The organism is Cupriavidus sp. AU9028 (assembly GCF_019795295.1).
Taxonomy (GTDB): domain Bacteria; phylum Pseudomonadota; class Gammaproteobacteria; order Burkholderiales; family Burkholderiaceae; genus Cupriavidus.
Genome location: NZ_JAIMCG010000003.1, coordinates 1 through 353,760 on the forward strand (window position 1 = coordinate 1; position 353,760 = coordinate 353,760).

The window sequence follows — 353,760 nt, forward strand, 5'->3', positions numbered from 1 at the left end:
TGGCCGTCACCGCCTGCATGCGCAAGCTGCTCACCGTGCTGAACGCCATGATGAAATCCGGGCAGCCATGGCAGGACAACACGCCCGCTTGACACGGTTGCTCTCCCGCAAGCGGGCGAGGGGAGCAAACCAGGAGCGTTCAACATGCCGCCGGTGCGCTCTCCTCTCCCGCAAGCGGGCGAGGGGAACAAGCCAGGAGCGGTCGACATGCCGCCGGTGTGCTCCCCTCTCCCACTTGTGGGAGAGGGGCGGGGGGAGAGGGTATCGAGCGCCGCCCTTGGCGTCAGCGCCGATTCGTCAGCCCTTGCGCGCCGTGCGCGTGGCCTTCTTCGCGGCCTTGCGCGATGCCTTCGCGGCGGTCTTGCCCGACGCCTTGCCGGCCGCCTTCGGCGACGCCTTCTTCGCGGCAGCGGCCGTGGTCCCGCTGGCGCGCGTGGCAGTCTTGCGGCTGCCGCCCGCGGCACCGGACCGGCTCCGCGTGCCGCGGCCCTTGCCCGGTACCGGCGCTGCTTCCAGCGGCGTATCGATCGGCGTGATCACCGCCTCGAACAGCGGCTGCTCCTCGATAACCCGATCCAGCGTCTCGTCGAACGACTCCTCGGGCTTCGAAGTACCACCCAGCAGCGCCGCCAGCTGGCGGCCCTTCTTGCGCCCCGGCAAGGCATGCGCCGCCGGCACGTGCGGCAGCGGATCGGCCCCCGGACGCGAACGCAGGCTGCGCGCGGACGGCTCCTGCATCAGCCGGAAGTCGATCTTGCGCGCGTCCAGGTCGACACGCGAGACCTGCACGCGCACGCGGTCGGTCAACCGGTAGCGGATGCCGGTGCGCTCGCCGCGCAGTTCGTTGCGGGCCTCGTCGAACTGGAAGTAGTCGCTGCCCAGTTCGCTGATATGGACCAGTCCCTCGACATACAGCTCGTCGAGTTGCACGAAGATACCGAACGAGGTCACTGCCGACACCGTGCCAGCGAACTCGTTACCCAGCTTGTCGCGCATGAAGTAGCACTTGAGCCACGCCTCCACGTCGCGCGAGGCTTCGTCCGCGCGGCGCTCGTTTGCCGAGCAATGCACGCCCAGTTCGTCCCAGATGCCCTCGTTGCGCTTGGCGCGCGCGGCCTGGCGCTCGGCCTTGCCGGTGTCGTCCTTGGCCTGCATGCGCCTCGCCTTGGGCGAGACCGCGGTATTGAACACGGTGCCGGCCGGGAACACCGGCTGGTACTTGGTATGCGCCAGCACCGCCTTGATCGCCCGGTGCACCAGCAGGTCGGGATAGCGCCGGATCGGGCTGGTGAAATGCGCGTAGGCCTCGTAGGACAGGCCGAAGTGACCGATATTGTCCGGGCTGTACACCGCCTGCTGCATCGAGCGCAGCAGCATGGTCTGCAGCATCGGCGCATCGGGACGCGCCTTGATCTTGTCCATCACGTCGGCGTAGTCCGAGGCCTGCGGCTTGTCGCCGCCGCCCAGGGACAGCCCCGCGGTCTTCAGGAAGTCACGCAGCGTCTTCAGCTTCTCGTCGTTCGGTCCCGCGTGAATGCGGTACAGCGCTGGATGCTTGAAGCGCTCGAGGAAGTCCGCCGCGCAGACGTTGGCGGTCAGCATGCATTCCTCGATCAGCCGGTGCGCATCGTTGCGGGTGCGCGGCAGGATCTGCTCGATCTTGCCCTGCGCGTTGCAGACGATATAGGTCTCGGTGGTATCGAAGTCGATCGCGCCACGGGCATGCCGCGCCTTCAGCAGGACCTGGAACAGCTCGTACAGGTTCTGCAGATGCGGCACCAGGTCGGCGCGCTTGTGCGCCTCCGGACCCTTGGTGTTCGACAGCACCGACCACACCTCGTTGTAGGTCAGCCGCGCGGCCGAGTGCATCACCGCCGGATAGAACTGGTAGGCCTTCAGTTCGCCCTTGCTGCTGATCACTGCGTCGCACACCATGCACAGGCGATCGACCTGCGGATTGAGCGAGCACAGCCCGTTGGACAGCTTCTCCGGCAGCATTGGAATCACGCGGCGCGGGAAGTAGACGGACGTCGCGCGATCGAGCGCGTCGTTGTCCAGCCCGGTGCCGGGCCGCACGTAATGCGACACGTCGGCGATCGCCACGATCAGGCGCCAGCCTTTGGCGCGGCCGATCTTGACCGGCTCGCAGTACACCGCGTCGTCGAAGTCGCGCGCATCCTCGCCGTCGATGGTGACCAGCGGTACGTCACGCAGATCGATGCGGTGGTCCAGATCGGACTCGCGCACCTCGTCGGGCAGCGCGGCGGCCTCCTTGACGGCGGCCGGCGAGAACTGATGCGGCACGCCGTACTTGCGCACCGCGATCTCGATCTCCATGCCCGGATCGTCGATCTCGCCCAGCACCTCGACCACGCGGCCGACCGGCTGCACATAGCGGTCCGGATAGTCGACGATCTCGACGCTGACCACCTGCCCCGCCTTGGCCTTGCCCTGCGCGCCCGGCGGGATCAGGATGTCCTGGCTGATGCGCTTGTCTTCGGGTGCCACCACCAGCGCGCCGTTCTCGTTGAGCAGCCGGCCGATCACGAAGCGATTGGCCCGCTCGACGATCTCGACGATCTGCCCTTCCGGACGGCCACGGCGGTCATAACCGACCACGCGCACCTGCGCGCGGTCGTTGTGCATCGCCTTCTGCAGCTCGCGCTCGGGCAGGTAGATGTCGTCCTCGCCGTCGTCGCGGATCAGGAAGCCGAAGCCATCGCGATGGCCCTGCACCCGGCCCACGATGAAGTTGGGCTGGTGGGCCAGCTCGTAGCGGCCCTTGCGGTTCAGTTCGATCTGACCGTCGCGTTCCATCGCGGCCAGGCGTTTCTGGAAGCCGTCATGCTCCTTGCGCGTGACGGCGAGCGCCTTGGCGATGTCGCCAGCGGACAGGGGCGCGCCGGAGGTACGCAGCACACCCAGAATTTCTTCCCGACTCGGGATCGGATAGTTGTTGTGATTCAATTTCTTGGCAAAAAGATTTGACAAATTGTTTGTCGTCGCTATAATGAGCGCTTCGGTTGTTTCGACACCTGCCCAGGTGGCGGAATTGGTAGACGCACTAGGTTCAGGTCCTAGCGGTGGCAACACTGTGGAGGTTCGAGTCCTCTCCTGGGCACCAGCTTCAAAGAGAAACCCGCATCGCTTACGGCGCTGCGGGTTTTTTCATTTCCGCCGTCCACATGCATTGCATGAAGGATGCCAGCACCGGCCATCGTTGCGACCTTGCGTTGCGCGCCGGCTGCCGACGACACTGCGGTCCGCCCGGCTGCGCGTTGCCCTTGCTGCCTTGATTGGTCTTGCTTCGATGGGTCCTGCCTGGCGCCGGTTCGATGCTGCACCCGCTCTCCTTCGTTTGCACCGCGCGCGATGGCGCGCGGTTCCGCTCGCAGTTTAGCAGCTTCAGTGGCGATTCCGGCATTCAATGCAACAGGGCGACCACATCGGCCGCCCCGTCGCATCGCACTTATCCTTGCGCCGCCTCGCCCGGCGCGCCGCTGGCTTCGGCACGCTTGCCGCGCTTGAGCCACGCCGCCAGGTTGTGCGGACGCAGCGTGTCGTATTCCTCGAACGGCTGGTGAATCCAGGGGTTCGACGGCAGGAAGCTGACATGATAGTCGGGCTTGACCTTCGAGCACGCCTTGTACCACAGCACGGCCGAACGAACTTCCGTCACCGCCGGGTAGCGTTCCTGCAGATGGCGGCCAACGCGCTCCAGCGTGACACCGGAATCGACCAGGTCGTCGACCAGCAGGATCTTGCCAGCCAGTTCGCCCTTCGTCATCGTGATGTACTGCGCGATGTCCAGGTCGCCCTGCACGGTGCCCGCCGCCTCGCGGTAGCTGCTGGTGGCCAGGATGGCCAGCGGCACATCGAAGATCCGCGACATCTGGTCGCCCACGCGCAGGCCGCCACGCGCCAGGCACAGGATCTTGTCGAAGCGCCACCCCGACTCATGCACGTTCAGCGCCAGGCGGGCAATCAGGCGGTGGTATTCGTCCCACGAGATCCACAGGTTCTCGTCGTCATTGGTTGGCAGGATCATGTGATGCTCTTGTTGTCAAAGGGCGAAGCCCGCGCATGGCGGGCTCCGGTTGCCTTTCCGGCTGGCGCCCGGCTCGTTCGTGGCGGGCGCCTTGCGCTGGGTCAGACCTTGTAAGGATGGCGCAGCAGGATCGTTTCGTCGCGGTCCGGGCCGGTCGAGATCATGTCGATCGGAATGCCGACCACTTCCTCGATCCGCTTCAGGTAGGTGCGCGCCGCCTCGGGCAGCGCATCCCAGCTCTTGACGCCGAAGGTCGATTCGTTCCAGCCAGGAAAATCCTCGTAGACCGGCTGGCAGCGCGCCACGGCGTCCGAGCCGCGCGGCAGCATGTCGATCGACTTGCCATCGAGCTGATAGCCGACGCACAGGCGGATGGTCTCCAGCCCGTCGAGCACGTCCAGCTTGGTCATGCACAGGCCCGACACGCCGTTGATCTGCACCGAGCGCTTGAGCGCCGCGGCGTCGAGCCAGCCCGTGCGGCGCGGCCGGCCGGTGACCGAGCCGAACTCCTTGCCGACGTTGGCCAGCCGCACGCCGACCGGGTCCTGGCTGCGGGGATTGTCGTTGTCGTACAGCTCGCTGGGGAACGGGCCCGAGCCAACGCGCGTGCAATAGGCCTTGGTGATGCCCAGGATGTAGTGCAGGCGGCCCGGACCGACACCGGCGCCGGCAGTGGCCGCACCGGCCACGCAGTTGCTCGACGTGACGAACGGATAGGTGCCGTGATCCACGTCCAGCAGCGTACCCTGCGCGCCTTCGAACATCAGGTTCTCGCCGGCGGCGTTCATCGCATACAGCTCGGCCGACACGTCCGCTACCATGGGCTTGAGGCGCGGCGCATAGGACAGCGCCTCGTCCAGCGTCTGCTGGAAGTCCACCGCTTCCGCGCCCAGGTACTGGGTCAGCATGAAGTTGTGGAAGTCCAGGTTCTCGCGCAGGCGCTCGGCGAACAGTTGCGGATCGAACAGGTCCTGCACGCGCAGCGCGCGGCGGGCGACCTTGTCTTCGTAGGCCGGGCCGATGCCGCGGCCGGTGGTGCCGATCTTGCCGGCGCCGCGGCGCAGCTCGCGCGCGCGGTCGATGGCAACGTGATACGGCAGGATCAGCGTGGTGGCCTCGGAAATGCGCAGGCGGTTCTGCACCTGCAGGCCGGCCGCTTCCAGCTCCTCGATCTCGCGGAACAGGGCCTCGGGCGACAGCACTACGCCATTGCCGATATAGCAGATCGTGCCTTCGCGCATGATCCCCGACGGAATCAGGCGGAGGATGGTCTTCTTGCCATTGATGATCAGCGTGTGACCGGCATTGTGGCCACCCTGGAACCGCACCACGCCCTTTGCATGATCGGTAAGCCAATCGACGATTTTTCCCTTGCCTTCGTCACCCCATTGGGTGCCGATCACGACGACGTTGCGTCCCTGGCCTACTGCAGAAGCGGACATGTTGACTTTGGTCAGAAGGTTTAAAAACGTATTCTACTCTCTTGGGCGGGAGGGTCCCTGGCTGGCGCCGGCTGCCCTCTCCCCCGGCCCCTCTCCCGCTTGGCGGGAGAGGGGAGCAAACCGGCAGCGCTCGAAGGCCCACAGTCTTTCTCCCCTCTCCCCGCTTGCGGCAGAGGAGCCGGGGGAGAGGGCCAGGGAGCGCCCGCCACAGCGGCAATCAGCGCGCCACCACCACCCAGCGCTGTCCCTCGCGCACCAGATGCCGGTCGCAATTGAACTCGTCGAGCTCGTGCGTATGGCCCGGCAGCGACTGGATCACGATCTCGCCGCCCTCTCGCAGCGCGGCGATCGCCGTGCGCAGGGCCGGATCCGGGTCCCACGGTGCAAAGATGGCCAGCGCCCGCACTTCCACCGGCGACAGCGACGCGACCTCGCGCAGATCCAGCGAGAAGCCCGTCGCCGGCCGTGCGCGGCCGAAGGCTTCCCCGACCTTGTCATACCGCCCGCCCCGCGCCACGTAGTTGGGCAGGCCGGCGACATAGGCGGCGAACATGACTCCACTGTGATAGTGGTAGCCGCGCAAGTCGGCAAGGTCGATGTTGACGTTGGCGCCGCGCACCTCGCTGGCGAGGAAGGCCAGCTCGTCCAGCGCGCGGCCGATGGCCGGGCTGGCCGGCAGCACCGCCCGGGCACGGTCAATCACATCCACGCCACCATAGAGGGTCGGCAGCGCCAGCAGCGCCTCTCGCTCGGTCTCGGGCAGGCCGACGGTCAGTTCGCGCAGGCCGGGCACGTCCTTGTTCTCCAGCGCGTCGAACAGCGCCTGCTCATTGCGGCGTGCCGCCGGCACGCCGTCCAGCAGCGCCGCGACGATGGCGGCATGACACAGGTCCAGCCGCACCTCGCCCAGCCCCGCCGACTGCAGCGCCGCCAGCATCAGGTTCTGCACCTCGACGTCCGCCTCGAGTCCTGCATGGCCGTAGATCTCGGCGCCGACCTGCAACGGCTCCCGCGTGGCATGAAAACCGGCCGGGCGGGCGTGCAGCACATTGCCGGCATAGCACAGGCGAGTCACGCCAGGCCGGTTCAGCAAGTGGGCGTCGATGCGGGCCACCTGCGGCGTGATATCGGCGCGCAGGCCCATGGTGCGTCCGGACAGCTGGTCGACCAGCTTGAAGGTGCGCAGATCCAGGTCGTGCCCCGTGCCGGTCAGCAGCGATTCGATGTACTCGAGCATCGGCGGCATCACCAGTTCGTAGCCATAGGTACGGAACAGGTCGAGCATGCGCCGGCGCAGCTCCTCGATCTTGCGGGCTTCCGACGGCAGCACGTCGGCGATGTTCTCGGGAAGGAGCCAGTGATTGGACATGATGACGTCTCGTATTCAGAACGGTTGCGCGAGGACGGCCTGTGACAGGCACCGCGGGAAACGGGCGGCGTATTGCGCAACCGGACAAAACCCCGGCGAGCCGGGGTTTTGCACAGCAAACCGCGATGGACTGCCGGGACCTAGCGGCGGGGCGCCGCGGCACCGCCGCCCGGAGCGTTCATGTAGCGGAAGAACTCGGAATCCGGTTCGACCACCAGCACGTCGCGCTTGTCGCGGAAGGTGTTGCGATAGGCTTCCATGGTGCGCCAGAACTGCGCGAACTGCGGATCGCGGCCGAACGCCTCGCCATAGATCTGCGACGCGCGGGCATCGCCCTCACCCTTGATCTTCTGCGCTTCCCGGTACGCCTCGGCCAGCACCACTTCGCGCTGGCGGTCGGCATCGGCACGGATCTTCTCGCCCTCGGCCGCACCGGTCGAGCGCAGCTCGTTGGCGACCCGCTTGCGCTCGGCCTCCATCCGGCGATAGACCGATTCGCTGATCGCCGGCAGCAGGTCGACCCGCTTCAGACGCACGTCGAGGATCTCGACGCCGACCGACTTGCCGTATTCGGCCATGCTGTTGCGGATGTTCTGCATGACCTTGTCACGCTCGCCCGCCACCACCTCGGCCACTGTGCGGCGGCCGAACTCCTCGCGCGCCGCGGCATCGATCCGCTGCGTCATCCGGTCCTGCGCGCCGCGCACATTGCCGCCGAAGGCGACGAAGAACTTGCGCGGATCGGTGATTCGCCATTTGACGAACCAGTCCACCATCATGCTCTTCTTCTCGGCGGTCAGGAAGCGCTCGCCCGCGGCGACGTCGATGGTCTGCAGCCGGCGATCCATGAACACCACGTTTTGCAGCGGCGGCGGCAGCTTGAAGTGCAGGCCGGGCTCGCGCACCACCTGCTTGATCTCGCCGAAGGCGAAGACGACGGCGTACTGCCGCTGGTCCACCACGAAGACCATCGACGACGCGATGGCCAGCACGATGAAGAGGCCGATGGCAAAGGAAATCAGTCGGTTCATCTTGGGGTCTCTCCTCAACGGGACTCGCGGTCACGGTTGCGCAGCGCTTCGCGCGAGCGGGTGTCGATGCCGGCCTCGGGGGCGGGCGCCGGTGTCACCGGCGGCGGCATCGTCCCGGACGGCACGCCTCGCGTGTCGCCTTGCGTCTGGGTGATCAGCTTGTCCAGCGGGAGATAGAGAAGATTGCTGCCCTGGCTCACGTCCACCAGGACCTTGGTCGAATTCGAGAAGATCTGCTGCATCGTCTCGACATAGATGCGATCACGCGTGACCTGCGGCGCGCGCGCGTACTCGGCCTGTACCTGCTGGAAGCGGGAGGCATCGCCCTGGGCCTGCGCGATCACGCGGGCCTTGTAGGCCTGCGCTTCCTCGCTCAGGCGGGCAGCGGTACCCTGCGCGCGCGGGATCACGTCGTTGGCATACGCCTGGCCCTCGCTGATGGCGCGCTCGCGGTCCTGGCTGGCCTTGTTGACGTCGTCGAAGGCCGCCTGCACCTGCTCAGGCGGCTGCACGCTCTGCACGTTCACCGAAATCACGCGGATGCCGGTCTTGTAAGCCGACAGGATGGCCTGGATCGACTTGGCCAGCGCCTGCGAGATCTGCTCCCGGTTCTCGTACAGCACCGAGTCCATCTTGTTGCGGCCAACGATCTCGCGCACCGACGTTTCCGCGGCCTGCGTCACCAGTTCCTCATCGCCGCCACGGTCGGTCCGGTTGAAGAACAGGAATTCGGTCGCGTCCTGGATATCGTACTGGACCGTGAAGCGGACATCGACGATGTTCTCGTCCTGCGTCAGCATCGACGAGTCCTTCAGGTTGCTGTCCTTGATCGAGGTCGAGCGCCCCACTTCCACGGAACGCACCGCGGACAGGTTGACGATCTCCGCCGACTGGATCGGCCATGGCATGCGCCAATTGATGCCGGGGCCGGTGGTGTACTTGAACTTGCCAAACTGCAGCACCACCGCGGTCTGGCCTTCCTGCACCATGAAGAAGCCGCTGGCCAGCCAGATGCCGAGCACGGCGACGACGATCACGCCGGCGCCCACGCTCGATCCCCGGCCAGGGGCACGCGGCCCGCCAAAGTTCTGATTGTTGTTGCCGCCGCCGTTGTCCTTGCGGCCGAACAGCCCGTTCAGGCGGCGATTGAAATCGCGCCACAACTCGTCCAGGTCCGGGGGACCGTCCTGTTGCGGACGGTTCTGGCCGCGGTCGCGCCCGTCCTTGTCCTCATCGTCCGGACCGCCGCGACCCCAGCGCGGATCGTTGAGCGACAGGATCGCGCGCAGACGCTGCCAGCCGCTCATGCGACGGGCACCTCGGGCAAGGCTCGAATGGATTGTCCGGGAGAACTGGGGCATGTAGGGCACGGGTCCGGGAAAGTTTGTAACGGGGGGATTCTAGCAGCCATCGACGCCACTTTTGCTCATTTCCTGCTGGCGGCACCGGCGGGAACGCGGGCGAGGCCCTGCCGGGCAGGGCCTGCCGCCGCGCTCTACCGCGCCCGACGCCGCGGGCGCGCTCAGCCCCCTGCGGGACCAGCGGCACGCCGGCGCGGCGGGGAATCGTCCAATGGCGCCTCGTCGGCGGCATCGTCGCCACGGCCCTCGGGCAGCTCGCCCCCGGCCTTGTCATCGGCGGCATCCAGCAAGTTGTGGTCGTCGGGCCCGCCCTCGGCGTCGCCGTCCTGCGCGTCCAGGCCGTCGCCATCCCAGGGCCCGTCGTACGGGCCGACGATATCGGCCAGCCGCGGATCCGGCGTCTGCGCCGGCGCCGGCCGGGATGCCAGCCACTGCGCCGCCTCGACGATCGCGGCGCGCAGCGCGTCCAGACCGATGCCGTCGCGCGCACTGATGTAGACCCGCACCGGCCGCCCTTCTTCGTTGCGCTCGACGCGCGCGCCCTGCTGCTCGAGCTCCGGCGCGGCATCGATCTTGTTCATCACCACGATCTGCGGAATCTCGTCCGCGCCGATCTCGGCCAGCACGCGGTTGACCTGCTCGATCTGCTCATGCCGCACCGGACTCGATGCGTCGACCACATGCAGCAGCAGGTCGGCGTGCACGGTCTCTTCCAGCGTCGCGCGGAACGCGGCCACCAGTTGCGTGGGCAAGTCGCGGATGAAGCCGACCGTGTCGGACAGCACCACGTTGCCGAAGCCTTCCAGATAGAGGCGCCGCGAGGTCGTGTCCAGCGTCGCGAACAGCTGGTTGGCGGCATAGGCGCGCGCCTTGGTCAAGGCGTTGAACAGCGTGGACTTGCCCGCGTTGGTGTAGCCGACCAGCGACACGCTGAGGGTCTCGTTGCGCTTGCGCGCCCGCCGCTGCGTGGTGTGCTGGCGCTGCAGCCGCGACAGGTCCGCCTTGAGCCGCTTGGCGCGCTCGTCCAGCATGCGGCGGTCCAGTTCGAGCTGCCGCTCGCCGGGGCCGCCACGCACGCCGATACCGCCGGTCTGCCGCTCCAGGTGGCTCCAGGCACGGACCAGGCGAGAAGCCTGGTACTGGACCTGCGCGAGTTCGACCTGCACCTTGCCGACGTGGCTTTGTGCCCGCTGCCCGAAGATGTCCAGGATCAGGCCGGTCCGGTCGATCACGTGGCGCTTGAGGAAGCGCTCCAGATTGCGCTGCTGCGCGGGGCTCAGGGCATGGTTGAAGACAACGATGTCGGCGTCCAGCGCGTCGGCCGCTTCCTTCAGCTCCTCGGCCTTGCCGCTGCCGATGAACAGTGCGGGGTCGGGGCGCGAACGCTTGCCCGTCAGCGTATGGACGGGCATGGAGCCGGCGGTGGAGGTCAGCAGCGCGAGCTCGCTCAGGCTTTCCTCGAAGTCATGCTTGCCGAAGTCCACGCCGACAAGAACGGCGCGCGTGGGTTCGGTGGGGGATGTATTTCTCGTTTGCAAATTGGGAGCGCGTCAGGGCGCGGCAAAAATCGGTGAACGAAGTGGAGGGCCGGGTTTCAAGGTTGGACCGTGCAACCCTTGCCGCGTTCGTCGGCGCCATCAAAGCGATCCCCCAATAGCGATACCGCGCCAGCCCTGTCAGGCACTGGCGCGGTGCGGGTGACCAAAGGCCGCGGCAAGGCGCGGCCGAGAAGGAGATCAGCCTTCGGCGGTGTCGTCGACGCGGAAGTTGACGGCGCGTGCCGGAACGACGGTGGAAATCGCATGCTTGTAGACCATCTGCGTCACGGTGTTGCGCAGCAGGACGACGTACTGGTCGAACGATTCGATATTGCCTTGCAGCTTGATGCCATTGACGAGGTAGATCGAAACCGGCACGTGCTCCTTGCGCAGCGCGTTAAGGAACGGGTCTTGTAGCAATTGCCCTTTGTTGCTCATGGCACACTCCAAATTTATAGATTTAGTGATCGATGGTGGGGACCAGGGCCCCCAAATTCAAGTCGAGCGACGCAAGATCGCGTCAAAAAAAGTCAAAACGGTACCAAGCCGGCATCAACTGGCGGGGCTTCCCCCGCTACCGTGAATTTAGCCGCAGTTCAAAACGAACGCAAACGAAACTTGCCCGTCACAACCCGCCCAGAAGGCTGATACGGGCGTCGGTCCAACCCGGCAGCCGCCCTCCTTCCATGCTTTCGTGCGGCCGTCTTTCGACTCACTCCTTCGAGTCGGCGTACGGATTTTTGTTCGTGCGGAATTCGATGCGCAGCGGCGTGCCTTTCAGGTTGAAGGCCGCGCGGAAACGGCCTTCGAGGTAGCGCCGATAGGTTTCGGGCACGGCCGACAGCGAATTGCCGTGCACCACGATGATCGGTGGATTCGATCCGCCCTGGTGCGCGTAGCGCATCTTGGGCCGGGTGGGCCCGACGCGGCGCGGCTGCTGGAACTCCACTGCTTCATGCAGCACGCGCGTCAGCTTCGGCGTGGGCAGCTTGACCATCGCCGCGGCATAGGCCTCGTCGACCGAACGCAGCAGTGCGCCGATGCCGGTGCGCTCGCGCGCCGAGATGAAGTGGTAGTTGGCAAAGTCGAGGAATTGCAGCTTGCGCTGCAGATCGTGCTTGACCCGATCGCGGGTGTGGCCGTCCAGGCCATCCCACTTGTTGACGCCGACCACCAGCGCGCGGCCCGATTCGACGATGAAGCCGGCGATGTGCGCGTCCTGCTCGGACACGTCCTGCTGTGCATCGAGCAGCAGGATCACCACGTTGGCGTCCGCGATCGACTGCAGCGTCTTGACCACCGAGAACTTCTCGATCGCCTCGAAAACCTTGCCGCGCTTGCGCAAGCCGGCGGTGTCGATCAGCGTGTACGGCTTGCCGCCACGCTCGAACTCGACATAGATGGCATCGCGAGTGGTGCCCGGCATGTCGAAGGCGATCACGCGCTCCTCGCCGATCAGCGTATTGACCAGCGTCGACTTGCCGACGTTGGGCCGGCCGACGATGGCGATCTTGACGCCGCGCGACTGCGCGTCCTCTTCCTCGGCCAGCTCCGGCCGCTCCTGCACCGCCGCCTCCAGCGCCTCGTCCACCAGCTGGCGCACGCCGTCGCCATGGGTCGCCGAGACGGCATAGGGGTCGCCCATGCCAAGCTCGTAGAAATCGGCGGCGACCGAGGTGTACTTCATGCCCTCGGCCTTGTTGACCGCCAGCATGATCTTGCGGCCAGTCTTGCGCAGATAGTCGGCAATCACGCGGTCCTGCGGCGCGAGCCCCAGCCGGCCGTCGACGATGAAGATCACCACGTCGGCCTCGACCACCGCCTGGCGGGTCTGCTTGGCCATCTCGGCGACGATGCCGTCCTTGGCTACCGGTTCGAAGCCGCCGGTATCGATCACGATATACGGACGGTCGCCCACCCGGCCCTCGCCGTAATGGCGGTCACGGGTCAGACCCGGAAGATCCGCCACGAGCGCATCGCGCGAGCGCGTCAGGCGGTTGAATAGCGTCGACTTGCCCACATTGGGACGGCCGACGAGTGCGATCACTGGTTTCATGCGAAATGGCGAAGCCGGGCGCGCCTTGTACGCGCCCGGCTCTCGAGAATGTCAGTTGGTCCGACAGCCTGGCACGCTGTGCCCGGCGGCGTCCTGTCGGTTGAAAAGCTGGCCGCGGCGGCGCGGCCGAAGCCGTCGGTCCGCCGCGGCCGGCGGGAAGCGCCGCCGCGGGCGGCGCGGCCTTGCTGCCGCGCCCGCTCCCGGGAGCCGCCGCAGCCGCTCCTAGCCCGGAATATACCCGTAGATGTCGCCACCGCGGCTCTGCACCACCAGGGTCTGGCCGGCCAGCACGGGCGCCGCGGCGATCGGGTCGCTGCCCGCACGCACCCGGGCGAGGAACTGGCCATCCTCGCGCGACAGGAAGTGAACGTAACCCTCGTAGTCGCCGACCACCACCGAGCGGCCTACCGCCAGCGGGGTGCCCAGGCCACGGTTGCGCAGCTTGTCGTTGCGCCAGCGTTCGTTGCCGTTCTGCCGGTCGAAGGCGAAGAACACCGAGCGCTCGTCGCTGGCGAACAGCGCGTTGTCGTCCTGCGCCGGACCGGTCGGCGACGAGAATTCCTTGCCCCACTGCGGCTGGCCCGTCGCCAGGTCCATGCAGCCGACGCGGCCCTGGAAGGTCGTCGCGCACACCTGGCGGCCGTTGACCATCGGCAGGCCGGTGACGTCGTTCAGACGCTCGATCTCCGATACGCCCTTCGGATAGGAGATCGTGCTTTCCCAGCGCAGCACGCCGTTGGACGGCGTCAGCACGCCCAGCTTGCCGCCCGGGAAGCCCATCACGATGCCGTCGCCGGCGAACACCATGCCCATGCCGACGCGCAGGTTCAGCGGCGTCTGCGTGCGCTGGTAGACCCAGCGGCGCTCGCCGGTGCGTGCATCGAAGCCAAACACGCGCGTGTCGGTGGTGCGCACCACCACCAGCCCGCGGCCGACCAGCGGCGCGGTCAGGACTTCGCCGTTGACCTGCTTCTTCCACAGCTGCTTGCCGCTGGCATCGAAGGCGAACACCGCCCCCTTCTCGCCCGCCACCGCGGTCACGGTGCCATCGCTGCCCGGACCGGTGGTCAGGTCGACGTCCGTATCCGCCTGCCACAGAGTGCGGCCGGTGGCGCCGTCCAGCGCCATCACGTCACCGCCATGCGAGGACACATAGACCTTGTCCTCGACCGCGAAGGGCTGCAGCGTGTAGGGGCCGCTCTTGCCGACGCTGGCACGCCAGGCCTGCTTGACGGTCAGCGTCTGGGTGACGGGCTCCAGTTCGGCGGGCGGGTTCTTGTCCGCCTTGCCGAACAGCGAGCAGCCGGTGAGCACGGCGGCGCAGGCAACGGCAGTCAGGGCGCTGGCCCAGCGGCCTCGGCGTTGCATGTTTGCGGCTCCATTCGGCATCGACATCATGAGGTTGCGTTCCTGAAAAAAGGGGGAAGCGAAAAAACCGGCCAGCGGCCGGCGCCATCGATTGGATTCGGGGACCTGCCGGATCGATTGGCTCAGGCGGTACCGAGCGCGTCCAGCTTGAACTGGATGATCTGGCGCATGCCGGCGTCATTGGCGCTCAGCTTGTCCAGCGCCTGACGATAGGCGGCGCGCGCATCGTCGCGCTTGTCCTGCGCTGCCAGCAGGTCGCCACGGCGATCCGCATACAGCGAGGCGAAGGCGGCCGGCGGCTCGTCCTTGAGCAGCGCGAGGCCCTGGTCATAGGCCTTCTCGTCCAGCAGCACGCCGGCAAGGCGCACCCGCGCCAGATGCGAGTACTCCGCATCGCCATGGTCCACGGCCCATTGCAGCTGGGTCTTCGCCGCGGCGCTGTCGCCGGCTTCGTACAGCACCTTGGCCGCGACCAGCGCGGTCATCTGGCCATACGCGGTCTTGCCGTACTTCTGCTGCAGATCGCCGGCGGCGCGCTGGATGCGCTTCACGTCGCGCGCCTCGGCGGCCTTCATCACCTGCTCGTAGAGCACCGCGGCTTCGCCGGCCTGCTTGCGCTGCCAGGCGTTCCAGCCGTTCCACGCGGCGAAGGCCAGCAGGCAGGCGATCAGCACCCAGGTAAGGAAGCTGCCGTACTGGCGCCACCACGCCTTCAGGTTCTCCAGCTGTTCCTGCTCTTCCAGATCGTATGCCATCTCGTCGGTTCCACCTGCGTTGCGGTTGCGCGAGCGCCTGCGAGGGCGCCCGATGTTCTTGTGTCCCCGCCCCTGCGGGCGGATTGCGGACGGTTCGGCGGCTCAGTCGCCGGCGCCGACCATCGCGTCGATCAAGGTCTCGACCAGCTGCTCGGCCGGCACGGTCTGCTGCTGACCGCCTTCGCCGGCGGCCGCGTCGCGCAGCGACTTGATCTGCACCACGCCCTTGGCCACCTCGTCCTCGCCAATGATAACGGCATAGGCCGCGCCGCTAGCGTCGGCGCGCTTCATCTGCGACTTGAAGCTGCCGCTGCGGCCATCGGCGGTGGCATGCAGCACCACATCCAGGCCCGCGTCGCGCAACCGCTCCGCGGCGATCATCGCCTGCAGCGACGCCGCCTCGCCCTGGTGGACGACATAGACATCGCAGCCCTCGACCTGCGGGCCCAGGCCTTCCTCGCGCAGCAGCTCGATGATCCGCTCGATGCCCATCGCCCAGCCGCACGCCGGCGCGGCCTTGCCGCCCATCTGCGCGATCAGCGGGTCGTAGCGGCCGCCACCGGCGATGGTGCCCTGCGCGCCCAGCTTGTCGGTCACCCACTCGAATACCGTCAGGTTGTAGTAGTCGAGCCCGCGCACCAGCCGCGGATTGATGGTGAACGGAATGTTGTTGGCCTTGAGCACCCGCTGCACGCCCTCGAAGTGGGCCAGCGACGCTTCGCCGAGGAAGTCGATCAGCTTGGGCGCGTTCGCCGCCATCTCCTGCAGCGCCGGGTTCTTGGTGTCGAGCACGCGCAGCGGATTGGTGTAGAGGCGCCGCTTGCCATCCTCGTCGAGAATGTCCTGGAAGCCTTCCAGATACTTGATCAGCTCCTCGCGGTGCGCCGCACGCTCTTCGGCCTGGCCCAGCGAATTCAGTTCGAGACGCACACCGGTCAGGCCGAGGTCATCCCACAGCCGCTGGCACATCAGGATGATTTCGGCGTCGATATCCGGGCCGGCGAAACCGAGCGCCTCGGCGCCCAGTTGATGGAACTGGCGGTAACGCCCGCGCTGCGGCCGCTCGTGGCGGAACATCGGGCCGGTGTACCACAGGCGCTTGGGACCGTCGTACAGCAGGTTGTGCTCGATGGTCGCGCGTACCGCCGCGGCCGTGCCTTCGGGACGCAGGGTCAGCTGCTCGCCGTTCAGCGAATCGGTGAAGGAGTACATCTCCTTCTCGACGATATCGGTGACTTCGCCGATGCCGCGCACGAACAGCTGCGTCGGCTCGACGATCGGCGTGCGGATCTGCTGATAGCCATAGGCGCGCAGCATCGCGCGGGCAGCATTGTCGAAATGCTCCCACAGCGGCGCGTCGGCGGGCAGCATGTCGTTCATGCCCTTGACGCCTTGCAGCGCGCGCGGCGCGCGGGTCTTCTCGTTGCTCGCGCCGCCATTGGACGGCGCCTGGTTTTCGGATGCGTTCATGGTTGTCATTCTGTGTTGCACGCCGGGCGCTGTCGGCAGGCCCCGTGGCAAGGCGCAGCAGGCCCCGCTATCGCGCCCGCGCGCCTATCGGCGCTGGCGCCGCCGCGCTAGGCCGAAGCCACCGCGTTCTTGCCGTAATGGGTGCGCACGTATTCGTCGACGATCGCCTGGAACTCTTCTGCGATCCGCTCCCCGCGCAGGGTCTTGACCTTGACGCCATCGACGAAGACCGGTGCGGCGGGCGATTCGCCCGAGCCTGGCAACGAGATGCCGATATTGGCATGCTTGCTCTCGCCCGGTCCGTTGACGATGCATCCCATCACGGCCACGTCCATGGTCTCGACGCCCGGATACGCCGTCTTCCACACCGGCATCTGCTCGCGCAGATACGACTGGATGCTCGCGGCCAGTTCCTGGAACACGGTGCTGGTGGTGCGGCCGCAGCCGGGGCAGGCAATCACCATCGGCGTGAAGTTGCGCAGGCCCATGGTCTGCAGGATTTCCTGCGCGACGTAGACCTCCTTCTCGCGCGGGGCGCCAGGCTCCGGCGTCAGCGAGATGCGGATGGTATCGCCAATGCCCTCCTGCAGCAGCACGGACAGCGCCGCGGTCGAGGCGACGATGCCCTTGCTGCCCATGCCGGCCTCGGTCAGCCCGAGATGCAGCGCGTAATCGCAGCGGCGCGCCAGCTCCCGGTAGACCGCGATCAGCTCCTGCACCTGCGACACCTTGCACGACAGGATGATCTGCTCGCCGCGCATGCCGATGTCCTCGGCGCGGCGCGCCGACTCGATGGCCGAGGTGATCAGCGCTTCCACCATCACGCTCTGCGCCGGCCACGGCTCGGGCCGGCTGGCGTTCTCGTCCATGATGCGCGCGAGCAGATCCTGGTCCAGGCTGCCCCAGTTGACGCCGATACGCACCGGCTTGTCATATCGGCACGCCAGTTCGATCATCTGCGCGAATTGCGTGTCGCGCTTCGCGCCCTGGCCGACGTTGCCCGGGTTGATGCGGTACTTGGACAGCGCCTGCGCGCAGTCCGGATAGTCCTGCAGCAGCTTGTGGCCGTTGTAGTGGAAGTCGCCCACCAGCGGCACATCGACGCCCATCCGGTCCAGCTGGTCGCGAATTGCCGGCACCGCTGCGGCGGCTTCCGGCGTATTGACCGTGATGCGCACGATTTCGGAACCGGCACGCGCCAGTTCCTTGACCTGGATCGCCGTGCCGATCGCATCGACGGTATCGGTGTTGGTCATCGACTGCACGCGCACGGGGGCGCCGCCGCCAATGGCCAGCACGTTGTCGCCCCACCGCACGGTCGCCTGACGGGTGCGCCGGCGGGGCAACGGGCCGGGAAGAACCGGCGAACAGGGCTGTTGATTCATCGTTCTGCTACGTCCCGGCGGACCCGGCGTCATGGCGTCGTTGTCGCGCCATGGCCGCCCGGTCCCGCCTGTCTCTTGCGTCTGCCGGCAAGCGCCCCATCAGGGCAGCGTCAGCCGGGCCACGTTGTTGCGGTTTGCCGCGGCGAGGTCGACCGGCTGGCCGTCGCGCGTCATGCTCTGCACGCCCTTGACGTTGCCGATCACCACCTTGTACGGCGGCTTGCCGCCGCCGCGCACCTCGTCGCCCGCGTGGGCGGTACCGCCGAGGATCACCTTGCCGCTATTGTCGCGGATCTCATACCACGTCTCCGCGGCGAAGCGCAGCGCCAGTTCGCCTGCCCCGGTCGCCGCGGCAGCCGCGGCAGCCGGTGCTGATGCCGGCGCCGTGGCCAGCGAGGGCGCCGCCGCCGGCTCGGATGCCGGCAGTCCCGCCGACGGTGGCACCGGCGCCAGCGGCGTCGCCAGCGTCGGCGAGGCAGCAGCTTCGGGCGCCGAGGCTGCGTCGGCGGCCGTCGCCGGTTCGGCACCGCCCAGTTGCGGCAGCACCGCCGTCACGGTCCCCGGCTCGCCAGCGGCCGGCGCTGCCGGGTCGGGCTCGCCCTGCCCTTCCACCACGGTACCCGGCGTCTGCTGCTGACGGGCCTCCAGCCACTCGCGCGCATGGTCATAGCCGAACACCGCGCCGAACGCCAGCACCACCAGCACCAGTGCCAGCCACACCCAGCGACCGCGCGAGCTGGAGTTGCTGCCCGTGCTGAACGGCCGGCGTTCGTTGAAGCTCTCGTTCAGGCTGCCAGTCCTGCGGATCGCCACTTCGGGTCCCGGAGGGGCGGCCTTGGCATGGAAGCGCGCCAGCAGCGCATCGATATCGATGTGCAACATGCGCGCATAGGCGCGCATCAGCCCCTTGGCGAAGGTCAGGTCGGGCAAGGCCGCGACATCGCCGGCCTCGATCGCCTGGATCTTCTGCCTCGGCACCTTCAGCCTCGCACTGACATCCTCCACCGACATGCCCTGCGCGGCGCGTGCCTGCGCAAGACTCGACCCGATCTCATGCGCGATACCGTTCGCGTCGGTCGAGACGGCCTGCCCCTCGGCGCGCTCGTACTCACTCATCCCAAGCTCCTTGTTCGTATGCTGTCAGCTCGCGCGCGTGAGGAAAGCGCTCGCGCAATCGTCCGATCAGGTCGGCCTGTATCGCGGCGTCGCCTTGCCGATGCGCAATCCGCGCGGCCAGCCACAGCGAGGCCGCGCTTGCGCGCTGTCCCTTGTTAACGGCATCCAGCACGCTGGCTGCAGCACGCAAGTCGCCGTCGTGCAGGTACAGGCGGGCCAGGCCCATCGCGGCAGGGCCGTGGTCGGGTACCAGCCGCAGCGCCTCGCCGAAGCTGGCGCGAGCCGCGCTGGCATCGCCCTGCCGGAGCTGGCAGGCGCCCATGGTAGCGAGCCGGTGACCGGCGCCGTCTTCCGACGGCAAGGTCAATGCGCGCCGCAGTTGCGGCATCGCCTCGTCGTACCGCCCCTGCTGGCACAGCATCCAGCCGTGGTTGTTGAGCAAATCGCCGTCCGGTGCCGGTGCCGCCGCCAGCGCCGCGGCGAAACTGCGCTCGGCGTCCGCGGCACGCCCAAGCGCCAGCTCGGCCAGTGCCAGCACATGCCAGCCGCTGGCAAGGCCGGCATCGAGCCCGGTGGCGCGCATCGCCTCGTCGCGGGCAATCCCGGCCTGCCCCGCATGCAGATAGCCGGCGGCAAGCTCGGCGTGCAAGGCGGCGCGATGGCGTTTCGAGGCGGTTGCCGTTGTCGTTGCGGTGCCGGGCTGCGCCGGCATCCCGGACGCCGCCGGAGCCGTTTCGTTCGCCGTGCGGGCGGCTGCGGAAGCCGAACCCTGGCAGGCGGTCAGCAGCGCCGCTCCCGCCATCATCAACGACAGGACAGCGACCGGCAGACGCCTCATGCGGGCCGCGCTCCCTGCACGGCCACCGGCACCACCGGCGTGATCCGGCCAAAGCGGCCGCGCTCGGCAAGGCGGGTGCGGTCGCGCACGCGGCCCTCGGCGGCCAGCTGGCCGCAGGCGGCGTCGATGTCGTCGCCGCGCGTCTTGCGGATCGTGGTGACGATGCCGGCGTCGATCAGCACCTGGGCGAAGCGGCGGATCTGCTCGTTGTTCGAGCGCTTCAACCCCGATTCCGGGAACGGGTTGAACGGGATCAGGTTGAACTTGCATGGCACGTCGGCCACCAGCTTCAGCAATTCCCGCGCATGCTCGACGCCATCGTTGACGCCATCGAGCATGCAGTATTCGAAGGTAATGAAATCGCGCGGGGCGAATTCCAGATAGCGCTGGCAGGCCGCCATCAGCTCGGCCAGCGGGTACTTGCGGTTCAGCGGCACCAGGTTGTCGCGCAGCGCGTCGTTGGAGGCGTGCAGCGACACCGCCAGTGCGACCGGCAGGTCCTTCGCCAGGCGGTCCATCATGGGCACCACGCCCGACGTGGACAGCGTCACGCGGCGGCGCGACAGGCCGTAGCCATTGTCGTCCAGCATCAGCCGCATCGCCGGTACCACCTGGTCGTAATTGAGCAGGGGCTCGCCCATGCCCATCATCACGACGTTGGAGATGACCCGGTCATCCCTGGGACCGCGGCCCAGCTGGGCGCGCATCGCGAACTCGGCCATCCACAGCTGGCCGATGATCTCCCCGGTGCTCAGGTTGCGCGAAAAGCCCTGCTTGCCGGTCGAACAGAAACGGCAGTTGACCGCGCAGCCGGCCTGGGAGGAAACGCAAAGCGTGCCGCGCGTTTCCTCGGGAATGTAGACCGTCTCGACGGCATTGCCGTCGCCGACGTCGAGCAGCCATTTGCGGGTGCCATCGGTCGACACATGGTCGGTGATGACACCCGGCGAACGGATCTCGGCCCGCGTCGCCAGCTTTTCGCGCAGCGACTTGGCCAGATCCGTCATCGTGTCGAAGTCGCTTGCGCCGAACTGATGAATCCAGCGTTGCAGCTGCCGCGCACGGAACGGCTTCTCCCCGAGCTGGCCGCAGTAGGCGACCAGCGCGTCGGCATCGAGATCGAGCAGATTGACGAGAGCGTTCATGGAGGCAGTGATCTGAATGTCAGTCTAGTGGCGCAAGACAGACCGGACAATCAACGCGAATACACGTTCATGCCCGGGAAGAAGAACGCCACTTCGTTGGCAGCGGTTTCCGCAGCGTCGGAACCGTGGACGGCGTTGGCGTCGATGCTGTCGGCGAAGTCAGCGCGGATGGTGCCCTTCTCGGCCTTCTTCGGGTCGGTGGCGCCCATCAGTTCGCGGTTCTTGGCAATGGCGTTCTCGCCTTCCAGCACCTGGATCATCACCGGGCCCGAAACCATGAAGTCGACCAGATCCTTGAAGAACGGACGCTCCTTGTGGACGGCGTAGAACTGCTCGGCTTCGCCGCGCGACAGGTGCGCCATCTTGGCCGCGATGATCTTCAGGCCAGCGCCTTCGAAGCGCGAGTAGATCTGACCGATGACATTCTTGGCCACTGCGTCCGGCTTGATAATCGACAGGGTGCGTTCGATCGCCATAAAAACTCCGAAAAATGAAGGGGTTACCAATCGGGAAACGCAGGATTCTAGCACGAGACCGAGACGGATTCGACAGAAGCGATGGACCGTTACGCCGCGTCACGCAAGCGCTGCAAGCCGCACTTTGGTTGGATCGGCGCTGCCTGTGACCGCTGGGGAACACCAGCAGCCCGGGCCACTCAAAACCATGCGACGGCGAGGCGCCATCCCGCAGGAAAACCGCCTCGAAAACGTGATCTTCACGTAACGTAGCACTTGCAAACCGGCCGGGACGGTGCCACATTCACGACGTGTGCGCGCTGGCGTTCGCCGCGCCGCCTTATCCTGACCAGGAGTCATCATGAACGACAAGCTGAACACCTACGGTTTCGGCAATTCCGGCGCTGCCGCCGGTGCCGTTACCGTGCGCAACCGCGTGCTGCGCAACACCTATTGGCTGCTGGCCCTGTCAATGATCCCGACCGTGCTCGGCGCATGGATCGGGGTCGCCACCGGGTTCAGCCTGATGGCCGGCAGCCCCGGCATTGCGCTGATCCTGTTCCTCGCCATCGCCTTCGGCTTCTTCTACGCGATCGAGAAGACCAAGCACAGCGCCATGGGCGTCGTGCTGCTGCTCGCGTTCACCTTCTTCATGGGCTTGATGCTGTCGCGGCTGATTGGTTCCGTGTTGCAGTTCTCGAACGGCCCGGCGCTGATCATGTATGCCTTCGGCGGCACCGCAGCGGTGTTTGGCGCGATGGCGACCATCGCCACGGTCAGCAAGCGCGATTTTTCCAACCTGGGCAAGTTCCTGTTCGTCGGCGTGATCCTGCTGATCCTGGCGAGCGTGGCCAACATCTGGCTGCAGCTGCCTTCGCTGATGATCACCGTGTCGGTGCTGGCGATCGGCATCTTCTCGGCGTACATCCTGTACGACGTGCAGCGCGTGGTGAACGGCGGCGAGACCAACTACATCACGGCGACGCTGGCGATCTACCTGGACGTCTACAACGTGTTCGCGAACCTGCTGGCGCTGCTGGGCATCTTTGGCGGCAACCGCGAGTAAGGCGGCGAGTAACGGCGGCATCGCTTCCCTTGGCGGGAAGCGGCAACGAAAAAGGGCTGGCGCCATGCCAGCCCTTTTTTCATGGTTCGGCGCGCCGGCGCCAGATCGCGCTCAAGCGCGCTCGAACACCGCGATCGACTCGACGTGCGAGGTGTGCGGGAACATGTTGACGACCCCGGCGCCGCGCAGCCGGTAACCGGCCTCGTGCACCAGCAGGCCGGCGTCGCGGGCCAGCGTGGCCGGGTTGCACGACACGTAGACGATGCGCCGCGGCAGCACGTCGCTGCCGGTCTGCGCCAGTTCGGCCAGCGCCTTGCTGACCGCCAGCGCCCCTTCGCGGGGCGGATCGACCAGCCAGCGATCGAAGCGCCCCAGCGCCGCGATCGCCTCGCCGTCCACTTCGAACAGGTTGCGGCAGGCGAAGCCGACCTTGTCCTTCAGGCCGTTATAGTCGGCATTGGCCAGCGCCCGCGCGGTCAGCGCCTCGCTCCCTTCGATCCCCATCACCTCGCGGCCCTGCGTGGCCAGCGGCAGCGTGAAATTGCCGATGCCGCAGAACAGGTCCAGCACGCGGTCGCCCGGCTGCACGTCCAGCAGGCGCAGCGCCCGCCCGACCAGCACCCGGTTGATCTGGTGATTGACCTGGGTGAAGTCGGTCGGCTTGAACGGCATGCGGATGCCGAACTCCGGCAGCGTGTAGGCCAGCTCGCGACCCAGCGGATAGAACGGCACCACGGTGTCCGGCCCCTTCGGTTGCAACCAGAACTGCACCCCGTGGCGATCGGCGAACTCGCGCAGCAGCGCTTCGTCCGCCGCCGTCAAGGGCTCCAGGATGCGCAGCACCAGCGCCGTCACATCGCTGCCGACCGCCAGCTCGATCTGCGGCATGCGGTCGCGGATCGACAGGCCGGCGACCAGTTCGCGCAGCGGCACCAGCATGGCGGAGACATGCGGGGGCAGCACCTCGCAATTGGTCATGTCGGCGACGTAGCTGCTCTTGCGCTCGTGGAATCCCACCAGCACCCCGCCCTTCTTGACGACGTGACGCACGGTCAGGCGGGCGCGGTAGCGATAGCCCCAGTCCGGGCCGGCGATCGGCCGGAACACCACATCCGGACGAACCTTGGCCAGGTGCCACAGGTTGTCCTCCAGCACACGCTGCTTGATGGCGATCTGCGCGCGCGAGTCCAGATGTTGCATCGAGCACCCGCCGCAAACCCCGAAGTTGACGCAGCCCGGCTGGACGCGCATCACCGAGGCCTGCTCGATCTGCTCGAGGTGCGCCTGCTCGTAGCTTGGCTTGCGGCGGTAGCTGCGATAACGCACGGTCTCGCCGGGCAACGCGCCTTCGACGAAGATCACCTTGCCGGGCGTGCCGTCCTCGTTGACCAGCCGTCCGACACCGCGCGCCTCCATGTCGAGACTGTCGATGCGAACCGTCGAAGGTGCAAGGGGCGCGGCCGGCCGCTGCGGCGGCAAGGTCGCGGGCACCGCGGAAGAGGAGTCGGCCGACGGCGGGGATTGCGGGGAGGACAGGGCTTGAGACACCAGCGAAACCTGACGTATTGTTTTGCGAAAGCGCGATTGTAGACCAGTCGCGCAGAGCGGGCCCCGCGTGCCCTCTTCCCCGGCCCCTCTCCCGCAAGCGGGCGAGGGGAGCAAACCAGGGGCACATTCATGCCGCAGCATCGAGCCGACGCAAGGAACGAATGGAACTGATCAGCTGGAATATCCAATGGGGCCGGGGCTGCGACGGCAGGGTCGACATCGGCCGCATCGTCTCGACGCTGCGCGGCATCGCCGATTTCGACGTGCTGTGCCTGCAGGAGGTTGCGCGCGGCTACCGGGAATTGCCGGGCAATCCCGGGGAGGACCAGGTCGCCGAGCTGCAACAGGCGCTGCCCGGCTACCGCGTGCTGTTCGCACCCGGCGTCGACCGCTTCGATGCGCAGGGGCGTTCCTTGCAGTTCGGCAACGTGATCGCGACCCGCCTGCCGGTCCGTGCGGTCTTCCGCCATGCGCTGCCCTGGCCGGCGGATCCGGCGGCCCCGTCGATGCCCCGGGTCGCGATCGAGGCGACCGTGCTGGCGGACCTCTCGGCGACCGGGTCAGGCGACAGCGTCGCGGGCGTGCCACAAGGGGAGCCCGTGCGCATCGTCTGCACCCATCTGGAGTACTACTCCGCAAGCCAGCGGCTGGCGCAGGCGCACGCGCTGCGCGACTGGCACAGCCAGGCGAGCGGACAGTCGCGCTGCCCGCCGCCCGCCGAAGCCCGCTTCGGTCCGTTCAGCCCCGACGCTCGTCCGGCCTCGTCGATCCTGTGCGGCGACTTCAATGCGAGGACGAACGACCCCGCCTACCACGCGCTGCTCGCGCCCTTCAGCGACGGCACGCCGCCCTGGCGCGATGCATGGCTGCATGCGCACCCCGGCCAGCCGCATGCGCCGACCTGCGGTGTCCATGACAAGGAACAATGGAAGGAAGGGGCGTTCGCCTGTGACTTCATGCTGGTCACCGAGGACCTGCTCGATCGCGTGGCGGCCTGCGAAGTGGATCAGCAGACCGACGCCTCTGACCATCAGCCGGTGCATCTGTCGCTGCGGACGAAACGCTAGCGCGACAGGCTGCGGCGTCAATCCTCTTCGTCGGCGACGCTGTGGGATGGCTTGAGGCGGAAGGCCTGCAGGTACTCCATCCACTGCGGACCGGGTAGCTCGGCCAGCGTCTCCTGCACCAGTTCGACCTCGGCATCGAACTCGCGCGCGTTCATGCCACCACGCATCAGCTGGAAGCGGCAGTACATCAGGTACGTGTTGACGACGTCAGTCTCGCAATAGGCGCGGATCGCGCTCAGTTGCCCTTCACGGAAGGCATCCCAGACCTTGCTGCCGTCCATCCCCATCTTGCCCGGAAACCCGCACAGCTTCGCCAGCTCGTCCAGCGGCGCGCTGGCACGCGGCTGGTACATCGCCAGCAGGTCCATCAGGTCAAGATGCCGCATGTGGTAGCGGCTGATGTAGTTGTTCCACTTGAAGTCGCGGCTGTCCTCGTCGCGACCCTCGCCCATCTCCCAGTAGCGGGGCGCGGCCACGCCGTGCACCAGGCCGCGATAATGCAGCACGGGGAGATCGAAACCGCCGCCGTTCCACGACACCAGCTGCGGGCTGTAGCGGGCGATCAGTTCATAGAAGCGCTGGATCAGCGTGGCCTCGTCGTCGTCCTCGGTACCGAGCGAGCCGACATGGAACATCGCGGTGCCGTCGCGCTGATTGCGGCGCAGGACGCAGGAGATCGCGACGACCCGCTGCAGATGCAGCGGCAGGAAGTCGCTGCCGGTCTTTTCGCGGCGAGCGGCGAAGGCAAGCTCGGCTACCTCGGCATCGCTCAGGGACGGTGGATGGTCATGCAGGCGGCGCAGGCCGTCGACATCGGGAACCGTCTCGATGTCGAATACCAGCACAGGCGTCATAGAACGGCGTCCTTGCGCACCCCTTGCGAGGCGAAATGCCGCTTCAGCTTGACCAGCGCTTCCTGCTGGATCTGCCGCACCCGCTCGCGCGTCAGCCCCATCTCCTCGGCCAGCTCTTCCAGCGTGGCCGGCTCGATGTGGTTCAGGCCGAAGCGGCGCTCCACCACATAGCGATGCTTCTCGGACAGGCGGGCAAGCCAGAGCTTCATCAGGTTCTCGAGCTCGCGGTGCGCGACCTCCTGGTCGGGGCCGGCATTGTGCTCGTCGGACAGGAAGTCCAGCAGGCTCGATCCCGGATCGAGATCGAACGGCGTATCGAGCGAGGTCGTATGCTCGTTCAGCGCCAGCACGTCCTGCACCTCGTCGGGGGTCTTGCCCAGCAGATGGGCGATGTCTTCCAGGCTGGCGTCGCGGCCATCGGTGCCGCCCTTCTCCAGATGCCGCTTGGCGCGCAGCACCTGGTTCAGTTCGCGAATGACATGCACCGGCAGACGAACGGTGCGCGCCTGGTTCATGATGGCGCGCTCGATGCTCTGGCGGATCCACCAGGTCGCATAGGTCGAGAAGCGGAAGCCGCGCGTCGGATCGAATTTCTCGATCGCGTGCATCAGTCCCAGGTTGCCTTCTTCGATCAGGTCCAGCAACGGCACGCCGCGGTTCAGGTAGCCCTTGGCGATCGACACCACCAGGCGCAGGTTCCGCTCGATCATCACCTGGCGGGCGGAAAAATCGCCGCCCTTGGCCAGCGTGGAGAAATGCAGTTCTTCCGGAGCGGACAGCAGCGGCTTGATGCTGATGCGGTTCAGATAATGCTGGACGGTATCGGCGGCCAGTTCGGTGTGCAGGGCGGTGCGAAACTCGTCCTGCTCCGGAGCCGCGGCTTCGGTGGCCTCTTCTTCCTCGCCATCGGCCTCGGTGTCGTCCTCGTCGACGGCACGGACACCGTCATCGGCCAGCAATTCCGCATCGCGCAGCGTGATGCCGGTCGCGCCAGGCGCGATCGGCTCATCGGTCAGCGGCACCAGCTCCGCCACCAGTTCGGTGGGGAAGCCGTCGGCTGCGGGGCGGCCTGCGGTCTGCAGGCCGGCGGCTACGCCAGGACTCGATTCGGGATGCGCCACACCAGAACGGGTTTCCGGTTGCTTGGCTCGGCGTGAACGGCTGGCGGTTCCGGAGGAGACTGTTTTCTGGCGTGGCATGAACCCTCACTGTGGCGGCAAATACCGCATCGGATCGACCGGTTTCCCGTTTCGGCGTACCTCGAAGTGCAGCTTCACGCGATCCGCGTCACTGCTGCCCATCTCGGCAATCTTCTGACCCCTGCGGACCGTCGCCTGTTCAGCCACAAGCACTCTGTCGTTGTGACCGTAGGCAGTAAGATAGGTCTCGTTGTGCTTGATGATGACAAGATTCCCGTAGCCGCGCAAGGGTCCCACGTGAATCACCCGACCATCGTCCGCGGCCAGTACGGCGTCGCCCTTCTGGCCACTGATATCGATACCCTTGTTGCCCTTGTCGTCGAAGCGTCCCAGCAGAGAACCGCGCGCGGGCCACGCAAACTGGATGGTGCCGTTGGCGGCCGGAGCGGAAGCGGAGGCAGCCGGTGCAGCAGGCGGCGTGGCCGTGGGCGGGACAGTGGCGCCCGGCGCCGGGGCGGCCGGCGGCAAGGCGGCCTGATCGAGCGGCTGCGCCTGGATGGCGGCCGGCGCGACCGGCATGGTGGCGACGCCTGTTGCCGGGTTGACCTCGGCCCCGGGCGGCACCACGCGCACGAGCTGGCCGACCTCGATCTGGTTGGCGTTGACGATATTGTTCCAGGCCGCGACATCGCGGTACGACTGGCCGTGCTCCAGTGCGATCCGGTACAGCGTATCGCCGCGCTTGACGCGGTAGAAACCCGGGGGCGCCGGCTCCAGCGGCGCAGCCGTCGCCACGCCCGCGCCGCCAGTGGTACGGTCCACGACCGGCGCCGGCATCGGCGAGGATGCGCAGGCAGCCAGCAGTGCGACCAGCAGGGAAGCGGTGCCGGTCTGTCCGGCACGGACGATGCGTCGATGAATCACGGTGTTGTGCATAGTTGGACTCAGGTGGTGCCCGATTTTAATGGCACAAAGAAAACGGCTTCAAGCGCGGTGCGGTGAAAGCGATGGCGATTCTGCCGCTCGATCAGCAGCAGCTGCTGCGTCACGGTGTGGCCCTGCCCGCCTGGCGCGCCTTGTACGGTCGCCACCGGCGCGATCAGGCGTCCACCGATCTCGAGCTGATCCAGCAGCGCCTGCGGCACTTCCATGCCCGCCGCGGCAAGAATGATCGAAGAGAATGGCGCGGCCTGGGGCAAGCCCAGCATGCCGTCGCCGTAATGCAGCCGCAGGTTCGGCAAGCGCAATGCGCGCAAGTTCGCCTTGGCCTGCTCGTGCAGGGGCCGGATCCGTTCGATGGAGAACACCTCGCGCGCCACCAGGCTCAGCACCGCGGCCTGGTAGCCGCAACCGGTGCCGATCTCCAGCACCCGGTCCAGCGATTCGGTGGCCGCCAATCCATGCCGCAGCAGCTCGATCATCCGCGCCACCACCGATGGCTTGGAGATGGTCTGCTGATGGCCGATGGGCAGGGCCGCGTCTTCATAGGCCTGCGAGGCCAGCCCGGGTTCCAGGAACAGGTGGCGCGGCACCGTGCCGACGGCCTGCAGCACGCGCTCGTCGCGAATGCCGCCGGTGCGCAGCCGCGCCGTCAACGCGGCGCGCGCGCGGTCGGACGCCATGCCGCCACCGCCGACGCTCGCCGCGTTCGCGCGCGCCAGCACCGCGCTGCCCGGCGCGGGCGCGGGGGCGGGAACGGGCGCCGGGCTTGGCGCGGATTGCCGGGCGGCGAGGGAGCCGACCCTGGGCACCGCCGCGGGCGGCCGGGGTGCCGGCTTGCCGTTGGTGGCCGGACCCTGGCCCGCCCGGGACGGCGTGCGTTGATCGGCGACCGCCGGCATGCCGGCGGTTCGCTTGGGAGCCGGCTTGCGCTCGACCACGGAGTCGAGCGGCAACGGGAAGGTCGGACGGCGCGGACGCGAACTCATGACGACGGCTGGCGCTTCGCGACTCGGGTTATTCGAGCCACTGGCGCAGCGAGTCGAGCTGCCCGCGGTGTGTCAGGTCCAGTTGCAGCGGGGTGAGCGACACGAAGCCTGCCGCGGTGGCATGGAAATCGGTGCCTTCGCTGGCATCGAGCGCGCCGCCGGCCTCGCCGATCCAGTAGATGGTGTCGCCACGGGGATTGACTTGCGAGATGACCGGCTGCGACGGATGCCGCTTGCCCAGCCGCGTCGCGCGCAGGCCGCGAATATGTTCGAACGGCAGGTTCGGAATATTGACGTTGAGCAGGAACGGCTCGCGCGGCGGCGAGGCGATGGCGCGCTCGACGATCTCGCGGGCAATCCGGGCCGCCGCATCGAGATGCTCCCAGCCCTTCTCCACCTGCGAAAAGGCGATCGACGGGATCCCCAGCAGATGGCCTTCGATCGCCGCGGCGACGGTGCCGGAGTACAGCACGTCCTCGCCCATGTTCTGGCCCTGGTTGATGCCGGAGACGACCAGGTCCGGCTTCTCGTCCATCAGCCCGGTCAGCGCGATATGCACGCAATCGGTCGGTGTACCGTTGACGAAGCGAAAGCCCTTCTGCACGCCCTCGCGCGCCTCGAACACCGTGAGGGGGCGCTGCAGGGTCAGCGAATTCGACGCGCCACTATGATTCTGCTCGGGCGCGATCACCGTGATACGGCCCAGCGGCGCGAGGGCGGCATGCAGCATGGCAAGGCCCGGCGCCAGGTAACCATCGTCGTTGGCGAGAAGAATGTGCATGGCGGCGATTGTACCCGAGAGAGGCCAGCCGGTTGGCGCGCGGGCCTGCCGTCGATGACGCCAGGGCACTGCGTCAAACGAACTGAACGACCGTTCTTTTCTGCGCTACACTGACCGGGCCGCGACCGGCAGACGCGAAGCCGGATCGCCGCCCTGCGCTGGAGACATCGTCTCGCCCGCATCCCAAAAAGCCAATGCGCGCCACGCGCGCCATGCGAACAACGGAGACAAGATGAAAGCCGTACTGTGCAAAGCCTGGGGCCCGCCCGATTCCCTGTCGATCGAAACCCTGCCCGACCTGGTGCCCGGCGCCGGAGAAGTGGTGATCGACGTCAAGGCCGCGGGCGTCAACTTTCCCGATGTGCTGATCATCCAGAACAAGTACCAGGCCAAGCCGCAGTTGCCGTTTACGCCAGGCTCGGAACTGGCCGGTGTCGTCAACGCGGTGGGCGAAGGCGTGACCCACCTGAAGCCCGGCGACAAAGTCATTGCTTACCTTGGCAACGGCGCGTTCGCCAGCCAGGCGAAGGCGCCGGCATCGGCGGTGGTGCCGATGCCGCCGGGCATCGACTTCGAGACCGCGGCGGCATTCACGCTGACCTATGGCACCTCGCACCATGCCGTGGTCGACCGTGGCGAGCTGAAGGCCGGCGAAACGATGCTGGTGCTCGGCGCGGCGGGCGGTGTCGGACTGGCCGCGATCGAGATCGGCAAGGCGATCGGCGCGCGCGTGATCGCCGCCGCCTCGACCGACGAGAAGCTGCGCGTCTGCCAGCAGCACGGTGCCGATGCGCTGATCAACTACAGCACCGAGGACCTGCGCGAACGGATCAAGCTGCTGACCGACGGCAAGGGACCCGATGTCATCTACGATCCGGTCGGCGGCGTCTATGCGGAACCGGCGTTCCGCTCGATCGGCTGGCGCGGGCGCTATCTGGTGGTGGGCTTTGCCAACGGCGAGATCCCGAAGATGCCGCTGAATCTGGCGCTGCTCAAGGGCGCCTCTCTGGTCGGCGTGTTCTGGGGCGAGTTCGTGCGCCGCGAGCCGCGCTCGAACCAGGCCAATATGGCGCAGATGATGGAATGGATGCGCGAGGGCAAGATCCGCCCGCATATCTCGGGACGCTATCCGCTGGAGCAGGCGCCGCAGGCGCTGAAGGACATGGAGGCACGCAAGGTCACCGGCAAGGTGGTGATCGTGCCGTAAGACTCCCTCTCCCGCTTGCGGGAGAGGGTTGGGGAGAGGGTTGGGGAGAGGGCGTCGTGCGCCGGACCAATGGCGACTGCCTTCTCATGACCACTGCCCTTTGCCCTCTCCCCTGCCTCTCTCCCGCAAGCGGGAGAGAGGAGAAAAACAGCGGCGTAGCGATTCTCCGAATCTATAGCTTTTCCGTCTCCCCGCTCTTCGGCTGCCACTTCATCAGCCTGCGTTCGGCGATTCCGACCATCCAGTCCAGCACCAGCGCGAAGGCCGTCAGCACGACGATCCCCGCGAACACCGTGTTGATGTCGAACGTCCCCTCGGCCTGCAGGATCAGGTAGCCGACCCCGCGCGCCGAGCCGAGATATTCGCCGACCACCGCGCCGACGAAGGCCAGCCCCACCGAGGTATGCAGCGACGAGAAGACCCAGCTGGTGGCGCTGGGCAGGTACACGTGCCGCAGCAGTTGGCGCTGGTTGGCGCCCAGCATGCGCGCGTTGGCGAGCACCACCGGGCTCACTTCCTTGACACCCTGGTAGACGTTGAAGAAGACGATGAAGAACACCAGCGTCACCGCCAGCGCGACCTTGGACCAGATGCCCAGGCCGAACCAGACGGCGAAGATCGGCGCGAGAATCACCCGCGGCATCGAGTTCATCGCCTTGATATAGGGATCGAGCACCGCCGATGCCACCGGGCTGAGCGCCAGCCACAGGCCCACGCCGAGGCCGGCGATGGTGCCGATGCCGAAGGCAAGCACCGTCTCGAGCAGCGTCACGCCCAGATGCAGGTAGATGTCGCGCTCGACGATGAACCAGGTCCAGACGCGCTGCGCCACCAGCCACGGCTCCCCGAAGAAGAAGGCGACCTGTTGCGAGCGCGTGGCCAGGTGCCACGCAGCGAGAATGATGACGAGGACGAGCAGCTGCCAGACGCGCAGCATGCCCCTGGAGTCGGGTCGAAATGCCATGGGAGCGGTAAGTTCTTGTTGGTTGGTGCGGTCAGGCAGGTCAGGCGACCTTGCGCTGCTGCGCATAGCCCTTGAGGACTTCCTCGCGCAGCACGTCCCAGATGGCCGCATGCAGCTCGACGAAGCGCGGGTGATTGCGGATCTCGGCGACATCGCGGGGGCGCGGCAGGTCGATGGCGAACTCGCCGATCGGATGGGTGGCGGGGCCGGCCGACAGCACCACCACCCTGTCGCTCATCGCGATGGCCTCGTCCAGATCGTGGGTGATGAACAGCACCGCCTTGCGCCTGGCCGCCCACAGGTCCAGCACTTCGTTCTCCATCAGCTGGCGAGTCTGCACGTCGAGCGCCGAGAACGGTTCGTCCATGAGGATGATGTCCGGGTCCAGCACCAGCGTCTGCGCCAGCGCGACGCGCTTGCGCATGCCGCCGGACAACTGGTGCGGATAGCGGTCGCCAAAGCCGCCCAGGCCGACGCGGCGCAGCCATTCCTCGCCCTCGGCCTCGGCCTGCGCCCGCGCGACGCCACGGAACTCCAGGCCCGCGATGACGTTGTCCAGCGCGCTTCGCCAGGGCATCAGCGCTTCGCTCTGGAACATGTAGCCGGCACGCGTGTTGATGCCGGTGAGCGGCTCGCCGAAGACCCGGACCTCGCCCGACGAGGGCGCGAGCAGACCGGCGCCGACGTTGAGCAGCGTGGACTTGCCGCATCCGGTAGGACCGACCACCGACACGAACTCGCCGGGCGCGATGGCCAGCGAGACGTCGCGCACGGCCGTATAGCGCTGGGCGCGGTCCTCGCGCGAGATGAAGGTACAGGTGACGTTATCGAGAGAGAGGGCGGGAATGGTCATGCGAAGGGCAAAGGGCGCACCGGTCGGCTAGCGGCAGGGCAGCGCCCCGGCAAGCTGCGCCGGCGGGAGAGATCGGGACGGCGGTCGGACGGTCGCGGCAGCGCGACGCCGGCCCCGAAGGCCGGCACGCACGCCGCCGTGCTTACTTGTACCTGGCGTTGGCCTTCTGCACGAAGGCGTTGGTGTAGGTCGCCTCGAGCTTGATGGTCTTGCCCTTCAGGCCCTCGTCGAACTGCTGCAGCATGTTCAGCGCGGTACGCGGACCGTCGGCGGGCATCATCCCGTCCGGCGAGATGGCCTCGCGCACCTTCTCCCAGGTGGAAAGGTACAGCGCGCGATCGCCCAGCAGGTAGCTCTCCGGCACCGTCTTGACGATATCGGAGGGACCGGCCTTCTGCAGCCACTTCAGTGCGCGCACCATCGCGTTGGTCAGCGCCTGCGTGGTATTGGGGTTCTTCTCGATGAAAGCGGCCGAGGCATAGAGGCAGCCGGACGGCATGTTGCCGCCGAACACGGCCTGGGTGTCCTTCAGCGTGCGGGTATCGGAGACCACGCGCACCTCGTTCTTCTGCGTCAGCATCGACACGACCGGGTCCAGATTGGCCATCGCGTCGATCTGGCCCGAACGCATCGCCGCCACCGCGCCGTTGCTGGCGCCGACCCCGATGAAGGACACGTCCGACGGCTTCAGGCCGGCCTTGGCCAGCACGAAGTTCGCCATCATGTTGGTCGACGAGCCGGGCGCGGTCACGCCGATCTTCTTGCCCTTCAGATCGGCGACCGACTTGAAGTCGGGCATGGTCTTGTTGGAGGTCACCAGCACGATCTGCGGCGCCCTGCCCTGCAGCACGAATTCGCGATACTGCTGGCCCTTGGCCTGCAGGTTGATGGTGTGCTCGTAGGCGCCCGATACCACGTCCGCGCTGCCGCCGACCACCGCCTGCAGCGCCTTGGCGCCGCCGGCGAAGTCGACGATCTCCACGTCGAGGCCTTCGTCCTTGAAATAGCCCAGCCGTTCGGCGATGGTCAGCGGCAGGTAATAGAACAGGTTCTTGCCACCCACCGCGATGGTGACATTCTGCTTCTCCAGCTTGCCCTGCGCATGGGCGAAGCCGCCGAAGGTGAACCAGCCTGCGAGAAACAGGACCAGCGCGATCAGCACCTGTTTCCAGAACGTCTTGTTATACATGGTTGTCTCCTGCCTCGGTGTAGTGCGCCGCCGGCGTGCGCCTGGCGGCTCCCTGCGATGCTAGCCCATCGCCCGGGACGCCCCCATCGGTGTCATCACCTAGGCGGGAGACGTCCCGGCTGCTGGCCAGGTGCAGCGCAAGACGGTCCGGCAGTGGCTACTCCGCCTGGATGTCGGCGGCCTGGATCACCTTGCCCCAGCGCGTCAGTTCGCTGCGCTGATATTGATTCAGTTGCTGCGGATTCATGTACTTCGCTTCCGCGCCCAGCTCTTCGGCCTTCTTGCGGAACGCATCCGTCTTCATGATCTTCTCGATCTCGCCGGTCAGCTTGTCGACCACTGGCCGGGGCGTGCCGGCCGGCGCGTACATCGCGAACCACGACGACACGTCCAGGTCCTTGAAGCCGGCTTCCGGCGCGGCGGGCACGTCCTTCAGCGACGGCAGGCGGTCCTTGCTGGTCACCACCAGCGGGCGCAGCTTGCCGGCCTGGATATGCGGGATCAGCGGCGGCGGCGTGGTGATGGTCAGGTCCACCGAGCCCCCGAGCAGGTCCGTCATCGCCGGACCCGTGCCCTTGTACGGCACGTGGGTGATGCGGATGCCCGCCATCTGGTTGAGCAGCTCCGTCGAGACATGCTGCAGCGAGCCGTTGCCCGACGACGCATAGTTCAGCTTGCCGGGATTGGCCTTGGCATACGCCACCAGCTCCTGCAGCGACTTGACCGGCAGGCTGGGACGCACCACCAGCACCTGCGGCGCCGACAGGATGTTGGCCACCGGCGCGAAGTCCTTGATCGGGTCCCACGACAGGTTCTTCATCAGCAGCGGCGTGATGACGTGAAAGCCCGAATACTGGACCAGCAGCGTGTGCCCATCCGGCTTGGCCCGCGCCACCAGTTGCGCGGCGATGCCGCCGGCGCCGCCGGGGCGGTTCTCGACGACCACCGGCTGCCCCAGCGCCTTTGCCAGCGGCTCGGAGATCATCCGCGCAGCCAGGTCGGTGGTGCCGCCGGGCGCGGCCGACACGATCAGCGTGACGGGGCGGCTCGGATAGGCCTCGTCGGCGACGGCGACGCCTGCCGACGCCGCCAGGCAGGCCAGCGCGCCATGGACGGCGGCGGCGATGGCGCGGCGGCGGCCGCGCTGCACGCGTGTTGGCGAAAGATGGGTGATGTTCGATGACATGCTGTCTCCTCGTACTCGGTTGGTTTATTGGCTCGGAATTGTTGTTCTCGGGTTGTTCCCGGGTTCTTCTCAGCCGCCCGTAGCCGCGGCGAAATGCTCGGCCATCCACGCGGGCGGCCGATGCGTGGCGAGACGCGGTCCCGCCCGCAGCAGCTGGCTGCAGACGTCCCGGCCCACCACCTCGCCGAGTCCGCCCACGACCTGCAGCAGGCGCGGCAGATCGACGCCGGTGTCCACGTCCATCGATGCGAACATGTGGACCAGCTCTTCGGTCGCGACATTGCCGCTCGCGCCGGGCGCATACGGACAGCCGCCCAGGCCGCCGGCAGCGGCATCGAAGCGGGTCACGCCCGCCTGCCAGGCGGCCAGCGCGTTGGCCAGTCCCATGCCGCGGGTGTTGTGCAGATGGATGGTCAGGTCGACGCCGGGCAGCAGCGACTGGAAGCGCTCGCACATCTGGGCCACCTGCGTCGGGAACGCCATGCCCGTGGTGTCGCACAGCGTGACACCCTGCGCCCCGGCGGCGGCGAATTCGCCCGCCAGCGCGAAGACGCTGTCGGGATCGACGTCGCCCTCGAAGGGACAGCCGAACACGGTGGACAGCGACACGTTGACGGCCACGCCGGCAGTGCGCGCCGCGTCGATCATCGACAGCAGCTGGGCGCGCGACTGCTCGCGCGTCATGCGCAGGTTGGCGCGGTTATGCGTCTCGCTGGCCGACATCACCAGGTTGACTTCATCGGGCGCGCAGGACAGCGCGCGTTCCAGCCCGCGCAGGTTCGGCACCAGCACCGTGTAGCGCACGCCGTTGGCGCGGGCAATCCGGTGCATCACCGCTTCGGCATCGGCCAGCGCGGGGATCGCCCGCGCGGAGGTAAAGGAGGTGGCCTCGATGCGCGCGAAGCCGCAGGCGGACAGCGCGTCCAGCAGCGCGACCTTGGCGTCGGTGGGCACCACGACCGGCTCGATCTGCAGGCCATCGCGCGGGGCGACTTCATTGATCTCGATACGGGCCGGACCGTGCAGCGCGGCGGCATTGCCATTCGTCTTCATGCAATCACTCCCCTTGCGCGCAGATCGGCGATGGCGGCCTCGTCGAAGCCCGCCTCGCGCAATACCGCATCGGTATGTTCGCCGAGCACCGGCGCGCGCTCGCGGATGCTGCCGGGACTGTCGGACAGGATCGGCACCACGCCGGGCACCTCGACCGCCAGGCCTCTGGCGGAGGTGACCCGCTCGATCACGCCGCGGGCGCGGTAGTGCGGGTCCTGCGCAATGTCCTTGACGGTGTAGATGCGTCCCGACGGTACCTGGGCCTCGCGCAGCACGGCCAGCGCGTCGTCGACTTCCTGGGTGCGGGTCCACGCCGAGATGGCGTCGTCCAGCTCATGCACTCGCCGCACGCGACCGTCGTTGCGCGCGAGCGTTTCGTCGTTGGCCAGATCGTCGCGCCCGATCGCCTGCATCAGGCGGCGGAAGATGCCATCGCCATTCGCGGCCACCAGCACATACTCGCCGCTGCGGCAGGGATAGGCATTCGAGGGCGCGATGCCGGGCAGCGCGCCGCCGGCGGGCTGGCGCACCGCGCCGAACGCCGAGTACTCGGGCAGCAGGCTCTCGGTCAGATTGAACAGCGCCTCGTACAGCGCCACGTCGATCACCTGGCCGGTACCGCCGCGTGCGTCTCGTTCGTACAGCGCGAGCAGCACGCCCAGCGCGCCGTGCAGCCCGGCAATGGTGTCGCCCAGCGACAGGCCGGCGCGCACCGGAGGGCGCCCCGGTTCGCCGGTCAGATGCCGCAGCCCGCTCATCGCTTCCGCGACGGCGGCAAACCCCGGCTCGTCCTTCTTCGGACCGGTCTGTCCATACCCCGATACGCGCAGCATGATCAGCCGCGGGTTGTCGGCGTGCAGCACATCCCAGCCCAGGCCCCACTTCTCCATCGTGCCGGGGCGGAAATTCTCGATCAGCACATCGGCCTGCGCGGCCAGCTTGCGCACCATCGCCTGTCCTTCCGGATTGCGCAGGTCGATGCAGACCGACTCCTTGTTGCGCGATTGCGCTTCCCACCAGACGGACGTGTCTTCATGGAGCATGCGCCATTTGCGCAGCGGATCGCCCTGCCCTGGCGGTTCCACCTTGATGATGCGGGCGCCGAAGTCGGCAAGGGTCTTGGCCGCGAACGGCCCGGCGATCAGCTGCCCGAGTTCGAGCACGCGGATGCCTTCGAGTATCTGTCGCCGCATGCGGCTGGCCTCCGGTTCGTTGGAATCGGGCCTCAGTCGAGGCACCGATCGAGTTCCGGCGAGTGTGCCGCAGCGACAAGAGAAGGAGGAAGCGCCATTCGGTGAAGCGGGCTTTCACCGTTTGCGAAATGGCGGGTTTCCCCTAATGGGTTGCAGCGGGGGAATCAGAACGGCGCGCGGTCGCCGCACAGATGGGTAATCAGCAGGCGCGCCGACACCGTCAGCGCGGCGGGATCGCGCATGCCGATCAGCAGCGAGCGCTGCGCCCAGGCGTCCTGCAGCGAGACCAGCGACAGGCCCATCGACTTGACGTGCGGCTCGGCGGCGATGCGCGGCAGCACGCCCACGCCAAGGCCGGCCATCACCATCCGGCACATCGCATCGAAGCTGCGCACCTGGATGCGCAGGCGGAAGGGCCGGTCCAGCCGGCTGCTCTCTTCCAGCAGCCGCGCCGCCAGCGAGGTCACCTGCGGCAGACTGACGAAGTCGTATTCGAGGGTATCGGCGTAGCGCACCGGCCCGCGCTCGGACAGCGGATGCCCTGGTGGGGTCACCAGCACCAGTTCATCCTGGCGGTACTCGACGGTCATCAGGCCGGCGCAAGGCGTGCGGTCGGCAAAGATGCCAACATCGGCGCGATTCTCGACCAAGGCGGCGACGATATCGCTGCTGTTCTGCTCCTCCAGCTCGATGCGGATGGTCGGATGCAGCCGCATGAAAACCGCGAGGTCGTCGGGCAGGAACTGGGTGATCGCCGAAGTGTTGGCGCAGACCCGCACCTGGCCGCGCACGCCGGAGGCATAGTCGGACATCACGCCCGCCATGCGCTCGACGTCCTGCAGGATCGTCAGCGCATGGTGAAAGCACGCCTGCCCGGCCTCGGTCAGTTGCACGCCGGCGGCGTGGCGATAGAAGAGCGGCGCGCCGACCGCCGCTTCCAGATCGGAAATGCGCTTGCTGGCGGCCGCGACCGCCAGATGCGATTGGCGTGCGCCCGCGGAGATGCTGCCATGGCGGGCGACCGCCACGAACAGGCCGAGCGTGACCAGATCGAAACGGGCGAGGTTCATCGCCGGCCCGCCCGCCGGTGCCCGGCAGCCGCATCCCCGGCTGCCGCCGTCATTTTCGCGCCGGCCACGGCCACGCCTACACCGAGCGGCGGTCCATCACCGCCCGTGCGATGGTGCCCGCATCGACGTATTCCAGCTCGCCGCCGACCGGCACCCCGCGCGCAAGGCGCGACACCTTCAGGCCGCGCGCCTTCAGCATCTCGCCGATGTAGTGCGCGGTGGCCTCGCCTTCGCTGGTGAAGTTGGTGGCGACGATGACTTCCTGCACCGGGCCGCCCATTTCCGGATCGGTGGCGCGCGCCAGCAGCCGGTCCAGATGGATTTCGCGCGGACCGACGCCGTCCAGCGGCGAGAGCCGGCCCATCAGCACGAAGTACTGGCCGCGGTAGGCCATCGTTTGCTCGATCATGACCTGGTCGGCCGGCGTTTCCACCACGCACAGCAGCGACGCATCGCGCCGCTCGTCGCGGCACAGCTCGCAGAGCTCCGACTCGGTAAAGGTATTGCAGCGGGCGCAGTGGCGCACGCCATCGGCGGCGCCGCGCAGCGCATCGCCGAGCCGGCGCGCGCCCTCGCGGTCGTGCTGCAGCAGGTGGTAGGCCATCCGCTGCGCCGATTTCGGCCCGACGCCGGGCAGCACGCGCAGCGCCTCGACCAGCGCCTGCAGCGAGTTGGGAGCGGGACCCTTCATCGGCGCCCTTCGAGCATGGTCATGCCGGCCGCGTTGTCGATCAGAACGGCAGCTTGAAGCCCGGCGGCAGCGGCAGGCCGGACGTCATCGAGCCCATCTTTTCCTGGGTGGTGGCCTCGGCCTTGCGCACCGCGTCGTTGAACGCGGCGGCAACCAGGTCCTCCAGCAGGTCCTTCTCTTCGCTGTCCGCGAGCAGGCTCGGATCGATGGTCACGCGCTTCACGTCGTTCTTGCAGGTCATCACCACCTTGACGAGGCCGGCGCCGGACTGGCCCTCGACCTCGATCTGGGCAAGCTGCTCCTGCATCTTCTTCATGTTTTCCTGCATCTGCTGGGCTTGCTTCATCAGCCCGGCGAGTTGGCCCTTCATCATGGTGCTTCTCCTGTATTGTCGAATTCCGGTGGTGGGTGAGACGTGCGGACCCGGTCCGCACGATTCATAGGGCGCGCGGCTGGATCGAGCCTGGCAGGATCTGGCCGCCGAATTCGCGCAGCAGGCCCTGCACGAACGGGTCGTTCTCGATGACTTCCTCGGCGGCGCGCTGCCGCTCGGCGCGTGCCTGGGCATCGGCCGCCGCCGCGGTCTCGCTGACGGCGCCGATCTCGCATTGCACGCGCACCGGCTTGCCGAAGTGCTCGCTCAAGGCCTGCGCCAGCCGCTCCACCGCACCGCCCTCGGCGATTGCTGCAACCGGCGCGCGCAGCACGAAGGTCGCGCCCTCGACACGGGCCAGTTCGGTCTGGTGCGCAAGCTGTCCAGCCAGGCCCTTCAGCGGCAGCGACGCGGCCAGCGCGGGCCAGTCGCCGGTGAACACCGGTGCGCCGGTGCTCGTCGCCGTGCTGGCCGGACCGGAGGACACCACCTGCATGACAGGCGCCGCGCTGGCAGCCGCGCGCTCGCCTTGCTCGGCGGCGGCGGCCTGTGCGGCCGGTGGGGCCGCCGCATCGCGCGGCGCGGGGCGCGGCCTTGCATGGGGCGAGGATGCCGCCGGCCTGACCGGCTCGTTGTCGAAATCCCCGTCGTAGGGGCCGAACACCGGCAAGTCCGGAGGCAGCGATTCCCACGGCGGCACGTCGCTGCCGCCCGCGGCTTCCCAGGGCGGCGGTTCATCGTTGGCCGGTGCGGCGCCCTTGCGGGCCACCGGAGCCGGCGCAGCGGGTTCGGCGGGTGCCGCGGCCGGCGGCGCGGACTTCGGACCGGCCGCCGGGGCAGCGGGTCTGGCAGCGGGTCTGGCAGCGGGCACGGGGCGCTGCGCAGGCGCGGCAGGGGCCGGTGCGGAAGCAGCCGAGGCAGCCGCTGGCGCTGCCGCGCGACCGCTGCGAGCAGCCGATGCCTGCCGTGCCGCGGCCAATGCGGCGCGGGCCGGCGATAGCGGACGCTCGGCGGCGGCCGGGGCTGGGGCGGCCGGGGCTGCAGCGGGAGCGGGCGCAGCGGCAGCGGGCGCGGCGGCAGGCGTAGCAACGGCAGGGACAGCGGTGGCGGGCGCGGCGGCAGCGACGGGTCGCACCGTGCTGGCGACCGGCGCGGTGGCGGTGGTCGATGGGGCGGTGATCGATGGGGCGGCGGTCGATGGCGCGGCTGCCGCAGCGGGCTGCGGATCGGATGCCCGCGCCGACTGCGCGCCGGCGACCATGGCAGGCCGCGTGCCCGGACGGGCGGCACCGGCGGCCGGCGCCGTCGAAGTCCTGGCCGGGCCAGGAGGCGCCCCCTCCGTCGGCAGGTTGGCCGGGCGGAACGCCAGCATGCGCAGCAGCGTCATCGTAAAGCCGGCGTACTCGTCTGGCGCCAGCGCGAGCTCGCTGCGGCCCAGGTTTGCCATCTGGTAGAACAGCTGCACTTCCTGCGCATCGAAGACGTCGGCCAGGCGCCGGATATCGGCGGCCTCCGGCCATTCTTCCTGCACCGAGGCCGGCACGGCCTGCGCCAGCGCGATCTTGTGCAACAGCGAGCCCAGGTCCTGCAATGCCCCGGCGAACGACAGGCTGCGGTCGGCCATGCTGTCGGCTACCGCCAGCATGCCGGGACCGTCTTCGGCCGCCAGCGCATCGAGCAGCTGGACCAGGTAACGCTGGTCGATCGCGCCGAGCATGCCTCGCACGGCGGCCTCGGACACTTCCCCGGCGCTATAGGCGATCGCCTGGTCGGTCAGCGACAGTGCATCGCGCATCGAGCCGCTCGCCGCCTGGGCCAGCAGGCGCAGCGCGTTGCCCTCGAAGGCGATGCCCTCGGCGGCAAGAATCCCTTCCAGATGCCCGACGATATGGCCGGGCGGCATCTGCTTCAGATTGAACTGCAGGCAGCGCGACAGCACCGTGACCGGAATCTTCTGCGGGTCGGTGGTGGCGAGGATGAACTTGACGTGCGCGGGCGGCTCTTCCAGCGTCTTCAGCATGGCGTTGAAGGCGTGGTTGGTCAGCATGTGCACTTCGTCGATCATATAGACCTTGAAGCGCCCGACCGTCGGCGCGTACACCGCCTTGTCCAGCAGTTGCGCCATCTCGTCGACACCGCGGTTGGATGCCGCGTCCATCTCGATATAGTCGACGAAGCGTCCCGCATCGATTTCGGTGCAGGCCTTGCAGACCCCGCAGGGCTGCGCGGTGATGCCGCCGTTGCCGTCCTCGCCGGTGCAATTGAGCGCCTTGGCCAGGATGCGCGACAGCGTCGTCTTGCCGACCCCGCGCGTGCCGGTGAACAGATAGGCGTGGTGAAGACGTTGCTGTTCCAGCGCGTGCGTGAGCGCGCGAACCACGTGCTCCTGGCCGACCAGCGTGGTGAAATCCCTGGGGCGCCATTTGCGCGCTAGAACTTGATAACTCATGGCGGCGATTGTAGCAAAAGGCCGCCGTCCGGCCCCGCTCGGACTCGGGTCGGGCTCGGGTCGGCAGCCTAGCCGCACTCCCCCACATAGCCGCAGTTGGCGCACTTGGCGCAGCCGTCGACCCGGTGCAGCGCATGGGCGCCGCATTCGGGGCAGGTCTTGCCGGCGTGCAACGGCATGGCCGGCGATGCGCCCGGGGCCGCCGCAGGGGCGCCGCCGCCTTGCCCGGCTCGCTGCGGCGAGGTGGCGAGGGGCGATCCATCGCGCGCCGCCAGGCGAGCGGCAAGAGCACTGACCGGCACTTGATTGCCGTCGCCGTCCAGGAACCCGCGCTTGATCAGGATCTGCTGCAGCGCATAGCCGATCGCCGCCACCTCGGAATCGTGGAAGCGCGGCGCCTCGCTGCCATCCTGGCGTCGCAGCGTGCCATGGCGCACGGTACCCTTGTCCCACACCACATTGCGCATGTCGGCAAGCGCCTTGGCGATCGAGCCGCCAGAGCGGGCCACCATCGACAGCAGGCGCATGGTGGAGGTGATCCACTGCTGCCCCTCGCTGCGCTGGCCGGCCGGCATGAAGAACTCGACCGGGCGCTCGATGGTGACGGGCTCGCCGTCGATCGTGCCCGACACGCGCATGAAGTTGACCGTCAGGTAGACCGTCCGGTGGCCCTCGTAGGTCAGGTACTCGACCTTGGACGTGACGCCCTCCAGGTCGCCCAGCGGACGGCTTTCGAAGGGCCGCCGCAGCGGGTCGTCCTGCGGCATCGGGGGGACCCCGCCCGCGGGCGCAGGGGCCGCCGCGCTGCCGGCTGGCGTCACCGACAGCACCGCGCCCAGCACGCTGTTGGGCCGGTAGGTAGCCAGCCCCTTCAGTCCCGCCCGCCACGCTTCCAGATACAGGTCGCGGAAGGCCTCGTACGGGTAGTCCTCGGGCACGTTGACCGTCTTGCTGATGCTGGTGTCGATATAGGGCTGCACCGCCTCCAGCATCAGCATATGGTCGCGTGCGGACATCTGCAGCGCGGTGACGAAGCTGTCGGGCAGCCGCTCGACATCGCCGCCCAGATGCCGGTACAGCCGCCACGCATGGTCGGCCACCTCGTAGACCTGGAAGCGGTCGCCGGCCATCCGCTTGCGGCGCTGGTAGGTCCACGAGAACGCCGGCTCGATGCCGTTGGAGGCGTTGTCGGCAAAGGCCAGCGTGATGGTGCCGGTCGGCGCGATCGACAGCAGGTGGGAGTTGCGGATGCCGTGCCGGCGCACCGCCTCCCGAATCGGCTCCGGCAGGCGCCGCGCGAATCCGCTCGCCAGCCACGCGTCGGCATCGAACAGCGGGAAGGCGCCCTTCTCGCGCGCCAGTTCCACCGAGGCCAGGTAGGCGGCATCGCGCAGGGTGCGGGCGATGCACGCGGCGAGGTCGCGCCCCGCGTCGCTGTCGTAGCGAATGCCGAGCATCACCAGCGCGCTGCCCAGTCCCAGGAACCCCAGCCCGATGCGCCGTTTGGCCACCGCTTCCGCGCGCTGTTCTGGCAAGGGCCACCAGGTAACGTCGAGCACGTTGTCCAGCATCCGCACGGCGGTGGCGGCCAGCGCCGTGAAGCCGTCGAAGTCGAAGGCGGCGCCCTCGGTGAAAGGCGCGCGCACGAACCGGGTCAGGTCGATCGAGCCCAGATCGCAGCAGCCATAGGCGGGCAAGGGCTGCTCGGCGCAGGGATTGGTCGCCTCGATCCGCTCGCAGTAGTAGAGGTTGTTATCGTCGTTGATGTGCGACAGGAACAGGATGCCCGGCTCGGCGTGATCGTAGGTCGCGTGCATGACCTGATCCCACAGGTCGCGCGCGCGCACGCGCCGGTAGACCCATTGGCCGTCTTCGCGCCGATGCGCGCCTGCCTCGATCAGCTCCGGTCCCGGCTCCGCGGCATGCACCAGCTCGATGTCACCGTCGTCCTCGACCGCCTGCATGAAGGCATCGTCCACGCCGATCGACAGGTTGAAGTTGGTCAGCTCGCCCTGGTCCTTGGCATGGATGAAGGCCTCGATATCGGGATGGTCGGCGCGCAGCACGCCCATCTGCGCGCCGCGCCGCGCGCCCGCGGATTCCACCGTGGCACAGGAGGCATCGAACACCTTCATGAACGAGACCGGGCCGGACGCCCGCGAATGGGTGGCACGCACCAGCGCTCCGGCCGGCCGTATCGCCGAGAAGTCATAGCCGACTCCGCCGCCGCGGCGCATGGTCTCCGCGGCCTGCGCCACGGCGGTGTAGATGGCCGGCTTGCCATCGACGCTCTCGGACACCGAGTCCCCGACCGGCTGCACGAAGCAGTTGATCAGCGTGGCCTCGATCGGCGTGCCGGCGGCGGAATGGATGCGGCCGGCGGGAACGAAGCCGCCCTGCAGTGCATCGAGGAAGGCCGCCGTCCACCGTTCGCGCTGCGCCGGCGGTTCTGCCTGCGCAAGGGCGCGCGCGACGCGCGCACGGACCTCGCCAATGGTCCGCTCCTCCCCCTTCGCATACTTCTCGAGCAGGACTTCCAGCGAGATCTGCTGCGGCGGCAGGTTGCCCAGCATCTGTTCGTTCGCGTTCATCGTCGGCCCTCCGATCCGCGTCCGGGAGCCGGCGTCGGCCCCTTCCCTTCCAGTTTGGCGCCTGCGCCGGCAGTCGGTTCCCCGCACTCATTCCCCGCACTCATTCCCCGCACTCAAAGGGCGGGTACGGGGAGGGTACGCCGAATTGGGTTACAATGCCGGTCGGACGGGCCTCCTCGCATGGTGGCGCGGTCAACCTGGTCAGGTCGGGAACGAAGCAGCCACAGCCGTTTTCCATCAGTGCCGAGGGTCAGGCTCGTCCCCCTTCTTCCGCAGCAGCATGCCGCTGCTGCCTCCCGTCTTACCCCTCCCCCGTTTTTTCCCTTGCGTCAGAACAGCACGCCCTGCTCCGGCATGGTCCTGGCTTCGAGCTGCGCAAGCGCGATCCATTCGCCGTCCGCGGTGGCAATCCCGGCGTCCACCGCGCGCCCCGGGAACAGCGGCCGCAGCGCGGCCACATAGCGGCGCAGCTGCCCCGCGTAGGCCGTGCGCTCCTGCGGCAGCAGGCGCAGCTTGTAGTCGATCACCACCACCCGGTCCTCGAACTCCACCAGCCGGTCGATCCGCAGCAGCCGTCCGCGCGCATCGTAGAGCTCGACTTCGTTGCGAGCCTGCCGCGCCCCGCTCGGGAACAACAGCGGCCGCAGCGCCGGCGCTGCCAGCATGCGGCGAACGATATCGAGCGCCTGCCCGACCTGTTCGCGCCACGCGCCGCGCGCCGCGGCATCGCCGGCCAGCGGGAACCAGCGCATTGCCGTGTCGATGTCCGGCACACCCTCGAAGGCCTCCGGATAGCGCGTCAATCGTTCGATCAGCGCGTGCACCAGTTCGCCATGCCGCGCCGCGGCCGCGTCGAACAGCACGCCGCCATGCGCGTCTTCGGCAGCGGGCGGCAGCACCATCTCGTCATCCGGGTCGAAGCTCGCGGCCGTCCCCATGGCGTCGGCGTCCGGCCCCGCTTCCTGCGCATCCAGCCAGCGCAGCCTGAAGTCGCTGAAGCGCACCGCGGCCGGCGCCTCGCCGTCCTGCCCGGCCACGGCACTGCCCGCATCCTCGGAATAGGCACCGATCGCCTCGCCGATGCCCGCGGCGGCCAGCCGCACATACCAGCTCCCGGCGATCTCGCTGTCCTCCCCCTCGGCGTCGGCCTTGCCGCGCTCGCGCAGCACGCCGCTGACCAGCAGGCCCTGCTGGGCCCGCGTCATGGCCACGTACAGCAGGTTCCAGTTCTCCCGCTCGGCCAGCGCGGCCTCCGCTTCGAAGCGAGGCGCCCGTGCCAGCCCACGCTCGCTGCGCTTGCCATAGGCGGAAAAATGCACTGGCGCTTCGGCCGAGGGCGGCCAGTCGATCAGGATGCCGGCGTTGTCCGGGGGCGGCCCGCTATGGTTGGCATCCATCAGCACCACGAACGGCGCCTCCAGGCCCTTGGCCGCGTGCACGGTCAGGATGCGCACCGCGTCGATGGCACCGGCGGCGTCCGGCAGCGCATCGCTCTCTTCCGCGCTGTCGCCCAGCCCGCCTTCGTCCGGGCTCTCGTCCTCGTCACCGCGCCGGATCGCCTTCAGCTCGTCGATGAACTTCGGCAGGCTGGGATAGCGCCCGCCGTCCAGATCCAGCGACAGCTTCAGGAAGGCATCGAGGTTGGCCAGCACCTGCTCGCGGATTTCGACGGGCGCCGCTTCCGCGTAGCGCCGCCGTAGCTCGCCCGAGTGGTAGATATGGTCGATCAGATCGTGCACGGCACGGTGCGGCGCGATATGCAGCCACTCGCGCAGCCGTGGCACGGCGTCCCGCAATGCCGCCGACGCGGACTCGGGCAATGCGCCGCTCTCCAGCACCGACCACCAGCGGCGCTCGCCCGCCAGCCGGGCAATGCCAGCGAGATCGCCATCGCTGGCGCCGCCGATCGGACTCTTGAGCACGTGGGCCAGGTCCAGATCGCTGTCGGGCGTCATCAGGAAGGCCAGCAAGGCGGACAGGTCCAGCGCCTCGAGCGTGGCCAGCAGACCCCCGCGCCGCGGACTCAGGCACGGGATGCCGGCCTGGCGGAAGGCGCGCTCGTAGTCGGCCAGGTACGTCTTGCGCTTGACCAGCAGCATCATGTCGCGCCAGCACGCGGGTCGCTGCCCCTGCGGTGCGCCGGCGTCGAGCACCGGTACGCTGGCGCGCAGCCGCCGCAGCCACGCGGCAACGCGACGGCCCTCTTCGAAGCGTGGCGAATCGACCGTGGACGCGCGCGGCTGGGTCAGCGTATCGCGTCCCTCCACCGCAGGGTTCGCCGCGGTGCCGTCGCCCTCGCCATCGGCGTTGTCCTGCTCGGGCTCGCCGCTCGCCGCGCTGGCCTCCACCAGCGGCAGCAACCACACCGGTCCACCCTGCTGGTCCAGCGCGGTGGTTTGCGTGTCGTAGATCGGATAGCGCCCTTCGTCGCGGGCGGTATCGAACACCGCATTGACCCAGCGCAGCACCGCGCCGCCGTTGCGGCGGGTGCGGTTGGTGCGCAGCACGGTGGCGCCGAACTCTTCGCGCAACAGGTCGCGGGCAACGTCGAACAGGCGCGCATCGGCGCGGCGGAAGCGATAGATCGACTGCTTGGGATCGCCGACCAGAAACACCGTGGGCCGCTCGGACTGGTCCGCATAGCCGGCGAACCAGCCGCGCAGGATCCGCCACTGCAGCGGGTTGGTGTCCTGGAACTCGTCCAGCAGCAGATGCCGGTAGCGCGCGTCCAGCCGCACCTGCAGATAGGTCGCGGTTTCCTCGTCGGCCATCAGCCGCGCCGCCAGCCACTCGAGGTCACCGAAGTCCATCGCGCGCTGCTCGCCCTTGTACTGCTGATAGCGCTGCAGCAGCGCGTCGCCAAGCAGATAGAGGTCCCGATTGACCGCCAGCACCGCCGCTTCGCAACGCCGCGCCGCGATGGTGCGCAGCGCGTCGCACAGATCGGCATGGCGACCCAGCAGGGCGTCGACCATTCCGTCGCCGCCCGCGGCCTTGACCAGCGCCGCGGTGCGGCGCAGCGAGCGCGGCTTGCCATTGCCGGTAAAGAAGGCGCTCCACAGCAGCGCGAAGACCCGCTCGGCCTCCTCGCCGCAACGGCTTCCCTGCTGCGTCCATTGATCGATCGCATCCAGTGCCGCGCCAATCCGCTCGGCATGGGCCTGCTCGGTCTTGCCGCCCTGTCCCAGCGATTGCGCGAGGTCGCGGCATTGCGTCAGGTGCACGGCGTCGGCCAATGCCTGCGCCAGCACATCGACCCGCGCGTCGTCGCCCAGCTCCTCGGCCAGCGCCCGCTCTGGCGCGTCGGCGGCGCCGGCGTGCTCGCACATCGCCCAGTATTCGCTGCGCGCGTGGAACATCGCGTCCAGCAGCGCGCGCGTGGAGAACTCGCCAATGGCGTCGACCAGCCGCTCATAGGCTGCGCGGTACGGCGCGGCCTCGGCCGCCGACAGGCCGCGCCAGAACGGCGCCCACGCCTCGCGCTTCATCCGCAGCGCGTCCTCGCGCAGGCTCGCACCCGGCACGATGCCGGAGGCGAGTGGCGCCCCGCGCAACAGCGTGCCGAACCAGCCGTGGAAGGTGTCGATGGCGATGCGCGACGGGCTCGCCAGCACGCGCGCATGCAACCGGCGCGCGCGTGGCAACGCGTCCAGCGCGGCTTGCCGGGGCAGACCGCGCTGCACCAGCGCGCCAATGACCTCGTCGTCGGGATCGGATGCCAGTTGCGCCAGCACGTCCATCAAGCGCTCGCGCATTTCCTCGGCGGCCTTGCGGGTAAAGGTAATGGCAAGGATCTGGCTCGGCTCGGCGCCGGCCAGCAGCAGCCGCACCAGCCGCGCGACCAGCAGCCAGGTCTTGCCGCTGCCGGCGCACGCTTCGACCACCACCGAGCGCCCCGGGTCGCAGGCGGCCCGGGTGAAGTCGGCTTCCGCCACCGGCTCGCCATCGCGCAGATACGGTTGCACCGTCATGCCGCGCCTCCCGGCTCGCCCAGCCCGGCGGGCAGCGCCGTCGATTCCCAGTAGCCCTTGCGGCAAAGCCCGCGCGCCTCGCAATAGGTGCACGCCGCGGCGTCGCCGAAGGCGGGTAGCGGCACGCCGTCGCGCAGGCGCCGCACGTCCTTGCGCAACTGGTCGCGCAGCCACGCCACCTCGTCCGCAAAACCGTCCAGCGGCACCTCACGGCGACGGTCCGAGCGGCCGTCTTCGAGCGCCACCCAACTGCCCTCGTGGGCGTCCTCGCGCAACAGGCCATAAAACGGCAACTGGCAATCCTCCCTCGCCTCGCGCGCCTTCAGGCGAAGCCGCGTGGCGGTCTGTGTCTTGTAGTCGAGCACGGCATGGCGGCCGTCCTCATGGCGGTCGAGCCGGTCGATACGGCCATGCAGCCGTACCGGCGCCTGCCCCTCGATCTCCAGCTCGACCACCACGTCGAGTTCTCCGGTGCGCCAGCGCCACCCCTGGCGCTCGCGCTCACCCTGCCACGCCACGTAGCCCGGCAGCACCGCCAGCCAGCGCCGGTAGTAGCCGATCGCATTGCCGTCCTCGGCCATCAGCGGACCGAAGACGTCGTCGGTGACCGCGCGCAGATGCGCCGTGCGGGCGGCGTCGCCGTGGATCTCGCGCTGCGCGACCTCGCGGTGATAGCGCACCAGCACCTCGTGCAGGCGCTCGCCGATATCGCGCTTCTCCAGCTCGCCGCTGACCTCGTCCAGTCCCGCCAAGCGCAGCATGCGGCCGGCGAAGAACTGATACGGGCAGCGCCGCAGCATGTTGTACGCCTGTGCGCTCCAGCGCTGCGGCACCAGCTCGGCGTCGGCCGGCGGAGCCGGCATCGCGCCGGGGCGTGCCTGCGTCTCGTGCAGTTGCACGGTGGCGTTGCCTTCGATTCGCTCGCCGGCGCGCGCGCAATGCGCGGACAGCCGCTCCAGCCAGCCCGACACATGGCGCGGCTCGCCGCGGTCGCCGAAGCGCTGCCATGTCATCACGACCTCGTCGTTGTTCAGCAGCACCTCGGCCAGGTCGCGCGCCTGCTGGGCGAAGCGTGCTTCGCGATCCTCCAGATCGAGCTCGCGCCGCATCTGGTTGGAGAAGAACATCAGTTCCGCGGCGGTGGAAGGCAGCTGCGCGTCATCGCAGCCGACGATCACTACCCCGTCGAAGCGGCGCATGCGCGCCCCGTTCAGCGGCAGGATGGTGATGCGTGCCAAGGCGGGCTCGACCGGCTCCTTGTAGGCGACCGATTCCAGCAATGCCGCCAGCATCGCGCGGAACTCGGGCAGCGTCAGCGTCGCGGCTTGCCCCGCCTCGTCCTCGGGCAGTTCGTCCAGGCGCGCAAGCGCCTCGAGCAGCTGCCGGCCCGCCTCGTCGCCGGCCAGCGCGGGCCCCATGCGCAGCGCGTCCAGGGTCTGCGCCAGCCGCTGCAGCCAGAACGCGACCGGCCACGCCTTGCCGTGGCGCGGCCAGGATTCGGCCTGCGAGGCCAACTGCTCGACCAGCATCGCCGCGGCGCGTCGGGCCTGCTGCTGTTCGGCACGGGCGGCGTCGTCGTCCGCGGCGATGTCGTCAGCGGCATCGCCCGGATTCTGCGTCGCCGGCGCCTGGAAGCGCTGGCGCAGCCGCTGCCAGCCACCGGTAATCCGGTCGCGGCGCACCGCCTGTTCGATGGCGGCGAGCGCCGCGCCGCGCGACGGCAGATCGGGCAGGCAAAACGGGCTCTTGACCAGATCGAGCAGGGCCGCGCTGTCGCCATCGCCCATCACCAGGTCGAACCAGCGCATCAGCGCGGCGGCCGCGCGCGTGGTGGACAGCTTCCAGCCGGTTTCGTCGCGCACGGGGGCCCCGGCGCGCGCCAGCAACGCGCGGGTGCGGCGTGCCACCACCCGGTCGTGGGCAATCAGCGCCAGATCGCGGCGGCCCTCATTGAGCCATTGCACCAGCTGCGTGGCGGCGGCCACCGCCTCGTCCTCGAAGCGGGCACTGCCGACGATGCGAAGACGGGGGCGGTCCGCCGGCAGCGGGCCGGGCGCGTGTGCCAGGCCACCGCCTGCGCGCGCGCCCTCGCCCAGCCGGTCGCGGCGGCATTCCGGCCACAGCGCCAGCAGCGTGTCGTACCAATCCGGCTGCCCGCTGCCATTGCCCTCCCTGCCCTCCATGCGCTCGGGCGCGCCATTCCAGTCGTAGCCGATCTGCAGCACCGGCACCATCTCGCCCGCCGCTCGCAGGAACGCCGCTTCGACCGGTTGGGGCGGCGTCGGGCCGAGCCAGACCAGTGGACCGCGCAGATGCCGGGCCAGCGTGGCCAGCGCACGCTGGCGCGCCGGCAGCGGATCGCCCGGACCGGACAGCGCTTGCCAGAACGCCAGCACGATGCGCGCTTCCTCGCCGAGAAAGCGTGTCGACAGGTGCGCATAAGTGCGTTCCAGCGCGCCCTGCAGCAAGGCGGCACGGTCGTGCGCATCGACCGCGTCGTCATCGCGGATCGCCTTGTCCTCGAGCCAGCGCGCGGACAGCTCGTCGCACACGGCAAGCAAGGTTTGCGACAGCCCCCAGGCCGCGGGCTCGGTCTGCGCGCCGAACGCGCGGCGCAGCCAGTCCTGGCCGCGCACCGCCTGCTGCACCGCGAGCAGCCGGGCCGCATGGCTGCGCAGCGGCGTTGCGCCATGCAGCAGGTCGGGCGGCAGGTCGAGCAGCCAGTGGCCAAGCGTCAGCACGCGAGGCAACAGGCGCGGCCCGCCGGCCTCGCGCGCGGCCCGGTCCAGCGCCAGCCGTACGCCCGGGATCTGCGCGGCGGTCGGCACCACGACATGGGCGTCAGCCACCATCTCGCCGTGGCTGTCGCACTGGTCGAGAAAGTGCCACGCGGCCCGTGCCGCCATGGAAAGGAAGTCCCGGCCCGGCCGGAAGGTCAGTATGGTCATGGGGAAACATGCAGCCCGTGCGGCACGAGGGCATACGGTCAACCCGTCTGCCGGCAGTGCACACAAGCCGGGGCAGCGCGACAGCGCCGTGCAAAAAACGCGGGAAACGCCGTGGGCCTCAGCCCCGTCCGGCGGTGTCCCGGTAGTCGTCGTCCAGCCGCGCGCGGATCTCGCGCGCCGTCTCGAGCAGGCCCTCGTAGCCCGAGCGCGCATGCTCGGGCAGGTCGGGGTCGCCGACCAGCGTGCCCAGCGTCTCGATAATGCTGTAGACGAGGCCCTTGGCCGCGCCCACCGCAATGCGGTTTTCCTCGACGGCGGTGCTCACGTGCTCGAGGGCGTCGCCCAGATGGTTGGCGTCCGGGCGCTGATTCGGGTCTTGGTCGGGCATCATGGTGTCTGGCCTGATCGGAGCGGAAGGAGCGCTGCCGCCCAGGGCGGGCATGCGGCGCCTGCTGTCATTCTACGCGCCGCGCCGCCGTCCACGGCAAGTGCGGCGGAGGTGACGTGCCCGCAAGCCGCCCCGCCCCCCTCGGGAAGGGCCGGCAAGATTGGCAAAAGCTCTGGCGACGATTGAAAGGTACGATTGGCCGCGTGGCACCATCGGGGGCAGAATAACAATACCCGCCGCGCCAAACCGCACGGCGCACGGCCGGCGAAGCCCGCCAAAGTCGTGTAATGTAGCGGTTCGGCATAATCCGGCCTTTCAATAAAACCGAGCGAAACCAGAGGTTTTCCGCCATGAGCGAACAAATCAAGTATGTGAGCGACGCCTCCTTCGACGCCGACGTCCTCCAGTCCGACAAGCCCGTCCTGCTCGACTTCTGGGCGGAATGGTGCGGTCCCTGCAAGATGATCGCCCCGATCCTGGACGAAGTCGCCCGTGACTACGGCGACAAGCTGCAGGTCGCCAAGATCAACGTCGACGAGAACCAGCAGGTCCCGGCCAAGTTCGGCATCCGTGGCATCCCGACGCTGATCCTGTTCAAGAACGGCACCGTTGCCGCACAGAAGGTGGGCGCGCTGTCCAAGTCGCAACTGACCGCCTTCCTCGACGGCAACCTGTAATTCGCCCCTGACGCCGCGCTCGCGGCGTCTTCCGGCATCGCCGCGCAAGGCTGCATCGGCAGCCCGCCTGCCGCGGCCAGGACCGACCGGCGCACCCCGACTGGTGCGCCGGTCGGTTTGTGCTAAGATGCCCCCTACAACTTCCCCGAGCGTTCGCTCATTTCTTTCCCCTTCCTTTGGTCTTGCCCGTCCGGGCCCCATCTGTACCCTCGTCTATGCACCTGACAGAACTCAAATCGCTTCACGTGTCTGCCCTTCTCGAAATGGCCGCGACCCTCGAGATCGACAACGCACAGCGGATGCGCAAACAGGAGTTGATGTTTGCGATCCTGAAGAAGCGCGCCAAGATGGGCGAGACCATCTACGGAGACGGCACGCTGGAGGTTCTGCCGGACGGCTTCGGTTTCCTGCGCTCGCCGGAAACGTCGTATCTCGCCAGCACGGACGATATTTACATTTCTCCCTCGCAAATCCGCCGCTTCAATCTGCATACCGGCGATTCGATCGAGGGCGAAGTGCGCACGCCGAAGGACGGCGAACGGTATTTCGCGCTGGTCAAGGTCGACAAGGTCAACGGCCAGCCGCCGGAAGCGGTCAAGAACCGCATCATGTTCGAGAACCTGACGCCGCTGCATCCGAACCGGCCGCTGACGCTCGAACGCGATATCAAGGCCGAGGAGAACATCACCGGCCGGATCATCGACATGATTGCGCCGATCGGCCGTGGCCAGCGCGCACTGCTGGTGGCGTCGCCGAAGTCCGGCAAGACCGTGATGCTGCAGCATGTCGCGCATGCCATCGCCAACAATCACCCGGAAGCCGACCTGTTCGTGCTGCTGATCGACGAGCGTCCGGAAGAAGTGACGGAGATGATGCGCTCGGTGCGCGGCGAGGTGGTGGCGTCGACCTTCGACGAACCGGCCATCCGCCACGTCCAGGTCGCGGAAATGGTGATCGAGAAGGCCAAGCGCCTGGTCGAGCTGAAGCGCGACGTGGTGATCCTGCTGGACTCGATCACCCGCCTCGCCCGCGCCTACAACACGGTGGTGCCGGCCTCGGGCAAGGTGCTGACCGGTGGTGTGGATGCCAACGCGCTGCAACGCCCGAAGCGCTTCTTCGGTGCGGCGCGCAATATCGAGGAAGGCGGCTCGCTGACCATCATCGCCACCGCGCTGATCGAGACCGGCAGCCGCATGGATGACGTCATCTACGAAGAGTTCAAGGGCACCGGCAACATGGAAGTGCACCTGGAACGCCGGCTGGCCGAGAAGCGCGTCTATCCGTCGATCAACCTGAACAAGTCGGGCACGCGGCGCGAGGAACTGCTGATCAAGCCGGAAATCCTGCAGAAGATCTGGGTGCTGCGCAAGTTCATCTCCGACATGGACGAAGTCCAGGCGATGGAATTCATCCTCGACAAGATGAAGGCGACCAAGAACAACGCCGAATTCTTCGACATGATGCGCCGCGGCGGCTGACGCGTCGTCGGCCTGTCGATGCAAAGGCGCGCTGCGGCGCGCCTTTTTTCCGGCCGCAAGGCCAGCGGCTCGCCCGCCCGAAGCCATCCGCCATGCTCGACCAACTCGTCCGCTTCCTGCGTACCCGTTCGCGCGACCGCAAGCTCGAACACTATGCGATCGCCGACCCGCTGTGGCAGCGCACGCTTGCCGGCCTGCCCTTCCTGCATCCCTACAGCGCCGCCGAGCTTGCCGCACTGCGGGAACTGGCGACGCTGTTCATCGCCGAGAAGGAATACTCCACCGCCCATGACCTGGTGCTGACCGACGAGATGGTGGCCAGCGTCGCGGTGCAGGCGTGCGTGCCGATCCTGCGACTGGGCCTGGACTGGTACCAGGGCTGGCACGGCATCGTGCTGTACCCGGGCGAGTTCATCATCCGCCGTACCGTGGAAGACGAGATCGGCCTGGTGCACGGCGTGGTCGAAGAAGCGAGCGGCGAAGCGTGGTCCCACGGGCCGGTGATCCTGTCCTGGGAGGATGCGGGCATGCCGGGCGCGGGCTTCGCCGCCCCACCGGACCACCACGACGACAGCTACAACGTGGTGATTCACGAATTCGCCCACAAGCTGGACATGCTCAATGGGGAGGCCGACGGCGTGCCGCCCTTTTCACGGGCACTGCACGTGGGGCTGGACCGCGCCACGTGGGCCGCTTCGCTGCACGACCAGTACGAACGGTTCGCCGACCGCTGCGATGCGCAACCGGACGAGGCGTGGGACGAGCCGGACCGGCTGCCCGCCGCGCTGCGGGTCATCGACCCGTATGGCAGCGAATCGCCCGGGGAGTTTTTCGCGGTCGCATCGGAAGCGTTCTTCGTCGAACCTGCAGGCTTGTCGCTGCATTGGCCGACGCTGTATCGCCTGCTGGCGGCGTTCTACCGGCAGGACCCGGCGCAGCGGTAGGACCCGGCGCAGCGGTAGGGTGGCTTCGGGACGCGCCCTTTGCCCTCTCCCCCGGCCCCTCTCCCGCAAGCGGGCGAGGGGAGCAAACCACCGGTGTTCTCCCTCTCCCGCAAGCGGGCGAGGGGAGCAAACCACCGGTGTTCTCCCTCTCCCGCTTGCGGGAGAGGGCCGGGGAGAGGGCAGAAGGCGCCCTCGACCCGCACCGTCCGACCGGCCTGCATATCCCGTCTCGACCCGCACCACAGTCCCCGCGCAAAACCTTCCCAAGTCCTTGTTTCTCTGCCATAATCGTCGTTTGTCCCTCACCGGCAAGTGGTTCGCTCGCCACGGCCTTCCGGAACCACCGGAGCGGCACCCAAGGGAGCGGACTGGCTACCCAAACAGCAAGGAAAGATCATGAAAGAAGGCATTCACCCCAATTACCGTGACGTCGTGTTCGTCGACGTCTCGTGCGACTTCAGCTTCCTGACGAAGTCGACCATCCAGACCCGGGAAACCATCACCTGGAAGGATGGCAAGGAATATCCGCTGGCCAAGATCGAAGTGTCGTCGGAATCGCACCCGTTCTACACCGGCACCCAGAAGATCATGGACACCGCCGGCCGCGTCGAGAAGTTCCGCCAGAAGTTCGGCAGCAAGCTGGGCAAGGCAGCCGCGAAGTAAATCGGCTAGCGCAATTGCCAGGATGGGCCAGCGCCGCAACTCGGCAGGCTGGCACGTTTCTGAAGCAATGTGTTAAAAGAGGCAGCCAAGGCTGCCTCTTTGCTTTTTTGCAGGCATTTCTGCGCCGGCGCCGATGCCCATCGGCGGCGCGGGCTGCAGGCATTGCCGGCCCATGACGCAGCAGTCGCACGAATCTTGCCTCGGCGAGTCTTCCTGGGTTGGCCCGGCATGATCGCCGCGCTGTCAGTTCCCCTCGTTCGAATCCATCGATGAGTCCCGCCAATACCTCACGCGTCCATCTGACTGCCGCCGCCACCGGCGCCCTGCCCCGGGCGCTGGTGCTGGCCATCTGTATCGTCTACGGCGCGGTCGGCCTGTTCGGGCGCGACCCCTGGAAGAACGAGGATGCCGCGGGCTTCGGCGTGATGTGGCAACTGGCCACCGGCGGCTGGCAGGACTGGCTGATGCCCAATATCGCCGGCCGGCCGTACGGTCAGGACGGCCCGCTGGTGTTCTGGGTCGGCGCGGCGATGATCCGGCTGGCGGGGCCATGGCTCGGCGCTGCCGATGCCTCGCGCCTGTCCACGGCGCTGTTCTATTTCCTGACCTGCGCCTTCATCTGGTACGCAACGTATCTGCTGGGCCGGCGCAACGAGGTACAGCCCTTCGCCTATGCCTTCGGCGGCCAGCCCAATGCGCGCGACTATGGCCGCACGCTGGCCGACGGCGCGCTGCTGATCTTCCTGGCCTGCGTAGGCCTGGCGATGCGCGGCCACGAAACCACCCCGCAGGTCGGCCAGGTCTGCTTCATCGCGATGAGCCTGTACGGCCTCGTGCGCAGCCTCGACATGCCGGCGCAGGGCAGCATCTGGTTCGGCGTCGGCCTGGGCGCGCTGACGCTCGCCAGCGGTCCGATCCTGCCGTTGGTGCTGCTGGCCTCGACCTTCGTCGGCGGGCTGGTCTGCGCCGATCTGCGGCTGCGGCGGCTGCTGCCGATCGGCGTGCCGATCGCACTGGCGATCGTCGCGCTGTGGATGGCGGCAGCCTGGCTGGGTGCGGACCAGCGCGACGATGCGGTGGCGTTTATCCGCGAGTGGTCGCGCTACGATCGCCGCACGTACAACTGGCCGAACGGCTACGCCATCGGCTTCGTCGCGCGCAACCTGTTCCTGTTCTCCTGGCCGGTGTGGCCGATCGCCATCTGGGCCTGGGTCAGCTGGGCCGGCATGCGGCGGGCGCCCCATGTCGCGCTGCCGCTGTCGCTGCTGCTGCCGCTTTTCGTACTGCTGCTGATGCTGCGCCAGCCGGGCGATGTGCATTTCATCCTGCTGCTGCCGCCGATGGCCGTGCTGGCCGCCTTCGGCCTGCCCACGCTGACGCGCGGCACCATCAATGCGATCGACTGGTTCGCGCTGCTGTTCTTCACCATCTTCGGCGGCTTCGTCTGGTTCATGTGGCTGGCCAAGACCACCGGCTGGCCGCCGCGCATCGCCAACAACATCTTCCGCCAGCTCCCCGGCTACGAGCACCAGTTCTCGATCAGCGCGGTGCTGTTCGCGCTGGCCGCCACCGCGGCATGGGTGCTGGTGGTGCGCTGGCGGCTGTCGCGCGCACCCAAGCAGATCTGGCGCCCGGTGGTGATCTCCGCCGCCGGTACCACGCTGATGTGGGTGATGGCGATGACGTTGTGGCTGCCGTCTATCAACTACGGCAAGACCTATCGCGATGTCGCGCAGGCCGCCTCGATGGCACTGCCGCCAACCTACCAATGCGTGCAGCCGATCCGGATGGGCGATGCCCAGCTGGCCTCGTTCGCCTTCTTCGGTCACTTCCGCTTCGGCGGCCCGAACGATGGTTGCGACGTCCTGCTGCGGCACGATCCGGTCGACTATGGCGAGCCGTCCAGCATCTCGCGCTTCGAATGGCGCCTGCTGTGGGAGGGCCGCCGCCCGTCCGACCGGGAGGAGCGCTTCCGCATGTACCAGCTGATCGAGAAGCCGCGCACCCCGGCGCCCCGGCCCGGCACGGGCATCCGCCGCCTGCCGCGGCAGCCTTGAGCGCGGGCGGCATGACGCTCCTGCAGGACCTGCGCCGTATCGCCACGCTGGCCGGCCCGGTCCTCGTCGGCCAGCTGGCGGTGATCGCCTTCGGCGTGATCGACACCATCATGGCCGGGCGCGCATCGGCCGCCGACCTGGCGGCGGTGGGCCTGGGCGGCTCCATCTACGTCACCGTCTATATCAGCCTGATGGGCGTGCTGCAGGCGCTGGCGCCCATCGCCGGGCAGCTCTATGGCGCCGGCCGCCATGCGGAGATTGGCCTGGAAGTCCGGCAGGCCGCCTGGCTCGGCCTCGCGCTGGCAGTGCCCGGCATGCTGCTGCTGTCGTTCCCCGGCCCGCTGCTCGCGTTCGCCCAGGCGCCGCCCGAGCTGGTCGAAAAGGCCTCCCGCTATCTGCAGATGCAGGCCTTCGGCCTGCCCGCGGCGCTGGGCTTCCGCATCTACTCGGCCCTGAACAACGCGATGTCGCGGCCGGTGATGGTCACGCTGCTGCAGCTGTGCGGCCTTGCCATCAAGGTGCCGCTGAACGCGCTGTTCATCCATGGCGGCTTCGGCATCGCGTCGATGGGTGGGCCGGGCTGCGCGCTGGCCTCCGCGATCATCAGCTGGGTTTGGTGCCTGTCCGGCGCGCTGATCCTCGGCACGGGCCGCGCCTATCGGCCGCTCGGCATCTTCGCCGCATGGAGCTGGCCAATGCGGCAGCGGCTGCTGGCCCTGGTCAGGCTGGGCGTGCCGATGGGGTTGACCTACCTGATCGAGATCACCTCGTTCACGCTGATGTCGGTCTTCATCACCCGGATGGGCACCATCACGCTGGCCGGACACCAGGTGATCGCCAATATCAGCGCGGTCGCCTACATGCTGCCACTATCCCTGGGCATCGCGACATCGACGCTGGTCGCCCAGGCGGTCGGAGCACGCGACCTGCCCGGCGCACGCCGAATCGGCCGGCGCGGGATCCGGCTGGCCGGCTCGCTGGCCGTGCTGGTCGGCGTGGCACTGTGGCTGCTGCGCGAGCCGCTGCTCAACGCCTATACACGGGACCCGGCAGTCATCGCCGCCGCGTTGCCGCTGATGCTGGTGGTGGCGCTGTACCAGGCCTTCGACGCGGTGCAGGTGACCGCCGCGTTCGTGCTGCGCGCCTACAAGATCGCGCTGGTGCCGACGGTGATCTACGCCGTATCGCTGTGGGGCATCGGGCTGGGGGGCGGGTATGTCCTGGGCTTCAGGCTGCTGGACTGGATGCCCGCATTCACCGAGGGCGCCCGCGGCTTCTGGCTGGCGAACAGCATCAGCCTGGGCGTCGCGGCGGCGCTGTTGGTGCGGTACTTCGTGGTCGTCAGCAGGCAGAAGTAGAAGGCGGTCGGACGACCAGGACAAGCAGAGGTCGACGCACCACTCTCCCCCTTGGCCCAGGTCTGACGTGCCGCGAGCCAACAACGGCAAGACCAAAAAGAAAAACCCGCATGGCGCGAACCATGCGGGTTGATTTGGCGGAGTGGACGGGACTCGAACCCGCGACCCCCGGCGTGACAGGCCGGTATTCTAACCGACTGAACTACCACTCCATGTCGGTTTATCGTTTCAGCCGGACCGAAGCCCTGCTTTGCCGATAATCCGGACGTCTGATTACGTCCGGTTTTCTTGATTCTGGCGTCCCCTAGGGGATTCGAACCCCTGTACTCACCGTGAAAGGGTGATGTCCTAGGCCTCTAGACGAAGGGGACAGAAACTCGTCTTGCAACTCGTTCCGTCTTGCTTCACGCTACCCGGCATTCACCGGATCTCGCGAATCGGCGTCATCCAACTACCGATGCCGCCACTGGGAATTTGGTGGAGCTAAGCGGGATCGAACCGCTGACCTCTTGCATGCCATGCAAGCGCTCTCCCAGCTGAGCTATAGCCCCATTGGTACTGCCATTACTGCCTGCCGCTACATCCGGCACCGCCTTGTTTCCTGATAATCAACCGCTCGATTCGTCAGCGATATTCTTTCGAATCGTTCGTTTTATTATCTTGTTGTTTCCAACGAAGCCAAGATTATATAGCAACCTTGCTTTTTTGCAACCCCTTTTTTCACTTTTTTCTTCGTTTTGTCCGTCGACCGGCGCAACGCGAAGATTTTAGTGATGCCCGCTTGGTTTTTTGAACCGCGCTGCAGGGAGAACGAGATTATGCTCAACTTCCGGCAGGTGCGCAAGCCCCCTGCCGGATTTTTTCGATCGTTCAGCTCAACCTGGCAGACCCGTGTCCATGCGGCGCAGCACGGTCTCGCGGCCCAGCAGTTCCAGCACGGCGTCGATACTCGGCGTCTGCAATTGACCGACCGTCAACAGGCGCACCGGCATGGCCAGCTTCGGCATCTTCAGGCCGAATTCGGCGAGCACCGCCTTGAACTCGGCATTGATGCCCTCCCGTTTCCAGTCGGCAAGCGCGGCAAGCCGCTCGCGCAGCGCGCGTACGGCCGGCAGCGCCTCGGCAGTCAGGTGTTGCGCGCGCAGGTCGGCGTCGGGTTGCGGCTCGCCGCGATAGAACAGCATTGCCGTGTCGGCCACTTCCTTCAGGGTATTGGCGCGGTCCTTGACCAGCGCCACCACCTGCACCAGGTCGGCGCCTTCGACCTTGCCGCCCAGCGCCTCGATGAACGGACGGGTCAGGTCCGCCAGCCGCTGGTTGTCGCCCACCTTGATGTAGTGGTTGTTCAGCCACGCGAGCTTTTCCGGGTTGTACTGCGCCGGCGACTTGCCCAGATGTTCCAGGTCGAACCATTCCAGGAACTGCTCGCGCGAGAAGATCTCCGCATCGCCATGGGCCCAGCCCAGCCGCGCGAGATAGTTGACCACGGCCTCCGGCAGGTAGCCTTCATCGCGATACCAGGTGACCGCCTTGGCGCCATGCCGCTTGCTCATCTTCTCGCCCTGCTCGTTCAGCACGGTCGGCAGATGCGCGTACACGGGCGGCGTGCCGCCCAGCGCCTCGATGATGTTGATCTGGCGCGGGGTATTGTTGACGTGGTCGTCGCCGCGAATCACGTGGGTGATCCGCATGTCCATGTCGTCGACCACCACGCAGAAGTTGTAGGTCGGCGTGCCGTCCGGGCGGGCGATCACCAGATCGTCCAGTTCGTCGTTGGAAATCTCGATCCGGCCCTTGACCGCGTCGTCCCACACCACGCTGCCGCCGATTGGATTACGGAAGCGGATCACCGGCTGCACGCCCGCCGGCGGCTCGGGCAGCACCTTGCCCGGCTCGGGACGCCACATGCCGTTATAGCGGGGTTTCTCGCCACGGGCGCGCTGGGCCTCGCGCAGCGCGTCCAGCTCCTCCGCGCTCATGTAGCACGGGTAGGCCAGCCCTGCGTCGACCATCTGACGCACCACCTCGCGATACCGGTCCATCCGCTGCATCTGGTAGAACGGGCCCTCGTCGATGTCCAGGCCCAGCCAGCTCATGCCTTCGAGGATCACATCGACCGCTTCCTGCGAGGAACGCTCGACATCGGTGTCTTCGATGCGCAGGATGAAGTCGCCTTTCATGCGCCGGGCAAAGGCCCACGGATAGAGCGCCGAGCGGATATTGCCCAGATGGATGAAGCCGGTCGGGCTGGGTGCGAAGCGGGTGCGTACGCGTGCGGTCATGAGAGAGAAAACGGCAAGGGCCAGGTCGGCCGAATCGTGACAGGGGCATGCTGGCAGGCATGCGCGAGTGGCGGGGCCAGGTTGCGGATCGCCACCGGAACAGCGGATTATAGCAACCCCCCTTGCCGCCTTTCGCGCCCCACTTAGCGGCGCACGGCGCCGAATCCGTTATCCTGTCGGCCGTCCCGGGCTCCTGCCCTCGTGCGCGCCACGCCCGATGCCGGCGCGCACTTTCGCAAAGCGCAATATGCAACGACGTACCCTGCTCGGCGCCGCCGGCGCCGCCCTCCTGTCCGCCTGCGGCACCCTGTCCCGCCCGGATTCCACCGCGCAAGCCCCGGCCGAGCCAGCCCCGCCGCCGCCCCGCCCCATCAGGATCGGGCTGGCGCTGGGCGGCGGCGCGGCGCGCGGCTTTGCCCATATCGGCGTCATCAAGATGCTGGAAACCCACGGCATCCGGCCGGACCTCGTCACCGGCACCAGCGCGGGCGCGGTGGTCGCGGCGCTGTATGCCTCCGGCATGGATGGCTTCGCGCTGCAGAAGCTGGCGCTGAAGATGGACGAAGCGACCATTGCCGACTGGGCATTGCCCTTCGGCACGCGCTTCGGCGGCTGGCTGAAGGGCGAAGCCCTGCAGTCCTATGTCAACCGGCAGGTCGGCAACCGGCCGATCGAGGCGATGAAGATACCGCTGGGAATCGTCGCCACCGACCTCAAGAGCGGTCGCGGCATCCTGTTCCGCCGCGGCAATACCGGCCAGGCGGTGCGTGCTTCGAGCAGCGTGCCGGGCGTGTTCCAGCCGGTGTCGATCCAGGGGCGCGACTACGTCGATGGCGGCCTGGTCGAACCGGTGCCGGTGGACTCGGCCCGGGCGATGGGCGCGGACTTCGTCATTGCCGTCAATATTTCCGCGGACCCGGCCACGCAGGAGCATGCCGGCCAGAGCGGGGTGCTGTTGCAGACCACCGCCATCATGGGGCAATCGATCAACCGGCTGGCGCTGGCGCGCGCCGATGTGGTGATCCGCCCCGATCTGCCAGACGTGGCCGGCAGCGATTTCGGGGCGCGCAACCGCGTCATCCTCGCGGGCGAGCAGGCCGCCGTCGCGGCGCTCGGCACGCTGCGGGACAAGCTGGCGCAAGCCCGGCAGCCGGGACAAGCCACAGCGCGGTAACACCGCCCGCGCCTGCGCGCCACAATGAAAAAGGGACCGCGCTTGCGGTCCCTTGTCCGGCAGGCAGGTCCTAGCCGCCGTAGAGGCTGCGGCCGGTCGCGCTTGGCTCGAAACGCTTGAGCGTTTCGACCATGCCGCCCAGCCCGCTGTTGCCGTCGACCTGCTGCAGATCGTCGATGCGACGGGCACCGTTGTAGCGCGTCAGCCAGTACGACGACCGCATGTCGTCGACGCGGATCTTGCTGCCGGTGGACGGCGCGTGCACGAACTTGTTGTCGCCAATATAGATGCCGACGTGCGAGAAGGTACGTCGCATGGTGTTGAAGAACACCAGGTCGCCCGGACGCAGCTCGTGGGTATCGACGTTGGTGCCGACGCGGCTGATTTCGACCGAGCGGCGCGGCAGCACGAAGCCGAACGTGTCATTGAAGACGTAGCGGACGAAGCCGCTGCAATCGAGTCCGGATTCGGGGGTGTTGCCGCCGAAACGATAGCGCACGCCGATCAGGCCAAGGGCATTCATCACCAGATCGCCGGCCTTGTTGGCCACGTGGCTGGTCGAATGCATCACCGAAGACAGCAGGCCCTTGCGGCCTTCCGGCCGGCTTGCAGTCGCTTCGGCACCCAGCTCGGCTGCCGCGTCGACGCGGACTTCAGCCATGCTGCCGGGCTCCTTGAACACCGTATCGGCCAGCGCTCCATTCGACAGAACCGCACCGCAAGCCAGGGCAACTCCGATGGCGGCCTGCGCCAGGGAATGAAGCACCGTTCGCTGCATTGGGTCTCCTTGATGGGTCTGGAAGCCCCCGGGTCCATGAGGCGCCGGGGATACACGCATTCATTGCACACAGCACGACCCGGCTCCCTTGTCGAGGGCGCAAGGTGGTACTGCATTGAAACGGGAAAAAAACCTGGAAGGGAATCCGCCACCGGGTTGACCGGCGCGCCGGTGTCCCCATGTGCACTACCCTGTGCTATGCGGCTATGTGACCTCCCGCACTACACGTTCTCGCGGGATGGTATAGGGATGCGTCCTACAAGTCAAAGTTCGTTACAAAATCGGCCGAAATTCCCGCCGAATCAAGGGAATAGAGGGGGATTCGCATCGTAATTCTGCGGTTTGACGGCTTGCTGTGTGGCGGACGGGTTACTCGAAATTCCCGGGGCGCGGAGGGCTTGCGGGCCCTCGCGCGCGCGCCCTACTCCGCTGCTTCACGCGGCTCTTCGCCGATTTCCGCCGCCGCCATCAGCTTGCGGGTATACGGATGCTGCGGCGCTTCGAGCACCTGCCGCGTGTCGCCGGCCTCGATCACCTGCCCGCCCATCATCACCATGACCCGGTGCGCCATCGCGCGGATCACGGCGAGGTCATGGCTGATGAAGAGGTAGCTCAGGTTGTACTTGCGCTGCAGATGCGCCAGCAGCGCCAGCACCTGCTGCTGGATGGACACGTCGAGCGCGGAGGTCGGCTCGTCCAGCACCACCACCTGCGGCTTGAGGATCAACACCCGCGCGATGGCGATGCGCTGGCGCTGACCGCCGGAGAACTCGTGCGGATACCGCCCCAGCGCGGTGCGGTCCATGCCCACCTCGCGCAGCGCCTCGACGATGCGCTCGCGCCGCGCCTGCGCCGACAGTTCCGGCTGATGCAGCGCCAGCCCTTCGCCGACGATCTGCTCGATCGTCATGCGCGGCGACAACGATCCGTACGGGTCCTGGAAGACCACCTGCAGCCGCGACCGCATCCGGCGCCGCTCGACCCGGCCCGCCTCATCGAAGCTGCGGCCAAGGAAACGGATGTCGCCGCCGCTCTTGCGCTGCAAGGCCAGCACCGCATGCGCAAGCGTGGTCTTGCCCGAACCCGATTCGCCGACGATGCCCAGCGTCTCCCCTTCACGCAGCACGAAATCGACGCCTTGCACGGCGAGGATGGTGTCATGGCCGAACCAGCCGGCAAAGCCCCGTCGCTTGCGCGAGTAGTTGACGTCCAGTGCCTTGGCCTCCAGCAGCACCGGCGCGAGCGGCACGACCGGCACCACCTCGCGGCGGGGGCGGCTGTCGATCAGCCGCTGCGTGTAGGGATGCGAGGGAGCGGCAAACACCTGCGCGGTCTCGCCGATCTCGACGAGCCGGCCCTTTTCCATCACGCCGACCCGGTGCGCGAAGGCACGCACCATGTTCAGGTCGTGCGTGATCAGCATCACCGCCATGCCGAACTCGGCCTGCAGGTCGGCCAGCAGCTCCAGGATCTGGGCGCGGATGGTGACATCGAGCGCGGTGGTCGGCTCGTCGGCCAGCAGCAGCTTGGGCCGGCATGCGAGCGCCATCGCGATCATCGCGCGCTGCCGCTGTCCGCCCGAGAGCTGGTGCGGAAAGCTGTGGAAGCGATTTGCCGCGTCCGCGATGCCGGTACGTTCGAGCAGTGCGATGGCGCGTTCGCGCGCCGCGCGCTTGTCCAGGCCCTCGTGCAGCTCCAGCGTCTCGACGATCTGGTTGCCGATGCTGTAGAGCGGATTGAGCGCGGTCATCGGCTCCTGGAAGATCATCGCGATCTCGCCGCCGCGAACGGCGCGGATGTCGCGATCGGCGGCCTGCAGCAGGTCCTTGCCCTCGAAGCGGATGGCCCCGCGATAGCGGGCTTCGGCGACCAGGCGCAGCATCGAGAGCGCCGTCACCGTCTTGCCCGAGCCCGACTCGCCGACCAGCGCAAAGCGTTCGCCGGCGCGCAGCTCGAAGCTGACCTCCGACACGGCGCGCGTCGCGTTCGCTCCCTCGCCGAACCACACCGACAGCCGATCGACCTCAAGCAGCGGCCCCGACGGCGACCCGCCACTCGTATTGCCGTTGGCGCCGCTGGCGCTGTGGCCCTCGGCCACCAGGGAAGTCGCGTTCCTCATGGCTGCGCCCCTACCCGGGCGCCGGGCTGCGCGCCAGTGGGCACGCCGTCCGGCATGCCCTCCGGCCGGTCGCCCGGCACGTCCGGCACGCGGGGTTCGACCCGGCCGCGCAGTGCGGCAAGGCCCAACCGCGTATCGAAGGCATCGCGCAACGCATCGCCCATGAAGGTCAGCAACAGCAGCGTGGTAACCAGCACCGCGAAGGTAAACAACGAGATCCACCAGGCGTCAAGATTGGCCTTGCCCTGCGCCAGCAGCTCACCCAGGCTCGGCATCGTCGGCGGAACGCCCAGGCCAAGGAAGTCCAGGCTCGCCAGCGCGAGAATCGCCGCGCTCATGCGGAACGGCAGGAACGTAATCACCGGGGTCAGGCTGTTGGGCAGGATATGGCGCCACATGATCTGTGCATTGGACAAGCCGAGGGCGCGCGCCGCCTTGACATAGTCGAGCGTGCGGTTGCGGTAGAACTCGCCGCGCACGTAATCCGACAGCCCCATCCAGCCAAACAGGCCCAGCAGGATGATCAGCAGCGACAGGCTGGGTTCGAAGATCGACGAGAAGATGATCAGCAGGTACAGCTCCGGCATCGAGCTCCAGATCTCGATCGCCCGCTGCGATACCAGGTCGAAGCGCCCGCCGAAGAACCCCATCAGCGCTCCGGTCAGCGTGCCGACCAGCACGCCGATCACGGTCAGCGCCAGCGCCGCCAGCACCGACACGCGAAAGCCGTACAGCAGCCGGGCCAGCACGTCGCGGCCGCGGTCGTCCGTGCCCAGCCAGTTCTCGGACGACGGCGGCGCGGGATTCGGCGCCGAAGCAAAGTAGTTCAACGCCTCGTAGGAATAGCGGTTGGGCGGATAGATGGCGAAGTTGCCGTCGCGCGTCAGCCGCTCCTGGATGTACGGATCGAGGTAGTCCGTGCGGGTCGGAAAGTCGCCGCCGAAGGTGGTCTCGGGATAGGTCTTGACGATGGGGAAGTAATACTCGCCCTGATAGCGCACCAGCAGCGGCCGGTCGCTGGACAGCACCTCGGCCATCATGCTGAGCACGAACAGCACGACAAAAAGGATCAGGCTCCAGTAGCCGAGGCGGTTGCGGCGAAAGCGCTGCCAGGCGCGCTGGCGCGGCGACGCCGATTGCAACAGCGGAAGCGGGCTTGCGGACGCGCCGCGGGAGAAGCGGCTGGTAAGGCGACTCATCGCGTCATGCCCTCGAAGTGAATGCGCGGATCGACCAGCACGTAGCAGACGTCGGAGATCAGCCTGGTCACCAGGCCGATCAGCGTAAACAGGTAGAGCGTGCCCAGCACCACCGGGTAGTCGCGGCGCAGCACCGCCTCATACGACAGCAGGCCGAGTCCGTCCAGCGAGAACAACGTCTCGATCAGCAGCGAGCCGGTGAAGAACGCGCCGATGAAGGCCGCAGGGAAACCGGTCACCAGCGGAATCAGGGCGTTGCGGAACACGTGCTTCCACAGCACGCGCCGCTCCGACAACCCCTTGGAGCGCGCCGTCAGTACGTACTGCTTGCGGATCTCTTCCAGAAAGGCGTTCTTGGTCAGCATCGTGACGACGGCAAAGCTGCCCACCACCGAGGCGGTGATCGGCAGCACCAGGTGCCACAGGTAGTCCATCACCTTGCCCATCAGCGACAGCTGCTCCCAGTCGTCCGAGGTCAGGCCGCGCAGCGGGAACCACTGCACGAAGGTGCCGCCGCCAAACAGCACCAGCAGCAGCACGCCAAGCACGAAGCCCGGGATCGCATAGCCGATCAGCACGATCAGGCTGGTCACCATGTCGAAGCGGCTGCCCGCCCGGATCGCCTTGGAGATGCCGAGCGGCACCGATATCAGGTAGGTCAGGAAGAAGGTCCACAGCCCCAGGCTCACCGAAACCGGCAGCTTCGATTTGACCAGCTCCCAGACGCTGCGATGCTGGAAATAGCTCTGGCCCAGGTCGAACTGGGCGAAACGCTTGAGCATCAGCCAGTAGCGCTCGAGCGGCGGCTTGTCGAAGCCGTAGAGCGCCTGGATCTCCTTGATGCGTTCGGGGTCGACACCCCGGCGGCCGCGATACTCCGCGCCGCCGCCGCTGGCCTCCCCGGCGCCGCCGCGGCCCTTGAGTTCCATCATCAGCTGCTCGACCGGACCGCCGGGAACGAACTGGATCACGACGAAGGTCAGCGTGATGACGCCGAGCAGGGTCGGGATCATCAGCAATATGCGTTTGAGCAGATAGGCGAGCATGCCGCTTCCTGTAACTTGATCTGTTGCGCCGGTCGCGCGGTTGCGCCGGTCCGGCCGTCACGCCTGCCATGCGGCTGCGGCGTTCCCGGTCTTCGGCAGCGCGGCCGGCGGTGGCCGTCAGCCGCCGCCGCGGCCGGCTTGCGCGGCCCGGGCGGATCCGGCCGGCGCCGGGCGCTGCGCACCGCCGTGCCACCACATGCCGAGAACCCAGCCTTCCGCGGTGTAGAACGCGGGCAACCGCTCCGGGTAGCGCAGCTCGCTGCGATACGCGACCCGGTGATAGGCGCTGTACCAGTTCGGAATGACGTAGTAGCCGTGCATCAACACGCGGTCGAGCGCGCGCCCGGCGTCCACCAGCTCCTTGCGTGTGCCCGCGCGCAATACGTGGTCCACCAGCTTGTCCACCACCGGCGACTTCAGCCCGAACAGGTTGTCCGAACCCGGCGTGGTCGCCGCCTCGCTGTGGAAGCGGTCGCGCAACTCGTTGCCCGGGCTCTGCGAGTCCGAGAAGCGGATCGACACCATGTCGAAGTCGAAGTCCTCCAGCCGCTTCTGGTACAGCGCGTAGTCCATGGTGCGCTGGTGCGCCACGATGCCGAGCTTCTCCAGGTTGCGCACATAGGTGGTGATGACCCGGCTCATGGCACCGCCATCGTCGAGGAACTCGAACTCGAAGGGCTCGCCCTTTGCATTGCGCAGCGCCCCGTCGCGGTAGGTCCACCCGGCCTTTGCCAGCAGCTCGCGGGCCTGGCGCAGGTTGTCGCGCAGCGAGCGCGGCGGGTCGGTGGAGGGCATCACGACCGCCGGTCCGAACACCGCTGGGTCAAGCTGGCTGCGCAAGGGCTCCAGAAGCTTCAGCTCCCCTGGTCCGGGCCGCCCGTCGAAGGTGGAACTGGCGGCCAGCTCGCTGTTTGAGAACCAGCTGTCCAGACGCCGATAGGCCCCGTAGAACAGCTGGCGATTGAGCCATTCGAAATCGAGCGCCAGCAGCATGGCCTGGCGCACCCGCACGTCGACGAACAGCGGCTTGCGCATGTTCATCACGAAACCCTGCATGCCGGCGCCATTGCGGTGCGGGAACTCCGTGCGCAGCAGCTCCTCCTCCTCGAAGCGGTCGCCGACATAGCTCTTGGCCCAGCTCTTCGCCTTGTATTCGACGATCGCGTCGAACTCGCCCGCCTTGAACGCTTCCAGCCGCGCGGTCTCGTCCTTGTACAGGCGGTAGACCACGCGCTCGAAGTTGAAGGTGCCGCGCCGCACTGCGAGGTCGTTGCCCCAGTAGCGGGGATCGCGCATGTAGGTGATGCCGCGACCTGCATCGTAGCGCTCGATCCGATAGGGGCCGCTGGCGATCGGCGGCTCGAAGGTCAGCTTCTCGAACGGCACCGAGGCCGTCCATTTGCGCGAGAACACCGGCAGCGAACCGACGATCAGCGGCAGTTCATTGTTGCGCTGCTTGAAGTCGAAGCGGACGGTACGATCGTCGACCACCGTCACCGATTTCACGTCGACGCACATGCTGCGGTAGCCGGGATTGGCGGCCTTGCTCATCAGCATGTCGTAGGAGTACTTGACGTCGCTGGCGAGCACGGGGTCGCCGTTCTGGAAGCGTGCCTGCGGCCGGATGCGGAAGGTCACCGACAGCCCGTCCGGTGCGACCACCACGTCCTCGGCGAGCAGCCCATAGGCGCTGGCGGTCTCGTCGGCACTGGACAGCAGCAGCGACTCGAACATCAGCGCGGTCAGCGCGGGTGCGGGAATGCCCTTCAGCGTGAAGGGATTGAACTTGTCGAAGCTGGTGCGCCGGTCCGGATTGGCCAGCGTCAGCGTGCCACCACGCGGCGCGTCCGGGTTGACGTAGTCGAAGTGGGTGAAATCCGGCGGGTATTTCAGATCGCCATGCAGCGCGAAACCATGCGCGGCCTGTACTGGCCGGGACATCAAGGCTGCGAGCAGGATGATCGCTACTCCGCACCGAAGCAGCATCGCGCCTATAGTGAAGCGATGCCATGCCGAACCCGGCCCTAGTGCGTGCATTTGCATCCGGCTGATGCCCTCCCCGTGACGTCGAACGACAGCGGCCGCGGGCAGACCCGCGGCCAACTTGTGCGACAATTTTACCTTCGCCCCGCATGGCTACAGCCATCGGGACATTCCAGTACAACCTGGCGCTGCGCCTTGCGCCGCTGCCGATCGCCGTGCAAAGCGGTCATGGTCAGCGGGGTCGGCGGTGGCGTCTGCCGAGCACGATATGTGCCCGCGCACTCACAAGACTACCATTGGAGAACTTATGGGATTTCTGGCAGGCAAGCGGATCCTGATCACAGGCTTGCTCTCGAACCGTTCGATCGCCTACGGCATTGCCTCGGCATGCAAGCGCGAAGGCGCGGAACTGGCCTTCACCTATGTCGGCGAACGCTTCAAGGACCGGATCGAGGACTTTGCCAGGGAATTCGGCAGCGACCTGGTGTTCGAGTGCGACGTGTCGAGCGACGAACAGATCGAAGCGACGTTCGCCGCGCTGGGACAGCGCTGGGACAAGCTCGACGGCCTGGTGCATTCGATCGGCTTTGCGCCGCGTGAAGCGATTGCCGGCGACTTCCTCGACGGCCTGTCGCGCGAAGGCTTCCGCGTCGCACACGACATCTCGGCCTACAGCTTCCCGGCGCTGGCCAAGGCCGCGCTGCCGCTGCTGTCCGACAAGGCCTCGCTGCTGACGCTGACCTACCTGGGCGCCGAACGCGTGGTTCCCAACTACAACACCATGGGCCTGGCCAAGGCCTCGCTCGAAGCGAGCGTGCGCTACCTCGCCGCGTCGGTCGGCCCGCGCGGCATCCGTGCCAACGGCATCTCGGCCGGCCCCATCAAGACGCTGGCCGCCTCGGGCATCAAGGGCTTCGGCAAGCTGCTTGGCCACTTCGAGGACGCCGCCCCGCTGCGCCGCAACGTCACCATCGAGGAAGTCGGCAACGTCGCCGCGTTCCTGCTGTCCGACCTGGCCAGCGGCGTGACCGGCGAGATCACCTATGTCGATGGCGGCTTCAATATCGTCGGCGCGAGCCTGCCCGAAGGGGAATAAGCACGGAGCGGGCATTCCCTGCCCTGCTCCGACGACAGGAAAGCCGGCCCCGAAGGCCGGCTTTTCTCGTTCTGGCGGGCATGTGCGTGCACCTGGGAAGGGCCGGTCGATGCCGGCATTGGTGCAAGGATGGGTATAGGCTGGCGCGTCCTAGAGGATTCGAACCTCTGACCGCTCGCTTAGAAGGCGAGTGCTCTATCCAACTGAGCTAAGGACGCGAAGGGCGGTATTTTACTCCACTTGCCGCTGCGTTCCGCTGCACCGGCTTGTTTTCCGCAAGACAAACCCTTGCAACGGAAACCCCCAAACGAAAAAACGGTCCGGGCGGAAACGCCAGGACCGTTTTTTCGTCAAACGTATACTGCGGAAAGCTGGTCGGGGCGACATGATTCGAACATGCGACCCTCTGATCCCAAATCAGATGCGCTACCAGGCTGCGCTACGCCCCGAAGCCGGCCATTGTAGCCGGGGCCGCTTCCCGGGTCAAACGTTGTCGTGATCGGCATGAAATGGTGCACTGCGGACGTGCTACAATCGCAGAGCAACAAACTTTGCAGCCGTCAGGGCTATCACAAAGGAAGGAACATTGGCTAAGGAAGAACTGATCGAGTTTGGCGGCGTAGTGTCGGAAGCACTGCCGGACAACCGCTATCGTGTACTGCTGGAAAACGGCGTCGAGATCTGGGCCTATGCATCGGGCAAGATGCAGAAGCACCGCATTCGTATTCTGGCTGGCGACCGCGTCACGCTGGAAATGTCGCCCTACAACCTGACCAAGGGTCGGATCAACTTCCGTCACAAGAGCTGACGGAAGCAGTACGCGCACAGCGGGCGCCATACCGGCCCGAGCGCTGACGTCTGCGGGCACGCAGACCTGGGGATTCTCATGCCCCGCCGTGCCCCTCCCCTCTTTTCCCGCCGCCTGCCTTTCCATCCTGCTTCAGGATGTGCCGCCGCTTGACCGAGCGAATGCGGCGAGCCCCGACTCGTCCGGACAATCCGGGAAACCGCTGCGGCGTTGCGCCTGTCATATCGTTCACGCATACTGCGCGCGGCGGCATGTGTCGCTGCGATAACTTGCGCGCCGCATGGCGCCCCTGTCCCAGGTAGCGATGAATCTGATTCTCTGGCGCCACGCCGACGCCGAGGCGCTTCCCGAAACGCGCAGCTTCGGCCGCACGGCCGACCTGCAACGCGCATTGACACGCCGCGGCCTTCGGCAGGCGGAATTGAGTGCGAAGTGGTTGAAAAACCGCCTGCCCGCCGACGCGCGCGTGCTGTGCAGCCCGGCCCAACGATGCCGCCAGACCGCAGCGGCCCTGGGCTTTCCCACCGAGGTTCTCGACGCGCTCTCGCCCGAGGCGGATGCCGCAACCGTCCTGCGCGTTGCAGGGTGGCCGAAGGCACGCGGCACGGTGGTGGTCGTCGGTCACCAGCCGTGGCTGGGTGCAACGGCCAGCCGCATCCTTGCCGGCCAGGAACAGCCCTGGAGCGTTCACAAGGGCTGCGTGTGGTGGTTCGGCAACGGGGAAAGCGAGCGGCCTACCGGCGCGCAGCTGCGGGCGGTCATCGACCCCGACTGGCTCTGAGGGGAGCGCCGCGGGCCGGCAGCATCGTCGCGCCAGCGCGAATGCCGGCGCGTCACGTAACGGTCATCGGCGCTTCACGGCGCTGTCACCGCCCTTCCCTACATTGTTTCGCAACAGTGTCGTCACCCACAGGACATCTGATGCGAGACCTTCCGACGCCTACCCAACCGCTCTTCGAATCCCTGCCCAATGGCCTGGCCGGCCAGACGGCCCGGAGGCGTCTTCTACGGCCCTCATCTGCGTCAACGGATGCGGCACCTGCTCTCAGCGTGGCGTGGGCGCGTCACCAGGACGAAGTAGTCGAAGCACAGCGGCTGCGCTACAAGGTCTTTGCCGAAGAGATGGGCGCGCGCCTGTCGTCGCCGGCGGCCGAGCTGGACGTCGACATGTTCGACCCCTACTGCGATCACCTGATCGTGCGCGACCAGGCCACGCTGAAGGTGGTCGGCACCTACCGCGTGCTGCCGCCTCACCAGGCCAAGCGCATCGGCTGCCTCTACTCGGAATCGGAATTCGATCTGGTGCGTCTGGCGCACCTGAAACCGAAGATGGTCGAACTGGGACGCTCCTGCGTGCACCGCGACTACCGCAGCGGCAGCGTCATCATGGCGCTGTGGGCGGGCCTTGGCGAGTACATGCAGCGCTGGGGCATCGAGTCGATGCTCGGCTGCGCCAGCGTGCCGATCCACGATGGCGGGCACTATGCGGCGAGCCTGAGCCGGCTGTTCCAGCAACGGCATCTGGCGCCGATCGAATATCACGCGTTCCCGCGACTGCCGCTGCCGGTGGACGAGCTGAACCAGTCGCTGGAGGTGGACCCCCCCGCCCTGATCAAGGGATATCTGCGCCTTGGCGCCCGGATCTGCGGGCTGCCGGCCTGGGACCCGGACTTCAACGTGGCGGACTTTCTGACCCTGCTGCGCGTGAACGAGATGAACCCTCGCTATGCGCGCCACTTCCTCGGCCTGCCTGCGGCGACCGCCTGACTGCCTGTGCGCTTGCTGCCATCGGCCACGACGGCCGATGGCAAGCACCTAGTCGTACACCACCTTGTACCGCATGCCGATGCGCTCCCACTCGTCGGCTTCCTTGGCCAGGCTGTACTCGATCAGCGGGTTGGCATCGATCCACGCGCGCGGCAGCCGCACCTCGAATCCCTCTTCCAGCGCTTCGGCGCGCTGACTGACACGGATCTCGGGCAGCTCGACATCCGCCCGGCGCCGGCACAGCACGAAGGCCAGGCGCAGGCAGAACAGCATGCGCCAGTCGAGGAAACGTCCCCGCCCGGACAGCTTGCCGAGCTTGCCAGCATGGCCGAGCACCAGCGTGGCGAGCCGCGTCTGGTCGGTCCTGGAAAAGCCCGGCATGTCGGCATGGGTGGCGATGTAGGCCGAGTGCTTGTGATAGCCGCTGTGGGCGATCGACATGCCGATCTCGTGCAGACTGGCCGCCCAGCCGAGCAGGGCGAGGTTCTCGTCGCGCCGCTCGTTGGCCGGCTCCGGAAACTGCGCGAGCAGGCGCTGCGCGGCCTGGCGTACGCGTGCCGCCTGCGCCCGGTCCACGCCGTAGCGCCGCACGAACTGGTCCACCGTCACGGTACGCATGTCCTCATGGTGGCTGCGCCCCAGCAGGTCGTAGAGCACGCCCAGCCGCAGCGCCCCCTCGGTGACATCCATCCGTTCGATATCCAGTTCGGCGAACACGCCGAGCATGATCGACAGTCCGCCGGGCAGCACCGGAATGCGGTCCGGCTTCAGGCCGATCAGCCGTACGCGGTTGGTGTTCTCCGCCTTGATCAGCGCCCGCTTGAGCCGCTCCAGACCCTCGCGCGTGATGCCATGCTCATGCGGGTTGTCGTTCATGCCGTTCAGCTCGATCAGCTCGGCCAGCGCCCGCGCGGTGCCGGAGGAACCGACCGCCTGCTGCCAGCCGGCGGCGCGATAGTCCCGCACCAGCACCTGGATCTCGCGACGCGCCGCCAGCTCGGCCTGCTTCATCGAATAGTCGTCGACATTGCCGCTCGGGAAGAACTGGCGGCTATGCGACACGCAGCCGATATACAGGCTCTCCATCAGCCTGGCGTCATAGCCGCTGCCGATGATGAATTCCGTCGAGCCGCCGCCGATATCGACCACCAGCCGGTTGCCGGTGCAGGCGGGCGCGTCGTGCGAGGCGCCCAGGTAGATCAGGCGGGCTTCCTCGCGGCCGGCGATGATCTCGATGGGGAAGCCCAGCGCGTTCTCCGCCTCGATCAGGAATTCGCTGGCGTTGCGGGCCACGCGCAGGGTATTGGTGGCCACCGCGCGGACATGCGCCGGAGAGAATTCGCGCAGCCGGTCGCCAAAACGCCGCAGCGCCTCCACCCCTCGGCTGCGCGCGGGCTGGTCCAGGTATTTGTCGGCGGTCAGGCCAGCGGCCAGCCGCACCGGCTCGCGCATCGCATCGACCTGGAAGATCTGGCTGGCCGGGCCGCTGGCGGTCTGCACGACATCGACGCGGCCGATCATCAGCCGGAAACTGTTCGATCCCATGTCGACGGCGGCTAGCAGGCGTGGAGTATCGTTCATTGATGGTTTCGTATTGGTCGCCCCGTCATCCGGGATGCCCGACGGCCGCTCCGGTGCGGTTGCGCGGGCGGTCGGAGCGGCAGGCGAAGCCCGGCTGCGCCGGCATGGGGACATCGAGAATATGTCCTGTGCATGTCGGTGTCGTGACAGAATTCAGAATGTCATCACGCTGACACGGTTCCATGCAAAAGTCCAAGCATCGCCATTCGAAGGTCATGCCCATGACGACCACGCCGTCCGGTACGCTGCTCAACCGCGAACTTGGCATGCTGGAATTCAACTCCCGTGTCCTGGCACAGGCGGCCGATCCGTCCGTCCCCCTGCTCGAGCGGCTGCGTTTCGTCTGCATCGTATCGAGCAACCTCGACGAGTTCTTCGAGATCCGGATGGCGGGCCTGAAGGAGCAGATGCGCGACAACCCGTCCGGACTGACGCAGGACGGGCTGTCGGTGCAGCAGGCCTACCAGCTGGCGACGCAGCGCACGCAGCGGCTCGTTGCAGCGCAGTATGCCATGCTCCAGGACGTTATCCTGCCGCTGCTCGAACGCGAGGGTGTGTTTTTCCACCTGACCGGTTCCTGGAACGAAGCGCAGCGCAAATGGGCACGCGAGTTTTTCGTGCGCGAACTCGGACCGGTGCTGACGCCGATCGCGCTCGACCCCGCGCATCCCTTCCCGCGCGTGCTCAACAAGAGCCTGAACTTCGTGGTCGAACTGTCCGGCAAGGACGCCTTCGGGCGCGAGGCCGAGCTGGCCATCGTGCAGGCGCCGCGGGCCCTGCCGCGGGTGGTGCAGATGCCGGAGGAGCTGTCCGGCTACCCCTACGGCTTCGTGCTGCTGTCCTCCTTCATGCAGAGCTTCGTGCACGAGCTGTTCCCGGCGATCACGGTCGACGGTTGCTACCAGTTCCGTGTCACGCGCAATTCGGATCTGTTCGTCTCCGAGGACGACATCACGGACCTGCGCGAGGCGCTGCAGGGCGAACTGCCCTCGCGGCACTACGGCGATGCCGTGCGGCTGGAGGTATCGGCGGAGACGCCGCCCGCCCTGACGCGCCGCCTGCTCAACGAAATCGGCCTGGGGGAGCAGGACCTCTACCGCGTCAGCGGGCCGGTCAACCTGGTGCGGCTGATGCCGATCCCGGACATGGTCGATCGGCCTGCATTGAAGTACCCGCCGCACGTGCCGATGGCGGTCAAGGCGTTCGCCGGCGGCCAGCCGATGTTCGACGTGATTCGCCAGCGCGACGTGCTGCTGCACCACCCTTACGAGAGCTTCAATTCGGTGCTGGACCTGCTGCAGCTGGCGGCCAACGATCCGGACGTGGTGGCTATCAAGCAGACCGTCTACCGCACCGGCAACGACTCGGCGGTGATGGATGCGCTGATGACGGCGGTGCGCAATGGCAAGGACGTCACGGTGGTGGTCGAGCTGCTGGCGCGCTTCGACGAGGAAACCAATATCAACTGGGCCGAGCGGCTGGAATCGGCCGGCGCCCACGTGGTGTACGGGGTGGTCGGTCACAAGTGCCACGCCAAGATGCTGCTGATCGTGCGGCGCGAATCCGCGGCGCCGAAGAACCGCCAGACGCGACTGCGCCGCTACGTTCATCTGGGCACGGGCAACTACCATCCGCGCACCGCACGGCTTTATACCGACTTCGGCCTGTTGACCGCCAACGAGGAAGTCTGCGAGGACGTGCATCACGTCTTCCAGCTGCTGACCGGTACCGCGGGCTCGATCAAGCTGCACCATCTGTGGCAGTCGCCGTTCACGATGCAGAGCAACCTGGTCGAGAACATCCGCGCGGAGGCGCGCAACGCGCGCGCGGGCAAGCCGGCACGGATCATCGCCAAGATGAACGCGCTGCTCGAACCCTCGGTGATCGACGAGCTGTACAACGCCTCGCGCGCCGGGGTGAAGATCGACCTGATCGTGCGCGGCGTCTGCGCGCTGCGTCCAGGCGTGCCCGGAATGTCGGAGAACATCACGGTGCGATCGATCGTGGGCCGCTTCCTCGAGCATCACCGGGTCAACTACTTCCTTGCCGGCGGCAGCGAACTGCTGTACCTGTCCAGCGCCGACTGGATGGACCGCAACCTGTTCCGCCGCGTCGAGGTCGCCTTCCCCATCCTGGACAAGACGCTGAAGGCCCGGGTGATCCGGGAAAGCCTGCTGGTGCATCTGGACGACAACGCGTCGGCGTGGGTGATGCAGCCGGATGGCACCTACCTGCAGCAGGCCAATGGCGACAAGGACCGCCGCGTCAGCCAGATCGAACTGCTGGCGATGTTTACCTGACGCGGCGACGCCGCCCCTCGGCGGCCCTGCCGGTTCCTTTTCACTGGCGGACGCTTCGGTCCGTCGGAAACACCACGCGGAACACGCTGCCCTTGCCCACTTCGCTGCTGATGCGCAGCTCGGCATGGTGGCGCGACAACACGTGCTTGACGATGGCCAGGCCAAGGCCGGTGCCACCTGTATCGCGCGAGCGGCTGCGGTCGACGCGGTAGAAGCGCTCCGTCAGCCGCGGAATATGCTCGGCATCGATGCCAAGCCCGGTGTCCTTGACGGCGAATACCGCGTGCCCGTGCTGCCAGTCCAGGCAGATGCAGATGCGGCCGCCGGCCGGCGTATAGCGGATGGCGTTGGTGACCAGATTGCCGAATGCCGACATCAGTTCGCTATGCGTGCCCCGGATGCCGACCGTCGGATCGATCTCGGTATCGATGGCATGCCTGCCCTGCGACAGTGCCTCGGCGTCATGCACCAGATGCTGCACCACCGCGGCGATGTCGATCCGATCCTGGCTGGGCGGCTGCATGTCGCTCTCCAGCTTGGCCAGCGCCAGCAGGTCCTCGACGATATGCTGCATCCGCATGGACTGCGTCAGCATCATGTCGACGTAGCGGCGCTGGTCCTCCGGAGATACCGGGAGGTCGCGCATGGTTTCCAGGAAGCCGGTCAGCACCGTCAGCGGCGTCTTCAGCTCGTGCGACACGTTGGCGACGAAGTCGCGCCGCATCGCCTCGGTGTTCTCGAGCTTGGTGATGTCCTGGGTCAGCACGAGCTTGCGGTTGTCGCCGTAGGGAAGCACCTGCACCGCGATCACGTTCTGCTTGTGCTCGCCCATGTCGCGCATTTGCAGCGGTTCGTCGTAGCGTTGCAGCATCAGGTACTGGACGAACTCCGGGCGCCGGATCAGGTGCGTGATGCGCTGGCGGACATCGCGCCGCGCATTGAGGCCAAAATGCAGTTCGGCAACCTCGTTGCACCATTCGATCTGGTCGGCGTCGTCGAGCATCAGCACGCCGTTGGGCGACGCCTGGATGGCCTGGATGAAGCGGGTGTGCTGCTGCTCGACCTGCAGCACCTGCATGCGCCAGCGCTTGACCAGCCGGTGCAGGCGGTAATACACCTCGCCCCATAGCCCGAGCGCGCTCGGGATGTCGCCATACGCGGGGGCGTCCAGCACCTTCCACAGCCGGTTGATCTGGTACAGGTAGTACAGCAGCAGCGCCATCAGCACGCCGCAGGCGAGCCCGAGGGCGGCCTGGGGACTGACGGTCAGATACATGGCCAGCGTCCCGATCGCGATGAGGATCAGGACGGCCAGCGAGCGGGCCCAGATGACGTTCATGGTTGCAGCTTCGAGGGGCCGGGCGCTCCGCCGTCGCGGCCGGCCCGCGCCGGATGGGGCGCAGTGTGCCACGAAACCGGCGAGGCGAGCCCGGGGGCGCCACGGGGGCAGCGGAATCCGGGCGCCGAGATTGCCGGCCCGTTGCTGTCAGAGTCCGGGCGTGCGCGCGAGCCGGTAGCCGCTTCCACGCACCGTCTCGATCATCGCGCTGAATCCGCCCGGGGCGAGCGCGGCGCGCAGGCGCTTGATATGAACGTCCACCGTGCGCTCCTCGACAAAGACGTGGTCGCCCCACACCTGGTCCAGCAGCTGCGAGCGGCTGTGTACGCGCTCCGGATGGGTCATCAGGAAATGCAGCAGACGGAATTCGGTCGGCCCGAGATCGAGCCGGATGGGACCGGACTCGTTCTCTCCGGTGACGCGATGGGTCGCCGGGTCCAGCTTCAGGCCGTTGATCGACACCACATCGTCAGTCAGCTGCGGCGCACGGCGGCGCAGCACCGCCTTGATGCGCGCCAGCAGCTCCTTCGGCGAGAACGGCTTGGTGACGTAGTCGTCGGCGCCCGCTTCCAGGCCCATCACCTTGTCCTGTTCCTCGCTGCGCGCGGTCAGCATGATGATGGGGATCTGCTTGGTCCGCTCGTTGTTGCGCAGTTCCTTGGCGAACACGGCGCCCGACTTGCCGGGAAGCATCCAGTCCAGCAGCACCAGGTCGGGCAGCACATCGCTCATCAGCGACAGCGCCTGCTCGGCATTGTAGGCACGGATCGGATAGTGACCCGCGTGCTGCAAGTTGACCGCGATCAGCTCGGCGATGGCCGGCTCGTCCTCGACGACCAGAATACTGCTAGGCATGTGTGAGATTCTCCGCTGATGGCAGGTTCAGCTCAGGGCTTCCTTCTCCATGGCCTCGCGCGAGGTATGGCGGACATCGGTGCCCTTGACGATATAGATGATGAACTCGGCGATATTCTTGGCATGGTCGCCGATCCGCTCCACCGCCTTGGCGATGAAGAGGAAGTCCAGCGCCACCGAGATGGTGCGCGGGTCTTCCATCATGTAGGTGATCAGCTTGCGCACGAAGGCACGGAACTCGTCGTCGATGGCCTGATCGTCCTTGACGATGCGTGCCGCGGCGGCCGTATCCAGGCGCGCGAACGCATCCAGCGACTGGCGCAGCAGCGCCACCGCCAGTTCGCCCGCCAGCTTGACCTCGGCATAGTTGATGCCGCCGGCGCCGGTTTCTTCCATGATATGGCGGGTACGGCGGGCGATCTTCTCCGCTTCATCGCCGGCGCGCTCCAGATTGGTGATGGTCTTGGAGATCGCCATCACCAGGCGCAAGTCGCGGGCGGTCGGTTGCCGGCGCGCGATGATGTTGTTGCAGTCGGCGTCGATTTCCACTTCCAGCGCATTGATCTGCAGCTCGCGCTCGATCACCTGGTCGATCAGGTTGGTATCGAACTCGGCAAGCGCCTTCATGGCGGTGGCGATCTGCGCCTCGACCAGGCCGCCCATCTGCAGCAGCTTGGTGTTCACGGCGTTCAGATCGGCGTCGAATTGCGTCGACAGGTGCTTGTCGGACATCGTTTTCTCCTGGCCACGGCTTCGGGCCTGCATCAGCCGGCTTGCCCGGTGGTTTGGTTTGGTGTACGGGGTGTACGGGGTGTACGGGGTGTCCGGCAATCAGCCGAAGCGGCCCGTGATGTAGTCCTCGGTTTCCTTCCGGTGCGGCTTGATGAAGATCTTCTCCGTCTCGCCGAATTCGATCAGCTCGCCCAGGTACATGTACGCCGTGTAGTCGGAGCAGCGCGCTGCCTGCTGCATATTATGAGTCACGATCACGACCGTGTACTCGTCCTTCAGCTCCGCGATCAGCTCTTCGATGCGGCCCGTGGAGATCGGGTCCAGCGCAGAGCACGGCTCGTCCAGCAGCAGCACTTCGGGACGGATGGCGATGCCGCGCGCGATGCAAAGACGCTGCTGCTGGCCGCCGGACAGGCTGTAGCCGGACTGGTGCAGCTTGTCCTTGGCCTCGTTCCACAGTGCCGCCTTGCTCAGTGCCCACTCGACACGGTCGTCCATCTCCGAGCGCGACAGCTTCTCGAACAGGCGCACGCCGAAGGCGATGTTGTCGTAGATCGACATCGGGAACGGCGTCGGCTTCTGGAACACCATGCCGACCTTGGCGCGCAGCAGCGCGATGTCGCGGCGCGTGGTCAGCAGGTTCTCGCCATCCATGTTGATCTCGCCCTCGGCCCGCTGCTCGGGATACAGCGCGTACATCTTGTTGAAGGTACGCAGCAGGGTCGACTTGCCGCAGCCCGACGGGCCGATGAAGGCCGTGACCTTGCGGTCGGGGATCGACAGGTTGATGTTCTTCAGCGCGTGAAACTGGTTGTAATAGAAGTTCAGGTTGCGCACGTCGATCTTGGCGCGCACGTTCTCGGGAATGTCGATGACAGTCGAAGTCATGCTCAGTCTCGCTGGGAATTTCGTCGGTTCGTTGCGATGCAGCCGGTCCGGAGGTCAGGCTCAGGACTTCTTGAACAGCACGCGCGCCAGGATGTTCAGGGCCAGCACGCCGATGGTTATCAGGAACACGCCGGCCCACGCCAGCTCCTGCCATTCGGTGAACGGGCTCATCGCGAAGCGGAAGATGGTCACCGGCAGGTTGGCCATCGGCTTCGACAGGTCGGTACTCCAGAACTGGTTCGACAGCGCGGTGAACAGCAGCGGCGCGGTCTCGCCGGCGATGCGGGCGACAGCCAGCAGCACGCCGGTGATGATGCCCGCGTACGAGGCCTTCACCGTGATCGACAGCACCATCTTCCACTTCGGCGTGCCAAGGGCGAAGGCCGCTTCGCGCAGCGCATTCGGAACCAGGTTCAGCATGTTCTCGGTCGTGCGCACCACGATCGGCACCTGCAGCAGCGCCAGCGCGCAGATGCCCGCCCATGCCGAGAAGTGGCCCATGCGGGCAACCACCAGCGCGTAGACGAACAGGCCGATCACGATCGACGGCGCCGACAGCAGGATGTCGTTGATGAAGCGGATCAGGCTGGCCAGGTACGACTTCTGGCCATATTCAGCCAGGTAGATGCCGGCCAGGATGCCCAGCGGCGTGCCGATCAGGGTCGCCATGCCGACCATCACGAAGCTGCCGAAGATGGCGTTGGCCAGGCCGCCGCCGGCCGTGTTCGGCGCCGGCGTCATTTGCGTGAACAGGTCCCACGACAGCCCGCCGATCCCCAGCGAGATGGTGGTCCAGAGGATCCACGCGAGCCAGAACAGACCGAAGCTCATCGCCAGCAGCGATGCGGTCAGCGCATAGAAGTTGACGCGGCGGCGGCGCGATTGCAGTCGGGTGCGAACCTCGTCCGAATTGGCGGCGACCGACGGCATCGAGCCGTGCATGGTTTGGCTGGTCGTATTCATTTGGCCCCCTCGTTGCGGGACAGGCGCAGCAGCAGCAGTTTCGACAGGGCCAGCACCACGAAGGTGATGAAGAACAGGATCAGGCCCAGTTCCATCAGCGCGGCGGTATGCAGTCCCGGGCCGGCTTCGGCAAACTCGTTGGCCAGCGCGGAAGTGATGCTGTTGCCCGGCGCGAACAGCGAGACGCTGTCGAGCAGGTTCGTATTGCCGATGACGAAGGTCACCGCCATGGTCTCGCCCAGCGCGCGGCCCAGGCCGAGCATGATGCCGCCGATCACGCCAGCGCGCGTGTAGGGCAGCACCACGTTCCACATCACCTCCCAGGTGGTGCAGCCCACGCCGTACGCGGACTCCTTGAGCAGCACCGGCGTGACTTCGAACACGTCGCGCATCACCGAGGCGATGTAGGGGATGATCATGATCGCCAGGATCACGCCGGCACACAGCAGGCCGATGCCCAGCGGCGGCCCCTGGAACAGCGGCCCGATCACCGGCAGCTGGCCCAGGGTATTGTTCAGCGGCTTCTGGAAGTACTCGGCGAACAGCGGCGCGAAGACCAGCAGACCCCACATGCCGTAGACGATCGACGGCACCGCCGCCAGCAGTTCGATCGCGGTGCCCAGCGGCCGGCGCAGCCACGCCGGGGACAATTCGGTCAGGAACAGCGCGATGCCGAAGCTGACCGGCACCGCAATAATCAAGGCGATCAGCGAGGACACGATGGTGCCGTAGATCGGCACCAGCGCGCCATAGACGTCGGCCGGGGGATCCCACTCCGAGGTCCACAGGAACTTGAGGCCAAAAGCCTCGATCGAGGGCCAGGCGCTGATGGCCAGCGACACGATGATGCCGCCCAGCAGCAACAGGGTCACGACGGCAGCACCGCACGTCAGGCCGCCGAACAGGATGTCGCCGGTACGGCTCGGTGCGCGCACATTGGAGAGATCGGGCGTAGTGGCCATGGATCAGGTATTGGGTCAGCGGCGGCAGCCGCCAAGTGGGCGCGATAAGTGACTATTTAGTCATCTTTTCGTCACCTTCTACAGGTCCGGCCCGCGCGACCGCCCAAACTTCGGGCAGGCCGGACGGGCCGGGGTTGCCGGTCATGCGGACAGGGGGTTCACCCCTGCCCCCGCCGGCATGTCAGCGTGGTGCGGATCAGTACAGGCCCTTGCCCGATGCATCCTTCACGCTGTTCTTCCAGGTCGTCTGGATCTGCTTGACGACGGCTTCCGGCATCGGCACATAGTCCAGGTCCGAAGCCATGTTGCCGCCGTTCTTGTACGCCCAGTCGAAGAACTTCAGCACTTCGGCACCCTGCTCCGGCTTCTCCTGGTTCTTGTGGACCAGGATGAAGGTCGCGCCGGCGATCGGCCATGCGTCCTTGCCCGGCTGGTTGGTCAGGATCTGGTAGTACGACTTGGACCAGTCCGCACCGGCAGCTGCCGCCTTGAAGGCCTTCTCGTCCGGCTGGACCACGGCACCGTCGACGTTCTTCATCTTCAGGTGCGTCATCTTGTTCTGCTTGGCGTAGGCGTACTCGACATAGCCGATCGCGCCGTTCAGACGCTGCACGAAGGCGGCCACGCCCTCGTTGCCCTTGCCGCCCGTGCCGCCGCCCGGCCAGTTCACGGTCGTGCCCTCGCCCACCGTGCTCTTCCAGTCGGCGCTAACCTTGGACAGGTAGTTGGTGAAGATGAAGGTGGTGCCCGAACCGTCGGCGCGGCGCACCGGCAGGATGTCCTGGCTCGGCAGCTTGACACCCGGGTTCAGCGCCTTGATCGCGGCGTCATCCCACTTCTTGATCTTGCCCAGGTAGATGTTGGCCAGCACTTCGCCGGTGATCATCAGCTCGCCCGGCTTGACGCCCTGCAGATTGACGACCGGCACCACGCCGCCGATCACGGTCGGGAACTGGACCAGACCCTGCTTGTTCAGGTCTTCGTCCTTCAGCGGCGCGTCCGAGGCACCGAAATCGACCGTCTTGGCGTTGATCTGCTTCAGACCGCCCGACGAACCGATGGATTGATAGTTGACCTTGTTACCCGTGGCTTTTTGGTATGCGTCGGCCCACTTGGAATAGACGGGCGCGGGGAAAGAGGCGCCTGCACCGGTAATTTCTGCCGCGAATGCGGTACCTGCTACTACCAGCGACACGATGCCCGCGACGGCAGTCTTGACCAGCTTCATATGTCCTCCAGAGAACATGGTTGGGAATGTCAGTTTGTTGACATGCCGAACTGTATTCGTCCTCTGTGACAGAACCATGACATCGCAAAAACTTCCCGAAGATCGGATTTAGGCATGGTCTTGTGGCTTGGAAGGCACGGGAGAAGCGTCCCCGAAACAAAAACGGCCCCGGGGGGCCGTTTTTGCGTGACTCGCGTTCCATGGCGCCGCAGCTAGGGTGGATCTGCCGCCGTGTTTCGCGCGCGGTTTCCTACCACGAAGACCGTCACGAGGCCGACCACGGTCGTTCCTCCGATGACACCGGCCACCCATTGGGATCCGTGAAGCGCCAGGTATCCGGCAATGCCCAGCGCCGCCAGGCCGATCGCCAGCCCCGAGAACATCGACAACAAGCGCTCGGCAAAGACGAGCGTGTTGACGCGCCTGGTTTCCGCCCGTCGAAACTCGCCTTCCGTCTGAGTCTGCTCGAAGACCCAGTCCACCCGCTCCGGCGCGATCCGGTGCAATGCCTCGAGGTGAGCGATCGGCAAAAGAGGGGAGTCGGTCTCCTGCTCCTGTACAGCGATATGGTTGTTACCGTGTCTGACCTGAGCGCTCCTTGATCGACCCATTTTGCTGCAGCGCCTTCGTGGTGTTCTTGTCTAGCCGCGCCTGCACCGTGCAGGCGTCCTGATAGATGTTCTTCGCGTCGCGAACGGTGTCTCCCCGCTTCGGGACGTCGTAGCGTCGGACCGTTCCGAACGCGCCCAGCACATCACCCAAACCAGTCAGGATGTGGACGAGATTGTTCATATCGCTCCTAGTCGTGTGCACCGCTGCGACAACCTTGGCGGCAGAGTTTATCCAGATCGAACGCGTTCCCATCGGGACGAGCGCCGAATACCGAAGTTTCGGTGCTGCAAGTTAAAAGCTTGAGCCGGCCCACGATGACGAGCGACAACCAAAAGCGCCTCTGGTCAAACTTGAGGACCAAGCATCAGGCTGCGGCGCTGTCCCCCAGCGCATCGGCGAGCTTGCGCGCCGCCATTTCCGCCGTCTCGACCTGCTCGGCCTCGACCATCACCCGCACCACCGGCTCGGTGCCGGAAGCCCGGATCAGCACGCGTCCCTTGCCATCGAGCATCGGCTCGACCTCGGCCCGGGCGGCCTTCAGGCCGGCATGCTGCTGCCAGTCGAAGCCCTTCTCCACGCGGACATTGATCAGGGTCTGCGGGAACAGCGTGACGCCCTCCACCAGTTCGGCCAGGGACTTGCCGCTGCGTCGCAGCGCGGCGAGCACCTGTAGCGCCGACACGATGCCGTCGCCGGTGGTATGTCGGTCCAGGCAGAGCAGATGGCCGGACCCTTCCCCGCCCAGCGTCCAGCGGCGGCGGGCCAGTTCCTCCAGCACATAGCGGTCGCCCACCTTGGCACGTACGAATTCCACGCCCATGCGCTGGAACGCCAGTTCCACGGCCATGTTGGTCATCAGCGTGCCGACCACGCCGGGCACGGCATGACCGCTGTCCATCCGGTCTCGCGCGATCACATAGAGCAGTTCATCGCCGTTGTACAGCCGCCCCTGGGCGTCGACCACCTGCAGGCGGTCGGCATCGCCGTCGAAGGCCAGGCCCAGGTCCGCCTGGTTGGTCCGCACCGCCTCGATAAGCTTCTCGGGCGCGGTCGCGCCATAACCGGCGTTGATATTGCGCCCGTCGGGCTGGTTGCCGATCGAGATGACGTCCGCGCCCAGCTCGTGAAATACATGAGGGGCGATATGGTAGGCCGCGCCATGGGCGCAATCGACCACCACCTTGAGCCGATGCAGATCGCGGTCGTAGGGGAAGGTGCTCTTGCAGAATTCGATATAGCGTCCTGCCGCGTCGTCGATACGCCGGGCACGGCCCAGGTCGTCCGAGCGCACGCAGACCATCGGCTGTTCGAGCTCCGCTTCGATCGCCATCTCGACGTCGTCGGGCAGCTTGTCGCCGGACGAGGAGAAGAACTTGATACCGTTGTCGTAGTACGGGTTGTGGCTGGCGGAGATGACGACCCCGGCGGCAAGCCGCAGCGCGCGGGTCAGATAGGCGACGCCGGGCGTGGGCAACGGCCCGGTCAGCAGGACATTGACGCCCGCCGAGGTAAAGCCGGCTTCGAGCGCCGCCTCGAGCATATAGCCCGAGATCCGCGTGTCCTTGCCGATCAGCACCGTGGGCCGGCCCTGCGCCGGCTGCCGGCCCAGCGCCAGCACCCGCCCGGCGGCATAACCAAGCCGCATGACGAGATCCGGCGTGATCGGCGGCTCGCCCACACGGCCGCGCACACCGTCGGTGCCGAAGTATTTCCGAGTCATCCGCAATTTCTCCGTTCTATGGGCCGTCCTCGCCTTGCTTGCCAGGCGGCCGTCTGTGTTTTGATCTTGTCCGGTCCGGACTGGACCACACCTGCCGCTCGCGCCGCTGGTCAGGGCTGCAATGCGGCGTCTGCCCGCTGCTGCCGTATCGCCCACCAGGTCCGGATGGCGTTGACGGTGTCGGCGACATCGTGCACCCGCACGATATAGGCGCCCCGTTCGGCGGCGCACACTGCGGCGGCGACGCTCGCGGCGATCCGGCCTGCCGGCGGCCGCCCGCCCAGGATGGCACCCAGCGTGGACTTGCGCGACAGCCCCGCCAGCAGCGGCAGGCCGTCCACGCTCAGCCGGGGCAGCTCGCCAAGCAGGCGCAAATTATGATCGGGCGTCTTGCCAAAGCCAAACCCTGGATCGAGCACGATGCGGCTGTCCTCGATGCCCGCGGCCCGCAGCGCGGTGACGCGATCGGCAAGAAAGGCGTGCACCTCCCCCACCACGTCCTGGTAGTGCGGCGCCTCCTGCATGGTCTGCGGATCGCGCTGCATGTGCATCGCGCACAGTCCCGCCTGTCCGCCGGCGACCGCTTCGATGGCGCCCGGCATCCGAAAGCCCCAGATATCGTTGATGAGGTCGGCGCCGGCAGCCAGCGCGGCGCGCATGGTGTCGGGCTTGTAGGTGTCGATCGACAGCGGTTTGCCGCAGTCGCGCAGCGCTTCGATCACCGGCAACACCCGGTCCAGTTCCTCGGACAGGGGCAGCGACGCCGAGCCCGGACGGCTCGACTCGCCGCCGATATCGATGATGTCCACGCCCTCGTCGATCATGCGCTCGGCGTGCCGCAGCGCGGCGTCACGCCCGGCATGCTGGCCGCCATCCGAAAAGGAATCCGGGGTCACGTTCAGAATTCCCATCACCAGCGGGCGGCGGTCAAGAGCGAAACGATAGCGTCCGCACTGAAAATACTGTGTAAACAATCGAAACAGCCTCGTTCCAGATGGCGTCGGCGTGATCGCGGTGCCGACTTCCGCGGCAAGGCCGGCGATGCCAATGAAAAAAAGCCGGTGCACCTGGCACCGGCTTCATATTGATTCGCCAGCGAGGACCTTGCGGTCCCTTTGCCGTCCGTAGCGGCCGAAGGCGGGCTGGCTGCCCTTGCGCTCCAGACCGCCCGGCTCTCCTCAGGCGGTGGCCGGCGCGTTGGACGGCGGCGTCACGGGCGATCCACCCGACGGCGGGGTACCGCCGCCGCTGGTCCCCGACACGCCACGCGGCGGGCGCGGCGGCTTGCCGGCCATGATGTCGTTGACCTGATCGGCATCGATCGTTTCCCACTCCATCAGCGCGGCGGTCATTGCCTCCACCTTCTCGCGGTTTTCTTCCAGCAGGCGCTTGGCCAGCGCGTACTGCTCGTCCACGATGCGGCGGATTTCGGCGTCGACCTTCTGCTGCGTCGCCTCGGACACCGACTTCGACGACATCTTGCCGAACATGCCTTCCTGCTCGGTATCGACGTACACCATGGTGCCGAGCGAGTCGCTCATGCCGAAGCGGGTCACCATGTCGCGCGCGATCTTGGTGGCGCGCTCGAAGTCGTTGGAGGCCCCGGTGCTCATCGCATTGAGGAACACTTCCTCGGCTGCACGGCCGCCAAACAGGATGGCGATCTCGTCGAGCATGTTGTCCTTGTACTTCGAGTACTTGTCGTGCTCGGGCAGCTGCCACGTCACGCCCAGGGCCCAGCCGCGCGGCATGATGGTGACCTTGTGGACCGGGTCGGCCTTGGGCAGCAGCTTGGCCACCACCGCGTGGCCGGACTCGTGGTAAGCCGTCGCCTTGCGCTCTTCCTCGCGCATCACGGTCGACTTGCGCTCCGGGCCCATGTAGATCTTGTCCTTCGCGTCCTCGAAGTCCTGCATGTCGACCACGCGCTTGTTGCGGCGGGCGGCGAACAGTGCGGCCTCGTTGACCAGGTTGGCCAGGTCGGCACCCGAGAAGCCCGGCGTGCCGCGCGCCAGCACGGCGGCGTCCACGTCGTTGCCGATGGGCACCTTGCGCATATGGACCTTCAGGATCTGCTCGCGGCCACGGATGTCCGGCAGGCCCACATAGACCTGGCGGTCGAAACGGCCAGGACGCAGCAGCGCCTTGTCCAGCACATCCGCACGGTTGGTCGCGGCGATGACGATCACGCCCGAGTTGGCCTCGAAGCCATCCATCTCGACCAGCATCTGGTTCAGGGTCTGCTCGCGCTCGTCGTTGCCGCCGCCCATGCCGGCGCCGCGATGGCGGCCGACCGCGTCGATTTCGTCGATGAACACGATGCAGGGCGCCTGCTTCTTGGCGTTCTCGAACATGTCGCGAACGCGCGCGGCGCCGACGCCGACGAACATTTCAACGAAGTCCGAGCCCGAGATGCTGAAGAACGGCACCTTCGCTTCGCCGGCGATGGCGCGGGCAAGCAGCGTCTTGCCGGTACCCGGAGGGCCGACCAGCAGCACGCCGCGCGGGATGCGCCCGCCCAGCTTCTGGAACTTCTGCGGGTCCTTCAGGAAGTCGACCAGTTCGACGACTTCCTCCTTGGCCTCGTCGCAGCCGGCGACGTCCTGGAAGGTGACCGCGTTCTGGTTCTCGTCGATCAGCCGCGCGCGCGACTTGCCGAACGAGAAGGCGCCGCCCTTTCCGCCACCCTGCATCTGCCGCATCATGTAGAACCAGAACACGATGATCAGCAGGGTCGGTCCGAGGTAGTAAAGTGCCTGAACAAGCACATTCGGCTCATCATCCGCCTTGCCGGTGACCTGCACGCCGTACTTCATCAGGTCGCCGACCATCCAGATGTCGCCCGGCGAGATGATGGTGTACTTCTGCCCTTCCCGCGGCGTCACCACGAGGTTGCGGCCCTGCACATCGACGCGGCTCACCTTGCCATTCTTGGCGTCCTCCATGAACTGCGAGTAGGTGACGCCTTCCTGCGCACGGGGCTTGTCGAACTGCTTGAAGACGGTAAACAACACCAGCGCGATCACGAGCCAGATTGCCGCCTTTTGAAACAGGTTGTTATTCAAGGCCGAACTCCTTTGCGAATGCCTTGCCAACGAGGTAGCTGCGTTGCATTGTAATGCAGCGCATGAAACCAGGTACGAACAGTCTATCTATCGGGCCGATAGTCGGCCGTCAGAGCGGCCCCGAAGCCGCCTGGGGCGACACGTAGCCGAGAAATCAGACCGAGGAAAGCCGGGATAGTTGCCCGCCGGCCGACCGGTCGGTTCGCCGGCCTACGCGGGGTTCTTCAGGTACCGTCCCAGGATGAAGGTTTCGGATGACTTGTCGCGCGACGCCTTGGGCTTGCGCTTGGCCACGACGCGGAATTGCCGCTTGAACTTCTCCACGATCTGGCTGTAGCCGCTGCCATGGAAGCACTTTACCAGCAACGCCCCGTCCGGCTTCAGATGCGCCTGGGCAAACTCCAGCGCCAGGTCGCACAGATACTCGATCCGGGCCGCGTCGGCCGCCGCCACACCCGACAGGTTGGGGGCCATATCGGATAAAACAAGGTCGATCTTGCTGCCGCCCGACGCCTGCAGGACCACGGCCTCCAGCTGGCGGAACACCTCCTCCTCGCGGAAGTCGCCCTGGATGAAGGCCACGTCGGCGACCGGCTCCATCGGCAGCAGGTCGATCGCGACCACGGCGCCGTCGATGCGGCCATCCTGCGCTCGTGGCGAGGCGGCCAGCTTGTTGCGCACATATTGGCTCCAGCTGCCTGGCGCCGCGCCCAGGTCGACCACCACCTGCCCTGGCTGGATCAGCTTGTCCTGCTCGTCGATCTCCTTGAGCTTGTAGGCCGCCCGCGCGCGGTAACCCTCGCGCTGCGCCATCTTCACGTAGGGATCGTTGATGTGGTCATGCAGCCATGACTGCCTGAATTTGTTCTTCGCCATTCGAATGCCGCTTGCGAGGGGAGTCGGGGGCATGGCCGCCGGACACCTCGCTTCCCGTTCCTCAATGAAATCGCCGCCCGAGGGCGCCGGTTTGGCGGATAATACGCGCCGTTGCGCAGTGCCAGCCACCGAGGCTGCCGCTGTTTTGCTGGCCGTGCGCCAGCCGTCCGCTTTTCCAACAGATCATGCCTGCCCTTCAACTGATTCCCGCCCAGCGTTCCGAACTCCGCTCCCGCGCCCACGGCCTCAATCCGGTCGTGATGATCGGCGCGGAAGGACTGACCCGCTCGGTCCTGGCCGAAATCGATCGCAGCCTTGCTGCCCACGACCTGATCAAGATCCGCGTGTTCGGCGACGACCGCGAAAGCCGCATCGAGATCTACGAAGCCATCTGCGACGAACTCAATGCCGCGCCGATCCAGCATATCGGCAAGCTGCTGGTGGTATGGCGTCCGGGACCGGCCCGCCTGAAGGAGAACCAGCCGGAAGAACTCGGACGCATGGCCCAGCGCCGTGGCGCCGCGCCGCGTACGGTCACCGTGCGCAAACCCGCTGCAACGCCGGGACGCCGCCCCACGCGCAGCACGGTCACCGTGCTGGGCAACGAGCGTGTCACCGCCGGCGGCAACGTCAAGCGCGCGCGTACGCGCCAGGCGAGCCCCAAGAAGAAATCGCTGGGCTGACCGCTCCCTCGCATGGGGCCGGCTTCCGTCCGGCCCTGCCGCCCTGCCGCCCCTCCGCCGAATCGGCGCCTTCACGGTCCTGGCGCCTTGAACGCCTCGTCACATCTGGCGACGGCCCTTGTCACCGCGACCGCCGTGAGCGGCCACTCGCCACACCAGCGCAAGCGCCAGCAGGCTCTGCAACAGGTAGAACGCGCTGGAGATGCCGTGCAGCAGGCCGAAGCGCGCGCGGAACGGCGAGTCGCCAACGCCGACCCCGAGCGCCTGCGCCTTGTGCCGCAGGCTCTCCATGAACGGCTGCAAGCCGAAGTAGCCAATCAGCACGCAGCACAGCATGCCGAGCACCAGCCAGCGCAAGGCCCGGTAGTGCGTGGCGCCGCGGCGGATCATCACATTGCACAGCACCAGCTGCAGCACGCCGATTACCACCCCGAGGATCGCCTCGGTGCGGAACAGCTGCCCCGCCACCATGCCGGCCATCTGCCGGCTGGGCAGGCTTGCGAACAGTGTCGGCGCGACCAGATAGCCGATCGTCCACAGGCTGCCCGCCCAGACCACCGTCAGCAGCAGGAACAGCCGATCCGGCAGCAGCCCCTCGCGGGGCGCTGCCTGGGAGGAAGGCGTGTTGGCGGTGAGGGACATGCCGTTGCTGGAGGCAGCGATAGCGCCGGCCTCAGATGTAGCGCACGCCGATGACTTCGTACTCGCGCTCGCCGCCGGGGGCCAGCACGGTGGCGACATCGCCCTCGAACTTGCCGATCAGGGCGCGCGCGATGGGCGAGCTCACGGAGATCTTGCCCTTGTCCAGATCGGCCTCGTCCTCGCCGACGATCTGGTAGCAGACTGCCTTGCCCGACTCGAGATCCTCCAGATCGACCGTGGCGCCGAACACGATGCGGCCATCGGTTTCCAGCAGGGTCGGATCGATGATCTGGGCGGCGGACAGCTTGGCCTCCACTTCCTGGATGCGACCTTCGATGAATGCCTGCTTTTCCTTGGCGGCATCGTATTCGGCGTTCTCGGACAGATCGCCCTGGGCACGCGCCTCGGCAATGGCATTGATCACCGCAGGACGCTCGACGGCCTTCAGGCGTTGCAGCTCCTCCTTCAGAAGTTCTGCGCCGCGCTTGGTAATCGGAATCGTGCTCATGTCTCTTCAGGCAAAAAAATGAGCCGCAGCGTAGCGGGCGATGTGCACGGCGACGTTGCCGTCACACACCTCCGCCCTACCGCGGCTTTTGGGTGGTTTCTCTAACGACTTCTACGACTTCGACAAGCTGTGAGGTCGAGGCTACAGGCGACTGGATCGCCGAAATTCCCGCTAGTTTAGGTCAAGACGACCGCCGCCAGCAACTGCGGCGGGAGGTCGGGATGCCTGCCGGCGCGTCAGTAGCCCGGTCCGTCGGTAACCGGCAGCGCGCACGTTCGGGCGCCGTCACCCCCGAGGAAGGAGGCGGCCAGCTGCCGCGCGGCCTTGGCAAACAGCAGCACATCGACGCCGGTCGCCACGAAGGTGCAGCCCAGCTCGAGATAACGGCGCGCCAGCGCGGCGTCCGAGGTCAGCGTGCCGGCCGCCTTGCCGCTGGCGATAATGGTGCGCATGGCGCTCTCAATGGCTTGCTGCACTTCCGGATGACCCGGATTGCCCCGGTGCCCCATCGATGCGGCAAGGTCGGCCGGCCCGATGAACACGCCGTCCACCCCCTCGACGGCGCAGATCGCGTCCAGGTTGGCCAGCGCCGTCACGGTCTCGGCCTGCACCAGCAGGCAGACTTCGTCGTCCGCGATATCGAGATAGTCGGCGCGGCCGCTCCATTGCGAGACACGCGCCACCGCGCTGCCGACGCCGCGAATGCCAGCCGGCGGATAGCGCGTCGCGGCAACCAGCGCGCGCGCCTGCTGGGCGGTATCCACCATCGGCACGAGCAGCGTCTTCGCGCCGATATCGAGCAGTTGCTTGATCAGCGCCACGTCACCGGCGACCGCGCGCACCACGGGCGCGGCACGGTAGGGCGCGACGGCCTGCAGCTGCGCGAGGATGCTGCGCACGTCGTTGGGCGCGTGCTCGCCGTCGATCAGCAGCCAGTCGAAGCCGGCCGTGGCGGCAACCTCGGACAGATAGGGCGAGGCCATCGACAGCCACAGGCCGACCTGGGCCTGGCGCGCGGCAAGGGCCGCCTTGAAGGGATTGTTGGCAGGCATGCGACAGTGTCCTCGACAGATAACAGGAAGATCTTGTTCTTGCAGCGGGCTTGTCAGCCGAGCTGGCCCTGGCACAGGTACTTCAGGTGCAGGTAGTCGTCCAGGCCATGGCGCGAGCCCTCGCGCCCATAGCCCGACTCCTTGACGCCGCCAAACGGTGCGGCCTCGGCAGCGATGGCCCCCTCGTTGATGCCCACGATACCGGTTTCCAGCGCCTGTGCAACCCGCCAGATACGGCGCACGTCGCTCGAGTAGAAGTAGGCGGCAAGACCGAACGGCGTATCGTTGGCATGATGGACTACCTCGTCCTCGCTGTCGAAGCGGAAGACTGGCGCCACCGGGCCGAAGGTCTCCTCGCAGGACAGCGCCATCTCGGGCGTGGCGCCGACCAGCACGGTTGGCGCGTAGTAGTTGGGCCCATCGTCCCGCCGCACGCGCTTGCCGCCTGTCACCACGCGGGCGCCCCTCGCCACGGCATCCTCGACATGACGCGCGATCTTGTCCACCGCACGGGCGTTGATCATCGGGCCGATGTCGGCGCCGTCCTCGCTGGCCGGCCCGACCGTCAGCGCGGCAACGCGCCGCGCCAGCCGCTCGACGAAATCGTCGTGCACCGCGCGCTGTACATAGATGCGGTTCGGACAGACGCAGGTCTGTCCGCCATTGCGGAATTTCGATGCCATCAACCCGTCCACGGCCGCGTCCAGGTCCGCATCGTCGAACACGATGAATGGCGCATTGCCTCCCAGCTCCAGCGACAGCTTTTTCAGCGTGTCGGCCGATGCGCGGGCCAGGTGCTTGCCTATCGGGGTCGAGCCGGTGAAGGTGATCTTGCGCACGCGGGGATCGGCGAGCCAGGCATCGACCACCTCCGGCGTGCGCTCGCGCGACGCCGTGACGATGTTGATCACCCCGTCAGGAATCCCCGCCTGCCGCGCGAGGTGGACCAGCGCCAGCGCCGTCAGCGGCGTGTCCTCGGCAGGCTTGGCCACCACCGTGCAGCCGGCCGCCAGCGCGGGCGCGATCTTGCGCGCGATCATCGCCAGGGGGAAATTCCACGGGGTGATGGCGGCGACCACGCCCACCGGCTCCTTGAGCACCATCAGCTTGCGGCCCGACACAGGCTCCGCAAGGATGTCGCCGCAGATGCGCGGGGCTTCCGCGGCAAACCACTCCACATAGGAGGCGCCGTACTGCACCTCGCCCCGGCTCTCCTTCATGGGCTTGCCCTGCTCGGCCGAGATGATGCGGGCAAGGTCTTCGCGATGCTCCAGCATCAGCGCATGCCAGCGTTGCAACAGCCGGCCGCGCTCCTGCGCCGGCCGGCGGCTCCACCCGGCGAAGGCGGCGCTGGCCGCGTCGGCGGCGGCCCGTGCATCGTCGGCGCGACTGTCCGGCACCAGGGCGATCCGCGCGCCGGTGGCGGGGTCGGTGACGTCGAACTCGCTGGCCGATCGTGCGGCGCGCCACTCGGCGCCGATCAGGTTTCGCGTGCGCAGCAGCGCGGGGTCGGATAGTGACAAGGGCATGGTCGATGCATGGTTGATGGGGTGGATCGGCGTCGCGTGCGAACGCTCCGATGGGCCGGCGGGGTCGGCGCTGCGCTGCTGCTCAGCTGACGATGCCCAGATGCCACGGCACGAACTCATGGTCGCCCAGCCCCAGCCGTTCGCTGCAGGTGCGCTCGCCCGACGCCGCGCGCAGGATGTGCTCGAAGATCCGTTGCCCCATCTCCTGCACCGACAACTCGCCGTCGATCACCAGGCCGCAGTTGATGTCCATATCGTTGGACAGGCGCCGGTACATCGGCGTGTTGGAGGCGAGCTTGATCGTGGGCGCCGGCTTGGAGCCGAACATCGAGCCGCGCCCGGTGGTAAAGCAGATCAGGTTCGCGCCACTGGCGATCTGTCCCGTGACCGCGACCGGGTCGTAGCCGGGGGAATCCATGAAGACGAAGCCGGCCTTGTCGATCGGCTCCGCATACTCGTACACCGCCTGCAGCGGCGTGGTCCCGCCCTTCATCGCCGAGCCGAGCGACTTCTCGAAGATATTGGCCAGCCCGCCCTGCTGGTTGCCGTGACCGACCACGCCATTGAACTGCGCGTTGTGTCCGGCGGTGTACTGCTCCCACCATGCAAGCCGGTCCAGCAACTTCTGGCCGACCTCTGCAGAGACCGCGCGCCGCGTCAGCATGTATTCGACGCCATGGATCTCTGGCGTTTCCGACAGGATCGCCGTGCCGCCATGGCGCACGAGGATGTCCATCGCCGCGCCGAGCGCGGGGTTGGCGCTGATGCCTGAAAAGCCGTCCGAGCCGCCGCACTCCAGCCCGATCTTCAGGTGGCTTGCCGGCACCGGCTGGCGCCGCGCCGCGTTGGCCGCGGGCAGCATCGCCTCGATGGCGCGAATACCGGCGTCGATGGTCTCGCGCGTGCCGCCGCTTTCCTGCATCACCAGCGTCTGCACATTGACGCCGGGCACCAGCCCCTGCGATTCGACCAGTGCGCCCACCTGGTTGCGTTCGCAACCCAGACCGACGATCAGCACGCCCGCGAGGTTCGGATGGCGCGCGTAGCCCGCCAGCGTGCGGCGCAGCAGGTCGAAATGCGGGCTGGGCGAGGACATGCCGCAGCCGCTGCCATGCGCGAACGCGACCACGCCGTCGACATTGGGATACGCCGCCAGCCGCTCCCGCGTGAAATGCGCGGCGATGTGGTGTATCACCGTGGCGGAGCAGTTGACGGTCGACAGGATGCCGATGAAGTTGCGCGTGCCCACGCGGCCGTCGGGACGCACGTAGCCGTCGAAGCGCGCGCGGTGTTCCTCCGGCACATAGTCGATCGGTTGCACATCGGCGCAGAAGGCGGGATCGCGCGCGAAATCTTCCAGCCGCAGGTTGTGGGAATGCACGTGGTCGCCCGCGGCGATATCGCGCTCGGCCACGCCGATCACGGCATCGTACTTGCGCACCGGCGTGCCGCGCGGGATCCGGCACGCCGCGATCTTGTGGCCAGCCGGCACCTGCGCCCGCGCCCGCATGCCGCAGGCATCGATGACCTGGCCGAGCGACAACGCGCTTCGGGCAATCAGTACGTTGTCGTTGGCATGCAGGCGGATGACCGGGTTCGAGTTCAAGATGAGGGCAATCGTGAAGGTGGGAGGGAGCGCCGCAGGTCGCCGCGCATCAGGTCTGCTGCAGCAGTTCCTTCAGCCGCAGACGCTGGATCAGCTGCGTCTCCTGCTCGTAGACGGTACCGATGTACTTCTTGTAGTCGGGGCCGTCCAGGTACATCACGGGCGCATCGATGCGCGCGGCTACCTGCCGGAATTCGTCGCTGCCCACCGCGGCGCGGAAGGCTTCGCGCAGACGCGACTCGACCGCCGGGTCCAGCCCGGCCGGGGCGCCGATGCCATTCGGCGCCTCGACCACGACGTCGTAGCCGAGCTCGCGCAGGGTCGGCGTGTCCTTGAAGCGCGGCGTGCGCTGCGCTCCCCAGGTGGCGAGCAGTCGCAGCTTGCCCGCTTCCACATGCGGCGCCCAGGAGCTCGAATCGGCGAGCAGATCGACCTGCCCGGCCAGCACGTCCTGCAGCGCCTGCGCGCCGCCCTTGTAGGCGATCGCATTGAAGCGCACGCCGGCTGCCATGGCGAACTGCTCCATGCCCACATGGGTCGCGCCGCCCACGCCGGCATGGCCGTAGGTCACCTTGCCGGGATTTGCCTTCGCTGCGGCCACGACCTCCTGCAGCGTCTCGTAGGGCGAGGAAGCGGGCACCGCGATGCCGAAGGTCTGGCCGGAGGTCCTGGCCAGATAGGTCAGTTCCCGGCGGGGATCGATTTCGAGCATGCCGAGCTGCGAGAAGCGCGTCACCGAGATCGGGATCTGGCCGATGGTATAGCCGTCCGGCTTGGCCCGCGCCAGCGCCCGGGTGCCGATCATGCCGGACGCGCCGGCGCGGTTCTCCACCACGATCGACTGCTTCAGCAGGCCGGAGGCGACCTGGCAGAGCGCGCGCATCGACTGGTCCGCGGTGCCGCCGACCGGCCAGGGACAGATGAAGGTGATGGGCCGCTCCGGGTAGCCGCTTGCCGCTCGCGCCGCAGCCGGCAGCAGCGCGCTGGCCAGACCGGTGATGCCGGCGGCGCCGGCCGCGGTTGCCGCGCCCGCGCCCAGCAGCAGACGGCGGCGGAGAGGATTGGTGGGGATCTCGCGCTTCATGTGTCTTCCTCGCATGCTGTCATTGGTCTTGTCTTCGATGCCGGTCCGCGCATTGACGTGGCCGGCATGCCCGGATTGTGTCCGCGCCCGGCATAACAATCCAATCCAATTACGGAATCGCTTCATAACCTTCCGGTTAGGTAGACTACGGGCATGGCCCATATCGACCGCGCGCTGCGCTCCAACATCAAGCTGCGCCATCTGCAACTGCTGGTGGCGCTCGACGAATTCCGGCACCTGGGGCGCACCGCCGAATTCCTGTCGGTCAGCCAGCCGGCTGTCTCGAAGACGCTGACCGAGATCGAGAAGATGCTCGACCTGGTGCTGTTCATCCGCTCCACGCGCGGTACCGAGCCGACTTCGGCGGGCGAAGCGCTGATCCGCTTCGCGCGGGGCGTGATCGCGCAATACGAGCGCACGCGCGAGGAGATCGACGCGGCGGGAACCGGCGCGATGGTGCGGGCGCGGGTCGGCGCGATGGGGGCGGCGCTGCCGGTGCTGCTCAACCGCGCCGTCGCGCTGCTCAAGACGCGCTCGGCGCAGGCCACCGTGCTGGTCGAGGAAGGCGATCTGACCCATCTGCTGCCCAAGCTGCGCCTGGCGGAGCTCGATCTGATCGTGGGCCGGCTCGAGCCCGGCTACGCCGCGCCCGACCTGGCGACCGAGGCGCTGTACAACGAGCCGATGTCCGCGGTGGTGCGCGTGGGCCATCGGCTTGCCAGCCCGGCGGGCAAGACCGGCGCGCGGCGCAGGGCACCGGCGGCCTCCTGGGAAGATCTGGCGGGACTGCCGTGCGTGATGCCACCGCCCTGGGCATCGCTGCGCGTCAAGCTGGAGCAGGCGTTTCTCGCCCGCGGGCTGGAGCCGCCGTCCGACCGCATCGAGACTTCGTCGTATCTGGCGGTGGCCGCCTTTGTCGCGGACAGCGATGCGGTGGGGTTTCTGGCGCGCTCCGTGGCGGCACGCCTGGCCCGCCAGGGCCAGTTGCACATGCTGGACCTGGCCGTCCCGGTGGAATTGCCGCCGGTGGGTATCATCACGATGCGCGAGCGCGCCCTGCCCGGCGGCGCGAGGCAGTTGAGCGAATGCCTGCGGCTGGCCGCCGGCGAAGTCAGCGCCACCAGCCGTCAGGCCGTCTGAGCGTCATGCGCCTGGGCCGCGCCATGGACAGGACGCACCTGCCGGCCGTCCGCATAGACCACGCAACCATCCTGCCGGCAGAAACTGGCCAGCGTCATGCCGGCCTGCCGTGCGATGTCGATCGCCAGCGATGTCGGCGCGGAGATCGTCGCCAGCATGGGGATCCCTACCCGCGCGGCCTTGCGCACGAGTTCGTAGCTTGCCCGGCTGGACAGGAAGACGAAGCCGTCGCCGAAGGGTTGCCGGCGTAGCGCGCGCGCGCCGATCAGCTTGTCCAGAGCGTTGTGACGGCCGACATCCTCGAACGCTTGCAGCACCCGCCCCTGCCGGTCGCACCATGCCGCCGCATGCATCCCGCCGGTGCGGGCCATCAGCGCCTGGTGCGCGGGCAGCTCCCTCGCCGCGCGCGCCACGGCACTGGCAATATCGAGCGGCCCGGCCAGGGGCGCCACACGCTCGGGCGCGAGATCGAGCATTGCAAGGCTCTCGATGCCGCACAGCCCGCACCCGGTCCGTCCCGCCAGCGAACGGCGCCTCGCCTTCAGCGCGAAGAACGCGCCCTGCGAGATGGAGAGCCGCACTTCGGCGGCACGGTCGCCGACCACCGCCTCGTAATCGAGAATCGCGCGCCGGTCCGGCACGATGCCCTCGGTCAAGGCAAACCCGACCGCCAGTGCTTCCAGGTCGCGGGGCGTCGCCATCATCACCGCGTGCGACAAACCGTTGAAGACCAGCGCGACCGGAAACTCCTCGCACGCGGTGTCGGTCTCCTCGGCGCGAGCGCCCCGCCGGTAGCGGGTAACGGCAAAGTCCCCGTAGCCGGCGCGATCGGCCACGGGAAGCGTCGGATCGAATTCGGCTGTCATGATGCGGGCACCGTGGCCGGCTGCGTACGCTGGGCCGACGTGCGGGAGTTGTCCGGCGCGGTGCCCGGCGCGGCGCGGCTTCGTCTGACGAAGATCGGCACCGACTTGTACGACGGCGTGCCGCTGCGCGGATCGAAATGCACCAGTTCGACCAGGCAGTTCGCCTCCGGATAGTAAGCGGCAACCGATCCGCGCGAGATCGGAAAGGCCACCGCGGTCAGGCCGCGCAGCACCCGCGATCCCGGCACGCCGACCGTATCGGACACCGCTTCCAGATCGACCAGATCGCCATGACGCAAGCCGCGGTCGGCGAGGTCGCGCTCGTTCATGAAGACCACGTCGCGGCGCCCGGTGATGCCACGGTAGCGGTCGTTCGCACCATAGATGGTGGTGTTGTACTGGTCGTGGCTGCGGATGGTGGCCAGCATCAGCGCCTCGCTGTGATTGGTGCGCGGATCCTCGTTCAGCCCTGCCATCGGGATGAAGTTGGCGCGGCCGCTGGGCGTGCGCCAGATGCGCTCGGAAGCGGTATTGCGCAGCCGGAATCCGAGCGGCCGGGACACGCGGTCGTTGTAATCGTGGAAGTCGGCAAACACCGCCTCGATGGCGTCGCGGATCTTCGCATAGTCGGCGACGAAGCCGTCCCAGTCGATACGTGTGCGCGGCAGCGTTGCCTTGGCCATCTGCGCGACGATCCACGGCTCCGAGCGCAGGTGCGGCGAGGCCGGCGGCAGGGTGCCACGCGAAACATGGACCATCGACATCGAATCCTCGACGGTCACCGACTGCGCCGCCCCGTTCTGCTCGTCGCGTTCGGTGCGGCCCAGGCACGGCAGGATCAGGCTCTGCCGCGCGATCAGCAGGTGCGAACGGTTGAGCTTGGTGGCGATATGCACGGCAAGGTCGAGCTTGCGCATCGCCTCGAAGGTCTGCTCGGGATCGGGCATCGCCACGGCGAAATTGCCGCCCAGCGAAATCATCGCGCGGGAGTCGCCGCGCTGGATCGACTTGACCGTCTCGACGGCGTTATGACCGTGCCTGCGCGGCGACTGGATGCCAAACACCTGGTCGAGCCGGTCGAGGAAGTCCGCGGTGGGGATTTCGGTGATGCCGACGGTCCGATCGCCTTGCACGTTGGAGTGCCCGCGCAGCGGACAGATGCCGGCGCCCTCGCGGCCGATATTGCCGCGCATCAGCAGCAGATTGCACAGCTGCTGCACGTTGGCGGTGCCCTGCCGATGCTGGGTGATGCCCATGCCGTAGCAGACGATGACCCGCCTTGCCTGCGCATAGACCTGTGCGGCCGCCTCGATCTCCGCGCGTGGCAGGCCCGACACGGCTTCGATATCGTCCCAGCCGGTGCCCTGCAGATCGGCGACCAGCGCCTCGTAGCCGTCGGTATGCTCGGCGACGAAGGCGTGGTCGATGACTGGCTCACCGCCCTGCTGCCGCGCCAGCTCGTCCAGCGCCAGCAGTGTCTTCATCATGCCCTTGATCACCGCCACGTCGCCGCCGATCTTCGGCTGCAGATACATGGTGGCGAGTTCGGTGGGCCGGCGCAACGTCATCTCGATCGGATGCTGCGGCGACAGGAAGCGCTCCAGGCCACGCTCGCGCAACGGGTTGATGACGACGATGGGCGCGCCACGGCGCGCAGCGGCGCGCAGCGTGGAGAGCATGCGTGGATGGTTGGTCCCCGGGTTGTGGCCGAAGGAGAAGATCGCATCGCAGTGATCGAAGTCCTCCAGCGTCACCGTCCCCTTGCCTACGCCAATCGACTCCGGCAAACCCACGCTGGTCGCTTCGTGGCACATGTTCGAGCAGTCCGGGAAGTTGTTGGTGCCGAACTCGCGCGCGAACAGCTGGAACAGGAAGGCCGCCTCGTTGGAGGCGCGCCCGGAGGTGTAGAACTCGGCCGCGTCGGCGCCGGGCAGTGCCTGCATCGCCGCGCCGATACGGGCGAAGGCGTCCTCCCACGAGATCGGCACATAGCGATCGCTGGCGGCATCGTAGGCCATCGGATGCGTCAGTCGCCCCTCGTCCTCCAGCTCGAAGTCGCTCATCTCCCACAACTGCGCCACCGTATGGCGGGCGAAGAATTCGGGCGTGGTGCGCTTCGTGGTCGCCTCCCAGGCCACCGCCTTGGCGCCGTTCTCGCAGAACTCGAACGACGAGGCGGCGCGCGGATCGGGCCAGGCGCAGCCGGGACAATCGAATCCGTCCGGCTGGTTGACCCGCAGCAGCATGATGGCCTCGCGTCCAGCGCCCATCTGACGGCGTACCGTACGGGCCACCGCCTGCAGGGCGCCCCATCCTCCCGCCGGACCGCCGTACTGGCCGACGCCGGTCAAATCGCGGCGCCCCTCCTGTTCCCGAGCCTGCGGTTCGTCGGGGCCGATCTCCTGCCGACCGTCAGGGATGCGTTGCTGCTCTGTCGCCATTGCTGGACTCCGTTCTGGCTGCCACGCGGCTTGCGATGCCGGCAAGGCTTGCAAAGACTGCAAGATGCGCGAGGTCCAACCGTGGGTGGGGACAGCGAGGCGGCGTGAAGCGGCCCGCCCTGTCCGTGGTCATGGACGGGTTGCAAGGCTCGTGCCGGAAGGAGGGAGATGGCGGCGTTTACCGCGGGAGGGGGTGGCGGGAGTGGAAGCGGAGGGGTTCCCTCTCCCCCGGCCCCTCTCCCGCGAGCGGGAGAGGGGAGCGACCGTTGGCCGCTTTTCGCTCTCCAGCAAGCGGAAGAGGAAAGCAAACCGGCAGTATTTCCACCGCTGCCGGTTTTCCCCCTCTCCCCTTCAAGGGGAGAGGGCCGGGGAGAGGGGTTGGTCTTCAACCGGCGCAGGCAAGCCCACGCCGCGGGCCATCAGTCCAGCGTGGCGTGCAGCCCTTGCAGGTCGTACACCTCAAGGCTCTGCAGATGCTTGAGGCCTTCCACCGCGGCGCGGGCGCCGGCGATGGTGGTGTAGTACGGCACGCGGTTGGCCAGCGCCGAGATGCGGATCGAGCGCGAATCGGCGATGGCGGCGCGGGTCTCGTCCACCGTGGTGAACACCAGCGCCAGTTCGCCGTTCTTCAGCATGTCGACGATATGCGGGCGGCCGTCCTTGACCTTGTTGACCACGCGCACCGGAATGCCGGCCGCTTCGATCGCCGAAGCCGTGCCGCGCGTGGCGACCAGCGGATACCCCATGTCGTGCAGCATGCGCGCCACGCCGACCGCGCGCGGCTTGTCGCTGTCCTTGACGGTCAGCAGCACGGTGCCGCGCTCGGGCAGGCGCGAGCCGGCGGCGAGCTGGCTCTTGAACAGCGCCTCGCCGAAGGTCTTGCCCACGCCCATCACTTCGCCGGTCGAGCGCATTTCCGGTCCAAGCACCGGATCGACGCCCGGGAACTTGTTGAACGGGAACACCGCTTCCTTGACGCTGAAGTACGGCGGAATCACCTCGTTGCCGATGCCCTGCTCGTCCAGCGACTGGCCTGCCATGCAGCGCGCGGCGATCTTCGCCAGCTGCATGCCGGTGGCCTTGGACACGTAGGGCACGGTGCGCGAGGCGCGCGGGTTCACTTCCAGCACGTAGACGATGTCCTCGCCGTCCTTCTGCTGGATCGCGAACTGCACGTTCATCAGGCCGACCACGTTCAGCGCCTTGGCCATCGCGGCGGTCTGGCGCTTCAGTTCATCGACGGTCGCCTGCGACAGCGAGTACGGCGGCAGCGAGCACGCCGAATCGCCCGAATGGACGCCCGCCTGCTCGATATGCTCCATCACGCCGCCGATGAACACGCGCTTGCCGTCGCACAGCGCATCGACGTCGCATTCGATCGCATCGTTGAGGAAGCGGTCCAGCAGCACCGGCGAGTCGTTCGACACCTTGACCGCCTCGCGCATGTAGCGCTCCAGGTCGCGCGGTTCATGCACGATTTCCATGGCGCGGCCGCCCAGCACATACGACGGGCGCACCACCAGCGGATAGCCGATCTCGGCGGCCAGGCGCAGCGCCTCTTCCTCGGTACGCGCGGTGCGGTTGGGCGGCTGGCGCAGATCCAGCTCCTGCAGCAGCTTCTGGAAGCGCTCGCGGTCCTCGGCAGCGTCGATCATGTCCGGGCTGGTGCCGATGATGGGCACGCCGTTGGCTTCCAGATCGAGCGCCAGCTTCAGCGGGGTCTGCCCGCCGTACTGCACGATCACGCCGACCGGCTTTTCCTTGTCGACGATTTCCAGCACGTCTTCCAGCGTCAGCGGCTCGAAGTACAGGCGGTCCGAGGTGTCATAGTCGGTCGACACGGTCTCCGGGTTGCAGTTGACCATGATGGTCTCGTACCCGTCTTCGCGCAGCGCCAGCGCCGCATGCACGCAGCAATAGTCGAACTCGATGCCCTGCCCGATCCGGTTCGGGCCACCGCCCAGCACCATGATCTTGCGGCGATCGGTCGGGTTGGCCTCGCACTCGCCATGCTCGGCCTCGTAGGTCGAGTACATGTACGCGGTGTTGGTGGCGAACTCGGCCGCGCAGGTATCGACCCGCTTGTAGACCGGACGCACGCCATAGCCGATGCGCGCCTGGCGCACGGCCGTGGGCTCGGTCTTCATCAGCTTCGCCAGGCGGCGGTCGGAGAAGCCCTTCTGCTTCAGATAGCGCAGTTCGGCCGCAGACAGACTGTCCAGCGTGCGCGCCTTGACCTGTGCCTCGGTCTTGACGATGTCCTCGATCTGCGCCAGGAACCACGGATCGATGTCGGTCTCGGCGTACACCTCTTCCAGCGACATGCCCAGACGGAAGGCGTCGCCGACGTACCAGATGCGGTCCGGACCCGGTTCGCCGATTTCCTCGACGATCTCGTCGCGGTCGGAGGATTTTTCGTCCAGGCCGTCCACGCCGACTTCGAGGCCGCGCAGCGCCTTCTGGAACGATTCCTGGAAGGTACGGCCCATCGCCATCACCTCGCCCACCGACTTCATCTGGGTGGTCAGGTGGCTGTCGGCCTGCGGGAATTTCTCGAAGGCAAAGCGCGGCACCTTGGTGACCACGTAGTCGATCGACGGCTCGAACGAGGCCGGGGTCTGGCCGCCGGTGATCTCGTTCTTCAGCTCGTCCAGCGTGTAGCCGACCGCCAGCTTGGCGGCGACCTTGGCGATGGGGAAGCCGGTGGCCTTGGAGGCCAGCGCCGACGACCGCGACACGCGCGGGTTCATCTCGATCACGATCATCCGACCATCCTTCGGATTGATCGAGAACTGCACGTTCGAGCCGCCGGTATCGACGCCGATCTCGCGCAGCACCGCCAGGGAGGCGTTGCGCAGGATCTGGTATTCCTTGTCGGTCAGGGTCTGTGCCGGCGCCACGGTGATCGAGTCGCCGGTATGGATGCCCATCGGATCCAGGTTTTCGATCGAGCAGATGATGATGCAGTTGTCCGCCTTGTCGCGGACCACTTCCATCTCGTACTCCTTCCAGCCCAGCAGCGACTCTTCGATCAGCAGCTCGCGGGTCGGCGACAGGTCCAGGCCGCGCTTGCAGATCTCCTCGAATTCCTCGCGGTTGTAGGCGATGCCGCCGCCGGTGCCGCCCAGCGTGAACGACGGGCGGATGACGATGGGATAGCCGCTGGAACTGGTGTCGCGGGCGATCTGCGACTGCACCGCGAGCGCCTCTTCCATCGAATGGGCGATACCGGACTTGGCCGAGCCCAGTCCGATCTTCGTCATCGCTTCCTTGAACTTCTGGCGGTCCTCGGCCTTGTCGATCGCCTCGGGCGAGGCGCCGATCAGCTCGACGTCGTACTTTTCCAGCACGCCGTGACGATGCAGGTCCAGCGCGCAGTTCAGCGCGGTCTGGCCGCCCATGGTCGGCAGGATCGCATCGGGCCGTTCCTTGGCGATGATGCGCTCGACCACCTCCCAGGTGATGGGCTCGATATAGGTGACGTCGGCCGTGGCCGGATCGGTCATGATCGTGGCCGGGTTCGAATTGACCAGAATGACCTTGAAGCCTTCCTCGCGCAGCGCCTTGCAGGCCTGTGCGCCGGAATAGTCGAATTCGCACGCCTGCCCGATGATGATGGGGCCTGCGCCGATGATCAGGATGCTCTGGATGTCTGTGCGTTTTGGCATTGCACGCTCTCATTGTCGGCCGGCCTCGCTTGGCGAGCGTGCCGGTCCGGATATCTAAATTTCAGTTCAGGGTGGCCGTCGCCAGCTTGGCGCCGAAGCCGATAAACATCGCGCCCACGCCGCTGGCGACGCCGGCCGAGAGCCGGCGGCGCTGGCGAAACGCGGCGGCCAGCCTCGCACCGGCGAAGATGATCACCGTCAGGTAGGCGAAGCTGCACAGCTGGCACACCAGCCCCAGCACGGCGAACGACAGCGCCGGATAGGCGAACTGCGGGTCGACGAACTGGATGAAGAAGGACACGAAAAACAGGATGGCCTTCGGGTTCAGCAGGCTGATCAGCAGCGCCTTGCGGAACGGGTCCGCGGCCTTGTCCGCCGTCTCTTCCTGCCGGGCCCCGCCAGCGCCATCACCGGCTTTCGTCTCCCCGGCCTCGGCACGGACCCAGCCGCGCAAGGCGCCGCGCAGCATCTGCAAGCCGATCCAGGCCAGGTACGCCGCACCGGCGTACTTGATCACATAGAACAGCCCGGGACTGGCCTTGAGCAGCGAGGCGACCCCCGCCGCCGACAGCACCATCAGGATCGCGTCGCCGAGAAACACCCCGCAGGCGCCGCGATAGCCGGCCCGCACGCCACGCTGGGCGGCGACCGACAGCACATACATCGAATTCGGACCCGGCAGCAGCACGATGAAGATCGTGCCCAGCAGATAGGTCCAGAAGTCGGTGATGCCGAAGCTGGCATGCATCATCGCGTTCATCGGAGGTTCCTCGGTTGGCTCGCGCGGGCGCTGGCTGTGCGATGCCGGCAGCCGCACTGCGGCGCCGGCATCCGGCTTACTTGCGCGCCTGCTCCATCAGCGTGGTGAAGCGGTCGAACAGGTACGCCACGTCGTGCGGGCCTGGCGACGCCTCCGGGTGCCCCTGGAAGCAGAAGGCCGGCTTGTCGTTCAGCGCGAAGCCCTGCAGCGTGCCGTCGAACAGCGACACGTGCGTCACCCGTGCGTTGGCCGGCAGCGTCTGTGCATCGACTTCGAAGCCATGGTTCTGCGAGGTGATCACCACGCGGCCATCGTCCAGGTCCTTGACCGGATGGTTGGCGCCATGGTGGCCGGTTGCCATCTTGCGCGTCTTGGCGCCGACGGCCAGGCCCATGATCTGGTGGCCCAGGCAGATGCCGAAGGTCGGGATGCCCTTGCGCAGGAACTCCTCGGTCGCGCGGATGGCGTAGTCGCACGGCTCGGGATCGCCCGGGCCGTTGGCCAGGAAGATGCCGTCCGGGTTGTACGCCAGCGCGTCGGCGGCGCTCGACTGGGCCGGCAGCACCGTGATGCGGCAGCCGCGCTGCGCCAGCATGCGCAGGATGTTGTACTTGACGCCGTAGTCGAACGCGACCACGTGGAAACGGGGCTTCTCCAGCTTGCCGTAGCCCTGGCCCAGCGCCCATTCCGTCTGGTTCCATTCGTACGGCTCGCGCACGGACACGACCTTGGCCAGGTCCATGCCGGCCAGGCCCGGGAACGAGCGCGCCAGGTCGATGGCCTTCTGCACATTGTCCTCGCCGGCCAGGATGCAGCCGTTCTGCGCGCCCTTCTCGCGCAGGATGCGGGTCAGCTTGCGGGTGTCGATGCCGGCGATGCCGGGCACCTTCTCCTGCTTCAGGTAGTGCGAGAGCGTGTGTTCCTTGCGGAAGTTGGAGGCCAGCAGCGGCAGATCCTTGATGATCAGGCCGGCGGCATGGACTTTGGCGGCTTCGACGTCCTCAACATTGACACCGACATTGCCGATATGCGGATACGTCAGCGTGACGATCTGCCGGGAATAGCTCGGGTCGGTAAGGATTTCCTGGTAACCGGTCAGCGCGGTGTTGAACACCACTTCGCCGATGGTATGGCCGGGGGCGCCGATGGAATAGCCACGAAAGACCGTGCCGTCTGCTAGCGCAAGAATGGCGGGCGGGAAAGACGGTAACACGGGTAGAGGCTCCTGCTGGATTCACCCCGTGACCAACCTCTCTCGACGCCGTTGCCCCTGTTCGGGGGCCCCCTGATGGACAGCCTCGACTGGCCGGCTTCCCGCATTGGCGGGTGACTGGCAGGGGCCGGGCCGCGCGACAATCCGGCTCATGGGCCGGGCGCAGCGACAAGGGGGCAGCGGAAGGTGGAATGCGGTAGGCGCTAGGGTGAAGGGTTCTGAAAGCGAAACTTTCGGATTGTACCTCACTGGCGCCAATTTCTCAAGAATTCAAAGACTTGCGCGCGACCGGGCGGGCTTGCACGAACCGGCGTCGCTGCTCGGCTGAGTCGCAATCGCCACTCGCGCGAGCGCCTATACTGAATCCGCCGGCCGCCAGGCCGGAGGCAGGAGGCCATATGGAATCCAAGCGCAAGACCATCGATTGCCGCGACTATCCGAGCGCCAATCACTGCACGGTAGCGATCAGCGCCGACAGCGAGGACGAGTTGCTCGAAGCCGCGGTCCAGCATGCGGTTGCGGTGCATCAGCATCAGGACAGCCCGGCGCTGCGCACCCAGCTGAAGTCGCTGTTCAAGGACGCCGCCACGACGGCGTGACCCCGCAGCCGGCGTGCCGAAAGGACGGCGCGCCGGCTCACTCTCCTGGCGGCACCACCGCCGTCACTTCGATCTCGATCAGCGCCCGCGGTTCGACCAGATCGGCGACTTCAACCGCCGTCATTGCCGGGAAGTGGCGTCCGATGATTGTCCGATAATGGGCACCGATCTCGCGCCACGCGGCGACGTAGGCGCGCTTGTCCTTCACATACCAGGTCATCCGGGCGATGTGCGCCGGGCTTGCCCCGCCCTGCTCCAGCACCGCGACGATGTTGCGCAAGGCCTGGCCGGCCTGCTCCGCCAGATCGTCGGTCTCGAATTCGCACTGGGCATTCCAGCCGATCTGCCCGCCGACGAAGATCAGCCGGCTGCCCACCTGCAGTTCGGTCATCACACCGTTGGCATAGCCGCGCGGCGGGGCCCAGCCCGGCGGCTGCAGGAAGGTCATTGGTTCCGCGAGCGGCATCTGCATGGTCATGTCGGTTCTCTCGTTTGCTCGAAATCAGTGTTGCAGAAGCGGGCCATCGCCGCGCGCACGGCGGGCGGAAACGGCTGCGGGGTCAAGGCGCCTTGCGCCGTGACGCAGACCAGCCGCTGGGTCAGTTCCAGCCGCAGGTCGGACGCCGGCCCGGTGAAGCGCACCGCGAGCGTGCAACTGCTGGTGCCCAGCCGCGTCACCCGCAGTTCGCGCCTCAGTTCATCGCCCAGCCGGCTGGGCGCGACAAAGCGGCATTGGATCTCGGCAGTGGGCATCGCCGCGCGGTCGGCGCCGTGCATGGTGGCGAACGGCCATTGCAGCGCCTCGCCGAACCAGTCCTCGACCAGATCGTTGAGCATCTCGAAGTAGCGCGGAAAGAACACGATGCCGGCGGCGTCGCAGTCGCCGAATCGCACCCGATGCGCGCGGACGAAGGCCTGCATGCCGCTCACCGCCGTGCCGCGGACACGGCGCCCGCGCCGCCATCGACCACCGGCTCCATGTCGGCAGCCATCTGCCGCAGCCGGAAGCGCTGCAGCTTGCCGGTTTCGGTGCGCGGCAGCTGCTGCACGAAGACGATGCGGCGCGGGTACTTGTAGGGAGCGATCTGCCGCTTGACGTGGTCCTGCAACGCCTGTCGCAAGGCGTCGCTGCCCTCGAAGCCCGCGCGTGTCACCACATATGCCATCACGATCTGCCCGCGCTCCGGATCGGGTACCCCCACCACACCGCACTCGGACACTGCCTCGTGCTGCATCAGCGCCGCTTCGACCTCCGGCCCGGCGATGTTGTAGCCCGCCGAGACGATCATGTCGTCCGAGCGCGCCTGGTAGAAGTAGTAGCCGTCCTCATCGGCGACGAAGGTGTCGCCGGGCAGGTTCCAGCCGTCGCGCACGTAGTCGTGCTGACGCGGATCGTCCAGGTAGCGGCAACCGGTGGGGCCGCGCACCGCAAGCTTGCCCGGCGTGCCGGGCGGCAGCGTGCGCATCTGGTCGTCGACAATGCGCGCCTCGTAGCCGGGCACGGCCTTGCCAATCGCACCTGGGCGCACCTCGGCGCCGGCGCTGGAGATGAAGATATGCATCATCTCGGTGGCGCCGATGCCATCGATCATCTCGATGCCGGTGGCCGCCTTCCAGCGCTGGCGCGTCGCGTCGGGCAGGGCTTCTCCCGCCGACACGCTCTTGCGCAAGCTGCCCAGGTCTCGTCCTGGCGCGGCCGCCGCCATCTGCCGGTAGAAGGTCGGGGCGGTGAAGACGATGGTCGCCCGGGTCGCCTCGATCAGGTCCAGCAGGCTCTCCGGCGTCAGCTTCTCGGCCAGCACGGTGGTGGCGCCGGCCCGCAACGGAAAACACAGCAGCCCGCCGAGTCCGAAGGTGAAGGCAAGCGGCGGCGTGCCGCAGAACACGTCGTCCTCGGTCGGCTTGAGGATGTGCCGCGGGAACAGATCGCACATCGCGATCACGTCGCGGTGAAAGTGCACGGTCCCCTTGGGCTGGCCCGTGGTGCCGCTGGTAAAGGCGATGATCGCCACATCGTCGGCGGCGGTATCGCAGGCGGCGAAGTCGGCCGGCTTGCCCGCCAGCGCCGCGTCCAGCGACGCATCGTCGCCCGGCGCCTGGAAGACCCGCAGTTGCCGCAGGGACGGGCAGTGCGACGGACCGCCCGCCTGCCGCAGCGGCTCCAGCTCCTCCAGCAGCCGTGCGTCGCACAAGGCCGCGTCCACCTGCGCCCGCTCGACGATGGTGCGCAGCTCGCGCGCCCGCAGCAGCGGCATGGTGGGCACGGCGATCAGCCCGGCCTTGAGGGTGGCCAGCAGGCTCGCCGCCATCATCGGGCTGTTCGGCCCGCGCAGCAGCACGCGATTGCCGGGGATCAGGCCCATGTCCTCGGTCAGCACGCGCGCGATCCGGTTCACCGTGGCGGCGAGGCCCGCGTAGGTGAGCGTGGAGAATCCGCCCTGCGCACTGGCGTCCGGGTAGCAGATCGCCGCGTGCTCGCCGCGGCCCGCATCCAGTTGGCGGTCGAGCAGCTCGGCCGTGGCGTTCAGCCGCTCCGGATAGCGCGTATCGTCGTTGAAGACGAACTCGGGCCAGGCGTCGCGCGGCGGCAGGCGGTCACGGGCAAAGGTATCGAGGTGGGCAGTGGCGGCCATGGCGGGCTCCCTTCTTGGCGCGGAGGATGGGTTCGGCGAAGGACTGCTGGCAGGAGTGCGGTTCAGAAACTCTCCGGATCGCGGCGCCGGCGCTAGCCGGTCCCGCCCGCCTTCGAACTGGCGGCAAGCAGGTCGCGGCCGACGATCAGCTTCTGTACCTCGGTGGCGCCCTCGTAGATGCGCAGCGCGCGGATCTCCCGATACAGGCTTTCCACCCGCGAGCCGAGGCGAACCCCGTGCCCGCCGAACAGCTGCACCGCGCGGTCGATCACCATCTGGGCGTTCTCGGTGGCGCTCATCTTGGCCATCGCGGCCTGCCTGGTGGTGCGCATGCCGCCGCGCTCGCGCGATACGTCGCGCAGCCACGCGGCGCGCCAGGTCAGCAAGGCCGCCGCATCGAGCGCCGTCGCCATCTCGCCGAGCGCGGCCTGCGTAAGCTGCAGTTCGCCCAGCGTGCCGCCGAACATGCGGCGCGTATGCGCGTGGGCGAGCGCGGCATCGAGGGCGGCGCGGCCAAAGCCGAGCGCGGCGGCGGCCACGGATGCGCGGAAGATGTCGAGCGTGCGCATGGCCAGCTTGAACCCCTCCCCTGCCTCGCCCAGCCGCTGGCTCGCCGGAATCCGGCATCCGGCGAAGCGCAATGTGGCGAGCGGATGCGGCGCCATCACGTCGATGCGCTGGGCGACCTCGAATCCCGAGGTGTCGGCGTCGACCACGAAGGCGCTGATGCCGCGCGCGCCTTCCGCTTCGCCGGTGCGGGCGAAGACGCAGTAGAAGTCCGCGATGCCGCCGTTGGAGATCCACGTCTTGACGCCATCGAGGACATAGCTGTCGCCGTCGCGCACCGCGCGGCATTGCATCGCCGCCACGTCCGAGCCGGCCTCCGGCTCCGACAACGCAAAGGCGGCGATGGCCTCGCCGCGCGCGACACGCGGTAGATAGCGCTCGCGCAGCGCTTCGCTGCCGGCCAGGCTGATCGCGCCGGAGCCCAGGCCCTGCATGGCGAAGGCGAAGTCGGCAAGACCGTCGTACCGCGCCAGCGTCGCGCGCAGCAGGCACAGCGCGCGCGAGTCGAGCTCGGGCAAGGCACCGCCGTACGAGCGCGGCACGCAGTAGCGCAGCCAGCCGGCCGCGCCCAGCATGCGCACCAGTTCCCGGCAGCGCGCATCGACGTCGGTGCCGGGCCCATGCCCATGCAACTCGCGGGTGGGCGCGCCGAAGGTCCGGTCGCACCATGCTTCCAGTTCTGCCGCCAGGCCACGGTGTGCCTCGTCGAACAACGGCAGTTGCAGATCCTCTTCCCAGCTGGTCGGCATGTCCTCGCTCCTGTCGGTCCGGTGCTCTGTCCGGTGCTCTGTCCGGTGCTCTGTCCGGTGCTCTGTCCGGTGCTCTGTCCCGTGTTCTGCCCGGTGTCAGTCGCCCTGGAAGGCGGGCGGCAGCTTGGCGACAAACGCCTCGTAGGCGCGGCGGAAATCCGCCGTCTGCATGCAGATCGCCTGTGCCTGTGCCTCCGCCTCGATCGCTTCGTCCAGGCCCATGTTCCATTCCTGGTGCAGCAGCGTCTTGGTGATGCCGTGCGCGAAGGTCGGCCCGGCGGCAAGACGCGCCGCCAGCGCCGAGGCCTCCTGCTGCAGGCTGTCGGGCGAATGCAGCGCATTGAAAAAGCCCCATGCCAGGCCCTCCTGCGCGCTCATCGAGCGGCCGGTGTAGAGCAGCTCGCTCGCCCTGCCCTGGCCGATCACGCGCGGCAGCAGCGAGCACGCGCCCATGTCCGCGCCGGCCAGCCCTACCCGCACGAAGAGGAACGCCGTGCGTGCCGCCTCGGTGGCCAGGCGCATGTCGGCGGCCAGCGCGATCATCGCGCCGGCCCCGGCGCAGACACCGTCCACCGCGGCAATCACCGGCTGCGGACAGTGGCGCATCGCCTTGACCAGATCGCCCGTCATCCGGGTGAAGGCGAGCAGGCCCGCCATGTCCATTCGCGTCAGCGGCCCGATGATCTCGTGCACGTCGCCGCCCGAACAGAAGTTGCCGCCGGCGCCGGTGACCACCACCACGCGGATATCCGATGCGTACACCAGCGCGCGGAACAGGTCGCGCAGCTCCGCATACGAATCGAAGGTCAGCGGATTCTTGCGGTCCGGCCGGTTCAGCGTGATGGTGCCGACCTTGCCGTCTTCGGACACCGACCACAGGAAATGGCGGGCGGCATAGCTCGCCAGTTCTCGCCGATGGTGCTGCATGGCGCCCACGCTGTCGCTCTCGTTCATCTGCGCTCCTTGCCTGTCAGGAAATCGTGGTGTCGCGTTGTGGATGGTGTGCTTCATCCCGTCATGACCTCGCCGCCGGCCACCGCAATCGCTTGCCCCGTCATCGCTGCAGCATCGGGGCGGCACAGCCACAGCACGGTGCTGGCCACCTCCTCGGGCTGCACCAGGCGCCGCTGCGGATTCCTCGCCGCCAGTTCGGCGCGCGCCTGCGCTTCGTTGCGCCCGGTCTTCGCGACGATATTGGCGACCGCGTCGCGCACCAGGTCGGTCTCGGTGTAACCGGGGCACACCGCATTGACCGTGACACCGCTGCGCGCGGTCTCCAGCGCCAGCGCTCGCGTCAGGCCGATCACGCCATGCTTGGCGGCGCAATACGCGCTGACATAGGCATAGCCGGTCAGGCCCGCGGTACTGGCGACGTTGACGATCCGGCCCCAGCCGGCGTCGAGCATCGCCGGCAGCGCCGCCTGCGTGCAGTGGAACGTGCCGTTCAGGTTAGCATCGAGCATCCGTCGCCACAGCTGGGCATCGGTGCGCCCGAACGGCGCGCTCACCGCCTGCCCGGCGTTGTTGACCAGGATCGCGATCGGTCCGGCCTGCTGGCTTGCGCGTTCGAACGCGTGCTGCACGGCATCGGCATCCGCGACATCGGCCTGCACCGCTTGCACCGCTGCGCCAGCACCGGACGCCGCGCGCAGCTGCATGACGGCGCGCTCCAGCGACGCGCCGTCGCGCCCGACCAGCGTGACCGCCGCGCCTGCCCGATGCAGCGCCGCAGCAATGGCGGCGCCGATGCCGCGCGCACCGCCGGTAACCAGCGCATGCCGGCCGGCGAGAACATCGATCCGCTCGGCGCTCATGCCACCACACCCTGCGCCGCCGCGCGCTCGTACAGCGTTTCCAGCTGCCGCTTGCCCGCCAGGTAGGGACGCGGCCACGGCACCTCCCGGTAGCCCAGCCGCGCCGCCTGGTGCAGGGTCCAGGCCGGATCCGCCAGGTGCGGCCGCGCGATCGCGCACAGGTCGGCGCGGCCGGCAGCGATGATGCTGTCGACCTGGTCGCCGTCGGTAATGGCGCCCACCGCGATGGTCGCGATGCCGGCCTCGTTGCGGATACGGTCGGCAAACGGTGTCTGGTACATCCGCCCGTAGACCGGCGCCTGCTCGGGGCTGACCTGGCCGGACGAACAGTCAATCATGTCGGCACCGGCATCACGGAAGGCGCGGGCAATCTCGACCGCGTCATCGGGTGTGATGCCGCCTTCCACCCAGTCGTGCGCGGAGATGCGCACCGACATCGGCCGGCGTGACGGCCAGACTTCCCGCACCGCGGCGAAGACCTCCAGCGGATAGCGCAGCCGCGCCTGCAGCGAGCCGCCGTATTCATCCTGGCGCAGGTTGGTCAGCGGCGAGATGAAGGACGACAGCAGATAGCCGTGCGCGCAATGCAGCTCGAGCCAGTCGAAGCCCGCCTCCGCTGCCCGGCGCGCCGCGGCGACGAAGGCATCCCGCACCTCGTCCATATCCTGCCGCGTCATCTCGCGGGGCACCTGCGAGATGCCGGGCAGATAGGGCAACGGGGACGCGGACAGCAGCGGCCAGTTACCCTCGGGCAACGGATGGTCCATGCGCTGCCAGCCCAGTTGCGTCGAACCCTTGCGCCCCGAGTGGCCCAGCTGGATGCCGATGCGCGCGCCGCTGTTGCCATGGACGAAATCGACGATGCGCCGCCAGGCATCGCGCTGGGCATCGTCCCACAGGCCGGGGCAGCCCGGCGTGATGCGGCCCTCGGGCGTGACGCAGGTCATCTCCGCCATCACCAGCGCCGCGCCGCCAGTGGCCCGGGCGCCCAGATGCACCAGATGAAAGTCGCCGGGCACGCCGTCGACGCACGAGTACATCGCCATGGGAGATACCACCACGCGGTTGCGCAGCACCAGGTCGCGCACACGGTAGGGCGTCAGCATCGGCGGCAGCGGATCCGCGGCGGGCGGATTCTCGCCGTCCGGCGCCATGCCCGATTGCGCCGCTAGCCAGCGCTCGTAGCCCGCGACGTAGCCAGGGTCGCGCAGCCGCAGGTTTTCATGCGAGATGCGCTGGGAGCGCGTCAGCAGCGAATAGGCAAACTGCTCCACCGGCAGGCGCGCATAGCGTTCGACGTTCTCGAACCACTCCGTCGAATTGCGCGCGGCGTTCTGGATCTTCAGCACCTCGACGCTGCGGGTGGCTTCATAGCGTTGCAGCGCCTCTTCCAGCCCAGGCCCTGCACCGCCCTGCCCCACGTCGACACCGCGCAGGTTGTTCGCCAGGTCGATGCCGTCCTCCAGCGCCAGCCGGGTGCCCGATCCGATCGAAAAGTGCGCGGTATGGGCCGCGTCGCCCATCAGCACCACCGGCACGCGGCGCCCGTCGTCCAGCGTGTTCCAGTGCACCCAGGTGCGGCAGATCACGCGCTGGAAGCGGATCCAGTTGGCCGACCCGCGCAGATGCGTGGCGTTGCTGATCAGCGGCTGCCCGTCCAGGTAGCGCGCGAACAGCCGCTCGCAGAAGGCGATCGCCTGCGGCTGGTCCATCCGGTCCAGCCCCGCGGCGCGCCACACCGCCTCCGGCGTCTCCACGATGAAGGTCGAGGTGTCGTCGTCGAAGCGGTAGGCATGCGCCTGAAACCAGCCGTGCTCGGTCTGCTCGAAGGCGAAGGTGAAGGCGTCGAAGCGGCGATGCGTGCCCAGCCAGACGAAGCGGCAGTGCCGCGCTTCGACATCCGGCTGGAAGGTGTCGGCATAGCGCGTGCGAATGCGGCTGTTGACGCCGTCCGAGGCGATCACCAGATCCGCGCCGAAGCGCTGCGCCAGCGCCGCATCGTCCTCGACATCGGTCTCGAACACCAGCCGCACGCCGAGCGCTTCGCAGCGCGCCTGCAGGATATTGAGCAGACGCTTGCGGCCGATGCCGATAAAGCCGTGGCCGCCCGACCGGATCGTGCGGCCGCGCATGTGGATATCGATGTCGTCCCAGTGGTTGAAGGCGGCGTCGATCTGTTCCGCGCTCTGCGGATCGGCCTCGCGCAGGTTCGCCATGGTCGCGTCGGAGAACACCACGCCCCAGCCGAAGGTGTCGTAGGGCCGGTTGCGCTCCACTACCGTCACCTCATGCGCCGGGTTCTGCCGCTTCATCAGCAGGCCGAAGTAGAGCCCCGCAGGACCGCCGCCGATACACAGCACTCGCATTGCCTGTCTCCTTGGGGTGTCCCCCGGGCGCGCTTTTTATATAGATATGAATATTTTAGTTATAAAATATTAGTCGACGCGGGGGCGAATGGCAAGGCGATATTTGGGCGCCGCCCTGCTCCGCAGCCAGGGCGGCAAGGGACGCCCGCCTAGCCCGCGCCGCTCGCAGCGGGAACTGCCTCGGCCACGCCGAGCGCCTGCCGCAGATGATCCAGCGTAGACGGATCCTCGATGGTCGTCAGATCGCCGGTCTCGCGTCCTTCCGCGATCGCCTGGATCGCCCGACGCAGCAGCTTGCCGGACCGGGTCTTGGGCAGTGCCGGTACGAACACGATGCGCGACGGTCGGGCCACCGCTCCCAGCTGGCTCTCCACGATGCGCATCAGTTCGCCTTCCAGTGCCCTGTGCGCGGCATCGGTACCGGCAAGCTGGGCATCGCGCAGGATGCACACCGCCAGCGCGACCTGGCCCTTGAGGGCATCGGCCACGCCCACCACGGCCACTTCCGCCACTGCCGGGTGCGACGCCAGGCTTTCCTCGATTTCGCGTGTGCCGAGCCGGTGACCGGCCACGTTGATGACATCGTCGGTGCGTCCCAGGATGAAGAGATAGCCGTCCTCGTCCCGCACGCCCCAGTCGAAGGTCGAATAGCGCTGGCGATCGGGGAAGTTGGACCAGTAGGTGCGCACGAAGCGGCTGTCGTCGCCCCACACGGTGCTCATGCACCCCGGTGGCAACGGGCCCTCGATCGCCACCACGCCCTTCTGCCCCGCCGCGCAATCCGCGCCGGTACGCTCGTCGACAATGCGAACGTCATAGCCATAGACCGGCACCCCGGGCGAGCCGAGCTTCGGCGGCAGGCGCTCGATGCCCGGCTGCAGGGCGATCACCGGCCACCCCGTCTCGGTCTGCCAGTAGTTGTCCACCACCGGCTTGCCGATGCCCTGCTGGATCCAGCTGGCGGTCGGCTCGTCCAGCGGTTCCCCCGCCAGGAACAGCGTGCGCAGGCTCGACAGATCGTAGCGCGTCAGCCAGGCGGGATCCTGCTTCTTCAGCACGCGGATGGCGGTCGGCGCGCTGAACATCACGTTGACGCGATGCTGCTCGGCCAGCCGCCACAGGATGCCGCCGTCCGGGCGCACCGGCGTGCCCTCGTACATCACCGTGGTCATCCCCGCCAGCAGCGGTCCGTAGACGATATAGCTGTGCCCGACCACCCAGCCGATGTCCGAGGTGGTGAACATGGTGTCGCCGGCATGGGCGCCGAAGATCAGCTCCATCGAGGTGGCCAGCGCCACCGCATAGCCACCGGTATCGCGCTGCACCCCCTTCGGTTTGCCCGTGGTGCCGGAGGTATAGAGCACATAGGACGGTTCATTGGATTCGAGCCACTCGCAGGGCACTGCCGCCGCCCCGACCCGTTCGCGCCACCCCGCGTAGTCCTCGTCGCGCCCCGGCACCATCGCCACCGGCGCCAGGCCCCGGTCCACCAGCAGTACGCGCTCGGGGCGATGGGTGGCGCGCGCCAGCGCCTCGTCCAGCAGCGGCTTGTAAGCGACCACCTTGCCTGCGCGAGAACCCGCGTCGGCGCTGATCACCACCCGCGGGCGGGCGTCGTCCAGCCGCGCGGCCAGGCTGATCGAGGCAAACCCGCCGAACACCACGGAATGGATGGCGCCGATCCGCGTGCACGCCAGCATCGCGAACACCGCTTCGGGGATCATCGGCATGTAGATCAGCACGCGGTCGCCCTTGCGCACGCCAAACTCGCGCAATATCGCCGCCATGCGGTTGACCTCGCCATGCAGCTCGCGGTAACTGATGCTGCGCTGCCGATCGACCTCGGTCGAAGTCCAGACCAGCGCGGCCTGGTCCGCTCGCGTTGCCAGATGGCGGTCCACCGCGTTGTGGCACAGATTGGTTCGTCCCCCGACGAACCACCGTGCGAACGGCGGCCTGCTGTAGTCGAGCACCCGCTCGCAGCGGGTCTCCCAATCGATGCGCTCGGCCTGCTCGGCCCAGAAGGCCTCCGGGTCGGCCAGGGAACGTGCATGCACGGCGCGAATCGTCGTCATGGTCTCCTCCGCATTCTGTTCTTGTAGGCGGGATTGGCCGGCAGTGAACCGGCCAGCGCCAGTTTGCCACCATGCGAGGGAGAGCGGGATTGGGGTCGTTACCCCCTTTCGGGGGAGACACGACAGAAAGACGAGATTTGGTGCGGCGCGACAGAAACGCGCGCCGCGGCAGGGGCCCGCGCTCCACCGCGGGCCGCGGCAGGCCGCTTCAGCGCGACTTCGCCTTGACCTTGGGCTTGCTGCTGGAGGATGAGGCGCGAATCACCTTTCCCTGGCTGGCGGAGGCCTTCGCTCGGGCATTGGACTGCACCACGACGCGCTTGCGGCTCGGCGCCTCGGCGTTTCGCGCGGACCCCTTGCTGGACGCCCGGACCACCTTGACCTTGTGCTCCGATGCCACCGCACGGCTGCTGCGCGCCGGCACATGCAGCACCAGCGTCTGCCCGCGCACCAGCCGGGAGCTGGAGAGCCGGTTCCAGGCGCGCACCTGCGATTCGGTGACACCATGCCGGTCGGCGATCGAGGCAATGGTGTCCCGCTTGCCGGCGCGGACCACGACGCGGCGCGTATCCGGCCGGTCCGGCTCCATTGCCAGGATGGCGCTGTCGGCGATACTCGCGCTGATGTCCTCGGTATGCCGGCCCGAGCGCGGGATCATCACGGTAGAGCCCGGCTTCAGCCGCATGCCCTTGGGAATGCGGTTGACCTCGCGCAGCGTTTCCGGATCGACGTTCAACCGCGCCGCCAGCGATTCGATGCGCTCGCGGCCATCCACCGTCACCGCGGTCCAGCTCGACAAGCCGCCCCGGTAGGTATTCAGGTTGTACTGGAAGCGCTCCGCATTATCGAAGGGCAGCAGGATCTGCGGATTCGAGGCGCCCAGAATCACCGGCTGGTTGAACGACGGATTGAGCGCGCGGAATTCTTCCAGCGGCATGTTGGCCAGCTTCGCCGCCAGCGACACATCGATATCCCGCGACGTCGTCACCGTGACGAAGTAGGGATGATCCGGAATCGACGGCAGGTTCACGCCGTATAGCGACGGATTGCCGACGATATTCTTGACCGCCTGCAGTTTCGGCACGTAATAGCGCGTCTCGTTCGGCATCGACAGGCTGGCGTAGTCCGTCGGCAGGCCCCGCGCCTCGTTGCGCGCGATTGCCCGCGATACGGCGCCTTCGCCCCAGTTATAGGCAGCCAGAGCCAGATGCCAGTCGCCGAACATATCGTGCAGCTTGCTCAGATAGTCCAGCGCGGCCTCGGTCGACGCGAGCACGTCGCGCCGCTCGTCGCGGAACAGGTTCTGCTTCAGGTTGAAGCTCTTGCCCGTGCTCGGAATGAACTGCCACATGCCCGCCGCCTTCGCGCTGGACACGGCCTCCGGGTTGAACGCGCTCTCGACGAACGGCAGCAGCGCCAGCTCGGTCGGCATGTTGCGGCGTTCCAGCTCGGCGACGATGTGGTAGAGGTACTTGCTGGAGCGCCCGATCATGCGCTCCATATAGTCCGGACGCGCGGCATACCACTGCGTCCGGTCCTCCACCAGCGTGCCTTCCAGGTCCGGCATGCTGAAGCCACGGCGGATGCGAACCCAGATGTCTTGCGACTGCCCGGCCAGGGCCCAGTCCAGTTCGCCCTTGTCGACGTCCAGCGGCTGCGACTCGCGCGCGATGGTCGCGGGGACATGAATCGAATTGAGCGGATCGGTCGCGGGCAGGCCGCCGCGACGCGGTTCATTCGCGACACTGGTCAGCAGGCCGGCGGGACCGGCTTCGGGCGGCGTGGGCGTGCCGGCGCACGCCGCAAGCAGCGTGGCGCACGCTATTGCCGCCAGGAATCGACCAAATTGCATTAAATTCTCAGATCGTGACGCTAAAAATTGTCCGATGCTAAAGAAAAAGCGGCGGTAGCGTCAATCTGAAATTTGGGCGAGGGGCGGACAAGGCGCAGCGCCGCATGGCCCCGGCGGCGTCCCTGCCCTGTCCCTGCCCTCTAGCGGAATTCGTCCTTCCACGCCCGCAGCGCGGCAAAGGCCGCGGCATCGTCGGCGTCGGCGGGCATCCGCCCGGCCAGCGCCTGCCGCACCTGGGGCAGGCGGGAACGCAAGAAGGGATTGACCTCGCGCTCGTGGCCGATGGTGGTGGGCAGCGTTGGCTGCCCCGCCGCGCGCAGTTCGGCCACCTTGTCCTGCCACCGTGCCAGCGCGTTGTTCCGCGGTTCGACGGCACGCGCGAAGCGGACATTGCTGGCGGTATACTCATGAGCGCAGTAGACGCGCGTGTCGTCCGGCAGGGCCGCGAACTGGTCCAGCGACCGCAGCATTTGGGCGGCGGTGCCTTCGAACAGCCTGCCGCAGCCGCTGGCAAACAGCGTGTCGCCGCAAAAGAGCACCGGTCCGAGGCCGTCGAGCGAACCGGTATAGGCGATGTGGCCCGCGGTATGGCCGGGGACCTCCAGCACGCGCAAGGTCAAGGCAGGATGGGCCAGCGTGACGGTATCGCCCTGGGCCACCGCCTGGGTGCGGTGCCCGATCTTCTCGGTGGCAGGACCTGCCACGGGCAGCGAACGTCCATCGGGGCCGAGCGGGTGGCTGGCGAGCAGCTGCGCGACCCCGCCCTGGTGATCGCCGTGATGATGGGTGATTAGAATGGCACCGAGTTGCAGCCCCTTGCGTTCCAGATACGCCAGCACGGGGGCCGCGTCGCCAGGGTCGACCACCGCCACCGACCGGCCGTCGTGGATGGCCCAGATGTAGTTGTCCTGGAATGCGGGGATCGGCTCCACCTTCAACATGCGTACTCCTATGTCCAAGCGTCCGATTATAGATTGGGAAAACTGGCTGGCCTCACCCCCCGGCCAGTACATGCTGCGCTGGGAGGAAGGGCAGTACGACCGCACCGTGGCCGATATATTCGGCTACCACGCCGTCCAGCTGGGTCTGCCGGCAATCGACACGCTGCGCGAGAACCGCATGCCATTCTCGGCATTGGCGCTCGACGCCGACAGCGGACCGCATGGTCCACGCGCCATCGAGCCGGGCACCGGCCCGTCGCGGCACCTGCTGTGCCGCTTCGACGAACTGCCGTTCGGCACCCAGAGCCTGGACCTCGTCACGCTGCCGCATGTGCTGGAGTTCAGCGAGGATCCGCACGAGGTGCTGCGTGAAGTCTCGCGGGTGCTGATGCCCGAAGGCCGGGTGGTGATTTCCTGCTTCAACCCGATGAGCCTGTGGGGCGCCCGCCAGGGCCTGAACCGGCTCGGCGCCGAGCCCTTCCTGCCCACCGATGCGCAGTCGATCGGATTCGTGCGCATCAAGGACTGGCTCAAGCTGCTCGGCTTCGATATCATTCGCGGCCGCTTCGGCTGCTATTGCCCTCCCTACCGGACCGAGCGCTGGTTGCAGCGCGCCGCCTTCATGGAGAAGGCCGGGGACCGCTGGTGGCCGATCTTCGGCGCCGTGTATATGCTGTCCGCAGTCAAGCGCGTGCGCAACATCCGACTCGTCGGACCGGCCTGGAAGACCCCCAAGCCGGCGCTTGCGCCGGTCGCCACGCCTGTCGCCAACGGTACTCACGGCAAGACGCCCGACGACGACGCCTGAGCCGGGTACCAGCCCTGCCAGAGCCGGCGCGTGCGGCGCTTCCCGCAAGCGCCTCGGAAGCGCCCCGCAGGCTGCGGACGCCGGCGGCAGCCTTTTCATCTCGCCACCCATCCACATGCAACAAGTCACGATTTATTCCGACGGCGCCTGCAAGGGCAATCCCGGCCCTGGCGGCTGGGGTGCGGTGCTGGTCGCCGGCACCCATGAAAAGGAGCTGTTCGGCGGCGAGGCGAACACCACCAACAACCGGATGGAGCTGACCGCCGTCATCGAAGCGCTGCGGGCACTCAAGCGTCCCTGCCGGGTGGATGTCTACACCGATTCGCAGTACGTCCAGAAAGGGATCTCGGAATGGGTCAAGGGCTGGAAGGCGCGCGGCTGGAAGACCGCCGAGCGCAAGCCGGTCAAGAATGCCGACCTGTGGCAGACGCTGGATGCGCTGGCTGCCGAGCACGATGTGGTCTGGCACTGGGTGCGCGGCCACAACGGCCATCCGGGCAACGAGCGGGCCGACGGACTGGCCAACCGCGGGGTCGCCTCGATTTCGACCGCCACGCGGGCCGGGCTTGGGTAGAATGCCCGCCATGCGACAAATCGTACTGGACACCGAAACCACCGGCCTGAACGCCGCCACTGGCGACCGCGTGATCGAAATCGGCTGCGTCGAGCTGGTCAACCGCCGGCTCACGGGCAGGCATCTGCACTTCTATCTCAATCCGGAACGCGAGATCGATGCCGGCGCCATCGAGGTGCACGGGCTGACGCTGGAATTCCTCGCCGACAAGCCGCGCTTCGCGGAAGTGGTCCATCAGATTCGGGAATTCGTCCAGGACGCGGAGCTGATCATCCACAATGCCGCCTTCGACCTGGGCTTCCTCGACATGGAATTCCAGTTGTGCGGCCTGCCTCCCTTCCGGAAACATGCGAGCAATGTGATCGACACATTGCTTGAAGCACGCCAGATGTTCCCCGGCAAACGCAACTCGCTCGATGCGCTTTGCGAGCGGCTCGGGGTCAGCAATGCGCACCGCACGCTGCACGGTGCGCTGCTTGACGCGGAACTGCTCGCCGAGGTCTACCTCGCCATGACCCGCGGACAGAACTCGCTGGTCATCGATATCGCCGAGGCGGGCGGCAGCCGTGATGGCGTCGCGGTGGCGATGGCGGACCTGTCCGCGCTGGCGCTGCCGGTGATCGAGCCGAGCGAAGAGGAACTCGCGGCGCACGCTGCCCTGCTCAAGGGGATGGGCAAGGCCGTGTGGCAGGAAGACGCCCCGCTGGAAGAGGCGGCCTGAGGCCTCCTTCTCCCCTGCCCTGTTGCGCGGCTCCCGGAAAGCGTCAGGGCGTGGCCGCCAGGCCGCCCGCTTCCCCTGCACCGGCGGGGACAGTGCGCCCCGTCAGGGCTTCCACGGCCTGCCATAGCGCCGGTCCACACGGTGCAGACACTTTCAGCGCGAGCAGGCCGTCGGCGCGCGTCATGCCCAGGTTCAGCGCCGCGATCGGCTTGGCCTGCTGCACAGCCGCCAGGCAGAAGCGGTAGCCCGAATACACCATCAGCGACGAGCCGACCACCAGCAGGGCATCGGCCCGAGCCAGCGCCGCGTGCACCGCTTCTACCCGCTCGCGCGGCACCGAATCGCCGAAGAACACCACATCGGGCTTGAGCGTGCCGCCGCAGTGCAGGCAATCGGGCACCACGACGCGGTCGAAATCGTCGCGCTCCAGCCGTGCATCGCCATCGGCGGCGGGCGCCGCCGTCAGGCCGGCAAACCCGGGGTTACGGGCTTCCAGCCGGTGCTGCACCTCCTGCCGCGAAACACGCAGCCCACACGACAGGCACGAGGCGAAGTGGATGCTGCCGTGCAGTTCCACCACGCCGGTGCTGCCCGCGGCCTGATGCAATCCATCGACATTCTGCGTGACCAGCATTTCCACCTGTCCGGCATGCTGCAAACTCGCCAACGCGTGATGTGCGGCATTCGGGCGCGCACGGGACACCACTGGCCAGCCCACCATGCTGCGAGCCCAATAGCGCTGCCGCACGGCGTGCGAGTCCAGATATTCCCGATGCTGAATCGGCTTGCGGCCTTTCCAGTTGCCATCGGCATCCCGATAGCCGGGAATACCGGACTCGGTGCTGATGCCGGCCCCGGTCAGCACCAGCAGACGCCTGTGCCGGCCGAGAAAATCCGCCAGCGCCGCGATCCGCGCCTGCATTGTCACGGCAGCATCGTCCGAAATCATGCCGCCGTTTCCCCGGGATGGCGTGCCAGCCAATCGCGCAGCTCCTGGCGATAGCGCTCCATTTCCTCGTAATAGAAATCGAAAATGCACGGATCGCAGCCGCTGCCGCAACAGGCGTCGTCGTCCGGACGATTGGGAGGCAGCGGGCGCGGGTCGTCGGCGGCGGGAGCAGTGGCTGGGGTCACGGGCACTTCAGCGGGATTTCTTTGCACGCTATCGAGTATACGGCCAGCGCCGGATTCCTGCCGCCCGCGAGCGGGCAAGCCGCAGCCAATGACCGGAACACCGTTCGTTACTGCGGCCATCGATGCGGGAATCGGAATTGCGGAAAATGCCGCTCATTTGGCTACGGGATGACTTTACCTAAAGTGCGCAGCTAAAGAGGAAAGCACGCCATTCGGGTTTTTAGGGATTATCACCATCTCGACCGGCGCCATCGATCGATCATTTTCTGCACCGGTTTTCCTTGTCACGGATTGTGCGGCCGCCCGCAGGCTGTCGTAGCGACCGTGCCATCCCATCAACCTGGCGCGATTTTCAAACCTGATACTTACCATGGTCGGCGATCCTCTCAAGCAATTCGGGCAACGCCTCACCTTTCTTCGCAAGCAGCGCGGGTGGTCCCAGGAAAAACTGGCACTGGAGAGCGGTCTGGCGCGCTCCTATCTGAGCGGAATCGAACGCGGCCTCCGAAACGTCGCATTAATCAATATCTGCACCCTTGCCGATACGCTCGGCGTGCCGCCCTTCGAGATGCTCAAATTCTCCGAGGAAAACGGTGCCGTCAATGTCGAGGAACTGCGTTCGCCATTTTCGGGAGACGAAACGCCTGCCCAGCGCAATGTACGCAGGTATATGGCCAGACTGGACAGCGACGACCAGGACGTTGTGGCGGCGGTGGCACGGGCCCTGGCTCGCAAGCGGGCAGGGTGATACGCAGGACGGCGGGCCGTCAGTGCTGTCACAGGCTGCGGTCCGCTCGCAGAAGCGGGCTGGTACCGATGCCGCAAGCCACCCTCTATCCCGCCGTGGAGACTGGCCGCTTCCATGGTGGCATGCCGGCCGGCAATGACACCGACCGATTGCCTGACTGACTCTTGCTAGACCTGTCCCGCCAGCTCCGGCGCCGCCTCACGGGTTCGCCCTGTCACCTCGTCGATCGCGCTCAGCACTTCCGCCACGGTGGGCACCACCCCGTTGTCGCCGACTGACACTGCCTGGCCGGGGGCGTCGACGCCGAAGTGTTCGCGGGAGGTGGCGGTGAACAGCATCACGCAGGGCTTGCACAAGGCGTGGGCCAGGTGGACGAAGCCGGTATCGGTGCCCACCACCAGGCTTGCGGCGTCGACGCGCTGGGCGCATTCGGTGATTGTCATCTTCGGCAGCACTTCGGCGCCCGGCATCCCCTCGGCAAGGACCTCCGACTGCTGCCGCTCGGCATCCGACCCCCAGGGCAACTGGACTCGGTAGCCCCGCGCCTGCAATTCGCGGCCGACGGCGATCCACCGTTCGGCGGGCCACTTCTTGGCCTCGGCGGAGGTGGCGTGGAACAGCATGGCGCGTGGCACGCCGTCGGAATTCAGCGGCTGCGCAGGGGCTGGCACGCGGACTTCATACCGCTCTTCAGGGCTGATCGAATATCCGAGCGCCCTGGAGGCGACCAGCCGCATCTTGTAGCGGGCGGTCGCGTCGCCATGCGGGACGAAGATATCGGTGTAGAGCGCCTCCGCCCTGGCCTCGCCCAGGTACTGCGCGGCGTAGCCGAAGCGCTTGCGGGTCCGGGCCAGCCAGCCGACGATCGCGCTCTTGTAGACGCCGTGCACATCGAGTACCGCGTCGTAGCGCTGCTGGCGCAACTCGCGCACCGCTCCCAGGATCGCCTTGAAATCCTTCCAGCTGTGCGACTTCTTGAAGCCGCGCAGCGGAGGCGCGATGACCCGGTCCACCCCGACGGTCCAGCGTGGAATATCGGCGCAGGATGCATCGGCCACCCAGTCGATGCTGGCCCCGGGAAAGGCATGCCGCAGGTCCCAGATCAGGGGTACCGTATGGGCCATGTCGCCCAGGGAAGTGATTTTGATGACGAGAATGCGCTTCATCATTCGGCCAGCGGAGTCTGCGGCAAGCGTCGCTGTTTTTGGGAAGGCGCTAGTATGCCGCAGTCCCGTGCCGGCTTCTGAAAAAGCGCGTAACGGCTGGTAAGCCGGTGGCGTTGCTGCCACCCCCGAACTACCCTCTCCCCCGGCCCCGCTCCCGCAAGCGGGCGAGGGGAGCAAACCGCAGGTTATGGGGGCCGGGGGCCGGCGTCCCTCTCCCGGCAAGCGGAAGAGGGAGCAAGACGCTCGCTCCAATGCCCCGCCTACCGGACTTTGCCCTCCTTCCAGGCCTGCAGCAGCTTGTCGTAAGGAATGGTCTCGCCTTTCGGCTTTTCGTTGGCGAGCTTTTTCCACGGCGCATGCTGATCGGACAGCCACTTGGCCGGATCGGTCCTGGGGTTGAGCTTTGGCGCGCATTGGGCCATGCCGGCTCGCTGCAGCCGGGCCATCACCTGGTCCATCTCGTCCGCCAGCGTGTCCATTGCCTGCTGCGGGCTCTTTTCATTGGTGACGGCCGTTGCGACGTTCTTCCACCACAGCTGCGCGAGCTTGGGGTAGTCGGGCACGTTGTTGCCGGTCGGGGTCCACGCCACGCGCGCGGGGCTGCGATAGAACTCGATCAGGCCGCCGTAGCGCGCGGCATTTTTCGTCAGGTAGTCGTGATGGATGTCGCTGTCGCGGATGAAGGTCAGGCCGGTCAGCGACTTCTTCAGCGACACGGTCTTGGAGGTGACGAACTGCGCGTACAGCCAGGCGCCGGCAAGGCGATTCGGGTCGGTGCTCTTGAAGAAGGTCCACGAGCCCACGTCCTGGTAGCCGTTCTGCATGCCCTGCTTCCAGTACGGCCCATACGGCGACGGCGCCATCCGCCACTTCGGTGACCCGTCGGCATTGACCACCGGCAGGCCCTTCTTCGTCATGTCGGCGGTGAAGGCGGTGTACCAGAAGATCTGCTGCGCGACCTGCCCCTGCGCCGGCACCGGGCCCGCCTCGGAGAACGTCATCCCCATCGCCTGCGGCGGCGCGTACTTCTTCATCCAGTCGATGTACTTGGTCAGGGCGTAGACGGCTGCCGGACTATTGGTGGCGCCGCCGCGCGCGACCGAGGCGCCTACCGGGGTGCACTTGTCCTCGGCGACGCGGATTCCCCACTCGTCCACCGGCATGCCGTTGGGCAGGCCGCGGTCGGCAGTGCCGGCCATCGACAGCCAGGCGTCGGTGAAGCGCCAGCCGAGCGACGGGTCCTTCTTGCCGTAGTCCATATGGCCATAGACCTTCTTGCCGTCGATCTCCTTGACGTCATTGGTGAAGAAGTCGGCGATGTCCTCGTAGGCCGACCAGTTGGTGGGTACGCCCAGGTCGTAGCCGTACTTGGCGCGAAAGCGCTCCTGCAAGTCCTTGCGGGCGAACCAGTCGGCGCGGAACCAGTACAGGTTGGCAAACTGCTGGTCCGGCAGCTGATACAGCTTGCCGTCCGGCGCGGTGGTGAACTTGGTGCCGATGAAGTCCTTGATGTCCAGATCGGGATTGGTCCATTCCTTGCCGGCCCCACCCATGTAGTCCGACAGTGGCAGGATGGCGCCATAACGGTAGTGCGTGCCGATCAGGTCCGAGTCCGAAATCCAGCCGTCGTAGATGGAGCGGCCGGACTGCATCGACGTCTGCAGCTTCTCGACGACGTCGCCCTCCTGGATCAGGTCGTGGTTGACCTTGATGCCGGTAATCTCCTCGAACGCGCGCGCCAGCGTCTTCGCCTCGTACTCGTGGGTAGTGATCGTCTCCGACACCACGTTGATCTGCGTGACGCCCTTTGCCTTCAGTTTTGCCGCGGCGTCGATGAACCACTTCATTTCCGTCATCTGCCGGTCCTTGCTCAGCGAGGACGGCTGGAACTCGTTGTCGATCCACTTCCTCGCCTCCGCTTCGCCGGCCCAGGCGGCCGGCGCGCAAGCCAGCGCGGCGGCGAGCGCGAGGGCGCGCACCGCCCCGCCCGCTGCCCGCACCGGCCTCGCTTCTGCTATCAGCGCCTTCATCGATGTCTCCTCGAATAGCCCTTCCCGGCAATGGTGGGCCGCGGTCCGGGAAGGACAGGCCGCGGCTCGATTCGGTGCAGGGGCGCGTGCCGCCTTGCTTCAGCCCTTGCGCATGACGAGCGCCAGCACCAGCATCGATGCGACGAAGCTGAACCACAGCGAAGGCTCTTCTTCCAGCGAGAACCAGCCGACCATCGCCTCGCCAAGGCCCACCCACGCCAGGTTGATCCACGCGGCGATCATCAATCCGATGAACAGGCGGTCGCCCCGCGTGGTGGGAATGGGCAGGAAGCCCTTGCGCATCGCCGAGGGCGAGCGCAGCTCCCACACCGTCATCCCGATCAGCATCGCCGCCACGCAAATGAAGAACACCGCGACGGGGGTGGTCCAGACCATCCAGTTGAGCATCGCATCTCTCCTGCAAAACGGCAGACGGCGGCGGGCTTCATACCCGCCCCATGGCAAACCCCTTGGCGATGTAGTGCCGCACGAACCAGATGACGATGCCGCCGGGCACGATGGTCAGCACGCCCGCGGCGGCCAGCACGCCCCAGTCCATGCCGGAGGCCGATACCGTACGGGTCATGGTGGCGACGATGGGCTTGGCGTTGACCGAGGTCAGCGTGCGCGCCAGCAGCAGTTCGACCCAGCTGAACATGAAGCAGAAGAACGCCGCGACGCCGACGCCGGCCTTGATCAGCGGCAGGAAGATCGTCAGAAAGAAACGGGGGAACGAATAGCCATCGACGTAGGCGGTCTCGTCGATCTCGCGCGGCACGCCGGACATGAACCCTTCGAGGATCCACACCGCCAGCGGCACGTTGAAGACCAGATGCGCCAGCGCCACGCCCAGATGCGTGTCCATCAGCCCCACGCTCGTGTAGAGCTGGAAGAACGGCAGCAGGAAGACCGCGGGCGGCGTCATGCGGTTGGTCAGCAACCAGAAGAACACGTGCTTGTCGCCGATGAAGCGGTAGCGGGAAAACGCATACGCGGCCGGCAGCGCCACCGCCACCGAGATCACGGTATTGAGCAGCACGTAGATCAGCGAGTTGATGTAGCCCGAATACCAGGACGGATCGGTGAAGATCGTGCGGTAGTGCGCCAGCGTGGGCTGCGACGGCCACAGCGACAGGGTCGACAGGATCTCCTGGTTCGTCTTGAACGACATGTTCAGCATCCAGTAGATGGGCAGGATGGCGAACGCCAGATAGATCAGCAGGAATACCGGCCGCCACCAGGCGCCACGGTCCATGTCGCTGTCATGCATGCGGCACCTCCTCGGCAATCGTGCCCGCCCGCTGCATCCAGTTATAGAGGACAAAGCACAGCAGCAGGATGATCAGGAAGTAGACGATGGAGAAAGCGGCCGCAGGCCCCAGGTCGAACTGGCCCACCGCCTTCTGCGTCAGGTACTGCGACAGGAAGGTGGTGGCGTTGCCCGGCCCGCCGCCGGTCAGCACGAACGGTTCGGTATAGATCATGAAGCTGTCCATGAAACGCAGCAGCACCGCGATCATCAGTACGCCGCGCAGCCGCGGCAGCTGGATATGCCGGAACACCGCCCAGCGGCTGGCCCCGTCGATGCGCGCCGCCTGGTAGTAGGCGTCGGGAATGGCGCGCAACCCGGCGTAGCACAGCAGTCCGACCAGCGGCGTCCAGTGCCAGACGTCCATCACCAGCACGGTGACCCAGGCGTCGAGCGCATTGCCGGTGTAGTTGTAGTCGAACCCCATGCCCGCCAGCGCGGCGCCGAGCAGGCCGATATCGGTGCGCCCGAAGATCTGCCAGATGGTGCCCACGACGTTCCACGGAATCAGCAGCGACAGCGCCACCAGCACCAGCACCGCCGAGGCGCGCCAGCCGCGCGCCGGCATCGCCAGCGCCAGCAGGATGCCCAGCGGAATCTCCACCAGCAGCACCGCCAGCGAGAAGCCGAGCTGACGCAGCAGCGCCGCGTGCAGTTCATCGTCGCGCAGCACCGCGCGGAACCACTCGGTGCCGACGAACACGCGCCGATCGGGCGAGATGATGTCCTGCACCGAGTAGTTGACGATGGTCATCAGCGGCACGATCGCCGAAAAGGCAACGCAGATCACCACCGGCAGCACCAGCAGCCAGGCCTTCTGGTTGATCGGCTTCATGACACCAGTTCCTCGTTGACGTAGTAGCAGGTGTGACGGTGGAACAGCGAAAACCAGGCAGGCTCGCCGGCGCGCAGCGTCACGGCCTGGTCGCCCAGGCGCGCGCGCAGCAGGCTGCTGGCGCCGTCCGCACTCTCGACATGGGCGGGCCGCGCCGTCGCGAGCCAGTAGGTGCCGACATCCTGCACACGGTCGATGGTGACCGGCACCGCTTGCGGATCGTCCGGCGCGGCCAGGCCGACATACTCCGGTCGAACGCCGATGGTGAAGGTGCCGGCGGCCTGCAGGCGGGCCGCGAGCGCGGCGTCGGCCGGCGGGGCATAGCGCCGCCCTGCCGCCTCGATGAAGCCGTCACGCCACCGCCCGGCCAGGAAGTTCATCCCCGGCGAGCCGATGAAGTGCCCGACGAAGGTGTGGGCCGGACGCTCGAACAGCGCGTCCGCGGTGCCCGCCTGCACCGCCTTGCCGCGCGACATCACCAGTACCTGTTCGGCGAAGGTCAGCGCCTCGGTCTGGTCGTGGGTGACGTAGATCAGGGTCAGCCGGAACTCGCGGTGGATCTCCTTGAGCTTGCGCCGCAGCTGCCATTTGAGGTGGGGGTCGATCACCGTCAGCGGCTCGTCGAACAGGATCGCCGACACATCCTGGCGCACCAGGCCCCGTCCCAGCGAGATCTTCTGCTTGGCGTCCGCCGACAGTCCGCTGGCCTGGCGGTCCAGCACCGCCGACAGCTCCAGCATCTCGGCCACACGGCCGACCCGCGCGCGGATCTGCTGCGCTGGAATGCGCCGGTTGCGCAGCGGAAAGGCCAGGTTCTCGCCGACCGTCATGGTGTCGTAGATCACCGGGAACTGGAATACCTGGGCGATATTGCGCTGCTGCGGGGTATCGCGCGTGACGTCGCGGCCGTCGAACAGCACCTTGCCCTGCGAGGGTTGCAGCAGCCCCGAAATGCAGTTCAGCAGCGTGGTCTTGCCGCAGCCCGAGGGGCCCAGCAGCGCATAGGCGCCGCCGTCCTCGAAGGTAAAGCGCAGCGGCAGCAGCGCATAGTCCTCGTCCGCGGCGGGATGCGCGCGATAGCTGTGGGCGAGATCCAGGTCGATCCTGGCCATGTCAGCGCGCTCCGCCGTCGGTCGCCGGCTGACCGCCCAGCCCCGGCCGGGCTGGCGCGACGATGCGCCGGCCGTCCCGATCGAACAGGTAGAGCCTGGCCGGATCGACGCGTACCGTGACCCGGTCCCCCAGCGCGAGCTCCAGAACCCCCGGCACCTGCACCACCAGGCTGCCCACGCGGGTGTCCAGGTGGACGAAGGTGTCCGACCCGGACAGCTCGGCGAGCGCGACCTGGCCCTGCAGCCTTTCGTCGGGGGATCCGCCGGCGGCCCCAAGGTCGGGCGCAGCGGCTTGCGCGCCATCGATGCGCAAGGCGCCGGCGCGCACGCCGAGCGTGACGGGCCCGGTGTAGGAGGTCTGGGTGCCAGGCGGCAACGCCATGCCGATGCCCTCTCCCAGCCAGATGCGCCCGTCGCGCAGCTCACCGGGCAGCAGATTCATCGGCGGGTCGCTGAGCGCGCGCGCGACCCGCAGCGAATCGGGATAGTGGAACACCTGCGCGGTGGGCCCGTATTGCAGGAGCTCGCCCGCGTCGAGCACCGCGGTATGGCCGCCCAGCAGCAGCGCCTCGGCCGGCTCCGTGGTGGCGTAGACCACGGTGGCGTCGCCCTGCTCGAACAGATGCGTCAGCTCTTCGCGCAACTCCTCGCGCAGCTTGTAATCCAGGTTGACCAGCGGCTCGTCCAGCAGCATCAGCGGCGCGCCCTTGGCCAGCGCCCGCGCCAGCGCGACGCGCTGCTGCTGCCCGCCCGAGAGCTCCGCCGGAAGGCGCTCGAGCAGATGATCGATATGCAGTTTGCCGGCCAGCGCCCGCACGGCGCCGTCGATCCCGCGCGCGCCGCGCAGCCGCAGCGGCGAGGCGATGTTGTCGAACACCGTCATCGACGGATAGTTGATGAACTGCTGGTAGACCATGGCGACATTGCGCCGGCGCACCGGCGTGCCGGTGACATCCGCGCCGTCCACCAGCACGCGGCCGGCGCTGGGCCGGTCCAGCCCCGCCATCACCCGCATCAGCGAGGTCTTGCCGGCGAGCGTGGCGCCCAGCAGCACCGTGACCATGCCCGGCACCGGCGCCAGTGACATGGGATACAGATGAACCTGCGAACCTGCCTGCTGCGCAATGCCATCCAGAGTCAGCTGCATGGAGTCTCCGTGCTGGTCCTTCGATGCCCCGGCAGGTGGGCAACCGGCCGGTGGTATCCGCCTGTTTTCTATGCGCGATTCATGCTGCTCTGCTCGTTTTAGCAAACAAAGGAACGGAAAACAATATTGCGACGCATCATTTTATTTTCGTTTTTGTTTGATCTAGAATGCGAACATGACTCTGAATCCTCGCCAGACCGCTCTGCTGGAGGCCGTGCGCAGCCAGGGCTTCGCCTCGATCGAGGAGCTTGCGCGCAAGTTCGGCGTCACCCTGCAGACGGTCCGCCGCGACGTCAACCTGCTGGCCGAGAACGGCATGCTGGCGCGCTTTCATGGCGGCGTGCGAATCGACGGCTCCACCACCGAGAACATTGCCTACCGGCAGCGGCAGGTGCTGCATGCCGACGGCAAGGCCCGCATCGCCCGCGCGGTGGCGCGCGCGGTGCCCGAAGGCTGCTCGCTGATCCTGAACATCGGCACCACGGTCGAGGAAATCGCCCGGGCGCTGGTCCATCATCGCGGCCTGCGCGTGATCACCAACAACCTGAACGTGGCCAACATCCTGGCCGACAATCCCGAGTGCGAGGTGATCGTGGCCGGCGGCGTGCTGCGCTCGCGCGACCGCGGCATCGTCGGCGAGGCGACGGTCGACTTCATCCGCCAGTTCAAGGTGGATATCGGCCTGATCGGGATTTCGGGAATCGAGGGGGACGGCACGCTGCGCGACTTCGACTTTCGCGAGGTGAAGGTCGCGCGGACCATCATCGAACAGTCGCGCGAGGTGTGGCTGGCCGCGGATGCCAGCAAGTTCAACCGCCAGGCGATGGTCGAACTCGGCCATCTGGAGCAGGTGGACCGCCTGTTCACCGACCAGGCGCCCCGTCCGCCCTTCGAGCGGATCCTGCAAGACAGCGGAGTGAAGTGTGTGGTCGCGGCGGAATGACCCCGCCGCGACGGCGTTCCTACTTGAACACCACGGTCTTGTGGCCGTTCAGCAGGATACGGTGTTCCGCGTGCCACTTGACCGCACGGGCCAGCGCCACGCATTCGACGTCGCGGCCCACGGCCGTCAGCTGGTCCGGGTCCATGCTGTGGTCCACGCGCTCGATCTCCTGCTCGATGATCGGGCCTTCGTCCAGGTCGGCGGTCACGTAGTGGGCCGTCGCGCCGATCAGCTTCACGCCGCGATCATGCGCCTGGTAGTAGGGCTTGGCGCCCTTGAAGCTGGGCAGGAAGGAGTGATGGATATTGATGGCACGCCCTTCCAGCTTGCGGCACAGGTCGTCCGACAGCACCTGCATGTAGCGGGCCAGCACCACCAGGTCGATATTTTGCTCGCGCACGATCTCGAAGACCTTGGCTTCCTGCGCCAGCTTCTGCTCGGCCGAGGCGTTCATCAGCGGCAGATGGAAGAACGGAATGTCGTACGACGCGGCGAGCTGGTAAAAGTCGCGGTGGTTCGACACGATCGCCGCGATCTCGACCGGCAGCCCGCCAGTCTTGGTGCGGAACAGCAGGTCGTTCAGGCAATGGCCGATCCTGGAGACCATGATCATCACGCGCGGCTTCACGGCGGCATCGACCAGGTCCCACTGCATCGAGAACTGTTCGCCAACGGCGGCGAAGGCGGCGCGCAGCGTGGCCAGATCGACCCCGCCGGCGCCCGCGCCGAAATGCACGCGCATGAAGAAGCGGCCCGTGTACTCGTCACCGTACTGGTCCGAATCGAGGATGTTGCAGCCGTGCTCGAACAGCAGGCCGGAAACGGCGTGAACGATGCCCGGTTGGTCCGGGCAGGAAAGGGTCAGAATAAAGCCAGGAGTGCTCATCGTATGGGTTTACAGCAGGTCCGCGAATGCCGGGCCGAGGGTGACCCAGCCGCGCCGGCTCAGCAGGTCCAGGGTGACCAGCGTGGCGTCCAGCGTCATCGCGCAATCCGCCATGATAGCAAGGGCGGCGTCCGCGCGTACGCAGCGGTGTTCGGCAACCTCGCCGTCGCGGTTCACCGGCATGAAGCCCCGCGGCAGTGTCAGGTCGTAGCGATGGACCTCCTCCCACTGCACCCCTTCGTCGATCTCGCGCAGCACCTCGAAGCAGCCCTGTCCGCACGCACCGGCGGCCAGCGCGGCGGGAATGCCGGCCTCCTCGTCGCATTCGCGCACCATCGTTGCCAGCGGATCGCTGCCGTGCGGCACGCCGCCGGCAACCACGTTGTCCCACATGCCGGGATCGACCGCCTTGCTGTTGCTGCGCCGGCCGATCCACAGCATCTTTTCGCCCTCGACCACTCCGTTGATATGCGCGGCAAAGGTCAGCAGGCCGAAGTAGCGCGCGGCGGCGCGTTCGATCGTGGCGAAGGCCGGGGCATCGAGCGCAGCGGTCACCGCGAAGCGTTCATCGCGCCAGCCGCGCAGCCTGCCCAATGCGGCCAGCTCGCGCGCCACCACGTCCAGCGCCGCAGTGCGGGCAGCGAACGCCTCGGTGCCGGGCAGCAGCGTCACGCTGCCGCTGTCCTCGTCACCGAGCACGGTCGGGCATGGACCGAAGCGCCCGGCAGCGGCCATTTCGCGCAGCGTACGGGCATGGCGCGTGGCAGCCAGCCGACCTGTGCCGATCCCGCCATCAGGCGCAGATGCGCGGCCGGATCGAAGCGCGAGCGCGCACGGATGCCCGCGGCGATGCGCTCGAGCATGCCGGCGTCGGCAACGGCCGCTGCATCAGGCGTGGCTGGCGATGGAATTCGCTGCGGCATCGACGCTCCCATTTCGTTTCCGGGCTGGCACCGCGCCAGCCCTTTCATTGAATACACGGCAGCCATGACACAAGACTCCCGCGACTACATCCTGGCGCTGGACCAGGGCACCAGCAGTTCGCGCGCCATCCTGTTCGACCGCGCCGGCAGCGTGGTGCGCATCGCGCAGCGCGAATTCCGGCAATATTATCCGCAGCCCGGCCATGTCGAGCACGACCCCTACGAGATCTGGCAGTCGCAGCTCGCGGTCGCGCACGAGGTTCTGCGCGAGGCCGCCATCGGTCCGGCACAGGTCCGCGCGATCGGCATCACCAACCAGCGCGAGACCGCGGTGCTGTGGGACCGCAAGACCGGCGAGCCGGTCGGCCGCGCGCTGGTCTGGCAGGACCGCCGCACCGCGCCGATGTGCGAGGCCCTGCTGCAGGCAGGGCATGAGGACACCATCCGCAACAGCACCGGCCTGGTGGTCGACGCCTACTTCTCCGCGACCAAGCTGCGCTGGATGCTGGACAACTACCCGGGCGCGCGCGAACGTGCGCAGCGCGGGGAACTGGCCTTCGGCACCGTGGACAGCTGGCTGGTCTGGCAACTGACCGATGGCCAGCGCCATGTCACCGACGTGACGAACGCCTCGCGCACCATGCTGTTCAACATCCACCGCTTCGAGTGGGACGATGCGCTGCTTGCCCTGCTCGACATTCCGCGCAGCGTGCTGCCGGAAGTGTTGCCCTCCAGCGGCGAGATCGCGCGCACCGCGCCCCGGCTGTTCGGCGAGCCGCTGCTGGTGGCGGGCATCGCGGGCGACCAGCAGGCCGCGACGTTCGGCCAGGCCTGCCTGTCCCCGGGCATGGCGAAGAACACCTATGGCACCGGCTGTTTCCTGCTGATGAACACCGATGGCACGCCGGTCGAGTCGAAGAACCGCCTGCTCACCACCATCGGCTGGCAGCTCGGCGCGGCCGGCGCTACCGATGGGGCCAGCCGCACGCAGTATTGCCTCGAAGGCGGCGTGTTCATGGGCGGCGCCACCATTCAGTGGCTGCGCGACGGCCTGCAGATCATCCAGAGCGCGCCGGAAGTCGAGCCGCTGGCACGCCAGTGCGAGGACAGCGGCGGCGTGGTGCTGGTGCCGGCCTTCGCCGGTCTGGGCGCGCCGCATTGGGACGCCTTCGCGCGCGGCACGCTGGTTGGCGTCACGCGCGGCACCGGTCGTCCGCACATCGCGCGCGCCGCGCTGGAGGCCATCGCGCTGCAGAGCGTGGACGTGCTGGAGGCCATGCAGAAGGACGCCGGCATCGCGCTGGCGGAACTGCGCGTCGACGGCGGCGCCTCGCGCAGCGATCTGCTGATGCAGCTGCAGGCCGACCTGCTCGGCACGCCAGTCGTGCGCCCGCGCGTGACCGAAACCACCGCGCTGGGGGCCGCCTATCTGGCGGGCCTGGCGGTGGGCTACTGGTCAGGCCTGGACGAGCTGTCCAGCCAGTGGCAGGTCGATCGCCGCTTCGAACCCGAACTGTCCGAGGACGCCCGGCAAACCGCGCTCGCGCGCTGGCATCGTGCCGTCGAGCGCGCGCGCGACTGGGCGCGCGAGGACGACACCAGGTGAGCGCGGCGGCCGCATCACGTATCGCATTTGCGGCGCCGCCAAGGGCGCCGATGGCATTTCAACACCACACACCATGCAGAAACTGACCCCCATCCAGCCTCCCGACCGTGCCGCTCTGCTTGCTACGCTCGAGCGCGAGCCGCGCTGGCAAGTCATCGTGATCGGCGGTGGCGCCACCGGACTGGGCACCGCGCTGGACGCCGCCTCGCGCGGCTATCGCACGCTGCTGCTCGAGGCGGCGGACTTCGCCAAGGGCACCTCGTCAAAGGCCACCAAGCTCGTGCACGGCGGCGTGCGCTATCTCGCGCAAGGCAATATCGGGCTGGTGCGCGAGGCGCTGCACGAGCGAGGCCTGCTGGCGAACAACGCACCGCACCTGGTGCGCCCGCTGGGCTTCGTCGTGCCCGCCTACCAGCTGCTGGATCAGCCGTTCTACGGCATCGGCCTGAAGGTCTACGACATGCTGGCCGGCCGCCTGAACCTGGCGTCGAGCCGCTGGCTGAACCACCGGGAAACGCTGACCGAGGTGCCGACCCTGGCCGAGCATGTGGGCGGACGCCCGCTGCGCGGCGGTAACCTGTACTACGACGGCCAGTTCGATGACGCGCGGCTGGCGATCGCGCTGATGCGCACGCTGTTCGATGCGGGCGGTCTCGCCGTCAACTACATGCCGGTGACGGGCCTGACGATGCAGGGTGGCGTGGTCAGCGGGGTCAAGGTCCGCGACGCCCTGGGCGACGCCACCTTCGAGCTGCGCGCCGATTGCGTGATCAACGCCACGGGCGTCTGGGTCGATGGCATCCGCCAGCTGGAAGACGAGCGCGCCGCCCCCATGGTGGCGCCCAGCCAGGGTGTGCATCTGACGCTGCCGCGCAGCTTCCTGCCGGGCGACCGCGCCATCCTCGTGCCGCGTACCGACGACGGGCGGGTGCTGTTTCTGGTGCCCTGGAACGGCCACACCATCGTCGGCACCACCGACACCCCGCGCCGCGACCTGCCGCTGGAGCCGCGCGCGGCCGAGGACGACATCGACTTCATCCTCGAGACCGCCGCCCGCTACCTGTCGCGCGATCCGTCGCGCGCCAACGTGACCAGCGTCTGGGCGGGTCTGCGCCCGCTGGTCAAGGCCACGGGAGAATCCTCCACCGCCTCGCTGTCGCGCGAGCATACGATCCTGGTGTCCCGCGCCGGCCTGATCACGGTGACCGGTGGCAAATGGACCACGTACCGCAGGATGGCCGAGGACGTGGTCGACACCGCGATCCGCCGGCAGATGCTGCCCGCCGCGCCCTGCCGTACCGCCTCGCTGCCGCTGCATGGCGCCGGCTCCGCGGTGGGCAGCGCCGGGCTGGGCGCCGACGATCGCTCGCCCGACCGCTACTACGGCACCGACCTGGCCCTGCTCCATACGCTGCCGGGCGCGGGCAACGTGCTGGCGGTGGAATCGGGACTGACGGAGGCGCATGTCCGCTTTGCCGCCCGCCACGAACTGGCCCGCCGGGTCGAGGACGTGCTGGCGCGCCGCAACCGGCTGCTGTTCCTGGACGCCCGGGCCGCGATTGCCGCGGCACCGGCCGTCGCGCGCATCCTGGCCGAAGAGCTGGGGCACGACGCGGCATGGCAGGCCGACGAGGTCAGCCGTTTCGAGGCGCTCGCGCAGGGGTATCGACTGGCCGCCTGATGAGTGGCAGGCTGATGACCCGGCGGGACAGAAGGCGAAGGAGAATGGCATGGCAGCAGCAGGATGGCGTACCACTGGGGCGCGGGCAGCGCTGGCAGCGCTGACGGTGATTGCCGCGACGGGAGCGCTCGCGCCCCTTGGCGCCACTGCCGGCCAGGACCCGGCTCGCGCGGCGGGACCGCGCTTCGATGGCCTGCAGTTCGAGCCCCCTCGCACCGTGCAGTACCTGTGCGAAGACGGCGCGCGGATCGCAGCGCGCTACTTCAACAGCGCGGACAACCAGCTTGCGATCGTGACGCTGGACGGCCGCAGGCTGCTGTTCGTCACCGTGCTGAGCGGTTCCGGTGCGCGCTATGCGCACGGCCCGCTGATCTGGTGGACCCGTGGCGACGAGGCCATGCTGCTCGATCAAACGCGGGGCGAACAGGCGCCCCCGGTGCATGCCGGCTGCCGCGCGCAGCGCTAACGTCCTCCGGCCCGCGGGCAGCGACAACCATCGCCGCGCCAGTGGGTCGGCACGGCCATCGACACCATTGCGCCCCTGTCGCCTTCGCGCCCGCGCGTTGGCGAGCGATAATGCGCCTCATCGAAACAGGGAGAAACACCATGGACGAGATTGACGATCTGTCCGATCTGCCGATGCCCCGCTTCATCTGGGGCTTTGCCATCGCCACCGGCAAGTCCGGCGAGGTCATGCACGACGAGTTCGAATACCTGACCCACACCCGCAGCCCCCGCTTCACCTGCCGGGTCGTCGAACTGGAAGACATGCCGGCCGAAAGCGAGGAATCCGGCATCGACGGCCGTATCGTGCATTACGAGGATCCAGGCCGGCTGTTCTACATCACCGACGCGGGCATGGCGCTGGTCAACTTCGAACTGTTCGACAAGCTGCCCGACCGGCAGAAGCTGAAGAAGGTCTGTGACGAGGCGATCCGCAACTGGATGATCCGTCGCGACTTCCTGGAGAGTGAAGACGAGGAGGATTGAGCGGGCGGTCGCTCCGCTCGATCCCTCCCGGTCGGCGGGGTCCTACATGCCAAGCGGAGCGGTCCCGACAGTTTGCAGGGCGGAGGCTACCTATAGTGGACTCGTGGACAACACGAGAAGGAGCAATCAAATGCCCTACATTATTGCCTGGCTGCTTGGCGTTCCCGCCTTCATTCTGGTTCTGATCTGGCTGTTCATGAACTGATCGAACCGACTGCGGACCGGCCGCACGCGAGCGTGCCGCGAGATTCGCCGCGGTCCAACCCCGAGGTCCCCGACGTCCGCCAACCGGCGGACGTTTTGCCGAGATCGGCGGCAGACCGCCACAGCCTTCCTGCCCGGCGGCTTCAGCCGCCCTTCCGCAGCCCCGCCGGCCCATCGCGGGTATCGTCGGCGATGTCGTGCATCACGTCCGCGCCGTCCGCGTTGGCAACCGGTATCGCCGTCCCTGGCGTCCCTTCGGCCGCATCGCGCACCTCGATCAGTTCGGAAGCGATGCGCTGGATCTCCGCGTACACGTCCAGCGCATCGTCCGGTCCGGTGCAGCCCACCGCCGTTGCCGAGGCCGCATCCGCACCCGGAGGCAGGAACACGAATGCCATGCCGGGGCGCCAGCGCGGATCGCGGCGCAGGCTGTCGTTGAGGATCTGCAGATACTGGGCGCGGGTGAAGACATGCTTGTCATGCTCGGGCATCGGGGCCTCCGGTGTCGCAGCCAGTCGATGCTAGCACGCAAGGTCGCCGTCGATCCCGTAACAATTGTTTTCAATGCCGCGACGCCCAAGCAACGCCAAGCCAGGCGCGCGTGGCGATACACAGCCGAGGTGGTGTAGACTCGCCAGCACAAGGCGCAGAAGTCCTTGAAGCGCCTCCCCAGTCACTAAATTAGGGGACCTGGCCAGACAAGCGACCTGCAGTCGTCGGAATTCCGCTCCACGCATCAGCCCTGAAAGAGCCGTTCGCTTCGTCCATGCCAGTTCCGTTTCAGGCCGCAAGGCCCGCTGCCATCCTGTCTTTTGCGTTGGCGGCCTTTCCCGCTGCGGCACCGACCGCAGTGGCGCAACCCTCGAATGTCGCCGGTACGTCGCAATCCGTGCAGAGTCCGGAGCCGCGCCCGCAGGCCAGCGCGCAGCCGGATGTGCGGGCCGCGGCCGCACCGGAGCGGACCACGCGCGTTCTGACCATGCCAGCCATGGGCGCCTATGGCCCCATCGAGCTGCGCGGCACCAACCCCGATCACACGCTGAACATCGGCGTGCGCACCGACGAGGTGGTGACGGCCGCCACGCTGCGCCTGCACTACACCTCCTCGCCGGCGCTGGTGTTCCCGATGTCGCACCTGAAGGTGATGCTCAACGACGAAGTGGTGGCGACGCTGCCGCTGGAGAAGGAGCGCGCCGGGCAGCAGGTGACCCGCGATATCGTGCTGGATCCGCGCTTCTTCACCGACTTCAATCGGATCGTCATTCAGTTCATCGGCCACTACACGATGGACCACTGCGAGGATCCGGCCAATTCGGCGCTGTGGACCGACATCAGTTCGTCGAGTACGCTCGCCCTGACCACCGCGCCGCTGGCGCTGCCGAACAACCTGGCCTTGCTGCCGCAGCCCTTCTTCGACCGGCGTGACAACCGGCGTGTCACCGTGCCGTTCGTGCTTCCCGCCGATGCGGACCCTGGCATGCTGCGCGCGGCCGGCGTGGTGGCGTCGTGGCTCGGGTCACTGGCCGACTATCGCGAGGCGCGCTTCCCGGTCGCGCGAACCGTTCCGCCCGAGCAGCACGCCATCGCCTTCGCGCTGCCTGGCCCGAGCGCGCAGGCGCTTGGCCTGCGCGAGATTGCCGGGCCGATGCTGCGCGTGATGGACAGCCCGGCCACGCCGCACCGCAAGCTGCTGATCGTCGCGGGCCGCGACGCGAAGGAGCTGGAAACCGCGGCCGCGGCGCTGGTGCTTGGCAAGGCAGCGATGAGCGGCGATCAGGCGCTGGTGCAGTCGGTGGACATGGGGCCGCCGCGCAAGCCGTATGACGCGCCCAAGTGGGCACCGGTGGACCGTCCCGTGCTGTTCCGGGAACTGGTGGGCGATCCGCAGCAGCTGCAGGTAGCCGGATACAGCCCCCAACCGATCCGCGTCAATCTGCGCGTGCCGGCCGACCTGTACGGCTGGAACCACCGCAGCGTGCCGCTGAACCTGAAGTACCGCTATACCGCACCATCGACCTACAACGACTCGGTGCTCAACGTCGACATCAACGACCAGCTGGTGCGCTCGTACCGGCTGCGGCCGCTGTCGCGCAACGACGACGAGAACGTGGTCAGCGTGCCGCTGCTGTCCGGCAGCGACGCCGTGGTCAGCAACGAGATCCGGGTGCCGGCGTTCCGCGTGGGCAGCGACAATCAGATGCAGTTCCGCTTCCATCTGGATTCGCAGAAGACGGGGCTGTGCGCCTCGACGCCGGCGCGCGTCGCACGGGCCGCGATCGATCCGGACTCGAGCATCGATTTCAGTTCCTTCGCGCACTACGCCGCGATGCCCAACCTCGCCTTCTTCGCCAACTCCGGCTATCCGTTCACCCGGCTGGCCGACCTGGGCGATACCGCGGTGGTCATGCCAGAAGCGCCCGCGACCAGCGACCAGGAAGCGCTGCTGACCCTGCTCGGTCATATGGGCAAATGGACCGGGCTGCCCGCGTTGCGCGTGAACGTGGTGCCGTCCGGCGCGATCGACAGCGTAAAGGACCGCAACCTGCTGGTGGTCGGCACCGGTTCGGCCGCGCAACTGCTGAACCAGTGGGGGCGCTCGCTGCCGCTGATGATCGAGCGCGGCAAGACCGAGCTCGCGTTGCGCGATCAGCGTGCCGGGGCCTGGACCAGCTGGCTCAGCGGCAGCGAGGACGATGTCGTGACGCCGGCGGGACGCGCCATCCTGCGCGCCGATGGCCCGCTGGCGGCGATGATCGGCTTCGAATCGCCGCTTGCCGCCAACCGCAGCGTGGTGGCGGTCACGGCAACGACGCCGGAGCGCATCGCCGACGTGCTCGATGTGCTGGAGAACGGCACCAAGGTATCCCAGGTGCGCGGCGACCTCACCGTCATCCGTGCCGGCGAGGTCGAAGGCTTGCGGCTGGGCGAGCGCTACTACGTGGGCGACTTCCCGTGGTACGCCCGGGTCTGGGTCAAGGTCTCGTCGCATCCGGTATTCCTGGCCTTCGCCGGGATCCTGACCGGCCTGGCCGTGGCGTTGACCGCCTTCTGGGCACTGGCCCGCGTCGCCGCACGGCGCCAGGGGCTTTGACATGGCCGGCATGCCGATGCGCCTGTGCGCCCTTGGTGGAACGCTGCGGCGGCTGAGCGGCCGCGCCATGGCCGCCGCCCTGCTGGCCACCTGCTGCGCGAGCGCCACCGCGGCGACCTGCAGCTGGCCCGATTGGGACGCCTTTCGCCGCGACACCATCAGCACCGACGGCCGCGTGGTGGACAACAGCACGCCACAGCAAGTCACCGTGTCGGAGGGCCAGGCCTACGGCCTGTTCTTTGCGCTGGTCGCCAACGACCGGCCGACCTTCGAGCGGCTGCTGACCTGGACGGAGAACAACCTGGCGCGCGGCGACCTCGCCTCGCATCTGCCGGCATGGATCTGGGGACGCCAGGACGCCGCCGGGCATCCCGATCGCTGGGGCGTGATCGACAGCAACCCGGCGTCCGACGCCGACCTGTGGATCGCCTATACCCTGCTCGAAGCGGGCCGGCTCTGGAACGAACGCCGCTTCACCGCGCTGGGCACCGTGCTGGCCCGGCGCATTGCCAGCGAAGAAACCGCGATGCTGCCCGGCCTTGGCCGCACCGTGCTGCCAGGACCGGTAGGCTTTCATCCGCAGCCCAACGTGTGGCGGCTCAATCCCAGCTATGTGCCGATGCAGGTGATGCGGCGCCTGGCCGTGCTGCTGCCGAACGACGCGCAGTGGGCCGAGATGGTGCGCACCTCGGCGCGGATGACGCTCGATACCGCGCCGCACGGATTCTCGCCGGACTGGGTCGAGTACCACGCGCCGGCGGCCGGCAATGCCGGCGGCAAGGCTCCCGCCGCCACCGGCTTCCGTCCGGACCAGCAGACCAGCGCCGAGAGCGCCTACAACGCGATCCGGGTCTATCTGTGGGCCGGCACGCTGTCGCCGCGCGATCCGCTGCACGGCGATCTGCTGCGCACCTTCACGCCGATGGCCGACTATACGGTGCGCCATGGCCATCCACCGGAGCGTGTCGACACGCGCACCGGTGCGCCGGGCCCGAACGCCGGCAACGGCGGCTTCTCCGCCGCGGTCGCCCCCCTGCTCGCCGCACTCGGCCGCCAGGACGCCGCCGCGGCGCAGGTGCAGCGCGTGCGCAGCCTTGCCGCGCGCGATCCGCTGGGCTACTACAGCCAGGTGCTGGCGCTGTTCGGCCTCGGCTACATGGACGGGCTGTATCGCTACGACGCTGACGGCGCGCTGATGCCCGCCTGGACCACGCAATGCCCGGCAAGCCGTTGACACCTCGGGCCGGGCTGGCGCCCGCCGTCGGCCTGCTGCTGGCCGGGTCGCTGAACAGCGGCGTCGCGCAGGCGCAATCCGTTGCCGCGCCGGGTCCGGCCCAGCCGGGACGCACCGCTGGCTCCGCCGCCACTGCATCGGCGCCGCCGTCGCCACAGATGTCGCAGCTGCTGTCGTCGGCGCGCATGTGGGAAGCGAAGAACCGCCAGGACATGGCTCGCACGCAGCTGGACAAGATCCTGACGCTGCAGCCCGACCAGCCCGATGCGCTGCTGCTGCTCGCGCAAATCGAACTGCGCTCGAACCGGCCGGCGGAGGCCGAGAAGCTGCTGCAGCGCCTGCGCCGGGCGCATCCGGGCCATGCCGCCACGCGCGAGCTGGAGGACGCCTATCGGCTCGCCACGCGCGACAAGCGCGAACTGGCCGAGATCCGTCTGCTGTCGCGCGCCGGCAAGTCCGACGAGGCGGTGGCGCGCCTGCGCCAGCTGTTTCCCCACGGCGCCCCGTCCGGGGACATGGCGTCCGACTACTACCGCATGCTCTCGGACACCGCGCAGGGCCGCGCGCAGGCAATCGCGGAACTGCGCGCCCGCACGCGCCGCGACCCGAGCGACCTGCGCCTGGCGATGGCGCTGGCGAGCCTGCTCACCGACCGTTCGGCCACGCGCCAGGAGGGTCTGGAGATTCTGCGGGACATCGCGCGCCGCCCCGACGGCGACCGCCAGGGCGCGCTCGACCTGTGGCGCCGCACGCTCTACAGCGTCAGCACCGATCCCGATTACTACGTCTGGTTCGAACGTTACCTGCGTGAAGCGCCCGACGATCAGGTCGCCCGCGACACCATGGCCGATCTTGCCAAAGTGGTCGAGGCGCGCCGCCGGCTGCTGGCCGACCCGGACTACCAGGCGCAGCAGCGGGGGCTGCGTGCGCTGGAGCGCGGCCGGCTCGATGAGGCGGAAGCCGCGTTGCAGCAGGCGCTGCGCTCGCGCGACAGCGATGCCGAGGCGGTCGGCGGACTGGGACTGGTGCGGCTGCGGCAAGGCCGCCACGACGAGGCCCGCGAGCTGTTCGCCCGCGCGCTGAAGCTCGACCCCGAGGGCCGGAACCGCTGGAGCAGCCTGCTCGACACCGCGGCGTTCTGGGGATCGATCGCCGCGGCCCGCCGCGCCAACGAACAGGGCAAGCCGGACGAAGCGGAACGCCTGGCCCGCGAGGCATTGCGCCGCCAGCCGGACAACGGCGACGCGCAGCGCATCCTCGCCGACGCGCTGATCGCCCGCGGCCAGCGCGCGCAAGCCGAAGCCCTGCTGCGCAAGCGGCAGGCGCTGCAGCCGCCCGACATCGATGCGGTACGTACGCTGGCACAGCTGCTGCGCGATAGCGGCCGCAGCGGCGAGATCGAAGCCCTGCTCGCCGACACCGAAGCGCGGCTAGCGCGGGCGCCCTCCCCCTCCTCCACCCGGGACGAGGACGTCCGCACGCTGCGCGTCTTGCGCGCCGACCTGCTGTCGCTGCAGGCCGACCAGCTGCTGTCGCAGCGGCTGCTGAGCCCCGCGCTGGCGCGGCTCGAGGAAGCCGTGCGGCTCGCCCCGGACGCTGCCTGGACCCGCTATTCCCTGGCCCGCGTCTATCGCGACCTCGGCTTGCCGGCGATGGGCCGCACCGTGATGGAGGAAGGCCTGCACCGGGCACCCGCCGCGGAAATGCGCTATGCCGCGGCGCTCTATCTGAACGCCATCGACGATCCCGACAGCGCGGCTGCCGTGCTCGCGCAAATTCCGGGCGCCGAGCAGACCGAGGGCATGCGGCAGCTGGCTGGCAACCTGCGCGCGCAGCAGCGCGTGCGCGAGGCGCGCCTGGCGCTGGCTGCCGGCCACAGGCAGCAGGCGCGCGCATTGCTGGACGAGGCGGCCCGCGATGCCATGGACGATCCGCAGATGCTGGCGACGGTCGGCCGCGAGTGGATCGCGCTGGGCGAGCCCGCGCGCGGCCTGCGCCTGGTCGACGACTGGCTCGCCACCCATCCGGACGATCCGGCCATCGGCGTGCGCCTGCGCTATGGCGAACTGCTGGCGGCGGCCGACCGCGACGAGGCGCTGCGCGACTGGCTCGCCGATATCGGCGAGCACGGCACGCTGACCCCGGAGCAGCGCGAGACGTTGAACGACCAGACCCTGCGGCTTGCGCTGCGCGACAGCGACCGCCTGATCGCGCGCGACGACTTCGCGGGCGCGGCGCGCGTGCTGGCCGCCGTTCCCGCCCCGCTGCGCGAAGACCGGCGCTGGGGCCTGGCGCAGGCCGAACTGCGCGAGGCGCAGGGCGACGATGCCGGCGCCGCCGAGGCGGCGCGGGCGCTGCTGGCGCGCGAGCCGCGCAACGCCGATGCGCGCCTGCTGCTGGCGCGGCTGGACGAGCGCGCCGGGCGCGACGACGAGGCGTTGGCCAAGGTGCGGGAAGTCCTCGGCGACACGCCCGCCGACGATATCAATACACGGCTGTCGGCCGCGCGCCGACTCACCTCGCTGCAGCAAGCTGACGAGGCGCAGCAGGTAGTCACCCAGCTGCAGCAGCAGTACCCGGGCCGTTCGGACCTGACCCTGCAACAGGGCCGCATCGCGCAATCGCGCGGCCAATTCGAGCATGCGGCGGCGCTGTACCGGCGTGCGCTGGACGAGGAGCGGCGCGAAGGCGTCGTTGCGGCGCCGGTGGACGTCGCACAGGCGGGCACGGCGGAGCCGCAGGTGCTGTCGCCGGGCAGCGTCGGCTTCGGCCCCGCTGGAAGCAGCATGGGCTCCGGCGCAAGCGGCACGACGGGCTGGTTCGGCAATACCGGCATGGCGGACCCATCCGGTCCCAGCCGGGACGCCGCGCAAGCGGACGACATCGCCATGCAGGGAACGCCGGCGCAACGCGCCCTGCTCGATCTGGAATCGCGCCGGCAGGGCCAGGTTGCGACGGCCTTTCTCTACTCGAACAAGTCCGGCGACAGCGGCGTATCGAGACTTGGCTCGACCGAGATCCCTTTGCTGGTGCGCATTCCGCATCGATACACCGGTCACGTCTTCTTCCACGCCGACACCGTCAGGCTGGACGCCGGCACGCTGGCGAACGACAGCGAAGACGCCGGCGAGTTCGGCCAGATCGCCGGCCGTCCCGGCCAGCCCTGGTCCTCGCGCGGCCAGCAGGACACCGGCATGGCGCTCGCGGCAGGCTATGCCTTCGACGGCGCCACCGAGAGCTGGCGCGCGGACGTCGGCACCACGCCGCTGGGCTTCACCGAGCAGAACCTGGTCGGCGGCTTTCGCTATCGGGCGCAATTGCGCCGTGCCTCGGCCACGGTCGATGTATCGCGGCGCCCCGTCACCAGCAGCCTGATCTCCTACGCCGGCGCGGTGGATCCGGCCAGCGGCGAGCAATGGGGCGGCGTGCTGCGCAATGGCGTGCGCGTCGGCTATTCGCACGACGTGGGTCGCGGCAGCGTCTTCGCCACCGTCGGCGCGGGCCTGCTGACAGGCCACAATGTGATGCGCAACCGCGAAGTCACCGTGCGGGCCGGCATGGACTGGCCGCTGCTGTCGCGTCGCGACCAGCGCGTCATCACCGGCCTCGTGCTGAACTACTGGCGCTACAGCGAGAACCTGCGCTACTACACCTTCGGCCATGGCGGCTACTACAGCCCGCAGCGTTACCTGTCGGTGTCGGTGCCAGTGCAGTGGTCCGGCCGGCGCGGTGGCTGGTCATGGCGGCTGGAAGGATCGGCGGGCTTGTCCAATACCGACGAGAAGGCAATGGACCTGTATCCCACCCGGCCGGACCTGCAGGCGGCCGCCGGCGGCGCCGCTGCGCGCTATACCGGCGGCTCCGGCGGAGGCTTCAGCTATACCGCCGCGGCAGCCGTGGAGTATCGCCTCACGCCACAGTGGATCGCCGGCCTGGTGCTGCAGATCGACCGCTCGCGCGACTACGCGCCCAACCGTGCGTTCGCCTACCTGCGCTATTTCTTCGACCGCCAACGCGGGCCGGTGTCGTTCCCGCCGGACCCGGTACAACCGTATTCGTCTTACTGATCCGGCACGATGCAATCCGCGCCCAGTTCCAACCGTCCCGTCGCTGCCGCCGCGCAGCTCCCGGCGTCCGCGCGTCCGTCGCTGATGGCGCGCCTGCAGGCGCGCACGGCGCTTGCCATCGATGGCCTGCCCGACGCACTGGCACGCCTGGCGCCGGCGCACGCGCATGTGGTCTATGCCGAGCCGTCCCCCGCGCGCGAGGCGCTGTTCTGGCAGACGGCAGCGGCTGGCCTGCGCAACGCGGCGACGGTCCTGGCCACGCGCGAGCCCGAGGCCATCGCATCCGCGCTGCGCGAACATGGGCTCGATCTGGACGTGCACGGCGCCATTCATCATCGCGCCAACCTGTGCCGGCTGCAACCGCAGCCGGGCAAGCCGCCCTTCGATGTCTTCATCGAAGCGCTGCAGGCGCTGGCCGATCAGTGCGTCGCCCGCAACGGACTGCTGATGGTGGAGGGGGCCGAGGCGTTCTTCTCCTGGTACGACGGCGCCCGGCTGTCGCGCCAGGGCAGGCGGCTGGCCGAATGGTGCGCGCGCCAGCGCCTGTCGTTGCTGCTGGTGCTGACGCCGCCCGCCATCGACCCGACGCTGCCGCCGCCCGAGCTGGCGGGCTTTCATGCCCGCTTCGCGGGCGCGGTGCAGCTGTCGCAGGTGCAGGGCCAATACACCTGGGAGGTCGCGTTCTGGCGCGACCGCGACGCGGTGCTGGCCAGCAGCGCACTGCCGCTGCGCTTCGCCGCCGACCGCCACCGCCTGCTCGCCAGCAGCGATACCTTCGCCGACGACGCGGCGCAATCGGGACTGCTGGCGCCAGACGAGCAGCGCGTAGTCGTGGCCCGCGAAGCCGTGTCCCACGAGCGCTGGATACCGCAGGGGTGGGAACTGGTCGACAGCAACGAGGCCGCGGTGGCGAGCGCGAGCAAGGCGGTGGCCGCCACCGTGGTGTTCCACTACGCCGGCAACCGCGAGTTCGAGATGCTGGCCGAGCAGATCCACCGGCTGCGGCGCACCTGCGGCAGCGCGTTGAAGATCGTCGTACGCGAGGACCAGGAAGCGATGCGCCAGCACTATGAGCTGCTGCTGCTCAATCTGGGCGCCAATCTGGTGATTGCGCGCCAGACCCCGTTCGCGCGCATGCAGGCCATGCTCGACAACGTGCAGGGACAGGTCTTCTCGCGCCCGCTGCCCACCGACTACCGCACCGCGCTGTCGGCGGTGCTGACCGGCTCGGCGAGCGGCTATGTCACGCCCAACGCCTTCATCGATACGGTCCGCGGCGCCGTCGAACAGGGACGCACCATTCGGCTGCCGCATGTGCTGCTGCGCCTGCCGCTGCTGCCCGAGGTCGCCCATGTCGATGCACTGCGCGCCTGCCGCATGAATCGGGCCGGCGACATCTGCAGCGCGGGCGGAGACAGCATCTATGTCTTCTTCTTCGCCTGCCGCCTGACCGATGTGGATGCGGTATGCCAGCGGGTATTCCGCCGCCCGCTCGATACGCTGTTCGCCGGCGAGCTGCGTTGCGGCGATCCTTCCAGCATTCTGGACGCCCTGCAGGCCTTTGAAGCCGAGTCGTCGCAGCGGCCGCTGCCCGACTACAGCAGCTGGCTGCAACGGCCCGCCGAGCCGGAGCCGGCAGACAGCGGCCTCAGCAGCGCGCGACTGAGCGCGGCCACCGCCGGCATCGCCGACCCGGTGGACCCGCTGCAACGCGGGGAGCCCGCCGAGGCCGGCGCGCGCGAGGCGCGGTTCCCGGCGCCAGCCCTGGCGGCGCTGCGCGAAGCCCGGCAACGGCCCGCTGCGCCGCGTCGCGCGCCAGCGCCGCAGGCGATCCCCGTCAAAAGGAACTGATGCCATGCGGATCTTCCTCGGCTATTTCATCTGGGGGCTGATCCTGGCCGCACCATTGGCCTGGATCGTCTGGAAGCTGGACCTGCTACGCGCGCTGCCGCGCTGGCTGCAGCCGCGCCAGCGCAGGAGCGTGCGCCTGCCGCCCCAGCTGGACGGCATCGTCATCCGCGGCAAGCGCTGGCAGCCAGGCAAGGACGAGCGCACATGAAGACCATCGCCATCGTTGCCCCGCTCGGCGGGGCGGGCCGTACCACCATGACCGCCGCGCTGTCATCGCTGCTGGCCGCGCGCGGGCATGCCGCGCTCGCCCTCGAATGCGATCCGCGCAATCTGCTCGGCCTGCACTTCGGCATGGCGGAGCCCCCCGTCAGCGGGCTCGTTACCGCCATCCACGGCAACGCCGGCGGCGACTGGGCCAGGGCCGGCATGTGCAGCGACGACGGCGTGCTGTTCGTTCCCTGGGGCGATGGCATGTCGCTTGGAGCGGAGGGCGACAATGCGACGGTCCGCGAGCTGCTTGCCCGGCCGCAATGGCTGCACGAGCGCCTGGCGCAGGTGGACCTGCCCGAGGATGCCGTGGCGCTGATCGACACGCCCGCGTGGCCCGCGCCTCAGGTCACGCTCGCGCTTGCCGCGGCGGACCTCGCGCTGGTGCTGGTGCCGCCCGAGCCCGAAGCGTGCGCCACGCTGGCGCGCCTGCGCCAGGCGCTGCGTCTGGCCGATGTGCCGGCCGTGTTCGTCGCCACGCGGGTGCAGGCCGCGCGCCAGCTGCATGCGGATGTGCTCGCCCTGCTGCGCGCCACGCTGGGCGACGCGCTGCTCCCCTATCAGGTCCACCTCGACGTCGGCGTGCCGGAGGCGCTCGCCCGTGGCGAGAACTTCTGCAGCAGCACGCCGCACTCGCAGGCGGCGCACGACATGCAGGGCATCGCCGCGTGGCTGTCGCGCTGGATCGCCGAGCGGGTCGTCGCGGAAACGGCGAGCCGCGCCGAGACACGCCGTGGAGCGCGGGCATGAGGCGCTTGCCCTGGCCCGATTGGCTGCTGTCGTTCTTCGCCATGCTCGCGGACGAGCTGGGCTTGCACGAGGACGCCGGCCGCCGCCAGTGGCTGGTGCGGTTGTTCTTCCGTCCGCCCCGCCCCGGCCGGCGCGACTGGCCCGCACTGGGCGTCGACTGGCTGCTGCAGGGCATGACCGAGCGGCTCGGCCTGGGCGGACGCCAGCGCCGCGGTCTATGGCTGTGGCGGCTGTTCGTGCGCGCCCCACGACCGCGGCGCAAGCTGGCCGCCGACACTCGCCGCCGGCATCTCGCGGCAGATGACGAGCCGCAGTCGAAACTGCGGCAATGGCTGGCGCGTCGGCTCGACCCGGCCTACCGGCTGCTGGCGCGCCAACGCCGCAGGATCGCGCAGCGGCTGCCGCGGGTGGACTGGCTGGCTGCGGGCGGGCGCATGGCCCGATTCGCCGCGCTGATGCATCGCGTGCGCGGCATGACACCCACGCTGCTGGTGCTCGCCTCCCTTGCCGCGCTGGTGCTGTGCACCACGCCGCTGCCAATGGGCGGACAGCTGACCGTCTTCGCCGTGGTCTGGATCGCGGTGATGCTGTTGCGCAAGATTCCCGGGCACTTCCCCACGCTGATGATGATGGCGCTGTCGCTGCTGATGACGCTGCGCTATATCTGGTGGCGCGCGACGGAAACCCTGGACCTGACCACCGTGCTGGAAGCCATCGTCGGCTACCTGTTGTTCGCGGCCGAAAGCTACACCTGGCTCGTGCTGATCCTCGGCTATGTGCAGACCGCCTGGCCACTGTCGCGCCGGCCCAGGCCGCTGCCGCAGGATCCGGCCGACTGGCCCACCGTCGACGTCTTCATCCCGACCTACAACGAGCCCCTGTCCGTGGTGCAGCCCACCGTCTATGCCGCCCGCAGCATGGACTGGCCGGCCGGCAAGCTGAACGTCTACCTGCTCGACGACGGCCGCCGTCCCGAATTCCGCGCCTTCGCCGAGCAGGCCGGCATCCACTACATCACGCGGGACAACAACCGCCACGCCAAGGCGGGCAACATCAACCAGGCGCTGCCAAAGACCAGCGGCGAGTACATCGCCATCTTCGACTGCGACCACATTCCGACGCGGTCCTTCCTGCAGATGACGATGGGCGACTTCCTCGCCGATCCGCGCTGCGCGATGGTGCAGACCCCCCACCACTTCTTCTCGCCCGATCCGTTCGAGCGCAATTTCGACACCTTCCGCCGCGTGCCGAACGAGGGCAGCCTGTTCTATGGCCTGATCCAGGACGGCAACGACCTGTGGAACGCGACCTTCTTCTGCGGCTCCTGCGCGGTGATCAAGCGCGAGCCGCTGCTGGAGATCGGCGGCATCGCCGTCGAAACCGTCACCGAGGACGCCCACACCGCGCTCAAGCTGCATCGCCGCGGCTACAACACCGCCTACCTGCGCACGGTGCAGGCCGCGGGACTGGCCACCGAAAGCCTGTCCAGCCATATCGGCCAGCGCATCCGCTGGGCGCGCGGCATGGCGCAGATCTTCCGCGTCGACAACCCGCTGCTGGGCCGCGGGCTCAAGCTGTTCCAGCGGCTGTGCTACACCAATGCGATGCTGCATTTCTTCTACGGCATCCCGCGGCTGATCTTCCTGACCATGCCGCTGGCGTACCTGGTGTTCGGCCTGCACGTGATCAACACCTCGGCTCTGCTGATCGCCGCCTACGTGCTGCCGTATCTCGTCATCGCCAACATCACCAATTCGAGGATCCAGGGCAAGTACCGCCATTCCTTCTGGGCCGAGGTCTACGAATCGGTGCTGGCCTGGTACATCGTGCTGCCGACCACGATGGCCTTCATCAACCCGAAGCTGGGCAAGTTCAACGTGACGGCCAAGGGCGGGCAGATCGAGGACGACTACCTGGACTGGACCATCTCCAAGCCCTACCTGCTGCTGCTCGGCCTGAACATCGTCGGACTCGCGGTCGGCGTCGGCCGGCTGCTGTTCTGGAGCACCGGCGAGCCGGCCACCGTGGTGATGAACATGGTCTGGGCCTCGGTCAACCTGCTGATGCTCGGCGCGGCGATCGGCGTCGCGCGCGAGGCCCGTCAGGTGCGGGTGTCGCACCGCATTCCGCTGCGCGTGCCGGCCACGCTGCTGATGCCTGACGGCAGCACCGTCGCCTGCCGCACCGAAAACTATTCGCTGGGCGGCCTCGGGCTGCTGCTGCCGCTGGACCTGCCGCTGAACGAGGGAGAGCGGGTCGGTGTCTGCCTGTGGCGCGGCGCCCGCGAATACCACTTCGCCGCGACGGTGTCGCGCAACGTCAACCGCCACCTCGGGCTGCGCATGCGCGACCTGAGCCCCGAGGCCGAAACCCAGCTGATCCAGTGCACCTTCGGCCGGGCCGATGCCTGGATCGACTGGCAGGACGAGCAGCCCGAGGACGTCCCGCTGCGCGGCCTCAAGGAAGTCATCGAGATGGGCTACCAGGGGTTCCTGCGCCTCTACGACGCGGTGATGGACGCGCTCGAGGCCGCGCTCGCGCGCCGACGTCCGCGCCAGCCGCACCAACCCTGACCCGAACCGCTACCTGCCGCCCGAAAGACCGAACGACATGGGACTCTGGAATCTGTACTTCGCCGCCAAGCTGTACCTGTTTGCCATTGGCCAGGTACAGCCCCGCTGGCTGCTGAACCTGCTGTTCGCGCTGCTGCTGGTGCTGCCCCTGCGGCATCGCGGCCTGCGCATCCTGCGCCAGTGCGTGGCGGTAGTGGCCGGCATCGCGCTGCTCTACCACGAATCGAATCTGCCGCCTGCCGCGCGCGTGCTGTCGCAGCTGGGCAACCTGCAGGACTTCACCCCGCAATACATGCTCGAGCTGTTGCAGCGCTTCATCCGGCCCGAGCTGGCGCTGGCCGGCATCGTCATGCTGCTCGCCTACCTGGTCATCAACCGCTGGGTGCGCGTCACCACCTTCGTGCTGCTGGCCCTGGTGATCGTGCCGCTGTGGCGCGGCGCCGAGACGATCCCCACCGGCACCGCCGCCACCCGCCCGGCGGCGCGCACGCTGGACACCGCGCGCATCGACAGCGCCAGCGAGGCCGGCGACAACGACGCGCAGCTGGCCGCCTTCCGCGAGCAGGAGAAAGCGCGGATGGTCAATATTCCGCAGCTGACCGCGGCGCAGAAGGACCAGTTCGACATCATCGTGCTGCACATCTGCTCGCTGTCCTGGGATGACCTGGACGTGGCGAAGGCACGCAACCATCCGCTGCTGTCGCGCTTCGACTACGTGTTCAGCAACTTCAGCTCCGGCGCCAGCTACAGCGGACCGGCGGCGATCCGGCTGCTGCGCGCCAGCTGCGGCCAGCAGCCGCACCAGGAACTGTATGCGGCGGCCCCCGGCGAATGCCATCTGTTCCAGGCCCTCGCCCAGGCGGGCTTTGGCACCCGCGTGCTGATGAACCACGACGGACGCTTCGACAACTTCCGCGCCTTCGTCGAGAAGGAAATCGGCGTTCCGGGCATCGTCCCCGAGCCGGTCGACGGCGTACCGCCGGCGCTGCGCGCCTTCGACAACTCTCCGATCCTCGGCGACTACGCCGTGCTGGAAAAATGGTACAAGTCGCGGCTCGCCTCCACCGCGGGGCCGCAAGCGCTGTACTACAACACGGTCACGCTGCATGACGGCAACCGGCTGCCCAATTCGAAGCTCACCAGCATCGAGTCGTATCCACTGCGGCTCTCGAGCCTGCTCGGCGATATCGACAAGCTGCTGAACCTGATCCGCGACTCCGGCCGCAAGGCCGTCGTCGTCTTCGTGCCCGAGCACGGGGCGGCGCTGCGCGGCGATGCCAACCAGATCGCCGGCATGCGCGAGATCCCCACCCCGCGCATCATCCATGTGCCGGTCGGCGTCACCGTGGTCGGCCTGCCGGGCGAGAATCGCCAGCAACCGACCACCATTCATTCGCCAATGAGCTACCTGGGACTGTCGCAGCTGATCTCCAATCTCGTCGCCGACAGCCCGTTCCGCGAGGGCGCGCCGCCGCTGGCCCAGTACGCCGCGGACCTGCCGCAGACCCGCATGGTCGGCGAGAACGAAGGCACCATCACCCTCAAGCGCGGCACCGGCTATGTGGTTCGCACGCCTGACGGCGTCTGGGTGGACGGACGATGAGCAGGGTCGTCGATCGGCGGCACGCGCCGCGCGCCAGCAACGACATCGGCGCACTCGGGGAGAAGGTGCCTGGCTTCAATCCCGCGCGGTACTACGACCAGCAGGAGGTCCAGGCCGCGCAGGCCGCCGACCGCCGCTGGCCGCGGCTCGCGCACTGGCTCGGATACCGGGAGGGTCAACAGCAGGACAGCGGACCGGCCGAGCAGGGCCGGCCCACCTGACGCACCTGGCGCATCTCACCTTGCTCACCTGACGCCGCTACTCGGCGGCCATCGCCAGCGGCTCGGCGGTATGACCGTGCTCCTTCCCTGCCGGGTCGGCAGTATCGTCACCATCGACCGCCGCTGCCGGCGGTGTCCCTCCGGCCGCCGTCAGCAGCAATTGCGCTGCCGGCTCCAGGCGTGCGGTCGAGCCGAACAGCCGCGCCGACACCTGACCGTTCTGCAGGGCCGCGAACAGGATTTGCGCCAGCGCTTCCGGCGTCCCGATCGTTCCCTGCGCCCCTGCCGTGCCGCCTGCTGTCCGACGCGCGCGGCGCAGCAGTCCCGCCAGCCAGTTCTCGTTCATGCCCTGGAAAGCCTGCAGCGCGCTATGCACCGCCTCCGGCAGGCATAGCGCCTCGCTTGCCAGCATCCCGGCCACGCAGACCTTCTCGGTCTTCAATCCCTCGCGCCACGGTTCCAGGTAGCGCTCCGCCTGCACGCGTGGAGGCAGTCCCGGGTCGATGGCCTCGATATGCCGCGCCACTCTCGCGGCGTACTCCTGCACCGCCGCCAGCGCCAGGTCTTCCTTGGTCGGGAAGTAATAGTGGATGCTGGAGGTCTTCACTCCCACCCGGTCGGCCAGATCGCGGTAGCTGAAGCCATTGAAGCCGCGCTTGCAGATCAGTTCCAGCGCCTGCTCCAGCAACTGGTCGCGCACGGTCGCTGCAGGCTGGCTGGCCGGCTTTCTGCCCTTGCCGCCCTTCTCGCTCGCTTGCCCTGCACCATCGAAGAGCGCCTGCGTGCGGTGGGCAGCGCGGCCGCCGTCCGGCAGGCCCTCGGGCCGGCCGAGCGGCGTTTCGTCTCGCCCGCTTGCCAATGTCGTAGCCATGGCGCTTGCTCCCTTGCTTGCTGCCTTGCGAGGACCCCGATCAGACGCGGGCGCCTTCGGTGAAGACGTCGAACTGCCCCCGACGTGCGCCTTCCGAGAAGACATCGAACTTGCCCTGGCGCGCCCCTTCCGAGAACACGTCGAACTTGCCCTGGCGAGCGCCGTCGGTGTACACGTCAGCCGAGCGCGACGGCGTCGCCGAGACACCAGTGCGGTCCAGACCCGCCACCAGACGCGCACCGTCGGTGTACGGATTCACGCTGCGCGCGCCGTCGGTGTACTTGTCGATGCTGCGGGCGCCGTCAGTGAAGCTGTCGCGATCCAGCCGTGCCAGCACACGGGCACCGTCGGTGTACGTGTCGAACTTGCCTGCACGGGCGCCATCGGTGAACTGGTCCACGCTGCGGGCGGGCGGTGCGGACACGCCAGTACGATCCAGCCCGGCGACGATGCGGGCACCGTCGGTGTAGGGGTCCACCTTGCCGCGCGCGCCGTCCACGAACGGGCTGCGCTCCCCACCACGGGCGCCGTCCACGAACACGTTACGGTCGCCTGCGCGGGCGCCGTCCACGAAGGCACTACGCTCCTGCGAGCGGAATTCGTAGCCATACTTGTCGGCCGGGACGCTGGCCGCCGTGGCGTAACCCGCTGCGGAAGCGGCGGCAATGGTGGCGGCGACGACGATACGCTTGGCGAAAGATTGGGCGGTCATGATGCTCTCCTATTCGTTGATGCCGCGCTCCGGCGGCGGATTGCTTCGGCTTCTGCGTTCTCTTATCTATTCGTAGATAGATAGCGAGCGATTAAAAAAACGGGGAATCCCCGGTAACTGCACTGGAGCCGCTGTCAGCTGATCCGGCTGCCCTTCTGGCTCCCGTGCTGTGTTGCTGCATCCATGGCTCGTACTTTATCTACTACTAGGTAGATAGTCAAGGAGTTTTTTTGCGGCGCCCACAAGACCGTCCCGCCGCGTCCTCGCACGCTGTCCATAATGGATCGGCAACGGCGCGCCGCCCTCTCCTTCAGCGCGCCATCCACCAGGAGACATCCATGCAAATTCGCCGCGGACGCCTGATCGATCACATGCAACTGAAGGTCGCCGACCTTGCCGCCTCTCGCCGCTTCTATGGTGCGGTGCTGCAGGTCATCGGCATCGAGATCACGGATGGCGAGGATTACTTCTTCGCCGATGAAATCTGGGTCGACGTCGGCACGCCCGGACAGATCAGTCACATCCACTTCGCCTTCCAGGCCGCCGACCGCGCCACCGTCGATGCCTTCTACAAGGCGGGCATGGAGGCCGGCGGCCGCGACAACGGCCCGCCGGGCGAGCGCGACTATCATCCCGGTTACTACGCGGCCTTCCTGCTCGATCCGGACGGCAACAACGTGGAGGCCGTCTATCACGGCGAACACGAGCGATCGGTGGACGCGGTGGTGGTGTCCTGGGACGAATGAGGCTTGGTTCGGGTGCCACAACCGCCCCACGAAACGGTGGCACGGCGCCGCGAGTCTGTTATACTCTCGGACTTCCCGGAGAGATGGATGAGTGGTTTAAGTCGCACGCCTGGAAAGCGTGTATGGGTTAATAGCCCATCGGGGGTTCGAATCCCCCTCTCTCCGCCAGGACATCGAAGCCCTTGATCTCAAGGGCTTTTTCTTTTTGCGTGGCTGGTTGATCGCTGCGGCCAGCCATGGCTTGCGGAGCCAGCCCGTCCCCGGCTGGCCTGCGACGCGGGCGCCAATTGCCTTAAACTTCTCGCCGAGGACGACCTCGCCCACCACGGGAGCAGAAAGTCCGGGACGGCCCGGCTCTTTTTTTGACAAGGAGCGCCGTATGGCCTGGATTCTGTTGACGTTTGCTGGCCTGCTGGAAGTCGTCTGGGCCTATTCCATGAAGCTGTCGCAAGGCTTCACCAAACTCGTTCCCTCTGCCGTCACCATCGTGACAATGATCGCCAGCTTCGCCCTGCTGTCGATCTCCATGCGCTCCCTTCCGCTCGGCACGGCCTATACGGTATGGACCGGCATCGGCGCCGTCGGCGCCTTCGTGGTGGGGCTGCTCGTTCTCGGCGAGCCCGCCAACACGCTGCGTATCGTCGCGGCGCTGTTGATTGTCGTCGGCCTCGTGCTGATGAAGATGGCGTCGTAAGCCGCCATCGCTACGCCTGTCCACCCGCACTCATGCATTGGCTCTATCTCTTCATCGCCATCGTTGCCGAGGTGATCGCCACCTCGGCCCTCAAAACGACCGCCGGCTTCACCCGGCCGCTGCCGTCGCTGGTGGTGGTGGCCGGCTATGGCGTGGCCTTCTACTGCCTGGCGCTGACGCTGCGCACCCTGCCGGTCGGCATTGCCTATGCCGTATGGTCGGGCGTGGGCATCGTGCTGGTGTCCGTGGCGGGCTGGGTGCTGTTCGGCGAGCGGCTGGACGGCGCGGCGCTGGCTGGGATTGGCCTGATCCTGGCCGGGGTGCTGGTGATCAACCTGCTGTCGAAGTCGGTTCCGCATTGAACCGGGCCAGCGGGCTCCGCTGCGCTAGCCCTTGCGCAAGTACGTCACCAGCTGGTCGATCACGGGCGCATTGCGGGGCGTCAGCAGGCTGACGACGATCGCTACCGCAAACCCCGCTGGCACGCCGAAGGCACCCGAGGCAATCGGGTCGACGCCGAACCAGCGGTCGCCAAAGATCCCGGTCATCCGCGTGAAGAACGGGTAGTTGACGAAGATGTAGTAGATCGACACGCCCAGCCCCGCGAGCATGCCGGCAAAAGCGCCGGCGGCCGTGGTGCGCTTCCAGAAGATGCCGAGCACCAGGACCGGGAAGAAACTCGACGCGGCCAGCGAGAAGGCGGCGCCCACGAGGAACAGGATATTGCCCGGCCGTAGCGAGGTGACATACGAGGCGAACAGCGCCACGCCGAGCAGCACGATCTTGGCCGTGGTGACGCGGCGCTGATGGCTCGCTCCGCGATCGACCATGTGATAGAAGACGTCGTGCGACAGCGCATTGGCGATGGTCAGCAGCAGTCCGTCCGCGGTGGACAGCGCCGCCGCCAGCGCACCGGCGGCGACCAGCCCCGAGATCACGTACGGTAGCCCGGCAATCTCGGGCGCGGCCAGCACGATCATGTCGGGCTGCACGACGACTTCGGCCCACTGCACGATGCCGTCGCCGTTGATATCCCGTATCGAGAACACCGGCGGATCGATGCGGCTCCACTGCGTGACCCAGGCCGGCAGATCGGCATGGGAACTGCCGACCAGGTGATGGAGGAACTGGTATTTCACCAGCGCCGCCAGGGTCGGCGCGCAGACGTAGAGCAGCGCGATGCAGCCCACGGCCCATGCCACCGAGTTGCGCGTCTCGCTGACCGACGGCGTCGTGTAAAGCCGGGTCAGGATGTGCGGCAGGCTGGCGGTACCCAGCATCAGGCAGAACACCAGCAGCACGAAGTTGAGCCGCCGGGTGTCGCCCTCCTCCTCGGTGGTCGCCGGGTACGGCTCGGTCATCGGCACCGGCGGCTGGCTGCGGGCGAGCGCGGCATCGCGTTGCTCCGTCCAGAGCCGCTGGGCGGTGGCAGCGTCCGCCGGATAGGCGGCACGCTCCTGCTCCAGCGTCTTGATCTCGCGCAGCGGCGCATTGCGGGCACGCAGTTCCTGCAGCCGCGCCGTCAACGCATCCCGTTCGACCTCGAACGACTGCGGCAACGTCGCGATGCGCTGCTGCAATTCGGCGGCGTGCCGGCGGTACTGCTCCCGCACGGCCAGTTCTGCCGGATCGTCCAGCAGGTCCTGCTCGCGCTGTTCGACCTGCGCCAGCACCGCGCCATAGCTCAACTGGGGCAACGGATCGCGATGGTGCTTCCAGGCGATCATCGACACCGTGGCCAGGAAGGCGACGATCAGCACGATGTACTGCGCCACCTGCGTCCACGTCACCGCGCGCATGCCGCCGAGGAAGGAGCAAACGAGGATGCCGGCGAGGCCGAAGAACACGCCCACGGCGAATTCGACGCCAATGAACCGCGTCACCACCAGCCCCACGCCCTGGATCTGCGCCACCAGATAGACGAAGGAGCACAGCGTCGCCGCCAGCACGGCAATGCCGCGCACCGGCAGATTGCCACCGGGCTTGCCGCCACCGTAGCGCACCGCCAGGAAATCGGGGATGGTATAGCCGCCGTACTTGCGCAGGTATGGCGCCAGCAGGAACGCCACCAGGCAGTAGCCGCCGGTCCACCCCATCACATAGGCCAGCCCCTCATGGCCGGACGCGAACAGGATGCCGGCAAGCCCGATGAAGGAGGCGGCGCTCATCCAGTCCGCGGCGATGGCCATGCCGTTGAACATCGCCGGCACGCGCCGCCCCGCCACGTAATACTCCTGCAGGTCGGAGGTGCGGCAGATCAGTCCGATGCAGGCATAGATGGCGATGGTGACGAAGAGGAACACATAGCCGAGCCACAGGGCATCGGCATTGGACCGCTCCAGCAGGCCCATCATGCCGACGAAGCCGAGCAGGCCGAGCGTGAACAGGCCGTAGTAGAGCAGCAGCCGGCGCCGGAAGCGCCCCTGGGCGTCGGGCATGAAGAAGAGGAATCAGGCGACGATCAACGGCCGGCGGCCGCACCGGGAAGCGTCTCCCCGGGCGGCGCATGCCGGCCGGCCACCGTTACTGGGCCTGCCGCAGCTGATCGAGGATCGCCGGGTTCTCCAGGGTGGAGGTGTCCTGCGTGATGTCCTCGTTCCTGGCGAGCGAACGCAGCAGACGGCGCATGATCTTGCCGGACCGGGTCTTGGGCAGGTTGTCGCCGAACCGGATGTCCTTCGGCTTGGCGATCGGTCCGATCTCCTTGCCGACCCAGTTGCGCAGCTCGCTCGCAATCTGCGTTGCCTCCTCGCCAGTGGGACGGGCGCGCTTGAGCACGACGAAGGCGCAGATCGCTTCGCCGGTGGTGTCGTCCGGGCGGCCTACCACCGCGGCTTCGGCAACCATCGGATGCGCGACCAGTGCGGACTCGATCTCCATCGTCCCCATCCGGTGGCCGGACACGTTGAGCACGTCGTCGATCCGACCCATGATGGTGAAGTAACCGGTCTCCTTGTCGCGGATCGAGCCATCGCCGGCCAGATACAGCGTACCGCCCAGTTCGGCCGGGAAGTAGCTCTTCTTGAACCGCTCCGGATCGCCCCAGATGGTGCGGATCATCGCCGGCCACGGCCGCTTGATGACCAGGATGCCGCCACTGCCGTTTGGCACGTCCTGTCCGGTTTCATCGACGATCGCGGCCATGATGCCGGGCAGCGGCAGCGTGCAGGAGCCCGGCACCAGCGGCGTGGCGCCCGGCAGCGGCGTGATGACGTGACCGCCGGTCTCGGTCTGCCAGAACGTGTCGACGATGGGGCATCGGCCGCCGCCCACGTTCTGGTGATACCACATCCAGGCTTCGGGATTGATCGGCTCGCCGACAGTGCCCAGCAGGCGCAGGCTGGACAGGTCGTACTGCTTCGGATGCACCGCCTTGTCTGCCTCGGCCGCCTTGATCAGCGAACGGATGGCGGTCGGCGCGGTGTAGAAGATGCTGACCTTGTGGCGGGCGATCATGTCCCAGAAGCGGCCCGCGTTGGGATAGGTCGGCACGCCCTCGAAGACGATCTGCGTCGCGCCGGCCGCCAGCGGACCATAGGCGATGTAGGTGTGTCCGGTGACCCAGCCGATATCGGCGGTGCACCAGTACATGTCGTCGGGCTTGACGTCGAAGGTCCACTTCATCGTCATCAAGGCCCACAGCAGGTAGCCGGCCGTGCTGTGCTGCACGCCCTTGGGCTTGCCGGTCGACCCGGAGGTGTACAGCACGAACAGCGGATGTTCGGCATCGACCGGCTCGGCCTCGCACGTTTCCGGCTGGCCGGCGCAGACCTCGTCCATCCAGCGGTCGCGGCCCTCGGTCCATTGCACCTGTCCGCCCGTGCGGCGGTACACCACCACGTGACGCACCGCCTCGCAGCCGCCCATCGCCAGCGCCTCGTCGGCGATCGCCTTCAGCGGCAGCGCCTTGCCGCCGCGCATCTGCTCGTCCGCGGTGATCAGCGCTACCGCGCCGACATCGACCAGGCGCTCCTGCAGCGACTTGGCGGAGAAGCCGCCAAACACCACCGAATGGGTGGCACCGATCCGCGCGCAAGCCTGCATCGCGCAGACGCCTTCGATCGACATCGGCATGTAGATCACGACCCGGTCGCCCTTGCCGATTCCCAGCGCCTTCAGGCCGTTGGCGAACTGGCAGACCCGTGCGTACAGCTCGCGATAGGTGATGCGCGTGACGGTGCCGTCGTCAGCCTCGAACACGATGGCGACCTTGTCGGCATTGCCGTTGTCGAGATTGCGCTCCAGGCAGTTGTACGACGCGTTGAGCTGACCGTCGTCGAACCACTTGTAGAACGGCGCATTGCTTTCGTCGAGGGTGCGCGTGAAAGGCTTGCTCCACAGCAGCTGCTCGCGCGCGTGGCGCGCCCAGAACCCTTCGTAGTCCCGCTCGGCCTCCTCGCACAGGGCACGGTAGGCATCCATGCCGGAAATGGCCGCATTGCGGGCGAACGACTCGGGCGGGGGAAATACGCGATGCTCCTGCATCACCGATTCGATGGCGGACATGGCTGGTCTCCTGATTGGCCGTGGAACGGCGTCGACAGTTGGCTGCAGCACCTGGCGGCAACCTGATGGTTTTGGCCGCAACGCTACGCCCCGCGCCTTACTGAAACCTGACGGTCGGGGCTGCAGCGGCCGCCGTGCCGCCCGGAAAAGCGGCAGGATCGGGCAGGTGCTTCCTTGCACGTAAGGCTAGCACAGCACCCCGGCGGCACGGTACGAGATGCCGGCACAAGCCGGCGCTCCATGTGTCCTGGCCCACCGCAGGCCTGTTTTCAGAATCCGGGACAACCCGGAGGGCGGTGCCGCACGCGGTACAATCGCGCCTTCCGCAATCGCCACGCCTTGCGGTCGAACCGCAATACCGTTCAACCACCATGGCCACCAATTCGCTTCCCGATCCTTCCCAGATGCGCCCCATTCCCCGGCTGATCTTTGCCTCGCGCTGGCTGCAGCTGCCGCTGTACCTTGGCCTGATCGTCGCCCAGGGCGTCTACGTCTATCACTTCCTGATGGAAGTCTGGCACCTGCTGGCGCACGTCACCACCTACAACGAAGCGCAGATCATGCTGGTCGTGCTCGGCCTGATCGACGTGGTGATGATCTCCAACCTGCTCATCATGGTGATCGTCGGCGGCTACGAGACCTTCGTGTCGCGACTTGGCATCGACAACCACCCGGACGAGCCGGAATGGCTCGACCACGTCAATGCGGGCGTGCTGAAGGTCAAGCTGTCGATGGCGCTGATCGGCATTTCGTCGATCCATCTGCTGAAGACCTTCATCGACGCGGGCCAGCGCGACACCCACACCATCATGTGGCAGGTGATCATCCACATCGCCTTCCTGCTGTCCGCAGTGGCAATGGCGTGGGTCGACAAGATGATCAACAGCTCACACCCCACGCTGTCGCAGCCGCACCACTGAATGACCGCCCCCACGGCCCGGCGCCCCGTCCCGGGGAAGCCGGCGCCCGACGCCCGGGGGCCCGCGGGTGTATGATTCCGGGCGGATTTTCGTCAGAACGCCTCTTCCCCACAAGACATGACCGTCATCAAGCAAGAAGACCTCATCCAGAGCGTCGCCGACTCGCTGCAGTACATCAGCTATTACCACCCGATGGACTACATCACCAGCCTGGGCCGCGCCTACGAGCTGGAACAGAGTCCCGCGGCAAAGGATGCAATCGCGCAGATCCTGACCAACAGCCGCATGTGCGCCGAAGGCAAGCGGCCGATCTGCCAGGACACCGGCATCGTGACGGTCTTCGTCAAGGTGGGCATGGACGTGCGCTGGGACGGCGCCACCATGGGGGTGACGGACATGATCAACGAGGGCGTGCGCCGGGGCTATACCCATCCCGACAACGTGCTGCGCGCCTCGATCGTCAACCCGCCCGAAGGCGGCCGCAAGAACACCAGGGACAACACCCCGGCAGTGATCCACTACGAGATCGTGCCGGGCAATACCGTCGATATCCAGGTCGCGGCCAAGGGCGGCGGCTCGGAAAACAAGTCCAAGTTCGTGATGCTGAACCCGTCCGACTCGATCGTCGACTGGGTGCTCAAGACCGTGCCGACCATGGGCGCCGGCTGGTGCCCGCCCGGCATGCTGGGCATCGGCATCGGCGGCACCGCCGAGAAGGCGATGGTGATGGCCAAGGAATCGTTGATGGAATCCATCGACATCCAGGAAATCATCGCCCGCGGCCCGAAGGACTGGATCGAGGAACTGCGCGTCGAGCTGTACGAGAAGGTCAATGCACTGGGCATCGGCGCACAGGGCCTGGGAGGCCTGGCGACCGTGCTCGACATCAAGATCATGGCCGCGCCGACGCACGCCGCGTCCAAGCCGGTGGCAATGATCCCGAACTGCGCGGCCACCCGCCACGTTCACTTCACGCTGGATGGCAGCGGCCCGGCCAAGCTGGAAGCGCCGGACCTGTCGCAATGGCCGAAGGTCGAATGGGCGCCGAATACCGAAACGTCGAAGCGCGTCGACCTGGACACGCTGACGCCGGAGGAAGTCGCCTCGTGGAAGCCCGGCCAGACCCTGCTGCTGAACGGCAAGGTGCTGACCGGCCGCGATGCCGCGCACAAGCGTATCGCCGACATGCTGGCCAAGGGCGAGACACTGCCGATCGACTTCACCAACCGGGTGATCTACTACGTCGGCCCGGTCGATCCGGTCCGGGACGAAGTGGTTGGCCCGGCAGGCCCCACCACCGCCACCCGGATGGACAAGTTCACCGAGATGATGCTCGCCCAGACCGGCCTGATCGCCATGATCGGCAAGGCCGAGCGCGGCCCGGTGGCGATCGAGGCCATCCAGAAGCACAAGTCGGCCTATCTGATGGCGGTCGGCGGTTCGGCCTACCTGGTGTCCAAGGCCATCCGCGCCTCGAAGGTACTGGCGTTCGAGGACCTGGGCATGGAAGCGATCTACGAGTTCGAGGTCAAGGACATGCCGGTGACGGTCGCCGTCGACAGCAGCGGCACCTCGGTCCACAAGACCGGCCCCGCCGAATGGCAGGCGAAGATCGGCAAGATTCCGGTCGCCGCGCTGTAAGGTGGCGTTGAGGGAGGGCGTTGGTCGTCTGCCCTCTCCCCCGGCCCCTCTCCCGCAGGGCGGGAGAGGGGAGCAAATCCAGGCGGGTTCAGATCTGCCGGTGTCTTCCCTCTCCCGCAATGCCGGAGAGGGAAGCAAACCCCAGGCAGGCTCAGATCTGCCGGTGTTCTCCCTTCCCCCGCTTGCGAGAGAGGGGCCGGGGGAGAGGGCAACCACCGCCCCACCTCAAAAAACTCTCCCCCACCCTACCGTGTCATCCGCCCCCATCGGCATCTTCGATTCCGGCCTAGGCGGCCTGTCCGTGCTGCGCGAGGTTCGGGCGCTGCTGCCTGCCGAGTCGCTGGTCTACCTGGCCGATTCCGCCCACGCTCCCTATGGCGAGAAGCCCCCCGAACAGGTGCGGGCGCGCACGCTGCTGGCCTGCGAATGGCTGGCGGCGCAGGGATGCAAGGCGCTGGTGGTGGCCTGCAATACCGCCACGGCGCAAGGCATCCAGGTGCTGCGCGACCGCCTGCCGCTGCCCATCGTCGGCGTCGAGCCCGGCTTGAAGCCGGCGGCGGCGGCGAGTGCGGCGAAGGTGGTTGGCGTACTGGCCACCGCCAGCACGCTGGGCAGCGACAAGTTCCGGCGGCTGTCCGAACTGTTGTCCGCGGACTGCCGCTTCGTCTGCGTGGCGGGCTCGGGCCTGGTCGCCCGCATCGAGCAGGGTGAAACCGACGGCCCGGCGATCCGCGCGCTGCTGCACGACTACCTGACTCCGATGCTGGATGCCGGTGCGGACACACTGGTGCTGGGCTGCACCCACTACCCGTTCCTCGCGGAAACGATTCGCGACATGGCGGAAGGCCGGCTCAAGCTGGTGGATACCGGCGCGCCGGTTGCGCGCCAGTTGCAGCGCCGGCTGAGCGAACTCGGGCTGCTGGCCTGCCCGGCGGCCTCTGGCGTGCCGCCGCAGGCAAGGTATTGCTCGACCGGCGACGCCGCGAGGCTGCGTACCATGTTGCGCACGCTGCTGCAGACCGACTCGGTGGCCGAACACGTCGACATCGACCCGTCGGCCGGGCGTGCCGGTGAGGACCACACCGCCTAGCGCACGAACCCGAGCGGCCGGCGCGCCCGCACCTCGGGCTTGACGGCATACTCCTGGCGCAGCTGTGCAAGGAATTCATCCGGCGTCAGCCGCTCGCCCAGCAGCGCGCACTGGCGCTTGACCGTGGCGAAATCCCCCGGCGTCAAGCCGTCCATCGCCGCCAGTTCCGCGCGCATCGCCTCGGTCAGATCGCCCGCCTTGCCATCGAGGGCCTCGTCGATGAACATCGACTCCCGCTGTGGCGCCAGCAGCGGCATGAAACGGATCTTGAAGGAGAAACGACGCAGCGCCGCCTCGTCGATCCGGTCGAACAGATTGGTGGTGCAGATGAAGATGCCGTTGAAGCGCTCCATGCCCTGCAGCATCTCGTTGACTTCCGACACCTCGTAGTTGCGCACCGCCTGCTGCCGGCTCTGCATGAAGCTGTCGGCCTCGTCCAGCAGCAGCATCGCGCCATCCTCCTCCGCCCGCGCGAACATGGCCGCAATCTGCTGCTCGGTCTCGCCCACATACTTGCTCATCAGGTCGGAGGCGCGCCGCAGCATCAGCGGCAGGTCGAGCGCCGCGGCGATATGTTCGGCCAGCGCGGTCTTGCCGGTGCCCGGCGGGCCGTAGAAGCAGAGCGTGCCGCGCCCGCGCGCCTGCAGCGCTTCGATGATGCGCTCCACGCGATAGCGGGTCTCGAGATTGAGGCGGTCGAGCCGGTAATGGGTGACCACCGGCCGAGCCTCGGCCTCGGGCCGCAGACCCATCGCGCGGTCGGCATGATCGAGCTGGCGCAGCACCAGCGCCTCCGGCGACTCGCCCACCGCGGCTTCGGTCAGCTGCACGAAGCGCGCGGCCGACTGCACCTGCGCCGGCGTCAGCGTCTTGCGGGCCGCCAGCCCCGCGATGAATTCGTCGCTGACGGCCAGCCCGCCCAGATGCTTGCGGATGATGTTCTCCCGCACCTGCGGCGGTGGAATGCGCAGCTCCAGATGGAACTGGAAACGGCGCAGATAGGCCGGATCGATCTGGCGGATGGAGTTCGAGATCCAGATCACCGGCACCGGATTGCGCTCCAGCGTCTGGTTGACCCACGCCTTGCCGTTGACCGAGGCGCGGGCATCCTCCTGTCCCAGCAGGCTCATCAACTCGCGCGTGTGCCCCCCGGGGAACACATCCTCGACCTCATCGAACAGCAGCACCGTATTGGCCCGTCCGCGCAGGAAGGCCTGCGACACCTGCAAGGAGCGGTAGCGGTCCTTGCCGGACAGGCTGTTGCCATCGCGGTCCAGGCAATCGACTTCGTACAGCTCGCAGCCGGCCTCGCTGGCCAGCAGCCGCGCGAACTCCGTCTTGCCCGTTCCCGGCGGGCCGTAGATCAGCACATTGATCCCTTCGGCGTGCTCGCGCGTGGCACTGCTCAGCAGCGCGGTCAGATAGCGGGCGTCGCTCTCCACGTGCGGATAGTCGGTGCTGGAAAGCGTCGGCGGGGCGGCCGGACGCGTGAACACCGCCATCATGTCCGCCTCGGTGGCGTAGTTGCCAACCAGCACGTGCAGCAGCCGGTCCGACAGCCGCATCAGGTCCCCAAGATCGGTGATGCTGTTCTCGGGCAACGGCTGCTCGATCAGGTTCAGCGTCTCCAGCCGCGACCCCGGCCGCAGCGAGGCGGCGACTTCGGCGGGGGTCGCCCCGGTCAGCCCGGCGAGGATATGGAATGCCTCCTGGCTGTGCGCCACCTTGCAGTCGACCATCACCGCACGCAGGTCGCGCTTGTACTTGGCAAGGGCCGCATACAGCAACAGCTTGCGCTCGTGGTCCGGCAGGTCGAGCACGTGGCTGAGCATGTCGATGTTGCGCACCAGCAGGACCCGTTCGCCCTGCAGCCGGGCGGCCAGCGCGGCGCCGGAAATCTCGAACACCGTGAACAGGTCCTTGGCGTGGTGCTTGACGTATTCGTCCAGGTAGTAGAACAGCGCCCCTTCGTCGAAGGCGCTGTTCCACTGGCCGTGCCGCGCCAGGAATTCCTCCGGGCTGAGCCGCCCGGCACCCTTCCAGGCCGGCATGTCGGCGCAGCGCGCCGCCAGGAAGCGCTGGATGCGGACCACCACCCCGTATGGCCAGACCAGCTCCTGGGCGCAAACGGTCAGTACATCGTTGATGTTGCTGCGCAGGTTGAAGCGCGGGCCGAGGGCCACCACCACGCGCAATGCAAGCAGCGCACACATCCAGTCCAGCGCGGTGGAACTGGTACCGCCGGGGTTGGCGCGCAGCAGCGCCGTGCGCTCGTCGTCGATGCAGCGGTTCGGGTCCATGGGCGATATCCATTGGCGCGGCGGCCGGCCAACCTCGCCGGCCGTCACCTCGTCCGTTGTCGTGCCATAGCGGCTGGCCGCATAGCATTTGTCCCGCCAGGCCGGGCAATGGTTGCACGGGCGCGGGTCATGCTGTCCCTATCCTATCGCTGTTTGTAGGGTTCCGGCCATTCTGCGGGGCCCGGATGACGCAGGCGGCGTCTGTGATTCCTGGTGCGCTCTCAACAAATGGGAATCATTATCGTTTATACTCCGTTGCTGACACGTCGCCTGAGCGTGACGCTCCCCACCGGCTTTCACCCTATGGAGCATATTCATCATGGAATTGCTGATTAGCCTGCTGGTGGGATTTGGAATCTCTCTGGTGCTGTTCCGCCGCAAGTGACAGCGGCCGGCCCAGGCCGGACCACAGACAAGAAAACCCTCGGGCGACCCCGCAGCAAGGGAGCGCCGATATCGCTGTCTCAAATGTTCGACCAACGTCTTCTCAAGATCACGCTTGCCGTACTGCTGTTCCATGCCGGGCTGCTCTATCTGATCCAGAGCGGCCTGGGGCGCAAACTGACCGAGGCCGTGGTCGCCCCGGAGATCGTGGCCCGGATCATTCCGCTGGAGCCACCGCAACAGGCTGCTCCGGAGCCGCCCAAGCCCCAGCCGAAAAAGGAACCGCCACCGCCCAAGGAGGTCAAGGTGACCAAGCCCCGGCCGGAGCCGAAGCCGCAGCCCAAGCGTGAGCCGCTGCCCGAGCCGGTGCCCGACCTGCCGCCTTCGCCGGCCGCGGTCGAAGTTCCGCCCGCTCCACCAGCTCCGCCAGAGCCGCCGGCGCCGCCGCCCGAACCCGCACCGCCGGTTGCCACCGGTCCGCGCTCGGTCAGCATCGGCGAGATCCAGTGCTCCACGCCGCAGCCGACCTATCCGTCGCAGTCGCGGCGCATGGGCGAGACCGGCAAGACCGTGGTGCGGCTGACCACCGACGAGAGCGGCCGCGTGGTGCGTACCGCGGTCGTGAGCTCGAGCGGATCGTCGCGCCTGGACCAGGCGGCGATGGACGCGGTGCAACGGATGCGCTGCAAACCCTATATGGAAAACGGCCGCGCGCTCGCCATCACGGCGCAGCAACCGGTCAATTTCGAACTCAACTGATTTCTTTCGACGACTTACCAGGAACCATCATGCAGGACCTCGGACTCTCCCATCTGTGGGCGCAAGGCGACTTCGTCATGCGTGCGACTGCCATCATTCTGCTTGTCATGTCGCTCGCCTCCTGGATCGTGATCCTCACCAAGACCTGGGATCTGTTCCGGCTCAAGAAGATGGCGCAAGGCGCGGAAAAGCGCTTCTGGCACTCTGACGATTTCGACCATGCGCTGGAAACTCTCGGCGCCAGCGAACAGAACCCGTTCCGCACGCTGGCCCTGACCGGCAAGGAAGCCGCCCAGCACCACCGCGCCAGCCAGCCGCAGCTGCATGACGTGATGGACATCTCCGACTGGCTGACCCGCTCGCTCAAGAGCGCGATCGACGAGGCCGTCTCGCGCATGCAATCGGGTCTGGCCATCCTCGCGTCGGTGGGTTCGACCGCGCCGTTCGTCGGCCTGTTCGGCACCGTCTGGGGCATCTACCATGCGCTGATCGGCATTGGCGCCTCGGGCGTGCCGACCATCGACAAGGTCGCCGGTCCGGTGGGCGAGGCGCTGATCATGACCGCCTTCGGCCTGGCCGTCGCCATCCCGGCCGTGCTCGGCTACAACGCGCTGACCCGCGGCAACAAGGCCGTCATCTCGAAGCTGAACCGCTTCGCCCACGATCTGCACGCCTACTTCGTGACCGGTGCCCGCGTACGTCCGACCACCGCCCGTGCCGGCGCCGACGACAACGCCGTGCGCCTCGCGGTCAAGAACTGATCGCGGCAGTCCAGGCTAATAGGAAGCAAGGAAGCAACATGGCATTCGGAACTCTCGACGACAGCGATGACGCAGTCATGAGCGAGATCAATATGACGCCGCTGGTCGACGTCATGCTCGTGCTGCTGATCATCTTCATCATCACCATTCCGGTGATCAATCACGCGGTCAAGATCGACCTGCCGCGCGCCAGCAACCAGCCGAACGAGCCGAAGCCGGAGAACATCAACCTCTCCATCGACGCGGCGGGCAAGGTGTACTGGAATCAGCAGGAAATCGACGCGCCAACGCTGGAGGCGAACATCGCCCAGGCATCGCAGCAGCAGCCCCAGCCGGAACTGCATCTGCGCGCCGATCGCGAGGTCCGCTACGAGCGCGTAGCCGAAGTGATGGCCGCCGCCCAGAAGGGCGGCCTAGGCAAGATCGGCTTCATCACCGAACCGAAGCAGTAGACCAGGGGCGTTGCCCTGCCCTGCTGGCCGACACACGCCACCGAACCCCACCTGCGCCATGCTGCCGGGTGGGGTTTTCGTTTTCGGACCGCCGCTTTGGACAACAACATCGCGCCGCAGCGAGCCCCTCAAAAAAATCGCTAGGCGCCCGTTGTAACGCGAACGATTCTCATTTAACATGGGATATATCGCGGGTCGAGAGGCAATGCACCCGCTGCGCAAGCGCGGCGGCAGCCTGGCGCGCCGCCAACGATCCAACCCTGCAAACGACGGAGTCCCCCTGCCGATGAGCACGCTGACCCTTTCCCTGCCCCAGTCCGCAGCCACCCCGACCCGCGAGGTCACCCGCCGGCGCCTTTCGCTGCGCCGCGTCGAAGTCCGCCCGGACCGGCAGCAGGCGTCCACTGTCGAGCGCGACAATCGTGCGGCGCCGTCGGCGCTGGCCACCGTCAAGTCCGCGGTCGCCCGCCTGGAAGCGCTGGTGCGCGACAATCGCGCCGCGATCCCGTCGGGCGAAACCGCAGTCCCGCTGGACACCCTGATGGGCGGCGCCAACACGCTGGCGATCCTGCACAACGGCGAGGTCTATACCCTGCGCAAGACCCGCTACGGCAAATTGATCCTGACCAAGTGACAGGCCACGCGGCTGCCGCAGGGACAAGGCAGCCGAGGCAAACAAAAAGGGACGGCATCACCGTCCCCCTACTGCCGACATAGCTTCGTCGTCCCCACGAAGGCGGGGACCCAGTGGCTTTCGAGAAACGCTGGATTCCCGCTTTCGAGAAAACGACGCCTCGGAGTTCATGCTTTGCCAGCGACGGGTTCGGCTTCGCCCGTCCACGACTGCTCACCATGCACGTCGTCCCCGCGAAGGCGGGGACCCAGTGGCTTTCAAAGACGCTGGATTCCCGCATTCCCGGGAACGACGCCTCGGTAGTTCACGCTCTGCCAGCAACGAGGTTCCGCTTCGCCCGTCCACGACTGCTCACCATGCACGTCGTCCCCGCGAAGGCGGGGACCCAGTGGCTTTCAAAGACGCTGGATTCCCGCATTCGCGGGAACGACGCCTCGGTAGTTCACGCTCTGCCAGCAACGGGGTTCGGCTTCGCCCGTCCACGACTGCTCACCATGCACGTCGTCCCCGCGAAGGCGGGGACCCAGTGACTCTCGAGAAACGCTGGATTCCCGCATTCGCGGGAACGACGCCTCGGTAGTTCACGCTCTGCCAGCAACGAGGTTCGGCTTCGCCCGTCCACGACTGCTCACCAGGCACGTCGTCCCCGCGAAGGCGGGGACCCAGTGGCTTTCGAGAAACGCTGGATTCCCGCTTTCGAGAAAACGACCCCTCGGTTGTTCATGCTCTGTCAGCAAAAAGGGACGGCATCGCCGTCCCTTCCGCTTCGTGCGAGCCGCAGGGCTTACAGGCCCAGCGCCGCGATGCCGGCGCGCCCGATCTGCGCATCTTCGGTCGACTTGACGCCCGAGACGCCGACCGCGCCCACGACCTGCCCCTGCACCACGATGGGCACGCCACCTTCCAGCATGCCGTGCAGCACCGGTGCCGTCATGAACGAATAGCGGCCGTTGTTGATCATGTCTTCGTAAACCTTCGACTCCCGGCGGCCCAGTGCCGAGGTGCGGGCCTTCTCGGTAGCGATATACGCCGAGATCGGCGCCGCCCCGTCCAGACGCTGCAGCGCCAGCAGATGACCGCCGTCGTCCACGATGGCGATGGACACCGCCCAGTGGTGATTGCGGGCTTCCTGTTCGGCCGCGGCCAGCACCTTCTTCACGTCGTCCGCGCCCAATACGGTCTTTTGCTGCATTCCTCTCTCCTCGGTTCACACACACAAACGAGCCGGCAGTATAGCGCCCGCTCCACACGCGGGCCAAGGCGGGCTAACCCGCCCGCGGAAAGCAGAAAGGCTCCCGCAAGGGAGCCTTTCCGACGTCGATGGGCGACAGGAGTGCCGCTCAGTCCCGGCCATGCCAATGGCGGTGGCCATGGCCGCCGCCGTGTCCGTGCCCGTGACCATGCGGGTGGCCATGGTAGTAACGCGGCGGACGATCATGGTACCGGGGCGGCGGACCGTAATAGCGCGGCGGCCCGTAGTAGCGCCCTGGATGCACCACCACGGGCGGCGGACCATAGTAGACAGGGGCCGGCGCCACCACCACCGGCGGGCCGTAATAGGCCGGCGGCGGCGGATAGAAGCCGTTCCCGGGCACGCCGATGACGACGCCCACATCGACGCGGGCCATCGCGGCGCCGGACGCCATCGCGGCCAGCACGCCGAGCCCCGCCAGCAACCAACGTTTCATGATCTGCTCCTGGCAGCATTCGTTTGAGTTAGCTGTATTCTAGGCCCGGAATGGATCACAGGTGCAACGGCACATCGGAGGTTGTTACCGGCCATTACAGCGCTGGGGCTGCCGTCCCATGCGGCGAACTTGCGCGGCATCGCCGCAGCCACGACAATACCGGGCTTGGCATGCGGCCGTGGAGAAATTGGTAGACTCAGCAGACTTAAAATCTGCCGCCTTTCCAGGCTTACGGGTTCGAGTCCCGTCGGCCGCACCAGCAGCAGCGCTACGGCCCGCGGTGCTGCCCGGCACCACATCCCCTTGGCGGCACCCCTAGCGATATTCCAGCAATCGCCGCAGCCGCTGCTCGGTCATCGTCACGAAGCAGTCGGCGATTACCACCGATTCCAGTGTGCCGCCGGCGAACGCCTCTCCCGCCTTCGGGCACTTCGATTCCTTGTCCCGGATCCAGCGGCGCTGCTCGCGCTGCAGTTGCGCCCTGCCCGCGTCGTCCCGCGACGCCATCAACTGCTGGTAGCGCGCATTCAGCTGGCGGTCGGCGTCCTTGAATCGCCGGTCGAGGCAAACCCGCATGTCGAGCGTGACGGCGAGATCCAGTCCCTGGCAGATGCCCGCCGCTTCCACCGTATCGGGGACGCTCGCCTGCGACGGGGCGCTGGCCGGGAGCGGGCTGGGCCGGCCTTCCGCGGGGGCTTGAGCGATGTCAGCCCGAGGCACCTGGCCCTCTCCTGTCTGGTCGAGGCAGCCGGCCAGCGCGATGGTGGCGATCAACACGGCGGTCGCCGCCGGAACGGCAAGCACGGGGAGATGCGGTCTTGTCATCCACCTTCCTCTGAATCGGAAGGCTCCTTTATAGCACTAGCGCGCACAGCGCCGCACCACCGGCGATCAGGAAGACAAACAGCGCGCCCGCCAGCGTCATCGGGGCACGGCCGGCACGCCGCAGGTCGCCGATGTGGGTATGCAGCCCGATCGCCAGCATGGCGCACGCCAGCAGCCAGTTGTCGAACGCGACCAATGCCGGCTTCCAGTCGGCGGGCACCATGCCGAGCGAGTTAATCGCCAGCACCGCAACGAAGCCCAGCGCAAACCACGGCACCGATGCGCGGATCCTGGCCCAGTCCACGCCGGGGCGAGAGGCCTGCGTCTGCCCGGCCTTCGGCCAGAACGCCAGGATCAGCAGCAGGGGCCCCAGCGCAAGCACGCGCACCATCTTCGCCAGGACCGCCGCGTCGGCCGCCTGTTCCCCGACCGCCTTGCCCGCCACGATGACCTGGGCGACTTCGTGCAGCGTGGCGCCGGTGTAGATACCGAAGGCGTGCTGGGTGACGGGCCAGTGCAGGGTGGCGGTGGCGAGCTGATACAGATAGGGATAGACCAGCATGCCAGCCGTGCCGAACAGCACCACGGTAGCCACCGCGACAGCGGTCTGCCGGTCGTCGGTACGGGCTACCGAGGCGACGGCGATGGCGGCTGCCGCGCCGCATACGGCGCTGCCCGCGCTGACCACCAGCGCCTCCCGCCGGCTCAGACCGAGCCAGCGGGTGCCGAGCCATACGCCCAATCCCAGCGTCGCTGCCAGCATCAGCAGCGGCGCGGCGACCCCGCCAATACCAAGGTCATGGATCGAGCCGAAGGTCAGGCGCAGGCCATAGAGCGCCACCCCAAGCCGCAGCAGCGTCTGACGGGCCAGCTGCATACCGGGCGCCAGCGGCGCCAGCCACGCGCGCGGCAAGGTATTGCACGCGACGATGCCTGCGCACATGGCCATCAGCAGCGGGCTGACGCCCAGCGCGGACAGCATCGGCAGACCGGACAGCACCAGCGCAAGCCAGGCGACGGCCGCCAGCGGCGCCAACGACAACAGCTGGCGTACCCACCCGACGGCATCTGCCGCACGCGAGCGGCGCTGCGGCACGACGGGCTCGGCGGCCGCAGCGCTGCCGGCGGGAAGCGGGGACGCTGAATCGGGCGGGGCTATGGACATGGTGGACCGTGAACGGATGACGATGTGACGCAAGGGTAGAGCCGGCTTACTCATCTGTAAAACAGGTAATATCCATATTCATTACCTGAAAAGCAGATATCGGCCATGCTGTCCCAACGCCCTCTCCGGCTCACGCTTCGGCAACTGTCGGTATTCGTCGCCGTGGTCCAGCATGGCAGCACCGTCGCAGCCGCCGGGTCGCTTGCCATGTCGCAGTCAGCCGTCAGTGCGGCCCTGTCCGATCTGGAGGGGTCCCTCGATACGCGGCTGTTCGACCGGGTCGGCAAGCGGCTCCTCATCAACGAAACCGGACGGCAGTTCTTTCCACGTGCGTTGTCGCTGCTGGACCAGGCGTACGAGCTGGAGCGCTTCGCCGGCAACGCCGGGATCGGCTTGCGCATCGCGGCGAGCAACACCATCGGCAGCTACGTGCTGCCGGCGATGCTTGCCGGCTTCCGTGCGGCGCAGGACCGGCCATGTTCCCTGGACCTGCGTATCGCCAATACCCGCGAGGTATTGCAGGACCTGTTGCGGCTGGAGGCGGACATTGGCCTGATCGAGGGCACCAGTCACGAGCGCGAGCTCGCCAGCACGCACTGGTGCGACGACGAGATGGTGGTGGTGGTGGGAGCCGGGCATCCGCTGGCCAGGGACCGGGGCGACCTGGCGGCGCTGCGCGACGCCGACTGGCTGGTGCGGGAACCGGGCTCCGGCACCCGGGAGATTGTCGAACAGCGGCTGGCCCCGCTGCTTGGCGACATGCGCTTCGCGCTAGAACTGGGCAACGCCGAGGCAATCAAGGGGGCGGTGGTCAGCGGCTTCGGTGTCAGCTGCCTGTCGCTGCACGTGGTGCGGGAAGAACTGCAGCGCGGTACGCTGGTGGCGCTACGGCGGGGACTGCCGCGCCTGGTGCGGCCCTGGTATCTGGTGGTCCACCGTGACAAGTTCCCGACCCAGGGCCTGCTGGCCTTTACCGATCATCTGCGCCGCACGGCGCCGGCGCCCGAGGGCAATGAGGCGGTGCTGGCCGGGGCGTCGTCCGGCTCGCCTTAGTCGCGGCCTTACGCGGGCTGGGTCTGCGCGTCGCCCTGGCGGGCGGCGTAGCGGTCCAGCATGCGGAACAGCAGCGGATTGAGCACGATCGACAGCAGCGCCCCGGCAAGGATCAGGCTCTGCGCCCGTTCCGGCAGGATCTGCAGGAAGACGCCGAGGCTCGCCAGGATGAAGGAGAACTCGCCGATCTGCGCAAGGCTGGCGGCGATCGTCATGCCGGTCAGGTTGGAATAGCCGAACAGCCGCACGATGGCGAGCGCGGCAAGCGACTTGCCGACCACGATGATCGACAGCGTCCCGAGCACGCCCCAAGGGTCGCGCAGCAGCACCATCGGGTCGAACAGCATGCCGACGGAGACGAAGAACAGCACCGAGAAGGCGTCGCGCAGCGGCAGCGATTCCTCCGCGGCGCGATGGCTGAACTCGGACTCGGCCAGCACCATGCCGGCGAAGAAGGCGCCCAGTGCGAACGACACGCCGAACATGAAATAGGCACCGAACGCGACGCCCAGCGCCGTCGCCAGCACGCCCAGGCGGAACAGCTCCCGGTTGCCGGTCCAGACGATGCGCTCGAGCATCCACGGAATGAAGCGGCGCCCGATCACCAGCATCACGGCGACGAAGGCGCCGACCTTGCCCAGCGTCAGCGCCACCGCCAGCGCGATGTCGCTGGCGCCGGCCTGCGGCACGGCGACGTCCGGGCTCGCGCCGCCCGGCGGCATCAGCAGGCCGGACAGCGCGGGCAGCAGCACCAGCGCCAGCACCATGGCGAGATCCTCGACCACGAGCCAGCCCACGGCGATGCGGCCCTGCTCCGTCTCCACCAGCTCCCGGTCCTGCAAGGCCTTCAGCAGCACGACCGTGCTCGCCACCGACAGCGCCAGCCCGTAGACGAAGCCCTGGCCCCACGACCAGCCGAACCCCCAGGCGACGGCCATGCCAAGCACCGTGGCAATGCCGATCTGCGCGACAGCGCCTGGAATGGCAATCCTGCGCACCGACATCAGGTCACGAATCGAGAAGTGCAGTCCCACGCCGAACATCAGCAGGATGACGCCAAGTTCGGCCAGCTCCGGCGCGAGCGCCTGGTCGGCGGTATAGCCCGGGGTATGCGGCCCCACGACCACGCCCGCACACAAGTACCCGATCAGCGGCGGCATTCGAAGCCGTGTGGCAATGGCGCCGAGCACAAATGCCAGCACAATGCCGCCGACGATGGTACTGATAAGCGGGGTAGCGTGATGCATGCGTCAGGTTTTCCTTCCAGTTGATACCGCCAGTTGACGCTTCCGGCTAGCGGGCCCCGAACTGACGCGACGAAAAGAAAGGCAAGCCAAAGAGGCTTGCCACAATGCCGGCGGATCAACAAAAGCGATGCTCGACGCCGACCGATTGCCGTACTGTATCACGCACACCGGCGATCAAAAGCGCGAATTACGCGGAATTTCCGAGATTTCAGCGCCTATCGCCGCGATCCACGTGCATCTTGCGCGTACCCCGCACCGGTGCCACGACGGGGCCCAAGCGGTGAGTTGGCGACATGTTGCAAGGAGAAGACAGAGGATGAAACCGGGCGGGCTTGTGCCTGCCGGGAAACGGTGCGAAGGGCTGCGAAGGGAAGAAGATGGAGGCGGGGGTCGGAATCGAACCGGCGTACACGGCTTTGCAGGCCGCTGCATAACCACTCTGCCACCCCGCCGGGTGACGAATGCCGATTGTAGCGCAACGACGCCGGTTGCCCGGGACGCCGATGCATCAGCATCGCAAACTAAAAAGGGAAGCGCTGCTTCCCTTTCGGACTGGAGCGGGAGACGAGTCTCGAACTCGCGACCTCAACCTTGGCAAGGTTGCGCTCTACCAACTGAGCTACTCCCGCATGACACCTGATACGCGCCGGCGCTCCTGCTGAAGCACCGCCACGCTAGAAACTGGAGCGGGAGACGAGTCTCGAACTCGCGACCTCAACCTTGGCAAGGTTGCGCTCTACCAACTGAGCTACTCCCGCAGTGTCCTGCTTGACGCTTTCGCGCCGCCGCAACAAGCTGCCTCAAACATACCGCTTGTTGGCGGCTTGTTGCGGCATATTGGTGCTTTTTACCACTTTCTCGCTTGCTTCGGCTGCTGCGTCAGCAACGAGAACGAAATTATGGCAAAGGCTGCTTTGCCACGTCAAGCACTTTTTTGAATCTTCGCTATTTCTGCGCCGGCGCGCGGGCGGCAAGTCCGCTGCGCTCGCGGATCTGCGGCCATGCCAGCTTCATGTAGTAAATCATCGACCACAGCGTCAGCACCGCCGCCACGTAGATCAGCCACGTCCCCAGCACCGTCGCATCGACACCCAGCAGCCGGTCGTGGAACAGCAGCAAGGGAATCGCCACCATCTGCACGGTGGTCTTCAGCTTGCCGAGGAAGTTGACCGCCACGCTCCTGGAGGCCCCGATCTGCGCCATCCACTCGCGCAGCGCCGAGATAGTGATTTCCCGTCCGATGATGACCAGCGCAATCAGGTCGTTGACGCGGTCCAGCGCCAGCAGCGACAGCAACGCCGCCGTCACCATCAGCTTGTCCGCCACGGGATCCAGGAAGGCGCCGAACGACGACGTCTGGTTCCAGCGCCGGGCGAGGAAGCCGTCGAGCCAGTCGGTGGCCGCCGCGACGATGAAGAAGACCGCTGCCGTCAGGTTCTTGGCTTGCATGGTCATCCAGGTGTCGGGCAGGTAGAACACGCCCACCACCAGGGGAATCAACGCAACGCGCAACCAGGTCAGCAGGATCGGAATATTCAGCGGCATAAGCAGGCTTGGCGACGAGGTCGGGGACGGCAATGCCGCGATTGTCGCCGATTTCCATATCGATTGAGCATTTCCGGGAACCTGGCGGCGCCCGGCGGCTGGCACGCACGCTAGTGCAACTGCCGGTAGATCTCCTCGGCAAGGGTGCGCGAGATCCCCTCCACACTGGCCAGTTCGTCGATGCTTGCCGCCATCACGCCGCGAATCCCGCCAAAGCGGGTCAGCAGCTTCTGCCGGCGGCGCGCCCCGATTCCTTCGATCTCTTCCAGCCGCGACGTGGTACGCGCCTTGGCACGCCGTGCCCGCATGCCGGTGATGGCGAAGCGGTGCGCCTCGTCGCGGATCTGGGCAACCAGCATCAGCGCGGCGCTGCCCGGCCCCAGTTCCAGCGAGGGCCGCTCGTCGGCGAAGACCAGCGTTTCCAGGCCGACCTTGCGCCCTTCACCCTTGGCCACGCCCACCAGCAGGCCGACGTCCAGGCCCAGCTCGGCGAACACCTGGCGGGCGACCTCGACCTGCCCCTTGCCGCCGTCGATCAGCACCACATGCGGCATCGCCGCGCTATCCTCGCGGCCCTGCTCGACCAGCTTCTGGTAGCGGCGCGTGAGCACCTGCCGCATCGCCGCATAGTCGTCGCCGGGCGTGATGCCCTCGATGTTGTAGCGCCGGTAGTCGCTGTTCTGCATCTGGTGGTGGTGAAACACCACGCACGACGCCTGCGTCGCCTCCCCGGCGGTGTGGCTGATATCGAAGCACTCGATGCGCAGCGCGGCCAGATCCTCCAGCTCGATGCCGATGGTCTCGGCCAGCGCGCGCGTGCGTGCTTCCTGGCTGCCCTGCTCCGCCAGCCGCCGCGCCAGCGCCAGGTTGGCACCCTGCTGCGCCATCTCCAGCCAGGCGCGCCGCTGCCCCTGCGGCTGGCGCACGACGGCGATGCGGCGGCCGGCATGCAGTGTCAGCGCCTCGATCAGCGCAGGCTCCGGCGGCCGGTGGCTGACCACCAGGACCGGCGGCGCCGGCTGGTCCAGGTAATGCTGCGCCATGAAGGCCGCCAGCACGCTGGCCGCGACCCGGTCCACCGAGGAAGCGCTGCCATCCGGAACGCGATCCGGATCGTCATCGCCGCGGGCGGCCACCGCGTCTTCCGCGGCCGGTGCTTCGCTGCCGTCCCGCGGCGCCGGATCACCTGGCTCGTCGGTCAGCGTGACCGCCTGCACCGGCGCGGCCTCGTTGCCGCCGCCGTCGACGATCATCGCCGCTTCCTCGACATGCGCGGGAAAATAGGCCTTGTCGCCCAGGTGGCGTCCGCCCCGTACCATCGCGAGATTGACGCATGCGCGTCCGCCTTGCACCGCCACGGCGAGGATGTCGATGTCGCTGCTCTGCCCGACCTCTTCGACCGCCTGGCGCTTGAGCACGGTGGACAGCGCACCGATCTGGTCGCGCACCAGCGCCGCCTGCTCGAATTCGAGCGCCATCGCGTGGTGTTCCATCTTCTGCTGCAGGCCCTCCAGCACCTCCTTCTGCCGGCCCTGCAGGAAACGCGCGGCGTTGGAGACGTCGCGCGCATAGTCTTCCTCGCCGATCGCGCCGACGCACGGGCCGGTACAACGGTGGATCTGATGCAGCAGGCAGGGACGGGTGCGGTTGTTGAACACCGTGTCCTCGCAGGTGCGCAACTGGAACACCTTCTGCAGGATCTGCATGCTCTCGCGCACCGCATGGGCACTGGGGAACGGGCCGAAATACTGGTGGCGCCGGTCGGTGGCGCCGCGGTAGTAGGCCATCCGCGGGAACTTGTGCGACGTCAGCTTCAGGAACGGATAGGACTTGTCGTCCCGAAACAGGATGTTGTAGCGCGGCGCCAGCGCCTTGATCAGGTTGTTCTCGAGCAGCAGCGCCTCGGCCTCGGTACGCACCACCGTGGTTTCGATACGGGCGATCTTGCCCACCATCATGGCGATGCGCGGCGACAGCAGCGTCTTGTTGAAGTAGCTGGATACGCGCTTCTTCAGGTCCCGTGCCTTGCCGACGTAGAGCACCTGGCCGGCCGCATCGAAGTAACGGTAGACCCCCGGCAGGCCGGGCAGCGCGGCAATGACCGGCCGCGGATCGAACGGTTCGGGTTCCGCCGCGCCGGCGGGGTCCGCCAGGATCGCGGGATCGGCCGGGGCGGACTCGGCGACGGCGGCCTGCGCGGCCGCATCGAGGGGAAGGCTCTCCGGCGGGGCGGCCATGCCCGGCCCGCCCGGCTCGATCGGTGCCGGGTCCTGCTGCGGCGCCGGCGTCGCGGGCGACGGCTTGTCCGGTTGTGACATCAGAATCAGAAAGGTTCAGGCGGGAGCGCGAATGCATGCGCCGTCGGACGGGCCTTGCGCCCTGCCACGGCCTGCCGCAGCCCCGGCGGCTCTAAAATGGCAAGTTTAGAGCAAATCGAATGCCCGGCCGCACCGCAGCCACCCGGGCCAAGGCCTTCCTTCATGACCCTGCGCTCCTGGGACATCTTCTGCACCGTCATCGACAACTATGGCGATATCGGCGTCTGCTGGCGCCTGGCGCGCCAGCTGGCGCAGGAACATGGCCATGCGGTCCGGCTCTGGGTCGACGACCTGGCCAGCTTCGCGCGGATGGCGCCATCGCTGTCGCCGTCCCGGCCGGTGCAGCGGCTGGCCGGAGTGGAAGTCCGCCACTGGCGCGGCGACGCCGACACCGTGGGCGTCGCCCCGCACGACGTCGTAGTCGAAGCCTTTGCCTGCAACGTGCCGGAGCCCTTCGTGCTGGCCATGACCCAGGCCCCTCGCACGCCCGTCTGGATCAACCTGGAGTACCTCAGCGCCGAGCCGTGGGTGCGCGAGCATCACGGCATGGCGTCACCGCACCCGCGGCTGCCGCTGACCAAGTACTTCTTCTTCCCCGGTTTCGAGTTCGGCACCGGTGGCGTGCTGCGCGAAGCGATGCTCGGCGGCCGCCGCCGGGATTTCGCCGCCGCTACCGCAGGCCAGGCACGGCTGTGGCACCGGCTGGGCGTGCAACCCTGGCCCGACTCCCTGCGCGTGAGCCTCTTCGCCTATGGCAACCGGTCGCTGCCGCCGCTGCTGACCCAGTGGCGCAATGGCGACGAGCGCATTCATTGCCTGGTGCCGTCCGGGCCCGCCGCCGAGCAGGCATTCGAGTGGGTGCAGCGCCAGCCGGACGTACAGGCCGGCACCGGCACCGACGGCGGGCGACAAGTCACCACCGGCAAGCTGCGCCTGGCGCAGGTGCCGTTCCTGCCACAGGACGGCTACGACGAATTGCTGTGGTTGTGCGATGTCAATTTCGTCCGCGGCGAGGACTCGTTTGTCCGCGCCCAATGGGCGGCCCGTCCCTTCGTCTGGCATATCTACCCGCAGGACGAGGATACGCACCGGGCCAAGCTGGACGCCTTCCTGGCGCTCTACCTGCAAACCTTGCGCGATGCCGGCGTGGCGCAGGCGCTACAGACCTTCTGGCGCGCCTGGAACGGCTTTTCTCCGGGGGCCAGCGCGGCGGAAGGCGACAGCCGCAACGACTCGACCGCAGCGGCGGCCGCGTGGCCAGCCTTCCGTGCCGCGCTACCCGCCCTGACGCGGGCCGCAGCGCGCTGGGAACAGGGCGTGGCGGGGCTGGGCGATCTTGCGGCGAACCTCGTGGCGTTTTGCGAAACTCGGGTAAAATAGCGGGTTGATTTGAATGGCGACCGGCCAGCAGAATCCAGGCCTCGTGCCCGGGGCGCGTATTTCACGCACGCGCCCGCGGCAGCCCGGAGCGTGGTGCCGGAGCCGGGCATGGCAAGAACCGCGGGCAACACGCGCGCGGCGTCAGCGGCCCGCCTTCGCCACGACGAACTCCGCGACTCTTTTTCAGGAAAACCGTTTAGATGAAAACCGCACAGGAACTCCGCGTCGGCAACGTGTTCATGATGGGCGCCGATCCGATGGTCGTGCAAAAGGCCGAGTACAACAAGTCGGGCCGTAACGCCGCCGTGGTCAAGATGAAGTACAAGAATCTGCTGACCGACGCGCCGGGCGAATCCGTCTTCAAGGCCGACGACAAGTTCGAAGTCGTCGTGCTGGATCGCAAGGAATGCACCTACTCGTACTTCGCCGACCCGATGTACGTGTTCATGGATGCCGACTACAACCAGTACGAAGTCGAAGCCGACAACATGGGCGACGCACTGCACTACCTGGAAGACGGCATGAACGTCGAAGTGGTGTTCTACAACGAGAAGGCCATCTCGGTCGAAATGCCGACCACGCTGGTGCGCGAGATCATCTACACCGAGCCGGCCGTCAAGGGCGACACCTCGTCGGGCAAGGTGCTGAAGAACGCCAAGATCAACACCGGCTTCGAACTGCAGGTGCCGCTGTTCTGCAATATCGGCGACAAGATCGAAATCGATACTCGCACCGGCGAATACCGCAGCCGCGCCAACTGATCGGCAATGCTGCGAGCGAAAAAGGCGACCCAAGGGGTCGCCTTTTTTGTTGCCCGTGCGGGATGGCCGCGCCATCCCGCTCTCCGTCGCGTCGCTACGGGGCGACGGTGGTGGCCGGCGCCGCTGCCGGCGCGCCCTGGCCCTGGATCAGCCCCAGTTCGCGCAGCGAGCGCACGGCCTGGCGGTACAGCGGATCCAGTTCCAGCTTGTTCCAGTCCATCGCCTTGCCGCGCGCGAACAGGCGCCGCACGCGCCGTTGCGAGGCCTTCGGCGGGACGACATCGAGTTCGGCGAGCAACTGGTCCGCGCGCTCGGGGTGGTTGCAGATCAGCACCATGTCGCAGCCGGCGTTCAACGCGGCGCGCGCGGCTTCGGTGACGTTGCCCGCCACGCTGGCGCCCTCCATGCTGAGGTCATCGCTGAAGATCACCCCCTCGAAGCCGAGCTGACCGCGCAGGATGTCCTGCAGCCAGAAGCGCGAGAAGCCCGCCGGATTGGGATCGACCTTGGGGTAGATGACATGGGCCGGCATCACGGACGCCAGCGTCATGCCCATCCAGTCGTAGGGCCGGGCGTCCTGCGCCAGGATCTCGTCGAGTTCGCGCTCGTCCACGGGCACCGCCACATGCGAGTCCGCCTCGGCGTAGCCATGGCCGGGGAAATGCTTGCCGCAGTTGGACATGCCGGCCAGCAGCAGGCCGTGGTTCAGGTGGGTGGCGAGCATCGAGATCACGCGCGGATCGGCATGGAATGCGCGATCGCCGATCACGCCGCTGCGGCCATAGTCCACGTCGAGTACCGGCGTGAACGAAAAATCGATATCGCAGGCGCGCAGCTCCGCGGCCAGCACGTAGCCGCAATAGGTGGCCGCGCGGGTGGCCGTCAGCACATCGCGGTCCCACAGCTCGCCCAGACGCGCCATCGCGGGCAGATGGGTGAAGCCGTCGGTCTTGCAGCGCTGCACGCGCCCGCCCTCGTGGTCGATGCAGATCAGTACATCGTCGCGGACCTCGCGGATCGCGCGCGTCAGCGCCACCAGCTGGGCGCGCGATTCGAAATTGCGCGCGAACAGGATCACGCCGCCGGTGAGCGGATGGGCGATGCGGCGGATATCGTCGGCATCCAGCTGCACGCCCTTGACGTCCAGCACGACCGGGCCCGGCCGCTTGCCTGCGTTCTTCTTCGTCATGAAAATCGAGTGTTGGGTTAGGTCGCGGCGCCGGGCTGCCTGCCCGCCTCGCCAGTGCGTTCGGCGATGGCAAAGGCCACCGCATAGTCATGCTCGTCGCTGACACTGACACGCACGGTCAGCCCGCGTTCCCCAAGCCAGCGGGCGAGTTCGCCATGGCAATGGGCATAGGGCTCGCCGGACGGCAGGTTCAGCAGCTCCATCGCGCGCCATGTCATCGGCCAGTGCATGCCCAGCCCGATCGCCTTGGAAAACGCCTCCTTGGCGGCAAAGCGCGTCGCGAGAAACGCCAGCCCGCGCTTCGGATGCCGCGCCAGACGACGCTGGTAGATCGCCATCTCCTGCGGGCCGAGGATCTTGCTGGCGAAGCGGCCGCCGGTGCGGTCCATCACGCCCTGTACGCGGTCGATCTGGATGATGTCGGTGCCGACCCCGTGGATCACCGTGCGGCCCCTTGCGGCGGCTTGCCGGCGGACAGGCGCGAGGCGACCATGATGGCCTTCATCTCGCGCACGGCGTTTTGCCAGCCGGCGAATACGGCGTGAGCCACGATCGCATGGCCGATATTCAGTTCGGTGATGCCGGGCAGCGCCGCGATGCGCTGCACGTTGGTGTAATGCAGGCCATGGCCGGCATTGACCACCAGCCCCTTGCGCAGCCCCGCATCGACGCCATCGGCGATGCGCCGGTATTCCTGCTCCTGCTGCTGCGGCGTCGGCGCATCGGCATAGGCGCCGGTATGCAGCTCGATTACCGGGGCGCCGCAATCGGCGGCCGCGGCGATCTGGTCCGCGTCCGCATCGATGAACAGCGACACGCGAATGCCCGCCGCAGCCAGCTGCTCGCATGCGGCGCGTACCTGATCGAGCCGGCCGCGCACGTCCAGCCCGCCTTCGGTGGTCACTTCCTCGCGGCGCTCCGGCACCAGGCAGACATCCTGCGGGCGGATCTCGCAGGCGATGTCGAGCATCTCCGGGGTCAGCGCGCATTCCAGGTTCATGCGCGTGGCCAGCTGCGGGCGCAACGCGCGCACGTCGGCATCGCGGATATGGCGGCGGTCCTCGCGCAGATGCAGCGTGATCAGGTCCGCGCCGGCTTCCTCGGCCTGCAGCGCGGCGGCGATCGGGTCGGGATAGACGGTGCCGCGGGCGTTGCGCAGGGTGGCGACGTGGTCGATATTGACGCCGAGCGCGATGACGCCGGGATGAGCGTGAAAGATCATAGGGCTTGCAGGTCGATCAGGATCTGACGGGTTTTCAGGGGCACGCCCTGCAGATAATAATGCAGAAGAAAGCGCATCAGCGCGCGGCTCTGCGCGGCAGTCTGCGCGCGGCTGTAGTCGTCGCGGGACATATCCAGCAGCGTCTGCCCGGAAACGACGGGCCATGACGACGGATCGCTGGCGTGGGCCCGCCGCACGCCGCGCTCCGGCTGGTAGACATAGTCCAGCGCCGGCTGCACCGCCTCGCCGCTGCCGGCGCAGCGGTCGAAGGCGACCGCAAACCCGGTTTCCTGCAGCAGCACGCGCTCGAAGCTGCGCAGCACGGACGCGGCGGGCTCGCCGTGCCCGAGGCGGGTCAGCGTTGCCATGTAGTGCCGGAACAGCGCTTCATGCGCATCGTCGCGCGGACAAAAGCGCAGCAGCAGCTCGTTCAGGTAGAAGCCGGACAGCAGCGCATCGCCGGCCAGTGGCGGCATGCCACCCACCCACTCGGCCTTGGTCAGCGTGCGCACTTCCCCCCGGCCGCTCCAGGACAGCGCGATCGGCAGGAAGTGCTGCAGCACCGCGCGCAGCGCCGAATGGGGCCGCTTGGCACCCTTGGCCACCAGCGCCACGCGGCCATGGTCGCGCGTGAAGACGTCGACGATCAGGCTGGTTTCGCGATAGGGCCACGCATGCAGGACAAAGCCTGGCTGTGCGGCCACGCGGGTCTCGCTGCGCGCCGGCACGATGCGCAGCGCGCGGTCCATCATCGCCCGGCCGGCCGCCGCGGGCTCCAGCGCGTCATGGCTGCCGAGCACCTCGGCAGCCTCTTCCACCACCGGATCGGGGGCGCGGGCGTCGCGGCGGGGCGACGCTGCGGCGCGCCCGGTCTTTCTCGCCGGCGTCGCCACCGGCCCTTCATTCATATCCGTAGGCACGCAATCCGGCTTCGTTGTCGGCCCAGCCGCTCTTGACCTTGATCCACAGCTCCAGGTAGACCTTGCCGTCGAACAGCGACTCCATGTCCATCCGGGCCTCGGTCGAGATCTGCTTGAGCTTGCTGCCCTTGGCGCCGATCACCATGGCCTTGTGCGCGTCGCGCTCGACCAGGATGGTGGCGAACACGCGGCGCAGCCGCCCTTCGGTCTCGAACTTGTCGATGATGACAGTGCTGGTATAGGGCAGCTCGTCGCCGGTCCAGCGGAACACCTTCTCGCGGATGATCTCCGAGGCGAGGAAGCGTTCGCTGCGGTCGGTCATCGCGTCGGCGTCGTACATCGGCTCGCCTTCCGGCAGGTAGGGCCGGATGATGGCGAACAGCCGCTCGATATGGTCGCGCGTCTTGGCCGACATCGGCACCACTTCGCGGAACGGGAACTGCTGCCCCATCTTCTCGAGGAAGGGCATCATGATCTCCGCGCGGCGCTCGGCCGATACGCGATCCAGCTTGTTGACCACCAGCAGCACCGGCGTATTGCGCGGCAGCAGTGTCAGTACCTTCTCGTCGTCGGCGCCGTAGTGACCGGCCTCGACCACGAACAACACCAGATCCACCGACGACAGCGTCGAGGTGACGGCGCGGTTCAGCGAGCGGTTCAGCGCGGTGGCATGCCGGGTCTGGAAGCCAGGGGTATCGACGAAGACATACTGCGCGTCATCGGTGGTCTGGATGCCGACCAGGCGGTGACGGGTGGTCTGGGCCTTGCGGGACGTAATGCTGATCTTCTGTCCGACCAGCGCGTTCATCAGCGTGGACTTGCCGACGTTGGGTCGCCCGACGATGGCCACGGTGCCGCAGCGGAAGGCCACGGGGGAAGCTTCCGCGGCATCCTGCTGCGGGCGGTTCGATTCGGTCATTCCTTCAACCTGAGAGACAACTGCGGATCGGGTGGAGCCGGCTGCTTGCGCGTCTTGCCGGTCCGTTCAGCGCGGCTGCGCTTGAGCAGCTGCGGCACCAGCCGCTGCACTTCTTCCAGCGCGAGTTTCGCCGCCGCCTGCTCGGCGGCGCGCCGTGACGCGCCGGTGCCGAATACTCGCACCTCCAGTTTAGGCACGATGCATTCGACTTCAAACTGCTGATTATGGGCGGCGCCGTGGGTCGCGATTACGTTGTATTGCGGCAGCGCGATCTTGTGCCCCTGCAGATATTCCTGCAGCAGCGTCTTGGCGTCCTTGCCCAGCGTGCGCGGGTCCACGTGCTCGAGGATCGGGATATAGAGCTTGCGGATCAGCGCCCGCGCCGCGTCGAAACCCGAATCGAGAAACACCGCGCCCACGATGGCTTCCAGCGCATCGGCCAGGATCGACGGACGGCGAAAGCCGCCGCTCTTCAGCTCGCCTTCGCCCAGCCGCAGCACGTCGGACAGCTGCAGCATCTGCGCGATTTCGTACAGCGCCTGCTGCTTGACCAGGTTGGCCCGCACCCGCGACAGGTCGCCTTCGTCAAGCTTGCCAAACATGCCATACAGCATGTCGGCGACCGCGCAATTGAGTACCGAGTCGCCGAGGAACTCGAGGCGCTCGTTGTGCTGGGCGCTATGACTGCGATGCGTCAGCGCCTGCTGCAGCAATTCTGGCTTGCTGAAACGGTAGCCGAGTCGTTGCTGCAAGGCGTCGAGGTTCATGTCAGAGCTGCATTCCCGAAGAGTGATCGAACGGCGGGCGACCGGCTTCGCCACGGCATCGTCGGCAGGCAGCCGCACACCGGCGGCCGCCTGCCCGCCGGTGTCGGTCAGGACTGGCATGCGGTCAGCGGAACGAACCGATCCGGCCCAGATCGCCGAGATTCATCCAGATCAGGAAGGCCTTGCCGACGATATTCTGATCGGGAACAAAGCCCCAATAACGGGAATCCAGGCTGTTGTCCCGATTATCGCCCATTACAAAATAATGGCCCTCGGGCACCTTGCAGGTCACACCCTGCTGATTGTAAGTGCAGTTTTCCCGGAATGGGAAATCGCTGTCGGCACCTGCGATAAACGGCGGGCGATCCGCGTCGTTCAGTATGCCGTGGCTCCGGCCGCCCGGCAGCGTTTCCGTGAAATGGCGCGAATATGCCAGCCGCTCCTCATCCAGATAATCAGGCAGCGCTTCATACCGCGCCGGCTCGCCGTTGACGGTGACGCGCTTGTTTTCATAGCGCACCACGTCGCCAGGCAGGCCCACCACGCGCTTGATGTAGTCCAGCGACGGGTCTTTCGGATAGCGGAACACCATCACGTCGCCCCGCTCCGGCTCGCCCAGCTCCACGATCTTCTTGTTGACGATGGGCAGGCGAAGCCCGTATTCGAACTTGTTGACCAGGATGAAGTCGCCGATCTGCAGGGTCGGAATCATCGACCCGGACGGAATCTTGAACGGCTCGACCACGAACGAGCGCAGCACGAATACCGCCAGGATCACCGGAAAGAAGCTGGCCGAATATTCCAGCCACCACGGCTGGCGCAGCTTCTCCTCGGCGAGCCGGCTACGCGACGTTTCAAAATCGCCGGAGCCGGACGCGCCCTGCATCGCCGCGCGGCGCGCGTCGAATTCGGCCAGCGCGGCCTGCGCCGAAAGGCGCCGTTGTTTCTGGAACACCAGCTTGTCTGCCACCCAGGCAATGCCGGTGATGACAACCAGCACAAAAAGGATCAGTGCAAAATTCATGACGGCTCGTTCGTTGGCGAAGTCTTGTTGGCGCCCGGCGCCGGGCTGCTACCCAGCGACGGCGGCGGTGGTGCCCAACGCGCGTTGAACACGCGATTACTTTTCTTCCACCTGCAGGATCGCAAGGAAGGCCTCCTGCGGAATCTCCACGGTGCCCACCTGCTTCATGCGCTTCTTGCCTGCCTTCTGCTTTTCCAGCAGCTTCTTCTTACGCGAGATATCGCCGCCATAACACTTGGCCAGCACGTTCTTGCGCAGCGCCTTGACGTTCTCGCGCGCGATGATGTTCGCGCCGATCGCCGCCTGGATCGCCACGTCGTACATCTGCCGCGGAATGATCTCGCGCATCTTCGCGGCGACTTCGCGGCCGCGATATTGCGAGTTGGAGCGGTGCACGATGATCGAGAGCGCGTCGACCTTGTCGCCATTGATCAGGATGTCGACCTTCACCACGTCGGAGACGCGATACTCCTTGAACTCGTAGTCCATCGACGCATAGCCGCGCGACACCGACTTGAGACGATCGAAGAAGTCCAGCACGATCTCCGCCATCGGGATCTCGTAGGTCAGCTGCACCTGCTTGCCGTGGTAGCTCATGTTGACCTGCGTGCCCCGCTTCTGCGTGCACAGCGTGATCACCGAGCCCACATAGTCTTGCGGCATGTACAGGTTGACCGTGACGATCGGCTCCAGGATCGCATCGATCTTGCTCGGGTCCGGCATCTTGGCGGGGTTCTCCACCTGTGCCATGGTGCCGTCGCGCATCTGCACCTGGTAGACCACGGTCGGCGCCGTGGTGATCAGGTCCATGTCGAATTCCCGCTCCAGCCGCTCCTGCACGATCTCCATGTGCAGCAGACCGAGGAAGCCGCAGCGGAAACCGAAGCCAAGCGCCTGCGAGACTTCCGGCTCGAACTGCAGCGAGGCGTCGTTCAGCCGCAGCTTCTCCAGCGATTCGCGCAGCGCCTCGTATTGGTTGGCTTCGACCGGATACAGCCCGGCGAACACCTGCGGCTTGACTTCCTTGAAGCCGGGCAACGGCTCGGTCGCCTTGCGGGCAACGGTGGTGATGGTGTCGCCGACCTTGGCGGCCTTCAGTTCCTTGATGCCGGCGATGACGAAGCCGACCTGGCCAGCCGACAGCGCCTCGCGCTGGATCGATTTCGGCGAGAAGACGCCGACCTGCTCGACCAGATGCTGGGAACCGTTGGCCATCAGCAGCACCTTGTCCTTCGGCCGCAGCGTGCCATTGACCACGCGCACCAGCATCACGACGCCGACGTAGTTGTCGAACCACGAATCGATGATCAGCGCCTGCAGCGGCGCGTCGGGATCGCCCTTGGGCGGCGGCACCTTGGCAATCAGCGCCTCGATGACGTCCTGCACGCCCATCCCGGTCTTGGCCGAGCACGGCGTGGCGTCGTGCGCGTCGATACCGATGACGTCCTCGATCTCCTGGATCGCGTTGTCGGGATCGGCCTGCGGCAGGTCGATCTTGTTCAGCACCGGCACCACTTCGACGCCGAGTTCGATCGCGGTATAGCAGTTGGCGACCGTCTGCGCTTCCACGCCCTGCGACGCGTCGACGACCAGCAACGCGCCTTCGCACGCGGACAGCGACCGGCTGACTTCATAGCTGAAGTCCACGTGTCCCGGCGTATCGATCAGGTTCAGGTTGTAGACCTTGCCGTCGCGCGCCTTGTAGCTCAGCGCGGCGGTCTGCGCCTTGATGGTGATGCCGCGCTCCTTTTCGATATCCATCGAGTCCAGGACCTGGGCTTCCATCTCCCGGTCCGACAGACCCCCGCAGAGCTGGATGATGCGGTCGGCCAGCGTCGATTTCCCGTGGTCGATGTGGGCAATGATCGAAAAGTTACGGATATGGTCCATCTGTTGGTCAGGGGAGCGCCGTGGCGGCGCATCCGCTGCCCGCATCGAGAAGGCGGCAACAGGGGCGTCCGGCCGCGGCGCGGCATGTCATGGGTGGCGGAGCCACGGGCGCCCGGCCGGGCGCGCCTGGGCCCGGCCACAGGGTTGGCGGCGCCGTGCTGGCGCCAGACCGCGATTTTACTTGATTTTCCGCGCTTCCCCGCCAATGGGCGCGCGGCTGGCACGGGTCATGCCTTCCGCGCCGCGCGAGCGCGCCGGACCTACCGCGCGCCGGCGCCGTTGGGCCGGATCGTCAGCACCTGGGTCGCATCGCCGCGCCGCACGAAAATCGCCGCGATGCGGTTCTTGTCCAGCCCGCGCACCAGTTCGTTGAACTGCCTGGCGCTGGTCACGTCGGTGTCGCCGAGCCGCAGGATCACGTCGCCCGGGCGAATGCCGGCGCGCGCGGCAGCGCCCTCCGCGGCCTGCACTTCCACGCCCGACTTGATCTTCAGGTCGCGCAGCCGCGCCTCCGACAGGTCGCCGACCACCAGCCCCAGCGCATTGGGCCGCGCCGGCGCGCCCTGCTGCTCGCTCTGCGTCGGCGCGCTGGCGCGCGGCCGGGTGTCGCCTTCGAGCTCGGCCACGGTAATGGTGACCTCGCGCGTGGCGCCCTTACGCCAGATCTGCATCGGTGCCCGGGTACCCGGCTTGGTCTCGCCCACCAGGCGCGGCAGGTCGGTGGCGCGCTCGATATCGCGGCCGTTGAACTTCAGGATGATGTCGCCCGCCTCCACGCCGGCCTTCTCCGCCGGACCGCCCGGCTCGACGCTGCCCACCAGCGCACCGCGCGCCCGCCCCAGCCCCAGCGAGTCGGCGACTTCCTTGGTCACCTCGCCGATCGCCACCGCGATGCGGCCGCGCGTCACCTTGCCGGTGGTCTTGAGCTGCTCCGCCACGCGCAGCGCCTCGTCGATCGGAATCGCGAACGAGATGCCCATGTAGCCGCCGCTGCGGCTGTAGATCTGCGAGTTGATGCCGATCACTTCGCCGCGCAGGTTGATCAGCGGGCCGCCCGAGTTGCCGGGGTTGACCGCCACGTCGGTCTGGATGAACGGCAGGTAGTCGCCGGTTTCCCGTCCCTTGGCCGAGACGATGCCGGCGGTCACGCTGTTGTCCAGTCCGAAGGGCGAGCCGATCGCCAGCACCCATTCGCCGACGCGAATCTTGTTCGAATCGCCCATCGGCAGGCGCGGCAGGTTGTTGGCCTCGATCTTCAGCAGCGCCACATCGGTGCGGCGGTCGGTGCCGATCAGTTTCGCCTTGAACTCGCGATCGTCGGTCAGCCGGACGTAGATGGTTTCCGCATCGCTGACCACGTGGGCGTTGGTCATCACATAGCCATCCGCGCTGATGATGAAACCGGAACCGACCCCGCGGCTCTGCTCCTCGCTCTGCGGCGGCGCACCGCGGCGCTGCGGACCCGGAGGCGTCGGCTGGCCGGGCATCGGAATGCCAAAGAAGCGGCGGAAGAACTCGGCCATTTCCTCGTCTTCCGGCGTCATGCCGCGGCTGCTCACGCGCTCGGTGGTGCGGATATTGACCACGGCGGGGCTGGCACGCTCGACCAGACCAGTGAAATCGGGAAGGTTGTAGGTCGCCGCGGCAGACTGGGCCTGCACCGGCGCGCTCAGGATCGGTCCGACCGCCAGCACGGCGGCCATAGCCATGGTTCGGACCACGGTGGCATACGTTGACGACATGGTCGACTCCCGGAGTTCAGCGAAATTGGGAAGGGAAAGCAGGCAGGGGATCGTGGGCACACGACGCAAGCGAGCGGCGCCCCCCCGGCCTGCTGCCCGCGCCGGATGCCATGTTGCCCCGGCGCGGTCCCGGCTGTCAGCGCGGCCGGGGACGGTATTCGACGGCGGAAGCGAACTGCCGGACGGTCTGCGCCGGCACCTCCCCGACCACGGTGATCCAGTGGTCGGCGACGCGCCGCACCATCACCTGGGTGGCGCCCATCGACGCCACCCCTTCACGGCGCGAGCGGTGCTCGGAAACCGGCTCGATAAAGACCGACAGTCCCGTCAGCCCATCGCTATAGACGACTTGCAGCACTTCGAAGGCCTGGCCCGACTCGTTGGCTGCGCGCTCGGCGGCGCCCTCGCGACCCTTGTGCGCATGCATCTCGCCGAGCGGACGCCGCACCTCGCGGATCTTCTGGAATCCCTTGACCGGCACCGGGATCGCCCAGCCTTCGTCCGTCAGATTGGCCGGATGATAGGTGATCTCATAATGCTGCCAGTTCGCCGCGTTGCGGATGGCGCCCAGGATCTTCTGCTTCTCCGACGGCACGCCGATCTCGATCTGCGAGAACGCGACCTGCTCCAGCACCTTGCCGCCATCGCCGATGGTCTGCGCGCGCATCAGCAGTCCGGAATTGCGCTCGGCCCACAGCCGCACCGCATAGCGGGCGGCATCGTGCGGCTCGAGCGCAAACACCTCGCATTCGACCCCTGCAACCCGCTCGGCCGGCAACCGCCGCATGTCGTACAGGTCCAGCACGTCGTTCTTGTCGGTGGCCAGCAGCGCCGGGAAACGGTCCTTGGCATCCTGGCGCTCGACCACCACGAGCTTTGCCTCGGGAATGAGGCTATGGACGATGTCGTTCTGCCGCAGCACTTCGCGCGGCTTGCCATCCAGTGTCTCGAGCCGCTCGTACTCGTTGTGGCGCAAGTCGGTGAAATGCTGGATGCGCGAGGCATGCATGGCGCTGCCCCGCTGGTAGATCAGGGTACCGACGTAGTTCTCGCGCTGAGCGGCGCGGTGAATCTTGTTCAGCCATGCGGCCGCATCGCGCCGCTGCAGCGCCGGTTCCGGTGTCTGCGCGGTCGCCACCGCCGCTGTCAGGCACAAGGCGAGAAAAAAGGACCTCCTGAGGGCCCTTATTCCTTGTGCACCCGCTACATAGGCGGGTGCCCATCCTTTTTGCATGTCAGGCATTATTCCTGCGTATTTTCCTGCGAAAAGCTTGCGCTGTTCGCCACGTTGCGCATCGCCGGCACGGCCGCACTGGTCGGTACCGACACTCGGTGAGCCCGCAGGTACTCATCGAGCCGAGGATCGCGAATCATGGCCGGATCGGCCGATACGGCAACGACCGCCGGCGCCGGGGCCACCTGGGCAGCAACGGGCGCCTGGGCCACGACCTGCCCGGCTGCGCCGACCGCCGCCGGGTCCGCATCGCGCATCTGCGGCACCACGACCCAGCTGACCGCCGCTACCGCGGCCGCAATCGCGGTGCCCGGCATGACCCGGCGCACCCACGAGGGCCGCACCAGCAGCCGGTGGCGGCGTGGCGGGCTTGCCAGCGCGGCCGGCGCCAGCAGATGCGGTTCCTGTTCCAGTCGCGCGGCAAAACGAGAGACGAAGGCGTCCGTCGACCCGGCCTCCGCCAGCTCTTCCGAGCGCAGCGTATCGCCGATCAACTGGTAAGCGGACCAATCCGCCCGACCCTGCCCAGCCTTTGCCAGTTCGATGACTGCTTCGAATTCGTGCGGCGCCAATTCACCATCGATCAAGGCGGAAATCTGTTCTGCCGCCTCGGATGCATGAACCGACTGCCTGTGAGCCTGACCCATCTCCAACCCCTAGAAAAACTGTCGAATACCGAACAATCCCGTCACATCTGTCGCTTTTCGATGCAGGTGGAGACTGCAACGCTGGCCGCACGACATGTATCTGACTTCTTCTACCACCGCTTGCCTTCCGCTGTTCCCAGCAGAGGTCGCAGCTTTTCCGCAATCGCCTCTCGGGCACGGAAAATGCGTGACCGTACCGTGCCGATCGGGCACCCCATCGCCTCGGCGATCTCCTCATAGCTGAGGCCTTCGATCTCGCGCAGCGTGATGGCGGTCCGCAATTCCTCGGGCAACGCTTCCATGGCACGGTTCACGGTGTCTGCCACCTGCCGCGTGTGAAGCATCGATTCCGGCGTATTGATATCCCTTAGTTGCTCGCCGTCTGCAAAAGTTTCAGCCTCCTCCGCATCGATATCGCTCGACGCTTCAGGCCGGCGGCCCTGGGTCGCCAGGTAGTTCTTGGCAGTGTTGACAGCGATTCGGTACAACCACGTGTAGAAAGCCGATTCGCCGCGGAATTGCGGCAAGGCGCGATATGCCTTGATAAAGGCATCCTGCGCTACATCCTCGACTTCCGCGGGGTCCCGGACCAGACGCGAGATCAACCGGATGATCTTGCGGTGGTACTTCGCCACCAGCAGTTCAAAGGCTCGCTTGTCGCCCTGCTGGACGCGTTCAACAAGGAGCTGGTCGGCTTCGCGTTCGCTCACGAATAGTTCACCCGCAGTGTATCTCTAGGTATCGCAATCAAAACAGGCGTTGTATTTTACCTACGTCGTTTACCGCGCGACCCGCACGGCGTCAGAATGCCGTACTGACCGGCGGCTCGCACTCTCGCGCCATGCGCGCACCAGTGCCCGGTGTCCGGCGTCGTCGCCTCGCACCAGTACGAGGCGCACCGGCATGTGGCCCGCCGATGCCTCGCGGGTTGGCGAGATGCGCAGCAATGTCGTTGCGGGCGCAAGCCGCCATGCGGCGATCACCGCGGCATCATGCACGCGCGCCCCATCCACCACACCGTCAACCACCCGGATGGCGCAACGGGACTTGCTGCCCGGCGCCCGGGACCCCAGGCCCAGATAGCGCCAATCGGCTTCCTTCCAGATGCGCCGGCCCTCGACTACCAGCCAGCACACCCCGGCCAGCCCGCACCCGGCCCACAGAAGTGCCAACGGCTCGCCGGCTACCCTGCCCTCCCACGCCGCGAGCAGCAGCAGCGCCACGGCGCTCAGCTCGCACAGACCAATCGCCGCCAGCCACGGGCGTGGCAGGCAGCGGATCGAATAGCGGGGTTCGGGGTCGGACCGGCGAGAGCCGCCTTCAGACACGGCGGAACACGAGCGTGCCGTTGGTCCCGCCGAAGCCGAAGTTGTTCTTCACGGCCACGTCGATCTTCATTTCCCGTGCCGTGTTGGCCACGTAGTCCAGGTCGCACTCGGGATCCTGGTTGAAAATGTTGATCGTCGGCGGAGACACCTGGTTGTGCACGGCCAGCACGGTAAACACCGATTCGAGACCACCGGCGCCGCCCAGCAGGTGGCCGGTCATCGACTTGGTCGAGTTGACCACCATCTTGTAGGCGTGCTCGCCGAAAGCCAGCTTGATGGCCTCGGTCTCGTTCTTGTCCCCCAGCGGGGTCGAGGTGCCGTGCGCGTTCAGGTACTGCACCTCGTCCGCGTTGATGCCGGCGTCCTTCAGCGCGGCCGTCATGCAACGGCGCGGGCCATCGGTATCCGGGGCGGTCATGTGGTACGCGTCGCCGCTCATGCCGAATCCAACCAGCTCGGCATAGATGCGGGCACCGCGCGCCTTCGCGGCCTCGTACTCTTCGAGCACCAGCACGCCGGCGCCTTCGCCCAGCACGAAGCCGTCGCGGTCCACATCCCAGGGACGGGAGGCGGTCGCCGGATCGTCGTTGCGGGTCGACAGCGCGCGCGCCGCCGCGAAGCCGCCGATGCCCAGCGGCGACACGGTCGATTCCGCGCCACCGGCCAGCATCACGTCGGCATCCCCCGCCTGGATCAGACGGGCGGCCAGACCGATGCTGTGCAGGCCGGTCGTGCAGGCGGTGACCGCTGCCAGGTTCGGCCCCTTCAGGTTGTGGATCATCGACAGGTGACCGGAGATCATGTTGATGATCGAACCGGGCACGAAGAACGGCGAGATCCGGCGCGGACCGCGATTGGTCAGTTCCGCGTGGGTATCCTCGATCATCGGCAGACCGCCGATGCCCGAGCCGACCAGCACGCCGACGCGCTCGCTGTTGGCCTCGGTGATTTCCAGGCCGCTGTCACGGATGGCTTGCGTGCCGGCCGCGATGCCATAGTGGATGAAGGTATCCATATGGCGGGCTTCCTTCGCCGGGAGGTACTCCTCCACGTTGAAGCCCTTCACCTCGCCGGCGAAATGGACTGCCAGCGCGGCATGATCGAATTTGGTGATGGTAGCAATACCGGACTTGCCGGCTACCAGATTGGCCCAGCCTTCGGCGACCGTGTTTCCGACCGGAGACACGAGGCCGAGTCCAGTGACGACGACGCGACGACGGCTCACTATGATTTCCTACAGGTTCGTGAAGCAGAATGAAGCAGCATGGCGGCACGCCACGGCCCGGTACGTTTTACGCGCCAACCGGGGGCGCCGCCAGACGACTTCCTCTGACAAACGAAAGCCACAGAAAGCGACACGACGGGACCTCGCGACCCCTGCGCCCCGCCTTCTGTGGCCTGCAATTCAGGAACGACTGGCTCAGGCCTTGACGTGCGCGGTTGCGTAGTCGATTGCCTGTTGCACGGTCGTGATCTTCTCGGCTTCCTCGTCAGGAATTTCCATGCCGAATTCATCTTCCAACGCCATCACGAGTTCGACCGTGTCGAGCGAGTCGGCGCCGAGATCGTTCACGAACGAGGATTCGTTCTTGATGTCGGCTTCGGCGACGCCGAGTTGCTCTGCCACGATCTTCTTGACGCGTTGTTCGATATTGTCCATGTAGCCCTCCAGGGAAGTTCGACAAAAAAGTGGGCGCATTTTAGCAGGTTTGGCCCGCAATATTGCCGGCCTGCCTGATTTGCAAGAAATGCGCCGGTTCTTCTAAAAAAGTGGATGTTGCGCGCAGTGCCGCAACATCAGTTCATATACATCCCGCCGTTGACATGCAGCGTGGTCCCGGTCACATAAGCCGCGGTCGGACCGGCCAGGAACGCCACCGCATGAGCGATATCCTCCGGCTGGCCGAGGCGGCCCAGCGGGATCTGCGTCTTCAGCGAAGCATGCTGCTCTTCCGACAGGACCTTGGTCATGTCGGTATCGATAAAGCCCGGCGCCACGCAGTTGACCGTGACGTTGCGGCTGCCGATCTCCCGCGCCAGCGCGCGGGTCATGCCCTCGACCCCGGCCTTGGCCGCGGCATAGTTCATCTGGCCGGGGTTGCCGGTCGAGCCGACCACCGAGGTGATGTTGATAATGCGACCGCCGCGGGCCTTCATCATCGGCCGGAGCACGGCCCGCGACAGGCGGAAGACCGCCGTCAGGTTGGTGTCGATCACCGCGGTCCAGTCCTCGTCCTTCATCCGCATCGCCAGCTGGTCCTGCGTGATGCCGGCGTTGTTGACCAGGATGTGCAGGCCGCCGTGGGTCTTGACGACCTCCTCGATCAGCGCCTCGCACCGGGCCGCGTCATTGACGTTGAGCACCGCGCCGGTGCCGCGCAGCTGCTCGCTGCCCAGATAGTCGCCGATCGCCTTGGCGCCGCTTTCGCTGGTCGCGGTGCCGATCACGAAGGCGCCCTGCCGGGCCAGTTCCAGCGCGATGGCGCGGCCAATGCCGCGCGATGCGCCGGTCACGAGGGCTACCTGATTCTCCAGGGTCTTGCTCATCGCTTCTCCTTGTTATTCCGCAGCCTTGCCAACCAGCGCCAGGGCATCCTGCAGCGAGGCGGGATCGACGATGGCCGCGCCGGTCAGGTTGCCGTCGATGCGCTTGGTCAAACCGGCCAGCACCTTGCCGGGACCGCATTCGATCACCTGGGTAACACCGTCGGCAGCCATCTTGCGCACGGACTCGACCCAGCGCACGGGCGCGGCGGCCTGGCGCACCAGCGCATCCTTGATCGCTTCCGGATCGCTGACCACCGCCACGTCGACGTTGTTGACCAGCGGAATCGTCGGTGCCGAGAACGTCAGCGACGCCATGTACTCGCGCAAGCGGTCCGAGGCGGGCTTGAGCAGCGACGAGTGGAACGGTGCCGACACCGGCAGCGGCAGCGCCCGCTTGGCGCCGCGACCCTTCGCCAGCTCGCAGGCCTTCTCGACCGCGGCCTTCTGCCCGGCGATCACCACCTGGGCCGGCGCATTGAAGTTGACTGCTTCGACCACGCCTGCGGCCGCCGCTTCCACACAGACCGCGCGCACGTCGTCGTCGGACAGGCCGAGGATCGCGGCCATGCCGCCCTCGCCCACCGGTACCGCTTCCTGCATCGCCTGGGCCCGGAAGCGCACCAGCGGCACCGCGTCGGCGAAGCGGATCACGCCGGCCGCAACCAGCGCGGAGTATTCGCCAAGGCTATGACCGGCCACCATGGCAGGCACGGGACCACCGGCTTGCAGCCAGGCGCGATAGATCGCCACCGCGGCGGTCAGCATCACCGGCTGGGTGTTGGTGGTCAGGTTCAGCTCCTCGGCCGGGCCGTCGGCGATCAGCCGCGCCAGGTCCTGTCCGAGCGCCGCGGAAGCTTCTTCCAGCGTATCGCGAACGACCTGGTGCTCGGCAAAGGCGTTGAGCATCCCGACCGACTGCGAACCCTGGCCGGGGAATACGAATGAGAATGTCATCGGAATCCGATCGGTTTGAAAATAGGATCTGCACCCGCCACGCCGAGGGCCGGCGCACGGCGGGTCCATCGCACCCGCCTCACATGCGCAGCAGCACGGCGCCCCAGGTGAAGCCGCCGCCCACGCCTTCCATCAGCACATGATGGCCAGGCTGGATGCGTCCGTCGCGCACCGCCACGTCGAGCGCCAGCGGGATCGAGGCCGCCGAGGTATTGCCATGCTCGTGCACCGTCGCGACCATGCGCTCCAGCGGCAGGCCGAGCTTCTTCGCGGTGCCCTGCATGATGCGGATGTTCGCCTGGTGCGGGATCAGCCAGTCCACCTGGTCGGCCGAAAAATCGGCCGCTTCCAGCGTCTCCCGGGCGACCTTGTCGAGCACGCTGACGGCGAGCTTGAACACCGCCTGGCCGTCCATGCGCAGGAAGGGATTGCCGGTGATGTTGCCGGCCGCGACGTTGCCCGGCACGCACAGGATATCGACATGGCTGCCGTCGGCATGCATGGCCGAGGACAGGATGCCCGGCTCCTCGGAGGCGGTCAGCACCACTGCGCCCGCGCCGTCGCCGAACAGCACGCAGGTGGTGCGGTCATTGAAATCGAGAATGCGGGAGAACACTTCGGCGCCGATCACCAGCACATTGCGATGCGAGCCGCTGCGAATGAACTTGTCCGCGGTCGCCAGCGCATAGGCGAAGCCGGAGCAGACCGCCTGCAGGTCGAACGCCGCGCAATGGTTGGTGATCCCCAGCTTCTGCTGCACCAGGCAGGCGGTGCTCGGGAACACGTAGTCCGGCGTCGAGGTGGCGACCACGATCAGGTCGATCGACTGCCGGTCGATACCGGCTGCCTCCAGCGCCCGCTCCGCCGCCTTGACGGCGAGGTCGCTGCTGGTGACATCCGGCTCGGCCCAGTGCCGGGCGGAAATGCCGCTGCGGGAAAAGATCCACTCGTCGCTGGTTTCGATGCCCTTCTCGGCAAGCTGGGCGGCCAGTTCATGATTGGTGACGCGCCGCGGGGGCAAACAGCTCCCCGTGCCGATGATTTTTGCGTAGCTTGTCATTTGATGTCGGATCGTGGTGCCGGGCGGGCGCTGGGCACGAAGGCCGGCCTCGCGCGGAAGGCGGAAGCCCGGCTCCGCCGTGGCCCCGCCGCTGTCTCGCCGGGCGCCATGTTCATGCGGCGTGCGCGTCCTGGCCGGGGCCCGGAGCGGCTGTCTCCTGGCTGGCGGGTCCGCCTGCCGCCGCGCCCGCCTTGCTGGCGAACGCCTGGGAGATGCGGGCGATCACGCCATTCCTCGCGGCATCATACCCGCGTTTGATCGCCCACTCAAAAGAGTGCGCGTCGGCCGACCCGTGGCTCTTGATCACCAGCCCCTTCAGGCCCAGCAGCGACGCACCGTTGTAGCGGGCCGGATCCAGGCGGCCCGCCAGCCGCTTGAGCACCGGCATGGCAATGCCGGCGAGCAGCCTGGTGAACCAGGAGCGGGTGAACTCTTCCTTGATCATGTTGCCGATCATCTTGGCCAGGCCCTCTGTGCTCTTGAGCGCCACGTTGCCGACGAAGCCGTCGCAGACCACGATGTCGGTGGTGCCCTTGAAGATGTCGTTGCCCTCGACGTTGCCGTAGAAGTTCAACTCCGAGGCGCGCAGCAGCTCGCCGGCGCGCTTGACCACCTCGTTGCCCTTGATGACTTCCTCGCCGATGTTCAGCAGGCCGACGGTGGGATGGTCCTTGTGGTCCACCACCGCCACCATCGCCTCGGCCATCCGCGCGAACTGCAACAGGTGCTCGGGCTCGCAATCGGCGTTGGCGCCCAGATCCAGCACCGTGGTGCCCCAGCCCTGCTGGTTCGGGATCGTGGTGGCAATCGCCGGACGCTCGATGCCTTCCAGCGTCTTGAGCACATAGCGCGACACCGCCATCAGCGCGCCGGTGTTGCCGGCCGAGATGCAGGCGTGCGCATTGCCTTCCTTGACCTGCGTGACAGCCACGCGCATCGAGGAATCCTTCTTCTTGCGCAGCGCCACCTCGACCGGATCGTCCATCGTGACCACCTCGGTGGCCGCGACGACCGTCACGCGGGGATGGTCCAGGGCATGGCACTTGCGCAGTTGCGGCTCGATGGCCTCGGGCAGGCCCACCAGCACCATCTCGGCGTCGTCGTGGCTCTTCAGAAAGCTGATCGCTGCCGGCACCGTCACGCTGACACCGTGATCGCCGCCCATGCAGTCGATGGCAATTTTGATCGTCATTGTTTCCTGATACGCAAGGCGCTTGCGGTGTACCGCTGCCGGCAGCCGCTCGGGACCGCCTCGTAACGGGCGCGATGATACCGGGTATCGGTGACTGTCGATGACATCCGGTAGCAGAGACGGGCTCGCAACCGCGCCGCGGCGTGCTGGGCCAGCAGGGCACCGGCTACCGGGGCGGACAGCAGGCGCGCCTGCATGATACGGGCGCGCAACAAAAAAGCGGCAACGAGCTTGCCGCTTTTTTGCATGTCTTCTACCAACAAGCGCGAGCGGGACGCAAGGTCACGCCAGGCGTTTGGCTCAGTCGTTCTTGGTCTTGATGACCTTGCGACCACGGTAGTAGCCGTTCGGGCTGACGTGGTGACGCAGATGGGTCTCGCCCGTGGTCGGCTCGACGGCCAGGGGGGCGACCGACAGATGGTCGTGCGAACGATGCATGCCGCGCTTGGACGGCGACTTCTTGTTCTGTTGGACTGCCATGATGACTCCTTGGAGAATTTGCGGATATTAACACACGCATCCTGCACGAGGCGTAGCCGGGCCCGGCCGGATGCTTCTGCTTGTACGGATACTGGTACGACCAATGAACCCGCCTTGCGGCGGTTCGGTGGGTGACGGGCCGCCGGTCCACAAGGACCAGGGACACCCCGTCTCCCGGGTACTGCCCGCACTGCCCGCCCCCGGTTTCCCGGGTGGCGTTCAATGACGTGTCTTCAATTTCGCCAGCGCCGCGAAGGGCGACGGGCGCTTTTCCTCGCCGGCATCGGCATCGTCCGGCACGCTCTCGACCTCGCCGTCCGCGCCGGTCACCAGGCTGTCATGGACGGTCGGACAGATCTCGTGCTTGGGCGCGACTGGCAGCGCCAGCAGGATTTCGTCCTCGATCAGCGGCAACAGATCGAAGCGCCGCGAGCCGGCGATCACATCAACCTCGTCGTCGTCCAGCGGCGCGGCTTCGGCCTCGGCTTCACTGGCGGCAATCTCGAAACGGGTCGAGGTCGACACCGGTTGCGCGTACACCTGCAGACACCGCTGGCAGTCGAGCCACATGCGCCCGTCCACCGTCAGTTCCAGGAACAGGCGGCGGCGCGCGGCCATGCCGGGCTCCGAGGCTTCCTCGCGGACCGAGCCGGTCATTCGCCAGGCAAAGGGTTCGCTGCCCGCCAGGGGTGGCGCATCGTCCGCCGTCTCGGCTATGATGCGCGGCAAATCGTGCGTCGCGATCTCGCCGCCTGTGCTGCCGCCGGAGCGGCAGAAGTCGAACAGATCGAAGGCACGAAAATCAAACGGCTGATTCATATCGCTGGCTGGTTCTCGCCGAACGCATCGACAGCTGCCATCGATGGCCTGCCTCGACAGGCTCGCCCATCGCGGCTGGCGGCGGCGCCTTGCAGTGTCGTGCCGGGGCAGCAATCTTCGGCCCGCGCAGCCCCTCTGAAAGAGGCCTGCACAGCACCGGGGCCGGCCCCAGTCATTTCTCAACCCGGCAAAACACGCGATTATACGACGAACCTGGCGCGGCAGTCAAAGAAACACGCTGCCGGGCGTTGCAATCCGCGCCGGTCAAACCCTTTCCGTTCAAAGACTTATGCAGACCGCCACTGGTTCCCCGGGCGCCGCCCGGCCACCACTGATTCTGGCTTCCAGCTCCCCCTATCGCCGAGAACTGCTGCAACGCTTGCGCGTGCCGTTCTCGGTCGAGGTCCCGGCTATCGACGAGACGCCGCTGCCAGCGGAAGCGCCGGAGCAAACGGCGCTGCGCCTGGCCCAGCGCAAGGCCGAGGCGGTCGCTGCCCGACACCCCGGCGCCCTGGTAATCGGCTCGGATCAGGTTGCGACGCTGGACGGCGCCCAGATCGGCAAGCCCGGCGATCATGCACGCGCGCTGGCGCAATTGCGTACGATGCGTGGCCGCACGGTCACCTTCCATTCCGCGCTGTGCCTGCTGGACAGCCGCACAAGCCAGGTATTTCTGGACAATGTGCAGACCCGCGCCACCTTCCGCGAGCTGGACGACGCCGCGCTCGAGGCCTACCTGCAACTGGAGCGCCCGTACGACGTGGCCGGCAGCGCCAAATCGGAAGGCCTGGGCATCGCCCTGCTCTCGCGCATCGAATCCGACGATCCAACCGCGCTGGTCGGCCTGCCGCTGATCGCCCTGACCGGCATGCTGCAGCAGGCGGGGTATCCACTCCTTACCGGTGGCATCCAATGACCGGCACGCTCTACCTGATCCCCAACACGCTGGGCAAGCGCGACGCCTTCGATCCGCTTGCCGCGGTGATACCGCTGCCGGTGCAGCAACTGGCCGCCGGTCTTGACTATTTCGTCGCCGAGAACGCCAAGACCGCGCGTGCCTATCTGAAGAAGCTGGGCGAAAACGCGCCGCTGGCGCGCCCGATCCAGCAGATCGAGATCCGCGAACTGAACATCAACACGCGCAAGGAGGAGCTGGCGGCCCTGCTGGACCCGCTGCTGGCCGGTCGCGATGCCGGGCTGCTGTCCGAAGCGGGCGTTCCCGCCGTGGCCGATCCCGGCGCGGACCTGGTCCGGCTTGCGCACGCACGTGGGGTCCGGGTACGGCCGCTGGTCGGCCCCAGTTCGATCCTGTTGGCGGTGATGGGATCGGGATTGAACGGGCAGAGCTTCGCCTTCCACGGCTACCTGCCCGTCGATGCGGCCGAGCGCACGCGTCGGCTGCGCGAGGCGGAACAGTACTCGCGCCGCCATCGCCAGACCCAGGTATGGATCGAGACGCCCTATCGCAACGAGGCGCTGCTGGCGGCGATCAAGGCCAGTTGCGCGGGCGACACGCTGCTGTCGATCGCGGTCGACCTGACCTTGCCCGAGGAGGCGATCGTCACGCAGACGGTCGCGGCCTGGCAGCCAGGCCGGCTGGCCCTGCACAAGCGGCCGGCGATCTTCTCGCTGCTGGCCGGATAGCGCCTCGCCTCAGTGCCTTACTGCAAGGCGGGGCGGCTGCCGCTCCACATCAGCGTACGGACCGCCGCGTCGCCCACCGCCGCGCCGAAGCGCTTGACCACGCGCTCGGCGATGTTCTCCTTGACGGTGTAGTCGACGATGTCCTCGGCCTTGATGACCTCGCGGGCCACATAGTCGGCACTGCCCAGCTCGTCGGCCAATCCCAGCTCGACGCTGCGCTGCCCGGACCAGAACAGGCCCGAGAAGATTTGCGGATCGTCCTTGAGCCGCTCGCCGCGGCCCGCCTTGACCACGTCGATGAACTGCTGGTGGATCTCCCGCAGCATTTCCTCGGCGAACGCCTTCTGGCGCGGCGACTCGGGCGAGAACGGATCGAGCATGCCCTTGTTCTCGCCAGCGGTGTAGAGCCTGCGCTCGACGCCGAGCTTCTCCATCAGCCCGGTGAAGCCGAAGCCATCCATCAGCACGCCAATGGAACCGACGATGCTGGCCTTGTCGACGTAGATCTTGTCCGCTGCCGCCGCCACGTAGTAACCGCCCGAGGCGCAGATCTCCTCGATCACGACATAGAGCGGCTTGGAGGGGTACACGGCGCGCAGGCGCTGGATCTCGTCGTTGATCAAGCCCGCCTGCACTGGCGAGCCGCCGGGGGAGTTGATCTTCAGGATCACCCCCGCGGCATTCGCGTCCTGGAAGGCCGCCTGCAGCGATGCGTTGATACTCTCCGCGCCAGCCGGCGTGCCGGCGGCGATCTCGCCCTCCAGCGTGACCATCGCGGTATGCCGCTTCGCGGTGATGGCCCCTTCCGGCTTGACGTCGAACAGCGTGAAGAACACCAGCACCAGCAGGAGCAGCGTGCCGAGCCGGAAGAAGATGCGCCAGCGGCGTGCGGCGCGTTGCTCCTTGACGGTTGCCATCAGCACCCGCTCGAGCACGTCGCGCTCCCAGCCGGCGCCGGTCTTGACCGGACCGGCCGAGCGGCCCTTGAGCACGGCCTCGCGCTCGCGCGATTCCCGCTTGCGCGCGGCCTCGGCATCGCGCATCTCCGCCTCCAGCGGATAGTCGGCGCTGGCCGCCGTCTCGAGCCGGTCTTCCCGGCCTCGATCGTCATCCGGCCCTGGGCGATCGTCGCCACCCGGCCCCTTGTTCAGTTCCGTCATCCAGTTGCTTCCATCGTAAAGTCGGGGCCCGCAGGCCCCTCTTGCGCTTCAGCCAGACCGCTGCGGCGTGGAGTCCGGCGCTGCGGCAGGCGCTTCGTACGGCGCTTCCGGTATCCAGTACACCGCGCCATCCCGCTCCTCGACGCGCAGCTTGACAAGCGATGCGCCCCGGCAGGGCCCGCCCACGCAGAGCCCGCTGTCGGGAGCATAAATTGCGCCATGTGTCGCGCACATCAAGTATAGGCCCGAGGATTCGAAGAACTGGCCTTCCTGCCAGTCCAGCTCCATCGGCACGTGCGCACACTGATTCAGGTAGCCATGCACCGCCCCATCGTAACGAACGACAAAGGCGCCGACGTTGCGCCCGCGCACCATGACGTCGAAGCGGACGCCGGCACCGCCATCGGTCAGTGCCTCGGCGGCACAGAGGCGCATCGGCGCCGGCCCCACCGGGTTGTGCTCCGCCGGTTCAGCCATGGGTATGCAGCCAGTCGCGGAGGTCGGCAATCGACGATGCGCAATGCAGCGGCGCCATCGCCTGCAGGGAATCGACAGGATGGGCGCCGTAGCAGACGCCGATACCCGCCGCGCCAGCATTGACGGCCATCTGCAGGTCATGGGTGGTATCGCCGATCATCACGGTGCGCTCCATCTCCTGGCCCAGCTCGCGCGTCAGTTCCTGCAACATGGCCGGATGCGGCTTGGAAAAGGTCTCGTCCGCGCAGCGGGTGGCATCGAAGAGGCCCGTCAGTCCCGTCGCGGCCATCGCCCGCTGCAGGCCGACGCGGGTCTTGCCGGTGGCCACGCCGAGGAAATAGTGCTGCGCACGCAGCGACCGGAGCATCTCGACGACGCCGTCGAACAGCACCAGCTCGGCGTCACGGGTCAGGAAATGGTAGCGGTAGCGCTCGGCCAGCTTCGGGTAGTCGGCCGGATCGAGGCTCGGCACCGCATAGGCCAGCGCCTCGCGCAGGCCCAGGCCAATGACATGGCTGGCGGCACTGTCGTCCGGAACCGGCAGGCCCAGATCCTTGCTGGCGAGCTGGATGCACTTGGCGATGGTGGGGGTGGAATCCATCAGGGTTCCATCCCAGTCGAAGACAATCAGGTCGAAGCGTTGCCTGGCCATGGTGTCGAGTGAAGGAAAAAAGTCGAAGACAGCCGGCGCGCAGGCCGGGCGATCCGCCCGGTCACGCCGCGGACGGCTAATCGCCGGATCGGGCGCCTGCGCTGCCCAGCTGCCGAAGGAAGTCCTCACATTCGGGCGGCAACGGCGCACTGACGGTGAGCGGCTCCCCGGTGCCGGGGTGGGTGAAGCCGAGCCGGTGCGCATGCAGGAACATCCGCTTGATGCCAGGCACCGCGCCGCTGCGCGCCAGTGCCTTGTTCAAGGCGAAGTCGCCGTACTTGTCGTCGCCGACAATGGGGAAGCCAAGATGCGCCAGATGCACCCGGATCTGGTGGGTGCGGCCGGTCTTCAGCTCGGCTTCCAGCAGCGTGAAGTCGGGGAAGGCGGCCACCCGGTTGAATACCGTGTGCGAGGGCAGCCCGTCCGCCTGCACGCGCACGCGTCGCTCGCCATCCGGCGTACTGTACTTGAACAGGGGGAAGCGGGCGTGCTGGCGGGCATTTGCAACGTGCCCCGCCACACAGGCGAAGTAGCGCTTGTCCATCGCGTTGCCGCGGATCTGCTCGTGCAGCCCGACCAGGGCCGAGCGCTTCTTTGCCAGCAACAGGATGCCGGAGGTTTCCCGGTCCAGGCGGTGGACCAGCTCCAGGAAGCGCGCCTCGGGCCGCGCCTGGCGCAGCTGCTCGATGACGCCGAAGGCGACGCCGGAGCCGCCGTGGACTGCCACGCCTGCCGGCTTGTCGATCACCAGCAGGTGGCTGTCCTCGAACAGTACCGGGAAGGAGGCGGCGGGCACATGGGCCTGCGAGGCCGTGCTGGCCGCCACCCGGATCGGCGGGATGCGGACCACGTCGCCCGCCTGCAGGCGATAGGTGGCATCCACCCTGCCCTTGTTCACGCGCACTTCGCCGGACCGCAGGATGCGGTAGACATGGCTCTTGGGCACGCCCTTGGCGACCCGCAGCAGGTAGTTGTCGATGCGCTGGCCGTCGGCTTCCTCGCCGATGGTTACATACGCCACCTGGGGCCCGTCCGCCGGGGATCGCGCCTCTTTTTCAATTCGATGGCGTAACTCATTCATTTTCAAATATAATTTCCGCGCTGCCTGGTCATGACCGGCAGCGCATAGGCGGTGTAAGCGAATTGTCGTATTTTACACTCCGGGCCGCCGCCAGCCCGGCCAGTCCCCCGCTTTCTGCGTACCCCGCGAGCGCCGGACCGGTGAATGGCAGTAAAAGCAGCACGCACGGCACAGGTGCGCGCAGGAATTCCCCCATAGGGGACTTCGGCGCCGGCCGGTGACGTGGAGGCAGAGTGTTGAGGTAAAACAGAATTTGATAGCGGATGCCGTCACGGCATTCGCTTTGGTGAGAGATAGTCCCGCCGCACCGGATATCGGTGCCGGCCGTCGGCTGCCCTTCCACCTGGCTGATGTACCGGTGCCCCGTTCGCAGAACTCCAAGAAGTCGCAGGCGCGCCCGTTTTCCGAATCGGCCAGGTCGTGGCGGCGTGTCGCCGTGTCCGACAACCTTGCTCTTTGACGTGTCCCGGCCCCCTTGGTGGCGGGCTCGGTGCGGCAAGCAGCGTCACGGCAGTTCTCGCCAACGCCTCCCGCACCCCGCCCAACCGGATCCTGTCCGGCCGCGAGTAGCGAACCGCGCGCGGCGGACAGCCAGACCCGGACCCCCGGAGGCCGTCGGCACCTTCTCTCTTTCACCCGCGCCCAGTGATCGGCACAGCCTGCCGATGACGCTTCTGGCAATTCTCCAGCCACCTCTCGCTTCCGCGCGTGCTCCATCAAACGCCGCGGGCACCTTGCGTGCCGCCGCGGCATTGGAGTGAGGTTTGCGATGAAACGCATGCTGTTCAATGCGACGCAGCAGGAGGAATTGCGCGTCGCCATCGTCGATGGTCAGAAGCTGATCGACATCGACATCGAGACCGCCGGGCGCGAACAGCGCAAAGGCAATATCTACAAGGGCGTGATCACGCGCATCGAGCCGTCGCTCGAAGCGTGCTTCGTCAACTACGGCGAGGAACGCCACGGCTTCCTGCCGTTCAAGGAAGTCGCCCGCGCCTTCTTCAAGGACGGCACCGACGTTCGCAACGCGCGTATCCAGGATGCGCTGCACGAAGGCCAGGAACTGATCGTCCAGGTCGAGAAGGAAGAGCGCGGCAACAAGGGCGCCGCGCTGACCACCTTCATCTCGCTGGCCGGCCGCTACCTGGTGCTGATGCCGAACAACCCGCGCGGCGGCGGCGTATCGCGCCGCATCGAGGGCGAGGACCGCCAGGAACTGCGCGAGACCATGGGCCAGCTGACGGTGCCCGATGGCATGAGCATCATCGCCCGCACGGCGGGCATCGGCCGCTCGGCCGAGGAACTGCAGTGGGACCTGAACTACCTGCTGCAACTGTGGAAGGCGATCGATGGCGCCGCGCAGGACAACAAGGCGCCGCTGCTGATCTACCTGGAATCGAGCCTGGTGATCCGCGCCATCCGCGATTACTTCCAGCCGGATATCGGCGAGATCCTGATCGATACCGACGATATCTACGAGCAGGCCCGCGCCTTCATGAGCGTGGTGATGCCCGACAACATGAATCGCGTGAAGAAGTACCGGGACGACGTGCCCCTCTTCTCGCGCTTCCAGATCGAACACCAGATCGAATCGGCCTATTCGCGCATGGTGATGCTGCCCTCGGGCGGCGCCATCGTGATCGACCACACCGAGGCGCTGGTCGCGGTCGACGTCAACTCGGCGCGCGCGACCAAGGGCGCCGACATCGAGGAAACGGCGCTGCGCACCAACCTGGAGGCGGCCGACGAGATCGCCCGCCAGCTGCGCCTGCGCGACCTGGGCGGCCTGATCGTGATCGACTTCATCGACATGGAGTCCAGCAAGGCCCAGAAGGACGTCGAAACCCGCCTGAAGGACGCACTGCGGCATGACCGCGCGCGCGTGCAGATGGGCAAGATCAGCCGCTTCGGCCTGATGGAGCTGTCGCGCCAGCGCCTGCGCCCGTCGCTGTCCGAAGGCTCGCACATCACCTGCCCGCGCTGCAACGGCACGGGCCACATCCGCGACACCGAATCGTCCGCCCTGCAGGTGCTGCGCATCATCCAGGAAGAGGCGATGAAGGAAAACACCGCCGCCATCCACTGCCAGGTGCCGGTCGAGGTCGCCGCCTTCCTGCTGAACGAGAAGCGCCAGGACATCAACCTGATCGAGATGCGCTTCAAGGTCAATGTGCTGCTGATCCCGAACAAGCATCTGGAAACGCCGCACTACAAGCTGGAACGCCTGCGCCACGACGATCCGCGCCTGGAGGACAGCACCGCCAGCTACCGCATGGCCGAGGCCGCCGCCAAGGAACTGGAGGCGGATACCAGCTACAGCAGCCGCACCAAGGAAGAAGCCAAGCCGCGCCAGGAAGCGGCGGTCAAGGGCATCACGCCGGAGCAGCCGGCACCGGTGTCGGTGCCGCGTCCGGAGCGTCCGGCCCGTGCCGAAGCGCCTCCCGCACGACCGGCACAGCCCGCCCCCGCCACCCAGCCGGTCGGCGCCGGTGGCTTCATCGGCTGGCTCAAGGGCCTGTTCGGCGCCCGTCCGGCTCCTGCGCCGGCCGCGCCGGTCCAGCCGGCCGCGACCGAAGAGCGCAGCACCGAAGGCCGCCGCGAGCGTGGCGAACGTGGTCAGCGCGGTGAACGTGGCGAACGTGGCCAGCGCGGCGAGCGTGCCGAGCGCGGCGAACGCCAGGGCCGCGGCCAGCGTGCCGAGCGCGGTGAGCGCGCGGAACGGGCCGACCGTCCGGAGCGTGCCGAACGCGCGGAGCGTGGCGAGCGTAACGACCGTGGCGACCGTGGCGAGCGCGCCGACCGTGGCGAACGCCAGCAGCGTCAGCCGCGCCAGCCGCAGGAAGCCCAGGTGCTGCAGACGGAGGCCCGTCCGGCCGACGCCGAGGCCCGCGCCGAAGCCCGCCGCGAGCGCAATCAGGAGCGCCGCGAACGGCAGCGCGAGCGCCAGCGTGAGCGCGCCGAGACGCGCGATGCGACCCTCGCCGAAGATGCCACCGACAACGCCGTGGCGGCGTTGAACGGTGCCGTGACCGAGCCGGCTGCGGAAACCGCTGCGCCGGTTGCCAAGGCCAGCGCGGCCGCACTGGCGGGCGATGCATCGAACCTGGAGCTGGCCGAAGGCGCGGCGCCGGAAGCCGGCGAGAACGGTGAAGGCGAAGAACGCCGCCGCCGCAACCGCCGCGGCCGCAACCGCTATCGCCGCGAACGGGAAGAAGGCGTGACGGCAGGCGAGGCAGCCGAAGCCGGTGCAGCCGATGAGTCCGATGCCCCCGAGGCAATGGAAACCGCGGGCTCGGCCGAGAGCGCGCAAGGCAGCGCTCTCGAAAGCCCTGCAGTCGCCGCCGCGGACACTGCCGCGGACACCGCCGCGCAAGCCGCACCGGCTCCGGTACGGCAGGCGCTGGCCGCCGAGGCAGCCACCGCTGGCCTGACGCAAGCCGAAGCCGCCCCGCAGGCGCAGGCTACACCGGCTGCAACGGCGGCTCCGGCTGCCGCGACGACGCAGCCGGAAGCGGCCGTCGACGCCCCGGCGACCGCCGGTATCGACGCCGAGCCCGCCGGCGCGGCGTCGGTTCCAGTGACCGCGCCGGCCGCCGAGCCCGCTGCCCAGCAGTCGAGCTCGGTCAGCGAGACCGGTCTGGCCGAGCCGCAGGTCGTCACCGCTCCGGTAACCGCTGGCGCGCTGCGCGACGAACTGGAAACGGCAGACGCCGAACCGGCACCCGCACCCGCACCCGCGGCCGCTCCCACCGCTGCACCGGCGGCCCAGGGCGCGACCGCCGCGCTGTCGGCCGAGGCGCTGCAACCGATGCTGGAGGCAGCCGGGCTGCAGTGGGTCCATACGGACGATGCCAAGTACCGTGCCGCGCAGGACGCCGCGGCCAGCATCGCCCCGGCCCCGCGCGCACCCCGCGAGCGCAAGCCGCTGCCGCCGCTGCCGCAAGGCCCGATGATCCTGGTCGAGACCGGCGGCAATGAAGTGTCGATGAACCAGCAGCAGTAAGCAGTCGGCTGCCACGCAGCAACAGGGGGACGGCAATGCCGTCCCCCTTTTTTTGCCCACCCCGTGCCCTGCTGGCGCTCTTGCCGTCACCGCCGGGCGGCCCCCGCGCGTGTCGATTAGAATGGCGGCATGCGGCGCCATCATGGGCCGGGCATCACTGAACATGACCGAATCCGTCATCCCCATCTTCGACCTGCGGGAGCATCGATACCACTCGATGCGTCCGTCGATCCCCGAGCAGTTGCAGCAACCGGACGGGCTGGTCGCCGACCTGCGCGGGCGGCCGCTGCACGACCTGCGCATCTCGGTGACCGACCGCTGCAATTTCCGCTGCGTCTACTGCATGCCCAAGGAAGTGTTCGACAAGGACTACCGCTTCCTGCCGCATTCGGAACTGCTCAGTTTCGAGGAGATCGAGCGGACGGCGCGGCTGTTCGTCGCGCATGGCGTGGAGAAGATCCGGCTGACCGGCGGCGAGCCGTTGCTGCGCAAGAACATCGAGAAGCTGGTCGACATGCTGGCGCGGATTCCGACGGTGTCCGGCCGGCCGCTGGACCTGACGCTCACCACCAACGCGTCGCTGCTGGCGCGCAAGGCCACGTCGCTGCGCGACGCCGGCCTCTCGCGGGTTTCCGTCAGCCTCGACGCGATCGACGACCCGACCTTCCGCCGGATGAACGATGTCGATTTCGCCGTGGCGGACGTGCTGCGCGGCATCGAGGCCGCGCAGGCGGCGGGACTGGCGCCGATCAAGGTCAATATGGTGGTCAAGCGCGGCACCAACGACGACCAGATCGTGCCGATGGCCCGCCATTTCCGCGGCACCGGCATCATCGTGCGCTTCATCGAATTCATGGACGTCGGCGCCAGCAATCACTGGCGCATGGACGAGGTGCTGCCGTCGTCGGAAGTGGTCTCGCGCATCGACGCCGCCTTCGGCCTGGAGCCGATGGACCCGAACTACAGCGGCGAGACCGCGAAGCGCTGGCGCTATCGCGATGGCGCCGGCGAGATCGGGGTGATTTCCAGCGTCACGCAGGCCTTCTGCGGCGACTGCAGCCGCATCCGGCTGTCCACCGAGGGCCGGCTCTACCTTTGCCTGTTCGCCACCGAGGGGTACGACCTGCGCGCGCTGCTGCGCGGCGGCTACAGCGACCTGCAGATTTCCAACGCGATCGCCGCCATCTGGCGGGCGCGGCAGGACAACTATTCGGAGCAGCGCGGCAACCCGTCGGTCCGCGCCGCCCGCGCCGCGCAGAAAATCGAGATGTCCTATATCGGCGGCTGAATCCCGGGGGGCGCCATGGCGCGCCGCATGCGTCCCTCCCGGGCGGTCTGCCTCGCAACCCATCCCGTTCGCCGGTGCGCCGAGTCTGGTACGCCCGGCACGGGCCAACCGTTCCGACAAATGATTGAACGTGACGATATCACCGGCCTGATCCTCGCCGGCGGCCGTGGCAGCCGCATGGGCGGCACCGACAAGGGGCTGCAGACGCTGCGTGGCGCACCGATGGTGATGCACACGATGATGCGGCTGGGGCCGCAGACTGGCGAGCTGATGATCAACGCCAACCGCAATGTGGCCGCCTACGAGTCGTTCGGGGTGCCGGTCGTGGTCGATTCCGTGCCGGACTTCGCCGGGCCGCTCGCCGGCATGCTGGCCGGGCTCGAGCAGTGCCAGACCCGCTGGATGGTGACCGCGCCGTGCGATTCCCCGTTCCTGCCCACCGACCTGGTCGCGCGGCTGGCGCAGGCGATCGAGGAAAGCGGCGCGGAGATGGCGATGCCGGTCACCATCGATGCATCCGGCCGGCGGCAGACCCAGCCGGTGTTCCTGCTGATGCCGCACACGGCGCTGGACAGCCTGATGGCCTATCTGAACGGCGGCGGCCGCAAGATCGACGCCTGGGCCGCGCAACACCGGCTGGCCGAAGTCGAGTTTCCCGATCACGACGCCTTCGCCAATATCAACACGCTGGACGATCTGCGCGGCTTCGAGTCGCGTCAGTAAGCCCCGTTTCCCTGCCCCCTTCGACTTCATTCGATCCGCCATGCCATCGCTGCAATCCGTGATCTCCTGCCTGTCCGACTACGATCCGACCGCGCTGCCGGTGGACCAGGCCAACCGGATCATTGCCGACGTGGTCGAGCCGGTCACCGGCATCGAACAACTGGCCATCCGCACGGCCCTGGACCGCGTGCTCGCCGAGGACGTGGTGTCGCCGATCGACGTTCCCGCGCATGACAACGCGGCGATGGACGGCTATGCCTTCAACGCTGCCAACCTGCCCGCTTCCGGCGACGCCGTGCTGACCGTGGCCGGCACCGCGCTGGCGGGCGATACCGGCCTGCCCGCGCCGGCCGCCGGCACCGCAGTGCGGATCATGACGGGGGCCGTGATGCCGGCGGGCTGTGACACCGTGATTCCCCAGGAGCTCGTGGAGGTGGACGGCGACACCATCCGCTTTGCCGCCGATGCCGTGCGTGCCGGCGACAACCGCAGGTTCCGCGGCGAGGATCTGGCGGCCGGCAAACCCGCTTTGCGCGCGGGCCGGCTGCTGCGCCCGGCCGACCTGGGACTGCTTGCCTCGCTGGGCATCGCCGAGGTGCGGGTGCGGCGTCGCCTGCGCGTCGCCTTCTTCTCCACCGGAGACGAGCTGCGCTCGATCGGCGAGACGCTCGACGCCGGCTGCGTCTACGACTCCAACCGCTATACGCTGCACGCGATGCTCACGCGCCTGGGCGTCGAGCTGATCGACATGGGCGTGGTGCGCGACGACCCCGCCGCGCTGGAAGCCGCGTTTCGCACGGCGTGCGAGAACGCCGACGCGGTGATCACCTCGGGCGGCGTGTCGGTCGGCGAAGCGGACTACACCAAGGCGATCATGGCCCGGCTGGGCGACGTGACCTTCTGGAAGATCGCCATGCGCCCGGGCCGGCCGATGGCCTTCGGGCGCATCGCGTCCAATGGCAAGGAGGCGCTGCTGTTCGGCCTGCCCGGCAACCCGGTGGCGGTGATGGTGACCTTCTACCATTTCGTCCGCGCGGCGCTGCATCGCATGATGGGCACGGACCTGGCCGCGCCGCCATTGATGCGGGTGCGCAGCGCGCAGGCCATCCGCAAGAAGCCCGGCCGCACCGAGTACCAGCGCGGCATCCTCGCCCCCGGCGCCGACGGCCAGTGGGAGGTGCGTATCACCGGCCAGCAGGGCTCCGGCGTGCTGCGGTCGATGAGCGAAGCGAACTGCTTCATCGTGCTGGGGCACCAGCAGGGTGGCGTCGCCGCCGGCGATCCGGTCGACGTGATGCTGTTCGAGGGCCTGATCTGACCCGGGCCGGGCGACCGCGCGACTGTGGTTTTTTTGACGCATCGCGGCCGGGGCATCGGCTAGTCGCCTGTCGCCCCATTCGCTACACTTGCCCAATTCAAACGCAAGCGAACGCAAGCAAGCGCAACCCACCAACCGGACTGCCATCGTCGTCATGAATCAGGAGATTTCCTACCTCCACCCCGTCAAGACCGCCCGGGCCCTCGTGCTGGTCTATCTGTGCTTCTCGGTGCCGATCGTGTCGATGGGGTTGTTCGTGGCCTTCGTGCGCTATGGCGACCTGCCCGGCATCACGGTCTTCACCGCGCTGATCCTGAACGCGCTGGTGGGTTTCGGACTGCTGTGGCTGGCCTGCAAGGCCTACAACTGGGTGGCGGCCCGGTTCGGCGGCATCGAGGTCACGATCCGTCCGCTGCCGGCCCAGACCGACTAGCCGCCGGCTGGCTGCCGACTAGCCGCCGACTGGTTGCAGTTCCCGCCAACCAAAAAGCGCATCGATCGATGCGCTTTTTTGTTGCCCGCGGACGAGAGCACCGCCTACACCGTGCCGCCACTGGTCGCTGCCGGTCCCTGCAGGTCGGCCTCGCCCGCCCCCGGCTCATCCGCCCCCTCGGGCGCCTCGGCGGCGCCGAGCAACCGCAGGGTATCGTCCTCCGGCAGCGCCTCGACCTTGCGCAGCTTGCGTTCCATTTGCCGGCTGCGCACCTCGGCCTGCTCGATATTGCGGGCCGCGCGCTCCAGTGTCTGCCGCGTGCGCGCCAGCACCTCGCCGAACTTGCCGAACTCGGTCTTGACCGCGCCGAGCACCTCCCACACCTCGCTGGACCGCTTCTCCAGCGCCAGCGTGCGGAAGCCCATCTGCAGGCTGTTGAGCAACGCGGTCAGCGTGGTCGGGCCGGCGATCGTGACGCGGTGCTGGCGCTGCAACTGATCGGCCAGTCCCGGACGCCGCAGCACTTCCGCGTACAGCCCTTCGGTCGGCAGGAACAGGATGGCGAAATCGGTGGTGGCGGGCGGTGACAGGTACTTTTCGGCGATGGTCTGGGCTTCCCGCCGCACCGCCGTTTCCAGTTCCCGGCCCGCCGTGGCGACCCCCTCCACATCCCCGCGCTCCTGGGCATCGCACAGCCGCTCGTACTGCTCCTTCGGGAACTTCGCATCGATCGGCAGCCAGACGGTGCCGCTGTCGGCGCGCGCGGCACCCGCACCGGACGATTCCCGGCCCGGCAGCCGGATGGCGAACTCCACCCGGGCGCCGGTATTGCGCACGGTTTCGACATTGCGGGCGTACTGGTCGGGCGTCAGGATCTGCTCCAGCAGCATGTCCAGCTGGACTTCGCCCCAGGTACCACGGGTCTTCACGTTGGTCAGCACGCGCTTGAGATCGCCCACGCCCTGCGCCAGCGCCTGCATCTCGCCCAGGCCGCGATGGACCTGATCGAGCCGGTCCGACACCAGGCGGAACGACTCGCCCAGCCGCTGCTCCAGCGTGGCATGCAGCTTCTCGTCGACGGTGCGGCGCATCTCGTCGAGCTTCGCCGCATTGTTGGCCTCGATGTCCTTGAGCTTCTGCTCCAGCGTCGCGCGCACTTCCATCAGACGGCGCTCGTTCGCCTCCGACAGCTGCGTCACCTGCTGCTGAAGGCTGGCGGCGAAACGGTGCAGGCTGGCGGCCTGCTCCTCGCGGCCGATGCGCGCAGCGTCCGCGACCTCGGCGCGCAGGCTGCGCTCGAGCCGTTCGCTGTCGCGCTCGCCGCGTTCGCGCCAGTCGGCCAGCCGCTGCAGCAGCACGTCCTGCTCGGCGCCCGCCGCCCCCGAGCGGCGAAACAGCAGGACCAGTTGCAGCAACAGGATGACCGCCAGCGCGGCGAGGATCAGGATCAGGGGCCAGGACATGCAGGACGGCTATAGCAACGGTTGGACAGGCACGCCGCGGTGCGGGCAGCGCGTAGAAGGGTCAGCGCCGGCGCGGCAGCACCTCGGGATTGACCACGCAGGGCGGCCGGCCGGCATCCGGGCCCGCATCCAGGGCGGCGATCAGATTGTCGGCGGCCAGGTCGGCCATCGCCCGGCGAGTCTTCTCCGAGGCGCTGGCGATATGCGGGGTCAGCACCACGTTGGGAACGGTCAGCAGATCGGGATGCACGTCCGGTTCTCCCTCGAACACATCGAGGCCCGCGGCGAACAGGCGCCGCTCGCGCAACGCCCGCGCCAGCGCGCCGTCGTCGACGATGCCGCCGCGCGCGAGGTTGACCAGCGTCGCCGAGGGCTTCATCTTCGCCAGTTCGGCGGCACCGATCGCATGATGGCTTTCCGGACTGTAGGGCAGCACCAGCAGCAGATGGTCCGACTGGCCCACCAGTTCGTCCTTGCTGACATAGCGCGCCTGCAGCGCCTGCTCGGTCTGCTCGGGTAGCCGCGAGCGATTGTGGTACAGCACCGTCATGCCGAATCCCGCCGCGCGCCGCGCCAGTGCCTGGCCGATCCGCCCCATGCCGAGAATGCCGAGGGTGCTGCCATGCAGGTCCATGCCGAGGAACATGTCATAGGCCCAGCGCTGCCAGTGCCCCGCGCGCAGCCAGTGCTCCGACTCGGTGACCCGGCGAGCGGTGGCCATCAGCAGCGCCCAGCCGAAATCGGCGGTGGTCTCGGTCAGCACGTCCGGGGTATTGGTGGCGACGATCCCGGCGGCGGTCAGCGCCGGCAGATCGAGATTGTTGTAGCCCACCGCCATATTGCACACCGCGCGCAGCGACGGCAGCGCCGCGACCAGTTCGGCGTCGATCCGGTCGGCGGCGTTGGCCAGCACGCCGGCCTTGCCCGCCAGCCGCGCGCGCAGCGCGGCGCCGTCCAGCACCTCGTCCGGCTGGTTGTGGTCGACCTCGAAATACTGCGACAGCCGCTCGATCACCTCGGGAAAGATCGCGCGGGTCACGAGCACGGCGGGACGGGATACGGAAGCGGATGCGGTCATGGCAGGATCCGGATCAAAGGCGGAAGAACAGGAAGGTCATCGCCAGGAACAGCGGCACCAGCACGCCGCAGGACCACAGCATATAACCGAAGAAGCTGGGCATGCGCACGCCGCGGTTCTCGGCGATCGCCTTGACCATCAGGTTCGGCGCATTGCCGATGTAGGTGTTGGCCCCCATGAACACCGCGCCCGCGGAGATCGCCGCCAGCGTGGAGGCGTCGCGCGTCATCAGCGTGGCAGCGTCGCCGCCCGCGGTATTGAAGAAGACCAGATAGGTTGGCGCATTGTCGAGGAAGGAGGACAGCAGGCCCGTCGCCCAGAAATACATGCCGTCGATCGGCCGCCCGGCGGCGTCGCTGACCGCGTGAATCACGCCGGCGAAGGCCCCGTCGGTCCCGGCGCGCAGCATGGCGATCACCGGAATGATGGTCAGGAAGATGCCGGCAAACAGCTTGCCCACTTCGAGGATCGGCTCCCAGTTGAACTCGTTGCCCACCCGCGCGCCCTCGGGCGTGATCAGCAGCGACAGCAGCGCGACGCCCACCAGCGCGACATCGCGCACCAGCGACTGCAGCGGGACCTCGGTGCCGAGCACGTCGAAGCTGATGCCCGGCTTCCACAGGCCACTCATCAGCACCAGTCCCACTACAGCGGCCAGCAGCAGGAAGTTGGCCTTGCCCTCGATGCGGATATCGCGGGAGTCGGGCGTCGGATCCTGCCCGGCGGGCAGCTCTTCTTCCCGATTGAGGTAGTAGTGACGGTCGACCAGATAGAAGATCGCCAGCAGCGACAGGCAGAGGAACAGCGTCTCCAGGTGGATATGCTGCAAGGTCCAGAAGAAATCGACGCCCTTGAGGAAGCCAAGGAACAGCGGCGGGTCGCCCAGCGGCGTCAGCGCGCCGCCGGCGTTGGCCACCAGGAAGATGAAGAACACCACCACGTGCGCGACATGGCGGCGATTGTCGTTTGCGCGCAGCAGCGGCCGGATCAGCAGCATCGCCGCGCCGGTGGTGCCCATGATGCTGGCCAGCACGGTGCCCAGCGCCAGGATGCCGGTATTGAGCCGCGGCGTGCCGTGCAGGTTGCCGTGCACGCAGATGCCGCCCGCCACCGTGTACAGCGCCCCGATCAGCACGATGAACGGCAGGTACTCGGCCAGCAGCGCGTGCGCCAGTCCGGCCAGTGCCGCGTGCGCGCCGAAGGACAGTGCGAACGGCACCAGGAACAGCAGCGCCCATCCCGCCGCGACCTTGCCGTAGTGGTGGTGCCAGAACCGTGGCGCCGCCAGCGGCATCAGCGCGATCGACAGCAGGACGCCGGCGAACGGCACGGCCCACAGTGGCGACAGCGTGGCCCCGTCCAGTTCCGCAGCCTGGGCCAGCGAAGGCAGCAGCACCGCCGCTATGGAAATCGACAGACGGGCAAGCACGGATGGCATCGGTTGGAATCTCCCGGAGAAAACACTGGACAGCCCGCCTTTGCGCGGAACGGCAAGGCGGCATGCGAGGCACTGCGGATGGCATGCCGGCGCCGCGTGTACGCCGAACGGGGGACGTGGCGACGCAGGGCCGGCATGACAGGCGGCCACGCGGGCCGCCGGGGGATGGAGACGTCAGTCCTGCTCGATCAGCACGACATGGACGCGATATGGCCCGTGCGCGCCAAGCACGATGGTCTGCTCGATATCGCCGGTGCGCGACGGGCCACTGATGACGTTGGTGGCGCGCGGCAACTCGCCGCGCTCGCTACGGACCAGCGCGAAGGCCGCTTCCAGGTCCGGCACGATGCGCGAGACCGGCACCACCGCGATATGGGTCTCCGGCAACAGCGCGCCGGAAGCGAACGACTCCGGCCCCGACAGCAGCATCAGCGAGCCGGTCTCGGCGACCGCACAGAAGCAGCCGGTGATACCGACCAGATCGCCGTGCTCGCGGTCGGCCTGGGGATCGCGCACGGGCGGCCGGTACTCGACCTCGACGCCAGCCGCCTGCCAGTCCAGCGCAGACAGTGCCGGCCACGCGACCGCGCGTGGCGCCAGCGCCAGGGCCTGCAGATAGCGCGCCACCGCCGCCGGCACCTCGGCATGCGAGCGCACCCGCTCTACCGTCGAGGCCATCTTCTGCGCCTGCACGACGAACGCTTCCGTGACGTCGCCCGCTATGCCGGGACGCGGGCCGGCCGGGTGCCGCTGAAGATAGTCGGCAACGGCCTCGCGCTCGCCCTGGGTAGTCTGGGCCGGGCGTCCCTGCGCGGCGCGGATGCGGGCGAAGATGCGGTTGCGGACGCTGTCGGTGTTCAACGGCGCGAGCGTGGAGTCGGCGGACGGGTTCTGGGTCATGCGCAAGCTCGTGGGATGGCGGTCCGGATTCAACCCGGCAATTATAAGGGGCGGCTCTCGCACGCTCGAATCCGGATCGGCCCGGATCGAGGCGGATTCAGGCGGCAGCCTCGACGCCGAACACCTGGCGCAGATAGGTCAGGTAGGCCGGGTCGTCGCACATCGTCTTCTCGGGCGTGTCGGACAGCTTGGCGACCGGCTGCCCATTGCAGCGAACCATCTTGATGACGATCTGCAGCGGCGTGTAGCCGAGGTCGTTGGTCAGGTTGGTGCCGACGCCGAAGGCCAGCCGGCAACGCCCGCTGAAGCGCTCGTACAGCTCGACCACGCGCGGGATGTTCAGGTTGTCGCTGAAGATCAGCGTCTTGCTGCGCGAATCGACCCGATTGGCGGCGTAGTGGGCCAGCATCCGTTCGCCCCAGGCGACCGGATCGCCGGAATCGTGCCGGACCCCGTCGAACAGCTTGCAGAAGTAGAGGTCGAAGTCGTTCAGGAAGGCGTCGAAGCCGTACGTGTCGGACAGCGCGATGCCCAGGTCGCCGCGATATTCGCGTGCCCAGGTTTCCAGCGCGAACACCTGCGAATCGCGCAGCCGCGGCCCGAGCGACTGGCACGCCTGCAGGTACTCGTGGGCCATCGTGCCCAGCGGAATCAGGTTGTGCATGCGCGCGAAGTGGACGTTGCTGGTGCCGGCCAGTTGCGGCCCCAGTACCTGCTTCATGCTCTGCAGCACTTCCTCCTGCCAGTCGCGCGAGAAGCGGCGGCGCGTGCCGTAGTCGGCGATCACGCAGTCGGTGCGGCCGGGCATGCGCAGCAGCGCCAGCTTCTCCGTCAGGCGCCGGCGGCCCTCGTCCCAGTTGGGAAACGGCTGGGTATGGCGGAAATACACCTCGTTGACGATGGCCAGCAGCGGCACTTCGAACAGGATGGTGTGCAGCCACGGTCCACGGATCGTGATATCGATCTCGCCGTTGTCCTTGGGCGACGGCGTCACCGAAACGTACTTCGCGTTGAGCTGGAACAGGCCGAGAAAGTCGACGAAGTCGCTCTTGATGAAGCGCAGGCCGCGCAGCCAGGCCAGTTCCTCCTCGGTGAACCGCAGCTTGCACAGTGCGTCGATCTCCGTCTTGATCTCGTCGATATACGGACGCAGATCGACCCCGGCGTTGCGGCATTTGAAGCGGTATTCGACTTGGGCCGCCGGAAAATGATGCAGCACGACCTGCATCATGGTGAACTTGTACAGATCGGTATCGAGCAGTGACTGGATAATCATGGCAGGGCTGCGAGGGAACGCCGGACGCCTCAGCAAGGTGCCGGATTGGTCCCACATGCTACCGCATCGCGCTGCTGCCGCGCGATGCTACGGTTCTCAATGCGGGGATCGACGCGAATGTCGGGGCGAATATCGGCGCGAATATCGGCGCAAGCACCGGCGCCGCTGCGCGCGCCCACCCGCTCCGCCCCCCCCGCATCACGCGGGGCTTCGTGCACATTCCGGAGTCAATACACTGCGCATAAAGAAATAAGAAAACTATCTGATTGCGCTATATAGGACCGCTGCCCGGGCCGGTCCGGTCGGCTACAATATCGTTCTTTGAAGGGCCGCGGACCGCGCTCGCCCGCGCCCGCCGCATCGGCACGCGCGGTGTCTCGCTCAACCGATATTACGCGAGAGCGGCAAGCCGGCAGCAAGGGATCTGCGATCGCGTCCCTGCCGGTCATGGCAAGACCCGACCAGCGGCCCCAACGTCTCCCATCGAAGCCGATCCGTTTTTGGAACCGAAATGACTCACGTTGTCACCGAATCCTGCATCCGTTGCCGCTATACCGATTGCGTTGACGTGTGCCCGGTCGATTGTTTCCGCGAGGGCCCCAACTTCCTCGCGATCGATCCCGACGAGTGCATCGATTGCGCGGTCTGCGTGGCGGAATGCCCGGTCAACGCGATCTATGCCGAGGAAGACGTGCCGGCCGACCAGCTCGAATTCATCGACCTGAATGCCGAGCTGGCGCGCAGCTGGCCGTCCATCACCAAGACCAAGACCCCGCTGCCCGAGGCCGAGGAGTTCAAGGACGTCACCGGCAAGCTGCAGTACCTGCAGCGCTGACACCGCACAACGATAAAGGAAGCGCCCCACCCGCTTTCCCGAAATGCGGGGCAATTGCTGCCCCCCGAACGTATCAGGACGATTATGGACTTGAGCATTCCCACCCCCGTTGCCGACACCACCGGCAAGGCCACCAGCGCCAGTGGCGGCGGCCAGCCGCTGGAGATCGATGCGCTGATCGTCGGCGCTGGTCCGGTTGGTCTCTTCCAGGTGTTCGAACTCGGCCTGCTCGAAATCAAGGCCCACGTGATCGACTCGCTCAAGAGCGTCGGCGGCCAGTGCGTCGAGCTCTATCCGGACAAGCCGATCTACGACATCCCGGCCGTGCCCATCTGCACCGGCCAGGAGCTGACCGACAATCTGCTCAAGCAGATCGAGCCGTTCGAGCCGACCTTCCACCTTGGCCAGGAAGTGACCGTGGTCGAGCGCCGCGAGGACGACCGCTTCTTCGTCGAGACGTCGCTCGGCACCCGCTTCATCACCAAGACGATCTTCATCGCCGCCGGCGTGGGTTCGTTCCAGCCGCGCACGCTCAAGGTCGACGGCATCGACAAGTTCGACGGCAAGCAGCTGTTCTACCGCGTCAAGGATCCGAGCCGCTTCCACGGCCGCAACCTGGTGATCGTCGGTGGTGGCGATTCGGCGCTGGACTGGACGCTGGACCTGGTCGGCAAGGCCGAATCGGTGGTGCTGATCCATCGCCGCGATGGCTTCCGCGCCGCGCCGGCGTCGGTCGCCAAGATGAAGGAACTGTGCGAACAGATGGAGATGCAGTTCCTGGTCGGCCAGATCAGCAGCTACGAAGAGAAGGACGGCGTGCTGACCGAGATCAAGGTCACCGGCGGTGACGGCGTCACGCGCCGGTTGCCGGTGGACGACCTGCTGGTGTTCTTCGGCCTGTCGCCCAAGCTTGGCCCGATCGCCGAATGGGGCCTGGATCTGGAGCGCAAGCAGATCAAGGTCGACACGGAGAAATTCCAGACCAATATCCCGGGCATCTTCGCCATTGGCGACATCAACACCTACCCCGGCAAGAAGAAGCTGATCCTCTCGGGCTTCCATGAAGCCGCGCTGGCCGCCTTCGGCGCCGCGCCCTACATCTTCCCCGAGAAGAAGATCCACATGCAGTACACGACCACCTCGCCGAAGCTGCACAAGATCCTCGGCGTCGAAACGCCGACGTTCGACTGACCGGCACACCGGACCAGGCGAGTCGCACGACTGCAAACCGCCCTTCGGGGCGGTTTTTTCTTGCCCCTGCCGGTCGCCCGCTCTATAATGCGCCCTTCGCCTGCGTCCGGCTCTCTCCGGCGCCGTTGCGGCCGAGCCGGCGGCTTTGGCAACAGGAACAAACGACAGGAAACTGTCGAAACCTTGTTGACGAAGTAACAAGAAACTGGCTATAATCCTTTTCTCAGCTGTTCCCCGATAGCTCAGTCGGTAGAGCGACGGACTGTTAATCCGCAGGTCCCTGGTTCGAGCCCAGGTCGGGGAGCCAAAGAACAGGAGGCCCGCCATGCGAATGGCGGGCTTTTTTACTGGTGCATGCCGCTGGCGAACGCCAGGTTCGCTGTCCGCCCCTCCTCGCGAGTCAGGGCTGGAACGCAGAATGCATCATTTCACACGACACGGCTTGGGCTGGCCAGCTGCCGTGACGCCAGGCCCCGCTTTTTCGGGGCAGATCCGTGCCGGCTACGCAGCCGGCAGGCAAATCGACCGCCCGCGCCTGTTCCAGGCGCTCCGGTTTTCCCTCGCGCAGACGCCGGAGGAATTGCCATGCAGGCCAGCATTCGCGAGTATGGGCGACGCTCCTGCGGGGCTTGCGCCGTCGATACTCTCCGTTCCAACCCGCCGCGTGAAGCGGCATGCCGAGGACAACCCTTGACCAAGATCGTATTGAAGCCGGGCGAGCCGGTTGAAGTGGCCATGCGACGTTTCCGTCGGGCCATTCTGCAAAATGGCCTGATCGTCGAACTGAAGAGCCGTACCGCTTACGAAAAGCCGACCACCGAGCGCAAGCGCAAGAAGAAGGCCGCCGAGTCGCGCCTGCGCAAGCGCCTGCGCATGCAGATGCTTCCCAAGAAGCTGTACTAATTACAGCCTCTCCGGTTCCGCCCCGGCTTATCGCCTGCGCGCCACTGGCGCACGGCAGCCGGGGATGACCGGTGCCTCGGGCAGCGCCCTTCGCAGGGCGACGCCGCCCCGATCCTTCTGCTACGTCTGTCTGGCAGCGTCCTCGCCTGCCTGTCGCCGCACGCCTGCACCTCGCCTGCATCTCGCCCGCTGTTCGCTGCCGCACGCAGCCCGCTCGCCGCGCCCTCACCGTTCCCGCCCACGCTGGTAAAGTGCCACTCCTGACTTTGCCCCGATGCGCTAACGGATGCTTACCGTCCCTCGGCTGACCTCCCCCCACTGGCGCCTGGCCTTCTGGCTGTGCCTGGCCTGCGTGCTGGTACTGTCCCTGCTGCCGCCGTCCGCGCCCGTCACCGGCACCGGTTGGGACAAGGGCAATCACCTGCTCGCCTTCTCCACGCTCGCCCTGCTGGGCTGGCGCGCCTATCCCGGCCGAACCGGCGCGGTGGTCGCCGGCCTGCTCGTCTTCGGCGCGCTGATCGAGTGCCTGCAATGGATGACACCGTACCGGGACGCGGACTGGATCGACCTGTTCGCCGATAGCGTAGGCATCGCGCTCGGCGCCGTGCTGCAAGGCATGGCCGAGCTGCTGCGCGGCGGCCGCCGCCAGCGCTCCGGCTGACGCGCCGCCGCCTCGCTTTCTCACCCGCCAGCGCGACCGGTTTGCTCCCCTCGCCCGCTTGCGGGAGACGGGCCGGGGAGAGGGCATCGGGCACTTGCCGACCACCGCAGAAACCTCGCGCCCCCAGCCATGGGCATAATGACGGCATTGCGAGCGGCGCGAACCGGAGCCCCTGCCTTGACAGCCATCCTCGAACTGCATGACGTGCGCAAGCGCTATGGCCAGACCACCGTGGTAGATGGCCTGAGCCTGCGCGTGCAACGCGGCCAGTGCTTTGGCCTGCTCGGCCCGAACGGGGCGGGCAAGACCACCACGTTGCGCCTGCTGCTGGGCCTGACGACGCCCGATGCCGGTGAACTGACGCTATGCGGGGAGCCGGTCCCGCAGCGCGCTCCCCAGGCCCGCATGCGCGTCGGCGTGGTGCCCCAGTTCGACAATCTGGACCCCGATTTCACCGTCGTGGAGAACCTGCGCATCTTCGGCCGCTATTTCGGCCTGTCCCGCGCGCAGATCGAAAGCCGGGTGCCCGCGCTGCTGGAATTCGCCCGGCTCGAGAACCGCGCCGACGCGCAGGTCAAGGACCTGTCAGGCGGCATGCGGCGCCGCCTGACAGTGGCCCGCGCGATGATCAACGACCCCGATCTGCTGGTGATGGACGAGCCGACCACCGGCCTCGATCCCCAGGCTCGCCATCTGATCTGGGACCGGCTCAAATCGTTGCTGGCGTCCGGCAAGACCATCCTGTTGACCACCCACTTCATGGAAGAGGCCGAACGCCTGTGCAACTACCTGTGCGTGATCGACGCCGGCCGCAAGATTGCCGAGGGTCGGCCGCACGAGCTGATCGACACACAGATCGGCTGCGACGTGGTGGAAGTCTATGGTGACGAGCTCGGCGGACTGCGCGAACAGCTGGCACCGCTGACGCTGCGGATCGAGATGAGCGGCGAGACGCTGTTCTGCTACGTGCGCGAACCCGACCCGCTGCTCGCCGCCCTGCAGGGCCGCCCCGGGTTGCGGTACCTGCACCGTCCGGCAAATCTGGAGGATGTGTTCCTGAAGCTGACCGGGCGCGAGATGCGCGATTGAGAAGGACTTCGAAGATGAGCGAACGAGATCCCGAGCAAGCCCGCGCCAGCGCGGTGACCAGGGCGGACGCCCGCGCCGAAGCGCCCATGGGTCAGGCGGCAGTGCGCGGCAGCTATCCGCAGCCGTTGTGGCCCCGCAACCTGCGCAACTGGACCATGGTGTGGTACCGCAACTACCGGGTCTGGCGCAAGCTGGCGGTGCCGTCGATGATCGGCAATCTCGCCGATCCGATGATCTACCTGTTCGGCCTGGGCCTGGGACTGGGCCTGCTGGTCGGCAGGGTCGACGGCGTCTCCTACATCGCCTTTCTCGCCGCCGGCACGACCGCGTCCAGCGTGATGATGTCGGCCAGCTTCGAGTCGATGTACTCCGCCTTCTCGCGCATGCATGTGCAGCGCACCTGGGAGGCGATCATGCATGCGCCGCTGACGCTCGGGGACGTGGTGCTGGGCGAGGTGCTGTGGGCGGCCAGCAAGGCCGTGCTGTCGGGGCTGGCAATCATGCTGGTGGCCGCCGCGCTGGGCTACGCGCAGCTTCCCGGCGCGCTGATGGCGCTGCCGGTGATCGTGCTGGCCGGCATCGCCTTCGCCAGCCTGGCGATGATCGTCACGGCGCTGGCGCCCAGCTACGACTTCTTCATGTTCTACCAGACCCTGGTGATCACGCCGATGCTGCTGCTCTCCGGGGTGTTCTTCCCGCTGGAGCAGTTGCCCGCCGGCGCCCGTGTCGCCACGCAGGCGTTGCCGCTGGTGCACGCGGTCGATGTGATCCGTCCGCTGATGCTGGGGCGGGAGCCGCAGCAGGTCGGATTGCATCTGGCGGTGCTGGCCGCCTATGCCGCGGTGGCGCTGCTGGTGGCGATGGTGTTGCTGCGGCGGCGGCTGCTGCGCTGAAGGGCGGCCCTCGCCGCCCCCGCTGCGTTTACCGTGCCTGCTGTCCTTATTGTCCCAGCCCGCGCAGCAGATCGGTCTTCAGGTCCTCGACCGACTCCAGCCCCACCGCCATGCGGATCAGGCCTTCCGTGATGCCGGCGGCCGCCTTCGCTTCGGGCGCCATGCGGCCGTGCGTGGTGGTGTAGGGATGGGTGACCGTGGTGCGGGTGTCGCCCAGGTTGCCGGTGATCGAGCAGACCCGGGTGTTGTCGATCACGCGCCAGGCATTGGCGCGCTGCTGCTCGGGGCTGTCGCCCTTCACTTCGAACGAGACGATCGCGCCGCCCCCGCTCTGCTGCCGCATCGCGATGTCGTGCTGCGGGTGCGATGGCAGCGCCGGATGGTAGACCCGTGCCACGGCCGGGTGCGACTCCAGGAATTGCGCGAGCGCCAGTGCGCTGGCCGAATGGCGCTCCATGCGGATGGCCAGCGTCTCCATGCCCTTGAGCAGTACCCAGGCATTGAAGGCGGACAGCGTCGGCCCCGCGGTACGCACGAAGGGGAACACCTTGCCCATGATGTACTCCTCGCTGCCGAGCACCGCGCCGCCCAGCACCCGGCCCTGGCCGTCGATATGCTTGGTGGCCGAGTGCACCACGACGTCGGCGCCAAAGCGCATCGGCTGCTGCAACGCCGGCGAGCAGAAGCAGTTGTCGACCACCAGCAGCGCGCCGGCATCGTGGGCGATGTCGGCCACGGCGCGGATGTCGGCCACTTCCGTCAGCGGATTGGACGGCGTTTCGAGGAAGAACAACTTCGTGTTCGGGCGCACCGCGGCTCGCCACTGCGCCAGGTCGGTGCCATCGACATAGGTGGTCTCGACGCCGAACTTCGAGAAGATATTCGAGAACAGCGTCATGGTCGAGCCGAAGATCGAGCGCGAGCTGACCAGATGGTCGCCTGCCTGCATGGTGGACAGCACCACCGACAGGATCGCGCTCATGCCCGACGCCGTCGCCATGCAGGCCTGCGCGCCTTCCAGCGCCGCCAGCCGCTTCTGGAACATGCTGACGGTGGGGTTGGTGAAGCGCGAGTAGGTATAGGCGTGCTCGGCATTGGCAAACCGCTCGGCGGCCTCCGCCGCGCTGCCGAAGCAGAAGCTGGAGGTCAGGTACATCGCCTCCGAGTGCTCCATGAACTCGCTGCGCAGGGTACCGGCGCGGACGCCGAGCGTGTCGATGCCGAGGGAGTCGAGGTCGAGCGGGTCGTTCATGATGTCGTGTGTGGTGGTGCGGAGGGCGGTTGGGTTGGCGGGCGCCCGTTTGCCCTCTCCCCCGGCCCCTCTCCCGCAGGCGGGAGAGGAGAGGAAGACCGATGGTTATGCTCCCCTCTCCCAAGTGTGGAAGAGGGGCCGGGGGAGAGGGCCAGCAGGGGCCGGTACTGCGCGGCTGCCCTTACTCGTTGACCGCCGTGCGTTGCAGATGCAGCTGGGAACGTTCCGTCTCGCCGCCGGTGCCTTCGCGGTCGGACTGGCTGCGCGCGGTTTCGAGGCGGTCGAGGTAGGCCTCGTCGATATCGCCGGTGATATAGCGGCCATCGAAACACGATGCCTCGAAGTCGCGCAGCGCCGGGTTGATGTCGCGCACCGCCTGCTTCATGTCCTCGACATCCTGATACACCAGCTTGTCGGCACCGATGATGCGCGCGATCTCGTCATGCGTGCGCCCGTGTGCCACCAGCTCGCTGCGCGTCGGCATGTCGATTCCGTACACGTTGGGGAACTTCACCGGCGGCGCGGCCGACGCGAAGATCACCTTGTTGGCGCCGGCGTCACGCGCCATTTGCACGATCTCGAACGAGGTCGTGCCGCGCACGATCGAGTCGTCGACGATCAGCACGTTCTTGCCCTTGAACTCGACGCCCATCGCGTTCAGCTTCTGGCGCACCGATTTCTTGCGCACCGCCTGGCCCGGCATGATGAAGGTGCGGCCGACATAGCGATTCTTGAAGAAGCCTTCGCGGTAATTGACGCCCAGGCGGTTGGCCACCTGCATCGCCGCCGGACGGCTCGAATCGGGGATCGGCATCACGACGTCGATGTCGCCCGCGCTCACCTCGTTGCGGATCTTCTCGGCGAGGTAGTCGCCCATGCGCAGCCGCGCGTCGTAGACCGGCACGCCGTCGATGCACGAGTCCGGCCGGGCCAGATAGACGTACTCGAAGATGCACGAGTTCAGCACCGCATTGTCTGCGCACGGCTTCGTGTACAGCTTGCCGTCCAGGTCGATGAAGATCGCCTCGCCCGGCGCGACGTCCCGCTCCAGCCGGAAGCCGATGCCCTCGAGCGCCACGGACTCGGACGCGACCATCCACTCCTTGCCGGAGGGAGTGTCGATGCTGCCCAGGCACAGCGGCCGGATGCCGAACGGATCGCGCACCGCGAGCATGCCGTAGCCGGCGATCTGCGCGGTGATGGCATACGAACCGCGCACGCGCCGGTGCAGACCCGATACCGCGGCGAAGATGGTGTCGGGATCCAGCGAGGTGCCATTGCTGGCACGCTGCAGCTCGTCGGCCAGCACGTTCAGCAGCACCTCGGTGTCGGAATGGGTGTTGATGTGGCGACGGTCGCGCCGGAACATCTCCTCCCGCAGTTGCTGCCAGTTGGTCAGGTTGCCGTTGTGGGCGAGGATGATCCCGTAGGGCGCGTTGACATAGAACGGCTGCGCTTCTTCCTCGCTGGAAGCCGAACCGGCGGTCGGGTAACGGACCTGGCCGATGCCGGCAAAGCCCGGCAGGCTGCGCATGTTGCGCGTGCGGAACACGTCGCGCACCAGCCCGTTGGCCTTGTGCATATGGAAGGTACTGCCGTTGGCTGTTGCAATGCCCGCGGCGTCCTGGCCACGGTGTTGCAGCAGCAGCAGGCTGTCGTAGATCAGCTGATTGACGGGCGAGGTGGAAACCGCGCCGACGATACCGCACATGCCAAACTCCCAGGAAAGGCTTCGTTCCGGTGCACCCTGCCGTCAGAACAGCCAGCACACCCTGTTTGCCGGAACCAGATCCGGCGTTACGTCTTGACGTACCTGGCGATTTCCGGGGGCAACCAGGGGCGCACCGCTTCCATCGCTGCGATCACATAGGGGCGGGACACCGCGTCCCGCCAGAAAGGTTCCTCCGGCAGCCGGGTAAAGCCGGCAAGCGTCACCAGCAACATCACCAGCAGGCCGCCGCGCACCAGCCCGAACGCAAAGCCCAGGCCGCGGTCCGCGGGCTTGAGCCCGGTCGTCTCCAGCAACTGTCCGACCACGGCACCGGCCAGCGCCGCGGCGATGAAGGTGCCGATGAACATTGCGCCGAACCCCGCGGCGCTGCGTGCCAGTTCGCCGCCGGGCAGCGACTCCGGCATCCATTGCGCCGCCACGCTGCCATAGTGGTAGGCAACCCACAGCGCCACCACCCAGCCCACCAGCGACAACAGCTCGCGCATCAGGCCGCGCAGCAGGCCGATCATGGCCGAGGCGATCAGCACGAAGGCGACCGCGTAGTCGAAGAAGGTCGGGGCAAACGCCTGGACCAGGGTCGGCGACTCGGTGACGAGGGGTTCCATGCCGAAGGACGTGCGGCCTCGCGGCCCGGTCAGAGCTCGACCACTTTCGCGGTCAGGCCCGCGGCCTTGACGCGCTTCTGCGCGGCCTCGGCCGCGTCGCGGTCGGCAAACGGACCTGCACGCAGCAGGATCCTCTCGCCATCGGCCATCGTCTTGCGCTCGATATAGGCAGGCACCTTGTTCGCCTTCAGCTTGCCCAGCCAGCTCTTCGCCTTGTCCTCGGTGGAGAAGGCGCCAACCAGAATCACATACTTGCCGCTGCCGTTGTGGGCTTGCGTCTCGGACTTCTCCGGCTTGTCACCCGGCTTGTCGCCCTTGTCCGCCACCTGCTGCACCTGGCCCCCACGGGCCGGCTCTTCCACCAGTTCCTCGCCCGCGTCGAGCGCGGCGGCGTCGCTGCGTGCCGGCTGTTGCGGCGGCAGCGGATCGGCCTTGCGCGGCTCCGGACGGGGGCGTTGGCCCTGCTCCGGCGTGGCGGTCAGCTTCACGGCAATATTGTCGGAGGGAGGCCGGGGTTCGGTTTCGAAGATGATGGGCAGCACGATGACCGCCGCGACGGTCATCACCACCGCGCCGATCAGGCGGCGCCGTGCCCGCTGCTTGGCGGGAAACTCCGGATCCAGCGTATCGTCGGGGTAATCGTCGCTGATTCCCTGCGCGCCGCGGCGGCTTCGCGCGGACGCGGCGCCGGCATCGGCTGCGCGCTCGCGGCGGCCGCGACCCGGTGCCGCGTCGTTGCCCTTGCGGGAGGAAAACAGAGAAAGCAGGCCCATAGCTGGTTCAGTGCGTCGGCCGTCGTCGGGCCATCGGAATTGTCGCCCTTCAACGCCTTGCCGCCGGCAGCGACATTGCTGCTCCCGGCTGGTTGCTTGCCACCTAGTTGGCCTGGGTAGCGCGATACGCCATCACGCCGGCCACGGTGTAAAACGATCCGAAGACAAGGATTCTATCATTCTCGGTGGCTCGCTTCAGGGCGTCCCGGTATGCCGCCTCCGGACCCGCGAAGCACGTCACGCTGCTGTCCGGTCCCGCCTGGAAGCCGGCCTGCTCCAGTTGCCCCTGCAGGTCCGCGGCGGTGGCCGCGCGCGGCGTCGGCAGGTCGCACAGGCACCAGTGATCCACCTTGTCGCTCAGGTGCCGCAGGATGCCAGCAATGTCCTTGTCCGCCATCGCGCCGAAGACGGCATAGGTGTAGCGGAAGAACCCCATGTTGTCCAGGCTCTGCCCCAGCGTGGCGGCCGCGTGCGGATTGTGCGCCACGTCGAGGATGACGGTGGGGCGGCCGGGCATCACCTGGAAGCGCCCTGGCAGCTCGACGAAGGCCAGGCCGTTGCGCACCTCCTGCGCGCTCACCGGCAGCCGGGGCCGCATCGCCTGCAGGGCGGCCAGCGCCGCCGAGGCGTTGAGCAGCTGGTTGGCCCCGCGCAGGGCCGGATAGCCCAGCCCGTTCAGCTTGCGGTCGCGCCCGGCCCAGTCCCACTGCTGACGCTCCTGCCCTTTTGCGGCCTGATGGTGGAAATCGCGCCCCACCAGCCAGAGGTCCGCGCCGATTTCCTCGGCATGCTCGACAAGCGACTTCGGCGGCATCGGGTCGCCGCAGATGGCGGGCACATGCGGGCGGAAGATGCCGGCCTTCTCGAAGCCGATCGCCTCGCGCGTGTCGCCCAGATACTGCTTGTGATCGATATCGACGCTGGTAACGATCGCGCAATCGGGATCGATCACGTTGACCGCATCCAGGCGCCCGCCCAGCCCCACTTCGAGGATCATCGCGTCCAGCCCGGCTGCCGCAAAGGCGTGGATGATCGCCAGCGTGGTGAATTCGAAATAGGTCAGGCTGACCGGATCGGCGAAGCTGGTGCGAGCGCGCTCCACTGCCTCGAAGTGCGGCAGCAGCTGCGCATCGGTGGCCATCTCCCCATTGATGCGGGCCCGCTCGTTGAAGGTCAGCAGATGCGGCGAGGTATGGCAGCCGACCTTGTAGCCGGCCTCCAGCAGGATCCGCTCCAGCATCGCGCAGGTGGACCCCTTGCCGTTGGTGCCGCCCACGGTAAACACGACCGCGTCGATGCGCAGCCCCAGCGCTTCCTTGACCCGGGTGATCCGCGTCAGCCCCATGTCGATGCCGACCGGGTGCGCGGTCTCCAGGTGGGATAGCCATTCGGGCAGGGAGGAGAAGATGGGCATGGTATGGGTAATTTATATCGTAGGGCGGAGGATGGGAGGCATGGTGGCGTTCGATGGCCCTCTCCCCCACCCCTCTCCCGCGAGCGAGAGAGGGGCCGGGGGAGAGGGTAGCGCGCGATCCGCACCCCAATGAAAAACGCGGACCCAGGTCCGCGTCCTCAGCTCACCAGCCGCAAGCCGTTCAGGCCACGGCGTCCGCCGGCTGCTTCTGCAGCAGCGCCAGCAGTTGCGCCAGCTCGGTGCGCAGCTTGCGGCGGTCCACGATCATGTCGATCGCGCCCTTCTGCAGCAGGAACTCCGCCCGCTGGAAGCCCTCCGGCAACTTCTCGCGCACGGTCTGCTCGATCACGCGCGGACCGGCAAAGCCGATCAGCGCCTTCGGCTCGGCGATCACCACGTCGCCCAGGAAGGCGAAGCTGGCGGACACCCCGCCCATGGTCGGGTCGGTCAGCACGGTGATGAACGGCAGGCGCGCGGCAGCCAGCTTGTTCACCAGCGCGGTGGTCTTGGCCATCTGCATCAGCGACAGCAGGCTTTCCTGCATGCGCGCGCCGCCGGTGGCGGTAATGCAGATGAACGGCACCTTCTGCTCCAGCGCCGCCTGGGCGCCACGGGCGAAGCGCTCGCCGACCACCGAGCCCATCGAGCCGCCCATGAACTCGAACTCGAAGCAGCTGACCACCACCGGGATGGTATGGATGGCACCGCCCATCACCACCATGGCGTCGGTCTCGCCGGTATCGTCCATGGCCGCCTTCAGGCGGTCCGGATACTTCTTCGAGTCCTTGAACTTCAGCGCGTCGACCGGGACGATCTCCTGGCCGAGCTCGTAACGGCCTTCCGCGTCCAGCAGCGCGTCCAGGCGCGCACGGGAGCCGATGCGCATATGGTGGCTGCACTTCGGGCAGACGTGCAGATTGGCCTCGACATCGGTCCGGTACAGCACGGACTCGCACGAGGGGCACTTGACCCACAGGCCCTCGGGAATGCCCTTGCGGGACGAGGGGTCGGTCTGTTGAATCTTGGGGGGCAGGAGTTTATCCAACCAGCTCATCGAAAGCTCCTTACGGATCGGGGCCGTTCCGCACGCCGCGCAGGGCGCCGCGGACGCAGCGCTGCGGCCGCCGGCGAGGGGCGGTCCGTCAGCAAACAGGCCCGGAATGTACCACGGACGCCGCCCGGACATGAAACCGGCATACGAACCGCCACACCGGCCCGGCCATGCCCGTCAGCGCGTTCAGGCGGCATCGAGTGCCGTCCGGATCTCCGCAATAAACGAACGCAGCGATTGTACCGCCTGGTCGCGGGGGGCATCCTCCAGCAGCTGGACCAGCCGGCTGCCGATCACCACCGCGTCCGCCACGCTGCCGATGGCTCGCGCGGTCTGTGCGTCGCGGATACCGAAGCCGACGCCCACCGGCAGGTTGGCGTGCCGCTTGATCAGCGGCAGCCGGGCGGCGACGCTGTCCAGGTCCAGCGTGGCCGAGCCGGTCACGCCCTTCAGCGAGACGTAGTACAGGTAACCGCTGGCCATGCGCGCCACCGCCTCGATGCGGCTGTCGGTGGTAGTCGGCGCCAGCAGGAAGATCGGATCGATGCCGTTCTCGCGCATCAGCAGAGCGAACGACTCGCACTCCTCGGGCGGGTAGTCGACCACCAGCACGCCGTCCACACCGGCCTCGCGCGCGGCGGCGGCAAAGGCCTGTTCGCCCATCCGCTCGATCGGATTGGCGTAGCCCATCAGCACCACCGGGGTGTCGTTGTCGCGCTGGCGGAACTCGCGCACCCAGGCCAGCACCTGCGTCAGGCTCACGCCCTTGGCCAGCGCCCGCTCGGACGCCCGCTGGATCACCGGGCCGTCGGCCATCGGGTCGGAGAACGGCACGCCCAGCTCGATCACATTGGCGCCCCCTTCCACCAGCGCATGCATCAGCGCCACGGTCAGGCCGGGCTCGGGATCGCCGGCGGTGATGAACGGGATCAGGCCCTTCTTGCCTTGAGCGGACAGCGCCGCGAAAGTCGATTGGATGCGGGACATGGTCAGGATACGAGCTGCTGGGAGGAAGCGTCGGACGCGCTGGCATCGGACACGCTCAGATCGGGGGAAACGGCGTCCGCGGACGCGGCGGCGGCCGACGCGGCGTGGACCGCCGCAGGCGCGAGCGGCATCACGCCGCCGACGCGCGCGCGCGCCACTTCCACGTACTGCGGATTGATCTCGAAGCCGATGAAGCGCCGGCCGTGCCTGGCGCACGCCACCGCGGTGGTGCCGCTGCCGGTGAACGGGTCCAGCACCAGGCCGCCCGGCGGGCAGCTGGACAGCACCATGCGCTCCACGATCTCCAGCGGCTTCTGGGTCGGATGATCGGCCCGCTCCGGATCCTGCCGGTGGATACGCGGCACGCTCCACAGATCCTTCGGGTTATAGCCCATCTCCAGCCATTTCTTGCCCTCGAAGCGGGGCCGGCTGCGCGCCTTCTTGGTCTCGGCGTCGTAGGGCACGCGCACCGGATCGAGATCGAAGTAGTAGTCGCGGGCCTTGGCAAAGAAGCCGATATTGTCGTGCACCGACGAATACTTGCGCGTGGTGCCGCCCATGCTCGGCACGCGCCGGTCCCAGATGATCTCGTTGATCATCGTCAGGCGGCGCTTGAGCATCACGAACAGCTCCGGCGAATACTGCCAGGTGCAGAACAGATACAGCGTGCCGCGCGGCGACAGCTTGGGCACCACCGCGTCGATCCAGCGCTCGGACCACTCCAGATAAGCCTGGCCGGACAGCCGGTCGGAATCGTTGCCGTAGTCCTTGCCCAGCCCGTAGGGCGGGTCGGCCACGATCAGGTCGATCGATTCGTCGGCCAGGCGCCGGATGCCGTCCAGCACATCCTCCTGGTACAGCAGCGACGACAGCGCCGGCGGCGCGCACAGGGCAATGGGACCGTCTGCCGGCGCCGGAGCGCCGGCAAACAGATCGTCGGCCGGGGAGAACAGGTCGCGCATCAGAGCACCAGCCCCGCGCGTTCGGCCACCGTGTGCATGTCCTTGTCGCCGCGGCCGGACAGGTTGACCAGCAGCAGCTGGTCCCTGGGCAGCGTTGGCGCCAGCTTGGCGGCATAGGCGATCGCATGGCTCGATTCCAGCGCCGGAATGATGCCTTCGATGCGGCAGCAGTCGTGGAAGGCGCGCAGCGCTTCGTCGTCGTCGATGCAGACGTAGTCGGCGCGGCCGATGTCCTTCAGCCAGGCATGCTCGGGGCCGACGCCGGGATAGTCCAGTCCCGCCGACACCGAGTGGGTCTCGATGATCTGGCCGTCGGCATCCTGCAGCAGATAGGTGCGGTTGCCGTGCAGCACGCCGGGCGAGCCGGCGGTCAGCGAGGCGGCATGGTGGCCCGTGTCGATGCCGTTGCCGGCTGCCTCGACGCCGATCAGCTTGACGTCGGTCAGATCGATATACGGGTGGAAGATGCCCATGGCATTCGAGCCGCCGCCGACGCAGGCGATCACCGCATCCGGCTGGCGGCCGGTCATCTCGGGCATCTGCACCTTGGCCTCTTCGCCGATCACGCACTGGAAGTCGCGCACCATCATCGGATACGGATGCGGGCCGGCCACGGTGCCGATGATGTAGAAGGTGTTCTCGACATTGGTGACCCAGTCGCGCATCGCCTCGTTCAGCGCGTCCTTGAGCGTGCGCGAGCCGCTTTCCACCGGCACCACGGTGGCGCCGAGCAGCTTCATGCGGTACACGTTGGCCGCCTGGCGCTTGACGTCCTCGGCGCCCATGTACACCACGCACTCCATGCCGAAGCGAGCGGCGATGGTGGCGGTCGCCACGCCGTGCTGGCCGGCGCCGGTTTCCGCGATCACGCGGGGCTTGCCCATCCGCTTGGCAAGCAGCGCCTGGCCGATGACGTTGTTGATCTTGTGGGCGCCGGTGTGATTCAGGTCCTCCCGCTTGAAATAGATCTGTGCGCCGCCGAGCATCTCGCTCCAGCGCTGCGCGTGATAGATCGGCGAGGGACGGCCGACGAAGTGCTTCAGCTCGCGGCGGTACTCCGCATCGAACTCGGGGTCCTTGCTCAGGCGCTCGTAGGCCTCGCGCAGCTCGTCCAGCGCATGGGTCAGGGTTTCGGAAACGAAGGTACCGCCATAGGGGCCGAAATGGCCGCGGGTATCGGGCAGGTCATACATGGTCGGAAGCGTCCTGGTGGCGCGCCGGGCAGACTGGAACCGGCAGCGCGACGAAGAGAAACACCTGGCGTGGCGCGAGCGCGCCGGCCAGAGCGGAACCATCGGGAATCATTCGGAAGACAGCGGCGGGGCCGTCATATGGCGTCCGCAGCACGCACGGCGCGGACAAACTCGGCAATGCGGGCCGGATCCTTGATCCCCTTGGCGACCTCGACGCCGCTGCTGACATCCACAGCGTAAGGCCGCACGCGCTCAATCGCGCCAGCGACGTTTTGCGCGTTCAACCCACCACTCAAAACGATGCGAGGAGCGGCGCTTGCGGTCGGGGTGCCGGTACATGTTTCGGAGCTTTGCGGAATCCAGCCGGTAGGGATCAGGGTCCAGTCGAAGGCGTGTCCGCCGCCGCCATAGCCCTCGACGAAGGCGTCGAGCAGCAATGCCGCCGCGTCACGATAGTGTTCGCCGAATTCTACCAAATCGAGCCCCGGGCGCACGCGCGCCGCCCGCAGGAAGGGCAGCCCGCTGCGCTGGGCGGCAAGTGCGCAGGCCTGGGGCGTTTCGTCACCGTGAAACTGCAGCAGGGACAAGGGCACCCGCTCGGTCACGTGCGCCACCTCGTCGGCATCGGCGTTGACGAACAGGCCCACCACGGCGACGAACGGGCCGGCGGCTTCCGCCAGCGCAGCGGCGCGCACCACATCGACATGGCGCGGGCTGCCCGGGTAGAACACCAGCCCGATTGCGTCGGCCCCCGCATCGACGGCGGCGCGCACGTCCTCCTCGCGGGTCAGGCCGCAGATCTTGACGCGCGTGCGGGGCCGCACCATCCGCGCAACGGCGGCGTCGATGGCCGGCGTCTCAGGATTGGTCGGGGACGGGGCTTGCATCGGCAAAGACTCCATGGAACAGGCTGCCCGCGGCGTCGGTCGCCGGGATGCCGAAGCGTTCAGGATAGCGCACGCCGGCCAGATACAGGCCGTCGGGCATGAAGGTGGGCGCGGCCATGCTGCGCTGCCGGGATGCCAGCACCTCTTCCATCCAGCTGGCTGGATACCGGCCCCGCCCGATCGCCACCAGGCATCCCATCAGGTTGCGCACCATGTGATGCAGGAAGGCGCTGGCGCGCAGCCGCACGAAGACCCAGTCGCCATCGCCGTGAATCGATATCTCGTACATGGTCTTGACCGGCGACTTCGCCTGGCATTCGGCGGCGCGGAAAGCGGAGAAATCGTGCTCGCCGAGCAGGCAGGCGGCCGCCTGCCGCATGGCTGGCACATCGAGCCGCTTGCCCGGCGGCAACATCAGGTAGCCGGCGCGGCCATGGATCAGCGGTGCCCGGTGGGGTCCGGTATGCAGCGCGTAGTAGTAGCAGCGCTCGAAGGCGGCGAAGCGCGCATGAAACTCATCCGGGACTTCCTTCGCCCACTGCAGCGCAATGGTGGGCGGCAGGAAGGCGTTGACGCCACGCACCCAGGAGAAGGTCTCGCGCGACAGCCCGGTGTCCAGATGAATGACCTGCCCCAGCGCATGCACGCCGGCATCGGTGCGGCCCGCGACCGTGGTCAGCAGCCGCGTGCCGGCGAAGCGCTCGATCGCGTCCTCCAGCGTGTCCTGCACCGTATTGCGGTGCGGCTGCGACTGCCAGCCGGAGAAGGCGGTGCCGTCATAGTGGAGGCCGAGGGCGAGGCGGGTCATGGAGGCGGCCGGAAGACTGGACAGAGGGCGTTGACTGAGGGCGCGCGGCGCAAGGCGCCAGCGCGAGGGCCGGCGCCCGGGGCGCCACGCCCCGCCAAAACCCTCGATGATATCAGTCCAGCGCCCGGCGCAGCGCCAGCACCTCGTCGCCCAGCCACCCCCCTGCCGATGCCTCGATCTCGTTCAGCAGCGCGGCGGCGCCGTCACGATCGCCCAGCGCCAGGCGCTCGCGCGCCAGCTCCAGCTTGCGGTGCAAGGCCCGCTCTGCCTCCGTGCCCGACAACACCCTGCCGCCTCCGAGGACCGTGACGTCGTCCGGATCCAGGTCGAGCGAGATCGACGACATGTCGAAGACCGGGCGATGGGCGCTGGCGCCGGCAGCAGGGTCGGGGCGATGCCAGCCATCGTGTGGCGCCTGCCCGTCCCGTTCCTCGGCGTCCTCGGCCAGGTCGTCCTCGTCCAGGTCCTGCCGCGGCTCGTCGCTTGCCATGTCGCTTGCCATGTCGTCCTTGCCGGGCCGCCCCGCCTGCCCGACCGCCGGCGGAAAGGCATCGAGCGGCAGCGACAGCGCCGCAAGCGCCCGGGCACGCTCGTCCAGTTCCTGCTGAGGTACCAACGGTTCGGCCTCGAGCACCAGGTCCAGGTCGTCATCGCTGCGGGCACTGGCACCATAGGCGCCACCGTAGCCCGCGCCATGGCCCGGCCCATGCCCACCGCCAGCGGCGGCTGCGTGAGGGAAGACGATATCGACCTCTTCCCAGCCGTCTTCCGCTGCCGGCCGGCGCCGGCGCGCCAGCCAGAAGCCGGCAAGCAAGGCGCCCGCCACGCCCGCACCCGGCAGCAGCCACGGACCCGTCAATACCGAACGCACGTCGGCAGCCGCGCGGGCCTGCGGGGACGATGCGGAGGAAGCGGTCACGGTGCTCTCCAGCCCGCCGCCAGCCGCCCCAGCACCGCCCGCGCCCGATGCGACGCCGCCCGCCGTGCCGGACGACGATCCGGCCCGCGTCAATGGCGCCGTTGCCGGAGCCTGCTGCGCAGCGCCCTGCGCCAGCTCCTGGTTTTTCATCTCCAGCAGCTTCTGCATGTCGCCGACGTTCTTGCGCAATTCCGACAGCCGCTGCTCGGCCTCACGCAATTGCCGCTGGCGGGCGATGTCGTCCTCGGGGCCAGGCCTGGCGGCCTCCTTCGCGCTCGCGACCTTGGCGTCGGATGGGACCGCGGATTCCGGCTTGCTCAGCCGCAATTCATCGCGCGGCCCGGCTGCCGGCCCCGCTTCCCTGACCCGTGCCGTCACGGAACCGCGCTGCTCGTGCGCCTTGTCCGGGGTCACCGGCGCCGTCGTCGCCGCGCCGGCGAGGCGGTCCCGGTAGGACTCGAATTGCTCGTTGCGCACGACGATGTCGTGCGGCGCCTGCGACGGCGCCGCGGGCGAACCCGGCAGCCTGGCGGGCAGCGACAGGACCGCGCCCTCCATCAGCAGGTTCATGTTGCCGTTGATGAAGGCGTGCGGATTGGCATGGTACAGCGCGGCCACCAGCTGATCGACCGTCAGGGCCTGCGCGCCCGGGGGCATCGAAGTGGCGGCCTGTTCGGCGATGCGGTACAGATGATCGCCCCGCTGCACCTTGTAGCTGCCGCCCGGCACTGGCGCGGCATTGCCTGGCTGCGGCGCGGGCGCACTACCCTGGGGCCCCGGCGCCTGGTCGGCTGGCACAGCCGCACGCGCGGACGGGGCGACGATCGGCGCCTCCTTCTCGCGTCCGGCCTGACGCCTGGCCTGCGGCTCCTCTACCAGCATGGCGATCGCACGGGACTGCCGTCCGCTGGCCCAGCGCATCTCCAGCAGCAGCTCGAGCATGGGCTGCTGCACCGCTCGTGTCGAGCGAAGGCGGGCGACAAGGCTGCCGTCGGGCCTGGGCACCACTTGCGCGGTCATGCCGACCGCCTCGGGGGGATAGGACATGCCGGCGTAGCCATAGGCTTCGGCAGCGGCGATGCCCACCTTTAGCGACCTGGCCTCCTCGGGCGATATGTCCTTGATATCGATCTCGGCGCGCAGCGGTTGTCCCACCTGCGACAGCACCCGCACCTCACCGAACACGGCGGCATGGGCGGCCGGCATGGAAGACAGCAGCGCAATCGCGGCACAGGCCAGCCGCGTGCGGCGCCGGCTGGCGGACCCGCTGTCTGCTCCGTCGTTGCTGCGATCCTGGGTTGTCTTCAACTGCGGCTCCCTCTCTTTCGATTTGCCCCTGCGCCGGGGTCTTGCAGGGGTAGTAAGCGCTGCCTACCACCGCCGCCCCGGTATTGTCTACGATGAGTTCCACAACAGCGAGTCAGCAATACGGTTGATTGCCGTGGAAAACCCTTGTAATGCGGCGCTTGAGCCGCCATCCGGGTCGCAAAAGAAACGAAAACGCCGCGCTGGGAGCGCGGCGTTTCTGTCCGGGGATCGGTGATTCAGGATGGCCGTTGCCCGACCGCAACGAAAATTGCTGACCGGGAAGGTCCCGGCCGCTCCTGCCTTCCACCAGATGTCTTATTACTTCTCGATCAGGATGCGCAGCATGCGGCGCAGCGGCTCGGCGGCGCCCCACAGCAACTGGTCGCCGACGGTGAAGGCCGACAGGTATTCGCCGCCCATCTGCATCTTGCGCAGGCGCCCGACCGGAATGGTCAGCGTGCCGGTCACCGCAGCCGGGGTCAGGTCGGTCATGCTGGCTTCACGCGTATTCGGCACGACCTTGGCCCACGGGTTGTGGGCGGCCAGCATGCCTTCGATCTCGTCCAGCGGCACATCCTTGCGCAGCTTGATCGTCAGCGCCTGCGAGTGGCAGCGCATCGCGCCGATCCGCACGCACAGGCCATCGACCGCGATCGGCGCGGCGCCGGTCGCACCCAGGAAGCCGTCGCCGCGGCCCAGAATCTTGTTGGTCTCGGCGCCGCCCTTCCATTCCTCTCGCGACTGGCCGTTACCCAGGTCCTTGTCGATCCAGGGGATCAGGTTGCCCGCGAGCGGCACGCCGAACTGCTTCGTCTCCTCGGCGGATAGCCCGTGCTGCGTCGACAGGATGGCCCGGTCGATTTCGAGGATGGCCGAGGCCGGGTCGTCCAGCAGCGGCTTGACGGCGGCATTCAAGGTGCCGAACTGGGTCAGCAGCTCGCGCATGTGCTGCGCACCGCCGCCCGAGGCCGCCTGGTAGGTCATCGAGGTCATCCACTCCACCAGGTCGTTCTGGAACAGACCGCCCAGGCCCATCAGCATGCAGCTGACCGTGCAGTTGCCACCGACGAAGTTCTTCACACCCTTGGACAGCGCGTCCTTGATCACGCCCTGGTTGACCGGATCCAGCACGATGATCGCATCGTCCTTCATCCGCAGCGACGACGCGGCGTCGATCCAGTAGCCCTTCCAGCCGGCTTCACGCAGCTTCGGGAAGACCTCGTTGGTGTAGTCGCCGCCCTGCGCGGTCAGCACCACGTCGCAGCGCTTGAGCGCGGCGATATCGTTCGCGTCCTGCAGCGTGGTTTCGTTCTTCGCCATCGCCGGCGCCTTGCCGCCCGCGTTGGACGTGCTGAAGAAAATCGGTTCGATATGGTCGAAATCGCGCTCTTCCTGCATGCGCTGCATCAGCACGCTGCCGACCATTCCCCGCCAACCGACGAGACCTACAATCATGACTAACCTCGGATGTGATTTGGAACCTTCCCCGCTTCTTGCTCGCCCGGCGTGGCTGCGCGGGGAAGACGGGCAGGCACGACGAACGATCTAGCGGATCGCTTTCTTGGTAATGGTTTTAATCGTCGTTGCGGTGATCGCTGCCTGCAGCGCGTGCGCGCGCGAACCCGCGCCGGCGGTGCCACGGGTAGCGGTCAGCGCGGCAGATTCCTTGGTCAGGAGGCGGCGGGCGGCGGAAAGCATCGCGAAAGTCTACACGATTTTGTGGTAGCAGGGCGCGCGAAGGACGGGGGTTGCGTCAGTGGTACGGAGGCGCTTTGCCCTCTCCCTCGGCCCCTCTCTCCCGCGAGCGGGCGAGGGGAGCGAACCAGCAGCATGTCAACGGCTCTCGGTGTGCTCCCCTCTCCCGCCTGCGGGAGAGGGGCGGGGGAGAGGGCAAGCGCCCTGCCCCCCTTACAGCGCAGCCAGCACCGCCTCGCCCATCTCGCGCGTGCCCACCTGCTGGCAACCCGGCGTGGCGATATCGGCGGTGCGATAGCCCTTCGCCAGCACCTGCTTGACGGCGTTCTCGATGCGGTCGGCCTGCTCGGCCTTGTTCAGCGAGTAGCGCAGCATCATCGCCGCGGACAGGATCGTTGCCAGCGGATTGGCAATGCCCTTGCCCGCGATGTCCGGTGCGGAGCCATGCGACGGCTCGTACAGGCCCTTGTTGTTGGCGTCCAGCGACGCCGACGGCAGCATGCCGATCGAGCCGGTCAGCATCGCCGCCTCGTCCGACAGGATGTCGCCGAACATGTTGCCGGTAACGATCACGTCGAAGCTCTTGGGCGCCTTGATCAGCTGCATCGCCGCGTTGTCGACATACATGTGCGACAGCTCGACGTCCGGATACTCCTTGCTGACGTCAATGACGATGTCCTTCCAGAACTGGAAGGTTTCCAGCACGTTGGCCTTGTCCACGCTGCACAGCTTCTTGCCGCGCTTGGCCGCCGCCTGGAAGGCGACGTGGGCGATGCGGCGCACTTCGGGCTCGCTGTAGCGCATCGTGTCGAAACCTTCGCGAGCGCCGGCGAACAGACCGTCCGGCGCCGTGCGCACACCACGCGGCTGGCCGAAGTAGATATCGCCGTTCAGTTCGCGAACGATCAGGATATCGAGTCCCGCGACCAGCTCCGGCTTCAGGCTGGACGCACCGGTCAGTTCCGGATAGCAGATGGCCGGCCGGAAATTGGCGAACAGCTGCAGATGCTTGCGCAAACCCAGGATCGCCTGCTCCGGGCGCAGCGCGCGCTCCAGGCTATCGTACTTCCAGTCGCCCACCGCGCCGAACAGCACGGCATCGGCCTGCTGCGCGAGCTTGAGGGTCTCGTCCGGCAGCGGATGTCCCTTCGCCTCGTAGCCTGCGCCGCCCACGGGCGCGGTTTCCATTTCGAACGATTCGCCCAGTGCGTTCAGTACCTTGACGGCTTCCGCCACGATTTCGGGACCGATGCCGTCGCCCGGCAGGACTGCGATCTTCATGCTGTGTGTGCCTTGTTATGCGTGAATGGAACCGGCTGCCGGCACCTTTGCACCGGCGGCCGAAGCGGCGCTCGCCGCGCGCGTATCAGCCGACTAGACGGTTGCCCAGCCACGGCATCCTGGCCAGGCGCTCGGCCTCGTACGCCTTGATCTTGTCGGCGTGGCGCAGCGTCAGCCCGATGTCGTCGAATCCGTTCAGCATGCAGTACTTGCGGAACGGCGCGATCTCGAACTCGAACCCGGTGCCCGACGGCGTCACCACCACCTGGCGATCCAGGTCGATGGTCAGCTGATAGCCGTTGAAGGCGTTGGTTTCGTTGAACAGCTGGTCGACCTGCGACTCGGTCAGCACCACCGGCAGCAGGCCGTTCTTGTAGCAGTTGTTGAAGAAGATGTCGGCGAAGCTCGGTGCGATCACGGCACGGAAGCCGTATTGCGTCAGTGCCCACGGCGCATGCTCGCGCGAGCTGCCGCAGCCGAAGTTATTGCGCGCGAGCAGAATCGACGCGCCCTGATAGCGCGGCTGGTTCAGCACGAAGTCCGGGTTCAGCGGGCGCTTGCTGTTGTCCTGGCCGGGCTGGCCAACATCGAGGTAGCGCCATTCGTCGAACAGGTTGGGACCGAAGCCGGTCCGCTTGATCGACTTCAGGAACTGCTTCGGGATGATCGCGTCGGTATCGACGTTCTCACGGTCGAGCGGGGCCACGAGGCCCTTGTGTACGGTGAACTTGTCCATGGTGTGGTCCTGGATTCGGTGGGCAGTTGCGCTGTCTGTGGTCGAGCGTCCCGGCTCAACCCAGCCGGCGCACGTCGACGAAGCGGCCTTCGATCGCAGCGGCAGCCGCCATCGCCGGGCTCACCAGATGCGTGCGGCCACCGGCGCCCTGCCGGCCCTCGAAATTGCGGTTCGACGTCGATGCGCAACGCTCGCCCGGCTCGAGCCGGTCGGCATTCATCGCCAGGCACATCGAGCAGCCTGGCTCGCGCCATTCGAAGCCGGCCGCCTTGAAGACCTGGTCGAGCCCTTCGCGCTCGGCCTGCTCCTTGACCAGACCCGAGCCCGGCACCACCATCGCCAGCTTCACGTTCGGTGCGACACGGCGGTTCAGCTTCCGTACCACCGCGGCCGCCGCGCGCATGTCCTCGATGCGGCTGTTGGTGCAGGAACCGATGAACACCTTGTCGATGCGCACGTCCTCGATCGCCACGTTCGGCTGCAAGCCCATGTATTCCAGCGCGCGCTCCATCGCGTTGCGCTTGTTCGGGTCCTTTTCCTTCTCGGGATCGGGCACGCGGTCCTCGATGCTCAGCACCATTTCCGGCGAGGTGCCCCAGGTCACCTGCGGGCGGATCTCTTCCGCACACAGTTCGACCACGCGGTCGAAGTGGGCGCCGGGATCCGAATGCAGCGTGCGCCAGTAGGTGACCGCCTGCTCCCACTCGGCACCTTGCGGCGCATACGGGCGGCCCTTCACGTAATTCAGCGTGACATCGTCGACCGCCACCAGCCCCGCACGGGCACCCGCCTCGATGGCCATGTTGCACAGGGTCATCCGGCCTTCCATGGTCAACTCGCGCACGGCCGAGCCGGCGAATTCGATGGTGTAGCCGGTGCCGCCCGCCGTGCCGATCTTGCCGATCACCGCCAGCGCGATGTCCTTGGCGGTGCAGCCATAGGGCAGCTTGCCCTCGACACGGATCAGCATGTTCTTCGCCTTCTTGCCCAGCAGCGTCTGCGTGGCCAGCACGTGCTCGACTTCCGAGGTGCCGATGCCATGCGCCAGCGCGCCGAACGCGCCGTGCGTGCTGGTGTGCGAATCGCCGCAGACCACCGTCATGCCGGGCAGCGTGGCGCCCTGCTCCGGCCCGATCACGTGCACGATGCCCTGGCGCAGATCGTTCATCTTGAACTGGGTGATGCCGTAGCTGTCGCAGTTGGCATCGAGCGTATCGACCTGCAGCTTCGAGATCGGATCGGCGATGCCGTGGCTGCGATCGGTAGTCGGGACGTTGTGGTCCGACACGGCCAGGTTCGCACTGATGCGCCATACCGGGCGGTTCGCCAGCTTCAGCCCTTCGAAAGCCTGCGGACTCGTCACCTCATGCAGCAGATGCCGGTCGATATAAAGAACCGTGGTGCCGTCTTCCTCGACGTGCACGGTATGGTCGTCCCAGAGTTTGTCGTAGAGCGTCTTGGCCATGTCGCGTGGGCGGCCCGCTGCCCTGTCCGAGGACAGCGCCGGCACCGCCATGTTGGTTTGCGGGGAGGTCTTTCGCAGCGCCGGATCCAGCTCGGCGAGAGGCCGCCGGCTGCATGGCTGCGTTGTAGGACTTCACGCCGATTATGCCACGCGAGTGAAAGAACTCCCGATGGAACAAGGGCTTACAGGTACTCGGGATGTAATGTGATTGACGAAAGGGGGATTTCGCGGATGGCGAAAACGGTACAGGAGGCAGGTGCTGCCTCCGTCCCGCCTACAGTGATGACAACATGACCCACGAATCCGACAATCCCGGCGCCTTTACGGGCACCGCGCGCGCAGCGGTGTGGATTGCGTCCCGCATTTCAATCTCGTACCCGGCCTCCAGCACCGCACAGGTTTCGGCCACCCTGCCCGGATCCAGGCACAACGTGACGTAGTACCGAATGCGGTTGCGCGTCGGGTCGACAGCCAGATCGGAGCCGTCCTCGCGGACCACTCTGTCGCAAGCCTGCTCGTAGGCCGCCTCCACCACCAGGCTCCTACCCTCCGCCCGAATATCGATGGTCCGCTCCGACAATTTGCCGTTGGAGGCGCCGGTGAGGTTCCCGTTGTTCTGCAACCGCTCCCCCAGAGCTACTTGAAAAAACGCCCACGGTTCCATCGGCGCACATTGCGTGCAGGCCCATAGCACCACGCGCTGCATGTCTGGGTCCGGGTAGCGTCTGGTCACCTCGTCAAGGAACCGGCGCGAGAGCAGCGACCTGGCGGCCCCCGACACGGTTGTCTCCGAAGACACCACCGTCCGCCACTCGGGGTCATCCTGCAGCGCGCCGCGAAGCTCGGATTCCAGCTGAGCGGCCTTTTGCGTCTCCTCCAGCAAACGAGCCCGCGAAAGTGCCCGCAGAAGCCGATACGGCGCATGCCACGCGGACTGGTCCAGCAGGTCAACGCCGTCGAACGTCACCGGGAACGCGGTCTGCGCAATTCCGCCGACGAAATCGCGCACCACGAGGTCTTTCAGATTGCCAGGCCTTGCGTCGTCCTCCTGGAACTTGGCCAGCACGCCTTGCGCGATGGTCGCCGCGCAGTCTGCGAGCACGCCTTCGTCGGCTCGACATGAAACACTGTATTGGAAGGGCTGCGGCCGCGTTCTCGGACGTACAGAAACGGGGGACGCTGCAGCAGCACTCGGCGCGGCCGTGTCGCATGGAGCAACTGGGGCGATCGCCGCCGCTTGCGCCGCCGCTTGCGCCGCCGGCTCTGGCGCTTCCGCCGGGGCGGCAATCGACGTCGGCGCATACGACGGCGGGGCATACGATGGCGTGGCATAGGACGGCGCACCGCTCCGCTGCAGGGTCGGCGCCTGTCCCATCTCCACCGCGACGTCAGCGCCGGTTACCGCCATCACAGAGCGGGGAGCCCCGCCGAACCATCCAGGTTTGTAGAACGCCACCAGGTCCCGACAAGGCTGCTCGTTCTCCGTCCGGGGCGCAGCCGGCTCGAACACCACCCCCTGCGCCGTCACACGCGCGGACCCGGGCTGCACGCAAACCGCGCCAAAGAGCAGCCGGAGCAGTGCATCGATCAGACCCTGAAGCCAGCTCTGCACGAACTCGGGCGGCACAGGACTGTCGCTACCACCTGCCGTGTCCGATATCTTGACGTACGCCGGCACAGCGACCAGCTCCTCGCCCTTGCCCATCAGGACGAGTGCGGTGTCCAGACGCACCGGTTCCGCCTGCTGCAGGGACCGCACATCCTGACCGGGGGACGACACGGCGATGTCCAGCGACTTCTCGATCAACACCGCGCCATCTTCCACCCGCACGGCCACGCGCTCGCCGTTGAACGGCACGTTGCCGACCGCACCCGGAAGTTTGCCCAACTGCTCGTGTTCGAGGTCAAGAAAGGCCTTCTGCCCGAGCACGGCCGCGGCCTGCAACGCCAGTACATCTGCATCCTGTTGCCCGCGGGCGGTGCGCCCCTTGCCGGTGAAGGCCGGCAGCATCGCCTCCCTCATTTGCTCCAGCAAGAAGGTGCCGACAAGCCAGCGGCGCCGCTGTTCAGCGTGGCCGCCGAACTGAGCGGCATACTGTCGTGCCTCCTGCGAGAGATTCCGTTCGTCTCCCCGATGTGTGGTGAGCGTCAACTCACCGCGCCCCCCATCCGAGGCGAAGGTATCGGCCAGCGTCTCGAGCACCTGCAGCATGGCTTCCGTTGTGGCAATCGACCGCAACCGCGGCGGAAGCATCGCCAGCTGGAAGATCGGCGCAAAGTCCACGGCATCGCGTCCGCGCGGCGACCGTGCAGCTGCATGATCGGGAATCGTGGTGGCCGTGCTGGCGGACGAAAGCTGCGCGGCGGGAAGTTGGACCTGGCGGCTGGAGGAAGAAGGCATGGACGGACTCGACTGGGGTCAACGCGAGGACAAGCAAGCGCGCAGGCTACTGCCTTATGCCCACTCCCTCTTTTGCATTTGGCCACCGGTTATCAGAACGGATGCCGCTTCCTGCAAAAAACAAAAAACCCCGCGTCGAAACAACGACGCGGGGTCTTCGGCCGGGCCGCCCGCTGGCGGTCCAGGCACTGCCGAGGCAGCTTAGCGCTTGTTCATGTCCGGCACGTCGCGGGTGGCGGCGCCGTTGAACAGCTGACGGGGACGGCCGATCTTGTATTCCGGATCGGTGATCATCTCCTCCCACTGCGAGATCCAGCCCACGGTACGGGCCAGCGCGAAGATGCAAGTGAACATCGAGGTCGGGATGCCCAGCGCGCGCTGGACGATGCCCGAGTAGAAGTCGACGTTCGGGTACAGCTTGCGGCTGACGAAGTACTCGTCCTCCAGGGCGATCTTTTCCAGCTCCATCGCCAGCTTGAACAGCGGGTCGTTGTTCAGGCCCAGCTCGTTCAGCACTTCGTGGCAGGTTTCGCGCATCAGCTTGGCGCGCGGATCGTAGTTCTTGTAAACGCGGTGACCGAAGCCCATCAGGCGCACGCCCGAGTTCTTGTCCTTGACCTGCTTGATGAACTCGTTGATGTGCTCGACGCTGCCGATTTCTTCCAGCATGTTCAGCGCCGCTTCGTTCGCGCCGCCGTGTGCCGGGCCCCACAGGCAGGCCACGCCCGAGGCGATCGCCGCGAACGGGTTGGTGCCAGACGAGCCGGCCAGGCGAACGGTCGAGGTCGAGGCGTTCTGCTCGTGGTCGGCGTGCAGGATGAAGATGCGGTCCAGCGCGCGTTCCAGCACCGGGTTGACCTGGTACGGGGCACACGGCGTGGCGAACATCATGCGCATGAAGTTGCCGGTGTACGACAGGTCGTTCTGCGGGTACAGGTACGGCTGGCCGATGTTGTACTTGTAGGACATCGCGACCAGGGTCGGCATCTTGGCGATCAGGCGGATCGCCGAGATTTCGCGCTGATGCGGATCGTTGATGTCCATCGCGTCGTGGTAGAACGCGCTCATGCCGCCCACCAGACCGGTCAGCACGGCCATCGGGTGCGCGTCGCGGCGGAAACCACGCAGGAAGAACTGCATCTGCTCGTGAACCATGGTGTGGTTCATCACCCGGCCGACGAATTCCTCCTTCTGCTTTTCATTGGGCAGCTCGCCCTTCAGCAGCAGGTAGCAGACTTCCAGGAAGTCGCACTTCTCGGCCAGCTGCTCGATGGGGTAACCGCGATACAGCAGTTCGCCCTTGTCACCGTCGATGTAGGTGATGCGCGAGTTGCACGAGGCCGTCGACATGAAACCGGGGTCATAGGTGAACTTGCCGGTCTGGCCGTACAGCTTGCGGATGTCGATCACGTCCGGGCCGACGGTACCCTTGTAGATCGGCAGCTCGACGCTGGGGGACCCATCGGAGAACGATAGCGTGGCTTTCACATCGGACGGCGTCATGTCGGTTCCTTCTAAAACTGAGAGTAATAATATTGACGTCACTCACACCGAACGCAGCAGGCCGAGCAGCCTGCGCATCGGCGCGGTGTCGAGTTCACCGTCCAGCTCCTTGCGGGCAAGCAGCAGGTCCATCAACTCGTTGTCGCTGAGTTCCAGCAGCTGGCTCAACGATGCCACGTCCTCATCGGACAGGCTCTCCTCATAACGGTTGAAGAAACGTTCGACGATGATGTCGTTCTCCAGCAAGCCGCGCCGTGCACGCCAGCGCAGGCGGGCGCGCTTGTGCGGATCGGCTTGATGGGAGAAGGTTTCGGTGCGGTCGGTCATGGAACACGTGGGGTGGGCGGGATTCGTGCAGCCGGAAGGCTGCGGCGAGATCCCGCCCTTGCGGATCAGACCGCGCGGCGAACCAGCAATTCCCGGATCTTGCCAATCGCCTTGGTCGGGTTCAGACCCTTCGGGCACACGTCCACACAGTTCATGATGGTGTGGCAGCGGAACAGGCGATACGGGTCGTTCAGGTCGTCCAGACGCTCGCCAGTGGCCTGGTCGCGGCTGTCGGCGATGAACCGGTAGGCCTGCAGCAGGCCGGCCGGGCCGACGAACTTGTCCGGGTTCCACCAGAACGACGGGCACGACGTCGAGCAGCTGGCGCACAGGATGCACTCGTACAGGCCGTCGAGCTCGTCGCGCTCTTCCGGCGTCTGCAGGCGCTCCTTCTCGGGCGGCGGCTCGTCGTTGATCAGGAACGGCTTGACCGAGTGGTACTGCTTGAAGAACTGCGTCATGTCGACGATCAGGTCGCGCACGACGGGCAGGCCCGGCAGCGGACGCAGCACGATGCGGTCCGGCAGCTCGCGCATGTTGGTCAGGCAGGCCAGGCCGTTCTTGCCGTTGATGTTCATCGCGTCCGAACCGCAGACGCCTTCACGGCACGAGCGGCGGAACGAGATCGTCTCGTCCAGCTTCTTCAGCTTGACCAGAGCATCCAGCAGCATGCGCTCGTGACCGTCGAGCTCGACCTCGTAGGTCTGCATGCGGGGCGCTGCGTCCTTGTCCGGATCGTAGCGATAGACTTCAAAAATACGCTTCATTTCTGTGGGTCCTTAGTCGTCTGCCACACCGGCTTAGAAGGTACGGGCCTTCGGCGGAACGCTTTCCACCGTCAGCGGCTGCATCTTCACCGGCTTGTAGTCGAGACGATTGCCTTCGCTGTAGAACAGCGTGTGCTTGAGCCAGTTTTGGTCGTCGCGGGTCGGGAAATCGCTATGGGCGTGGGCACCGCGCGATTCCTTGCGGGCGGCCGCCGAAATCATCGTGGCCTTCGCCACTTCGACCAGGTTGGCCACTTCCAGCGCTTCCACCAGCGCGGTGTTGAACACCTTGGACTTGTCCTTCAGGTGGATTTCCTTGGCGCGCTCGGTGACTTCCAGGATGCGCTCGACGCCTTCGTCCATCAGCTTCTGCGTACGGAACACGCCGGCGTGCGACTGCATGTTGCGGCGGATGTCGTTGGCGACGTCCTGCGCATACTCGCCCGAGGTCGACGCCTGCAGCTTGGCCAGGCGCGACAGCGCGAGGTCGGCGGCATCTTCCGGCAGCGGCTTGTGTTCCTTCTGCTTCAGCGCCTGGGCGATGATGTGGTTGCCCGCGGCGCGGCCGAACACGACCAGGTCCAGCAGCGAGTTGGTGCCCAGGCGGTTGGCGCCGTGCACCGACACGCAGGAGCATTCGCCGATCGCGTAGAAGCCGTTGACGACCGCGTTGGGATCGCCGTTCTTCGGCACCACGACCTGACCGTGGAAGTTGGTCGGAATGCCGCCCATCTGGTAATGGATGGTCGGCACGACCGGGATCGGTTCCTTGATCGCGTCGACGTTGGCGAACTTCAGGCCGATCTCGCGGATCGACGGCAGGCGCTTCATGATCTTCTCGGCGCCCACGTGGGTCAGGTCGAGCAGCACGTAGTCGCCGTTCGGACCGCAGCCACGGCCTTCCTTGATCTCCTGGTCCATCGAGCGGGAGACGAAGTCGCGCGGCGCGAGATCCTTCAGCGTCGGCGCATAGCGTTCCATGAAACGCTCGCCATCCTTGTTGCGCAGGATACCGCCTTCGCCACGCACGCCTTCGGTGATCAGCACACCCGCGCCGGCCACGCCGGTCGGGTGGAACTGCCAGAACTCCATGTCTTCCAGCGGCACGCCGGCGCGCGCCGCCATGCCCAGGCCGTCACCGGTGTTGATGAAGGCGTTGGTCGACGCGGCGTAGATGCGGCCGGCGCCGCCGGTCGCGAACAGCGTGACCTTGGCTTCGAGGATGTAGACCTCGCCGGTTTCCATTTCCAGCGCGGTCACGCCGAGCACGTCGCCGTCCTGGTCGCGGATCAGGTCCAGCGCCATCCACTCGACGAAGAAGTGGGTCTTGGCGCGGACATTGCGCTGATACAGCGTGTGCAGCAGCGCATGACCGGTACGGTCGGCCGCGGCACAGGCGCGCTGCACCGGCTTCTCGCCGTAGTTGGCGGTGTGGCCGCCGAACGGGCGCTGGTAGATCGTGCCGTCGGGGTTACGGTCGAACGGCATGCCGAAGTGTTCGAGCTCGTAGACGACCTTCGGCGCTTCCCGGCACATGAACTCGATCGCGTCCTGGTCGCCCAGCCAATCCGAGCCCTTGACGGTGTCGTAGAAGTGATAGTGCCAGTTGTCCTCGCTCATGTTGCCGAGCGAAGCGCCGATGCCACCCTGCGCCGCCACGGTGTGCGAGCGGGTGGGGAAAACCTTCGAGAGCACGGCCACGTTGAGGCCGGCTTCCGCGAGCTGGAGGGATGCGCGCATCCCGGCGCCGCCCGCCCCGACGATAACCACGTCAAAGCGGCGACGCGGCAATCCAGTCTTGACTGCGACCATGAATCACACCCTCCAGAGAATCTGAGCAGCGTAGCCCGCGCAACCGACGAGCCACAAAATCGTAAGCACATGCAGCACGAGGCGAACCGCCATCGGCTTCACATAGTCCATCCAGATGTCGCGCACGCCGATCCATGCGTGGTAGACCAGCGACAGGATGGTGAGGAACGTCAGGATCTTCATCCACTGGCTGGCGAACAGGCCAGACCAGCTTTCGTAGGAACCGCCGTCGGACAGCAGGTACGCGACGCCGAGCACGACGGTGAAGATCACCATCACGACCGCGGTCACGCGCTGAGCGAGGAATTCACGGGTACCGTAGTGCGCGCCGACAACGAGGCGCTTGGGACCGATATTATTGTTTGCCACCTTGATGCTCCTCAAAACACGCCGAACAGCTTCAGGCCGAAAATGGCGGTCAGCAGCAGGCTGATGACGAGCACTGCGATGGCCGACTGGCGCGAGGCGGGCTTCTGAACGCCCACGTGCATGTCGAGCAGCAGATAGCGGATGCCGGCACAGAAGTGGTGCAGGTAACCCCAGATCAGCGCCAGCAGAACCAGCTTGACGAAGCCACCGGATACGAACTCCGAGAACTTTGCGAAGCTCAGTTCCGAGGTGATGCTCTGCTCGAAGAGGTAGAGAACGAAGGGAAGAAGGAGGAACAGCAGCGCACCGCTGATGCGATGCAGGATGGACACCTTGCCGGCCCAGGGCAACCGGTACCGAGCGATCTGCGCGATACCGATGTTCCGGAACTCCGGCCTGGCTTGTTTGGCGGCTTCAGCCATGCGAGACCCCATTTACGAAGAAAAACAAAAGAGCCGAATGCACTAAGTGCAAATCCCGGTGATTTTAGCGCCTTTGTTGCGCGTCGCACCAATAATTTTCAGCTATCGCGCACCATCGTGGCGTGCGGTAATCGGCTGACGCACCGCGCCAGCGCAGGCGCGCGCCGGGCGCGCCAATGCGGCCCCCGCAGCGATTTATTCGTTGCCTTCGGATTGCGCAACAACGGCGATGCAAGCACGGCTTTCAGGCAATAATCGCCCGCCTGGCACCCTGCCCGCGCTAGCTCAGATCGTTCTGGTAATAGTGGCGCGTCGTCACATACAGAGCGCGCCGCACTTCCACCGGCCGGTCGCCATAGGTGTAGGACACCCGCTCGACCGACAGCAGCGGCGAGCCCTGCGGCACCGCCAGCAGCGCCGCGGTCGCGCCGTCGGCGGCCACGGCGCGGATCTTCTCGGTGGCCCGGATCATCCGCGTGCCGTATTCCGCCTCGAACAGCGCGTACATCGGCCCCTTCCACTCGGTCAGCTTCTCGGCGGTCAGGCCCTTGAAGCTGGAGCCAACCAGCCAGATCTCGTCGAGCACCGTGGCCTCGCCGGAGAAGAACAGCACCCGGCGGATCTGCACCACACTGTCGCCGGTGCGCAGGTCCAGCAGGCGCGCGATCTCGGCCGGCGCCCGCAGCCGCTTGCACTCCAGCACCCGGCTGGTGCCATAGTGCGGCTCGCCCTCGTCCGGGACCAGCCGCAGAAAACGAAACTTGACCACGTCCTCATGGTGCGTGGTGACAAACGTACCCTTGCCCTGGCGCCTGGCGACCAGGTTGTCGCCCGCCAGTTCGTCGATGGCCTTGCGCACGGTACCCTGGCTCACCCGATAACGCGCCGCCAGCTCCATCTCGCTGGGGATCATCTCGCCGGGCTTCCACTCGCCGGACTGCAGGCTCTGCAGGATCAGCGCCTTGATCTGCTGATACAGCGGACTGAAGGTCGGCGACGGCGCGGCCTGGGCGCCATGCTGCGGTGGCGCCGATTGGGCCGATTGCGCCGTTTGCGCCGTTTGCGCCGGCACCGCGGCGGCGGCGCCTGTTCCCTGCGCCGTGGCTGGCTGCGCGGACGCGCCGGCTACGGGCGACCCGGAGCCTGGCGCGGCGGCGCCATCCTGCCCGCCCTGCACGGGCGTGCTCGCAACGGACGTGGGCGTTGTCGACATAGGCGGATTTCACCACAGATACGGCGCGGGCGTCCAGCCTTGCGTCAATTGTCTTATGTCTTATATAAGACATATGAATTGACAGCACTGGAGGCTCCCCCTACACTCGCGGCGACCGGGCGCGCACGGCGGGGCATCGTACGCAAGCGCGGCGCGGGCGACTGGAAACGTCCGCCGCCTTGGCAGTAGACTAACGTCCTGTCGCCGCTCGCGGCTCCTCGCCGAGCCCGCCCGCGCGTCCTTCGTCGCCGGACGCCTTGCCGCGGCCCCTGGCCGCCGTGGTGCCCGCCGGTTCCCGGCGTCCACGCCAGCACCCCGCCGGTGACGACGATCCCGCTCCCGGAGCGTCCGGCCTGTCCGGCGCGACTCCGGCCAGTTTCGCCTTTTCTCGTTTGGAGACTTACAGATGGCTAAAGCCCCTATGCGCGTCGCAGTGACCGGCGCCGCCGGCCAGATCGGCTACTCCCTGCTGTTCCGCATCGCCAACGGCGACATGCTCGGCAAGGACCAGCCGGTCATCCTGCAACTGCTGGATCTGCCGCAGGCCCAGAACGCCGTCAAGGGCGTGGTGATGGAGCTGGAAGACTGCGCCTTCCCGCTGCTGGCCGGCGTGGTGATCACCGACGATCCCAAGGTCGCCTTCAAGGACGCCGACGTCGCACTGCTGGTCGGCGCCCGTCCGCGCAGCAAGGGCATGGAGCGCAAGGACCTGCTCGAAGCCAACGCGCAGATCTTCACCGTGCAGGGCAAGGCGCTGGACGAAGTCGCCAGCCGTGACGTCAAGGTGCTGGTGGTCGGCAACCCGGCCAACACCAACGCCTACATCGCCATGAAGTCGGCTCCGAACCTGCCGAAGGAAAACTTCACCGCGATGCTGCGCCTGGACCACAACCGTGCGCTGTCGCAGATTGCCGCCAAGGCCGGCAAGCCGGTGTCGTCGATCGAGAAGCTGTTCGTCTGGGGCAACCACAGCCCGACCATGTACGCCGACTACCGCTACGCGACCATCGACGGCCAGAGCGTCAAGGACATGATCAACGACCACGCCTGGAACAACGACGTGTTCCTGCCGACCGTCGGCAAGCGCGGCGCCGCCATCATCGAGGCGCGCGGCCTGTCGTCGGCGGCCTCGGCAGCCAACGCGGCGATCGACCACGTGCGCGACTGGGTGCTGGGCAGCAACGGCAAGTGGGTCACGATGGGCATTCCGTCGGATGGCTCGTATGGCATTCCGCAGGACGTGATGTTCGGCTTCCCCGTCACCACCGCGAACGGCAAGTACGAGATCGTCAAGGGTCTGGAGGTCGACGCCTACAGCCAGGAGAAGATCGACATCACGCTGAAGGAACTGGAAGAGGAACGCGCCGGCGTGCAGCACCTGCTGGGCTGATCCTCGAAGGTTTTTCGCTCATGCGCAACCGGGGCACCGCATCGATCGACGTATCGGGGCGGGCCCCGGTTTTTCGTTGGCGCGGCGCCCGATGATGGCGCAGGCGGCGTAGCCCCGCACAACCCGTAACCGCTTTCCGGACCGACCACGTGCACCCTTCCGAAGTCCTGTTCGAGGGCGAGCCGATCCCCGCCCTGCTGCCGGTGTGCGACCACTATGCCGGCAGCGACAAGCTGATGCTCAAGTCGCTGGCCCTGCAGCAGGAAATGGGGCCGGTGGTCGACCTGACCTTCGACTGCGAGGATGGCGCAGCGGTGGGGCGCGAGCGCGAGCACGCCGAACTCTGTGCCCGGCTGATCAACGGCCCGCAGAACCGCTTCAACCGCATTGGCGTGCGGATTCACGATCCGGCCCACCCTGCCTGGGAGCAGGATGTCGACATCCTCGTCGGCCAGGCCGGCGCGCGCCTGGCCTACGTGACGGTGCCCAAGGTCCTCAATGTGGTGGAGGTCGCCCGCGTCACCGAACGAGTCAACCAGGCGGCCCGCGCGGCCGGCATCGCCCGTCATATTCCGATCCATGTCCTGATCGAGACGCATGGCGCGCTCGAACAGGCGTTCGACATCGCCGCGCTGGTGCAGGTGGAGTGCCTGAGCTTCGGCCTGATGGATTTCGTCTCTGCCCATCACGGCGCCATTCCCGGCGAGGCGATGGGGTCGCCGCAGCAGTTCGTCCATCCGCTGATCCGGCGCGCCTTGCTCGAAATTTCGGCGGCCTGCCACCGTCATGGCAAGGTGCCCTCGCACAATGTCAGCACCGACGTCGACGCCCCGCACCGGGCCGGCGAGGACGCGCGCCAGGCGCGTGCCGAATTCGGCTTCCTGCGCAAATGGAGCATCCATCCCGGGCAGATCGGCCCGATCGTGCGGGCCTTCCAGCCCGGCACCGCCGAGATCGATACGGCCAGCCGGATCCTGCTGGCGGCGCACGAGAACAACTGGGCACCGATCCGCCACGAGGGCCGGCTGCACGACCGCGCCAGCTACCGGTACTACTGGTCCCTGCTGCAACGCGCCCATGCCACGGGCGCCGGGCTGCCGGGCAGCGTTGCGGAACTGTTTTTTGACTGACGATGGGCGCGGCCCTTCCCGGCCCCGCCAAATCGTGGAGAATAACGGCGCGGAATCCGCCGCGGACCGGCAACGACAACACCGAACCACCGAAGGAAATTTTCAATGAAACACCTCCTGCTTGCGGCCTGCCTCGGCGCCTTCGCGCTGACCACCGGCAGCGCCGCACTGGCCCAGGAACCGGCCAAGAAGACCTCGACCGCCAAGAAATCGGCGACCAAGACAAGCAGCAAATCCAGCTCGAAATCGAAGACGGCCAAGCGCGGCGCCAAGGCCGGTGCGGCCGCGGCCGCCGCGGCGGCCGTGATCCCGCAAGGCGAGAAGTGGCAGTGCGAACTGGGCAAGGCGCTGTACGTCAACGGCAATATGCTGCGTGACGAAGTCATCACCGTGCACTGGGACGGGCGCGACTACCGCCTGCCGCGCCAGACGACCGTCACCGGCGCGGACCGTTACTTCGATCAGCAATCGGGCCTGGACATGGTCGTCATCCCCAGCAAGGCGATGCTGTTCGACCGCAATCACGGTCAACGCCTGGCGGACGAATGCCAGACTTCGGACATGCTTGCAGGCGGCAGCGCGCCGACCCAGGCGGGCGCCCTGCGCGCACCGGTGGCGACGCCGCTGTTGATGGCCCCGGCGCAGGCGGCAGTTCCGACTCCGACCCCGCTGGAAGGCACCCCGACCGCGCAGCAGAATCCGACGCGGCAGTAAGCCCGCACGCCGGCCGGGTTGCCGTGCTCTCCGGCCGGCCCCTTCTGCTCCCACAAGCCATGGCTGGCGTGCCGGCCATGGCTTGTCGCTGCAGCATTCCCTGGCACGCGCCCGCCTGCGCCACCCTGACGGTACCGGACTGGCCCAGGCGCCCTGCGAGCGCCCCTCCCCGCGGCCGCGCGGCCAGCGCCCGGCGGGTTGCCTGTCACGGATGTGACGCATAAAGTAGATGATCATCCGAACTTCGCGGGAACTGATCCCGTAGTCCCGATTCGATTACCAGAGGACCGCTGGCGCATCCGGCGCCCGCCGAGCCTCATCGATTGGAGCCTGGCAATGCCCCACAACATCAGTAAAACGCTGCAGGAATTCAAGATCGGCAAGTCGGCCAAGGGCCAGTTCTACTCGCTGCCGCAACTGGGCAAGGCCCTGGGCATCGCGGTGGAACGCCTGCCTGTTTCGATCCGGCTGGTGCTGGAGTCGGTGCTGCGCAACTGCGACGGCAAGAAGGTCACCGAGGAACATATCCGCCAGCTGGCGGGATGGCAGCCGAACGGCGAGCGCACCGAAGAGATCCCGTTCGTGGTCGCGCGCGTGGTGCTGCAGGACTTCACTGGCGTGCCGCTGCTGGCGGACCTGGCCGCAATGCGCAATGTCGCCGCGCGGATGGGCAAGGACCCGAAGCAGATCGAGCCGCTGGTGCCGGTCGACCTGGTGGTCGACCACTCGGTGCAGATCGACCACTTCCGCGACAAGAAGGCGCTGGACCTGAACATGCGGCTGGAATTCCAGCGCAACAACGAGCGCTACCAGTTCATGAAGTGGGGCATGCAGGCGTTCGACACCTTCGGCGTGGTACAGCCCGGCTTCGGCATCGTGCACCAGGTCAACCTGGAGTATCTGGCGCGCGGCGTGCACAACAAGGACGGCATCTACTATCCGGACACGCTGGTGGGCACCGACTCGCACACCACGATGATCAACGGCATCGGCGTGGTGGGCTGGGGCGTGGGCGGCATCGAGGCCGAGGCCGGCATGCTGGGCCAGCCGGTCTACTTCCTGACGCCCGATGTGGTCGGCGTCGAGCTGAAGGGGCGTCTGCGCGAGGGCGTGACCGCCACCGACCTGGTGCTGACGATCACCGAGATGCTGCGGCGCGAGAAGGTGGTCGGCAAGTTCGTCGAGTTCTTCGGCGAGGGCACCGCCAGCCTGGCGGTGCCCGATCGCGCGACCATCGGCAATATGGCGCCCGAATACGGCGCCACCATGGGCTTCTTCCCGGTCGATGAAAAGACCATCGAGTACTTCGAAGGCACCGGCCGCACGCCGGAGGAAATCGAAGCGTTCGAGGCCTATTTCCGCGCCCAGCAGATGTTCGGTGTGCCGATGGCTGGCGACATCGACTACTCCAAGGTGCTCACCCTGGACCTGGGCACGGTGGCGCCGTCGCTGGCAGGCCCCAAGCGCCCGCAGGACCGGATCGAGATCGGCAACGTCAAGCAGACCTTCACCTCGCTGTTCACGCGCCCGGTGAGCGAAAACGGCTTCAACAAGAAGGCCGAGCAGCTCGACCAGCCCTATACCACCTCCGATGGCATCGAGGTGCGCAACGGCGACGTGCTGATCGCCGCGATCACCTCCTGCACCAACACCTCGAACCCCAGCGTGCTGCTGGCCGCCGGCCTGCTGGCCAAGAAGGCGGTCGAGGCCGGCCTGACGGTGGCGCCGCACATCAAGACCTCGCTGGCTCCCGGTAGCCGCGTGGTCACCGAATACCTGCAGGCCGCGGGGCTGCTGCCCTACCTGGAAAAGCTGGGCTTCGGCGTGGCCGCCTATGGCTGCACCACCTGCATTGGCAACGCCGGCGACCTGGCGCCGTCGCTGAACGAAGCAATCGTGCAGAACGACCTGGTGGCGGCCGCGGTACTGTCCGGCAACCGCAATTTCGAGGCGCGCATCCACCCGAACATCCGCGCCAACTTCCTCGCCTCGCCGCCGCTGGTGGTCGCCTATGCGATCGCCGGCAACGTCACCCGCGACCTGATGACCGAGCCGGTCGGCAAGGGCAAGGGCGGGCGCGACATCTACCTGGGCGACATCTGGCCAAGCTCGGACGAAATCAACGCCCTGATGCGCTTTGCGATGAACGCCGACACCTTCCGCTCCAACTACGAGAAGGTCGGCAAGGCGAGCCCGCTGTGGGCGAAGATCCAGGGCACCAGCGGCCAGGTCTACGACTGGCCGAAATCGACCTACATCGCCGAGCCGCCGTTCTTCGAGGACTTCGAGATGGAGCCGCAGGGCGCGGGCGGCAGCATCCGCAACGCCCGCGCACTGGGCGTCTTCGGCGACTCGGTGACGACCGACCATATTTCCCCGGCCGGATCGATCAAGGACACTTCCCCTGCCGGCCGGTACCTGCTGGAGAACGGCGTGAAGAAGCCGGACTTCAACAGCTACGGCTCGCGCCGGGGCAACCACGAGGTGATGATGCGCGGCACCTTCGCCAACGTGCGCATCAAGAACCTGATGATCCCGCCGCGCGAGGATGGCTCCCGGGTCGAGGGCGGGCTGACGATCCACCAGCCCTCCGGCGAGCAGCTGTCGATCTATGACGCGGCCATGCGCTACATCGCCGAAGGCACGCCGACGGTGGTGTTCGGCGGCGAGGAGTACGGCACCGGCTCATCGCGCGACTGGGCGGCCAAGGGCACCCAGCTGCTGGGCGTCAAGGCGGTGATCGCGCGCAGCTTCGAGCGCATCCACCGCTCCAACCTCGTCGGCATGGGCGTGCTGCCGCTGCAGTTCAAGGGCGACGACAGCGCACAGACGCTGGGGATCACCGGCACCGAGACCTTCGATATCGAAGGCATCGAGGGCACCCTGCGGCCGCAGCAGGACGCGACGCTGGTGATTCGCCGGGAAGACGGCAAGGAACAGCGCGTGCCGCTGCTGCTGCGCATCGATACGCCGATCGAAGTGGATTACTTCAACCACGGCGGCATCCTGCCGTTCGTGCTGCGGCAGTTGCTGGCGGCCTGAGGCATTTCGAGCGCATTCGGTTCGCGCCCCTCCCCGGCGCCTCTCTCCCACGCGTGGGAGAGGGGCGCAGCCCGCGAGCATTTCCGTCGCGTAAGTTCCGCGCAAGCCTGCGGTGCCAAACTGGGTCTCCTGCACAACCGGCCGTGCCCCGCCTGGCGGACGCGGCCGATCCATCAGACAAAGGAGACACCATGGTCAAGATCCTGATCGCATTCATCGTCATCGCCGGCGCGGCGCTGTTCCTGCTGATGAAGGGCGGCGGCGAGGTTTCGATGACGGGCGAGCAGCACGGGATGGAGACGCATGCCCCGGCCGCTTCGGACGGCACCACGCAGAAGTAAGCCGGACGCCCTCCCCCGGGACCGGCTGGGCGCGCACCGTCCGTGCGGCAGCAGACGAATTTGGTCCGGAATCTGCGGTTTCCGGCCGACCGACCATGGCGATGCCTCCAGAACGCCATTCCACCAATCAATCGTTTGCCCTAGGGATGGTCGGACCCGCCAGTGCAGCGAGTAGAATACCGTTTTACCGAAAAACGGATGATCTCAGCATATGGCAGGTTTTCGCCCCAAAGCCTCTCAACGCCTTTCCCCTGACGCCGAGCGACTGGTCGCCGACGCGCTGGCGCTCGACGCCTCGGGAAGCCGGATGGAGGACGCCTTTTGGGAGAGACGCCTCTCGCAGCGCCTCGGCAGGCTGCTGAAGAACGGCAGCCAGTCGGCGCTCGACGCCGCGCTCGAGCATTTGTTCAAGCACAACGTCGATGCCTCCGATGTGCTGGCCGAGCAGGCGGAAACGCTGGCGGAGTCAGCCACCGTGGAGGCAGACGGCGTCATGTATGACGCGCTGCTGATCGCCGCGCCGATCCTCGCCCATACCCGCTACGCCATCCCGTCCGGCTCGCTGAAGCCGGAACAGGCGCAGACCCTGGCGGTCCACCTGCAGGCGCATGTACTGGCGTCCGATGCCAGGCTGGCGCTGTCGCCCTATCTGTACAGCATCGACCAGCTGCCGCGCACGCATAGCGACACCTACGCGCTGACGCACAAGCTGGCCGCGGCGGCACTGGCAGGCATCTCTCCCAAGGTGGACCTGCGCGACCTGCCCGAAACCGCCCCGATCCTCGCCGACCCGCGCTATCTGCTTGCCGTGGTGGTCGCGCCGCACCAGCAAGCGCTGTTCCGCTGGCAGGAGGAAGCCAAGGAGCATCATGCCGAGCGCTCGGTATGCCTGGAGCAGTGGCGCACCCAGGTCCAGCCGACGCTGGCCCTGCTGCTGCCCGGCTGCGAATTCGAACTGCTGCTGCCCGATGCCTTCTTCCTGTCCTGCCGCGAATCGGACAAGAACATCCGCCCGTTGACGGTGCGCGCCGCCGTCAACTACCTGTGCGGCACGCTGGACATCAGTGCAGGCCAGCTGGCGGCCGTGACCGCCGCCTTCGGCGAGGACGAGGTCGAGGAGTTCCGCGTCGCCTTCACCATGCGCGGCGAGAAGGACGTGATCTACGGCATCGTCTGGCCCGTCTACGGGCGCGAGTCCGGCGAAGTCGACGACACCAGCCAGGGCAATCCGCTGGAGCAGATCTGCGAGGAACTGCGCAACGCCGGCGTGGAAGACATCTTCCGCCATGCCTCGTTGTTCGATCCGGAGTACTGCGAGGATTGCGGCACCCCGCTGTATGCGGACCGCTCCGGCGAGATTGTCCATGCAGAACTTCCGGAAGACGCCCCGACCCAGCAACCGCTGTTCCACTGAACACCACTGAACACCGTTCCAGGCCCCCGACTGGCATTTCCGGGGGCCTCTCAGCCTGCGGCTTCGCGCCTCCTCGCCTCGATCATTTCCCGCTTCCAGTCTCCCCGCGCCCCTCGCTGACGCAGCGCCATAGCGCATGGCCCGACGCGGCGTACTTGCGCTCGAAGGGCGTCATCGGCTGCTCCGGCAGCCAGCGCTGCACCGTCCCCGGCCGCCCTGTCATCGCCAGCGCCTGGGCGAACTCGTCGATATAGATCTGCCAGTTGCTGCGGCATTCCAGATAGTCGCCACAGGCCGCCAACGCGGGAAACACCGCGTGACCGTGCCAGCGCCGCGCCAGATGGCCGATCTTGGGCCACGGATTGGGATACAGCACATAGTGCCGCGCCACCGGCACCGCCTGTTCGGCCAGCAGCCGCCAGACATCGACCAGGTCCGCACGCGCCCAGACGAAGTTGTCGGGCAGCGGCCCGCTCCACCAGTCCTTGCCTGCCGCCAGCCGCTTCTCCGACTGGTCCACGCCAACGACGAAATGGTCGGGATAGCGCTGTGCCAGCCGCAGCGTGCTTTCGCCCACGCCGCATCCGGCATCGAGGATCAGCGGAACGTCGCCGTGGCGGCGCCAGCAGGTCAGCGCGGTCTCCAGTGCCCGTCGGCTGGCCTCGCCGATGGGCTTGCGAAACGGCTGCTGCAGGTGGCGGGCGACCAGCGCGGCAAGGTGATCGTGTGCGCCGGTTTGCGCGGAGACGATGGAACGGGAGTTGGCGAACATGGGCGGCATTCTACGGCGGACCGGCCGGCGATTTTACCGGCCGCGCCGAATGACGGCACAATGTCATTGCCCGCCGCCGCTGGCGGGACAGAACATCCGGCTGCCGCACTGCCGGCAGCGCATCCACCATCAGGAGCCCATGACGATGAACGACAGCCGTCGCCCGCCACCCGTATCCCCTCAGGTCGCCGACGAGATCCAGACCGGCCGCCGGCGCGTGCTGCAGGCCGGCGCGGCGCTTGCGCTGGGCGCGGGTTCGGGCCTCGTGCTGCTGCCCGAGGCCGCGGCGCAAGGCAAGGCCGCGAACGGGGAACTGCGCATCGGCCTGTCCGCGGACGTGACGTCGATGGACCCGCACTGGAACAACTCCGGGCCCAACAATGCGATCGCGCTGCATGTGTTCGAGTCGCTGGTCTTCATGGACCGCAATGCGCGCTATATCCCCGGGCTGGCGCTGTCGTGGAAACCGGTCAATCCGACCACCTGGGAAGTGAAGCTGCGTCCCAACGTGAAGTGGCACGACGGCACGTCCTTCACCAGCGCCGACGTGAAGGCATCGCTGGAGCGCCCGGAGAAGCTGACCAACAGCCCGGGCTCGTTCACCAGCTACACCAAGCCGATCGCGCGCATCGAGACGCCCGATGCGCTGACGGTGCGGCTCATCATGGACGTGCCGAACTACGCCAACCTGGCCAACGACCTGAACAGCGTGCCGATCATGCCGAAGCGGATCGCCGCCACGCTCTCGCAGACCGACTTCGACAGCGGCAAGGCGATGGTCGGTACCGGTCCGTTCCGCTTCGTGCGCTTTGCCCGCGGGCACGAGATCGTGATGGAGCGCAACCCGGACTACTGGGGCCCGAAGCCGGTGTGGGAGCGCGCGACCTTTCGCATCGTCACCGACAGCGGCGCCCGTACCGCGGCGCTGCTGTCGGGCGATCTCGATGTCATCGAAAGCGTGCCGTCGGCCGACGTGCAGCGGCTGAAGAAGGATGCGCGCTTTCGCATCGAGCAGCAGGTGTCGTGGCGGACCATCTTCTGGCAGATGGACCAGTGGCGCGACAACCCGCCGTTCGTCACCGACCCCAACGGCAAGCCGCTGGGAAAGAACCCGTTCAAGGATGCCCGCGTGCGCGCGGCGATCAGCCATGCACTGAACCGCGACGCGATCGTCTCGCGGATCATGGAGGGGCTGGCGGTGCCGGCTTCGTCCATCGTCTCGCCGCAGATCTTCGGGCATCCCGGCACCAAACCCGACGCCTACGATCCGAAGCGCGCCAAGGAGCTGCTGACGCAGGCCGGTTTCGCCGACGGCTTCCGGCTGACCCTGCACGCGACCAACAACCGGTATCTGAACGACGCGGCGGTGGCGCAGGCCACGGCCAGCATGCTGACGCGCATCGGTATCCAGACCCAGGTCGAGACCATGCCGGTGGCCGCGTACTTCACGCGTGCGCGCCAGGGGGACTTCGCCTTCCAGATGCTGGGCTGGGGCTCGGCCGCGGCCGATGTCGCGCTGCGCTCGATCACCGGCACGCCCAATCCGGAGCGCGGCTACGGCACCTGGAACTGGGGCCGCTACAGCAATCCGCAGCTGGACAAGATGATCGAGACCGCACTGACCACCGTCAGCAGCGTGCAGGCGCGCGAGGAGAATGCCAAGGCCGCGGCGCGCTTCGCGCTGGAGAACCATGCCATCGTGCCTTCGCACAGCCAGCTGGCGATGTGGGCAATGCGCAAGGACATCCGCTACGAAGCGCGTACGGATGAATGGTCGCTGGCGCAGTTCTTCACCAGGGGATAATCGAGGGGATTGAAGGCGTGGGTGGTGTGCTGCCCTCTCCCCCGCCCCTCTCCCACAAGTGGGAGAGGGGAGCAAACCGCGAGCACGTGGACCGCTTCTGGTTTGCTTCCTTCCCGGCCCCTTCCCCGGGCGTCGGCCGCCCCTGCGCCGCCCCTGTGGGAGAGGGGCCGGGGAGAGGGGCCGGGGAGAGGGGCCGGGGAGAGGGGCCGGGAAGAGGGGACCGGCGTACTGTCAGATCCGCAGACGTTCTTCCTGCCGCGCGTTGGCCTCGCGCAGCCCCTTCACCCAGGCGCGTGCGGGCAGGCCGGTGCCCTCCTCGACCACGCGGGCGCGCGCCTCCAGGACGTCCCAGCCGGCATCGATCTCGGGCCCGTTGAACGCGAGCGCGATGACGTTGCCGTCGTGCACTTCGGGAAAGACCAGCACGCGGTTGTCGAACGCGTCGCAGATGCGCTCGATGTTCTTCGGAAAGCTGTCGTGGTCGCCGAACAGGTTGATGGTCATCACCCCGGGCGCCTTCAGCACGCGGCGGCAGGCACGGTAGAACGCGGTGGTGTCCAGCACCGGACCGCGCGCGGTGGCGTCGTACAGGTCCACCTGCAGCACATCGTGGGCCGCTTCGTTGCCGGCATCCATGACGTAATCCCACGCATCCTGCTCCAGCACCTGCAGCCGGGCATCGTCCTCGCGCAGGCCGAACATGCTGCGCCCGGCGATGATCACCGCCGGATTCAGTTCCACCGCGGTGACACGGGCACCGGTGAAATGCCGGTGGCAGAACTTGGTCAGCGCGGCGGCGCCCAGGCCCAGCTGGGCGACATGGAAGCCGGGCGTGGCCGGCGACAGGAACAGCAGCCACGCCATCATCTGCTGCGCGTATTCCAGCTCGATCGCGTCGGGCTTGCGCAGCCGCATCGCGCCCTGCACCCATTCCGTGCCGAAATGCAGATAGCGCACGCCGTTCAACTCGGAGAACGTGACAGGGGCGAAGCGCGGCGTCATTCGCTTTTCGTGGCGGCCCGCGTCGCGCTGCTCGGCGTCGTCACGGGAATGGCGGGGGTGCCGGCGCGGCGGCTCGCCGCGCGCGGGGCGGCGCGAAGCAATGGCTTCGATCGATTTTCTTTTCAGCAGGGTCATATCGCGGGAGGACGGGGCCGGTGGGCGCCAAGGCGCCGGGCGGCATCTATTACGGGCGCGATTGTGACAGAAGCGCGCGCCACAGCTCCAGCTTCTGCGCGAAGCTGCGCGCCGCGTGGGCGGGGCTGGACGATGGCAGCACCACCGTCTCGTAGCCGGCGGCGGCAAATTGCGGCGCGAACTTGCCGGAGGTGCCGCCATTGAAACCGACGCGCCGCAGCGACGGCGCCAGCGCGCGCAGCCGCTCGAAATCGTTGGCCTGTGGGTGGCGAATATCGGCATCGAGGCTGCCGGGACGCACGCAGGCACCGAGCACATCCCAGAGACCGACGCGATGGAACAACATGCGGTTCAGCCGTTCGACGTACGGCAGGTCGGGCAGGGGTTCGCCCAGCAGCGCTCCCATCAGCGGCCAGAACTGGTTGCGCGGATGCGCATAGTACTGGCGCGCGGCGAGCGAAGCGGCACCGGGGAAGCTGCCAAGGACCAGCACCCGGGTATGCCGGTCGATCACCGGCGGCAGGCCGTATTCGAGTTCGTCCGGCGTGGCCGGTGGCGTGGGTGGGCGGGTGGCGGCGGGCGGCGTGCTGGATTTGGGCGGCATGGCCGTTAGCATACAAAAAAGAAAGCCCGCCGGCCCCAGGGGGCGGGCGGGCAGAGCCGGCGCCGTGGCGATCAGGCCAGCAGCTTGTTGATCCGCTTCACATAGGCAGCCGGGTCGTCGAGCGTGCCGCCCTCGGCCAGCATGGCCTGGTCGAACAGCACGTGGACCCGGTCGGCGAAGGCATCATTGGCGCCGTCGGCCGCACTGTCAGTGGCACTGCCCGCCGGCTGCAGCTCGCGCAGCTTGCCGACCAGCGCATGCGCCGGGTTCAGTTCCAGGATCGGCCTGGATTCCGGCGCCTTCTGACCGGCCTGCTTCAGCAACCGTTGCAGGTAGCCGCTCATCTCGCCTTCGTCCGACACCAGGCACGAGGCCGAGTCGGTCAGGCGCAGCGTCATGCGCACGTCCTTGGCCTTCTCGCCCAGCACCTCGCGGGCGCGCGCCAGCACGTCCTTCCACTCGTCGTCGGCCTTCTGCTGCTCTTCCTTCTCGCTGGCATCGGCCAGATTGCCCAGGTCCAGGCCGCCGCGCGCCACGGACACCAGTTCCTTGCCGTCGAACTCGTGCAGGAACGACAGCATCCACTCGTCCACCCGGTCGGTCAGCAGCAGCACCTCGATGTCCTTCTTGCGGAATACCTCCAGATGCGGGCTGGCCTTGGCCGCGGTCCAGCTGTCGGCCGTCAGGTAATAGATCTTCTCCTGGCCTTCCTTCATCCGCGCGACGTAGTCGGCCAGCGATACCGTCTGCTCGTCGTTGTCGTTGCGCGTGGTGGCAAAGCGCAGCAGCGCCGCGAGGCGCTCCTGATTGCCGTGGTCCTCGCCCAGGCCTTCCTTGAGCACCTGGCCGAACTGCTTCCAGAAGCTGGCGTACTTGGCGCGTTCGGCCTCGTCCTCGCTGCCGGCGAGCGACTCCAGCATCGACAGCACGCGCTTGGTGCTGCCTTCGCGGATGGCCTTGACGTCGCGGCTTTCCTGCAGCAGTTCACGCGAGACGTTCAGCGGCAGGTCGGCCGAATCGATCACGCCCCTGACAAAGCGCAGATAGTTCGGCAGCAGCTGCTCGGCGTCGTCCATGATGAAGACGCGCTTGACGTACAGCTTCAGGCCGCCATGCTTGTTGCGGTCCCACAGGTCGAACGGCGCGCGTGCCGGGATGTACAGCAGCTGCGTGTACTCGCTGCGGCCTTCGACACGGTTATGCGTCCAGGTCAGCGGCGCCTCGTTGTCGTGGGCGATGTGCTGGTAGAACGCGGTGTACTGCTCGTCGGTGATCTCGCTCTTCGGACGGGTCCACAGCGCGCTCGCCTGGTTGATGCTTTCCCACTCGTCCGTGCTCTTGTAGCTGCTGGTATCGGCGTCCCAGATCTCCTTGCGCATCCGGATCGGCAGCGAGATGTGGTCCGAATACTTGCGCACGATGGACTTGATCTGCCACGCCGACAGGAATTCGTCCTCGCCCTCGCGCAGGTGCAGCGTAATGGTGGTGCCACGTTCTGCGCGCTCGATGGTGTCGACCGAGAACTCGCCGTCGCCGCGGCTTTCCCACCGGACTGCCTCGTTGGCCGGCAGGCCCGCGCGGCGCGTTTCGACCGTGACGCGGTCGGCGACGATGAAGGCGGAGTAGAAGCCGACGCCGAACTGGCCGATCAGCGCGGCGTCCTTCTGCTGGTCGCCGGAGAGCTGCTGGAAGAACTCGCGCGTGCCGGAACGGGCGATGGTGCCCAGGTTGCGGATCGCCTCGTCGCGGCTCATGCCAATGCCGTTGTCGGTGATCGTCAGGGTGCGATTGGCGGCGTCCACCTCGATGCGGATGGCGAGGTCGGCGTCCTGTTCCAGCAGCGACGGATTGGCGATGGCCTCGAAACGCAGCTTGTCGGTGGCATCCGAGGCGTTCGAGATCAGTTCGCGCAGGAAGATTTCCTTGTTGCTGTACAGCGAATGGATCATCAGGTGCAGCAGCTGCTTCACTTCCGCCTGGAAGCTCATCGTCTCGTGCGGTACGGTCATGTTTCTCCTCTTCGGGCTATTCAGGTTCGAGCGGGTCCGGAACGATTCGCGCTATGGGTTCCGGGCCTGACAAGGCGCGTCGATGCCGCCCCAAATAGGGTCGGCAGCGGGGTTTTTCAAGGGGCGGTCACACCGCAGCCCTCTCCCCCGGCCCCTCTCCCGCAAGCGGGCGAGGGGAGCAAACCGGCAGTTGCCGCGAACGCCCATGGTGTTCTCCCTCTCCCGCTCGCGGGAGAGGGCCGGGGAGAGGGCAAGCAGCGCTTCGCATGCCCAAACGCCGAGCGGGCATCAGACCGCCCGCCGGTCCAGCTGGCGCGCGAGGAATGCGAGCATCTCCGGGTCGGCGCCGCAGGCGACGTTGAAGCGCATCCACCCCGACGGCAGCTGCGAGGGCGAGAACAGGCTGCCGGGGGCGAACAGGAATCCCTCCTCGTGCCCGGCGGTGGCGATCGCGTTGGTGTCGCGCCCGGTATCGGCCCACAGGTACATGCCGGCATGCTGGCCGGGGAACAGCGTCAGGCCCAGCCGCTCCAGCGCGCGCCGGGTATCGTCCCGGGCCCGGTCCAGGCGCCCGCGCACGCGCTCGACATGCTTGCGGTAATGCCCCTCGGTCAACACCTTGTAGAGCACGCGCTCGTTGATTTCCGGCGTGGCCAGGCCGGCCAGCATCTTGCTGTCGGTCAGCCCGGCGGCAACCTGCGGCGAGGCGGCGACGAAGCCGACCCGCAGGTTGGCCGCCAGCGTCTTGGAGAAGCTGCCCAGGTAGATCACGCGGCGCAGCTGGTCCAGGCTCGCCAGCCGCGTGGCCGGATGCCCAGGCGGGCACAGGTCGCAGTAGATGTCGTCCTCGACCACCAGGAAGTCGTACTGCTCAGCCAGGCGCAGCAGCTGGAACGCCTTGGCGGCGGACAGCGAGGTACCGGTCGGGTTGTGCAGCACCGAGTTCAGGATGACCAGCCGTGGCCGGTGGGCCTGCACGATGCGCTCCAGCGCCTGCAGGTCGGGGCCTTCGGCGGTGTACGGCACGCCGATCACCTGGGCGCCCTGGGCGGCGAAGCGGGCGAACATCACGAACCAGGCGGGATCGCCCACCAGCACCGCGTCGCCGGGACGGACATAGAGCCGCGCGATCAGATCGAGCGCCTGCGTGATGCCGGAGGTCAGCACGATCTGCTGGGGCGTCGCGCCGATCTCCAGCTCGGCCAGCCGGGTACGCAACTGCTGGCGCAGCGGCAGGAACCCTTCGGGGGTGCCGCTGGCCAGAAAGTGCCCGCCGGGCTGCCGTCCGAGACCGCGCAGCGCGCTGGCAATCAGTTCGCCGTCCAGCCAGTCGTTGGGCAGGAAACCCAGTCCGGGCGCCTTGCGCGGTTCGGCGCGATGGAACATGTTGCGCAAAAGCCACGGCACGTCGATATTGCGCGAGATTTCCGGCAGCGGCTGCGCCTCGGCGGCGCCAGCGGCCCCCGCGGAAGCGCCGGCGGGTTCGCGCACGAAAAACCCCGATCCGCGTCGCGATTCCAGATAGCCCTGCGCCACCAGCCGTTCGTACGCCTCGACCACGGTGAAGCGCGAGATGCCCTTGTCCTGCGCCAGCTGGCGAATGGACGGCATGCGCATGCCGGGCCGGAACACGCCTTCATCGATGCGGCGCCGGGCCCATTCGGTCAGCTGTCCGACCAGCGTCATCTGCGCCGATGGCACGGGCCCGGGAAGATCGAGCGCCGCGCCGCGCTCGGCCGCGGCGGTGCCGGCCCTGCCGGCCGGGCGGACAGCGGGCGCGCCGCCGGTCCCGGCCGCTCCGGCAAGGCCATCGGTCACGGTGTCGTGGTACGCGCTCACGCTGCTCTCCTGAACTGTACTGAGGACGAACAGAATAACTGTATCGGTACTGTACCGACAACCTTGTCTACTATCGTCGAACCGCGCCGACCGTGCTTGCCGCAGATTACGGCAACGTGACGGCCGCGGTACCCAGAACAAGACGACAAGAGCCGCAAGCACCATCCAAGGAGCCCCGCCATGACCGAGCTGTCCCTGCCTGCGACGCGCAAGCGTTTCGACGACGACGCCTATCTGACCCGCTGCGACGCCACCGTGGTGGCCGTGCTGCCGGAAGGCATCGTGCTGGACGAGACGGTCTGCTATGCGCGCAGCGGCGGACAGGCCGGCGATACCGGCACCATGACGCTGCCCGACGGCACGGCGATCGCCCTGGCGGAAACCGTCTACGCGCCGGGCCGCGCGGCGGTGCTGCATGTTCCTGCCGACCCCGCGGCGGCGGCACTGGGGGGTCTCGCCGCCGGCACGCGGGTGACGGTCGCCATCGACTGGAGTCGGCGCCACCGCCTGATGCGGCTGCATACCTGCCTGCACCTGCTCGGCTCCCTGATCCCGGTCCCCGTCACCGGTTGCAGCATCTCGCCGGACAGCGCCCGGATCGACTTCGATCTGCCCGAATCGACGCTGGACAAGACCGAGCTCGGCGAGCGGCTCAACGCCCTGATCGCCGCGGACAGCCCCGTGCGGGTGGACCGCATCAGCCGCGCGGAACTGGCTGCCCAGCCGGAACTGGTGCGCACCATCGGCGCTGCGCCGCCCGAGGGCATGGAGTCGATTCGCATCATCGAGATCCCGGGCATCGACCGGCAGCCCTGCGGCGGCACTCATGTGGCCCGCGTGGGCGAGATCGGCCCGATCGCGATCGGCAAGATCGAGAAGAAGAGCCGGACCAACCGCCGCATCGTGGTGGCCTTCGCCAGCGCTGCCAGGGCCGAGGACGCACCGGCCACCGCGGGGCAAAACCCGGCAACGCGGGCGGCGGCATGATGGGCACGGAATTGTCGCAATCGATCGCAGCCTCCGGCCCGGCGTGGCTGACCGGCATGTCGCCGGCGCAGTTCATCGCGCTGCTGTCGCTGATGGTGGTGGGGTCCTTCACGCCCGGGCCCAACACCACCATCGCCGCGATGACCGGCGCCAATTTCGGCCTGCGGGCGACGCTGCCCCACTGCATCGGCGTGGCCTTCGGCTTCGCCACCCTGGTGGCGCTGTGCGCCGCCGGCGTGGGGGCGCTGGTGCTGGCCAGCCCCTTGCTGGCGGGCATCGTTCACGCGGCGGGGGTGGCCTATCTGCTGTGGCTGGCCTTCAAGCTCGCGCGCAGCGCGACGCTGGCCGACAAGCAGGTGCTGGCGCCGTTGTCGGTGTGGCAGTCGGCCGCGCTGCAGTACGCCAATATCAAGGCCTGGATGCTGGCGCTGGCGACCGCCGCCTCCTACATGACCAACGCCGCCGATCCGCTGCAGCGCGGTCTGCTGGTGTGCCTGGTGTTCGGCGTGTTCGGCTTTCTCAGCAATGGCGTCTACGGCGCGATCGGCGCGTCCCTGCGGCAGTGGCTGCAGGTCGGCGGACGCATTCGCTGGTTCAACCGGGCCATGGGGCTCGCGCTGGCCGCCACCGCGCTATGGATTGCCGTGGCCGGCCGGCCCGTGGCCGGTTGAGCGGACGGCGGCAGCCGACCATCCCCGCAAGGAATCTTCGACATGACATCGTCCCATCGCACCACCGGCGTGCAGGCGCATGCCGCCAGCGGCGGCATGCTGCTCGGACTGGCCGGCGTGGCCATCTTCAGCCAGACCCTGCCCTTCACGCGGCTGGCGGTGGCCGAGCTCGATCCGGTTCTGGTCGCACTGTCCCGCGCCATGGTCGCCGCGCTGCTTGCCGCGGCGCTGCTGTGGCACCGTGGCGCGCTGAGCGCGGCGCGGCGTCCGCGCGGTGCACAGTGGTGGCGCCTCGCCGTCAGCTCCGCCGGCGTGGTAGTCGGCTTTCCGCTGTTCTCGTCGATGGCGATGCAGGAAGTACCGGCCAGCCATGGCGCCATCGTGATCGGCCTGATGCCGCTGGCCACCGCGGTATTTGCCGCCTGGTTCGGCCGCGAACGCCCCTCCCCCGCCTTCTGGCTGGCGGCGCTGTGCGGCAGCGCGCTGGTGGTCGGCTTCGCGATGTGGCAGGGCGCCGGCGCGCTGCATCATGCCGACTGGCTGCTGTTCGCGGCCACCGTGCTCGGCGCGCTGGGCTACGCCGAAGGCGGCAAGCTGTCGCGCGAGCTGGGCGGGCTGGAGACCATCAGCTGGGCGCTGATCGTCTCGGTACCGGTGCTGGCACCGGTGGTGGCCTGGCTGGGCTTGCACCATGCGGCGCAGATCGCCGGCGCTTCCTGGCAGGCATGGGTTGGCATGGCCTACGTCTCGGTGTTTTCCATGTTCGTCGGCTTCATCTTCTGGTACGCCGGCCTGGCAAAAGGCGGCGTCGCCCGCGTCGGCCAGATACAATTGCTGCAGCCGTTTCTGACGCTGGCGGGCGGCGCGCTGCTGCTCGGCGAGCCGCTGGACCTGCCGACGGTGGGCTTCGCGGTCGCAGTCATCGCCGTAGTGGCACTCGGACGCAGGACCGCCGTGAAGGGCCTCGCCCCGGTTGCCGGCGCCCCGGCCAGGACAGGGTCGGCCGAGTCCGTTTCCGCCGCACGCCCCCAATAATCCGCAATATCAAGGAGTCTTCATGTCCGTCTACGACACCCTCTCCCGCCTGGGAATCGAACTGCCGAGCGCCGGCGCACCGGCCGCCGCCTATGTCATGGCCGCGCAAACCGGCAATACGGTCTTCCTGAGCGGCCATATCGCGCGCAAGGACGGCAAGCCGTGGGTCGGCAAGCTGGGCCAGACGCTCGGTACCGAGGAGGGCAAGCAGGCGGCGCGCGCCATCGCCATCGATCTGCTGGCTTCGCTGCATGCGCATGTGGGCGACCTGAACCGCGTCACCCGGATCGTCAAGGTGATGAGCCTGGTCAATTCGACGCCGGACTTCACCGAGCAGCATCTGGTCACCAATGGCGCCTCGGAGCTGCTGGTCGAGGTCTTCGGCGACAAGGGCAAGCACGCGCGCAGCGCGTTCGGCGTGGCGCAGATTCCGATGGGGGCCTGCGTCGAGATCGAAATGATCGTCGAAGTGCAGTAACGCATCGGCTCGCCGACACATCGACAAGCGCAACCAGGCGCATAACAAGGCGCGGTGTCGAACCGCGCAAACCAACCACGAGAACATCATGCAATGGGCCATCTCCCGCCGGGCGCAACAACTGACCAGCTCGGCCATCCGCGAAATCCTTAAAGTCACCGAGCGTCCGGAAGTGATTTCGTTCGCCGGCGGGCTGCCCTCGCCGGCAACCTTCCCCGTCGCGGCGATGGAACAGGCGGTGGCCCGCGTATTCGCCGACAACCCGCACGCCGCCATGCAGTACGCCGCCACCGAGGGCTACCTGCCGCTGCGCGAATTCGTCGCGCGCCGCCACAAGGTCGACGTCGAGCGCGTGCTGATCACCACCGGCTCGCAGCAGGCGCTGGATCTGCTGGCCAAGGTGCTGATCGATCCGGGCAGCCCGGTGCTGGTGGAAACGCCCAGCTACCTGGGCGCGCTGCAGGCGTTCTCGCTGTTCGAGCCGGAGTTCGTCTCGGTCCCCGGCGACGACAAGAGCCTGCTGCCCGACGCGCTGACGCCCGAGCTGACCGCCGGCGCCCGCTTTCTCTACGCGCTGCCGAACTTCCAGAACCCGACCGGCCGCCGCATGCCGCTGGAGCGCCGCCAGGCGCTGGTGCAGCGCGCGCGCGAACTGGGCGTGCTGCTGGTCGAGGACGATCCGTATGGCGAGCTGAGCTACACCGGCGACCAGCTGCCCTCGCTGCTGTCGATGAACCCCGACGGCGTGATCTACATGGGCTCGTTCTCCAAGGTGCTCGCGCCCGGCCTGCGCCTGGGCTACGTGATCGCCCCGCCCGACCTGCATTTCAAGCTATGCCAGGCCAAGCAGGCGTCGGACCTGCATACGCCGAGCTTTACCCAGCGCGTCGCCTACGAGACTATCCGCGACGGGTTGCTGGACACGCATATCCCGACCATCCGCGAACTGTACGGCGCGCAGTGCCAGGTGATGCTGGACGCGCTGCAGCGCCATATGCCGGAGGGTGTCACCTGGAACGCGCCGGAAGGCGGCATGTTCATCTGGATGGAACTGCCCGAGGGACTGGACAGCATGGAGCTGCTGCAGGAGGCGGTCAGGCGCAACGTCGCCTATGTACCCGGCGCACCGTTCTACGCCAACAACCCGCGCCGCAATACGCTGCGCCTGGCGTTCGTCACGGTGCCGAAGGAGCGCATCGAGCAAGGCGTGGCGATCCTGGGCGAAGTCTTCAAGCAGGCACTGGCGGCGCACGGCCAGCAAGCCAAGGCGGCCTGACGCGCCGCTGACCGCTACCATCCGCCATTGTCAGTCACGCGCGGCGGCCCTACCTCACGGGAGCCGCCGCGCGCCGATATCGTTTCTTTGTGCAAGGAGCCGGCATGCTGCGAATCTGGGGTCGTCTGTCTTCGATCAATGTGCAGAAGGTGGTCTGGTGCGCCAGGGAGCTGCATCTGGATCACGAGCGGATCGACATTGGCGTGCAGCGCGGCGACCTCGACACGGAAGCGTATGTCCGCCTCAATCCCAACCGGTTGATCCCGGTGATCGAGGACTTTCGGGGCAAGGACATCAGCGGCGAGCCGTTCGTGCTGTGGGAATCGAACGCGATCGTGCGCTACCTGTGCGCCCGCTATGGCGCCGATTCGCTGTGGCTGGAGGACGTCGAGGCGCGCGCTTCGGCCGACCGCTGGATGGACTGGCAGACCACCACCTTCAGCCCGGCGATGGTGGCGGCCTTCCTGCAGTCCGTTCGCACCGCTCCGGCCGAACGGGACGAGGAGGCGATCGTCCGTTCGTGCGCCCGCACCGAACCGCTGGCCGCGCTGCTGGACCGGGCGCTGGCGGACCGGGACTTCATCTGCGACGGCCGCTTCACCATGGCCGACATCTCGCTGGCCTGCGCCGCCCACCGGTGGCTCGGCATGCCGGTGCAGAGGGAGCCGCGCCCCAATCTGGAGCGCTGGCTGGCCGCCATGCGCGCGCGCCCGGCCGCCTCGGGGATTCTTAGCCTGCCCCTGGCGTGACCCTCGCCGCCCGTGGCAAGCCTCTTGCCACCCCTTGCGCTTTCCCTCGTTAAAAGCGACTTTTCGGTTCCGCAGCAATTGGAGTACTCTCCACTCGGACACGGCTGCCGATTGCCAGGCCCACGGGCCCTGCATCGGGTTTTCCCGGCGTGAATGGGATTCACGCCGGCCGTGATCCAATGTACGGCCGACCGCACAAGCGGCGTCCTTACAATCGATCGCTTGCCTCCGCGCGCTCTGCGGGTCACGTGACAGGTGCGCAGCGGAGACGGGCGCTCCGGCAGGGACGTTCCACAGAGAATGCCTGCCGCCCATCACTGAGGAGGATTCAATCGTGTGGAGTCAAGTCTACGACCCGCTCGGCAGCATGCTGCTGTCCACGCTCGCCGCTGGCGTGCCCGTGGCCGTGCTGCTCGGTGCGCTGGCGTTCTTTCATTTGCAGGCCCATGTGGCCGCCGGGCTTGCCCTGATCGTCGGTATCGTCATCGCCTCGGCGGTGTTCGGGATGCCGGCGGCCATGGCAGGCAAGGCGGCAGGATTCGGCATCGCGGCCGGGTTGTTCCCGATCGGCTGGATCGTGCTCAACATCATCTTCCTGCACCGTCTGACAACGCTTAACGGCTCCTTCAAGGTGCTGCAGGGCTCGATCGCCGGCATCACGGAGGACCGCCGTCTGCAGCTGCTGCTGGTGGCCTTCAGCTTCGGCGCCTTCTTCGAGGGCGCCGCCGGCTTCGGCACGCCGGTGGCGGTGACCGGTGCCATCCTGATCGGCCTGGGCTTCTCGCCGCTGGCCGCCTCGGGCCTGGCGCTGATCGCCAACACCGCCCCGGTTGCCTACGGCGCGCTGGGCTCGCCGATCATCGCGCTGTCGGCGGTGACCGGACTGGATCTGCTGGACCTGTCCGCCATGGTCGGCCGCCAGCTGCCGCTGTTCTCGGTGATCGTGCCGTTCTGGCTGATCTGGGCGTTCGCGGGCTTCCGCGGCATGCTGGAAGTCTGGCCGGCGATCCTGGTGGCGGGCGTGAGCTTCGCGATTCCGCAGTTCCTGGTGTCGAACTACCACGGGCCCTGGCTGGTGGACGTGATCGGCGCGCTGGTGTCGATGGGCTGCCTGACGCTGTTCCTCAAGGTATGGCGGCCGAAGAAGATCTGGACGACCACCAAGATCCTGGGCCGGCACGACGAGTCCAAGGTCGACGACCCCGAGGCGTTGGCGGCCGAGCAGCGCGCCAATGCCGCCTCGGTTGGCATATCGACCATCAAGGCATGGATGCCCTGGGTGATCCTGACCGTGTTCGTGTTCCTGTGGGGCATTCCGCAGGTCAAGAAGGTGCTGGACGGCATCTGGGCATGGCGGTACTCGATCCCGGGCCTGGACAAGGCCGTGATCAAGGTGCCCCCGGTGGTGCCGACCGAGGTGGCCGAAGCCGCGGTGTTCAACTTCAACGTGCTGTCGATGGCGGGCACCGGCATTCTGGTCGCCGCCATCGTCGGTGGGCTGCTGATGGGCTATACGGTGCCCAGGCTGCTGCGCGAGTACTGGAACACCATCAAGCTGGTCAAGTATTCGCTGCTGACCATCTGCGCGATGTTCGGCGTGGGCTACCTGACCCGCTATTCCGGGCTGGACGCGACGCTGGGCCTGGCCTTCGCCCACACCGGCGTGTTCTATCCGCTGTTCGGCACCATGCTCGGCTGGCTGGGCGTGGCACTGACCGGGTCCGACACCGCGTCGAACGTGCTGTTCGGCGGGCTGCAGAAAACCACCGCCGAGCAGCTGGGCCTGTCCCCGGTGCTGATGGCCTCGGCCAACAGCTCGGGCGGGGTGATGGGCAAGATGATCGACGCACAGTCCATCGTGGTCGCATCGACCGCGACCAAGTGGTACGGGCACGAGGGCGACATCCTGCGCTATGTGTTCTTCCACTCGATCGTGCTGGCGATCCTGGTGGGCCTGTTCGTGACCCTGCAGGCCTACGTCGATCCATTTACCCGGATGGTCATCCACTGATTGCCACCGGCATCGTCACACTCCTTGCGCGCCCCGCTTGCCGGGGCGTTTTTTTTGACCGCGAGCGCGGCTTGTCGCACCGGTGCGACCTTATGCTCGGAACAGTGCGGCGAGGGCAGAAATCGGAAAGCGGGCCTCGAAAGGCGGCAATGCTGCTGCTAGCGTGATGGCTAGCAAGGAGGAGCCCCCGCCATGTACCGACTCGCCCCCGCTCCGCTCGCCCTGGACAAGCTGCAACGGGCGTGGACGCCATGGATGACGCCCGACGCTGCCTGCCCTTACTTCGAACAGGCGCGCACCGTCTCCATCGGCCCTTATCAGGGTCGGCTGCACTATATCCGCTGCGGCACGATCAAGGACCAGACGCCCAATCAGTCCGTGCTGTCTGCGGTGTTCCGACCTCCCCATCTGCCGCCCGGCCCGGCGGGCGGCTCGGGTGCCTACTTCGTCCGCGCGGTCGCGTATGTCGAGGACAAGCGCCATCCGCTGCGCAAGCTGTTCGACCGGCTATTTCACGGTATCCGCTTCGACGGCAGCGTGCGGGTCGGCGCCCGGGATCTGGCGGCCTTCCTCGACATCGACGGCGCGGTTCGGGATTTGCGCTGGCAGGACGGCGAGGAGCAACCGCTGGGACCGGCGCCCGACGGCGCGGACCCCGCCCCGTCTCCCTGTTGCGATGAAGCCCAGCAGGCCAACACGCTGGAGAGCCGGCTGCAGCGCCTTTCGGCAAGAGTGGACCTGCTGCGTGCCCGCGGCGATGTCAGGCAGTTGCTGGAAGACTATAGCCGCCCCTTCGACCGCGCGACCTGGCCAGATATCGAGGAACTGCTGCCGATGCCGGAAGCGGTCGAGGCGATCTGGCGGGAACCGGCGCTGCGGCGGCGCCTGGTGGACTGCTGTCCCGACCATCATGCGCTGTACCGGCTGGCATTGACCCGGGACCCGGCGCTGGCCGATCCGAAGCCGGGATTGCGGGCGATGATGGAGGATCCCCTGCTGATGGACGGCTATGTCCTGCCGACGCTGCACATGGCGCTCGAGACGATGTCCCTTGAGGACGCGGTGCAAGCCCTCGCGCCGTTCAGAGGACTGCGCGGGCGCGGCAAGGCCCAGCTGTTCTGGGAAGATGGCGGCAAGACACCGCGCCAATGCAGGGCACTGTGGGAACTGCTGTTGAACAAGGCGTACACGGCAGACGAAAGGGCGAGCCTGGCCGTGTTTCACCCGGACCTGCCCTACCAGCGCTATATCCAGGACATGGCAGCGTTGCCCGGATGGCGGGTGAAGGAACCGGCGGCCAGCTAGGGCCGCCGGGGGCCGTCCAGGCGGGTCGTGCGCGAAGGACGCCGGGCCAGGGGCGTCAGCCGTGCCGCACCGGATCGATGCGCGGCTCCTTCAGCTTCGCCTCGATCGGCTTGCCCTTGCGCGCGCGCTTGCCGACATACGGCATCAGGTTCGCGCCCGACAGCTTCTGCGACGACGGCTTGCCGCCGCGGCCCGCGCCGGACAGCACCAGTCCGGGCGCGCCCACGCCGACCGCCTGCTGCAGCGTTTCCTTCGGCTCCAGCTCCATCAGGATCACCCCGCGGCCGCCGCCGGAAAGCACCTTGATCTCATCCAGGCCCACCAGCAGCAGCCGGCCGTTGGCCGACAGGCAGGCCGCGTGCGTCGCGTCGTCCGCCAGCGGTGCCGGCTGCAGCGGCGCGTCGCCTTCGTCCAGCGTCAGGAAGGACTTGCCGCCCTTCTGCCGGCTGGTCATGTCGGCGACCCGCGTCTGGAAGCCATTGCCGCTGCGCGTGGCGATCAGCATGCGCTGCTCCGCCGGCCCGGCGAAGGTATGCGCGATCTGCGAGCCCGACTGCAGCTCGATCAGCGTGGTCAGCGGCACGCCGTCGCCGCGGCCACCCGGCAGCCCGGCGACGGGCACCGAATAGACCCGGCCATTGGAGCCGAACACCAGCAGCGGATCCACGGTACGGCATTCGAAGGTCGCGTAGAGCGCATCGCCTGCCTTGAAGGTGAACTGCTGCGGCTCGTGGCCATGACCCTGGCGCGTGCGCACCCAGCCCTTCTGCGAGACCACCACGGTGACCGGCTCGTCGGTGACGCGCACTTCCGCCGCGGCACGCCGCTCCTCCTGGATCAGCGTGCGGCGCGGGTCCTTGTCGGCCGGGCTGTACTGCTTCGCATCGGTCTCAATTTCCTTGATGATGCGACGGCGCATCATGGTCTCGGACTTGAGCAGCACGTCCAGATCGGCCCGCTCCTCGCGCAGGTCCTTCAATTCCTGCTCGATGCGGATGGCTTCGAGCCGTGCCAGCTGGCGCAGACGGATTTCGAGGATGTCCTCGGCTTGGCGTTCGCTCAGGCCGAAGGCCTGCATCAGCCCAGCCTTGGGCTCGTCGCTTTCGCGGATGATGCGGATCACCTCGTCGATATGGACCAGCACCAGCATCCGGCCTTCGAGGATATGGATGCGGTCTTCGACCTTGCCCAGCCGGTGGCGGCTGCGCCGGGTCACCGTCTCGAAGCGGAAGGCGATCCATTCGCGCAGGATCTCGGCCAGCCCCTTCTGGCGCGGGCGGCCATCGGTGCCGATCATCACCAGGTTGATCGGCGCGCCCGTCTCCAGGCTGGTATGGGCCAGCAGCGTCTGCGCGAATTCCTGCTGGGCGATGTTCTTGCTCTTGGGCTCGAACACCAGCCGCACCGGCGCATCCTTGCCGGACTCGTCGCGCACGGTGTCGAGCACGCCCAGCATGGTCTGCTTCAATTGCAGCTGCTCGGGCGTCAGCGACTTCTTGTTGGCGCGCACCTTCGGATTGGTCAGCTCCTCGATCTCTTCGAGGATCTTCTGCGCCGAGGTGCCCGGCGGCAGCTCGGTCACCACCAGTTGCCACTGGCCGCGCGCCAGTTCCTCGATGGTCCAGCGCGCGCGGACCTTCAGGCTGCCGCGTCCGCTTTCGTAGATCTGCGCGATCTCGGCCGGCGACGAGATGATCTGGCCGCCGCCGGGATAGTCGGGCCCCGGCATATGCGCCAGCAGCTCTTCCAGCGTGATGTTGGCGTTGCGGATCATCGCCACCGTGGCGGCCGCGACTTCGCGCAGATTGTGCGGCGGGATTTCCGTCGCCATGCCGACCGCGATGCCGGACGCGCCATTGAGCAGCACGAAGGGCAGCCGCGCCGGCAGCAGCTTCGGCTCTTCCATCGAGCCGTCGTAGTTCGGCACGAAGTCGACCGTGCCCTGATCCAGCTCGTCCAGCAGCAGCTTCGAGATCGGGGTCAGCCGCGCTTCGGTATAACGCATCGCCGCCGCGCCGTCGCCGTCGCGCGAGCCGAAGTTGCCCTGGCCGTCGATCAACGGGTAGCGCAGCGAGAAGTCCTGCGCCAGCCGCACCAGCGCGTCATAGGCCGACTGGTCGCCGTGCGGATGGAATTTGCCCAGCACGTCGCCAACCACGCGCGCGGACTTGACCGGCTTGGCGTCGGCGCGCAGCCCCATCTCGTGCATCGCGTACAGGATGCGGCGCTGCACGGGCTTCTGCCCATCGGCCACCTCCGGCAGCGCGCGGCCCTTGACCACGCTGATGGCGTAGTCGAGATAGGCGCGCTCGGCATAGTGCGCGAGCGTCAGCGAATCGGCCGGTTCGTCGGCCTGGAACGAAATATCTTGTTGGTCCATGAATGATCAGATATCGGCGACGACTTCGTTGCCGCGCTCTTCCAGCCAGTTGCGGCGTTGCGCGGCCTCGCCCTTGCCCATCAGCATGTTCATCACGCCGATGGTCTGCGGCAGATCGAACTCGCCCAGTGCCACCGGCAGCAGGCGGCGCGTGTCGGGATTCATCGTGGTTTCCCACAGCTGCTCGGCGCTCATCTCGCCCAGCCCCTTGAAGCGGGAAATCTGCCAGCTGCCCTCGCGCACGCCATCCTTGACGAGTTTGTCCTGGATCGCTTCGAGTTCGCCATCGTCCAGCGCGTACAGCTTCTGCGCGGGCTTCTTGCCGCGCGCCGGCGCATCGACGCGATACAGCGGCGGACGGGCGACGTAGACGTGGCCCTTCTCGATCAGCCGCGGGAAATGGCGGAAGAACAGCGTCAGCAGCAGCACCTGAATGTGCGCGCCATCCACGTCGGCGTCCGACAGGATGCAGATCTTGCCGTAGCGCAGGTTCGACAGATCGGGCTCGTCGTCGGCGCCATGCGGATCGACCCCGATCGCCACCGCGATATCGTGCACTTCGTTGTTGGCGAACAGCCGGTCGCGCTCGGTCTCCCAGGTGTTCAGCACCTTGCCGCGCAGCGGCAGGATCGCCTGGAATTCCTTGTCGCGGCCCATCTTGGCCGAGCCGCCGGCCGAATCCCCTTCCACCAGGAACAGCTCGTTGCGGGTAACGTCGGTCGATTCGCAGTCGGTCAGCTTGCCGGGCAGCACCGCGACACCCGAGCCCTTCTTCTTCTCGACCTTCTGCGCCGCGCGGGTGCGGGCCTGCGCCTGGCGAATCACCAGTTCGGCCAGCTTCTTGCCGTACTCGACATGGTGGTTCAGCCACAGCTCCAGCGCGGGCCGGCTGAAGGTGGACACCAGCCGCACCGCGTCGCGGCTGTTCAGCCGCTCCTTGATCTGGCCCTGGAACTGCGGGTCCAGCACCTTGGCCGACAGCACGAAGGAGGCGCGCGCGAAGACGTCCTCGGACATCAGCTTGACGCCCTTGGGCAGCAGCGCGTGCATCTCGATGAAGCTCTTGACCGCCTGGAACAGGCCCTCGCGCAGGCCGGACTCGTGCGTGCCGCCGGCCGGGGTGGGAATCAGGTTGACATAGGACTCGCGCACCGGCGCGCCCTCGTCGGTCCATGCCACCACCCAGGACGCGCCCTCGCCGTCAGCAAAGCCTTCCTCGCCCGGATTGGCATCCGGATCGGCGAAATGCTCGCCCTCGAACATCGGGATCACCAGCTCGGCGCCGCTGCCCTGCGCCAGCGCCTCGATCAGATAGCCCTTCAGGCCCTGCTCGTATTGCCAGGTCTGCTGCTCGCCGTTCTTCTCGTGGATCAGCGTGACCTTGACGCCCGGCAGCAGCACGGCCTTGCTGCGCAGCAGCCGCTGCAGCTCGCCCAGCGGAATCGCCGACGAGTCGAAATACTTCGCATCCGGCCACACCTGCACGCGGGTGCCGTTCTTCTTCTCGCCGCGTTCCAGCTTGCGAGAGGTCAGCGGCGCGGTCACGTCGCCACCCGAGAAGGTCAGCGTCGAGAACTGGCCGTCGCGCCAGACCGATACGTCCAGGCGCGTCGACAGCGCGTTGGTCACCGAGACGCCGACGCCGTGCAGGCCGCCCGAAAACGCGTAGGCGCCGCCCTTGCCCTTGTCGAACTTGCCGCCGGCATGCAGCCGGGTGAAGACGATCTCCACCACCGGCACCTTCTCTTCCGGGTGGATGCCCACCGGAATGCCGCGGCCGTCATCCTCCACGCTGACGCTGCCGTCGCGATGCAGTGTCACGACGATTTCCGTACCGTGGCCGCCCAGGGCCTCGTCGGACGCGTTGTCGATCACCTCCTGCACGATGTGCAGGGGGTTGTCGGTGCGGGTGTACATGCCGGGCCGTTGCTTGACCGGCTCCAGTCCTTTCAGGACACGGATGGAGGATTCGCTGTACTGACTGGGTTTGCTCGCCATGGAGTCGTTGCTTGTGTGAATACTGCTGCGGTTGCCTGGGCGTGGCGGGGGCTTGTCGCGCCGTGCGCGGTGCGGCCCATCGCGGCCTGTTGCGGCCTGGCCCGCCAAGGCAGCCAGCATTGTAATGGAAGGGCATGATCGTTCATGGCATGCCGCCGCCGCGGCTGCCCCCTGCCGCAGCGCGCCGGCGGCCTCCTGCACATTGCGCCGGGCGGGAGTACACTCGCCGCACCGGGCGGTGCCCCTTCGGGTGGAGACCACCCGTCGCGGCAATACAACAACAGAACAACAACAGAACAACCACCGAGCCAGACATGCAATCCAAACCCCTTTCCCTGACCACGGTACTGGTCTGCGGCGGCCTGCTGGTCACCCTGTCGATGGGTATTCGGCATGGCTTCGGCCTGTTCAACCTGCCGATCACGCAGGCGCACGGCTGGAGCCGCGAGACCTTCGCCTTTGCGCTGGCATTGCAGAACCTGATGTGGGGCGCCAGCCAGCCCTTCGTCGGCGCGCTGGCCGACAAGTTCGGCGCGGTGCGCGTGATGCTGATCGGGGTGGCCCTGTATGTCGCCGGCCTGGTGGTGATGGCGCTGGCTTCCAGCGGTACCGCGTTCGCTTCCGGCGCCGGCGTGCTGATCGGCATCGCCCAGGCCGGCACCACCTACAGCGTGGTCTACGGCGTGGTGGGCCGCGTCGCCAGTCCTGAAAAGCGCGTCTGGGCGATGGGCATCACCGCGGCGGCCGGCTCCTTCGGCCAGTTCCTGATGATTCCCGTCGAGCAGGGCCTGATCTCGAGCCTGGGCTGGCAGAACGCCCTGTTCGTGCTGGCCGTGATGGCGTGCATGATGCTGCCGCTGGCGATCTCGCTGCGGGAACCGAAGGGCGCGGCGGTGCAGTCCGGTTTCCAGCAGACCATCGGCCAGGCCGTGCGCGAGGCATTCTCCAACCGCAACTTCCAGCTGCTGACGCTCGGCTATTTCGTCTGCGGCTTCCAGGTGGTCTTCATCGGCGTGCACCTCGCGCCGTATTTGAAGGACCGCGGCTTTGGCGACCCTACCGTGGCGACGGTCGCGCTGGCCTTGATCGGCCTGTTCAACGTGTTCGGCACCTATGCCGCCGGCTCGCTCGGTCAGCGCATGCCCAAGCGCTATCTGCTGTCGTTCATCTACCTGAGCCGCTCGGTGGTGATCGCCGGTTATCTGCTGCTGCCGCTGAGCGCGATGAGCACCTGGGTGTTCGCCGCGCTGATGGGCGCGCTGTGGCTGTCCACCGTGCCGCTGACCAACGGCATCATCGCCCAGGTGTTCGGCGTGCAGTATCTGTCCATGCTGTCGGGCGTGGTGTTCTTCTCGCACCAGATCGGCAGCTTCCTCGGCGCATGGCTGGGCGGCTACCTGTACGACCGCACTGGCGCCTATGATGTGGTGTGGGGCATCGCCATCGCGCTGGGTGTCATGGCCGCGCTGGTCAACCTGCCCATCCGCGAACATGCGCTGGTGCGACCGCAGCCGGTCGGTGCCTGATGCCGGCCGCTGATGTTGGCCGCTGATGTCGGCCGCTGATGTTGGCGCTGATGTCGGCGCTGATGTCGGCCCCACCGCTTCGATGAGGATCGCCGCGTGACCACGACCGCCCGCAACCATCCCGCCCGTCCCGCCGCCGGCCTCGCCGCGCGGGTGCTCGCGGCCATTGCCGCGGCAGCGGTGCTCGCGGCGGGCTTTCTTGCCTACCTGCAGCCGGGCTTCATGGTCGACCTGACCAATATGGTGATTGCCTGGTGCGGCTAGCGCGCCGCGGCGGACGCGGCGCGCTCAGCCTTCCCCGCGCCGCTTGGCTTCCAGCTGCTCCCAGCGCTCCAGCGCCTCGAGCAGCGCCATCTCGATCTCGTCGAAGCGCGTCGCCATCTGCGCCGCCTTCTCCGGCTCGCTGACATACAGCGAGCCATCTTCCAGCGCCGCGCCGATGGTCTTCTGCTCCGCCTCCAGCGCGGCGATCTGCTCCGGCAGGCCGTCCAGTTCGCGCTGCTCCTTGTAGGAGAGCTTCACCGTGCGGTTGGCGCCGCGCCCATCGCGCCCTTCGCGCACGTCCTTGCGCGCCTCTTCCGCCGGTTTCTTCTCGGCAGCGCCCCTGTCGGCAACGCCCTTCTCGGCAGCATTCTTCTGCGCCTGCGCCGAGCGCGCGGAATGCTGCTGCCAGTCCGAATAGCCGCCCACGTACTCGCGCCATTGCGCGTCGCCCTCCCAGGCGATGGTCGAGGTCACCACGTTGTCGAGGAAGGCGCGGTCGTGCGACACCAGGAATACGGTGCCGTCATAGTCCTGCAGCAGTTCCTCCAGCAGCTCCAGCGTCTCGATGTCCAGATCGTTGGTCGGCTCGTCGAGCACCAGCACGTTGGCGGGGCGGGCGAACAGCCGCGCCAGCAGCAGCCGGTTGCGCTCGCCGCCGGACAGCGACTTGACCGGCGAGCGTGCGCGCTCCGGCGCGAACAGGAAGTCGCCCAGATAGCTCATCACGTGCTTGCGTTGCCCGTTGATCTCGACCCAGTCGCTGCCGGGGCTGATGGTGTCCGCCAGCGAGCGCTCCAGGTCCAGTTGCCCGCGCATCTGGTCGAAGTACGCCACTTGCAGGTTGCTGCCGTTGCGCACCGACCCTTCGTCCGGCGACAGCTCGCCCAGGATCAGCCGCAGCAGCGTGGTCTTGCCCGCGCCATTGGGACCGATCACGCCCACCTTGTCGCCGCGCAGGATGGTCGCGGTGAAATCGCGCACCACGCTGTTGTCGCCAAAGCGCTTCGTCACGTTCGTCAACTCCGCGACGATCTTGCCCGAGCGCTCGCCCTGGGCGACTTCCAGCCTGACGTTGCCCTGCGCCTCTCGTCGTGCGGCGCGTTCTGCCCGCATCGACACCAGCCGCTGGATGCGCGCCACGCTGCGCGTGCGGCGGGCCTCCACGCCCTTGCGGATCCACACTTCTTCCTGCGCCAGCAGCTTGTCGAACTTGGCCTGCTCCACCTGCTCGGCCGCCAGCAGTTCCGCCTTGCGGGTCTGGTAGGCGGCGAAATTGCCGGGAAAGGACAATAGCCGGCCGCGGTCCAGCTCGATGATCCGCGTCGCCACGCGGTCCAGGAACGCGCGGTCGTGGGTAATCAGCAGCACGCTGCCGCGAAAGCCCAGCAGCAGGTCTTCCAGCCAGCGGATCGCCTCGACGTCGAGATGGTTGGTCGGCTCGTCCAGCAGCAGGATGTCCGGTTCGGCGACCAGCGCCTGTGCCAGCGCCACGCGCTTGCGCAAGCCACCGGACAGCGCCTCGACCTGGGTGTTGGCGTCCAGCCCGAGCCGCGCCAGCGTGGTTTCCACGCGCGTGCGCAACTGCCAGGCGCCGGCGGCATCGAGCGCGGACTGCAGGCGATTGAGCTCTGCCAGCGATTCGTCGTCGTGATGCTGCGCCAGCCGGTTGGCCGCGTGCTCATAGGCGACCAGCAGCGCGTGCGCCTCGCCCATGCCCTGCGATACCGCATCGAACACCGTCACGCCGGGCGCGAACTCCGGTTCCTGGGGCACATAGGCCGAGGTCACGCCCTGCTGCCGCGCGATCAGGCCGTCGTCCGGCGCGATCTGGCCGGCGACGATCTTCAGCAGTGACGACTTGCCGGTGCCGTTGCGGCCGATCAGGCCGACGCGCTCGCCCGCTTCCAGCGAGAAATCGGCGTGATCGAGCAGCGCCACGTGACCGAAGGCAAGCTGGGCGTCGGTGATGGAGAACAGGGCCATGAGGGGGACAAGAGGGAGGAGATGGCGGCGAGCCCGCATTGTAGACCAGCCCCTTGCCGACAGATCGTCCGTGTCGGCGCCTCTGCCGTGCGGCCTCGCATTCGTGGCCCACAAAAGAAAGGGCCCGCAATGCAGCGGGCCCAAGAGTCTCTCCTCGGTGCCCTGCTCCCAAGGCACGGTGCCAGCATAACCGCGTGGCCTCGTGGCGCTCCAGTCGGAGAACTCCGTAAGGGAAAGCCCCGTCGGCCAATCGGTGGAATCACGACGCCGATGCCATCGGGCGCGTGCCCGTATCAAGACGCCCGCAGCGCCCGCGGGCGCTTTTCCAGCGCCGGACAGTCATGCGAAGATGGCGCCCTCGCCGCATTTTGGCTGGCCTACGGTTCCCGGTGCGCGCGACATCCCTCAGAGAACGAAGACCATGCCCACCGCCTCGCTCAAATTCTCCGACCTGTCCGTCTCCTCCGTCGTTGCCGGACTGGTCGCCATGCTGACCGGCTACACCAGCTCGCTGGTGCTGATGATCCAGGCCGGGCAGGCGGCGCATCTGACCGATGCGCAGATTTCGTCGTGGATATGGGCGTTGTCGATCGGCATGGGCGTGACCACCATCGGCCTGTCGCTGCTCACCCGCGCGCCCATCGTGGTGGCATGGTCCACGCCCGGCGCGGCGCTGCTGATCGCCAGCCTGCCAGGAGTGCCCTATGCGGAAGCCATCGGCGCCTTCCTGATGGCGGCGCTGCTGATGACGGCCGCCGGACTGACCGGCTGGTTCGATCGCCTGATGCGCGCGCTGCCGGCGAGCATCGCCGCGGCACTGCTGGCCGGCATCCTGTTTCGCATCAGCGTCGATGTGTTCGTGCAGGCGCAGACGCAGGCCGCGCTGCTGCTGCCGATGTTCGCCGCCTACCTGATCGGCAAGCGCTACTGGCCGCGCTACGCCGTGCCCGGGGTGCTGGTGCTCGGCGTCGTGCTGGCAGGCTGGATGGGACAGCTGCATTTCGAGCAATTCGAGCTTGCCCTCGCCGAACCGGTCTGGACCACGCCGGCATTCTCGCTGCAGGCCTTCGTCAGCATCGCCATCCCCCTCTTCATCGTCGCGCTGGCATCCCAGAATGTCCCCGGGCTGGCGGTACTGCGCGCCGACGGGTATCAGGTGGCGGCCTCGCCGCTGATCACGGTGACCGGCCTCGCCTCGGCCATCCTCGCGCCCTTCGGCTCGCACGGCATCAACCTCGCCGCCATCACGGCCGCCATCTGCACTGGCGCCGAAGCCCATCCCGAGCGCGACCGCCGCTACACCGCCGCGGTCGTGTGCGGCCTCGGCTATCTGGTCGCCGGCACGCTGGCCGCCAGCATCGCCGCCCTCTTTGCCGCCTTCCCGCAGGCGCTGGTCATCGCCGTCGCCGCCTTCGCCCTGCTCGGCTCGATCGCCAGCGGGCTCACCACGGCCATGCACAACCCCGGCGAGCGGGAGTCGGCGTTGCTGACGTTCATGATTACCGCGTCGGGCATGACGCTGCTCGGGATCGGATCGGCGTTCTGGGGAGTGGTCGGGGGGATGGTGGCGCTGGTGGTGCTGCGGCCGAGGAAGGGAAGCTGACGCGCACCCAAGGCGGACCCGCCTGCTTCACGCGCTACCGCCTGTTTCCAACGCGCGTAACAAAGCGAATAAGTCTGGCCACCGCTGCCGCTCGACAATAGGGGACCACTTGCGGTCTTGACTCTTGTCACAGTCCCATTTTGGGACTAAGCTCACCCATGCGCATCGTCGCCAAGAAAACGCTTCTCACCTTCTGCACGAGACATCCTGACGCCGCCCAACCCTTGATGGCATGGCATCAGGAGGCCGCCAAGGCGAGGTGGACTGCGCCGCAAGACATCAAGGACCGATATGCCTCCGCGAGTTTCGTTGGCAAGAACCGTGTCGTCTTCAATATTGGCGGAAACAACTACAGGCTGATCGCGGCGGTCGCTTATCGGGTTGGCGTGGTGTACGTCAAGTTCATCGGCACGCACGGCGAGTACGAGCGTGTCGATGCCACAACTGTGGAAATGGAGTCATGATGGATTTCCATCCCCTGCGATCGGAGTCGGATTACAAGCGGGCATTGGCCACGGTGTCGGCCCTGGTCGACGCCGACCCTGCCCCCGGAACCCCTGATGGGGACCGCCTGGAGATCCTGACGATGCTCGTCGAACGGTACGAAGCGGAGCACTTCCCTCTCGATCTTCCGTCGCCGGTGGCAGCGATTCGTTTCCGGATGGAACAGGCTGGTTTGTCGCCGAAGGACATGCAGCCCTACCTTGGCAATCTGAATCGTGTCTATGAAGTTCTGAATGGGAAGCGCACGCTGAGCCTGGCGATGATCCGGCGCTTGAACCGTGACCTGGAGATTCCGGCGGAAGTTCTGATCGGCGAGGAAGAAAGCGCGTGAAGCCGGTCCTCGGCATTGGCTCGAGCGGCCAGAGGCGCCGAAGCCAACTGGTCCCGCCGACAGGAATCGAACCTGTATCTAGCGCTTAGGAGGCGCTCGTTCTATCCATTGAACTACGGCGAGGATAGGAAGGATGCTGCAGAGGGGCCGCGCGGCGGTGGTGCCGCGGGACAGGGGCGGAGTATAGCAAAGTCGGTCCGCCGCCACGAGTACGGCATCGACCTGAAAGCGCGTCTTGCAGAGAAAATCCGCATGAAAAAGCCCGCCACATGGGCGGGCCGGTAGCGGACGGTCCCCGGGCATCCGGGTCGCGCCGTCGGGCCTTCGAATCGGCTGCCTCGTCGCTGCGCTTCCTCGCTCCGCGTCTCTCGCGGGTCGGACCGGACGTCTCCGGTGATGTGAAGCCGCAATGTGGCAATTCGATCCGTGCTCAGGCGGCGAGCGGCAACACCGTTGCCGTGGATGACCGATGGGCCGGATTAGTCCGCGTCCCTGCGGGCGGTTGCCAGCTAAGGTCAGTATAGGCTGCCAGGCACGGCTTTCAATGCCTCGCGCGGGGGAGGCCGCCGATGGCAGCCGCGATGGCTCCGGTGCCCTTTTCGTCGCAATTGTTTCGGGTTGTTTCGCACCGCAGCAAAGCCACGCGGGTTCTGTTATGATCCGTTCCGTGAGTTCGCACCTGAGCTGTGCCAATGCCCGACGGACCATCGACGATACGTCGTCCCGATGACCCGCCGGACCCGCTGAACGCCTCGCTCGTCTTGCTGCCTCGTGATTCGCCGGCCCCGCTGGCGTTTGCCCGGCAGACCGCATTTCTCACCACGCTGCCTCGTCTCCGATCCTGTTGAACGGCTCGAACGCCTGCCACGCTCCGGCTTGAATTTACCAAGCCCGCACCGCCGGCACCCGCGCTGTTTGCCTGCCAGGGATGCGGCAACCGGTATTGCACCGGTTGCGGCCCTGCCTGCCGCCGTACTGTCAGCTGAGTCTGTCGTCCGGCCTCACCGATTGGCGCCGAAGCCTTTTTAAGACTTTGCACTGCGCCCGCCCCGATAGCGCACCGACGCGCCCGGGGTGCCATGCACCATACCGAAACGACATGACCCAGCACGACATCCGTGCGGAGCAAGCTATTGCCTCCGCAAACGACGTTATCAACCAGTCGGCCATCAGCCCGCTGGACCGCCTGCAGGCGGTCCTGGAGCCGGTGGAGTCCGACGCCGCCAGCAGCGCGGACGGCTTTGCCGCGCTCGGCCTGGACGCGGCCATCCTGCGCGCCCTGGCCGAGGCCAACTACACCACGCCGACCCCGGTGCAGGCCCAGGCCATTCCCGCCTTCCTGGCTGGCCGCGACCTGCTGGTCTCGAGCCAGACCGGTTCGGGCAAGACGGCAGCCTTCATGCTGCCGGCAATCCAGCGCATCTCCGAGAAGCCGGCCCCGAATCGCCCGCGCGCCGAAGAGCCGATCAAGCGCATCAAGGGCCGCCGTCCGCGCCCGGCCGCGGCACAGCCGTCGCTGCTGGTGCTGACGCCGACCCGCGAACTGGCCCTGCAGGTTACCGAGGCCGCCGCCAAGTATGGCCGTCATCTGCGCCGCATTGTTTGCGCGAGCATTCTGGGCGGCATGCCCTACCCGAAGCAGCTGGCGATGCTGTCCAAGATGCCGGACATCCTGGTCGCCACGCCGGGCCGCCTGCTCGACCATATCGACGCCGGCCGCATCGACCTGTCGCTGCTGGACATGCTGGTGTTCGATGAAGCGGACCGCATGCTTGACATGGGCTTTGCCGACGACATCGACGCGATCGTCGCCGCTACCCCGGCCAGCCGCCAGACGCTGATGTTCTCGGCGACGCTGGACGGGCGCATTGCCCAGCTGGCATCGCGCCAGCTGCGCGACCCGCAGCGCATCGAGATCGCGGCCGCCCGTGCGGACCAGAGCCATATCGAGCAGCGCCTGCACTTTACCGACGACATGTCGCACAAGGAGCGTCTGCTGGACCACCTGCTGCGCGATGCGTCGCTGAAGCAGGCCATCGTCTTCACGGCCACCAAGCGCGATGCAGACTCGCTGGCCGAGCGTCTGTCGGACACCGGTTTTTCTGCCGGCGCGCTGCACGGCGACATGACGCAGGGCGCGCGTAACCGCACCCTGACCGCGCTGCGCCGGGGCAACCTGCGCGTGCTGGTGGCGACCGACGTGGCCGCCCGCGGCATCGACGTGCCCGATATCACGCACGTGGTCAATTTCGACCTGCCCAAGCAGGCCGAGGACTATGTGCACCGCATCGGCCGGACCGGCCGCGCGGGCCGCTCGGGCGTGGCGATCAACCTGGTCAACCACAATGACGCCTTCCAGTGGAAGCGCATCGAGCGGTTCACCAACAACCGCATCAACGCGTCGGTCATCGAGGGCCTGGAACCGCGTCGCACGCCCAAGCCGCGCAGCGGTTTCGGCGGCAAGCCCGGCGGCCGCGGCGACTTCCGCGGCGGCAACGGTGGCAATGGCGGCAATGGCGGCTACCGCGGTGGCGAGCGTCGCTTCTCGGGCGGTGGCGAATCGCGTGGCTTCGGCAATCGCGAGGGGAATCCTGCCGGCGCCAACCGCGACGGTTTCCGCAACGGCAACGCCGGGCGCGGTTACGAAGGTCAACCGCGCGAGCGGACCTTCGGCGAACGCAGCCACAGCGAACGCAGCCACAGCGAACGCAGCTTCGGTGAGCGCAGCTTCGGTGACCGCAGCTTCGGCGACCGCAACGCCAGCGGCGAGCGCCGCTTCGGTGAGCGCAGCTTCAACCGCGATGGCGGCCGCCCCTTCGGCGACGGCAACCGCGGCGGCAATGCCGGGCGCAATGGCGGCTTCGGCGGTCAACGCCCGGCCCGTTCGCGCTTCGATCGCTGATCGGTAGTCAGGCAGAAGTCGACAGGGCCGCCAGCGCGGTCCTGCGCCAAGGAAAATGGGCGCCCTTCGGGGCGCCCATTTTTCGTTGGCGGACGGTATGGAAGTTAACGCGTTACAGCGCGCAGGTGCGAAAGCCCACGAACGGCGCGTCCTCTTCTGGCAGCAGCGCCAGCCGGGCGCGCGCATGGCGCACGCGGGCGGGGCTGGCGAAGCTTGCCCCGCGCACCGCCTGGCAGATGCCGAATTGGGTCTGCATGACGATATCGGCCGGACCCGCCTCGAACCCCGGATACGGTTCGTACGGCGTGGCGGTCCACTCGCGCACCATGCCCCAGCGGAAGGCCCGATTCTGCACCGCTGCCCGCTCCCACTCGACCTCGGTCGGCAGCCGCCGTCCGGCCCACGCGCACCACGCCTGTGCTTCGTACAGCGTGACGTGCCGCACCGCCTCGTCCGGATTGATGGTACGCGGAATGCCGAAGCGCAGCGCCATCCAGGTCCGCTTGTCGCCATGCCGCATCCAGTAGCGCGGCGCCGACCTCTCCTGCATCATCAGCCATTGGCGGCCGGCATCCGTCCACCATGCCGCGCGCTCGTAGCCACCGTCCTCGACGAATTCGAGAAACTGGGCGTTGGTGACCGGCGCGGCGTCGATCTCGAAGGCAGGCACGTAGATCTGTTGCGGGGGCACCTCGTCAGGCATCGCCAACCCGTCGGCATCGGTCCAGCCCTGCCTGAAGCGCCCCCCGGGAAACTGCAGCGTCCCGCCAGCCGGCACGCTGACCGACGGCAACGCGAGCGCGGGATCCTCGGGCGCCATGCCCAGCGACTGCACCAGCGCCGCGATGCGGTCGACATACCCGTCCTCGTGCTGCAGCGCGCGGCGGAACGGATACAGCGTGGCGTCACCATCATCGGGCAGCACGGCGATACGCCGCAGCACACGGTCCAGCACGTCGGCGGCATAGCGCTTGATGGCGGCGACATCGGGTAGCGCAGCTTCCCAGCGGGCGTCTTCGTCGATGCGCGCATCGTCGAACCACTCGTCCGCGCCATCGAGGATCGACGGTTCGGCCGGCAACGCCATCAGCACGCCGTCGCGCTCGACTTCATGCACGCCACGCAGGCACCACCATTCGGCATGCCATGCGAGATGGCCCAGCGTCCACAGCGGGGGGTCGGCATCGTACTGACGCGGCAGCAGCCAGTCGCGCCGGGTCGCGCCAAAGCCGGCGAGCCACGCAAGGGTGCGGTTGCGAGAGTCCACCAGAGCCTGTGCCAGCCCTTCGCGCGGCAGCCGGCGTGCGTCTGTCCAGTCGCGCCGGCCGCCATTGAAGTGCAGGTCGGGCAGCATCGTGAAGCCGCTCATCGGTGTCCTTCTTCCGGTTCGTGGGTGCGCGAGGCGCACGAAAGAACCCCGATTATGACACCCCGACGGCTGCGTCCCTGGCCAGACGCGGTGGGAGCGGCGGTTCGCGGCGGTTCGCGTCAGACCCGCGCATGGAAGATCGCGAACCAGCCCTGCGGATCGGTCCAGCACACCGGCTCGCGGAACCCCGCTTCCTCCAGCAAGGCGGAGAACGCTTCCCGCCGGTACTTGTACGAATCCTCGGTATGGATGCGCTCGCCGGCATGGAACGCGCGCCCGCCTCCGGCCCAGTGCACTTCGACATCGCGCCGGCATTCCAGATACATGCGGATGCAGCCGGCACGCTCGTCGAACTCCGCGACATGGCACCAGTCACCAAGCACGAAATTCGCACCCAGCACGCGGTTCAGGTGGACCAGCACGTTGCGATTGAAGGCGGCGGTGACGCCCAGCGCGTCGTCGTAGGCATTGACCAGCTGCGTCCGGTCCTTCAGCAGATCGACGCCGATCAGCACGCCGTCACCCGGCTGGGCGGCATCGCGCAGACGGTCCAGCAGCGCCCTTGCACCGCTTGGGTCGAAGTTGCCGATGCTGGAACCCGGATAGAAGAACAGGCGCCGGCCGGCGCGAACCTCCGGCGGCAGATCCAGCGGCGCGCAAAGATCGGCACCCAGACCCACCATCGGCAGGCCGGGATGCTGCTGCTGCAATCCCACCAGCGTGGCGCGGAGGAAGTCCGCCGAGATATCGAGCGCGACGTATTGCGCCGGTCGCAAGGCGGGGAACAGCCGCGCCGCCTTGGCGCAATTGCCGGCGCCCAGATCGATCAGCACCGCACCGGTACCGGCGCGCTCTGCCATCTCCAGTGCGTGCTGCTCGAAGATCGTTGCTTCGGTGCGCGTCGGGTAATACTCGGGCAGCTCGGTGATCGCCTCGAACAGGTGCGAGCCGAGCATGTCGTAGAAGTACTTGGGGCTGACCTGCGCATGCGGGGTCAGCAGGCCGCGCACCAGCTCCTCCCGTTCGGCGGCCCCGTCGGGGAATGCCTGCTGGACGAACGCCAGCGTGCCGGTGGCGGCGTCGGCCCGGTCCGTGTCGGCGGCGGCGGGCCTGGCCCAGCCGTTGGCCTGCTGGAACGGCGCTGGCAGCTCGGCGGCCTGGACGGTACGGCGGGACGCGGGCGGACGCGTGTTCGAGGTCCGGGGCGACCCGGCGGCGGGCGCTGCGGTCGCATGGGACGGGTTGGACGAAGGCGGCGACGTGGGGGTGGAGCGATGTCCCGGCATTCGGTGTTCCTTTTGCTTGTTGGGAATGCAAACCCCAGGTACCCGTATCCGGCGCCTGTGCCGCCGGCCGCCAGGGGGGCTGCCACCATGACCGTCCGGTGGCGCCCGGCCTCTGCCGTGTCCTTTAGCATACGCGCTTTGTGTGACAAGGCAGTATCGGCGGCTTTCCGACAGCGTGCCATTCGGCAGAATGCTGCGCACCGGCAGCGAAAGCGGATTCTTTAGCCCCGAACACACAGGGTAAACGACATTTATTGCGCGGCGACAAAACCAGGGTCGCCTCGTTTATAATCCGCCCCAAGCAAGGCCGACCACACGGCCAAGCCCCTTCAAAGGGGAGTAGCTCCAGGGCGCCAGCCCTTAGCACAATCGTCATTACGAGTGCCGCACCTTGTTGACGGCCTCCGGTTGTGCTGACCGTACCGATGGTTTCGACGCCGCCGGCACGGTTGAGCAAGACCTTTGCAACCTGGAATCATGGTTCGCAAAGGCTCCCGTCCGCGGCTGCATGACTCCAGGCGAACTCAACTTTCGTATCTACAGGAGTATTCATGGAGTGGCTCACCGATATTTTCACGATGCAGTTCCTCACCGCACTGTTGTCGATCATCGTGATCGACCTGGTGCTGGCGGGCGATAACGCCATCGTGATCGCCCTGGCGGCGCGCAATCTGCCGCCGCATCTGCAGAAGAAAGCCATTATCTGGGGCACGGTGGGCGCGGTCGTGGTGCGCTCGGCGATGACCATCGGCGTGGTCTGGCTGCTGAAGATCCCGGGCCTGATGCTGGTTGGCGGCCTGGCGCTGGTGTGGATCGCCTACAAGCTGCTGAGCGACGACGGCGAGGGTGACGAGCATGGCGCCGGCGCGACGACGCTGGCCGGTGCGATGAAGACCATCATCATCGCCGACGCCGTGATGGGCATCGACAACGTGCTGGCAGTGGCTGGCGCCGCGCACGGCAGCTTCCTGCTGGTGGTGCTGGGCCTGTTGATCAGCATCCCCATCGTGGTGTGGGGCTCGCGCCTGGTGCTCAAGCTGATGGCACGTTATCCGGCGATCATCTACATCGGTGCCGGCGTGCTGGCCTTCACGGCCGTCAAGATGATCGAAGGCGAACCGCTGATCAAGCCGTTCTTCCTGGCCAACCCGATCGTCGGCTGGCTGCTGTACGTGCTGATCATCGGCGGCGTGCTGGGCCTGGGCTATCTGGCGCAGAAGCGCCGTGGCGTGGCGGCCGAAAGCCAGTAAGCGCAAGCCGCAAGTCGGGCCGGGGCGCGCCCCGCCGGCTTGCCGCGATACCGCAGAAAAGCGACCGTGGGACCTTGTCCCCGGTCGCTTTTTTTGTGGCCGCCGCCATCGCCGGGCCTGGCGGGCGCCCTTGCCCGTCCACCCGGCGCCCGGCTGGCCCATGGGCTAGAATGACGCCCTTGGGCGGCCTGCGCCGCCACCGTCTACCCGTACTCCAGCGCCGATGAAACAGTATCTCGACTTCATGCGCCATGTGCAGCAGCATGGCACCGACAAGGCCGATCGCACCGGCACCGGCACGCGTTCGGTGTTCGGCTACCAGATGCGCTTCGATCTGCGCGACGGCTTCCCGGTGGTCACCACCAAGAAGCTGCACCTGAAGTCGATCATTTATGAACTACTGTGGTTCCTGCAGGGCTCGACCAATGTGCGCTGGTTGCAGGAAAACGGCGTGACGATCTGGGACGAGTGGGCCGACGAGAACGGCGAACTCGGACCGATCTATGGCTTCCAGTGGCGCTCGTGGCCGGCGCCGAACGGCCAGAACGTGGACCAGATCTCGGAGCTGATCGCGCAGATCCGCGCCAACCCGGATTCGCGCCGGCTGATCGTGTCGGCGTGGAACGTCGGCGACATCCCGCAGATGAAGCTGCCCCCCTGCCACGCGTTCTTCCAGTTCTATGTGGCCGATGGGCGGCTGTCGTGCCAGCTGTACCAGCGCAGCGCCGACATTTTCCTGGGCGTGCCCTTCAATATCGCCAGCTATGCGCTGCTGACGCACATGGTCGCGCAGCAGACCGGACTCGAAGTCGGCGACTTCGTCTGGACCGGGGGCGACTGCCATATCTACAGCAACCACCAGGAACAGGTGCGCATGCAGCTCGAACGCGAGCCGCGCCCGCTGCCCCGGCTGGTGATCCGCCGCAAGCCGGAGTCGATCTTCGATTACCGCTACGAGGACTTCGAGCTGGAGGGCTACGACCCGCATCCGGCCATCAAGGCACCGGTGGCCGTATGACGCTGCTGACCCTGATTGTCGCCCGCGCCCGCAACGGCGTGATCGGGCGGGACAACACCCTGCCGTGGCGCCTGCCCGAGGATCTGGCGCATTTCAAGCGGACCACGATGGGCGCGCCCGTCATCATGGGGCGCAAGACCTGGGAGTCGATTGGCCGCCCCCTGCCCGGCCGCCGCAATATCGTGGTGAGCCGCAACCCGGACCTGCGCATCGAGGGATGCGAGACGGCGGCCTCGCTGGAGGACGCGCTGCGTCTATGCGTCGGTGTCGACAACGTGTTCCTGATCGGCGGCGCCCAGTTGTACGAGCAAGCGCTGCCCAGCGCCGACCGGCTGGTCATCACCGAGATCGACGCGGACATCGAGGGCGATGCCTTCTTCCCGGCCATCGATCCGAAGGAATGGGTGGTCACCGAGCGGGAGACGCATCGGTCCGAGACAAACGGCTTCGATTATGCGTTCGTGACTTACGAGCGGCCGCCGGAGTATTGAGCGGCGGGCCCGGCCGGAGCAGAAGAGGCCGCGGTAGATCGCACGGCACTGCCGCATCGGACGCGCCCCGCCCTCAAGCCCCCGCGATCGTCATCTGCTCGATCAGGATCGAGCCCGTTTCCTTGGTGCCGCGCACCAGCGTATCCGCGCCAATTCCGACGATCTGGCGGAACATCTCGGCCATATTGCCGGCGATGGTGATTTCCTCGACCGGATACTGGATCACGCCGTTCTCCACCCAATAGCCGGCCGCGCCGCGCGAATAGTCGCCCGTCACGTAGTTGACGCCCTGCCCCATCAGTTCGGTCACCAGCAGCCCGGTCCCCATCTTGCGCAGCATGCCCTCGAAGTCGTCCTCGGGGCGGGTCAGCTTGCTGGTCAGCGACAGGTTGTGCGAGCCGCCGGCATTGCCGGTGGTCTTCATGCCGAGCTTGCGTGCCGAATAGGTGGACAGGAAATAGCCCTCCACCACGCCGTCGCGCACCACGTCGCGCGCCTGGGTGCGCACGCCTTCCTCGTCGAAGGGGGCGCTGCCCATTGCGCCGGGCAGATGCGGCTGCTCGTGGATATCGATATGGGGTGCGAACACCGCCTTGCCCAGGGTGTCGTACAGGAAGGTGGACTTGCGATACAGCGCGCCGCCCGACACCGCCTGCACGAAGGCGCCCAGCAGGCCGGCGGCGAGCGGGGCCTCGAACAGCACCGGGCAGCGCCGCGTCGACAGCTTGCGCGCATTCAGCCGCGCCAGCGCGCGTTCGGCGGCATAGCGGCCGATGTCCTCTGGCCGGGCGAGCGCGGTGGGAGCACGCCTGGACGAATACCAGTCGTCGCGCTGCATGCCGCTGCCCGAACCCGCGATGGGCGCGCAGGAGACGAAATGGCGCGAATACGGATAGCCGCCGACGAAGCCGCGCGTGGTCGCGAGCACGAACTGCGAGTGCTGTGCCGACACGCTGGCGCCGTCGCTGTTGCGAATGCGTGGAGAAACCGCGAAGGCGGCCGACTCGGCGCGGCGGGCGATGTCGATCGCCTGCTCGGCATCGATGTCCCACGGATGGAACAGGTCCAGGTCGCGCGGCTCGCGCTCCAGCAGCTCCTCTTCGGCCAGCCCGGCGCACTCGTCCTCGGCGGTGAAGCGCGCGATGTTGTAGGCCGCCTCGGCGGTCGCCCGCAGCGCCGCCGAGGAGAAATCGGAGGTGCTGGCGTTGCCGCGCCGCTTGCCGATCAGCACGGTCACGCCCACCACCTTGTCCCGGTTCTGCTCGATGGTCTCGACCTCGCCCTTGCGCACCGTCACCGACAGGCCGCTGCCCTCCGAGATCTCGGTGGCGGCGTCGGTCGCGCCCAGCTCGCGGGCCACGCGGAGCACTTCCGCGGCCATCTCGCTCAGCTGAGCCTGGGTGTAGGTGAAATGGGCGTTCGTGTCGAGAATGCGTTCGGTCATCAGTCAGTCAGGCGGTGGGAGGTTGGCAAGCCGATCCGTGGTCGGAGGCAACGGCTGTGTGCGGTGCGGTGCCGGGTGCCGGTTCGAAGACAGGCCGGACACAAAATCCAAGCGGCAATCATAGCAAGATAAAATGCCGCCCATGACGCGATCATCCCGCAACCCATCCCGTACCGGGGGATTCCCCGGCGCTTTCTCGCCCGAACCGGAAGACGAGGAACCGAAAAGCAAATCGCAGCGCAAGCGAGACATGCACGCGCTGCAGGACCTCGGCACCGAACTGGAGGCGCTGCCCAAGGACCGGCTGGCGCGCGTGCCGATGCCCGAGGCGCTGCACGATGCCATTCACGAGGCACGCCGCATCAACAGCCACGAAGGCAAGCGCCGCCAGATGCAGTATGTCGGCAAGATCATGCGCGGCCTGGACGACGACGAAGTCGAGGCGATCCGCCGCGCGCTGGAAGGCTTCAAGGGCACCAGCAAGGCCGAAACCGCCCGGCTGCACCTGATCGAGCGCTGGCGCGAGATGCTGCTGCGCGACGACGATGCGCTGACCCGCTTTCTGGCGGAGCATCCCGGCGTCGACGTGCAATCGATGCGCAACCTGATCCGCGGTGCCCGCCGCGAGCAGCAGCAGAACAAGCCGCCGCGCAATTTCCGCGAGCTGTTCCAGGCGATCAAGCAGGCCCTCGAAGCCCGTGGCGCGAACGAGGCCACGGACGAAGCGAGCGCCGCCGACGCAGACCAGGACGACCAGGATCGACCATGACCGACACCAGCAAGCCAGCGACCCATCCCGTGCAGCGCCGCCATCCCGACGAACTGGTGGTGGGCTTCGTTTCGATCTCCGACCGCGCCTCCTCTGGCACCTATCGGGACGAGGGCATCCCCGCCCTGCGCGACTGGTTCACCGGCACCATCACGTCGCCATGGCAGGCGGTGGAGCGTCTGATTCCCGACGAGCAGGAGCAGATCTCCCGCACGCTGATCGAGCTGGTCGATGTGGCAGGTTGCGATCTGGTGCTGACCACGGGGGGCACTGGCCCGGCCCGGCGCGACGTGACGCCGGAAGCGACGCTGGCCGTCGCGACCAAGGAAATGCCCGGCTTCGGCGAGCAGATGCGCCAGGTCAGCCTGCATTTCGTGCCCACCGCGATCCTGTCCCGGCAGGTCGCCGTGATTCGCGAGACCGCCAGCCGGGCGGCGCTGATCATCAACCTGCCCGGCCAGCCGCGCGCCATCCGCGAGACGCTGGAAGGGCTGCGCGGCGACGACGGCAAGGCGATCGTGCAAGGGGTGTTCGCCGCGGTGCCCTATTGCATCGACCTGATCGGCGGACCCTACGTCGAGACCAACGAAGCGGTGGTCAAGGCCTGGCGCCCCAAGCACGCGATCCGGCCCAAGTCACAGGGCTGACCGCGGGCGATGACGCGGGCGCCGCCGGGGTGCCCGCTACCCTGGGCAATTAGCGCAAGCCGAGATAGAGCCCTACCGGCACGAACACCACTGCGGCGATATTGCCCAGCAACACGATCGACGCCACCTGATCCGGCTCCTGCCGGTAGTGGTCCGCCACCAGGAAGTTGAGCACCGCCGGCGGCAGCGCGGCGAAGACGAACAGCAAGCCGCGCTGCAGTTCGGTCAACGGCACCACCGCGGCCAGCAGCAGCGCACAGGCGATGCCGGTCAGCGGACAGACGATCGCCCCGGCCAGCCCCATCCCCCAGTTGCGCAGGCTGACATCCTTCATCCGCACCCCCAGCGCGAACAGCATCAGCGGCACGGTTGCATCCCCCAGCAGGCGGATCGACTGGTAGACCGGTTCGGGCAACGCGAACCAGGGCCTGGCCAGCGACAGCGCCACGCCGGCGGCAGTGGCCAGCACCATCGGATTGCGGGCGATGCGCGCCATCGACGCATGCCGGTCGACGATGCGCATGCCCAGCGTGAAATGCATCAGGTTGGACGCGGCGAACAGCGCCACGGCCGGCGCCAGCCCGGCGGGACCGAAGGCGAACACCGACAGCGGCAACCCCATGTTCCCCGAGTTGTTGAACATCATCGGCGGCACGAAGGTGCGCGGATCGACCCGCAGCCAGCGGGCCACCGCCCAGGCGAGCAGCCCCGAACCGAGCACGACCGCCACCGCGCAGGCCAGCAAAGGCAGCTGGTCGGCCAGCACGAAGTCCTTGCTGATGAAGGCGGACACCACCAGCAGCGGCGCGATCACGTCCAGCGTGGCGCGGTTGATGCCCGTCATGTCGGGCTGGGCGCGTCTGCCATACCACCAGCCGATCAGGATGATCAGGATGACGGGTGTGATGATGGAAACGATACGGGCGAACATAGGGGGCAGATGGGCGCGACCGGCGGACCGGTTCGTCAGTCCCTTGCGGTACCGGCCAGTCGCTGGGTCCCCGCCTGCGCGGGGACGACAGGAGAAGCGCCACGGTGGCGCAAAGCAAGAGAGATCGATCAACCGTCGTCCCCGCGCACACGGGGACGACGGAGGCGGTTAACCGGCGGTGGCGGCCTCGCCCGGCGCGGTGTCCTGGCTGGAGCGGATGAAGTGGGTGCGGTAGTAGCGCAGCTCCTCGATCGACTCGAGGATGTCGGCCAGCGCGGTATGCAGCTGGCGCTTGACGAAGCCCTTGTGGATGGCCGGCTCCCAGCGCTTGCACAGCTCCTTCAGGGTCGAGACATCGAGGTTGCGGTAATGGAAGAACGCCTCCAGCTTCGGCATGTAGCGCGCCATGAAGCGGCGATCCTGGCAGATCGAATTGCCGCACATCGGCGACTTGCCGGCCGGCACCCAGCGCTTGAGGAAGGCCAGCAGCTCGGCTTCGGCCTGCGCTTCGGTCAGCGTCGAGGCGCGCACCTTGTCGATCAGGCCGGAGCGGCCATGGGTGCCCTTGTTCCAGTTGTCCATGCCGTCGAGTACCGCGTCGCTCTGATGGATCACCAGCACCGGACCCTCGGCCAGGATGTGCAGCTCGGAGTCGGTGACGACCACCGCCACCTCGATGATGCGGTCGTTCTCGGGCGACAGACCGGTCATCTCCATGTCGAGCCAGATCAGGTTGTTCTCGCTCTTGACCGACCTGGCCGCGGGGGCCTGCGGCTGGCTGGAGGAATCGGAGGCGGGGCTGGTGGTGGATTCGGTTTGCATCGGTGCAGATTGGTTCGACGAACGGGTTCGGCCGGGGCGGCACGGCGCGCAGCGCAGCTGGCGCGCGCGAGGACCATCCGGCGCGAGGACTTATAATTCTCGCATACCGGGGCGCCGCGCCCCACGCCAGCCAACCAGGCAAGGATCCGATGTTCACTCTGCTTTTTCTCGTCGCCCTCGTGGTGATGGTGCTCACCAAGCTGTGGCTTGCCGCGCGGCAGGTGCGGCATGTCGGTCAGCACCGGGACACGGTGCCCGCCCGCTTCGCGGAAACGATTACCGTGGAGGCCCATCGCAAGGCCGCCGACTACACCATTGCCCGCACGCGGCTGTCGATGCTGGAAGTGCTGGCCGGGGCGGCGGTGCTGATCGGCTTCACGCTGCTGGGCGGCCTGCAGTGGCTCAACCAGTTCTGGATGTCGGTCTTCGGCCCCGGTTACGCCTATGGCGTGGCGCTGATCGCCAGCGTCGCCGCGATCGGCGGGCTGGCCGAACTGCCCTTCACGCTGTACGCCCAGTTCGGCATCGAGCAGCGCTTCGGCTTCAACCGGATGACCTGGAAGCTGTGGCTGGCCGATTCGATCAAGATGCTGGCGGTGGCGGCCGTGCTCGGCCTGCCCCTGCTGCTGGCGGTGCTGTGGCTGATGGACCGGGCCGGCCAGTGGTGGTGGCTGTGGACCTGGGTGGTCTGGATGGCCTTCAATCTGGTGCTGCTGGTGATCTTCCCGACCTTCATCGCGCCGCTGTTCAACAAGTTCGAGCCGCTGTCGGACGAAGGACTGAAGCAGCGCATCGAGGCGCTGATGCGCCGCTGCGGCTTCGCCAGCAAGGGGCTGTTCGTGATGGACGGCTCGCGCCGCAGCGCCCATGGCAACGCCTATTTCACCGGCTTCGGTGCCGCCAAGCGGATCGTCTTCTTCGACACGCTGCTCTCGCGCCTGGACGGCGACGAGATCGAGGCGGTGCTGGCGCACGAACTGGGGCACTTCAAGCGCCGCCATATCCTCAAGCGCATCGTGGTCACCTTCGCGCTGAGCCTGCTGTTTCTCGCCCTGCTGGGCTGGCTCTCCACGCAAGCCTGGTTCTATACCGGACTGGGCGTGCTGCCCAATCTGCTCTCGGACAGCCACGCGCTGGCGCTGGTGCTGTTCTTCCTGACCCTGCCGGTCTTCACCTTCCTGCTCGGGCCGCTGTCGAGCCTGTCGTCGCGCCGCCACGAGTTCGAGGCCGATGCGTTCGCCGCCGAGCATGCCAGCGCGTCGCACCTGGTGTCGGCGCTGGTCAAGCTGTACAAGGACAACGCCTCGACGCTGACGCCGGACCCGCTGTACAGCGCGTTCTACTATTCGCATCCCCCGGCCGCGCAGCGCATCGACCGCCTGCTGTCGCACGCATGAGCGCCGCTTCCCGCAAGCGAGGCGGCGCCTCCGGCAATGGCGGCGACCAGAAGCCGGCGCGGCTTGCCGCCCTGATCGTCGCGGCGCATGGCCGCCACTATGTGATCGAGCTGCAGGACGAGGCACGCACGCGCCTGCACGGCTTTCCGCGCGGCAAGAAAAGCGACTGCGCGGTGGGCGACCACGTCATGGTGGAAATGACGGCGGCCGATCAGTGCGTGATCGTCGAGGTCCGGGAACGCCGCAACCTGCTGCACCGCTCGGACCAGTTCAAGTCCAAGCTGCTCGCCGCCAATATCGACCAGGTCGCCATCGTGCTGGCGACCGAGCCCGGCTTCTCCGAGGATCTGCTGGGACGGGCGCTGGTCGCCGCCGAGGCGCTGGGCATCCGCCCGCTGGTGCTGCTCAACAAGGTCGATCTGACCGCGCGCCTGGCCGAAGCGCAGGGCCGGCTGGACCTCTATCGCGAGCTTGGCTACGACACGCTCGCGCTATCGGTGCACGGCGATCCCGACGGCGCGCGCGCCCTGCTGCAGCCGCAGCTGGCCGGCAAGGCGACCATCCTGATCGGGCAGTCCGGCATGGGCAAGTCGTCGCTGCTGAACCTGCTGATTCCGGGCGTCGAGGCCCAGACCCGCGAAATCTCCGCCAAGCTCGATTCGGGCAAGCACACCACCACCTTCACCCGCCTCTATCACCTGCCGGCGGAATGGGGCCAGGGCGGCGCGCTGATCGACTCGCCGGGCTTCCAGGAGTTTGGCCTGCACCATCTGTCCGAAGGGATGCTGGAGCGCGCCTTCCCGGAATTCCGGCCGCGGCTGACCGCGTGCCGCTTCTACAACTGCCATCATCTGAACGAGCCGGGCTGCGGCGTGCTGGAGGCCGTGCAGACCGGCCAGATCTCGCCGCGCCGGCATCAGCTGTACGCGCAGCTGGTGCACGAGGCGAGCCAGCAGAAGCCCTGGTAGCCGCGCGGCCTACCCCATCCGCAACCCCGACACCAGCATCGCCACGCCGGACAACGTCAGCAGCGTCAGCACGATCCGCCGGAAGGCCGCTTCATCCAGATGCCGGTACAGCCGGCTGCCCAGCAGCACCGGCACCAGCACCGCGGCGGCGACGATCGCGAACATCGGCACGGTGTCGGCGGAGACGGCACCGGTGCCGAGGTACACCAGCATCGTCGCCGCCAGGATGGTGAGGTTGAAGTTCTGGATCACCGAGCGCTGGCGGTCCTTGGGCAGGCCGCGCAGGGTGCACCACAGCGTCGGCACCGCGCCGCTGAATCCGCCGATCCCGCTCATCGCCCCGCCGATGACACCGGCCGCGCCATCGGCCGCCCTGCCGCCCCAGCGCACGGCCGGCAGCCGCGGGGCGAACAGCATCGCCGGGCACCACAGCAGCAGAAAGGCGCCGAAGACCAGCTTGAACAGCCGCATGTCCAGATACGGCAGGATCGCCACACCCAGCGGAATGCCGAGCAGCCCGCCGGCGAGGAAGGGGAGCAGCGCGCGTGCATCGAAGCCGCGCCGTACCCGGACGGCGGCGATGATCTGGCCGACCAGGCTGCCAAACAAGGTCAGGCTGGCCGCCAGCCGGGGCTCGAGCGTCCACGCCCACAGCGACATCGCGGTCAGCCCGAAGGCGAACCCGGACAAGCCCTGCACGAAGCCGCCCGCGGCTGCGCCGAGCGCGACGATCAAGTACTCCATGGTTCCCCCATTGCGACGGCACGCCGCGTGCTATGGTGACGCCATGGGACACCGCACGCGCCGATGAAACTGCTGCTATCCACCCAATCGCTGGTCCACGCGGCGCATTGTCACAACCTGCTGCTGGCGGCAGGCATCCGTGCCCAGTTGCGCAACACGTGGCTGTCCGGCGCGATCGGAGACATTCCGTTCCAGGAGAGCGCGCCGCAGGTATGGCTGGTCGATGACGATTGCGAGGAGAAGGCCTGGGCGGTGCTCGCCGCCGCCGCCAATCCGCCGGCGGGCCCGTCCTGGTGTTGCGAGGGCTGCGGCGAATGGCATGAGGCGCAGTTCGCCGCATGCTGGCGCTGCGGCCAGGGGCGCCACCGCTAGCGCCGGCAGCCGACCGGTCGCGTTAGCCGACCCAGTGCGCCAGCGACAGCATCGCCAGCAGCAGCATCCACAGCACCACCGCCCGCCAGACCAGCCCCACCGCCGATTGCAGCGCACGCACGCCGGGGTCGGCGCCGAACTCGGGCGCAAGCGGTTCGGGGCCGCCCTCGGACTCCAGGCCCGGCGCATAGTCGAACGTTGCGCCCGACAGCGGGCTGGCGAGCACCACCGCCGTGTCGTCTTCCGGCAGCGGCACGCCCAGGCGCACGCCCAGCGCGCCTCCGCCGCTGGCCAGCAACACGCCGTTGGTCTCGTCGCGCCACTTGCGCGCGTGATTGCGCCAGGCGTACACAGCGTCCTCGAAGTTGCCAACGATGGCAAAGCCGATCGAGGTCAGCCGCGCCGGAATCCAGTCCATCAGATGGAAGGCACGCGCGGCGAAACGGCCGAACGACGGGCTGCGCTCGGCCGACGGCTGGCTCCACTGCCGTGCCAGATACTCGGTGACCCGGTACAGCACCACGCCCGCCGGGCCGATCGGCACCAGGAACCAGAAAAAGACGCCGAACACGTGGCGATGCACGGCGACGATGGCCGCCTCCAGCGTATGCCGCACGATCTCGCTGACCGGCATCTCGACCGTGTCCAGGCCGGTCCATTCGTGCAGCACCGCGCGCGCCGCCGCCGGATCGTCGCGGTTGAGCGCTTCGTGGATGTCGGTGAAGTAGTGGCTGAACTGGCGAAACCCGAGCGTCAGGTAGAGCAGCAGGACGTTCCAGGCCAGCGTCAGCGCGACGCTGATGGAAGCAAGCAGATAGTGGATGCACAGCGCCGCGATGGTCAGCGGCAGCGCGACGGTGGCCCATGCCAGCGCGGCGTCGCGTGGCTTGCCGGTGTCGAACGCGCGCTCGGCGCGGTCCGCCAGCGCGCGGACGATTTCGTGAATGGGATTGTTGCGGCCCAGCGCACGGAACTGTTCGGCAATCAGCGCCAGTAGGACGGAAACGAAGGTCATCTCGGGTTGGAATGGGCGATGGCCATGGCGCCGCAACGCTGCTGCCGCGGCCCGTGGCCGGGGCGCTGTCGATTCGCGGCAAGCGTGCGTGTTTCGCTCTTCTGTCCGCGGTTTTGTCGATATGCGGAAGATAGCACAGCGCCATGGTGGGGGACGGGCCGCAGGACGCGGGGGCCGCCGGTCGGGCGCCCGCTGGCCCTCTCCCACCTGCAGCAACGACACCCCGCCGGTTTTCTCCCCTCTCCCACTTGTGGGAGAGGGGCCGGGGGAGAGGGCATCTGGGCGCTCGCCCTTGCCCTTGCCCTCGCCCACACCATCAGGGCAGATCGAACACCAGCACTTCCGCCCCCTGCCCGCCGCTGACCGACACCGTGCCTGCATCGACGATCTTTGCCGCATCGCCCGCCTGCAGCGTGTGGCCGTTGACCGTTACCGAGCCACGTGCCACATGCACATAGCTGCGGCGTCCCGGCGCCAGTTGCAGTTGCGCCGACTCGTCGCCGTCGAACAGGCCGGCATACAGCCGCACGTCCTGATGGATCACCACCGAGCCTTCAGCGCCGTCAGGGCTGCCCACCAGGCGCAGGCGGCCGCGCTTGTCGGCTGCCTCGAAGCGCTTTTCCTCGTAGCCGGGCTCGATGCCGGTGCGATCCGGCAGAATCCAGATCTGCAGGAAATGCGTGGTCTGATCCTGCGAATGGTTGTACTCGGAATGCCGCACGCCGGTACCGGCGCTCATCCGCTGCACATCTCCCGGACGGATCACGCTGCCATTGCCCAGGCTGTCCTTGTGCGCGAGCTCCCCGTCGAGCACGTAGCTGATGATCTCCATGTCGCGGTGGCCGTGCGTGCCGAACCCCTTGCCGGCGGCGACGCGGTCCTCGTTGATTACCCGCAGCGGGCCGAACTGGATATGGTCGGCATCGAAGTAGTCGGCGAAGGCGAAGCTGTGATACGACTGCAGCCAACCGTGGTCTGCAAAGCCGCGCTGGTTGCCATGACGAATTTCAATCATTTTGACGTCCCTCTCGAAGTGGTTGGGCCGACGAAAAGGCGGTGCCTGGTGGCCGCTGCGTGAGGAGGACTGTCTTTCCCTGCCTGTCCGCTGCGCCGTTCCGTCATGCGATGCTAGGCAGTTTAGGCCGCCTCCGTTATATTGCGCGAAGCGATCCTGCAAGAAGTCATTCAGAAAAACTGAACATGCCTCTTTCTCTTGAATCCCTGGAAGTGCTCGACGCAATCGAGCGCAAGGGCAGCTTTGCCGCGGCGGCGCACGAGATGGGAAAGGTGCCCTCCGCCCTTACCTATGTGGTGCGGCGGCTGGAGGAAGACCTGGACGTGCTGCTGTTCGACCGGCGGCGCCATCGGGCGGAACTGACCCCTGCGGGGCGCGCTCTGCTGGACGAGGGACGCCATCTGCTGCACGCCGCCAACGACCTGGAGCGGCGCGTCAAGCGGCTGGCCACTGGCTGGGAGGCGAGCCTGTCCATCGTGGTGGATGACGCCATCAACTTTCGCGCGCTGCTGCCGCTGGTGCAGGACTTCTATGAGGAAAACAGTGCGACCCGGCTGCGGTTCTGCAAGGAAGTGCTGGGCGGCTCCTGGGATGCACTGGTGGGCAACCGGGCCGATCTAGTCATCGGGGCGGCCTTCGATCTGCCCAGCACCCAGGGTTACCAGTTGCGCGCGCTGGGCACCATTCCATTCGTCTTCGCCATCGCGGTCCACCACCCGCTGGCCAGCGAGCCCGGTCCGCTGACCGCGGCCCAGATTGCCGGCCACCGGATCGTCGCGGTCGGCGACACCTCGCGCAACCTGCCCGCGCGAAATCATGGGATCCTCGCCGGCCAGGACATGCTGGTGGTGCCCACGATGCGAGACAAGCTCGACGCGCAGCTGCGCGGGCTGGGCTGCGGCTGGCTGCCGGTCGCGATGGCGCAGCCGTATATCGACCGCGGCGTGCTGCTGGTGCGCGAAACGGTGGAGATCCGCCCGCCCAGCACCTTCAATATCGCCTGGCGCACCAGCCATCGGGGCAAGGCGCTGCAGTGGTGGACCGCCAAGCTGGCCGACGAGCGCCTGGCGCAGGCCCTGCTGACCTTCCACCCCGGGGCGGCAGCCTGAGCCGATGGCCGATTCCGCTGTAACGGGCGCGACTGCGAACGCCCGCCGCTATCGCGGCCGCTTCGCGCCGTCGCCGACCGGTCCCCTTCACCTCGGCTCGCTGGTGACAGCGCTGGCGAGCTGGCTGGATGCGCGCGCCCACCGTGGCGACTGGCTGGTGCGCATCGAGGACATCGACATGCCGCGCTGCGTGCCGGGCGCGGACCGGCACATCCTCGATACGCTGGCGCGGCTGGGGATGCATCCGGACGAGCCGCCCGTCTGGCAGAGCCAGCGCCAGTCGCGCTATGCGCAGGCGCTGCAGCGGCTGGAAGGCGCGGGCATGGTCTATCCCTGCGGCTGCACGCGCAAGGAGATTGCCGATTCACTGCGCCACGCGCGGGAACGGCATCAGACCCTGGCCTACCCCGGTACCTGCCGCAACGGCCTGCACGGCAAATTGCCGCGCGCCTGGCGCGTGCGCGTGCCGGACGGCCCCGCGGCGCTGCTGTGTTTCGACGACCGCTGGCAGGGACGCCAGTGTCAGGACCTGGAAACCGAACTGGGAGATTTCGTGCTGCGCCGCGCGGATGGCCTGTGGGCCTATCAGCTGGCGGTGGTGGTGGATGACGGCCTGCAGGGCATCACGGATATCGTGCGTGGCGCCGACCTGCTCGACTCGACGCCCCGGCAGATCCATCTGCAACGCCTGCTCGGACTGCCGGCACCCGCCTATCTGCACGTGCCGGTGGTGGTCAACGCGCAGGGAGAGAAACTGAGCAAGCAAAGCGGCGCCGCGGCGATCGATGCGCTCGATCCGCTCGCCGCCTTGCGGCTGGCCGGCTCGCACCTGGGCCTGCACAGCAGCAGCCCCAGCGTGCCGGGCTGGCTGACCGAGGCGACCGGCCAGTGGGCGCGGCGCTGGCTGCGCGGCTAGGCGTTCGCCGCGCTACCGGCCGATTTCAGGACTTGCGCGGAACGCCGCCGAGCAGCGCGGCCAGCTGGCGCTTGGGCCGGTTGCGGTTGAACCCGGCCTGGCGCGGATCGAGCGCGGCCGCTTCGGGCTGGCCCTGCGCGTCGGGGCCCGGCTCGTAGGGGCGCGAGAAGAACGGATCGTCCGATGCCCGGAACGTCGGCTTGTGCGCGCGGGCGGCCGGGTCGAACTTGCGCGGCCGATCGTCCTCGCTACGCGGGCGGCGAGCCTCGCCCCGCGCCGGGCGTCGGCGGTCGCCCTCCTCGGCACGGGCCTTGGCCCCGGTCGGATCGAAGCCTTCGAGCTTGCCGCGCGGCACCGCGCGCTTGAGCAGCTTCTCGATGTCCGCCAGCAGGCGCTCGTCGCCGGGCACGAAGATCGACAGCGCATCGCCGCTGGCACCGGCACGGCCGGTGCGGCCGATACGGTGCACGTAATCCTCGGCGCTGAACGGCAGGTCGAAGTTGATCACGCAAGGCATGTCGGCGATATCGAGTCCGCGCGCGGCCACGTCGGTCGCGACCAGCGCGTCGATGGTGCCCTGCTTGAAGCCCTCCAGCGTCTGCATCCGTTCGGTCTGGGTCTTGTCGCCGTGGATGGCGGCGGCGTTGATGCCCTCGCGCTCCAGATGCCGCGCCAGGCGCGAGCAGCCGATCTTGCTGTTGACGAAGACGATGCACTGGCGCGACAGGCCCTGCTCGGCGCGCTGCTTCAGCAGATGCACCACGGCTGCCTGCTTGTAGCCGTCCTCGACCTGATAGACCACCTGACGCACGTTCTCGTTGGCCGAGTTGCTGCGTGCGACCTCGATGGTGACGGGCTGCTGCAGGTAGCTCGAGGCCAGCCGCTTGATCTCGGGCGAGAACGTCGCGGAGAACAGCAGCGTCTGGCGCTTGGCCGGCAGCAGGTTGATGATGCGCTGCAGGTCGGGCAGGAAGCCCATGTCCAGCATGCGGTCGGCCTCGTCGAGCACCAGCATCTGCACCTGCGACAGGTTCACCGATTTCTGCTGCACGTGATCGAGCAGCCGGCCCGGCGTGGCGACCAGGATCTCGACACCCCGGCGCAGCGCGTCGGTCTGCGGGTTCATGTCGACGCCGCCGAACACCACGGTGCTGCGCAGGTCGGTGAAACCGGCATAACGGGCGACGTTCTCATAGACCTGATCGGCCAGTTCGCGCGTCGGCGTCAGCATCAGCGCCCGTACCGGATGGCGCGCGGGCGAGGCACTGGAATTGGCCATCGGCAGCAGGCGCTGGATGATGGGCAGTGCGAAGCCGGCCGTCTTGCCGGTGCCGGTCTGGGCCGCACCCATGACGTCCTTGCCGAGCAGCACCACCGGGATCGCCTGCGCCTGGATCGGCGTTGGCTTGGTGTAGCCCTGCTCGGTCAGCGCGCGCAGGATGCGCGGGTCCAGGCCAAAGCTCTCGAAGGTGATGTCCGCCGCTGGGGCAGCTGCGGCAGTGGGGGTTGCAGTCGTTGCGGAAGTCGGTTCCGCGGCAGCGGAAGAAGCGTTAAGGGTCGTGTTCATCGTATGGATATCTGGCGGAGGCGAACCCGGCACCAGCGGACACGCATCTCTCGAACGCAGCAAGCGAATTCGGCGGCAGTGAGGGTTGGACGAACGGCCATGCCTCGCATTGACGCGGGGCGGCTGGTTGCGGCGAAGCGGGCAAGCGCAGGCGGCGTGGCCACGATCCTGGCGAATCCCGTGAACCGACTCCCTGCGAACCCGCTGCGCACCGATTCCCTGTCAACCAATCGGCCGAAAAATCAAAGACTTATATTCTACAGCACCCGGGCATTAACCGGATAGCCCTGCGCCGGCCAGTATGGTAGCGCAGAGTGTCAAACCCGTGTCCGCCGGGTGGCCGCAGCTCGACGCCGCGCGCCGGCGCGCACTGCCCGCCCCTTCGCCAGCCAAGGCGCGCGGGCCGCCTGGAAGCGCGCTCCCTCCGCCACCAGCCACGCCTCGATCCGTGCCACCTGCGGCGTCTGGCCGTGGGCGGAGACGAAGTAGTAGGCCGCCTCGCTGGCCACGTGCAGCCCGAACAGGTCCACCAGCCGCCCCGCCTGCAGATCCTCGAGGATCAGCGCCGTGCGGCCCATTGCCACGCCTTGCCCGGCGAGCGCCGCACTGACGGCGAGCTGCGACAGGTTGAAGCGCTGCCCCTGCTCCAGGTCCGGCACGGCCACGCCCGCGTGCTCCAGCCAATAGCGCCACTCGTCGAACTCGCCGGCGCCATCCCAGGGACTGACGTCGTGCAGCAACAGGCTGCCACGCAGATCGGCCGGCGTGCGCAATTCCGGGTGGGCCGCGACGAAGGCGGGACTGGCCACCGGCATCAGCCATTCGTCCAGGAAACGACGCGCACGGACGTCTTCATAGGCGCCCGGATCGAAACGGACGGCCGCCTCGATGCCTTCCCGCACCATCCTGGTGCGATCGAGCGCATGGAACTCGCCATACACCCGCAGGCCGATGTCCGGATAGTCACGAAAGAACTCACCCATCCGCGGTGTCAGCCAGCGCATCGCGAACGAGGGCGAGCACGACAGTGCAACCGGGCCGGCCTCGCCGCGCCGGCGCAGCTGTCCCAGCGTTCCCTCGATCGCTTCGAACGATTCGCGCAGCACGAAGCGCAACCGCTCCCCTTCCGGCGTCAGCACCAGCGCGCGCGGCGTGCGCAGGAACAGCGGGCGGTCCAGCCACTGCTCCAGATGCTTGACCTGCTGGCTGACCGCCCCCTGGGTGACGCACAGTTCGGCGGCCGCCTGGGTGAAGCTGCAGTGCCGCGCCGCTGCCTCAAAACAGCGCAGCCATCCCAACAATGAGGCGGAGAGAATCGTTGCCATTAGTCAGACTAATGCTAAACCTAGCACGAATGGTTTGTCAGATCGGCACCTGCGAGCGAAGAATGCAGTCATCGCGGCGTTGTCCGCCAATCGCAGAAACGTCTTGCCAAGGTCCGACCCGAATGCGTGAAAACCCTTATACCGACGGTTCCCACTCCCCCGTCATCGACGCCGCGACGCTGGCCGCGCTGCGCGCCGCCGCGCCCTGCCTGTGGACCAACCCGGCCCGTGCCGGCGCGGCCCGGGCGAGCGTCCCGGCGGGCGACAAGGACATTAGTCTAGCTGATGTGAAGGCGGCACGCGCCCGCTTCGATCGCTTCGCGCCCCTGCTGATCGAGCTGTTTCCCGAGCTGGCCAGCAGCGGCGGCTCGATCGAATCCGCGCTGCGGGCGGCCCCCGCCATGCAGCGGGAACTCGCCCTGCCGCAGGCGCTTGGCGCGCTGTGGATCAAGACCGACCACAGCCTGCCGATCGCCGGCTCGATCAAGGCGCGCGGCGGCATTCATGAAGTGCTCGAATTCGCCGAAAGCGTGGCCCTGCGCCACGGCCTGCTGGGCGCGCAGCCGGGCGACGCCGGCAACGATTACCGCCGCCTCGCCACGCCGCAAGCCCGCGAGGTCTTCTCCCGCTACCAGGTCGCGGTCGGCTCGACCGGCAACCTGGGCCTGAGCATCGGCGTGATGGCCTCCGCCCTCGGCTTTCGTGCCGCCGTCCATATGTCGGCGGACGCCAAGCCGTGGAAGAAGGACCGGTTGCGCAAGCGTGGCGTGGAAGTGGTCGAGCATGCCGGCGACTACCAGCAGGCCGTCGCCGCCGGCCGCGAGCAGGCGCGGCAGGATCCGTACTGCCACTTCGTCGACGACGAGCGTTCGTTGTCGCTGCTGCTGGGCTACAGCGCGGCCGCGCTGCACCTGGACGAGCAGCTGACCCGTTGCGGCATCCGTCCGCGGGCAGACAAGCCGCTGTTTGTCTATCTGCCCTGCGGCGTGGGCGGCGCGCCGGCCGGCATCGCCTTCGGCCTGAAGCAGCTGTACGGCGAGCATGTGCACTGCTTCTTCGCCGAGCCGACGCAATCGCCCTGCTTCCTGGTGCAGATGGTCGGCGCGGAGCTGACCGGCGCAGGCGGCAACCCGTCCGTCTACGACTACGGCCTGACCAATCGCACCGAGGCCGACGGCCTTGCCGTGCCGCGCGCCTCCGAGCTTGCGGCCGCCGCCATGCGCGAGATCCTGTCCGGCGTGCTGACGGTGCGGGACGACCGCCTGTTCGTCGACCTGCATCGGCTGGCCGAGAGCGAAGGACTGCGCATCGAGCCGTCCGCCGCAGCGGGCTTCAGCGGCCCCGAACTGCTGCTGCAGGGCGAGGCCGGCAAGGCCTACCTGGCTCGCCATGGCCTTGAGGGCGCGATGCAAGGCGCGACCCACCTGGTGTGGACCACCGGCGGCCTGTTCGTGCCCGACGAGGAGTATCAGCGTTTCCATGCACGTGGCGCGGCGCTGCGCACCCAATGACGGCCCGCCCCCGGCCCTGACGATCAACCTGTACCCGACGGGCGCGCTGGCGCCGCCGGATTGCCTTACCTAGCTGGAGAGTTCCATGAAATCGATCCCCACCAAATCGTTCCTTCTGGCCGCCTGCTGCCTGGCCTTCGCGAGCACCGGCGCCCTGGCGCAAAGCTATCCCGCCAAGCCGATCCAGCTGGTCATTCCCTTCCCGCCCGGCGGCGCCACCGACGTGATCGGCCGCCTGATCGGCAAGAAGCTGGGCGACAAGCTCGGCCAGCCGGTGGTGATCGAGAACCGCGCCGGTGCGGGCACCATCGTCGGCGCCAGCTACGTCGCCAAGGCGCCGGCCGATGGCTACACGCTGCTGATCAGCTCGGGCACCACCTTCACCGTCAACCCGGCCATCCACGCCAGGCTGCCGTATGACCCGGTCAACAGCTTCGACCCGATCGGCATCACGGGCCGCACCGGGCTGATCGTGCTGGCCAACCGCGACGTGCCGGCCAACAACCTGAAGGAGATGGTCGCCGCCGCCAAGGCCGAACCGGGCAAGTACTCCTACGGCTCGTTCGGCACCGGCACCACTGCCCACTTCGCCGGCGAGATGCTGCTGCACGCCACCGGCGCCAGGCTGCTGCACGTGCCCTACAAGGGCAGCGCCCCGGCGATGACCGACCTGATCGGCGGCCAGATCGCCTACAGCGTCGATACGGTTGCCGCGGCGATTCCGCAGGTCAAGGGCGGCAAGGTCAAGGCAATCGCAGTGACGACCGCCAAGCGCTCGGCCCTGCTGCCGAACGTGCCGACCGTGGCCGAAGCCGGTTATCCGGGGATCAACGCCGACACCTGGCTGGCGCTGGTCGCGCCCAAGGGTGTGCCGGCGGACGTCAAGGCGAAGCTGGAGAAGGCGCTGGCCGAAACCATGGCCGACCAGGACACCCGCAGCAAGCTGCTGGCAGCCGGGTTCGAGCCGTCCTATGCCTCCTCGGCCGAGCTCGCCGCCCTGATCGACAAGGAGCTGCCGCTGATGCGCGCGGTGGCGCAACGTGCCAATATCAAGGCCGATTGATTCGCGGCCAATGCAGAGACCGGCCGCTGCCCGAGGCGGCGGCCGGTCCGGCAGCCATCATGCTGGCGGCGGACGCGCGATGCGACCGGCCGCCATTGCCGTTTGACACGCAGTTCGACACGCACGGCGGTGCAAGGCTCGCCAGCTTGTCCGCGCTGCCGGAACCACAAGGAAGACAACCATGCCTGACCAACAGCAACCTCTCGTCACCCGCTCGGCAGTGGAGCTGCGCCGCATGATCGGCAGCAAGGAGATTTCGCCGGTCGAACTGCTCGAGGCCTGCATCGCGCGCATCGAGGCGGTCAATCCCTATATCAACGCCGTCACCGCGACCTGCTACGAGCGCGCCCGCATGGAAGCGAAGCGGGCGGAAGAGGCCGTGCTGCGCGGCGAGCCGCTGGGGCTGCTGCATGGACTGCCGCTGGGCGTCAAGGATCTGGAAGCGACCGAGGGCCTGCTGACCACCTACGGCTCGCCGCTGTACCGGGGCAACGTGCCGAAGGAAGACAACGTGCTGGTCGCGCGGCTGCGCGCGGCCGGAGCGGTGGTGGTCGGCAAGACCAATATCCCGGAAATGGGCGCCGGCGCGAACTCGCGCAATGTGGTGTGGGGCGCGACCGGCAACCCGTTCAACCCCAATCTCAACGCGGGCGGCTCCTCCGGCGGCTCGGCGGCGGCGCTGGCTACCGACATGCTGCCCGTTTGCACGGGCTCCGATACCGGCGGCTCGCTGCGCATTCCGGCCGCCAAATGCGGCGTGGTGGGATTCCGTCCGTCCCCGGGGGTCGTGCCGAGCGCGCGCAAGCTGCTGGGCTGGACGCCGATCTCCGTGGTCGGTCCGATGGGGCGCGATGTCGCGGATACCTGCCTGCAACTGGCCGCCACCGCCGGCATGGCGGCCGGCGATCCGCTCAGCTACCCGCTGGACCCGATGGCCTTCCTGGTGCCGCCCGCCGTGGACCTGGGCTCGCTGCGCGTGGGCTGGACGGAGGACTTCGGCGCCTGCGCGGTGGACGACGACATCCGCCGCACCTTCCGCGCCAAGATCGACGCGATGCGCCACCTGTTCCGCTCCTGCGAGGAGGTCCGCCTCGACCTGGGCGACGTGCACCGCTGCTTCGACGTGCTGCGCGCGGAGAGCTTTGTCGCGGGCATGCAGGAAGCCTACCAGCGGGATCCGTCCAGCCTCGGACCGAACACGCGCGCCAACTACGAGATGGGCGCGCGCATGTCGCTGCTCGACAGCGCCTGGGCCCAGGCCGAACAGACCCGCATCCTCAACCGCTTCCAGCAGACGTACCGCGACTACGACATCATCCTGTCGCCGACCACGCCGGTGTCGCCGTTCCCGTGGACCAGTCTCTACGCCGACACCATCAACGGCGAGAAGCAGGAGAACTACTACCGCTGGCTGGCGCCGACCTACGTGGTCACGTTGACGACACACCCTGCCATCTCGCTGCCGTGCGGGCTGGACCATGCCGGCATGCCGTTCGGCCTGCAGGTAGTGGGCAGCTTCCGCGAAGACCTGCGCACGCTCGGCATCGCGCAGGCGATGGAGCAGGCCTTTGCCGCGATCGACACGCTGCGCCGGCCGCTGCCCGACCTGCAGCGCCTGGCCAGGGCCGAGCCGTCGCTGACCTCGATCGTCACCGATCCGCCGATCCTCGATGGCAGCGCGGCTGCAATGGGCAACGCCTCGGCGGTCTGACGACTGCCGGCGTTCCCGCGGAGCAACCAGATGGAGCACGACGTGCAGGACAATCAGCACAGCCAGGACGGTCAGGACGATCAGCACGGCATCGCCGACTTCGCCATCATCGGCGCCGGCATCGCCGGCGCGTCGCTGGGCTACCGCCTGGCGGGCCGCGCGAAGACCGTGATGCTCGAGCGCGAAGCGCAACCGGGCTACCACAGTACCGGCCGCTCGGCGGCCATGTTCATGGAGACCTACGGCACCGCCGCGATCCGCGCGTTGACCCGCGCGGGCCGCGCGTTCTACGCGAACCCGCCCGCCGGCTTTCTTCCCGACGGAGAACAGGCGCCGCTGCTGACACCGCGCGGCGTGCTGTATGTCGCGCGGCCGGACCAGCTCGAACTGCTGGACGCGGCCTACGACGAAGCGCGGGCGCGCTCGCCCGAGGTCGAGCGCGTCGGGCTGGACGCGATGCTCGCGCTGGCGCCGTGTCTGCGCGCGGATGTGGTGGCAGCCGGCATGACCGAGCCCGACGCCTGCGACATCGACGTGCATGCGCTGCACCAGGGCTTCCTGCGCGGCTTCCGCCGGCAGGGCGGCACGCTGGTCACCGACGCGCAGGTGCAATCGCTGCGCTACCACGGGGATCGATGGGAGATCGGGCTGGCCGATGGCCGGTCCCTGCTCGCGCGCGCGATCGTCAACGCGGCCGGCGCCTGGGCCGATGTGCTCGCCGCCCTTGCCGACGTGCCGCCAGTCGGCCTGCAACCGTGCCGGCGCTCGGCCTTCACCTTCCCGGCGCCCGCCGGGGTCGACATCTCGGCGTGGCCGGCGGTGGTGGGCATCGACGAGAGCTTCTACTTCAAGCCGGATGCGGGCCAGCTGCTGGGCTCGCCGGCCAATGCCGATCCGATGCCGCCGCACGATGTGGTCGCCGAGGAGATCGATATCGCCACCGGCATCTGGCATATCGAGCAGACCACCACGCTGCGCATCCCGCGTCCCAGCCATACCTGGGCCGGACTGCGTTCGTTCGTGCCTGACGGCGACCCGGTGATCGGCTGGGACAACCATCGGCCCGCTTTCTTCTGGCTGGCGGGCCAGGGCGGCTACGGCATCCAGAGTGCGGCCGGCGCGTCGTCGCTGGCTGCCAGCCTGCTGCTGGACGACCCGCTGGAGAGCCGGCTCGTTGCCGAGGGCGTGGACCCGCTGGCGCTCGGGCCGCAGCGGTTGCGCTGAGGCGCTGGTCCGACGGCCGGGCTGCCCTCTCCCCCGGCCCCTCTCCCGCAAGCGGGCGAGGGGAGCACGCCCACGACGTTTGCAATGCCACTGGTTTGCTCCCCTCTCCCGCTCGGCGGGAGAGGGGCCGGGGGAGAGGGCAACCAGCACTCCCGGTCCGCTCCCGCCCGCTGCCTACTGTTTGACTTCTACCCCGCCGCCGACCTAGGCTAACTTATTCGACCCGCCGTCCTGGCACGACGACGAGGCCGGTTTCCCGGAACGAGCCAACAGGAGGGCGCATCATGAACATGCGGCCAGACCCCACGTTCCATGCGTCGCCGGCACTGGCGATGCAGGCGCCCGCCGAAGCCTTCGCCTATACCGCGCTGCTCTGCCCGGACGGCTCCCAGCCGGACGCCCTCGCGATCATCGATGTCGATCCGCACTCCTCCACCTACAGCAAGGTGGTGCATACGCTGCCGATGACGCACAAGGGGGACGAACTGCACCATTTCGGCTGGAATGCCTGCTCGTCTTCGCTCTCCCCGCTGTCGGGCCACGCGTTCCTGGAGCGGCGCTTCCTGATCATCCCGGGCATGCGCTCGTCGCGCATCTATATCGTCGACACCAAACCGCACCCCACCCAGGCTTATGTGCACAAGGTGATCGAACCGGAGGAGATTTTCCGCAAGACCGGCTACTCGCGGCCGCATACCGTCCATTGCGGGCCGGAAGGCATCTACATCAGCACATTGGGCGGTGCCGGCGTAGACGGCACCGAAGGCGAGCCCGGCATCTTCATCCTCGACTGCGAGAGCTTCGAGGTGCTGGGCCGCTGGGAGATCGACCGCGGCCTGCAGGACAAGCACTACGACTTCTGGTGGAACCTGCCGCGCGACTACATGGTGTCCAGCGAATGGGCACTGCCGCCGCAATTCGAGAACGGCCTGGTGCCGGAGGAGCTGCTGGCCAATCGCTATGGGCACCGGCTGCATTTCTGGGACCTGCGCGCCCGCCGCAACGTGCAGACCATCGATCTGGGCGCCAACCACCAGATGGCGCTGGAAGTTCGGCCCGCTCACGATCCCGTCAAGGAGTACGGCTTCGTCGGCGTGGTGGTCGACACCACCAACCTGGAGGGCTCGATCTGGACCTGGTGGCGCGAGGACGGCATCTTCCGCGCGGAGAAGACCGCGACGATTCCGCCCGAGCCCGCGAGCAAGGACGAGCTGCCGGCCCTGCTGCAGGGCTTCGGCGCCGTACCGCCGCTGATCACGGACATCGACCTGTCGATGGATGACCGCTTCCTCTACGTGTCCTGCTGGGGCACCGGCGAAATGCGGCAGTACGACGTCACCGAGCCACGCAAGCCGCGCCTGTGCGGCTCGGTCCATCTGGGCGGCATCGCGCGGCGCACGCCGCATCCGAGCGGCAAGACCTTCTGCGGCGGGCCGCAAATGGTGGAGGTCAGCCGCGATGGCAAACGCGTCTACTGGACCAACTCGCTGTATTCCAGTTGGGATGACCAGTTCTATTCGGCGATGCCCGGCGTGCAGGTGATGGCCCGCGCCGCCAGCGACGGCGGCCTGGTGCTGGACGACAACTTCTGGGTCGATTTCCCCACCGGCTATCGGGCCCATCAGACCCGCCTGGAAGGCGGCGACTGCTCGACGGACTCGTTCTGCTATCCGTCGGTACGCAATTGACCCTGGCGAGCCCGGAGTACGCGGCGCTGTGGGTCGCGGTGCTCGCGAGCGGCCTGTACCACGGCGTCAATCCCGCGATGGGCTGGCCCATCGCCGTCTCCAATGCCATGCTGGCGCGCGCCCCCGCAGCGCTGCTGGCCGCGCTCGGCTACCTGCTGCTCGGCCACGTCCTGGCCGTTCTTGCGGTGCTGCTGCCGTTCGGCATGCTGGCCTCGCTGCAAGCCTGGCAGACACAGATTCGCCTCGTCGCCAGTGTGCTGGTGATCGGCTATGGACTGGCACTGCTGCGGTTCCGGCGCCATCCCCGCGCCCTGGTGCGCATCGCGCCATCGCGGCTTGCGCTATGGTCGTTCGCCATCGCGCTGGCGCACGGCGCCGGCCTGATGCTGGTACCGATCTACCTGGGCCTGTGTGGCAGCGACGCCGATGCCGGCCACCGCGCCATGGACGCCATTGCCTTGCGCAATCTCCGTCTTGCGCTGCTGGTGGCGCTCGCGCATGCCGCGGCGATGTTTGCCATGGCGGCGAGCATGGCGTGGCTGACGTATCGCTACCTGGGCCTGCGGCTGGTGGCGCGCAGCTGGTTTCGCATCGATGTGATCTGGGCCGGCAGCCTGCTGGCGGTGGGAACCGCCTCGCTGGTCACGCTGGACCGCGGCTGAGGAGGCACAGGAAGTATCCACCCGACAAAAGAGTCGGGGCCGGAAACCCGACGGCCTCCAGCCCCTCCCCTACCCCGCTACATCCAGCACGGCATGCCGCACGAAGCGGCGCTGGCGATCAATCGCTCTTGATGCCGTTGTCCTGAATTACCTTGCCCCACTTCTTGTCGTCGGCACGCATGCGCGCGGCCATTTGTTCGGGCGTCTGATACGCGGCGACCGTGCCGGCGCCCAGCATCTTTTCCTGCACCACCGGATCGGCCAGCGCCGCCTTCAGTTCAGCCGACAGCTTGGCGACAACCTCCTTCGGCGTGCCCGCCGGGGCCATCAGGCCGCCCCATGCCACGGCGTCAAAGCCAGGGAAACCTTGCTCGGCGACCGTCTTGACCTCGGGTGTGAACGACACCCGCTTGGGCGAACCCACGGCGATCGGCACCAGCTTGCCGGCCTTGATGTGCGGCAGCGCCGCGATCATGTCCGAGAACATCATCGGCACCTGGCCGGCCAGCAGATCCTGCATCGCGGGTGCGCTGCCCTTGTATGGCACGTGCTGGACATCGAACTTGCCCAGGCTCTTCAGCAGCTCGGTCGACAGATGACCGAAGCTGCCATTGCCGGCACTGGTGTAGTTCATTGCGCCCGGCTTCGCCTTGGCCTTGTCGATGTACTGCTGCAGCGTCGTCACGTCTGGCAGCGACTTCGGGTTGACGACCATCACGATGGGCAGGTCGTAGGCCACGCCCACTGGCGTGAAGTCCTTCTGCAGGTCATAGCTGCGGCGGCCCAGCAGATGCGGGGCGATCATCGTCGGGGTTGCCAGCACCATCAGCGTGTAGCCATCCGGCTCGCTCCTGGCCACCGCCTCCGCGCCGATCGTGCCCGAGGCGCCGGGCCGGTTGTCGATCACCACCGGCTGCTTCAGCGACTCGCTGAGCTTCTGTCCCAGGATGCGGGCGGCGGTATCGGTCGGACCGCCCGGCGGGAACGGTACCACCAGGCGGATCGGCTTGGAGGGATAGGTTTGGGCCACCACGGTGCCCGCCACCATCGGCAGCGAGACAGCGAGCATGACGGCGCCGAAGCGGCGCGCGAAGGTACGGCGATTGATGTTCTGCATGGCAACAACAAGGTAAAAGGTCCGGCGGTGGACAGGTGGACGTGGCGCCAGTGAGGCCGCGCACGCCCCCGCGATGCGGTTCGTCGGCAGATCAGGACATGGCTTCGTCGGTCTCCTTCATGGCCGGTGGTCCGGTCTTATGATGTCTTGGCTTGGCTCTGCAGCGCGGCCTTACCGGCCCGGCACCGCCTCGCAATGCGCCTCCCACTGGCCCGGCGAAAGCCGCATCGGACCAGGCTGGAACAGGCAGGCATCCATCAGGCGCAGGTCCTGCGCAACGGCAACCGGCGTCGCGCACCGGTCCAGCACATCGCGTTGCAGATCCATGCCCGGGGCAATCTCGATCAGCGTGAGGCGCGGCTCTCCGTCGGCGTCCGGCCGCATCTCGAACACCGCGCGCTCGGTGACATAAAGCACCGGTACGCCCAGCGACGCCACATAGGGGCCGTTGAAACTGAGGTGCGACACCTCCGGCACGATCTTCTTCACGCGTCCTTCCGTGACGATCTTCAGCACACCGTCCTCGGCGCGCGCCTCCAGCCCGCCGGCCGTCAGCGTTCCCATGAACACCACCGCCTTGGCACTTTGCGTGATGTTGATGAAGCCGCCCACGCCCGCCACCAGCGCCTGGTCCCCTTCGCCGAACTTGCTGACGTTGACGTTGCCGTGTCCGTCCAGCTCCGCCAGGCCCAGGATCGCCAGATCGATGCCGCCACCTTCATAGAAATCGAACTGTGCCGGCTGGTCGATCACCGCTTCCGGATACGCCGAGGCTCCAAAGCTCAAGCCGTCCGCCGGCGTGCCGCCGATCGGGCCGGCCTCCACCGTCAGCGTGAAACCGGCCAGCCCCGCCTCGTGTGCCAGCATGCCGACCGCGGCCGGCATGCCGACGCCCAGGTTGACCACGCGCGGACGGCGGCGCGCCAGCTCCAGCACCGCCCGGCGCTGCACGATGGTGCGCGCATCGGGGCAGGCCTGGGGAGGCGGCGGCGTCTCGTCGCTGCCGGCAGCGATGCCGCGCCACGGCGTGACATAGGCGGGATTGAAGGTCTCGGCGAAGGTCATCTGATGATGCGCCTCCTGCTGGCTGACCACCACGTAGTCCACCAGGATGCCCGGCACATGGATCGCCTGCAGGTTCTCGTGCCGGTCCACCAGCTGTTCGACCTGCGCGATCACGATGCCGCCCGAGTTGTGCGCAGCCTGCGCCATCGCCAGCAGTTCGTGGTGGAACGCTTCGCGGTGCGTGCTGAGGTTGCCGCGCGGGTCTGCCGCGGTGCAGCGGATCAGCGCGCAGTGAATCGGAAAGGACGGGTAGAACAGGTATTCGTCGCCGCGGAAGTCGACCGCTTCCACCCAGTTGGCGTGGCCACCGGCAATCGCCTCGCGTGCCCGCCGGTTGATCGCGCCACCGTGATAGCGCGCGTCCATGGCGGTGCGCGGATCGACGAAGGTATGCAGGCCGATCTTCGTCATCACACCTGGCTTGCCGCCGGCGATCGCCCGGTACAGATGGGTCAGCACGCCCTGGGGCAGGTTGTAGCCTTCGCACTGCTCGGCCATCGCCAGCGTTGCCAGCCGCGTCGCGGAGCGCCAGTGACCGCCCACGATGGTCGCCGTCATGCCCGCGTTGCCAAAGTGGTTGACGCCGCGCGAGCCGCGATCGCCCTGCCCTGCCGAATAGACCAGCGTCAGGTCGCGGGGCAGTCCGGTGGACAGAAAGCGCGCTTCCAGCGCCTCGGTCACGGCTTCGGCATGACCCGCGCCAACAAAGCCGGCGCTGGCGACGGTCCAGTTGTCCTGGACCAGGGCGGCCGCCTGTTCGGCGGTGATGACCTGCATTCGTTGTCTCCTCGCATGCATGCGGCGGGTTCGGAAAGGCTCACCCGAGCAGCGGTACTGCCGGTGGGCCGACCCACTTCAGGGGCCTGACTCCGGATGCCGTGATGCCGGCATTCAAGTTGCGAACATTTGTTCGCGATTCGCCTATCATACGGACTGGTCAGCGGAATGCAAGCCGGGTTGACCCTCGAAACCGGTCCATTTCGCGCAAAACATACAACTCACCACCACGGGGACGACCATGCCGGACGCCGGCGCACAGGGACAGAAGAAGGACGAACTGCTCGATTCGCTCACCAAGGGACTGGCCCTGCTGCGGCTGTTTGCCAGTGGCGTCGAATCGCTGTCGATGCAGGATGTCGCCGACCGGCTGGAGGTGACCCGCGCGGCTGCCCGGCGCCTGCTGCTGACGCTCGAACACAACGGCTATCTTGCGCAGCAGGGCCGCCAATTCGTGCTGACGCCACGGGTGATGGACCTGGGCTACGCCTGGTTCGCCTCGATGAGCCTGCCGCGCCTGGCGCAGCCCCATTTGCGCGAGCTTGCGGCGCGCTGTGGAGAAACGTGCTCGGTGGGGATGCTCGACAGCGAAGACGTCGTGCTGGTCGCACGCGAGGAACCGCGGCAGATCCTGCGGGTGGACATGGCCATCGGCCGGCGCATGCCCGCCTACGCGCATTCGCTCGGGCGCGTCCTGCTGGCCGGACTCGACGAAGACGCGCTGCAGCACTATCTTGCGCACGCCACGTTACGCAAGCTCACGCCGTTTACCGTCGACTCGCCCAAGGCGCTTGCCACCACCTTGCGACGCGTGCGCAAGGACGGCTACGCCATGCTGGTCAGCGAACTGATGGACGGCTTCGCCGGCATCTCGGTGCCCTTGCGTGACCAGACCGGCAAGGTCGTCGCCGGCATCGGCTTCAGCATGGTGCTGGGCAGCCGCAAGCCGCAAACCTTGGTCGAGCGATATCTGGCACCGCTGCAGGAAACCGCGGCGCAGATCGAAGCGGTGTTGCGGGCGCGCTAGGCGCCAGGTCGGTGCCGTGGAGCGGGCAGCGCCCGATGCCCTCTCCCCCGCCCCTCTCCCGCAAGCGGGAGAGGGGAGAAAACCGCCGGCATCCGCACCCTGCCGGTTGGCTCCCCTCTCCCACTTGTGGGAGAGGGGCCGGGGGAGAGGGAAAGCGGCTCAACTCGCCCGCGCGGTCAACCACTCCGACGGCGACAGCGGCCGTGCCACCACCCGGATCTCGCCGATGTTGCCCAGGAAGCCACCGCTCGGGGGACCGCCATCCCAGTAGCCGGCGCCCACCGTCCACGGCAGACCGAGCGAGGCCAGGCCCACCGAGTCGATCGGATTGCGCAGCACCGGTGCGCCCTCGACGTACATCGTCGTCTCCTTCGCCACGGCGTCGTTGACCACCGCCACATGCAGCCAGGTGTCGACCAGGATCTCGCCCGACCAGTTGGTGCGCGACGACAGCGGCAGCGCACGCTCCGGCACGACTTCCCACTGCACCTCGCGCAGGTTTGAAATCGCGCACTGCAGCGGCGGCGACTCCGGCAGGCCGCCAGAGAAGCCCGGCAGATCGCCGCGGCGGCCGGCGCGCGTCAGGATATTCATCCACGCGTTGTTGGCGGCCGTCCACTCCCTGGCGATCTTGATGAAGAACTCCACCGTGTACCCCGTGGTGAAGGTCGCGGCATTGATGGCCGCGGCGGCATCGGTCAGGAAATAGGACAGGCGCGCGCCGCCGGCATTGCGCATGCGCACGCTGCCGGGCGCCGCCGAGAGGCGGTGGCGGTCGTCGGTCCAGACCATGTCGGCCAGCTCCGCCGTGTTGGTCGGCGGCTGATCAAGGCCCGCGCGGAACAGATCGTTGCCATTGCCGGACGTGTCGGCGATGACATGACCGACCGGCACCGGCGCCTCCACTGCACCGCCGAAGAAACGCCAGTGCGCAACCGTCTCCGCTACGTGCGGGTAGTCGTCGGCATCCCGCGCCGGACGCTGCTCCCGCGGCGGCGAGCCTTCAAATCCGGCCGTGATCTTCGCCAGCACGGTTTCCGTCAACGGCAGGTTGCTCGCCTGCCCGGCGCGGAAATTCGGATTGAAGCCCGAGAACCGCGCGGCGAAATCCATCTCGATGGTGAACTGGTTGTTCGCATCGGCCAGCACCGCCTGATCGAACTCGTTCAGCGTGTCCTTCGGCTTCTGCACCACCCAGGGCGAGAACGACGACGCGCGAATCTGCTTGTTGCTCAGATCGAATTCATAGAAGCGCAGCAAGCCGTTGCCGCCCTGGTAGGCCATCTGATAGTCGACCACCATCATCTCGACCGCATGGCCAAAGTCGTTGGTCCTGGTCAGATGCGCGGCGCCATGATGATGGCCGTTGACCGTCATGAAGATCTGGTCGTTGTCGCGGATCAGCTTGTCCCACAGCATCAGGCCGTAATCGACCTCCAGCGGGGACACGCCATCGGTGTCGATCGCGATCAGCTGGTGATTGACCAGGATCGCCGGCAGCGTCGGATGCGCGCGCAGCACGTCCCGGGCCCAACGGATGCCCGCATCCGACACGCGCCACGACAGCGACAGCACCAGGAACTGCTGCCCCTCCGCCTCGAAGATGTGGTACTCGTGAAAGCCGCTGATATCCCGCGCCCGGAAGGTAGGCTGCTTCGCCGCGCGCTCGCGGCTGAACCACTTCAGATACGGCTCCGCAGTCAGATCGCGCGTCGCGTCGGTACCGCCGACCGGATCGCTTTCGTAACCGACATCGCGCAACACGTCATGGTTGCCGGCCAGCACCGAATACGGCACGCCCGCGGTTTCCAGTGCCCGCATCGCCGTGTCGGCCACCTCCCACTGCTGCTGACGGCCCACCTGGTCCACCACGTCGCCGACGTGAATCACGAACGGGATCTTCAGCTCGCCCGCGTTCGCGGCAATCCATTGCGTCTGCGCCAGGTACGGCTCGCTGCCATAGCGCCTGCCGAACTGGTTGCCCGTCTCCGGGGTGGTATAGCGCGAATAGAACTGGGTATCCGGCAACACCACCAGGCCGAAGCTCGATACGCGCTTCGGCTCCTCGGGGGCCGGCGTGCCGCCGCCGTTGCCACCATCCCCACCGCCATTGCCGCCGTCGTTTCCGCCATTGCCATCGTCGTCGCCACCGCACGCGGACAGCACCGCCGCTGCCGGCACCGCCAACACCGAGCCGAAGCCGGCCTTGATCAGCGAACGACGACGGGGGTCCGGCGCCCCGCTCGCAGCAGCGGGGTCGGCATCATGGGTTTGGGTGACAGCGTTGACAGACGCTGCGGACGGATTCAGTTCATCCCGGGACACGGCTTGGCTCCGAAAAGGTGAGGGACCGGCCAGCGTGCAGGACTGCCTGAGGGCGTCAGAATGGCATCAAAGTGCTTCTTTCGCTACGCGGCCGGGGCTGGCCGCACTATGCGTGCACGCGGTGACGTCGCAATGACGCCGCCATGTCGGAACCGTGTCAGCACGATGTCGGTGCCGGCTTGCGGGCAGCAATGCGCCGCCATCGGGCAGCGGTCGGGCGTCATATGCCTGTCGCCCGGATATCGGCCACTGGGGGCTTAAGCAACGCGGAGGCTGGCGCCTGCCACGGTGAACAAAAAAAAGGGGCTACGGCAAAGACCGTAGCCCCTTCTTTCAACGCGAATTGGTGGGCCTCCCGTGAGTCGAACACGGCACCAACGGATTATGAGTCCGCTGCTCTAACCAGGCATGAGCTAGAGGCCCGTGAAGTCAGCACCCGGCTTCAACCGGTCCTGCGAACAGGACCGGTTGAAGAAGCCTGCCGGATCAGCTGCCTTCCAGGAAGCTCTTGAGCTTGTCGGAGCGGCTCGGGTGGCGCAGCTTGCGCAGCGCCTTGGCCTCGATCTGGCGAATACGCTCGCGGGTGACGTCGAACTGCTTGCCGACTTCTTCCAGCGTGTGGTCCGTGCTCTGCTCGATGCCGAAACGCATGCGCAGCACCTTGGCCTCGCGCGGCGTCAGCGAATCGAGCACGTCCTTGACCACTTCGCGCATCGAGCCGTGCAGGGCGGCCTCGGCCGGTGCCAACGTGTTGTTGTCCTCGATGAAGTCGCCCAGATGCGAATCGTCGTCGTCGCCGATCGGCGTTTCCATGGAGATCGGCTCCTTCGCGATCTTCATGATCTTGCGGATCTTCTCCTCCGGCATTTCCATCTTCTCGGCCAGCGTTGCCGGATCCGGCTCGTTGCCGGTTTCCTGCAGGATCTGGCGCGAGATGCGGTTCATCTTGTTGATCGTCTCGATCATGTGCACCGGAATCCGGATGGTGCGCGCCTGATCGGCGATCGACCGCGTGATGGCCTGGCGAATCCACCAGGTCGCGTAGGTCGAGAACTTGTAGCCGCGACGGTATTCGAACTTGTCCACCGCCTTCATCAGGCCGATGTTGCCTTCCTGGATCAGGTCGAGGAACTGCAGGCCGCGGTTGGTGTACTTCTTGGCGATCGAGATCACCAGACGCAGGTTGGCCTCGGTCATCTCGCGCTTGGCCTCGCGGGCACGCTTCTCGCCCTCGGACATCTTGCGGTTGACTTCCTTCAGCTCCTTCAGCGGCAGCACCACGCGCGCCTGCAGGTCGATCAGCTTCTGCTGCAGCTCGTGCACGGCCGGCACGTTGCGCTCGACGATGGCGCTATACGGCTTGTTGTCCGCGACCACCGTGTGGATCCAGTCCAGGTTGGTTTCGTTGCCCGGGAAACGGGCGACAAAATCCCCGCGCGGCATGCCGCACTTGTCGACCACGATGTTCAGGATCGCACGCTCGAGCTTGCGCACCTCGTCCACCTGACCGCGCAGCGTGTCGCACAGGCGCTCGACATTGCGCGCGGTGAAGCGGATCTCCATCAGCTCGTTCTGGATGGCCTCCTGCGCCTTCATGTAAGGCTTGGACTTGTAGCCCTCCTTCTCGAAGGCACGGCGCATCTTGTCGAACTGGTCGGCGATGACGCGGAATTTCTCCAGCGCCGCGACCTTCAGCTCTTCCAGCTGGCGTGCCGAGGTGCCGGCGCCACCGGCGTCGTCGTCCTCGTCGTCGTCCGACTCTTCGTCATCCGACTCGATGTCCTCGTCGTCCGAAGCGGCAGCCGTTGCCGGCGTGGTACCGATCTGCTCGGCCACTTCCTCTTCGGCATTCGGATCGATCAGGCCATCGACGAACTCGTCGATCTTGATCTCGTCGTTGGCGACGCGGTCGGCCATGGCGAGGATCTCGGAGATCGTCACCGGGCAGGCCGAAATCGCCATCACCATGTCCTTCAGGCCGGCTTCGATCCGCTTGGCGATCTCGATTTCGCCTTCCCGGGTCAGCAGCTCGACGGTACCCATTTCGCGCATGTACATGCGGACGGGGTCGGTCGTGCGGCCGAACTCGGAGTCGACGGTCGACAGCGCGGCTTCGGCCTCTTCCTCGGCCTCTTCCTCGCTGGTAGCCGACGGGGCGTTGTCGTTCAGCAGCAGCGTCTCGGCGTCCGGCGCCTGCTCGTAGACCGCGATGCCGATGTCGTTCAGCGTCGCCACCAGGGTGTCGATCGCTTCGGAATCGACCATGTCGTCCGGCAGATGGTCGTTGATCTCGGCGTAGGTCAGGTAGCCGCGCGACTTGCCCAGCTTGATCAGCGCCTTGAGCTTCTGGCGGCGGGCTTCCAGCTCCTCCTCGGTCCCCTGCTGGGCCGAGGCGAACTCCTTCAGCAGGGCCTTTTCCTTGGCCTTGCGGTCCCGGGCCTTCTGCTTCTCGGTCTTCGGAGCGGCGGCCGGCGCTGCGGAGCGCGGCTCGTCTTCGTAAAACTCTTCAGTCACGTCTTCAGTATTGCTGTCGTCGTGCGACACCTCGACCTTGGGCTTGCGGCCGCGCTTTTTCGCTTCGGGTGCGCTGGCCGCGGCGCTGGGCCGCTGCGGTGCCGCGGGGGCGGTAGTGGTGGCACGCGCCTTGGACGCCGGGGCGCTGGCGCCGTTCCTGGCGCTAGCGCTCTTGGCGCCGGCTGCTGCCGTTCGCTTGCTCTCGACTTCGGTACTCTGCTGTTTCGCCACGGGGATACTCTTGCCTTTATCAGGTACAGATGCGGCATTGCTGCCGCGCGCTGTCGCCGGTCGTGCGCCTGCGCTGGCGCTTGCATTGGCGCTCTTGCCACTCTCGCGTGCCGAAGTCGATGGCGTTTTCTCGGATGTGCGGGTCCTGGCGGTCGGGGTCGATGCGTCCGCATTGGCGGGTCGCGATGACCTGGCTGGCGCGGGCTTGGCCTGCTGCGTCCCGGAACGCGCGGAAACACTGTCCGCCGTCGTCGCTTTCGCGGACGCCTTGCCGCTCCCGGTACGGGGAGCCTTTACGGTGGCCTTTTCGGCCGCCTCGGTTGCTTTAGCCCTTGCCATTGGCACGCTCACTTTCACCAGAACTGGAGAGAAAGATTTCGCAATCCAAACCGGCTATTGTAGCACGTCGCTAACAACCGGCTTTCCCGCAGGTGAGGATTTCGTCTGGAAAATCAAGGCTTAAGCCGAAATTCGCAGATTTTCCTTCCCACCTGCTTGCTGCTGACCTGCTTGTCGAACACAGCGGATCGTCCCGTCGCCGGCGCAGCCGGGCGACACTACCGCCCTTCCTGTATACGGCGCGCCACCTCGAGGGCTTGAGCGGCGCGCACCCCAGGAACGTTCGGACCGCATCGCCTACCCCGACCGCTTGCGGCGGTGAATCTCGCCAATCAGCCAGCGCAGGCGTTCCTTGTCCTCGTCCGACGCCCCGCCCGCCTCGATCGCGGCGCGCAAGGCGTCCAGCTCCCGCTGCAGCGGCTCTGCCAACAGCTTGGTCACCGCCGCGTCGAACTCCAGCGTCGCGGGCTCCTCGTCAATGTCTTCGCGCAGTACTGCGGCGCGCACATTCGCGTACGTCTCGGCAAACGGCGACTGCGCCAGTTGCTCGCTGAAGGCGGCAAAATTGGCCGCCTCCGGCAGCGCATCGCAGCAGTCGACCAGATGGGCGAGCACTTCCGAGCTGCCTTCGCCCGCGTCGAGCAGCATTGCCCGCGCCTGCTCGTCCAGGCGCGCGGACAACCGCGGGTAGCGCATCAGCAGTTGCAGCACGCGTTGCTCCAGGCCTGCAGGCGCCTGACGGCGCGTCCGCGCCCGTGGGCGGTCGAACCGTCCGACGCGGGACGCATCGCTGCCAAGGCCGCAAATCGCTTCGATTTCGGCCGGCGTCGTCCCGGTCTCCTCGGCCAGCTCGCGCACGATCTGCAATCGCAGACCGCCCGCCGGCATCGCCTGCAGCAACGGCTTGGCCTCGTACTGGGCCCGCGCGCGCCCTTCGGGCTGACGCAGGTCCTGCTCCTCGGTCACCAGTTGCAGCAGGAACCGCGACAGCGGCATGGCGTCGCGCACCTGCGCAGCGAAGGCGTCGGTGCCCTCCTCGCGAACATAACTATCGGGGTCATGCTCTGCGGGAAGGAACAAAAAGCGGATAGTTTTATTGTCGGCGGCAAAAGGAAGACAGGCTTCCAGCGCGCGCCGCGCCGCGCGCCGGCCCGCCGCATCGCCATCGAACGAAAACACCACCGCATCGGTCTGCCGCAGCAGCTTCTGCACATGCGTCGGCGTGCACGCGGTGCCAAGCGTGGCTACCGCATTTGCAAAGCCGAGCTGGGCAAGCGCCACGACATCCATATAGCCTTCGACCACCAGGACGTAACCGGTTTCCCGGATTGCGTGGCGGGCCTCGTAAAGTCCGTACAGCTCGGTGCCCTTGCTGAACAGCGGCGTCTCGGGCGAGTTCAGGTACTTGGGCTCGCCCTGCCCCATCACCCGACCCCCGAAGCCGATCACCTGCCCCTTGGTGTTGCGGATCGGGAACATGATGCGGTCGCGGAAACGGTCGTAGCGCCGCGCCTTGCCGTCGGCATCGCGCCGGTCGCTCTCGATCAGCAGGCCGGCCTCCATCAACGGCGCCGCCACGGCGTCATCGCGATAGCTGCCGAACACCGCTTCCAGCCCCTGCCAGTCGTCCGGCGCGTAGCCCAGCCCGAACTGCGCGGCGATCTCGCCGGTCAGCCCACGCCCCTTCAGGTACTGGATGGCCTGCTGGGCACCGCGCAGCTGGCGCTTGTAGAAATCCGCCGCCCGGCTCATGGCTTCGGACAGGGCCAGGGAGCGCGCCTGCTGCTCGGCGCGCTGCCCCGGCGGCAGCCGGTCGCGGTCCTCGGGTACGCTCATGCCGACCGACTGGGCCAGCTCGCGCACCGCCTCGGGGTAGCTCTGCCCCGAGTACTCCATCAGGAAACCGATGGCAGACCCGTGCGCGCCGCAGCCGAAGCAGTGATAGAACTGCTTGGCCGGCGACACCGTGAACGACGGCGATTTCTCGTTATGGAAGGGGCACAGCCCCATGAAGTTGGCGCCGCCCTTCTTGAGCTGGACATACTTGCCCACCACGTCGACGATGTCGACGCGGTTCAGAAGGTCCTGAATGAAGGATTGCGGAATCACCCCGGTGCTACCCCGGCGACAGACCGGCCCTGAAGCGCCGACCGTCTTGTATGGATGCGCTGCCAGGCGCACATGCCCGGCCTGCCATCAATCGTATTGTAGTGCGGCTTTCGTGACATGCCAGGGAATCGTGATCCCGGTATCACTACGATGGCCGCACGCTGAAAGTGCGATCCCGGCGCGCGCGGCGCCTTCAGCGCGGGGCCAGCCGCGCCTTGACCAGCGCCGATACCGCCGTCATGTCGGCCCGTCCCGCCAGCCGGCCCTTGAGCAAGCCCATCACCTTGCCCATGTCCTGCGGACCGGCCGCGCCGCTTTCGGTCACCGCCTGATCCACTGCCGCGGCCACTTCCTCGTCCGACAGCGCGGCCGGCATATACGCCTGCAGCACCGCCAGTTCGGCGGTTTCCTTGTCGGCCAGGTCGTTGCGACCGGCCTGCTGGAACTGCGAGATCGAATCCTTGCGCTGCTTGATCAGCTTCTCGACCACCGCCTGCACGCCGGCATCGTCCAGTTCGACCCGCTCGTCCACCTCGCGCTGCTTGACGGCGGCGAGCAGCAGCCGGATGGTGCCAAGGCGCTCGCTTTCACGGGCGCGCATGGCGGCCTTCATGTCGTCGTTGATCTGTTGCTTCAGGGACATGGCAAGATTCCGGAAAGTAGAGGGGGAGCCGCTTGACGGCGCGTCGAGGGACAGAAACGACCAAGGACAGAAACGACCCGGGTGAGCAACCACCCTTCGCGCCGGAAAGACAGGACCAGGAACGCCCGATCCAGCACAAAAACCCGCCGGAGCCTTGCTCACAGCGGGTTCGGAGACCGCCTACGGTCAGACGCACGCCGCAGCACTGCAACCCAGCCGGGTGGCGACACCACCGCAGCCGATTGCCGGACCCGGCCGCGCAACAATCAGTACAGCTTCTTCGGCAGCATCTGGCTGCGGATGCGCTTGTAGTGGCGCTTGACCGCAGCTGCCTTCTTGCGCTTCCGCTCCGCCGTCGGCTTTTCGTAGAACTCGCGCGCCCGAAGTTCAGTAATCAAACCGTTCTTCTCGATGGTGCGCTTGAAGCGACGCATCGCAACTTCAAACGGCTCGTTTTCTTTCAGGCGGATGGTGGTCATGTGCCAAACAGTACAGGTTAGCGGTTTTACGAAGACTTCGAGTATAGCAGCGATTCTGGCAAGTGTGCAGCCAAATCTCGGTCAACGTCCGTCAACTCCTCGGTCCGCGACCGCCCGTCGGTTCTCCGCAACGGCCTGGCCCGCGGCAACCGCGGAGGCCCATGCCCACTGGAAGTTGTACCCGCCCAGCCAGCCGGTCACATCCACCACTTCGCCAATGAAATACAGGCCGGGAACGGCGCGCGCCATCATCGTCGCCGACGACAGATCGCGAGTATCGACCCCGCCCAGCGTCACCTCCGCCTTGCGGTAGCCCTCGGTGCCGGACGGCACCAGGCGCCAGCGGTTCAAGGCCTCGCCCAGCCGCCGCAGCGCCTTGTCGGGCAGATCGTGCACCGGCCGCGTGGCGTCCAGCCCCGACGCCTCGCACCAGGCGTCGGCCAGCCGCGCCGGCATTCGGGCCGCCAGCAGGTTGGCCAGTTGCTTGCGGCTGTCGACCTTGCGGGCGAGCAGCCACTCGGCCGCGTCCTCGCCGCCGAACAGGTCGACGGTCAAGGCGGCGCCCGGCTTCCAATAGCTGGAGATCTGCAGCACGGCCGGCCCCGACAGACCGCGGTGCGTCCACAGCAGGTCTTCCCGGAAGGCGCCGGCCTCTCGCCCCGCGCCGGTGGCGATGTCCACCTCCATCGACACGCCGGCCAACGGGGCGAAGGGCTTCCAGTCGTCGCCGTGGAAGGTCAGCGGCACCAGCGCCGGCCGCGTCTCGACGATCCGCAGGCCGAACTGGCGTGCGATCCGGTAGCCCAAATCGGTGGCGCCGATCTTGGGAATCGACAGCCCGCCGCTCGCCACCACCAGCGCCCCGGCCCGGACAGGACCGGCGCTGGTGTCGAGCACGAAGTCGTCGCCGGCCCGGCCGACCGACTCGACGGTGCAGCCGGTGCGCCACTGCACGCCGCCCGCACCGCACTCGGCTTTCAGCATCTCGATGACGTCCTCGGCACTGTCGTTGCAGAACAGCTGGCCCCGGTGCTTCTCGTGCCAGCCGATACCGTGCCTGCGCATCAACGCGAGGAAGTCCTGCGGCGTGTAACGCGCCAGCGCCGAGCGGCTGAAGTGAGGATTCGCTGACAGGTAGTTGCCGGGGCCGGCATGGAGGTTGGTGAAGTTGCAGCGGCCGCCGCCGGAGATGCGGATTTTCTCGGCGATCCGGGTGGCGTGATCCACCAGCACCACGCTGGCGCCCTGCTGCCCCGCCACCGCGGCACACATCATTCCCGCCGCGCCGGCTCCCAGCACGGCGACATCGAAGCGCCGCTGCCCGGAGGGCTGACTGCCAATGCCGGACTGTGCCGGCTGCCGCGCGTTTCCGCTCATACGATCCCTGCCTGAAGAAGCGGCGATTGTAGCCAAAACCGCGGCGCGACCGCCCGGACCAGCCGTCTGCGCCAGGACTTCCACTGTGCTACGCTGCAGCCCTTGGCGCCGCCCCGCTGGCGCGATCTGCCCCTGCCTTCTTCTGTTCCCATGCTCGTACTCGGCATCGAATCCTCCTGTGACGAAACCGGTCTCGCTCTCTATGACACCGAGGCGGGACTGCTGGCGCATGCGCTGCATTCGCAGGTTGCGATGCACCGCGACTACGGCGGGGTGGTGCCGGAACTGGCGTCGCGCGACCACATTCGCCGCGTGCTGCCGCTGCTGCAACAGGTGCTCGAGCAGGCCGGACGGCAGCGCGGCGATATCGATGCGATCGCCTTCACGCAGGGACCGGGGCTGGCCGGCGCGCTACTGGTCGGCGCATCGGTGGCCAATGCACTGGGCTTTGCGCTGGGCGTGCCGATGCTTGGCGTCCACCACCTGGAAGGCCATCTGCTGTCGCCGCTGCTCGCTCCTGCCGCGCCGGGCAGCGCGCCGCCGGCCTTCCCGTTTGTCGCGCTGCTGGTGTCCGGCGGACATACCCAGCTGATGGAGGTGCGCGGCGTGGGCGACTACGCGCTGCTCGGCGAAACGCTGGACGATGCCGCGGGCGAGGCCTTCGACAAGACCGCCAAGCTGCTCGGCCTGGGCTACCCGGGCGGACCGGAAGTGTCGAGACTGGCCGAGTTCGGCGTGCCCGGCGCATTCGACCTGCCCCGTCCGATGCTGCATTCGGGCAACCTCGATTTCTCGTTCGCGGGATTGAAGACGGCGGTGCTGACGCAGTCGCGCAAGCTCGGCAGCAATCTGTGCGAGCAGGACCGCGCCAACCTGGCCCGCTCTTTCGTCGATGCAATCGTCGACGTGCTGGGCGCGAAATCGCTGGCGGCGCTCAAGCGCACCGGTCACAAGCGGCTGGTGGTCGCGGGCGGCGTGGGCGCCAACCGGCAGCTGCGGGAGCGACTGGACGACCTGGCGCGGCGCCACCGCTTCGAGGTCCACTACCCGCCGCTGGATCTTTGCACCGACAACGGCGCGATGATCGCCTTCGCCGGCGCGATGCGGCTGCAGGCCGCCCCCGAGCTTGCCAGCCGCGACTATGGCTACGGGGTGACGCCGCGCTGGGACCTTTCGGAGTTGCGCCTGCCGGCGCACTGAGGCCGGCCGGGCCGCCGCCTTCGGCGGAAGGCGGCTCGGCGACCCGCAGCGCCCCTCAGAGCGCCAGCTGGCTCAGGCGCTTGTCGCGCTCGATCACCGCATAGGCGCTGTGGTTGTGGATCGATTCGAAGTTCTCGGCTTCGAGCACGTAGGCGACAATCCGCGCATCGGCGTTCAGCCGCATCGCGATGTCGCGCACCAGGTCCTCGACGAACTTCGGATTCTCGTAGGCGCGCTCGGTGACGTACTTCTCGTCGGGACGCTTGAGCAGCCCCCACAGTTCGCACGACGCCTCTTCCTCCGCCATCCGCACCAGCGCTTCCACGCTCATCTCCGCCGCCAGCTCGACCGACATCGTGATGTGCGAGCGCTGGTTGTGCGCGCCGTACTGCGAGATCTTCTTCGAGCAGGGGCACAGGCTGGTGACCGGCACCAGCGTCTTCAGGAACAGCCGGGTCTGGCCGTTGCGCACTTCGCCGATCAGCGTGACTTCATAGTCGAGCAGCGACGCCACGCCGGACACCGGCGCCACCTTGTTGATGAAGTACGGGAACGTGACCTCGATGCGGCCGGCCTCGGCCTCGAGCTTCTGCAGCATGCCATCCAGCAGCGCGCGGAACGATGCCAGGTCGAGCGGTTCGCGGTTTTCCTCGAGCAGCGCGACGAAGCGGGACATGTGCGTGCCCTTCTGGTCGGCCGGCAGGTGCACGTCGAGGTTGAAGGTGCCGACGGTGGGCTGGACGCCGGCAGGCGTGCGCAGCGTCATCGGGTAGCGCACGCCCTTCACGCCAACGCGCTGGATCGGAATCTGGCGGGTGTCGAGGCTCGACTGCACGTCGGGCATGACGAAGGCCGGATTGATGTCATTCATACGGATTCCTCGGTTTCCTTTACGGTCGCGGCATCGTCGCAGTCCGCACTGCCGCGCAACGAGTGTGAAACCACGGGCGCACCGGTGCACGGCGGCGCCAGCCCGCAGCTGCGAACACAAACGGGCCGATTCTAAGGGAAAAGAGGTGATGCCGCCCGCACCAGCCCTGTGCAGCGTGCGGGTAATCGCACAGTTTCCTGCGCCCAAACGCAACGCGGGCCGCGGCGCCATCCTCCGGCGCCACGGCCCGCGAGCGTTGCCGGCCAAGTCCTCAGGCAGCGCGTGACTTGACCTGCGGCGCACCCTGATCGGGCGTCCCGGCCTCGACCGCCGGGGCCGCGATGCCGAAGCGCTCCCGCACCGAGCGTTCGATGCCGGCCGCATCGAGCCCGCACAGCGACAGCAGGAACGCCGGATCGCCGTGATCGACGAAGCGGTCGGGCAGACCGAGCTGCAGCACCGGGATGTCGATCCCTTCCGCGGCCAGGGCCTCGAGCACGGCGCTGCCCGCGCCACCCATCACGCAGCCCTCCTCCACGGTGACCAGGCAGTCGTGCTCGCGCGCCAGCTGGCGCACCAGTTCCACATCGAGCGGCTTGACGAAGCGCATGTTCGCCACGGTCGCATCGAGTGCCTCGCCGGCTGCCAGCGAAGGCTGCAGCATCGAGCCGAACGCCAGCAGCGCGACCCGTTGCCCTTCCCGGCGAATCTCGCCCTTGCCGACCGGCAGCGTGCCCAGGCCCGGCTCGATCGCCACGCCGGGGCCGCTGCCGCGCGGATAGCGCACGGCGGTCGGGCAATCCTGCGCGAAGGCGGTGCTCAGCAGCTGGCGGCATTCGTTTTCGTCGGCCGGCGTCATCACCATCATGTTGGGGATGCAGCGCAGATAGGCAATGTCGTAGGCGCCGGCGTGCGTGGCGCCGTCCGCGCCAACGAGACCCGCGCGATCGAGCGCGAACACCACCGGCAGGTTCTGCAGCGCGACGTCATGGATCAACTGGTCGTAGCCCCGCTGCAGGAAGGTCGAGTAGATCGCCACCACCGGCTTCAGGCCCTCGCAGGCGATACCGCCGGCGAAGGTCACCGCATGCTGCTCGGCGATCCCCACGTCGTAGTAGCGGTCGGGAAAACGCTTCTCGAACTCGACCATGCCCGAGCCCTCGCGCATGGCCGGCGTGATGCCCACCAGCCGGGGGTCGGCCGCCGCCATGTCGCACAGCCAGTCGCCGAAGACCTGCGTATAGGTCTTGCGGGCGGGCTTGCTGGCCGGACGAATGCCTTCGGCCGGGTTGAACTTGCCCGGCCCGTGATACAGGATCGGATCGGCCTCGGCCAGCTTGTAGCCCTGCCCCTTTCGTGTCACGACGTGAAGGAATTGCGGCCCGCCGCCCTCGAGCGCGCGCTCGCGGATGTTCTGCAGCGTCGGTACCAGCGACTCCAGGTCGTGGCCGTCGATCGGGCCGATATAGTTGAAGCCGAATTGCTCGAACAGCGCGGCGGGCACCACCATGCCCTTGGCATGTTCCTCGAAGCGCTTGGCGAATTCCAGCACCGGCGGCGCGACCGACAGCACGCGCTCGATGCCCTTGCGGGTCGCGGCATAGAACTGGCCGCTCATCAGCCGTGCGAGATGGCGATTCAGCGCGCCGACCGGCGGCGAGATCGACATGTCGTTGTCGTTGAGCACGACCACCAGCGGCAGGTCCTTGTACACGCCGGCGTTGTTCATCGCCTCGAACGCCATGCCCGCGGTCATCGCGCCGTCGCCGATCACCGCGATCGACACGCGCTGTTCGCCCAGCGTGCGGGCGCCCAGCGCCATGCCGAGCGCGGCCGAGATCGAGGTCGACGAGTGCGCGGTGCCGAAGGTGTCGTACTCGCTTTCGCTGCGGCGCGGGAAGCCCGAGATGCCCTCCCACTGGCGCAGCGTGGCCATGCGCTCGCGCCGCCCCGTCAGGATCTTGTGCGGGTAGCTCTGGTGGCCGACGTCCCACACCAGCCGGTCCTCCGGGGTGTTGAAGACATAGTGCAGCGCGATGGTCAGCTCGACCGTGCCCAGGTTCGACGACAGGTGGCCGCCCGTCTGCGACACCGATTCGAGTACGAAGGCGCGCAGTTCCTCGGCCAGGTCGCCGAGCTCGCGCCGCTCCAGCTTGCGCAGGTCGGCGGGGGCGTCGATGGTATTCAGCAATGCGTAAGTCATGGTATCCGTCCTGCCGCCGGGTTCTCGCGCCCGGCTCGTCGTTGTACGGCAATCCGCGTGCGCGGCTGCTTCCCGTCAGTGGGTTCGAAGCACGATCAGGTCGGCCATTCCGGCCAGCCATGCGGCGCGGCCGCCAAATCCGGCCAGCGCCTCGTGGGCCTGTTGCCGCAGGCTTGCGGCCAGTTCGCGGGCGGCGTCCAGTCCCAGCAGCGAGACATAGGTGGGCTTGTCGTTCTCGGCGTCCTTGCCCGCGGTCTTGCCCAGCGTCGCGGTGTCGGCGGTGACGTCCAGAATATCGTCGACCACCTGGAACGCCAATCCTACCGCGGCGGCGTAGCGGTCCAGCAGCGCCAGCGCGTCCTGGTCGATGCGGCCGCACAGCGCGCCCATCCGGATGCTGGCGCGCAGCAGCGCACCGGTCTTCATCCGGTGCATGGTCTCCAGTTCGTCCAGCGACATCGACCGGCCCACATGGTACAGGTCGATCGCCTGACCGCCCGCCATGCCGGCCGAGCCCGATGCCCTGGCCAGTTCGGCGACCAGGCGGGCGCGAATCTCCGGCGCCAGCGCCTCGTTGCCCGCCAGCACCACGAATGCCTGCGTCTGCAGCGCGTCGCCGACCAGCAGCGCGGTCGCCTCATCATAGGCTTTGTGCACGGTGGGACGGCCGCGGCGCAGATCGTCATCGTCCATGCACGGCATGTCGTCGTGCACCAGGGAATAGGCGTGGATCAGCTCGACCGCGCAGGCCGCGGTGTCGCAGGCCTGGGCTGTCGCGCCGGACAACTCGCCCGCCGCGTGAACCAGCAGCGGGCGCACCCGCTTGCCGCCACCCAGCACGGCGTAGCGCATGGCGTCATGCAACCGGCCCGGCAACTGCCCGGCGGGCGGCAATGCCGCGGCCAGCGCGGCCTCGGTCCGCCCGGCGATGGCCTGCACCCACTGCTCGAAAGCACTCATTCAGTATCCGCCTGCGCGCCCGCGTCGCCCATCGGCTTCAGGATGTCGCCGTCAAGCACCCGGACCTGTTGCTCCACGCGTTCGAGCGTCTGCTGGCAGTAGCGCACCAGTTCCGCGCCGCGGCGGTAGGCGGCCAGCGACTCTTCCAGCGGCAGCGCGCCGCTTTCCATGCTCGCGACCAGCGCCTCGAGCTCCGCCATCGCGGCCTCGTAGGAGGCGGGTTGGGCAGCAGCGGTCGTCACGGCCGAAACGGCGTCGTCGGCTACGGGCGGCACGGTGGGAGTGGTTGGCATGGCGCAATTGCAAACGGGAAACCCGGATTTTATGCCAAATCGCTCGCGTGCCGGCGCTGGACTGACAGTCCACGCGACGGATCGCGCACATTGCCCGATCTATCTCTGGCGAGCGGCATGTCGACCGCATTTCACAAGCAGACCCGGTGCAAAATCCGCCGATACACCACTTCTGGCAGCATGTCTGGACGAAAAAGTAGAAAAATCAGACCCTTATCTGCAAGGGGTGGGGTACAATCCCCGGTTCGTCAGCAAAAACCGGCACGCGACGGCGGCGCCACAAAGTCTGACTGTCTTTCCCATATCGATTCAATTTCGATGGTTGGGTTGTTCACTGCTTTCGCCTGTTATTAGGGAGTGGGGATAATGTCCAATCTCAGCACCGCGCTGAAGCTCGCGCCGGCTGATACGCAACTGCCCGTCACCGCGTACTTCGACGAGGACCTGCATCGGCAGGAACTGGATCTGCTGTTCAAGAAGGGCCCAGGCTACGTCGGCCATGAACTGATGGTGCCCGAAGTCGGCGACTACCACACGCTCGCCGCGGAAAACGAAGGCCGGATCCTGGTCCGCAATGCCCAGGGCATCGAACTGATGTCCAACGTCTGCCGCCACCGGCAGGCCATCATGCTCAACGGCCGCGGCAACGCGCCCAATATCGTCTGCCCGCTGCACCGCTGGACCTACGATCTGAAGGGCCAGTTGCTGGGCGCGCCGCATTTCGAGCAACAGCCCTGCCTGCATCTGAAACGCTCGCCGCTGCAGAACTGGAACGGCCTGCTGTTCGAAGGCGAACGCGACGTGCGCGCCGACCTGGCTCGCCTGGGTGTGGCCCGGGATCTGAATTTCGACGGCTACATGCTGGACCACGTCGAAGTCCACGACTGCGACTACAACTGGAAGACCTTCATCGAGGTCTATCTGGAGGACTACCATGTCGTGCCGTTCCATCCGGGGCTGGGCAGCTTCGTCTCCTGCGACGACCTCAAATGGGAGTTCGGCGAGTGGCACAGCGTCCAGACGGTGGGCCTGCACGCCGGCCTGAAGCGCCCCGGCAGCCCGACCTACCAGAAGTGGCATGACGCCGTGCTGCGCTTCAACAATGGCGAGTTGCCCCGGCACGGCGCGATCTGGCTGACCTACTACCCGAACGTGATGGTCGAGTGGTACCCGCACGTGCTGGTCATTTCGACGCTGCACCCGCTCGGTCCGCGCAAGACGCGCAACGTGGTCGAGTTCTACTACCCCGAGGAAATCGTGCTGTTCGAGCGCGAGTTCGTCGAGGCCGAGCGCGCCGCATACATGGAAACCTGCATCGAGGACGACGAGATCGCAGAACGCATGGATGCGGGCCGGCTCGCGCTGATGCAACGGGGCGTCAACGAGGTCGGACCGTATCAGTCGCCCATGGAAGACGGCATGCAGCATTTCCACGAGTGGTACCGGCGCGTGATGCAGTACGGCAGCTGAAGGCTGTCACGCCCCCAGCTGCCCGGCAGGAAACGGGCCGCCTGCAGGAAGGACCGCTTCGGCGGTCCTTTTTCCGTTGGGCCGGCGCCATTGGTGCGCCGCACCAGCGCTGATACAATTGTTCTTATGCGGCTTTCGGTACACCCGCATCGCTGCCGCCGCTGCTTCCCGGTATTTCCCTCCATCGCCCCCGCGCGCATTGCGCGCCCCGCTCGCCATGCAATCGCTCTGGATGCTGTTCGCCGCCTTCTCGTTTTCGCTGATGGGGGTGGGCGTCAAGCTTGCGTCCGAGCTGTACAACACCGGGGAAATCGTCTTCTACCGCAGCATCATCAGCGTGGCCATCGTCTGGGCGGTGCTGGCCTCGAAGGGGACCTCGGTCCGCACCCCGCACATGGCCACGCACGTCAAGCGCAGCCTGTTCGGCGTCACCGCGCTGATGCTGTGGTTCACCTCGATCAGCCTGCTGCCGCTGGCCACCGCGATGACGCTGAACTACATGTCGCCGGTCTGGATCGCGGTAATCATCGGCGCTGGCGCGGCGCTCGCCGGCACGCGCGGGGCCGCCGACAAGAAGCTGATCGGTGCGATCGTGCTGTCCTTCGCCGGCGTGATCTGCCTGCTGCAGCCCTCGGTCGGCAAGGACCAGCTGACCGGCGGCCTGGTCGGGCTGATCTCCGGCATCTTCACCGCCCTGGCCTATGTCGAAGTGCGGCAGCTCGGGCAACTGGGCGAGCCGGAGGGCCGCATCGTCTTCTACTTCTCGTCGGTCGGCGCGGTGGCGGGGCTGGTGTGGATGCTCTTCTCCGGCACCAGCAGCCACAGCTGGTATGGCGTCGCCCTGCTGCTGGCCATCGGCATCCTTGCCACGCTGGGCCAGACCTCGATGACCCGGGCCTACAAGCGCGGCAATACCTTGCTGACCGCCAACCTGCAATATGCCGGCATCGTGTTCTCCAGCTTGTGGGGCATGATGATCTGGAACGACGCGCTGAACTGGCTGTCCTGGGTCGGCATGGGACTGATCGTCGCCAGCGGCATCGCGACGACGCTGACACGGGCGCGCGAAACGACGGGCCGCCAGCCGACCGCCGCGACGCCGGTGAAGTCGGCGGAGGCGGAGGTGCATCCGGAGGTTTGAATCCGCGGGCGGCGGTATGTTCGAGCGCTCGCCGCCCTCTCCCCCGGCCCCTCTCCCGCAGGGCGGGAGAGGGGAGCAGACCCCCAGGACTTGCGATGCCGGTGGTCTTCCCTCTCCCCCGGCCCCTCTTTCGCAGGACGGGAGAGGGGAGCAGACCGGCAGGGCATGCCTTGCTGGTGGTGTTCCCCCTCTCCCCTTCAAGGGGAGCGGGCCGGGGAGAGGGGTTGGTCTTGAGCCGCCGTCCTATGGCACCCGCCCGTACTTTCGGCGATCATCAAGGTTCATCGACTTTCGTCCCCTGGACCGGTTTCACGATGCCCCAAGCTGTCTGGACCACGCTGATTTCCTGCGACGAACTGCTGGCGCTGCGCCAGGACCCGGCGCAGCGCACCGTTCTGCTCGATTGCACCTTCGACCTCGCCGACCCCGCCGCCGGGCGCGAGGCGTATCACCGGAGCCATCTGCCCGGCGCCTTCTACCTGCATCTGGATAACGAACTGTCCGGCGAGAAGACCGGCCGCAACGGCCGCCATCCGTTGCCCGACCCCGACATGCTGACCGGCCGTCTGCGCGCGCTCGGCGTCAACGACGATACGCAGGTGGTGGCGTACGACGCGCAGGGCGGCATGTTCGCCGCCCGCGCCTGGTGGCTGCTGCGCTGGATCGGCCACGAGGCGGTGGCGGTGCTCGATGGCGGCAAACCCGCCTGGATTGCGGCCGGCCTGCCGCTCGAGGCCGGTACGACGCCGGACCCCGAGGTGGCTGGCAACCTGACGCGCCGGCCGTCGCTGGTGACGACCGTGGACGTGCAGGCGCTGATGGAGAATCTGGCGCAGCCGGCGCGGCTGGTGGTCGACGCGCGCGCTCCCGACCGGTTCCGTGGCGAGAACGAGACGCTGGACCCGGTGGGCGGCCACATCCCCGGCGCGGTCAACCGGTGCTTCAAGGACAATCTGCAGGAAAACGGCCGCTTCAAGCCGGCAGCGCAGCTGCGGGAAGAATTCGGCGCGGTGCTGGGCAATACGCCGCCGGCTGCCGCCGTGATGCAGTGCGGCTCGGGCGTAACTGCCTGCCACAACCTGCTGGCACTGGAGGCGGCGGGCCTGAACGGCGCCGCGCTGTATCCGGGGTCGTGGAGCGAGTGGTGCGCCGACCCCTCGCGCCCGGTCGCCACCGGCCAGTGAGGCTCAGGCGCGGGCCGCCAGCGGCCCGCCACCCTCAGTCGTGCGCATGGCCCTCGGCATGCGCATGGTCATGCCCGCCATGGGCATGGTCGTGGTGCTCGTGGGCGCCGTTGGTCATCCATGCGATGGTCAGGATGCCAGCGCCGATCAGCACCACCTGCACCAGCGACTCGCGCCAGCGCGGCTTGCGCTGCATCTGGGGCATCAGGTCGCTGACGGCGATATAGAGAAAGCTGCTGGCCGCGATCACCAGCACATAGGGCACCCAGCCGCTCATGTCGTCGAGCAGGAAGTAGCCGACCACACCGCCAGCCACGGCGGCGAAACTCGACAGCAGATTGAAGGCGAAGGCGCGCGCCTTGCTGAAGCCGGCGTTCAGCAGCACGATGAAGTCGCCCACTTCCTGCGGAATCTCGTGGGCGGCGATCGCCAGCGCGGTGACGATGCCGATCTTCGGGTCCGCCAGGAATGCCGCCGCAATGACGATGCCGTCGGCGAAATTGTGAAAGGTGTCGCCGACCAGGATGGTCAGCCCGCTGCGGCCCGCCTCCTCGCGGTCATGACCATGGTGGTGATGGTGGCCATCCCCCTCGTGGTGGTGCGAATGGCGCAGCAGCGAGATCTTCTCCAGCAGGAAGAAGCCCAGCAGGCCGCCCAGCAACGTGGCGAACAGCGCGCGCGGATCGGCGCCGGAGGCAAAGGCCTCGGGCAGCGAATGCAGCAGCGCCGTGGCCAGCAGCACGCCGACCGAGAAGCTGACCATGCGTTCGACCGCGCGCGCGGCGGCGGTCAGCGACAACAGCGCGGCGCACAGAATGCTGCCCACTCCGGATAGCGCGGTGGCGAGCAGGATCAGAACAATGGTGGATTGGATAATGGGCTCCCGGGAGCGCGCCACGCGGCCCGCTTGCGGCGCCGGCTATCGGGCACCCAAACGCAACACGGTTGCAAGAGGCGCAAAGCCCGCATTGTACGGAGGGTCGGGGGGCTTTTGCAAATGCCTTGTGCCCCGGCGGGGAATCGGCCGGCGCCGATCCCCCCGGGGAACGGCGCCAACGCCGCTCGGCGATCAGGCGACGCCGTTCTGCCGGAACCAGGCCAGGCACTGCTGCCAGCCATCGCGGGCGTCCGCTTCCCGGTAGCTGGGGCGGTAGTCCGCGTGGAAGGCATGCGGCGCTTCCGGATAGACGATGAACTTCGAGGCCTTCGCCGCCGGGCTGCTCGCCTGCGCGAGCGCGGACTTCATCTGCTCGACCGTTTCAAGCGAAATGCCGGTGTCCTTGCCACCGTACAGACCCAGCACGGGCGCCTTCAGCTCGTCCGCCACGTCGACCGCGTGCCGCGGTTGCAGCGGGTTGGACTGGCCGACCAGGCGGCCGTACCAGGCCACGCCGGCCTTCAGCGTCGGGCTGTGGGCGGCATAGAGCCAGGTAATGCGGCCGCCCCAGCAGAAGCCGGTGATCGCCAGCTTCGACGTGTCGCCGCCATTCTGTCCAGCCCAGGCGACCGCGGCATCGAGATCCGCCATCACCTGGCGGTCCGGCACCTTGGCGATCAGCTCCTGCATCAATTCCTGGATGGTGCCGTAGCTGTTCGGGTCACCCTGCCGGGCGAACAGTTCGGGGGCGATCGCCAGATAGCCCAGCTTGGCGAAACGCCGGCAGATATCGGCGATATGCTCGTGCACACCGAAGATCTCGCTGATCACCAGCACCACCGGCAGCCCGGTCTTGCCCTCCGGCTGCGCCCGGTAGACCGGCATGGTGAAGTCGCCCGACTTGACATTGACCTCGCCGGCGGTCAGGCCGCTGAAATCCGTCTTGATCGCCTGCGCCGATACCGGCAGGGTGGCCGCGGCGAAGGCCGAGCCCAGGGCGGTCTTGACGAAATTGCGGCGGTCGAACGTCTGGCCGGGAACGAGGCTTTCCACTTCGGGCTTGAGCATGCGGTTTCTCCAGGATAAGGCTGGCCACGGCGGGCGCGGGCAGCCGGGATCGGATGCCGATTCTAGACAAACATGGACAGATGCGCACGCGGCAGCGCGCATCCCCGCAGGCCAACCCGATTCAGTGCAGCTTGACGCGGGGGCTGGTCTTGCTGCGCAGCCAGTGCGCCACGGTATCGACCATCATCCGCAGCGGCCCGTGCAGCGCCGACACATGCATCCGGTACAGCGATGCGTACATCAGCCGCGCCAGCATCCCTTCGATGAACATGGAGCCGCCGATCAGGCCGCCCATCAGGCTGCCGACCGCATCGAAATGCCCGAGCGACACCAGCGAGCCCAGATCCTTGAAGTGAAACGCCGGCAACGGACGGCCGGCGAGCCGGTCCTGCAGCGCGCGCAGCAGGAAGCTCGCCTGCTGGTGCGCCGCCTGGGCGCGCGGCGGCACCGTGGTCTGCTTCTCCGGCCACGGCGCGCTGGCGCAATCGCCGAAGGCGAAGATGTCGGGATCGCCCTCGCTGCGCAGGCTCGCGTCCACCAGGATGGCGCCCTGCTTGCTCACCGGCAGGCCCAGGGTGCGCAGCACCGGCGGCGCGGTGATGCCTGCCGCCCACACGGTCAGGTCGGCTTCGACACGCTTGCCGCTCGCCGTCAGCACGGCTTCGCCGGTCACCTCGGTGACACGCTCGCCAACCAGCACGTTGACGTCGAGCTTGCGCAGCAGCTTGGCGGTTTCGCTGGACACCCGCTCGGACAGCGCGGGCAGCAGCCGGGGGCCGGCTTCGATCACGCTGATATGCACGTCGCGGCGCGGATCGAGGCGGTGCAGGCCGTAGGCATTGAGTACCTGCGCGGTATTGCGCAACTCCGCCGACAACTCCACTCCCGTCGCCCCACCGCCGATGATGGCGATATCCACCCGGGGCCGGCCGTCTTCGTGCGAGCGGCCCAGGCCGTTCTGCGCGCGCACGCAGGCGCTGACCAGCCGGCGCCGGAAGCGCTCCGCCTGGGCGGTGGTATCGAGCGCAATGGCATGCTCGGCGGCACCCGGCACGCCAAAGAAATGGGTCACCGAGCCGATCGCCAGCACCAGCGTGTCGTACGGCAGTTCGCGCGCGGGCAGCAGCTCGACGCCATCGGCATCGAAGCAGGCGCCCACCGCGACGGTCTTGCGTTCGCGGTCCACGCCGGTCATCTCGCCCTGCTGGAACTCGAAGTGGTGCCAGCTGGCCTGCGCCGCGTATTCGAGCTGATGCGTGTTGGGGTCCATGCTGCCGGCAGCGACTTCGTGCAGCAACGGCTTCCAGATATGGGTGGGCGAGCGGTCCACCAGCGTGACATGGGCCCGGCCCCGCTTGCCGAGCTTGTCGCCCAGGCGGGTCACCAGTTCCAGTCCGCCGGCCCCGCCCCCGACGACAACGATTCGATGGGCCTGTACCCGTTCGTTCATGTTCTTTCCACTTGGACATTGAGATCGTGGAGGGGCGCCCGGGTGGGCGCTCATGCCGGGCGCGTCAGTGCGCCTCCTCCCAGTTCGCGCCATCGCCCACTTCCGCGACCAACGGCACGCGCAGCTGCGCCACGCCACACATCAGCTCAGGCAACCGCACCCGCACCTGCTCCAGCTCGTCGCGCGGCACTTCCAGCACCAGTTCGTCATGCACCTGCATGATCTGGCGAGTACCCAGTTGCTCGCGCTCGATCCAGTCCTGCACGGCGATCATCGACAGCTTGATCAGGTCGGCCGCGGTACCCTGCATCGGCGCATTGATCGCCGCGCGCTCCGCCGCCTGCCGGCGTGGGCCGTTCCCGCCACGAATATCGGGCAGCCACAGCCGCCGCCCGAACACGGTTTCGACGAAACCCTGCTCGCGCGCCATCTGCCGCGTCTCTTCCATATAGCGCGCGACTCCGGGGTAGCGCATGAAGTAGCGGTCGATATAGTGGCGCGCGGCATCGCGCTCGATGCCGAGGTTGCTGGCCAGGCCGAACGCGCTCATGCCGTAGATCAGCCCGAAGTTGATCACCTTGGCATAGCGGCGCTGCTCGCTGCTGACCGCGTCGGTGGCAACGCCGAAGATCTCGGCGGCGGTAGCCCGGTGGATATCCTCGCCGCGGGCGAAGGCGCCCAGCAGGTTATCGTCCTCGGAGATATGCGCCATGATGCGCAGCTCGATCTGCGAATAGTCAGCCGAGACGATGACATTGCCAGGCCCCGCGATGAACGCTTCGCGGATGCGGCGCCCTTCTTCCGTGCGCACCGGGATGTTCTGCAGGTTCGGCTCGGTCGAGGCAAGCCGCCCCGTCACCGCGGTGGCCTGCCCATAGCTGGTATGCACGCGGCCGGTCTGCGCATTGACCATGCGCGGCAGCTTGTCGGTGTAGGTGGACTTCAGCTTCGACAGCGCGCGATAGTCGAGCAACAGCTTGGGCAGCGGATAGTCCTCGGCCAGTTTCTGCAGCACCTCCTCGTCGGTGGACGGCGCGCCGCTGGCGGTCTTCTTGACCACCGGCAGCTGCATCCGTCCGAACAGGATCTCGCCGATCTGCTTGGGGGAGCCAAGGTTGAACGGCTGGCCCGCGGCCTCGTAGGCCTGCTGCTCCAGCGCCAGCATGCGCTGGCCGAGCTCGTGGCTTTGCGCCGCCAGCCGCGCCGCGTCGATCAGCACGCCGTTGCGCTCGATCTTCTGCAGCACCACCGACACCGGCATCTCGATCTGCTCGTAGACATAGCGCAGGCCGTCCTCGGCCTCGATCTGCGGGCACATGACCCGGTGCAGGCGCAGGGTCACGTCGGCGTCCTCGGCCGCGTATTCGGTGGCGCGCGCGAGCGGGATCTGGTCGAAGCACAGCTGCCCCGCTCCCTTGCCACAGACTTCCTCGTACGTGATGGTCTTCAGCCCCAGCAGCCGCTCGGCCAGGCTGTCCATGCCGTGGTTGCGGTGGGACGCCAGCACATAGCTCTGCAGCATGGTGTCGTGCCGCACGCCGCGCAGCGTGATGCCGTGATTGGCAAAGACATGCAGGTCGTACTTCAGGTGCTGGCCCACCTTGGCCCGGGACGGATCTTCCAGCCACTCGCGCAGCCGGCTCAGCACGGTGTCGATGGCCAATTGGCCACGCCCTTCCAGGCCGGCCACGTCCGGCCCCTGATGCGCGACCGGGATATAGCACGCAACGCCCGGCTCGACCGACAGCGACAGGCCCACCAGCCGCGCCTGCATCGGATCGATCGCAGTGGTTTCGGTATCGATGCAGGTCAGCTCCGCGGCTTCGACACGTTGGGCCCACTCTTCCAGCGCTTCGGCGGTATGGACCATCTCATAGCGGATCTCGACCGGCGCCGCCGCCGTACCGGTACCCGGCGCGTCGGGGGCGACAGGACCGTCGAACAGGTTGCCCTGCGGGCCGGCGCCGCTGCCGTTGCCGTTGCCGTTGCCTTGCGAGCGGGCGGCCTGTGCGCGCGCGTTGGGCAGGCTTTCGCCGGTCAGCTCGCGCAACCAGGTCTTGAAGCCGTAGCGCGAGAAGAAGGCGACCAGCTTGTCGCGGTCCTCGCCCAGATCCTTCAGCGCATGGAAGTCGGCGATGGCCGACGACAGGTCGCAGTCGCACCGCACGGTGACCAGCTCCCTGGCACGCGGCAGCCATTCGACCGTGTCGCGCAGGTTCTGTCCCACCACGCCCTTGATGTTGACCGCGTTCTCGATCACGCCGTCCAGCGTGCCGTATTCGGTCAGCCACTTCACCGCGGTCTTGGGTCCGACCTTCGGCACGCCCGGCACGTTGTCGACCGCGTCGCCGATCAGCGACAGGTAATCGACGATGCGATCGGGCGGCACGCCGAACTTGGCCACCACCCCGGGCGGGTCCAGCACTTCGCCGCTCATCGTGTTGACCAGCGTAACATGGTCGTTGACGAGCTGCGCCAGATCCTTGTCGCCGGTGGAAACCACGGTGCGGATGCCCTCGGCGGTCGCCTGCCGCGCGAGGGTGCCGATCACATCGTCCGCCTCGACGCCTTCCACCATCAGGATCGGCCAGCCCAGCGCGCGCACGGCTTCGTGGATGGGCTCGACCTGGCGCGCCAGATCCTCGGGCATCGGCGGCCGGTGTTCCTTGTAGGCGGGGTACAACGCGTCGCGGAACGTCTTGCCCTTGGCGTCGAAGACGCAGGCGCTATACTCTGCCGGGTAGTCGTTGCGGAGCTTGCGCAACATATTGATCATGCCGTAGATCGCCCCCGTGGGCAGACCCTCCCCGTTCCGCAAGTCAGGCAATGCGTGATATGCGCGATACAGATAGCTCGACCCATCGACGAGCAGCAGTGTTTTAGGACTATCCGACATTCCCATGGACTCGAAATTGACTGAAGCCGCGGCTGGCGGTGCTTCCTCGGACCACCACCGCGACGGCGCCAACGGCAATAACAGAACTGCAGGCATTCCCGCCGGCGAGGGCAAGATCAGCACCGCCGCAGACATGGACGTGAACGTGACCGTGGGCCCTTCGGCCGACGGTCCGGGCGACACCGCCGCACCAGCGAAACATGCGCCGGCCGGGGGCAAGGGGTCGCGGGGCAATCCCCGCAAGATGATTCCGAGCCTGCGTGCGCTGGCTGACGAAGATCGCGCCACCGCCAAGAAGGCGCGCGCTTCCTGGCAAATGTTCACGATTATGGCAGAGTTCATCGAGGCGACGGAGTACCTGTCGGAGATCCGGCCCGCCGTCTCGATCTACGGCAGCGCGCGCCTGCGCGAGGATTCGCCGTACTACCAGCAGACCATCGACATCGCCCGGTTGTTCTCCGACGCAGGCTTTGCCGTGATCTCGGGCGGCGGCCCCGGCATCATGGAAGCGGCCAACAAGGGCGCGCACGCCGGCAAGTCGGCCAGCGTCGGCCTGAACATCGAACTGCCGCACGAGCAGCATGGCAATCCTTACCAGGATATCGCCATGCGCTTCCGCCATTTCTTCACCCGCAAGGTGACCTTCGTCAAGAACTCGGACGCCTTCATCGTGATGCCGGGCGGCTTCGGCACGCTGGACGAACTGGCCGAGGTGCTGACGCTGGTGCAGACCGGCAAGTCGCGCGCGGTGCCGGTGGTGATGGTGGGCAGCCGCTTCTGGAAGGGGCTGCTGGACTGGTTCCGCTTCACGCTGCTGCCGATGGGCCTGATCGCCGAGCACGACCTGGACCTGATGACCATCGTCGACGAGCCGCAGGAGGTGCTGGACGCCGTCTACGACTACTACGAGCGGCGCGGCGGCGACACGCCGATTCCTCCCAAGGAGGAGATGTTCTACCTGTAAGCGCCGGGCGCGGCATCTGGAGTGGCGCAGCCGCCTCGCAAGGGGCCCGCGGGCGGCAGGACTTGCTAGAATGCAAGCCTGACGCCTCGCCGCGCCGGGCCTGCCTTTTCGGCGGCCAGCAGCGGCGCCATCCGGGTGGGGCCCCGGGGGGCCCGCGCCGCCCACGGGCCCGACCAGGTGGGCCCCGGCCCCCCC

General features: G+C 67.4%; 296 protein-coding genes, 14 tRNA genes, 1 other RNA gene and 2 pseudogenes. 111 read left to right on the plus strand and 202 right to left on the minus strand.

Features of this window, described 5'->3' with window-relative positions; translation table 11 throughout:
• Positions 1-297 precede the first annotated feature (297 nt).
• Positions 298-2,967: a ribonuclease R gene (rnr, locus tag K6V06_RS04090; protein ID WP_222240787.1), complete on the minus strand. Its 2,670-nt coding sequence runs from the start codon at positions 2,965-2,967 to the stop codon at positions 298-300.
• Between the two features lie 70 nt (positions 2,968-3,037).
• On the opposite strand from rnr, the gene K6V06_RS04095 reads away from it, so the two are divergent.
• Positions 3,038-3,124 (plus strand) — tRNA-Leu (locus K6V06_RS04095).
• Positions 3,125-3,469: 345 nt separating this feature from the next.
• Here K6V06_RS04095 and K6V06_RS04100 read toward each other — a convergent pair.
• The 16 genes from K6V06_RS04100 to ndk all read right to left on the minus strand — a co-directional run bounded on the left by K6V06_RS04100 (position 3,470) and on the right by ndk (position 21,398).
• Positions 3,470-4,048: a phosphoribosyltransferase gene (locus K6V06_RS04100; RefSeq protein WP_222240330.1), complete on the minus strand. Its 579-nt coding sequence runs from the start codon at positions 4,046-4,048 to the stop codon at positions 3,470-3,472.
• A gap of 101 nt (positions 4,049-4,149) precedes the next feature.
• On the minus strand, positions 4,150-5,490 hold the full coding sequence (locus tag K6V06_RS04105; protein ID WP_222240331.1) for an adenylosuccinate synthase: 1,341 nt from the start codon (positions 5,488-5,490) through the stop codon (positions 4,150-4,152).
• 217 nt (positions 5,491-5,707) lie between these two features.
• Complete coding sequence (locus tag K6V06_RS04110; RefSeq protein WP_222240332.1) at positions 5,708-6,859, minus strand: ATP phosphoribosyltransferase regulatory subunit; 1,152 nt, start codon at positions 6,857-6,859, stop codon at positions 5,708-5,710.
• A 140-nt stretch (positions 6,860-6,999) separates the two neighbouring features.
• A complete protein-coding gene (gene hflC / locus K6V06_RS04115) occupies positions 7,000-7,890 on the minus strand; it encodes a protease modulator HflC (protein ID WP_222240333.1) in 891 nt (296 codons plus the stop codon).
• Positions 7,891-7,904: 14 nt separating this feature from the next.
• Positions 7,905-9,251: an FtsH protease activity modulator HflK gene (gene hflK, locus K6V06_RS04120; RefSeq protein ID WP_222240334.1), complete on the minus strand. Its 1,347-nt coding sequence runs from the start codon at positions 9,249-9,251 to the stop codon at positions 7,905-7,907.
• A gap of 161 nt (positions 9,252-9,412) precedes the next feature.
• A complete protein-coding gene (gene hflX, locus K6V06_RS04125; protein ID WP_222240335.1) occupies positions 9,413-10,789 on the minus strand; it encodes a GTPase HflX in 1,377 nt (458 codons plus the stop codon).
• A 198-nt stretch (positions 10,790-10,987) separates the two neighbouring features.
• The gene (gene hfq, locus K6V06_RS04130; RefSeq protein ID WP_017229727.1) at positions 10,988-11,227 is read right to left on the minus strand and encodes an RNA chaperone Hfq; all 240 of its coding nucleotides are present in this window, start codon (positions 11,225-11,227) and stop codon (positions 10,988-10,990) included.
• A 274-nt stretch (positions 11,228-11,501) separates the two neighbouring features.
• Positions 11,502-12,845 carry a ribosome biogenesis GTPase Der gene (gene der / locus K6V06_RS04135; RefSeq protein ID WP_222240336.1) on the minus strand — a complete coding sequence of 448 codons (1,344 nt, stop codon included), beginning with the start codon at positions 12,843-12,845 and terminating at the stop codon, positions 11,502-11,504.
• A gap of 222 nt (positions 12,846-13,067) precedes the next feature.
• Complete coding sequence (bamB, locus tag K6V06_RS04140) at positions 13,068-14,213, minus strand: outer membrane protein assembly factor BamB (protein WP_255581600.1); 1,146 nt, start codon at positions 14,211-14,213, stop codon at positions 13,068-13,070.
• 122 nt (positions 14,214-14,335) lie between these two features.
• Positions 14,336-14,968: a tetratricopeptide repeat protein gene (locus K6V06_RS04145; RefSeq protein ID WP_222240338.1), complete on the minus strand. Its 633-nt coding sequence runs from the start codon at positions 14,966-14,968 to the stop codon at positions 14,336-14,338.
• 102 nt (positions 14,969-15,070) lie between these two features.
• Positions 15,071-16,438, minus strand: coding sequence for a histidine--tRNA ligase (gene hisS / locus K6V06_RS04150; RefSeq protein ID WP_222240339.1), 1,368 nt, complete (start codon positions 16,436-16,438; stop codon positions 15,071-15,073).
• 107 nt (positions 16,439-16,545) lie between these two features.
• Entirely contained in the window at positions 16,546-17,823 is a 1,278-nt protein-coding gene (gene ispG / locus K6V06_RS04155; protein ID WP_222240340.1) for a flavodoxin-dependent (E)-4-hydroxy-3-methylbut-2-enyl-diphosphate synthase, read from the minus strand.
• 99 nt (positions 17,824-17,922) lie between these two features.
• Positions 17,923-18,939, minus strand: coding sequence for a RodZ domain-containing protein (locus K6V06_RS04160; RefSeq protein WP_222240341.1), 1,017 nt, complete (start codon positions 18,937-18,939; stop codon positions 17,923-17,925).
• A complete protein-coding gene (locus K6V06_RS04165; RefSeq protein WP_222240342.1) occupies positions 18,932-19,777 on the minus strand; it encodes a tetratricopeptide repeat protein in 846 nt (281 codons plus the stop codon). Before K6V06_RS04165 ends, K6V06_RS04160 begins: the two co-directional genes overlap by 8 nt.
• Positions 19,774-20,922 (minus strand): 23S rRNA (adenine(2503)-C(2))-methyltransferase RlmN, encoded by a 1,149-nt coding sequence (rlmN, locus tag K6V06_RS04170; protein ID WP_222240343.1) that lies wholly within the window; start codon positions 20,920-20,922, stop codon positions 19,774-19,776. The genes K6V06_RS04165 and rlmN overlap by 4 nt, the downstream gene beginning before the upstream one ends.
• A 50-nt stretch (positions 20,923-20,972) precedes the next feature.
• On the minus strand, positions 20,973-21,398 hold the full coding sequence (gene ndk, locus K6V06_RS04175) for a nucleoside-diphosphate kinase (protein WP_222240344.1): 426 nt from the start codon (positions 21,396-21,398) through the stop codon (positions 20,973-20,975).
• Positions 21,399-21,738: 340 nt separating this feature from the next.
• Between ndk and K6V06_RS04180 the strand changes: the two genes are divergently transcribed.
• Positions 21,739-22,443 carry a Bax inhibitor-1/YccA family protein gene (locus K6V06_RS04180; protein WP_222240345.1) on the plus strand — a complete coding sequence of 235 codons (705 nt, stop codon included), beginning with the start codon at positions 21,739-21,741 and terminating at the stop codon, positions 22,441-22,443.
• Positions 22,444-22,554: 111 nt separating this feature from the next.
• Here the strand turns inward: K6V06_RS04180 and rlmD are convergent, their stop codons facing one another.
• Complete coding sequence (gene rlmD / locus K6V06_RS04185; protein WP_370637393.1) at positions 22,555-23,934, minus strand: 23S rRNA (uracil(1939)-C(5))-methyltransferase RlmD; 1,380 nt, start codon at positions 23,932-23,934, stop codon at positions 22,555-22,557.
• A 218-nt stretch (positions 23,935-24,152) separates the two neighbouring features.
• Here rlmD and K6V06_RS04190 point away from each other — a divergent pair, with 218 nt between their 5' ends.
• Positions 24,153-25,058: an endonuclease/exonuclease/phosphatase family protein gene (locus K6V06_RS04190; protein WP_222240347.1), complete on the plus strand. Its 906-nt coding sequence runs from the start codon at positions 24,153-24,155 to the stop codon at positions 25,056-25,058.
• Between the two features lie 17 nt (positions 25,059-25,075).
• Here the strand turns inward: K6V06_RS04190 and K6V06_RS04195 are convergent, their stop codons facing one another.
• Genes K6V06_RS04195 through surE form a run of 5 tightly spaced genes read right to left on the minus strand, consistent with a single transcriptional unit; the run spans position 25,076 to position 29,760 of the window.
• Positions 25,076-25,912 (minus strand): 3'-5' exonuclease, encoded by an 837-nt coding sequence (locus K6V06_RS04195; RefSeq protein ID WP_222240348.1) that lies wholly within the window; start codon positions 25,910-25,912, stop codon positions 25,076-25,078.
• Entirely contained in the window at positions 25,909-27,111 is a 1,203-nt protein-coding gene (gene rpoS / locus K6V06_RS04200; RefSeq protein WP_222240349.1) for an RNA polymerase sigma factor RpoS, read from the minus strand. Before rpoS ends, K6V06_RS04195 begins: the two co-directional genes overlap by 4 nt.
• A gap of 6 nt (positions 27,112-27,117) precedes the next feature.
• Complete coding sequence (locus K6V06_RS04205) at positions 27,118-27,987, minus strand: peptidoglycan DD-metalloendopeptidase family protein (protein WP_222240350.1); 870 nt, start codon at positions 27,985-27,987, stop codon at positions 27,118-27,120.
• A gap of 8 nt (positions 27,988-27,995) precedes the next feature.
• Positions 27,996-28,979, minus strand: coding sequence for a protein-L-isoaspartate(D-aspartate) O-methyltransferase (locus tag K6V06_RS04210; RefSeq protein ID WP_222240351.1), 984 nt, complete (start codon positions 28,977-28,979; stop codon positions 27,996-27,998).
• A 28-nt stretch (positions 28,980-29,007) separates the two neighbouring features.
• On the minus strand, positions 29,008-29,760 hold the full coding sequence (surE, locus tag K6V06_RS04215) for a 5'/3'-nucleotidase SurE (protein ID WP_222240352.1): 753 nt from the start codon (positions 29,758-29,760) through the stop codon (positions 29,008-29,010).
• A 232-nt stretch (positions 29,761-29,992) separates the two neighbouring features.
• Between surE and K6V06_RS04220 the strand changes: the two genes are divergently transcribed.
• Complete coding sequence (locus tag K6V06_RS04220) at positions 29,993-30,967, plus strand: NADPH:quinone oxidoreductase family protein (RefSeq protein ID WP_222240353.1); 975 nt, start codon at positions 29,993-29,995, stop codon at positions 30,965-30,967.
• A gap of 172 nt (positions 30,968-31,139) precedes the next feature.
• On the opposite strand, the gene K6V06_RS04225 is transcribed toward K6V06_RS04220, so the two are convergent.
• The 11 genes from K6V06_RS04225 to K6V06_RS04275 all read right to left on the minus strand — a co-directional run bounded on the left by K6V06_RS04225 (position 31,140) and on the right by K6V06_RS04275 (position 44,579).
• The gene (locus K6V06_RS04225) at positions 31,140-31,931 is read right to left on the minus strand and encodes an ABC transporter permease (protein WP_222240354.1); all 792 of its coding nucleotides are present in this window, start codon (positions 31,929-31,931) and stop codon (positions 31,140-31,142) included.
• 40 nt (positions 31,932-31,971) lie between these two features.
• Positions 31,972-32,784 (minus strand): ABC transporter ATP-binding protein, encoded by an 813-nt coding sequence (locus K6V06_RS04230; protein WP_222240355.1) that lies wholly within the window; start codon positions 32,782-32,784, stop codon positions 31,972-31,974.
• A 142-nt stretch (positions 32,785-32,926) separates the two neighbouring features.
• Positions 32,927-33,973 (minus strand): ABC transporter substrate-binding protein, encoded by a 1,047-nt coding sequence (locus K6V06_RS04235; protein ID WP_222240356.1) that lies wholly within the window; start codon positions 33,971-33,973, stop codon positions 32,927-32,929.
• Positions 33,974-34,130: 157 nt separating this feature from the next.
• Positions 34,131-35,159 carry a tripartite tricarboxylate transporter substrate binding protein gene (locus tag K6V06_RS04240; RefSeq protein WP_222240357.1) on the minus strand — a complete coding sequence of 343 codons (1,029 nt, stop codon included), beginning with the start codon at positions 35,157-35,159 and terminating at the stop codon, positions 34,131-34,133.
• Positions 35,160-35,228: 69 nt separating this feature from the next.
• On the minus strand, positions 35,229-36,212 hold the full coding sequence (locus K6V06_RS04245; RefSeq protein ID WP_222240358.1) for a hydroxymethylglutaryl-CoA lyase: 984 nt from the start codon (positions 36,210-36,212) through the stop codon (positions 35,229-35,231).
• Entirely contained in the window at positions 36,209-37,405 is a 1,197-nt protein-coding gene (locus tag K6V06_RS04250) for a CaiB/BaiF CoA-transferase family protein (protein ID WP_222240359.1), read from the minus strand. The genes K6V06_RS04245 and K6V06_RS04250 overlap by 4 nt, the downstream gene beginning before the upstream one ends.
• A gap of 164 nt (positions 37,406-37,569) precedes the next feature.
• A complete protein-coding gene (locus tag K6V06_RS04255; protein WP_222240360.1) occupies positions 37,570-38,475 on the minus strand; it encodes a LysR family transcriptional regulator in 906 nt (301 codons plus the stop codon).
• Positions 38,476-38,551: 76 nt separating this feature from the next.
• Complete coding sequence (recR, locus tag K6V06_RS04260; RefSeq protein ID WP_222240361.1) at positions 38,552-39,166, minus strand: recombination mediator RecR; 615 nt, start codon at positions 39,164-39,166, stop codon at positions 38,552-38,554.
• A 40-nt stretch (positions 39,167-39,206) separates the two neighbouring features.
• Positions 39,207-39,539: a YbaB/EbfC family nucleoid-associated protein gene (locus K6V06_RS04265; protein ID WP_222240362.1), complete on the minus strand. Its 333-nt coding sequence runs from the start codon at positions 39,537-39,539 to the stop codon at positions 39,207-39,209.
• A gap of 64 nt (positions 39,540-39,603) precedes the next feature.
• Entirely contained in the window at positions 39,604-41,988 is a 2,385-nt protein-coding gene (locus tag K6V06_RS04270) for a DNA polymerase III subunit gamma/tau (protein WP_222240363.1), read from the minus strand.
• Between the two features lie 68 nt (positions 41,989-42,056).
• The gene (locus tag K6V06_RS04275) at positions 42,057-44,579 is read right to left on the minus strand and encodes an adenosylcobalamin-dependent ribonucleoside-diphosphate reductase (RefSeq protein WP_222240364.1); all 2,523 of its coding nucleotides are present in this window, start codon (positions 44,577-44,579) and stop codon (positions 42,057-42,059) included.
• A 165-nt stretch (positions 44,580-44,744) separates the two neighbouring features.
• Between K6V06_RS04275 and ffs the strand changes: the two genes are divergently transcribed.
• Positions 44,745-44,843, plus strand: an RNA gene (gene ffs / locus K6V06_RS04280) — signal recognition particle sRNA small type.
• A gap of 65 nt (positions 44,844-44,908) precedes the next feature.
• Here ffs and K6V06_RS04285 read toward each other — a convergent pair.
• The 3 genes from K6V06_RS04285 to K6V06_RS04295 form a co-directional block, all read right to left on the minus strand.
• The gene (locus K6V06_RS04285) at positions 44,909-48,550 is read right to left on the minus strand and encodes an exodeoxyribonuclease V subunit beta (RefSeq protein WP_222240365.1); all 3,642 of its coding nucleotides are present in this window, start codon (positions 48,548-48,550) and stop codon (positions 44,909-44,911) included.
• Positions 48,547-51,498 (minus strand): PD-(D/E)XK nuclease family protein, encoded by a 2,952-nt coding sequence (locus K6V06_RS04290; protein WP_222240366.1) that lies wholly within the window; start codon positions 51,496-51,498, stop codon positions 48,547-48,549. The genes K6V06_RS04285 and K6V06_RS04290 overlap by 4 nt, the downstream gene beginning before the upstream one ends.
• Before the next feature lie 118 nt (positions 51,499-51,616).
• Entirely contained in the window at positions 51,617-51,889 is a 273-nt protein-coding gene (locus tag K6V06_RS04295) for a hypothetical protein (RefSeq protein WP_222240367.1), read from the minus strand.
• Positions 51,890-52,191: 302 nt separating this feature from the next.
• On the opposite strand from K6V06_RS04295, the gene trxA reads away from it, so the two are divergent.
• From trxA to K6V06_RS04325, 6 genes are all read left to right on the plus strand, one after another.
• On the plus strand, positions 52,192-52,563 hold the full coding sequence (trxA, locus tag K6V06_RS04300) for a thioredoxin TrxA (protein ID WP_370637394.1): 372 nt from the start codon (positions 52,192-52,194) through the stop codon (positions 52,561-52,563).
• A gap of 215 nt (positions 52,564-52,778) precedes the next feature.
• Entirely contained in the window at positions 52,779-54,041 is a 1,263-nt protein-coding gene (gene rho / locus K6V06_RS04305) for a transcription termination factor Rho (protein ID WP_222240369.1), read from the plus strand.
• A gap of 92 nt (positions 54,042-54,133) precedes the next feature.
• A complete protein-coding gene (locus tag K6V06_RS04310; RefSeq protein ID WP_222240370.1) occupies positions 54,134-54,985 on the plus strand; it encodes a M90 family metallopeptidase in 852 nt (283 codons plus the stop codon).
• A gap of 396 nt (positions 54,986-55,381) precedes the next feature.
• Positions 55,382-55,648, plus strand: a complete 267-nt coding sequence (locus K6V06_RS04315) for a type B 50S ribosomal protein L31 (protein WP_222240371.1) — start codon at positions 55,382-55,384, stop codon at positions 55,646-55,648.
• Between the two features lie 269 nt (positions 55,649-55,917).
• Positions 55,918-57,705: a glycosyltransferase family 39 protein gene (locus K6V06_RS04320; RefSeq protein WP_222240372.1), complete on the plus strand. Its 1,788-nt coding sequence runs from the start codon at positions 55,918-55,920 to the stop codon at positions 57,703-57,705.
• A gap of 11 nt (positions 57,706-57,716) precedes the next feature.
• Positions 57,717-59,063, plus strand: coding sequence for an MATE family efflux transporter (locus K6V06_RS04325; RefSeq protein ID WP_222240373.1), 1,347 nt, complete (start codon positions 57,717-57,719; stop codon positions 59,061-59,063).
• Between the two features lie 135 nt (positions 59,064-59,198).
• On the opposite strand, the gene K6V06_RS04330 is transcribed toward K6V06_RS04325, so the two are convergent.
• From K6V06_RS04330 to gltX, 4 genes are all read right to left on the minus strand, one after another.
• A tRNA-Asp gene (locus K6V06_RS04330) sits at positions 59,199-59,275 on the minus strand.
• An 83-nt stretch (positions 59,276-59,358) separates the two neighbouring features.
• Positions 59,359-59,434 (minus strand) — tRNA-Glu (locus K6V06_RS04335).
• 104 nt (positions 59,435-59,538) lie between these two features.
• Positions 59,539-59,614: transfer RNA gene (locus K6V06_RS04340), tRNA-Ala, on the minus strand.
• A gap of 324 nt (positions 59,615-59,938) precedes the next feature.
• On the minus strand, positions 59,939-61,345 hold the full coding sequence (gene gltX / locus K6V06_RS04345; RefSeq protein WP_222240374.1) for a glutamate--tRNA ligase: 1,407 nt from the start codon (positions 61,343-61,345) through the stop codon (positions 59,939-59,941).
• Between the two features lie 247 nt (positions 61,346-61,592).
• On the opposite strand from gltX, the gene K6V06_RS04350 reads away from it, so the two are divergent.
• Positions 61,593-62,519 (plus strand): patatin-like phospholipase family protein, encoded by a 927-nt coding sequence (locus tag K6V06_RS04350; protein WP_222240375.1) that lies wholly within the window; start codon positions 61,593-61,595, stop codon positions 62,517-62,519.
• A gap of 70 nt (positions 62,520-62,589) precedes the next feature.
• On the opposite strand, the gene K6V06_RS04355 is transcribed toward K6V06_RS04350, so the two are convergent.
• The 5 genes from K6V06_RS04355 to K6V06_RS04375 all read right to left on the minus strand — a co-directional run bounded on the left by K6V06_RS04355 (position 62,590) and on the right by K6V06_RS04375 (position 69,704).
• On the minus strand, positions 62,590-63,297 hold the full coding sequence (locus K6V06_RS04355) for a C40 family peptidase (protein ID WP_222240376.1): 708 nt from the start codon (positions 63,295-63,297) through the stop codon (positions 62,590-62,592).
• Between the two features lie 421 nt (positions 63,298-63,718).
• Positions 63,719-65,416 carry an ABC transporter ATP-binding protein gene (locus K6V06_RS04360; RefSeq protein WP_222240377.1) on the minus strand — a complete coding sequence of 566 codons (1,698 nt, stop codon included), beginning with the start codon at positions 65,414-65,416 and terminating at the stop codon, positions 63,719-63,721.
• The gene (locus K6V06_RS04365) at positions 65,413-66,615 is read right to left on the minus strand and encodes an ABC transporter permease (RefSeq protein ID WP_222240378.1); all 1,203 of its coding nucleotides are present in this window, start codon (positions 66,613-66,615) and stop codon (positions 65,413-65,415) included. Before K6V06_RS04365 ends, K6V06_RS04360 begins: the two co-directional genes overlap by 4 nt.
• Positions 66,612-67,661, minus strand: coding sequence for a microcin C ABC transporter permease YejB (locus tag K6V06_RS04370; RefSeq protein WP_222240379.1), 1,050 nt, complete (start codon positions 67,659-67,661; stop codon positions 66,612-66,614). Before K6V06_RS04370 ends, K6V06_RS04365 begins: the two co-directional genes overlap by 4 nt.
• Positions 67,662-67,778: 117 nt before the next feature.
• On the minus strand, positions 67,779-69,704 hold the full coding sequence (locus K6V06_RS04375; protein WP_222240380.1) for an extracellular solute-binding protein: 1,926 nt from the start codon (positions 69,702-69,704) through the stop codon (positions 67,779-67,781).
• Positions 69,705-69,951: 247 nt separating this feature from the next.
• Here K6V06_RS04375 and fabI point away from each other — a divergent pair, with 247 nt between their 5' ends.
• Entirely contained in the window at positions 69,952-70,740 is a 789-nt protein-coding gene (gene fabI, locus K6V06_RS04380) for an enoyl-ACP reductase FabI (RefSeq protein WP_222240381.1), read from the plus strand.
• Positions 70,741-70,881: 141 nt separating this feature from the next.
• Here fabI and K6V06_RS04385 read toward each other — a convergent pair.
• Positions 70,882-70,958 (minus strand) — tRNA-Arg (locus K6V06_RS04385).
• A 154-nt stretch (positions 70,959-71,112) separates the two neighbouring features.
• Positions 71,113-71,189 (minus strand) — tRNA-Pro (locus tag K6V06_RS04390).
• A 137-nt stretch (positions 71,190-71,326) separates the two neighbouring features.
• Here K6V06_RS04390 and infA point away from each other — a divergent pair.
• The 3 genes from infA to K6V06_RS04405 all read left to right on the plus strand — a co-directional run bounded on the left by infA (position 71,327) and on the right by K6V06_RS04405 (position 73,315).
• Positions 71,327-71,548, plus strand: a complete 222-nt coding sequence (gene infA, locus K6V06_RS04395) for a translation initiation factor IF-1 (RefSeq protein WP_222240382.1) — start codon at positions 71,327-71,329, stop codon at positions 71,546-71,548.
• Between the two features lie 304 nt (positions 71,549-71,852).
• Positions 71,853-72,329, plus strand: coding sequence for a histidine phosphatase family protein (locus K6V06_RS04400; protein ID WP_222240383.1), 477 nt, complete (start codon positions 71,853-71,855; stop codon positions 72,327-72,329).
• Between the two features lie 140 nt (positions 72,330-72,469).
• Entirely contained in the window at positions 72,470-73,315 is an 846-nt protein-coding gene (locus K6V06_RS04405; protein WP_222240384.1) for a GNAT family N-acetyltransferase, read from the plus strand.
• A 48-nt stretch (positions 73,316-73,363) separates the two neighbouring features.
• Here the strand turns inward: K6V06_RS04405 and ppx are convergent, their stop codons facing one another.
• On the minus strand, positions 73,364-74,896 hold the full coding sequence (gene ppx, locus K6V06_RS04410) for an exopolyphosphatase (protein WP_222240385.1): 1,533 nt from the start codon (positions 74,894-74,896) through the stop codon (positions 73,364-73,366).
• 182 nt (positions 74,897-75,078) lie between these two features.
• Between ppx and ppk1 the strand changes: the two genes are divergently transcribed.
• The gene (gene ppk1, locus K6V06_RS04415) at positions 75,079-77,196 is read left to right on the plus strand and encodes a polyphosphate kinase 1 (protein ID WP_222240386.1); all 2,118 of its coding nucleotides are present in this window, start codon (positions 75,079-75,081) and stop codon (positions 77,194-77,196) included.
• 40 nt (positions 77,197-77,236) lie between these two features.
• On the opposite strand, the gene phoR is transcribed toward ppk1, so the two are convergent.
• The 13 genes from phoR to K6V06_RS04480 form a co-directional block, all read right to left on the minus strand.
• On the minus strand, positions 77,237-78,535 hold the full coding sequence (gene phoR / locus K6V06_RS04420; RefSeq protein WP_222240387.1) for a phosphate regulon sensor histidine kinase PhoR: 1,299 nt from the start codon (positions 78,533-78,535) through the stop codon (positions 77,237-77,239).
• A gap of 147 nt (positions 78,536-78,682) precedes the next feature.
• Positions 78,683-79,390 (minus strand): phosphate regulon transcriptional regulator PhoB, encoded by a 708-nt coding sequence (gene phoB / locus K6V06_RS04425; protein ID WP_222240388.1) that lies wholly within the window; start codon positions 79,388-79,390, stop codon positions 78,683-78,685.
• 27 nt (positions 79,391-79,417) lie between these two features.
• On the minus strand, positions 79,418-80,122 hold the full coding sequence (phoU, locus tag K6V06_RS04430) for a phosphate signaling complex protein PhoU (RefSeq protein ID WP_222240389.1): 705 nt from the start codon (positions 80,120-80,122) through the stop codon (positions 79,418-79,420).
• Positions 80,123-80,221: 99 nt separating this feature from the next.
• Positions 80,222-81,010, minus strand: coding sequence for a phosphate ABC transporter ATP-binding protein PstB (pstB, locus tag K6V06_RS04435; protein WP_222240390.1), 789 nt, complete (start codon positions 81,008-81,010; stop codon positions 80,222-80,224).
• A 60-nt stretch (positions 81,011-81,070) separates the two neighbouring features.
• Entirely contained in the window at positions 81,071-81,973 is a 903-nt protein-coding gene (gene pstA, locus K6V06_RS04440) for a phosphate ABC transporter permease PstA (RefSeq protein WP_222240391.1), read from the minus strand.
• Positions 81,970-82,935: a phosphate ABC transporter permease PstC gene (pstC, locus tag K6V06_RS04445; protein ID WP_222240392.1), complete on the minus strand. Its 966-nt coding sequence runs from the start codon at positions 82,933-82,935 to the stop codon at positions 81,970-81,972. Before pstC ends, pstA begins: the two co-directional genes overlap by 4 nt.
• Before the next feature lie 196 nt (positions 82,936-83,131).
• Complete coding sequence (gene pstS / locus K6V06_RS04450; RefSeq protein ID WP_222240393.1) at positions 83,132-84,163, minus strand: phosphate ABC transporter substrate-binding protein PstS; 1,032 nt, start codon at positions 84,161-84,163, stop codon at positions 83,132-83,134.
• Between the two features lie 212 nt (positions 84,164-84,375).
• Complete coding sequence (locus K6V06_RS04455) at positions 84,376-84,693, minus strand: hypothetical protein (RefSeq protein ID WP_222240394.1); 318 nt, start codon at positions 84,691-84,693, stop codon at positions 84,376-84,378.
• Positions 84,694-84,736: 43 nt separating this feature from the next.
• On the minus strand, positions 84,737-84,955 hold the full coding sequence (locus K6V06_RS04460) for a hypothetical protein (protein ID WP_222240395.1): 219 nt from the start codon (positions 84,953-84,955) through the stop codon (positions 84,737-84,739).
• Positions 84,956-85,139: 184 nt separating this feature from the next.
• The gene (gene glmM, locus K6V06_RS04465) at positions 85,140-86,495 is read right to left on the minus strand and encodes a phosphoglucosamine mutase (RefSeq protein ID WP_222240396.1); all 1,356 of its coding nucleotides are present in this window, start codon (positions 86,493-86,495) and stop codon (positions 85,140-85,142) included.
• 110 nt (positions 86,496-86,605) lie between these two features.
• Positions 86,606-87,469 carry a dihydropteroate synthase gene (folP, locus tag K6V06_RS04470; protein WP_255581602.1) on the minus strand — a complete coding sequence of 288 codons (864 nt, stop codon included), beginning with the start codon at positions 87,467-87,469 and terminating at the stop codon, positions 86,606-86,608.
• A 204-nt stretch (positions 87,470-87,673) separates the two neighbouring features.
• On the minus strand, positions 87,674-89,560 hold the full coding sequence (gene ftsH, locus K6V06_RS04475; RefSeq protein ID WP_222240397.1) for an ATP-dependent zinc metalloprotease FtsH: 1,887 nt from the start codon (positions 89,558-89,560) through the stop codon (positions 87,674-87,676).
• A gap of 210 nt (positions 89,561-89,770) precedes the next feature.
• On the minus strand, positions 89,771-90,436 hold the full coding sequence (locus K6V06_RS04480) for an RlmE family RNA methyltransferase (protein WP_222240398.1): 666 nt from the start codon (positions 90,434-90,436) through the stop codon (positions 89,771-89,773).
• Between the two features lie 185 nt (positions 90,437-90,621).
• Between K6V06_RS04480 and K6V06_RS04485 the strand changes: the two genes are divergently transcribed.
• A complete protein-coding gene (locus tag K6V06_RS04485; RefSeq protein ID WP_222240399.1) occupies positions 90,622-91,119 on the plus strand; it encodes a YhbY family RNA-binding protein in 498 nt (165 codons plus the stop codon).
• Positions 91,120-91,218: 99 nt separating this feature from the next.
• On the opposite strand, the gene K6V06_RS04490 is transcribed toward K6V06_RS04485, so the two are convergent.
• From K6V06_RS04490 to K6V06_RS04515, 6 genes are all read right to left on the minus strand, one after another.
• Positions 91,219-91,761 carry a DUF4149 domain-containing protein gene (locus K6V06_RS04490; protein ID WP_222240400.1) on the minus strand — a complete coding sequence of 181 codons (543 nt, stop codon included), beginning with the start codon at positions 91,759-91,761 and terminating at the stop codon, positions 91,219-91,221.
• A gap of 31 nt (positions 91,762-91,792) precedes the next feature.
• Positions 91,793-92,269 (minus strand): transcription elongation factor GreA, encoded by a 477-nt coding sequence (gene greA / locus K6V06_RS04495; protein WP_222240401.1) that lies wholly within the window; start codon positions 92,267-92,269, stop codon positions 91,793-91,795.
• A 236-nt stretch (positions 92,270-92,505) separates the two neighbouring features.
• On the minus strand, positions 92,506-93,321 hold the full coding sequence (hpaI, locus tag K6V06_RS04500; protein WP_222240402.1) for a 4-hydroxy-2-oxoheptanedioate aldolase: 816 nt from the start codon (positions 93,319-93,321) through the stop codon (positions 92,506-92,508).
• A gap of 53 nt (positions 93,322-93,374) precedes the next feature.
• On the minus strand, positions 93,375-94,850 hold the full coding sequence (locus tag K6V06_RS04505) for an NAD-dependent succinate-semialdehyde dehydrogenase (RefSeq protein ID WP_222240791.1): 1,476 nt from the start codon (positions 94,848-94,850) through the stop codon (positions 93,375-93,377).
• 82 nt (positions 94,851-94,932) lie between these two features.
• A complete protein-coding gene (locus tag K6V06_RS04510) occupies positions 94,933-96,456 on the minus strand; it encodes a UxaA family hydrolase (protein WP_222240403.1) in 1,524 nt (507 codons plus the stop codon).
• A 49-nt stretch (positions 96,457-96,505) separates the two neighbouring features.
• A complete protein-coding gene (locus tag K6V06_RS04515; protein WP_222240404.1) occupies positions 96,506-97,540 on the minus strand; it encodes a tripartite tricarboxylate transporter substrate binding protein in 1,035 nt (344 codons plus the stop codon).
• 153 nt (positions 97,541-97,693) lie between these two features.
• Between K6V06_RS04515 and K6V06_RS04520 the strand changes: the two genes are divergently transcribed.
• Positions 97,694-98,680: a LysR substrate-binding domain-containing protein gene (locus tag K6V06_RS04520; protein ID WP_222240405.1), complete on the plus strand. Its 987-nt coding sequence runs from the start codon at positions 97,694-97,696 to the stop codon at positions 98,678-98,680.
• Here K6V06_RS04520 and fdhD read toward each other — a convergent pair.
• The 5 genes from fdhD to carA form a co-directional block, all read right to left on the minus strand.
• Positions 98,668-99,546 (minus strand): formate dehydrogenase accessory sulfurtransferase FdhD, encoded by an 879-nt coding sequence (fdhD, locus tag K6V06_RS04525; RefSeq protein ID WP_222240406.1) that lies wholly within the window; start codon positions 99,544-99,546, stop codon positions 98,668-98,670. The genes K6V06_RS04520 and fdhD overlap by 13 nt on opposite strands.
• Positions 99,543-101,987, minus strand: coding sequence for an FdhF/YdeP family oxidoreductase (locus K6V06_RS04530; RefSeq protein WP_222240407.1), 2,445 nt, complete (start codon positions 101,985-101,987; stop codon positions 99,543-99,545). The genes fdhD and K6V06_RS04530 overlap by 4 nt, the downstream gene beginning before the upstream one ends.
• A gap of 419 nt (positions 101,988-102,406) precedes the next feature.
• Complete coding sequence (gene carB / locus K6V06_RS04535; RefSeq protein ID WP_222240408.1) at positions 102,407-105,655, minus strand: carbamoyl-phosphate synthase large subunit; 3,249 nt, start codon at positions 105,653-105,655, stop codon at positions 102,407-102,409.
• A 61-nt stretch (positions 105,656-105,716) separates the two neighbouring features.
• Positions 105,717-106,415 (minus strand): leucine efflux protein LeuE, encoded by a 699-nt coding sequence (gene leuE, locus K6V06_RS04540; protein WP_222240409.1) that lies wholly within the window; start codon positions 106,413-106,415, stop codon positions 105,717-105,719.
• A 76-nt stretch (positions 106,416-106,491) separates the two neighbouring features.
• Positions 106,492-107,628 (minus strand): glutamine-hydrolyzing carbamoyl-phosphate synthase small subunit, encoded by a 1,137-nt coding sequence (gene carA / locus K6V06_RS04545; protein WP_222240410.1) that lies wholly within the window; start codon positions 107,626-107,628, stop codon positions 106,492-106,494.
• A 398-nt stretch (positions 107,629-108,026) separates the two neighbouring features.
• Here carA and K6V06_RS04550 point away from each other — a divergent pair, with 398 nt between their 5' ends.
• The gene (locus tag K6V06_RS04550; RefSeq protein ID WP_222240411.1) at positions 108,027-108,227 is read left to right on the plus strand and encodes a DUF1059 domain-containing protein; all 201 of its coding nucleotides are present in this window, start codon (positions 108,027-108,029) and stop codon (positions 108,225-108,227) included.
• Positions 108,228-108,264: 37 nt separating this feature from the next.
• Here K6V06_RS04550 and K6V06_RS04555 read toward each other — a convergent pair whose 3' ends face one another.
• The 10 genes from K6V06_RS04555 to gloB all read right to left on the minus strand — a co-directional run bounded on the left by K6V06_RS04555 (position 108,265) and on the right by gloB (position 121,224).
• Positions 108,265-108,675 (minus strand): RidA family protein, encoded by a 411-nt coding sequence (locus tag K6V06_RS04555; RefSeq protein ID WP_222240793.1) that lies wholly within the window; start codon positions 108,673-108,675, stop codon positions 108,265-108,267.
• A 26-nt stretch (positions 108,676-108,701) separates the two neighbouring features.
• Positions 108,702-109,148 carry a thioesterase family protein gene (locus tag K6V06_RS04560; protein ID WP_222240412.1) on the minus strand — a complete coding sequence of 149 codons (447 nt, stop codon included), beginning with the start codon at positions 109,146-109,148 and terminating at the stop codon, positions 108,702-108,704.
• 5 nt (positions 109,149-109,153) lie between these two features.
• The gene (locus K6V06_RS04565; RefSeq protein WP_222240413.1) at positions 109,154-110,860 is read right to left on the minus strand and encodes an AMP-binding protein; all 1,707 of its coding nucleotides are present in this window, start codon (positions 110,858-110,860) and stop codon (positions 109,154-109,156) included.
• Between the two features lie 92 nt (positions 110,861-110,952).
• Positions 110,953-112,176, minus strand: a complete 1,224-nt coding sequence (locus K6V06_RS04570; protein WP_222240414.1) for an acyl-CoA dehydrogenase family protein — start codon at positions 112,174-112,176, stop codon at positions 110,953-110,955.
• 96 nt (positions 112,177-112,272) lie between these two features.
• On the minus strand, positions 112,273-113,130 hold the full coding sequence (locus tag K6V06_RS04575; protein ID WP_222240415.1) for an enoyl-CoA hydratase family protein: 858 nt from the start codon (positions 113,128-113,130) through the stop codon (positions 112,273-112,275).
• 53 nt (positions 113,131-113,183) lie between these two features.
• Positions 113,184-113,990, minus strand: a complete 807-nt coding sequence (locus tag K6V06_RS04580; protein ID WP_222240416.1) for an SDR family NAD(P)-dependent oxidoreductase — start codon at positions 113,988-113,990, stop codon at positions 113,184-113,186.
• The gene (locus K6V06_RS04585) at positions 113,987-116,356 is read right to left on the minus strand and encodes a bifunctional salicylyl-CoA 5-hydroxylase/oxidoreductase (protein WP_222240417.1); all 2,370 of its coding nucleotides are present in this window, start codon (positions 116,354-116,356) and stop codon (positions 113,987-113,989) included. The genes K6V06_RS04580 and K6V06_RS04585 overlap by 4 nt, the downstream gene beginning before the upstream one ends.
• 149 nt (positions 116,357-116,505) lie before the next feature.
• Complete coding sequence (locus K6V06_RS04590; RefSeq protein WP_370637395.1) at positions 116,506-118,521, minus strand: propionate--CoA ligase; 2,016 nt, start codon at positions 118,519-118,521, stop codon at positions 116,506-116,508.
• A gap of 118 nt (positions 118,522-118,639) precedes the next feature.
• Positions 118,640-120,283, minus strand: coding sequence for a transglycosylase SLT domain-containing protein (locus tag K6V06_RS04595; RefSeq protein WP_222240419.1), 1,644 nt, complete (start codon positions 120,281-120,283; stop codon positions 118,640-118,642).
• Positions 120,284-120,423: 140 nt separating this feature from the next.
• Complete coding sequence (gene gloB / locus K6V06_RS04600) at positions 120,424-121,224, minus strand: hydroxyacylglutathione hydrolase (RefSeq protein ID WP_222240420.1); 801 nt, start codon at positions 121,222-121,224, stop codon at positions 120,424-120,426.
• 10 nt (positions 121,225-121,234) lie between these two features.
• Here gloB and K6V06_RS04605 point away from each other — a divergent pair, with 10 nt between their 5' ends.
• The 3 genes from K6V06_RS04605 to dnaQ all read left to right on the plus strand — a co-directional run bounded on the left by K6V06_RS04605 (position 121,235) and on the right by dnaQ (position 123,327).
• A complete protein-coding gene (locus K6V06_RS04605; RefSeq protein ID WP_222240421.1) occupies positions 121,235-122,032 on the plus strand; it encodes a class I SAM-dependent methyltransferase in 798 nt (265 codons plus the stop codon).
• A 115-nt stretch (positions 122,033-122,147) separates the two neighbouring features.
• Positions 122,148-122,606: a ribonuclease HI gene (gene rnhA, locus K6V06_RS04610; protein ID WP_222240422.1), complete on the plus strand. Its 459-nt coding sequence runs from the start codon at positions 122,148-122,150 to the stop codon at positions 122,604-122,606.
• Position 122,607: 1 nt separating this feature from the next.
• Positions 122,608-123,327 carry a DNA polymerase III subunit epsilon gene (gene dnaQ, locus K6V06_RS04615; protein ID WP_222240423.1) on the plus strand — a complete coding sequence of 240 codons (720 nt, stop codon included), beginning with the start codon at positions 122,608-122,610 and terminating at the stop codon, positions 123,325-123,327.
• A gap of 43 nt (positions 123,328-123,370) precedes the next feature.
• Here dnaQ and K6V06_RS04620 read toward each other — a convergent pair whose 3' ends face one another.
• Together K6V06_RS04620 and K6V06_RS20635 are read right to left on the minus strand one after the other, a co-directional pair.
• Positions 123,371-124,276 carry an NAD-dependent protein deacetylase gene (locus K6V06_RS04620; RefSeq protein ID WP_222240424.1) on the minus strand — a complete coding sequence of 302 codons (906 nt, stop codon included), beginning with the start codon at positions 124,274-124,276 and terminating at the stop codon, positions 123,371-123,373.
• Complete coding sequence (locus K6V06_RS20635; protein ID WP_370637388.1) at positions 124,273-124,461, minus strand: oxidoreductase-like domain-containing protein; 189 nt, start codon at positions 124,459-124,461, stop codon at positions 124,273-124,275. Before K6V06_RS20635 ends, K6V06_RS04620 begins: the two co-directional genes overlap by 4 nt.
• A gap of 370 nt (positions 124,462-124,831) precedes the next feature.
• On the opposite strand from K6V06_RS20635, the gene K6V06_RS04630 reads away from it, so the two are divergent.
• The gene (locus K6V06_RS04630; protein WP_222240426.1) at positions 124,832-125,209 is read left to right on the plus strand and encodes a helix-turn-helix domain-containing protein; all 378 of its coding nucleotides are present in this window, start codon (positions 124,832-124,834) and stop codon (positions 125,207-125,209) included.
• A gap of 167 nt (positions 125,210-125,376) precedes the next feature.
• Here the strand turns inward: K6V06_RS04630 and waaC are convergent, their stop codons facing one another.
• The 7 genes from waaC to K6V06_RS04665 form a co-directional block, all read right to left on the minus strand.
• On the minus strand, positions 125,377-126,375 hold the full coding sequence (gene waaC / locus K6V06_RS04635) for a lipopolysaccharide heptosyltransferase I (RefSeq protein ID WP_222240795.1): 999 nt from the start codon (positions 126,373-126,375) through the stop codon (positions 125,377-125,379).
• 260 nt (positions 126,376-126,635) lie between these two features.
• Positions 126,636-128,405, minus strand: a complete 1,770-nt coding sequence (locus K6V06_RS04640) for an ABC transporter substrate-binding protein (RefSeq protein WP_255581603.1) — start codon at positions 128,403-128,405, stop codon at positions 126,636-126,638.
• 99 nt (positions 128,406-128,504) lie between these two features.
• The gene (locus K6V06_RS04645) at positions 128,505-128,813 is read right to left on the minus strand and encodes a DUF2160 domain-containing protein (RefSeq protein ID WP_222240427.1); all 309 of its coding nucleotides are present in this window, start codon (positions 128,811-128,813) and stop codon (positions 128,505-128,507) included.
• Positions 128,814-128,850: 37 nt separating this feature from the next.
• Positions 128,851-129,675 (minus strand): carbohydrate ABC transporter permease, encoded by an 825-nt coding sequence (locus K6V06_RS04650; RefSeq protein ID WP_222240428.1) that lies wholly within the window; start codon positions 129,673-129,675, stop codon positions 128,851-128,853.
• Positions 129,668-130,549, minus strand: a complete 882-nt coding sequence (locus K6V06_RS04655) for a carbohydrate ABC transporter permease (RefSeq protein ID WP_222240429.1) — start codon at positions 130,547-130,549, stop codon at positions 129,668-129,670. Before K6V06_RS04655 ends, K6V06_RS04650 begins: the two co-directional genes overlap by 8 nt.
• Positions 130,546-131,661: an ABC transporter ATP-binding protein gene (locus tag K6V06_RS04660; protein WP_222240430.1), complete on the minus strand. Its 1,116-nt coding sequence runs from the start codon at positions 131,659-131,661 to the stop codon at positions 130,546-130,548. The genes K6V06_RS04655 and K6V06_RS04660 overlap by 4 nt, the downstream gene beginning before the upstream one ends.
• A gap of 1 nt (position 131,662) precedes the next feature.
• Positions 131,663-132,808: an ABC transporter ATP-binding protein gene (locus tag K6V06_RS04665; RefSeq protein WP_222240431.1), complete on the minus strand. Its 1,146-nt coding sequence runs from the start codon at positions 132,806-132,808 to the stop codon at positions 131,663-131,665.
• A gap of 175 nt (positions 132,809-132,983) precedes the next feature.
• Here K6V06_RS04665 and K6V06_RS04670 point away from each other — a divergent pair, with 175 nt between their 5' ends.
• The gene (locus K6V06_RS04670; RefSeq protein WP_222240432.1) at positions 132,984-133,751 is read left to right on the plus strand and encodes a DeoR/GlpR family DNA-binding transcription regulator; all 768 of its coding nucleotides are present in this window, start codon (positions 132,984-132,986) and stop codon (positions 133,749-133,751) included.
• 19 nt (positions 133,752-133,770) lie between these two features.
• On the opposite strand, the gene purU is transcribed toward K6V06_RS04670, so the two are convergent.
• On the minus strand, positions 133,771-134,637 hold the full coding sequence (gene purU / locus K6V06_RS04675; protein WP_222240433.1) for a formyltetrahydrofolate deformylase: 867 nt from the start codon (positions 134,635-134,637) through the stop codon (positions 133,771-133,773).
• Between the two features lie 9 nt (positions 134,638-134,646).
• Positions 134,647-135,500, minus strand: a pseudogene (locus tag K6V06_RS04680) (DUF4743 domain-containing protein).
• Between the two features lie 124 nt (positions 135,501-135,624).
• On the opposite strand from K6V06_RS04680, the gene glpK reads away from it, so the two are divergent.
• The 4 genes from glpK to K6V06_RS04700 all read left to right on the plus strand — a co-directional run bounded on the left by glpK (position 135,625) and on the right by K6V06_RS04700 (position 139,837).
• The gene (glpK, locus tag K6V06_RS04685) at positions 135,625-137,166 is read left to right on the plus strand and encodes a glycerol kinase GlpK (RefSeq protein ID WP_222240434.1); all 1,542 of its coding nucleotides are present in this window, start codon (positions 135,625-135,627) and stop codon (positions 137,164-137,166) included.
• 73 nt (positions 137,167-137,239) lie between these two features.
• Positions 137,240-138,847, plus strand: coding sequence for a glycerol-3-phosphate dehydrogenase/oxidase (locus K6V06_RS04690; protein WP_222240438.1), 1,608 nt, complete (start codon positions 137,240-137,242; stop codon positions 138,845-138,847).
• Between the two features lie 49 nt (positions 138,848-138,896).
• On the plus strand, positions 138,897-139,313 hold the full coding sequence (locus K6V06_RS04695) for an MliC family protein (RefSeq protein WP_222240440.1): 417 nt from the start codon (positions 138,897-138,899) through the stop codon (positions 139,311-139,313).
• A 140-nt stretch (positions 139,314-139,453) separates the two neighbouring features.
• A complete protein-coding gene (locus K6V06_RS04700) occupies positions 139,454-139,837 on the plus strand; it encodes a hypothetical protein (protein WP_222240443.1) in 384 nt (127 codons plus the stop codon).
• Between the two features lie 467 nt (positions 139,838-140,304).
• Here the strand turns inward: K6V06_RS04700 and K6V06_RS04705 are convergent.
• Positions 140,305-140,532 (minus strand): annotated as a pseudogene (locus K6V06_RS04705) (hypothetical protein); the annotation flags it as partial.
• Between the two features lie 275 nt (positions 140,533-140,807).
• Here K6V06_RS04705 and bcsB point away from each other — a divergent pair.
• The 9 genes from bcsB to K6V06_RS04750 are packed head-to-tail and all read left to right on the plus strand — an operon-like array spanning position 140,808 to position 155,698.
• A complete protein-coding gene (gene bcsB, locus K6V06_RS04710; protein WP_222240445.1) occupies positions 140,808-143,132 on the plus strand; it encodes a cellulose biosynthesis cyclic di-GMP-binding regulatory protein BcsB in 2,325 nt (774 codons plus the stop codon).
• A 10-nt stretch (positions 143,133-143,142) separates the two neighbouring features.
• On the plus strand, positions 143,143-144,366 hold the full coding sequence (bcsZ, locus tag K6V06_RS04715) for a cellulose synthase complex periplasmic endoglucanase BcsZ (RefSeq protein WP_222240799.1): 1,224 nt from the start codon (positions 143,143-143,145) through the stop codon (positions 144,364-144,366).
• Positions 144,348-148,433, plus strand: coding sequence for a cellulose synthase subunit BcsC-related outer membrane protein (locus K6V06_RS04720; RefSeq protein ID WP_222240447.1), 4,086 nt, complete (start codon positions 144,348-144,350; stop codon positions 148,431-148,433). Before bcsZ ends, K6V06_RS04720 begins: the two co-directional genes overlap by 19 nt.
• 9 nt (positions 148,434-148,442) lie before the next feature.
• Positions 148,443-150,284 (plus strand): cellulose biosynthesis protein BcsE, encoded by a 1,842-nt coding sequence (gene bcsE, locus K6V06_RS04725; RefSeq protein WP_222240449.1) that lies wholly within the window; start codon positions 148,443-148,445, stop codon positions 150,282-150,284.
• A 4-nt stretch (positions 150,285-150,288) separates the two neighbouring features.
• Positions 150,289-150,492: a hypothetical protein gene (locus K6V06_RS04730; RefSeq protein WP_222240451.1), complete on the plus strand. Its 204-nt coding sequence runs from the start codon at positions 150,289-150,291 to the stop codon at positions 150,490-150,492.
• On the plus strand, positions 150,489-151,301 hold the full coding sequence (gene bcsQ, locus K6V06_RS04735) for a cellulose biosynthesis protein BcsQ (protein WP_222240453.1): 813 nt from the start codon (positions 150,489-150,491) through the stop codon (positions 151,299-151,301). The genes K6V06_RS04730 and bcsQ overlap by 4 nt, the downstream gene beginning before the upstream one ends.
• Positions 151,298-153,874: a UDP-forming cellulose synthase catalytic subunit gene (gene bcsA / locus K6V06_RS04740; RefSeq protein ID WP_222240455.1), complete on the plus strand. Its 2,577-nt coding sequence runs from the start codon at positions 151,298-151,300 to the stop codon at positions 153,872-153,874. Before bcsQ ends, bcsA begins: the two co-directional genes overlap by 4 nt.
• Positions 153,875-153,911: 37 nt before the next feature.
• Entirely contained in the window at positions 153,912-155,477 is a 1,566-nt protein-coding gene (gene bcsG, locus K6V06_RS04745; RefSeq protein WP_222240465.1) for a cellulose biosynthesis protein BcsG, read from the plus strand.
• The gene (locus tag K6V06_RS04750; protein ID WP_222240467.1) at positions 155,474-155,698 is read left to right on the plus strand and encodes a hypothetical protein; all 225 of its coding nucleotides are present in this window, start codon (positions 155,474-155,476) and stop codon (positions 155,696-155,698) included. Before bcsG ends, K6V06_RS04750 begins: the two co-directional genes overlap by 4 nt.
• 37 nt (positions 155,699-155,735) lie before the next feature.
• Here the strand turns inward: K6V06_RS04750 and K6V06_RS04755 are convergent, their stop codons facing one another.
• Entirely contained in the window at positions 155,736-156,569 is an 834-nt protein-coding gene (locus tag K6V06_RS04755) for a TetR/AcrR family transcriptional regulator (RefSeq protein ID WP_222240470.1), read from the minus strand.
• Between the two features lie 40 nt (positions 156,570-156,609).
• Positions 156,610-157,281 (minus strand): copper resistance protein CopQ, encoded by a 672-nt coding sequence (locus K6V06_RS04760; RefSeq protein ID WP_255581604.1) that lies wholly within the window; start codon positions 157,279-157,281, stop codon positions 156,610-156,612.
• A 338-nt stretch (positions 157,282-157,619) separates the two neighbouring features.
• Between K6V06_RS04760 and K6V06_RS04765 the strand changes: the two genes are divergently transcribed.
• The 4 genes from K6V06_RS04765 to K6V06_RS04780 all read left to right on the plus strand — a co-directional run bounded on the left by K6V06_RS04765 (position 157,620) and on the right by K6V06_RS04780 (position 159,083).
• Positions 157,620-158,027, plus strand: a complete 408-nt coding sequence (locus K6V06_RS04765) for a VOC family protein (RefSeq protein ID WP_222240472.1) — start codon at positions 157,620-157,622, stop codon at positions 158,025-158,027.
• A gap of 77 nt (positions 158,028-158,104) precedes the next feature.
• Positions 158,105-158,195, plus strand: a tRNA-Ser gene (locus K6V06_RS04770).
• 211 nt (positions 158,196-158,406) lie between these two features.
• Positions 158,407-158,721 carry a multidrug efflux SMR transporter gene (locus K6V06_RS04775; RefSeq protein WP_222240474.1) on the plus strand — a complete coding sequence of 105 codons (315 nt, stop codon included), beginning with the start codon at positions 158,407-158,409 and terminating at the stop codon, positions 158,719-158,721.
• A gap of 32 nt (positions 158,722-158,753) precedes the next feature.
• Positions 158,754-159,083, plus strand: coding sequence for a multidrug efflux SMR transporter (locus K6V06_RS04780; protein ID WP_222240476.1), 330 nt, complete (start codon positions 158,754-158,756; stop codon positions 159,081-159,083).
• Positions 159,084-159,107: 24 nt separating this feature from the next.
• On the opposite strand, the gene K6V06_RS04785 is transcribed toward K6V06_RS04780, so the two are convergent.
• Both K6V06_RS04785 and acs read right to left on the minus strand, forming a co-directional pair.
• On the minus strand, positions 159,108-161,159 hold the full coding sequence (locus tag K6V06_RS04785) for a VC_2705 family sodium/solute symporter (protein WP_222240478.1): 2,052 nt from the start codon (positions 161,157-161,159) through the stop codon (positions 159,108-159,110).
• An 85-nt stretch (positions 161,160-161,244) separates the two neighbouring features.
• Positions 161,245-163,227: an acetate--CoA ligase gene (gene acs, locus K6V06_RS04790; protein ID WP_222240480.1), complete on the minus strand. Its 1,983-nt coding sequence runs from the start codon at positions 163,225-163,227 to the stop codon at positions 161,245-161,247.
• Positions 163,228-163,598: 371 nt separating this feature from the next.
• Here acs and K6V06_RS04795 point away from each other — a divergent pair, with 371 nt between their 5' ends.
• From K6V06_RS04795 to murI, 3 genes are all read left to right on the plus strand, one after another.
• A complete protein-coding gene (locus K6V06_RS04795; protein WP_222240482.1) occupies positions 163,599-164,147 on the plus strand; it encodes a TIGR00645 family protein in 549 nt (182 codons plus the stop codon).
• Between the two features lie 117 nt (positions 164,148-164,264).
• Positions 164,265-165,788, plus strand: coding sequence for a fumarate hydratase (locus tag K6V06_RS04800; protein WP_222240484.1), 1,524 nt, complete (start codon positions 164,265-164,267; stop codon positions 165,786-165,788).
• Positions 165,789-166,038: 250 nt separating this feature from the next.
• Positions 166,039-166,878 (plus strand): glutamate racemase, encoded by an 840-nt coding sequence (murI, locus tag K6V06_RS04805; protein ID WP_222240486.1) that lies wholly within the window; start codon positions 166,039-166,041, stop codon positions 166,876-166,878.
• On the opposite strand, the gene K6V06_RS04810 is transcribed toward murI, so the two are convergent.
• Positions 166,875-169,091: an AAA family ATPase gene (locus K6V06_RS04810; protein WP_370637396.1), complete on the minus strand. Its 2,217-nt coding sequence runs from the start codon at positions 169,089-169,091 to the stop codon at positions 166,875-166,877. The genes murI and K6V06_RS04810 overlap by 4 nt on opposite strands.
• A 555-nt stretch (positions 169,092-169,646) precedes the next feature.
• Between K6V06_RS04810 and K6V06_RS04815 the strand changes: the two genes are divergently transcribed.
• From K6V06_RS04815 to K6V06_RS04830, 4 genes are all read left to right on the plus strand, one after another.
• Positions 169,647-170,321, plus strand: a complete 675-nt coding sequence (locus K6V06_RS04815) for an energy transducer TonB (RefSeq protein ID WP_222240491.1) — start codon at positions 169,647-169,649, stop codon at positions 170,319-170,321.
• Between the two features lie 29 nt (positions 170,322-170,350).
• Complete coding sequence (locus K6V06_RS04820; RefSeq protein WP_222240493.1) at positions 170,351-171,082, plus strand: MotA/TolQ/ExbB proton channel family protein; 732 nt, start codon at positions 170,351-170,353, stop codon at positions 171,080-171,082.
• Between the two features lie 38 nt (positions 171,083-171,120).
• Positions 171,121-171,534 carry a biopolymer transporter ExbD gene (locus tag K6V06_RS04825; protein WP_222240495.1) on the plus strand — a complete coding sequence of 138 codons (414 nt, stop codon included), beginning with the start codon at positions 171,121-171,123 and terminating at the stop codon, positions 171,532-171,534.
• Positions 171,535-171,820: 286 nt separating this feature from the next.
• Positions 171,821-172,168: a hemin uptake protein HemP gene (locus K6V06_RS04830; RefSeq protein ID WP_222240497.1), complete on the plus strand. Its 348-nt coding sequence runs from the start codon at positions 171,821-171,823 to the stop codon at positions 172,166-172,168.
• Positions 172,169-172,952: 784 nt separating this feature from the next.
• On the opposite strand, the gene K6V06_RS04835 is transcribed toward K6V06_RS04830, so the two are convergent.
• Positions 172,953-173,360: a heme-binding protein gene (locus tag K6V06_RS04835; RefSeq protein ID WP_222240499.1), complete on the minus strand. Its 408-nt coding sequence runs from the start codon at positions 173,358-173,360 to the stop codon at positions 172,953-172,955.
• Between the two features lie 148 nt (positions 173,361-173,508).
• Positions 173,509-173,856 carry a hypothetical protein gene (locus K6V06_RS04840; protein ID WP_222240501.1) on the minus strand — a complete coding sequence of 116 codons (348 nt, stop codon included), beginning with the start codon at positions 173,854-173,856 and terminating at the stop codon, positions 173,509-173,511.
• A 172-nt stretch (positions 173,857-174,028) separates the two neighbouring features.
• Here K6V06_RS04840 and K6V06_RS04845 point away from each other — a divergent pair.
• A tRNA-Leu gene (locus K6V06_RS04845) sits at positions 174,029-174,115 on the plus strand.
• A 56-nt stretch (positions 174,116-174,171) separates the two neighbouring features.
• Here K6V06_RS04845 and K6V06_RS04850 read toward each other — a convergent pair.
• Both K6V06_RS04850 and K6V06_RS04855 read right to left on the minus strand, forming a co-directional pair.
• Positions 174,172-174,681: a lysozyme inhibitor LprI family protein gene (locus K6V06_RS04850; protein WP_222240503.1), complete on the minus strand. Its 510-nt coding sequence runs from the start codon at positions 174,679-174,681 to the stop codon at positions 174,172-174,174.
• A 28-nt stretch (positions 174,682-174,709) separates the two neighbouring features.
• A complete protein-coding gene (locus K6V06_RS04855) occupies positions 174,710-175,846 on the minus strand; it encodes a putative sulfate exporter family transporter (protein WP_222240505.1) in 1,137 nt (378 codons plus the stop codon).
• 105 nt (positions 175,847-175,951) lie between these two features.
• Here K6V06_RS04855 and K6V06_RS04860 point away from each other — a divergent pair, with 105 nt between their 5' ends.
• Positions 175,952-176,899, plus strand: coding sequence for a LysR family transcriptional regulator (locus K6V06_RS04860; protein ID WP_222240507.1), 948 nt, complete (start codon positions 175,952-175,954; stop codon positions 176,897-176,899).
• Positions 176,900-176,907: 8 nt separating this feature from the next.
• Here K6V06_RS04860 and K6V06_RS04865 read toward each other — a convergent pair whose 3' ends face one another.
• The 6 genes from K6V06_RS04865 to uvrC form a co-directional block, all read right to left on the minus strand.
• Positions 176,908-178,146, minus strand: a complete 1,239-nt coding sequence (locus K6V06_RS04865; RefSeq protein ID WP_222240509.1) for a cation:proton antiporter — start codon at positions 178,144-178,146, stop codon at positions 176,908-176,910.
• 378 nt (positions 178,147-178,524) lie between these two features.
• A tRNA-Cys gene (locus K6V06_RS04870) sits at positions 178,525-178,598 on the minus strand.
• A gap of 101 nt (positions 178,599-178,699) precedes the next feature.
• A tRNA-Gly gene (locus K6V06_RS04875) sits at positions 178,700-178,775 on the minus strand.
• Positions 178,776-178,828: 53 nt separating this feature from the next.
• Positions 178,829-178,904: transfer RNA gene (locus K6V06_RS04880), tRNA-Gly, on the minus strand.
• Between the two features lie 187 nt (positions 178,905-179,091).
• Positions 179,092-179,691 carry a CDP-diacylglycerol--glycerol-3-phosphate 3-phosphatidyltransferase gene (gene pgsA, locus K6V06_RS04885; RefSeq protein WP_222240511.1) on the minus strand — a complete coding sequence of 200 codons (600 nt, stop codon included), beginning with the start codon at positions 179,689-179,691 and terminating at the stop codon, positions 179,092-179,094.
• Between the two features lie 110 nt (positions 179,692-179,801).
• Entirely contained in the window at positions 179,802-181,928 is a 2,127-nt protein-coding gene (gene uvrC, locus K6V06_RS04890) for an excinuclease ABC subunit UvrC (protein WP_222240801.1), read from the minus strand.
• Between the two features lie 243 nt (positions 181,929-182,171).
• Between uvrC and earP the strand changes: the two genes are divergently transcribed.
• Complete coding sequence (earP, locus tag K6V06_RS04895; protein ID WP_222240514.1) at positions 182,172-183,389, plus strand: elongation factor P maturation arginine rhamnosyltransferase EarP; 1,218 nt, start codon at positions 182,172-182,174, stop codon at positions 183,387-183,389.
• Between the two features lie 200 nt (positions 183,390-183,589).
• On the plus strand, positions 183,590-184,150 hold the full coding sequence (efp, locus tag K6V06_RS04900; protein ID WP_222240516.1) for an elongation factor P: 561 nt from the start codon (positions 183,590-183,592) through the stop codon (positions 184,148-184,150).
• 94 nt (positions 184,151-184,244) lie between these two features.
• Here efp and nagZ read toward each other — a convergent pair whose 3' ends face one another.
• The 22 genes from nagZ to K6V06_RS05010 form a co-directional block, all read right to left on the minus strand.
• The gene (nagZ, locus tag K6V06_RS04905; protein WP_222240518.1) at positions 184,245-185,339 is read right to left on the minus strand and encodes a beta-N-acetylhexosaminidase; all 1,095 of its coding nucleotides are present in this window, start codon (positions 185,337-185,339) and stop codon (positions 184,245-184,247) included.
• A 17-nt stretch (positions 185,340-185,356) separates the two neighbouring features.
• Positions 185,357-185,782 (minus strand): holo-ACP synthase, encoded by a 426-nt coding sequence (gene acpS / locus K6V06_RS04910; RefSeq protein ID WP_222240520.1) that lies wholly within the window; start codon positions 185,780-185,782, stop codon positions 185,357-185,359.
• A complete protein-coding gene (gene pdxJ / locus K6V06_RS04915; protein WP_222240522.1) occupies positions 185,779-186,561 on the minus strand; it encodes a pyridoxine 5'-phosphate synthase in 783 nt (260 codons plus the stop codon). The genes acpS and pdxJ overlap by 4 nt, the downstream gene beginning before the upstream one ends.
• Positions 186,558-187,469, minus strand: coding sequence for a DNA repair protein RecO (gene recO, locus K6V06_RS04920; RefSeq protein WP_222240524.1), 912 nt, complete (start codon positions 187,467-187,469; stop codon positions 186,558-186,560). The genes pdxJ and recO overlap by 4 nt, the downstream gene beginning before the upstream one ends.
• Positions 187,462-188,400, minus strand: coding sequence for a GTPase Era (era, locus tag K6V06_RS04925; protein ID WP_222240526.1), 939 nt, complete (start codon positions 188,398-188,400; stop codon positions 187,462-187,464). Before era ends, recO begins: the two co-directional genes overlap by 8 nt.
• Entirely contained in the window at positions 188,397-189,167 is a 771-nt protein-coding gene (gene rnc, locus K6V06_RS04930) for a ribonuclease III (protein WP_222240803.1), read from the minus strand. Before rnc ends, era begins: the two co-directional genes overlap by 4 nt.
• A 124-nt stretch (positions 189,168-189,291) precedes the next feature.
• Complete coding sequence (lepB, locus tag K6V06_RS04935) at positions 189,292-190,191, minus strand: signal peptidase I (RefSeq protein WP_222240528.1); 900 nt, start codon at positions 190,189-190,191, stop codon at positions 189,292-189,294.
• A gap of 96 nt (positions 190,192-190,287) precedes the next feature.
• A complete protein-coding gene (gene lepA / locus K6V06_RS04940) occupies positions 190,288-192,081 on the minus strand; it encodes a translation elongation factor 4 (RefSeq protein WP_222240530.1) in 1,794 nt (597 codons plus the stop codon).
• Between the two features lie 260 nt (positions 192,082-192,341).
• Positions 192,342-193,823, minus strand: coding sequence for a DegQ family serine endoprotease (locus K6V06_RS04945; protein ID WP_255581605.1), 1,482 nt, complete (start codon positions 193,821-193,823; stop codon positions 192,342-192,344).
• Between the two features lie 136 nt (positions 193,824-193,959).
• A complete protein-coding gene (locus K6V06_RS04950; protein WP_222240533.1) occupies positions 193,960-195,057 on the minus strand; it encodes a MucB/RseB C-terminal domain-containing protein in 1,098 nt (365 codons plus the stop codon).
• An 8-nt stretch (positions 195,058-195,065) separates the two neighbouring features.
• The gene (locus K6V06_RS04955; RefSeq protein ID WP_222240807.1) at positions 195,066-195,704 is read right to left on the minus strand and encodes a sigma-E factor negative regulatory protein; all 639 of its coding nucleotides are present in this window, start codon (positions 195,702-195,704) and stop codon (positions 195,066-195,068) included.
• Positions 195,705-195,814: 110 nt separating this feature from the next.
• The gene (rpoE, locus tag K6V06_RS04960; protein WP_006578764.1) at positions 195,815-196,414 is read right to left on the minus strand and encodes an RNA polymerase sigma factor RpoE; all 600 of its coding nucleotides are present in this window, start codon (positions 196,412-196,414) and stop codon (positions 195,815-195,817) included.
• A 69-nt stretch (positions 196,415-196,483) separates the two neighbouring features.
• A complete protein-coding gene (locus K6V06_RS04965) occupies positions 196,484-197,032 on the minus strand; it encodes a hypothetical protein (RefSeq protein ID WP_222240535.1) in 549 nt (182 codons plus the stop codon).
• A complete protein-coding gene (gene fabF / locus K6V06_RS04970) occupies positions 197,025-198,257 on the minus strand; it encodes a beta-ketoacyl-ACP synthase II (RefSeq protein ID WP_222240537.1) in 1,233 nt (410 codons plus the stop codon). Before fabF ends, K6V06_RS04965 begins: the two co-directional genes overlap by 8 nt.
• Before the next feature lie 195 nt (positions 198,258-198,452).
• Entirely contained in the window at positions 198,453-198,692 is a 240-nt protein-coding gene (gene acpP, locus K6V06_RS04975; protein WP_008644813.1) for an acyl carrier protein, read from the minus strand.
• Positions 198,693-198,829: 137 nt separating this feature from the next.
• Positions 198,830-199,579: a 3-oxoacyl-ACP reductase FabG gene (fabG, locus tag K6V06_RS04980; protein WP_222240538.1), complete on the minus strand. Its 750-nt coding sequence runs from the start codon at positions 199,577-199,579 to the stop codon at positions 198,830-198,832.
• A gap of 12 nt (positions 199,580-199,591) precedes the next feature.
• Positions 199,592-200,533: an ACP S-malonyltransferase gene (gene fabD / locus K6V06_RS04985; protein WP_222240540.1), complete on the minus strand. Its 942-nt coding sequence runs from the start codon at positions 200,531-200,533 to the stop codon at positions 199,592-199,594.
• Positions 200,534-200,612: 79 nt separating this feature from the next.
• On the minus strand, positions 200,613-201,593 hold the full coding sequence (locus K6V06_RS04990) for a beta-ketoacyl-ACP synthase III (protein ID WP_222240542.1): 981 nt from the start codon (positions 201,591-201,593) through the stop codon (positions 200,613-200,615).
• A gap of 112 nt (positions 201,594-201,705) precedes the next feature.
• On the minus strand, positions 201,706-202,785 hold the full coding sequence (plsX, locus tag K6V06_RS04995; RefSeq protein ID WP_222240544.1) for a phosphate acyltransferase PlsX: 1,080 nt from the start codon (positions 202,783-202,785) through the stop codon (positions 201,706-201,708).
• On the minus strand, positions 202,782-203,033 hold the full coding sequence (locus K6V06_RS05000) for a hypothetical protein (protein WP_222240546.1): 252 nt from the start codon (positions 203,031-203,033) through the stop codon (positions 202,782-202,784). Before K6V06_RS05000 ends, plsX begins: the two co-directional genes overlap by 4 nt.
• 52 nt (positions 203,034-203,085) lie before the next feature.
• Positions 203,086-203,265: a 50S ribosomal protein L32 gene (rpmF, locus tag K6V06_RS05005; protein ID WP_008644820.1), complete on the minus strand. Its 180-nt coding sequence runs from the start codon at positions 203,263-203,265 to the stop codon at positions 203,086-203,088.
• 219 nt (positions 203,266-203,484) lie between these two features.
• Positions 203,485-204,084, minus strand: a complete 600-nt coding sequence (locus K6V06_RS05010; RefSeq protein ID WP_222240548.1) for a DUF177 domain-containing protein — start codon at positions 204,082-204,084, stop codon at positions 203,485-203,487.
• Positions 204,085-204,373: 289 nt separating this feature from the next.
• Between K6V06_RS05010 and K6V06_RS05015 the strand changes: the two genes are divergently transcribed.
• Complete coding sequence (locus tag K6V06_RS05015) at positions 204,374-205,000, plus strand: Maf-like protein (protein WP_222240550.1); 627 nt, start codon at positions 204,374-204,376, stop codon at positions 204,998-205,000.
• Positions 204,997-205,728 carry an SAM-dependent methyltransferase gene (locus K6V06_RS05020; protein WP_222240552.1) on the plus strand — a complete coding sequence of 244 codons (732 nt, stop codon included), beginning with the start codon at positions 204,997-204,999 and terminating at the stop codon, positions 205,726-205,728. Before K6V06_RS05015 ends, K6V06_RS05020 begins: the two co-directional genes overlap by 4 nt.
• A gap of 17 nt (positions 205,729-205,745) precedes the next feature.
• On the opposite strand, the gene K6V06_RS05025 is transcribed toward K6V06_RS05020, so the two are convergent.
• The 4 genes from K6V06_RS05025 to K6V06_RS05040 all read right to left on the minus strand — a co-directional run bounded on the left by K6V06_RS05025 (position 205,746) and on the right by K6V06_RS05040 (position 209,098).
• A complete protein-coding gene (locus K6V06_RS05025; RefSeq protein WP_222240554.1) occupies positions 205,746-206,888 on the minus strand; it encodes a S49 family peptidase in 1,143 nt (380 codons plus the stop codon).
• A gap of 48 nt (positions 206,889-206,936) precedes the next feature.
• On the minus strand, positions 206,937-207,365 hold the full coding sequence (locus K6V06_RS05030) for a Rieske 2Fe-2S domain-containing protein (protein WP_222240555.1): 429 nt from the start codon (positions 207,363-207,365) through the stop codon (positions 206,937-206,939).
• Positions 207,358-208,017: an HAD-IA family hydrolase gene (locus tag K6V06_RS05035; RefSeq protein ID WP_222240557.1), complete on the minus strand. Its 660-nt coding sequence runs from the start codon at positions 208,015-208,017 to the stop codon at positions 207,358-207,360. Before K6V06_RS05035 ends, K6V06_RS05030 begins: the two co-directional genes overlap by 8 nt.
• Before the next feature lie 76 nt (positions 208,018-208,093).
• Complete coding sequence (locus K6V06_RS05040; protein WP_222240559.1) at positions 208,094-209,098, minus strand: RluA family pseudouridine synthase; 1,005 nt, start codon at positions 209,096-209,098, stop codon at positions 208,094-208,096.
• A gap of 769 nt (positions 209,099-209,867) precedes the next feature.
• On the opposite strand from K6V06_RS05040, the gene K6V06_RS05045 reads away from it, so the two are divergent.
• The 5 genes from K6V06_RS05045 to K6V06_RS05065 all read left to right on the plus strand — a co-directional run bounded on the left by K6V06_RS05045 (position 209,868) and on the right by K6V06_RS05065 (position 216,863).
• The gene (locus K6V06_RS05045; RefSeq protein WP_222240561.1) at positions 209,868-213,101 is read left to right on the plus strand and encodes an Rne/Rng family ribonuclease; all 3,234 of its coding nucleotides are present in this window, start codon (positions 209,868-209,870) and stop codon (positions 213,099-213,101) included.
• Positions 213,102-213,264: 163 nt separating this feature from the next.
• Entirely contained in the window at positions 213,265-214,389 is a 1,125-nt protein-coding gene (gene moaA / locus K6V06_RS05050; RefSeq protein WP_222240563.1) for a GTP 3',8-cyclase MoaA, read from the plus strand.
• A 120-nt stretch (positions 214,390-214,509) separates the two neighbouring features.
• Complete coding sequence (gene mobA, locus K6V06_RS05055; protein WP_222240565.1) at positions 214,510-215,112, plus strand: molybdenum cofactor guanylyltransferase MobA; 603 nt, start codon at positions 214,510-214,512, stop codon at positions 215,110-215,112.
• Positions 215,113-215,152: 40 nt separating this feature from the next.
• The gene (gene glp / locus K6V06_RS05060) at positions 215,153-216,430 is read left to right on the plus strand and encodes a gephyrin-like molybdotransferase Glp (protein WP_222240567.1); all 1,278 of its coding nucleotides are present in this window, start codon (positions 215,153-215,155) and stop codon (positions 216,428-216,430) included.
• 154 nt (positions 216,431-216,584) lie between these two features.
• Entirely contained in the window at positions 216,585-216,863 is a 279-nt protein-coding gene (locus K6V06_RS05065) for a hypothetical protein (RefSeq protein WP_222240569.1), read from the plus strand.
• Between the two features lie 104 nt (positions 216,864-216,967).
• Here the strand turns inward: K6V06_RS05065 and K6V06_RS05070 are convergent, their stop codons facing one another.
• The 5 genes from K6V06_RS05070 to pncB form a co-directional block, all read right to left on the minus strand.
• A complete protein-coding gene (locus K6V06_RS05070; protein ID WP_222240571.1) occupies positions 216,968-218,326 on the minus strand; it encodes a DNA recombination protein RmuC in 1,359 nt (452 codons plus the stop codon).
• A 61-nt stretch (positions 218,327-218,387) separates the two neighbouring features.
• A complete protein-coding gene (locus K6V06_RS05075) occupies positions 218,388-219,404 on the minus strand; it encodes a D-glycerate dehydrogenase (RefSeq protein ID WP_222240573.1) in 1,017 nt (338 codons plus the stop codon).
• Positions 219,405-219,417: 13 nt separating this feature from the next.
• Positions 219,418-220,842, minus strand: a complete 1,425-nt coding sequence (locus K6V06_RS05080; protein ID WP_222240575.1) for a sodium:proton antiporter — start codon at positions 220,840-220,842, stop codon at positions 219,418-219,420.
• A 174-nt stretch (positions 220,843-221,016) separates the two neighbouring features.
• Positions 221,017-221,742 (minus strand): lactate utilization protein C, encoded by a 726-nt coding sequence (locus K6V06_RS05085; protein WP_222240577.1) that lies wholly within the window; start codon positions 221,740-221,742, stop codon positions 221,017-221,019.
• 97 nt (positions 221,743-221,839) lie between these two features.
• Complete coding sequence (gene pncB / locus K6V06_RS05090) at positions 221,840-223,018, minus strand: nicotinate phosphoribosyltransferase (protein WP_222240579.1); 1,179 nt, start codon at positions 223,016-223,018, stop codon at positions 221,840-221,842.
• 511 nt (positions 223,019-223,529) lie between these two features.
• Here pncB and fdxA point away from each other — a divergent pair.
• The 7 genes from fdxA (at position 223,530) to K6V06_RS05125 (ending at position 228,590) form a co-directional block, all read left to right on the plus strand.
• Complete coding sequence (gene fdxA / locus K6V06_RS05095; RefSeq protein WP_222240581.1) at positions 223,530-223,853, plus strand: ferredoxin FdxA; 324 nt, start codon at positions 223,530-223,532, stop codon at positions 223,851-223,853.
• Positions 223,854-223,937: 84 nt separating this feature from the next.
• Positions 223,938-225,044: an NAD(P)/FAD-dependent oxidoreductase gene (locus tag K6V06_RS05100; protein ID WP_222240583.1), complete on the plus strand. Its 1,107-nt coding sequence runs from the start codon at positions 223,938-223,940 to the stop codon at positions 225,042-225,044.
• 231 nt (positions 225,045-225,275) lie between these two features.
• Positions 225,276-225,351, plus strand: a tRNA-Asn gene (locus tag K6V06_RS05105).
• Positions 225,352-225,629: 278 nt separating this feature from the next.
• Entirely contained in the window at positions 225,630-225,947 is a 318-nt protein-coding gene (rpsU, locus tag K6V06_RS05110; RefSeq protein ID WP_222240585.1) for a 30S ribosomal protein S21, read from the plus strand.
• A 286-nt stretch (positions 225,948-226,233) separates the two neighbouring features.
• The gene (locus K6V06_RS05115) at positions 226,234-226,608 is read left to right on the plus strand and encodes a VanZ family protein (RefSeq protein WP_222240587.1); all 375 of its coding nucleotides are present in this window, start codon (positions 226,234-226,236) and stop codon (positions 226,606-226,608) included.
• A gap of 138 nt (positions 226,609-226,746) precedes the next feature.
• Positions 226,747-227,697: a nodulation factor ABC transporter ATP-binding protein NodI gene (nodI, locus tag K6V06_RS05120; RefSeq protein WP_222240589.1), complete on the plus strand. Its 951-nt coding sequence runs from the start codon at positions 226,747-226,749 to the stop codon at positions 227,695-227,697.
• A 14-nt stretch (positions 227,698-227,711) separates the two neighbouring features.
• Positions 227,712-228,590, plus strand: a complete 879-nt coding sequence (locus K6V06_RS05125; RefSeq protein WP_370637389.1) for an ABC transporter permease — start codon at positions 227,712-227,714, stop codon at positions 228,588-228,590.
• 46 nt (positions 228,591-228,636) lie between these two features.
• Here the strand turns inward: K6V06_RS05125 and K6V06_RS05130 are convergent, their stop codons facing one another.
• The 25 genes from K6V06_RS05130 to K6V06_RS05250 form a co-directional block, all read right to left on the minus strand.
• Positions 228,637-229,842: an O-succinylhomoserine sulfhydrylase gene (locus K6V06_RS05130; protein ID WP_222240590.1), complete on the minus strand. Its 1,206-nt coding sequence runs from the start codon at positions 229,840-229,842 to the stop codon at positions 228,637-228,639.
• 181 nt (positions 229,843-230,023) lie between these two features.
• A complete protein-coding gene (gene purF, locus K6V06_RS05135) occupies positions 230,024-231,553 on the minus strand; it encodes an amidophosphoribosyltransferase (RefSeq protein WP_222240592.1) in 1,530 nt (509 codons plus the stop codon).
• A gap of 86 nt (positions 231,554-231,639) precedes the next feature.
• On the minus strand, positions 231,640-232,179 hold the full coding sequence (locus K6V06_RS05140) for a CvpA family protein (protein ID WP_222240595.1): 540 nt from the start codon (positions 232,177-232,179) through the stop codon (positions 231,640-231,642).
• 29 nt (positions 232,180-232,208) lie between these two features.
• Positions 232,209-232,952, minus strand: a complete 744-nt coding sequence (locus K6V06_RS05145) for an SPOR domain-containing protein (RefSeq protein WP_222240597.1) — start codon at positions 232,950-232,952, stop codon at positions 232,209-232,211.
• A 103-nt stretch (positions 232,953-233,055) separates the two neighbouring features.
• On the minus strand, positions 233,056-234,366 hold the full coding sequence (folC, locus tag K6V06_RS05150; RefSeq protein ID WP_222240599.1) for a bifunctional tetrahydrofolate synthase/dihydrofolate synthase: 1,311 nt from the start codon (positions 234,364-234,366) through the stop codon (positions 233,056-233,058).
• Between the two features lie 181 nt (positions 234,367-234,547).
• Positions 234,548-235,420, minus strand: a complete 873-nt coding sequence (gene accD, locus K6V06_RS05155; RefSeq protein WP_222240601.1) for an acetyl-CoA carboxylase, carboxyltransferase subunit beta — start codon at positions 235,418-235,420, stop codon at positions 234,548-234,550.
• Positions 235,421-235,603: 183 nt separating this feature from the next.
• Positions 235,604-236,404 (minus strand): tryptophan synthase subunit alpha, encoded by an 801-nt coding sequence (trpA, locus tag K6V06_RS05160; protein ID WP_222240603.1) that lies wholly within the window; start codon positions 236,402-236,404, stop codon positions 235,604-235,606.
• Positions 236,405-236,406: 2 nt separating this feature from the next.
• Positions 236,407-237,366, minus strand: coding sequence for a site-specific DNA-methyltransferase (locus K6V06_RS05165; RefSeq protein WP_255581606.1), 960 nt, complete (start codon positions 237,364-237,366; stop codon positions 236,407-236,409).
• A complete protein-coding gene (gene trpB, locus K6V06_RS05170; protein WP_222240605.1) occupies positions 237,366-238,559 on the minus strand; it encodes a tryptophan synthase subunit beta in 1,194 nt (397 codons plus the stop codon). Before trpB ends, K6V06_RS05165 begins: the two co-directional genes overlap by 1 nt.
• Before the next feature lie 134 nt (positions 238,560-238,693).
• The gene (locus tag K6V06_RS05175) at positions 238,694-239,446 is read right to left on the minus strand and encodes a phosphoribosylanthranilate isomerase (RefSeq protein ID WP_304524118.1); all 753 of its coding nucleotides are present in this window, start codon (positions 239,444-239,446) and stop codon (positions 238,694-238,696) included.
• A complete protein-coding gene (truA, locus tag K6V06_RS05180; RefSeq protein WP_222240607.1) occupies positions 239,418-240,254 on the minus strand; it encodes a tRNA pseudouridine(38-40) synthase TruA in 837 nt (278 codons plus the stop codon). The genes K6V06_RS05175 and truA overlap by 29 nt, the downstream gene beginning before the upstream one ends.
• A 112-nt stretch (positions 240,255-240,366) precedes the next feature.
• Entirely contained in the window at positions 240,367-242,481 is a 2,115-nt protein-coding gene (locus K6V06_RS05185) for a FimV/HubP family polar landmark protein (RefSeq protein WP_222240609.1), read from the minus strand.
• A gap of 318 nt (positions 242,482-242,799) precedes the next feature.
• The gene (gene asd, locus K6V06_RS05190) at positions 242,800-243,936 is read right to left on the minus strand and encodes an aspartate-semialdehyde dehydrogenase (RefSeq protein ID WP_222240611.1); all 1,137 of its coding nucleotides are present in this window, start codon (positions 243,934-243,936) and stop codon (positions 242,800-242,802) included.
• A gap of 90 nt (positions 243,937-244,026) precedes the next feature.
• The gene (locus K6V06_RS05195) at positions 244,027-244,179 is read right to left on the minus strand and encodes a hypothetical protein (protein ID WP_222240613.1); all 153 of its coding nucleotides are present in this window, start codon (positions 244,177-244,179) and stop codon (positions 244,027-244,029) included.
• A gap of 210 nt (positions 244,180-244,389) precedes the next feature.
• Positions 244,390-245,457 carry a 3-isopropylmalate dehydrogenase gene (gene leuB / locus K6V06_RS05200; RefSeq protein WP_222240615.1) on the minus strand — a complete coding sequence of 356 codons (1,068 nt, stop codon included), beginning with the start codon at positions 245,455-245,457 and terminating at the stop codon, positions 244,390-244,392.
• Positions 245,458-245,542: 85 nt separating this feature from the next.
• Positions 245,543-246,193, minus strand: coding sequence for a 3-isopropylmalate dehydratase small subunit (leuD, locus tag K6V06_RS05205; RefSeq protein ID WP_222240617.1), 651 nt, complete (start codon positions 246,191-246,193; stop codon positions 245,543-245,545).
• Positions 246,194-246,248: 55 nt separating this feature from the next.
• The gene (gene leuC / locus K6V06_RS05210) at positions 246,249-247,658 is read right to left on the minus strand and encodes a 3-isopropylmalate dehydratase large subunit (RefSeq protein WP_222240815.1); all 1,410 of its coding nucleotides are present in this window, start codon (positions 247,656-247,658) and stop codon (positions 246,249-246,251) included.
• A 274-nt stretch (positions 247,659-247,932) separates the two neighbouring features.
• On the minus strand, positions 247,933-250,059 hold the full coding sequence (locus tag K6V06_RS05215) for a hypothetical protein (RefSeq protein WP_222240619.1): 2,127 nt from the start codon (positions 250,057-250,059) through the stop codon (positions 247,933-247,935).
• Positions 250,060-250,260: 201 nt separating this feature from the next.
• Complete coding sequence (gltA, locus tag K6V06_RS05220) at positions 250,261-251,562, minus strand: citrate synthase (protein WP_222240621.1); 1,302 nt, start codon at positions 251,560-251,562, stop codon at positions 250,261-250,263.
• 42 nt (positions 251,563-251,604) lie between these two features.
• Positions 251,605-251,889: a succinate dehydrogenase assembly factor 2 gene (locus K6V06_RS05225; RefSeq protein ID WP_222240623.1), complete on the minus strand. Its 285-nt coding sequence runs from the start codon at positions 251,887-251,889 to the stop codon at positions 251,605-251,607.
• 65 nt (positions 251,890-251,954) lie between these two features.
• Entirely contained in the window at positions 251,955-252,656 is a 702-nt protein-coding gene (locus K6V06_RS05230; protein WP_222240625.1) for a succinate dehydrogenase iron-sulfur subunit, read from the minus strand.
• A 33-nt stretch (positions 252,657-252,689) separates the two neighbouring features.
• Entirely contained in the window at positions 252,690-254,468 is a 1,779-nt protein-coding gene (sdhA, locus tag K6V06_RS05235) for a succinate dehydrogenase flavoprotein subunit (RefSeq protein WP_222240627.1), read from the minus strand.
• A gap of 3 nt (positions 254,469-254,471) precedes the next feature.
• Positions 254,472-254,837 (minus strand): succinate dehydrogenase, hydrophobic membrane anchor protein, encoded by a 366-nt coding sequence (gene sdhD, locus K6V06_RS05240; RefSeq protein ID WP_222240629.1) that lies wholly within the window; start codon positions 254,835-254,837, stop codon positions 254,472-254,474.
• An 11-nt stretch (positions 254,838-254,848) separates the two neighbouring features.
• Entirely contained in the window at positions 254,849-255,259 is a 411-nt protein-coding gene (gene sdhC, locus K6V06_RS05245; RefSeq protein WP_222240631.1) for a succinate dehydrogenase, cytochrome b556 subunit, read from the minus strand.
• Between the two features lie 280 nt (positions 255,260-255,539).
• On the minus strand, positions 255,540-256,472 hold the full coding sequence (locus K6V06_RS05250) for a GntR family transcriptional regulator (RefSeq protein WP_222240633.1): 933 nt from the start codon (positions 256,470-256,472) through the stop codon (positions 255,540-255,542).
• A gap of 406 nt (positions 256,473-256,878) precedes the next feature.
• Here K6V06_RS05250 and K6V06_RS05255 point away from each other — a divergent pair, with 406 nt between their 5' ends.
• The 6 genes from K6V06_RS05255 to K6V06_RS05280 all read left to right on the plus strand — a co-directional run bounded on the left by K6V06_RS05255 (position 256,879) and on the right by K6V06_RS05280 (position 264,503).
• Entirely contained in the window at positions 256,879-257,862 is a 984-nt protein-coding gene (locus K6V06_RS05255; RefSeq protein ID WP_222240635.1) for a malate dehydrogenase, read from the plus strand.
• Positions 257,863-258,011: 149 nt separating this feature from the next.
• Entirely contained in the window at positions 258,012-258,992 is a 981-nt protein-coding gene (locus K6V06_RS05260) for a CoA ester lyase (RefSeq protein WP_222240637.1), read from the plus strand.
• A gap of 105 nt (positions 258,993-259,097) precedes the next feature.
• Positions 259,098-259,706, plus strand: coding sequence for a hypothetical protein (locus tag K6V06_RS05265; protein ID WP_222240639.1), 609 nt, complete (start codon positions 259,098-259,100; stop codon positions 259,704-259,706).
• Between the two features lie 336 nt (positions 259,707-260,042).
• Complete coding sequence (acnA, locus tag K6V06_RS05270; RefSeq protein ID WP_222240641.1) at positions 260,043-262,748, plus strand: aconitate hydratase AcnA; 2,706 nt, start codon at positions 260,043-260,045, stop codon at positions 262,746-262,748.
• 191 nt (positions 262,749-262,939) lie between these two features.
• The gene (locus K6V06_RS05275) at positions 262,940-263,089 is read left to right on the plus strand and encodes a hypothetical protein (RefSeq protein WP_222240644.1); all 150 of its coding nucleotides are present in this window, start codon (positions 262,940-262,942) and stop codon (positions 263,087-263,089) included.
• 211 nt (positions 263,090-263,300) lie between these two features.
• Positions 263,301-264,503: a DUF2863 family protein gene (locus K6V06_RS05280; RefSeq protein ID WP_222240646.1), complete on the plus strand. Its 1,203-nt coding sequence runs from the start codon at positions 263,301-263,303 to the stop codon at positions 264,501-264,503.
• Between the two features lie 82 nt (positions 264,504-264,585).
• Here K6V06_RS05280 and K6V06_RS05285 read toward each other — a convergent pair whose 3' ends face one another.
• Positions 264,586-265,284 carry a tRNA (guanosine(46)-N(7))-methyltransferase TrmB gene (locus K6V06_RS05285; protein ID WP_222240648.1) on the minus strand — a complete coding sequence of 233 codons (699 nt, stop codon included), beginning with the start codon at positions 265,282-265,284 and terminating at the stop codon, positions 264,586-264,588.
• 136 nt (positions 265,285-265,420) lie between these two features.
• Between K6V06_RS05285 and K6V06_RS05290 the strand changes: the two genes are divergently transcribed.
• Entirely contained in the window at positions 265,421-267,079 is a 1,659-nt protein-coding gene (locus K6V06_RS05290) for an ABC transporter substrate-binding protein (protein WP_255581607.1), read from the plus strand.
• A gap of 231 nt (positions 267,080-267,310) precedes the next feature.
• Here K6V06_RS05290 and K6V06_RS05295 read toward each other — a convergent pair whose 3' ends face one another.
• The 4 genes from K6V06_RS05295 to K6V06_RS05310 form a co-directional block, all read right to left on the minus strand.
• Positions 267,311-268,216, minus strand: a complete 906-nt coding sequence (locus K6V06_RS05295; protein ID WP_222240652.1) for a spermidine synthase — start codon at positions 268,214-268,216, stop codon at positions 267,311-267,313.
• Positions 268,217-268,265: 49 nt separating this feature from the next.
• Entirely contained in the window at positions 268,266-268,820 is a 555-nt protein-coding gene (locus K6V06_RS05300; protein ID WP_222240654.1) for a DNA-deoxyinosine glycosylase, read from the minus strand.
• Positions 268,821-268,891: 71 nt separating this feature from the next.
• Positions 268,892-270,829, minus strand: coding sequence for a molecular chaperone HtpG (gene htpG, locus K6V06_RS05305; protein WP_222240656.1), 1,938 nt, complete (start codon positions 270,827-270,829; stop codon positions 268,892-268,894).
• 288 nt (positions 270,830-271,117) lie between these two features.
• Complete coding sequence (locus K6V06_RS05310; RefSeq protein WP_370637390.1) at positions 271,118-272,668, minus strand: PLP-dependent aminotransferase family protein; 1,551 nt, start codon at positions 272,666-272,668, stop codon at positions 271,118-271,120.
• A gap of 195 nt (positions 272,669-272,863) precedes the next feature.
• Here K6V06_RS05310 and K6V06_RS05315 point away from each other — a divergent pair, with 195 nt between their 5' ends.
• The 8 genes from K6V06_RS05315 to K6V06_RS05350 all read left to right on the plus strand — a co-directional run bounded on the left by K6V06_RS05315 (position 272,864) and on the right by K6V06_RS05350 (position 281,180).
• A complete protein-coding gene (locus tag K6V06_RS05315) occupies positions 272,864-273,655 on the plus strand; it encodes an alanyl-tRNA editing protein (protein ID WP_222240819.1) in 792 nt (263 codons plus the stop codon).
• Positions 273,652-274,326 (plus strand): LysE family translocator, encoded by a 675-nt coding sequence (locus K6V06_RS05320; RefSeq protein WP_255581608.1) that lies wholly within the window; start codon positions 273,652-273,654, stop codon positions 274,324-274,326. Before K6V06_RS05315 ends, K6V06_RS05320 begins: the two co-directional genes overlap by 4 nt.
• Positions 274,327-274,368: 42 nt before the next feature.
• Positions 274,369-275,361: a DMT family transporter gene (locus tag K6V06_RS05325; RefSeq protein WP_255581609.1), complete on the plus strand. Its 993-nt coding sequence runs from the start codon at positions 274,369-274,371 to the stop codon at positions 275,359-275,361.
• A 22-nt stretch (positions 275,362-275,383) separates the two neighbouring features.
• Positions 275,384-275,839, plus strand: a complete 456-nt coding sequence (locus K6V06_RS05330; protein ID WP_222240658.1) for a RidA family protein — start codon at positions 275,384-275,386, stop codon at positions 275,837-275,839.
• Positions 275,840-275,927: 88 nt separating this feature from the next.
• Positions 275,928-277,115 carry a PLP-dependent aminotransferase family protein gene (locus K6V06_RS05335; protein WP_222240660.1) on the plus strand — a complete coding sequence of 396 codons (1,188 nt, stop codon included), beginning with the start codon at positions 275,928-275,930 and terminating at the stop codon, positions 277,113-277,115.
• Positions 277,116-277,219: 104 nt separating this feature from the next.
• Positions 277,220-277,864 (plus strand): glutathione S-transferase family protein, encoded by a 645-nt coding sequence (locus K6V06_RS05340; protein WP_222240661.1) that lies wholly within the window; start codon positions 277,220-277,222, stop codon positions 277,862-277,864.
• Positions 277,865-278,198: 334 nt separating this feature from the next.
• A complete protein-coding gene (locus tag K6V06_RS05345) occupies positions 278,199-279,875 on the plus strand; it encodes an L-lactate permease (RefSeq protein WP_222240663.1) in 1,677 nt (558 codons plus the stop codon).
• Positions 279,876-280,067: 192 nt separating this feature from the next.
• Entirely contained in the window at positions 280,068-281,180 is a 1,113-nt protein-coding gene (locus tag K6V06_RS05350; RefSeq protein ID WP_222240665.1) for a hypothetical protein, read from the plus strand.
• Between the two features lie 55 nt (positions 281,181-281,235).
• Here the strand turns inward: K6V06_RS05350 and parC are convergent, their stop codons facing one another.
• Both parC and K6V06_RS05360 read right to left on the minus strand, forming a co-directional pair.
• On the minus strand, positions 281,236-283,560 hold the full coding sequence (parC, locus tag K6V06_RS05355) for a DNA topoisomerase IV subunit A (RefSeq protein WP_222240667.1): 2,325 nt from the start codon (positions 283,558-283,560) through the stop codon (positions 281,236-281,238).
• Between the two features lie 6 nt (positions 283,561-283,566).
• On the minus strand, positions 283,567-285,558 hold the full coding sequence (locus K6V06_RS05360; RefSeq protein ID WP_222240669.1) for a DNA topoisomerase IV subunit B: 1,992 nt from the start codon (positions 285,556-285,558) through the stop codon (positions 283,567-283,569).
• A gap of 314 nt (positions 285,559-285,872) precedes the next feature.
• On the opposite strand from K6V06_RS05360, the gene K6V06_RS05365 reads away from it, so the two are divergent.
• Positions 285,873-287,084 (plus strand): MFS transporter, encoded by a 1,212-nt coding sequence (locus K6V06_RS05365; protein ID WP_222240671.1) that lies wholly within the window; start codon positions 285,873-285,875, stop codon positions 287,082-287,084.
• A gap of 96 nt (positions 287,085-287,180) precedes the next feature.
• A complete protein-coding gene (locus K6V06_RS05370; RefSeq protein WP_222240835.1) occupies positions 287,181-287,348 on the plus strand; it encodes a hypothetical protein in 168 nt (55 codons plus the stop codon).
• Between the two features lie 24 nt (positions 287,349-287,372).
• Here K6V06_RS05370 and K6V06_RS05375 read toward each other — a convergent pair whose 3' ends face one another.
• On the minus strand, positions 287,373-289,331 hold the full coding sequence (locus K6V06_RS05375) for an ATP-binding cassette domain-containing protein (RefSeq protein WP_222240673.1): 1,959 nt from the start codon (positions 289,329-289,331) through the stop codon (positions 287,373-287,375).
• A 421-nt stretch (positions 289,332-289,752) separates the two neighbouring features.
• On the opposite strand from K6V06_RS05375, the gene K6V06_RS05380 reads away from it, so the two are divergent.
• From K6V06_RS05380 to K6V06_RS05390, 3 genes are all read left to right on the plus strand, one after another.
• The gene (locus K6V06_RS05380) at positions 289,753-290,934 is read left to right on the plus strand and encodes a benzoate/H(+) symporter BenE family transporter (protein ID WP_222240675.1); all 1,182 of its coding nucleotides are present in this window, start codon (positions 289,753-289,755) and stop codon (positions 290,932-290,934) included.
• 158 nt (positions 290,935-291,092) lie between these two features.
• On the plus strand, positions 291,093-291,398 hold the full coding sequence (locus K6V06_RS05385; protein WP_222240677.1) for a type II toxin-antitoxin system HigB family toxin: 306 nt from the start codon (positions 291,093-291,095) through the stop codon (positions 291,396-291,398).
• Positions 291,398-291,769 (plus strand): type II toxin-antitoxin system HigA family antitoxin, encoded by a 372-nt coding sequence (locus K6V06_RS05390; protein ID WP_222240824.1) that lies wholly within the window; start codon positions 291,398-291,400, stop codon positions 291,767-291,769. The genes K6V06_RS05385 and K6V06_RS05390 overlap by 1 nt, the downstream gene beginning before the upstream one ends.
• Before the next feature lie 48 nt (positions 291,770-291,817).
• Here K6V06_RS05390 and K6V06_RS05395 read toward each other — a convergent pair.
• Positions 291,818-291,892: transfer RNA gene (locus K6V06_RS05395), tRNA-Arg, on the minus strand.
• A gap of 976 nt (positions 291,893-292,868) precedes the next feature.
• Between K6V06_RS05395 and K6V06_RS05400 the strand changes: the two genes are divergently transcribed.
• Positions 292,869-294,671 (plus strand): DEAD/DEAH box helicase, encoded by a 1,803-nt coding sequence (locus K6V06_RS05400; RefSeq protein ID WP_222240679.1) that lies wholly within the window; start codon positions 292,869-292,871, stop codon positions 294,669-294,671.
• Positions 294,672-294,783: 112 nt separating this feature from the next.
• On the opposite strand, the gene K6V06_RS05405 is transcribed toward K6V06_RS05400, so the two are convergent.
• Positions 294,784-296,040, minus strand: coding sequence for an SUMF1/EgtB/PvdO family nonheme iron enzyme (locus tag K6V06_RS05405; protein WP_222240690.1), 1,257 nt, complete (start codon positions 296,038-296,040; stop codon positions 294,784-294,786).
• A 119-nt stretch (positions 296,041-296,159) separates the two neighbouring features.
• Positions 296,160-297,326 (minus strand): L-histidine N(alpha)-methyltransferase, encoded by a 1,167-nt coding sequence (egtD, locus tag K6V06_RS05410; protein WP_222240692.1) that lies wholly within the window; start codon positions 297,324-297,326, stop codon positions 296,160-296,162.
• A gap of 551 nt (positions 297,327-297,877) precedes the next feature.
• Between egtD and K6V06_RS05415 the strand changes: the two genes are divergently transcribed.
• From K6V06_RS05415 to K6V06_RS05425, 3 genes are all read left to right on the plus strand, one after another.
• Positions 297,878-298,576, plus strand: a complete 699-nt coding sequence (locus K6V06_RS05415; protein WP_222240694.1) for a TerC family protein — start codon at positions 297,878-297,880, stop codon at positions 298,574-298,576.
• Between the two features lie 223 nt (positions 298,577-298,799).
• Positions 298,800-299,594, plus strand: coding sequence for a thymidylate synthase (locus tag K6V06_RS05420; protein WP_222240696.1), 795 nt, complete (start codon positions 298,800-298,802; stop codon positions 299,592-299,594).
• Entirely contained in the window at positions 299,591-300,085 is a 495-nt protein-coding gene (locus tag K6V06_RS05425; RefSeq protein WP_222240698.1) for a dihydrofolate reductase, read from the plus strand. The genes K6V06_RS05420 and K6V06_RS05425 overlap by 4 nt, the downstream gene beginning before the upstream one ends.
• A 73-nt stretch (positions 300,086-300,158) precedes the next feature.
• On the opposite strand, the gene pmbA is transcribed toward K6V06_RS05425, so the two are convergent.
• Positions 300,159-301,529: a metalloprotease PmbA gene (pmbA, locus tag K6V06_RS05430; RefSeq protein WP_222240700.1), complete on the minus strand. Its 1,371-nt coding sequence runs from the start codon at positions 301,527-301,529 to the stop codon at positions 300,159-300,161.
• 142 nt (positions 301,530-301,671) lie between these two features.
• Here pmbA and yjgA point away from each other — a divergent pair, with 142 nt between their 5' ends.
• The gene (gene yjgA / locus K6V06_RS05435) at positions 301,672-302,298 is read left to right on the plus strand and encodes a ribosome biogenesis factor YjgA (protein ID WP_304524119.1); all 627 of its coding nucleotides are present in this window, start codon (positions 301,672-301,674) and stop codon (positions 302,296-302,298) included.
• On the plus strand, positions 302,295-302,945 hold the full coding sequence (mog, locus tag K6V06_RS05440) for a molybdopterin adenylyltransferase (protein ID WP_222240704.1): 651 nt from the start codon (positions 302,295-302,297) through the stop codon (positions 302,943-302,945). Before yjgA ends, mog begins: the two co-directional genes overlap by 4 nt.
• Before the next feature lie 49 nt (positions 302,946-302,994).
• Here the strand turns inward: mog and K6V06_RS05445 are convergent, their stop codons facing one another.
• Together K6V06_RS05445 and orn are read right to left on the minus strand one after the other, a co-directional pair.
• On the minus strand, positions 302,995-303,876 hold the full coding sequence (locus tag K6V06_RS05445) for an AEC family transporter (protein ID WP_222240706.1): 882 nt from the start codon (positions 303,874-303,876) through the stop codon (positions 302,995-302,997).
• A 168-nt stretch (positions 303,877-304,044) separates the two neighbouring features.
• The gene (gene orn / locus K6V06_RS05450; protein WP_222240708.1) at positions 304,045-304,698 is read right to left on the minus strand and encodes an oligoribonuclease; all 654 of its coding nucleotides are present in this window, start codon (positions 304,696-304,698) and stop codon (positions 304,045-304,047) included.
• 149 nt (positions 304,699-304,847) lie between these two features.
• Between orn and K6V06_RS05455 the strand changes: the two genes are divergently transcribed.
• Together K6V06_RS05455 and rsgA are read left to right on the plus strand one after the other, a co-directional pair.
• Positions 304,848-306,095, plus strand: coding sequence for a M48 family metallopeptidase (locus K6V06_RS05455; protein ID WP_222240710.1), 1,248 nt, complete (start codon positions 304,848-304,850; stop codon positions 306,093-306,095).
• Positions 306,092-307,063, plus strand: a complete 972-nt coding sequence (gene rsgA, locus K6V06_RS05460; protein WP_222240712.1) for a ribosome small subunit-dependent GTPase A — start codon at positions 306,092-306,094, stop codon at positions 307,061-307,063. Before K6V06_RS05455 ends, rsgA begins: the two co-directional genes overlap by 4 nt.
• Before the next feature lie 9 nt (positions 307,064-307,072).
• Here rsgA and K6V06_RS05465 read toward each other — a convergent pair whose 3' ends face one another.
• Entirely contained in the window at positions 307,073-307,807 is a 735-nt protein-coding gene (locus K6V06_RS05465) for a sulfite exporter TauE/SafE family protein (RefSeq protein ID WP_222240714.1), read from the minus strand.
• 63 nt (positions 307,808-307,870) lie between these two features.
• Here K6V06_RS05465 and K6V06_RS05470 point away from each other — a divergent pair, with 63 nt between their 5' ends.
• A complete protein-coding gene (locus tag K6V06_RS05470; protein ID WP_222240716.1) occupies positions 307,871-308,179 on the plus strand; it encodes a putative signal transducing protein in 309 nt (102 codons plus the stop codon).
• A 22-nt stretch (positions 308,180-308,201) separates the two neighbouring features.
• Here the strand turns inward: K6V06_RS05470 and K6V06_RS05475 are convergent, their stop codons facing one another.
• Positions 308,202-309,194: a CobD/CbiB family protein gene (locus tag K6V06_RS05475; protein WP_222240718.1), complete on the minus strand. Its 993-nt coding sequence runs from the start codon at positions 309,192-309,194 to the stop codon at positions 308,202-308,204.
• Between the two features lie 316 nt (positions 309,195-309,510).
• A complete protein-coding gene (locus K6V06_RS05480) occupies positions 309,511-310,209 on the minus strand; it encodes a pirin family protein (protein WP_222240720.1) in 699 nt (232 codons plus the stop codon).
• 185 nt (positions 310,210-310,394) lie between these two features.
• Here K6V06_RS05480 and K6V06_RS05485 point away from each other — a divergent pair, with 185 nt between their 5' ends.
• Together K6V06_RS05485 and gluQRS are read left to right on the plus strand one after the other, a co-directional pair.
• On the plus strand, positions 310,395-311,318 hold the full coding sequence (locus K6V06_RS05485; protein WP_222240722.1) for a LysR family transcriptional regulator: 924 nt from the start codon (positions 310,395-310,397) through the stop codon (positions 311,316-311,318).
• A gap of 4 nt (positions 311,319-311,322) precedes the next feature.
• Positions 311,323-312,234 (plus strand): tRNA glutamyl-Q(34) synthetase GluQRS, encoded by a 912-nt coding sequence (gene gluQRS / locus K6V06_RS05490; protein ID WP_222240724.1) that lies wholly within the window; start codon positions 311,323-311,325, stop codon positions 312,232-312,234.
• Positions 312,235-312,259: 25 nt separating this feature from the next.
• Here the strand turns inward: gluQRS and K6V06_RS05495 are convergent, their stop codons facing one another.
• Both K6V06_RS05495 and K6V06_RS05500 read right to left on the minus strand, forming a co-directional pair.
• A complete protein-coding gene (locus K6V06_RS05495) occupies positions 312,260-313,801 on the minus strand; it encodes a DEAD/DEAH box helicase (RefSeq protein ID WP_222240726.1) in 1,542 nt (513 codons plus the stop codon).
• A 317-nt stretch (positions 313,802-314,118) separates the two neighbouring features.
• The gene (locus tag K6V06_RS05500; RefSeq protein ID WP_222240728.1) at positions 314,119-315,126 is read right to left on the minus strand and encodes a LysR substrate-binding domain-containing protein; all 1,008 of its coding nucleotides are present in this window, start codon (positions 315,124-315,126) and stop codon (positions 314,119-314,121) included.
• A gap of 122 nt (positions 315,127-315,248) precedes the next feature.
• On the opposite strand from K6V06_RS05500, the gene K6V06_RS05505 reads away from it, so the two are divergent.
• The 6 genes from K6V06_RS05505 to K6V06_RS05530 all read left to right on the plus strand — a co-directional run bounded on the left by K6V06_RS05505 (position 315,249) and on the right by K6V06_RS05530 (position 322,985).
• On the plus strand, positions 315,249-316,637 hold the full coding sequence (locus K6V06_RS05505) for a D-serine ammonia-lyase (protein WP_222240730.1): 1,389 nt from the start codon (positions 315,249-315,251) through the stop codon (positions 316,635-316,637).
• 85 nt (positions 316,638-316,722) lie between these two features.
• Positions 316,723-317,700, plus strand: a complete 978-nt coding sequence (locus tag K6V06_RS05510) for a tripartite tricarboxylate transporter substrate binding protein (protein WP_222240732.1) — start codon at positions 316,723-316,725, stop codon at positions 317,698-317,700.
• 181 nt (positions 317,701-317,881) lie between these two features.
• Positions 317,882-319,411, plus strand: coding sequence for an amidase (locus K6V06_RS05515; protein ID WP_222240734.1), 1,530 nt, complete (start codon positions 317,882-317,884; stop codon positions 319,409-319,411).
• A 30-nt stretch (positions 319,412-319,441) separates the two neighbouring features.
• The gene (locus K6V06_RS05520) at positions 319,442-320,635 is read left to right on the plus strand and encodes an FAD-binding oxidoreductase (RefSeq protein WP_222240736.1); all 1,194 of its coding nucleotides are present in this window, start codon (positions 319,442-319,444) and stop codon (positions 320,633-320,635) included.
• Positions 320,636-320,919: 284 nt separating this feature from the next.
• Positions 320,920-322,323: a selenium-binding family protein gene (locus K6V06_RS05525; RefSeq protein ID WP_222240738.1), complete on the plus strand. Its 1,404-nt coding sequence runs from the start codon at positions 320,920-320,922 to the stop codon at positions 322,321-322,323.
• Positions 322,320-322,985 (plus strand): hypothetical protein, encoded by a 666-nt coding sequence (locus K6V06_RS05530; protein WP_255581610.1) that lies wholly within the window; start codon positions 322,320-322,322, stop codon positions 322,983-322,985. The genes K6V06_RS05525 and K6V06_RS05530 overlap by 4 nt, the downstream gene beginning before the upstream one ends.
• A gap of 118 nt (positions 322,986-323,103) precedes the next feature.
• On the opposite strand, the gene K6V06_RS05535 is transcribed toward K6V06_RS05530, so the two are convergent.
• A complete protein-coding gene (locus K6V06_RS05535; RefSeq protein WP_222240740.1) occupies positions 323,104-324,102 on the minus strand; it encodes a tripartite tricarboxylate transporter substrate binding protein in 999 nt (332 codons plus the stop codon).
• Positions 324,103-324,273: 171 nt separating this feature from the next.
• Entirely contained in the window at positions 324,274-325,944 is a 1,671-nt protein-coding gene (locus tag K6V06_RS05540) for an acyl CoA:acetate/3-ketoacid CoA transferase (protein WP_222240742.1), read from the minus strand.
• A 241-nt stretch (positions 325,945-326,185) separates the two neighbouring features.
• Between K6V06_RS05540 and K6V06_RS05545 the strand changes: the two genes are divergently transcribed.
• On the plus strand, positions 326,186-326,971 hold the full coding sequence (locus tag K6V06_RS05545) for an IclR family transcriptional regulator C-terminal domain-containing protein (RefSeq protein WP_222240744.1): 786 nt from the start codon (positions 326,186-326,188) through the stop codon (positions 326,969-326,971).
• 159 nt (positions 326,972-327,130) lie between these two features.
• Here K6V06_RS05545 and K6V06_RS05550 read toward each other — a convergent pair whose 3' ends face one another.
• The 3 genes from K6V06_RS05550 to rpoD all read right to left on the minus strand — a co-directional run bounded on the left by K6V06_RS05550 (position 327,131) and on the right by rpoD (position 332,041).
• Positions 327,131-329,296, minus strand: a complete 2,166-nt coding sequence (locus tag K6V06_RS05550; RefSeq protein WP_370637391.1) for a LamG-like jellyroll fold domain-containing protein — start codon at positions 329,294-329,296, stop codon at positions 327,131-327,133.
• Positions 329,297-329,640: 344 nt separating this feature from the next.
• Positions 329,641-329,719 (minus strand) — tRNA-Ile (locus K6V06_RS05555).
• A gap of 63 nt (positions 329,720-329,782) precedes the next feature.
• On the minus strand, positions 329,783-332,041 hold the full coding sequence (rpoD, locus tag K6V06_RS05560; protein WP_222240755.1) for an RNA polymerase sigma factor RpoD: 2,259 nt from the start codon (positions 332,039-332,041) through the stop codon (positions 329,783-329,785).
• Here rpoD and K6V06_RS20855 point away from each other — a divergent pair.
• A complete protein-coding gene (locus K6V06_RS20855; RefSeq protein ID WP_370637392.1) occupies positions 332,007-332,504 on the plus strand; it encodes a hypothetical protein in 498 nt (165 codons plus the stop codon). The genes rpoD and K6V06_RS20855 overlap by 35 nt on opposite strands.
• A gap of 173 nt (positions 332,505-332,677) precedes the next feature.
• Here the strand turns inward: K6V06_RS20855 and dnaG are convergent, their stop codons facing one another.
• From dnaG to K6V06_RS05585, 4 genes are all read right to left on the minus strand, one after another.
• The gene (dnaG, locus tag K6V06_RS05570; protein ID WP_222240757.1) at positions 332,678-334,489 is read right to left on the minus strand and encodes a DNA primase; all 1,812 of its coding nucleotides are present in this window, start codon (positions 334,487-334,489) and stop codon (positions 332,678-332,680) included.
• A gap of 193 nt (positions 334,490-334,682) precedes the next feature.
• The gene (locus K6V06_RS05575; protein WP_222240759.1) at positions 334,683-335,132 is read right to left on the minus strand and encodes a GatB/YqeY domain-containing protein; all 450 of its coding nucleotides are present in this window, start codon (positions 335,130-335,132) and stop codon (positions 334,683-334,685) included.
• Between the two features lie 266 nt (positions 335,133-335,398).
• Positions 335,399-335,611, minus strand: coding sequence for a 30S ribosomal protein S21 (gene rpsU / locus K6V06_RS05580; RefSeq protein ID WP_006576196.1), 213 nt, complete (start codon positions 335,609-335,611; stop codon positions 335,399-335,401).
• A gap of 81 nt (positions 335,612-335,692) precedes the next feature.
• A complete protein-coding gene (locus K6V06_RS05585; RefSeq protein WP_222240761.1) occupies positions 335,693-336,988 on the minus strand; it encodes an NAD(P)/FAD-dependent oxidoreductase in 1,296 nt (431 codons plus the stop codon).
• Positions 336,989-337,138: 150 nt separating this feature from the next.
• Between K6V06_RS05585 and tsaD the strand changes: the two genes are divergently transcribed.
• Positions 337,139-338,188, plus strand: coding sequence for a tRNA (adenosine(37)-N6)-threonylcarbamoyltransferase complex transferase subunit TsaD (gene tsaD, locus K6V06_RS05590; protein ID WP_222240763.1), 1,050 nt, complete (start codon positions 337,139-337,141; stop codon positions 338,186-338,188).
• A 55-nt stretch (positions 338,189-338,243) separates the two neighbouring features.
• Here tsaD and folE2 read toward each other — a convergent pair whose 3' ends face one another.
• The 4 genes from folE2 to K6V06_RS05610 all read right to left on the minus strand — a co-directional run bounded on the left by folE2 (position 338,244) and on the right by K6V06_RS05610 (position 342,515).
• Positions 338,244-339,059, minus strand: coding sequence for a GTP cyclohydrolase FolE2 (folE2, locus tag K6V06_RS05595; protein WP_222240765.1), 816 nt, complete (start codon positions 339,057-339,059; stop codon positions 338,244-338,246).
• Positions 339,060-339,330: 271 nt separating this feature from the next.
• The gene (gene dxs / locus K6V06_RS05600) at positions 339,331-341,262 is read right to left on the minus strand and encodes a 1-deoxy-D-xylulose-5-phosphate synthase (protein WP_222240767.1); all 1,932 of its coding nucleotides are present in this window, start codon (positions 341,260-341,262) and stop codon (positions 339,331-339,333) included.
• Between the two features lie 75 nt (positions 341,263-341,337).
• On the minus strand, positions 341,338-342,222 hold the full coding sequence (locus K6V06_RS05605) for a polyprenyl synthetase family protein (RefSeq protein ID WP_222240769.1): 885 nt from the start codon (positions 342,220-342,222) through the stop codon (positions 341,338-341,340).
• Complete coding sequence (locus tag K6V06_RS05610) at positions 342,219-342,515, minus strand: exodeoxyribonuclease VII small subunit (protein ID WP_222240771.1); 297 nt, start codon at positions 342,513-342,515, stop codon at positions 342,219-342,221. Before K6V06_RS05610 ends, K6V06_RS05605 begins: the two co-directional genes overlap by 4 nt.
• Before the next feature lie 366 nt (positions 342,516-342,881).
• Here K6V06_RS05610 and K6V06_RS05615 point away from each other — a divergent pair, with 366 nt between their 5' ends.
• The 3 genes from K6V06_RS05615 (at position 342,882) to K6V06_RS05625 (ending at position 346,310) form a co-directional block, all read left to right on the plus strand.
• A complete protein-coding gene (locus K6V06_RS05615) occupies positions 342,882-343,985 on the plus strand; it encodes an aromatic ring-hydroxylating dioxygenase subunit alpha (RefSeq protein WP_222240773.1) in 1,104 nt (367 codons plus the stop codon).
• A gap of 217 nt (positions 343,986-344,202) precedes the next feature.
• Complete coding sequence (locus K6V06_RS05620) at positions 344,203-345,126, plus strand: DMT family transporter (RefSeq protein WP_222240775.1); 924 nt, start codon at positions 344,203-344,205, stop codon at positions 345,124-345,126.
• Positions 345,127-345,440: 314 nt separating this feature from the next.
• Complete coding sequence (locus K6V06_RS05625) at positions 345,441-346,310, plus strand: sulfurtransferase (protein ID WP_222240777.1); 870 nt, start codon at positions 345,441-345,443, stop codon at positions 346,308-346,310.
• Between the two features lie 34 nt (positions 346,311-346,344).
• Here the strand turns inward: K6V06_RS05625 and K6V06_RS05630 are convergent, their stop codons facing one another.
• From K6V06_RS05630 to polA, 4 genes are all read right to left on the minus strand, one after another.
• Positions 346,345-347,166 carry a ZIP family metal transporter gene (locus tag K6V06_RS05630; RefSeq protein WP_255581623.1) on the minus strand — a complete coding sequence of 274 codons (822 nt, stop codon included), beginning with the start codon at positions 347,164-347,166 and terminating at the stop codon, positions 346,345-346,347.
• Positions 347,167-347,379: 213 nt separating this feature from the next.
• On the minus strand, positions 347,380-348,255 hold the full coding sequence (locus K6V06_RS05635; RefSeq protein ID WP_222240779.1) for a dienelactone hydrolase family protein: 876 nt from the start codon (positions 348,253-348,255) through the stop codon (positions 347,380-347,382).
• Between the two features lie 121 nt (positions 348,256-348,376).
• Complete coding sequence (locus tag K6V06_RS05640; protein ID WP_222240781.1) at positions 348,377-349,705, minus strand: NAD(P)/FAD-dependent oxidoreductase; 1,329 nt, start codon at positions 349,703-349,705, stop codon at positions 348,377-348,379.
• Positions 349,706-349,769: 64 nt separating this feature from the next.
• Positions 349,770-352,601: a DNA polymerase I gene (gene polA, locus K6V06_RS05645; RefSeq protein ID WP_222240783.1), complete on the minus strand. Its 2,832-nt coding sequence runs from the start codon at positions 352,599-352,601 to the stop codon at positions 349,770-349,772.
• Between the two features lie 133 nt (positions 352,602-352,734).
• On the opposite strand from polA, the gene K6V06_RS05650 reads away from it, so the two are divergent.
• Positions 352,735-353,565, plus strand: coding sequence for a TIGR00730 family Rossman fold protein (locus K6V06_RS05650; protein WP_255581624.1), 831 nt, complete (start codon positions 352,735-352,737; stop codon positions 353,563-353,565).
• The last annotated feature ends 195 nt before the right edge of the window (positions 353,566-353,760 follow it).

Bases quoted from the DNA above. Each gene is read 5' to 3' on its own strand.
- K6V06_RS04810 (WP_370637396.1), bottom strand. From the start codon at position 169,091: ATGTGTGCGCTGCTTGCATTGCGCGTGGTGGTGGCCCTCGGCCCGCGC.
- carB (WP_222240408.1), bottom strand. From the start codon at position 105,655: ATGCCAAAACGCACAGACATCCAGAGCATCCTGATCATCGGCGCAGGC.
- bcsB (WP_222240445.1), top strand. From the start codon at position 140,808: ATGCCAGTTCCGTTTCAGGCCGCAAGGCCCGCTGCCATCCTGTCTTTT.
- K6V06_RS05130 (WP_222240590.1), bottom strand. From the start codon at position 229,842: ATGAACGACCCGCTCGACCTCGACTCCCTCGGCATCGACACGCTCGGC.
- K6V06_RS04195 (WP_222240348.1), bottom strand. From the start codon at position 25,912: ATGACGCCTGTGCTGGTATTCGACATCGAGACGGTTCCCGATGTCGAC.
- mobA (WP_222240565.1), top strand. From the start codon at position 214,510: ATGATTGAACGTGACGATATCACCGGCCTGATCCTCGCCGGCGGCCGT.
- K6V06_RS05360 (WP_222240669.1), bottom strand. From the start codon at position 285,558: ATGGCGAGCAAACCCAGTCAGTACAGCGAATCCTCCATCCGTGTCCTG.
- K6V06_RS05505 (WP_222240730.1), top strand. From the start codon at position 315,249: ATGCGTGAAAACCCTTATACCGACGGTTCCCACTCCCCCGTCATCGAC.
- K6V06_RS05030 (WP_222240555.1), bottom strand. From the start codon at position 207,365: ATGGCTGAACCGGCGGAGCACAACCCGGTGGGGCCGGCGCCGATGCGC.
- K6V06_RS04225 (WP_222240354.1), bottom strand. From the start codon at position 31,931: ATGGCATTTCGACCCGACTCCAGGGGCATGCTGCGCGTCTGGCAGCTG.
- bamB (WP_255581600.1), bottom strand. From the start codon at position 14,213: ATGCAACGCCGAGGCCGCTGGGCCAGCGCCCTGACTGCCGTTGCCTGC.
- K6V06_RS04645 (WP_222240427.1), bottom strand. From the start codon at position 128,813: ATGCTCAACTGGATGGTCTGGACCACCCCCGTCGCGGTGTTCTTCATT.
- rpmF (WP_008644820.1), bottom strand. From the start codon at position 203,265: ATGGCAGTCCAACAGAACAAGAAGTCGCCGTCCAAGCGCGGCATGCAT.
- fabG (WP_222240538.1), bottom strand. From the start codon at position 199,579: ATGAGCAAGACCCTGGAGAATCAGGTAGCCCTCGTGACCGGCGCATCG.
- leuB (WP_222240615.1), bottom strand. From the start codon at position 245,457: ATGAAGATCGCAGTCCTGCCGGGCGACGGCATCGGTCCCGAAATCGTG.
- purF (WP_222240592.1), bottom strand. From the start codon at position 231,553: ATGTGCGGTATCGTCGGCGCGGTTTCCACCTCGCCCGTCAATCAGCTG.
- yjgA (WP_304524119.1), top strand. From the start codon at position 301,672: ATGACGCGATCATCCCGCAACCCATCCCGTACCGGGGGATTCCCCGGC.
- greA (WP_222240401.1), bottom strand. From the start codon at position 92,269: ATGAGCACGATTCCGATTACCAAGCGCGGCGCAGAACTTCTGAAGGAG.
- K6V06_RS04235 (WP_222240356.1), bottom strand. From the start codon at position 33,973: ATGTATAACAAGACGTTCTGGAAACAGGTGCTGATCGCGCTGGTCCTG.
- bcsQ (WP_222240453.1), top strand. From the start codon at position 150,489: ATGAAGACCATCGCCATCGTTGCCCCGCTCGGCGGGGCGGGCCGTACC.
- K6V06_RS05375 (WP_222240673.1), bottom strand. From the start codon at position 289,331: ATGGCCCTGTTCTCCATCACCGACGCCCAGCTTGCCTTCGGTCACGTG.
- K6V06_RS05520 (WP_222240736.1), top strand. From the start codon at position 319,442: ATGGAGCACGACGTGCAGGACAATCAGCACAGCCAGGACGGTCAGGAC.
- K6V06_RS05145 (WP_222240597.1), bottom strand. From the start codon at position 232,952: ATGGGCCTGCTTTCTCTGTTTTCCTCCCGCAAGGGCAACGACGCGGCA.
- K6V06_RS05485 (WP_222240722.1), top strand. From the start codon at position 310,395: ATGCCTCTTTCTCTTGAATCCCTGGAAGTGCTCGACGCAATCGAGCGC.
- K6V06_RS04310 (WP_222240370.1), top strand. From the start codon at position 54,134: ATGCTCGACCAACTCGTCCGCTTCCTGCGTACCCGTTCGCGCGACCGC.
- K6V06_RS04605 (WP_222240421.1), top strand. From the start codon at position 121,235: ATGTCCAAGCGTCCGATTATAGATTGGGAAAACTGGCTGGCCTCACCC.
- pstC (WP_222240392.1), bottom strand. From the start codon at position 82,935: ATGGCCACTACGCCCGATCTCTCCAATGTGCGCGCACCGAGCCGTACC.
- fabD (WP_222240540.1), bottom strand. From the start codon at position 200,533: ATGACATTCTCATTCGTATTCCCCGGCCAGGGTTCGCAGTCGGTCGGG.
- K6V06_RS04505 (WP_222240791.1), bottom strand. From the start codon at position 94,850: ATGCCCTTGTCACTATCCGACCCCGCGCTGCTGCGCACGCGAAACCTG.
- K6V06_RS05545 (WP_222240744.1), top strand. From the start codon at position 326,186: ATGCCGGACGCCGGCGCACAGGGACAGAAGAAGGACGAACTGCTCGAT.
- bcsA (WP_222240455.1), top strand. From the start codon at position 151,298: ATGAGGCGCTTGCCCTGGCCCGATTGGCTGCTGTCGTTCTTCGCCATG.
- K6V06_RS04220 (WP_222240353.1), top strand. From the start codon at position 29,993: ATGAAAGCCGTACTGTGCAAAGCCTGGGGCCCGCCCGATTCCCTGTCG.
- K6V06_RS04865 (WP_222240509.1), bottom strand. From the start codon at position 178,146: ATGCATCACGCTACCCCGCTTATCAGTACCATCGTCGGCGGCATTGTG.
- K6V06_RS04780 (WP_222240476.1), top strand. From the start codon at position 158,754: ATGCATTGGCTCTATCTCTTCATCGCCATCGTTGCCGAGGTGATCGCC.
- K6V06_RS05295 (WP_222240652.1), bottom strand. From the start codon at position 268,216: ATGACCCTGCTGAAAAGAAAATCGATCGAAGCCATTGCTTCGCGCCGC.
- K6V06_RS04570 (WP_222240414.1), bottom strand. From the start codon at position 112,176: ATGCCGACCAGCTGGGAAGAGGATCTGCAACTGCCGTTGTTCGACGAG.
- K6V06_RS04785 (WP_222240478.1), bottom strand. From the start codon at position 161,159: ATGCCCGACGCCCAGGGGCGCTTCCGGCGCCGGCTGCTGCTCTACTAC.
- K6V06_RS04825 (WP_222240495.1), top strand. From the start codon at position 171,121: ATGGCATTCGGAACTCTCGACGACAGCGATGACGCAGTCATGAGCGAG.
- hpaI (WP_222240402.1), bottom strand. From the start codon at position 93,321: ATGCCTGCCAACAATCCCTTCAAGGCGGCCCTTGCCGCGCGCCAGGCC.
- K6V06_RS05020 (WP_222240552.1), top strand. From the start codon at position 204,997: ATGACCGGCACGCTCTACCTGATCCCCAACACGCTGGGCAAGCGCGAC.
- K6V06_RS04595 (WP_222240419.1), bottom strand. From the start codon at position 120,283: ATGCAATTTGGTCGATTCCTGGCGGCAATAGCGTGCGCCACGCTGCTT.
- K6V06_RS04580 (WP_222240416.1), bottom strand. From the start codon at position 113,990: ATGAGCGCCGAGCGGATCGATGTTCTCGCCGGCCGGCATGCGCTGGTT.
- nagZ (WP_222240518.1), bottom strand. From the start codon at position 185,339: ATGACGAAGAAGAACGCAGGCAAGCGGCCGGGCCCGGTCGTGCTGGAC.
- uvrC (WP_222240801.1), bottom strand. From the start codon at position 181,928: ATGGCCGCCCCGCCGGAGAGCCTTCCCCTCGATGCGGCCGCGCAGGCC.
- K6V06_RS05455 (WP_222240710.1), top strand. From the start codon at position 304,848: ATGTTCACTCTGCTTTTTCTCGTCGCCCTCGTGGTGATGGTGCTCACC.
- accD (WP_222240601.1), bottom strand. From the start codon at position 235,420: ATGAGCTGGTTGGATAAACTCCTGCCCCCCAAGATTCAACAGACCGAC.
- pstB (WP_222240390.1), bottom strand. From the start codon at position 81,010: ATGACTTCGACTGTCATCGACATTCCCGAGAACGTGCGCGCCAAGATC.
- K6V06_RS05285 (WP_222240648.1), bottom strand. From the start codon at position 265,284: ATGCCGCCCATGTTCGCCAACTCCCGTTCCATCGTCTCCGCGCAAACC.
- K6V06_RS04490 (WP_222240400.1), bottom strand. From the start codon at position 91,761: ATGTCCCTCACCGCCAACACGCCTTCCTCCCAGGCAGCGCCCCGCGAG.
- K6V06_RS05415 (WP_222240694.1), top strand. From the start codon at position 297,878: ATGGAGTGGCTCACCGATATTTTCACGATGCAGTTCCTCACCGCACTG.
- lepB (WP_222240528.1), bottom strand. From the start codon at position 190,191: ATGAATTTTGCACTGATCCTTTTTGTGCTGGTTGTCATCACCGGCATT.
- trpB (WP_222240605.1), bottom strand. From the start codon at position 238,559: ATGTATGACCTGCCCGATACCCGCGGCCATTTCGGCCCCTATGGCGGT.
- K6V06_RS04640 (WP_255581603.1), bottom strand. From the start codon at position 128,405: ATGAAGGCGCTGATAGCAGAAGCGAGGCCGGTGCGGGCAGCGGGCGGG.
- K6V06_RS05035 (WP_222240557.1), bottom strand. From the start codon at position 208,017: ATGGCCAGGCAACGCTTCGACCTGATTGTCTTCGACTGGGATGGAACC.
- K6V06_RS05515 (WP_222240734.1), top strand. From the start codon at position 317,882: ATGCCTGACCAACAGCAACCTCTCGTCACCCGCTCGGCAGTGGAGCTG.
- K6V06_RS05000 (WP_222240546.1), bottom strand. From the start codon at position 203,033: ATGCAAAAAAGCGGCAAGCTCGTTGCCGCTTTTTTGTTGCGCGCCCGT.
- K6V06_RS04775 (WP_222240474.1), top strand. From the start codon at position 158,407: ATGGCCTGGATTCTGTTGACGTTTGCTGGCCTGCTGGAAGTCGTCTGG.
- K6V06_RS04105 (WP_222240331.1), bottom strand. From the start codon at position 5,490: ATGTCCGCTTCTGCAGTAGGCCAGGGACGCAACGTCGTCGTGATCGGC.
- K6V06_RS05140 (WP_222240595.1), bottom strand. From the start codon at position 232,179: ATGGAACCCCTCGTCACCGAGTCGCCGACCCTGGTCCAGGCGTTTGCC.
- K6V06_RS05215 (WP_222240619.1), bottom strand. From the start codon at position 250,059: ATGCCTTCTTCCTCCAGCCGCCAGGTCCAACTTCCCGCCGCGCAGCTT.
- hflK (WP_222240334.1), bottom strand. From the start codon at position 9,251: ATGCCCCAGTTCTCCCGGACAATCCATTCGAGCCTTGCCCGAGGTGCC.
- K6V06_RS04860 (WP_222240507.1), top strand. From the start codon at position 175,952: ATGCTGTCCCAACGCCCTCTCCGGCTCACGCTTCGGCAACTGTCGGTA.
- K6V06_RS04265 (WP_222240362.1), bottom strand. From the start codon at position 39,539: ATGATGAAGGGCCAACTCGCCGGGCTGATGAAGCAAGCCCAGCAGATG.
- K6V06_RS05635 (WP_222240779.1), bottom strand. From the start codon at position 348,255: ATGCTCAAGCCCGAAGTGGAAAGCCTCGTTCCCGGCCAGACGTTCGAC.
- K6V06_RS04360 (WP_222240377.1), bottom strand. From the start codon at position 65,416: ATGAGGAACGCGACTTCCCTGGTGGCCGAGGGCCACAGCGCCAGCGGC.
- glmM (WP_222240396.1), bottom strand. From the start codon at position 86,495: ATGACTCGGAAATACTTCGGCACCGACGGTGTGCGCGGCCGTGTGGGC.
- K6V06_RS04630 (WP_222240426.1), top strand. From the start codon at position 124,832: ATGGTCGGCGATCCTCTCAAGCAATTCGGGCAACGCCTCACCTTTCTT.
- K6V06_RS04555 (WP_222240793.1), bottom strand. From the start codon at position 108,675: ATGACCTTCCTGCAGCCGCCGGGCTGGGCCCCGCCGCGCGGCTATGCC.
- K6V06_RS04240 (WP_222240357.1), bottom strand. From the start codon at position 35,159: ATGTCATCGAACATCACCCATCTTTCGCCAACACGCGTGCAGCGCGGC.
- K6V06_RS04850 (WP_222240503.1), bottom strand. From the start codon at position 174,681: ATGACAAGACCGCATCTCCCCGTGCTTGCCGTTCCGGCGGCGACCGCC.
- K6V06_RS05335 (WP_222240660.1), top strand. From the start codon at position 275,928: ATGCAATGGGCCATCTCCCGCCGGGCGCAACAACTGACCAGCTCGGCC.
- leuE (WP_222240409.1), bottom strand. From the start codon at position 106,415: ATGAACGCGATGATGCATGCCAGCTTCGGCATCACCGACTTCTGGACC.
- phoR (WP_222240387.1), bottom strand. From the start codon at position 78,535: ATGAACGTCATCTGGGCCCGCTCGCTGGCCGTCCTGATCCTCATCGCG.
- K6V06_RS04205 (WP_222240350.1), bottom strand. From the start codon at position 27,987: ATGCACAACACCGTGATTCATCGACGCATCGTCCGTGCCGGACAGACC.
- K6V06_RS05380 (WP_222240675.1), top strand. From the start codon at position 289,753: ATGCCCACCGCCTCGCTCAAATTCTCCGACCTGTCCGTCTCCTCCGTC.
- dnaQ (WP_222240423.1), top strand. From the start codon at position 122,608: ATGCCCGCCATGCGACAAATCGTACTGGACACCGAAACCACCGGCCTG.
- K6V06_RS05100 (WP_222240583.1), top strand. From the start codon at position 223,938: ATGGACTTGAGCATTCCCACCCCCGTTGCCGACACCACCGGCAAGGCC.
- K6V06_RS04650 (WP_222240428.1), bottom strand. From the start codon at position 129,675: ATGCATGACAGCGACATGGACCGTGGCGCCTGGTGGCGGCCGGTATTC.
- K6V06_RS05300 (WP_222240654.1), bottom strand. From the start codon at position 268,820: ATGCCGCCCAAATCCAGCACGCCGCCCGCCGCCACCCGCCCACCCACG.
- rho (WP_222240369.1), top strand. From the start codon at position 52,779: ATGCACCTGACAGAACTCAAATCGCTTCACGTGTCTGCCCTTCTCGAA.
- K6V06_RS05445 (WP_222240706.1), bottom strand. From the start codon at position 303,876: ATGTTCGCCCGTATCGTTTCCATCATCACACCCGTCATCCTGATCATC.
- glpK (WP_222240434.1), top strand. From the start codon at position 135,625: ATGACACAAGACTCCCGCGACTACATCCTGGCGCTGGACCAGGGCACC.
- K6V06_RS04400 (WP_222240383.1), top strand. From the start codon at position 71,853: ATGAATCTGATTCTCTGGCGCCACGCCGACGCCGAGGCGCTTCCCGAA.
- K6V06_RS04565 (WP_222240413.1), bottom strand. From the start codon at position 110,860: ATGGCCGCCACTGCCCACCTCGATACCTTTGCCCGTGACCGCCTGCCG.
- K6V06_RS05195 (WP_222240613.1), bottom strand. From the start codon at position 244,179: ATGCTTTCCGCCGCCCGCCGCCTCCTGACCAAGGAATCTGCCGCGCTG.
- K6V06_RS04190 (WP_222240347.1), top strand. From the start codon at position 24,153: ATGGAACTGATCAGCTGGAATATCCAATGGGGCCGGGGCTGCGACGGC.
- K6V06_RS04815 (WP_222240491.1), top strand. From the start codon at position 169,647: ATGTTCGACCAACGTCTTCTCAAGATCACGCTTGCCGTACTGCTGTTC.
- K6V06_RS05390 (WP_222240824.1), top strand. From the start codon at position 291,398: ATGGATTTCCATCCCCTGCGATCGGAGTCGGATTACAAGCGGGCATTG.
- K6V06_RS04575 (WP_222240415.1), bottom strand. From the start codon at position 113,130: ATGAACGAGAGCGACAGCGTGGGCGCCATGCAGCACCATCGGCGAGAA.
- K6V06_RS04160 (WP_222240341.1), bottom strand. From the start codon at position 18,939: ATGAGTGAGTACGAGCGCGCCGAGGGGCAGGCCGTCTCGACCGACGCG.
- K6V06_RS04405 (WP_222240384.1), top strand. From the start codon at position 72,470: ATGCGAGACCTTCCGACGCCTACCCAACCGCTCTTCGAATCCCTGCCC.
- K6V06_RS05405 (WP_222240690.1), bottom strand. From the start codon at position 296,040: ATGAGCGGCTTCACGATGCTGCCCGACCTGCACTTCAATGGCGGCCGG.
- K6V06_RS05065 (WP_222240569.1), top strand. From the start codon at position 216,585: ATGAATCAGGAGATTTCCTACCTCCACCCCGTCAAGACCGCCCGGGCC.
- leuC (WP_222240815.1), bottom strand. From the start codon at position 247,658: ATGGCCAAGACGCTCTACGACAAACTCTGGGACGACCATACCGTGCAC.
- K6V06_RS04480 (WP_222240398.1), bottom strand. From the start codon at position 90,436: ATGGCGAAGAACAAATTCAGGCAGTCATGGCTGCATGACCACATCAAC.
- K6V06_RS04670 (WP_222240432.1), top strand. From the start codon at position 132,984: ATGACTCTGAATCCTCGCCAGACCGCTCTGCTGGAGGCCGTGCGCAGC.
- phoB (WP_222240388.1), bottom strand. From the start codon at position 79,390: ATGCCTAGCAGTATTCTGGTCGTCGAGGACGAGCCGGCCATCGCCGAG.
- sdhA (WP_222240627.1), bottom strand. From the start codon at position 254,468: ATGGTCGCAGTCAAGACTGGATTGCCGCGTCGCCGCTTTGACGTGGTT.
- K6V06_RS04315 (WP_222240371.1), top strand. From the start codon at position 55,382: ATGAAAGAAGGCATTCACCCCAATTACCGTGACGTCGTGTTCGTCGAC.
- K6V06_RS04460 (WP_222240395.1), bottom strand. From the start codon at position 84,955: ATGAACAATCTCGTCCACATCCTGACTGGTTTGGGTGATGTGCTGGGC.
- K6V06_RS04295 (WP_222240367.1), bottom strand. From the start codon at position 51,889: ATGATGCCCGACCAAGACCCGAATCAGCGCCCGGACGCCAACCATCTG.
- hfq (WP_017229727.1), bottom strand. From the start codon at position 11,227: ATGAGCAACAAAGGGCAATTGCTACAAGACCCGTTCCTTAACGCGCTG.
- efp (WP_222240516.1), top strand. From the start codon at position 183,590: ATGAAAACCGCACAGGAACTCCGCGTCGGCAACGTGTTCATGATGGGC.
- truA (WP_222240607.1), bottom strand. From the start codon at position 240,254: ATGACCCGCCTCGCCCTCGGCCTCCACTATGACGGCACCGCCTTCTCC.
- rpsU (WP_006576196.1), bottom strand. From the start codon at position 335,611: ATGACCACCATCCGCCTGAAAGAAAACGAGCCGTTTGAAGTTGCGATG.
- plsX (WP_222240544.1), bottom strand. From the start codon at position 202,785: ATGACGATCAAAATTGCCATCGACTGCATGGGCGGCGATCACGGTGTC.
- K6V06_RS04665 (WP_222240431.1), bottom strand. From the start codon at position 132,808: ATGCAGCTGACTCTGGATGGCATTGCGCAGCAGGCAGGTTCGCAGGTT.
- K6V06_RS04355 (WP_222240376.1), bottom strand. From the start codon at position 63,297: ATGCAGCGAACGGTGCTTCATTCCCTGGCGCAGGCCGCCATCGGAGTT.
- K6V06_RS05085 (WP_222240577.1), bottom strand. From the start codon at position 221,742: ATGACCCAGAACCCGTCCGCCGACTCCACGCTCGCGCCGTTGAACACC.
- ispG (WP_222240340.1), bottom strand. From the start codon at position 17,823: ATGAATCAACAGCCCTGTTCGCCGGTTCTTCCCGGCCCGTTGCCCCGC.
- pdxJ (WP_222240522.1), bottom strand. From the start codon at position 186,561: ATGATCTTTCACGCTCATCCCGGCGTCATCGCGCTCGGCGTCAATATC.
- K6V06_RS04655 (WP_222240429.1), bottom strand. From the start codon at position 130,549: ATGAAGCCGATCAACCAGAAGGCCTGGCTGCTGGTGCTGCCGGTGGTG.
- K6V06_RS05615 (WP_222240773.1), top strand. From the start codon at position 342,882: ATGTCCAATCTCAGCACCGCGCTGAAGCTCGCGCCGGCTGATACGCAA.
- K6V06_RS05165 (WP_255581606.1), bottom strand. From the start codon at position 237,366: ATGCGCGACCTGTTCTCCCCGGCCGACGATCTGTTTGCCGGCGCTCCG.
- orn (WP_222240708.1), bottom strand. From the start codon at position 304,698: ATGCAAACCGAATCCACCACCAGCCCCGCCTCCGATTCCTCCAGCCAG.
- K6V06_RS04955 (WP_222240807.1), bottom strand. From the start codon at position 195,704: ATGGGTCAGGCTCACAGGCAGTCGGTTCATGCATCCGAGGCGGCAGAA.
- K6V06_RS04990 (WP_222240542.1), bottom strand. From the start codon at position 201,593: ATGACAAGCTACGCAAAAATCATCGGCACGGGGAGCTGTTTGCCCCCG.
- asd (WP_222240611.1), bottom strand. From the start codon at position 243,936: ATGATTGTAGGTCTCGTCGGTTGGCGGGGAATGGTCGGCAGCGTGCTG.
- fdxA (WP_222240581.1), top strand. From the start codon at position 223,530: ATGACTCACGTTGTCACCGAATCCTGCATCCGTTGCCGCTATACCGAT.
- trpA (WP_222240603.1), bottom strand. From the start codon at position 236,404: ATGTCCCGCATCCAATCGACTTTCGCGGCGCTGTCCGCTCAAGGCAAG.
- K6V06_RS05250 (WP_222240633.1), bottom strand. From the start codon at position 256,472: ATGTCGACAACGCCCACGTCCGTTGCGAGCACGCCCGTGCAGGGCGGG.
- K6V06_RS05365 (WP_222240671.1), top strand. From the start codon at position 285,873: ATGCAATCCAAACCCCTTTCCCTGACCACGGTACTGGTCTGCGGCGGC.
- K6V06_RS04365 (WP_222240378.1), bottom strand. From the start codon at position 66,615: ATGAGTCGCCTTACCAGCCGCTTCTCCCGCGGCGCGTCCGCAAGCCCG.
- htpG (WP_222240656.1), bottom strand. From the start codon at position 270,829: ATGACCGTACCGCACGAGACGATGAGCTTCCAGGCGGAAGTGAAGCAG.
- K6V06_RS05500 (WP_222240728.1), bottom strand. From the start codon at position 315,126: ATGGCAACGATTCTCTCCGCCTCATTGTTGGGATGGCTGCGCTGTTTT.
- K6V06_RS04270 (WP_222240363.1), bottom strand. From the start codon at position 41,988: ATGAGTTATCAAGTTCTAGCGCGCAAATGGCGCCCCAGGGATTTCACC.
- leuD (WP_222240617.1), bottom strand. From the start codon at position 246,193: ATGGACAAGTTCACCGTACACAAGGGCCTCGTGGCCCCGCTCGACCGT.
- K6V06_RS05480 (WP_222240720.1), bottom strand. From the start codon at position 310,209: ATGATTGAAATTCGTCATGGCAACCAGCGCGGCTTTGCAGACCACGGT.
- ppk1 (WP_222240386.1), top strand. From the start codon at position 75,079: ATGCAAAAGTCCAAGCATCGCCATTCGAAGGTCATGCCCATGACGACC.
- K6V06_RS05340 (WP_222240661.1), top strand. From the start codon at position 277,220: ATGCTGCGAATCTGGGGTCGTCTGTCTTCGATCAATGTGCAGAAGGTG.
- ppx (WP_222240385.1), bottom strand. From the start codon at position 74,896: ATGAACGATACTCCACGCCTGCTAGCCGCCGTCGACATGGGATCGAAC.
- K6V06_RS05015 (WP_222240550.1), top strand. From the start codon at position 204,374: ATGCAGACCGCCACTGGTTCCCCGGGCGCCGCCCGGCCACCACTGATT.
- acpP (WP_008644813.1), bottom strand. From the start codon at position 198,692: ATGGACAATATCGAACAACGCGTCAAGAAGATCGTGGCAGAGCAACTC.
- K6V06_RS05385 (WP_222240677.1), top strand. From the start codon at position 291,093: ATGCGCATCGTCGCCAAGAAAACGCTTCTCACCTTCTGCACGAGACAT.
- K6V06_RS05040 (WP_222240559.1), bottom strand. From the start codon at position 209,098: ATGAATGAGTTACGCCATCGAATTGAAAAAGAGGCGCGATCCCCGGCG.
- K6V06_RS05350 (WP_222240665.1), top strand. From the start codon at position 280,068: ATGTACCGACTCGCCCCCGCTCCGCTCGCCCTGGACAAGCTGCAACGG.
- K6V06_RS05510 (WP_222240732.1), top strand. From the start codon at position 316,723: ATGAAATCGATCCCCACCAAATCGTTCCTTCTGGCCGCCTGCTGCCTG.
- hflC (WP_222240333.1), bottom strand. From the start codon at position 7,890: ATGAACCGACTGATTTCCTTTGCCATCGGCCTCTTCATCGTGCTGGCC.
- K6V06_RS05225 (WP_222240623.1), bottom strand. From the start codon at position 251,889: ATGACCGACCGCACCGAAACCTTCTCCCATCAAGCCGATCCGCACAAG.
- era (WP_222240526.1), bottom strand. From the start codon at position 188,400: ATGACCGAATCGAACCGCCCGCAGCAGGATGCCGCGGAAGCTTCCCCC.
- K6V06_RS05265 (WP_222240639.1), top strand. From the start codon at position 259,098: ATGAAACACCTCCTGCTTGCGGCCTGCCTCGGCGCCTTCGCGCTGACC.
- mog (WP_222240704.1), top strand. From the start codon at position 302,295: ATGACCGACACCAGCAAGCCAGCGACCCATCCCGTGCAGCGCCGCCAT.
- fdhD (WP_222240406.1), bottom strand. From the start codon at position 99,546: ATGACAGCCGAATTCGATCCGACGCTTCCCGTGGCCGATCGCGCCGGC.
- K6V06_RS04375 (WP_222240380.1), bottom strand. From the start codon at position 69,704: ATGCAAATGCACGCACTAGGGCCGGGTTCGGCATGGCATCGCTTCACT.
- K6V06_RS05175 (WP_304524118.1), bottom strand. From the start codon at position 239,446: ATGCAAGCCCCGTCCCCGACCAATCCTGAGACGCCGGCCATCGACGCC.
- acnA (WP_222240641.1), top strand. From the start codon at position 260,043: ATGCCCCACAACATCAGTAAAACGCTGCAGGAATTCAAGATCGGCAAG.
- K6V06_RS05610 (WP_222240771.1), bottom strand. From the start codon at position 342,515: ATGCCAACCACTCCCACCGTGCCGCCCGTAGCCGACGACGCCGTTTCG.
- pmbA (WP_222240700.1), bottom strand. From the start codon at position 301,529: ATGACCGAACGCATTCTCGACACGAACGCCCATTTCACCTACACCCAG.
- K6V06_RS04110 (WP_222240332.1), bottom strand. From the start codon at position 6,859: ATGTCCAATCACTGGCTCCTTCCCGAGAACATCGCCGACGTGCTGCCG.
- K6V06_RS05525 (WP_222240738.1), top strand. From the start codon at position 320,920: ATGAACATGCGGCCAGACCCCACGTTCCATGCGTCGCCGGCACTGGCG.
- rnhA (WP_222240422.1), top strand. From the start codon at position 122,148: ATGCAACAAGTCACGATTTATTCCGACGGCGCCTGCAAGGGCAATCCC.
- bcsE (WP_222240449.1), top strand. From the start codon at position 148,443: ATGCAATCCGCGCCCAGTTCCAACCGTCCCGTCGCTGCCGCCGCGCAG.
- K6V06_RS04290 (WP_222240366.1), bottom strand. From the start codon at position 51,498: ATGACCATACTGACCTTCCGGCCGGGCCGGGACTTCCTTTCCATGGCG.
- phoU (WP_222240389.1), bottom strand. From the start codon at position 80,122: ATGTCCGACAAGCACCTGTCGACGCAATTCGACGCCGATCTGAACGCC.
- K6V06_RS05605 (WP_222240769.1), bottom strand. From the start codon at position 342,222: ATGAGTGCTTTCGAGCAGTGGGTGCAGGCCATCGCCGGGCGGACCGAG.
- K6V06_RS04620 (WP_222240424.1), bottom strand. From the start codon at position 124,276: ATGATTTCGGACGATGCTGCCGTGACAATGCAGGCGCGGATCGCGGCG.
- K6V06_RS05620 (WP_222240775.1), top strand. From the start codon at position 344,203: ATGCAATCGCTCTGGATGCTGTTCGCCGCCTTCTCGTTTTCGCTGATG.
- lepA (WP_222240530.1), bottom strand. From the start codon at position 192,081: ATGGACCATATCCGTAACTTTTCGATCATTGCCCACATCGACCACGGG.
- nodI (WP_222240589.1), top strand. From the start codon at position 226,747: ATGACGGCATTGCGAGCGGCGCGAACCGGAGCCCCTGCCTTGACAGCC.
- K6V06_RS05320 (WP_255581608.1), top strand. From the start codon at position 273,652: ATGATGGGCACGGAATTGTCGCAATCGATCGCAGCCTCCGGCCCGGCG.
- K6V06_RS04560 (WP_222240412.1), bottom strand. From the start codon at position 109,148: ATGCAGGCCTTCGTCCGCGCGCATCGGGTGCGATTCGGCGACTGCGAC.
- K6V06_RS05420 (WP_222240696.1), top strand. From the start codon at position 298,800: ATGAAACAGTATCTCGACTTCATGCGCCATGTGCAGCAGCATGGCACC.
- K6V06_RS04720 (WP_222240447.1), top strand. From the start codon at position 144,348: ATGCCCGGCAAGCCGTTGACACCTCGGGCCGGGCTGGCGCCCGCCGTC.
- K6V06_RS05230 (WP_222240625.1), bottom strand. From the start codon at position 252,656: ATGAAGCGTATTTTTGAAGTCTATCGCTACGATCCGGACAAGGACGCA.
- acs (WP_222240480.1), bottom strand. From the start codon at position 163,227: ATGTCCGCCATCGAATCGGTGATGCAGGAGCATCGCGTATTTCCCCCG.
- moaA (WP_222240563.1), top strand. From the start codon at position 213,265: ATGACCGAATCCGTCATCCCCATCTTCGACCTGCGGGAGCATCGATAC.
- waaC (WP_222240795.1), bottom strand. From the start codon at position 126,375: ATGAAGCGCATTCTCGTCATCAAAATCACTTCCCTGGGCGACATGGCC.
- gltA (WP_222240621.1), bottom strand. From the start codon at position 251,562: ATGACGCCGTCCGATGTGAAAGCCACGCTATCGTTCTCCGATGGGTCC.
- K6V06_RS05025 (WP_222240554.1), bottom strand. From the start codon at position 206,888: ATGACGGAACTGAACAAGGGGCCGGGTGGCGACGATCGCCCAGGGCCG.
- K6V06_RS05070 (WP_222240571.1), bottom strand. From the start codon at position 218,326: ATGTCCTGGCCCCTGATCCTGATCCTCGCCGCGCTGGCGGTCATCCTG.
- K6V06_RS04350 (WP_222240375.1), top strand. From the start codon at position 61,593: ATGCAACGACGTACCCTGCTCGGCGCCGCCGGCGCCGCCCTCCTGTCC.
- K6V06_RS04700 (WP_222240443.1), top strand. From the start codon at position 139,454: ATGGACGAGATTGACGATCTGTCCGATCTGCCGATGCCCCGCTTCATC.
- K6V06_RS05330 (WP_222240658.1), top strand. From the start codon at position 275,384: ATGTCCGTCTACGACACCCTCTCCCGCCTGGGAATCGAACTGCCGAGC.
- K6V06_RS04765 (WP_222240472.1), top strand. From the start codon at position 157,620: ATGCAAATTCGCCGCGGACGCCTGATCGATCACATGCAACTGAAGGTC.
- K6V06_RS04210 (WP_222240351.1), bottom strand. From the start codon at position 28,979: ATGAGTTCGCGTCCGCGCCGTCCGACCTTCCCGTTGCCGCTCGACTCC.
- rpsU (WP_222240585.1), top strand. From the start codon at position 225,630: ATGCAGGCCAGCATTCGCGAGTATGGGCGACGCTCCTGCGGGGCTTGC.
- polA (WP_222240783.1), bottom strand. From the start codon at position 352,601: ATGTCGGATAGTCCTAAAACACTGCTGCTCGTCGATGGGTCGAGCTAT.
- earP (WP_222240514.1), top strand. From the start codon at position 182,172: ATGACCCTGCGCTCCTGGGACATCTTCTGCACCGTCATCGACAACTAT.
- K6V06_RS04760 (WP_255581604.1), bottom strand. From the start codon at position 157,281: ATGACCGCCCAATCTTTCGCCAAGCGTATCGTCGTCGCCGCCACCATT.
- glp (WP_222240567.1), top strand. From the start codon at position 215,153: ATGCCATCGCTGCAATCCGTGATCTCCTGCCTGTCCGACTACGATCCG.
- K6V06_RS04730 (WP_222240451.1), top strand. From the start codon at position 150,289: ATGCGGATCTTCCTCGGCTATTTCATCTGGGGGCTGATCCTGGCCGCA.
- K6V06_RS04485 (WP_222240399.1), top strand. From the start codon at position 90,622: ATGCCTGCCCTTCAACTGATTCCCGCCCAGCGTTCCGAACTCCGCTCC.
- sdhC (WP_222240631.1), bottom strand. From the start codon at position 255,259: ATGGCTGAAGCCGCCAAACAAGCCAGGCCGGAGTTCCGGAACATCGGT.
- K6V06_RS04835 (WP_222240499.1), bottom strand. From the start codon at position 173,360: ATGCAGCAAAAGACCGTATTGGGCGCGGACGACGTGAAGAAGGTGCTG.
- rlmN (WP_222240343.1), bottom strand. From the start codon at position 20,922: ATGAACGCTCTCGTCAATCTGCTCGATCTCGATGCCGACGCGCTGGTC.
- K6V06_RS05255 (WP_222240635.1), top strand. From the start codon at position 256,879: ATGGCTAAAGCCCCTATGCGCGTCGCAGTGACCGGCGCCGCCGGCCAG.
- K6V06_RS04950 (WP_222240533.1), bottom strand. From the start codon at position 195,057: ATGCAAAAAGGATGGGCACCCGCCTATGTAGCGGGTGCACAAGGAATA.
- K6V06_RS04520 (WP_222240405.1), top strand. From the start codon at position 97,694: ATGGCCCATATCGACCGCGCGCTGCGCTCCAACATCAAGCTGCGCCAT.
- K6V06_RS04275 (WP_222240364.1), bottom strand. From the start codon at position 44,579: ATGAACGCGAACGAACAGATGCTGGGCAACCTGCCGCCGCAGCAGATC.
- gloB (WP_222240420.1), bottom strand. From the start codon at position 121,224: ATGTTGAAGGTGGAGCCGATCCCCGCATTCCAGGACAACTACATCTGG.
- ndk (WP_222240344.1), bottom strand. From the start codon at position 21,398: ATGGCGATCGAACGCACCCTGTCGATTATCAAGCCGGACGCAGTGGCC.
- K6V06_RS04945 (WP_255581605.1), bottom strand. From the start codon at position 193,823: ATGTCGTCAACGTATGCCACCGTGGTCCGAACCATGGCTATGGCCGCC.
- K6V06_RS04245 (WP_222240358.1), bottom strand. From the start codon at position 36,212: ATGAAGACGAATGGCAATGCCGCCGCGCTGCACGGTCCGGCCCGTATC.
- K6V06_RS04515 (WP_222240404.1), bottom strand. From the start codon at position 97,540: ATGAAGCGCGAGATCCCCACCAATCCTCTCCGCCGCCGTCTGCTGCTG.
- K6V06_RS05275 (WP_222240644.1), top strand. From the start codon at position 262,940: ATGGTCAAGATCCTGATCGCATTCATCGTCATCGCCGGCGCGGCGCTG.
- K6V06_RS04250 (WP_222240359.1), bottom strand. From the start codon at position 37,405: ATGCGGCGACAGATACTCGAAGGCATCCGCGTGCTCGAACTCGGGCAG.
- K6V06_RS04100 (WP_222240330.1), bottom strand. From the start codon at position 4,048: ATGATCCTGCCAACCAATGACGACGAGAACCTGTGGATCTCGTGGGAC.
- K6V06_RS04755 (WP_222240470.1), bottom strand. From the start codon at position 156,569: ATGGCTACGACATTGGCAAGCGGGCGAGACGAAACGCCGCTCGGCCGG.
- K6V06_RS05325 (WP_255581609.1), top strand. From the start codon at position 274,369: ATGACATCGTCCCATCGCACCACCGGCGTGCAGGCGCATGCCGCCAGC.
- K6V06_RS04180 (WP_222240345.1), top strand. From the start codon at position 21,739: ATGAACGACAAGCTGAACACCTACGGTTTCGGCAATTCCGGCGCTGCC.
- bcsZ (WP_222240799.1), top strand. From the start codon at position 143,143: ATGCCGATGCGCCTGTGCGCCCTTGGTGGAACGCTGCGGCGGCTGAGC.
- K6V06_RS04320 (WP_222240372.1), top strand. From the start codon at position 55,918: ATGAGTCCCGCCAATACCTCACGCGTCCATCTGACTGCCGCCGCCACC.
- K6V06_RS05650 (WP_255581624.1), top strand. From the start codon at position 352,735: ATGGACGTGAACGTGACCGTGGGCCCTTCGGCCGACGGTCCGGGCGAC.
- K6V06_RS04800 (WP_222240484.1), top strand. From the start codon at position 164,265: ATGACCGTCATCAAGCAAGAAGACCTCATCCAGAGCGTCGCCGACTCG.
- der (WP_222240336.1), bottom strand. From the start codon at position 12,845: ATGAAACCAGTGATCGCACTCGTCGGCCGTCCCAATGTGGGCAAGTCG.
- gltX (WP_222240374.1), bottom strand. From the start codon at position 61,345: ATGACCGCACGCGTACGCACCCGCTTCGCACCCAGCCCGACCGGCTTC.
- folC (WP_222240599.1), bottom strand. From the start codon at position 234,366: ATGCCCATCTTCTCCTCCCTGCCCGAATGGCTATCCCACCTGGAGACC.
- K6V06_RS04325 (WP_222240373.1), top strand. From the start codon at position 57,717: ATGACGCTCCTGCAGGACCTGCGCCGTATCGCCACGCTGGCCGGCCCG.
- dxs (WP_222240767.1), bottom strand. From the start codon at position 341,262: ATGACTTACGCATTGCTGAATACCATCGACGCCCCCGCCGACCTGCGC.
- K6V06_RS05425 (WP_222240698.1), top strand. From the start codon at position 299,591: ATGACGCTGCTGACCCTGATTGTCGCCCGCGCCCGCAACGGCGTGATC.
- K6V06_RS04820 (WP_222240493.1), top strand. From the start codon at position 170,351: ATGCAGGACCTCGGACTCTCCCATCTGTGGGCGCAAGGCGACTTCGTC.
- pncB (WP_222240579.1), bottom strand. From the start codon at position 223,018: ATGATTATCCAGTCACTGCTCGATACCGATCTGTACAAGTTCACCATG.
- recR (WP_222240361.1), bottom strand. From the start codon at position 39,166: ATGAAGGGTCCCGCTCCCAACTCGCTGCAGGCGCTGGTCGAGGCGCTG.
- K6V06_RS04145 (WP_222240338.1), bottom strand. From the start codon at position 14,968: ATGGCATACGATCTGGAAGAGCAGGAACAGCTGGAGAACCTGAAGGCG.
- K6V06_RS04660 (WP_222240430.1), bottom strand. From the start codon at position 131,661: ATGGCCAGGATCGACCTGGATCTCGCCCACAGCTATCGCGCGCATCCC.
- recO (WP_222240524.1), bottom strand. From the start codon at position 187,469: ATGAATGAAGGGCCGGTGGCGACGCCGGCGAGAAAGACCGGGCGCGCC.
- K6V06_RS05475 (WP_222240718.1), bottom strand. From the start codon at position 309,194: ATGACCTTCGTTTCCGTCCTACTGGCGCTGATTGCCGAACAGTTCCGT.
- surE (WP_222240352.1), bottom strand. From the start codon at position 29,760: ATGCACATTCTTCTCGCCAACGACGATGGTTACCTGGCGCCGGGCCTT.
- tsaD (WP_222240763.1), top strand. From the start codon at position 337,139: ATGCTCGTACTCGGCATCGAATCCTCCTGTGACGAAACCGGTCTCGCT.
- K6V06_RS05535 (WP_222240740.1), bottom strand. From the start codon at position 324,102: ATGCAGAACATCAATCGCCGTACCTTCGCGCGCCGCTTCGGCGCCGTC.
- K6V06_RS05280 (WP_222240646.1), top strand. From the start codon at position 263,301: ATGGCAGGTTTTCGCCCCAAAGCCTCTCAACGCCTTTCCCCTGACGCC.
- K6V06_RS05045 (WP_222240561.1), top strand. From the start codon at position 209,868: ATGAAACGCATGCTGTTCAATGCGACGCAGCAGGAGGAATTGCGCGTC.
- pstS (WP_222240393.1), bottom strand. From the start codon at position 84,163: ATGAAGCTGGTCAAGACTGCCGTCGCGGGCATCGTGTCGCTGGTAGTA.
- egtD (WP_222240692.1), bottom strand. From the start codon at position 297,326: ATGCCGGGACATCGCTCCACCCCCACGTCGCCGCCTTCGTCCAACCCG.
- K6V06_RS05465 (WP_222240714.1), bottom strand. From the start codon at position 307,807: ATGGAGTACTTGATCGTCGCGCTCGGCGCAGCCGCGGGCGGCTTCGTG.
- pstA (WP_222240391.1), bottom strand. From the start codon at position 81,973: ATGAATACGACCAGCCAAACCATGCACGGCTCGATGCCGTCGGTCGCC.
- rpoS (WP_222240349.1), bottom strand. From the start codon at position 27,111: ATGCCACGCCAGAAAACAGTCTCCTCCGGAACCGCCAGCCGTTCACGC.
- K6V06_RS04370 (WP_222240379.1), bottom strand. From the start codon at position 67,661: ATGCTCGCCTATCTGCTCAAACGCATATTGCTGATGATCCCGACCCTG.
- K6V06_RS05495 (WP_222240726.1), bottom strand. From the start codon at position 313,801: ATGAACACGACCCTTAACGCTTCTTCCGCTGCCGCGGAACCGACTTCC.
- K6V06_RS05625 (WP_222240777.1), top strand. From the start codon at position 345,441: ATGCCCCAAGCTGTCTGGACCACGCTGATTTCCTGCGACGAACTGCTG.
- K6V06_RS05400 (WP_222240679.1), top strand. From the start codon at position 292,869: ATGACCCAGCACGACATCCGTGCGGAGCAAGCTATTGCCTCCGCAAAC.
- K6V06_RS05075 (WP_222240573.1), bottom strand. From the start codon at position 219,404: ATGACCGCATCCGCTTCCGTATCCCGTCCCGCCGTGCTCGTGACCCGC.
- K6V06_RS04750 (WP_222240467.1), top strand. From the start codon at position 155,474: ATGAGCAGGGTCGTCGATCGGCGGCACGCGCCGCGCGCCAGCAACGAC.
- folE2 (WP_222240765.1), bottom strand. From the start codon at position 339,059: ATGAATGACATCAATCCGGCCTTCGTCATGCCCGACGTGCAGTCGAGC.
- K6V06_RS05470 (WP_222240716.1), top strand. From the start codon at position 307,871: ATGAAACTGCTGCTATCCACCCAATCGCTGGTCCACGCGGCGCATTGT.
- parC (WP_222240667.1), bottom strand. From the start codon at position 283,560: ATGGACCAACAAGATATTTCGTTCCAGGCCGACGAACCGGCCGATTCG.
- K6V06_RS05080 (WP_222240575.1), bottom strand. From the start codon at position 220,842: ATGCCATCCGTGCTTGCCCGTCTGTCGATTTCCATAGCGGCGGTGCTG.
- K6V06_RS05125 (WP_370637389.1), top strand. From the start codon at position 227,712: ATGAGCGAACGAGATCCCGAGCAAGCCCGCGCCAGCGCGGTGACCAGG.
- K6V06_RS04550 (WP_222240411.1), top strand. From the start codon at position 108,027: ATGGAATCCAAGCGCAAGACCATCGATTGCCGCGACTATCCGAGCGCC.
- K6V06_RS05290 (WP_255581607.1), top strand. From the start codon at position 265,421: ATGAACGACAGCCGTCGCCCGCCACCCGTATCCCCTCAGGTCGCCGAC.
- K6V06_RS05640 (WP_222240781.1), bottom strand. From the start codon at position 349,705: ATGAACGAACGGGTACAGGCCCATCGAATCGTTGTCGTCGGGGGCGGG.
- purU (WP_222240433.1), bottom strand. From the start codon at position 134,637: ATGAGCACTCCTGGCTTTATTCTGACCCTTTCCTGCCCGGACCAACCG.
- K6V06_RS04585 (WP_222240417.1), bottom strand. From the start codon at position 116,356: ATGCGAGTGCTGTGTATCGGCGGCGGTCCTGCGGGGCTCTACTTCGGC.
- rnc (WP_222240803.1), bottom strand. From the start codon at position 189,167: ATGAACCTCGACGCCTTGCAGCAACGACTCGGCTACCGTTTCAGCAAG.
- gluQRS (WP_222240724.1), top strand. From the start codon at position 311,323: ATGGCCGATTCCGCTGTAACGGGCGCGACTGCGAACGCCCGCCGCTAT.
- K6V06_RS04695 (WP_222240440.1), top strand. From the start codon at position 138,897: ATGGCAGCAGCAGGATGGCGTACCACTGGGGCGCGGGCAGCGCTGGCA.
- hisS (WP_222240339.1), bottom strand. From the start codon at position 16,438: ATGAACGCATCCGAAAACCAGGCGCCGTCCAATGGCGGCGCGAGCAAC.
- K6V06_RS05575 (WP_222240759.1), bottom strand. From the start codon at position 335,132: ATGTCCCTGAAGCAACAGATCAACGACGACATGAAGGCCGCCATGCGC.
- K6V06_RS05010 (WP_222240548.1), bottom strand. From the start codon at position 204,084: ATGAATCAGCCGTTTGATTTTCGTGCCTTCGATCTGTTCGACTTCTGC.
- K6V06_RS04855 (WP_222240505.1), bottom strand. From the start codon at position 175,846: ATGTCCATAGCCCCGCCCGATTCAGCGTCCCCGCTTCCCGCCGGCAGC.
- K6V06_RS04530 (WP_222240407.1), bottom strand. From the start codon at position 101,987: ATGGCGACAGAGCAGCAACGCATCCCTGACGGTCGGCAGGAGATCGGC.
- K6V06_RS04165 (WP_222240342.1), bottom strand. From the start codon at position 19,777: ATGAGGCGTCTGCCGGTCGCTGTCCTGTCGTTGATGATGGCGGGAGCG.
- K6V06_RS04840 (WP_222240501.1), bottom strand. From the start codon at position 173,856: ATGAAACGTTGGTTGCTGGCGGGGCTCGGCGTGCTGGCCGCGATGGCG.
- K6V06_RS04690 (WP_222240438.1), top strand. From the start codon at position 137,240: ATGCAGAAACTGACCCCCATCCAGCCTCCCGACCGTGCCGCTCTGCTT.
- pgsA (WP_222240511.1), bottom strand. From the start codon at position 179,691: ATGCCGCTGAATATTCCGATCCTGCTGACCTGGTTGCGCGTTGCGTTG.
- K6V06_RS04795 (WP_222240482.1), top strand. From the start codon at position 163,599: ATGGCCACCAATTCGCTTCCCGATCCTTCCCAGATGCGCCCCATTCCC.
- K6V06_RS05115 (WP_222240587.1), top strand. From the start codon at position 226,234: ATGCTTACCGTCCCTCGGCTGACCTCCCCCCACTGGCGCCTGGCCTTC.
- rsgA (WP_222240712.1), top strand. From the start codon at position 306,092: ATGAGCGCCGCTTCCCGCAAGCGAGGCGGCGCCTCCGGCAATGGCGGC.
- K6V06_RS04830 (WP_222240497.1), top strand. From the start codon at position 171,821: ATGAGCACGCTGACCCTTTCCCTGCCCCAGTCCGCAGCCACCCCGACC.
- K6V06_RS04255 (WP_222240360.1), bottom strand. From the start codon at position 38,475: ATGAACCTCGCCCGTTTCGATCTGGTCACGCTCGGCCTGTTCGTGGCG.
- K6V06_RS05540 (WP_222240742.1), bottom strand. From the start codon at position 325,944: ATGCAGGTCATCACCGCCGAACAGGCGGCCGCCCTGGTCCAGGACAAC.
- K6V06_RS04285 (WP_222240365.1), bottom strand. From the start codon at position 48,550: ATGACGGTGCAACCGTATCTGCGCGATGGCGAGCCGGTGGCGGAAGCC.
- bcsG (WP_222240465.1), top strand. From the start codon at position 153,912: ATGGGACTCTGGAATCTGTACTTCGCCGCCAAGCTGTACCTGTTTGCC.
- fabI (WP_222240381.1), top strand. From the start codon at position 69,952: ATGGGATTTCTGGCAGGCAAGCGGATCCTGATCACAGGCTTGCTCTCG.
- K6V06_RS04230 (WP_222240355.1), bottom strand. From the start codon at position 32,784: ATGACCATTCCCGCCCTCTCTCTCGATAACGTCACCTGTACCTTCATC.
- K6V06_RS05585 (WP_222240761.1), bottom strand. From the start codon at position 336,988: ATGAGCGGAAACGCGCGGCAGCCGGCACAGTCCGGCATTGGCAGTCAG.